The 456087-nt window shown below is 53.6% G+C and carries 461 protein-coding genes, 7 tRNA genes and 3 pseudogenes (2 of these 471 cut by a window edge); 170 read left to right on the top strand and 301 right to left on the bottom strand.

Annotated elements, in window-relative coordinates; translation table 11 throughout:
* Together M2406_RS04505 and M2406_RS04500 are read right to left on the bottom strand one after the other, a co-directional pair.
* Positions 1-591, bottom strand: partial view of an APC family permease gene (locus M2406_RS04505; RefSeq protein ID WP_012006491.1) — the start only. Its footprint begins 780 nt before the window's first position; only the first 591 of its 1371 coding nucleotides appear in the window; the start codon lies at positions 589-591; its stop codon lies off the left edge, out of view.
* A 317-nt stretch (positions 592-908) separates the two neighbouring features.
* Positions 909-2327, bottom strand: a complete 1419-nt coding sequence (locus M2406_RS04500) for a glutamine synthetase family protein (RefSeq protein WP_259188901.1) — start codon at positions 2325-2327, stop codon at positions 909-911.
* Positions 2328-2566: 239 nt separating this feature from the next.
* On the opposite strand from M2406_RS04500, the gene puuD reads away from it, so the two are divergent.
* From puuD to M2406_RS04480, 4 genes are read left to right on the top strand one after another with little or no spacing between them, the layout of a single operon-like run.
* Positions 2567-3328 carry a gamma-glutamyl-gamma-aminobutyrate hydrolase gene (puuD, locus tag M2406_RS04495; protein WP_259188900.1) on the top strand — a complete coding sequence of 254 codons (762 nt, stop codon included), beginning with the start codon at positions 2567-2569 and terminating at the stop codon, positions 3326-3328.
* Positions 3325-3882, top strand: coding sequence for an HTH-type transcriptional regulator PuuR (gene puuR / locus M2406_RS04490; RefSeq protein WP_012006488.1), 558 nt, complete (start codon positions 3325-3327; stop codon positions 3880-3882). The genes puuD and puuR overlap by 4 nt, the downstream gene beginning before the upstream one ends.
* 15 nt (positions 3883-3897) lie before the next feature.
* Positions 3898-5394: an aldehyde dehydrogenase PuuC gene (gene puuC / locus M2406_RS04485; protein WP_112363753.1), complete on the top strand. Its 1497-nt coding sequence runs from the start codon at positions 3898-3900 to the stop codon at positions 5392-5394.
* Positions 5395-5405: 11 nt separating this feature from the next.
* Complete coding sequence (locus M2406_RS04480) at positions 5406-6686, top strand: FAD-binding oxidoreductase (protein ID WP_259188898.1); 1281 nt, start codon at positions 5406-5408, stop codon at positions 6684-6686.
* A 47-nt stretch (positions 6687-6733) separates the two neighbouring features.
* Here M2406_RS04480 and M2406_RS04475 read toward each other — a convergent pair whose 3' ends face one another.
* Positions 6734-7489, bottom strand: coding sequence for an SDR family NAD(P)-dependent oxidoreductase (locus M2406_RS04475; protein WP_012006485.1), 756 nt, complete (start codon positions 7487-7489; stop codon positions 6734-6736).
* Between the two features lie 448 nt (positions 7490-7937).
* Between M2406_RS04475 and M2406_RS04470 the strand changes: the two genes are divergently transcribed.
* Positions 7938-8618 carry a hydrolase gene (locus M2406_RS04470; protein ID WP_012006484.1) on the top strand — a complete coding sequence of 227 codons (681 nt, stop codon included), beginning with the start codon at positions 7938-7940 and terminating at the stop codon, positions 8616-8618.
* A gap of 403 nt (positions 8619-9021) precedes the next feature.
* Here the strand turns inward: M2406_RS04470 and cspA are convergent, their stop codons facing one another.
* The 4 genes from cspA to M2406_RS04450 form a co-directional block, all read right to left on the bottom strand.
* Entirely contained in the window at positions 9022-9234 is a 213-nt protein-coding gene (cspA, locus tag M2406_RS04465; RefSeq protein WP_012006483.1) for an RNA chaperone/antiterminator CspA, read from the bottom strand.
* A 316-nt stretch (positions 9235-9550) separates the two neighbouring features.
* Positions 9551-10195: a Qnr family pentapeptide repeat protein gene (locus M2406_RS04460; protein WP_259188897.1), complete on the bottom strand. Its 645-nt coding sequence runs from the start codon at positions 10193-10195 to the stop codon at positions 9551-9553.
* A gap of 126 nt (positions 10196-10321) precedes the next feature.
* Positions 10322-11065 (bottom strand): DUF3658 domain-containing protein, encoded by a 744-nt coding sequence (locus tag M2406_RS04455; protein WP_012006480.1) that lies wholly within the window; start codon positions 11063-11065, stop codon positions 10322-10324.
* Between the two features lie 334 nt (positions 11066-11399).
* Positions 11400-11609 carry a hypothetical protein gene (locus M2406_RS04450; RefSeq protein ID WP_012006479.1) on the bottom strand — a complete coding sequence of 70 codons (210 nt, stop codon included), beginning with the start codon at positions 11607-11609 and terminating at the stop codon, positions 11400-11402.
* A 174-nt stretch (positions 11610-11783) separates the two neighbouring features.
* Between M2406_RS04450 and M2406_RS04445 the strand changes: the two genes are divergently transcribed.
* On the top strand, positions 11784-12134 hold the full coding sequence (locus M2406_RS04445; protein WP_259188896.1) for a GFA family protein: 351 nt from the start codon (positions 11784-11786) through the stop codon (positions 12132-12134).
* Positions 12135-12167: 33 nt separating this feature from the next.
* Here M2406_RS04445 and rhaM read toward each other — a convergent pair whose 3' ends face one another.
* The 4 genes from rhaM to rhaB are packed head-to-tail and all read right to left on the bottom strand — an operon-like array spanning position 12168 to position 16050.
* Positions 12168-12482 (bottom strand): L-rhamnose mutarotase, encoded by a 315-nt coding sequence (gene rhaM, locus M2406_RS04440; RefSeq protein ID WP_112363756.1) that lies wholly within the window; start codon positions 12480-12482, stop codon positions 12168-12170.
* Entirely contained in the window at positions 12479-13315 is an 837-nt protein-coding gene (gene rhaD, locus M2406_RS04435) for a rhamnulose-1-phosphate aldolase (protein ID WP_112363757.1), read from the bottom strand. The genes rhaM and rhaD overlap by 4 nt, the downstream gene beginning before the upstream one ends.
* 9 nt (positions 13316-13324) lie before the next feature.
* Positions 13325-14581: an L-rhamnose isomerase gene (locus tag M2406_RS04430; protein ID WP_259188895.1), complete on the bottom strand. Its 1257-nt coding sequence runs from the start codon at positions 14579-14581 to the stop codon at positions 13325-13327.
* Positions 14578-16050 (bottom strand): rhamnulokinase, encoded by a 1473-nt coding sequence (gene rhaB, locus M2406_RS04425; RefSeq protein ID WP_259188894.1) that lies wholly within the window; start codon positions 16048-16050, stop codon positions 14578-14580. The genes M2406_RS04430 and rhaB overlap by 4 nt, the downstream gene beginning before the upstream one ends.
* A 287-nt stretch (positions 16051-16337) precedes the next feature.
* Between rhaB and rhaS the strand changes: the two genes are divergently transcribed.
* Positions 16338-17168, top strand: coding sequence for an HTH-type transcriptional activator RhaS (gene rhaS, locus M2406_RS04420; protein WP_259188893.1), 831 nt, complete (start codon positions 16338-16340; stop codon positions 17166-17168).
* A gap of 9 nt (positions 17169-17177) precedes the next feature.
* On the top strand, positions 17178-18047 hold the full coding sequence (rhaR, locus tag M2406_RS04415) for an HTH-type transcriptional activator RhaR (RefSeq protein WP_259188890.1): 870 nt from the start codon (positions 17178-17180) through the stop codon (positions 18045-18047).
* Here the strand turns inward: rhaR and rhaT are convergent, their stop codons facing one another.
* Complete coding sequence (rhaT, locus tag M2406_RS04410; RefSeq protein ID WP_115184839.1) at positions 18048-19082, bottom strand: L-rhamnose/proton symporter RhaT; 1035 nt, start codon at positions 19080-19082, stop codon at positions 18048-18050. It abuts the gene before it with no gap.
* Positions 19083-19385: 303 nt separating this feature from the next.
* On the opposite strand from rhaT, the gene aldA reads away from it, so the two are divergent.
* Entirely contained in the window at positions 19386-20825 is a 1440-nt protein-coding gene (aldA, locus tag M2406_RS04405; RefSeq protein WP_259188881.1) for an aldehyde dehydrogenase, read from the top strand.
* Between the two features lie 31 nt (positions 20826-20856).
* On the opposite strand, the gene M2406_RS04400 is transcribed toward aldA, so the two are convergent.
* The 4 genes from M2406_RS04400 to M2406_RS04385 all read right to left on the bottom strand — a co-directional run bounded on the left by M2406_RS04400 (position 20857) and on the right by M2406_RS04385 (position 24913).
* Positions 20857-22029 carry a Gfo/Idh/MocA family protein gene (locus tag M2406_RS04400; protein ID WP_259188880.1) on the bottom strand — a complete coding sequence of 391 codons (1173 nt, stop codon included), beginning with the start codon at positions 22027-22029 and terminating at the stop codon, positions 20857-20859.
* A gap of 14 nt (positions 22030-22043) precedes the next feature.
* A complete protein-coding gene (locus M2406_RS04395) occupies positions 22044-22967 on the bottom strand; it encodes a sugar phosphate isomerase/epimerase (RefSeq protein ID WP_259189934.1) in 924 nt (307 codons plus the stop codon).
* Between the two features lie 217 nt (positions 22968-23184).
* A complete protein-coding gene (locus tag M2406_RS04390) occupies positions 23185-24222 on the bottom strand; it encodes a LacI family DNA-binding transcriptional regulator (RefSeq protein WP_259188879.1) in 1038 nt (345 codons plus the stop codon).
* A 283-nt stretch (positions 24223-24505) separates the two neighbouring features.
* Positions 24506-24913, bottom strand: a complete 408-nt coding sequence (locus M2406_RS04385; protein ID WP_165366387.1) for a hypothetical protein — start codon at positions 24911-24913, stop codon at positions 24506-24508.
* Positions 24914-25121: 208 nt separating this feature from the next.
* Between M2406_RS04385 and M2406_RS04380 the strand changes: the two genes are divergently transcribed.
* The 4 genes from M2406_RS04380 to M2406_RS04365 all read left to right on the top strand — a co-directional run bounded on the left by M2406_RS04380 (position 25122) and on the right by M2406_RS04365 (position 28825).
* Positions 25122-26330, top strand: coding sequence for a CynX/NimT family MFS transporter (locus M2406_RS04380; protein WP_259188876.1), 1209 nt, complete (start codon positions 25122-25124; stop codon positions 26328-26330).
* 121 nt (positions 26331-26451) lie between these two features.
* Positions 26452-27198 (top strand): SDR family NAD(P)-dependent oxidoreductase, encoded by a 747-nt coding sequence (locus M2406_RS04375; RefSeq protein WP_218216299.1) that lies wholly within the window; start codon positions 26452-26454, stop codon positions 27196-27198.
* Positions 27199-27215: 17 nt separating this feature from the next.
* Positions 27216-27434: a 4-oxalocrotonate tautomerase family protein gene (locus M2406_RS04370; RefSeq protein WP_112363766.1), complete on the top strand. Its 219-nt coding sequence runs from the start codon at positions 27216-27218 to the stop codon at positions 27432-27434.
* 269 nt (positions 27435-27703) lie between these two features.
* Positions 27704-28825, top strand: coding sequence for an AI-2E family transporter (locus M2406_RS04365; RefSeq protein WP_012006472.1), 1122 nt, complete (start codon positions 27704-27706; stop codon positions 28823-28825).
* 125 nt (positions 28826-28950) lie between these two features.
* On the opposite strand, the gene tolA is transcribed toward M2406_RS04365, so the two are convergent.
* From tolA to M2406_RS04140, 45 genes and pseudogenes are all read right to left on the bottom strand, one after another.
* Positions 28951-29391, bottom strand: a complete 441-nt coding sequence (gene tolA, locus M2406_RS04360) for a cell envelope integrity protein TolA (RefSeq protein ID WP_259188875.1) — start codon at positions 29389-29391, stop codon at positions 28951-28953.
* Between the two features lie 88 nt (positions 29392-29479).
* Positions 29480-29647, bottom strand: a pseudogene (locus M2406_RS04355) (isocitrate/isopropylmalate family dehydrogenase); the annotation flags it as partial.
* Positions 29648-29902: 255 nt separating this feature from the next.
* The gene (locus tag M2406_RS04350; protein ID WP_253275387.1) at positions 29903-30781 is read right to left on the bottom strand and encodes a hypothetical protein; all 879 of its coding nucleotides are present in this window, start codon (positions 30779-30781) and stop codon (positions 29903-29905) included.
* 80 nt (positions 30782-30861) lie between these two features.
* Complete coding sequence (gene umuC / locus M2406_RS04345) at positions 30862-32130, bottom strand: translesion error-prone DNA polymerase V subunit UmuC (protein WP_017892558.1); 1269 nt, start codon at positions 32128-32130, stop codon at positions 30862-30864.
* Positions 32130-32552: a translesion error-prone DNA polymerase V autoproteolytic subunit gene (gene umuD, locus M2406_RS04340; protein WP_017892557.1), complete on the bottom strand. Its 423-nt coding sequence runs from the start codon at positions 32550-32552 to the stop codon at positions 32130-32132. Before umuD ends, umuC begins: the two co-directional genes overlap by 1 nt.
* A 645-nt stretch (positions 32553-33197) precedes the next feature.
* A complete protein-coding gene (locus tag M2406_RS04335; protein ID WP_259188871.1) occupies positions 33198-33896 on the bottom strand; it encodes a hypothetical protein in 699 nt (232 codons plus the stop codon).
* A 20-nt stretch (positions 33897-33916) separates the two neighbouring features.
* On the bottom strand, positions 33917-35044 hold the full coding sequence (locus M2406_RS04330; RefSeq protein ID WP_259188870.1) for a contractile injection system protein, VgrG/Pvc8 family: 1128 nt from the start codon (positions 35042-35044) through the stop codon (positions 33917-33919).
* Between the two features lie 3 nt (positions 35045-35047).
* Complete coding sequence (locus M2406_RS04325; protein WP_259188868.1) at positions 35048-35263, bottom strand: tail protein X; 216 nt, start codon at positions 35261-35263, stop codon at positions 35048-35050.
* Positions 35238-35696, bottom strand: coding sequence for a phage tail protein (locus M2406_RS04320; RefSeq protein WP_122078824.1), 459 nt, complete (start codon positions 35694-35696; stop codon positions 35238-35240). Before M2406_RS04320 ends, M2406_RS04325 begins: the two co-directional genes overlap by 26 nt.
* Positions 35696-37315 carry a hypothetical protein gene (locus M2406_RS04315; RefSeq protein WP_259188866.1) on the bottom strand — a complete coding sequence of 540 codons (1620 nt, stop codon included), beginning with the start codon at positions 37313-37315 and terminating at the stop codon, positions 35696-35698. The genes M2406_RS04320 and M2406_RS04315 overlap by 1 nt, the downstream gene beginning before the upstream one ends.
* Before the next feature lie 102 nt (positions 37316-37417).
* Positions 37418-37717 (bottom strand): phage tail assembly protein, encoded by a 300-nt coding sequence (locus M2406_RS04310; RefSeq protein WP_259188865.1) that lies wholly within the window; start codon positions 37715-37717, stop codon positions 37418-37420.
* Positions 37718-37775: 58 nt separating this feature from the next.
* On the bottom strand, positions 37776-38282 hold the full coding sequence (locus tag M2406_RS04305) for a phage major tail tube protein (protein ID WP_259188863.1): 507 nt from the start codon (positions 38280-38282) through the stop codon (positions 37776-37778).
* Positions 38279-39820 (bottom strand): phage tail sheath C-terminal domain-containing protein, encoded by a 1542-nt coding sequence (locus M2406_RS04300; protein WP_259188861.1) that lies wholly within the window; start codon positions 39818-39820, stop codon positions 38279-38281. Before M2406_RS04300 ends, M2406_RS04305 begins: the two co-directional genes overlap by 4 nt.
* Positions 39821-39872: 52 nt before the next feature.
* Entirely contained in the window at positions 39873-40601 is a 729-nt protein-coding gene (locus M2406_RS04295; protein ID WP_259188859.1) for a tail fiber assembly protein, read from the bottom strand.
* On the bottom strand, positions 40598-41944 hold the full coding sequence (locus tag M2406_RS04290) for a phage tail protein (protein WP_259188857.1): 1347 nt from the start codon (positions 41942-41944) through the stop codon (positions 40598-40600). Before M2406_RS04290 ends, M2406_RS04295 begins: the two co-directional genes overlap by 4 nt.
* A complete protein-coding gene (locus M2406_RS04285) occupies positions 41944-43089 on the bottom strand; it encodes a phage tail protein I (protein WP_259188855.1) in 1146 nt (381 codons plus the stop codon). The genes M2406_RS04290 and M2406_RS04285 overlap by 1 nt, the downstream gene beginning before the upstream one ends.
* Entirely contained in the window at positions 43079-43993 is a 915-nt protein-coding gene (locus M2406_RS04280; protein ID WP_259188853.1) for a baseplate J/gp47 family protein, read from the bottom strand. The genes M2406_RS04285 and M2406_RS04280 overlap by 11 nt, the downstream gene beginning before the upstream one ends.
* Positions 43968-44327, bottom strand: a complete 360-nt coding sequence (locus M2406_RS04275) for a GPW/gp25 family protein (protein WP_259188850.1) — start codon at positions 44325-44327, stop codon at positions 43968-43970. The genes M2406_RS04280 and M2406_RS04275 overlap by 26 nt, the downstream gene beginning before the upstream one ends.
* Positions 44328-44359: 32 nt before the next feature.
* Positions 44360-44980, bottom strand: coding sequence for a phage baseplate assembly protein V (locus M2406_RS04270; protein WP_259188848.1), 621 nt, complete (start codon positions 44978-44980; stop codon positions 44360-44362).
* On the bottom strand, positions 44973-45527 hold the full coding sequence (locus tag M2406_RS04265; protein WP_259188847.1) for a hypothetical protein: 555 nt from the start codon (positions 45525-45527) through the stop codon (positions 44973-44975). Before M2406_RS04265 ends, M2406_RS04270 begins: the two co-directional genes overlap by 8 nt.
* A 7-nt stretch (positions 45528-45534) precedes the next feature.
* Positions 45535-46191 (bottom strand): hypothetical protein, encoded by a 657-nt coding sequence (locus tag M2406_RS04260; RefSeq protein WP_259188846.1) that lies wholly within the window; start codon positions 46189-46191, stop codon positions 45535-45537.
* Position 46192: 1 nt separating this feature from the next.
* Positions 46193-46561, bottom strand: a complete 369-nt coding sequence (locus M2406_RS04255; RefSeq protein ID WP_259188845.1) for a head-tail joining protein — start codon at positions 46559-46561, stop codon at positions 46193-46195.
* Positions 46562-46570: 9 nt separating this feature from the next.
* Positions 46571-46981, bottom strand: coding sequence for a DNA-packaging protein FI (gene gpFI, locus M2406_RS04250; protein ID WP_259188844.1), 411 nt, complete (start codon positions 46979-46981; stop codon positions 46571-46573).
* Between the two features lie 53 nt (positions 46982-47034).
* Positions 47035-48072, bottom strand: coding sequence for a major capsid protein (locus M2406_RS04245; RefSeq protein ID WP_259188842.1), 1038 nt, complete (start codon positions 48070-48072; stop codon positions 47035-47037).
* 59 nt (positions 48073-48131) lie between these two features.
* Positions 48132-48464, bottom strand: a complete 333-nt coding sequence (locus M2406_RS04240; protein ID WP_259188840.1) for a head decoration protein — start codon at positions 48462-48464, stop codon at positions 48132-48134.
* 11 nt (positions 48465-48475) lie between these two features.
* Positions 48476-49741 (bottom strand): S49 family peptidase, encoded by a 1266-nt coding sequence (locus M2406_RS04235; RefSeq protein WP_259189932.1) that lies wholly within the window; start codon positions 49739-49741, stop codon positions 48476-48478.
* A gap of 19 nt (positions 49742-49760) precedes the next feature.
* Positions 49761-51362 carry a phage portal protein gene (locus M2406_RS04230; protein ID WP_259188839.1) on the bottom strand — a complete coding sequence of 534 codons (1602 nt, stop codon included), beginning with the start codon at positions 51360-51362 and terminating at the stop codon, positions 49761-49763.
* Positions 51359-51565: a phage head-tail joining protein gene (locus M2406_RS04225; protein WP_233500887.1), complete on the bottom strand. Its 207-nt coding sequence runs from the start codon at positions 51563-51565 to the stop codon at positions 51359-51361. Before M2406_RS04225 ends, M2406_RS04230 begins: the two co-directional genes overlap by 4 nt.
* Before the next feature lies 1 nt (position 51566).
* Positions 51567-53492 carry a phage terminase large subunit family protein gene (locus M2406_RS04220; RefSeq protein ID WP_259188835.1) on the bottom strand — a complete coding sequence of 642 codons (1926 nt, stop codon included), beginning with the start codon at positions 53490-53492 and terminating at the stop codon, positions 51567-51569.
* The gene (locus tag M2406_RS04215) at positions 53464-53973 is read right to left on the bottom strand and encodes a terminase small subunit (protein WP_044550069.1); all 510 of its coding nucleotides are present in this window, start codon (positions 53971-53973) and stop codon (positions 53464-53466) included. The genes M2406_RS04220 and M2406_RS04215 overlap by 29 nt, the downstream gene beginning before the upstream one ends.
* Positions 53974-54637: 664 nt before the next feature.
* The gene (locus tag M2406_RS04210; RefSeq protein WP_259188832.1) at positions 54638-55138 is read right to left on the bottom strand and encodes a hypothetical protein; all 501 of its coding nucleotides are present in this window, start codon (positions 55136-55138) and stop codon (positions 54638-54640) included.
* Between the two features lie 623 nt (positions 55139-55761).
* Positions 55762-56145, bottom strand: a complete 384-nt coding sequence (locus M2406_RS04205) for a DUF2570 domain-containing protein (RefSeq protein WP_259188831.1) — start codon at positions 56143-56145, stop codon at positions 55762-55764.
* Positions 56142-56582 (bottom strand): lysozyme, encoded by a 441-nt coding sequence (locus M2406_RS04200; RefSeq protein WP_259188830.1) that lies wholly within the window; start codon positions 56580-56582, stop codon positions 56142-56144. The genes M2406_RS04205 and M2406_RS04200 overlap by 4 nt, the downstream gene beginning before the upstream one ends.
* Positions 56569-56970 (bottom strand): phage holin family protein, encoded by a 402-nt coding sequence (locus M2406_RS04195; RefSeq protein ID WP_234529364.1) that lies wholly within the window; start codon positions 56968-56970, stop codon positions 56569-56571. Before M2406_RS04195 ends, M2406_RS04200 begins: the two co-directional genes overlap by 14 nt.
* Before the next feature lie 82 nt (positions 56971-57052).
* A complete protein-coding gene (locus M2406_RS04190) occupies positions 57053-57406 on the bottom strand; it encodes a hypothetical protein (protein WP_122078771.1) in 354 nt (117 codons plus the stop codon).
* 261 nt (positions 57407-57667) lie between these two features.
* Entirely contained in the window at positions 57668-58171 is a 504-nt protein-coding gene (locus M2406_RS04185; protein WP_259188821.1) for a DUF4411 family protein, read from the bottom strand.
* Positions 58168-59307 carry an XRE family transcriptional regulator gene (locus M2406_RS04180; RefSeq protein WP_259188820.1) on the bottom strand — a complete coding sequence of 380 codons (1140 nt, stop codon included), beginning with the start codon at positions 59305-59307 and terminating at the stop codon, positions 58168-58170. Before M2406_RS04180 ends, M2406_RS04185 begins: the two co-directional genes overlap by 4 nt.
* Positions 59308-59462: 155 nt before the next feature.
* Complete coding sequence (locus M2406_RS04175) at positions 59463-59891, bottom strand: antiterminator Q family protein (RefSeq protein WP_259188819.1); 429 nt, start codon at positions 59889-59891, stop codon at positions 59463-59465.
* A gap of 53 nt (positions 59892-59944) precedes the next feature.
* Complete coding sequence (locus M2406_RS04170; RefSeq protein ID WP_259188818.1) at positions 59945-60943, bottom strand: DUF968 domain-containing protein; 999 nt, start codon at positions 60941-60943, stop codon at positions 59945-59947.
* Positions 60940-61737, bottom strand: coding sequence for a KilA-N domain-containing protein (locus M2406_RS04165; RefSeq protein WP_259189931.1), 798 nt, complete (start codon positions 61735-61737; stop codon positions 60940-60942). Before M2406_RS04165 ends, M2406_RS04170 begins: the two co-directional genes overlap by 4 nt.
* Positions 61738-61843: 106 nt before the next feature.
* Positions 61844-62221, bottom strand: coding sequence for a RusA family crossover junction endodeoxyribonuclease (locus tag M2406_RS04160; RefSeq protein WP_259188817.1), 378 nt, complete (start codon positions 62219-62221; stop codon positions 61844-61846).
* A 211-nt stretch (positions 62222-62432) separates the two neighbouring features.
* Complete coding sequence (locus M2406_RS04155; RefSeq protein ID WP_259188816.1) at positions 62433-63479, bottom strand: hypothetical protein; 1047 nt, start codon at positions 63477-63479, stop codon at positions 62433-62435.
* Positions 63480-63487: 8 nt separating this feature from the next.
* Complete coding sequence (locus M2406_RS04150; protein ID WP_112348294.1) at positions 63488-63670, bottom strand: DUF4222 domain-containing protein; 183 nt, start codon at positions 63668-63670, stop codon at positions 63488-63490.
* Positions 63671-63855: 185 nt separating this feature from the next.
* Positions 63856-64389 carry a YmfL family putative regulatory protein gene (locus M2406_RS04145; RefSeq protein ID WP_259188813.1) on the bottom strand — a complete coding sequence of 178 codons (534 nt, stop codon included), beginning with the start codon at positions 64387-64389 and terminating at the stop codon, positions 63856-63858.
* A 27-nt stretch (positions 64390-64416) separates the two neighbouring features.
* Positions 64417-64644, bottom strand: a complete 228-nt coding sequence (locus M2406_RS04140) for a helix-turn-helix transcriptional regulator (RefSeq protein ID WP_259188812.1) — start codon at positions 64642-64644, stop codon at positions 64417-64419.
* Positions 64645-64749: 105 nt separating this feature from the next.
* Between M2406_RS04140 and M2406_RS04135 the strand changes: the two genes are divergently transcribed.
* Positions 64750-65400, top strand: a complete 651-nt coding sequence (locus M2406_RS04135; RefSeq protein WP_259188810.1) for a LexA family transcriptional regulator — start codon at positions 64750-64752, stop codon at positions 65398-65400.
* 209 nt (positions 65401-65609) lie between these two features.
* Here the strand turns inward: M2406_RS04135 and M2406_RS04130 are convergent, their stop codons facing one another.
* Both M2406_RS04130 and M2406_RS04125 read right to left on the bottom strand, forming a co-directional pair.
* Positions 65610-66077, bottom strand: coding sequence for a hypothetical protein (locus M2406_RS04130; protein WP_259188809.1), 468 nt, complete (start codon positions 66075-66077; stop codon positions 65610-65612).
* Between the two features lie 524 nt (positions 66078-66601).
* Complete coding sequence (locus tag M2406_RS04125; protein ID WP_259188808.1) at positions 66602-67090, bottom strand: hypothetical protein; 489 nt, start codon at positions 67088-67090, stop codon at positions 66602-66604.
* Positions 67091-67344: 254 nt separating this feature from the next.
* On the opposite strand from M2406_RS04125, the gene M2406_RS04120 reads away from it, so the two are divergent.
* From M2406_RS04120 to M2406_RS04100, 5 genes are read left to right on the top strand one after another with little or no spacing between them, the layout of a single operon-like run.
* Positions 67345-67977 carry a 3'-5' exonuclease gene (locus tag M2406_RS04120; RefSeq protein ID WP_259188807.1) on the top strand — a complete coding sequence of 211 codons (633 nt, stop codon included), beginning with the start codon at positions 67345-67347 and terminating at the stop codon, positions 67975-67977.
* On the top strand, positions 67977-68837 hold the full coding sequence (locus tag M2406_RS04115; RefSeq protein WP_259188806.1) for a DNA cytosine methyltransferase: 861 nt from the start codon (positions 67977-67979) through the stop codon (positions 68835-68837). Before M2406_RS04120 ends, M2406_RS04115 begins: the two co-directional genes overlap by 1 nt.
* Complete coding sequence (locus M2406_RS04110) at positions 68824-69189, top strand: hypothetical protein (protein WP_259188805.1); 366 nt, start codon at positions 68824-68826, stop codon at positions 69187-69189. Before M2406_RS04115 ends, M2406_RS04110 begins: the two co-directional genes overlap by 14 nt.
* Positions 69190-69225: 36 nt before the next feature.
* Positions 69226-69471 (top strand): excisionase, encoded by a 246-nt coding sequence (locus M2406_RS04105; RefSeq protein WP_129940324.1) that lies wholly within the window; start codon positions 69226-69228, stop codon positions 69469-69471.
* A complete protein-coding gene (locus M2406_RS04100; protein WP_259188802.1) occupies positions 69452-70579 on the top strand; it encodes a site-specific integrase in 1128 nt (375 codons plus the stop codon). The genes M2406_RS04105 and M2406_RS04100 overlap by 20 nt, the downstream gene beginning before the upstream one ends.
* Before the next feature lie 193 nt (positions 70580-70772).
* Here the strand turns inward: M2406_RS04100 and M2406_RS04095 are convergent, their stop codons facing one another.
* From M2406_RS04095 to icd, 4 genes are all read right to left on the bottom strand, one after another.
* Complete coding sequence (locus tag M2406_RS04095; protein ID WP_064556245.1) at positions 70773-71723, bottom strand: GlxA family transcriptional regulator; 951 nt, start codon at positions 71721-71723, stop codon at positions 70773-70775.
* A 25-nt stretch (positions 71724-71748) separates the two neighbouring features.
* Positions 71749-72525 carry an MBL fold metallo-hydrolase gene (locus M2406_RS04090; protein WP_064556228.1) on the bottom strand — a complete coding sequence of 259 codons (777 nt, stop codon included), beginning with the start codon at positions 72523-72525 and terminating at the stop codon, positions 71749-71751.
* 386 nt (positions 72526-72911) lie between these two features.
* Complete coding sequence (locus M2406_RS04085) at positions 72912-73769, bottom strand: DUF2971 domain-containing protein (RefSeq protein ID WP_259188799.1); 858 nt, start codon at positions 73767-73769, stop codon at positions 72912-72914.
* A gap of 325 nt (positions 73770-74094) precedes the next feature.
* Positions 74095-75348, bottom strand: coding sequence for an NADP-dependent isocitrate dehydrogenase (gene icd, locus M2406_RS04080; protein ID WP_112362581.1), 1254 nt, complete (start codon positions 75346-75348; stop codon positions 74095-74097).
* 132 nt (positions 75349-75480) lie between these two features.
* On the opposite strand from icd, the gene rluE reads away from it, so the two are divergent.
* From rluE to purB, 5 genes are all read left to right on the top strand, one after another.
* Positions 75481-76107: a 23S rRNA pseudouridine(2457) synthase RluE gene (gene rluE / locus M2406_RS04075; RefSeq protein WP_218216294.1), complete on the top strand. Its 627-nt coding sequence runs from the start codon at positions 75481-75483 to the stop codon at positions 76105-76107.
* A gap of 34 nt (positions 76108-76141) precedes the next feature.
* Positions 76142-76588: an NUDIX hydrolase gene (locus M2406_RS04070; protein ID WP_112362582.1), complete on the top strand. Its 447-nt coding sequence runs from the start codon at positions 76142-76144 to the stop codon at positions 76586-76588.
* A gap of 95 nt (positions 76589-76683) precedes the next feature.
* Positions 76684-77787 (top strand): tRNA 2-thiouridine(34) synthase MnmA, encoded by a 1104-nt coding sequence (mnmA, locus tag M2406_RS04065; protein ID WP_017892507.1) that lies wholly within the window; start codon positions 76684-76686, stop codon positions 77785-77787.
* A gap of 2 nt (positions 77788-77789) precedes the next feature.
* Entirely contained in the window at positions 77790-78416 is a 627-nt protein-coding gene (gene hflD, locus M2406_RS04060; protein ID WP_012006445.1) for a high frequency lysogenization protein HflD, read from the top strand.
* Positions 78417-78438: 22 nt separating this feature from the next.
* The gene (gene purB, locus M2406_RS04055; protein ID WP_017892506.1) at positions 78439-79809 is read left to right on the top strand and encodes an adenylosuccinate lyase; all 1371 of its coding nucleotides are present in this window, start codon (positions 78439-78441) and stop codon (positions 79807-79809) included.
* A 51-nt stretch (positions 79810-79860) separates the two neighbouring features.
* On the opposite strand, the gene M2406_RS04050 is transcribed toward purB, so the two are convergent.
* The 3 genes from M2406_RS04050 to M2406_RS04040 form a co-directional block, all read right to left on the bottom strand.
* Complete coding sequence (locus M2406_RS04050) at positions 79861-80562, bottom strand: GNAT family N-acetyltransferase (protein WP_259188796.1); 702 nt, start codon at positions 80560-80562, stop codon at positions 79861-79863.
* 20 nt (positions 80563-80582) lie between these two features.
* On the bottom strand, positions 80583-81035 hold the full coding sequence (locus M2406_RS04045) for a GNAT family N-acetyltransferase (RefSeq protein ID WP_259188795.1): 453 nt from the start codon (positions 81033-81035) through the stop codon (positions 80583-80585).
* A 122-nt stretch (positions 81036-81157) separates the two neighbouring features.
* Entirely contained in the window at positions 81158-82675 is a 1518-nt protein-coding gene (locus tag M2406_RS04040; RefSeq protein WP_012006441.1) for a PLP-dependent aminotransferase family protein, read from the bottom strand.
* Between the two features lie 294 nt (positions 82676-82969).
* Between M2406_RS04040 and M2406_RS04035 the strand changes: the two genes are divergently transcribed.
* The 6 genes from M2406_RS04035 to M2406_RS04010 all read left to right on the top strand — a co-directional run bounded on the left by M2406_RS04035 (position 82970) and on the right by M2406_RS04010 (position 90430).
* Positions 82970-83686 (top strand): gluconate 2-dehydrogenase subunit 3 family protein, encoded by a 717-nt coding sequence (locus M2406_RS04035; protein WP_259188794.1) that lies wholly within the window; start codon positions 82970-82972, stop codon positions 83684-83686.
* Positions 83687-85465: a GMC family oxidoreductase gene (locus tag M2406_RS04030; RefSeq protein WP_259188793.1), complete on the top strand. Its 1779-nt coding sequence runs from the start codon at positions 83687-83689 to the stop codon at positions 85463-85465.
* An 18-nt stretch (positions 85466-85483) separates the two neighbouring features.
* Positions 85484-86764, top strand: coding sequence for a cytochrome c (locus M2406_RS04025; RefSeq protein ID WP_259188792.1), 1281 nt, complete (start codon positions 85484-85486; stop codon positions 86762-86764).
* Between the two features lie 325 nt (positions 86765-87089).
* Entirely contained in the window at positions 87090-87761 is a 672-nt protein-coding gene (phoP, locus tag M2406_RS04020; protein WP_012006437.1) for a two-component system response regulator PhoP, read from the top strand.
* Between the two features lie 5 nt (positions 87762-87766).
* Entirely contained in the window at positions 87767-89224 is a 1458-nt protein-coding gene (phoQ, locus tag M2406_RS04015; RefSeq protein WP_112362598.1) for a two-component system sensor histidine kinase PhoQ, read from the top strand.
* Between the two features lie 84 nt (positions 89225-89308).
* On the top strand, positions 89309-90430 hold the full coding sequence (locus M2406_RS04010) for a cupin domain-containing protein (RefSeq protein WP_112362589.1): 1122 nt from the start codon (positions 89309-89311) through the stop codon (positions 90428-90430).
* Between the two features lie 50 nt (positions 90431-90480).
* On the opposite strand, the gene M2406_RS04005 is transcribed toward M2406_RS04010, so the two are convergent.
* Entirely contained in the window at positions 90481-91569 is a 1089-nt protein-coding gene (locus tag M2406_RS04005; protein WP_012006434.1) for a malate/lactate/ureidoglycolate dehydrogenase, read from the bottom strand.
* A gap of 85 nt (positions 91570-91654) precedes the next feature.
* The gene (pepT, locus tag M2406_RS04000; protein ID WP_259188791.1) at positions 91655-92884 is read right to left on the bottom strand and encodes a peptidase T; all 1230 of its coding nucleotides are present in this window, start codon (positions 92882-92884) and stop codon (positions 91655-91657) included.
* A gap of 361 nt (positions 92885-93245) precedes the next feature.
* On the opposite strand from pepT, the gene M2406_RS03995 reads away from it, so the two are divergent.
* Complete coding sequence (locus M2406_RS03995; RefSeq protein WP_017892497.1) at positions 93246-94805, top strand: PTS transporter subunit EIIC; 1560 nt, start codon at positions 93246-93248, stop codon at positions 94803-94805.
* 25 nt (positions 94806-94830) lie between these two features.
* The gene (locus M2406_RS03990) at positions 94831-96216 is read left to right on the top strand and encodes a glycoside hydrolase (RefSeq protein WP_259188790.1); all 1386 of its coding nucleotides are present in this window, start codon (positions 94831-94833) and stop codon (positions 96214-96216) included.
* 16 nt (positions 96217-96232) lie between these two features.
* Here the strand turns inward: M2406_RS03990 and M2406_RS03985 are convergent, their stop codons facing one another.
* The 7 genes from M2406_RS03985 to M2406_RS03955 form a co-directional block, all read right to left on the bottom strand.
* Positions 96233-96946 carry a MurR/RpiR family transcriptional regulator gene (locus tag M2406_RS03985; RefSeq protein WP_017892496.1) on the bottom strand — a complete coding sequence of 238 codons (714 nt, stop codon included), beginning with the start codon at positions 96944-96946 and terminating at the stop codon, positions 96233-96235.
* 114 nt (positions 96947-97060) lie between these two features.
* The gene (gene cobB / locus M2406_RS03980; protein WP_012006429.1) at positions 97061-97897 is read right to left on the bottom strand and encodes a Sir2 family NAD+-dependent deacetylase; all 837 of its coding nucleotides are present in this window, start codon (positions 97895-97897) and stop codon (positions 97061-97063) included.
* Positions 97898-97908: 11 nt separating this feature from the next.
* Positions 97909-98829, bottom strand: a complete 921-nt coding sequence (gene nagK / locus M2406_RS03975; protein ID WP_259188789.1) for an N-acetylglucosamine kinase — start codon at positions 98827-98829, stop codon at positions 97909-97911.
* A 55-nt stretch (positions 98830-98884) separates the two neighbouring features.
* Positions 98885-100132, bottom strand: coding sequence for a lipoprotein-releasing ABC transporter permease subunit LolE (lolE, locus tag M2406_RS03970; protein ID WP_012006427.1), 1248 nt, complete (start codon positions 100130-100132; stop codon positions 98885-98887).
* A complete protein-coding gene (gene lolD / locus M2406_RS03965) occupies positions 100132-100836 on the bottom strand; it encodes a lipoprotein-releasing ABC transporter ATP-binding protein LolD (RefSeq protein WP_012006426.1) in 705 nt (234 codons plus the stop codon). Before lolD ends, lolE begins: the two co-directional genes overlap by 1 nt.
* Positions 100829-102031 carry a lipoprotein-releasing ABC transporter permease subunit LolC gene (gene lolC / locus M2406_RS03960; protein WP_012006425.1) on the bottom strand — a complete coding sequence of 401 codons (1203 nt, stop codon included), beginning with the start codon at positions 102029-102031 and terminating at the stop codon, positions 100829-100831. Before lolC ends, lolD begins: the two co-directional genes overlap by 8 nt.
* 118 nt (positions 102032-102149) lie before the next feature.
* On the bottom strand, positions 102150-102791 hold the full coding sequence (locus tag M2406_RS03955) for a transcriptional regulator (protein ID WP_026142320.1): 642 nt from the start codon (positions 102789-102791) through the stop codon (positions 102150-102152).
* Between the two features lie 86 nt (positions 102792-102877).
* Between M2406_RS03955 and M2406_RS03950 the strand changes: the two genes are divergently transcribed.
* Together M2406_RS03950 and mfd are read left to right on the top strand one after the other, a co-directional pair.
* Positions 102878-103861: a threo-3-hydroxy-L-aspartate ammonia-lyase gene (locus tag M2406_RS03950; RefSeq protein ID WP_259188787.1), complete on the top strand. Its 984-nt coding sequence runs from the start codon at positions 102878-102880 to the stop codon at positions 103859-103861.
* A 151-nt stretch (positions 103862-104012) separates the two neighbouring features.
* Positions 104013-107495 carry a transcription-repair coupling factor gene (mfd, locus tag M2406_RS03945; protein ID WP_126501597.1) on the top strand — a complete coding sequence of 1161 codons (3483 nt, stop codon included), beginning with the start codon at positions 104013-104015 and terminating at the stop codon, positions 107493-107495.
* A 33-nt stretch (positions 107496-107528) separates the two neighbouring features.
* On the opposite strand, the gene M2406_RS03940 is transcribed toward mfd, so the two are convergent.
* On the bottom strand, positions 107529-108629 hold the full coding sequence (locus M2406_RS03940; protein WP_012006421.1) for a GGDEF domain-containing protein: 1101 nt from the start codon (positions 108627-108629) through the stop codon (positions 107529-107531).
* 200 nt (positions 108630-108829) lie between these two features.
* Between M2406_RS03940 and M2406_RS03935 the strand changes: the two genes are divergently transcribed.
* Both M2406_RS03935 and dauA read left to right on the top strand, forming a co-directional pair.
* Positions 108830-109315, top strand: a complete 486-nt coding sequence (locus tag M2406_RS03935; protein ID WP_012006420.1) for a heme-degrading domain-containing protein — start codon at positions 108830-108832, stop codon at positions 109313-109315.
* A gap of 230 nt (positions 109316-109545) precedes the next feature.
* The gene (gene dauA / locus M2406_RS03930; RefSeq protein ID WP_012006419.1) at positions 109546-111234 is read left to right on the top strand and encodes a C4-dicarboxylic acid transporter DauA; all 1689 of its coding nucleotides are present in this window, start codon (positions 109546-109548) and stop codon (positions 111232-111234) included.
* A gap of 186 nt (positions 111235-111420) precedes the next feature.
* Here the strand turns inward: dauA and kdsA are convergent, their stop codons facing one another.
* The 6 genes from kdsA to hemA (M2406_RS03900) are packed head-to-tail and all read right to left on the bottom strand — an operon-like array spanning position 111421 to position 116782.
* Positions 111421-112275, bottom strand: coding sequence for a 3-deoxy-8-phosphooctulonate synthase (gene kdsA, locus M2406_RS03925; protein ID WP_012006418.1), 855 nt, complete (start codon positions 112273-112275; stop codon positions 111421-111423).
* Positions 112276-112308: 33 nt separating this feature from the next.
* Complete coding sequence (gene sirB1, locus M2406_RS03920; protein WP_012006417.1) at positions 112309-113118, bottom strand: invasion regulator SirB1; 810 nt, start codon at positions 113116-113118, stop codon at positions 112309-112311.
* Positions 113115-113513, bottom strand: a complete 399-nt coding sequence (locus M2406_RS03915; RefSeq protein ID WP_017892489.1) for a SirB2 family protein — start codon at positions 113511-113513, stop codon at positions 113115-113117. Before M2406_RS03915 ends, sirB1 begins: the two co-directional genes overlap by 4 nt.
* Before the next feature lie 51 nt (positions 113514-113564).
* Positions 113565-114401, bottom strand: a complete 837-nt coding sequence (prmC, locus tag M2406_RS03910) for a peptide chain release factor N(5)-glutamine methyltransferase (protein ID WP_017892488.1) — start codon at positions 114399-114401, stop codon at positions 113565-113567.
* Positions 114401-115486 (bottom strand): peptide chain release factor 1, encoded by a 1086-nt coding sequence (prfA, locus tag M2406_RS03905; RefSeq protein ID WP_012006414.1) that lies wholly within the window; start codon positions 115484-115486, stop codon positions 114401-114403. The genes prmC and prfA overlap by 1 nt, the downstream gene beginning before the upstream one ends.
* A gap of 33 nt (positions 115487-115519) precedes the next feature.
* Positions 115520-116782, bottom strand: coding sequence for a glutamyl-tRNA reductase (hemA, locus tag M2406_RS03900; RefSeq protein ID WP_012006413.1), 1263 nt, complete (start codon positions 116780-116782; stop codon positions 115520-115522).
* Between the two features lie 716 nt (positions 116783-117498).
* Between hemA (M2406_RS03900) and lolB the strand changes: the two genes are divergently transcribed.
* From lolB to prs, 3 genes are all read left to right on the top strand, one after another.
* Positions 117499-118122: a lipoprotein insertase outer membrane protein LolB gene (gene lolB / locus M2406_RS03895; protein WP_012006412.1), complete on the top strand. Its 624-nt coding sequence runs from the start codon at positions 117499-117501 to the stop codon at positions 118120-118122.
* Positions 118119-118985: a 4-(cytidine 5'-diphospho)-2-C-methyl-D-erythritol kinase gene (ispE, locus tag M2406_RS03890; protein ID WP_259188786.1), complete on the top strand. Its 867-nt coding sequence runs from the start codon at positions 118119-118121 to the stop codon at positions 118983-118985. Before lolB ends, ispE begins: the two co-directional genes overlap by 4 nt.
* A gap of 170 nt (positions 118986-119155) precedes the next feature.
* Positions 119156-120103: a ribose-phosphate diphosphokinase gene (gene prs, locus M2406_RS03885; RefSeq protein WP_012006410.1), complete on the top strand. Its 948-nt coding sequence runs from the start codon at positions 119156-119158 to the stop codon at positions 120101-120103.
* Positions 120104-120288: 185 nt separating this feature from the next.
* Here prs and ychH read toward each other — a convergent pair whose 3' ends face one another.
* Complete coding sequence (gene ychH, locus M2406_RS03880) at positions 120289-120567, bottom strand: stress-induced protein YchH (RefSeq protein WP_012006409.1); 279 nt, start codon at positions 120565-120567, stop codon at positions 120289-120291.
* Between the two features lie 313 nt (positions 120568-120880).
* On the opposite strand from ychH, the gene pth reads away from it, so the two are divergent.
* Positions 120881-121471, top strand: coding sequence for an aminoacyl-tRNA hydrolase (gene pth, locus M2406_RS03875; protein ID WP_012006408.1), 591 nt, complete (start codon positions 120881-120883; stop codon positions 121469-121471).
* A 39-nt stretch (positions 121472-121510) separates the two neighbouring features.
* Here pth and M2406_RS03870 read toward each other — a convergent pair whose 3' ends face one another.
* Positions 121511-123040: a SulP family inorganic anion transporter gene (locus M2406_RS03870; protein ID WP_012006407.1), complete on the bottom strand. Its 1530-nt coding sequence runs from the start codon at positions 123038-123040 to the stop codon at positions 121511-121513.
* Positions 123041-123371: 331 nt separating this feature from the next.
* On the opposite strand from M2406_RS03870, the gene ychF reads away from it, so the two are divergent.
* The 4 genes from ychF (at position 123372) to M2406_RS03850 (ending at position 128714) form a co-directional block, all read left to right on the top strand.
* Positions 123372-124463 carry a redox-regulated ATPase YchF gene (gene ychF / locus M2406_RS03865; RefSeq protein WP_012006406.1) on the top strand — a complete coding sequence of 364 codons (1092 nt, stop codon included), beginning with the start codon at positions 123372-123374 and terminating at the stop codon, positions 124461-124463.
* A gap of 187 nt (positions 124464-124650) precedes the next feature.
* Positions 124651-125808, top strand: a complete 1158-nt coding sequence (locus M2406_RS03860) for a merozoite surface protein 3b (RefSeq protein WP_112363277.1) — start codon at positions 124651-124653, stop codon at positions 125806-125808.
* 65 nt (positions 125809-125873) lie between these two features.
* A complete protein-coding gene (locus tag M2406_RS03855; protein ID WP_012006404.1) occupies positions 125874-127277 on the top strand; it encodes a hypothetical protein in 1404 nt (467 codons plus the stop codon).
* Between the two features lie 45 nt (positions 127278-127322).
* Complete coding sequence (locus M2406_RS03850) at positions 127323-128714, top strand: DUF6384 family protein (protein ID WP_012006403.1); 1392 nt, start codon at positions 127323-127325, stop codon at positions 128712-128714.
* Between the two features lie 56 nt (positions 128715-128770).
* Here the strand turns inward: M2406_RS03850 and M2406_RS03845 are convergent, their stop codons facing one another.
* From M2406_RS03845 to ebgR, 7 genes are all read right to left on the bottom strand, one after another.
* Entirely contained in the window at positions 128771-129364 is a 594-nt protein-coding gene (locus tag M2406_RS03845) for an ATP-dependent Clp protease proteolytic subunit (RefSeq protein WP_259188785.1), read from the bottom strand.
* Positions 129365-129407: 43 nt separating this feature from the next.
* Entirely contained in the window at positions 129408-129746 is a 339-nt protein-coding gene (locus tag M2406_RS03840) for an SRPBCC domain-containing protein (protein WP_112363281.1), read from the bottom strand.
* Positions 129743-130057: a helix-turn-helix transcriptional regulator gene (locus M2406_RS03835; RefSeq protein ID WP_012006400.1), complete on the bottom strand. Its 315-nt coding sequence runs from the start codon at positions 130055-130057 to the stop codon at positions 129743-129745. The genes M2406_RS03840 and M2406_RS03835 overlap by 4 nt, the downstream gene beginning before the upstream one ends.
* A gap of 124 nt (positions 130058-130181) precedes the next feature.
* A complete protein-coding gene (locus M2406_RS03830) occupies positions 130182-131672 on the bottom strand; it encodes an amino acid permease (protein ID WP_218216255.1) in 1491 nt (496 codons plus the stop codon).
* 119 nt (positions 131673-131791) lie between these two features.
* Positions 131792-132244, bottom strand: coding sequence for a beta-galactosidase subunit beta (locus M2406_RS03825; protein WP_259188784.1), 453 nt, complete (start codon positions 132242-132244; stop codon positions 131792-131794).
* Positions 132241-135333, bottom strand: coding sequence for a beta-galactosidase subunit alpha (gene ebgA, locus M2406_RS03820; protein WP_259188783.1), 3093 nt, complete (start codon positions 135331-135333; stop codon positions 132241-132243). The genes M2406_RS03825 and ebgA overlap by 4 nt, the downstream gene beginning before the upstream one ends.
* 189 nt (positions 135334-135522) lie before the next feature.
* Positions 135523-136503 carry a transcriptional regulator EbgR gene (ebgR, locus tag M2406_RS03815; protein ID WP_259188782.1) on the bottom strand — a complete coding sequence of 327 codons (981 nt, stop codon included), beginning with the start codon at positions 136501-136503 and terminating at the stop codon, positions 135523-135525.
* Positions 136504-136879: 376 nt separating this feature from the next.
* Here ebgR and ygjJ point away from each other — a divergent pair, with 376 nt between their 5' ends.
* The gene (ygjJ, locus tag M2406_RS03810; protein WP_259188781.1) at positions 136880-137947 is read left to right on the top strand and encodes a protein YgjJ; all 1068 of its coding nucleotides are present in this window, start codon (positions 136880-136882) and stop codon (positions 137945-137947) included.
* Positions 137948-137964: 17 nt separating this feature from the next.
* Positions 137965-140337, top strand: a complete 2373-nt coding sequence (gene ygjK / locus M2406_RS03805; RefSeq protein ID WP_259188780.1) for an alpha-glucosidase — start codon at positions 137965-137967, stop codon at positions 140335-140337.
* A 50-nt stretch (positions 140338-140387) separates the two neighbouring features.
* Here ygjK and M2406_RS03800 read toward each other — a convergent pair whose 3' ends face one another.
* The 3 genes from M2406_RS03800 to M2406_RS03790 all read right to left on the bottom strand — a co-directional run bounded on the left by M2406_RS03800 (position 140388) and on the right by M2406_RS03790 (position 143229).
* On the bottom strand, positions 140388-140813 hold the full coding sequence (locus M2406_RS03800; protein ID WP_135344396.1) for a universal stress protein: 426 nt from the start codon (positions 140811-140813) through the stop codon (positions 140388-140390).
* 171 nt (positions 140814-140984) lie between these two features.
* On the bottom strand, positions 140985-142376 hold the full coding sequence (locus M2406_RS03795) for a cytochrome-c peroxidase (protein ID WP_259188779.1): 1392 nt from the start codon (positions 142374-142376) through the stop codon (positions 140985-140987).
* Positions 142377-142710: 334 nt separating this feature from the next.
* On the bottom strand, positions 142711-143229 hold the full coding sequence (locus M2406_RS03790) for a hypothetical protein (RefSeq protein WP_115182610.1): 519 nt from the start codon (positions 143227-143229) through the stop codon (positions 142711-142713).
* Between the two features lie 285 nt (positions 143230-143514).
* Between M2406_RS03790 and M2406_RS03785 the strand changes: the two genes are divergently transcribed.
* Positions 143515-144330, top strand: coding sequence for a MetQ/NlpA family lipoprotein (locus M2406_RS03785; protein ID WP_259188778.1), 816 nt, complete (start codon positions 143515-143517; stop codon positions 144328-144330).
* A 70-nt stretch (positions 144331-144400) separates the two neighbouring features.
* Here M2406_RS03785 and M2406_RS03780 read toward each other — a convergent pair whose 3' ends face one another.
* The 5 genes from M2406_RS03780 to M2406_RS03760 all read right to left on the bottom strand — a co-directional run bounded on the left by M2406_RS03780 (position 144401) and on the right by M2406_RS03760 (position 151157).
* Positions 144401-146494: a right-handed parallel beta-helix repeat-containing protein gene (locus M2406_RS03780; RefSeq protein WP_259188777.1), complete on the bottom strand. Its 2094-nt coding sequence runs from the start codon at positions 146492-146494 to the stop codon at positions 144401-144403.
* Between the two features lie 145 nt (positions 146495-146639).
* A complete protein-coding gene (locus M2406_RS03775) occupies positions 146640-147557 on the bottom strand; it encodes a sugar ABC transporter substrate-binding protein (RefSeq protein ID WP_012006388.1) in 918 nt (305 codons plus the stop codon).
* A 62-nt stretch (positions 147558-147619) separates the two neighbouring features.
* Complete coding sequence (locus tag M2406_RS03770) at positions 147620-148648, bottom strand: ABC transporter permease (protein WP_012006387.1); 1029 nt, start codon at positions 148646-148648, stop codon at positions 147620-147622.
* A gap of 17 nt (positions 148649-148665) precedes the next feature.
* Positions 148666-150150, bottom strand: coding sequence for a sugar ABC transporter ATP-binding protein (locus tag M2406_RS03765; RefSeq protein WP_012006386.1), 1485 nt, complete (start codon positions 150148-150150; stop codon positions 148666-148668).
* A 77-nt stretch (positions 150151-150227) separates the two neighbouring features.
* Complete coding sequence (locus M2406_RS03760) at positions 150228-151157, bottom strand: sugar ABC transporter substrate-binding protein (protein ID WP_012006385.1); 930 nt, start codon at positions 151155-151157, stop codon at positions 150228-150230.
* Positions 151158-151690: 533 nt separating this feature from the next.
* Between M2406_RS03760 and M2406_RS03755 the strand changes: the two genes are divergently transcribed.
* The 3 genes from M2406_RS03755 to dcuR all read left to right on the top strand — a co-directional run bounded on the left by M2406_RS03755 (position 151691) and on the right by dcuR (position 154975).
* On the top strand, positions 151691-152533 hold the full coding sequence (locus M2406_RS03755; RefSeq protein WP_012006384.1) for a class I fructose-bisphosphate aldolase: 843 nt from the start codon (positions 151691-151693) through the stop codon (positions 152531-152533).
* Between the two features lie 123 nt (positions 152534-152656).
* Positions 152657-154258 (top strand): sensor histidine kinase, encoded by a 1602-nt coding sequence (locus M2406_RS03750; protein ID WP_012006383.1) that lies wholly within the window; start codon positions 152657-152659, stop codon positions 154256-154258.
* Between the two features lie 3 nt (positions 154259-154261).
* A complete protein-coding gene (gene dcuR, locus M2406_RS03745) occupies positions 154262-154975 on the top strand; it encodes a two-component system response regulator DcuR (RefSeq protein ID WP_012006382.1) in 714 nt (237 codons plus the stop codon).
* Positions 154976-155014: 39 nt separating this feature from the next.
* Here the strand turns inward: dcuR and M2406_RS03740 are convergent, their stop codons facing one another.
* Both M2406_RS03740 and M2406_RS03735 read right to left on the bottom strand, forming a co-directional pair.
* Positions 155015-155563, bottom strand: a complete 549-nt coding sequence (locus tag M2406_RS03740; RefSeq protein ID WP_012006381.1) for a nuclear transport factor 2 family protein — start codon at positions 155561-155563, stop codon at positions 155015-155017.
* Between the two features lie 20 nt (positions 155564-155583).
* Positions 155584-156681 carry an NAD(P)-dependent alcohol dehydrogenase gene (locus tag M2406_RS03735; protein WP_115182612.1) on the bottom strand — a complete coding sequence of 366 codons (1098 nt, stop codon included), beginning with the start codon at positions 156679-156681 and terminating at the stop codon, positions 155584-155586.
* Positions 156682-156783: 102 nt separating this feature from the next.
* Between M2406_RS03735 and M2406_RS03730 the strand changes: the two genes are divergently transcribed.
* On the top strand, positions 156784-157716 hold the full coding sequence (locus tag M2406_RS03730; protein ID WP_112363298.1) for a LysR family transcriptional regulator: 933 nt from the start codon (positions 156784-156786) through the stop codon (positions 157714-157716).
* Positions 157717-157751: 35 nt separating this feature from the next.
* Here the strand turns inward: M2406_RS03730 and M2406_RS03725 are convergent, their stop codons facing one another.
* The 8 genes from M2406_RS03725 to M2406_RS03690 form a co-directional block, all read right to left on the bottom strand.
* Entirely contained in the window at positions 157752-158105 is a 354-nt protein-coding gene (locus M2406_RS03725; RefSeq protein ID WP_259188776.1) for a hypothetical protein, read from the bottom strand.
* A gap of 42 nt (positions 158106-158147) precedes the next feature.
* Positions 158148-158438, bottom strand: a complete 291-nt coding sequence (locus M2406_RS03720) for a hypothetical protein (protein WP_259188775.1) — start codon at positions 158436-158438, stop codon at positions 158148-158150.
* Positions 158439-158483: 45 nt separating this feature from the next.
* Positions 158484-158804 (bottom strand): hypothetical protein, encoded by a 321-nt coding sequence (locus M2406_RS03715; protein ID WP_012006376.1) that lies wholly within the window; start codon positions 158802-158804, stop codon positions 158484-158486.
* Between the two features lie 177 nt (positions 158805-158981).
* Positions 158982-159206, bottom strand: coding sequence for a hypothetical protein (locus M2406_RS03710; protein ID WP_259188774.1), 225 nt, complete (start codon positions 159204-159206; stop codon positions 158982-158984).
* A 220-nt stretch (positions 159207-159426) separates the two neighbouring features.
* Entirely contained in the window at positions 159427-159642 is a 216-nt protein-coding gene (locus M2406_RS03705; protein ID WP_026142313.1) for a helix-turn-helix transcriptional regulator, read from the bottom strand.
* Positions 159643-159649: 7 nt separating this feature from the next.
* Complete coding sequence (locus M2406_RS03700) at positions 159650-160213, bottom strand: DUF2975 domain-containing protein (RefSeq protein WP_017892454.1); 564 nt, start codon at positions 160211-160213, stop codon at positions 159650-159652.
* Positions 160214-160355: 142 nt separating this feature from the next.
* Positions 160356-161555: an enoyl-ACP reductase FabV gene (gene fabV, locus M2406_RS03695; RefSeq protein WP_012006373.1), complete on the bottom strand. Its 1200-nt coding sequence runs from the start codon at positions 161553-161555 to the stop codon at positions 160356-160358.
* Positions 161556-161774: 219 nt separating this feature from the next.
* Positions 161775-162125: a DUF4377 domain-containing protein gene (locus M2406_RS03690; protein ID WP_259188773.1), complete on the bottom strand. Its 351-nt coding sequence runs from the start codon at positions 162123-162125 to the stop codon at positions 161775-161777.
* Between the two features lie 656 nt (positions 162126-162781).
* On the opposite strand from M2406_RS03690, the gene M2406_RS03685 reads away from it, so the two are divergent.
* Entirely contained in the window at positions 162782-163282 is a 501-nt protein-coding gene (locus M2406_RS03685) for a DUF4136 domain-containing protein (protein WP_259188772.1), read from the top strand.
* Positions 163283-163411: 129 nt separating this feature from the next.
* Here M2406_RS03685 and M2406_RS03680 read toward each other — a convergent pair whose 3' ends face one another.
* Positions 163412-164125: a GNAT family N-acetyltransferase gene (locus M2406_RS03680; RefSeq protein WP_259188771.1), complete on the bottom strand. Its 714-nt coding sequence runs from the start codon at positions 164123-164125 to the stop codon at positions 163412-163414.
* Positions 164126-164511: 386 nt separating this feature from the next.
* Complete coding sequence (locus M2406_RS03675) at positions 164512-164709, bottom strand: hypothetical protein (protein ID WP_259188770.1); 198 nt, start codon at positions 164707-164709, stop codon at positions 164512-164514.
* Between the two features lie 183 nt (positions 164710-164892).
* Between M2406_RS03675 and M2406_RS03670 the strand changes: the two genes are divergently transcribed.
* The gene (locus tag M2406_RS03670) at positions 164893-165069 is read left to right on the top strand and encodes a hypothetical protein (RefSeq protein WP_259188769.1); all 177 of its coding nucleotides are present in this window, start codon (positions 164893-164895) and stop codon (positions 165067-165069) included.
* Positions 165070-165124: 55 nt separating this feature from the next.
* On the opposite strand, the gene M2406_RS03665 is transcribed toward M2406_RS03670, so the two are convergent.
* The 35 genes from M2406_RS03665 to M2406_RS03495 form a co-directional block, all read right to left on the bottom strand.
* Entirely contained in the window at positions 165125-166942 is a 1818-nt protein-coding gene (locus M2406_RS03665; RefSeq protein ID WP_259188768.1) for a hypothetical protein, read from the bottom strand.
* Positions 166939-167565, bottom strand: a complete 627-nt coding sequence (locus M2406_RS03660; protein WP_259188767.1) for a hypothetical protein — start codon at positions 167563-167565, stop codon at positions 166939-166941. Before M2406_RS03660 ends, M2406_RS03665 begins: the two co-directional genes overlap by 4 nt.
* Positions 167549-168775 (bottom strand): baseplate J/gp47 family protein, encoded by a 1227-nt coding sequence (locus M2406_RS03655; protein ID WP_259188766.1) that lies wholly within the window; start codon positions 168773-168775, stop codon positions 167549-167551. Before M2406_RS03655 ends, M2406_RS03660 begins: the two co-directional genes overlap by 17 nt.
* A 53-nt stretch (positions 168776-168828) precedes the next feature.
* Positions 168829-169182: a hypothetical protein gene (locus M2406_RS03650; protein WP_259188765.1), complete on the bottom strand. Its 354-nt coding sequence runs from the start codon at positions 169180-169182 to the stop codon at positions 168829-168831.
* Positions 169183-169193: 11 nt separating this feature from the next.
* Positions 169194-169556: a hypothetical protein gene (locus tag M2406_RS03645; RefSeq protein ID WP_259188764.1), complete on the bottom strand. Its 363-nt coding sequence runs from the start codon at positions 169554-169556 to the stop codon at positions 169194-169196.
* Positions 169557-169636: 80 nt separating this feature from the next.
* Positions 169637-169984 carry a hypothetical protein gene (locus M2406_RS03640; protein WP_310473589.1) on the bottom strand — a complete coding sequence of 116 codons (348 nt, stop codon included), beginning with the start codon at positions 169982-169984 and terminating at the stop codon, positions 169637-169639.
* Positions 169981-170670 carry a phage baseplate protein gene (locus tag M2406_RS03635; protein WP_259188762.1) on the bottom strand — a complete coding sequence of 230 codons (690 nt, stop codon included), beginning with the start codon at positions 170668-170670 and terminating at the stop codon, positions 169981-169983. Before M2406_RS03635 ends, M2406_RS03640 begins: the two co-directional genes overlap by 4 nt.
* Positions 170671-170673: 3 nt before the next feature.
* On the bottom strand, positions 170674-171678 hold the full coding sequence (locus tag M2406_RS03630) for a hypothetical protein (protein ID WP_259188761.1): 1005 nt from the start codon (positions 171676-171678) through the stop codon (positions 170674-170676).
* Position 171679: 1 nt separating this feature from the next.
* A complete protein-coding gene (locus M2406_RS03625) occupies positions 171680-171946 on the bottom strand; it encodes a hypothetical protein (RefSeq protein ID WP_259188760.1) in 267 nt (88 codons plus the stop codon).
* Positions 171943-172605: a hypothetical protein gene (locus tag M2406_RS03620; RefSeq protein ID WP_259188757.1), complete on the bottom strand. Its 663-nt coding sequence runs from the start codon at positions 172603-172605 to the stop codon at positions 171943-171945. Before M2406_RS03620 ends, M2406_RS03625 begins: the two co-directional genes overlap by 4 nt.
* Positions 172606-172607: 2 nt before the next feature.
* Positions 172608-174545, bottom strand: a complete 1938-nt coding sequence (locus M2406_RS03615; protein ID WP_259188756.1) for a transglycosylase SLT domain-containing protein — start codon at positions 174543-174545, stop codon at positions 172608-172610.
* A 94-nt stretch (positions 174546-174639) separates the two neighbouring features.
* The gene (locus M2406_RS03610) at positions 174640-175224 is read right to left on the bottom strand and encodes a hypothetical protein (RefSeq protein WP_259188755.1); all 585 of its coding nucleotides are present in this window, start codon (positions 175222-175224) and stop codon (positions 174640-174642) included.
* A complete protein-coding gene (locus M2406_RS03605; protein ID WP_259189929.1) occupies positions 175224-175652 on the bottom strand; it encodes a hypothetical protein in 429 nt (142 codons plus the stop codon). Before M2406_RS03605 ends, M2406_RS03610 begins: the two co-directional genes overlap by 1 nt.
* 24 nt (positions 175653-175676) lie before the next feature.
* Entirely contained in the window at positions 175677-177002 is a 1326-nt protein-coding gene (locus M2406_RS03600) for a hypothetical protein (protein ID WP_259188754.1), read from the bottom strand.
* The gene (locus M2406_RS03595) at positions 177002-177946 is read right to left on the bottom strand and encodes a hypothetical protein (RefSeq protein ID WP_259188753.1); all 945 of its coding nucleotides are present in this window, start codon (positions 177944-177946) and stop codon (positions 177002-177004) included. The genes M2406_RS03600 and M2406_RS03595 overlap by 1 nt, the downstream gene beginning before the upstream one ends.
* Positions 177933-178361 (bottom strand): hypothetical protein, encoded by a 429-nt coding sequence (locus tag M2406_RS03590; RefSeq protein WP_259188751.1) that lies wholly within the window; start codon positions 178359-178361, stop codon positions 177933-177935. Before M2406_RS03590 ends, M2406_RS03595 begins: the two co-directional genes overlap by 14 nt.
* Entirely contained in the window at positions 178358-178813 is a 456-nt protein-coding gene (locus tag M2406_RS03585; RefSeq protein ID WP_259188749.1) for a hypothetical protein, read from the bottom strand. Before M2406_RS03585 ends, M2406_RS03590 begins: the two co-directional genes overlap by 4 nt.
* Positions 178813-179283 carry a hypothetical protein gene (locus M2406_RS03580; protein ID WP_259188748.1) on the bottom strand — a complete coding sequence of 157 codons (471 nt, stop codon included), beginning with the start codon at positions 179281-179283 and terminating at the stop codon, positions 178813-178815. The genes M2406_RS03585 and M2406_RS03580 overlap by 1 nt, the downstream gene beginning before the upstream one ends.
* A gap of 65 nt (positions 179284-179348) precedes the next feature.
* Positions 179349-180377, bottom strand: a complete 1029-nt coding sequence (locus M2406_RS03575) for a DUF2184 domain-containing protein (protein WP_259188746.1) — start codon at positions 180375-180377, stop codon at positions 179349-179351.
* A gap of 10 nt (positions 180378-180387) precedes the next feature.
* On the bottom strand, positions 180388-181005 hold the full coding sequence (locus M2406_RS03570) for a hypothetical protein (RefSeq protein WP_259188745.1): 618 nt from the start codon (positions 181003-181005) through the stop codon (positions 180388-180390).
* A complete protein-coding gene (locus M2406_RS03565) occupies positions 180998-182338 on the bottom strand; it encodes an NUDIX hydrolase (RefSeq protein WP_259188744.1) in 1341 nt (446 codons plus the stop codon). The genes M2406_RS03570 and M2406_RS03565 overlap by 8 nt, the downstream gene beginning before the upstream one ends.
* Positions 182319-183155, bottom strand: coding sequence for a hypothetical protein (locus M2406_RS03560; protein WP_259188741.1), 837 nt, complete (start codon positions 183153-183155; stop codon positions 182319-182321). The genes M2406_RS03565 and M2406_RS03560 overlap by 20 nt, the downstream gene beginning before the upstream one ends.
* Complete coding sequence (locus M2406_RS03555) at positions 183109-184539, bottom strand: anti-CBASS protein Acb1 family protein (RefSeq protein WP_259188740.1); 1431 nt, start codon at positions 184537-184539, stop codon at positions 183109-183111. Before M2406_RS03555 ends, M2406_RS03560 begins: the two co-directional genes overlap by 47 nt.
* An 18-nt stretch (positions 184540-184557) precedes the next feature.
* Positions 184558-185883, bottom strand: coding sequence for a terminase large subunit domain-containing protein (locus M2406_RS03550; RefSeq protein WP_259188739.1), 1326 nt, complete (start codon positions 185881-185883; stop codon positions 184558-184560).
* Positions 185880-186935, bottom strand: coding sequence for a terminase small subunit (locus M2406_RS03545; protein ID WP_259188736.1), 1056 nt, complete (start codon positions 186933-186935; stop codon positions 185880-185882). Before M2406_RS03545 ends, M2406_RS03550 begins: the two co-directional genes overlap by 4 nt.
* On the bottom strand, positions 186932-187189 hold the full coding sequence (locus tag M2406_RS03540; RefSeq protein ID WP_259188734.1) for a PAS domain-containing protein: 258 nt from the start codon (positions 187187-187189) through the stop codon (positions 186932-186934). Before M2406_RS03540 ends, M2406_RS03545 begins: the two co-directional genes overlap by 4 nt.
* The gene (locus M2406_RS03535; RefSeq protein ID WP_259188731.1) at positions 187186-188058 is read right to left on the bottom strand and encodes a hypothetical protein; all 873 of its coding nucleotides are present in this window, start codon (positions 188056-188058) and stop codon (positions 187186-187188) included. Before M2406_RS03535 ends, M2406_RS03540 begins: the two co-directional genes overlap by 4 nt.
* Entirely contained in the window at positions 188051-188854 is an 804-nt protein-coding gene (locus M2406_RS03530; protein WP_259188729.1) for a ParB/Srx family N-terminal domain-containing protein, read from the bottom strand. The genes M2406_RS03535 and M2406_RS03530 overlap by 8 nt, the downstream gene beginning before the upstream one ends.
* Before the next feature lie 187 nt (positions 188855-189041).
* Entirely contained in the window at positions 189042-189659 is a 618-nt protein-coding gene (locus M2406_RS03525) for a class I SAM-dependent methyltransferase (protein WP_259188728.1), read from the bottom strand.
* Positions 189656-190564: a glycosyltransferase family 9 protein gene (locus M2406_RS03520; RefSeq protein WP_259188727.1), complete on the bottom strand. Its 909-nt coding sequence runs from the start codon at positions 190562-190564 to the stop codon at positions 189656-189658. Before M2406_RS03520 ends, M2406_RS03525 begins: the two co-directional genes overlap by 4 nt.
* The gene (locus M2406_RS03515; protein ID WP_259188726.1) at positions 190557-191105 is read right to left on the bottom strand and encodes a hypothetical protein; all 549 of its coding nucleotides are present in this window, start codon (positions 191103-191105) and stop codon (positions 190557-190559) included. Before M2406_RS03515 ends, M2406_RS03520 begins: the two co-directional genes overlap by 8 nt.
* Positions 191106-191432: 327 nt before the next feature.
* Entirely contained in the window at positions 191433-191816 is a 384-nt protein-coding gene (locus M2406_RS03510; RefSeq protein ID WP_259188724.1) for a DUF2570 family protein, read from the bottom strand.
* A 213-nt stretch (positions 191817-192029) separates the two neighbouring features.
* On the bottom strand, positions 192030-192659 hold the full coding sequence (locus M2406_RS03505) for a glycoside hydrolase family 19 protein (protein ID WP_259188721.1): 630 nt from the start codon (positions 192657-192659) through the stop codon (positions 192030-192032).
* Positions 192660-192663: 4 nt separating this feature from the next.
* Entirely contained in the window at positions 192664-192942 is a 279-nt protein-coding gene (locus M2406_RS03500; RefSeq protein WP_259188720.1) for a phage holin family protein, read from the bottom strand.
* Positions 192932-193309 (bottom strand): putative holin, encoded by a 378-nt coding sequence (locus M2406_RS03495; RefSeq protein ID WP_048794968.1) that lies wholly within the window; start codon positions 193307-193309, stop codon positions 192932-192934. The genes M2406_RS03500 and M2406_RS03495 overlap by 11 nt, the downstream gene beginning before the upstream one ends.
* Before the next feature lie 151 nt (positions 193310-193460).
* Here M2406_RS03495 and M2406_RS03490 point away from each other — a divergent pair, with 151 nt between their 5' ends.
* On the top strand, positions 193461-193796 hold the full coding sequence (locus M2406_RS03490; protein WP_259188716.1) for a hypothetical protein: 336 nt from the start codon (positions 193461-193463) through the stop codon (positions 193794-193796).
* 129 nt (positions 193797-193925) lie between these two features.
* Here M2406_RS03490 and M2406_RS03485 read toward each other — a convergent pair whose 3' ends face one another.
* The 16 genes from M2406_RS03485 to M2406_RS03410 form a co-directional block, all read right to left on the bottom strand.
* On the bottom strand, positions 193926-194606 hold the full coding sequence (locus tag M2406_RS03485; RefSeq protein ID WP_259189928.1) for a bacteriophage antitermination protein Q: 681 nt from the start codon (positions 194604-194606) through the stop codon (positions 193926-193928).
* Complete coding sequence (locus tag M2406_RS03480; RefSeq protein ID WP_049235565.1) at positions 194606-194890, bottom strand: DUF1364 family protein; 285 nt, start codon at positions 194888-194890, stop codon at positions 194606-194608. Before M2406_RS03480 ends, M2406_RS03485 begins: the two co-directional genes overlap by 1 nt.
* Positions 194887-195540, bottom strand: a complete 654-nt coding sequence (locus tag M2406_RS03475; RefSeq protein ID WP_259188713.1) for a phage N-6-adenine-methyltransferase — start codon at positions 195538-195540, stop codon at positions 194887-194889. The genes M2406_RS03480 and M2406_RS03475 overlap by 4 nt, the downstream gene beginning before the upstream one ends.
* Complete coding sequence (locus M2406_RS03470) at positions 195537-196136, bottom strand: DUF1367 family protein (protein ID WP_259188712.1); 600 nt, start codon at positions 196134-196136, stop codon at positions 195537-195539. The genes M2406_RS03475 and M2406_RS03470 overlap by 4 nt, the downstream gene beginning before the upstream one ends.
* 57 nt (positions 196137-196193) lie before the next feature.
* Entirely contained in the window at positions 196194-196391 is a 198-nt protein-coding gene (locus M2406_RS03465) for a hypothetical protein (RefSeq protein ID WP_259188711.1), read from the bottom strand.
* A gap of 339 nt (positions 196392-196730) precedes the next feature.
* Positions 196731-196883: a Hok/Gef family protein gene (locus M2406_RS03460; protein WP_207214209.1), complete on the bottom strand. Its 153-nt coding sequence runs from the start codon at positions 196881-196883 to the stop codon at positions 196731-196733.
* Positions 196884-197065: 182 nt separating this feature from the next.
* On the bottom strand, positions 197066-197335 hold the full coding sequence (locus M2406_RS03455) for a hypothetical protein (RefSeq protein WP_259188706.1): 270 nt from the start codon (positions 197333-197335) through the stop codon (positions 197066-197068).
* Positions 197336-197746: a hypothetical protein gene (locus tag M2406_RS03450; protein ID WP_259188705.1), complete on the bottom strand. Its 411-nt coding sequence runs from the start codon at positions 197744-197746 to the stop codon at positions 197336-197338.
* Positions 197736-198386: an HNH endonuclease signature motif containing protein gene (locus tag M2406_RS03445; protein ID WP_259188704.1), complete on the bottom strand. Its 651-nt coding sequence runs from the start codon at positions 198384-198386 to the stop codon at positions 197736-197738. Before M2406_RS03445 ends, M2406_RS03450 begins: the two co-directional genes overlap by 11 nt.
* Positions 198383-198613, bottom strand: coding sequence for a hypothetical protein (locus M2406_RS03440; protein ID WP_089187280.1), 231 nt, complete (start codon positions 198611-198613; stop codon positions 198383-198385). The genes M2406_RS03445 and M2406_RS03440 overlap by 4 nt, the downstream gene beginning before the upstream one ends.
* Entirely contained in the window at positions 198613-199125 is a 513-nt protein-coding gene (locus M2406_RS03435; protein WP_259188702.1) for an HD domain-containing protein, read from the bottom strand. Before M2406_RS03435 ends, M2406_RS03440 begins: the two co-directional genes overlap by 1 nt.
* Positions 199122-199505: a hypothetical protein gene (locus M2406_RS03430; protein WP_259188701.1), complete on the bottom strand. Its 384-nt coding sequence runs from the start codon at positions 199503-199505 to the stop codon at positions 199122-199124. The genes M2406_RS03435 and M2406_RS03430 overlap by 4 nt, the downstream gene beginning before the upstream one ends.
* Before the next feature lie 14 nt (positions 199506-199519).
* Entirely contained in the window at positions 199520-200002 is a 483-nt protein-coding gene (locus tag M2406_RS03425; protein WP_259188700.1) for a replication protein P, read from the bottom strand.
* Positions 200003-200006: 4 nt separating this feature from the next.
* Entirely contained in the window at positions 200007-200918 is a 912-nt protein-coding gene (locus tag M2406_RS03420) for a DnaT-like ssDNA-binding domain-containing protein (protein WP_259188699.1), read from the bottom strand.
* Complete coding sequence (locus M2406_RS03415; protein WP_259188698.1) at positions 200911-201399, bottom strand: toxin YdaT domain-containing protein; 489 nt, start codon at positions 201397-201399, stop codon at positions 200911-200913. Before M2406_RS03415 ends, M2406_RS03420 begins: the two co-directional genes overlap by 8 nt.
* Positions 201377-201610 carry a Cro/CI family transcriptional regulator gene (locus tag M2406_RS03410; protein ID WP_259188696.1) on the bottom strand — a complete coding sequence of 78 codons (234 nt, stop codon included), beginning with the start codon at positions 201608-201610 and terminating at the stop codon, positions 201377-201379. Before M2406_RS03410 ends, M2406_RS03415 begins: the two co-directional genes overlap by 23 nt.
* 82 nt (positions 201611-201692) lie before the next feature.
* On the opposite strand from M2406_RS03410, the gene M2406_RS03405 reads away from it, so the two are divergent.
* From M2406_RS03405 to M2406_RS03330, 16 genes and pseudogenes are all read left to right on the top strand, one after another.
* Complete coding sequence (locus M2406_RS03405) at positions 201693-202100, top strand: helix-turn-helix domain-containing protein (protein WP_259188694.1); 408 nt, start codon at positions 201693-201695, stop codon at positions 202098-202100.
* A 183-nt stretch (positions 202101-202283) separates the two neighbouring features.
* Positions 202284-202766 carry a hypothetical protein gene (locus tag M2406_RS03400; RefSeq protein WP_259188692.1) on the top strand — a complete coding sequence of 161 codons (483 nt, stop codon included), beginning with the start codon at positions 202284-202286 and terminating at the stop codon, positions 202764-202766.
* 61 nt (positions 202767-202827) lie between these two features.
* Positions 202828-203022 (top strand): hypothetical protein, encoded by a 195-nt coding sequence (locus M2406_RS03395; protein WP_151428378.1) that lies wholly within the window; start codon positions 202828-202830, stop codon positions 203020-203022.
* 223 nt (positions 203023-203245) lie between these two features.
* Entirely contained in the window at positions 203246-203578 is a 333-nt protein-coding gene (locus M2406_RS03390; protein ID WP_259188686.1) for a hypothetical protein, read from the top strand.
* An 80-nt stretch (positions 203579-203658) separates the two neighbouring features.
* Positions 203659-203913 carry a hypothetical protein gene (locus M2406_RS03385; protein WP_259188683.1) on the top strand — a complete coding sequence of 85 codons (255 nt, stop codon included), beginning with the start codon at positions 203659-203661 and terminating at the stop codon, positions 203911-203913.
* Position 203914: 1 nt separating this feature from the next.
* Positions 203915-206296 carry an exodeoxyribonuclease VIII gene (locus tag M2406_RS03380; RefSeq protein WP_259188682.1) on the top strand — a complete coding sequence of 794 codons (2382 nt, stop codon included), beginning with the start codon at positions 203915-203917 and terminating at the stop codon, positions 206294-206296.
* Positions 206293-206856, top strand: coding sequence for a siphovirus Gp157 family protein (locus M2406_RS03375; protein ID WP_259188681.1), 564 nt, complete (start codon positions 206293-206295; stop codon positions 206854-206856). The genes M2406_RS03380 and M2406_RS03375 overlap by 4 nt, the downstream gene beginning before the upstream one ends.
* 221 nt (positions 206857-207077) lie before the next feature.
* Positions 207078-207389: a hypothetical protein gene (locus M2406_RS03370; protein ID WP_259188679.1), complete on the top strand. Its 312-nt coding sequence runs from the start codon at positions 207078-207080 to the stop codon at positions 207387-207389.
* Positions 207379-207705, top strand: coding sequence for a hypothetical protein (locus tag M2406_RS03365; protein WP_259188677.1), 327 nt, complete (start codon positions 207379-207381; stop codon positions 207703-207705). The genes M2406_RS03370 and M2406_RS03365 overlap by 11 nt, the downstream gene beginning before the upstream one ends.
* A complete protein-coding gene (locus M2406_RS03360) occupies positions 207702-208070 on the top strand; it encodes a hypothetical protein (protein WP_259188675.1) in 369 nt (122 codons plus the stop codon). Before M2406_RS03365 ends, M2406_RS03360 begins: the two co-directional genes overlap by 4 nt.
* Positions 208060-208347: a hypothetical protein gene (locus tag M2406_RS03355; protein WP_129983075.1), complete on the top strand. Its 288-nt coding sequence runs from the start codon at positions 208060-208062 to the stop codon at positions 208345-208347. The genes M2406_RS03360 and M2406_RS03355 overlap by 11 nt, the downstream gene beginning before the upstream one ends.
* Positions 208344-208814 (top strand): annotated as a pseudogene (locus tag M2406_RS03350) (class I SAM-dependent methyltransferase); the annotation flags it as partial. The gene M2406_RS03355 and the pseudogene M2406_RS03350, both read left to right, overlap by 4 nt.
* Entirely contained in the window at positions 208797-209051 is a 255-nt protein-coding gene (locus M2406_RS03345; protein ID WP_259189927.1) for a DUF551 domain-containing protein, read from the top strand. The pseudogene M2406_RS03350 and the gene M2406_RS03345, both read left to right, overlap by 18 nt.
* Positions 209048-210685, top strand: coding sequence for a class I SAM-dependent methyltransferase (locus tag M2406_RS03340; RefSeq protein ID WP_259188673.1), 1638 nt, complete (start codon positions 209048-209050; stop codon positions 210683-210685). The genes M2406_RS03345 and M2406_RS03340 overlap by 4 nt, the downstream gene beginning before the upstream one ends.
* A 62-nt stretch (positions 210686-210747) precedes the next feature.
* Positions 210748-211020: an excisionase gene (locus M2406_RS03335; RefSeq protein ID WP_075203547.1), complete on the top strand. Its 273-nt coding sequence runs from the start codon at positions 210748-210750 to the stop codon at positions 211018-211020.
* On the top strand, positions 210992-212071 hold the full coding sequence (locus tag M2406_RS03330) for a tyrosine-type recombinase/integrase (protein WP_259188669.1): 1080 nt from the start codon (positions 210992-210994) through the stop codon (positions 212069-212071). Before M2406_RS03335 ends, M2406_RS03330 begins: the two co-directional genes overlap by 29 nt.
* A gap of 324 nt (positions 212072-212395) precedes the next feature.
* Here the strand turns inward: M2406_RS03330 and M2406_RS03325 are convergent, their stop codons facing one another.
* From M2406_RS03325 to ftnA, 4 genes are all read right to left on the bottom strand, one after another.
* Positions 212396-212737 (bottom strand): YebY family protein, encoded by a 342-nt coding sequence (locus tag M2406_RS03325; RefSeq protein ID WP_259188667.1) that lies wholly within the window; start codon positions 212735-212737, stop codon positions 212396-212398.
* A 69-nt stretch (positions 212738-212806) separates the two neighbouring features.
* The gene (copD, locus tag M2406_RS03320) at positions 212807-213688 is read right to left on the bottom strand and encodes a copper homeostasis membrane protein CopD (protein WP_259188666.1); all 882 of its coding nucleotides are present in this window, start codon (positions 213686-213688) and stop codon (positions 212807-212809) included.
* Positions 213689-213691: 3 nt separating this feature from the next.
* Entirely contained in the window at positions 213692-214075 is a 384-nt protein-coding gene (yobA, locus tag M2406_RS03315; protein ID WP_012006367.1) for a CopC domain-containing protein YobA, read from the bottom strand.
* 323 nt (positions 214076-214398) lie between these two features.
* Positions 214399-214917 carry a non-heme ferritin gene (ftnA, locus tag M2406_RS03310; protein ID WP_012006366.1) on the bottom strand — a complete coding sequence of 173 codons (519 nt, stop codon included), beginning with the start codon at positions 214915-214917 and terminating at the stop codon, positions 214399-214401.
* A gap of 375 nt (positions 214918-215292) precedes the next feature.
* On the opposite strand from ftnA, the gene M2406_RS03305 reads away from it, so the two are divergent.
* Positions 215293-215523 carry a DNA polymerase III subunit theta gene (locus tag M2406_RS03305; RefSeq protein ID WP_012006365.1) on the top strand — a complete coding sequence of 77 codons (231 nt, stop codon included), beginning with the start codon at positions 215293-215295 and terminating at the stop codon, positions 215521-215523.
* A 31-nt stretch (positions 215524-215554) separates the two neighbouring features.
* Here M2406_RS03305 and pip read toward each other — a convergent pair whose 3' ends face one another.
* Together pip and dksA are read right to left on the bottom strand one after the other, a co-directional pair.
* Positions 215555-216508: a prolyl aminopeptidase gene (gene pip / locus M2406_RS03300; RefSeq protein ID WP_259188660.1), complete on the bottom strand. Its 954-nt coding sequence runs from the start codon at positions 216506-216508 to the stop codon at positions 215555-215557.
* 172 nt (positions 216509-216680) lie between these two features.
* Entirely contained in the window at positions 216681-217106 is a 426-nt protein-coding gene (gene dksA / locus M2406_RS03295) for an RNA polymerase-binding protein DksA (RefSeq protein WP_012006363.1), read from the bottom strand.
* Positions 217107-217543: 437 nt separating this feature from the next.
* Here dksA and exoX point away from each other — a divergent pair, with 437 nt between their 5' ends.
* Positions 217544-218212 carry an exodeoxyribonuclease X gene (gene exoX, locus M2406_RS03290; protein WP_012006362.1) on the top strand — a complete coding sequence of 223 codons (669 nt, stop codon included), beginning with the start codon at positions 217544-217546 and terminating at the stop codon, positions 218210-218212.
* A 34-nt stretch (positions 218213-218246) separates the two neighbouring features.
* Here the strand turns inward: exoX and M2406_RS03285 are convergent, their stop codons facing one another.
* From M2406_RS03285 to M2406_RS03260, 6 genes are all read right to left on the bottom strand, one after another.
* Positions 218247-220280 (bottom strand): S9 family peptidase, encoded by a 2034-nt coding sequence (locus M2406_RS03285; protein ID WP_012006361.1) that lies wholly within the window; start codon positions 220278-220280, stop codon positions 218247-218249.
* A 68-nt stretch (positions 220281-220348) separates the two neighbouring features.
* Positions 220349-221002 carry a tellurite resistance TerB family protein gene (locus tag M2406_RS03280; protein WP_012006360.1) on the bottom strand — a complete coding sequence of 218 codons (654 nt, stop codon included), beginning with the start codon at positions 221000-221002 and terminating at the stop codon, positions 220349-220351.
* A gap of 169 nt (positions 221003-221171) precedes the next feature.
* Positions 221172-221759 (bottom strand): molecular chaperone, encoded by a 588-nt coding sequence (locus M2406_RS03275; RefSeq protein ID WP_259188653.1) that lies wholly within the window; start codon positions 221757-221759, stop codon positions 221172-221174.
* 42 nt (positions 221760-221801) lie between these two features.
* The gene (locus M2406_RS03270; protein ID WP_012006358.1) at positions 221802-222539 is read right to left on the bottom strand and encodes a phosphatase; all 738 of its coding nucleotides are present in this window, start codon (positions 222537-222539) and stop codon (positions 221802-221804) included.
* A gap of 86 nt (positions 222540-222625) precedes the next feature.
* A complete protein-coding gene (gene ghrA, locus M2406_RS03265) occupies positions 222626-223567 on the bottom strand; it encodes a glyoxylate/hydroxypyruvate reductase GhrA (RefSeq protein ID WP_012006357.1) in 942 nt (313 codons plus the stop codon).
* A gap of 126 nt (positions 223568-223693) precedes the next feature.
* A complete protein-coding gene (locus tag M2406_RS03260; RefSeq protein ID WP_115182663.1) occupies positions 223694-225196 on the bottom strand; it encodes a peptide MFS transporter in 1503 nt (500 codons plus the stop codon).
* 411 nt (positions 225197-225607) lie between these two features.
* On the opposite strand from M2406_RS03260, the gene M2406_RS03255 reads away from it, so the two are divergent.
* Both M2406_RS03255 and M2406_RS03250 read left to right on the top strand, forming a co-directional pair.
* Positions 225608-225697 (top strand) — tRNA-Ser (locus M2406_RS03255).
* A gap of 221 nt (positions 225698-225918) precedes the next feature.
* A tRNA-Ser gene (locus M2406_RS03250) sits at positions 225919-226008 on the top strand.
* 57 nt (positions 226009-226065) lie between these two features.
* Here the strand turns inward: M2406_RS03250 and M2406_RS03245 are convergent.
* Positions 226066-226422, bottom strand: coding sequence for a helix-turn-helix domain-containing protein (locus M2406_RS03245; protein WP_012006355.1), 357 nt, complete (start codon positions 226420-226422; stop codon positions 226066-226068).
* A 295-nt stretch (positions 226423-226717) separates the two neighbouring features.
* Between M2406_RS03245 and M2406_RS03240 the strand changes: the two genes are divergently transcribed.
* Positions 226718-227905 (top strand): efflux RND transporter periplasmic adaptor subunit, encoded by a 1188-nt coding sequence (locus tag M2406_RS03240; protein WP_259188646.1) that lies wholly within the window; start codon positions 226718-226720, stop codon positions 227903-227905.
* 23 nt (positions 227906-227928) lie between these two features.
* On the top strand, positions 227929-231075 hold the full coding sequence (gene sdeB, locus M2406_RS03235; protein ID WP_115182665.1) for a multidrug efflux RND transporter permease subunit SdeB: 3147 nt from the start codon (positions 227929-227931) through the stop codon (positions 231073-231075).
* 86 nt (positions 231076-231161) lie between these two features.
* Here sdeB and M2406_RS03230 read toward each other — a convergent pair whose 3' ends face one another.
* The 9 genes from M2406_RS03230 to hinT form a co-directional block, all read right to left on the bottom strand.
* Positions 231162-231647, bottom strand: a complete 486-nt coding sequence (locus M2406_RS03230) for an Rrf2 family transcriptional regulator (RefSeq protein WP_012006352.1) — start codon at positions 231645-231647, stop codon at positions 231162-231164.
* Between the two features lie 291 nt (positions 231648-231938).
* Positions 231939-232475 carry a glycine zipper 2TM domain-containing protein gene (locus tag M2406_RS03225; RefSeq protein ID WP_012006351.1) on the bottom strand — a complete coding sequence of 179 codons (537 nt, stop codon included), beginning with the start codon at positions 232473-232475 and terminating at the stop codon, positions 231939-231941.
* A 361-nt stretch (positions 232476-232836) separates the two neighbouring features.
* Entirely contained in the window at positions 232837-234141 is a 1305-nt protein-coding gene (locus M2406_RS03220) for an NAD(P)/FAD-dependent oxidoreductase (RefSeq protein WP_012006350.1), read from the bottom strand.
* A 332-nt stretch (positions 234142-234473) separates the two neighbouring features.
* Positions 234474-235016: an alpha/beta hydrolase YcfP gene (gene ycfP / locus M2406_RS03215; protein WP_012006349.1), complete on the bottom strand. Its 543-nt coding sequence runs from the start codon at positions 235014-235016 to the stop codon at positions 234474-234476.
* 72 nt (positions 235017-235088) lie between these two features.
* Entirely contained in the window at positions 235089-236108 is a 1020-nt protein-coding gene (gene nagZ / locus M2406_RS03210) for a beta-N-acetylhexosaminidase (protein ID WP_259188638.1), read from the bottom strand.
* A 31-nt stretch (positions 236109-236139) separates the two neighbouring features.
* Entirely contained in the window at positions 236140-237009 is an 870-nt protein-coding gene (locus M2406_RS03205; RefSeq protein WP_259188637.1) for a phosphotransferase, read from the bottom strand.
* Positions 236990-237577: a penicillin-binding protein activator LpoB gene (gene lpoB, locus M2406_RS03200; RefSeq protein WP_012006346.1), complete on the bottom strand. Its 588-nt coding sequence runs from the start codon at positions 237575-237577 to the stop codon at positions 236990-236992. The genes M2406_RS03205 and lpoB overlap by 20 nt, the downstream gene beginning before the upstream one ends.
* A 27-nt stretch (positions 237578-237604) precedes the next feature.
* A complete protein-coding gene (locus M2406_RS03195) occupies positions 237605-237994 on the bottom strand; it encodes a YcfL family protein (RefSeq protein ID WP_012006345.1) in 390 nt (129 codons plus the stop codon).
* Between the two features lie 12 nt (positions 237995-238006).
* A complete protein-coding gene (gene hinT, locus M2406_RS03190) occupies positions 238007-238357 on the bottom strand; it encodes a purine nucleoside phosphoramidase (protein WP_012006344.1) in 351 nt (116 codons plus the stop codon).
* A gap of 254 nt (positions 238358-238611) precedes the next feature.
* On the opposite strand from hinT, the gene M2406_RS03185 reads away from it, so the two are divergent.
* Positions 238612-239517: an ABC transporter substrate-binding protein gene (locus M2406_RS03185; protein ID WP_259188635.1), complete on the top strand. Its 906-nt coding sequence runs from the start codon at positions 238612-238614 to the stop codon at positions 239515-239517.
* Here the strand turns inward: M2406_RS03185 and M2406_RS03180 are convergent.
* The gene (locus M2406_RS03180) at positions 239514-239891 is read right to left on the bottom strand and encodes a helix-turn-helix domain-containing protein (RefSeq protein WP_259188634.1); all 378 of its coding nucleotides are present in this window, start codon (positions 239889-239891) and stop codon (positions 239514-239516) included. The genes M2406_RS03185 and M2406_RS03180 overlap by 4 nt on opposite strands.
* A 99-nt stretch (positions 239892-239990) precedes the next feature.
* Here M2406_RS03180 and M2406_RS03175 point away from each other — a divergent pair, with 99 nt between their 5' ends.
* The gene (locus tag M2406_RS03175) at positions 239991-240737 is read left to right on the top strand and encodes an SDR family oxidoreductase (RefSeq protein WP_218216192.1); all 747 of its coding nucleotides are present in this window, start codon (positions 239991-239993) and stop codon (positions 240735-240737) included.
* Positions 240738-240790: 53 nt separating this feature from the next.
* Here M2406_RS03175 and M2406_RS03170 read toward each other — a convergent pair whose 3' ends face one another.
* On the bottom strand, positions 240791-242095 hold the full coding sequence (locus tag M2406_RS03170) for an Nramp family divalent metal transporter (protein WP_259188629.1): 1305 nt from the start codon (positions 242093-242095) through the stop codon (positions 240791-240793).
* 229 nt (positions 242096-242324) lie between these two features.
* On the opposite strand from M2406_RS03170, the gene mntR reads away from it, so the two are divergent.
* Positions 242325-242795: a manganese-binding transcriptional regulator MntR gene (mntR, locus tag M2406_RS03165; RefSeq protein ID WP_012006339.1), complete on the top strand. Its 471-nt coding sequence runs from the start codon at positions 242325-242327 to the stop codon at positions 242793-242795.
* Between the two features lie 248 nt (positions 242796-243043).
* Here mntR and M2406_RS03160 read toward each other — a convergent pair whose 3' ends face one another.
* Together M2406_RS03160 and M2406_RS03155 are read right to left on the bottom strand one after the other, a co-directional pair.
* The gene (locus M2406_RS03160; protein WP_259188626.1) at positions 243044-243994 is read right to left on the bottom strand and encodes a hypothetical protein; all 951 of its coding nucleotides are present in this window, start codon (positions 243992-243994) and stop codon (positions 243044-243046) included.
* Positions 243995-244189: 195 nt separating this feature from the next.
* Complete coding sequence (locus M2406_RS03155) at positions 244190-245167, bottom strand: tyrosine-type recombinase/integrase (RefSeq protein WP_259188624.1); 978 nt, start codon at positions 245165-245167, stop codon at positions 244190-244192.
* Between the two features lie 275 nt (positions 245168-245442).
* Between M2406_RS03155 and M2406_RS03150 the strand changes: the two genes are divergently transcribed.
* On the top strand, positions 245443-245787 hold the full coding sequence (locus M2406_RS03150) for a hypothetical protein (protein ID WP_259188622.1): 345 nt from the start codon (positions 245443-245445) through the stop codon (positions 245785-245787).
* A 227-nt stretch (positions 245788-246014) separates the two neighbouring features.
* The gene (locus M2406_RS03145) at positions 246015-247475 is read left to right on the top strand and encodes an ATP-dependent endonuclease (protein ID WP_259188620.1); all 1461 of its coding nucleotides are present in this window, start codon (positions 246015-246017) and stop codon (positions 247473-247475) included.
* 1028 nt (positions 247476-248503) lie between these two features.
* On the opposite strand, the gene M2406_RS03140 is transcribed toward M2406_RS03145, so the two are convergent.
* Positions 248504-248905 (bottom strand): hypothetical protein, encoded by a 402-nt coding sequence (locus M2406_RS03140; RefSeq protein ID WP_259188619.1) that lies wholly within the window; start codon positions 248903-248905, stop codon positions 248504-248506.
* 7 nt (positions 248906-248912) lie between these two features.
* Positions 248913-249827: a hypothetical protein gene (locus tag M2406_RS03135; RefSeq protein WP_259188617.1), complete on the bottom strand. Its 915-nt coding sequence runs from the start codon at positions 249825-249827 to the stop codon at positions 248913-248915.
* A gap of 465 nt (positions 249828-250292) precedes the next feature.
* Here M2406_RS03135 and M2406_RS03130 point away from each other — a divergent pair, with 465 nt between their 5' ends.
* Both M2406_RS03130 and M2406_RS03125 read left to right on the top strand, forming a co-directional pair.
* Positions 250293-251384 (top strand): phage late control D family protein, encoded by a 1092-nt coding sequence (locus M2406_RS03130; protein ID WP_259188616.1) that lies wholly within the window; start codon positions 250293-250295, stop codon positions 251382-251384.
* A gap of 73 nt (positions 251385-251457) precedes the next feature.
* The gene (locus M2406_RS03125) at positions 251458-251679 is read left to right on the top strand and encodes an ogr/Delta-like zinc finger family protein (RefSeq protein ID WP_259188614.1); all 222 of its coding nucleotides are present in this window, start codon (positions 251458-251460) and stop codon (positions 251677-251679) included.
* A gap of 149 nt (positions 251680-251828) precedes the next feature.
* Here the strand turns inward: M2406_RS03125 and ptsG are convergent, their stop codons facing one another.
* The 14 genes from ptsG to yceD form a co-directional block, all read right to left on the bottom strand.
* Positions 251829-253262: a PTS glucose transporter subunit IIBC gene (gene ptsG, locus M2406_RS03120; protein WP_012006338.1), complete on the bottom strand. Its 1434-nt coding sequence runs from the start codon at positions 253260-253262 to the stop codon at positions 251829-251831.
* A gap of 338 nt (positions 253263-253600) precedes the next feature.
* Entirely contained in the window at positions 253601-254377 is a 777-nt protein-coding gene (locus M2406_RS03115; protein WP_012006337.1) for a metal-dependent hydrolase, read from the bottom strand.
* Between the two features lie 14 nt (positions 254378-254391).
* Complete coding sequence (gene holB / locus M2406_RS03110; RefSeq protein WP_017892427.1) at positions 254392-255399, bottom strand: DNA polymerase III subunit delta'; 1008 nt, start codon at positions 255397-255399, stop codon at positions 254392-254394.
* Entirely contained in the window at positions 255399-256037 is a 639-nt protein-coding gene (gene tmk / locus M2406_RS03105) for a dTMP kinase (RefSeq protein ID WP_112363269.1), read from the bottom strand. Before tmk ends, holB begins: the two co-directional genes overlap by 1 nt.
* The gene (mltG, locus tag M2406_RS03100) at positions 256027-257052 is read right to left on the bottom strand and encodes an endolytic transglycosylase MltG (protein WP_259188606.1); all 1026 of its coding nucleotides are present in this window, start codon (positions 257050-257052) and stop codon (positions 256027-256029) included. The genes tmk and mltG overlap by 11 nt, the downstream gene beginning before the upstream one ends.
* A 13-nt stretch (positions 257053-257065) precedes the next feature.
* Positions 257066-257863 carry an aminodeoxychorismate lyase gene (gene pabC / locus M2406_RS03095; protein WP_259188604.1) on the bottom strand — a complete coding sequence of 266 codons (798 nt, stop codon included), beginning with the start codon at positions 257861-257863 and terminating at the stop codon, positions 257066-257068.
* Positions 257864-258039: 176 nt separating this feature from the next.
* The gene (fabF, locus tag M2406_RS03090) at positions 258040-259281 is read right to left on the bottom strand and encodes a beta-ketoacyl-ACP synthase II (RefSeq protein WP_012006332.1); all 1242 of its coding nucleotides are present in this window, start codon (positions 259279-259281) and stop codon (positions 258040-258042) included.
* A gap of 81 nt (positions 259282-259362) precedes the next feature.
* Positions 259363-259599: an acyl carrier protein gene (gene acpP / locus M2406_RS03085; RefSeq protein ID WP_004719003.1), complete on the bottom strand. Its 237-nt coding sequence runs from the start codon at positions 259597-259599 to the stop codon at positions 259363-259365.
* 154 nt (positions 259600-259753) lie between these two features.
* Entirely contained in the window at positions 259754-260488 is a 735-nt protein-coding gene (gene fabG, locus M2406_RS03080) for a 3-oxoacyl-ACP reductase FabG (protein ID WP_012006331.1), read from the bottom strand.
* 11 nt (positions 260489-260499) lie between these two features.
* Complete coding sequence (fabD, locus tag M2406_RS03075; protein WP_259188555.1) at positions 260500-261429, bottom strand: ACP S-malonyltransferase; 930 nt, start codon at positions 261427-261429, stop codon at positions 260500-260502.
* Positions 261430-261446: 17 nt separating this feature from the next.
* A complete protein-coding gene (locus tag M2406_RS03070) occupies positions 261447-262400 on the bottom strand; it encodes a beta-ketoacyl-ACP synthase III (RefSeq protein WP_012006329.1) in 954 nt (317 codons plus the stop codon).
* 6 nt (positions 262401-262406) lie between these two features.
* Complete coding sequence (plsX, locus tag M2406_RS03065) at positions 262407-263441, bottom strand: phosphate acyltransferase PlsX (protein WP_012006328.1); 1035 nt, start codon at positions 263439-263441, stop codon at positions 262407-262409.
* An 11-nt stretch (positions 263442-263452) separates the two neighbouring features.
* The gene (gene rpmF / locus M2406_RS03060; RefSeq protein ID WP_012006327.1) at positions 263453-263620 is read right to left on the bottom strand and encodes a 50S ribosomal protein L32; all 168 of its coding nucleotides are present in this window, start codon (positions 263618-263620) and stop codon (positions 263453-263455) included.
* A gap of 16 nt (positions 263621-263636) precedes the next feature.
* Positions 263637-264158: a 23S rRNA accumulation protein YceD gene (gene yceD, locus M2406_RS03055; RefSeq protein WP_012006326.1), complete on the bottom strand. Its 522-nt coding sequence runs from the start codon at positions 264156-264158 to the stop codon at positions 263637-263639.
* A gap of 141 nt (positions 264159-264299) precedes the next feature.
* Between yceD and M2406_RS03050 the strand changes: the two genes are divergently transcribed.
* Entirely contained in the window at positions 264300-264881 is a 582-nt protein-coding gene (locus M2406_RS03050; protein ID WP_156779286.1) for a nucleoside triphosphate pyrophosphatase, read from the top strand.
* 7 nt (positions 264882-264888) lie between these two features.
* Here M2406_RS03050 and rluC read toward each other — a convergent pair whose 3' ends face one another.
* Positions 264889-265851 (bottom strand): 23S rRNA pseudouridine(955/2504/2580) synthase RluC, encoded by a 963-nt coding sequence (gene rluC / locus M2406_RS03045; RefSeq protein ID WP_012006324.1) that lies wholly within the window; start codon positions 265849-265851, stop codon positions 264889-264891.
* A gap of 552 nt (positions 265852-266403) precedes the next feature.
* Here rluC and rne point away from each other — a divergent pair.
* Positions 266404-269772, top strand: coding sequence for a ribonuclease E (gene rne, locus M2406_RS03040; RefSeq protein ID WP_012006323.1), 3369 nt, complete (start codon positions 266404-266406; stop codon positions 269770-269772).
* Between the two features lie 63 nt (positions 269773-269835).
* Here the strand turns inward: rne and M2406_RS03035 are convergent, their stop codons facing one another.
* Positions 269836-270123, bottom strand: coding sequence for a putative quinol monooxygenase (locus M2406_RS03035; RefSeq protein ID WP_012006322.1), 288 nt, complete (start codon positions 270121-270123; stop codon positions 269836-269838).
* A 224-nt stretch (positions 270124-270347) separates the two neighbouring features.
* Here M2406_RS03035 and pyrC point away from each other — a divergent pair, with 224 nt between their 5' ends.
* The 7 genes from pyrC to M2406_RS03000 all read left to right on the top strand — a co-directional run bounded on the left by pyrC (position 270348) and on the right by M2406_RS03000 (position 274931).
* The gene (pyrC, locus tag M2406_RS03030; RefSeq protein ID WP_012006321.1) at positions 270348-271394 is read left to right on the top strand and encodes a dihydroorotase; all 1047 of its coding nucleotides are present in this window, start codon (positions 270348-270350) and stop codon (positions 271392-271394) included.
* 80 nt (positions 271395-271474) lie between these two features.
* Positions 271475-271714 carry a DNA damage-inducible protein I gene (gene dinI, locus M2406_RS03025; RefSeq protein ID WP_012006320.1) on the top strand — a complete coding sequence of 80 codons (240 nt, stop codon included), beginning with the start codon at positions 271475-271477 and terminating at the stop codon, positions 271712-271714.
* A 137-nt stretch (positions 271715-271851) separates the two neighbouring features.
* The gene (locus tag M2406_RS03020) at positions 271852-272130 is read left to right on the top strand and encodes a hypothetical protein (RefSeq protein ID WP_012006319.1); all 279 of its coding nucleotides are present in this window, start codon (positions 271852-271854) and stop codon (positions 272128-272130) included.
* Positions 272131-272328: 198 nt separating this feature from the next.
* The gene (gene bssS / locus M2406_RS03015; protein WP_012006318.1) at positions 272329-272583 is read left to right on the top strand and encodes a biofilm formation regulator BssS; all 255 of its coding nucleotides are present in this window, start codon (positions 272329-272331) and stop codon (positions 272581-272583) included.
* A 142-nt stretch (positions 272584-272725) separates the two neighbouring features.
* Positions 272726-273841, top strand: coding sequence for an N-methyl-L-tryptophan oxidase (solA, locus tag M2406_RS03010; RefSeq protein ID WP_259188548.1), 1116 nt, complete (start codon positions 272726-272728; stop codon positions 273839-273841).
* A 226-nt stretch (positions 273842-274067) separates the two neighbouring features.
* A complete protein-coding gene (locus M2406_RS03005) occupies positions 274068-274694 on the top strand; it encodes a LuxR C-terminal-related transcriptional regulator (protein ID WP_012006316.1) in 627 nt (208 codons plus the stop codon).
* Between the two features lie 120 nt (positions 274695-274814).
* Entirely contained in the window at positions 274815-274931 is a 117-nt protein-coding gene (locus tag M2406_RS03000; RefSeq protein ID WP_012006315.1) for a DUF2770 family protein, read from the top strand.
* Between the two features lie 109 nt (positions 274932-275040).
* Here the strand turns inward: M2406_RS03000 and M2406_RS02995 are convergent, their stop codons facing one another.
* On the bottom strand, positions 275041-276093 hold the full coding sequence (locus M2406_RS02995) for an AI-2E family transporter (protein ID WP_259188542.1): 1053 nt from the start codon (positions 276091-276093) through the stop codon (positions 275041-275043).
* Between the two features lie 424 nt (positions 276094-276517).
* Here M2406_RS02995 and M2406_RS02990 point away from each other — a divergent pair, with 424 nt between their 5' ends.
* The gene (locus M2406_RS02990) at positions 276518-277072 is read left to right on the top strand and encodes a cytochrome b (protein ID WP_012006313.1); all 555 of its coding nucleotides are present in this window, start codon (positions 276518-276520) and stop codon (positions 277070-277072) included.
* Between the two features lie 23 nt (positions 277073-277095).
* Positions 277096-277674 (top strand): YceI family protein, encoded by a 579-nt coding sequence (locus M2406_RS02985; protein ID WP_012006312.1) that lies wholly within the window; start codon positions 277096-277098, stop codon positions 277672-277674.
* Between the two features lie 42 nt (positions 277675-277716).
* Here the strand turns inward: M2406_RS02985 and M2406_RS02980 are convergent, their stop codons facing one another.
* Entirely contained in the window at positions 277717-278787 is a 1071-nt protein-coding gene (locus tag M2406_RS02980) for a rhodanese-related sulfurtransferase (protein WP_012006311.1), read from the bottom strand.
* A gap of 176 nt (positions 278788-278963) precedes the next feature.
* Here M2406_RS02980 and M2406_RS02975 point away from each other — a divergent pair.
* From M2406_RS02975 to M2406_RS02950, 5 genes and pseudogenes are all read left to right on the top strand, one after another.
* Positions 278964-279197 (top strand): annotated as a pseudogene (locus M2406_RS02975) (oxidoreductase); the annotation flags it as partial.
* 449 nt (positions 279198-279646) lie between these two features.
* Positions 279647-280567 carry a Kdo(2)-lipid IV(A) acyltransferase gene (locus M2406_RS02965; protein ID WP_012006309.1) on the top strand — a complete coding sequence of 307 codons (921 nt, stop codon included), beginning with the start codon at positions 279647-279649 and terminating at the stop codon, positions 280565-280567.
* 104 nt (positions 280568-280671) lie between these two features.
* Positions 280672-280956: a YciI family protein gene (locus M2406_RS02960; protein WP_012006308.1), complete on the top strand. Its 285-nt coding sequence runs from the start codon at positions 280672-280674 to the stop codon at positions 280954-280956.
* 199 nt (positions 280957-281155) lie between these two features.
* The gene (gene mdtG, locus M2406_RS02955) at positions 281156-282391 is read left to right on the top strand and encodes a multidrug efflux MFS transporter MdtG (protein WP_112362292.1); all 1236 of its coding nucleotides are present in this window, start codon (positions 281156-281158) and stop codon (positions 282389-282391) included.
* 476 nt (positions 282392-282867) lie between these two features.
* The gene (locus tag M2406_RS02950) at positions 282868-284421 is read left to right on the top strand and encodes a peptide MFS transporter (RefSeq protein WP_017892406.1); all 1554 of its coding nucleotides are present in this window, start codon (positions 282868-282870) and stop codon (positions 284419-284421) included.
* Between the two features lie 49 nt (positions 284422-284470).
* On the opposite strand, the gene M2406_RS02945 is transcribed toward M2406_RS02950, so the two are convergent.
* The 4 genes from M2406_RS02945 to M2406_RS02930 are packed head-to-tail and all read right to left on the bottom strand — an operon-like array spanning position 284471 to position 286035.
* Complete coding sequence (locus M2406_RS02945; RefSeq protein WP_259188534.1) at positions 284471-284869, bottom strand: VOC family protein; 399 nt, start codon at positions 284867-284869, stop codon at positions 284471-284473.
* Positions 284869-285288, bottom strand: coding sequence for a YeeE/YedE family protein (locus tag M2406_RS02940; RefSeq protein ID WP_017892404.1), 420 nt, complete (start codon positions 285286-285288; stop codon positions 284869-284871). Before M2406_RS02940 ends, M2406_RS02945 begins: the two co-directional genes overlap by 1 nt.
* A 4-nt stretch (positions 285289-285292) precedes the next feature.
* The gene (locus M2406_RS02935; RefSeq protein ID WP_259188533.1) at positions 285293-285727 is read right to left on the bottom strand and encodes a YeeE/YedE family protein; all 435 of its coding nucleotides are present in this window, start codon (positions 285725-285727) and stop codon (positions 285293-285295) included.
* Positions 285724-286035 carry a helix-turn-helix transcriptional regulator gene (locus tag M2406_RS02930; protein WP_259188532.1) on the bottom strand — a complete coding sequence of 104 codons (312 nt, stop codon included), beginning with the start codon at positions 286033-286035 and terminating at the stop codon, positions 285724-285726. Before M2406_RS02930 ends, M2406_RS02935 begins: the two co-directional genes overlap by 4 nt.
* Before the next feature lie 141 nt (positions 286036-286176).
* Here M2406_RS02930 and M2406_RS02925 point away from each other — a divergent pair, with 141 nt between their 5' ends.
* A complete protein-coding gene (locus M2406_RS02925; protein WP_012006301.1) occupies positions 286177-286938 on the top strand; it encodes a helix-turn-helix transcriptional regulator in 762 nt (253 codons plus the stop codon).
* On the opposite strand, the gene leuA is transcribed toward M2406_RS02925, so the two are convergent.
* Positions 286923-288593: a 2-isopropylmalate synthase gene (leuA, locus tag M2406_RS02920; protein ID WP_017892401.1), complete on the bottom strand. Its 1671-nt coding sequence runs from the start codon at positions 288591-288593 to the stop codon at positions 286923-286925. The genes M2406_RS02925 and leuA overlap by 16 nt on opposite strands.
* 207 nt (positions 288594-288800) lie before the next feature.
* Between leuA and M2406_RS02915 the strand changes: the two genes are divergently transcribed.
* Positions 288801-289178, top strand: a complete 378-nt coding sequence (locus M2406_RS02915; protein ID WP_012006299.1) for a MysB family protein — start codon at positions 288801-288803, stop codon at positions 289176-289178.
* Between the two features lie 65 nt (positions 289179-289243).
* On the top strand, positions 289244-289804 hold the full coding sequence (locus M2406_RS02910; RefSeq protein ID WP_259188527.1) for a GNAT family N-acetyltransferase: 561 nt from the start codon (positions 289244-289246) through the stop codon (positions 289802-289804).
* Here the strand turns inward: M2406_RS02910 and M2406_RS02905 are convergent.
* The 3 genes from M2406_RS02905 to mdoG all read right to left on the bottom strand — a co-directional run bounded on the left by M2406_RS02905 (position 289795) and on the right by mdoG (position 294325).
* A complete protein-coding gene (locus tag M2406_RS02905; protein WP_112362287.1) occupies positions 289795-290040 on the bottom strand; it encodes a YceK/YidQ family lipoprotein in 246 nt (81 codons plus the stop codon). The genes M2406_RS02910 and M2406_RS02905 overlap by 10 nt on opposite strands.
* A gap of 162 nt (positions 290041-290202) precedes the next feature.
* Positions 290203-292764: a glucans biosynthesis glucosyltransferase MdoH gene (gene mdoH, locus M2406_RS02900; RefSeq protein WP_012006296.1), complete on the bottom strand. Its 2562-nt coding sequence runs from the start codon at positions 292762-292764 to the stop codon at positions 290203-290205.
* Positions 292757-294325, bottom strand: coding sequence for a glucans biosynthesis protein MdoG (gene mdoG / locus M2406_RS02895; RefSeq protein WP_012006295.1), 1569 nt, complete (start codon positions 294323-294325; stop codon positions 292757-292759). Before mdoG ends, mdoH begins: the two co-directional genes overlap by 8 nt.
* Before the next feature lie 258 nt (positions 294326-294583).
* Here mdoG and mdoC point away from each other — a divergent pair, with 258 nt between their 5' ends.
* The 4 genes from mdoC (at position 294584) to M2406_RS02875 (ending at position 298676) form a co-directional block, all read left to right on the top strand.
* A complete protein-coding gene (gene mdoC, locus M2406_RS02890; protein ID WP_259188519.1) occupies positions 294584-295714 on the top strand; it encodes a glucans biosynthesis protein MdoC in 1131 nt (376 codons plus the stop codon).
* A 326-nt stretch (positions 295715-296040) separates the two neighbouring features.
* Complete coding sequence (locus M2406_RS02885; protein ID WP_017892394.1) at positions 296041-296265, top strand: hypothetical protein; 225 nt, start codon at positions 296041-296043, stop codon at positions 296263-296265.
* A gap of 286 nt (positions 296266-296551) precedes the next feature.
* Positions 296552-298273 carry a potassium/proton antiporter gene (locus tag M2406_RS02880; RefSeq protein ID WP_012006292.1) on the top strand — a complete coding sequence of 574 codons (1722 nt, stop codon included), beginning with the start codon at positions 296552-296554 and terminating at the stop codon, positions 298271-298273.
* 274 nt (positions 298274-298547) lie between these two features.
* Positions 298548-298676 (top strand): hypothetical protein, encoded by a 129-nt coding sequence (locus tag M2406_RS02875; RefSeq protein ID WP_017892392.1) that lies wholly within the window; start codon positions 298548-298550, stop codon positions 298674-298676.
* Positions 298677-298748: 72 nt separating this feature from the next.
* On the opposite strand, the gene M2406_RS02870 is transcribed toward M2406_RS02875, so the two are convergent.
* From M2406_RS02870 to M2406_RS02855, 4 genes are all read right to left on the bottom strand, one after another.
* Entirely contained in the window at positions 298749-298880 is a 132-nt protein-coding gene (locus M2406_RS02870) for a hypothetical protein (RefSeq protein WP_012006291.1), read from the bottom strand.
* A gap of 69 nt (positions 298881-298949) precedes the next feature.
* Positions 298950-299453, bottom strand: a complete 504-nt coding sequence (locus M2406_RS02865) for a YlaC family protein (protein ID WP_017892390.1) — start codon at positions 299451-299453, stop codon at positions 298950-298952.
* Positions 299454-299580: 127 nt separating this feature from the next.
* A complete protein-coding gene (locus M2406_RS02860; protein WP_012006289.1) occupies positions 299581-299880 on the bottom strand; it encodes a hypothetical protein in 300 nt (99 codons plus the stop codon).
* Positions 299881-300067: 187 nt separating this feature from the next.
* Positions 300068-300162, bottom strand: a tRNA-OTHER gene (locus tag M2406_RS02855).
* A gap of 254 nt (positions 300163-300416) precedes the next feature.
* Here M2406_RS02855 and M2406_RS02850 point away from each other — a divergent pair.
* The 4 genes from M2406_RS02850 (at position 300417) to proP (ending at position 306810) form a co-directional block, all read left to right on the top strand.
* Positions 300417-301598, top strand: coding sequence for an efflux RND transporter periplasmic adaptor subunit (locus tag M2406_RS02850; RefSeq protein ID WP_012006288.1), 1182 nt, complete (start codon positions 300417-300419; stop codon positions 301596-301598).
* Positions 301595-303535, top strand: a complete 1941-nt coding sequence (locus M2406_RS02845) for a MacB family efflux pump subunit (RefSeq protein ID WP_259188514.1) — start codon at positions 301595-301597, stop codon at positions 303533-303535. Before M2406_RS02850 ends, M2406_RS02845 begins: the two co-directional genes overlap by 4 nt.
* 3 nt (positions 303536-303538) lie before the next feature.
* Complete coding sequence (locus M2406_RS02840) at positions 303539-304903, top strand: TolC family protein (protein ID WP_259188512.1); 1365 nt, start codon at positions 303539-303541, stop codon at positions 304901-304903.
* 404 nt (positions 304904-305307) lie between these two features.
* Positions 305308-306810, top strand: coding sequence for a glycine betaine/L-proline transporter ProP (gene proP, locus M2406_RS02835; RefSeq protein WP_012006285.1), 1503 nt, complete (start codon positions 305308-305310; stop codon positions 306808-306810).
* A gap of 90 nt (positions 306811-306900) precedes the next feature.
* Here proP and eptB read toward each other — a convergent pair whose 3' ends face one another.
* From eptB to M2406_RS02810, 5 genes are all read right to left on the bottom strand, one after another.
* Positions 306901-308553: a kdo(2)-lipid A phosphoethanolamine 7''-transferase gene (eptB, locus tag M2406_RS02830; RefSeq protein ID WP_112362279.1), complete on the bottom strand. Its 1653-nt coding sequence runs from the start codon at positions 308551-308553 to the stop codon at positions 306901-306903.
* A gap of 230 nt (positions 308554-308783) precedes the next feature.
* Complete coding sequence (gene celB / locus M2406_RS02825) at positions 308784-310145, bottom strand: PTS cellobiose transporter subunit IIC (protein WP_112362278.1); 1362 nt, start codon at positions 310143-310145, stop codon at positions 308784-308786.
* A 55-nt stretch (positions 310146-310200) separates the two neighbouring features.
* The gene (locus M2406_RS02820; RefSeq protein ID WP_259188509.1) at positions 310201-311502 is read right to left on the bottom strand and encodes a 6-phospho-beta-glucosidase; all 1302 of its coding nucleotides are present in this window, start codon (positions 311500-311502) and stop codon (positions 310201-310203) included.
* A complete protein-coding gene (locus M2406_RS02815) occupies positions 311495-311821 on the bottom strand; it encodes a PTS lactose/cellobiose transporter subunit IIA (RefSeq protein ID WP_012006281.1) in 327 nt (108 codons plus the stop codon). Before M2406_RS02815 ends, M2406_RS02820 begins: the two co-directional genes overlap by 8 nt.
* A 111-nt stretch (positions 311822-311932) precedes the next feature.
* Entirely contained in the window at positions 311933-312238 is a 306-nt protein-coding gene (locus M2406_RS02810; protein ID WP_012006280.1) for a PTS sugar transporter subunit IIB, read from the bottom strand.
* 403 nt (positions 312239-312641) lie between these two features.
* On the opposite strand from M2406_RS02810, the gene M2406_RS02805 reads away from it, so the two are divergent.
* Both M2406_RS02805 and M2406_RS02800 read left to right on the top strand, forming a co-directional pair.
* Positions 312642-313784 (top strand): MurR/RpiR family transcriptional regulator, encoded by a 1143-nt coding sequence (locus tag M2406_RS02805; protein WP_259188507.1) that lies wholly within the window; start codon positions 312642-312644, stop codon positions 313782-313784.
* Positions 313785-314000: 216 nt separating this feature from the next.
* Entirely contained in the window at positions 314001-314231 is a 231-nt protein-coding gene (locus M2406_RS02800) for a biofilm development regulator YmgB/AriR family protein (protein ID WP_012006278.1), read from the top strand.
* Positions 314232-314536: 305 nt separating this feature from the next.
* Here the strand turns inward: M2406_RS02800 and M2406_RS02795 are convergent.
* The 6 genes from M2406_RS02795 to uvrY all read right to left on the bottom strand — a co-directional run bounded on the left by M2406_RS02795 (position 314537) and on the right by uvrY (position 318073).
* A tRNA-Leu gene (locus M2406_RS02795) sits at positions 314537-314622 on the bottom strand.
* Positions 314623-314632: 10 nt separating this feature from the next.
* Positions 314633-314706: transfer RNA gene (locus M2406_RS02790), tRNA-Cys, on the bottom strand.
* Between the two features lie 57 nt (positions 314707-314763).
* Positions 314764-314839: transfer RNA gene (locus tag M2406_RS02785), tRNA-Gly, on the bottom strand.
* Between the two features lie 145 nt (positions 314840-314984).
* Positions 314985-315533 carry a CDP-diacylglycerol--glycerol-3-phosphate 3-phosphatidyltransferase gene (pgsA, locus tag M2406_RS02780; protein WP_017892379.1) on the bottom strand — a complete coding sequence of 183 codons (549 nt, stop codon included), beginning with the start codon at positions 315531-315533 and terminating at the stop codon, positions 314985-314987.
* Positions 315534-315591: 58 nt separating this feature from the next.
* Positions 315592-317424: an excinuclease ABC subunit UvrC gene (gene uvrC, locus M2406_RS02775; RefSeq protein WP_259188505.1), complete on the bottom strand. Its 1833-nt coding sequence runs from the start codon at positions 317422-317424 to the stop codon at positions 315592-315594.
* Positions 317417-318073, bottom strand: a complete 657-nt coding sequence (uvrY, locus tag M2406_RS02770) for a UvrY/SirA/GacA family response regulator transcription factor (RefSeq protein WP_012006273.1) — start codon at positions 318071-318073, stop codon at positions 317417-317419. The genes uvrC and uvrY overlap by 8 nt, the downstream gene beginning before the upstream one ends.
* Positions 318074-318837: 764 nt before the next feature.
* Here uvrY and M2406_RS02765 point away from each other — a divergent pair.
* Positions 318838-319062, top strand: coding sequence for a DUF2594 family protein (locus M2406_RS02765; protein ID WP_012006272.1), 225 nt, complete (start codon positions 318838-318840; stop codon positions 319060-319062).
* Positions 319063-319138: 76 nt separating this feature from the next.
* Here M2406_RS02765 and M2406_RS02760 read toward each other — a convergent pair whose 3' ends face one another.
* Both M2406_RS02760 and M2406_RS02755 read right to left on the bottom strand, forming a co-directional pair.
* Entirely contained in the window at positions 319139-319570 is a 432-nt protein-coding gene (locus M2406_RS02760; protein WP_112362276.1) for a hypothetical protein, read from the bottom strand.
* Positions 319571-319801: 231 nt separating this feature from the next.
* Entirely contained in the window at positions 319802-320161 is a 360-nt protein-coding gene (locus M2406_RS02755) for a hypothetical protein (protein WP_259188503.1), read from the bottom strand.
* A 415-nt stretch (positions 320162-320576) separates the two neighbouring features.
* On the opposite strand from M2406_RS02755, the gene M2406_RS02750 reads away from it, so the two are divergent.
* Positions 320577-320933 (top strand): hypothetical protein, encoded by a 357-nt coding sequence (locus M2406_RS02750; protein ID WP_012006269.1) that lies wholly within the window; start codon positions 320577-320579, stop codon positions 320931-320933.
* Between the two features lie 97 nt (positions 320934-321030).
* Here M2406_RS02750 and M2406_RS02745 read toward each other — a convergent pair whose 3' ends face one another.
* The 4 genes from M2406_RS02745 to M2406_RS02730 are packed head-to-tail and all read right to left on the bottom strand — an operon-like array spanning position 321031 to position 324608.
* A complete protein-coding gene (locus tag M2406_RS02745; RefSeq protein ID WP_259188500.1) occupies positions 321031-322293 on the bottom strand; it encodes an FAD/NAD(P)-binding oxidoreductase in 1263 nt (420 codons plus the stop codon).
* A complete protein-coding gene (locus M2406_RS02740; protein ID WP_012006267.1) occupies positions 322286-322540 on the bottom strand; it encodes a (2Fe-2S)-binding protein in 255 nt (84 codons plus the stop codon). The genes M2406_RS02745 and M2406_RS02740 overlap by 8 nt, the downstream gene beginning before the upstream one ends.
* Positions 322537-323661 (bottom strand): FAD-binding oxidoreductase, encoded by a 1125-nt coding sequence (locus M2406_RS02735; protein WP_259188499.1) that lies wholly within the window; start codon positions 323659-323661, stop codon positions 322537-322539. The genes M2406_RS02740 and M2406_RS02735 overlap by 4 nt, the downstream gene beginning before the upstream one ends.
* On the bottom strand, positions 323661-324608 hold the full coding sequence (locus M2406_RS02730) for a 4-hydroxyproline epimerase (protein ID WP_259188498.1): 948 nt from the start codon (positions 324606-324608) through the stop codon (positions 323661-323663). Before M2406_RS02730 ends, M2406_RS02735 begins: the two co-directional genes overlap by 1 nt.
* 285 nt (positions 324609-324893) lie before the next feature.
* On the opposite strand from M2406_RS02730, the gene M2406_RS02725 reads away from it, so the two are divergent.
* The 5 genes from M2406_RS02725 to M2406_RS02705 all read left to right on the top strand — a co-directional run bounded on the left by M2406_RS02725 (position 324894) and on the right by M2406_RS02705 (position 331178).
* Positions 324894-325739, top strand: coding sequence for an AraC family transcriptional regulator (locus tag M2406_RS02725; protein WP_259188496.1), 846 nt, complete (start codon positions 324894-324896; stop codon positions 325737-325739).
* A gap of 208 nt (positions 325740-325947) precedes the next feature.
* Positions 325948-326868 (top strand): dihydrodipicolinate synthase family protein, encoded by a 921-nt coding sequence (locus M2406_RS02720; protein ID WP_259188493.1) that lies wholly within the window; start codon positions 325948-325950, stop codon positions 326866-326868.
* A gap of 57 nt (positions 326869-326925) precedes the next feature.
* Positions 326926-328536 (top strand): aldehyde dehydrogenase (NADP(+)), encoded by a 1611-nt coding sequence (locus tag M2406_RS02715; protein WP_259188491.1) that lies wholly within the window; start codon positions 326926-326928, stop codon positions 328534-328536.
* 44 nt (positions 328537-328580) lie between these two features.
* Positions 328581-330146, top strand: coding sequence for an APC family permease (locus tag M2406_RS02710; protein ID WP_012006261.1), 1566 nt, complete (start codon positions 328581-328583; stop codon positions 330144-330146).
* 18 nt (positions 330147-330164) lie between these two features.
* Positions 330165-331178, top strand: a complete 1014-nt coding sequence (locus tag M2406_RS02705; RefSeq protein WP_259188487.1) for an Ldh family oxidoreductase — start codon at positions 330165-330167, stop codon at positions 331176-331178.
* Between the two features lie 46 nt (positions 331179-331224).
* Here M2406_RS02705 and M2406_RS02700 read toward each other — a convergent pair whose 3' ends face one another.
* Both M2406_RS02700 and M2406_RS02695 read right to left on the bottom strand, forming a co-directional pair.
* Positions 331225-331653 (bottom strand): universal stress protein, encoded by a 429-nt coding sequence (locus tag M2406_RS02700; protein WP_012006259.1) that lies wholly within the window; start codon positions 331651-331653, stop codon positions 331225-331227.
* A gap of 177 nt (positions 331654-331830) precedes the next feature.
* A complete protein-coding gene (locus M2406_RS02695) occupies positions 331831-332547 on the bottom strand; it encodes an autoinducer binding domain-containing protein (RefSeq protein ID WP_112362741.1) in 717 nt (238 codons plus the stop codon).
* 347 nt (positions 332548-332894) lie between these two features.
* On the opposite strand from M2406_RS02695, the gene M2406_RS02690 reads away from it, so the two are divergent.
* Genes M2406_RS02690 through M2406_RS02670 form a run of 5 tightly spaced genes read left to right on the top strand, consistent with a single transcriptional unit; the run spans position 332895 to position 338756 of the window.
* Positions 332895-334424, top strand: coding sequence for a 3-hydroxyacyl-CoA dehydrogenase NAD-binding domain-containing protein (locus M2406_RS02690; protein ID WP_259188482.1), 1530 nt, complete (start codon positions 332895-332897; stop codon positions 334422-334424).
* Between the two features lie 9 nt (positions 334425-334433).
* Positions 334434-335645 carry an acetyl-CoA C-acyltransferase gene (locus tag M2406_RS02685; protein WP_259189925.1) on the top strand — a complete coding sequence of 404 codons (1212 nt, stop codon included), beginning with the start codon at positions 334434-334436 and terminating at the stop codon, positions 335643-335645.
* A 15-nt stretch (positions 335646-335660) separates the two neighbouring features.
* Positions 335661-336872: a 5-aminolevulinate synthase gene (hemA, locus tag M2406_RS02680; protein WP_259188480.1), complete on the top strand. Its 1212-nt coding sequence runs from the start codon at positions 335661-335663 to the stop codon at positions 336870-336872.
* Positions 336869-338041 (top strand): MFS transporter, encoded by a 1173-nt coding sequence (locus M2406_RS02675; RefSeq protein ID WP_153857252.1) that lies wholly within the window; start codon positions 336869-336871, stop codon positions 338039-338041. Before hemA (M2406_RS02680) ends, M2406_RS02675 begins: the two co-directional genes overlap by 4 nt.
* Positions 338034-338756, top strand: coding sequence for an enoyl-CoA hydratase-related protein (locus tag M2406_RS02670; protein ID WP_259188477.1), 723 nt, complete (start codon positions 338034-338036; stop codon positions 338754-338756). The genes M2406_RS02675 and M2406_RS02670 overlap by 8 nt, the downstream gene beginning before the upstream one ends.
* 104 nt (positions 338757-338860) lie before the next feature.
* Here the strand turns inward: M2406_RS02670 and M2406_RS02665 are convergent, their stop codons facing one another.
* Positions 338861-339160, bottom strand: coding sequence for a putative quinol monooxygenase (locus tag M2406_RS02665; RefSeq protein ID WP_012006252.1), 300 nt, complete (start codon positions 339158-339160; stop codon positions 338861-338863).
* Positions 339161-339316: 156 nt separating this feature from the next.
* Between M2406_RS02665 and M2406_RS02660 the strand changes: the two genes are divergently transcribed.
* Together M2406_RS02660 and cycA are read left to right on the top strand one after the other, a co-directional pair.
* Complete coding sequence (locus tag M2406_RS02660; protein WP_259188474.1) at positions 339317-339811, top strand: DedA family protein; 495 nt, start codon at positions 339317-339319, stop codon at positions 339809-339811.
* A 688-nt stretch (positions 339812-340499) separates the two neighbouring features.
* Positions 340500-341900, top strand: a complete 1401-nt coding sequence (cycA, locus tag M2406_RS02655) for a D-serine/D-alanine/glycine transporter (RefSeq protein WP_026142302.1) — start codon at positions 340500-340502, stop codon at positions 341898-341900.
* A 43-nt stretch (positions 341901-341943) separates the two neighbouring features.
* On the opposite strand, the gene rutR is transcribed toward cycA, so the two are convergent.
* A complete protein-coding gene (rutR, locus tag M2406_RS02650; RefSeq protein ID WP_259188470.1) occupies positions 341944-342618 on the bottom strand; it encodes an HTH-type transcriptional regulator RutR in 675 nt (224 codons plus the stop codon).
* A 285-nt stretch (positions 342619-342903) separates the two neighbouring features.
* On the opposite strand from rutR, the gene rutA reads away from it, so the two are divergent.
* From rutA to rutG, 6 genes are read left to right on the top strand one after another with little or no spacing between them, the layout of a single operon-like run.
* Positions 342904-344004 (top strand): pyrimidine utilization protein A, encoded by a 1101-nt coding sequence (gene rutA / locus M2406_RS02645; protein WP_017892353.1) that lies wholly within the window; start codon positions 342904-342906, stop codon positions 344002-344004.
* Positions 344004-344750 (top strand): pyrimidine utilization protein B, encoded by a 747-nt coding sequence (gene rutB / locus M2406_RS02640; RefSeq protein ID WP_259188467.1) that lies wholly within the window; start codon positions 344004-344006, stop codon positions 344748-344750. Before rutA ends, rutB begins: the two co-directional genes overlap by 1 nt.
* Positions 344751-344798: 48 nt before the next feature.
* Complete coding sequence (rutC, locus tag M2406_RS02635; protein WP_259188465.1) at positions 344799-345185, top strand: pyrimidine utilization protein C; 387 nt, start codon at positions 344799-344801, stop codon at positions 345183-345185.
* Positions 345186-345209: 24 nt separating this feature from the next.
* Positions 345210-346013, top strand: coding sequence for a pyrimidine utilization protein D (gene rutD / locus M2406_RS02630; RefSeq protein ID WP_259188463.1), 804 nt, complete (start codon positions 345210-345212; stop codon positions 346011-346013).
* Positions 346014-346027: 14 nt separating this feature from the next.
* On the top strand, positions 346028-346555 hold the full coding sequence (gene rutF, locus M2406_RS02625; RefSeq protein ID WP_259188462.1) for an NADH-dependent FMN reductase RutF: 528 nt from the start codon (positions 346028-346030) through the stop codon (positions 346553-346555).
* 56 nt (positions 346556-346611) lie between these two features.
* Positions 346612-347931 (top strand): pyrimidine utilization transport protein G, encoded by a 1320-nt coding sequence (gene rutG / locus M2406_RS02620; RefSeq protein WP_259188461.1) that lies wholly within the window; start codon positions 346612-346614, stop codon positions 347929-347931.
* Positions 347932-347959: 28 nt separating this feature from the next.
* Here the strand turns inward: rutG and M2406_RS02615 are convergent, their stop codons facing one another.
* Positions 347960-348877 (bottom strand): DMT family transporter, encoded by a 918-nt coding sequence (locus tag M2406_RS02615; protein ID WP_112362731.1) that lies wholly within the window; start codon positions 348875-348877, stop codon positions 347960-347962.
* Between the two features lie 67 nt (positions 348878-348944).
* On the opposite strand from M2406_RS02615, the gene M2406_RS02610 reads away from it, so the two are divergent.
* Entirely contained in the window at positions 348945-349520 is a 576-nt protein-coding gene (locus M2406_RS02610) for a helix-turn-helix domain-containing protein (RefSeq protein ID WP_259188460.1), read from the top strand.
* Here the strand turns inward: M2406_RS02610 and M2406_RS02605 are convergent.
* Positions 349517-350440: a LysR family transcriptional regulator gene (locus M2406_RS02605; protein WP_259188458.1), complete on the bottom strand. Its 924-nt coding sequence runs from the start codon at positions 350438-350440 to the stop codon at positions 349517-349519. The genes M2406_RS02610 and M2406_RS02605 overlap by 4 nt on opposite strands.
* Before the next feature lie 67 nt (positions 350441-350507).
* Between M2406_RS02605 and M2406_RS02600 the strand changes: the two genes are divergently transcribed.
* The 8 genes from M2406_RS02600 (at position 350508) to M2406_RS02565 (ending at position 358785) form a co-directional block, all read left to right on the top strand.
* Positions 350508-351125, top strand: coding sequence for a LysE family transporter (locus M2406_RS02600; RefSeq protein ID WP_012006239.1), 618 nt, complete (start codon positions 350508-350510; stop codon positions 351123-351125).
* A 78-nt stretch (positions 351126-351203) separates the two neighbouring features.
* Positions 351204-351803, top strand: coding sequence for an NAD(P)H:quinone oxidoreductase (wrbA, locus tag M2406_RS02595; protein WP_012006238.1), 600 nt, complete (start codon positions 351204-351206; stop codon positions 351801-351803).
* Positions 351804-352042: 239 nt separating this feature from the next.
* Positions 352043-352354 carry a hypothetical protein gene (locus tag M2406_RS02590; RefSeq protein WP_017892346.1) on the top strand — a complete coding sequence of 104 codons (312 nt, stop codon included), beginning with the start codon at positions 352043-352045 and terminating at the stop codon, positions 352352-352354.
* A gap of 137 nt (positions 352355-352491) precedes the next feature.
* Positions 352492-353952 (top strand): TrkH family potassium uptake protein, encoded by a 1461-nt coding sequence (locus M2406_RS02585; protein ID WP_017892345.1) that lies wholly within the window; start codon positions 352492-352494, stop codon positions 353950-353952.
* A gap of 165 nt (positions 353953-354117) precedes the next feature.
* Positions 354118-354915 carry a DNA/RNA non-specific endonuclease gene (locus M2406_RS02580; RefSeq protein ID WP_259188454.1) on the top strand — a complete coding sequence of 266 codons (798 nt, stop codon included), beginning with the start codon at positions 354118-354120 and terminating at the stop codon, positions 354913-354915.
* A 232-nt stretch (positions 354916-355147) separates the two neighbouring features.
* Positions 355148-355708 (top strand): sugar dehydrogenase complex small subunit, encoded by a 561-nt coding sequence (locus tag M2406_RS02575; protein WP_012006234.1) that lies wholly within the window; start codon positions 355148-355150, stop codon positions 355706-355708.
* Positions 355709-355723: 15 nt separating this feature from the next.
* Positions 355724-357379 (top strand): GMC family oxidoreductase, encoded by a 1656-nt coding sequence (locus M2406_RS02570; RefSeq protein WP_017892342.1) that lies wholly within the window; start codon positions 355724-355726, stop codon positions 357377-357379.
* Complete coding sequence (locus tag M2406_RS02565) at positions 357376-358785, top strand: cytochrome c (RefSeq protein ID WP_259188451.1); 1410 nt, start codon at positions 357376-357378, stop codon at positions 358783-358785. Before M2406_RS02570 ends, M2406_RS02565 begins: the two co-directional genes overlap by 4 nt.
* 107 nt (positions 358786-358892) lie before the next feature.
* Here M2406_RS02565 and M2406_RS02560 read toward each other — a convergent pair whose 3' ends face one another.
* The gene (locus tag M2406_RS02560) at positions 358893-359108 is read right to left on the bottom strand and encodes a hypothetical protein (protein ID WP_012006231.1); all 216 of its coding nucleotides are present in this window, start codon (positions 359106-359108) and stop codon (positions 358893-358895) included.
* A gap of 462 nt (positions 359109-359570) precedes the next feature.
* Between M2406_RS02560 and M2406_RS02555 the strand changes: the two genes are divergently transcribed.
* Positions 359571-361565, top strand: coding sequence for a choline BCCT transporter BetT (locus M2406_RS02555; protein WP_017892340.1), 1995 nt, complete (start codon positions 359571-359573; stop codon positions 361563-361565).
* 328 nt (positions 361566-361893) lie between these two features.
* Here M2406_RS02555 and M2406_RS02550 read toward each other — a convergent pair whose 3' ends face one another.
* The 23 genes from M2406_RS02550 to M2406_RS02440 form a co-directional block, all read right to left on the bottom strand.
* Entirely contained in the window at positions 361894-363285 is a 1392-nt protein-coding gene (locus tag M2406_RS02550) for a VasL domain-containing protein (RefSeq protein WP_259188446.1), read from the bottom strand.
* 62 nt (positions 363286-363347) lie between these two features.
* The gene (locus tag M2406_RS02545) at positions 363348-363785 is read right to left on the bottom strand and encodes a DUF1283 domain-containing protein (protein WP_259188445.1); all 438 of its coding nucleotides are present in this window, start codon (positions 363783-363785) and stop codon (positions 363348-363350) included.
* 52 nt (positions 363786-363837) lie between these two features.
* Positions 363838-364287 carry a type VI secretion system baseplate subunit TssE gene (gene tssE, locus M2406_RS02540; protein ID WP_259188444.1) on the bottom strand — a complete coding sequence of 150 codons (450 nt, stop codon included), beginning with the start codon at positions 364285-364287 and terminating at the stop codon, positions 363838-363840.
* Positions 364287-364832, bottom strand: coding sequence for a type VI secretion system lipoprotein TssJ (gene tssJ, locus M2406_RS02535; protein ID WP_259188442.1), 546 nt, complete (start codon positions 364830-364832; stop codon positions 364287-364289). Before tssJ ends, tssE begins: the two co-directional genes overlap by 1 nt.
* On the bottom strand, positions 364810-365895 hold the full coding sequence (gene tssG / locus M2406_RS02530) for a type VI secretion system baseplate subunit TssG (RefSeq protein ID WP_259188441.1): 1086 nt from the start codon (positions 365893-365895) through the stop codon (positions 364810-364812). Before tssG ends, tssJ begins: the two co-directional genes overlap by 23 nt.
* Positions 365859-367613: a type VI secretion system baseplate subunit TssF gene (gene tssF / locus M2406_RS02525; RefSeq protein WP_259188439.1), complete on the bottom strand. Its 1755-nt coding sequence runs from the start codon at positions 367611-367613 to the stop codon at positions 365859-365861. Before tssF ends, tssG begins: the two co-directional genes overlap by 37 nt.
* Positions 367614-367640: 27 nt before the next feature.
* Positions 367641-369233 (bottom strand): type VI secretion system protein TssA, encoded by a 1593-nt coding sequence (gene tssA, locus M2406_RS02520; protein WP_259188437.1) that lies wholly within the window; start codon positions 369231-369233, stop codon positions 367641-367643.
* Positions 369233-372667, bottom strand: coding sequence for an ImcF-related family protein (locus M2406_RS02515; RefSeq protein ID WP_259188435.1), 3435 nt, complete (start codon positions 372665-372667; stop codon positions 369233-369235). Before M2406_RS02515 ends, tssA begins: the two co-directional genes overlap by 1 nt.
* Positions 372651-373790 (bottom strand): hypothetical protein, encoded by a 1140-nt coding sequence (locus tag M2406_RS02510; RefSeq protein WP_259188434.1) that lies wholly within the window; start codon positions 373788-373790, stop codon positions 372651-372653. The genes M2406_RS02515 and M2406_RS02510 overlap by 17 nt, the downstream gene beginning before the upstream one ends.
* Positions 373787-374044 (bottom strand): PAAR domain-containing protein, encoded by a 258-nt coding sequence (locus M2406_RS02505; RefSeq protein ID WP_259188433.1) that lies wholly within the window; start codon positions 374042-374044, stop codon positions 373787-373789. The genes M2406_RS02510 and M2406_RS02505 overlap by 4 nt, the downstream gene beginning before the upstream one ends.
* Positions 374045-374063: 19 nt before the next feature.
* A complete protein-coding gene (locus M2406_RS02500; protein ID WP_259188431.1) occupies positions 374064-376505 on the bottom strand; it encodes a DUF2235 domain-containing protein in 2442 nt (813 codons plus the stop codon).
* The gene (locus M2406_RS02495; RefSeq protein ID WP_259188429.1) at positions 376493-377020 is read right to left on the bottom strand and encodes a DUF3304 domain-containing protein; all 528 of its coding nucleotides are present in this window, start codon (positions 377018-377020) and stop codon (positions 376493-376495) included. The genes M2406_RS02500 and M2406_RS02495 overlap by 13 nt, the downstream gene beginning before the upstream one ends.
* A gap of 68 nt (positions 377021-377088) precedes the next feature.
* Positions 377089-377673 (bottom strand): DUF3304 domain-containing protein, encoded by a 585-nt coding sequence (locus tag M2406_RS02490; RefSeq protein WP_259188427.1) that lies wholly within the window; start codon positions 377671-377673, stop codon positions 377089-377091.
* Positions 377673-378437 carry a DUF4123 domain-containing protein gene (locus tag M2406_RS02485; protein WP_259188426.1) on the bottom strand — a complete coding sequence of 255 codons (765 nt, stop codon included), beginning with the start codon at positions 378435-378437 and terminating at the stop codon, positions 377673-377675. Before M2406_RS02485 ends, M2406_RS02490 begins: the two co-directional genes overlap by 1 nt.
* Positions 378438-380816, bottom strand: coding sequence for a type VI secretion system Vgr family protein (locus tag M2406_RS02480; RefSeq protein ID WP_259188424.1), 2379 nt, complete (start codon positions 380814-380816; stop codon positions 378438-378440).
* Positions 380813-383482: a type VI secretion system ATPase TssH gene (gene tssH, locus M2406_RS02475; protein WP_259188421.1), complete on the bottom strand. Its 2670-nt coding sequence runs from the start codon at positions 383480-383482 to the stop codon at positions 380813-380815. Before tssH ends, M2406_RS02480 begins: the two co-directional genes overlap by 4 nt.
* 172 nt (positions 383483-383654) lie before the next feature.
* Entirely contained in the window at positions 383655-384146 is a 492-nt protein-coding gene (hcp, locus tag M2406_RS02470; RefSeq protein WP_012006213.1) for a type VI secretion system effector Hcp, read from the bottom strand.
* A 3-nt stretch (positions 384147-384149) separates the two neighbouring features.
* Positions 384150-385859: an OmpA family protein gene (locus M2406_RS02465; protein ID WP_259188416.1), complete on the bottom strand. Its 1710-nt coding sequence runs from the start codon at positions 385857-385859 to the stop codon at positions 384150-384152.
* On the bottom strand, positions 385856-386545 hold the full coding sequence (tssL, locus tag M2406_RS02460) for a type VI secretion system protein TssL, short form (RefSeq protein ID WP_259188414.1): 690 nt from the start codon (positions 386543-386545) through the stop codon (positions 385856-385858). Before tssL ends, M2406_RS02465 begins: the two co-directional genes overlap by 4 nt.
* Complete coding sequence (tssK, locus tag M2406_RS02455; RefSeq protein WP_259188411.1) at positions 386542-387882, bottom strand: type VI secretion system baseplate subunit TssK; 1341 nt, start codon at positions 387880-387882, stop codon at positions 386542-386544. Before tssK ends, tssL begins: the two co-directional genes overlap by 4 nt.
* A 15-nt stretch (positions 387883-387897) precedes the next feature.
* On the bottom strand, positions 387898-389445 hold the full coding sequence (gene tssC, locus M2406_RS02450) for a type VI secretion system contractile sheath large subunit (RefSeq protein ID WP_259188410.1): 1548 nt from the start codon (positions 389443-389445) through the stop codon (positions 387898-387900).
* 34 nt (positions 389446-389479) lie between these two features.
* Positions 389480-389977 carry a type VI secretion system contractile sheath small subunit gene (gene tssB, locus M2406_RS02445; protein WP_259188409.1) on the bottom strand — a complete coding sequence of 166 codons (498 nt, stop codon included), beginning with the start codon at positions 389975-389977 and terminating at the stop codon, positions 389480-389482.
* Between the two features lie 810 nt (positions 389978-390787).
* A tRNA-Ser gene (locus M2406_RS02440) sits at positions 390788-390875 on the bottom strand.
* 228 nt (positions 390876-391103) lie between these two features.
* Here M2406_RS02440 and yccA point away from each other — a divergent pair.
* Together yccA and tusE are read left to right on the top strand one after the other, a co-directional pair.
* The gene (yccA, locus tag M2406_RS02435; protein ID WP_004942825.1) at positions 391104-391763 is read left to right on the top strand and encodes an FtsH protease modulator YccA; all 660 of its coding nucleotides are present in this window, start codon (positions 391104-391106) and stop codon (positions 391761-391763) included.
* Between the two features lie 111 nt (positions 391764-391874).
* Entirely contained in the window at positions 391875-392204 is a 330-nt protein-coding gene (gene tusE / locus M2406_RS02430; RefSeq protein ID WP_012006193.1) for a sulfurtransferase TusE, read from the top strand.
* Between the two features lie 4 nt (positions 392205-392208).
* Here tusE and yccX read toward each other — a convergent pair whose 3' ends face one another.
* Positions 392209-392487 carry an acylphosphatase gene (yccX, locus tag M2406_RS02425; RefSeq protein WP_012006192.1) on the bottom strand — a complete coding sequence of 93 codons (279 nt, stop codon included), beginning with the start codon at positions 392485-392487 and terminating at the stop codon, positions 392209-392211.
* 92 nt (positions 392488-392579) lie between these two features.
* On the opposite strand from yccX, the gene rlmI reads away from it, so the two are divergent.
* Both rlmI and hspQ read left to right on the top strand, forming a co-directional pair.
* The gene (gene rlmI / locus M2406_RS02420; protein WP_017892317.1) at positions 392580-393770 is read left to right on the top strand and encodes a 23S rRNA (cytosine(1962)-C(5))-methyltransferase RlmI; all 1191 of its coding nucleotides are present in this window, start codon (positions 392580-392582) and stop codon (positions 393768-393770) included.
* A 61-nt stretch (positions 393771-393831) separates the two neighbouring features.
* Positions 393832-394149, top strand: a complete 318-nt coding sequence (hspQ, locus tag M2406_RS02415; protein ID WP_012006190.1) for a heat shock protein HspQ — start codon at positions 393832-393834, stop codon at positions 394147-394149.
* Positions 394150-394205: 56 nt separating this feature from the next.
* Here the strand turns inward: hspQ and M2406_RS02410 are convergent, their stop codons facing one another.
* On the bottom strand, positions 394206-394619 hold the full coding sequence (locus tag M2406_RS02410; protein ID WP_115182811.1) for a CoA-binding protein: 414 nt from the start codon (positions 394617-394619) through the stop codon (positions 394206-394208).
* 261 nt (positions 394620-394880) lie between these two features.
* Here M2406_RS02410 and M2406_RS02405 point away from each other — a divergent pair, with 261 nt between their 5' ends.
* Both M2406_RS02405 and M2406_RS02400 read left to right on the top strand, forming a co-directional pair.
* Positions 394881-395552, top strand: a complete 672-nt coding sequence (locus tag M2406_RS02405; protein ID WP_115182812.1) for a DUF2057 family protein — start codon at positions 394881-394883, stop codon at positions 395550-395552.
* 125 nt (positions 395553-395677) lie between these two features.
* A complete protein-coding gene (locus M2406_RS02400; RefSeq protein WP_012006187.1) occupies positions 395678-396136 on the top strand; it encodes a methylglyoxal synthase in 459 nt (152 codons plus the stop codon).
* A 33-nt stretch (positions 396137-396169) separates the two neighbouring features.
* Here M2406_RS02400 and helD read toward each other — a convergent pair whose 3' ends face one another.
* Positions 396170-398224 carry a DNA helicase IV gene (gene helD, locus M2406_RS02395; protein ID WP_218216020.1) on the bottom strand — a complete coding sequence of 685 codons (2055 nt, stop codon included), beginning with the start codon at positions 398222-398224 and terminating at the stop codon, positions 396170-396172.
* Between the two features lie 165 nt (positions 398225-398389).
* Between helD and M2406_RS02390 the strand changes: the two genes are divergently transcribed.
* A complete protein-coding gene (locus M2406_RS02390) occupies positions 398390-398842 on the top strand; it encodes a YccF domain-containing protein (RefSeq protein ID WP_017892313.1) in 453 nt (150 codons plus the stop codon).
* A 26-nt stretch (positions 398843-398868) separates the two neighbouring features.
* Positions 398869-401004, top strand: a complete 2136-nt coding sequence (gene yccS / locus M2406_RS02385; protein WP_259188393.1) for a YccS family putative transporter — start codon at positions 398869-398871, stop codon at positions 401002-401004.
* Here yccS and M2406_RS02380 read toward each other — a convergent pair whose 3' ends face one another.
* Positions 401005-401664: a TfoX/Sxy family DNA transformation protein gene (locus tag M2406_RS02380; RefSeq protein ID WP_012006183.1), complete on the bottom strand. Its 660-nt coding sequence runs from the start codon at positions 401662-401664 to the stop codon at positions 401005-401007.
* A 232-nt stretch (positions 401665-401896) separates the two neighbouring features.
* Here M2406_RS02380 and sulA point away from each other — a divergent pair, with 232 nt between their 5' ends.
* Both sulA and ompA read left to right on the top strand, forming a co-directional pair.
* Positions 401897-402403, top strand: coding sequence for an SOS-induced cell division inhibitor SulA (gene sulA, locus M2406_RS02375; RefSeq protein ID WP_017892311.1), 507 nt, complete (start codon positions 401897-401899; stop codon positions 402401-402403).
* Positions 402404-402761: 358 nt separating this feature from the next.
* On the top strand, positions 402762-403838 hold the full coding sequence (gene ompA, locus M2406_RS02370; RefSeq protein ID WP_012006181.1) for a porin OmpA: 1077 nt from the start codon (positions 402762-402764) through the stop codon (positions 403836-403838).
* 112 nt (positions 403839-403950) lie between these two features.
* Here ompA and matP read toward each other — a convergent pair whose 3' ends face one another.
* The gene (gene matP, locus M2406_RS02365) at positions 403951-404409 is read right to left on the bottom strand and encodes a macrodomain Ter protein MatP (RefSeq protein ID WP_012006180.1); all 459 of its coding nucleotides are present in this window, start codon (positions 404407-404409) and stop codon (positions 403951-403953) included.
* Between the two features lie 209 nt (positions 404410-404618).
* Here matP and M2406_RS02360 point away from each other — a divergent pair, with 209 nt between their 5' ends.
* The 4 genes from M2406_RS02360 (at position 404619) to fabF (M2406_RS02345) (ending at position 408872) form a co-directional block, all read left to right on the top strand.
* Positions 404619-406370, top strand: a complete 1752-nt coding sequence (locus M2406_RS02360; RefSeq protein ID WP_172491118.1) for a Lon protease family protein — start codon at positions 404619-404621, stop codon at positions 406368-406370.
* Between the two features lie 68 nt (positions 406371-406438).
* Entirely contained in the window at positions 406439-406957 is a 519-nt protein-coding gene (gene fabA / locus M2406_RS02355) for a bifunctional 3-hydroxydecanoyl-ACP dehydratase/trans-2-decenoyl-ACP isomerase (RefSeq protein WP_012006178.1), read from the top strand.
* Between the two features lie 116 nt (positions 406958-407073).
* Positions 407074-407601, top strand: a complete 528-nt coding sequence (locus tag M2406_RS02350; RefSeq protein ID WP_259188385.1) for a helix-turn-helix domain-containing protein — start codon at positions 407074-407076, stop codon at positions 407599-407601.
* The gene (fabF, locus tag M2406_RS02345) at positions 407598-408872 is read left to right on the top strand and encodes a beta-ketoacyl-ACP synthase II (protein ID WP_012006176.1); all 1275 of its coding nucleotides are present in this window, start codon (positions 407598-407600) and stop codon (positions 408870-408872) included. The genes M2406_RS02350 and fabF (M2406_RS02345) overlap by 4 nt, the downstream gene beginning before the upstream one ends.
* A gap of 64 nt (positions 408873-408936) precedes the next feature.
* On the opposite strand, the gene rmf is transcribed toward fabF (M2406_RS02345), so the two are convergent.
* From rmf to rlmKL, 6 genes are all read right to left on the bottom strand, one after another.
* On the bottom strand, positions 408937-409107 hold the full coding sequence (rmf, locus tag M2406_RS02340) for a ribosome modulation factor (RefSeq protein ID WP_012006175.1): 171 nt from the start codon (positions 409105-409107) through the stop codon (positions 408937-408939).
* 271 nt (positions 409108-409378) lie between these two features.
* A complete protein-coding gene (gene pqiC / locus M2406_RS02335; protein ID WP_012006174.1) occupies positions 409379-409936 on the bottom strand; it encodes a membrane integrity-associated transporter subunit PqiC in 558 nt (185 codons plus the stop codon).
* Entirely contained in the window at positions 409933-411579 is a 1647-nt protein-coding gene (gene pqiB, locus M2406_RS02330; protein ID WP_012006173.1) for an intermembrane transport protein PqiB, read from the bottom strand. Before pqiB ends, pqiC begins: the two co-directional genes overlap by 4 nt.
* Positions 411566-412879, bottom strand: a complete 1314-nt coding sequence (pqiA, locus tag M2406_RS02325; protein ID WP_390901946.1) for a membrane integrity-associated transporter subunit PqiA — start codon at positions 412877-412879, stop codon at positions 411566-411568. Before pqiA ends, pqiB begins: the two co-directional genes overlap by 14 nt.
* Before the next feature lie 77 nt (positions 412880-412956).
* Positions 412957-414861, bottom strand: coding sequence for an ABC transporter ATP-binding protein (locus tag M2406_RS02320; RefSeq protein ID WP_012006171.1), 1905 nt, complete (start codon positions 414859-414861; stop codon positions 412957-412959).
* A 5-nt stretch (positions 414862-414866) separates the two neighbouring features.
* Entirely contained in the window at positions 414867-416987 is a 2121-nt protein-coding gene (rlmKL, locus tag M2406_RS02315) for a bifunctional 23S rRNA (guanine(2069)-N(7))-methyltransferase RlmK/23S rRNA (guanine(2445)-N(2))-methyltransferase RlmL (RefSeq protein ID WP_012006170.1), read from the bottom strand.
* A 103-nt stretch (positions 416988-417090) separates the two neighbouring features.
* Between rlmKL and M2406_RS02310 the strand changes: the two genes are divergently transcribed.
* Positions 417091-418194, top strand: a complete 1104-nt coding sequence (locus M2406_RS02310) for a YcbX family protein (protein ID WP_115182818.1) — start codon at positions 417091-417093, stop codon at positions 418192-418194.
* Between the two features lie 6 nt (positions 418195-418200).
* Here M2406_RS02310 and M2406_RS02305 read toward each other — a convergent pair whose 3' ends face one another.
* Positions 418201-418749 carry a cell division protein ZapC gene (locus M2406_RS02305; protein WP_012006168.1) on the bottom strand — a complete coding sequence of 183 codons (549 nt, stop codon included), beginning with the start codon at positions 418747-418749 and terminating at the stop codon, positions 418201-418203.
* Between the two features lie 175 nt (positions 418750-418924).
* Positions 418925-419935 (bottom strand): quinone-dependent dihydroorotate dehydrogenase, encoded by a 1011-nt coding sequence (pyrD, locus tag M2406_RS02300; protein ID WP_012006167.1) that lies wholly within the window; start codon positions 419933-419935, stop codon positions 418925-418927.
* Positions 419936-420195: 260 nt separating this feature from the next.
* Here pyrD and ssuE point away from each other — a divergent pair, with 260 nt between their 5' ends.
* The 5 genes from ssuE to ssuB are packed head-to-tail and all read left to right on the top strand — an operon-like array spanning position 420196 to position 424506.
* A complete protein-coding gene (ssuE, locus tag M2406_RS02295) occupies positions 420196-420774 on the top strand; it encodes an NADPH-dependent FMN reductase (protein WP_115182819.1) in 579 nt (192 codons plus the stop codon).
* A gap of 25 nt (positions 420775-420799) precedes the next feature.
* Positions 420800-421765, top strand: coding sequence for a sulfonate ABC transporter substrate-binding protein (locus M2406_RS02290; protein WP_259188378.1), 966 nt, complete (start codon positions 420800-420802; stop codon positions 421763-421765).
* A gap of 16 nt (positions 421766-421781) precedes the next feature.
* Positions 421782-422930, top strand: a complete 1149-nt coding sequence (gene ssuD / locus M2406_RS02285) for an FMNH2-dependent alkanesulfonate monooxygenase (RefSeq protein WP_012006164.1) — start codon at positions 421782-421784, stop codon at positions 422928-422930.
* 11 nt (positions 422931-422941) lie between these two features.
* The gene (gene ssuC, locus M2406_RS02280) at positions 422942-423736 is read left to right on the top strand and encodes an aliphatic sulfonate ABC transporter permease SsuC (RefSeq protein ID WP_017892295.1); all 795 of its coding nucleotides are present in this window, start codon (positions 422942-422944) and stop codon (positions 423734-423736) included.
* Entirely contained in the window at positions 423733-424506 is a 774-nt protein-coding gene (gene ssuB / locus M2406_RS02275; protein WP_259188375.1) for an aliphatic sulfonates ABC transporter ATP-binding protein, read from the top strand. The genes ssuC and ssuB overlap by 4 nt, the downstream gene beginning before the upstream one ends.
* 31 nt (positions 424507-424537) lie before the next feature.
* Here the strand turns inward: ssuB and pepN are convergent, their stop codons facing one another.
* On the bottom strand, positions 424538-427153 hold the full coding sequence (gene pepN, locus M2406_RS02270; RefSeq protein ID WP_259188372.1) for an aminopeptidase N: 2616 nt from the start codon (positions 427151-427153) through the stop codon (positions 424538-424540).
* A gap of 221 nt (positions 427154-427374) precedes the next feature.
* Here pepN and M2406_RS02265 point away from each other — a divergent pair, with 221 nt between their 5' ends.
* From M2406_RS02265 to M2406_RS02240, 6 genes are all read left to right on the top strand, one after another.
* On the top strand, positions 427375-427563 hold the full coding sequence (locus tag M2406_RS02265; protein ID WP_017892292.1) for a hypothetical protein: 189 nt from the start codon (positions 427375-427377) through the stop codon (positions 427561-427563).
* Between the two features lie 38 nt (positions 427564-427601).
* Positions 427602-429308, top strand: a complete 1707-nt coding sequence (locus M2406_RS02260; protein WP_115182824.1) for a GGDEF domain-containing protein — start codon at positions 427602-427604, stop codon at positions 429306-429308.
* A gap of 254 nt (positions 429309-429562) precedes the next feature.
* Positions 429563-430768, top strand: coding sequence for a nicotinate phosphoribosyltransferase (gene pncB, locus M2406_RS02255; RefSeq protein WP_012006159.1), 1206 nt, complete (start codon positions 429563-429565; stop codon positions 430766-430768).
* A gap of 224 nt (positions 430769-430992) precedes the next feature.
* Positions 430993-432393, top strand: coding sequence for an asparagine--tRNA ligase (gene asnS / locus M2406_RS02250; protein WP_135344431.1), 1401 nt, complete (start codon positions 430993-430995; stop codon positions 432391-432393).
* Between the two features lie 303 nt (positions 432394-432696).
* On the top strand, positions 432697-433806 hold the full coding sequence (ompC, locus tag M2406_RS02245; RefSeq protein WP_012006157.1) for a porin OmpC: 1110 nt from the start codon (positions 432697-432699) through the stop codon (positions 433804-433806).
* A 244-nt stretch (positions 433807-434050) separates the two neighbouring features.
* A complete protein-coding gene (locus tag M2406_RS02240; RefSeq protein ID WP_112364278.1) occupies positions 434051-435241 on the top strand; it encodes an amino acid aminotransferase in 1191 nt (396 codons plus the stop codon).
* 68 nt (positions 435242-435309) lie between these two features.
* Here M2406_RS02240 and M2406_RS02235 read toward each other — a convergent pair whose 3' ends face one another.
* The 7 genes from M2406_RS02235 to cmoM form a co-directional block, all read right to left on the bottom strand.
* Positions 435310-435957 (bottom strand): MBL fold metallo-hydrolase, encoded by a 648-nt coding sequence (locus M2406_RS02235; RefSeq protein WP_112364277.1) that lies wholly within the window; start codon positions 435955-435957, stop codon positions 435310-435312.
* Positions 435958-436023: 66 nt separating this feature from the next.
* Positions 436024-436572, bottom strand: coding sequence for a YcbK family protein (locus tag M2406_RS02230; RefSeq protein WP_012006154.1), 549 nt, complete (start codon positions 436570-436572; stop codon positions 436024-436026).
* 181 nt (positions 436573-436753) lie between these two features.
* Positions 436754-438595: a L,D-transpeptidase gene (ldtD, locus tag M2406_RS02225; protein WP_012006153.1), complete on the bottom strand. Its 1842-nt coding sequence runs from the start codon at positions 438593-438595 to the stop codon at positions 436754-436756.
* 224 nt (positions 438596-438819) lie between these two features.
* The gene (gene mukB, locus M2406_RS02220) at positions 438820-443268 is read right to left on the bottom strand and encodes a chromosome partition protein MukB (protein ID WP_012006152.1); all 4449 of its coding nucleotides are present in this window, start codon (positions 443266-443268) and stop codon (positions 438820-438822) included.
* Positions 443265-443993 (bottom strand): chromosome partition protein MukE, encoded by a 729-nt coding sequence (mukE, locus tag M2406_RS02215; protein ID WP_012006151.1) that lies wholly within the window; start codon positions 443991-443993, stop codon positions 443265-443267. Before mukE ends, mukB begins: the two co-directional genes overlap by 4 nt.
* On the bottom strand, positions 443974-445296 hold the full coding sequence (gene mukF / locus M2406_RS02210; protein ID WP_012006150.1) for a chromosome partition protein MukF: 1323 nt from the start codon (positions 445294-445296) through the stop codon (positions 443974-443976). Before mukF ends, mukE begins: the two co-directional genes overlap by 20 nt.
* Entirely contained in the window at positions 445293-446078 is a 786-nt protein-coding gene (gene cmoM / locus M2406_RS02205) for a tRNA uridine 5-oxyacetic acid(34) methyltransferase CmoM (protein ID WP_012006149.1), read from the bottom strand. The genes mukF and cmoM overlap by 4 nt, the downstream gene beginning before the upstream one ends.
* A gap of 151 nt (positions 446079-446229) precedes the next feature.
* Between cmoM and elyC the strand changes: the two genes are divergently transcribed.
* Positions 446230-447003 carry an envelope biogenesis factor ElyC gene (gene elyC, locus M2406_RS02200; protein WP_017892283.1) on the top strand — a complete coding sequence of 258 codons (774 nt, stop codon included), beginning with the start codon at positions 446230-446232 and terminating at the stop codon, positions 447001-447003.
* A 6-nt stretch (positions 447004-447009) separates the two neighbouring features.
* Here the strand turns inward: elyC and M2406_RS02195 are convergent, their stop codons facing one another.
* The 6 genes from M2406_RS02195 to M2406_RS02170 all read right to left on the bottom strand — a co-directional run bounded on the left by M2406_RS02195 (position 447010) and on the right by M2406_RS02170 (position 451261).
* Entirely contained in the window at positions 447010-447906 is an 897-nt protein-coding gene (locus tag M2406_RS02195; RefSeq protein ID WP_259188360.1) for a YcbJ family phosphotransferase, read from the bottom strand.
* A gap of 148 nt (positions 447907-448054) precedes the next feature.
* Positions 448055-448804 carry a 3-deoxy-manno-octulosonate cytidylyltransferase gene (gene kdsB, locus M2406_RS02190; RefSeq protein ID WP_012006146.1) on the bottom strand — a complete coding sequence of 250 codons (750 nt, stop codon included), beginning with the start codon at positions 448802-448804 and terminating at the stop codon, positions 448055-448057.
* Complete coding sequence (locus M2406_RS02185) at positions 448801-448983, bottom strand: Trm112 family protein (RefSeq protein WP_012006145.1); 183 nt, start codon at positions 448981-448983, stop codon at positions 448801-448803. The genes kdsB and M2406_RS02185 overlap by 4 nt, the downstream gene beginning before the upstream one ends.
* 288 nt (positions 448984-449271) lie before the next feature.
* A complete protein-coding gene (locus tag M2406_RS02180; protein WP_259188359.1) occupies positions 449272-450498 on the bottom strand; it encodes a winged helix-turn-helix domain-containing protein in 1227 nt (408 codons plus the stop codon).
* 110 nt (positions 450499-450608) lie between these two features.
* Positions 450609-450830 (bottom strand): cold-shock protein, encoded by a 222-nt coding sequence (locus tag M2406_RS02175; protein ID WP_006320799.1) that lies wholly within the window; start codon positions 450828-450830, stop codon positions 450609-450611.
* Between the two features lie 221 nt (positions 450831-451051).
* Positions 451052-451261 carry a cold-shock protein gene (locus M2406_RS02170; protein ID WP_004717375.1) on the bottom strand — a complete coding sequence of 70 codons (210 nt, stop codon included), beginning with the start codon at positions 451259-451261 and terminating at the stop codon, positions 451052-451054.
* 525 nt (positions 451262-451786) lie between these two features.
* Between M2406_RS02170 and M2406_RS02165 the strand changes: the two genes are divergently transcribed.
* Entirely contained in the window at positions 451787-453193 is a 1407-nt protein-coding gene (locus tag M2406_RS02165) for a VOC family protein (protein ID WP_115182827.1), read from the top strand.
* Between the two features lies 1 nt (position 453194).
* On the opposite strand, the gene lpxK is transcribed toward M2406_RS02165, so the two are convergent.
* The 3 genes in view from lpxK to M2406_RS02150 are tightly spaced (at most 35 nt apart) and all read right to left on the bottom strand, a layout consistent with a single transcriptional unit that may run on beyond the window.
* Complete coding sequence (gene lpxK, locus M2406_RS02160; RefSeq protein WP_259188353.1) at positions 453195-454175, bottom strand: tetraacyldisaccharide 4'-kinase; 981 nt, start codon at positions 454173-454175, stop codon at positions 453195-453197.
* Positions 454175-455923 carry a lipid A ABC transporter ATP-binding protein/permease MsbA gene (gene msbA, locus M2406_RS02155; RefSeq protein ID WP_135344437.1) on the bottom strand — a complete coding sequence of 583 codons (1749 nt, stop codon included), beginning with the start codon at positions 455921-455923 and terminating at the stop codon, positions 454175-454177. The genes lpxK and msbA overlap by 1 nt, the downstream gene beginning before the upstream one ends.
* Positions 455924-455958: 35 nt before the next feature.
* Positions 455959-456087 carry the final stretch of a ComEC family protein gene (locus tag M2406_RS02150; protein WP_259188349.1) on the bottom strand. It continues 2136 nt past the right edge of the window, so 129 of the gene's 2265 nt are visible here — the last part of the coding sequence; the start codon falls outside the window, past its right edge — the gene reads right to left on this strand; it ends in the stop codon at positions 455959-455961.

Raw genomic sequence — 456087 nt, 5'->3', positions numbered from 1 at the left:
GCTGACGAAGGGTTGCAGGCTCCATACCGTCCCCAGTCCTTCACCGTTGTGCAGGCCACGTACCACCAGGAAGATAAACACCACAATGATTGCCACCTGGGCCAGTACGAACAGAGTATTGAAGTTGGCCACCAGATTGACGCTTTTCAGGTTGATGGCGGTAATGATAATCACAAAGCCCACCACCCATATCCACGGCGGCACTTCCGGGAATAACGCCGTCAGGTAAATTTTCGCCAACAGGGTATTGATCATCGGCAGGAACAGATAATCGAGCAGTGAAGACCAACCCACCAAAAAACCGACGTGCGGATTTATGGCTTTCTGCGCATAGGTGTAGGCTGAACCGGCGGTCGGGAACTGGCGCACCAGCTTGCCGTAGCTGATGGCGGTAAACAGCACGCCGGCCAGCGCCAGTAAATAGGAGGCCGGTACGTGACCGTCGGTAAGGCCGGAGACGATGCCGAAAGTGTCGAATACCGTCATTGGCGTCAGATAGGCCAGGCCCATCATCACCACTTGCCACAGCTTCAGGCTTTTACGCAGTTGCGGCTTTGCTGCCTCATTGATGTCAGTCACATTAGTCGTCATGGCTCTTCCCCTCGTTGTCCTCTGCTGGTAACCGTTTAACGTCATTCAGAGAGGCCGCGGGGAAACTGCTGCTCAGGCGGCGGGAAGTGCGGTTTAAAGACAATAAAACTCGGCCAGCGGCTGGCCCGTATTCACTGCGGCACAGGCAGATGCCTGCGCAGACGGATGAAACAGTTATGGCTGTCATGGTTATTTCCTCGCCGGCGTCCTGTACGCCAAAGTGGAAGCAATGCTTTACCGCAGCGCGCAGCATCGCAGGCCACAGGATAGCCGGCGGAATGCGCCATACGCGCGCGGTAGGATTGGCGTCGAGCGGGTCAGGCGTTTTTCAGCATCCACTCGATTTCGGTTTCGGTGATCAGGCGCTCAAACTGCACCAGCTCATCCGTTTTACAAGCCAGGTAAACATGGCTGAACCTTTCGCCCAGCAGGGCATTCAGTACCGGCTGATGCTCAAACTCATACAGCGCATCGCTTTGGCGGATCGGGAACGGTAGCCCCTCCTGCTCCAGCCCGTTGCCGGTCACCGGCTCTTGCAGCGGCAGGCTGGTTTCCAGGCCGTAGACAATGCCGGCCAGAATGGTCGCCATAACCAGATAAGGGTTGGCATCCGCACCGGCTACGCGATACTCCACGCGATGACTGTCGCGATCGCCGCAGGGAATGCGCAGCGCCACGGTGCGGTTGTTATGGCCCCAGGACGCCTGGGTCGGCACGTACATGCCCGGCTGGAAACGACGATAGGCGTTAACGTTCGGTGCCAGCAACGCAATAGAAGAAGGCATCAGGGCAATCATCCCGGCCAGCGCCTGTTTCAGCAGCGCGGAGTCTTCACCGTCGTCGTCTGCCAGTACGTTGTTGCCCTGCCGGTCCAGCATGCTGATATGCACGTGCATGCCGCTACCGGCGTGTTCTTCGTAGGGTTTGGCCATAAAGGTGGCCTGCATGTTGTGGTTTTCCGCCACCATGCGGATCAGGCGTTTTAATGCCAGCGCGTGGTCACAGGCCTGCAGGACGTTGTCGGTATGATGCAAATTGACTTCAAACTGGCCGGGTGAAGCCTCCGCCACCGCACCGTCTGCCGGCAGGCCCTGCATACGCGCCAATTCGTCAATCTCGCTCAGCACGTCGGCAAAGTGGTTAAGATTATCGACCGAGTACACCTGGCTTTGGGTATTGCGCTCCTGAGTGCCCGGCGCACACGGCGGCTGCAGATAGCCTTCCGAATCGCGCTGGCGATCGATGAGATAGAACTCCAACTCTACCGCTACTACGGGGGATAGCCCGCGCTGACGCAAACGCTGCCACACTCGGTTCAGCACATTGCGCGGTTCAACGTCAAAGGGAGTACCATCTTCATCGAGCATGGTGAGCAACACCTGGCCGATATATTGCGGATCCGCCGCCGACGGTGTCAGGGTGCCCAGCACCGGCACGCAGATATGATCCGGCTCACCCAGCTCCTGCCCCAGCCCGGCCTCCTCAACCACATTGCCGAGAATATCCATCGCAAACACCGACGCCGGGAAGTAACACCCCTTCTCCAGTTTGCTCAACCCAGCGACCGGAATACGTTTGCCGCGGAAGCTGCCGTTAAGGTCGGTCAGCAGAACGTCAACGTGCTGAGTTAATGGATAACGCTCCAGGTAGTTCTTCACTTCACGCTGGAACGCGCTACTTCGCTTTTCTTCATGATGCTGAACAAAGTTTTCCACTTCTACTATGTTGGTCTGCATGATTCACCCGCCATGTATGTTTTTGTCTGTGGTTCTCACACTTATTGCCGTCGATGTTTTTTGACCATCTTGCTCAATATAATGTCCACCAATGAAACATAGATGCAACAAAATTGTTTTGCAAGTGTTACTTTGAGTTTGAATATTGCCCATTTGACTGCTAGATTTATAAAATATTGAACGAAAACGGCAGTGGAGAAGCTTATCGTTCATAATTTCGAACATACCAAGGGGACAGCATGGGCAATATATTTAACAGACCAGTGGTCGGCGTAGTGATGTGCAGGTATAGGTTAAACGGGCACCTCACTCAGACCTTGCAAGAAAAGTACCTAAATGCCGTAGTCGCTGCCGGAGGGCTGCCAATCGCCCTGCCACACGCGCTGGCTGAGCCGAAACTGCTGGAAGAATTGCTGGAGCACCTCGACGGTATTGTGCTGCCAGGCAGCCCCAGTAATGTGCAGCCGCACCTTTATGGTGAAAACGGCGATGAGCCTGATGCCGATCCTGGGCGAGATGAATTGAGCCTGGCGCTGATACGCCACTCGCTCAACAGGCGCATTCCCCTTTTCGCCATTTGCCGCGGCATGCAAGAAATGGTGGTCGCCAGCCAGGGCACCCTGCACCGCCGGCTGTTTGAATTACCCGAACTGCTCGAGCACCGTGAAGATCACGACCTGCCGCTGGAACAACAATACGCCCCCGCCCACGAAGTCATCGTTCAGGAAGGCGGCCTGCTCTCGCAACTGATACCGGATTGCAACAGATTCTGGGTGAACTCACTGCATGGCCAGGGGGCAAAAACCCTTGGCCCCGGCGTACGTATTGAGGCCCACGCCGCCGATGGGTTGGTGGAGGCCATCAGCCTGCGCGACCAGCCTTTCGCGCTGGGTGTGCAATGGCACCCGGAATGGAACAGTGAGGAGTACGCTCTGTCACGCCTGCTGTTTGAGGGTTTCATTAGCGCCTGCCGGAACTATCAAAAGGAAAAACGCCCATGAGCGATGTCAGCTTGGCACCGGGAAAACGCCTGTCGCAAATCCGCCAGCAATTGGGATTGTCGCAGCGCCGCGCGGCCGAACTGTCTGGATTAACCCACAGCGCCATCAGCACCATCGAGCAGGACAAGGTCAGCCCGGCCATCAGTACCTTGCAAAAACTGCTGACGGTGTATGGGCTGTCACTGTCGGCGTTTTTCGCCGAACCGGAAATACCGGATGAACCACAGATTGTGATCGACAGCCAGGATCTGATTGAGATTGGCAGCCAGGGGGTATCGATGAAGTTGATCCACAACGGCGACCCTAATCGCACCCTGGCGATGATGATCGAAACCTATGAACCGGGTACCACCACCGGCGAACGCATCAAGCATCAGGGGGAAGAGATTGGCACCCTGCTGGAAGGCGAAGTGGTTTTGCAGGTCAACGGGCAGGCCTATCACCTGTCGGCCGGGCAGAGCTACGCCATCAACACCGGCATTCCCCATAGTTTCAGCAACACGTCGGCGCGGATTTGCCGGATTATCAGCGCCCATACGCCGACGACATTCTGATCAACGGAGCAAGGTATGGACTTCCACCATTTGCAGTATTGGCAACACCGGGCGCAGGCCCTGAAAATTGAGAACCGACTGTTTATCAATGGCCGCTATCAGCAGGCCGCCGAAGGCCAAACCTTTGCCGTGGAGGATCCCGCCGGGCAACGTGAGTTGACCCAGGTTGCCCGGGGCACCAGCGTCGATATCGATCTGGCGGTCAGCGCAGCGCGTGAAGTATTTGAGCGCGGTGACTGGTCCAGGGCGGCTCCGGCACAGCGCAAAACCACTTTGTTGCAGTTGGCGAACCTGATGGAACAGCATCAGGAGGAACTGGCGCTGCTGGAAACGCTGGATACCGGCAAACCGATCCGCCACAGCCTGCGCGATGACGTACCGGGAGCCATCCGCTGCCTGCGCTGGTATGCCGAAGCGGTCGACAAGGTTTATGGCGAAATCGCCCCCACCGGCGGTGATGCGCTGGCGTTGATTGAACGCGAGCCTATCGGCGTGGTCGGCGCTATCGTGCCGTGGAACTTTCCGCTGTTATTAGCCTGCTGGAAACTCGGCCCGGCGCTGGCCACCGGCAACAGCGTGATCCTTAAACCCTCTGAAAAATCCCCGTTGACCGCCATCTATCTGGGCAAGCTGGCCCAACTGGCCGGATTGCCGGACGGCGTGCTGAATATTGTTCCAGGCTACGGTCACGATGCCGGCAAGGCATTAGCGCTGCACAACGACGTCGACGCCCTGACCTTCACCGGATCCACCCAGGTCGCCAAACAACTGATGATTTACGCCGGCCAATCCAATATGAAACGAGTCTGGCTGGAGGCCGGCGGCAAGAGCGCCAATATCATCTTTGCCGACTGCCCGGATCTGGACAAGGCCGCGCAGAGTGCCGCCGCCGGCATCTTCTATAATCAGGGACAGGTGTGCATTGCCGGCACCCGGCTGTTGGTGGAAGAAAGTATTCAGCAAGAGTTCTTACAGGCGCTACGACGACATGCGGCAGCCTTCACCCCAGGCGATCCTCTCGATCCGGCGACGGTGATGGGCACGCTGATCGATCAGGGCCACTGCGAGAAAGTGGCCGACTACATCGAACAGGGCCTGAGCCAGGGTGCCGACCTGTTCCTCGACGGCCGCGAACACCCACAGAGCGGCCATGTCGGCTACCTCGGCCCGACCATTCTTACCCAGGTGGATAACACCATGAGCGTGGCGCGTGACGAGATTTTTGGCCCGGTATTAGCCGTCACCAGTTTTAGCGGTGAACAGCAGGCCATGCAGTTGGCCAACGACAGCGACTACGGTCTGGGCGCCGCCATCTGGACGCGTGACCTGTCCCGCGCCCACCGACTGGCACGCCAGTTAAAAGCCGGTACGGTGTTCGTCAATAACTACAATGACGGCGATATGACGGTCCCCTTCGGCGGCTACAAGCAAAGCGGCAACGGTCGCGACAAATCGCTGCACGCGCTGGAAAAATTCACCGAACTGAAAACCACCTGGATTTCGCTGGAATAAGGGCAAATATCATGACTGAACATGTAAAAAGCTATTATGCGGCCTCGGCCAACAGCCACGCGCCCTACCCGCAGCTGAATGACTCTATTGAATGCGACGTCTGCATCGTCGGCGGTGGCTATACCGGTCTGTCTTCCGCACTGTTTCTGGTAGAAGCCGGCTATAACGTGGTGCTGCTGGAATCTGCGCGCATCGGTTTCGGCGCCAGCGGCCGTAACGGCGGCCAATTGGTCAACTCTTACAGCCGCGATATTGACGTGATTGAACAACGTTATGGGGCAGAAAGCGCCCGCGTTCTTGGCAGTATGATGTTTGAGGGCGCAGAGATCATTCGCAGCCGTATCCAAAGGTACGCCATCGAATGTGACTATCGCCCCGGCGGCATCTTCGCCGCACTGAACAACCGGCAATACCATGCGTTGGTCGAGCAGAAACAGAACTGGGAACGCTACGGTAATACTCAACTTGAGCTGCTGGACGCCGGGCGTATCCGTCAAGAGGTCAATAGCGAGCGCTACGTCGGCGCGCTGCTGGATCATAGCGGTGGTCATATTCATCCATTGAATCTGGCACTCGGGGAAGCCGAAGCCATTCGCCTGCAGGGTGGGCGGATCTTCGAACAATCGGCCATGACCAACATTCGCCACGGCGAACCGGCGATGGTCAGTACCGCTAATGGGCAGGTGAAGGCGCGTTATGTGATCGTGGCCGGTAACGCTTATCTGGGCGATAAGCTGGAGCCAAGACTGGCCAAATGCAGCATGCCGTGCGGCACGCAGGTGGTTGCCACCGAGCCGCTGGCACCGGAAGTGGCGCAGTCGCTGATCCCACAAAATTACTGCGTCGAGGACTGCAACTATCTGCTGGATTATTATCGTATAACCGGTGATAACCGCCTGCTGTACGGCGGTGGTGTGGTGTACGGTGCCCGCGATCCGGACGATATCGACAATCTGATCCGCCCGAAACTGCTGAAAACCTTCCCACAGTTAAAAGGGGTAAATATCGACTACCGCTGGACCGGCAATTTCCTGCTGACGCTGTCGCGTATGCCACAGTTCGGCCGACTGGAAAACAACGTCTATTACATGCAGGGCTACAGCGGCCACGGCGTGACCTGTACCCATCTGGCGGGTAAATTGATTGCCGAGTTAATGCAGGGCGATGCGGAACGCTTCGATGCCTTTGCCAAACTGCCGCACCTGCCGTTCTTCGGCGGCCGCAACCTGCAAATTCCGTTTACCGCCATCGGCGCGGCCTACTACACACTGCGCGATCGGATCGGGGTGTAAAGCACGCAGGCCCGGCGTTTAGCCTTGCCGGGCCTGATGATTAACGCTTAAACAATCTTCGGTTGGCCGTCTGAGGCGGTCGCCCCACCGTCAACCGGGATATTGGCACCGTTGATAAAGCTGGCGTCGTCACTGGCCAGGAATGCCATCACCGCAGCCACTTCTTCCGGCTCTGCCGCCCGGCCCAAAGCAATGCGTTCGTTGAATTTGTCGCGGATCTCCTGCGGCCAGCCGTTGGTCATATTGGTTTTTACCAGGCTCGGGCACACCGAGTTCACCCGCACGCCGTCACCACCGTGATCGAGCGCCATGGCACGCGTCAGGTTTACCACTGCCCCTTTGGCCGCACAGTAATATGCCGCGCCCCAGTCGCCGCCCAGGCCTGAGACCGATGCGGTGTTAACGATGCAGCCTTTGGTTTTCAGCAGATACGGCATGGCAAATTTGGAACAGAACACCACGCCGTCAATATCGACCCCGGCAATGCGACGCCAGTCAGCTACGCTGGTTTCCAGTACGCTACCCGCAACGTGCACACCGGCATTGTTTAACAGCACGTCGATGCGGCCCAATTTCTCCGCGACTTCGTTCATCATTTTTTCAACCGCGACGTGGTCAGAAACGTCGATATGCACCGCCAGTGCCTTGCCTTTCGGCAGCGAGGCCGCCACTTTATCTACCGCTTCCTTTGCCCAGTCAGCCAGCACCACGGTTGCGCCCTCAGCGGAAAACCGGCGTGCCGCCGCTTCCCCCATCCCGTTGCCTGCCCCAGTGATGATGACCACTTTATTGTCGAAACGCATAAGAACTCCTCCATGTGAATGTATTTTCATAAATCATACAAATACTGATTGAGTCCGAGGATAAAACTCATGGGCGGAGAGGGACAGTCAAAACGTGCGGTTTACTAATCATAAAGAGGTATCTAGTGCAAATTCAATGCGCTAAGTCAGGCATTATCGGAATTAGGCCAAGTGTTTGATAGGGTTAATAAAATTCATTGCAGTGACTATTCCAGCTGTGCATTATCACCTATCAATAAGTCCCGTACCGGTGCGATAACGCAGTTGGCGTGCACAAAAAACCATCGCCTTCACCTGCCTTTATCGTTCCTTAAATAGAACGATGCATCCTGAGTTAACCCTCTAGCGGAATTTTCCCCTGCCCCTACACTGTTTCCAAACACTGAGATTACATCTTGGTTAGGCAGCATTAATTGTTTTCAACGTCCCGATTACAGAGGAATAAAAGATGAGCACTCCAGCAAACTTTAATGGTCAGCGTCCTGTTATTGATGCCAATGACGCGGTCATGTTGTTGATTGACCACCAGAGTGGCCTGTTTCAAACCGTCGGCGATATGCCAATGACGGAACTGCGCGCTCGCGCTGGTGCCCTGGCCAGTATCGCTACGCTTAGCAAGTTGCCGGTCATTACCACTGCATCAGTACCGCAAGGTCCGAATGGCCCTTTGATCCCTGAGATCCACCAAAATGCCCCGCATGCGCAATATGTGGCGCGCAAAGGTGAGATCAACGCCTGGGATAACCCGGACTTTGTTGCAGCCGTTAAAGCGACCGGCCGCAAAACTCTGATTATCGCCGGTACCATCACCAGTGTTTGCATGGCCTTCCCGTCGATCAGCGCCGTTGCCGAAGGCTATAAAGTCTTTGCCGTTATCGACGCCTCGGGTACCTATTCGAAAATGGCGCAGGAAATTACCCTGGCGCGTGTGGTGCAGGCAGGTGTGGTACCGATCGATACCGCCGGCGTGGCCTCTGAACTTCAGGGCAGCTGGAATCGCGAGGATGCACAACAATGGGCCGAGGTTTACACCAAAATCTTCCCTGCGTATCAACTGCTGATTGAAAGCTACGTTAAAGCCCAGGACGTAGTGAAAAATAACGAAGTGCTGGATTCCCAGCGCGACTAACGCTCCTGCTCTGGCTGGTCTGCTTCCCCCTGGGCCAGCCCTGTTCACCTGAGCAATATGCATAAAAAAACCCCGGCTTTCGGCCAGGGTCATCAATGTTTGTCGGTCACTTTCCCGACTGTCATGTTATGGCGTAAGCGTCCGTCCAACACTCCAACCTTACGCAGCCTAAGCACAACTTTTTCACAACAGCAAAATAGACTCAATCGCGGCCGCTATTATTATTACGACGCCAATCTTTTTTGCTGTTGCCAATAACTATTGCTATTGGAATATTCTGAATATAAATATTTTAGATAAACTCCGGGTAATCCCGGAGTTTATTCAGGTAATTCTTTTATTTCTTAGCTGCTCCGGTTTACACCTTCTTCGCTATCGTAAGAAATAAAACACTACCTATAAATTATAAAACTACTACGTTGCCGGCAGAAGGACCCTTCTGACCGTTTTCGATAGTGAATTCAACGCGCTGACCTTCATCAAGCGTTTTGAAATCATTGCTCTGGATAGCGGAGAAGTGCACGAACACGTCTTTGCTGCCGTCTGCCGGGGAGATAAAGCCAAAACCTTTACCTGCATCAAACCATTTTACCAAACCAGTCATTTTAGTAGACATAGATATTTCCTTTATATTTTTGAGACGCCATAAGGCGATTGAGGTCTGTTTTTATTGGAAACTTACTTGGGCACTAGAGAAGGAAATTCGCGGAAGAAGAGGTATCTATGGGATATCACTAATACTGAGAACTGCTTTACTAAAACTGCTTTCATAAGGTCTGTACTACAAACCGATGACGCTATTTATACACGAGGTATTTATTTAAGCAAGGAATATTTATTATAATATTTATACACACCATTTATTATTCAACCACTGCTACCCCCTTAGCCGTACCCCGTAAGGGCCTGACGGCCCCAGAGTGCTAAAAGGCTTAGCCAATAACCGCAATACCCAGCCGCTCCATTATCTGAAACACCTGATAGCTGTCCAGCTTCACGCCCTGCAGATCGGTGCTGCGCAGATCCAGCTCACCCAATTCCGAGTTGGTCAAATCACAATGGGTAAAGTTGGCGGCACGCCAATCAAACGACGCAAACTCGCCACCGGAAAGATCCGAACCGCTAAAAGTCGCTCCCAGGATCTGTGCACTGTTCCAGCGGTTTTCCCATAGCTCGCACTTCTCCAGTACCACTTTCGAAAAATTGGCGTAGCTCAGGTTGCTTTTGGTGATGTATGCGCTGCAAAACCAGGTGCGTGGGGTGATCATATTCATAAAGCTGGTGCCGCGAAAGTCTGCGCCCTGTGCCCGACACTCACGGATTTCAATACCTAACGCGCTGGCATTTCTGAAGTCCGCCATCGACAGGTCACAGTTTTTGAAGCTGGCATCTTTCAATAAGGCGCGGCTGAAATTACCGCCCTGTTGGCTCTCGCGGTCATAAAACTGACAGTCGATAAATTCGGTCCCCGTCAGGTCGGTGCCCGAAAAATCGCAGTTGATAAAGCTGCCGTTTTCAATTTTTTCGCCGGTAAACCGGTTACGAACAATCTTTTCACCATCCAACTTCAGCGTCATCGCACCACACCTGTTTATTTATACAGTCAGTGAGGCATTATAAGCAGATCTGCTGGCCAGTGAAAAACGTTTTGCCCGGTTTTTCCGCTGCACAGCACAAAAAACACAGCGAGAGGAAACTGGGGCTTAAACCTGCCGCACCTGAAGGCGATTCATGTTTACCCCGCCATTCTGCGCCTGCAACACGCCCTGTTCAATTAACGCGTACAGCCGGAAATTCAAAAAGGTGTCGCCCACCGAATAGGGAGTATTCACCATGGCGTTTCCCACCACCCTGGAGCCCTGGGTATACTCGCTCGGGCAATGTTCCAGCAGCAGCGGATCGTAGTAATCCAACGCTTTCCCCTGCACTTCTCCCTGGGTAAAAATCCTCACGGGTGCAGTGTCCGCCAACAACCGCCGCCAGTCTTCAATGAGCGCCGCTTTATCTTCTTGAGTCAATTCACGCCGACGGATCCACAGCGGCTCCAACATTTCAGCCGGACACCAGTTGGTGCTCATCCGCCCGGTGTGTTCGGTGACGTTAACCACAAAGACCTGCCGCTCGCCGATCAGCGGCAACAGCGCGCGCAACATCAGTTGCTCATCGGGGTTATCGCCAATCCACAGAGTCACCTGACCAGTGACGGCGGCTAGCTGTATTTTCAGGCTTTCCATCGCCGTCAGGCGCTGTGAAGAAGTGTCCCACTCCGGCGCGTAAACCGATTGGTGCAGATCGCGAAACCAGCAGGACCTCGCCTGCTGTCCCTGATCATCATCCAGCGCACACAGAGGTCCGAATGACAAGGTATCGGTGAAATCCAGAACGTTTTCTCCCGGGTAGGCCAACCGCACGCAGCCCCCCGACAGTGCGATATGCACATCCTTCATCAATGCTCTCCTCCGTCTGTTCCCTAAAATAATCCTGAAGGAATTCTGCCAACATTTTTGCGCCCTCACTAGATAAAAAATCCGAATTTGCCTGCCCGAATGACACAAAAAAACTGCACCTTACTCAGTTGGTATCCAACTTTTTGGGTGCAGTTCACTTGGGCGGTTCAGACTACTGACAAAGCCCGTTGTTAGGGAGAGCGTGCCGAAGGGGTCGTAGCGGCTTGCCCGCCGGAGCGCCCCTCGGTGCGCTAGGCCCGGGTATCTCGGATTCAAAGACAACTTTGTTATCACACTAAACCGCCCTCGGGCGGTTAATTACCGCTGGCGGAATTTATTTCAGCGCTTCCTGGATCGCATCAGCCATCGGGCCAATGTGCTTTTCAGCGGCCTTCAACTGAAAATCCACACCGTTGCCGTCGTTGGTATCAGACAGCGTGGCCTTGATCAGCTCCAGCGCCGCCTGCACCGCCACCAGTCTTTTATGTTGCTCATCCGTGATCGGTTTGGAGCTCATCGTGGTCGGATAGTATTGCTCTAACATCGTTCTCTCCTTGTGATTAGGCTAGTGGCCAACTTAACAGAATTTAAAGATATTTCTAATGGATCGAGCCACAGAATCCATATTCTCTGCGGTAATGTATTCCATGGTCAAATCAACATGGTGAATAAGTGAACTATAATTGGGCGAACTGAGGTTTTCAGCAGGTAGTCGATTATGTCATTTCAAGGTAGCTGTCACTGCGGCGCCGTCACCTTCACGGTGAATGCCGAACTGCCCCATGAGGCTCTAAGTTGCAACTGTTCAATCTGCCGCCGTAAAGGCATGTTGCTGGCGTTTTTCCCGATCGGCAGCTTTGTGCTGCACAGCGGTGAAGGGCTACTTCGCGGTTATACCTTTAACAAACACATCATTCAGCACCAGTTCTGCCAGACCTGCGGTACTGAGGCTTTTGCCTACGGAAAAGGCCCGGACGGTGCGGCTATGTGCGCCGTCAATCTTCGCTGCGTGCCGGAATTGGCGCTGGATTCGTTGAAAATCCATCCGTTTGACGGCGCCAGCGCCTGAATGGTAATCAGGCGGGATGCTCCCGCCTGCCCACTACTCCAGATAAAACACTTCGGTTAACGCCTCGCTCACCGGGCTGTTATCGGCATGGCTGGGCATCAATTCACGCATCGACAACCACCAGCGTTGACATACCTCGGTAGCCGCGACGGCCTGCCAACGCGCTTCTGACTCAATCTCCACCACTGCAAACAGCAGGTTGCGACCGCTATCAAGGAAAATACTGTAGTGGTGCGCGCCGTGCTGCTTTAAGGTCTGCGCCAGCTCCGGCCAGACTGGCGTATGGCGCCGCTGATATTCCTGATGTGCTTCGGGGTATACCTGCATGACAAACGCCTTGCGGATCATAGCTCACGTACCACATTCAGCGCCGCCGCCCAGGGCTTAACCTCAAAGCGTTCGCCAAGCGCGATCAACTGCGTTTTGCTGATGGTTTGCTTCATCCCTTTCATCGACAACACCTTCACCAACACCTGGGCCGATTTTTCTGCGGTGTCGATCAGGCCGAAGGCCTCGTCCAAAGAGGGGCCGCTGGCGAAAATACCGTGGAACGGCCACAGTACCAACGAATGCGACCCCATCTGCTGCGAGGTTTGCTCACCAATGCCGTCGGTACCCGGCACCATCCAGGGCACGATACCCACGCCGTCCGGGAACACCACCAGGCACTCGGTACTCCCTTCCCACAGCATGCGGGTGAAGCTCGCCGAATCCAGCTCCAGCACGTAGCTCAGGGCGATTAGGTTGGTGGCGTGGCAGTGCATAATCACCCGGTCACGCCCCTCGGTCAGGGTTTTGCGCACGCAGTGTGACTGCAAGTGCGATGCCAGCTCCGACGTCGGCAAGCCGCCGTTGCTCAGCCCCCAGTGGATACTGTAGGCGTGACCATCCTCGCTAATGCGCAGCAATACCAGGCTATCGGCCGGATCGAGCTGCACATTGCGGAAAAACTTGCCGGAGCCGGTCACCAGAAACCAACAGTTAGCCAGTTCAACCGCCGGTTGGCTCAGTTCGACGCGGCGTGGTTGCGGATAAAAATCCGCCGCGAACGGCTGTACCTCTTCGTCCAGCAGGCGCAGGCTGACGTTGCCGCCGTTACGTTCGTCCCAGCCCTTCAGCCACATATCCGCGGTGGCTTTCACCATGCCCTGAACAAACCATGAAGAAAGAAGTTGTTGCATACGGCGCCCTTAACGTTGATTGAGAATTTGTTTTTCGTATTGACGAACTTCGCCGAGCCAACCGGCATCGGCGGGCACCTCATGGCGCAGGCAGTACATCTCCCAAACCGCCTGCCACGGCAGCGATTTCTGCTCTTCCAGCATTGCCAGCCGTGCGGTGTAGTCGCCGTCATTTTCCAGCCGACGCAGTAATTCCACCGGCTCCAACAACGCGCGCAGCAGTGCCTTACGGGCATTGCGCGTGCCGATCACCCAGGCAGCGATGCGGTTGATAGAAGCATCAAAGAAATCGAGGCCGATATGCACCTTGTCAAACAGGCCGTGACGCACAATTTCGTGGGCGATGGCCTGGGTTTCGTCATCCAGCAGCACCACGTGGTCGCTGTCCCAGCGCACCGGACGGCTGACGTGCAGCAACAAACGCGGCACGAACAGCATGGCGGTGGAAATTTTGTCGGAAATCACCTCGGTCGGATGGAAATGTCCGGCATCCAGCGTCAGCGCTACCTGGCGGCTGGTGGCATAGCCCAGATAGAACTCGTTGGAACCGACGGTGTAGCTCCCTGCACCAATGCCGAACAGTTTGCTTTCCACCGCGTCGATATGGTGGCGGGGATCCAGCGGTTGGCTGAAAACCTCATCCAGCGCGCTTAGCAGGCGTTGGCGCGGAGCCATACGATCGACAGTGAGGTCTTTCATGCCATCCGGCACCCAGACGTTCATTACCGACGGCGTGCCAAGCTGTTCGCCGAAATAGGCCGAAATCCGGCGGCTGGCCTGACAATGTTCGATCCAAAAGCGCCGAATCGCCGGATCGGCATGGGCCAGGGTGAAGCCGTCGCCGCTCAGGGGGTGTGAAAAACAACTCGGGTTAAAATCCAGCCCCAGTCCCTGCGTCTTGGCCCATTCCACCCAATGGCTAAAGTGCACCGGTTCAATGGCGTTACGCTCCACCGGCACCTCGCTTTCCAGATAGATTGCATGCAGGTTCACCCGCTTTGGCCCCGGGATCAGCGACATGGCCCGCTGCAGATCGGCGCGCAACTGGTTGGCATTGGTTGCCCGGCCCGGATAATTGCCGGTGGCCTGAATACCGCCGGTCAGCGCCCCCTGCGGATTCTCAAAGCCGCGCACGTCATCCCCCTGCCAGCAGTGCATTGAGATCGGAATACGATCCAATTGCGCCAGCGCCTGCTCGACGTCGATGCCGAGATCCTCAAAACGCATTTTGGCGAACTCATACGCCTGTTCAATAAGTCGGGTCATAAGCAAAGCTCCTTGGTCGCGGGAATAAGCATCTGGAACCGCTGCCAGTTGGCCGTAAAGGCCTCGAACGGCTGCGGCGAAAAAGTCTGTTGCGGGAAGTTGTCGGTCACCAATTGCCGGAAAGCGGCGACATCCGCCACCTCACCCAGCGCGATCAGTTGGCTGCCGAGGTTGCCCAGCGTCGAAGCTTCGACGGGCCCGGCCGACAACGGGATGCCGCAGGCGTCGGCACAAAGCTGGTTGAGCAACGGGTTCTGGCTACCACCACCGACGATATGCAGATGGCTGAAGGGATGCCCGCGCAGAGCCTGCAACTCGCCCAGCACCAGTCGGTACAGCATCGCCAGGCTGTCGAAAATACAGCGCGCCAGCGCCGGAGGCGTTTGCGGTGTCGGCATTCCCTGCTCCACACAGGCCTGCCGGATCTCTTGCACCATCGATATCGGGTTGATAAAACGCGGATGGTTGGGATTGATCAAAGTACGGCAACCCGGCTGTGCCGCTGCCTGTTCGACCAGTTGGCACAGGTCGGTGATATTCAGTTCCTCGCACACCCGTTGCAGCAACCACAGGCCCATGATGTTTTTCAACACCCGATACCGCCCTTCCGCGCCGCCCTCGTTGGTCACATTGGCCGCCAGCGCTGCCGCACCGGTGTAGGGATGCTGACTCTCAAAACCCATCAACGACCAGGTACCGGAGCTGAGATAGGCGGCGTGTTTACCCCGTAACGGCGTTGCCAGCACGGCGCTGGCGGTGTCATGAGTGGCCACCGCAATGACCGGCACTTGCGCCCCATTGGCCATTCGCCAATGGCCGAGGGTGTTGCCCGGCGGGGTCGGACGACCGAACCAGGCCGCTTTGGCACCGGCCCAGGCCAGCAACGCCGGATCCCAGTCTCCACTGTGAATATTCAGCAATTGGCTGGTGGTGGCGTTGGTATATTCCCAGTTCAATTGCCCGGTAAGCCGGTAATGCAGGTAATCCGGGATCAACAAGGCATGGGCGACGCTTGCCAGCAATTCAGGGTGGCGCCGGCTGAAGGCACGCAATTGGTAAAGGGTATTAAAAGGCAAAAACTGGATACCGGTGCGCTGATACAGCCATTGCGCCCCCATTTCGTGCTGCGCCTGTTGCATCAGCCCGTGAGTGCGAGCGTCGCGGTAAGCGACCGGTAACCCGACGCGCCGCCCTTCGTTATCGAGCAGCAAATAATCCACGCCCCAGGTATCGATACCTATGCTGTCCGGCGTGATGCCCTGCTGGTCCAACTGTTGCAACCCCTGACGTATGGCGTGCTCCAACCCGTCGATATCCCAACAGTCGTGGCCGTCGATCGACACCAGATGATTACTGAAGCGGGTGATTTCCTGCAGGCTGATTGTCCGGTCGTCGGATTGATAGCGCCCCAACATCACACGGCCGCTGGAGGCACCAAGATCGATGGAGACAATGTTACGAGTGGTCATGGGGTGGCTTCCTGATGAATCGATGGCATCAGTCTAAAACCCCAGATAAACGGCACCTTATCACCACTGCCAGCCCAGCGAACGGGCTGGCAATACGGCAAAGATTTACGCGATACAGCTCACGTTTTGTTTTTTTACCGCCTGTGACGCTGCACGCACTTTGGCACTTTTCCGCGCCATTCTTGATAAATGAACGTCACATGACGGCTTTTGGCGTTGCAAATTAAAGGCGACCACCCGACGCCTCCTTTAGTATCTGTTACAAATTGGTTAACGGAGATCGAAAGATGGCTATCCTGCACGGCAGTGATTTTTTCGCTTCAAGCCCCTATCCGGTCGCTATTGAACCCCGGGAGCCGCAGTCGAGTTTTCCTGAACATCATCATGATTTTCACGAAATTGTGATTGTGGAACAGGGCGCCGGTACCCACGTGCTGAACGGCCGGCCACAAAGGCTATGCAGCGGCTGCGTATGTTTTATCCGCGATTACGATCGGCATCTTTACGAGCAAACCGAAAATCTCCATCTGACCAACGTACTGTACCGCGGCCCCAACGCCTTCCGTTTTCTTGCCGGATTGGAACAGTTGCTGCCGCAGGCGGGCAATGAACAATCGCAGCCGCACTGGCGCATCAACAATAAGCTGCTGACACAGGTACAAGTCATTATTCAGCGGCTGGAGCAGACCCCTGCGACCTTCAGCCTGGAACATTTGGCACAGCAGGAGTTGCTGTTTATGCAATTGCTGGTGCTGCTACGACAGGGCGGTATCACAGCCTCGATTGACGATCAGGAAGGCCGTCTGCGGCGGCTATTGGACTGGCTGGCGGAAAACTACAGTGATGAGATCAAATGGGATGAGTTGGCCGATCGTTTTTCTCTGCCCTTGCGCACCCTGCATCGCCAGATGAAAAAGCAGACCGGCAACACGCCGCAGCGTTACCTCAACCGGCTGCGGCTGTTGCAGGCACGGCAAATGCTGCGGCAGGATGAAACGCGCATCACCGATATCGCCTACCAATGCGGATTTGGTGACAGTAATCACTTTTCCACGCTTTTCAAACGCGAGTTCGGCTATTCCCCCCGTACTCTACGGCAGAACGATTTCTTAACCTGAGGTGCCATGGTGAAAAGCCCCCTTCTGTTGGCCAAAGAGGATTATCTGCCGTCGGCACTGATGCCGGTGGCGGTAGCCGATCGTGCCCCCCAATCGACATTTCCGCCGCACATTCATGAGTTCAGTGAGATCGTGATTGTCTGGCGCGGCAACGGCATGCATGTCCTGAACGATCAGCCCTGGCGGGTGACCTGCGGGGATATGTTTTATATCCGCGCCCCTGACTGCCACAGCTATGAGTCGGTCAACGACCTGGTGCTGGACAATATACTCTACTGCCCGGAACGTTTCCGACTGGCGATCGGCTGGGTGGAACTGCTGCCACCGGACAACGCTCAGCACCAATCTCACTGGCGTCTGACCACCCGGGGTATGGCACTGGCACGCAGTGTGATCCAGCAGTTGGCGCTCGAAAGCCGTAAAACCGACCTGCTGTCGATCCAGCTCACCGAGGCGCTATTTCTGCAACTGGTGCTGATCCTGCGTCGCCATCGTTATGCCGTCGGCCAGGACGACCAACTGCCGGAAGGCGAACAGCTGGATTTGCTGATGGCCGCCGTTCAGAGTGACAGCGGCGCACGTTTTGAACTGGAAGCTTTCTGCCAACGCCATCAACTGGCAGAACGCAGCCTTAAGCAGCTGTTTCGCCAGCAGACCGGCATGACCATCAGCCACTACCTGCGCCAGTTGCAACTCTGCCGGGCCAAATCTCTGCTACGCGGCAGTGATGAACTGATCGGTGAAGTGGCCGCCCGCTGTGGCTTTGAGGACAGCAACTATTTTTCTGTGGTGTTCACTCGGGAAACCGGCATCACCCCCAGCGCCTGGCGCCAGCGCTTTAAACACGCCGAGCGCCCTGCCGCCGGGGTAAAACGCTGATCAGCCCGCCATGCCCAAACCGACAACATTGGCAGCCACAATGATCGTCAAACAGCCGATGCACAATACGCTGACCGGGCGACGGCCGGCATTTTTCCACTCTCTGAGCAACAGCCCGACCAGACCGCCGCACAGCACATAGAAGCTCATGTGCAGCATCCAACTGATAAAGTCATACTGCTCGGGAATGTTGGCGTGGCCCCAGGCATAGAAGAAGAATTGCAGATACCACATGGTACCGCCGAGTAACGAGAACAGTACGTTGGCCACCAGCAGCGATTTGGCCAGCGAGAAATCGGCCTTGACCGACAGATCCGTCTTGACCGCCAGACGGATAAAACAGTAGGCCAGGTTAACCAATGCCCCGCCCCCCATGATCACCACGTAGCTCGGCAGCGCCACATACAGCGGATCGATCCCCAAATCCGCTGCGGCCTGATGCATCGGTTTGGCGGCGTCCATGGCAAACGACATACCGGCGGAGAAGATGCCGCACATCACCGCCAACAGCAGCCCTTTACGCAGGTTGAACTCTTCAGCGCGAATGCCCATCGCCCGTTCTTTCAGCACCCCGGCCCACGAAACTATCACCACACCGAGCAAGGCAATCGCCACCCCAAGCAGCGTCAACTGCCCCCCGGCGGAACTGAACAACGCCACAAAGCGCCCCTGTAACAGCGGGGTCATCAGGGTGCCCACCACCAGCGTGATGCCAATGGCGATGCCAATTCCCATCGACATGCCCAGATAGCGCATGGTCAGGCCGTAGTTGACGTTACCAATGCCCCACATGGCACCAAACAGGAACACCGGTAGCAGGGTAGACAGGTCAAAAGAACTGTAATAGCGCCAGAAATCCGGCAGCAGCACGTAGCTCACCGCCCAGGGCAGGATTAACCACGACATCAGGCCACCGATCGACCACATGGTTTCCCATGACCAGCGGCGCACTTTTTTAAATGGGGCATAAAAACAGGCGGCGCTGGCGGCGCCCACCAGATGCCACAGAATTCCCAACATGACAGCATTATTCATTGTTTTTGATTCCTTCGTTGCTTGTGATGAGGACAAAAAACAGGCGTGAAGGAGTCTATGAATATTGTCCGGCGCGCAACCTTAGCCTGACTGCCAGTTCTGACGGAAGCTGGCAAAAAACCAGAGGTATCACTGACCGGGATCACAAATTCATTGCAAGGCTGCACGGGTGGCAGGCATTGGCCTGAGGAGCCTGCTCTGGCTGCCATTCTGACGACGAGGCTGGCAGTGAGGCAAAGGTTTTTAACACAGGAAGGTCATTACCATAACAAGGCGTTAATAATATTCCTGTGGAGCCCTGCGATGACCCAGAACCAAAAACGGATGTATATAAACGGTGAATTTATTGCCCACAATACTGGGCGCTGGATTGATGTCATCAACCCGGCCACCGAGCAAGCGATCATGCAAATCCCGCAAGGTGGTGCAGACGAGGCCAGGCTGGCCATTGATGCTGCCGAAGCCGCACAGCCAGGCTGGGAAGCGCTACCTGCGGTTGAACGTGGCCGGTGGCTACATCGACTGGCCGAAGGCATACGCTACAGAGAGCCGGAGCTGACGAAGTTGATCGTCACCGAAGGCGGTAAAACACCTGAATTGGCCAAGGTGGAAGTGCTGTTTACTGCCGACTACCTCGACTATATGGCCGAGTGGGCGCGCCGCTATGAGGGGGAGATTATCCAAAGCGACCGGCCGAATGAAAACATCTTCCTGTTCAAAAAAGCCATCGGCGTGGTGGTTGGCATCCTGCCGTGGAACTTCCCGTTCTTCCTGATTGCGCGTAAGGCCGCCCCGGCGTTGGTGACCGGCAATACCATCGTGATCAAACCCAGTGAACTGACGCCGGGCAATGCGTTGCTGTTTGCCGAAATCGCGGATCAGATTGGCCTGCCACCGGGCGTGTTTAACCTGGTGACCGGCTACGGGCCGGAGCTGGGTCAGGCACTGGTGGCTAACCCGAAGGTGGGCATGGTCAGCCTGACCGGCAGCGTCGGGGCCGGTATCGCCACGCTGCACGCTGCGGCAGACAACGTCACCAAGGTGTCGCTGGAGTTGGGCGGCAAGGCCCCGGCAATTGTGATGGCCGACGCCGATCTCGACCTGGCGGTCAAAGCCATCGTCAGCTCACGCATCATCAACAGTGGGCAGGTGTGTAACTGCACCGAACGCGTTTACGTACAGCGGGAGATTTATCCGCAGTTTATTGCCAGGCTGACCGAGGCTTTCCGTCAGGTCACCTTTGGCAACCCTGACCAACAAGCCGGGCTGGATATGGGGCCATTGATCAGCGCCGAGGCGGTTCAACGAGTGGAAGATAAAGTGACGCGGGCGGTCAGCCAGGGCGCAACGTTGGTGATGGGCGGCAAGCGCGAGGCCCGCAGCGGGTACTTTTTCCCACCCACCCTGCTCTGCGACGTGCAGCAAGAGATGGAGATCATGCATCAGGAAATTTTCGGCCCGGTGCTGCCGGTCTGTTGCTTCGACAGTTTTGAGCAGGCGATCGCTATGGCTAACGACAGCGAATATGGCCTCACTTCGTCTGTTTTCACCCGTGACCTCAACGTGGCGATGATGGCGATCAAACAATTAAAGTTCGGCGAAACCTACGTCAACCGTGAAAGCTTTGAAGCGATGCAGGGTTTCCATGCCGGTTGGCGTAAGTCCGGTATTGGCGGCGCCGATGGCCGCCACGGATTGGAGGATTATCTGCAAACACAGGTCGCCTATCTGCAATTCCGGTGATTAATGCCTGTTAAGGCCCCGATACGGGGCCTTAACGAAACTCCACCCAGCTGGCACCGGCATCGGCGGAGCGCACACAGTTTTCGACCCAACGCACCCCCATCGTCCCGGCAGCAACGTCGGGGTACCAAAAATCGGCCAGAAAATCCCGATCCCGCCGATCGGCAGCATCCATCGCCAGGGCAAAGCGTCGGTACAGATTTGACCAGGCTTCAAATAACCCCTCCGAATGACCACCACCAATCCGATCGTCCGCCAGGGCTATAGGATCCAGATAGGACATACCGCGTTCCAGAATGCGTACCGGTTCGCCCTGCACCTCAAATCGCAGTTGGTTCGGCTGCTCGTCCCACCACTCCAGGCTGGCCTTCTCACCGACAACTCGAACCTTCTGCCCGTGCATCGAACCACTGTTAACCGCAGAGCACCACAGGGAGCCAACGGCACCATTGTCATACTCCATCAGCACATAGGCATTGTCCTCCAGCGGCGCCCGCGTTTTGACAAAACTCTGGCGGCTGCACATCAGGCGTTTGACCTTTAGCTGCGGCACCATGGTTTCCGCCAGGAACAAAGGATGGGTAGCCAAATCACCCAATACGTAGCTGGGGCCGACAAAACGGGGATCCACCCGCCAGCGGGTGCTGGGGTTATCCAGCTCCACCGCCGCCGCATGGAACCCGTGCGCAAATTGCATGTTGATAATGCGGATCTCACCCAGCAGGCCGTCGGCGATCATCTGCCGGGCCTGAAGGATCAACTGGTGTCCGGCGTAGCCGTAGGTAACCCCGATAATTTTATGCTGTTTTTGGCTCAGTTCGACCAGCGCCTGCGCTTCTTCAACGGTGAAACACAGCGGTTTCTCGCACACGACATGCAGGCCAGCGGCCAGTGCCGCCTGGCAGATGGCAAAGTGGGTATTATTGGGGGTGGCAATGGAAACCGCCTCGATGCCATCCACTCTGGCAGCCTCTTCGCGAAATAACGTAGCGTAATCCGGATAACAGCGCTCCGCTGCGATCCCCAGGCTCTGTCCAAAAAGACGCCCTCGCTGCGCGTCAATATCAAACGCCCCGGCCAACAGGGAGAAAGTGCCATCGCGCAGTGCCGCAGAACGATGAATATAACCAATCTGACTGGTTCCGCCGCCGCCAACCATCCCCCAGCGCAAGGATCGTTCCAAAGGTTTAATGCCGTTGATCATCACGTTTCTCCTGATTAAAAACCGAGGGTTCGTAAATAGTTGAGGCTTTCCGTTACATCACTCAGGCTGCCCTGCGCATGACGTGGGTCGCGCTCCTGCTCAATGGTGATCCAACCCTGATAACCCCGCGTCATTAATAATTCCCGCACCGCCGGGTAATCGATCGCCCCCTTGCCCAATGGACACATCACTCCCTGCGCGCAGGCAGTGAAGAAATCCAGCCCACTCGCCAGCACCTGGTGGAATACCTGCGGGTTAACATCCTTGAAGTGCAGGTAATCGATGCGCGCAAAATAGCGGTCAATCCAGGTGGCCGGGTCCATGCCTGAGTAATACAAATGCCCGGTGTCCAGGCACAGCCCGGCGATTTGGTGAGGAATTTGCTCGACCAGTTGCTCAATTTCATCGGCGAATTCGATACAACCACCGGCATGCGGATGCACTACCGGCCGCACGCCATATTCCTGCCAGGCAATTTTGCCAAGCGTCATGATATGGCCGATCATCCGCTGCCAGTCCGCCTGGGTAAGTCGCGGTGCCAGTAACGACTGCCCGGCAAATTTGGCACGCTGAGGATTACCGAAATCAATAATCACCAGATATGGCGGTGAGAAATTACCGGTATTTATAGACTGCGCCCTGGCAGTCTGTGACAAATTTCGGCAAATGTTATGTGTCAGTTCAAGGAGATAGCTAAAGTTTTGTTCGCTGACCAGATCGTCGAAAATGGTGCCGGCCACCAGCGACAGTCCGTGCCGCTGTAATTCGGCGCTCAGGATATCGGCATCGGTGGGCAGATAGCCCCAGGGCCCCAGCTCGATGCTGCGATAGCCGGCAGCGTTCGCCTCCTGCAGCACTTTGCTGTAAGGCGGAAGATGCGGGTTTTTAGGGTCATCCACACCCCAACTACAGGGCGCATTGGCAATCGGCAAACTCATCATTTTTATTCCGGGTCGAAGTCGAAGTGACCTCAGTATTAAATAAACGTTTCGAAACCGGCAACGATGAAACTTTCATTTTTTGATGGCGATCGCGTTAATCGCGTTAATTTTGATAGTTTAAATGATAGTTTTTTATCAAAACCAGACGGGCCGAAGCGCCTGGGAGATTGGGAGATTTATAATGAAAAACGGCTCCACCAGAGGGAGCCGACTATCAGAGGTTTTCTTTGGTGATCAGATCAAAGCGGTTAATGGTGTGACTAAAACCGGAGGAGCCGCTAACGGTGGCGGCGACAAAAGTGCTGATGACTGACGCCGCAAACTCGGCAATTCGATGCCTGAGCATCAGATCCAGCGTACCGTCGATCAGCGCCATTTCGCCGCCTGCAACCGGGCCATGGCAAATCAGCATCACCTGATGCTGCCTGCCGCTTTCCCGCAGCGCAGCAATAATCCCTTCCACACCCCCGCAGGGTGCATACAGAGCCACCAGATTGGGATGCTGCTCCAGCAAGGTTTGAGTGACTTGTCTTGCGCTTTCGGCCCGTTCATGACTGCGTACCGGCTCAAGCACCCGCTGACCACTCAGGTGTTCGCGCAGGTAAGATCGAAAGCTGATTTCGCAGGTTTCCTGACACAGAAAACGGTTATCGCCGATAATGACCCCGACATCGCCCTGCCGATGGCACAAGCGCTCCACCGCCCAGCCGGCGGTACGACCTGCCTGCTGGTTATCCCAGCCGATATAACCGGCACGGCTGTGTACCGATAAATCCGACAGCAACGTGAATACCTTTACCCCCTGCCTGCTAGCCTCTTCCACCGCAAAACGGATCATCGGGTTATCCAGCGCCAGCACGCCGATCACATCCACACTTTGGCTTAACCGTGTGATGGCGGCAGCGGTGTCGCTGACCGCGCTGATATCATGAAACATGAACTGTGGCGGGTGCTCAGCGTCGTAATAGGGTGCGGCCTGTTCCAGCAGGCTATCCGCCAATTGTGCGTAGAACGAATGTTCCTTGCGCAGCAGGATAAAGCCCATTTTAATCCGTGCGGCTGGTTGGCCCATCGTCTCAAACAGTTGATGCGATTTCTCTAGTGCGAAGCCTAATTTGTGCGCCGCCGCAATGACCCTGCGTGCCGTTTCCGGCCGTACTGTTGCGCGCTGGTTTATTACCCGATCAACCGTAGCGATACCAACATGTGCCTCTCTGGCAATGGCGGCCAGGGTGGTTTTCTTGCCTGCCATAATCGTCTTCCTCATGATTTTGATAAAAACTATCATGTCCCAGCCGCCCATAGAAATCAGGCTGCCGTTTTTGTGTGATCGGGCGCGTTAATAGCGTAATACGACAGACAGGGTTTAGCGGTAAACCGAGAATTTTTTTGTCAGTGGCTTAAGCTAGAAGTTACTGGCGAGCTAATGGACAATGCCAAGGCTAATTCTTGTCCTGATTAGCAATATAACTATTATTTAATATTCAGAGTAGAGAGAGATTGTATAACCTCTCTCCAACATTCTCGCGAGTGAATTACTTCACTTGCCACATCCGGTACTGACCCCAAAAACCATTTTCCGTGACATATTCCTGATCTGTACCATCAGCCACGATATCCAACGTTTTTCTCATTCCCATAGACAACACGTTGCAATCATTGCTCACTTTCAACTTATGCGGACCTTTATCCAGGTAAGCCACGGCAAATTGATTTTGTCGCAAAAGTGCAATATTAGTCTCATCTACCGCGACCACAAACCGGCAAGTTCCCCCGCTCCCACCACCAATAAACTGCTTGTTTCTGGTGACAGTAATTTTGCTCTGCACCACGTTTTCTTTTTTTTCAGCATATTTTTTGCTCAAAACTTCATCTGCCGGACCATAAGGTCTGGCACAACCAACAAGAGTAAATAATGTCGCTGCTAATAATATTTTTTTCATTTTAATTCCAGATTAATTAAAGCCTTACAATGATATCAGCATGCAACAGAGAGAAATATATAACTCTTGCTTAAGGGGGATAATTAACGAATAGGCCTCAGCAATAAGGCTCGAAATGTGTGGTTCTGTCGACAAATAGAGCAATAATTGAACTGTCGATAATTTCGGCATAACGCATAGTCTGATTTTTATCTTCCAGGAGAAAACCATGACTGCGACCAAGCTCGACGCCGTGGATTCAGTCCCTTCCCCCACAACTCAATGGCTGGCGATCACCAATGTAGTGTTCGCCGGCATTGCCGTTGCGCTGCACGTGGGCAAAGCGACCATTGCCCTGCCGGAACTGCAGCGCGAGTTTGGCCGTTCGCTGGAGTCGCTGAGCTGGGTTATTTCCGCCTTTCCGTTTATCGGCGTGTTCGGTGGCATCGCCGCCGGACAGTTGGTGCGCCGCTGGGGCGACCGACGCTTGTTGAGTCTGGGCCTGGGGATCGTCAGCCTAGCCAGCTTTGCTGGAGCGACTCAGCACGACTTCACCGGGCTGATCGCCACTCGCGTTATCGAAGGGATCGGCTTTGTCATTGTGGTGGTTGCCGCACCGACCGTGCTGACCCGGTTGGTGGCGCCGCAGCAACGTAATCTGGTATTCAGTATCTGGAGCACTTTCATGCCGGCAGGCATGGCCATATCCCTGTTCTTCGGTCCGCACTTCGCCGGTTGGCAACAGAGTTGGATCGCCGGTGGCATTCTGACGTTGCTGGCGGCTCTGCTGCTGCCATTCACCACTCAGCGCAGTGTGATAACCTCCGCAACCGCGACAACACTCAGGCTGCGTCAGGCGCTGCTCAGTATCATTCGCGCCCGACAGCCGCTGCTGTTGGCCCTGATCTTTACCACCTATAACCTGCAATTTTTTGCCGTGATGGCCTTTCTGCCGATATTCCTGATGCAGCGGATCGGGCTGACGCTGGCCGCCGCCGGAGGTGTCAGTGCGGCAGTGATTGCGGTCAATATTCTCGGTAATCTCTTCGCCGGTGTATTGCTGTCGCGTGGTCTGCGAGCCCGTATCCTGCTCGCCATTGCCAGCACGCTGATGGGGCTTGCCGGAGCCAGCGTATTCCTTTCGGCCACACCGAATTCCATGCTGGTCCCACTGTGTCTGCTATTTAGCGCTATCGGCGGCATGCTGCCCGCCACTATTCTGGCTGCCACCCCAGCGGCGGCACCCGAGCCCACTTTGATCCCGCTGAGTCTGGGCCTGGTGATGCAGGGCATTTATCTTGGCCAGGTGATCGGCCCGATCCTCTTGAGCACGCTGGTGGCCTATGCCGGTTGGACCGCACCTTCCGTTCTGGTGTTAGCCGCTGCGGTACTGGGAAGTGCGCTGGCGTTGGCGCTGGTAGCCAAACCCAAAATCTAGCCAGCCCGTCGTGACTCATTACACCATGTATAAAATCAAATGACTCTGACCCCATTTTTCTCTTCATCTATAAGAATTATCGTTTCAGCCACGCAAATAATGACTATGCAGAGAGCGGATAATGGACAGAGTAAAAACAGTAATTGTTACCGGCGCATCCAGCGGATTGGGCTTCGCTATTGCGCGGGCTTACCTGGCGCGTGGCTACAATGTCGTGGGCAACGCACGCTCACTGGAACGTTTGCAGGCAGCGGCCAACCAACTCGGTAATCCTGAGAACCTGCTGCTGGTTCCCGGTGATATCGCCCTGCCGGAAACCGCGACCCGCCTGTTCGAACAGGCAGAAGAAAACTTTGGTCAGGTCGATATTCTGATCAATAACGCGGGGATCTTCATGTCCAAACCGGTGGCAGAGTATTCGGAGGAAGATGTCGACGCGATGCTGGCGACCAATCTGAAAGGTTTCTTCTATCCCTCACAGGCCGCTGCCCGTCACATGGTGCCCAATGGCACTGGCCACATCGTCACCATCACTGCCGCCATCGCCATGCAGCCCATCAGCAAAGTCCCGGCCCTGCTGCCGATTATGGTCAAAGGCGGGTTGAACCAGGCCACCCGCGGGCTGGCGCTGGAACTGGCACCGCATAATGTGATGGTCAACGCCGTTGCTCCCGGCATCATTGCCACTCCACTGACCATGAGCAACCCGGATGAACAAAGCCTGGCGTTTATGAAACAGATGGCCCCGACCCAACGCATCGGTCAGCCGCAGGATATTGTCGACGCGGTGCTGTACCTGACTGACTCAAGCTTTGTCACCGGCACCGTCGTTGCCGTAGACGGCGGCACTACCGCCGGCGTCTGGTAATTAAGGAGAACCTGCACATGCCCTATGTCAATATTAAAGTCACCGATGAAGGCGTCACCGCCGAGCAGAAGCGCCAATTGATTGAAGGCGTCACCGAGTTGCTGGAGCGCGTGCTGAACAAGCCACGATACGCCACCTCGGTAGTGATTGACGAAGTCGCTACCGATAACTGGGGCGTAGGCGGTGAAAGTGTCACGACCCTGCGCAACAAAGAACGAAACTCGGGCCAGCGATAGCCCCCAACGCCCCTGGTCTGTTGTTAACCCGACGTTCATCCGCAAAGGGTGACGGGTTAGTCAGGCTGGGGGATTTTGTTGTAACAAGCCCGCATCTCCCACTCAAATACCCCCACTGAATAGATGATGACTAATAAGTTTCATTAATCGTTCATCTATAAAATCCACTACCTGTTACGCGTTTGTGATGATAGGGTTTAATCTTCAAGAAGTGTCAATGTCATTCAATACCGACATTGGCGGAGAAATCTATCATCAGAGGGACGGGTATGATGTCTAAGGGTATTTCAAAGGGATTCTTTATTCTGATCCTTTTCATAGTTACCGCTGCTTTTCTGGACGTATTGGGTCCCTATTATTCGTCCGTTCTGTGGGCGATCATCCTGGCGGTGATTTTCCACCCGGTGAAACAAAAACTTAAGCAGTATTTGGGCGAACGAAACGGCCTGGTGTCGCTTTTGACGGTCGCAGTGATCTGTCTGATCGTATTTACTCCCCTGGCGATTATTGCGTCTTCATTGGCGATTGAGCTTAACGTGGTCTACACCAAATTACAGGGTAATAACGCGCAATTCCCGGTGGTTCTGGCCGATACCCTGCGGGTGCTGCCTGGCTGGGCACGCCATTTCCTTACCGAGCACAACCTCGACAACGCGGCAGAAATACAAAAGAAACTTTCACAGGTGGCGCTGCAAGGTGGGCAATATCTTGCCGGTAGCGTGTTCCTGATCGGTAAAGGCACCTTCAACTTTGCCGTGGGTTTTGGCGTAATGCTCTATCTGCTGTTCTTCCTGCTGAAGGACGGCCCTTATCTGGTTAACCTGACGCTGCAGGCGCTGCCATTATCCGAGCACGTTAAACATCATCTGTTTGTGAAATTCGCCGCGGTTTCCCGCGCGACGGTGAAAGGCACGGTAGTGGTTGCCGCAGTGCAAGGTGCACTCGGCGGCCTGGCGTTTTACATCACCGGTATCGAAGGCAGCCTGCTGTGGGCTGCGTTGATGGCGTTCCTGTCCATCATCCCCGCAGTGGGCTCCGCCATTATCTGGGTACCCGCTGCCATCTATTTCTTCGCCACCGGTATGTTGTGGAAAGGCCTGTTCCTGGTGGGCTTCTTCGTGGTGATCATCGGTTTGGTCGACAACATCCTTCGCCCGCTGCTGGTGGGTAAAGACACCAAGATGCCGGATTACCTGATCCTGATTTCAACCCTGGGCGGTATGGAGATTTACGGTATCAATGGTTTCGTCATCGGCCCGTTGATCGCCGCCCTGTTCATCGCCTGCTGGAATATTCTTTCCGGCCGCGACAGTGCCGAAACCACGGATGAGATTGATGAAGATTTTATCGAGGAAGGCAAGAATCACCCTGATGCCACCAAGGCGGATTGAAACATTGCCCCTGTCGGGGTATCTGTAAAATGGCATTAAATAACGGGAGCCCTACGGCTCCCGTTGTTGTTCAAATGCTTAAACACAATTACAGGCGTTTAACGATAGTTATGTCATTCAGCCGCTTAGGGGCGAAATTCCAGTACGGAATCTTTAAAAGCACCGTAAACCGCTTGTGACGGCGGCTTGGGGAAACGGGTATTTGTGATTGCCTTTATAGCAGCCCGGCAAAGCGCAGGATCACCACTTTCAGAGCGGACAGCCAAAAGCATCCCATCCGGAGCAAACTTCATTCTGATAGTACATTGCTTGCCGGCATAAGCGTTGGCATCATAAAAATGGTTCTGAATCGCCGCCCGTACCTGCCCGGCATAGTGGCTGACCTCATCCCCTGCTGCAGGGGTTGCTTTGCCGTCAAGGGCAGCAAAAAGATCGTCGACACCCTCCGCAGACGGCCCAGCGTTAGCCACAGCGTTCGTCTTGGTACAGCCTGTCAGCCAAAGTGAGACGACAATAAGCATTAATGCCGGCAGGTTTTTTTTAAACCTTAAATGAACTCTATTCATGATTCCCTTCTTTTAGAATAGTCACTGGAAAGAACAATAAAAAACGGGAACCATCAGGCTCCCGTTATCATTTAACGCTTAAACACGCTTACATGTGTTTAACGATAGCGTCGCCAAACTCTGAACATTTCAGCAGCTTAGCGCCTTCCATCAGGCGCTCGAAGTCATAGGTCACGGTTTTGGCTGCGATGGCGCCTTCCATGCCCTTAACAATCAGGTCAGCCGCTTCGAACCAGCCCATGTGACGCAGCATTAGATTGATAGTATATTAGCAATATATTGATTATTATAGAGAATAAAACAAAAAACTTGCCATTATCGGTTGTCTTGTCATTATCGTAACTTATTGAATTGAAAACCTTAATGTTAGGTTTTGATAACTTGTTTTTCCCGAATTCCAGCGTACATTACCCTCTTCTAACCTATAGCCAAGGTAGCTAAACATGTGTCGTCGCTTTGCTCAGATACAGACTCGAACCGATTACCTTATAGAACTACCTTTTTACCAATGCTAATCCACTGGTTTTAACTCAACAATAAACTCAGCGAATTCGTTATAGTACTCAAAATAGTTATTTAATTGTTCTTGAGTAACTTTTCTTACGGTTTTTCTTGGCCCATTAACCAATGGTGTTATTGTTGTTAAAAGATACTGCCTATTATAAGACTCATTTTCACATTCTTCATTTGAAATCTCGCACTCACTTATTATTTCTCCACTAGCATAATTAAACTCAATGTCATAACTCAACTCTTCAAGCAAAATCATTCCTGAGCTAATAACCCGTTCTTGGTCCTCTTCATCTATGTCAGCACCATGGATTGCTCTATTTGATATTGATATAACATCGAGTAATGGCCACCCCAAACTTTCGGCTATAACACCTTTTTCAATCAAAGACATGATTGATTGTTTTAGTGGCGGAATTTTAATGCCATCAGATTCACCCAGGTATTTTACATACATATAAATTCTTTTTTCAATCTCAATTCTAAGCTTCGCGAAAGCTAATGTTGGATCACGCCCCTTCAACTCATTTATTATCTCAATATCTTTCTCTAGCTTATATATTCTTTCGTTTGGATTCCTTTCTTGAGGCAACGACTCCTCCACTTTAAATACTAATTCATCAATTTCTTGACTATCTATTTTTTCAACTTCAAAATCACCATATTTTATTTTTTTTATTTCTTTCACATATGGAGATGACAGAATCACTAGCAATAAGAATACTGATATGACATCGACTTTTAAAAATGACAAGTTCAAAGTATTAATAATTAGCAACATGGCGGAAAAAAGGATAACTAGTTGCCATATCCTTAAACCCCGGATTTTCACTAAACCCCTTGAGGTTAAACCATTTAAATACGATTTAATATTGTTCATTATATCCATAAAATTCATCACCGATGTCCATTTTGAAATCTTCAAAATAAATGATTATGATACAGTTATAAATTATTTTCTCAATATACTTTAGCCATAGGGAGATCAGTTATGCGAGTTGTATAAGCTGGTGATAGTAGCTCACGCTTCATCGACCACATCTGTTGTGCTCCTTGTCCGGCAAAAAACAGCTTCCCCTTACCGGAGTTATTGATGTGGTCTAGTACCCCCATCAGCTTTTCGCTGTTATGCCTCGGTTGGTGCTCATCGAACAAACCCAATTGGGCAACGCCCTGGCTGAAGAAATCCTGCAGCATCACCCCGCCTTTCTGATACCGATGACCAGGTTGCCAAATCGCGTCAAGGCAGCGCATCGCGGCGGCGATAATGTCCCGCGTATCCTGCGTCGGCGTGCTCAGTTTTATACTGGCCGTATTGCCGTAGTATTCCTCATTGATAGAGAATGGACTGGTTTTAAGCCAGGCACTAACATGCCGGCAATACTGACGTTCTTCTCGTAATTTCTCCGCTGCACGTGTCGCATACATGCAGATTGCCTGATGCATCTGGTCATATTCAGTGATGCGATCTCCAAAGCTGCGGCTGCAAATGATCTGCTGCTTCGTCGGCGCGAATTCTTCAAGCTCAAGGCATGGTTGACCACGTAGTTCACGCACAGTCCGCTCTATCACAACGCTAAAGCGCTTGCGGATCATCGTCGTGCTGGCGTCGGCCAACTGCAGCGCGGTTTCGATACCCATCATGTTGAGTTTTTTCGATATCCGTCGGCCGATACCCCAGACCTCATTCACCGGCAGTAAGTCCATAAGTTTGCGCTGGCGCCCTTCGCTGGACAGGTCCACAACCCCGCCAGTCTTGTCCCACTTCTTCGCTGCAAAGTTGGCCAGCTTCGCCAGTGTCTTGGTTTGGGCAATGCCAACCCCGACTGTTAGGCCGGTATTGCGTAACACTTTAGCCCTCACCTGGCGGCCAAAGGTTTCAAGGTCGATACAGTTACGCACGCCGGTCAGATCCATGAAACTCTCATCGATGGAGTAAATTTCTACGCGCGGTGCCATCTCTTCTAAAACGGCCATCACTCGCTGTGACATGTCAGCATAAAGCTCGTAATTACTGCTGAACGCTATGCCCCCGACGCTCTCAAATTCGCGCTTAATTTTGAAGTAGGGTTCGCCCATTTTCAGGCCCAGAGCCTTCGCCTCTTTGCTCCTGGCAACCACGCACCCATCATTATTCGAAAGAACGACAATGGGCCGGCCGCGCAGGTCTGGACGCCACAAAGTTTCGCAGCTCGCATAAAAGCTATTCACATCAGCAAGCGCATACATTACTTAAGCCTCGTTATCGATGACACCACGACGCCTATCACCTCCAAATCGTCACCGCTGTCATGGAGTAGGATCGGCTCATACTTTGGATTCATTGGCTCCAGCTGCGCGCGCGGATGCAAGCAGAGACGTTTCACAGTGAACTCGCCGGCGATGCTGGCAATAACTATATCGCCATGAGCTGGGTTGATACTGCGATCGACAACGAGCATAGAGCCCTCCGTGATGCCCGCCTCCAGCATCGAGTCGCCGGTTGCATAGAGGAAATAGGTCGCGTTAGGGTGGCTGATGCAGTACTCGTTCAAGTCGATACGTGAACTGACGTAATCAGCCGCAGGACTGGGAAAGCCCGCTGGTACTTTATCGGAAAACAGCGGGATCTCTAGTTTGGTGGGGTTTGGTGTTGGATAAAAGAAAGTCATAATGTTGCCCTGATACTGTGTTTTTATACAGTATAAGCGCAAGTTTTTAGCGGGGGAAAGTTCGGAAATCTCTCGGAAAGGTAGGATATTGATCGGTAAAGAAAGATAGTTCTGATGAATGAAGATGAAGTTCTACCAGTATCTGGCCTACGTGAATAAGTACACAAGCACGATAAAAACTTAAGCCATTATACGTTCTCCCAACACAACTACAGTTCTGCCGCCCCTACCGAGACATTTCAATGTACCGACAAGTCTGTTAGTCACCTGGCTAATCGTAAGCGATCGTTTTCAACGATCAATCTGCAACTAATTGATCGGCAATATCCATTTGCAACCCCAAGATAATACCCGCACCATTAATAATGATTTTCATATGGAGGTGTATCATGTCTGCACACAACATGACGTTTTGCAGAACGTGCGGGTTATGGATAGCTGAAACCACTGGTTGGGCAAACGGCGAACCAAGCTACTGTGAGAAGTGCAAGCCACCATCAATTTTAAGACGTGCTGCGACAAGATTCGGAAACATTATCCGAACGATATTTATTGGTATGATTAAAAGATAAAAAATCCACCAGCACCAGGGATACTAAAAGAGGCAGATTAACTGCCTCTTTTTCTTTATAAACTTCAATTTGATTATGGTACCGATGGTGACATATCCCCAAACGTATATTTAACGCTTACCCCCCACGCTACTCCCTCTTTGTAATCTTCCAAAACCCCAGAAGCAATATCCATTAATTTAATGGGAGCGCCAACAATGGCCAATATCATAACAGAATGCTGGCGCCAGACTCCGCCGACCTTTTTACTTGTCGTCCCGACACTTAACGTATACTGCAAAGGGATCCCCGAGCTATCACAGGGTATTTTCCCCAGCGTGATATCAACAATGACCGCACCATTAGCCGTACTTGGTACTCGGCTAAGCATAAGGGTATTTTTCACTCTCCAAATGCCGCCCGTTTCACTAAAAGCGTTATCCTTAGTGAAGTCAGGCCCCGCACTGGTACTCACATACGTGCCGGTAATACCCACGCAAGGGGTCTTGTAACGGTCTAACAGAAGTCCCGCGTCACTCTTACTTAGCAGATTATTTGCGCTGGGATCTAACTTGATATCACTAGGCGATCCCCCACCAAGAAAATCAACGATATCTTTTATTTTCGCCGCCTCAGTCACCCCTTTATTAACAACGGGTACTAAAGCAGTGAGGTTTAATTTATCAGTAGGTGGCAGCTTGGATATTGACAATGATAATTCATTATCTTGAATGTTTCGGTCAGCTGATTTTGATTGTTGTGCAGAACGGACAAGCCTTAACTTTTCCATCATTTTACCTTACTTGAATAGCGTTAATCGAAATAGCCAATGCCATCGGATTTCTTTTCTTTCTTCGCAGCTTTCGCTTTGCTCTCTGCAGGCGGTTTAATATCAGTGACCAAGTTAAACGCCATCGCCAGGCCTGAGCTGCTCAAAGAAAACGCCAGGGACTCGATTAACCAGGTGCGATCCTCCTCCTCACCAAATCCCGCCGTTGTTATCCGACTTTCGGCAGTCAACGGCACATACTGCGGCCGGCCCGGCCCGCTTAGCGTCATTCGCCTTTCGTTCCGGTTGGCCTGCGTCATTTTTGACTTGGCGCTGCTGTCCGCCTGGGCTTTGCTCGGCTGCGTGAAGGGGTTGGCCTGGTCGGGTCCGTCATGCTCCAGCGATTGAGTTTTCGTTCGACCATCAGCGGGATCGAAATAGGACACGCTCACTTTGCCCTTTTTGCCTTTACCGTCTGCCGTCTTCGCCGGCTTCCCCGTCGTGGCCCCACGCTGGCCATCTGAATAGCTCCAGGAGGAAAGCGCCTCCCGGGTTATCGTGACGTTACTGAGGGCGCCACCGCTGGCGGTAGTTGCTTCCCCCTGTTCCAGAAACAACCAATAACCGCCGGCGGCCTTGCTCACCGCGTTATGCGCACGTGCCAGGCGGGTCATCAGCGCCGCGTCGGACTCCCTCACCTGGTCAATGTGTTCTATCGCGATGTCGGCCAGCTGCGCGGCTATCTTGGGAATGAGGCCGTTATCGGTGGCCACCGTTTTCACAATGTCTTCCAGCGTCACGCCGTCCCAGCTGCGGCTTTTCTGGCTCTGCACATCGCCTGGCTGTTTTTGCGCGTTCATTGGAGCCGATGTGGCGTAAAGCTGGATCTTGCGCGGTGGCCCGCTACTGGCGCGGCCAGACACCACAAACCAGCCCTTATCGACCAACTGACCATTAAAGCCCAGGGCCACACTCAGGCGGGCGCCTTTGGGCGGGAGTTTTAGCGTTTCCGACAGGAGGGTAATTTGCAGCTCGTCAGTTTTGCCCGTGGCGCCGCCGTTGTCCGTTAAGCTGATATCCACCAGGTTTTCACGAATGATCGCGGTTATATCCTGCCCCTCCGCAATAATGCGGAATTCTGGCCGGAATTCGGCCGGCTGTTTTTGTTGCATCGGTTAATCCCATAGCTGGATCGGTGATTCAGGCGTTGGCGTTTCTATGTCCGGCAGGATGATGATTAACCCTGCCGGATAAACAGCCCCCAGCGCTGCCAGTTCGCGATTAGCGTCTAAAACCGTTACAAAGGTCTGCGAAAGGTTCTCCGTGCCGTAGTGGACCGCACAGACGGCATCCAGCACATCACCCTCACGGGTTAGATAATTCGTCGGCATAGTGTTTTATCGTGATCGAGTAGGTTTTCTTGCGAGGAGCGCCGCCCGGCAAAAACGCCGGCGTCGTGTCGGTAAAATCGGTAATAACCCACCAGCCCAACACATCACCGGCACTGCTCACCAGTTGTTGAGGCTCGGCCTTGTCGGCCAGGTCATAAAGCGTATCAATGCTGGCCACACCGTTTCGAAACTGGGAATGCGCCTCCCCGTCCATTTTGACCGTCCGGGCGGATTTCCCTGTGTACTGCAGCAAGTCCTGTTTGCCGATCCGCTCCTGCTCACTCCAGCGCCAACGGGCTTCCCGCGTCAACTGGTTATAGGTCGTCGTGTCGATAGAAAATTCAAAGGTGCCGAGCATCATCATAATGCTGGCGCTGTCCGCCGGCCGCCGTGCATCATAGGCGCCCGTGATCGTGCCAATAATGTCCACCATTACCAGGCCTCCGCTGGGTCATGCATCGCATTGTTGCCGTTGAATACATCCATATTTTTCATTGACGACACCGCGCTATCCGCCACCGCTTGCGCATCCTGGCCAGGTTGAGCGATCACCGTCATATTGACCTCTTGCCTGCGATTGTCTGTCATCGCAGGCTTGTCGCCAGCGGCGCCTTGATTGGTCAGTGAAGACAGGAAAGAAAAGGCCCCTTCTAACGGATCATCACCTTTGTCAGTTTCCCCGATAGCGGCCAGCATCCGATCGTCGGCCTTATCCCAATACGCGCCAGGACTCATAATCCGCTCGCTGGATAATGAATATTGCGCATCGCTGTAAATGCCCTGCAGTGCCTTCTGCTTCCCCGGGTCCTTCAAAATGGATTCGAGCCAGGCAGATTGTCCCCGCGTTTGGGCAAAATCACGCGCGCCCTCGATGTCCCCTTTACCGAGAGAACGCACAATGGCTTTTTTGTCGCTCTGCTCATCAGGCAACAGCCAGGCTAATTTTCTGGCGATGGCCAGAAACAGCTTTGTAACCGTCATTATCCCGTTGGCGAACTCCACCAGGTTCGGGATCCATTTGTTCCTTATCGTGGTGGAAATGATGTCGATGCCGCCATTTTTGAACCAGGCGGAAAGCTCATCCGCCAGCTGCGTCACTTTCGGCGCCAACGAGCCGCCCAGCTTGCCAGCGATTTCTTCCACGGCCGATCCCCACACGCTGCGCAGATTACTGAACGCAACATTGCCGCGAATGGCGCCATCAGCGCCCTCCTTCGTGACCAAGTTGTAACGCTTCTGCTGATCCATCATCTCCTTGTAGCTTTTGCCGGTCAGGCGCATGTACGTCAGGATTTTATTGGCCTCGCCCCCCATCAGCATATCGACCGCGGACGCCGCCTCCTGCTCGTCTTTGTGCTTTAGGGCGCGCTCCATTATTTTTTCAAACTGCTGCTCATTGGTCAGGCCGGCAAAATCGCCGGCGCCAAATTTCAGCATCTTGAAAGCATCGTTAAGCGAGGATTGCTCCCCGGTAGCCTTGTATTCGCCGGCCTTGTTTTTTAGCTCCTCCAGGAGGTCCCCAAAGTTCTCCCCGTTAAGTCCCATCTGTTTTCCGAAACTGTCCCAGGCGTTATACGTCTCGATGCCCACGCCGTAGGTTCTCGCCTTGCCGACGGATTCAGCAGTCCGGGCGTTCATATTCACAGGGGAAAGTATGGCGCCGGCCGCTGCCGCCAGTGCCCCGCCGCCGAGGGTCATCCGGATCCCCGCTTTCAGCGTTCGACCTGCCGCCGTTTTAGCGCCGGCGCCAAAGCGGCGCAGGCGTTCGGCGCGCTGCAGATCACGATTTAAGGCCACCTGAGCGGCATCCGCTTTTTTTATCTCGCGTGTGACGCCGGCATAGTCCCGTTTTAAACCGGCAATATCCTTGCCGGCTAATTTGGCCTGCTTCATTTCTAAAGCCAGGGCCTTCTGTTGTTTGGTCAGCTTCTCCGATTGCTTCTCAACCGTTTTCAGCCCTTTGTTAAGGCCGTCCGTAGACCGGCCCCAGCTGGAATCGATATTGCCGCCGAAACTGATAACAGCTTTTAATTTTTGGCTAAGTCCGGCCACGATTGATTATCTCCACTTCAAGCACCAGAAAATCACTAAACACGCTGAAAGGCATGTTCAACCAGTCGCCCAGCGTGTAATGCAGCCGGCGCCCCAGCAGCCTTAGGCCTCGCTGGATGTCGATTTCTCCCGCTTTTCGGGCGGTAGCAAAAAATCGTTAAACATATCCTCCAACTGGGAGAAGTCCGCCGAGGTTAGGTTCTCTACGTCTCTTACGTTCATATCGCAAAGGTTGGCGATCATGGCCACCTCGTTCTCCAGGTCATTCCCTTTCATCCGGGAGAACTCGATACGGTCCCGCACCAGCGGCTCCCGCATGAAAACACGGGTAAGCGCGCTGCCGTCTTCGAGGGTCAACGGGGAATAGAAAGTGATCTCTTTTTTGTTCGCGGGGTAACTCATAAATAACTCCAATAAAAAAGCGGCCCGGGGGCCGCTTGATAACGAGGATGATTAAGGATTAAAGGCGGATTTTGGCGGCGATACCGCGCAGCTGATCCACGCCATTCACACGGCGAATAAAGCGCTCGGTGTCGATTTCGAACAGCTCGCGGCCTTCAAACGTTTGTTTGTAGTAATTGATCGCGATTTCGACCGTGGTGGCCTTTTCTGACAGCGCCTGGTTATCGCGGGCATCCGGCGTAATTTTCGAGACAAATCCCTCTATCTCGTCAATCACCCCCAGCGCGCGGCCGTTACTGAGATAGCCCTCATAGGCCGCAAAGCGATTGCGATTGCCCGTCACAAAACCAAAGCGGGTCAGCATGTCCGTATCGATGCCGTAAAACTTGATCTGGCAGATTAACGCTTCCATGCCGTCGTCCATCGGCGTGGGGGCATCCTGCGCGCCGGTGCGCAGATCTGTTTTGACGATCGACAGTTCCGGCGGCGTGTACTCATGCGCGCCCTGGATACGGAAACCGCCGGCAAAAAATGTCCAGGCTCTTACTGTTGCTTTATCGCTCATACCGTCCCCAGCTCCTCTACTGCATATTGGTTGTTAATGCGAACCCGCATCGTGATCCGTTCTGTCGGTGATTTCGGCCCAAAGTCATAATCGATATAGACCTCACCGGCCGCCAGCGTTTCGGCGGTGTTCAGTTCCTCATCCAGCCAGGCGCGCCCGCCAAAAATGGCTTTGAGCTTGGTCAGCGTGCGCATATAGGAGTTAATCGTGCCCAGGATGTCATCGATGTTCTCCAGGTCGAGCGGCCGATCGACGTACAGCAAGGCCGTCTCCTGGATACTGTCCTCGATAACGTCTGCAGTACGGCGCACTGATTCAAACTGCCATTGAGGATCCTGGATACACAGGCGGTTGCCCCAATGCCGAAAACCATCACGGCGGATAATGGTCGTGACGTTTTCCATGTTCAATAAGTTGGCCTGGCAGTTACGGTCGCCGAGGATAAACTCGTCCACTTGTTCAACGCCGAGGATGTTCGCGATCGCCTGATTGGACTTGCTCCACCACCAGCCCTTTTCTAAGTCAATCCGCGCGCGCAGACCTGCAGCGGACGCGGAGTAAGGACGAAAGGTGATTTCACCGTTGGCTTTCACTTTCGAGACGCGCGGGCGTAACAGTTCCACCCGGGCACCATACATTTGGCGGCGGGTCACAACCTCCTGAGCCGTGGCCATCGATTCACAATCAACATAAGTCACCGCGCGCAATTTGTTTGCGGCCGTTTCCAGCGCCTTCCCGATCGCATCGTCCTCACTGAAACCCGGAGCAATCAAAATGCGCGGCCGGTAACGGGTGACAGATTCGCTTAATGACCAGGCAGCCATAGCGGCGATAAGACTGGCCCGCACGTCGGGATCCACCGAAAACGTCTGCTCTGTGAGCAATTTCGCCCCGCCTTCGGTCGTTAACTTCACACCCTTCTCCGTACTGAGTACGGCAGCGGCTTTACCTTCCGCTTTATCCGCCGCACGCACGACGATGATCAACGCGTTCGTTTGGTCGGTGATGTCCGTGATCGCCTCGCCCAGGGTGCCACCAGCGCCGAGGGCGCTTAATTGGGTGCCGCCAATCACGGCCACCGGCGTATTCAGCGGAAACGGCTCATCGGTCCCGCCGGCTAACAGGGCGGTGAATGGCGCCACAATCCCCGGGGCCGTGGTTTCAACGGCAATGATTTTGCTATCGGCCACGGCTTTCACCGCTGCAGCCACCTCGCCAGCGGTCGCGGTTATCACGCCCTCAGTATCTGCGCCCAGGATGATCGACAGCACCCCGGCCGCGTAACTGGCCGAGGTTTTAGCCTCTGCAGCGCCGGCGACTGCCTTAACGCTGTATTGATTGCCCAGGCGCCCCGGCTCCAAGGCGTTAAACGTCAGCTCATTATCCAGCAACGGGGTGCCCGTGGTCCGGCTTGCTACCGTCCCTTTAGACGCGTTTGGCGCCGTACCCACCAGCCCGATAATCGCGGTCTGAATGGTTGTCACGGCTACCGAGCCGATATTCAGCTCTATTGTTTCCACACCATGTAAATCTGCCATTGTTATCTCCAGGCATAAAAAAACCGCCGGCGGCGGTCAGGGGGTTGTTTTATCAGGCTGGCAACGCGGGCCAGGGGATATCGGGGGCCTGGCCGATATCAACACGGCTTAACAGCACGCGGTATTTTTTCCAGTTGGCCAGGCGTTGATCGTCGCCCTCTTCGCTCATTCCTGTCTCTGCAGCGTCGTTAAGCAATTCAATCTGTTGATCTGCCTGCTGCCGCAACTGCTGCCGGATTTGCGCGGCTTGCTCTACAGCGGCCCGCTGTTGGGCATCGGTATCTGTTACCCACTGCTCACCGTCCCACTGGTCCCAGGGCGTTGCTGGCGGCGTAAAGGTGCAGTCAGGGGGCAAGATAAAATAGGGGTCGGGCACTGCCTGGGGGCGACCGTCGGCGGTGTAGTAGGTCTGCCCTGATCGGTCTTCAATTTGCTTCCAGCCGTCGCCCGTATGCAAAACCGCATGGCCAGGTTCTGCAGCCGGCGGCGCGGCGGTTACGGCCCATTCAGGCAGCGCGGCCAGCTCCATCATGACAAACTGATTGCCACGCTGATCCCAATAGGTTGAGCCGCGCACATCGGGAATATACGTCCAGCTCGTGCCGTCCCATACGCCCGCCTGTCCCGCCTTCGGGTTGCACTTCAACGGGGTACAATTGGCCGGGAGTCCCGTGTGCGGCGCCACGTAAAAATTGAGGGAACCGGTAAAAATGCCGGCATCGTCAAAGCGGTAAACCCATACCCAACGGGGAATATCCGAAAACTCAAAGCTCTCTGTCATGCCAGCCTCACAATGTAGTTAAATGCAATGTTATCAACGGTGTTTCTTGCTGCACCGAACGCATCGATACGCAGGCCGTGGCCGTGCCAGCCAATATCTACCCAGTGGGAGTGATTGGGTGTTGCCTCTACCAGAGGGAAGTCTGATAAATCTCGGCCTAATTCAAATGAAAACCGTTCACTCCAGCCGCCATCAATCGCAGTGTTTGAGTGATATCCGCGAATTTTTGGCTGAAATGCCCCTGCTTGCGTCGTTTCTTTACTGCCCAGGTCAGCACCGGCCACTTCACCGCCGTGGCCGTGACTCTTAACCTCACCATCAGCCAACGATAACGGGCCGCGATCATCCGGTTTCCCCAAAATAGTCCGGCCTCGCATGTCGGGGAAAACACCCGACGGGTACGCCTGCGCCGTGCGCGGATAGGCGTTTTTATCAAAAGCCTGCCCCAGCATTAATGCATGGCCAGGCGGCGGGGAATCACCCGAAAACGGCAGCGGCACAATCGGTTGCTGTTCTTCTATTGCAAACGTCCCGGCTTTACTTCTTAGGCCTCCGGTTTGGGTATCAAACTCCCAAATACACTCCATCCCGCTATCACCGATAGCATGGATGACAGGATGCGCGTGCATATCCGTTCCTGGCATAAGGTAGCCAAAGCTGACGGCCGTCGGCCACCCTTTGCCTTTTCGAGTGCCTCGCCCTTTAACGAGGGGGATATAAGTGCTTCCTGGCGTTACAGACCAGTGATAATCAGGTGAATAAAATGGGGCGTGGTTATCTAATTGCTCCTTGTACATGCCTGCGCCGGCCGGTATGCCGTTAGTGCCGTTTGCCTGGAACATTGGGGCGCCCAGATCGCCCGTCGCCGTGTCGCCCTTCCTGAAAAGATAACGGCCGTCTGCTTCTTCAATAGTCAGCACCGATACATTCGGATCAATCTCCAGCACCACGCTTTCAGCGTGTACCAGCGGCATGGCAAAGCTAATCACCAGCTCTTTTACGATGGAGTCGTTTTGCTCCGGTAGATAGCTGTCGGGATAGGCGCCATAGGCAATCAGAACTCCGGCGCTACTCATCAGCCCGAACTCACGGACCACTTTCCCTGGATATTCACGGGCGTTTATGACTGCCTGGCCGGCAATCATGCCGCTACCCGAATCCCCCTGCGTAAAGGGCACATCCCCAAATTTATTAACCAGCTTGGTTACTGCAGGGTCAGGGGTCACAGAGGCCCCGCCACCATCACCAAACGCGACGATCGGGATAGTGACCACCTCACCGGCCTGATAAGCCGTCTCTATCGCCTCGGCGCCGACGGCGGTTAAAATTAATCCTGAGGCCATTATTTTTTCTCCACTTCAATCACTGCAGCCGTCGAATAATCGTTAGGGTCCCACGGCGAAACGCTGTTGCTAAACCCGGATTTTAAGCGCACATACAGTTTAAAATTTGAGGGAAACCCTGGGGAGGCTGTAACCCAGCGGGACTCCTCCGAGGTCGAACCCATCCAAAACTCACGCCAACCGTAGACAGTCATGTTTCCCCACTCCCCCCACAGGTGCCCCATTTCGCGCACTCGACTTCCCACGGCTGGCCAACGAATTAAATCCTCAACCAGGCACATTCTGCCGCCCTGTTTTTCAATAAACGCAGGCATCTCAGACTGGCTAAGCTGAATATCTGCCGGCGTGGGAACAAGATAACGAGCAGGGTTGATTGCGTGGCTGATCGAGCGGTTACGGGCATCCGTCCCCGTGATAGCGACGGCCCCGGGACCGGTAATGGTTACCGTTCCATCACTGGCCACCGTCGCCGGGCCTGTTACGTGCCAGGTGATCGCGCCAAAGTTGCCTTGTGTTACCAGCGTGTAAACAGCTCCATTAAATGACGACGTAGGCGCAAACTCCGACGTCATCCAGCCGTTGATGTGTACGCCGATAAACTCAAACACGGGGATGATTGAGAATGACTCAGACGCAATCATGTAGCCGGCTAAAATCGCCTTACCGTCCAGGCTGCCTTTAAACGACACGTCGAACCAGGAGCGCAGGTTTTTACCTTTCATCACCGCGCTTTTCAGGTCCTGCACATCCGTTAACGTGATCGGCCGGTCGTCCTGGGTAACATCCAGAGAAAACGTGTAAGGCTCTCCCCGGGGCGTTTTTTCGAACCACTCGACAACATCACTGGCGAACGGTGAAGAAGATAACGACATTTCGATCGCCGCCCGGGTCCCTCTGTGCCGATGGATATACGCCGCCCTGGCGATGGCCGCCCGTTTCTCCGCCTCTGTCCAGTCCGTGTTCCAGGTATCCACGCTGTACTCCCACGCCAACCACGGCAGCAGCTCAACAGGGCACAGCGCAGGATTTTTCACTATCCGGATCAGGTCAGGGATAGAGAGCACCTCCTCAATTGTCGCCTGTTCCAGGGCGCGCTCTGGCGGGATGGCATTGGGCGGGAGGAGGGTTTTAAATTTATTCTGCATTAATGATCACCTTACGCAGCGTCACTTTTGAGCATCGCGGCGCCTGCCCCATTGCCATGCTGATATCTGCAGCGGGTGAAGTGAGTTTTACCGTCACTATTCCGGCTTGATGCAATGCGCGGTCAATGGCCGAGCACGACACCAGCCGGCCGAGACGGTTAACAATGGCCAGGTACCTGGTCAGCTCATCCTCTGCCGCTTTCATCACCGTGTCAGTGTCCGGGCCGTAGGGGATTTGGATATCTGCAATGACTTCAAAATCCACCATTTCCGCCGGCTTCACCGTGACGAAATCGGTCAGCGGCCGGATCTCTTTTTTATTGACCGCTTCGGCCACTTTTTTCAGCACATCAGCCGATGGGATCCCCCCATTGGTCCGGGACAACACATAGAGATACACCTCGCCAAGCCGTTGATGATCTTCGGGGCCGTATGCCCGAACATCTAAAACGTCAGGGTCTGCAGACGCGGCAAAAAAGGTGTAGGTGTTTTCGGCGCCGGCGGTACTTAACCGGGACCAGGCCAGTTGTATCCGGGTTCTAAACGCCTCGTCGTCTTCATAGACCGGCGCCACTGGAGGGACGGCGTTCGGGTCGCCCGGTGTTATCAGCAAGCGCAACACATCAAAATTAGCGCCCAACTGGTCCAGGTCGTCCCCTTTGGCGCTGGCCAGTAATACAGCCCGAATAGAGTCATTCATGCCCTGGCGGATCAGTGTTGAGTGATACGCCAGGACCTCCCCTTGTTTAAACACTGGGTCAGACTCCAGCAAGGCATCATAATCCGGGTCCAGCTCGCGGAGTCGCGCCAGCCAGCCGGCAAAAATCAGCGCGGGATCGGGTATTTTCACCGCGTCAGGAACGGGCAATTCTGAAAGGTTAATCGTCGCGGAATTGGTCGCCATTTATCGTTAGCTCCTCCAGGGTGATCGGGTAGCCCGTTTCTTTGTTGATGCCGTAAATCGTCAAATCAAATTGCCCGGCGCCGGCAAACTGTACCGCCACCGTTTTCACCTGCAGACGCGGCTCCCACTTCGCCAGGGCGCTGGCCGTGGCGGCGATGATATGCACCCGCGTGCTTTCGTCCTGGGGGTTGTCCACCAGGTCCAGTAAATCGCTACCGTAATCCCGGACCAGAACGCGGCTACCGATCGGCGTGGTCAGGATGTCAAAAACGGACTGGCGCAAGTGAGCGGTTCCTGCCAGGCGTTTACCGTTGGCTGCATTAACTCCCAGCATAGTGCCCCCATAAAAAAACCCGCCGGAGCGGGTTACATTTGGTTGTTCGGTTTATCGGTGTCCCCGCCATGCGGATCGGGATGTGTATGGTCGTTGAAAATTTCCCGGATCCGGTCCAGAGAGCTTTTGCCGTCGGAGATTTCTCCCGTGGCGGACAGGTCGCCAGTGACTGTCGTCTTCGCCTGCAGGAAACTTTCACCCTGTACGGTAAGTGTTTCCGTTATCGTAACTGGCCCGCGTAACGTCCCTTTACCGATAATTTCATAGGTGCCGCCCTCCGGCAGTGTCAGCGTAAAGGCGTGTTCTTCGCGGTTGTAGCGGAATTCTGCGCCGTCGCTGTATCGGGTGATGTGCTCCGCGTCGCTGCCTTCTGGCGCCGGCATAGCGCCCGTATTCCAGCCAGGGAAAACCCGGCCGTTATTCAGTTCGCCGGCTTCAGATAACACGGTCACAGGGTCCCCGACTGCGCACGGGTTTGAATCGCTGCGATGGGCGCCGGCGAACCCCTGGCACATCGGGAGCCAGGTTGTGACGTTATCGCCAATATCCACCCGGCAAAACGGTTGTTTGCCATGTTTTACCGAATGAATAATCCCCCGGCGGACCATATTGGCAACCCGGCGCTGCAGGTCTGATAACGCGTCATCACTCATCGCCGGCGCCCTCTTTTTTCTCGTAGATAAGCCTGTAATCGTCAACGTGCGCACTGCCGATATTCGGGGCCTTGCCCAAAAATACCTTTTTCAGCGGGCCAGCTTTCGATTCAAACGGATCTTCACCCATCGCGGCCACCTGGGTGAAGGTGATCCGCCAGACGATGTAATCATCCATCGCCACATCAAAATCATCAGGCCCGGCTCTGACAAACTCCGCCGGCTCCAGCCCTTCAAGCCCAAACGTTTTACCCTCTATCCATTGGCTAAGGTCAGCTGCAGCCGTGCGAATATAAATCTGAGGTTTTGAAATGTCGGCCGTCGCTGAGCGGTCCACAACAACAAAGAGATCGTGCTCAAATTCAACGCGCAACTGACCATCAGAGCCGGGAGAATTCTCCCAGCCGGCGATAGACAAATACACCGCCGGCGTTTCCAACTGCGTGACCACTTCCGGGTAATCGTCAGCATTGACTACCCACGCAATTTCGCGCAGCGCAGACAATATCGCATCGTGATAGCTGGCCATTAAAATCGGTGTTGGCATACGTCCCTCACACGTTGATCCGCATCTTCACGCGGCCTTTTAAATCCGTTTCAAAGTGATGGAAGAAAATTCGCGAAACATCTGAAAAGGCGTTGTCCTCGATGTAGTCCAGCATCGGGGCGTAAATATCGACCTCAGCCTCTTTCGCGCGGCGGGTTTGCGGGTCACGAATTAATACCGTTCGCCGACCGGCACGCGTTCGGCCCACCTCGCCATCAGTGAAAGTTTTAGCCGTCAGCAATTCGCCTTTAGGCTCAAAACCGACTTCCGCCGATGCCCTACGCCTGGCGGCAATAAATCGCCCTGTCTGGGGGTCCCTGCGGTCATGGTGGGGGCGGAGCCGGCCCTTAACTCGGCCTTTGAGATCCTTAACCTTGATTGCATTCAGACCAAACCACAATTTCCCCTCATCCAGCTGCGCGCCACGGGTTAAGCGAAACGACAACAGACGCTTACGAATAAGGGATAAGTTACGGGGCGCTATGCCGGCTTTCATATCCCCAACAACGCGTTTTTTTAGCGTCGTCATAGTGCGATTTAAGGCCCTGCTATACGCGCGCATGTATTGCGTATGGTTGGCGCCGGCAGAAATTGCGATCCGCTGCAGTACCTGCAGATCGATATCAAAGGGTAAATCTCGCCTTAACCTGCTTGCTCGGGCCATATCATTTACTCCATTTGTCGATCGCCGGCGCGTGCTTCCCTGGCACTCCGCGCGCCAATGTAACAACACAGGTTCCTGTGTCGTCGGGGCCGACTTTCACCACCCAAAAGGCCTCCGCGCCAATCTCCACCCGATCTTTAGGTTTCAGGCCTGCAATCAGCGCCGTTTTAACAAATAGCCGAGGGGCGACGTCCTGAACCGTTGCGGCACCATAAGGCAGGGAGGTATCAGCGGCAGGCTCATCGAAAACGGCACGGGCAGGCGTCGGCGCACCATTGATGGACACCACCATTTCCCGCCCCATCACCTCAATAATTCGGCTGTCAGCATCGAAAAGGGCCTCATCAAAAAGGTTATCGAACCCATCCATGCCGCCCCCTTAAAGCTCTGTCACGTGGCCAGCGTCTTCCAGCTCGTCCACGTCCGAGGCCAGCACGCGGACCGTATCGCCGGCATACGCCATTTTCACCGGTTGATTACGCGTTTCATGCAATGCGTTGATGTGCAACGTCGTCAGCACGCGGACCATTACCCACTCGATATCGCCTTCTGATTTTGGCGCCATTGGCTGGCGTTGTTCAGTGGTCGTCTGCAGCAACGGACCGGAACCAGACGCCCCACCGGTGCCACCGTCTGTACTGTCGCCGTCTTCCTCCAGAGCCTCGATTTCCTCTTCGGCTTCGCGGATACGCAGTTGCAAATCTGCGATAGTCCCTTCAGTGCTCAGCTCACGGCCCAACACCTTGCCCAGCTCGCCCAGTTTGGCGATCAACTCGTCTTTATTAGCCATTGTGCTCTCTCTATGAAACAGGGGAAAAGGGGCCGTAGCCCCTACGGGATGGGTTAAGCGACTTTCACCACCACAAATTCATTAGCATCAGCCAATAGCATCAGCGGCGCGGTTTGCGTCATGGTGTATTCACGCGCCGGATCGCCTTTCTGAACCCAGTTTTTCGGGTAACGGCGGGCTTTGGTAATGCCCTCGGCTAATGCCTCAATATCCTGGATGGCGCCATAAGTACGGATGCCCCGCGCCTCGTTATTACCCATAACAAAGGTGTTTTCAGGCATGTAGTTGGTTTTTTTCTGGGTCTTAGGGTCGATATACTGGCCAACGTAAACCACGATGGCCACATCGCCATACATGCCCTTAACCGACACCGCTTTACCCAAATCCTTCAACGCGGTTTCCAGGTAAGCCACAGATCCCCGGCGGGTATCGAGCTTTTTCTGCACAGCTTTGAAAGACTGGAAGAGGGACCAGGCTTTTGAGTCCATCACAACCAGATTGACAATCCCGGACGCATTGAGCGCGTACTCCTCCAGATCTCCGGTTGGGTCGTAGGTTTCCTTGTCCTGGGTAGACCAGCGACCGGCGCCAGCCTGCGTGATGTTGTTGGCCGGGTCGCGCTGCAGGTCTACTTCGACCTCTTCGAACTCTTCGCCGGTCATGATGTATTTGCCACTGATCACAGCATCGACAGCCTGTTTTTCTTCAACCTGGGCGATAGCCAACTCTTCATCTTTCAGGTTCTGCAGGATGATGCGATTACGACGATAAGCGGGGTCTTTCAACTGCTCCGGATCTTCATCTGGCAGACGACGCAGCACCATTTGCGGGTTAACTTCGTGCTTTGGCTTAACGTAACCCGGCTTAAATTGCGTGGTCAGGCCGCCACGCGAACGCAGCACTTTACCCTCAACCGTTGGAGAGATATAAACCGCCATTGCGACCTCTCCGGGGATCTTGGCCAGGTCTACGGTTTCAGTATCAAATTCGTAGCTTTCACGGTAGAAAACACGCAGAAACAGCGGGTCAAACTTGAATTTTGTCTCAGTGACGGCGATCAATTTGCTCGTCGAGTACATGGATTGCGACATGAGTTTTCCTCATAAAAAAACCGCGCCAGGCGCGGTTATAAAGTGGTGATCGGGAGCTATTAGTTAACGCTGATAGCCGTACCGGCAAAGGCGTTAAATTTCAGTTCATCAGTGGCCGCTGCTTCTGGCCATTGCACATCCTCAACACGGAATGTACCGGATTTGTAGTATGTGATTTTCGGTTGAGGGCCATCGATGGCCAGCGCCAAAATAGCAACGGCCGTCCCGGCTTTTGCCCCGTCCCATGCCACCAGCTTGTTAGTGTCTTCTTTCAACATTAGCGGGGTGAGTGCCGGCGTTGCCGCAGCAAGACCACTAATGCCGATCGCGGTATGTGCCGCATCGCTGCCACCAAGGGGCTGAACATGCTTAAACTCTTCTTGATTTACCATACTGGGATTCCTTACACCGGGGTGTTCATTAAGTCGTTTTCTTCGGCCTTTGCCGCTGCCCCTTGTCCCAGGGCTTCGGGAGAATCGGCCATCAGGCGATCAAGTCCCGTTTCAGTCCGGACCTGAGCGCTTTCCGGCATACTGGCAAGAATGCGCTGGGCATTTTCTACCGTCATACCTGGCGTGGCTGCGAGGGCGCGCGCGGAGGCGCCACGGCCTTTGGCCTCATCACAATCTAAAATCCCCATGATGCGGGCATTTTCGGCCTGAATGGCATCATTAACGGCCGCTGTTACACTTCCTGCGGGCTGAGCCGCTGCCGTTTGTGCTGTGGCCACTTCCGATCCAGTTGGCGTATCCGCTACGGTTTGGGTTTGATTTACTGACATTTGGCCTCCTATAGACCGGGTTACTTTTGAGTTACTGATAGCCTCACGCATGACCGCTAATGCATCGGTGTTAATAACCAGTTCATCAGACAGACCTGCGTCTATCGATTCCTGGCCGGTATACACGGCCGCTTCGGTATCGAGCACCGCCTGAACAGAAATACCGGTATAGCCCGATACTTTTTCCGCAAAGGCTTGTCGGATGGCGTTCATTTTTGCCTGAAATGTTGCCCGAACTTCCTTTGGCAAGGCTTCCCACGGGTTCCCGTCCACCTTGTGAGCACCGGCAAAAATCAGGGTGATATCAACCCCGGCTTGCTCCAGATTGCCGGCGTAATTACTGTGGGCCATCAACACACCGATAGAGCCGGCTTTGGCTGTCTGCGTGACTAAGCGCCGAGAGCACGCGCTGGCCAGCAACTGGCCGGCGCTGCAGTTCATATCGTTGGCCAATGACCAGATCGGCTTTTGACTACGCAGACGGGCGATAATATCGGCCGCATCAAATCCGCCGGCGACCATCCCTCCCGGGGTGTCCATATCGAGCAAAATCCCGTCAACGTCGGGATCGTTAATTGCCGCTGTTATCCTGGAAACAATCCCGTTGTAGCCGGTCATGCCAGAATACGGACGCAAAGTGGCGGACTTGCTGACCAACGTCCCCGATATCGGGACAATGGCGATCCGGTCCTGGATGTCATAGCCGTTATCCGAGATAGTCACTCGTCCGGGACCATAGGACGCGGCTAATTCAGTCATTTGCGGCGGTGATAAGACCGTATTTGTTGTGCCATCAATCAGGCGCCCCACACCCAGCTCGTTACCCAACGCGCAAAAGAAAACCCGCGCGTAGGCGGGTTCTAATAAAAGCGGCTCATTGAGTGCCATACTGGCGATATGGGGCAAGTTACGCGCTTGATCCACGCTGACCTCCCTCGTTTTGTGTTGAGTTCTGCAGCTGAGCCTGAAAAGCTGCAACCACCCACGCAGGCTGTGTTAAGCCGGCTGCCTTGCGTTCTTCTGCCTCCCGCACCTGCTGCCGGAAAATCTCCTGATAGTCTTCGCCCAGCTTGCCGCATTCCTTTTCAAAGGTACTTAAACCCGCCTCAATCAGCATGACGGACTCCTGCACCTCTTTCAGGCCATCAATGGCCATGCGGCCGGCGCCGATCCATTCTGAATTACTCCAGGCACATCGCGCCTCACTGAATGAGAAACGTGCGCGGGACGGCATTTTTACCACCCCACGGATCAATGCTTCTTCCAGCCAGCAGGAAAACATCATGCTCGCCTGGCGTGACGCAATAAACTTGCGGCGCCCAAGGAAGTAACGCCAGGATTCGTTAGCCGATGCCCGGGCACTGGAGTAACTCACCTGCGAATAATCGCGGGAAAGCTGTTCATAGGACACCCCCAGACCGGCAGCGATATATCTGAGCAGCGACTGTTCAAAGACTGAATAGCCGTTATCCGCGTTTTGCGCGGCTTTCAGTTCAAGTTTGTCCCCTGGGAACAGATGCGGGACCTTGGCGCCACCAAACTTCACTTGCGCGGACTGGTAATAAATCAGGTATTGTTCCAGGAGTTTATTCATCGGTGGTTCTTGGCCTTTAGCGTTCCCCGCCCCCAGGATGTAATCAAACGCCTTTTCAGTATCCAGTTCAGACTCAATGGTTGCAGCATACATCGCCTTAACGATCGCACTCTGCAGCTGTGTGTTCTGCAGCGTATCGAGCATCTTCATCTGCTCCATCACGCTGTAAAACCGGTTGGCTCCACGTGTCTGGCCATCCTCCAGGGGTTCAAAAATGTGGATCATCGCCGGCCGACCATTTGCCAGCTCACGGGGCACATAAGAAACACGGCGGGTGCCCCAGCTCGGATAGCTGTCATCCACCACGTTGTAGCCAATGGCTGCGCCATATTTGTCCAGTGAAACACCGGCGCGCTGCGTTTGGCTGTCGAGCACTCCGGGCGCGTTTCGGATACGTTTGGGGCTGACCATTTTAAACTGGGTGCGAAACAGTCGATGCGGAGCACGATCCCAGCAAGGCTGGGTAAAGACCTCCCCGTTAAACGCGTGCATGGCCACGCCTTCACGGATCATCATCGTAAAGGTACGTTTGCGCTCCACGTCCAGGCAACAATCAGGGTCCTCTGCGTACTCTCGCCAGGCCGCCTCTATCTCGTCAGAAAACGCCCGGGATTCTTCCTCAGCGATACCGAGATATCGCCAGTTTGGTCGATAGCTAAGGCGAAAGAATGAGCCGACAATATGATCCTGGTGCAACTGCACACCATTGGCTGCATAGCCGTTATTTCGTACCAGGTCATCAGCCCGGGCGTTCCCCCGTTCAAATTGCGGCAGTAATGCGGCGTCTACGCTTTGTGAAGACGGTTGCCAGCCGGCAATTTGGCCACCAAAGCCCACACCGCCACCGGTATAACCGGCGTACTCACGCAGCGGCGTCGCGCCATCCGGGCCAAGTAAGGTTTGATTTTTATTCATACCCCGAACCTCGCCGGACCTCGACGCCGACTGGCTAACCCCAGTTGAACCTCTAAATCAGAGATATAGGCGCGCAGCTCGTTTAACGTGGCGGAGGTGAATGTCACGGCGCGCCCGTCTTTTTGAATCGATGCCACACGTTTACCCGTTAGCAGTTCGTGTAAGGCTTTTCGGGCTTCTTCCAATTGTGCCAGTGTCGCCACGTTATCCTCCCAATTGAGCCGCCAGGGCGGCCAAGTCATTATTATTTCTGGCCTGCTGGCCGGACGGTGATTGTTGGCGGCTGGCCAGTAACACATCCAAATCCAGCTGCCAGCGCGAAACGCTGATACGCAAAGCCGCCAGGGCATAAACAAAACAGTCGAGGGCCTCGTTTCGGCGTTTTTTGGCGTCCCAGAGCAATTTAATTTTCCCTTTCTCATATTTTTCTATGAGTTCCTCTGCCGTCATCTGCTCGGCTTCGGCCAGGTCGAAAACCGCCGGATTATTCGGGTAGTGGATAAGCCCAGGAACGGGGGAACCATCAGCGGAGCGTTCTAGTTTGTAGCGGCTGTAAATGACTTCTTTGGCGACGTCAGTGCCGATTTCTGTCAGAAAAACGCCGTGGCTGTTTTTCTTGCGCGGCATGTTGGCCACAGGCTTTCCATAAACGCTGGCCCCCTTGATAGGTATTACCCGGAAGAGGCCCAGCCTTTTCGAGCGGTTATAAACAATCGCCGGGTCGATACCGCCAGAGTCCCAGCAAACACGGCCAATGGTCATGATAGTGCCGTCGGCAAGTTGGTACTGTTTGTTGATGGCCTCATCAACACGCAGCAACGTTTCCTCTTCATCGTGCCGACCCATGATAATCACGCGGTCGATCAGGAATGCTTCTTCTCCCGGCGCCCAGCCCCAAACACGCATTTCGTAACGGTCAAGCTGTGAGTCAATGCCGGCAGTGAGGTAAACCACACGTTCAGGCACTTCTGCCCGGTAATGTTCGGCCAGCTCGAGCAAGGTTTCAGGTAACGGCCGCTCCCCCACTTCCTCGGCCCAAGTTTCGCCAAGCGTCGTGTTGGTGAACGTTTTCAGCTTGCCCGGGTCGCCCTTCGTCTTTCTAAAGTCCTTAACGATTTGTACCCAGGTCGTAAACGGGCTGTATGCCGTCCAGATATGAAAAGAGACTGATTCTGGTGGGGGAATTTCCACTCCCTTGGAGTCAAACCACTGTAATCCATCCACTGTGTACTCCCCAGATACCGCACAGATGTATCGTCCGCCCACCAAACTCATTTCACTTTGTTGAATGACACACGCATTGAATTCGCAAAGGTAAAAGACCGTCTCTGGTTTTCCACTCTCCCACTTAAATCCATAAGGCGTCTCCCGATCGCCAAATTTGAGAAATTGCTCCGAACCGCAATGTGGGCATTTAACGTAAAAACGCATGAAATGCCCCGACTCACCTGCCGCGCGTTCAATCTGACACATACCCCGAATTTTTGGTGTCGAACCTCGAATAGACTTTGGCCAAACTGCACCTTCTATGCGTTTATCACCCAGGAACGTTGGAGAACCTTCCTTTTCAATGTCCTCATCAAAAGCAGCCAGCTCATCATAGGAAACAAAATCGACTGATTTTTCACGATAGTTTTTCGCCGCTTTTCCCCCTAAACACCAAAAGCCCCTTCCATTCGAAAACCGCTTCATTGAAAGTGTGTTGTCCCGATTCTTCTTCCCAAACCATGGCGCCATTGCCAATAAGCTGGGTACATCGCGTATCGTGGGTTCGACATGTGATTTCATAAAATTTTCAGCATCGCCATCCGTGGGCTGCCACATCAACCCGTTGCGTTGCTTGTGCTGAAGGAAATAAGCAACGACCCCAAGAAGCATTTTCGAATAGCCGACACGCGCAGATTTAATCAGGTTCACCTCCCGAATATCATCGCTTCCCATCGCATTCATAATTGCCACTTGGAATGGCAGCGTTTCCCAACGGCCTTCCTGATAAGAAGATTCTTTTGGCAAGTAATAATATTCGTTCGCCCATTCAACCGCAGTCATCGGTACCGGGCGTACCAACACACGCAAACCATCGGCAATGGCACGTCCCAGATTAGTCAGCTGATTGTTCGATATATTCATCCATCCACGCCTCTACTCGTTCCCCCACAACGGCGGTCCGATTCATGGCTTTTGCCAGCGTAGACTTCAGATAGTCCAGGTGTCGGGGATCGACACCAGGGAAGCGCCGTTGCAGGGTTAAAGGTATGCCATCCAAAATACCGGCAATTTCTCCGGCCACCCGAGAAAGAGCAAACGTGCAAAATGCAGTCTCAACAACCAACCCTTTCCCTTTCTGATTTTTCAATTCCTGTGCTTCAGCCTGAGCCTCCGTCAACCGGATCCTGGCGATTTGCAGGCGCTGTTCAGCAGCAACCTCGCTATCTTCGTCAGGTTGTTGTTTTCGTACCTGATGAGCCAGACGATTTTCCAGTACAGAACGGACATCGTAGAACACCTCTCGGCCACGTTTCTCTGTAGGGATAACTCCCCATTTATCAAATGCCTGAACGGATATTCCCAATGAGGTGGCCATGTCTTTTTTATTGAGTAAAACAGCCATGCCCCTTGCCTCATTTTTCGTGACAACTAAACAACAACCAACCTCTGGAAATGCTCATAAATAGCGGGCTTTCGCGAGTCTCCCGCCCCTCGGTGTTTTGGGCTTCAGGAAGGACCCGTAAAATAGGATTACTATCAATTTCCGCGAATGAACGCAGGTATTACGTGATGGCTTTTATCCACAAAAAAACCTGCCAAGGCAGGTTCTATAGACTTCTTTCATTGGCTTAAGCAATTTTCAGACATTCTGAGTTTTTAGCCAACCTTTTTTATTCTAAATGGTTATAATGAAACCATGCCATATGCAAATTAATTCTTAGCTCCGGGAGTTAGATGCACCTAATAAAAAATATATTGAAATTTTACAGATTGGCAATTAGATGTAGGCACTCTGTCGCATACGGGAGAGCCTTATTGGAGTGATAGACTAAAAATAAAAAACCACTAGTAAAGACTAGTGGTTTAATTAACACATTGAAATTAATCACGTTTATGCAGTTGTGATTTGTCCGTAATTCCCTTCACCTAAACGATAATCGGGTGAGCACCAGCCACATAGCGCATCCATTAGACACTCAGCCTTATCTTCAATTTCCGAAGATAAATCATCATCATTGGTTATTTCAAAAAGGCTCTGGTATATCTCATCCCCAGTACTAAAACCGTTATAGATTTGCTCTGAAATAAACGCCCTTAGACTCAGCATCGAGCTGTCTTCTAAACGCGTCTTTAGTTCCAATTTCATCTGAGATTTCATCATGTAGCACCTCCCAAAACCCGCGAGTGGCTGATAGGTACGAAATATAGTCATTAATGTGCATCTTATAGCGAGGTGCAATGATACCATGCTTAGCGACCTGACCTGGTTGCACCGTATCCTCTATATACTCTAAATGCTCACTTATTGCAAGAAAATCCTCATTTATAAAGAAAACATACTCCGTTTTTTTTAACCTCAAAAGATGAGGAGCCATATTTTCCTTCGGAGGGGGGCAAACTGATAGTCCTTGCCTAAGGTCATTGATCATACCATTGTCATCGGTGACGATATCATAGTTATTACCAGCAGCATCCACACTTTCGATGCGATGGCGAACTCCTAGAGTTCTTGAAATGTTCACCCCTAAGATGGGGCGAACAAAATCTTGGACAACTTCACTTTTCATCGTTCTTATGAGTTTTCTGCCCATCTTAAGCCTTGAGTTTATTTTTTAAGATACCAGAGGGATGCATTTATTTTTGAATTTTTTCAAATGTTTGTAAACATATAATACGTTTTGTAATTTATTTCACAAGGGTACTAATCAAAGCAGCTTTCGATCTGTTTCACCGGGTGGCAAACGATGCAGCATATTCGAAGGCTTGCGACTTGACTACGTCAAGATAACAACCGTGCGAGACCAGTAACAGGAAGCAACACGCAAGACATTGACCAAGACCATCTCGTTTGTTGGCTCGTTTTTTGCCTTCATCCTAATGATGTTAACGCACTGCCCTCCTCCAATATAGTTCCTTGCATGCTTAGGCAAGCTTTACATATATGGCTTTTTCATTAAGACCACATAGGCAAAAGTCTAATGTTAACTACCTCTGCTACTTGTTTATAGACGGGTGATGGAGAACCTTTTCTTCCCATAATTATCTCGTTACAGCTCCTCGCCATTGGTTCAGCATGGTCACCTGACCTGCGCATATTGACAAAGCAGTTTGTAGTGCCAGCGTGTAGCTGACTGCATCGCCCCACGTATTGCCCTGCCGCGTTGGATGCTCACATGGGGTGAATACAAACTCAGGGGGTAGCAGCACCACCTGTTGCGGTGCCGGTGACAGCGTTTTGCTGCAGGAGGTCAATAGCAGCGGCAGGCATAGGACTATTGCCACATTTATCGCTTTTAAGTGCATCGCGTAATTTCCTCTGGTACGTTTCCCCCTGCTGGCGCAGTTGCTGATTATTCTTTTGTTGCTCTGCCATCAGCTTGCGGTTACGGGCGTCCTGTTCCTGCATGGTGGCAATCAGTCCTGACTGCTGCGCCAGCGTCTTTTTCTGCTCCTTAACCTGCGCGCCAGCCTCTACCGCGTTACCATAGAAGTAGAACGCCAGCCTGCCAGCAACAATCAACGCCACCAGCAACAGGCCGATCGCCATTGTTCGAAAGCTGAATGAGGTGTTCATGACAAAAACAACTCACGTTCTGCCGCCCTACGCGTTACCAAGCCGTTCAGTTTCACGCCACCAGCATTAACCCACCGGCCAAACTCATTAGCAGCCCCCTGTTTGTCACCTGCATTCAGTTTTTGCAGAAGAGTTGAGGTGCTTAACGAACGCAATCCGAGGTTATAAGCAAAGCTCACCAGCGCATCGAACTGGCCCTGAGTGATTTTCACCTTCACCAATTGATTAACGCCCTGCTCATACTGAACAACGCCGCATTTCAACAACCGATCTGCAGTTTCCTGGTCAATCACCATGCCGGGGCAAGTCTTCTTTCCGTCTACTGGCTGAGTCCAGCCATAGCCGATTGTCCAGACGCCAACCGAGTCTTGGTAAGCTTTCAGTTCTAAACCCTCGAAGCGCTTAATCAGCTCAATACCTGTTTTACTTATCTGCATCACTGACTCCCTTCCTGTTCAAGCCGCTGATACGCTGCAATAGTGAAATCGCAGCCTCTCGGATTACCCTGGCCCCAATGACACCAAGTACAGAGAACACGAACAGCTCAATTTTCATCGTCTCGGTTTTGGATAGCACGTCACCCATGCCCGGTAGCAACTCAATGGACCGAACTAATAAAGGGGATAGGACAGGAACAGTAGTCACTGCTATAAGGCCGGTGAGTAATGCATCCACCAAAGCTGTGCGGATCTTACCGCCGTAGAAAAGGACGCGCCCAAATGCCAAGGCCGATGTAATCACCATGCCGTTTATCCAGTTGGCATTGTTCGAATAGAGGTTCGCCAACCAACTAAGGAGGGCATTGTCATTGTGGGGCATTTTCATACCTCCCCCTTCCGGGGCTCTGTCCCGGTACCGGGTAATGAACGAAAAAATCCCGACGTAAGCCGGGATTGATTTATTTTGGTTATGCCGGTTGCGCAACCGGAATATGTTGAGTAATTACTTGGTCGGCGTAACTTTCGAGCAAGTAAAATGGATACTTGAATTCCCAGGAGTCTCCTGCTGCCGATACCGTCGGAGCACCTACACCAGAAAAGCAACGCCCTTCGACAGAAATGGCCAGCGAGTATGCAGGTACGGTGTTCAGTACCTCATCGAATTCGGTACCTGGTTCCATTGGAACAGACATACGGCCAAGGTATTTGTTCAGCAGGACAGCATTTTCAAACTGCCCTGCAACTTCAACTTTAGTAAGAGCCTTAGCTTGCTCTGGGGTCAAAGTAATGTCGTTGTTTTCGCTAATAATCAGATTTGCCATGTGAGGCTCCTTGTCATTGATACTGTATCCATATACAGCAAGTGAACATTATCAATTAAGAGGCTAAGCATCACATGGTGACCGTTGTCTCAAAGGTCACACAACACAGGGTAATCACTGTAGAAAATAGGGTTCAGCCACCAGCCGTAAACGATTCGGCGAAAAGGGTGTGCCAGGTGTGTGTCGGATGTTGGCTGGGGCTGAAATGAAAAAACCCCGGCGATTAGGCCAGGGCTTTATAAAATCTGTTGCTCCAATAAGCTATGCAGCTAAGATAAATGATGCATTCAAAGCTAATAGTAAGTCGAAGGTATTAATATAAGGCACATTAAATTGCGCACAAATGTTAGGAATCAGAAACTTTTTCTTACACCGAACGTCAAGTCTCTCATGCGTAACTATTGTGCTTCCCATCGTCATCGCCTTAGCAATTAACCATGTATCAGCTCCTCGTAAAAATTCATCCATTGCACCAACAGACATAGGCACTTGGGCTTGTTGTTGAGCAACATATTGAACGATAGATGCTAGGTTTTTTTGGGTTTCTACTTCACTAACGGGCAGAAACAATGGTTGATTCTGTAAAGCCCAGTCCTTTAGCTCATCATTACCACTGATTAATTCATCATAAACATTTTTTATGCTGAATATTTTCCCACCCGCTGAGCAACGCAATAACCATTCCCAAAATGCAGGACAAAAATCCATGTGATAATATTTGTTTTTTGCCTCTATCAAAACGTTGGCATCAATCAGATATGTCATGCGCCTATTTCCGTTGCATATTTCCTAAGTTTTGCCGGGGCTATGCCCAACAACCTACCAGCATCTCTTAACAACACTCTGCCACTGAGTGTCTCGTTAAGGATGGCTTTACTAAACCGCGCACTATTCTTGTTTTGGGCTATGGCATAGAAATTCCCACCGCCCCCTTCTTTGGCATGAAACTCTGCCATTAATGCTTGATAGTACTCGTTGTAAGCATGCACATCAATAAAGCCAAGATCATATGCTCTTCTAGCAATAACATAACGGCTAACATGGAGCATTTTAGCTAGGTCAGCTGCGTTTTGGCTGAGAGATTTTTCTACATCCCAATGAGCATGCATTACTCTTTCAGATGCAAGGAACTCACCAGCAACTGCATTACAGAATCGCTCTTCTTTACGTTCTTCCTGAGTACTAGCGGTAGATATTCCGCTTTTACCAATCCAAAGATGTGCAAGTTCATGTAGCAAGGTAAACAATCTAGCTGCAGGTGCATCGGTTAGATTAATGAACACAACAGGTGCATAGGGATCACTAATAGCAAACCCTCTAAACTCTTCAACATTTAAAGGCCGATGAGTATTATTTCCGACGATCCCACTTCTCATTACTAAAATGCCAGCTTCTTCCGCAGATTCCACAATTTTTCGTTGATACTCTTCCCAATTAAGCCCTCTTGGATTGAGATCATTTAGCCCCAACACGTTACGTATGTCGTTAGCTACATTTACTGGGTGATCTCTGAAATTGAAGGAATCAATGAACGTTAGTGGCTGTGCCTCCTGATCTATCAGATAATCTTTATACCATTCTTGTTTACGAATAACAGAACGAATGGTATCCAGCATATCTACACTAGCATTTTGAAGCTCATGGTTACGGATCGTTCTCAAGTCGGGTATAGGTATTGGCTCAACAGGGGGTTGTGCAAGGAAAAAGTATGCAAACGGTATATGCAATTTGTTTGCTAATTTTTGTGCCTGCGCAAACGTAGGATTTGCGTTTCCATCTTCCCAACTGATTACTTTTTCTACTTTAACCCCAATACCTGCGGACAAAGCATCCTCAGACATTTGAGCTCTCGCTCTTGCCCAGGAAAGTATTTGTGGATTGATTAACGCAAATTCAGCCATTTTATTTAGGTTTTTCAATTAGTTAATAAAAAAACCATACTCGTCCATTACCATTAAGGTAAGACTACCGTACAGACGTGTTTTTTTCCATAAAAAACCCCGCAAATGCGAGGTTTTTTGATTGGATAAGCTACGTGACTGCGTAACCACTCTTATCAGACTAAAACACAATTTGCGGACCGCGTTAGAGATTTTTCATAAATATTTTCGCGCTCGGTCTCTGGGTCCATTTCAAGTCGAATGTCCAGCATCGACAAACACCCTTCAATGAAATTTTCCCCCATCTGTAGCCCTATCCTGATCAGCTTCTCATCCTTCTTGAAGTACCTGGCTATAGCTCTTTTCTGCATGTTGAAGATGTAGTGCAGCACGACCAGCTGATACTCATCAGGCCGCCGGCGCTTTAACTGAGCCATGCACCCCTCAATGACCAGCCCATCATCATCGCAGCATGACAGGCGTGATTTACCTGTTTGCGGGATAAGCCCCTTAAACCCTGCAGCGATTGGAGAGTAATCCACTCCGCTGTTATCACCTGACGCCCAACCGCCCCAACGCTCTAAAACTGCCTGAATGTCTCTCATGCTTTAATCTCCAGACGTCTGGCCCGCATGCCAGCTCGCCTATTACTCCACACTTATGAAATTGCACCGACCGATAACGAGTAGTCGATAAACCTGAACCACACTTCGATCTGACTGCCGTACTCTTCTTCCCACCGTGACAAGTCACGATGCAACTCATCGTGATGTTTCCGGCATAGCGGGATAGTAAAAAAATCGTGTGCCTTGGTTGCCATGCCGCCCTGGCCATGACCAATGATGTGATGAGGGTCGTCAGACGATCCGCCACAACATGCGCACGGCTGAGACTTAACCCAGCGTGTAAACTTTTCGCTCGTCCAGCGTTCACGCTTCGGTATCTTGAATAATGCCTTTGGCGGCTCCGGATCGATTACCAATACCTTTGCAGCCTTCTTGGCTATCTCGGCGATCATCTGACTTGGTGCCAGACTGGGTGTTATATCGGCCTCTTTCCGGGTACCTGATGGGATTGTGGTCGGCTTGATACGCAGTGATGCCGCCGCGACATTCTCAGGCAACAGATCAATCACCTCATTCACCCAGGCCCACCAGCACAATTCTGGTAAGGTCAGTTGATGGCTCTCTTCAAACATGAAGTGAATTCTGGCCCGATACACCACAAAATCAGCAATATTTTGTTCTGCTGTAACTGATAGCTCATCCATCGTCTTATCACGGTACATATGCGAGTGGTGCCAGCACAGACGAATAGCACCGGTGCCATAACGCATGGTCTCCATGTTTTTATCGTGATAATCGTCCTCGGCGCACTTCCACTGGCATTCGTTACGGCGCCCCAGCCAACTCTCCAGGCTGTTGATGCCACCAGCAGCAGAGAGCACACGCTCATGCTGAAAGAATGGGCGGAAACGTGGATCACTGGCCAAGTGCTGCTTAACCGCCGGCAGCGCACCAGATGGCATATCGCGAAACTCAGCCGGTACCGTGGCCACCATCACCCTATCGCCGAACATCGTCATCAAGTCATTGCCTGGCTTTAAGATGACCTGCCCTAGCTCACGTACGATGATCGGCTTCAATAACCCCCTCATGCCCTGGCCTTAGCCGTCATCATCAGCTTGATAAGTTCTGATGCCCGGGAATCGTAGAAATGAGGCTGAGTTTCGCGCGGGTTGCCTGGGTTGGTGATGTTTTTACCGTAAGCAAGGCCCTTTGTTGTCACAGCCCAGAACTGCTTAACGCCTCCCTTAGCGACTCTCGATGTGCTTCGACGTGATCGGTGCTCAACAATGCCAATTTCTTCCAGCCGGCGATAAGCTTCTTGGGGACTGACAGGGATTGAGTGTTCCTTAAGAATGGCACTGAGTGACATCGTAGGCCGGCTTGAGCCGTCTACCGAATCAGATGGAGCGTCAATGGCATAGGTTGGCATCAGGTTAGGAATACCGGCAAAGTCCTGCAGCTTCTGATAGGCGCCCAATTTTGACGAATTTGAAAGGTTCAGCATTCGAGATGCTGACTCAAGTAGCAGAATACCCGCCTGAATGCGATCTGCCGTCTGTGAAACATGCGGGCCAACTGCTGCAGCGTCAAAAGTGCGGATGACCTTCAGGCTAAATGCAGGACTAATCCACATGGCATATGAGTAAACCAGCTCCTTGCAAACATAAACGCCAGGGCTGATCCCCCCTTTGATGACTTCCAAAGCCGAGATTCCTGCTTTGCTTATTTCTTGCGCAAGCTCTTGGGTTTGATTGTTCTGCAGCCAGACGCTCGGACGTTGGCGCCCTTCGCTTCCTGCTGCACGGTGCAAATCATTCAGGCAATAGCGGCCATTGATATCCTGACGTACAGCTACGCCATCAATCGCGATCAATTGATTCATTGTATTACTCCACACATTGGTTTTAGCCAGCCTCCCCACCCCGTCACCCGCATAGTGACTGGGGAGGCGATTAACTGCTCTATCAAAATAATCGATACCTGTGTTTTTATCCAGCATCAGTAACCTCCCAGATCCGGAGATCTACCTTGCCGCCTTTGGTCACTGGCCCCCAGCTCGCATTGATGCGTTTAATCTGGCTGTCATCGAGCCACACACCAGCCTTGGTCATCGCATCGAACAGGCCCTTGAAGTAATTATCCAGGTCACGTCGGGCTTTGGTCGGTGGACAGAACACGACCTCAACGGCGATATCTGCACTGATTGGCTTCGGCCGGCGACGTAGCTGCTCAAACACTTGGGCGATAGCCTCGGCTTGAAATGCCCTGCCGCGTTCACTGACCAGAGTTCTGCCTCTTAACGATCCCTTGTTTGGCGAGCGCCAGTAGCCGTTAACGCTTGGAGGAAATGGCAACGTCAAAATCATTCACCCTCCCCAACCGCTGCACGGACAATCCCGCGTACACCGTAGTAATCCCATTCGAAGTGCCACTGCTGCCACCCAGTTACATACCCACCGGCCAAAGCATCTAGCCGGTTCTTTTGGCGAGACCGCCAGAAAGTCCGTGCCTCTTTCAACGCCCGGCGGCGCCAGATGTGGTACGCGATGCTCGACAGTGGTATCAGAACTAGATTTTTCATGATGCCAACCTCGCTAGGTCGTTCTCGCTTGCCCTGGTTACTGCCTGTGCCCAGATACCGGTCCATGCCCTGCGTGCGTCGTAATCGGTCATACGCCCAAGAGATCCGGCCATTTCCTTCGCCAGTGCCTCAACCTCGTTTTGGGGTTTTCGGCGTTGGGATACCAAGCGGGTGTAAGCGTCCTCTCGAGCAGCGCTATCAAGCTCCTGAACCTTTGGCAGGTCATTGGCCCGTTCCTCCTTGACCTTGAGATAGCATTTCTCGGTGATCAGGTAATCAAAGTCCTTCTTGCGCCAGGTCTTGCCGGTGTTGGTATCTGCACGGTCTTCCAGCATCCAACGGCATTTTTTCGAGATGAAACGCAGGTAAGCCCCCCACTTCTCGAGATTAAGCTCGTAGTCAGCCCAGAGTTTGCGGAGCTTCTTGCGGCGGTCGTCAGTGATTTTAAGAACGATTGGCAGCTCAGGCAGAGTGCTGTGGAAGGCCTCAAGCATGGCCTTGTAATCGATTTTCAGAGAGTCGGCTTGTGGGTCTGCTGGTGGAGCCAGCTGACGTACAGGTTTTTTCTCTGTAGTAATCTCTGAAGTATTCTCTGAGTAATCTCCTGTATGAATGAATGCGGGATTTCCCCGATCTGGCTCGGGGGTTTTCTGCAGACTTGTCCGCGGAATTTCCGCATTCTTGTCTGCTGGTTTGTCGCATTCTTGAATGCGGGATTTCCGCATACTGGATTGCTGGTTTTCCGCATACTGAATCAGCAGGGCTTCCAGACGGTTTTTGTTAACGCGAAAATAGAGTTTTGCGGGTACCCCTCGGCGGTCTTCTTCCAACACGCCGGCGGTGACCAACTTTTTCCTGGCGCCTTCCTGCTCATAGCGTGACAAACCAGTTTCGGTCGTCAGCTCAGCCTGGGTTTTGTAGAACCAGCCATCCATTCGGTTTTGCCAATACACCAACTGCGAAAGCAGTACAGCACCGGTAACGCCAGCACCCAGCCCAACAAACGAAGGCTGGAATGCTATTGGGCGATCCAGTAACTGCATTAAGACGCTCATTGCTCTACCTTTTTGAATTTTGTACCGAAGTCCCGGCGTGGGCATGCGCAGTCATATGGGTAACCCGGACGGCGGAATATGACCCGGTGGTTTATCCGATCAACTCCAGTCACATGAACAATCACACCGTGACTGTCACGACAGCACATTTCGAACGGGATGATCACTTCGTTATCCATGATTTCCCCTCACTAAAAACTTACCGTTACCCACAACCCAAGCCGCATAGCTGTGGTTGATGGCTAACCATCGGCCTTGTACATTGAGCTCATACGAAAACGCTGCTGGCGAACGTCCACCAGCTACAGCACGGCAACGAAGTTGCGGGATACCCGCTAAATTGCGTACACTGTTCATGCGTTAATTACTCCACACGTTTAATTGATGCACTCGACGCCCGGGACCGCATATCCTGGGCGTCACCCTCTCCAAACATCATCACCGTCACCGCGTATATCTCCGCCACCAGCGATTGAACCCGGTAACCCTTAGCTTTCAGCTTTCTGCTCTCGTCGTTGTCCAGCAACCCATCAGCTGTAAATTCGTTATGTGCTTTTGCAAACAGGCCTAGTGCTGACATCAGCTCGTTGAACTTGATCAACAACTCTTCGTTATCCGCCTGCTCGATTTCCGGAAGCTTCACGAATACACCACCAGCGTGTTTACACATCGCCTCGGTGATATCTGAACGGCCAGAGATCGACTCCATTTCTACAGCCATACCCAAAGGCACCACCTGCCCTGAAACTTGGCGGACGCGGTTACGCAGTGCGTTTTCAGTGCCGGCTACCGGATCCAACTCCTTCGCCATCGTGCTGTACTTGCCTGGGAACTGAGTGATCAGCTTGTGTATCGCTTCGCTGATGTCGTCCTGGGTAGGAAAGTCTTTGTTGTCCACAAGGCTTCTCCGCTTCTGTGGTTTTGGTTATGCCGCTGGGGCGGTAATATTTTTCTCGGGGGGAAATACATCATCGAGAAAACACTCGGCCCCTAAGTTGTTCAGTGCGGAAATGATGATTCGGCAGTCCTTAAGTCCAGGGGTCCTAATGCCAATTTCATAATTGGCGATTCGGGACTTACCCATCCGGCAAGCTTCCGCAAGTTGGGATTGAGTTATGCCGAGCTTATTCCGCTGTTCAGCGATATTGTTCATGTAAGCTCCTTTGTAATTACGAAGTCCATTAGACACAATATGTGATTAACAGTCAACGACAATACGTGAGCGGATTGTAACCACGGTATGTGGTAAAAAGGATGGATGAAAACATTGTCTGAAATCATTGGCGAACGCCTGAAGGCGCTGCGCGAAGCTAAGAAGTTGAGCCAGGCCGATCTAGCGAAGCTTATCGGTTGGTCTTCTGCTTCCAGGATTGGAAATTACGAGCTAGGTGCTCGTAAGATCAGTGCGGATGATGCAATTATATTAGCTTCATCATTGGGCGTTAGCCCTGCAGAGTTGTTGTTTGGTGACTCAGCACACCAATTGGCATCTCAGTTCCAATACCCTCTATATGCAAAAATCTCTGCTGGCGGGTTTAATGACGTTGGAAGCTATACAGAAAGAGATTCAGTTCGCCTCATTCCCACAACTGTTAAAGCAAGTGATGACGCTTTCTGGCTAATCGTCGATGGACACTCAATGACAGCCCCTCAAGGTGCAAAGCCAAGTTTCCCTGAGGGCATGTTAATCTTGGTTGACCCAAGCGAAGTTCTAAATATCAAGTCTGGGGATTTCTGCGTAGCTGGTCTGAACAATGACGAAGTAACTTTTAAGCAATTCTCGATTTATGGTGGTAAACCACAACTTGAGCCGCTAAACCAGCGCTATGACATCATCCCATTTGATGAAAACTGCAAGCTTATAGGTAAAGTTATAACTGCTCAGTGGCCAGAAGAAACCTTCCAATAACTCCATTCCCCTAAAACAAAGGCCGCTCATGCGGCTTTTTTTATTTCAAAATCAAACACAAAAATAAACACGACCAACCAATCACATTTAGTGATTGACTATTTGCACACATTTTGTGACTATAGCTCCATCAACAGCGAACAGGCAGGACGCCCACGAAGTAGCCGCCCGAGGCACACGAAGATCGGGATGATTCGCAGAGTAAATGATTAAGGCTTTGGAAGGTCACCAGCAAACCAAGCTGCCGCTTTTTGAAGAAAGCTTAGTTTGACGGAAATTGCTTCGGATGAGCGGTCAAGAACGATCAGCGTTCTTATGTAAGCGGCGTCACGCAAGAGGCCAAGCATTGGATTATCCGTCTCCTCGGCCTTAACGTATGCGGCATGAAGTTCAGAATCTGAAATACTGTCTGGCTTCGTTATTAGCTCTTTCATTTTCTTGGATTGTGCTTCGCACAGCATGGCAGTTTTACTCGGCTGCCAAACGAAACTAATAGCAGATAAAGAGGCAACAATAGCGCCAAAAAGTGGAAGGCTTCCATAAGTAGCGAAAATAGCTGACCCGAGCATGATTTGTGAAAACGTTAGTAACCGATCCAGCCTGCTATAAAAAGTCGCCTGCATCGTCTCAATGTGGAACGAATAGCGGATGTGAAAAATAGTGTTTTCTCGGGTCATTTGCTGCCTCTTACTTTTTAGGCTCAGGCTCCGGCTGTCGCTCGGTAGGCCTATATGGAACTTGGCTATCTGGTGAAGGACGATCTTGACGCTCAGGATATCTATATCCTTCAAACGGATAATTATCAGACATATACACCTCTTTGTGGTTGATTGTGTTGGCGCATAAATCATACCACAGAACACCCAGCAACAACGGGTACCCACGCGCCGGGCGTGGATAAAAATCCCGGCACACAACGGCATGCTCACTCGCCCTTTCCCTCAAGTCTGGAAGCGGTGGAGAATCCTGAAACTCATGAGTGAGCATACCGATGTGGTTAGGCTGGAAACTTCGGGGGCGTTGTTTACCAGCCGCCACACCTTGTGCGCCGCGCCGGCGGCACTGCAGCGAAAGCAAGCGCAGGTATCCGGCAAAAATTTATGCTGTGTGTAGTCTTGGCGGCTGTTCGCTGGGTTGGTGTCAGCCGCACTTTTTTCGCTCTTTAATAATCTGCGTAAATCCGCCTTAATTAAGTCTGGATTCAAGCTTTCTGCATATCAGCAGGTTCTATTACTTTATTAATAGCAAAATGAGTGAACAAACTTGACAAAGCAATATAAGCCAACATCCAAGCCCCAGCTTTGCAAATATAGGTAAACACCTCAAATTGCGTTTTCCCAGGGGCATCGTTGGAAACGATCATGATGTCATAGGCGTATGAGCAAAACACCCCACAAAAACCGAGTAGGATGATATTAATAAACTTGGCAGCAAAATCCTTATGCTTGAAGGTAGATACCCTTCCGTACCCCCAATTTTTATGGCTTTTTAAAAATAGATGCACGGCGCCTGAAAGTAAGATCAGCGTGAACACTCCGTACATGCCTGGATTATCCCAGTTGGCGGCCCCATTAATAATGTTATAAATAAGCACACCCGACACACCTAGAGCAATGTTCTTAAAATGATCAATAGTAACGCCATAATAATATTCGTTACCTTCGTATGGGATTTGTTTTAGCTTAGCCACGAGAACTCCTTACATTTAAAATGCCAATAAGTTTCTTTCGTACAAATTTTTAATATTAAAACATATGATGTGACGTTCTGCAGTATTTTAAAAACTGCATAGCATGCGGTGCGTCACCTGATGTGTGAGTAATTGACCGAGGACCTATGCTATGCGGGTAGGTTCTCTTATCTAAGTCCGATTTTCTATCTTCGAAAATTTGCCAAGCTCTGGCAGGGCTTCGCTTTGCCGAAAATCAGTGTGGAGTAATTAACATGATCAATACTATTACGATAGATACCGAAACAATGGATACCAAGCCAAGTGCTGTGATTCTATCCATTGGGGCGTTTGCATTCGATATTTCTGACGTTCGTCAGACACAACAAAGCATTATCCAGATAGCCCGTGATGCAGAGCTGGCTGATTACTCAAATACAGCCTTCTACTGTCTGGTAGATACTTTCGGTCAGTTAATGCAGGGCCGCAATGTAAGCGTCAAGACCCAGGCTTGGTGGCGTGAACAATCTGAAGATGCACATGAAGCTCTTGCTGGTGATCGAGAGCCAATCGGCCAAAGCCTCGCCCTGCTCTCTCATTGGATAAAAGCCCATCCAGATGCCCGGATATTCTTCCGTGGTACCGACTTCGATGGCTCTATCCTGGAACATGCCTATAGAACTAACGGGATCGAATGCCCATGGCATTGGGGCGGTAAGCGTGATGTACGCACTTATATCGACGCAATGACAAAGGGAAACCGTGGCTATCTACCTAAAACCCACCAGCCCTGCTTTGCGGTGGTTAAGCATAACTCGCTCCATGATGCGATGAATGATGCCGAGCAAATGGCCATTGCCTATCAACAAAATAGCTTCCAAATGGATGCCGAACTGAGGAAGTCCTAGTGACTTCTGCTTATTACAACGAAATTGATCCATACGCCGCCCAGTGGCTCCGTAATTTGATAGCTGCTGGTCATATAGCACCTGGGGATGTTGATGAGCGTTCAATCGAGGATGTGAAACCCGATGACTTACGAAACTATACTCAATGCCATTTCTTCGCTGGAATCGGAGTCTGGTCATATGCCTTGCGCAACGCCGGATGGCCTGACGATAAACCAGTCTGGACAGGTTCTTGTCCGTGCCAGCCTTTCAGCACGGCAGGCAAAGGCGATGGGTTTGATGACGAGCGGCACCTATGGCCACATTTCCATTGGCTCATCAGCGAGTGCCGCCCTGAGCACGTCCTTGGCGAGCAAGTTGCAAGCGGCAACGCAAATGCTTGGTTCGACCTTGTACAAGCTGACTTGGAAGCAATGGATTACGCCTTCGGGATTGTCCCGTTCCCGTCTGCGGGCGTCGGCTCTCCGCACATCCGTGACCGCGCATACTGGGTGGCCAACGCCCACAACGAGGGACTGGAAGGATGGAAAAGAATGCCTGAATGTTCCACTGAACTCATTGCTGGGACGAGTGGCGTGGTTGACAACATGGCCAGACCCGAAGGAATTAGATGGGGAAAATGCAGCAAGGCCTGCCTCCGGAGCAGGAACCCAAGCCAGACTAATGGTTTCTGGCGAGATGCTGACTGGCTCTTCTGCAGGGATGGAAAGTGGCGGCCAGTTAGACCCGGCTCATTCCCGTTGGTTAATGGGGCTACCGCAAGAGTGGGACGACTGCGCGCCTACGGCAATGCTATCAATGCGGAAGCTGCGCAAACCTTCATAAATGCATATATGGAGATCATCCATGGCGAAGACTAATGCAGAGCGTAAAGCAGCCCAACGCGAGCGCCAGCGACTGGCGGGTATTGTCCCTGTCGAAATCAAGCTAGATCAGCAAGAGGCTGAGATGTTACGAGAGAATTGTGCAGCTCGCCGGCCACAACGCGAGCCATACGACCTAGATGAATACATCACCATGCTGATCAGGAAGGATAACGCCGAATTAAAAAAGCAGCTGGCGACACGGAATAAACGGTGCTGCGGTAAGTGCAAAGACAAACTACCAGGTGACCCAGCAGGTTGTTATTTCCTTGGTGATTCTGAGTGCTGGCAAACCTACGGGTGGCATGAAACCAAATTAACAGTGTGTGACATGTCACGATTGAATTAATGCCCGTATGCGGCGGGTGATGTGTGGAGGTACTTGATGCTACAGATGTTGACGCTTGAAGAATGGGCTGCGGAGCGATACCGCAGCAAACCACCCTCTCTAAATACCTTGCGGCGTTGTGCTAAAGAGGGCCACTTCGCCCCGCCCGCACGTAAGGAAGGTAAGTTATGGCGCGTGCGAGAAGATGCTGAGCTAGTTGGCCCACTCACTACTCCGGTCATTAAGCACAACGACAATCCGAAGCTCCAAAGGATATTGAACGATGGCAGCCCGACCGCGTAAGAACAATGTTGATATTCCTAACCTGTATCCCCTATTTAGCCGCAAGGCCAATAAGGTCTACTGGCGATACCGTCATCCGGTTACAGGGAAGTACCACGCTCTTGGTGACAATGAGCAGGAAGCTCGTGAGATTGCTATCGAAGCCAATAGCCGACTGGCAGAGCAACGTAGCCGGCAGATCCTGGCACTTAGCGATCGTGTGGCTCAGATTAAGGGTAAAAATATAACTGTCAGTACCTGGCTCGACCGGTATTGGAAAATACAGGAAGAACGACTGAGCACCGGTGATATCAAGCCCAACACGTTTAAACAAAAACGTAAGCCTGTGAACCTTCTACGCCAAAAATTTGCAATGAAATCCTTGCCCGAGGTTGATGCCAGAGATATCGCTTCGTTGTTGGATGAGTACACCGACGCCGGACAGCCACGTATGGGCCAGGTTGTTCGCTCAGTGCTGATCGATATATTCAAAGAGGCTCAGCATGTTGGTGAAGTTCCTCCGGGCTACAATCCCGCGCTCGCAACAAAGCAACCGCGCAGGAAGATTACCAGGCAGCGTTTGAATCTAGAGGAATGGCAGAAGATTTTCGACATTGCTGATAAACAGCATCGATATATGGGCAACGCGATGCTATTGGCCGTAGTTACAGGACAGCGCTTGGGTGATATTTCAGCAATGAAATTCAGCGATATCTGGGATGACCACTTACATGTTGTGCAGGAGAAAACTGGTGCAAAATTGGCATTACCTCTTTCCCTTCGTTGCGATGCTTTGAACACGAGCTTACGTGAGGTGATCTCGCGCTGCCGAGATTATGCTGTGAGCCAGCATCTTGTACATTACTTCCGTGCGACATCAATGGCCCAACGTGGTGCCAAAGTGCCTGGCAATACACTGACAACCAACTTTAGCAAAGCCAGGGATAAAACCGATATTGATTGGGGAGAAGGCACACCAGCAACGTTTCATGAACAACGATCGCTTGCTGAAAGACTGTATAAGTCCCAAGGGGTAAACACACAGATACTTCTGGGCCACAAAACGCAGTCTCAGACTGACCGTTATCATGATGACAGAGGGAAGGAGTGGATAAAAGTGAGTTGTTAGCCTGATTGGGTGCTCTCAATAATTTGTTTATATTAGTTATTTTAGATTCTACTTAATTTGATATCCTTTACGGTCTAGGCTCGATCTGACCGTCAACTTAGTGCCAGAAGCGGACATTTCTAACAACACGGAGCGTTAATCAATGGGGTGCAGGTCAGTCGGAGGAGTCAGTCGACGCTAGGGGAGCTGCGGTTTACGCGTTACGGAATGTTTTTCGCCACTCTCTGGGGCTGACACCGAATTTTTCCCGAAACTGCAGCCTGAACGTTGCAGCAGACTGAAAGCCCGCTTTCTCAGCGACCTGTTCTACAGGAAGATCCATGTTCTCCAGTAACTCCTGACTCCTATGCAACCGTGCTGCTGTAATCCACTCAACGACGGACATACCGGTCGCTTTCGTGAAATGTCGCGTCAGCGTCCTGCGGCTCATTGAGGCGTATGCGGCCAGAGAATTAATATCGTGCGGCTCCTGAAGGTTCTGTAGCAGGTGATCAAGAACCATGTTAATTCTACCGTCGGCGGTCTTTTGCGTGACGTGATGATTGATATACTGTGCCTGACCACCTTCACGGTGTGGAGGCGTGACCATCCTACGGGCAATGCCATTAGCCACAAGGCTGCCAAAATGTTGACGAATAATATACAGACAGCAATCCATCGCCGCAGCCGTTCCCGCCGATGTAGTCAGTCCACTGTCATCAACATAGAGTTCATTAAGATTTAAATGAACTGATGGAAACAGCTCCCGAAAATCATCCTCATATTCCCAGTGCGTTGCTGCCATATGCCCATCCAGCAAGCCTGCATAAGCCAATACGAAAGTGCCCAGGCACAATCCCACAATCTGGACTCCCGCTTCGCGTGCTTTAACCAGAGCGTCAAGCAGAGGACTGGATGGTCGTTTCCGCACATCTCCCCAGAAGGGCACAATGACGATATCAGCCTGCGCTAGCACCTCCAGACCATGATCGGCCTGTATTGCCGTTCCTTCCTCAGACCAGACGAGACCTGGTTTTTCAGCGCATATCAGGCGGGCAAAAAGCTGTTGGTCTGTGACGGTCTCACCAAAAAGAATCAGCGGAACTGATACGTGATAAGTGCTGAAGCCCTGGGTAACAAGAATGGCAACTGTGATCACAGATATTGTACTCCCTGAGGATCGGTTGGTGTCAGAACGTGACAGCTTCGCCGTCAGCAGGCGCTGAAACGTAGCTCTGAATATGGTTAGCGTACGCATAATCCAGAACTTCCTGTCGTGTGACCAGACAGTGGTTTACAGCTTCCATGTGGGTGGCAACTATTTGGGCTTCAGGCAATACAAAGTGAGCCTTCAAAATATCTTCTTTACCAAAGATGATTGCGCCAAAGCCCAGAACATGAGCCCAACCGGTATTCATAATCAACACCCCCGGCATATATTTGCGCATGTTTTGTTCAATGACTTTCACCCAGATAGAGTCACCCACAAGATATACGGTTTTTTCTGCTGGATGACGGAACACCACACCACAGGCATCGCCAAGAATTTCGGCCATCTGCGGGTTGGTATAGGCTTCATCTGAACCATGCTGGCATGCTGTCTTAATGAGTTCAATATCTTCAAAGCGGCTGGTTTCGGTCAGAGTAACCAGATTCGTAAAACCCTGAGCACACAGCTGTGTTTCATCGTTCTCATTCTGGACGTAAATCAACATATCCTTCGGCACAATATCTGCAGCGGCCAGATCCCAGTGATCCGGATGAGTATGGGTAATAATGATTGCGTCCACATCAAGCAGTAAGCTTATATCCAGAGGCAATTCCACCATAGGATTACGAATTTCTGAGCGAGCCGTTCCCTCAAAACCATCCCATGCATCTTTATCAGAAAGCATGGGATCGATAAGAAACTTCTTGCCTGCATATTCGAGGATTTGGGTCGCATTACGGATCTGAGTAATTTTCATTTTGTGTTCTCCCGAACGCTATTTAATTTGGTAAGAACCACGGCTACCATGGCCCGATAACTAATTGTAGTGATTATCGGGTAACTCAACAGTGTCCTAAAGGCCAAGTTTCACGCATATCGGGTCAAAATACTGCCAGTAAAGTCAGCAACATAAGCCAAATCTTTTATGTCCGCTTCTCGCTCTTAGCTGCCGTACGAGCCCCACTCGTGGGCAGCTTAGTGCCAGAAGCAAACGTTACTAACATTCATTGCTTTTCTAGTAATATCATATATGTTGCATCAGCAGCACATCCTCGTCCACTACTATAGATAGGAGAAGCAGCACTATTGTAGGAACGAATAAATCTATGTTGCAGAAGATGGGACCTTGCACCACAAGAGCGTTTATCCATGGATCGTCTTCAGTTCCCAACGATAATTACCGGACTTCAACATCGCTTTTGAGGGGATATCTCTTGCTTGTAGTATCTGCAGCAACTGCGCTTTATAGGCTGATGGGATATTTGGGCCCAGAATGACAGATTTAATTGCATTCTCCGGAAGGGATAAAATGTATCCATCCTCGTTGCTGATGTCTCCATCAACAAATCTTACCATTCTCACTTCATCTTCACGCTCCCAAGCGCTAAATTTGGTGGCTATCAGCTTCTGATATATTTCCCGAATTGATTTCACCGAAAGAGTGTAGCCTTCATCATAAATTTCCCTATTTTTTTCATAATCATGAGATGAGTCACAAACATCTAAGTAATAATCCGCTACTGAATCCCAGACAGCTAAGACAGCGGTATCAACTACCGGAGACTCTTCTGAGTAGACCACATCAAAAATCTGCGTTTCTGTGTCAGAGACCTCAATAAGTTTTGCCTCATCGAATTCTACACAGATTCCACTCATAGACGCAGAATAGTAAGCCCACATGAGCGCGTTCATTGGATTACGCGTGAAACAGGCAACACGAACCTTACTCCGATATGAGCCATTACTAAAATCTGCCTCAAAAAGCCCTGAGGTGAACTCTTCGTAATGTTCATTTACCAGTGTCATATCTACGTTGTCACCCAACCAAGCTTCTAAGATGCGCTGGAGACGCGGACTATCACTATCGAGAGAAGGAAACCCTCTTTCCACCTTGCAATCTAACTCATAGGGGTCGTTAAAATACTGCACGGGGCTCATATAGATAGTGTTATCTACGATGTTTTTTAGTGCATATTCATTAGGAGGATAAAATTTAAACATTTGTTCTGCTCCACTTAGATTAACACACACTAATGTTAGTAATTGTAGTGTCGCGTCGCGATGACTACTCTTCGATCAAAACTGCCCGACAAACTTAACTTGTGCAGTTGCTGGTTTTGTTTAAAGCAAGCGAGTAATTTTCGAGCGGGACTACCCCATTCCTATGGTTTTGACTGAACTCACTCTTTAGATTGATACACTCAAAAATGCCAAAATGGCCGAGTTTTGATAACTTGTTTTGATAATGTTTTGATAACCGTTGCAATTTGAATAATAAAAAACGGGAACCATCAGGCTCCCGTTATCATTTGACGCTAAAACACCATTACATGTGTTTAACGATAGCGTCGCCAAACTCTGAACATTTCAGCAGCTTAGCGCCTTCCATCAGGCGCTCGAAGTCATAGGTCACGGTCTTGGCAGCGATTGCGCCTTCGGTGCCTTTAACAATCAGGTCAGCCGCTTCGAACCAGCCCATGTGACGCAGCATCATTTCTGCAGACAGGATGATGGAACCTGGGTTCACTTTATCCTGACCGGCATACTTAGGTGCGGTGCCGTGGGTCGCTTCGAACAGTGCGCAATCGGAACCGATGTTGGCACCCGGTGCGATACCGATACCGCCAACCTGTGCGGCCAGGGCGTCGGAGATGTAGTCACCGTTCAGGTTCATACAGGCAATGACGTCGTATTCAGCCGGACGCAGCAGGATTTGCTGCAGGAAGGCGTCGGCGATCACGTCTTTAACCACGATCTCTTTACCGGTGTTCGGGTTCTTGATTTTCAGCCATGGGCCGCCGTCGATCAGTTCGCCACCAAACTCTTCACGCGCCAGTTCGTAGCCCCAATCCTTGAAGGCACCTTCGGTGAACTTCATGATGTTGCCTTTGTGAACCAGGGTCACAGAGTCACGGTCGTTGGTGATTGCGTATTCGATCGCTGCACGAACCAGACGTTTGGTCCCTTCTTCAGAGCATGGCTTCACGCCGATACCGCATTGCTCTGGGAAGCGGATTTTCTTCACGCCCATTTCGTCGCGCAGGAACTTGATCACTTTGTCTGCTTCGGCAGAACCGGCTTTCCATTCGATACCCGCATAGATGTCTTCGGCGTTTTCGCGGAAGATCACCATGTCGGTCAGCTCTGGCTGTTTAACCGGGCTTGGAGTGCCCTGGTAGTAACGCACCGGACGCAGACACACGTACAGGTCCAGTTGCTGGCGCAGGGCCACGTTCAGGGAGCGAATACCGCCACCGACCGGGGTAGTCAGCGGGCCTTTAATGGCAACGCGGTAGTCACGGATCAGATCCAGGGTTTCTTCCGGCAGCCACACGTCTTTCCCGTAAACGTGAGTGGATTTTTCACCGGTGTAGATTTCCATCCAGGAGATTTTACGTTCGCCGTGGTAGGCTTTTTTTACTGCTGCATCAACCACGTGAATCATAGCAGGGGTAACGTCGACGCCAATGCCGTCGCCTTCGATAAACGGAATGATCGGGTTATTCGGAACAACCAGTTTACCCTGGGCATCGACCGTAATCTTTTTACCTTCTGCCGGAACAACTACTTTGCTTTCCATCAACCTCTCCTTCAAGCGCAATTTTTGTTAATGCTTTGTAAGATGCGTGTAGATACTACTGGAATTTTCTGTCCGCGCCAATCCGAAACGGATTCGGTTATAATGCGCCTATCATCCGTAATCTCAACTGTTATGAAAAAATTCCCTGTTAGAAATCACAAAGTTAAACGATTCAGCCAGCCTGCCTCCGCCAAACCCGCTGTCGCACAGGGGCCGCGTCGCGTGGTGTTATTCAATAAACCCTTCGATGTCCTGCCGCAATTTACCGATGAGGCCGGCCGCACCACGCTGAAAGAATTCATTCCGTTTCCTGATGTTTACGCCGCCGGACGTCTGGATCGCGACAGCGAAGGATTATTGGTATTAACCAATGACGGCAAGCTGCAGGCGCAGCTCACGGAGCCAGGTAAACGCACTGGCAAAGTGTATTACGTGCAGGTAGAGGGCGCGCCGCAGGACAACGATTTAGTCTCTTTACGTAACGGAGTCACGCTCAAAGACGGCCCGACGCTGCCGGCCGGTGTGGAGTTGGTGGCCGAACCGCAGTGGCTATGGCCGCGTAATCCGCCGATCCGCGAGCGCAAGTCGATCCCCACTGCCTGGCTGAAAATCACCCTGTATGAGGGCCGAAACCGCCAGGTACGTCGCATGACTGCACATATCGGCTTCCCTACCCTGCGACTGATTCGCTACAGTATGGGTAATATTTCATTGGGCGAACTGCAACCCGGTGAATGGAAATGCCTTGATTCGCTTTAATCCGCCCGTCAATCCGTCGCTGTAAGGGGCCGCCATGTTTAAACCGCACGTTACCGTTGCCTGCGTGGTTCACGCCGCCGGCAAGTTTTTAATCGTCGAAGAGACCATTAACAGCAAGGCACTCTGGAACCAGCCGGCCGGTCATCTTGAAGCCGACGAAACCCTGATTCAGGCCGCCGAACGCGAGCTGTGGGAAGAAACCGGCATCCGCGCCACGCCGCAGTCGTTCCTCAAACTGCACCAGTGGATCGCCCCGGACAACACGCCGTTCCTGCGCTTTTGCTTTGTCATCGAGCTGGAGCAGCAACTGCCGACCGAGCCGCACGACAGTGATATCGACCGTTGTTTGTGGCTGAGCGCCGAAGAGATTTTGCATGCGCCCAACCTGCGCTCCGCTCTGGTCGCCGAAAGCATTCGTTGTTACCAGCAGCCGGAACGCTACCCGCTGTCGCTGGTCAGCAGCTATGACTGGCCATTCTGAGATGAATAAGTGCCGTGCGCCGACGAGGGCAACGTGGTAAAATCCTGCGCTTGTTTTTTATCAGCACGGTTAGTGTTCAAGTTCGCGAGATCCCCATGTCAGACAACAGCCAGAAAAAAGTAATCGTCGGTATGTCCGGCGGCGTCGACTCTTCCGTTACTGCCTATCTGTTACAGCAACAGGGCTATCAGGTCGCTGGGCTGTTTATGAAGAACTGGGAAGAAGACGACGATGAAGAGTACTGCTCCGCAGCGACCGATCTGGCCGATGCACAAGCGGTATGCGACAAACTCGGCATCGAACTGCACACGGTGAATTTCGCGGCAGAGTACTGGGACAACGTGTTTGAACTGTTCCTGGAAGAGTACAAGGCCGGCCGCACGCCGAACCCGGACATCCTGTGCAATAAAGAAATCAAATTCAAAGCCTTCCTGGAATTCGCCGCAGAAGATCTGGGGGCGGACTTTATCGCCACCGGCCACTACGTGCGTCGCCAGGACGTGGACGGCAAAAGTCGTCTGCTGCGCGGTGTCGACGGCAACAAAGACCAGAGCTATTTCCTCTACACCCTGAGCCACGAGCAGGTTGCACAAAGCCTGTTCCCGGTCGGTGAGCTGGAAAAACCAGAGGTGCGCCGCATCGCTGAACAGCTGGAACTGGTTACCGCCAAGAAAAAAGATTCCACCGGTATCTGCTTTATCGGCGAACGCAAATTCCGCGATTTCCTCGGCCGTTATCTGCCGGCTCAGCCAGGGCCGATTGTCAGCGTCGACGGCCAGACCGTCGGTGAACACCAGGGCCTGATGTACCACACCCTGGGCCAGCGCAAAGGGCTGGGCATCGGCGGCATGAAAGACAGCAGTGAAGATCCATGGTACGTGGTGGACAAAGACGTCGCCAACAACGTGCTGGTGGTCGCGCAGGGGCATGAGCATCCGCGCCTGATGTCCGTCGGGCTGATCGCGCAGCAACTGCATTGGGTCGATCGCCTGCCGCTGAGCGGGCCATTCCGCTGTACGGTGAAAACCCGTTATCGCCAGCAGGATATTCCTTGCACCGTCACCCCGCTCGACGAACAACGCATTGAAGTGCGTTTCGACGAGCCGGTCGCCGCCGTCACCCCAGGTCAGTCAGCCGTGTTCTATCAGGATGAAATCTGCCTCGGCGGCGGCATTATCGAACAGCGTTTACAGGAGTAATCGTGGCGAAGAACTATTATGACATTACGCTGGCGATGGCCGGGATCAGCCAGACTGCGCGTCTGGTCCAGCAGTTGGCGCACGAAGGCCAATGCGATCGCGAAGCCTTTCATACCTCGCTAAGCAGCCTGCTGCAGATGGATCCCCCTTCCACGCTGGCGGTGTTCGGCGGTGAAGAACGCAATTTGAAAATGGGCCTTGAGACGCTAATGGGCGTGCTCAATGCCAACAATAAAGGCCTGGCCGCCGAGCTGACCCGCTACACCATCAGCCTGATGGTGCTGGAGCGCAAACTCAACGCCAACAAACAGGCGATGAACCAGCTTGGCGAACGTCTCGGCCAGCTTGAACGTCAACTGGCGCATTTTGATCTGGAATCAGACACTATTATCAGCGCGCTGGCCGGCATCTATGTCGACGTCGTCAGCCCGCTCGGGCCGCGCATTCAGGTGACAGGTTCACCGGCTATCCTGCAGAACCCGCAGGTGCAGGCCAAGGTTCGCGCCGCACTGCTGGCGGGCATCCGTGCCGCCGTGCTGTGGCAACAGGTTGGCGGTAGCCGCCTGCAGTTAATGTTTTCCCGTAATCGTCTGTTTAAACAGGCGCAAAATATCGTTGCTCATTGTTAATAGATCCCAGGAGTTGCTACCGATGGAATTATCCTCACTGACCGCCGTTTCACCCGTTGATGGACGCTACGGTGATAAAGTCAGCGCACTGCGCACCATTTTCAGCGAGTACGGTCTGCTGAAATTCCGTGTGCAGGTTGAAGTACGTTGGCTGCAAAAACTGGCCGCCTGCGCAGAAATCAAGGAAGTTCCGGCTTTTGACGCCGACGCAAACGCTTTCCTCGACAAGATCGTCGCAGAGTTCAGCGAAGAAGACGCGCAGCGTATCAAGACTATCGAACGCACCACCAACCACGACGTGAAGGCGGTTGAGTATTTCCTGAAGGAAAAAGTGGAAGCGGTCCCTGCCCTGCAGGCGGTGTCCGAGTTTATCCACTTTGCCTGTACCTCCGAAGACATCAACAACCTGTCGCACGCGCTGATGCTACAAACGGCACGTCAGGACGTGGTGCTGCCGTACTGGCGTAAAATCATCGATTCGATCAAGGGCCTGGCGCTGGAATACCGCGATATTCCGCTGCTGTCTCGTACCCATGGCCAACCGGCCACCCCGTCCACCGTCGGTAAAGAATTCGCCAACGTCGCCTACCGCATGGAGCGTCAGTTCCGTCAGCTTGAGCGCGTGGAAATCATGGGCAAGATCAACGGTGCAGTCGGCAACTATAACGCCCACATCGTCGCTTACCCGGAAGTGGACTGGCATGTGTTTAGCGAAGAGTTTGTTACCTCGCTGGGCATTATCTGGAACCCGTACACCACTCAGATCGAGCCGCACGACTATATCGCCGAGCTGTTTGACTGCGTTGCGCGTTTCAACACCATCCTGATCGACTTCGACCGTGATATCTGGGGCTACATCGCTCTGAATCACTTCAAGCAGAAGACCATCGCCGGTGAAATCGGTTCTTCTACCATGCCGCACAAGGTTAACCCAATCGACTTCGAAAACTCCGAAGGCAACCTGGGCCTGTCAAACGCGGTACTGGGCCACCTGGCCAGCAAACTGCCGGTTTCCCGCTGGCAGCGCGACCTGACAGACTCCACCGTGCTGCGCAACCTGGGCGTTGGCCTGGGTTATGCGTTGATCGCCTACCAGGCGACCATGAAAGGCATCAGCAAGCTGGAAGTGAACCAGGCACACCTGCTGGACGAACTGGATCACAACTGGGAAGTGTTGGCCGAGCCGATCCAAACCGTGATGCGCCGTTACGGCATCGAAAAGCCGTACGAGAAACTGAAAGAGCTGACTCGCGGCAAGCGTGTGGATGCAGCCGGCATGCAGACGTTTATCGATAGCCTGGCGCTGCCGGAAGAAGAGAAAACTCGTCTGAAAGCCATGACCCCGGCTAATTACATTGGCCGCGCGGCGACCATGGTCGATGAATTGAAGTAATCGCCATACGGCGAAAACAAAGAGGCGGCCAAATGGCCGCCTCTTTTATTTTTACTGCATTAAATCCTGCAGCCGTCTTTTCTGCAGCCCTTGCGCATTGAAGTTGTCAGGGTTCAGCCACTGCTCAAACCCCGCCTTGATGGTCGGCCAGCGGTCGGCAGTAATGGCAAACCAGTCGGTATCGCGGCTGCGGCCCTTGGTGACCAGCGCATGCCTGAAAGTGCCCTCATAATTGAAGCCAAATCTCGCCGCGGCCCGTCTGGAGGGGGCGTTATGGCTATCGCACTTCCATTCACAGCGACGATAACCCAAGTCCTCAAACAGGTGTCGCAACATCAGATAAATCGCTTCGGTGGCGCTCGAGTGCTGCTTCATCGCCGGTGACCAACTGACATGGCCAATCTCCGCCACGCCGTTAGCTTCATCGATGCGCATATAGGCAACCGTCCCGACCGGACTCTGGCTTACGCGGTCAAACACCGCCAGGTTCACCAACGTGGGGTTCGCCTGCAGGGTGTTCAGATGCTGCAACATGGCAGCAAGGCTTTCCGGCCGTTCTATCGATAAATAGGTCCAGTCGCGGCCATCGGGTGCCTGCTGGAAAGCACTGAACAACGCGGCATGGTCGCGCTGTGGCTCAAGCCGTTCCAGGCGACAAAAGCGCCCGTCAAGCGTCTCACCGCCGGGCCGTTTCGCCGCCTGCCAATCGGCTAATGGCTCACCCACCGGCTGGCCGAATTGATTGATCACCATAAAGCCTCCGCAACCTGCAGTTAACGTTCGTAAATAATAAACGAAGTTCTTTTACCTATTTTATCGTACAGCGAACGGGCCGGAGAATTATATTCCTGCGTCGCCCAATAAACCCGATCGCAACCCCTTTCATCCGCCAACCGATAAGCCTGAACAAATAATTTTTCAGACACTTTCTTGCCGCGTGCCGCGGGTGAAACATAGAGATCTTCAATATAACAATAGCCGACAGAACTCCAGGTTGAAGGGTGGAATATAAGATTCATCAATCCCAACAGCTTGCCGTCTTTATCTTCCGCCACCAGGCCATAAACCTGCGATTCTTCACATAAACGTTCGAAGGTATGGTCGGTAACCTGCGCCGAAATATCCGCCCGATAAAAATGAAGATATCCCTGCCAAAGCTCCAACCATTGTGACTTATCATCGGTTTGTATTCTGCGCACTACTACTTCATTGTTTACTGGATGCATGTTGCCTCACGGGTTTTTCTAAGAAAAGTAACGTAATACCAACAGGATACACCGGTCAACGCAGCCTGAACACAGACCAATTAATAACAACAAGCAGACCAATTTTAGCGACCTGACTGCCTTTAGCCTGGCACCGGTAACGAATCAAAAATGCAGGATAACTTTTTGATAAATTTTACAATCTCGTCGGGTGTATAGGCAGCAAAGCCAAATACCAACGCCCCTTCACTTGGCGAATGGGTATAAAAATCAATCAGCCCGTAGACCCTCATGTCCTGCGCTGCGGCAGCCTGAATCAACCGCCGCTCGGTAGCCGCGTCCTTCAATGGGCAAACCAATTGCAGCCCGCCCTGCGGTAACCGTGGTTGAGTCCAGGCGGCAAGATACTGATGCACCGCCGCATGCAAAATCTCCAGCCGGGCCTGATATATCTTGCGCATATTCCTTAAATGTTCGGCATAGAAATCTTCATTGATAAATTTAAATAACGTCATTTGCGGCAGGGCCGAAGTATATCCATCCTGGAATTGTTTGGCGGCCACCATGGGTTTAATTAGCTGTGGCGGAACAATAAGAAAACCAATGCGCAATCCTGGAAAAAGGCTTTTACTGAAAGTACCGATATATAAAGTTCGCTGATATTGATCCAGCCCCTGCAAGGCTGCGGTAGTCAGGCCGTTATAATTGAATTCAGAATCGTAATCATCTTCGAGGATCCAGGCCTTTTCACGCTGCGCCCATGCCAACAGTTTTAATCTTCGTTCAATACTGAGTGAATGCCCCAGCGGATAATGGTGGGACGGCGTAATATAAACGCCCCGTCCGCCCTCTTCGGTGTTTATTAACGCATCAATATCCATACCGCAGGGATCCACCCCTATCGGCTGGGCGATTAATCCCGCCGACTGAACCAACTTTTTAGCACCCTGATAGCCGGGTTCTTCCACAAAAACCCGGTCGCCGGGATTAAACAGCACCTGAGTACACAGCGAGAGCGCCTGCTGGGAACTGGTCACCACAATCACCTGTTCCGTGCCGGCTTTAACCCCTCTTTCGCGCCGCAGATACTCGATGATTTCCTCTCTCAACTCCACCAGCCCCTGAGGATCGGCGTAACCCAGCAGGTATTCCGCCCCCTGTCGCACCGCCTGCCTTTCCAGTTGCAGCCAGCTGTCGATGGGGAACAAGCGCAAATCGGGCAATGAGGGGGTCAATGAGCCGCTGCGGCGAGTATGTGGAGCATGGGCGGCAATCAGCAAGGAACGGCCATGCGCACTCAACTCCCGCTCCACCAGCAAGGCCTGGTCGGTGCTGTCAGTGGCCAGCAGTTCACGACCGATCAGGGTGTCTTGCTGGTAGCTGACAAAGCTACCGCGCCCAACGGCACGGGCAATATAGCCCTCCGCTTCCAGTTGGGCATAGGTCTGTTCGACGGTATCGCGTGAAACCGCCAATCGAGCCGCCAGAACCCGGCTGGGCGGCAACTTTGCCAGGTAGCTCAGTTCGCCCGCCGTCACCTGCTGTTTGATTGTCAGATGCAGCGCAGCCTTACGCGTCATTCCTTGTCGTAAATGCTGAATAAAGCTTGCCTGTATCGCATCTGGAGAAACGTCCTGCTGGCTGTCACCGCTGTGTTTCATGCTATTGCGTCTCTGAGATCTTCCGTACCGCTGGAGGATAAACCAGCGCTGGAGATGTTGAATAATTGATCTAAATCAATCTAATTGTGAACAAAATGTTTTGAAACAGATCATCCATTGTTTCATTCAGAGCGCCAGCTCTAAACTAATACAACCATACCAGTAGCTTGCTACTAATATGGTTATCTACTTTTAATTACCCATCCCCGCCTGTTTGCCGCTGCTGGATAGCAGCGGTGTAGGTCTGTATTGCCTGCGCGGGCATTTATTGTGAAGCATGTTCAAGGTGGAATTATGTCACAACAGCACAACCCTACGCCGCCCCGGCGTAACTTTCTCAAAAAGACCCTGGCGTTAATCCCGTTGGCTGCCGCCGGTAGCAGCATTCTGGCACTGGATGCCAAGGCCGCCCCCGCTGCCGGTGTAGCGGATCACTATGTTCCGGCCTATTTCAACGCCGACGAATGGCGTTTTCTGCTGGCGGCCTGCGATCGGCTGATCCCCACAGACGATAACGGCCCCGGCGCAGTCGATCAGGGCGTACCGGTATTTATCGATCGGCAAATGGAAACCCCTTACGGCCACGGCGGCTTGTGGTATATGCATCCGCCGTTTGTTCCCTCCCCACCACAACTGGGTTATCAGTCCAAGCTGACGCCGCGCGAAACCTACCGAATCGGCATTCACGAAATCAATGCGCACTGTCAGCAACAGTTCCAAAAGGCGTTTGCCGCTCTCGAACACGCCGAGCAGGAACAACTGCTGGCGGCGCTGGAGCACGGCCAGTTGGATTCTGAAGACTTGCCCGGCAAGGCATTTTTTGACCAGTTACTCACCAACACCACGGAGGGCTATCTGGCCGATCCGCTGCACGGCGGCAACCAGACGCTGGCGTCATGGAAAATGATCGGTTTCCCCGGCGCGCGTGCGGATTACACCGACTGGGTCAATCGTCCCAATCAGCCTTATCCCCTCGGCCCGGTCAGTATCTCAAGCAAAAGGAATGCATAAATGAGCGCAATTAAAAAGCCACCGGTAGACGTGGTCATCGTCGGATTTGGCTGGACCGGCGCCATCATGGGAATGGAATTAACCGAAAGCGGTTTGAGCGTGCTGGCGCTGGAGCGTGGCGAGCAACGCGATACCTACCCGGACTTTGCCTATCCGCGCATTGCCGACGAACTGACCTACGGCATTCGCATGAAACTGATGCAGGCAATGGCCAACGAAACGGTCACCGTGCGCCACACCCCGGCGGATTTCGCCGTGCCCTACCGTCAACTGGGCTCATTTTTGCCGGGTAACGGCGTTGGCGGTGCCGGCGTCCACTGGAACGGCATGCATTGGCGGGCTTTGCCCTCCGACTTAAAGCTACACACCACCCTCAACGAAAAATACGGTGCCAAGTGGATCCCGGAAGGCATGACGCTGCAGGACTATCCGTTGAGTTACCAGGAGCTGGAACCTTACTTCGACAAGTTCGAAAAGGTCTGCGGCACCGCGGGTAAAGCCGGCAATCTTCGCGGGCAAATCATCAAGGGCGGCAACCCGTTCGAAGGGCCACGCAACAGCGAATACCCCACTCCGGCGCTGAAACGGCTCTATTCCGGTTCGCTGTTTGCCCCCGCGGCGGAATCACTGGGTTATCACCCCTTCAGCGTGCCCGCCGCCAACTGCTCCGAACCTTACACCAATCCCTATGGCGTACAGCTCGGCCCCTGCAACTACTGCGGTTACTGCGAACGTTTTGGCTGCTTTATGTATTCCAAGGCCTCGCCGCAGAGCACCATCCTCCCGGTGCTGACCCAACGTAAAAACTTTGAGCTACGTACCCGATCGCAGGTAATCAAAGTGAATCTGGACAGCACGGGCAAGAAAGCCACCGGCGTCACCTACATCAACGCTCAGGGGCAAGAGGTGGAGCAACCGGCCGATCTGGTGATCCTCAGCGCCTTCCAGCTACATAACGTCCGCCTGCTGCTGCTGTCCGGCATTGGCAAACCTTATAACCCGGTGACGGGAGAAGGCGTGGTCGGCAAGAATTACGCCTATCAGATGAACAGCAATATTTCGCTGTTCTACGACAAGGATACCCACTTCAATCCCTTTATCGGTGCCGGGGCCGCCGGTACGGTGATCGACGATCTGAACGGTGAGAATTTCGATCATGCCGATTTGGGCTTTATCGGCGGCGCCTATATCTCCGCCACCCGCACCGGCGGCCGACCGCTGCAGCAGATGATGCTGCCGGCGGGCACCCCAACCTGGGGCAGCGGCTGGAAACAAGGCATCAAAGATAACTATCTGCACAGCATGAGCATCAACTCCGAAGGCTCGGTGATGCCGTACCGCGATTGCTATCTGGATTTGGATCCTACTTACAAGGACGGTTACGGCCTGCCGCTGTTGCGCATGACTTTTGACTGGAAGGACAACGAGATCAAAATGACCCAGCACATCACCGGCAAAATGGTGGATATTGCCAAAGTGATGAAACCCAAGCAGATGTCGGTATCGGTGATGAAAGCCGGCGATCATTACGACGTGCGGCCTTACCAGTCGACCCATACCACTGGCGGGGCCATTACCGGCGATAATCCGGCCACCAGCGTGGTGAATAAATACCTGCAATGCTGGGACGTGCCAAACGTGTTTGTCACCGGTGCCTGTGCCTTCCCACAGAATCTGGCCTATAACCCCACCGGCATCGTTGGCGCATTGGCCTACTACTCGGCAGAGGCGATCCGCACCCAGTATTTGAAAAATCCCGGTCCCCTGGTTCAGGCCTGAGAGCATAAGGAGCTTCACATGAAAGGACTTACCCCCTCGCTGCTGGCGCTGTTGATGCTGGGTGCCACCACGGTGCAGGCGAACGACGATCCGCAACTGGCGGCCCGGCTGCAACACGGGGAATACCTGGCGCGCGCGGGAGACTGCGCCGCCTGCCATACCGGCCCCGGCGGCCAGCCCTTTTCCGGCGGTCTGAAAATGACCACCCCGGTCGGCGCTATCTATTCCACCAACATCACGCCGGACAAGCAAACCGGCATTGGCGAATACAGCCTGCAGGAATTCAGTGACGCGTTACGCAAAGGCGTTGCTCGCGACGGCACCCGGCTCTACCCCGCGATGCCCTATCCTTCGTTCGCCAAAATCAGTGATGGAGACATACGCGACCTCTACCTGTATTTCACCCGACAGGTTAAACCCGTGGTTCAGCAAAATAAGGACAGCGGTATCCCCTGGCCGCTGAGTATCCGCTGGCCGCTGGCCCTGTGGAATCTGGCCTTTCGGGAGGACGGTACCTATCGGCCGGACGTGACAAAAAGCCTCGACTGGAATCGCGGCGCCTATCTGGTTCAGGGGCTGGGCCACTGCGGCTCCTGCCACACGCCGCGCGGTATCGGCTTTCAGGAAAAAGCGCTCAGCCAGAGCGACGACGCCTATCTGAGTGGTGGCACGCTGGAAGGCTGGCATGCTGCCAACCTGCGGGCGGACGCCGTGAGCGGCCTCGGCCGCTGGAGCGCGGAAGATATTACCCGTTTCCTGAAGACCGGCCATAATCGGCGATTTGCCGCTTTCGGCTCAATGATTGACGTGGTGCAAGATAGCACTCAGCACCTGAGCGATGCCGATTTACGCGCCATCGCCGGTTATCTGCAATCATTGCCGACCGTCAATAAGGAAAAGCCGCTGGAGCTGGATGGAGGCACGGGCAAAATGCTGCTAAACGGTAACGTCAGTCAGCCGGGTGCCCAGACCTATCTGGATAACTGCGCCGCCTGCCACCGCAGCGACGGTCAGGGATATCGCGATACCTTCCCGCAGTTGGCGCTCAACCCGGCGCTGTTAAGCGACGATCCGTCCTCGCTAATCAGCATTATCCTCAAGGGTTCCCGCACGCCGGTGACCGTCGGCGCGCCAACCGGGCTGACCATGCCGGACTTTGGCTGGCGCCTGGACGATGAGCAAATTGCTCAGCTCGCGACCTTTATTCGCCACAGTTGGGGCAATGATGCATCGGCGGTGACCGCCGCTCAGGTGCAGGAGATCCGCAAAAACAGCGTCACCAAACCAGAGCATCCTTAAAATCTGCCAGGGGCCCAGCCGATTGGGCTCCTGTCTTTTTCTCACAGCCCTTCTCGTTTAAGTTTGGTTTAACTTCTCATGGGCATTGTTTATCCAACGTTTATTGGACGTTGCCGATAATGACCACTCACCAAAAATCGATAGCGCTTATTTCCTGCCAAGGCTCTGCGTCCCTTGCGGTAAATGCCGGTTATACCTACCATAACGTCAATATCACGATCAGATGGCCAAGGTTGTTGCACGCTATCCCTCACACGCTGCCGAGCGTGTTACCTTTACAGCGTGGGTGACAGGATGTTCACCCGCAGATTTACAGGAGTCCGCCATGCGAGTACTGGTTGTTGAAGATAATGGTTTACTGCGCCACCACCTCTCCGTACAGATGCGTGAAATGGGTCATCAGGTTGATGCAGCAGAAGATGCCAAGGAAGCCGATTATTTCCTGCAGGAACATGCGCCGGACATCGCGATTGTCGATCTCGGCCTGCCGGGTGAAGACGGCCTGAGTCTGATCCGCCGCTGGCGCGCCCACCAAATGAAATTACCGATCCTGGTGCTGACCGCCCGTGAAAGCTGGCAAGACAAGGTAGCGGTGCTGGAAGCCGGTGCCGATGACTACGTCACCAAGCCGTTTCATTTGGAAGAAGTGATTGCCCGCATGCAGGCGTTGATGCGCCGTAACAGCGGCCTGGCTTCCCAGGTGATCGTCTTGCCGCCGTTCCAGATCGACCTTTCGCGCCGGGAGCTGAGCGTCAACGAACAGCAAATCAAACTGACCGCGTTTGAATACACCATTATCGAAACCTTAATCCGCAACGCCGGTAAAGTGGTCAGTAAAGACTCGCTGATGTTGCAACTGTATCCGGATGCCGAGCTACGTGAAAGCCACACCATCGATGTACTGATGGGCCGTTTGCGTAAAAAGGTGCAGGCCGAATACCCGCAGGAAGTGATCACCACGGTTCGTGGCCAGGGCTATCGTTTTGATGCGAAGTGAACATGATGTTCAACAAAAATAAAAAGCCTTTTTCCCTACGAGCCCGCTTTTTGATGGCTACCGCCGGGGTGATCCTGGCGCTGTCGCTGTCCTATGGTCTGGTCGCGGTCGTGGGTTATATCGTCAGCTTCGACAAAACCGCTTTCCGCCTGCTGCGCGGTGAAAGCAACCTGTTCTTCAGCCTGGCCCAGTGGAAAGACAACAAGCTCACCATCGCCATTCCGCCCGATATCGATCTCAACTTCCCTACCCTGGTGTTTATTTACGACGATAAGGGCAAGCTGCTGTGGAGCCAGCGCCAGGTACCGGAACTGGAAAAACGGATCAACAAAGAGTGGCTGGAAGAGTCCGGTTTCTACGAAATTGACACCGATACCCGCATCAGTAGCGAAGTCCTGGGTAACAACCCCAAGGCGCAAGATCAACTCAAAGACTATGACGACAACGACCAGAATGCGCTGACCCACTCCGTGGCGGTCAACACCTACGCGGCGACCGCAAGATTGCCGGCGCTAAGCATCGTGGTGGTCGACACTATCCCGCAAGAGCTTCAGCGTTCAGACGTCGTCTGGGAATGGTTCAGCTATGTGTTGCTGGCTAACCTGCTGTTGGTGGTGCCCCTGCTGTGGCTGGCGGCCTATTGGAGCCTGCGACCGATCCAGGCGTTGGTGAATCAGGTCGGCGAACTGGAAAACGGTGAGCGAGAACAGCTCGATGAGAACCCCCCCAGCGAACTGCGCGGGCTGGTACGCAATCTGAATATTCTGGTTCGCAACGAACGTCAGCGCTATACCAAATATCGCACCACGCTTTCCGATCTGACCCACAGTCTGAAAACCCCGTTGGCGGTACTGCAAACCACATTGCGCTCACTGCGCACCGGCAAGCAAACCACCATCGAGGAAGTCGAGCCGATCATGCTGGATCAGATCGGACGTATCTCTCAGCAAATTGGCTACTACCTGCACCGCGCCAGCATCAACTCCGGGCAAACGGTGCTGACACGCGAGATCCATTCGGTACCGGCCCTGCTGGACAGCCTGACGGTGGCGCTGAACAAGGTATATCAGCGCAAAGGCGTGGTGATCACGCTGGATATCTCGCCGGAAGTGACCTTTATGGGTGAAAAAAACGACTTTATGGAAGTGATGGGCAACGTACTTGAAAATGCCTGTAAGTACTGCCTGGAATTCGTTGAAATCACCTCCCTCCACTCCGATAAATATCTCACCATCGTCATCGATGACGACGGCCCGGGTATTCCGGAAAGCAAACGCGAGTTGATTTTCCAGCGCGGCCAGCGGGTAGACACTTTGCGCCCCGGTCAGGGCTTGGGATTATCGGTAGCGGCGGAGATTATTGAGCAGTACGACGGCTCCATTACCATCAGTGACAGCCCGCTGGGCGGCGCACGTATGCAGGTCACTTTCGCTCGTCAGCACGACTCCCACCATAACGAGTAAATTCTGTTGCTCAGGCCCCGATCCACGGGGCCAAACTTCCGTTATAATCGCACTCAGGCTCACTCCTCTATCCTGGAATAGAACATGGATTATCAATTAGATCTGGACTGGAACGATTTTTTGCAACGTTATTGGCAAAAGCGTCCGGTGATTCTGAAGCGTGGCTTCAAAAACTTTATCGATCCGATCTCCCCGGATGAGCTGGCTGGGCTGGCGATGGAAAACGAAGTGGACAGCCGTTTGGTTAGCCACCAGGACGGCCGCTGGCAGGTCGCTCACGGCCCATTTGAGAGCTTTGACCACCTGAGCGAGAACAACTGGTCGCTGCTGGTGCAGGCAGTCGATCACTGGCATGAGCCTTCCAGCGCGCTGATGCGCCCGTTCCGCCAACTGCCGGACTGGCGGATGGACGATCTGATGATTTCGTTCTCGGTGCCGGGCGGCGGTGTTGGCCCGCATTTCGATCAGTACGACGTGTTTATCATTCAGGGTACCGGTCGCCGTCGCTGGCGCGTGGGTGAAAAAGTGCCGATGAAGCAGCATTGCCCGCACCCGGACCTGCTGCAGGTTGAACCTTTCGACGCCATTATCGATGAAGAAATGGAACCGGGCGATATTCTGTATATTCCGCCGGGCTTCCCGCATGAAGGCTACGCGCTGGAAAACGCGCTGAACTACTCGGTGGGCTTCCGCGCACCGAATGGTCGTGAACTGATTAGCGGTTTTGCCGACCACGTGCTGGCACGCGAACTGGGCAGCAAACGTTACAGCGATCCGGATATTCAACTGCGTGAGCATCCAGCGCAAGTGCTACCGCAGGAAGTCGACGCCCTGCGCCAGATGATGCTGGATCTGGTTGAGCAACCGGAACACTTCCAACAGTGGTTCGGCGAATTTATCTCCCAGACGCGCCACGAGCTGGATGCCGCGCCGCCGGAGCCGCCTTACCAGGCAGGCGAAATCTACGAACTGCTACAGCAGGGCGAGCCATTACAACGTCTGGGTGGCCTGCGCGTACTGCGCGTTGGTGATCAGTGCTTTGTGAACGGCGAACTGATGGATACCGAGCATCTGCAGGCTGTCGATGCCATGTGCCAGAACTTCAGCGTTAATGCCGCCCAGTTGGGTGACGCGGTGGACGATCCGTCGTTCCTGGCGCTGCTGACTGCACTGATCAATAACGGCTACTGGTATTTTAAAGACTGAAGCTGAAGTCATTCTGATAAGGCCACCCGCCCCCAGGCGAGTGGCTTTTTTTATGCTCGCAGCGCCTGTGTCAGGTAAGCATCTAGCTCCTCGTCCGGCATGCCCGCCTGTCTGGCTGCCGCACAAATCTGCTGCCAGGTATTGGCATCTATCGGGATCCCCTGTTGCAAGCGTTGTTCGCGATTCGCCTCTTCCCACTCCCCCGGCACCTCAATCGGCCGACCGTCACTTGGCGGTGAGGCTTTCACCCAGTCAATAAACGCCTCAGCCTCGCTTTGCATCTCAGGTGCCGCAAAGGCCTCAGGGTTGAGGATAATGGTGGTCATACAGTTGAAAATGGCGTCGCTGTTGGATTTCAGCGTAGCACTATGGGTAGTTCTCCCGCCCGACAGTGCACCGCCGAGGATCTCGCACAGGGCGGCCAGCGCATAACCTTTATGCGCACCAAAGGGCAGCAGCGAACCAAACGGCTGCTCGTGCATCACTTTGGGTTCGTCTGTGGGTTGTCCATGCTGGTCAATCAGATAACCCGGCGCGACGGTCAGACCTTTGTTGTAGGCCACGCGGGTTTTACCAAAAGCGATGCCGCTGGTGGCGAAATCCAGCAGCAGCGGCTTTTTACCGGGACGGGGGAAAATAACGCAGAAGGGGTTGGTACCAAAGCGACGATCGCTGCCGCCAAAGGGTGCCACCATAGGGTCGCCCACGACATTGACGAAGTGAATGGAGATAAAACCGGCGCGTGCACACTGTTCAGCCCAGTGGCCAATACGGCCGATGTGATGCGAATTGTTTAATGCCACCGCCGCCAGCCCCAGTTGCCTGGCTCGTTCGATGCCTTTATCCATCGCCTCACTGGCGACCACCTGGCCGAAACCCTGACCACCGTCAATCGTCAGGACCGCACCGGCGTCGCGTACCACCTGGGCATGAACGTTAAGCTGTAAATGCCCCTGCGCCAGCGACGCCATATAGCTCGGGATCATGCCGACGCCGTGGGAGTCGTGGCCGGCCAGATTGGCCTGAACCAAATGTTCGGCCACTAGCCCGGCCTCTCGATCGGTACTGCCGGCATGGCGCCAAATCGCCTGCACAAACTGCTCAAGACATTGGCGATCGATACGGTGTTCAGTGCTCATGATACGGCTCCTGGTGCGGAAAATATGTTCTACACTAGGAGCAAATCATTGTTACGGCAAGCAATTATAATAATCGCAATCGGGGCTATTTGGCGCGTTCTGCCGTCAGCGCAGCGATGCGCATAATCACGGCCACTGCTTGCTCCATCCCTTCAAGGGAAACAAACTCATGCTTGCAATGATAGTTATAACCGCCGGTAAACAGATTCGGACAAGGCAGACCGCGAAACGATAACTGAGCGCCGTCGGTACCGCCGCGAATCGGCTTCATCACTGGTTCAATATCGCACTCGCGCATGGCCTGTTGCGCCAACGCAATCACATGGGGATGTTCTGCCACCTGTTCGCGCATGTTGTAGTAGCTGTCTTCAATCGTCACTTCGATATAACAATCCCGCGGCAGACCTTTACCCACCTGCTTGGCTACCTCAAACATCCGGCGCTTGCGGGCCTCGAAACCCTCACGCTCGAAATCACGCAGAATATAGTGCATTTCGGCGCGCTCGACGCTGCCCTTGAGGCTGCTGAGATGATAAAACCCCTGATAATCGGCGGTGGTTTCCGGCGTTTCATCCGCCGGTAGCGCCTGCTGAATACGGGTTGCCAGTGACAGGGCATTCACCATCACCCCTTTAGCGCTCCCAGGGTGAACATTATTGCCGACAATTTTCACCGTCACCGACGCCGCATTGAAGTTCTCGCATTCCAACTCACCGACACCACCGCCATCTACGGTATAGGCCCACTCGGCGTTGAATTGTGCAACGTCAAAAAATCGTGCGCCCTTGCCCACTTCCTCGTCCGGCGTAAAAGCCACGCGAATATCGCCGTGGGGGATATTGCGTTGCTGCAACCGCACCATGGCGGTCAGAATTTCGGCAATACCAGCCTTGTCATCGGCACCGAGCAGCGTTTTGCCGTCGGTAGTGATCAACGTCTGCCCCAGCATCTGGTGCAGGATCGGGAACATCACCGGCGATAACACCTCATCGCCAATGCCCAATGCAATATCGCCGCCGCGGTAACTTTCGACGATCTGCGGGTTAACGTGTTTGCCGGTAAAATCCGGTGAGGTATCCAGGTGAGAAATAAACCCGATGGCCGGTACGGACCAGGCAACGTTGCCCGGTAAAGTGCCCATCACGCAGCCATGCTCGCTGAGCGACACCCGTTCAAACCCCAGTTCAATCATTTCTTGCTGCAACGCGCGCGCCAGCTTCATTTGCCCGTCGGTACTCGGCACATGTTTGACGTTCGCTTTGGATTGCGTGTCGAATGAGACGTAGTTAAAAAATCGATCTAGTAGTTTATCCATGGTATCCGCCCTCAGAATATCGCGTTTCATTATGCGGAACCGATCAGGATCAAATATTGCGACAGGTCATTTTTAGCCAGATTTAACGGAAATCATTAAACCTTGTGATGATTTCTTTCATTGACCAGGCCGCTACGGCAGAAGTTATCGCCAGCCACGGCTTCTGATGTGTGATCTTCTTCACGACGGGTACCGGTTGTCAGCCACTGACCACCAGTGCCTATTTCCGCTGACTAATTGCATCACCGGATCTTTCCTCCTATAACTTAGCCAAGGCAGAGTTTGCCTCTTTCTCTTTCGCCATCCCAGGGAGCTTTATCGTCAACGTCGTTATCCATTAAAATATAAAAAAGGAACTGACATGAAAGGTATTATCGATAATATCTTGAGCAAGCTGCAACTTTTTTCCAAAGCCATGATGGGGCCGATATTCTTCTTGCCGGTTATTGGTTTAATCCTGGCATTAAGTTCTATTCTTACCAACGCCACACTGGTAAATGAAAACTCCGGGATTTTCCATGTGGGGAAAATGCTCGGCGATACCTTCTGGCCATTATTTGGTAATCTCGGGTTAATATTCTGTATCGGTATTACCTATGGACTAGCCAGGGATAAAAAGAGCGAGGCCGCATTGGTGGCGGTAATGTGCTTTATCATGTTCCTCGGCGCCAACTCGTCTTATCTGCAGCTTAGTGGCCACGTAGCGCAAAAAATCAACGGCGAATTTTACGGCACCGGGCAAACCGAACTGCTGGGTTTCACCGTGGTGGATATGGGCATATTCCTCGGTCTGATCCTCGGCATCACTATCGCCTGGGTACATAACCGTCTGTGTAACGTCGAACTGAACGGCGTGTTATCGGTTTATGGCGGTTCCAAACTGGTACTGATCGCCATGACGCCGGTGATTGTGCTGTATGCCATCGCCTTCAGCTATCTGTGGCCGGCTATCTCGCACGGTCTGATCTCGCTGACCGGCTTTATGAAAAGCTCCGGTTCGCTTGGCGTATTCGTTTACGGTTTCTTCGAGAAATTCCTTATTCCCACCGGGCTGCATCATTTTATCTGGTCCCCGTTCCAGCTCACCAGCATCGGCGGTTCGATCGTGCAGGATGGCCACACCGTTTCTGGCTCACAGGCGATTTTCCTGGCCTATATGCGCGACCCGAGTATTTCGCCGCTGATGAATGAAGCACTGCGCTTCTCGCAGCAGGGTATGGTGACCATCTTTGGCCTGTCAGGCGCAGCGCTGGCCTTTTACCACACCGCCAAACCGGAAAAGAAAATGCTGGCCAAGGCGATCCTGATCCCGGCCATCACCACCTCGATTCTGGTGGGCATCACCGAACCGATCGAGTTCACCTTCCTGTTTATTTCGCCGCTGCTGTGGGTGATCCATGCGGTGCTGACTGCGCTGTCGCAGGTTGCCTGCAATCTGTTCGAAGTGCGGCCCTGGGGAGCCAGCGGTCTGATTGAGTTCCTGGTGTATAACCTGCCGTTGCCGGTGGCCCTCACTCGCTGGCCGCTATATGTCGTGATTGGCCTGATTCAGTTCGCCGTCTATTACCTGGTATTCAAAACGCTGGTGCTGAAGCTTAATTTAAAAACGCCGGGCCGCGAGGATGACGACGAGGTCAAACTTTATTCAAAACAGGAGTATCAAAATAGTAAAAGCACGCCTAATGAATTGAGTGGAATAATTATTCGCGCGCTTGGCGGTAAAGACAACATTATTTCCGTCGACAACTGTTTCACCCGGCTCAGGGTTGAATTAAAAGACATGCAATTGGTAGATGAAGCGGCATTAAAAAGTACCGGTGCCAAAGGCGTGGTGAAAAATAGGCGTGAGGTTCAGGTTATTTATGGTGTCACCGTTGGCAAGGTCAAAAACCAGGTCGAGAAGTATTTAGCAGCACTCTGACATTTATTAATTTGGGAGATATTAAATGAAATTAACCGTTCTGGGCGGCGGCGGCGTGCGTTCGCCGTTCCTGGCCAAATCTATCGCCTACAACGCCCACCGTATCGGCGTCACTGAAGTGGTGTTTATGGACACCGATCAACATAAACTGGCCATCTACGGTGCCATCGCTCAGGGGGTATTCCAGCGTATTCGCAGCGATATCGCCTTCAGCCTGACCAGCGATGCGCATCAGGCATTGAGCGGTGCAGACTATATCATCACCACCCTGCGTATCGGCGGCGAAGAGGGGCGTATTGATGATGAACGCATCGCGCTCAACCATCAGGTTCTGGGGCAGGAAACCACCGGTGCCGGCGGCTTCGCCATGGCAATGCGTTCAATCCCGGCGATTATCGATTACTGCCGACTGATCGAACAGCTGTCGTCACCCGACGCAGTGCTATTCAACTTCACTAACCCTTCCGGCATGGTGACCGAAGCTATCATCAAGTCAGGCTTTAAACGCCAGGTGTACGGTATCTGCGATGCGCCCAGCGAGTTTATCCGCGAACTGGCCGAGCTGTTGAGTTGCCGCGAGAGTGAATTGAGTATCGACTGCTTTGGCCTGAACCACCTGTCCTGGTTCCGCAATGCCAGGGTCAACGGTGAACCGGTAACCGAACGGCTGCTGGCGGACCCGCGCCTGTACCGCGACACCTGCATGAAATACTTCTCACCGGAGCTGGTCGAACTCTCCGATAACCTGATGCTCAACGAGTATCTGTATTACTACTACTATCGCGAGCAAGCGATCGCCGCTATCGTCAGCGCCGGAGAAACCCGCGGCGAGCAAATTGCGCAGATCAATCGGCAGATGCTGGCAGACCTGGCCGAGCTGGACATCCCGAACCAGCTGGATCAGGCCTTCAGCCTCTACTTCAGCCATTATCTGACGCGCGAAAACTCGTATATGCAGCGCGAGTCCAACCAGGGCAAGGTGAAAGAGCGCACCATGCTGACGCTGCAACAGTTTATCGAACAGCCGGACAGCGGTGGCTACGCCGGGGTGGCGATCGATATTCTGGAGGCGGTGAACAGCGGCCAACAAAAACGCGTGGTGGTGTCGATGCAAAACAACGACACGCTGGACTTTCTGCATCCTGAGGACGTGATCGAAATCAGCTGTGAACTAAGCAGTGCGGGCATTCACCCGGTGAAAATGCGCGATATTCCCGATACGCAAAAAAACCTGATCGCTCGGGTGAAAGAGTACGAACGGTTGGCAGTAGAAGCGATTCTTGAAGGTAACCGTAAAAAAGCCATCAAAGCCTTGATGGTGCACCCGCTAGTGAATTCTTACTCGCTAGCGAAAACGCTGGTGGAGGAGTATCTGCAGGCCCATCGGCAATATGCCGAACACTGGCGTTAATCCCGGCGGCGCGGCCTCAGCGGCTGCGCCGTTCAAACCAGGCCTTGATCAGGTTTTCAAACCCCAGCAGACAGTGACCAAAGAACGGGTTGGGGTAATAGATATCGTGGTCATACTTCTGCCGATCTTCATAGATAAAACTCATATCGGCCTGCTGCGCCAGCGGGCTGTCACCGTCGCCACAAAACGCCGCCAGCCGGATATCGTTACGCTTCACCGCCTCGCTCCAGTTCAATGCCGAACCACTATTGCCCGATTTTGAAATCACGATCACCATATTGAAACGAAAACGCGTCTCCCGATCGAGAATATCGAAGTCAGGCCACAGCGACAGATAGCTGTCGATGCCCAGAGTCATAAACTTGTTGTACATGTACTGCGCCACCAGCTGCGAGAAACCGCTACCGTGGATCAGAATTTTCCCCTCGTCGAGCAGATCGAGGAACTGCGCCTGCTGCTGCACGCTAACCGCCACGGGTGCCGATTTTTCAGCCAGATAGGCCGGCGCCATGGCCAGGTTGAATTTGATAAAATACACCAGCTCCAGATAGCCGCGAAATCCCAGTTTTTTGGCCAGCCGCACCACCGTTGACGGCGAGCTATAACAACGGGCGGAAAGCGCACGAATGCCCTCGTCGATGCAGGCATCGGGGTTATCGAGAATACAGTTGAGAATAGCCAGATCCGTTTTACTCAGATCCGCCTGGCTGAATACCTGTTTGAAGTTCACCGTCACCCCGTTGGCGCTATTATGACTAAAGAAGGTGGGTACTTTCTGGATGGTCAGCCCGTGAAACGGCGGGTGTAACCCCAGGGTACAAAAACTTGCCCCCTGGGGTCAAACTTATGGCTGGTCCGCTCGTGCTACCTTGCCGACCAGAAATTTATGCACAAACCGTGGCACCACTGCACTGGCCTGGCCATAGTGTTTTTCATCAAACTGGCTCTCCACCTGGCTGGGTTCCAGATTCAGCTCCATGGTATGCGCCCCGCCCAACCGGGCCTCATGCACAAAACCGGCGGCCGGGTAAACGTGGCCTGAGGTGCCGATAGCCACGAAAAAGTCGGCCTTGGCCAGCGCCTGATAAATTTCATCCATGCCCAGCGGCATTTCCCCGAACCATACTATGTGTGGCCGCAACGGTGCCGGGAACTGGCAGCAATGGCAGCGATCGTCGACGCTGAGATCTTCTGGCCAGTCAAACACCTGCCCGGAACTGGTGCAGCGCACTTTCAGCAGTTCGCCGTGCATATGCAACACTCGGGTGCTACCGGCACGTTCGTGCAGATTATCGATATTCTGCGTCACCAGCAGGAAGTTATCCCCCAGCCAGGCTTCGAGATCTGCCAGGGCACGGTGTGCGGCATTGGGCGCAATCTCCGGCGACTGCAGCTGGCGGCGACGCTCATTGTAAAACGTCTGCACCAGCTGCGGATCGCGCTGGTAACCTTCCGGTGTGGCAACGTCTTCTACCCGGTGCTCTTCCCACAGCCCGTCGGCAGCGCGGAAGGTGCGAATACCCGACTCGGCCGAGATCCCAGCCCCGGTCAACACCACGACAAACGGCTTTTTCAGCTCGGCGGCCGCCATGGTGTCGCGATGAAATATCCGCGAACGAAAGCGCTGATGCAGCACATGCTTACTCTTGCGAAACTGACACAGCCGATGGCGAGTGTGCATTAACTCTCTCCTTACTTTTCCCTGTTGTCCAAATTGAGGAACGCAGCTCCGCGCACCCCACCGGCATCGCCGTAGCGCGCCTTTTCAATCCGTGGCAACTTGGCCACCCGCAACAGATGCGCCGGCAAACGCTGCGGTAATTCCTGGTAGATCGCTTCAAAATTCGACAAACCGCCGCCAATCACCACCAGGTGAGGGTCGATGATGGTCAGCAGATTGCCCAGACATATCGCCAGCACGTCCATAAAACGTTCGACGTGAGCCACGGCCTGCGGCTCACCCGACTGATAATGCGCAATGATCTGCTGCGCAGGCAAGTGCTGCTGGTAAAAGTGGGCGTACATCCACTCAAAACCGCGGCCGGAAATGTAATTTTCGATGCAACCCTGATGACCGCAACCACAAGGAACGCGAGGAATATCACGCCCCAGCACCTCAAGGGCATCTACCGGCAGGCGGAAGTGGCCGAATTCACCGGCGATATAATTACGCCCAGAGACCACCTTGCCATCGACGATTAGCCCGCCGCCAACCCCGGTGCCGAGAATGATGCCCAACACCGTCGGATAGTGACGGAACTCTTCGTCCCAGGCTTCCGACAGTGCAAAGCAGTTAGCGTCATTATCAATGCGTACTTCACGGCCAATCAGCTCGGCCAGGTCATGCGGCAGCTTCTGCCCCATCGCCGCCGGCACGTTGGCGGTGAACACCGTGCCGTCGTCATCGTTGGGCAAACCAGGAATGCCGATGCCAACCATGCCCTTCTGGCCGCAGAACGCATCCGCTTCAAAGGTCAGGTCGCGCAACGTCGCCAGCAGTTGCTGGTAATCTTCACGCGGCGTTGGCACTCTTTTTTGCCAAATGCGCTGCAGGTCTGCGTCGAATACGCCCAGCTCAATCTTGGTGCCGCCCATATCGAAACCGTAGTACATAACCCACCCTCAGGCTAAAAAAATGGGGCGGCATCTCTGCCTCCCCTGATTTTGATTATTGTCCGCTCAACACTCGTGCCGGATCGATACGGCTGGCACGCCTGGCCGGATACCAGCTAGCCAACAGGCTGAGTACCAGCGCGGTCACCAATACAATCACCACGTCCAGCCAGTGCAGCTCGGAAGGCAGGAAGTCGATGAAGTAAATATCTCCCGACAGGAATGAGTGCCCCATCAGTTTTTCCAACCCTTTGATGATATTGGTCAGCTGCAGCGAGGCGATCACCCCGACCACCACGCCACTGACGCTGCCCACCAGCCCGGCCAACAGGCCGTACCAAATAAATATGGCGCGGATAAACCCGTCTTTGGCACCCAGGGTGCGCAGCACGGCGATATCGCCGCTCTTGTCCTTCACCGCCATCACCAGCGTAGAAACGATATTAAAGCAGGCAACGCCGATCACCAGCACCATCGCCAGATACATGATGGCGCGGATCATCTGGATATCGCGGTACATATAGCCGTAGGTGCCAATCCAGCTCTTGATGTAAACGTAGGAGTTGGTGACTTCACCGGCGTCACGCACCAGTTTGTTGGCGGCAAACACGTCGTTCACCTTGATGGCTATGCCGGTCACGCTGTCGCCCATATCCAGATACTGCTGGGCATCAGCCAACGGCACCATCGCCAGGCTGTGATCGAGCTGCCCGCTGAGCTGCAAAATTCCGGTCACGTGCAGACGAATGCGTTTGGGTTGCAACAGCTTCATTTGCGGATCGCTGTTGGGGATCATCACCGTCACATAACTGCCCTGCTTGACGCCCAATGCATCCGCAACACCCTTACCGAGGATCACCTGTTGCTCACCGCTTTTGAAATTGGCCCAGGCATCGCCCTGCACGTATTTCGGCAGCGCACTGAGCTGGTTTTCCTGCTGAGGATCAACGCCTTTGACACCGACCGCACGCAGCTGCGCGCCATTTTCCATCAGGCCGGTAAAGTTGATATAGGGGGCGGCGGCGAGGATGCCCGGCACCTTCTCCACCCGTTGCAGAATCGACGACCAGTCTTTGAACGGCTGTTTCACCGGTTCGATTTCACCGTGCGGCACCACCGCCAGAATGCGGTTTTTCAGTTCGCGCTCAAAACCGTTCATGGCACTCAGGCCGACGATCAGCACCGCCACGCCCAGCGCAATACCGATAGTTGAAATCACCGAAATCAGTGACACCATACCGCCACGCTTACGCCCACGGCTGAAACGCAGGGCCGTCAGAAAGGAAAGTGACGCGCCTGCCATTACTCAGCCCCCAACAGGGTCAACTGGGCCTGCAGATGGCCGTCAGCCATTTCCAGCTGGCGACTGAGGCGCTTGGCCAATTGCAGATCATGGGTCACCACCAGGAACGCGGTGCCCTGGCGCACGTTCAGTTCACCGAGCAGATCAAAGATGCTGTCGGCGGTGCGTTTATCCAGGTTGCCGGTGGGCTCATCCGCCAATACCAACGACGGATTATTGACCAGTGCGCGGGCTATCGCTACGCGCTGACGTTCACCGCCGGACAGTTCTGAAGGCCGGTGCTTGCTGCGTTTTTCCAGCCCGACCGCGGTCAGCATTTCCAGCGCCTTTTCCTGCGCCTGCGCCGGTTTCATGCCGCCAATCAACAATGGCATGGCGGCGTTCTCCAGGGCGGTAAAGTCCGGCAACAGGTGGTGGAACTGGTAGATAAAACCAAGCTGGCGGTTGCGCAGTTCGGCCTTGGCCGCCGAGGACAACGTATTCAGCGACTGCCCCTTGTAGACAACCTCGCCGGAGGTCGGTGAATCCAGCCCGCCTAACAGGTGCAGCAGAGTACTTTTACCGGAGCCAGAGCTGCCGACAATCGCCATCATCTCGCCCGGCTGCATGGCAAAACTGACATTACGCAGTACGTCGGTATGCAGGTTGCCTTCCTGATAAGTCTTGCACAGGTTGTCGCACTGCAACAAAAGATGGTTACTCATAACGTAAAGCCTCAGCGGGTTGTACGGCGGCAGCGCGCCATGAAGGGTAAAGCGTGGACAACAGAGAAACCGCCATCGCCGCTACGGCAATGACCGTCACCTGCAGCGGATCCACCGCCACCGGCAGCGATGCGCCGTCAATCAATGCGCCGAGGATCGGCATCAGGTTATTAAGATTGCTGGCCAGTAACACCCCGAGCAGCGTGCCGAGCAGCGAACCGATAATACCGGCGCTGGCACCCTGTACCATAAACACCGACATCACCTGTCGACGCGTCAGGCCCTGGGTCTGCAAAATAGCCACTTCGCCCTGCTTTTCCATTACCAGCAGGCCAAGGGAAGTAATAATGTTAAATGCCGCCACCGCCACGATCAGGCTAAGCAACAGCCCCATCATGTTCTTCTCCATACGCACCGCCTGGAACAGCTCGCCCTTGCGTTCGCGCCAGTCTTTCCATTCGGTACCCTGCGGCAATTTCTGTTGGCTGAGGGTATCCACCGTCAGCGGCTGCTGCAGGAACAGGCGCCAACCGGTGATATTACCGGCCGGATAGCGCAACAGGCGCGAAGCGTCCTGCTGATTGACCAGCATCTGGGTACCGTCGACTTCACTATTGGCGTGGAAGGTGCCAACCACGGTAAACAGACGCTGGATCGGAATGCGGCCCATCGGCGTGAACTGGCTGGCGCTCGGCACCATCACCCGCAGCGGATCGCCACGTTTAACGCCAAGTTGCCCGGCTAACTGTTCGCCGATGATGATGTTGTATTGGCCCGGCTGCAGCTGTTGCTGTTTGACGTTCACCAAAAACGGCGTCAGCGGATCGGCTTCGTCCGGGTTCACCCCCAGCATCACCCCCACCGCCACGCTGCGGGCGCTTTGCAGCACCACGTCACCGGTAGTCAAGGGCGCCACGCGGCTGACGCCCTGCAGGCTCTGCACCGCCGATGCCGGGATCTGTTGAGGATTGACTGACCCCTGCGGGCTAGTGATCAACGCCTGCGGCATCAGGCCGAGGATGTTGTTCTCCAGATCCTTTTCAAAACCGTTCATCACCGACAAGACGGTAACCAACGCCATCACCCCCAGCGTAATGCCGATGGTGGAAAGCCAGGACACAAACCGCCCGAAGCGGTCTGAAGCTCGCCCGCGCATGTAGCGCAGGCCAATGAATAACGCGACAGGTTGATACATGAAATCCGTTTTGTTGCCGTAGCTTAAGCGAAAGTGATCAAGGATAATAAAGGCTATACCCCGTTTAGGGAACCACCCTGACGCCTTTTATTCCGCCGATCGCGCTAACGGCAGCACGTCACCCGGCGTCACGCTTTAACAGGTTGTAAACCGACACCCGCGAAATACCCAAGGCTTCCGCCGCCATGGTGGCTGCCCCGCGCAGTTGCAGATAGCCCTGCTGCTTTAACAGTTGGAGCGCCTGAAAACGTTGCTCGGAAGAGAGCGCACGCGGAGCTGTGGCGTGCGAAGCCGCAAAGTTGTTGATCACCGAGGCGATGTCCGACAGCGAGCGCACGCCCTCGGCAACCGGCTGCGGCGTGCTCTGCACCACCGCGGTTAACTGCTGCAAAATAGCGGTGGCACTGTTGAAAATCGAAACGTCCAGATTAAGACAAATCGCTGCCACAAAAACGCCCTGACTGTTGCGCAGGCCTATTGAAGTGCTCTTGGCCGGGCGGCCGTCCGGGAAGGCATTGGCATAGTTTTGCACTACGTCTGGAAAATCCGGCGAGGCAATACGTTCCAGCCCCATTTCGCTGGCGGCGTCACCAATGTTGCGGTTAGACAGATTATTGGCGATGGCGACGATAGCATTCTCCGGCTGGGTCAGATCGTGCAGCACCACTTCGCAACTGGGGGCAAACATCACGCCCAGCGCCTGAACAATTTTTTCCGCTTCGCGCAGTAACAGCGCATTTTCCTGTCTGAGATCGCTCATTAACTTAACCATTTGACAATAACTTAACAAAGAGTAAATTAAAATTTCCGGGTAATCAATCAACCTTTCACCAGCGCGAGGTCGCCATGAGTTCAACGCCCCACTGTATCACCGCCGCCGATATCTCTACTGCCGCAGAAATCCTGGCCGGACATGCCATCCGCACGCCGGTCATGACCTCGCAGCAGGCCGATCGCCTCACCGGCGCGCAACTTTTCTTTAAATGCGAGAATTTCCAGCGCGTCGGCGCCTTCAAGTTTCGCGGCGCATACAATTCGATTGCTCAATTGAGTGATGCACAGCGCAAGGCTGGGGTGATTGCCTTCTCCTCCGGCAACCACGCGCAGGCCATGGCGTTAGCAGCGCGGGAACTGGGGGTTAGCGTAACCATAGTGATGCCGCACGACGCCCCTGCGGCCAAACTGGCGGCAACGCGCGGTTACGGCGCCAAGGTGGTGATTTATCAGCGCCACAGCGAAGACCGCGCCGCCATTACTCAGCGACTGGCGGCCGAACAGGGCCTGACCATAATCCCTCCCTATGATTACCCGCAGGTGATCGCCGGTCAGGGCACGGCCACCAAAGAACTGATTGAGGAAGTCGGTCCTTTGGATGTGTTGCTGGTCTGCACCGGCGGCGGTGGCTTGCTGGCCGGCAGCGCGGTCGCAGCGCACCACTGGTCGCCGGACTGTAGGGTGTTCGGCGTGGAGCCACAGGCGGGCAACGACGTGCAGCAGGCATTCCGCAGCGGTCATCCGGTACAGATCCCGGTACCGAAGACCATCGCCGACGGCGCACAGACTCAGCAGGTGGGCGCGTTGACCTTCCCAATCATTCAGCAGTACGTCGAGGATATCCTGACGGTCAGCGACCAACAGCTGTGTCGGCAAATGCGCTTCTTTATGGAGCGAATGAAAATGGTGGTCGAACCGACCGGTTGCCTGGCCGCAGCGGCGGCGATGAATCCGCTGCTCGATTTGCGCGGCAAAAAGGTCGGGGTGATCGTCAGCGGTGGCAACGTTGACGTCGATAAAATCGCCGACTATCTCGCCATGGCGGCGCAAGAATAACGCCATCAGGTGGTTAAACATACGCCAATAGACCGCCGCATCGCGCTTTTACCTGTGTCAGTTTACTGCCCAGTGGGCTAGTATTAGCGGGTAAAGGCGCAGCGTGATTTGTGCCAGGGCGAAATTTAACACATTGATTAAAGATACCTTCATGAGCATCTCCGATAACCGTAACCGTTCTGCTTCTTCTTCATCCTCCCGTTATTCCCTGCCTGAGCGCGCGGGCGATTTGCGCCAGTTGGGGCAACTGACCGGCTCGGCCTGTGCCGTGGAATGCGCCGAGATTGTCGAACGTCACAACGGGCCGGTGATGCTGATCGCCCCGGACATGCAAAATGCCCTGCGTCTGCGCGACGAAATTCAGCAGTTTACCGATCAAATGGTCACCACGCTGTCCGACTGGGAAACCCTGCCCTACGACAGCTTCTCGCCGCATCAGGAAATCATCTCCGCCCGTCTGTCGAGCCTGTACCATCTGCCGACCATGGTGCGCGGCGTGATCATTCTGCCGGTCAATACTCTGATGCAGCGCGTTTGCCCGCACGAATTCCTGCACGGCCACGCGCTGGTGATGAAAAAAGGCCAGCGCCTGTCGCGCGACAAACTGCGCGCTCAACTGGAGCAGGCCGGCTACCGCAGCGTTGATCAGGTGATGGAGCATGGCGAGTTTGCCACCCGCGGTGCACTGCTTGATCTGTTCCCTATGGGTAGCGAAGAACCTTACCGCATCGATTTCTTCGATGACGAGATCGACAGCCTTCGCACCTTTGATGTCGACAACCAGCGCACGCTCAGCGAAGTCGATGCCATCAACCTGCTGCCGGCCCATGAATTTCCAACCGACAAAAATGCCATCGAGCTGTTCCGCAGCCAGTGGCGTGAGCAGTTTGAGGTGCGCCGCGACGCCGAACATATTTATCAGCAGGTCAGCAAAGGCACCTGGCCGGCCGGTATCGAATACTGGCAGCCGCTATTCTTCAGCCAGCCACTACCTTCGTTGTTCAGTTATCTGCCGGACAACACGCTAATCGTCAATACCGGTAATCTGGAGAGCGCCGCCGAACGCTTCTGGCAAGACGTCAACCAACGCTATGAGAGCCGCCGCGTCGATCCTATGCGGCCGCTGTTGGCCCCGGACAGCCTGTGGTTACGGGTTGATGCGCTGTTTGGTGAACTGAAAGCCTGGCCGCGCATGGCGCTGAAAACCGAAGAGCTGCCTGCCAAAGCCGGTAACACCAATCTGGATTACCGCACACTGCCGGATCTGGCGGTACAAGCCCAGCAGAAAGCGCCACTGGACAGCCTGCGTCACTTTATTGAAAGCTTCGACGGCAGCATTATTTTCTCGGTCGAAAGTGAGGGACGCCGCGAAACGCTGCAGGATCTGCTCGGCCGCATCAAGCTCCGTCCTTCACTGATCCAGCACCTCGATCAGGCCGAGGCGGCGGGCCGTTACATGATGGTCGGCGCCTCCGAACGCGGTTTCCTCGACGGCATGCGCAACCGGGCCTTGGTTTGCGAAAGCGATCTGCTCGGTGAACGCGTCAGTCGCCGTCGGCAAGACAATCGTCGCACCATCAATACCGATGTTCTGATCCGCAATCTGGCAGAATTGCACCCCGGCCAACCGGTGGTGCATCTGGAACACGGCGTTGGCCGTTACGTTGGCCTGACTACGCTGGAAGCCGGTGGCATCAAGGCCGAATACCTGATCCTGTCCTACGCCGGTGAAGATAAACTCTACGTGCCGGTCTCGTCGTTGCACCTGATCAGCCGTTACGCCGGCGGAGCGGACGAAAATGCGCCGCTGCACAAACTGGGCGGTGATGCCTGGTCGCGCGCACGGCAAAAAGCCGCCGAGCGGGTGCGCGACGTGGCGGCAGAACTGCTGGATATTTACGCCCAGCGCGCCGCCAAAACCGGCTTTGCCTTTAAACATGACCGCGAGCAGTATCAGCTGTTCTGCCAGGCCTTCCCGTTTGAGACCACCCCGGACCAGGAGCAGGCAATTAACGCCGTGCTGAGCGACATGTGCCAGCCACTGGCCATGGACCGTCTGGTGTGTGGTGACGTCGGCTTCGGCAAAACCGAAGTGGCGATGCGCGCCGCCTTCCTGGCGGTGGAAAACGGCAAACAGGTTGCGGTACTGGTGCCAACCACCCTGCTGGCACAGCAGCATTTCGACAACTTCCGCGATCGCTTCGCCACCTGGCCGATCCGCATTGAGATGATGTCGCGCTTCCGCAGTGCCAAGGAACAGCAACAGGTGATGGACGATGCCGTCGACGGCAAAGTAGATATCATCATCGGCACCCACAAACTGCTGCAGAGCGATCTGCGCTGGAAAGATCTGGGGCTGCTGATCGTCGATGAAGAACACCGATTCGGTGTGCGCCACAAAGAACGCATCAAGGCGATGCGTGCCGATGTGGATATCCTGACGCTGACCGCCACGCCGATCCCGCGTACTCTGAATATGGCCATGAGCGGCATGCGCGACCTGTCGATTATTGCCACCCCACCGGCCCGCCGTCTGGCGGTAAAAACCTTTGTACGCGAGTACGACAGCCTGGTGGTACGTGAGGCGATCCTGCGTGAAGTTCTGCGCGGCGGACAGGTTTACTACCTGTATAACGACGTTGAAAACATCGAAAAAGCCGCAGCAAAACTGGCGGAATTAGTGCCGGAAGCGCGCATTGCCATCGGCCACGGCCAAATGCGTGAACGCGATCTGGAACGGGTGATGAATGACTTCCATCACCAGCGCTTTAACGTACTGGTCTGCACCACCATTATCGAAACCGGCATCGACATTCCCAGCGCCAATACCATTATCATCGAGCGTGCCGATCGCTTCGGGCTGGCGCAGCTGCACCAGCTACGTGGCCGCGTCGGACGTTCGCACCATCAGGCCTACGCCTATCTGCTGACGCCGCCCCCGAAAGCCATGAGCACCGACGCCCATAAACGCCTGGAAGCCATAGCATCACTGGAAGACCTGGGTGCCGGCTTTGCCCTGGCCACCCACGATCTGGAGATCCGCGGCGCAGGCGAACTGCTCGGTGAAGACCAGAGCGGCCAGATGACCACCGTGGGTTTCTCGCTGTATATGGAACTGCTGGAAAGCGCAGTGGACGCACTTAAAAACGGACGCGAGCCTTCTCTGGAAGATCTCACCAGCAACCAGACCGAAGTGGAGCTGCGCATGCCGGCCCTGCTGCCGGACGATTACATTCCGGACGTCAATACTCGCCTGTCGTTCTATAAGCGCATCGCCAGCGCGAAAAACGACGGTGAACTCGAAGAGTTGAAGGTGGAACTGATTGACCGCTTTGGCCTGCTGCCGGATCCGGCGCGCAACCTGCTGCAAAGCGCGGCGCTGCGTCAACATGCGCAGTTACTTGGCATCAAGCGCATCGAAGGTAATGAACGCGGTGGGTTCATTGAGTTTGGCGAAAAAAACAAGGTCGACCCAGGCTATTTAATTGGGCTGTTGCAAAGCAATCCGCAGATCTATCGCCTGGACGGGCCGAGCAAGCTGAAATTTATGCTGGATCTGACCGATCGCCAGAAACGCCTGAAATTTACCGAAGAGCTGTTGACCGCATTCCGCGAACATACGCTGGCCGCCTGAGCCAATAACCCCTTCTGAGTTCGTCAGGAGGGGTTATTGCTGCCGAAAGCCGGCCCCCAGGGGTGAAAACGGCATCAGCCGGCTGCAGACCACCTGGTTTTTCCCGCCACGTTTGGCCTCATACAGGGCTTCGTCCGTCACCTCTATCGCTTTATCTACCGCCATACCGGGCAAATACAGTGAGGCACCGATAGAAACGGTGATTTGTGTCTCGTTGCCTTCATCGAGCAAAAATATCGTTGTCTCCACGCTGCGACGAATGCGTTCCGCTACCCCGCCGATAATCTTCGGATCATAGCTGGCGGTGATCACCATAAACTCCTCACCGCCATAGCGACCGACAAAATCTTCGCTACGCACGCTGTTTTGCAACAACTGTCCCATCTGGGTCAGCAACAGATCTCCGGCCAAATGACCGTAGGTGTCGTTGATACGCTTGAAATTATCCAGATCGAGGATCATCAACCCGCAAGGACGCCGTTCCGCCTGTTGCAGCATCAACCGGTAATCGACGCTGGCGCGGTTACTTATGTGGGTCAGGCTGTCAGTGGTGGCTTTATCACGCATCGAGAAATAGGCATGGATATGCCGCTCTTTGAAGTTCAGCGCATGGTAGCAAATCGCCAGACACAGGGCAGCGATGACTTGATACAGCAACACATCCAGCCACAGCGTCCACATATCGACCCAAAACCAAACCACCGCGATACGGTATAACGCAATCACACCGATAGTCAGGTAGAACACCCTATTCGACTTTCTCAGCCAGACCCGCGACAACAGCAACGGAATGATGATCGAACCGATAAACAAGTTATCGACGGTGAAGCCGCCGCTCAAAGCCAACGACGTCAGGTAGCACACCAACCCACTGAGTGCACCACCATAGAAGGTCACCAATATCATCGGGATCATGGCGAAGCTGTAATGCACGTTGCCAGCCAGCTCCAACCGGTTCTGATTCAGAAACAGCGTCGTCAGCCCGGCTAACAGGCCGAAAAGCCCGCGTTTCCAGGCTTCTGACTGATAGGAAAAGGGGGCGTTTTTGCTGAGGGCAAAATAGCTGACTGACAGTGTTGCATAGGTAATGCAGGCGTCACTAAACAGGGAGGGGATTGACGCAACGTAAGTCATAAATATTCGCTATGCTCCGCGGAAATTACAGGGTGATTAAGCAATAAATTTTGAGCACCAATCCCTGTCTCATCCATTCCGGCATGGAACATATTACTCGGATTAATAATAGACTAGCAGTTCTATGTTATTTCCAAGGTATCTATCCCACCGGCCCGGTTCAGGATAGTCTGTGGGTCACCTTGAGAGGAGCGACAGCTATGAATATCGATGATGATTTGCAAGCGCTGACCAAACAGGAAGCGACGTTGACCTTCAGTCACTTTGACCATAATACCGCCTGGGAACTGGGATCGGCATTGAGATCCGCTGCAGAACGCGCCCGCCTGTCCATCGCCATCGAAATCCAGCTTGCGGGGCAAACGCTGTTTTATTATGCCATGCCCGGCACCACGCCTGATATTGCGGACTGGGTACGACGTAAACGCAACGTGGTGAATCACTTCCACAAAAGTTCTTACGCTATCGGCCTGCGCCTGCAGCAACGCCAATCGACGCTGGAAGAACGCTATGGACTCAGCGTACGCGACTACTCGGCGCACGGCGGTGCCTTTCCGATTAATTTAGCCGGGCTCGGCTGCATCGGCACCATCAGCATTTCCGGCTCGCCGCAGCTGGAGGATCATAATCTGCTGGTCAGCACCCTGGCTCACTTTCTCGGCTTATCCCTGCCGGCAGTGCATTAAGCGATAAAACTCACGCTATTCTCTTTAGGCTGGCCGCCAGAGTCGCGACCAGCCTGCCGTCTGATATTTATCGCCGTTTTGAAAGATTCTACTTTCATTTTCCCGCGGCGCATTGATGTATGTCTAGGAAACAGCGCCACAACTGGCGTATGGTGTCTGTCAGCTATTCGAGACGGACCGCAACCGGCCCGCCATTCCGTTCTCTTTTATAGACTTGGTTTACACCCCAGATGAAAACGCATGAAATTAACGGCATTCGGCCGTTTAGCGCACTGATTGATGCCTGTTGGCGAGACCCCTATTCCCTGCAACGTTTGCTAAAAGACGCCATCGCCGGCGTCACCGTCGGCATTATCGCTATTCCCCTGGCGATGGCACTGGCGATTGCCAGCGGCGTTCCTCCTCAATATGGGTTGTACACGTCGGCGGTCGCCGGGATTGTGATCGCCATTAGCGGCGGCTCGCGCTACAGCGTTTCCGGGCCTACCGCCGCCTTCGTGGTGATCTTGTATCCGGTTTCACAGCAGTTCGGCCTCTCTGGCCTGTTGATCGCCACCCTGCTTTCCGGGCTGTTTTTGGTGCTCATGGGGTTGGCACGTTTCGGTCGACTGATTGAATATATTCCCCTTTCGGTGACGCTGGGCTTTACCTCCGGTATTGCCATTACCATCGCCACCATGCAGGTGAAGGACTTCTTCGGTCTGCAACTGACGGAGGTGCCGGAACATTATGTGGGTAAGGTCTACGCCCTGCTGCAGGCACTGCCCACGCTGGATATCGGCGATACGCTGATCGGTGCAGTGACCCTGTTGATCCTGATATTCTGGCCGAAACTTGGCCTGAGGGTGCCGGGTCATTTACCGGCGTTGCTGGCAGGCACGGCGGTGATGGGCATTCTGGCGCTGTTTGACCACCCAGTGGCAACCATCGGCTCTCGTTTCAGCTACCTGCTGGCCGACGGTACGCAGGGCCAGGGCATTCCGCCCATTTTGCCGCAGTTGATGCTGCCGTGGGATCTGCCGGCCGGGGACGGCAAGCCGATGGCGCTGAGCTGGCAGACAATTTCCGCCCTGCTACCGGCGGCATTCTCCATGGCCATGCTGGGCGCCATTGAATCCCTGCTGTGTGCCGTGGTGTTGGACGGCATGACCGGCAAGAAACACAACTCCAATACCGAGCTTATCGGCCAGGGGGCGGGCAATATTATCGCTCCGTTCTTTGGCGGCATTACCGCCACTGCCGCCATTGCGCGTTCCGCAGCCAACGTGCGCGCCGGGGCCACTTCGCCCGTGTCCGCCATTATCCATGCGTTGCTGGTGCTGTTGGCGCTGCTGGTGCTGGCGCCGTGGCTGTCCTGGCTGCCGCTGGCGGCAATGGCGTCGCTGCTGCTGATGGTCGCCTGGAATATGAGTGAGGCCCATAAGGTGGTTTATTTACTGCGGCGGGCACCGAAGGACGACATTCTGGTGATGCTGCTGTGCCTGTCGCTGACGGTGCTGTTTGATATGGTGATCGCCATTACCGTAGGCATAGTGCTGGCTTCGCTGCTGTTTATGCGTCGCATTGCACGCATGACACGCTTGAGCGAACTGAGCGCCGAAAACGGCCGTCTGGTGCTGCGAGTGAATGGTCCATTATTCTTCGCCGCCGCCGAACGCATTTTTAACGAGTTGCTGGTACGCAGTGAAAGTTATGACGTGATTGTCTTGCAGTGGGATGCGGTACCGGTGCTGGACGCCGGTGGCCTGGATGCCCTGCAGCGCTTTATCGAAGCCCTGCCACCAGGCAAGCAACTGGCGATCACCGATATGCCGTTCCAGCCGTTGAAAACGCTGGCACGTGCGCGGGTACAGCCGATTGAGGGGAAACTGCATTTCTACGCAACGCTACCCGAAGCCTTGGCCGAGCTAGACGCCTAAAAACCTAAAGCCCGACAAGTCGGGCTTTAGGTTGCTGACAAACCCGTATAAAGGTTGAATCGGTAGGGGTCGAACATGTTCGACCCGATTTAACTCGTTGATTATGCTATAGGGCGCAGCATGCAGCGCCCCTACCACTAAGCAACAGAGCTCTTTATCAACCGTCTGAGAGTTTGCTTATCGTACTTAGTTGCTGGTATCGAGCTCTGGGAAGCTCTTCACCAGATCGTCGATGGCTTTCATCTGCACCAGGAACGGCTCCAGCTTGTCCAGCGGCAAGGCGGACGGGCCATCACACTTGGCACTGTTCGGCTCTGGGTGCGCTTCAATAAACAGCCCAGCCAGGCCAACCGCCATACCGGCACGCGCCAGTTCGGCAACCTGCGCACGACGACCGCCGGATGCGGCACCAAACGGGTCACGGGTCTGCAGGGCGTGGGTCACGTCGAAGATCACCGGATGACCGCCAGTGGCATTTTTCATCACGTTGATACCCAGCATGTCGACCACCAGATTATCGTAACCAAAGTTGCTGCCGCGATCGCACAAGATCACCTGATCGTTACCGCCTTCCTTGAACTTGTCGACGATATTGCCCATTTGGCCCGGGCTGACGAACTGAGGTTTCTTGACGTTGATCACCGCACCGGTTTTCGCCATCGCTTCTACCAGATCGGTTTGGCGTGCCAGGAATGCCGGCAGCTGGATCACGTCAACCACTTCGGACACCGGCTGCGCCTGTGAAGCTTCATGCACGTCGGTGATAGTTTTCACGCCGAAGGTCTTTTTGATTTCTTCGAAGATCTTCATCCCTTCTTCCAGACCTGGACCACGGTAAGAGTGGATGGAAGAACGATTGGCTTTATCAAAAGAAGCTTTAAAAACGTAAGGGATGCCCAGTTTTTGCGTCACGGTGACGTAGTGTTCGCAAATGCGCATCGCCAGATCGCGCGATTCCAGCACGTTCATACCGCCAAACAGCACAAACGGCAGATCGTTCGCTACGTTGATGTCACCAATGCTAACCACTTTCTGTTTCATGCTTTCGCCTTTGTTGATGTTAAATCAAATGAATTAATGCAGCGTGACCTGTTTCGGTTCAATCGAGTGAATCTGTACTTTGATCACTTCGCTGACCGGATCTTCAGGACACTGTTCGACAAAATAATTGAGATCGGAAATAGCGATATGGTTGCATTCCAACTGGGCGTAAATCAGCCCACGGTCACGGATTTCGTACGGGTCATCCGGATCGAAACACAGCACCGTTTCGCTGGCGCGCAACGCCATTTCCATCTGTTGTTCTTCCATCAGGGCGGCTTTCAGCGTATCGAGCATCTTACGCACCACCATGACGTTTTCTGACTCATCGAGATCATCGTCTTCCAACTCGGCGCCCAGACCCAGGTTGCCCTTGATCCACACTTCCAGTTGATGCTCGTTTAGCGTCTCGCCGTTCAACGGATTGATCAGCCACATCTCTTCATCCAGCCAGTCTGCCCGCAGGATCAGTTGAGTGGGGAAAATCACCGGCAACAGCGGTAAATCCAGATGCGCAGCGATGTGCAGGAAAATAGTGCCAAGGGAAACCGGCGTGCCCTGCCGCCCTTCCAGCACCTTGTCGAGCCAAATCGCGTCGGACAGACGATACACGCCGCCGGCGCCGCCAAAACCCCAGGTTTTGAAGAACAGTTCAATGAGTGCGTCAAGTTGCTGTTCCTGGCTAAGATCCTTTGGCATCGCCGCACGTGCTTCATCGACCAGCTGTTGCAGCTTGCGTTCGACTTCGGCGGTAGGGAAATCACGCCGCACGGACTGCGAAACCAGGATCACGCCCGCGCTCAGCAGCGCGGTGTTAAATTCAAAATCAGCAATGCTACTCATAAGTATCCCATCAGAAAGGGTATTTTCGTCGTGGCAAGTTTAATTATCAGGTACAGACAGCCCAACGCCAGCACAAACGCCAGGGTGCGCAGGTTCTTACTTTTGGTCTTCTTGCCCAATGCGACGTAGCCAAGCAGGATATAGATAATAACGCCAAACAGCTTCTCGGTCAGCCACGAGTCCATACCCAGCAGCGGATAAAGCTTGAACATCACCACCAACGCGATACCACTGACGAACAACACCGTATCATTTATGTGCGGCGTTATCTTCACCCAGCGCTTGTTCATCATTGCCGAGTCTCGCCATTTCCAGAAAAATCGCAACACAAACAAGATAATACTGATGGTGACTGTCAACAGGTGCAGATGTTTTAACGCTGAGTAGACTGCCATATTGCTTCCTTTTGTTTATTCGCCGTGTGCTTTGTTTTTGTTAGTTCTCAGTTACTGCTGCGGCCATTGGCCAAAAGTCACGCGATCGTTATCACCGTAGTCACGGCGGGTAGCGATCGAAATAAAACCGGCGGCCTGCAGCAATGCGCGCACGCTCTCGCCCTGTTGCCAACCGTGCTCCAGCAGCAGCCAGCCCTGTGGCTGCAGATACTGCGGTGCCTGCTGCACAATAGCGGATAAATCCGCCAACCCGTGCTGCTGCGCGACCAGTGCGCTACTGGGTTCGAAACGTACGTCGCCCTGCGCCAGGTGCGGATCGGCAGCGTCGATATACGGAGGATTACTGGCGATCAGGGCGAAAGTTTGGCCGGCCAGAGGCGCAAACCAACTGCCCTGAAGAAATTGTGCGTTGCCGATCGCCAGCTTCTGCGCATTATGCTGCGCCAGCGCTACGGCCTCAGGCTGTAAATCAACGCCGGTCACCCTGCAGTCCTGGCGTTCGCTGGCCAGCGCCAACGCAATGGCACCGGTGCCGGTGCCAAGATCGAGGATGTTGCAAGAGGATGACGGCAGGCGCTCCAGCGCCAGTTCCACCAGGCATTCGGTATCCGGACGTGGGATCAGGGTGGCCGGCGAGACCGATAGCGGCAGCGACCAAAACTCGCGTTCTCCAATCAGATAAGCCACCGGCTCGCCACGTTCGCGGCGCACCAGCAGCCTTTCCAACTGTTCTTGCTGTTGTTGCGTCAGCAAAGTTTCGCCAAATGCCATCAGAAAGGTTCTGGCCCGGCCGGTCACGAAACCCAGCAGGATTTCCGCGTCACGCCGGGCACTGTCACTCTGCGTCAACCGGGCAGCTGCGGCTTTCAGCCAGGATTGATAATCCATTACTCTGGCTCAGCGGACAGCGCGGCGAGCTGGTCGGCCTGATATTCCTGCACAATAGGTTGGATCAGCATGTCCAGCTTGCCCTCCATCACCTCGTCCAGACGGTACAATGTCAGGTTGATGCGGTGGTCGGTCACGCGCCCCTGCGGGAAGTTGTAGGTGCGGTTGCGATCGGAGCGGTCGCCGGTACCCAACAGATTACGACGGGTTGATGCCTCGGCCTGCTGGCGCTTGGCCATTTCGGCAGCGCGGATACGCGCCCCCAGCACTGACATCGCCTTGGCTTTGTTTTTGTGCTGTGAACGTTCGTCCTGACACTCCACCACAATACCGGTTGGCAAGTGGGTAATACGGATAGCCGAGTCGGTGGTGTTAACGTGCTGGCCACCGGCACCGGAGGAACGGAAGGTATCAATTTTCAGATCGCCGGCATTGATCTCCGGCAGCTCGGCTTCCGGCACCGCCGGCATCACCGCCACGGTACAGGCGGAGGTATGAATACGCCCCTGCGACTCGGTTTCCGGCACGCGCTGCACGCGGTGGCCACCAGACTCAAACTTCAGTTGGCCGAAAACGCCGTCGCCAGACACCTTGGCAATCACTTCTTTATAGCCGCCGTGCTCGCCTTCGTTGGCACTCATGATCTCGACGCGCCAGCGACGCGTTTCGGCATAGCGGCTGTACATACGGAACAGATCGCCGGCGAAAATCGCCGCTTCGTCACCGCCGGTACCGGCACGCACTTCCAGGAAGCAATCGCGCTCATCATCCGGATCTTTCGGCAACAGCAGCACTTGTAATTGCTGCTCCAGCTCTTCCGTTGCCGCCTTGGCGTCTTTCAACTCTTCCTGCGCCATTTCGCGCATTTCCGGGTCATCCAGCATCATTTCTGCCGTGGCCAGATCGTCTTGCACCTTACGCCATTCAAGGAAACAGCGGCTGACATCGGTCAACTGTGCGTATTCGCGCGACAGCGCGCGGAACCGATCCTGCTCGGCAATAACGCCGGCATCGCCGAGCAGCGCCTGCACTTCTTCATGGCGCTCTTGTAACGCTTCCAGTTTGGCAACAATAGAAGGCTTCATGCGTGGTATTAAACCCTGTTAATAAAGAGAAAACTAATGCTGATCCAGCCCGAGGCTGTCGCGTAATAATTGCAACCGCTCCACGTCGCCATCGCCGGCGGCCTGTTGGAGGGATTTGGTAGGGGCATGAATAAGACGGTTGGTCAGCCGGTGGGCCAGCTCGTGGATAACCTGCTCCACGTCCGCGCCCTGCGCAATGGCGGCCAGGGCTTTGGCTTCCATTTCCGCACGGATCTGATCGGCCTGTGAACGGTAGTCGCGGATGGTTTCCACTGCGCCCTGCGAGCGCAACCAGGCCATAAAGTTGATGCTTTCCTGCTGGACGATAGACTCAGCCTGCACCGCCGCGGCCTTGCGCTGCGCCAGGTTGCTCTGAATGATGGCGTGCAGATCGTCCACGCTATATAAATAGGCGTTAGCCAGCTTGCCCACTTCCGGTTCGATATCGCGCGGTACGGCAATATCCACCAGCAGCATTGGCTGGTTGCGGCGCGCTTTCAGCGCTCGTTCCACCATCCCTTTACCGATGATCGGCAGTGGGCTGGCGGTAGAACTGATAATAATGTCGGCGTCCGCCAGGCGTTCGTCGATTTCCGGCAAGGTGATCACTTCTGCGCCGACTTCGTCCGCCAGCAGCTGGGCGCGCTCGCGGGTACGGTTGGCAATAATCATATGCCGTACTTTATGCTCGCGCAGATGACGCGCCACCAGTTCAATGGTTTCACCGGCCCCCACCAACAGGACGTTCAGTTCGGCAAGGGATTCGAATATCTGGCGTGCCAGGGTACAGGCGGCAAAGGCCACGGATACCGCACTGGCGCCGATTTCGGTTTCGGTACGTACGCGTTTGGCGACGGAGAAGGATTTTTGGAACAGGCGCTCAAGCTCACCAGACAGTGACTGCCCGCGTTGGGACTCGGCAAAGGCTTTCTTCACCTGCCCAAGAATTTGCGGTTCGCCCAACACCAGTGAATCCAACCCGCTGGCCACGCGCATCAGGTGGCTAACGGCTTCGTTGCCGTGGTGCCAGTACAGGCTTTTACTCACCTCTTCCGGGCGCAGGTGGTGGTACTCACACAGCCAGGAGACCAGCTGTTCGTGAATATGTTCCTGTTGCTCCACGCTAAGATACAGCTCGGTGCGGTTGCAGGTAGACAACACGACACCGCCCTGCACCAACGGTTGTTGGAGCAAGCTGGTTAGCGCCTGTTCGATAGACTCTGGGGAGAAGGTCACCCTTTCACGCAGAGAAACCGGAGCGGTTTTGTGATTTATACCTAACGCCAGCAGGGTCATTGCTTCGAGTAATACTTCTTTTGGTACGGGTTCTCGTTGAACGGCATTCTACTTGATGCGCGGGATCAATAAAAGGCACAACCGCATCTTCCGTCCAATCGCTGAAATAGACAGCATCAATGAGTGATTAGTAATAAATACAGCAAGATAAAGAATAATTTGACGACATAACATACTGAATTTTAGTGCAGTATGCGATATTCCGCACAGTATTGAGTAAAACTGACCAACCTGAGCATGGGGATAGCGATCAAATAACCGGCGTTTACCAGCCCAAAGTGCCGCAACGAAAGGTCGGATCCAAAATGAAGGAAACCTGTTGGCAAAAAACATGCTTCGCCTGCAGGTAAAAAAATGCCGAACCCGCAAAACATAACAGCGAAATAACGATTCGAACTGCAAGCTTCATAATCTTCGGATCTCCTCACCGCGATAGACTCTGGCGATATTACAGAACGCTACATCAACTAAACGCCAACGGCAGCAACACCCGGCCCCAGAGATATTCTTGCGTCCAGAGCGCAGGTTGGAACGATTGTGTTAATCTTATCAGCGAAGACCGCACCTGGCCCCGTGCCCGAGAGCGGTGACAAAGCCGGGAAGTTTCAACGCGATGCAGCAAAAAATTGACGAGCCGGCGTTGCCCCGCTAGCGTAAATGCTGATACCAAGGTCTCGCTGTGCGTGCCCGCAAGGACAAAAGGACAAGAGAAAGTTATGCCAATCCGCAAAGTTAGTTTGCTCCGCCTGATCCCGCTGGCCAGCCTGGTGCTGGCCGCCTGTACTACCACCAAGCCGACCGGCCCGGCCACCAGCCCGACGTCGCCGCAGTGGCGTGCCCACGAACAAGCGGTGCAACAGCTGAGTCAGTATCAGACCCGTGGTTCTTTCGCCTACCTGTCAGATCAGAAAAAAGTCTACGCCCGCTTCTTCTGGCAACAGTATTCGCCGGACCGTTATCGCCTGCTGCTGACCAACCCGCTTGGCAGCACCGAGCTTGACCTCAACGTACAGAAAAACGTAGTGCAGTTGACGGATAACCAGGGCAAACGTTATGTCAGCGACAATGCCGAAGAGATGATCCGCAAACTGACCGGCATGGCCATTCCGCTGGACAACCTGCGCCAGTGGATGCTCGGCCTGCCGGGTGAGGCCAGCGACTTCAAGCTCGATGACCAATATCGCCTGAACTCGCTGACCTACCAACAAGGTAGCCAGACCTGGACCGTGGATTACCAGGACTACAACAACAGCCTCAAGCCACAGTTGCCAAGCCGCCTGGAACTGAAACAGGGTGACCAGCGCATCAAACTGAAAATGGACGATTGGACGCTTAAATGATTCGTCAATGGCCATCGCCCGCTAAACTCAATTTGTTTTTGTACATTACCGGCCAACGTGAAGACGGCTACCACCTGCTGCAGACGCTGTTCCAGTTTCTGGATTACGGCGACACGCTGACCATCGACGTGCGCCAGGATGACCGCATCCGTCTGCTGACTCCGGTGGCCGGCGTGCCGGATGAGCAAAACCTGATCGTCCGCGCCGCCCGTTTGCTGCAACAGCATTGCGATCGTCATGGGCTAAACACCGCCCCGCGCGGTGCCGACATCAGCATCGATAAACGTCTGCCGATGGGTGGCGGACTGGGCGGCGGTTCCTCCAACGCCGCCACGGTGTTAGTGGCGCTCAATGACCTGTGGCGCTGCGGCTTGAGCGACGAGCAGTTGGCAGAGCTGGGGCTGGCCCTTGGTGCCGATGTTCCGGTGTTCGTTCGCGGCCATGCCGCCTTTGCCGAAGGTATTGGCGAACGTTTGCAACCGGCCAATCCGCAGGAAAAGTGGTATCTGGTGGCCCATCCGGGTGTCAGCATCCCGACTCCGGTTATTTTTGGCGATGCCGATTTAAAAAGAGACACCCCGGTTCGCCCATTAAATGTGCTGTTACAGGCAACTTACGCAAATGATTGCGAACCAATAGCAAGAAAACGTTTTCGCGAGGTTGAACAGCTTGTTTCTTGGCTGTTAGAATACGCGCCGTCACGCCTGACTGGCACAGGTGCTTGTGTGTTTGCTGAATTCGACACAGAAACCGCCGCCCGTCAGGTGTTAAATCAAGCCCCGGAGTGGATACGTGGTTTTGTAGCGCGTGGCGTTAACGTCTCTCCACTACATCGCATTCGTTCCGGGCAGATTGAACCGTAGTTCTCGTTTCGCTGCGCAGAGTCGCTCACACCTGGCCCTGTCATCCCTGCGCCGCTGCGGTTTCAAATTTTTTTTACACACCCGTATGATATTGCGCCGGCGTCGCTAACTGCCCCTTAGCGAGGCCGAATGACAATATCTTCTCTGGACGCATGCCTGAGGTTCTTCTCGTGCCTGATATGAAGCTTTTTGCTGGTAACGCCACCCCGGAACTAGCACAACGTATTGCCAACCGTTTGTACACCAGCCTTGGTGACGCCGCAGTAGGTCGTTTTAGCGACGGCGAAGTGAGCGTGCAAATCAACGAAAATGTACGCGGCGGTGATATTTTCATCATCCAGTCCACCTGTGCCCCTACCAACGATAACCTGATGGAACTGGTTGTTATGGTAGATGCTCTGCGTCGCGCCTCCGCAGGTCGTATTACTGCTGTTATCCCTTATTTCGGCTATGCCCGCCAGGATCGCCGCGTGCGTTCTGCTCGTGTGCCAATCACCGCCAAAGTTGTCGCCGACTTCCTCTCCAGCGTTGGGGTTGACCGCGTACTGACGGTGGATCTGCACGCTGAACAGATCCAGGGCTTCTTCGATGTTCCTGTAGATAACGTGTTCGGTAGCCCGATCCTGCTCGAAGACATGCTGCAACAGAATCTGGAGAACCCAATCGTGGTTTCCCCGGACATCGGTGGCGTAGTGCGCGCCCGCGCTATCGCCAAACTGCTGAACGATACCGATATGGCTATCATCGATAAACGCCGCCCACGTGCGAACGTTTCCCAGGTGATGCACATTATTGGTGACGTGGCAGGCCGTGACTGCGTGCTGGTTGACGACATGATCGACACCGGCGGTACCTTGTGTAAAGCAGCTGAAGCGTTGAAAGAACGCGGTGCCAAGCGCGTATTTGCCTACGCGACCCACCCGATCTTCTCCGGTAATGCTGTGGAAAACATCCGCAACTCGGTGATTGATGAAGTGATCGTCTGCGACACCATTCCGTTGTCTGCAGAAATCAAGGCACTGAAAAACGTGCGTACTCTGACACTGTCCGGCATGCTGGCTGAAGCCATCCGTCGTATCAGCAATGAAGAGTCAATTTCTGCGATGTTCGAGCATTAATCAGAATTCTTTTCGGTGCGGCCCCCTGCCGTACCGGATCGATTGATTGCCCGATAGCAGAAAAAGAAAAACCCGTTGGTGCATCAGCAACAACGGGTTTTCTACGGGTAGTCAAACATGACCTTAGGCCTTAATGCGCGGCAGATCTCCTTTGCCGTAACGCGGGTTCCCTTTTATTTTTTTAATCAATGTGACGAACGATGATTGTCGTTTCGGCAGCGTTTATCAAAATGTTTTATCCACCAGTAACGATCCGCCACCTGCTCACGCCCGCCGATACGTGCACCCACCAGCCATAACAGCGCGCCGACGAAGATACTCATGATTGCGCCATGGGCGAAAAACTGCGGCAAATTGAACTGCGATACTTCAGCAAGAATGTTGTATCCAACGCCGAAGATCATGACTACCAGCCCCAGCCCCATAAAAAAGTTGCCCATTTTGTTCACGTTTCTACGTTTCATATGCCACCTCCATAGTGCCATTTGCCAACCAGGGTAACTCAGTAAATGGTTAACCCACTTTGATAAGTTAAGTATAGGCCCTGTTCCGGCAAGGGGATTGCGTAGGCGATCACAAATGGTAAAGAAAGCATGACAAATCTTTACTTAAAGCAAGTAATTAGTTAACAAATTGAATGATTATGCTAATGAATTACTCCCCATTCTGAGGATATCCGCTGACTAACGCCACGCACAGCATCAGGATTTTGTCATTCGCGGCGCAGGCAGGTAGACTAATGCCCTTTCCATTATCTCGATCATAGCGAATCTCCCCGTGAGCAGTATTAAATTGATAGTCGGCCTGGCGAATCCGGGCGCTGAGTATGCCCAGACGCGACACAACGCCGGCGCCTGGTACGTCGATTTACTGGCCCAGCGCCATAACCAGCAGTTGAAGGAAGAGAGCAAATTCTACGGCTACACCGCCCGCCTGAATTTGGCCGGTAATGACGTGCGCCTGCTGGTGCCTACCACCTTTATGAACCTCAGTGGCAAAGCCGTACTGGCGATGGCCAATTTCTACCGTATTGAGCCGGACGAAATTCTGGTCGCGCACGACGAGCTGGATATTCCGCCGGGTGTTGCAAAAATCAAACTGGGTGGCGGCAACGGTGGGCACAACGGGCTGAAGGATATTCAGAGCAAGTTCGGCAATAACCCGAACTTCTATCGCTTGCGCATCGGCATTGGCCATCCGGGCGATAAAAACAAGGTGGTGGGTTTCGTGCTCGGCAAGCCACCGGCCAGCGAGCAAAAAATGATTGATGAAGCGATTGATGAAGCCGCACGTTGCACGGAAATTCTGCTGACCGACGGCCTGGAAAAAACCGTTCGTCGCCTGCACAGCTTCAAAGCGCAGGCCTGATAGTGATTGCAGCGGGCATCACGCCCGCTGCCGATCCGCTTAGGTTCGCAGCTTGAAGGTTTCCTCACCGACGTTGGCATCGTCGGTCTGATAGCCTTCTTCCGCCACATAATATTGCGGATCGTCCAGTTCATGGCTGCAAAACGGTCCGGCCTGCTTTAACAGACGTACGCAGTCGCCGCTCAGGTGGCGTAACCGAATGGTTTTTCCCGCCGCCAGATAACGTGCCGTCAGCTTATCAATCGCTTCTACTCCGCTGGAATCCATCACCCGGGTACCGGCAAAATCCAGCACCACGTTTTGAGGATCGTTTTTCGGTTCAAACAGCTCGGCAAAGGCCGTGGTAGAACCAAAGAACAGCGGCCCGTCCAGTTGATACACCGCAACATCCCCCTCCACCTGATGCTGACGCACGCGAATGCGCGCCTGCTGCCAGGCAAACACCAGCGCCGAGATAATCACCCCGCTGATCACCGCCATCGCCAGATCGGTAAAGATGGTGATCACCGTGACCAGCAGCATCACCAGCGCATCGGCCTTCGGCATCCGCCGCAAGCGGCGCAGCGAACTCCACTCAAAGGTGTTGTAACACACCACCAGCATCACCCCTGCCAGTGCTGCCACCGGCAGCAGGCCGATGTAACCTGACAGGCTGACCACAAACAGGATCAACAGTATCGCGCCGACGACGCCGGAAATACGTCCGCGCCCACCCGAGGTGAAGTTGATAATCGACTGACCAATCATCGCGCAGCCGGCAAAACAACCAAACAGGCCGCAAATGGCATTGCCCGCGCCCTGAGCGATGCTCTCGCGGTTGCCATTGCCCTTTTTGCCGCCCATTTCGTCAAGCACCGTCATGGTCAGCAACGACTCAATCAACCCCACCAAAGCGATCACTACCGCATACGGCAGCACCACTTTCAGCATTTCCAGGCTGAACGGGGCCATCGGCAGGCTGAAATGCGGCAAGGCGCCGGAGATATCGGCCAGATCGCCGACCCGCAAAGTATGCAGGTTAAACCCAATCGCCAGCGCGGAAACCACAATCAGGGCCGCCAACGAGGCCGGGATCACCCGGGTCAGCCGTGGGAACAGCACCACCACCCCGATCGCCAGCGCCACCAGCCCGTACATCAGCAGCCCCTGCCCGGCAATCATATGCAGCTGCGCCAGCATAATGACGATCGCCAAACCATTCACAAAACCGTGGATCGCCGGCAGCGGCACCAGACGAATAAATTTACCCAGCCGGAAAACGCCAATCAGGATTTGGATCACCCCGGCGAAAATCGTCGCCCATAACACATAGGCCATACCGTGTTGCGCCGCCAGGCTCATCAGCACCACCACTATCGAACCGGCCGCGCCCGACACCATACCCGGCTTGCCGCCAAACAGCGCGGTGACCAGACCGATAATGAAGGCGGTGTGCAACCCAACGATCGGGGAAAGTCCGGCGACCAAAGAAAAGCCGACCGCTTCGGGGATCATGGAAACGGCCACCACAAAGCCCGCCAGCACCTCGTTCTTGACGGTCGACAGCCTGAAATTGTTCAGGTTAAACATGGATTATTCACTTCTGACAGATAAAAAACCTTCCCGCAGGACGGGAAACACAGCCGCATGGCGCGGCAAACCTCAGGAGGGGGGCAACTCAGGGTGGACTGGGCAAGAAGTACATCCGGCGCGTTTCCTGTAGGTTAATCAGAAGTGTCAGTATGTGTAAATGTGATCCAAATCTCAATCAAAAACCGGTTTTGTGGCTGCATTTGCCCGCAGCACACAGCCAGATCGAGAAAAACGGCCATTACGTGTATAATGGCGCCATTATTTCGTCCTTTATGCAGTGGGTTAAACCTAACCGGCTGATAGTTAAGATATTTAAGGTGATAACAACATGGGATTCAAATGCGGTATCGTCGGCCTGCCTAACGTAGGCAAATCCACCCTGTTCAACGCGTTGACCAAAGCGGGTATCGAAGCAGCCAACTTCCCGTTCTGCACCATTGAACCTAATACCGGTGTGGTGCCGATGCCCGATTCGCGTCTGGACCAGTTGGCCGAGATCGTCAAACCCCAACGCATCCTGCCAACCACCATGGAATTCGTCGACATCGCCGGCCTGGTGAAAGGCGCGTCCAAAGGCGAAGGCCTGGGCAACCAGTTCCTGACCAACATCCGTGAAACCGAAGCTATCGGCCACGTAGTGCGCTGCTTCGAGAACGACAACATCATCCACGTAAACAACAAGGTTGACCCGGCTGACGACATCGAAGTGATCAACACCGAGCTGGCACTGTCGGATCTTGACACCTGCGAACGCGCTATCCACCGCGTACAGAAGAAAGCCAAAGGCGGCGATAAAGACGCAAAAGCCGAACTGGCCGCACTGGAAAAATGCCTGCCACAGCTGGAAAACGCCGGCATGCTGCGTGCGCTTGATCTGTCCGATGAAGACCGTGCAGCCATCCGCTACCTGAGTTTCCTGACGCTGAAGCCAACCATGTACATCGCCAACGTCAACGAAGATGGCTATGAGAACAATCCATACCTGGACAAAGTGCGTGAAATCGCTGCGGCCGAAGGTTCGGTCGTGGTTGCCGTATGTGCCGCGGTTGAATCCGACATCGCCGAGCTGGAAGACGAAGACCGCGCCGAGTTTATGGCCGAGCTGGGTCTGGAAGAGCCTGGTCTGAACCGCGTGATCCGCGCCGGTTACGAGCTGCTGAACCTGCAGACTTACTTCACCGCTGGCGTAAAAGAAGTTCGCGCCTGGACCATCCCGGTTGGCGCTACTGCACCGCAGGCAGCCGGCAAGATCCATACCGACTTCGAGAAAGGCTTTATCCGCGCACAAACCATCGCCTTTGAAGACTTCATCACCTACAAGGGTGAGCAAGGCGCTAAAGAAGCCGGCAAAATGCGTTCAGAAGGTAAGGACTACATCGTCAAAGACGGCGACGTGATGAACTTCTTGTTTAACGTCTAAACCTCGGTTTCTGCACCAGACTCCAAAATCCACGCCTTGGCGTGGATTTTTGTTTTCTGATTGTTTGAAATCTAGAGCGAGTATCGGCAAGGCATCTGACAACTGGGCCGGTAATTACAGATGCCCCGGCTGGCGCTATAATGCGTTTACTTTCAATGGCAGGATATGTCCCGATAAGGAATTAATCATGAATAATGCGCTGGCTTCGTACACCACCAAAGCCATTCAGAAGTTGCAAAAACTGGGGATTATCCTTTCGCCTGAAACTGATTCCCCGATCCTGTCCTTACTGGATGCAGTCTCCGATCTGGACAATAACCGCGTGATCGCCATTGGCCGTACTTTACAGCAGCAAAGCGCTTTTAACGCCGTGGTGCGCGATAACATCAGCAATATGGACGTAGCCAATCGGCAGGCAAAAGTCGTCTCTGCATTTGATTCAATCCGTAAAGATGCCACTCAGATGGTTGGTTGGCTGGAGGACGGCAAGCTTGACGTTATTGAACGTATGAAATCGGGTTGGATGACTCTGCGCCGCGGATCTATCCCCGACCGTTTCAATGATATCAAACAGACCTATTTAGAAGTGGCCAGAGCGTCAGAAGAACAAATCAGCCGTGAAAAAGTCATTTTGGAAGCCTATCAGGATTTTCGATTTGGTCTGAAGCAGGCCTATGTCGATGCTCAAACTTTACTGACCGCAGCGCAGGATAATTTACAACAAAGTCGCCAGTTATTGCAGACGGCTCAAACTGCCACTGAGCAATCGCAGAGTGATGACAATATCACCCGAGCCCAGATGGAGCTGACACGTGATGAAGCATTAAGGACCATGCAGAAAGAAGACGAACGTTATCAGATAGTCAAAGATCTGGCGGATAATCTGATGATCGCCTATAACGCTGCCGAAGCCGTTTTTGCTCGTTTGCAGCAGACTAACGCCATTAAAGAGCGGGTCTACCGCCAAAGTGTCACCTTCTTCAGCACTAACGAAATTGTCTTTACCGCCCTGTCAGCCTCAATGACGTCGCTACAGGGATTGGCAGAAAGTACCGAAACGCTGGAGGCAATGAAAGCGGGTATCAATGATGGCCTCATCAACATCGCGACACAGGGTAGCAAGCAGCTTGAAGTTGGTCTGAGGGCCGGCTATGGCACTACCATCAAGGCCGATTCTGTACGCTCTTTGGTTAATGCCATTGTCTCATTCCAAGAGTCCAGCTACCGAATGATTGAGGAATTGCGTACCGAAGCGACAAACAATGCCAATGAGCTAGCCTCCGTCGTTGAAGATGGGAAACGTCGTTTTACCGAAGTCATTACCAAGGCAGAAACATCTCGCTAAATTTACCAGGGATCCCCTTATTGGTTCCAACCAGGATGATTAGGGGGTCTGACACGGAGTTATCGATGCACGCCTACGAACTTGGCCGAAAACTGGCAGCCCTATCGGACCGGGCCAGAGCGGCCCTCTCTGGAATTGAAATCAATCAGGCAGATGCTCGCCACCTGCAACTGGTGCTGAAACAGCAAATCGCCAGCCTCTATCACCAGATGGCCACAGTACTTCTGAAAGAATCTCCTCGCGTTGGCGAAATGGCAAACGTGCAGAAATTACTAAATAAACTTCAGCAAGAGATTGCCCAGTCTCAACAGGCCTTACAGCTCAGCGAGAAAGAAATCGAGAACCGACATGCTCAGTTGCAACAGTTGCATGTAGAAATAAATCGGCAAGAAGATGAACGAGATCGGCAACTACAACAAAATATTGATGCTGTAGCAGCCAGGCAGTTGATGGTTAAAAGCAGTCAGGATGTCGGCCAACAGGAAAACAGCCATAAGGAATTAATGGCTGAAACGACCACCAAGCTAGGGGAGTACCATCAGCAACGCATTTTCATGTTCCTGGAGAGAAAAGGCTATGGGCAACCGGGATATTCAGCCTGGCCGCTGTCGCGCAATCTCGATAGCTGGCTGGCACGAATTAGCCACTATCCGAACAACGCAGCCAATTACCGGATGCTCCTGGCACTGCAAAAGGAATCTACTCGGCGTCTGCTGGAGTTGCACAATCAAACCAAGCAACAGACCAATGAATATCAACAATATGTACAAGACGTCGAACAGAATCTACAGCTGCCCACGCTGTATCTGAATCTCAACGCGCTAGAAAAAATACTGAGTTCCACACAACAAGAAATCCGCAACCAGCAAAATAAGCTGCAGGAATACGCTCAGGGCGAAGGTGAGACTTACAGCCAGATAACAACACAGCTCTCGGCGCAAATGGCCTTATTGCCTCTGGATAAATTGGATATTCTGGTGGCGAAAACCGAGACGCCGACTGACGATCGCCTGTTGGAAGAGCTGAGAGAACTACAGCTTGAAGAGATAGCGGTCGAAGAGAACCTGCTACAGCAAGAGATCGACGCTCAATTAGCCCAGCGCCGTGCCACTGCCGCCATCGAATTGAACAATCAATTTTCGGCGCAGGGATATGACAATCCGATTTATGAGTACCAATGGAGATGGTCAGATAAACCGGAGGAACTGTTTGAAAACTACCTGTCCGGTGCCATCAGTCTGAAAGCGGTATTGCATAAGTTGGATATGATTACCCACCGACTCCCACCACCATCGGTAACTGCCAGAGCCTCGTCCGGTTCGTGGGGAAATTCATCCGCACGGAGCTATTCGTCTGGCGTCGGATATAGTTCTTCATCTTCATCGTCCTCTTCCGGCAGCGGTGGTAGTGGCTTCAGTTCTTCTTCTTCAACCGGCGGTGGCGGGTTCCGCACTACGGATAGTTTCTAATGAAATATATCTATGCCCTAAACACAACCAGCGGGAGTGTGGCCCATGAGTGAGATTAAATTAAGCGACCAACTAGGTGCCATGGCCATTATTGACTCACTCTACGCACAGCGAATTGCACTGGACGAACATTTGGATCTGCCCAAATTACGCCAGAAAATTACACAACGCATCCGTGATTACTATCAGTCCAGCGGAACCGACATCGACGATAAACTGATTGAGCAGGGAGTTAAAAATTGGTTTTCACAGCGCCTGCGCTATCAGACAAACAAAATGAGCCTGAGCCAACGCGCTGCTGCATTCCTATACATGACCAGTAAGCAGTGGTTGACGGGACTTGCTATCATACTTGTTGCACTGGCCCTTGCCTGGAAACTGAGTCTGTACATAGGCCAGCACCAACTTGCCGCGCTGGAAAAGAACATCGCGACCCAGACCAGCCAAAGCGACCAAATGGCGGCGCAAGCGCAGACGTTATCTGACCAACTCAGCAAAATGAAGCATGAGCCGTTCATCTATGCAAAAGTACCAGCCGACCAGATAATCACGCAGGCGGAAAACCTTTTGTCCAATTTCCAGTCCCGCCAAGCCGCACCGCTTGTCTCCGCGGAAAATACACCACAAAGGTTGGACATCCTTACTGCGGTGAATCAGCAAAACCAGGCGTTACTCACGCAAGTGAGGACGCTAATGCTCCGCTGGCCACTACTGCAAAAATGGGATAGCACCCTCGGCAATATGGATAAAGATCCACAGCTGCAAACCTATCTCAAGTGGGCGCCCGACCTGACAGGGAAATTGGCCGAAGCCACCTCAGCGCTGTCGAATAACGCCGCAGATACGCAGATCAAGATCGAGGCAGCCTTCAAGGCTTATGACCGTGAACGTATGCGTGATGGCTTATATTTCACGATGGACCAAAGAACCCAAAAACTGCGTAATCTCAAGCTTTCCCGCCAGGACCGAGTAAAAGTCGATAACGATATTAGCTATGCGCGCAATCTCATCGCTCGTGCAGACCTAAATGACCGGGTTATCCCCCCTCTTTGGCTAGAGGCCTTGACAGGGCTGGACTACACCTATGATCTGATCATGCAACCGCTGACGCTGATTATTGTCGATCGGGTGGGCGAGAAGTCGGGAGTAGAACGCACCTACGATAATTCAGGCGGTAAAAGCTGGTATTTGATCGTGGAAACACAAACGCCAAGCCATACACCTTTCCCAATATCAGTAAAAGACAGTGAAACCGGTAGGAAAACGCGAACAAGTCAATTCGGTATCCGAGTTTCGCAAAAAGAGTATAAGAAGTTGAAAAAAGACAAGCTGGATGACGGTCATATAGATCATGCTCTCGTCGGTAAGAAACCTGCCGGCCAACTGGGCTTTACCTACACTCGCCCAGTTCAGGACGGCGTAATTACCGAGTGGTAATCATTATTACCCGCCATCCCCCAAAGCCGCGCAACCGCGCGGCTTTAATTTAACCCTCACCGTCCCAGCAGCACCTTATCCACCAGCCCCCACTCCACCGCTTCGTCGGCACTCATAAAATGGTCGCGGTCGAGTGCTCGTTCGACCTCTTCATAGCTGCGTCCACAATGTTTGGCATATAGCGTGATGACGCTGTGCTTGGTGCGTTTCATCTCTTCGGCGTGGATCAGAATATCCGACGCCTGGCCCTGAAAGTCGCCCAGCGGCTGATGCACATGCAAACTGGCATTGGGCAGCGCCATTCGATGCCCTGCCTCCCCGGCCATCAACAGGAAGGAACCCATCGAACGCGCAGTGCCCATACACAGGGTATGCACCGGTGCATTGATGTAATTCATGGTGTCATAGATGGCGAAACCGCTGGTGATCACCCCACCCGGTGAATTGATATACAGATGGATCGGTTTCTCCGGGTTTTCGGCCTCCAGAAACAGCAACTGGGCGCACAGCACTTCGGCAACCTGATCGTTGACCTCTCCGTTCAGGAAAACGATGCGGTCACGCAGCAATCTCGAATAAATGTCGAAAGAACGTTCGCCCTGGCTGGTCTGTTCAACCACCATAGGGACGAGCAGCATCGATTCACGCATGAGTGAACTCCTGTTTCAGATGTGGAATGGGAAAGGTTGGCCGTCAGGCGGCGCGCATCAGGTGCCGTCCGCTGTCGTTCGCCGCCGTCAGCCGGGCATCGTCCAGCCGGTGGATAACGCGTAACAGGCTGCCGCCAGCGGCAGTGGGCAAAATTTGCAAGGTTACGGTGCTTTCAAGGAACGGCGGCTGATCATCGCGCATCCGGTAACTGATCTCTGCGCCCGGCGTCACCGCAATAGGTTCAGCATCGGCCAATACGCGGCTTGGCAACCATTGTTCGCGCAAGGCCGGGATGCCAATCGCCCGCCAGACTTTTTCGGGCGGCGCATCGAGTGAATATTCCAGCACTAGCGGCTGCGGGTTAGCGTCGGTCTGGTTCATTGATCCATGTCCTTTAGCAAAATATTCAGCTTATCGATACGCTCCGGCCAGAAGGCACGGTACTTGTCCAGCCATTGAGCAATCAATGCCAGGCCCTGCGGGTCCACCTGATAATTAACGAAACGCCCTTGTCGCTCCTCGCACACCAGGCCCGCCTGCCGCAACACTGCCAGATGCTGGGACATGGCCGATTGGCTGATCGGCATACCTTCACGCAGCGCACTGGCATTCATGCCGCCAGCCGCCAGTTTCTCGAAGATGGTGCGACGAGTGGGATCCGCCAGCGCCTTGAAGATGTCATTTTCATTCATGACTAAACATTAGTCGTCACTTATCTAATGCGCAAGTTTATCGGGGTAATGAGAATGGCGCTTATCCGAGCCGCCATTAAAACCCCTCAGCGAGCGCCGAGGGGCGAGTTTTATAGATAGTGGATTACAAGGTGGTGCAGCGCAGATCGCCGGCGAGGTTCTTTTTGCCATCCTGTGCTTCAAGTTCGATTCTGGCTAACGGCGTGTCCTCGTCATAACGGGCCTGAGCATCCAGGGTCTTCGAGTATCGGTTGTACTTCCACCAGGCATAACCAAGGAAGATTACCAGCCCGCCAACGTTATAAAACACAATGGTCATAATGCTGGCGCCGGTCGGGAAGGTTGAGGCGACAAAACCCACGGCAAAAATAACGATCAGCGTGCTGACAATGGCGATGCCCTGCAGCCGGGACCCCATCTTGAAGTCGCGCTGTACGCGGTCGTATTTCAAACGCAGGTTCAGGTAGGCCAGCATAATGAACAGCGGCGGCAGCATCGATGCGGCGGCGGTCATATTAATCAGCGTATTCATTAAATCCTGCACGCTGTCAGAGCCCAGCGTCGGGATCAGCATCAGTGGGATGACGATAAAGAACTGCAACCAGGCCGCGCGGGTCGGCACGCCATGCTTGTTCAGGCGGATGGTTCGCTCGCCAAAGATGCCTTTGGGGATCTCGGTGAAGAAGATTTTTACCGGGGCAGCAGTCCACATCAGCAATGAGCCAAACATGGCGGTAAAGGAGATCAGGCCGACGAAACGGTTCATCAGCACCGCCGGCAGGCCAAAGTGCGCCGACAGCCCTTCAAACACCTGAACCGTACCGCCGGTAAAGTGCAGATCGGCGCGGCTCACGAACACGTTAAGCAGCAGGGATGACACAGAGTACAGCACGCCGATCACCAGTCCGGAAAGGATGATCACTTTCACAAACGAGCGGCTGCCACCCTTCACGTCATTGACATACACCGCCACCGATTCGGCCCCGCCCGCCGCCTGGAAAATCCATGCGGTGATACCGAGGAAGGCCCAGTTAAAGTTAGGGGTGATGGCTTCCACCGTGATCGGGTTCGCCGGTTCGATGCCGCCAATCACCGCCGCACCGGCCAGGATGATGTAGGAGAACGTCAGCAACAGCATCAACGAAGAGGTGACCGAGGTCATTGGCCCCAACAGCTTGGCGCCGCTGTTGGAGATATAGGTCGAGAACGCGAACAGGAAGATACTGATGATAGCGGTGGTTAACGGCGTGAAGACGTAGTCATAGCCCAAAAACGCGTAAGAGGCGTAAGCGATAACCCTCGGCAACAGCGCGGTGAAGAAGAACAGGTTCACAAACCAATAGGTATAGGCGGTCATAAACGCCCAACGCCCGCCCAGGGCGCTTTTTACCCAGGCATACACCCCGGCTTCGGAGTTTTTGTTTAGCGAAACGAACTCGGCAATGATCAGGCAGAACGGAATAAAATAGATGATGGTCGCCACCAGGAACACCGGGGCGGAGGCAATGCCAAGCTGAATATTATTGTTTATTACATTATTAAAGCTGAACACTGCCGCGAACGTCATCGCCAGCAGGCCGAACTTGCCGATAGTATTTCTATTCGACACAGCCATAGACACTCTCCGAAATATTGTAGGGTACTTAATCGGTTTATTTCCCCTGGTCTTTCAAGCTGCAGCCTTGCCGGCGGCAACCTGAAAGCAATGGGGCTTATTTTTAATTAGGAGTTCGGCTATTTATTAAGGAAATAGCTGTCTTCTACCGTCACTTTTAAAATGACTTTTTTTACCTGGTGACTTTCTTTAAAACGATAGGCCTGGTGATTCTCAAAGATAACGACATTGCCTTGCCCCACCCGGTGTGGCTCGCCCTGCCCACTGAAAAACTCGCGGTCGGTTTCATCCTGATAAGCCACCGCCGTAGTCAGTTCGCACTTATCGGCAATCTCGATGGTTTCCTGGCCGGCAAGGTAATAGTGCAGATCAAAATAGCGGCGATTCCCCTCCAGCCAACCATGTTGTTGGCCCGGGCCGGACGCCAACCGGTAAACCAGCGAGTCGCCAACCGAATAAAAGACATCGGGCTCGATGCGTTCAATATTATTGATGGCCTCCATGCAGCGTTGCCATTTTTTCCCGGCGCGGTAAATAAGCTGAAACTCCGCTAATGATTCGACAATAATCATAAGTTCGCCTCTTCTGACTGAGCGTTATTAATGGCCGGTGAAAAACGATAGCCGGCAAGCGTAGCCGCCTCGGTTTCCTGCCGGTTAAACGGCACCAGCGTAAAGCCGTAGTTAAACGACGACAGATAAACCCGATAGGAATCCAGCACCTCCGAACCCCAGGAGTTGGAGCCCAGCCCCAGAATTTGATCGTCGAGGTTTAACGTCAGGTAGTCGCTTTCTTGCAGTTCATTAATATGCTGAGCCTGGTGCAGCATCTCGGCGCTGTAGGGCCACAGGCTGAAATTGATCGGCCGCCGCGGCTGGATAAAGATGCCGTGACCATTGGCATCTTGCAGACTCAGCCAGCGTACCTCTTGGCGATTGCCGTTATCCTGCGGGAACGGATAGTGCTCAAACAGCTCGCCAACCCGCTGCTGATAGTGGCCGATCAGGTTAGCCTGGCAGCTATCCTGATAGTTTTCCCCCGGTCCACGGCCGTAGTATTCCACCTGTTCAAAGCGGCGGCTGAGGCCAAAATCCAGGCCAATCTTCGGGATTACCTGCTGGAAATCGCCGTAAGGCTCGCCCGACAGATCCAGGCTGACATGGCCCTGCGCAGAGATCTGCCAGCGGTAACGGCAACGCATGCCAAAATCAAATACCGGCGGGGCAATCAGGGTGCGGACTTCAATCACCACGTCATCCCCCTGCCGTTCCCAGTGCAGGCTACGGAAATGCTGCTGCATGATCTGCAGATGGTTCGGCAGCCAAATGCCCTCATACTCCTGTTTGTGGTTGTCGATCACCGGCTTGAAGAAGGTCAGGTGCGGTGCGCGGCCCACCACCTCCTCTCCTGCCACTTTCCACGACTGCAGTTCGCCACTCAGGCGCGAGAAGGTCAGGCTGAAGTTCTCGCCACTGACAATAATTTGATGGTTTTCGTCAGCGCATTGCAGCGCAGAAACAGGGATGGAATCCGGTGGGCTAATTAACGCGGTGGCGGGCTGCAACAGATGTTGATACTGCCCCAGCAGATCTCCACTTTCGCTGTAACGGGTGGCGCTGTCTTTATACACTTCGACGTCGATGAAGGTTTCTTCCGCGCCCAGCGCCAATGCAGGCAAATGGACCTCTTCTGATTCCCCCGGCTGCAGGTGCGGCAGCTTAATTTCATAGCCGGTCAGTAGCCGCCCGCCGGCCTTAACGCTGACCTTCAGCGTAATATCGGCCAGCGAACTGAACCAATAGCGGTTTTTGACCCGTAATACCGGCGTTTTCTCGCCCACGCCGCTCACCTCGACCGGACACAGCACCTGTTTGTATTCACGCAGGCCGGGACCAGGGCGCTGATCCGGGTAGATCAGGCCATCCATGCAGAAGTTATAGTTATTCGGGTAATCGCCGTAATCGCCGCCGTACTGATAACGTTCCCGCCCCTGCTGGTCATGGCTGAGCAAACCGTGATCGCACCATTCCCAGATGTAATGTCCCTGCAGGCTGGCATGGCGGTTAAACACCGACTGATATTCGAACAGTCCGCCCGGCCCATTGCCCATCGCATGGGCGTATTCACACAGGATCCGGGGTTTGGGGTGAGGATACTCACCGAACGCATTCATCATCGCCACGCGGGAATACATGGTGCTGATCACATCGACCACTTCCGCATCCCGGTCTTCTTCATAATGCACCAGTCGGGTGGCATCGAGCGCCTTACAGCGTTTGGCCATGGCGCGAATGTTGCAGCCATAGCCAGACTCGTTGCCCAGTGACCAGATAATGATTGAAGGATGGTTTTTCTGCGCCTTCACATGGCGCTCAATGCGTTCTACGTAGGCGTTTTCCCAACGTGGATCGTCGGTAATGCGGCTGATATCGCCAACGTTGGCAAACCCATGGCTTTCCAGATCGGTTTCCGCCATCACAAACAGGCCGTAGATATCGCACAGCTCGTAAAAACGCGGATCGTTCGGATAATGGGCGGTGCGCACCGAGTTGATGTTGTGCTGTTTCATCAGCACGATGTCGCGCTCAACCCGCGCCATATCAACTGCCCGACCTTTGCGATGATCGTGGTCATGGCGGTTAACGCCGTGCAGTTTCAGGTAGCGCCCGTTAATGTGGAATAGCCCATCGCGCACGCTGATTTCACGGAAACCCACCCGCTGCGGCACTACCGATAACAGATTGCCATCGCCGTCGCGCAGGCTGAGCAACAGTTGATACAGATAGGGATCTTCCGCATTCCACTGCCTGGGCTGGCTGACCGGAATTTCAAACCGGCAGGTGGCACCCGCCCCAATGCTCAGTTCGTTCGCCCACTGCTCACCGACGCAGGCCTCACCGTCAAAGAGCTGCGCCTGCAGACGATAACCGCCAGCCACGCCTTGCCCCAGATGCTGCAACTCGACGTCTATCGCCAGCAGCGCATCACAATACTGCTCGTCAAAGGTGGTAACCAAAGTGAGATCATGAATATGCGTGCGTTGCTGACCGATCAGATAAACATCGCGGAAAATACCGGCCATCCACCACATGTCCTGATCTTCGATATAGGTAGAATCGGCCCATTGCAGCACGCGAACGGACAGCAGGTTGTCCCCTGCTTGCAGATAGTCGCTGAGATCAAACTCGGCTGACAGACGGCTGCCTTTACTAAAACCGACGTAGTGACCATTGAGGTAAACCTCAAAATAGGTTTCCACGCCGTCAAATTTGATGATGACCTGCTGATCCAGCCACTCGTTATCGAGAGTAAAAAGACGCTGATAGGCCCCGGCAGGATTATTGGTCGGCACATAAGGCACGTCGATCGGGAATGGGTAACCTTCGTCGGTATACTGCAGTTGACCATGCCCTTCCATCTGCCACATGCCCGGCACGGTGATTTCGCCCCATTCCGCCATCGGCTGGCGGTAAAACGCCTCCGGCACCAGGTCCGGGTGTTCGAAGTAGCGAAACTGCCAACGCCCGCTCAGCAACTGGAAGCCCAAACTTGCGTTGCGATCAAAACTCAATGCCTGCCTGGCATCCGCATAGCTGAAGAAACTCGCCCGCGCCGGCAGGCGATTCTCCGACTGCTTTTCTATGTTTTCCCAATTGTTCACGTCACGTCTCCCGACAGCTTTCAATGGGAGAACGATAGTAAATATTTAGTAAAATTCACAGAACATATTTACCCAATGCCGACGGGATCACAAAAAATATTAAATATCTTTTTTAATCATGACGTTAATTTTTACTCTGGCGGGCCTCCCTGTGCAGCCACCATCGGCGTGCCGCACAGGGAAGATTAATCAGGCTAGCGTGGTGTCGCGCAACTGAAGCGAGCTGGGAACAAAGATCGATAAAGGAATGGTTCGCTCATCGCGAATGCGCTCCATCAACAGGTTGACGGCCTGAGCGCCCAGGGTTTCTGATGGAATGCGAACCGTTGATAAGGCAGGGAAAATAAACCGGGCGGTGGGAATATCGTTCACACTGATCAACGCAATCTGCCCGGGGACCTGGATGCCCTTTTCATGTAGTGCACGCAGGACGCCGATGGCAATAGAGTCGGTCGCCACCAACAACGCCGGCGGATAATCGCTGGTGTCCTCCAGCATTCGTCTGGCGCACTGGTAACCCGCCTGACTGCTGAAATCACCGATGTAAATATCCTGGGGCTGCACCACGTTTTTCAACCGGCCATACTCGACAAATGCCTGCTCGCGCTGATCGGCAAAGGCCGGGTCGTCACGCCCGCCGATAAACCCAATGCGTGAATAACCGCGCCCGATGAAATAGTCGATCACCTTCTGGCTGATCTTGTACAAATCAACGTTGACGCAGTCGAACTGCGGGTCTTCAACCACACCGTCAAGGAACACCACCGGCACTTTCTGTTGGCCAAGTTGCTCGTGCAACACCGGCTGAGGGCGACCGATAACCAGCAGTCCATCAGCCGCAGGCAGCGCTTTTTCACCGTTGAAGTCGTAACAGGCCACCAGCGAAATACCCAACTTTTCACATTGAGTTTCAATGCCATAGCGCATCGCCAGATAGTAAGGATCGTTAATCTCGATGCCCTGCTTATAGGTGAACAACGCGGCAAACGTCAGCCGATGCCCGCTGTGACGTTTTGAAGGCTGAACCTTGTATTCGAGACGCTCTGCGGCTTCCAGAATTTTTTGTCGGGTTTGCGCTTTCACGCTCAGAGTGGGGTCGTCATTCAGCACTCGCGAAACGGTAGCAACAGACACGTTCGCAGCTTCTGCGATTTCCTTCAGTGTGGCCATAGAGTCTCAATGGATAGACAAAACGCTAGCTTACCGGGACGGCTCAGCAAGGTATACGCCCTGATGCCCCATCCCCCCTTTTTATCCGCCAGAAGCATCCTTATCGCGCCCCGCGCGGCGCTTGCAGACGGTTCGCAATGCTTAATAGCGAAGATACCGATTTCACCCTTTGTGATCAAGTTAACGATTTACTGATGTTACGGTATTTTTTACTAAATATTTTACTAATATAACTGCCGCTTTACCGTCCTGTTTAAGACGGTTTTTTTACCTCCTCCCAGGGAAAAGGGGCCGACCTACATGCGGTTAATGGAATGAATTGGCAGGTGTCACGCCGTGCCGAACGTCCACTAACCAAAAACAGATGCGTGTCCAAATGAAAATAATAGCCAATAATAGATTTTTACCCGTTTTACTTCTGATTTTACCCCTGGAACTGCCGGCGCAAGAGTCCGTGGTGCCGGCGGAACATAACGAGTTGCCGCCCCCCAAACTGACAACCAGCGCTGCTACCGCCCTGCGCTTTTACGGTGAGTTGGGCATCGGTGGCAGCGTCTATCTCAACGGTGAACACCAACACAAATACAGTGACGGTACCTATATCGAAGGCGGCCTGGAGATCAAACACGGCCATTGGTTCGGCCTGATCTACGGCGAAGGCTGGACGGTGCAGGCGGATCATCAGGGCAATGCCTGGGTGCCAGACCACAGTTGGGGGGGATTTGAAGGCGGCATCAACCGTTTTTACGGCGGCTATCGCACCGACGATGGCACCGAAATGATGCTTAGCGTACGCAACGACTCCTCGCTGGACGATTTACAATGGTGGGCCGACTTTACCCCGGAATATGGCTATGTGATCCCCAACACCCGGGATCTCTCCTACGCGGCCAAACTGCAGAATCTGACCGGAAAATTCCGTTACAGCGTCACCGCCGCACCGGAAAGCCGCATCGACGAAAGTAAGGCGTTACTGCACTTCGGTAAATATGACCGCTACTCGGACAAATATACCTACCGTGCCATGGTCAACGGCTATACCCAATACGATCTGCAGGAAGAACTGACGTTATTAAACGGCCTGGAAATTACCGACGGCATGGGGCAACTGTACCTCCTGGGGCTAAAAGGTAAAAACCTGGCCGGCCGCGTCTGGCACCACACCGGCAAGGGCGATGGCAGCCAGCCGGGCACCGAGTCGGGCCTGATGTTAAGCGCCATGGTTGAAGCCACCAAAGGGCTGTATTTCTCGACCGCCTACAGCTACGCCCGCCACCGGCTGGACAATGCGCCGGACACCGCCACGTCTTACGCGCAGGCCGGTATCTGGTACGAGTATGGCGGCGGCAAATTCGCCACCGCGCTGGACAGTAAATTCTATATGACCAACGACAGCACCGACGCCAGCAACTCGGTGTTTCTGATGCAGTATTTCTATTGGTAACCGACAGGGCAATCCTAATGAATATGATTAATAAACTGCCGCCTTTGGCCATAGCTATCACGCTGGCAATATCAGGCTGCTCTTCTCACCCGGCGAATGAGAACGCCTTGCGGGCAGCGGCCTATAAAAACGTCATCAATCGCAGCGGCGCGCCACACTACATGCTCGACTACGATTTTGATGAACACCAACGTTTTAACCCGTTCTTTGATCTGGGGGCCTGGCATGGCCACTTGCTGCCGGATGGCCCGGAAGGTATCGGCGGTTTCCCCGGCCCGGCGCTGCTTACCGAAGAATACATCAACTTTATGGCCGATAACTTCGATCGGCTGAGCCTGTATAAAAATGGGGAGAAGGTAAACTTCAGCATGACGGCCTACAGCATCCCGGGGGCGCTTGTCCAACAACTCAGCGCGCCGGGGATCCAGGTCAATCTGACGCTGCGTTTCGCTACCGCACGCACCTCGCTGCTGGAAACCCAAATCATCACCGATACGCCGCTGGAGCTGGTGTGGGACGGCGCACTGCTGGAAAAATACTACGCCAAACAGCAAAAGCCACTGTCACCTGAGACCATCGAGCAGGCATTTCCGGGCTACACGCGGCACATTCTGCCGACGGCGGACGGCCTGCGGGTCACCTTTGGCAAAGTGCGAGCCTCTTCGCAACTGATGACCTCCGGCCAGTCTGAATATCAGATTCATAAATCACTGCCGCAGCAAACGACGGTGAACGGCCATCAGTTTATCGCCAAAGCCAATATCAAAGGCTCCACCACCCTCTACACCACCTACTCTCACCTGCTCACCGCCGCTGAGGTACAGCAGGAACAGGGCAAGATTGCCGCTATCCTCGCCAACCCGCAGCAGTATATGAATGCTTCCGCGCAACGCTGGGAAAACTATCTCAGCAAGGGGCTTACCAACCCGCATGCCACTCAAGCGCAGGAGCGCGTGGCGGTGAAAGCGATAGAAACCTTGAATGGCAACTGGCGCGGCGCGGCCGGGGCGATGAAGTTTGATTCGGTGACGCCTTCGGTGACCGGGCGCTGGTTCTCCGGCAACCAGACCTGGCCCTGGGATACCTGGAAACAGGCCTACGCCATGGCGCATTTTAATCCTGACGTCGCCAAGGATAATATCCGTGCGGTGTTCGCCTTCCAAATCCAGCCGGATGACCCACTGCGCCCATGGGATGCCGGCTTTATCCCGGATCTGATCGCCTATAACCCCAGCCCGGAACGCGGCGGCGATGGCAGCAACTGGAATGAGCGCAATACCAAACCCAGTCTGGCGGCCTGGGCGGTAATGGAGGTGTATAACACCACCGGCGATAGACAGTGGCTGGCCGAGATGTATCCGAAGCTGGTCGCCTACCACAACTGGTGGCTGCATAACCGCGACCATAACGGCAACGGCGTGCCGGAATATGGCGCGACGCGGGATAAGGCGCACAATACGCCAGATGGTCGGATGCTGTTCACCGTTAAGCGCGGGCAGCAGGAGAAAACGCTCGCCGGATTGAACAACTATGACCGGGTTGTTCGCTCCGGGCACTATGACAACATCGAAATCCCGGCCCAGGTTGCCGCCTCCTGGGAGTCTGGACGTGACGATGCCGCTGCCTTTGGTTTTATCGACCCGGATCAGCTGGCCCGCTACCTGGCACAAGGTGGAAAGCGGCAGGACTGGCAGGTGAAATTTGCGGAAAACCGTGCGGCAGACGGCACTCTGCTCGGCTATTCCTTACTGCAGGAGTCGGTGGATCAAGCCAGCTACATGTACAGCGACAACAAATACCTGGCCAAAATGGCCGATATTCTGGGCCACAGCGCCGATGCCGCCGCCTTCCGCAGCAAGGCCGACAAGCTGGCGGATTACATCAATAGCTGCATGTTCGATTCGTCCAGTGGCTTCTTCTACGACATTCGCATTGAAGATAAACCCCTGCCCAATGGCTGTGCCGGCAAACCCATTGTCGAACGCGGCAAAGGGCCGGAAGGTTGGTCACCCTTGTTTAATGGCGCAGCCAGCCAGCAACATGCCGATGCGGTGGTGAAGGTGATGAAGGACTCGCGTGAGTTCAATACCTACGTCCCACTCGGTACGGCGGCACTCACCAACCCGGCGTTTGGCGCAGATATTTACTGGCGTGGACGAGTCTGGGTAGATCAACTGTATTTCGGGCTAAAGGGTATGGAAAGCTATGGCTACCGTGACGACGCCGTCGCCATGGCACAGGCCTTCTTCAACCACGCCGATGGACTGATCACCGACGGGCCAATCCGCGAAAACTATAATCCGCTGACCGGCATGCAACAGGGCGCACCGAATTTCTCCTGGAGCGCAGCTCACCTTTACATGCTGTATAACGACTTTTTCACCCGGTAATCTCGCCGTTACCCTGCCAGAACGCTCAACTGGCAGGGGTTTCGCTCGGGCTAGGATTTAATCGGGATCACCAGTACGTCAACGTTCAACTGGTTGATCGCATGCTGAGTAGAGGAAAACAGCTTGTTCCACAGATCGTGGTGGTGGCCGAAGATCACCAGATCGATGCTTTTATCCACCACCGCATTTTGCAATTGCTCGGTGAAATCACCGCGCCCAATAATCACCTCGTTGATCGGGTAATTCACGTTTTGGGTCAGCGGCTCCAGCTCTTTTTTGATCTTGTCTTCAAAAGATCCACCGTCGTAACTCTTCTCAGAGAAACCAATCGCGGCATGATAGGTATCGTAGTAAATATCCACGTAAATCAGGGAAAGTTTAGCCTGCAACGCAGCGGCCAAGCGCGCGCCTTTTTCCACCAGCCGTTTGCCGTCATCACTCAGGTCGGTGGCGATAACAATATGTTGATAACACATAGCGCCTCCTGTCATTGATTCAGTAGAGACCCCTGCTTCTGCGCTAACATCAGAGTTATAGCATTATGATTAATTTTAGTTCAGAAATGCGACGTTCGGGCGGGGATATCAGGCTGAAATAGCCCCGTTGCCGGGGCCCGATAAGAAGGTATTGAGTGAAAACGTTATTCCTTATTCTGGCCGGTAAGGGGTATAGACCCCGCTCAGACTTTCGAGGAAGGCGACAATATCATCGACGTCCTGCTGAGGCAGCTCGCTACCCACCTGATAACGCAACATCAGTTTTACCGCCTGATCCAGCGTAGCGACGTCGCCACGATGAAAATAAGGCGCGGTCTGAGCGACATTGCGCAAACCTGGCACCTTCTGACGTAACCGGTCACGCACAGCACTGGTGACGTTCATACGCCCAATATCTGCCGTGGTGATCTCGCCAAAATTAAAATCACGCTTCAGCCCCAAAGGCTCAAAGGAGCGGCCGCCTAATATGACCCCTGCATGGCAGGTGGCGCATTTGTTGTCTTTAAATAATTGATAGCCGCGTTTTTGCTGCATCGTCATGGCATTCTCATCACCGCGCAGCCAGTTATCGAAGGGGGCATTCGGGGTGATTAAGGTTTTTTCAAATTCGGCGATGGCATCGGTAATATTTTCGCCGCTGAGCCCTTGTGGATAGACCGCAGCAAAGTCGCGAGTCAGCAGCGGATCCTTGTCGAGCTTATTGATAATTTCATCCCAGGATTTGGAGGCCATTTCTATCGGGTTTAATGGTGGCCCACCGGCCTGTGCCTGTAGCGACGGCGCACGGCCATCCCAGAATTGTTCGCTATTGAACACCGAGTTAAACACCGTTGGCGCGTTAATCGGCCCCACCGCGCCACCGACCCCGACTGAGGTTTTTCTTCCGTCGACCCCGCCGGTATTCAACGAGTGACAGTGAGCACAGGAAAGAGTGTTATCTCCAGACAGGCGGGGATCGTGAAAAAGCCGAAACCCCAATGCCACCTTCTGCCCATCAACCGGCAATGTTTTGGGGATCGGTTGAACCGGCTCATTACGATGGGGCTGTGCAGTATCTGCACTGGCGTAATAGCGCGCGCGTTGCTGCGCTATCCAGGCGAGAATAATTTCCCGTTCATCGGGATTGATCTGCCCAGCCCAGTGCAAAGCCACATAGCGGGCGGGTGGCATGGTTTCGTGCTGCATTACCCACTCAATTTTATTCAGGTCGCTTTGTGCCTGCGGCCTATCTTTAATCAGGGCGCTGCGCACAGGCTCCAGGTTGAAGGAGGAGTAACCCAGGCGAATATCGTATTCCATCAACTGTTTGGCGATGGGGAAAGAGGCATAGAACGGTAGCGAAGCGGACGGGGTATGGCAGTAGTCGCAGCCCTTTTCCCTCAGCAACCCCAGCACCTGGTTATTCTGTTGCACTGCGGAACGCAGTACCGAGCTATTCTCCATTCGCTGGGTATCGAGATGCCAGACATAACCGGCCAAACCGAAATAAACCAACGCAACAGCTGCAATGGAAATCGCCGCAATACGGGTGACTTTTTTCATTTCACTTTCCTTATGAAACATTGCCGACCAAATAATCGTCGTCAAACAATATTAAACAGAGGGTAAATAATAATTTTGACGATAATCAATAATTCCCACAGCCATTACCTATAGCTGTAATAGCATTGACCTATCAATTAGGCGTTGCAAACTTTCAGGTAAATTACCGATTAGATTAAATCAGCAAGAATTAACCCTTCAGATATTCACTGAATTAATGAGTATTTAAATTATTATTAAAAATTAAAACGAGCAGCAGAAGATAAAAATGCTATTTGAATGGCAAGATTACTGCAGGCAGCGCTCGCACGCAATGATGAACGCTGCCGGGGTTTTAACGCACGCGTTGCACTTCAAACCAAACGTTGCACACCGACAGGATCAGCGTGTTGGCGTCTTTTTGCAGCACATTATCTCCAGGTACGCCGTCGGTGCCCTGATCGGTAATGCCTTTGATCTGCGTATCGGCATGCTGGATCATCACGCGTTCTACCGCCGGCGTGCTGATGCCCAGCATCGGGAAGTCGATATAAGAGCTGCTGCCGGAATTGTCTTCGACAAACTCCTGCGCCTCTACCGTGCTGAGAGTGGCACCTTCATTTTTCAACTCAGTGCCATTCCAGCTGAAACCGTCGGCCTTGTAACTGATTTTTCCACCGATCAGGCTTTTGGCCTGTTGTTCGTCCCAGCAACCGACGGTTTGCGTCGGCAAGATCTTGCTGACATGCCAGTTGCCCAGCAGCGTTTTAGGGATAGGTTCCACCACCGCATCCGCCGCCTGCACCTGAGTTGCAGATACACAAGTCAAAACCACCAATGGCAGCAGCGCCTTGCGCCAGATGTTAAAATGCATTTTATTTTCCTTTGACTATTCGCGCCCCTGTCGGGCTTGCCGTCATCATAATAAGCGGGTGGAACCTGCGTCAAAACAAACTGATTATCAGGGCACATATCGCCTGAGCGACCGCCCTTCTTTAACCCACTTCCGGCACCGTCGCCCAGTCTGATTCTGCTCATAGCAAATCGCTATTAATCATAGTGAATCAGTATTTTATTTTAGTCAGACGATTATCTACAGTCACTGCCACTCTTCAGCCTGTAATAACCAGCAGGCTATTTTGACAAGGACTCTGGGAAAATGACATTTACACTAAAAAAACTTGCCGCCACGCTGGCAGTAACCGGCACCCTGCTGCTGACCGCCTGCGGGCCGACCGCGCAAGACGCTCACCACATCAAGGTCGGCATCAGTGCCGGTATCGATCAGTCGCTGTGGGCGGTGGTGCAAAAGGTTGCCAAACAGAAGTACGATCTGGATGTGGAAGTGGTGACATTCACGGATTACGTGTTGCCCAATGAGGCGCTGAATAACGGCGATCTGGATATCAATGCCTTCCAGCACAAACCTTATCTGGAAAAACAGATCCAGGAACGCGGTTACAAGCTGGTTGCGGTGGGCAATACCTTTGTTTATCCGATTGCCGGTTACTCAAAAAAAATCTCGTCAATCAGTCAACTGCCCGATGGCGCACAGGTCGCGGTGCCGAATGACCCAACCAACCTGGGTCGTTCACTGCTGCTGTTGCAAAAGCAGGGGCTGATCGGGCTCAAGGACGGGGTCGGGCTGCTGCCTACTTCACTGGATATCGTCAGCAACCCGAAGAAGTTGAAAATTGTTGAGATCGAAGCGCCACAGTTGCCGCGCGCGCTGGATGACAAACAAATCGCACTGGCGATTATCAACACCAACTACTCCAGCCAAATTGGCCTGACACCGGGCAAAGACGGGCTGTTTGTCGAAGACAAAAACTCGCCATACGTCAATATTTTCGCCAGTCGGGTGGATAACCAAAACAACGAAAACGTAAAAAACCTGGTCAAGGCCTACCAGACCGATGAGGTCGCCGCCAGCGCCGCCGAAATCTACAAGGGCGACGCGGTTAAAGGCTGGTAATTTGCACTTTGCCCCGCGGCGAACGTCGCGGGGCTGGAGTGAAATGGCGCTGCACGCAGCGCCAGATGGTTTAGATACCGTTATTGCAACGCGTGGTCAATACCAGGCCCGGTAGGGTTAGCGCAGCGGTCGTCGGATTGGTCAACGTAAACGTCACCGTACCTGCTTCGCTGACGCACACCGTACTTTTCACCCGCTTTGGATTCTGGTTGAACTTCACCCCGTTAGCGACATAAGTCGGCAGCACCGTCGCCAATTGCGCATCAATATCCAGACTTGCCCCCGGCGCCAGCGTTATATCCTGGGACGTTGACTTAACGATTAAATCAACAAAGTCTCCGCTTACCCACTCGGGGTTAACCCCCCCTATTACGCAGCTATATTTACGCGCCTCCCCCGGCACAGCCCTAAAGTTATATACCTCGTCCCCTGCCCGAGCATCGATGTCCGTCGGGATTTGGCTGTCATAACGGAATTCCCGGCGACCATAGGCGCAAGCATCCATCTGGATCCGACGAATACTGGTGGCACCAATTTCAAACCTGGTTACCGGTACAAAGGCAGTATCAAACACGTTTTTACCGATAACTGTGTTTGGTCCATAATCAGTGCCGATAAAATACAATCCGGCAAAAGAAGACTTAAGTTGCACAATGTTATCGGCAAACACAAAGCTGCCGGGGTTCGACAGGCGAATATGGCCCTGATTGGTGTCCGTTACTCGGTTACCGACAAAACTGCCGCCGGTGCCTAATTTGATGTAATTACTACCGGAACCAGCGCTAGTGAACGTAGAACCCTCGAAAAAGTTACCACTGGTCACGCAATCACTCGCGGAGAGCCCGATCTTGCAGTTCAACACCCGGTTGCCGGTAATGGTCGCACGGGTGGCGGAAATGCCAGGATACTCGGCCGTTGGGCTGGTACCACAGGTGTCCACCTGGTTATTGGCTATCAGCGCAGACTCAACATTAATCTCTCCCAACGTAGTGAAACTGATACCGTTTTGGACTGTGTTGCGCACCGTATTGCCTACACATTTACTTCGCCGGATCGGGTTCTTTTGCGGGTTATTACTCAGTTCACTGTCGACAATAATGCCAAAACGATCGATGCCATCGACAAAGTTATCCGCCACCTCCCAGTCGTCAATATTGGTGAATGCAATACCGTAAGAGAGGTTGGTGAGAGAGTTGCCCTGAACCAGTAAATTCTGGAAAAAAGTCGTTGAACCGCCATTTTCATCGTTGAGGGTAATCCCTCCACCACGGTGGCCCTGAGCGGTATTGGGCGAGCCAATAGCGTCGTACAACCGATTATTGAGGATCTTGCCGTCAAAACTGGGGGTTGAAGAGGTTTTCAACAAAATCCCATCGCCGTTATGGTGATAGATTTCATTGTCCCGTAGCAGCCAGCGGCGACTGCCACGCACCGCAATTCCTTCTTCACCCAGTTCATGGCACTTGTTGCGGTAAATCTCGAAACTTTCCGATTGCCTGATACTGATAGCATCGGTATGCATAAACAAATCGAGATCGTGAAGGCGAAAACGCTGACCACCATCAATAAGTAACGCAGTTGCCTGCTTGGACCACAGACGCGTCGGGTCACTGCCTTTGCGACTCAGCGTCAGGCCGCTGAAGGAAAAATCCGTTTTATTAACAAACTGCACCATCGTCAGCGTCGTCTTATCACTGTCAAGATAGAGTTGTCCGCCGCCACTAATAGTACTAAAGCCAGGCGCATCAAGCGTCATAAAGGGGGTTTTGGCATCGACATCAGCCAGGCGGTAATGGCCCTCAAGAACCATTTTTTGCGGCGTTTGCGCGCTAGCGATGCTACCGGCGTAACTGAACATGCGTTTAACCGCCGGGTAATCATTGATAACCCCATCTCCCACCGCGCCAAACATCTCTGGATTTAACACTGAATCTGCGTCGAGCACTCGCATCCAACAATAGGGTGAGCTGGCAGGCTGGGTCACGTAGAGGCATCCATCAGGGATAACCCCGCCGGCAGGGATTGAGACAAAGGTGCCTCCCCCCAACGTACTGCGGATTTGTTTATTTAATCGCGCGGCATCGAAGGCGGTAACCTCTATCAAGGTGCCGGTTGGTGCCGTTTGTTGAGCCAGAGCAACGATATCTATGCAGGTGTCGGTCATGGTACATCTCCTCATGACGGCATGATTGCCGCCGAGAGACTGTATATAAACCCAGTTCATTGCAAAATCTGTTAGACGATGGCACAACAGAATTCCAAAAAAAAGCGCTGCCTAGGCAGCGCACCTTCAACACGGGTATAACCTATTATTTCGCCGCGTACTTTTGCATATTGGCCGGGGTCACCAGTTCAAACGGGATCCAGTAATAAGGATCCAGCTTTTCGCCTTTGATCATCCGTTGCGCGACGTCGACCGAGGCTTTGCCCTGACCAACGGCATCCTGAAATACCGTCACCTGCATCTTGCCGGAAGACAAGGCTTTCAGGCCGTCCGGCGTGGCGTCGATACCGCCAACCAGCACCTTGCTGCCCTGCTTACCGGCCTGCTGCAACGCCATGATCGCGCCAATCGCCATCTCGTCATTATTGGCGGCGACGATATCAATAGACTCGCCGTTGGTGATCCAGTTCAGCATCAGATCCATCCCTTCGCTGCGCGAATAGTTGGCGCTCTGCTTCTGCACTACCTTCATTTTCGGGTACTTCGCCACCACCTGCTCTACATCCTTGGTGCGTTGCAGTGCACCGGCGTCGGTAAGGTTGCCGATCATCACCGCCACGTTGCCCTGATAGTTGGCCAGCCGCGCCAGCTCTTCCATTTGCAAAGTGCCGGATTGCTTCTCGTCGGAGCCGACAAACACCACGCCGGCAGGCAGTTTGCTGTCGCCCGGCGTACGATTCACGTACACCAGCGGAATGCCCGCTTTGGTCACCATTTTGGTGATGGCTGGCGTACCCGCCGAATTGACCGGGTCGACGATAATCGCGTCCACCCCGGCGCTGATAAAGTTCTGCACCTGATCGGCCTGGCGACCTACGTCACCGCGTGCGTCTTCGAACTGCACGCTGATTCCGCGCGCCTTGGCCTCTTTGTCGATTGAATGACGAATAATGGTCAGGAAGTTCTGGTCAAAATAGGCCATCGACACGCCGATGGTTTCCGCCAGCACCGAGGTGGAGCAGCCGAGCGCCGCCACCAGCACGATTCTTTTTAAGTATTTCATGGTGATTCCCCTGAGATAAAAAAAACCGCCGGGCAAAGTGCACCGGCGGAGATTTACGGCAATCAGTGTTTTTTACGGTTACGGCGCATGTCGATAGACACGGCGGCGACGATAATCACGCCTTTGATAATGTCCTGAATATAGGAGTCTACGCCGATAAAGGTGAAGCCGCTTTTAATCAGCCCGAGGATCACCGCGCCAATCAATGTGCCGGTAATGCGCCCAACGCCGCCCATCAGGCTGCTGCCGCCGATCACCGCCGCGGCGATAGCGTCCAGCTCGTAAGACATCCCCATGCTCGACTGGCCGCTGCTGACGCGCGCCGCCAATACCACACCTGCCAGCCCTGCCAGGCCACCGGCGATGGTATAGACCGTCACCAGGTATTTATTGACGTTGATGCCGGAGACTCTGGCCGACGTCATGTTGCCGCCGATGGCGTAGATGTACTTACCGTAACGGGTGTGCTTCAGCGCAATGTGGAAGATCACCGCAATCACCAGGAAGATGATCACCGGCATCGCGCCCTGGCCGATAGAGGTAAAGCCGTCGGACAGGAAGCTGACCGGGTTACCCTGGGTGTAATACTGCGCCAGGCCACGCGCCGAAACCATCATGCCCAGAGTTGCGATAAACGGTGGGATACCGGTGCGGGTAATCAGGAAGCCGTTGATGAAACCGCAGATAATGCCCACCCCGATCCCCGCGCCGATCGGGATCGCCGCCGGGAGGTCGAGCAACGCCGGGTACATCGGTGAAATACTGTCCGAGGTTTGCGCCAGACTGGCCGCCACCACAGCCGTCAGGGCTATCAGCGAGCCGGAGGAAAGATCGATGCCGGTGGTGATGATGACCTGGGTCACCCCCACCGCAATGATGCCAATAATCGCCACCTGCAGCACAATCAGCAGCAGGCGGTTCGGGTTCATCAGGAAGGACTGGTCGCGGATGTACCAGCCAAGAATTTCAAACACCAATGCGATGCCGATCATCACGATAAAGATGCCGGTGTCTTTCGGCATTTTGCCACTCAGGCCAGCGAACAGCGGCGCTTTACCCGCAAGCGGCTTCTCGATTTTTACATTACTCATGGGGATTCACCTTTGCGTTATTCAGAGGCCAGCGCCAGGATTTTTTCCTGATCCGCTTCTTCTTTATCCAAAATGCCGGTAATACGGCCGCCGTGCATCACCATCACCCGGTCGCTCATGCCGAGGATCTCCGGTAATTCCGATGACACCAAAATAATGGCGACGCCACGGTTCGCCAGTTCGCTAATCAGGCGGTAGATTTCCGCCTTCGCGCCCACGTCGATGCCGCGCGTTGGCTCATCGAGGATCAATATTTTCGGTTGGGCCAGCAGCCAACGGGCAATCAGCACCTTCTGCTGGTTGCCACCGCTCAGGTTATTGATGATTTGATCCATGGTCGGGGTTTTGATGTTGAGCTTTTTGATCTGCTCCATGCAGTCCTTGGCCATTTGCACATGACTGACAAAGCCGTTCTTGCCGATGTACTCCGACAGGTTGACGATGCTCATGTTCTCGACCACCGACAACACCAGAAACAGCCCGGACTTCTTGCGGTCTTCGGTGAGAAACGCCAACCCGAGTTCAATCGCTCGCGAGGGTGAATCGACCTTCGCCGCCTTGCCCTCAATGAAAATGCTGCCGCCGTCCGCCGGGTACATGCCGAACAGGCTTTCCATCACCTCGCTGCGACCGGCCCCCACCAGCCCGGCGACACCGAGGATCTCGCCGCGCTTGACGCTGAACGAGATATCGTGGAACCAGTCGGCACGCCGCAGCCCTTCGACACGCAGCACTTCTTCGCCGATATTGTTGTTGAATTTGGGGAACATCTGGGTCAGTTCACGCCCCACCATCATGGTGATCAGCGACTGTTTGGTCAGGTTTTCGGTTTTATCGCAGGCGATGAAGGTGCCGTCACGGAAGATGCTCACCTCATCGGTAATGGCGAAAATCTCGTCCATCTTGTGGCTGATATAAATAATGCCTTTGCCCTGGTCACGCAGTTCGCGAATGATGGCGAACAGATGCACCACCTCGCCTTCGGTCAGCGCCGAGGTGGGTTCGTCCATGATCAGCACGTCCGCGTTGTAGGAAACCGCCTTGGCGATCTCCACCATTTGCTGATTAGCGATGCTCAGTTCACCGACCAACGTCTCCGGCTTGAGCTTGATGTTCAGCCGCGCCAGCAGCTCACGGGTTTTCTTGTTCAGTTGATCATGATTCACAAAGCCCAGCTTTGCCGGCTCACGCCCCAGCCAGATGTTTTCCGCCACCGTCATATAAGGCACCAGGTTGAGTTCCTGGTGAATCATGGAAATCCCCGAATGCAGCGCCTGCAGCGTGTCGCTGAAGGTCACCGGTTGGCCTTTTATTTTTATGGTGCCTTCATCGGGGTGATAAATACCGATTAAACATTTCATCAGCGTGGATTTACCCGCGCCGTTTTCCCCCATTAATGCGTGTACGCTGCCTGGCTTGATTTTAATTGAGACTTTATCCAGCGCCTTCACGCCGGGAAACTGCTTACTGATGCCTTCAGCCTCAAGAACATAAGGATACATACTGATAACCTCCGCCGTTCGTCAATGCATCCCTGCCGGGTATATACGGCAGGGATATAACCGCGCTGCCTTAACGCTTATTTTCTGTTCTTGTCGGCAAATTCTTGATAGTTGGCCTTGGTGATCAGCTGATACGGGATCAGTACGTTGCTTTCCACCTTCTCGCCTTTCACCAGTTGAATGGCGGTTTGCACCGCGCCCTCCCCCTGTCCTTTGGCATCCTGGAATACGCTCAGTGCCAGATCGCCCTTCTTGATGTATTCCAGTGCGTCCGGAGTGCCATCAACGCCGGCCACCAATACGCCACTTTTCTTCGCCTGTTTCAGCGCCAGGATCGCGCCAATCGCCATTTCGTCATTGTTGGAGGCGATGGCATCAATCTGCTGACCGGTCAGCGCCCAGTCGGTAGTAATGTCGACGGCTTCTTTACGGCCCCACTTGGCGGTTTGCTTGTCGAGGATTTTGATGCCGGGATACTTGGCCGCCACTTCTTCCACACCACGGGTGCGGTCGCGGGTCGCTTCATTGGACAGTTCGCCCATCAGGATCATCACGTTGCCCTTGCCGTTCATCAGCTTGGCCAACTCTTCCATCTGCAGCTTGCCGGCCAGTTTGGAGTCTGAGCCTACGTAGGCCATGCCCGCAGGCAGCGTGACCTCAGGGCGGCGGTTGACGAACACCAGCGGGATCTTGGCGCTTTCCGCCAGTTTGATCATCGGCTTCACGCCCTGGGTATCGACCGGGTTGAGGATGATGGCGTCGACGCCCTGGCTGACAAAGTTCTCAATCTGTTGGATCTGCTGGGCGATATCCCCTTTTGCATCTTCAAATTGACCGCTGACGTTGCCGTCCTGTTTCATTTTGCTCTGCATTGACTGGCGCAGGATGGTGAGGAAATTGTCATCGAAATAAGCCATTGAAACGCCGATTTTGATGTCTTTGGCCAATACGCTGGCCGGCAACATGCACATCAATACCGAGGTGACGATCAGTTTCTTCAGCTTCATGTTCTGTACCCTTAATAGTTAGAGTGAAGAGGCCTGTTGATTTGACAGCTAATGAAAAATATTTTTTACATTCAAACAACAATCCGGTCGGTGTTATCCCTTTGATACGGCAGATTTATCGCTTTTATTCCGTATTCAGGCGGTGTGAAAAACTTTGATCAATGTCTCAAATAAGATTAAAAACAACGCTTTAAAATAAATAACCTATCGAGGCATTGAAGTCACAAAGTCATTATCAAATGTTTATTTCATAATTGAGATTATTGAAACTTTTTAACTCAAACAAGCGAAACATGCGTTTTGGAATGGCCAAGTAACAAAAACATGACACGGATCTAACAAATGACGCAAAAACCACCATCGCGTTCGTGGCATAAGTGCGTTCGGCAAACAAAATGCTCCCGCCTGATGAAAAATGGCGCCGCACGTTCTCAGTAAATGTGCGAGCGAGCACGCAGTTTGTGGATCCGCGGTTTCATCCCCGGCGCTAGTCGACAATACTGAATGGACGTGTATTTTCAGGAGGATCAGACATGCAGCTCAGCAGTAAGGTACGGATGAACCGGCTGTTTAATAACGGCAAATGCCTCGACGTGGCGATTGATCACGGCATCGCCAATGAGCCGGATTTTTTAATCGGTCTGGAAGACATTGAACGGGTGATGGACAGCCTGATCGTTGCCCGCCCCGATGCCATTCAGGTCAACTACGGCCAGGCGGATTTACTGCAACGCTCGGCACAACGCGATAAGCCGGCGCTGGTAATGCGCACCGACGTCGGCAATGCTTATAACGCCGCACGTCACCGTGAAATGTGGGCAGTGCTGCATAATCCAGAAGCGCCCATCCTCGCCGCACTGCAGATGGATGCGGCGGCGGTGGTGGTTAATCTGTATCTGATCCCCGATGAACCGGGCATTTTCCGCCAGTGCGTGGAGAATATTGGTCGTCTGCGTCATGCCTGCGACCGCTACGCCATGCCGCTGATGATCGAACCACTGGTGATGGCGCCGGCCGGCCAGGGCGCGGCCTACGGTTCGCTCGGTGACGTAGAAAAAATGGTGCCGTTAGTCCGACTGGCGCGTGAACTGGGTGCCGACATCATCAAGGCCGACCCGACGGAGCGAGTAGAGGACTTCCACCGCATTGTGGAGGCGGCGCGCTGCCCAACGCTGGTGCGTGGCGGCGGTAAAGGCGAACTGGGCGCGGTACTGGAAAAATCCGCCGCCCTGATGGCGCAAGGGGCATCTGGTATGGTTTACGGCCGCAATGTCTATCAGCACAGCAATCCATCAAAAGTGGTCAGTGCGTTAATGGCTATCATTCATCAGGGTGCCAGCGGCCAGCAAGGACTGGAAATCTACCATCAGCCCTGATCCCCCGCTTTTGTAATTAAAATAATCCCTCCCCCGGCGGCAGCATGTTATAACCTGCTGCCGGTCGCGGCCCCGCGCTCCAATCCCCGCTATTATCCTGACAGGCCCATTCGGAGAATCGCCATGCCAAAACAACGGATACCGCTTAAGCTCAGCACCACGCTCACGCTGATGGTGTCTGCCATCATCGCTTCGGTGCTATTGGTGGTGTATGCGCTGTTTTTTGTGCAGATGAATCACCAGGGACAAGATCAGCAACGCCAAAAAGCGATGGCGATTGCCGAAACGCTGGCGCTATCGAGTAATGTTATTGAGGGGTTGCTGCGTGAAGATCACAGTGGCGCGGTGCAGCGCTTTGCCGAGCAGGTGCGCCAGCGGAATGAATTACTGTTTGTCGTCGTGGTGGACATGAAAGGTATCCGCTACTCGCACCCCAAACCCTGGTTAATCGGTCAGCATTTTATCGGTGACGATTTGGAACCGGCGCTACGCGGCGAAACCAACAGCGCCATTAATCGCGGCGCATTAGCCCCTTCGCTGCGGGTTTTTGCCCCGGTTTACGACAGCGAACGGCGGCAGATTGGCGTGGTCGCTCTCGGTATTGCGCTCGACACCGTTCAGCGCGTGGTGGGCGAAAGCCGCTGGATCATCTACTGGACACTGGCCTTCGCCGCGCTGGTCGGCACGCTCGGCATTTTCTTCCTGGTGAAGGCCCTGAAACGCATTATGCTCGGCTTTGAACCCTACGAGATCTCTAATCTGTTCGAGCAGCGCAACGCCATGCTGCAATCAATTAAAGAAGGCGTCATTGCGGTCGATAACCAGTCACGCATTACCATTGTCAACGACGAAGCCAAACGGCTGTTGCGCCAAAATGGGCCTTTCGAAAACCTGCTGTTGGAATCCGCCAGCAAATACTGGCCGACGCAGCTGCATCTGGCGGAGGTGCTGGAAAGCGGTCAACCGCTGCGTGACCAGCAGATCAGCTTTAACGGCAGCGAACTGCTGACCAATACCGTACCGGTAATCGTTAAGGGCCAGGTGATTGGTGCTATCGCCACCTTCCGCGATAAAACCGAAATCAGCCAGTTGGTGCAACGCCTGAGCGGCATGGCGCACTATGCTGACGCATTGCGCGTCCAGTCACATGAGTTTATGAACAAGCTGCATGTGATCCTCGGTATGCTGCACATGAAGGCCTACCAGCAGTTGGAAAACTACATCATCAATACCGCCAGCACCTATCAGGAAGAGATCGGTGCGCTGCTGAGGAAAATCCAGTCGCCAGAGGTGGCGGGCTTCTTTATCGGCAAGATCAATCGCGCCCATGAAGCCGGTATTGAGCTGACCATTGACGAAACCAGCCTGCTACCAGAAACCGACGATGCGGAAACTACCCACGTGCTGATCAGCGTGCTGGGCAATTTGATTGAAAATGCCATTGACGCTATCGATGGCGTAGAGGGACACGAGATCAACCTGAGCTTTCATCACAATGAGAATCACTTACACTGTATAGTCAGCGATGACGGCCCCGGTATCGATCCGGCTCTCGGCGCACGTATCTTTGAACAGGGTGTTTCAACCAAAGGGCCGGGGCGCGGTATTGGCCTGGCGTTGATCCGCAGCAGCCTGGAAAAACTGGGCGGCAGCATTGACTTCGAATCTGAACCGGGTGAGCTAACCCAATTTTTTGTACATATCCCCTATCAGGCCAAGGGCTGAACCATGATTAACGTATTGATTATCGACGACGACCCGATGGTGGCGGAGTTAAACAAATACTACCTGAGCCAGGTGAGCGGCTTTCACTGCCTGGCGACGGTCGCCACCCTGGCACAGGCACGCGCACTGCTGGCCGACGCCGAAGTCAGTATCGATCTGGTGCTGCTGGATATCTATATGCAGCAGGAAAACGGACTGGACTTGCTGCCCGGCCTGCGCGAATTGGGTGAAAAAACCGACGTCATCATTATTTCTTCCGCCAGCGATGTGGATACGGTGCAACGCGCCCTGCATTACGGCGTGGTGGATTACCTGATCAAACCTTTCCAGTTTGGGCGTTTCAAAGAGGCGTTGAATAACTATCAGCAACAGTCGCAAATTCTGGCGCAGCGCGAATTCTCGCAGGGGGATGTGGACAGCCTGTTACGTCGCCAACCCGCCAGCACCGAAGGAAAAAAACTGCCGAAGGGGCTGACCAGCATCACGCTAAGTACGGTGTGTGAATGGATTGAGCAACAGCACGACGGGGAGTTTTCGACCGACAATCTGGCGAACGCCATCGGCATTTCACGCGTTTCCTGCCGAAAATATCTGATTTATTTGGCGGAAAGCGGCATTTTGGGCACCCGTATTCTCTACGGCACCACCGGCAGACCGGTCTATCTTTATCAGTTGAAGCAGGACGCGATCGCCCTGCTGAAAGAGTATTGCCGCTAGCCGATATCCCCCGGAGCAGACCGGGGGAGTCGCCGAGCATTATTTCGTTTTACGGATCAGACCAAAATCACGTAGTGCAACATACGGGTTCCAATATTCGCGGGCGCTGGCTATCTGCCCCTCATTGATGGTCACGATGGCGATAAACTGCTGATTATAATCGCCGCCGCTTTGTCTGATTTTACCGTCGCTGGTGTATTCAAATACATATACGCCTGGCTCAGCCGTCACGACTTTTTTCCAGCCTTTCCAGTCAGCGTATTTCAGATTACCCAGATATTCACTCATACCGGTAAAGTAGCGGGTCATGTTTTCACGCCCTTTGGAAGCCGTGGCAAAGAAGCCGAAGTCTTCTACCGGCGCATAAGGCAGTTCAAACACCCCCTGCGGCGTAAAGTATTTGGCCACGTTGGCCGGTTTTTCCGACCAGCCATTCAGGCTGCGCCAGTAAAATTCAGCGACGTCGTTAACGCTGTATCCCGGTTGCAGGTAATACAGCCCCTGCTTTTCGATAATATGATCGTTGGCCTGCGCGGACGCAGCCGCGCCCATCAGCCCCAGCAGGGCCGCTGAAAAGAGTCGTTTCATGTTATTGACCTTATTGAGGGTTACATACGAATAACGGCTTTAATGGTTTCACCGGATTGTGAGTCCGCCATCGCCTGGTTGATCTCATTCATGGCATAAAAACGGATAAGGCGATCGATCGGGAACCGCCCTTGCTGGAATAGCTGCGCCAGCATCGGGATAAACATCGCCGGTGCCGCATCGCCCATGATCGAGCCCTGCACCGTGCGGCCGCGAATAAAGTGCATAATGTCGAGCGGCAAAGATTCGCCCTCCGGCACCACGCCGGTCAGTACGCATTTGCCATTTTCCGCCAACACCCGCACCGCATCGGCCATGACGCCCGCGTTCCCGGCGGCTTCAACGCTGTAGTCCGCACCGCGTCCCTCGGTCAGTTGATTAAGCACTTCATCCACATTCGCCGTTTTCGGGTTGATCACCTCTGTAGCGCCCAACTCTTTGGCTAACGCCAGACGGTTCTCTTTAATATCCACCGCGACGATGTGGCCGCAACCCACCACCCGGGCTGCCATCACCGCCGCCAGGCCCACCGCGCCAAGACCAAAGACCACCAGCGTAGAACCCGCATGCGGCCGCAGAGTGTTCATCACGGCGCCCGCGCCGGTCATCAGTCCGCAGGCCAATGGCCCAAGGTATTCCAACGGGATCGCCTTATCGACAGGCACAATGCTGCTGACATTGACCACGGCATACTGCGCAAAAGAGGACTGACCGAAGAAATGGCTGTGTACATCGCCATTTTCATCATGCAGGCTGACCGAACCGTCGGTGCGCTGCGCCAGCCAGTTCAATGGCACATGTTGACGGCAATAGGTCGGCATGCCGATGCTACACTTGTCGCAGACGCCGCATGAGGCCAGCGACAGCACCACATGATCGCCGGGCGCCACCTTACTGACCCCGGCCCCGACCCGCACTACGACCCCGGCGCCTTCATGGCCGAGCACCACCGGCGCAGGCATCGATATAACGCCTTTGTGCGCGGCGATATCGGTATGGCACAGGCCGGTCGCGACCAGTTTTACCAACACCTCATCGGCGCGGGGTTCTCCAAGCTGTAACTGTTTGAGGGAGAATCCCTCCGTCGCTTTTTCACTGACTGCTGCTGTTATTTCCATGTCATCTCCCCGTTGTTTCGATGTGGGCAGTATAAGATGGGTTATTGGGTGTAAAAAGATGTCATACTCTGACTCACTGTTCTCAAATTAAGGACAATATGAATGCAGAAAGGCATCTTGAAGGACCTGAACGACCTCTATTATTTTGCCCAGGTCGCCCAGTACGGCGGGTTCTCCGCCGCCAGCCGGGCGCTGGATATACCAAAATCCAAACTGAGCGCCCGCGTGCTGGCGCTGGAGAATCGTCTTGGCGTGTTGCTGTTTCAGCGCACTACCCGACGGGTCAAGCTAACGGAGACCGGTTCTTTGTTGCTGCGCCATGCGCAGGCGGCAATCAATGAGGCCGAGATCGCCCAGGAGCTGATCGACCAAAGCCGGGCTGAACCTTCCGGCCTGGTGCGCGTAAGTTGCCCGAAACTGGCCGCCGATGTCCTGCTTTCCCCCTGTCTGCCGGCTTTTATGGCCGCCAACCCCGGTATTCAGGTGCAGCTGCTGGCGAACGATAACCGCTTCGACCCGGTGACCGACAAGATTGATGTGGCCCTACGTCTGCGCCAGCGCAAAGATATGAGTGAAGGCATGATTGCCCGTGAGCTGGGCCAAAGCGTGCGCATCCTGGTCGCCTCGCCGCAGTATCTGGCACAGCACCCGTCGCTGACCGATCCGCAGCAATTGAGCGAACATGCGCTATTAACCCTGGTCGACGTCAGCGAACAGCAAACCTGGGATCTGGAAGGCCCCGATGGGGAAAAACGCGCGGTGCGTGTGCGCCCGCGGCTGATGTGCAGCGAATGGGGGATCCTCCGCGGTGCGCTTTATCAACACCTGGGTATTGCGCTGCTGCCGGATATCACCTGCCATCAGGCATTGATGCAGGGTGAGCTGGTGCGTGTGTTGCCACAATGGGCCTGTGCGCCACTGATCATGCATGCCGTGTTCCCGACCCGGCGCGGTATGCTGCCTTCGGTACGCGCACTGGTGGATTTTTTGGCAATACAAGTACCGCCACTGCTGCTGAAAGGCGCGGTTAAATAGCACATCAACACCAGAATTTCTCTCCGCGTCAGGCCTCAACGATGATGTTTAAAGTCCGGGGAATTCATCCCCCGCCCCGGAGAGGGGCAAAGTTTGCCAGGCTGTTGTTTGTTTTTGCCACAGCGGTATTCGCCATACTGAGTTTTAAGCTGCTGCCGGTTCGCCTGCTCGGCGGCGGCATGCTGCCGTTCCAATTCAAGCGCCTTCTCATTGGCCGACGCCACGCCCTCGGCACTCCATACTTTATGTTTTAACCCGCTGCGCTTTTGCTGGTACTCCTCAGAGATTTTGTTATCCAACGGCTGTGCGGCATGGTATTGCCAGTCAACCGACGCCTGTAATGAGAAGCAAGACCACTGCGCCACGCAGGCAAGAAAAATCCGTTTCACTGATAGACTCCCGATATTAAATTCACCTGTTGACTCAAAAAACTATCTTCTGGCTATGGCACTCTTTCCGACTAAAAACAGCGGCACAGGTGTTGCCCGACATTCACGCGGTAACATGGCGGACTCCAGCGTTTTGCGTTCAAGGCGTATCGCGGCAAGCCGCGCCTGTTCCGAACGTAGTTGCTCTACGTACCACAGATGTTGCAACAGCCCGTTAAACCGTAACCGATAATCCACAGCGCTTTCCCCCGCCTCGAAGCCGGCGCGCTGAGCGTGCTTGTCGACAAACGAATAGCAACAAGAAGACGCCAACAGGGCGAGTGCCGCTGTCATCAAAGAGATCAATTTCAAAAGCAAAAACTCCATTAGTGCCAGAGGTCAGCAACCGTTGATAAGCAGCGGTTGTTCTTCACGCGGCAATGCCGATGGATGCGGTTCACTCGCGGCTGCAGCCTTGCCCCTCTGCCCTTTGCAGGCTTTACGCTGGGCCAGCGTATTGTCTTCGCTTTGCGTCGATAACAGAGGCCGCTGCTTCTCATTGCCCATCTCGTCCCACAAGCCATGAGCCACCTCTTTCAGTTTTTTGCGAAACAGCACCGAAGAGACGCCTTCATACTCCCGCTCATAACGCGTGGCGGAGGCCTGATGACACCAGGGCAACAATAAAAATATGAAAATGACGGGGATGCCTTTTTCCACAATAAACTCCTGTAATAAGGCCCATAATGGTGCTCATTCCCATTAAATAAAGAAATATATTCAGTGCCGTCAAAACAAACAATGCGAGGAAATAAAAACATTACCCAACAAACAATAAACCCTAATTAAACGAGTGCCATTGGACTTATAATTCGCAGTCAAAATATATTTAGTGAATTAACGATCCCACAATTTTGACCAGTCGATGGTTCCGCCGATACTCGGCCCACTCTCGTTCAGTACTGCAGAAGCTGACTCTCCGGCGCTGATGCGCTGCCTTTGCTCGCGGGTAGCGGGCTTTGGCTTCTCCCAGCCGGACCCTGAAGATGACAAACCGGGTTGAATTTGGCTGCAACCACTCAGCATAATTAATAGTGCCGGGATCCATTGGCGTAAGTTCATATATCCTCCTTTAAAATAAACGTTATCGTTAACCGCAGTAAATAAAAAATTACTTTTTTTAGTTTAATAACCCGTATTGAACCACGGGCAAAGCAAGTGCAACCTCATTTAATTTAAATAAGGCCGCTAATAATTTAACGTAAAATAAACCTATCCAGGGTGTCGGTAATAAATATCAATTCGTATATTGACGATATGGCGTGCGGGGCACGCCACCGGGTTAGCCTTCGTTATCCGGTTGCCAGGCCAGAAGATCGCCAGGCTGGCAGTCGAGGATCCGGCAGATTTTGTCTAACGTTTCCAGTCTGACGCCCTTCACCTTGCCGTTCTTCAGCAGGGACAGATTTTGCTCGGTGATCCCCACCTGTTCCGCCAGCTCCTTCGAACGCATCTTCCTTTTGGCCAACATGACATCAAGACTTACTATTATCGCCACTCTATTCTCACACGAAAGAAAGCTGTTCTTCATTCAGCCGCAACGCTTCCAGAAATACCCGGCTAAACACCAGGATTGCGCAGCCTACGATCAGCGAGCGTACCGACTCGCTGTTGACACCATAATAAATTATTAGCAGCATTTTTTCATTGGCCGTCAGTATCATCACTTGCAACATCCCGGCCAACGAGGGGAAGAGCACGTCGACAATCAGCAGGATGCCGATGATCTGCAACAGCAGCATATTGTTGCGGTGCCACACGTTGCCGCGATAGAACTGGTAAAACAGCCCGGCGCCGCACAACAGTGCGCTGTAATAAGGCACATAGGCGAACATATCCAACAACAGGGTTGCCACCAGGGCCCAGCGCTGCTTCGGAACGGCATAGGCGTTCAGTTCCGGGTAATAGTCGCGGTAGGACGCCACGATGCTGTTGAACGCCTCGCCCTGCACCCAGCCCTGGACAATCATAAACATCTCCACGCCGGTGCTGACAATCAGCATCGTCATGATCAACAAACACAAGCAACGTACATAAAGCGGAAGGTGTATCCGTGGCACAGCGCCCATAACGAGTTCATCCATAAAAACAGCAATAAGTTATCGTAAAACGATAATTTATTGCTGTCAACGATCAACTGGACTGATGAGCTGTTGGGTGACAGGCGTAAAAAAGGCCGGAAGCCCGGCCCTTTTTCAATGCTCGACGGATTTAGACCAGCTCAACCACATCAAACTTAACTTCACCGCTGAGGTCGGCTTCGTAATCAACACCTTGCAGACCAAAACCGAACAGACGCAGGAACTCGGCCTTATAGCCCAGGTAATCGGTCAGTTCGTTGATGTTGTTATCGTTGATCTGTGCCCAGATTTCACGGCAGGTGTTCTGCACGTCGTCGCGTAGTTCCCAGTCGTCCAGACGCAGACGGTGCTTTTCATCGGTATCCGGTGCAGTGCCGCTGTACAGCTTGGTGGCGAACAGACGTTGGATCTGCTCGATACAGCCTTCGTGGATCCCCTGCGCCTTCATGATTTTGAAGACGATGGAGATATACAGTGGCATTACCGGGATAGCGGAGGAAGCCTGAGTCACCACCGACTTCAGCACGGCAACGTAAGCCGCGCCGCCTTTGGCCTTCAGTTTCTGATCGATGGCCAGAGCCGCGCGATCCAAATCTTCTTTGGCCTTGCCCAGCGTACCGTGCCAGTAGATTGGCCAGGTCAGATCTGTACCGATGTAGGAGTAAGCCACTGCCTGCACGTTGTCCGCCAGCACGCCGGCTTCTTCCAGTGCGTCCATCCACAGCTGCCAGTCCTGGCCACCCATCACCTTGACGGTATCAGCAATTTCTTGCTCGTTGGCCGGTTCAACCACGGCTTCAACCAGCACGTCTTTGTTGGTATCGAGCGCCACGGATTTGTACGGTTCGCCGATAGGTTTCAGCGCGGAGCGCACTACTTCACCGGTTTCCGGCATTTTACGCACTGGCGAAGCCAGCGAGTAAACCACCATGTCGATCTGGCCCAGATCCTGTTTAATCAGGTCGATAACCGTTTGGCGGCATTCGTTGGAGAACGCATCGCCGTTAACGCTTTTCGCGTACAGGCCTTCTTCTTTAGCTGCCTTGTCAAAACCAGCAGAGTTGTACCAGCCGGCAGAACCGGTTTTGGCTTCGCTGCCCGGCTTTTCAAAAAATACGCCGATGGTGGCTGCACCGCTGCCGAATGCGGCATTGATACGTGACGCCAGGCCGTAACCGGTGGAAGCACCGATCACCAGCACTTTTTTCGGGCCGTTTTTCAGTTCGCCACGTGACTTAACGTAGGCAATTTGCTCACGGACATTGGCTTCACAACCTGCCGGATGAGCGGTAGTGCAGATAAAACCACGAATTTTAGGTTTGATAATCATAGTAATTTTTTCTTGGTAGCTAAAAACCGAAGGACAATATACCTGATTTTCACAATATACTTAAGCTGGGTGCGTGGCAGAATCGCAACAAGTGCAGTGAACAGACCAGTTGTGCCAGTGAAAATCTTGTTACTGCGACAGGAACATGGGGATAGAAGCGAGAAACCCAGGGGGAGTTTTCAAGGCCAGGCGGTTGTACGCCCAGCCCGATAAAACCACTCAGGCTTTATTCTTTTCCAACTGCTCAATCAACGTATAACGCAGTGAAGAAGCGTCGGCCGGCGGGTTTTCCACCTGCGTCACCTGCACTTTCAGGCGGTAGTTGTAGCCCGGTTCAAAAGTAAAACCTTCAATCCCGGTATAGAACAATCCCCACGGCTCTTGCGCGGAATGACGCACCTGCATGCACTTCATTGGGGCAACGCCCGTACAATTTACCAGCGCGTTGTTCACCAACAACACTTCCGTATGGTTTCCGTCTTTATTCACGGGCTGACTCACTGTCGTTCCCTCCTGGCTGCAGCCGGCCAGACCGGCCAGGGCAACAAATAACAACGCTTTGATTTTCAATGTAATGCACCATTAAGTCTTTAGGTGCGGTGATAGTAACAAAGCTACGGCTGCTGGGGCCAGCGGCGTGTTCCGAATTTGGGGTAAATGGACCTGCCAGCAGAAACAATCAAGGCAATAAAGTACAAAATCGGACCCGCTATTGATTGCTCAAGCGGCTCGTTAAGACAAAAATAACGGCAGTCGTTATCGTACACTCAACACCGATTAATGATGGCGGGTCATGGTGAACTCTTCATGTAGCGGAATTTTACTCTCACCATGCCCCGTCAGCATTATCACCAGAAGGCCGGGAGCCAATGATGTCAACTGAAACCCATAAGCAAAACAAGCCGTCAAAACCCAAACCGCGGACCGTAATAGCGGAGAAAAAAGAATCTCATTCCATGTACCAACATCAAAAAAGGTTCCACTCTTTCCCTGTATAAGTAGCCCAATATTAGAGGGTGGCAATGCAGAGAGATAAAGTAGGGTTGCCGACCGTGGTGGAATAAGCAGGTAATAATTAGATTGCTATCTTTTCCTTCTCAGATAAAGCCAATTCGGTGTTAATTCACCATTTGCTAACCACAACTTCTGGGTCTAAGTTTATGAAACCAATAATCCTAAAGGGGTTTTCCATGCGTTTACTTTCTTGCCTTTTCATCGCGAGTTCGATGGCTTTATTGTCGGGCTGTGCCAGCCAGCCGCAGGTGACCAGTGATTATGACCACAGCGCCAACTTCAGCCAATACCATACCTACGGTTTTGCTCCAGAGGCTGCAGGGCAATATCAAACCCTGACGGGTAAATACATTCAGACCGCGATTAAACAGCAGATGGAACAGCGCGGTTATAAGCCAAGCGCGACACCAGATCTGTTGGTCTACAGCAGCGCAATGAAACAAAACAAAGTGCAAGTGAACGATTCACCCGCACCGGTTGGCCGCTGGGGCTATGCCGGCTGGGGGGGTTATAATCAAACCGTTTGGAGCTATACCGAAGGCACCCTGACGGTCGACTTGGTAGACAGTAAGAAGAAACAGTTGGTTTGGCGCGGAACCGCCAGTAATACGTTGAACTCAGATGGTACACCGGCCAGCCAAACCCAAATTCAACAGGCGGTGACCGCGCTGTTTGCCACCTACTCTTTCCAGGCCGGCCCTGCAAGTCGCTGATTGCTTTGCATTGACCAGAGCGGCAGCCCTATTTCGGTAAATAGGGCTTAATGCAGCTTATAAATTCAGGATCTTTACCCATAAAAAGCGCTGTGCTCTCTGGTCGTCTTGCCAGCACATGGATTTACTTCATTCCGCTACTGCTGTTATTTTGAAAAATGCTTCAAGACTGCGCTTTTGAGTTCCACCTTCAGTGAAGTTATCGGGTGCAAGCCAACCTGATAGAGCCCTGTCTACCATTGGCCATTCTATATCGATAACAGATAACCAGTCCGTATCGCGGTTACGTTGTTTACGAGTCATCGCCTGACGAAAACGCCCTTCAAACGAGAATCCCAGCCTTTCAGCAGCCTTTCTGGATGCCACATTCAGTGAATCACAACGCCATGCAACCCGACGGTAGCCCAAAGAAAAGCTATTTTTAAGCAGCAGGTGAATGGCCTCTGTACCCATGGTGGTTCGTTGCATCAACGGTGACCAGGTAACATGGCCTATTTCTAGTGCGCCGTTAACTGGATCAATGCAGCTATAGCAGACCACACCAACCGGGCGGCCACTTTTCATCTCCGTCACGGCCCAGGCAACCAGACTACTGTCGTTAATTTTATTTTTAATCCAAAGCATCATTTCTTGCAGACAGGCAGGTTTCTCTGCACCAAGCCAGGTCCAGTCTCGATCATCTGTTGCTAATGAAAATGCATCGAAAAGCGCTTCGCAATGACCGATTTCAAGCGGCGAAAGTTTGCAGTGCTGCCCGTTTAACTCGCCCAATTGCGGAAAGGATGCGGGCTGCCATTCAGGCAAGGGAAAGCCTACAGATTGACCATATTTATTCGTATTCAACGAGCATTCACCTTCAGCAAAAGTCTGTTATGACCAGCATACAGGACGCCGTACAAACCCAACAATAGACTTAAATAAAAAGGAAAGAGAGTACGTGATGCAGTGAGCGGCCGAATATCGAGGTTCTATTTAATCTAATAAATACTTTAAAATCAAACACACAAAAAAAGACCGAATACGATTCCTGTTCCCGCACCATATAATTTAATTCATTAAATATCATACAGTTAAAACAAAAATCGATTAAAGCTCACCCAAGAAAGCATGCTAAAACACGTCAAAATAATCAAACACATATCATTTTTTTCGGGGGTGCTCGGAAAAAATTCGAAAGGGATTTTCGTCAAATGCACCCCAGAATTCAGCTTTTACACCGCCGGGCATAACTATTTTTTCTCACGGACCAAAGCGGCAGCATCCCGCAACACTCCCTTGTAAAGCGTGTTGCCGACAACCTTTCGCTTTCCTTCAAGAATCCCAGCAATATTTGCACGGTTAACCTCCATGTCATGTGCGATCAGATCAATCACTGCCGCACCAATCTCGTTAGCTATGAACACTGCATTTTCTTCGTCCTGCTGCATACCCGCCTCCGACCAATTTATGAAAAGACTACCATGTAAACCTAATCAACTGGCACAAGTCCGTGATTAAACGATCGTTTTCAGCGATCAATTATGCACAAATTGATCGGCGATACCCATTTGAACAATGTTGTTATATGCCTGTAAAGTCATTGCAGCATAAATTTTCGCAAGGGGGCCTTTGTGAACATGACATTTTGCAAGGTATGCGGACTCTGGATTGATGATAAATCCGCATGGGAAAATGGTGAGCCTGGTTATTGTGATAAATGCAAACCTGCATCGCCATTGAAAAAAACAATAAGCAGTATTTTTAAACTCTCCCGCGCCATATTCATTGGACGGAAAAAGAAAGCATAAACGCTCACCGACACCAGGGAGCCTAAAATTACCCGCGATAATTCGCGGGTTTTTATTATGCAGTTCGCATCCAGCCGCGCAAATGTACATAGGCGTTTGTCACATTAAAACTCTGCCCACCGCCAGTGGAGTTGATGACATCATTAGCCTCTGAACCTTCACTTGGGTCGACGCTATAGCGGCTTGACCACCCACCATCAAGTGACGTATTTGAATGGTAGGCTTTGAGGTTATGGGAATGTGGCGGCATGTGCTCCACTCCCAGGGTAACGCTATTGCTGCCCCCGGTACCCAGGGCGTCGTACCCAAGGCTAAGCACTCGACCATCGTACGCGCCGGTCATGTCTTGCCACGCCGTGCCGGGATATAAGCCGTTGGGGTCACTGTCATTTCCCATCAGCATGAAATAGCCAACGGGGAACGGACATCGACTGTTAACCCAATTCTGAGTAGCGAATTCTCCCGCCTTACCACTGCGCAAACCGCCGGTCTGTGTGTCAAACTCCCAGATGTTTTCCATGCCGCTATCGCCCAATGCATGGATGACAGGATGGGCATGCATATCTTCACCGGGCATCAGATAGCCGTAGCTTATCGCAGTCGGCCAGCCTTTATCCTTCCGGGTCGACGTCCCTTTAGCAATTGGCACAAAAATCCCGCCAGAAGTTACCGGCCATTGCCAGTTAGGCTGGAAGAACGGGGCCTGGTTACTCAATTGTTCAGAGTAGGTTCCAGAGCCAACAGGTGTAGCGTCTGGGGTGCTAGCAAAGTTAGGAGCGATAATCTGACCGGTACAGGTGCCCCCCGTTAACGGTAAAGCCCCAGTATCCTGCGCAGTGGGTTTATATGCCGTGGTGTATACGCGGTTCCATTTGATACCGTTCGCGGGAATGCTTGAAGAACCTACCCACGCAGCACCGGCATTACTGACAGCGACATAGGCTGTCGATGGGCCACCGTCGCATGGCAAACTAACGACACCGGCAACACCTGTTGTAGGGGCGTTTGCGGAGGTATTATTAACGCGATAAATTTCACCAATGTTGTTATAGGCATCGTCTTTATGGTTTGCACCTCGCCCCAAACCAAAGGCACCAACCGCCATGACATTGCCAGCAGCAGTTCCCACATCGGCATCAGCAGCAGTACCCAGTTTTACGTTTCCACTAGCATCTGGGCCATGTGAGTTAACGGTTCGAACCAACCCGATCTCTGTTGTCGGATTTAATATAATAAACCGCTCTTGCTCAGAGTTGAAAACGGTAACGAACGGACTTTTAGCAACAATATCCCCCGCCTGAAGCGCAGTGTTATTCCCCTTCACCAATGGGTAAGTGCCGACTACCTTACCGGAAATAGTCACCTGCATAGTTGCAGCGCTGGTATTGGTAACCGTTGGCGTGATGATTAGTGGCGTATTTAATTGCCAGTCCGTAGATTCGTTATTGAAAAACGACGAAGCCAACGATATAGCCAGGGCATTCGCTGTGCCACCAGCCTTAGCCGCCGTATAGTCCCCTGCCTGCAACTCCTCTATCTGAACAAACTGCTGCTCAGATCCTCGTGTAGCAAAATTTGCAATCACGTCATTCAGTGACCAGCCTTTGGCCGATGTTCCTTCCTGGGCTCGTAATACGGTCAATGTATCTTGGCTTACCGACATTAGATGGCATATTTCAAAAACAGTTTGCTGGCTATCAGTCAACGTTAGTTTTGCATAAATTCCGTGCGGGCTGTTTGGGGCCGATATGTCAGTTGTTAGCAAACTGGCAAACTTATCGCCGCCACCAGGCATTACCGCAAATGAGGTTTGCGTTGCTGTGATATCCGAAGCAAGCGCGGACACCACATTATTACCGAATCCTATAATCATTGTTCAATTACCATCACGTTGAATGAGTAAATAAAAGGGAGATTAACCAACCCCTGCTCTATCGCCGTTTTCAAAAAGTTGCCGATACCATCGCCATAATCTGGAATAGACAATTCAAATACACCCTTGCTGCTCGTTACGCTCATATCGAATGTGTTCTGAATTTTTGGGTCAACACCTGCCTTTCCGTGTATAAATCGAGAAAGGCGACGTTTAAGCCATGGTGTAGAGAATTGGAAACCATCACCTTTATAAAAATTCCATGTGAGAATTCGTTTAAAGTACTCATCAGGTAAGTACTGTGTTTGTCCAGGTCGATAACTCTTTAGCCTGGCGTAAGGGACCGTATTATATTCAACGCTGTTGTAAGTCCCCTTCGCGACACTTCCTTCTGATATTTTCAAATACGGCCTTGTAACGCCATAGATGCCAGCCGCTATCCAGTCCAGAAGATAACCATTGATTTTCTCTCCCGGCCAGTACGGTAATGTAAGGGTGTTAAATGCCGTGAGGTAGTCTTGTGCCATTTTATTGTATGAAGTGAAAAACGCTACAATATTGGGGTCATCGTTATACTGAACAAATGGATATGCCGGTATTATTTTATCAACTATTGTTTCCATATTGCTGTACCGTCACATGTGATGAGTCTGTAGTGAAATAACTATACTCGCCGCCATATACAAGCCCCGTACCTGGTGCGGGCGGAACAATTACACCATTAATACCAATGCTGATTTCAATCAACGACACTTGCGATGGGTTGATAAGCGGAGAGATTGCTGACAGGAAGATGGACTCTACCTGATACGTATTTATGGGCTCACCGATAGGTATCCCATTGATGTACTCCACTAACTGCGCCGTCGTGGCCGAAGACACACTATCCGGGTCAAGCAACTCAGTTACCCGAATGTTCCACGTCAGGATAAGCGTCACCATCTGCGATGTCGGCAGGATGATCGGTATGCTGTATTGGTCTGGGTAATCGGTGATGGTTACAGTGATGCTGTCGGGTTTATTCCCCTCACCGTCGACAACGTCCGCCGTCAGTACGGAAATATCCGGGATCGCCTGGTAGACAGCCAAACCAACGTCGTTAGGATCTCCCCCGCCAACAATCAACGCCCATTTGCCAGCACTGATATTTCGATAGGAAATAAGATTACTTTTAACTCCTGGTACTTTTTGCAATAACGTTCGCAAAAACGTGGGAACCCCTTGCGCAGTGGACATGCCGGACTGCATAACCTGTGCACGATACGACGACTCTGGTTGCTTATCTTCGCCGGCAACACCCGTAGTAACGTTCGTACAAGTCAACGTAATCGAACTGGGGACTGAGGTAATGATTTGGGTCACGGAAGCTTCAGGAACGGCCCATGACCCCGGCGTGGTTGCCAGGCAGTAGACTGGCGCTGTCTGGCCCCCGTTGGGAACGATGGTATTGTTCTGTACTGCATATTGGTAGTTGCCGTCAGAAACGATAAATCCCTTCGGAATGACGAAGCCAGGTAACCCCATGAAGGTGACGTTTACAGAGGTATTGGAGCCTTGCCCCTGCGTTACACCATAGATATTCCCCAGTTGCATCAGCATCGGTACGTTGGCACCGTATGGCGTCACCGAGTTGATAGTATCCACCATGGCGCTATCGATAAGAGCTACAGCACCAGTAGCCGTACTTGCCAAGTCGGTGATAAGCCCTGCGGGGAGATTAGCCGTATAACCGGGAACAATGGCAGAAACGTTTGTAATAAGATTCGACAAAAGTGTTTTTGGTGGTGTGGGTTGTGCGCCGGATTGCGTGACCACTATTGGTAAGTCTGCCATATTATCTCCATAAAAAAACCGCGACATATGCGCGGCCTTTGAGTAACTATTGCTTATCGAGTTAGTGAATCATTAAATAGTGTTCGACTGTAATCATCACATGATTCTTTATCAAACTTAGTATGACTCATGAAATAATCGACAATACCATCAATAGACACATTTGAACCTTTGACCTTTATCGATGTTTTTTCCCAATCAATACCGCCTAGTAATTCAGATGCTTTTTTTGTATACCCTTCCCCTACCAAAACACAGGCCTTAGACATATCATCTAAAGCTACATTATCGCTTCCCATTCGCATCAATAGCTGTTTCTGCTGTGCAGTTAATTCATTACCACTTTGGCATGTAAATGTCACCATAAAACCAAGCAATGAAAACACAGTCAATATAAGCTTCTTCATAACGCCCCCAACTAAGAAACCAATCGGTTATATATAACTTCACCACACCGATTATAAACAACAAGACCTTTATCATGTTTTAATAACACATGCTTATCATCACTGCTAAATTCATAGTCAAAGCTTGGCACCCAAGCCGGAACTATCGAAAACACAATATGCAATTCATTCAAATCAAACAACACCAACTTCCCTGAGTCAACACTAACGCCCATAGCGAACTTTACCAACAGGTATCGGTGTGAGTGAGAGATAAAATCCACCATTGGGATTTCGAGGAAAGTATGCTTAAAAACAGAACCAGTCCCATTCTTAATAACAACCTTGGTTTCAACGCGACTGCCATTCCTTGTCGTTTCAATGGAAAAACTCATGCACTGACCTCTGATAAAAGTAAAATCATTGCATTCTCGCTTATTTCCGTCTCATTTTGAATGATGATGCTTAAACCACTTCAAATTGCAATGTCGCCCCGGTACGTTACCCCGTTGAGGAATACAGCCTGTACGTTGTACGTCGGTTTCTTTGCGCCCTCAACCTTGGTAATCGACAGCGATGCAAAGTAACCGGTGAACTGCTGCTGGGTGACGTTCACGTAATAATCTGGGTAAACCTGCGTAACAATGGATTGCTGCGCCGGTATGCCATACTGGGCGTAGAACGGCGATTCTCCCAGGCCAAGTTTCAGCGTCTGAATCAGCGTGGTTAGCCAGCCATAGGAGAAATCACCATCTGCATCAGATTCCACGACAACCCATTTTTGTTTACCGTTCCCATCAGGAACCCTACCCCAAGTCCTCATTTCGGTTTACTCGTTGTTATGGTGCTGCCGCCGGATTGCACGCCCACGACATCGTGAGTGTGATTAACAAGGCTGATTCCAGAGGCGGTGACGTCCAATTCAATAGTGACAGGGCCAATCATCGACGCTGTCGTGTCTCCGCCGCCACCCGAGTTTTGCTGCGTTATTGGCCCATCAAAAAACATCATCCCTTTCAGCGTTACTTTTTCTGCCTGAGCCGTTACCGCTCCGGTCTCTGCTACTACCGATGCATCACCCTTCGCTGTTTTTAATACTGCGCCATCTGGCCCGTAGAGAACCAGTTTATCTGGATCCTCATCAGACCACTTTGAGTTAGCGATTGGCACGAAAAATAACGGGGTCAGCGACGGGGATAATGAAAGGCTTGCGATTCCCGTACCTAAACCAGACACTCCGCGCAACGATACATCAGCCGGCACAGTAACCCCTTTATCTCCGACCTGTATCGGATACCGGACATAAGCAAACGTAGCGATCGGTATGGTTATCTGTGGGTACTGCACTCCATCTGGCAAAATGTCGAACTGCACTGTGACAATCTGCCCCTTAACAGCGACAACATGGCAAGGAAGTGCACGACCGCGTATGGCCGCGTTATCCTCTGCAATAGTGCTCACCATGTTCGCCATTGCTCTTGCAAAGGGAAACTTCTGTGAATCACTCATTTTTCATTGTACCTGCGCAATGGCTTCGTAAATGGTTACCCAGGCATTACTGCTATCGGGGGATAGATACTGACCTACATGGCGAACAGAAGTGATGAGAAACTTGCCGGAGAAATTCACAGTGTTTCTGAGCATAGAATAAGATTGCTCAGAATTTACCGACAGGATTGAGGTCGGACCGGAAATTATATTCTCAGGTAATTCAACAACGTCGCCACAGTGAAGATCTGCCCTCAGTGGGCATTTGAATGACATACTCACCACACCCAACCATGTAGGCTGACCAATCAGTTCTTGCGGGAGGATTTTGATCCCACCGCCCTCACCAGCGGTGATGTTGTCAAATACGCGGATCATCCCATTTTGCATGACTATCTGAACGCCGCTATAGCTGTCAGACCGAATCATGCTAAATGACTGGCCTCGAATTACAGCCGCTAACTGCCCCATTCGGTGGTATACAGCAGGCCAATCCTCCGGTAGCACCAGCAGATCACTAATCTCAATATTAATAGTCGAATTAGGAAAACTAGCGGTGAGTGCTCGCCTTAGCACATCACTGATCTTCTCTCCCTTTTTTCCATCCAGAGTTATGCTGAATCCCTGACCATTACCGTTCAATAATGGACTGGGGTTAACGATAAAATTCAGAGACTGCTCTGTGCCGATCCAGTTCGCATAAGGGTTGTATACCAGGCCGCTGATAATCGGTAATGGTCCCGATTGAGCGGCATTAGCCAGCGGTAAGCCTTTAGAAAACCCGGCGTACAAATTCACCTGATAGCCGCTAAGCTGCACACTTTGGCTCAGCATTGTGATCGGTAAACCATAGATAGCAATTGCTGTACCACTGCTAATGACGTCATAGCCAGCAATAAGTGCATCGAAAGCTATATGAAGGCCATAACCAGGTCGATCCGAAGTATCAAATGGACCTATTGGCGTTCCATCACGAGCAAAGGCAGGACGTCCATCCTTATCTGTAATTTCTAATCGGTAATATCTCATCCTATACGGCCTCAAACTGACGGCTACTGGCTCGATACACCAGTGAACCGGGGGCGTATGGCAACGCCAAATTTATGTCGTAATCATCCGGCGATTCGATAAGGGGAATATAAACAGCCGTATTCCCCTGACCATCAGCCAATTTCAGGTAGTAACGATTGGCGTATAGGTTGTACGGCACTGTAGCGAAAAGATTCACGCCACCAACAGTTGCCTGGAATGAAAACGGCGCTTGTCCGTTCGGCTTAAATGGAATGATTGTCGTCATAATGGCGGAGGTCCTGCTATTTGGGTCCCATTGGCGCTCCAACCAAGACCACCCGATGCAGGCATACCTGAGTCAAACTTGTTCATCAGGTTACCGAGAGTGGCTTCAAGCTGGGATATGGTTAATAGCGGTTGCTCAAACTCAAACATCCACGAATGCTGAACCTGCTTGTTCTGCTCCGAAAACCCGGAATTATCAATCACAGAACGCAGCAGGCACCCGGTATAGATAAACGCTGGGGTCAACACGGTGTAACTTCCGCCGCTCTGATTGTGCTTATCCAGCGCCATTTTCAACGCTGTAAACGTCAGAGATTTAGTGGCATATCCGCCGTCCGTGGTGGATACCGGTCGCAACATCTGCATCATGACCCTGTTGGGCCGATTCACCACCGCATTAGCAGCCGTAGCCTGGTTATAGAAATTTAGGTTCCCTATATCCTGCTGAATCAGCGTAGTGCCGGCCATTGGCATAAAGTGCGCTGTCGGCCCATTACCAATCTCACCATGCAGTAAGCCATTAGCAATACTCAATCCTTCCGTGATTGCAGCTATGGGCAACGTACCACCAGGAACCTCTGTGGCCAGCCCATCAACCAACATAATCGGAGAGATTTCGAACGCCAATTGAAAGGCTTTACCGAAATAGTTCAGTCCCATTATCACCTCGGAGGTATATAAACACCACGCACCTGAGCACTAATGTCAGAGCCTGGCATTTGGTTTATATCGAGCTTGATAGTGGCGCGAGCATCATCTGGAGAACGGGCAAGCTGGTCGCGTGCTGCACTCAATTGCCCTATGATACCAGGATGTTGCTCTAATCCACCTTGCACTTGCGGAAGGATTTTCATGAGGTATTTTACGGTTTCCTTTCTCAGGCTGAGATTACCGTCGTTATCAATCTTCCCGCCATTATATTGCGTAAGGGTTTTCGCAATATCCCCCTTATAACGCCGCATATTGTCTTGGAGATATCTGGCTGCTGCAAAAGTTGATTTATTGGGATCATAGCGCTCCCCCTCAGTTAAACCATAGGCTTTAGCTGTCTGAGGAATGAACTGGAATAAACCGGCAGCGAAAGTACCATCTTTTAGCATGGGGCCTTTCGCCAAAGGATTCCAAGACGACTCGGTTTCAGCTATAGCTGACATTAATCCTCTCGGCAATTGAGCCTTATCATTCATTTGCTCAACAAAATCCTGAACATTACCTTTCAATCCGCTTGGCATTTGATATTTACTATGAGCAGCATCTTCTGAAAAAATACCGGTATATTTGTTGGTCAGGGGATTGGCCCCAGGAAGTTGCCCATCCAAATATTTGTCACCAAAATTAACCAAGCTGCTATCAGCTTTATCTTTCCCGGTGCCTGCACCAGATAAATTAACGTTTCCGGTAATCCATAGAACCGCATCACGCAACGCAAGCACTATTGCCTTCACTGCTCGCCCAAACTCGGTGAGGTCTTTTTGAAACTGATCACTCCCAAGCCAGGTTGCCAACTTCTCAAGCCCTCGGGCTACTGTTTCAAAAAGAGCCTTTCCATTCTCGCCCCGAATAAATTTTTCCAGCCCTGAAGTAATGGAATCGGAGAATTTAGTAATTGAAGGCGAAAGCTTACCCAAGGCAGTAAGAAACGTATTTCCAATCCTATCAGCGTTATAGGACAGGTTTGAGTACGCTCGCTGTAAGGCTTCCTGCGTACCACCGCCAATTCCTGAATCTAGGTGCTGTGAACGTTCGGCATACTGCTGATTAAGTAGTGGGAGATAGCCACTATTCGCCTTGATCTGATTCATCGTTTCCGTGCCGACAAATCCTAGTCCCATATTACTCAACACCGTTTGTACCGCACCAGTGCCTTTATACTGTTTTGACAACTCATCAAGCTTTGTCAGTAGTTTTGGCAAGTTTGCATTAACACCATCCGTAGGGTTTACCCCCAAAGCCATCAGCCCTTTATAGGCGGGATTCTTCGGGTCGTTCTGTACTTCGGCCAGCGTTTGCATAATGCTGTCTGTACCGGAGATACGGGTACCGTAGACATTCTTCGCCGCCTGCAACTGCCCTGTGGTTACCCCCAACCCCTGCGAATCACGGTATTGGCCTGTTGCCTGACGAGCCATCAGGCCGTAACCAAACGGTCCCGCCACGCTCAACGCCAACAGTTTTGTCCCCCACGACAAAGTTGTGGAAAAAAGCCCCTTCAGCTTAGTCGTAGTGGTTCCCAGCGTTCGGTTAATAAGGCCAAACGTTTTTAAAGTTCCCTGGGCATTTTTATTCAACCGCTTAAGGAATTTTTCAAAACCGCTTTCTTCAACACCTTTCGGCTTCGGCGTTGTAGGTTTAACTCCCCCGGAAGTAATAAATCGCCCATTATCATCCCGCTGACGCTGAGCGGGTAGAGTGCCTTTCTGCTGACTAGGGGGAGAGTCATTTGCACCTGGAATGGTTTTCTGTGGTGGAGGGGCATTAACAGTAAACCCGCCAGGTCCCGCTCCAAATGCCGCTTTGAATTTTTCCGTGATCTCCTGCAACTGGCGGATCTTCTCTTCATCGATATCCAGCGTCAGTACAGGTAATTGGTTTCCGGCCATTAAAGCCCCCCGGGTGGTTTGCACTTCAGCAGCTCACGCAACTGAGCTGCTGTTTTCAGATTTAACGGCGTGTCGATAAATAATTCGCGGAAACCTATACCGGCACAATAGTCGAGGATGTCGCTGACGAGGTGCTCGCCGTCTCGCCAGAATTGGCGGGTGGCTTCGATGTCGCCAACGAATCGATCCAGGCCATAAGGCTCAATGATGTGGTTGCACTGTTCCACAGACCACTCACGACCTCCATTAACGTCCTTGCCTGATCTGGTTTGTTTATCGCAGAGACGCATGTAAAAAAAACGAGTTCGCCGATCATTTCATCCAGCTCTACAACGCCCTTTTCCAACGCCACATCGAGGGGCTTGGTATCCCAACCTTTCCCATCAACCGGATAAACCAAGTTGGAAAGGCGAATGATTTCGCCCACCAGCGTATTACGGATACCATCTGCGCCTTCCCATACACCGGCATCAGTCGCGATTTTTTCCAGCATCATGTAAGCGATACGCGGCCCGACGACGGTTCCTAACCCTTCGGTGAAAATGGCAGCAAAAGTTTTGCTGAGGATCAGGAAATGTTCTTTATAGATTTCCTTGGAAATGGGAGTTGAATGGATGTAAGCCGTGCCGGTCTCCGTTTCCACCGGCACGATAAGGTTCATAGCACGCGAAATTTTCATCAAAGTTCCCACATATCCGAGTTGACGTAATAAGTACCGGTCAGCGTAATAACAACGCCAGGATCTCCGCCGGCAAAAGTCATATCGCCGACAGAGGTGATCGCCGTGTTGGTCATATCGAACTCACCAAACACACTGCTGTCGGTGTATAGGCGTACATCCCCCACGATGCCGTTCACTTCCCATTGTTTTTTATACTGTGTAGCGAGCGCCTGGCTGCGCAACAGGTGAATTTTCGCCTGAGCCAGTATGTAGGGTTGCGGAGACTGAACGACACCCGTCATGGCCTGTAGCGGCTCGACAATGTTGCCCTGGAATGAAATCTCCACCCCTTCTTTCGCAAGGTAGGAAGCAGACACATTCAGCTCAGGGTGATCGGTAAATTTGGCACTGGCCCGGATGCGGTTGAGAACACCGGGACTGATCATTGGATTCGGCACGGTTCAGCTCCTTTAAGCCAATTGCATGGTGACGTTGATGTTGAAGGTAATTTCGGTAAACCCTCGCATTGGGGTATACGTCGCTGAAAGCCCGGCATAACGACCAATTTTGTAATCGTTCGGGTTGTCTTTGGTATAGGTCTTAAACGAAATGGCGTTAACCACAGGGGAACCGTTTACCAGGCCGTACGATGTGCCAGTATTGAAGACGCCCTGCGCCACCAGTTGTAGACGGTCGATACCATCCTGATCGTAATAAAGTGGGTTGATGGGGTTGTTGCTGCCGTTGATCACGGCGTTAGCCAGCATCATGTCGACGTTAATCTGTACCCAGTCCACGGAGTACCAATAGGACATATCATTACCGTCACTGGTCACCCCCTTAATGAGAATGGTATTGGCAATGCCGCCTTCTGCCCCGGTTCCGACGTAGTTGATATTTTGCTTCGTCATAGTGGCGAGGATGGACGCCTTGGCCTTATTCGCATTCACGGCTTGCAGGAAGCGGAATGCCATTGGCGGCACTTTATTGATCTCTGATGGTGACGCAGAGACTAAATTCCACATCACTGATGCGGCGGCGTTCGTTGTCGGGTAAGTGTCATCGTTCACCGCAACCACCGACTTGATATTGTCGTACGGCGTGAGGTAATTGCTGTCCGTCGGCTCTTTTGTCAACACGAAGAAATATTGCTTGGCCTCATTCGCTGTATACAGCTTCGTCAACGTGATGAAGTCCGGATCCTGATCCCATGCCGCCGGTACCAGATACGCATAAAACGCCTTGAGTGGCTCTTCCATGTAAGTTTTCAGCGCGGCCACTTCATCCTTGACCTTGCCGTCGAGATACCCCAACTCCAGTAGGTACGTGCCTACTGAGTTACCCTGCGCAAAGAAGGTATTTACCGCCGTGACCAAATCGTCACTGCCTTCAATGGCAAAGGTCCCGAGCGTTGTCGGCTCTCCAGACAGATCCTCAAGGGAAACCCATGTGAGCGTGTCAGGTGCCGTTAGCGTTGCCGTGTAGACACCGTTCCACTTGGCCGGCGAACAACCAATGACTGTTATTTCGATTTCGCTGCCAATCTCCCGATCGATAGCAACGCCATCAGGCAACGTCAGCGTCACATCCGCCCCAAATGATGCAGCTTCGGCCTTCAGTGAACCAATAGCGTTCTTAACCAGATCAGTGATTTCAGAGTTTTGAGTAATCAGTACCGGCACACCTAGCTTCTGTAGCGTGGACCCGACAGAAATGATGGCGGACATCTGTTGCAAATTGGACGGTGTAGCACCGATGGTCTGCGAGACGTTAACCGTAACAATGTTGTAAGCCATTATTCGACCTCGTAATTAAAGATGACTTCTTTGATAAGCTGTCTGGAAATATCGCGCGTCGTCGCCTGGTAGTAATTGACGTCAAAGTCGATGAATTTTTGTTTCGCCAGCGCGGTGATCTCAACCTGGTTGGCTTTACCGTCAGTGACTACCGGCAGGTTGGTAATACCAAAATGTTCATCCTCCAACGCGGAGGACACTACGTAATCGAGATAGGCCAACACATCGGCATTACTCATGCCGTATAGCGTGACTCGCACACGGTCCTGCACATGCTGCCAGCGAGCCGTGGCATTCATGAGCGGGGCCATTTGGAGCGGTTGGGTATCTCGCACATCAGCGACGATATACGGGGGTTTCAAGTTCGCCGGGGAAAGGAATGACGGGTAAACCGTTGCGAATTTTTTCAACGCCAGCCAGATCGGCGTGCTGTTGGAAAGAATCAGTTCGTCAGAAACATCATCAGGGCTGTCGATGATCTGTGTCCGCATCGTTGGCAATATCGCCGTTCCCCGATAATGGTAGATCCCCGCCTGGGTATACCGACTGTCCATTCGCGAGAATGCGAACTGCGTGCCGGCATACTCCCCCAGATAAATGGAGTCAGGGTTTTCGGCGTTAAAATCGTCTATCTTTTCCGTTGGCGTGAAAATAATGCTGTTCACCGCGCGGGAAAGCGTTTCAGACTGCTCGGTAACCACCTGACGGTGTAAGCTGCCATTGATCGCCACCGTGTGCAGGCTGTCGATCTCCAGACGCGCCAGCTCATCCTTGTTTATGATTTCCGCATTCACCCAGTACACGAAACCGTCCAGCGGCAAGACTTGCTTTACGTAGAGACGAAAAGTGATTTGCTGGCTGGATGAGATGGTTTCGACGGCGGACTGGAGGACTGCGGAGAGTTGAGTGCCGGTATTTTCGGCAATTTCGTCAAGACTCGGCATCGTTGTCTATCCACGCGATAAATGATGATTTGAAGAGACCGCCATCAATAAATGATGGACGCCGCTCACCACGTTCTACTTTCAGACGAGAATTCCGCCCCTCCAGTGCGGCATGGGTCGGAACCTTATCGACAGCCAGCCCAGCCATTTCCTCCCGTTCGAGAAAGATGTTAAATGACCGCATCGTTTCCCCCAGCAGTTCCCCACTGGTGAGTGGTGCACCATGCTGGATGTGGTTGATGATGGAATAGGCCAGGGCCTCCCCAACCTCCGGCAATATGGTGTCCTGATGTTCTTCCCAGAAGTGAGTGAACAACTGATAATTATCCTGCAGGGCTTCAGCGACTTCATACGTGGTTGCAGAGGTGTCGCCATAGTCATATGGCATGTCGACAACCCCCAGGCAAACTTTCATGGCGTATACCCCCAGAGCGGCCCCATTTCCATCAACACGGCGACAACCTGCCGGCCATAGGGATCTTGCATCATCATCAGGTCTGCTAACGTCAGATTGCTCATGGCATCGCTGATAACCGTCGATCCCGATGTTCCCTGATCCGCTGCCGCGGTCATCAACCCATTCACTTTTTTCCCGATGCCGATTTTTGTGCGCATATCGGTAAAGTAGGTACTGGGTGGTGTATCAATGGCATGGTTCAGCAGCAGTGAGCCACCCGCGTTGTATACGGTGGCGGTATGGATGGTTGGTAGCTGGCACAATCCCATCCCGACGTTCACGATCTCAAGCGCTGCGTTGTAGCAGCATTTTAGCGTTGGGTTGTCGTTGGCGATGGCGGCGAACGGAACGCCCATCACGCCACGAACGAAGATGAGAAATCCCTCAAACGTCGGGCGCAAAGTGGTCATTATTTTTGTACCTTCACCGTTTTGTTCAGTTTTGGCGGGTTATCCTGCTCAACGTTAACGGCCTCGCCAACGATTTCGATCTGCACTTCACCGGGTTTAGGCACCTGACCGCTCTGGAGAACTGCGTTGTCGACCGCGTTGCTCATTGAAATAGCGTTCGCCTCCAGGATGGACTGGGACATATCGTCAAGATTTTCAATTTTCTGTTCCGCATTATCTTCGATTCGGCCCACTGTAACCGGCTTGTCGATGGCGTAGCAGATACCGGAAAACGTGTTATCCACTTTATCGCAACGCTGGAAACCATAAGGCTCATGCTGATTGATAATGTGGTGAATCACATCTGACTGGTTTTCGATCACATGCTGGCCACCGGCTCGGATCGTGACGCCAAATGATTGTGATTTTTCCGGTAATTTGTAATTGAAGTTATGTGCCTGACGCGAGCAGTTAGCGATAAAAAGTTTCATGAATTTTCCTCAAAAAAATGGGGAGTGTTTTCTCCCCAAATCCATCAGTTAGAACAACGAGAGTATTACGCGTACTTCGCGGAAAGCAGCGTCACGCCTTCTGAGCGGAAGTTCCAGCCAGGTGTGGAGCGCATGGTGTACAGCGTAGTAATGCCGCCATCAGGCATAGGGGAAGGGATTTCCGTTGGTGCTGCGACATCGCAAAACATCACGTTCACGGCCTTCTGGTTAGGCATTAGAGTGGCGAAAATGTTGGTATTGATGTCCTGACGTGCTTCCGGTACAACCAGCTCAGGGTTGGTGACAATGATGAGGTCAGTACCACCAGCACCTTTACCGATAAGCGTGTCATCCTGACAGAAGATCACATCATCCCCGCTGGCACCATCAGCGATATTTTTAATCATGGTGCCGACCGTCTCAGTACCACCACCTGGACGCTGATAACTGGTCAGCTCGACAACGCCGGTCCATTCCAATGCCTTCATAAAACGCTGAGGGCACAGAACAACGGTAGTCAGCGCTTGGCCCAACAACATCATCCTGGTTTTCTGATCCGCGATCAGGCCAAGAACAAACTTCGCCATCTCACCGGAGTCCCAGGTAGTGTAGGAGTCGCTGCCATGGCTATCGCTGCCCAGATTGACCGTGGTTGCGTTCGGCGAGTTGGCAATCCCCTCGTTATTGGATGCCTTCACGCCGTAGATGAGCATGTTACGCAACTGCTGTGCATGACCCTGGCGATTCGCCAGTTGCAATCCGCTATTAAGTGAGTAACCCCAACGGCTCGCTGCATCAGTATCGAGATAACTGTACTGAGATCGGGAATAGATGCGATAGGTCATCATCTGGTCGTAACTTGGGACGATACTCGCAGAAGGTAACTGGCCTGGAAGAGATTGGCCGACATGCGCCTGAGTCGTAGCTCGCAGATATTTCTGGTAAACAACCAGGTCACTGGACCCGATACGTGCGGACGGTGCTCCGCCCGGCAGAATTTCAAAAGCACCGGAAGCCATGCTGTATTGCATGACGATGTCCGGTTGCATCATAGATGGCGATACCGTGGTAACCGCTGGTGCAAATGCGCTCATTACTGACTCCTTAAATCAAGAACAGGCCGCAAGGCTTGCCGTTTTCCCAGACCACGTTGCCGCTGGTTTCTTTTTTAACTGTGAGGTTCCCCTGAGTGGAGACCATCAACAGACTGATATTCACTTTCGGGTTGGAAGACGAACCGCTGGAGTAAATATCCACGCAATTTTCTGTCATATCCCACACGAAGCCGTCCGCGCCCACCGGATCATTGCCTGTTGCCAGTGCGGCTACTGCTGCACTGATAGGCAACGGGATCCGGGCACCTGACCCCATGCGGTAGTAGTGAACCGAACCACCCGCCAAATACAGCGGCACCGGATTACTTGCGGTGGTAATACCGTGATATGCCTGGTTAAACACGGTGAATGCGTTACATACCGAAGCGGTCGCTTTCTTGATGGTTGAACCGCTCACATTGGTTTCAACAGTAGAGATGCACTCAACAACACCGATGCCGCCCCATACAGGAGCGTCGAGATCATCGGCCAGCGTACCGGAGCACAATTGCAGGCGGATCGCCGGGTCGTCATGCGCGTCGCCCTGGGTCAGGCCACGAGATTCGACATTGAAACTGCCGGAGAATGATCCCTGCGTTTTGAAGGGTGCGAAATTAATATCAGCCATGGTTGTTCATGCTCCCTGGTGTGTTGATTTTAACGAGGCGACGCCCCGGAGTTTTGAATGCAGCTAACCAGACGTTCGGGTCGCCCTGGTATTCGGTAATGCGACGCCCTGCTTCATCCATGCGCACACGCTGATGCAATTGGCCCTGCGTATTGTTCATATCGTTTTCAATGGTTTTGCGCGCTTCGCTGTAGATCGCCTCTTCAAGCACTGAAAGCGTCGCGGAATCAGCGATAGCGCGAATATTCACGTCTTTGTGCTTATCGGAGTGTTTTTGCATACCGATCAGCACGCGCTTGCGGTAATCCAGCGGCCTTTCACCAGAAAATGGCGATGGTGCCTGTTTGCCACATGCAACATAGGCTGAGTCAGCCTTAACCCTTGCGTCGGTCATATCTGAGTCGGATTTAGCATTTTCCGCTTCATCCGCTTTGGCCTTTTCCTCATCAGCCTTAGCCTGGTCTGCCTTACGCTGCTCCTCTTCGGCCTCGTCAGCCTTGGCTTTTTCTTCAGCTTTTTTCTGAGCTTCGGCTTCATCAGCCTTTTTTTGCTCCTCTTCAGCGGCATCAGCTTTTTTCTTTTCTTCCTGATCGGCCTTTTCCTTCGCCTCTTTCTTTTCAGTATCCTCAGCGTCAGCTCGCGCCTTAAAACCGTTTTCCAGCGAATCCATTCGTGCTGAGATTGTTTCAAACCCTTTACTCACGCTGCCCAACGCGTCGCCGACTGCCTTCGCGATGATGCTTTCGAGCTGTTTTTCGTCCATATCAATGTCACCTGTTGTGTTAGAAACCTCGACCCCAGCGGGGATCTTTTCTTTGTCCCACACTCCCAAAGAGCCGTGGTCCTCTGTTACCAGAGCAATGTGGTCGAGCAAGAACGGCACACCTTCGATAAGAAAATTGGTGTCTCCGTCCATTACCTCCACATTCCCGGATTCGCTGTTGAAAATGACCGACGGGCTGGTTGATACCTTGCCCTTTACGATCGCCTCAACAATGTCTTTGATGTAAATTCGGCAAACCGCCCATACCTCATCACCGCGGATATACGGCAGCATGACGCTACCCACGATCCGCTCGGTGAAATCCACTTCGGTCAGGACTGCACCGGCGGGGTGATTAGCAATGACTGGAAGCCCATTACAGCGAGCCAGAAACTCATCATTGAGATAGAGCTTCGGATCACGCCATACGTGTTCTTTCAGGCCAGTGCGATAGGCCAGCCCGGTACCAGTGATTCGCAGATTCACCAGCCACATATTTGAGAACTTCACCGGGGACGGCGCAGTGCCGTCCCGTATTCGCTGCGCCAGTTCAAGCTCGGTTAAATTCACGTTTTCCCTTCTCCGTTAAAAATTCATCCGGCAACTTCTGCGGGGCATAAATGGGGAACACCTGGCAACTGCAAAACACCTCTTCGCCGGCAGCGGTGATTTCGTCGTAATAACCGTTCACTGGCCTAATTAACCCCTGATCCAACGCCCACGAATCGCGCACCAGATAAATGAGCGTGTCGCGTTGCTTGTGGTCTTCGCGAAAATTGTAGCCAGGCCTGCGCCAGGGGGAATGCCAGCGAAAGCCAATGGCACCGCCCTGAATTGAGAGGAGATACTTCACGTTGCTCGCCAGCTTGTGCCCTTGGTCAATCGCCACTCGGCGGCTGATGTAGTCCAGATCAGTAACCGATTTGCGGAACTCGGCTTTCTGTTCGTTTTTATCGACCTCACTCACACCGTCGGGCGGGATAGATGTCACCCAGCCCTGAAAACGTTGCACAGTACGCTCGATAGCCTGCTCACGATTGAGTTTAATCAGGTTCGCACTCGCGAATATGCGCTTATCCAGCTCTTTACGGAGGTCAGGCTTAATCTTGTCGAGGGTGACTTTGGTGGGGCCGTCTGGTGGTTGGTCCCGGAGTGCCCCGCCATCGATGACGAGACGACTGTAGATAGAAGTGAGATGCTTACGCGTTACATCATTGCTGGGTGACTCTCTGCTGGCCGCTACCCGAAGCTTTTGGCTCCATGAGAGCAACGACTTTTCGCTGTCCCACCCTTTATCGACGTAGTAGTTAATCGCATCAGTCAGCACCTCATAGAGGGTTTTAAGTTTCCTCTTCTTCCCCATTCGGCTGATTCGTTTGTCCGCCATTATTCAGATCCTGCGGTGGTGGTGGCTGGTATTTCGAAAGCGTATCCATGTCGATAATTAATGGGACGTCGCCGTATGTTTTCGTTGAGTTGGCTACGTTAGAAAGCCAATCGGCAAGAATTGCACGATTAACAGGGTCAACTTGCGGAGATACAGAAGAGAATATTGCTACTGCCTGCTGTACAACCTTACTGTCGCTCTCACGATGCTTGTCAGGGGACTCTTCGACCAATTCTTGCCATTTGGCGGTGAACTCACGCCGCCATTGATAAAAGGTGGTCTTGTAATCCTCGGTAATAATTTCAGGATAATCTCTTTTCAAAGAGGTAAAGAAATCCTCCGTCCAGGCGATGTACTGAACAAGCTGTTCGAAATATTCGATTACCGGCGCGATCGTCTCGCGCACCCCGTCGACGTACTGACTGATCGCTTTTGAATCCTCTGTACCTTCTCCAAATCCGTTTGAGAACGCCTCCTCTTTAATCAACACTGCGGGGACGTCACTGCCAGATGCAATATCGCTGATGATGTTGTCCCGGGCCGCATTCAAAGCCTTATCGATGTTTTGCAGGTTCAGAGACTCGATATCATCACCTGTGCCGATGTTGATAACGCCGCCAGTTCTGGCGATTTTTACAATTTCCCGTTTGGCTTTTGCCGCTGCGGCCATGATCCCGCTAATTACTGAGCCGTTTTGCGCGGTTTTAGCCACCATCACACCGGCCTTCTGACTAACAAGATCATTGGCGGTCATGGTGCCGACATAGGATTTCATCGGGTACAAGACGCGCTGAAATACGCTGCGGCCAGTGAAACCGAATGTTGAGTTTTGGTACTCAAGGTAGATGGGCGTCCCATTGAAGATTTTCAGCGTGCGTGAGTGGTGCCACTGTTTACCGCTAATTTTTAGCGTCTTGTTTGCCTGCTGGAAATAACGACTGTTAGGGTTCTGGTCGGTCACCATAGAGCCTGCGGCATTCAGTGGATCCCATACGTTGATATAAACGTCCTCTTCCTGTAGTCCAAACGTTGGTAATGGGTCTCTGCATGCCGTTCCATCAGAACCAACGCCGATAGCAGCAGCGCCATAACAACGAGAAACGAAAAATAGGTTTTTGATCCTTTCGCTCATGTTCATGCGCTTCCAGACCTTCTCGAACTGTCGCACGACACGTTCATCAGGGTCGGTTTCTACGTTGTATAGCCGTGGCTTACACATCGCCATGGTGATCGGCTTTTCAACCAACTTGCCGCCCAACGGGTGGTACTGCCAGAGTAATTTGCACAGTTCGTAACCAACATCAGTCCCCGGCTGAATTTCATCAGATTCGAGTATTTTGCACAGTTCAGAACTGAGATTTGCATTGAGCTGAATCTCTGCCATTTACAGAATTTCCTGTTTTTAAAGCGCCTCGTAGTTACCGAACGCGATGATCAGTCCGTATACGTAGCAGTCGAAAAGGTCATCGGCACGTTTCTGGGCTTTGGGGTCCGCCAGATGAAAACCGGCGATCTGTCGCCAGAGGTGGTTTGCAGTTTTCTTTTTGAACTCCACCGCTTTGTCGAAGGCTGCTTGGGCTATTTTGCATTTACCCTGGAAGTGGTGGCCTGACGCCAATACCGCACGTTCGTCCTTCCCCTTCGAGGTCAGCACCGACTTAATCGGGGTCATATCCCAATTTTCTGTTTCGGCTTTCTGGTTGAGGATGGCCCCCATTGCAGCGTCTTCCATGAACACGCCCTGACTGCCCATGCGAGGCCGGCAGATTTTCGCCAGCCTCTCCAGATTGTCGTAAACGCTCGGCATATATTCTGGAAGCAATGACGCCTTAATCTGCGTTATGTCCCAGTCGATGATTGTCAGCCGTGGTTCGGAATAGGTTTGCTCGTATGCAAAGTAAACAAATCCAGTCCCGTCGTTTTCTGTCCCGCCCTTGAGGGCCGTATCCGCAACTGCGAAAATCATGTCGCAGGTAGTCGGCATTGCTACAGGCTTGCCATCCACCAATAGCTTTTCAATATCGAGAAATGCATCTTTCGACCAGTCGATAAATTCAGCTAGGAACTCCTGCTGCCATACTCGCGGATCCGTATTTTTTTCCATCTCCGCCAGTTCATCAGCAGGAAGATGCGGGTTAGACGCGGATGGCGCGTGGTGCTCATGAAATCCGTGTGAAGGGTCATTACAGATGGCATAGAAAAAGTTTTGGTCGTTAATACCGTCAGGCGTTGAGAACACCCAGGCGCGGCCACGATAATCGACCAATGTCGGCTTTATGGCTCGAGGCCAGATTTCCTCCAACATTTCAGGGGACTTGGTAAACGCAGCTTCATCAATCAGCACCGCGTGGTACTTACGACCGCGCCCGGCGAGTTTGTTATCGTCCGTTACCCAGAAATCTATCTTGCCGCCGTTTTTGAGCAAGATACGTTTTTCACTGCGGGACTGCGTTTTGATCAGCGGCCCGAGATAGGCGATCAACTCATCAAATATTTCCTGATACTGCCGATACTGAGCAGTGAAAATACCGACACGACCCGCTATAGATTTTTTGGTGCCCGGTATCAGGAATTTATTGGTGACGTAGCTGATAGCAATATCGACCAGCATGACCGTCTTGCCCCAACGGCGACCACAGCGAACAGCGTTATATCTGTACTCGCTCCCCTCAGTCCAAACTTTCAATTGCTCGGCGTGCAGCTCAGGAATGAATATTTCCTTCATCATTCATCTTCCTGCACGTCCTGCGGCTCAGCGCCAGGCACTTTCAGCGCGTTGTGGATAATCACCATATCGCCTGAGCCTCCCGGAGCTTTCTTGAGGTGTTCAATTTCCGCCTGAATTTTTTGATTGCTTAGGCGAACGCGCTCAATCTCCAACAAGCGCAGTTCCCTGTCCTGTTCACTGGCAGCGAGGTTGTGGAATGCAGCAAGGTTTTTTAATGCCGCATCCTGGTCACGCGTCATTACCTCGATACCGAACTTGGTTTTCTTCACGCCAGCGATCAGCCGACGAGCTGGCCCGACAACATCCCGTGTATCGGACAAATGGACATCAGCCAGGCCTTCGCCAGCACATTTCGGACAATCCGGGTTTGGGTCATCGTTGGGGATAAATCCAAGCCCACCGTATTCAGGTTCAGGCTTACTGTCCTTCGAAGCTTTTTCTGCGGCCTTGTCGAATTCTTCAATGTCGCGCCACTGGTAAAGGAAATTTTCTCCCCAGCAATACCGGCAGCAGCACCGGCGCATCTGCGAAATCTCGCCGGGATCCGCAATAGCAATTTCATGCCAGTGCTTGAGAATATCTTGAGCACTTAATATTGCTTGCTCACTTAACTGCTCAATACCCTGATTGATAGCCCTCGCCACCGATGTTTTCCGATAGAGCATCCTGGCGTTCCGATCGCCACCGGTATATCCCGCCTTTTTATATGCCTCGTACTTATTGCGGCATTCGAGATAGTAGGAAACAAACAGCTTTTCCTTCTCTGTCAGATCTGCGCAGAAATGGGATCTTTTCGGATCTGGTTTTGCGCAACTTGAGGCAGGTTTTTTTTCTTTCCCGCCCTGCGCTGTAACTACTGGCTGAGTATTCTGCGCAGTTTTTTGCGCAGTTTTTTTTTGCGCATTTTTCTGCGCAGGCTTTTTTATATAACGGCGGGCATTGTTGTAATTCAGTCCACGCTGTTCACACCATTCTTTCGGAGATATTCCCGTACTGGCGTAAGCAGCAGCAAACTGAGATTGCAGCTCCTTCCAGTCGGGCTTGCTCATCATTCACTGTCCTGTTGTCTCTCTCGCCTCAGCAGTTCTTGAAATGCTCGCGGATCGCCGCTTTTGGCTTTTCTGTATAACGCCGTTCTTAATTCCGCCTCTCCCTTTGCCCTGCCTTTTCGAATGGCCTCACGAAATGCCGCAATCGTCTCTGGCTCCCGTTTCAACTCGCCAAGGTCAATATCCAGCACGTCAGCAATCTGTTGCTCAGTCATCCGACAAGCGGCGAGCGACTCAACCTTACGGTAAGGGATCATGCACCACCCCCAATTTTATTCGGGGCAGCTTTTCGGTATTTCTCGTGCAGTATTTTTACTGCGGCGTTATTCCACGAAACTTTGTGATGTATGCGCTTATGCGTGGACCCCATCAGAGAAATCTTCACGCATGATGGTGAGAACATCACTGAGTAAAAACTTTTTACGTACGTACCTGAGTCCAGGTATAGCTCTGTCATGCCGCCGGAATTGGTTTGTGTCTGTTTCTGCAATAACTGGACAGCCCCGACCGTCATGAATAACTCACCACGCCTGCCGAGATTGGTATACGTGTTCACATCCTCGTTAACACGCCCCATAAACGCGAATGACCTGTCCGTTGAGCAGATGAAGCTATTCATCGCTTTACGTTTTAGCCAGGCTGCATTTTTATCACCGCCGCTACCGAGAAAATCGCCACCCTGGGCCATTGCAATGGTCGTTGCGGGGATCGCTTTGTAGTACGCCAACATTTCCCCCAAAATTGCGTCGAGGTTCTGAACCAGCGTATAACCTGCATTTAGGTCTTTATCGACACGAAACTGAAATGCAGTGTAATCATCATCCAGTTGAATGAAGTATTTGCACCCCACTTTTTCCGCAAGTTCGAAACAAGCGTTACGGGCGTAGAAGATTGACCGGCGATCACCGAAGTTATCAGCCTCATCAAACCGACTGGCAATATCCGACTTCGAGAAAATCAGCACATTGCTGCCGAACTGCTCGATATACTGCTGGCGGGTTTTATCCTCATCATCGATGACGATATAAATTTTACCGGTGTATCCCGATTTTCTCAGGTGCCGATAGGTATAAATTTTATCGGGCCTCCCATGAGTCAGGATGAAGGCGCAGAAGTCGTCACGCATCACCGTCCTCCTCATCCCCGTACACAATATCAACCATATTTTTGGTCATGTGGACGAAACCGTTCTCGATGGCCTGCCTGTAATCAATGATCACCAGGGCGGACTCTTCAAATAGTGCCTGGACCTCTGCCGGCGCATTGGCATAGTAGTCGGCGATTTTATTGAAGTTGAAAACAGCATGGCGTTCGGCAGCACTCATCAAAAACGCGGCTATTTCTTTCGGTAGGTTTGCAGCCTTGATGTTTTTCACCAGGCTTCGTGTTTTTGTTTCATCGTACAGTTCAGAAATGGTCGGAATAACCTCCGATGGCTCATAAACCGGCGTGTCGATTTTTGCCGTATACGGATCCTCGCCCGTTGCCTGCGGCTCGTCATCCGCAAACAACGCATCCAGCTCCGACTCATCAAATCCGGTTAGTGAAACATCGAAATCAGCATCCAACAGATCAGCCAGCTCCAGACGAAGCATATCGTCGTCCCAGCCTGCGCTCAGCGGCAGTTTATTATCCGCGATGCGATACGCCTTTTTCTGCTGGTCACTCAATCCAGCCAGAACGATGCACGGAACCTCATCAAAAACCAACAGATCAGCCGCCATAACCCGGCCATGACCGGCGATAATCTCACCGTGATCATCGATCAACACCGGGTTTGTCCAACCAAACGCCTCAATGCTGTCAGCAATTTTACGCACCTGCTCGTCAGTGTGCGTACGTGAATTTCTTGCATAAGTAATCAACGAATTGAGCGATCGGTAAACAATCACCAACGCCGATTGATTTTTTTCTTTGGCCATTTATGAGGATCCAATACTATGGCCCTGCTCTCGAGAGCAAGTGGGCCTTGGTTCGTACTCATTATGACCTGTGGATGGGTATGAATGGCCGTCGGTAGCTCCAACTACCAACGGTCGCCCACCTTCCTACTATGAAAACAATCGCTATCAAGCGCCATCGTAATGACGCCCTGTAGTAACTGCTGATTTACACCCGGAAAAATGCGTAACTACCGATACCTTCTCGACCAAGCTGCGTTTCGATATCGTTACCCTCGGCAAGCGCAAACCCCTGCTCCTTAAACCAGTTCACCAGTCCTTCTCGCGTCCAGTACCAGATATGCTCGTCAGGCCGGAAATGCTTTGAGCGTAGAATGTCGTCACCACTTTCAAACAGCGGAACCGAAACGAACACCCATTCTTCTGCTTTTCCAACAGCGATGTCAGGACGATCAATGTGCTCCAGGCTGTCCCAGAACGTCAGCACCGGGTAGCGATCTGCATAAAGGTCAGCCCACTGGCCACGCTGTTGCAACCACGCGAGCCCGGCTGGATTAACATCAAACCCCTGCGTGTTTGGCCTGGCTTCAACAAACTGACCTGCACCGATCCCTACGTCCAACACAGGACCGCTTCCATAGTGACGCCCCACCAGCCTGATACGGGCAGCGGTCAATTCATGCCCCAACTGCGTATCAGCCATTTCACGGTAACGGGCAAAGTAACCGTCATCATATGGGCGCTGTTCCGGCACCGGGTAGCGCCCCATTCCTAACTCTGGCATCCAGACAAGGCCGGATTTAATTTCTTCGTCAAAGGTCTTCATGCCGCTACCCGTTTCCTTGCCTCAAACCAAACATTATTGATAAATGGTCGCACCACATCAGGCAGGTTACTGATCGTCTTATCGCAGTCATGCTTCATTTCCTGACAGCAGCAATAATTGTCTGGATAGACAAATAGCGCCCTCGATAAATCCATGCAGCGCGGATCCGTAATTTTGCTGTGGTGGTTATTACCTCCATTACCGCCTTGCAAGCAGATCATTGGCTTTTGGTACGCCAATGCCGCATGAGAAATGACACAAGCACCGGTCAGCACAATGTCAGCCCTTTCCACCAGCGCCAACATCTGGGTTATCGTCAATTCGCCGTTGTGCAGCTTTCTGTGTGCGAATGGCTCGCTATCCGGGATCCATTCCATCCCCGGTTCGTTGTCCGCGATACTAATCACATGGAAACCGCGTAAAGCCAGCATCCGCGACACCATGTCGATGTACTTATTGTGCGGACCTCGACTGGCGTTGTGCCACTCCGTCCGCTCCGTCGTTGGTCTGATGAGCGCTATTGGCTTGCCGTTTGGCAGGGGGATCGCAGGCGCAAGAAAACGCGGGAGATCCATCTCCGCCGGCTCAATGCCAAATTGCTGTTCCATAGCATCAAAGATACTTCCTGCCTGAAGATGCCCATTCCCATAAAAGATACGTTTGCATGGAATACCTGGCGGCTCATGCACAAACGTAACCGTACTGGCCCGCTCATTTTTCCTCTGCGTACGTAATGGCGTGTTTGTTCTGACAAAATGCAAATTATCGATACCGGCATATATTTCTGGCAGGGGTGTTTTCAGCCAAATTTCGTGACCTTTACTTGCCAGTGCTTTAATAAAACAACGCTGGTTAATATTGTCACCTATGCCATGCATCCCATCGAAATAAAGTTTTTCAGGCATGAAATAAACTCTCAGGTATGTTTTTTTGGAAACAGGTTAAAGCCGTGCGTCGAGAGCAATTAATTATTTCCACATCTGGGAAACTTTTATTCAAAGCAGCAAACTCACGATGCCATCGCTCAACTTCTTGGTGTGTGGGGTTATGCATTTTGTCAGGGTGATCACCATGCCAATGCTTGCCGTTCTCCAGGGAGCATTCGTAGCCCAACAGGATGATCCGCCGAGCGCCGAGATATTCAGCAAGCTGTATCGCTCGCTGCCCGGAATTAAACGAACCGTCATCGCCAGGCATGAACAGATTCAACCCATAACGGGTGTGAGCCCTTGCGCTGACAGTCCACAGTTCAGCAGATATACCCACCGAGCTGTGATGTTTTTCCCACCAAGCAAAATCAGCGGCAAATAAATATTGGCACTCAGGAACCAGACGCCAACTTGTGTTCACCGCGATTATGGGATACTCAGATTTAACGGCCAGCAGGCAATCTGAACGCGTCAATGACGGGCCGCTGGCAATACAGACCATTGTCGAAGGTGTCATGTCATCTACGCCATACGAATACATTATCGATGGCCCTCGCAAAGGCCACCTGTAATGCTTAACCGAAAATAAAGCCGAAAAGGCTAATTACTCCTTCAATTACAGCCCATCCGACAACTGCGGATACCGCCATCAAAACAAGAAAAGTTCCCGTACCCGGTAGATCATACATTTTGTTATCTCCCGACGGATGCCCGCCATTGATTCAGCGTGGCCACTTGGCCGGCACATATTGATAAAGCCGTTTTTAGGGCCAGCGCATAGCTGCCTACGGCTCCCCAGGTATCACCCTGCATCTTTGGTATTTCACAGGGTTTGAATACTGACTCAGGGGGCAATAGGACGATCGGTACTGGAGGTGTTGGTATCCGTTGTGCGCAGGAGGTCAAGCACAGCACCAGGAGCAACGCGGCGGGCGCACTCGTCGTTTTTAATAGCATCCTGATACTTCCTCTGGTAGATTTCGCCCCGCTGGCGCAGTTGCTGCTCTCTCTGTTGCTGTTCGGCCATCAGCTTGCGGTTACGGGCGTCCTGTTCCTGCATGGTGGCGATCAGTCCGGCCTGCTGCGCCAGCGTTTTTCGCTGCTCGGCAACCTGCTGCCGCGCCTGTGCCAAATCTTTGCGATAGCTCCAGTTGCTAACGGAGAGGTAGGCCAATAGGCCGAAAACAACGAAAAACAGCGCCACCTTACTATTTGCGAGCCATGTCATACTGCGCGCCGGTCAAAAATTACGCCTGCATAACCAGCGCCCCAGCGCGTATAAAACCACACCCTACGACCTGTTGATGGCCGGTGAATGTCCTGCCGAATAACGCTGACCGCAAATAATCGCCACCACGGCCATTTTTGGGGGCCATGTGACGGTTTCAGGTCATCAGCGAAATGTGCCAGCGAATACTCAAATTTTATTTTCATGTCTTCACTACACTCCAGCCAATGCTGCAATCGCTTTTTCGTAGCGGGCTTTCCGATCATCGATGCCGTTCTTGCCGCCGTTGATCAGCAGCGTTACCCGCTCAACATCACCCGCGTATTTCCCGCAGTTCCGGGATTGCCAGAACCAGCCAGCGGAGCGCATGGCATATTCATCTTGCCCCAGCAGATCCGGCACTAAGACCAAATCTGTTTTAATGCCAGCACTGCAAGCCCGATAGTTATCCAGGCCGGTTACCTGAATCAGGCCACGTCCGCGATATTTCCAGCCATCCCCCGAACCTTTGTTGCCCAAGCGTCCGCCATAGACCAAATTGGCGATCGCCGCTTGGCGATTTTCCGGTACCACCGCCTCGCCCCGCTGACGGCCAAGCATTTTGCATTGTTCCGTTGTCAGTCGGTTGCCGAATGTGGATTGCAGCCCGGCTACGCTGTAGTTGAAGGATTCCGCTGTTGCGGTAAAGCCTGCCGATTCGTGGCCGACTTGAGCTATGAACATTGCCTGTTCCACCGGTGACGAGATCCCGAATTCGATGAGGGTCGCTTCCAAATGCGGAAACCAGCGCGTGGCTAATCCGGCAGCAATACCAGCCGCCTCTTTAAATTGGTCTTTTGTCATGGGGTTATCTCGTGAAAGGTTTTGCCAAAGCCATAACGTTGCCACGCGATGCGATCACCGCGACGCAAAACGCCATGTTGATTAATGTTTCCGACCAGTTGCCATGCGTATACGTCCCGGCCAACACCCTGATGGTGACTGAACCGCTGGCCACGATCAGGACCCAAGCACAAAACGATACAAAAGGTCGGTGGGTCGCCCCGTTGCGGCGATACAGCAACATACGGCCTGCCATAACTGCGCAGGTAATAGCATTAACGATTAAGAGGTAATCATTTAGCATCACTCCCCCCTCGCCTGAATCGGTCGAAGAACCCTGTAGGGTTCTGACTCGCTGACATCAGAAGCCGGACGGCTATTGCAGAAGCCACCAGCGCACCCACCGGCTCATGTGCTTCAATGCCTACCGGAGTCGCCCACGTGATAATCGCTGCTGCAAACGGTGCAGCAAGGATCCCCACCAGTAACGAAGCCACGAATAAAGCCATCTTTTTCAACCACGAGAACTCACTGGCCGACATGACAAAAATCACAGCTCCGGCAAACGCACCGATCAACACCCCGGAATCCACACCAGATAACAGCCCTACGACGGTCACACCGGTTAATGCGGTTGTTGCCGCTCCAGTAGTACCTACAGGCTCAGCCATCTTTTTGCTCCTTTGTTCGCTCAGCGAACGCCGGGCGTAAGACATAAAAAAGGCCACGCATCAGCGCAGCCTCGAATGGGTGCCAGTTAACGTCTGGCAGCGTATAATCACTCTGATACTTTTAAAGCAACTCATCAAATATGGAAATTTTATGAAGTCTAACTTCTTCCTCGCTCTCCTGATCCTTGCCCCAGTAAGTTTTTCTCATTCTGCACAATTAACGCAAGCTGATTGCAACTATGCTATAGAACGTCTGAAATTCTTTAATGCGGAAGGTAACGCGCATCCAGGTAAACGTAAAACTTTCGAAGAGAAAGCAACATACGCTTATGCTGAAGCATGTGAAAACGCTGACTTAGCCTTCATTGCGGGATATTTGCGAGAGGCTCCCGAAGCATCACCTGAAATAACAAAATATTGTCAGCAAAATGCTCGCACGCAGGGTGAAGCAGAACGCTGCCTATCGACAGGAAAGTTGGACGACTAACAGGATACCATCAGGGTTTAGAGTCGCTCAGCCATAATGCAAAAACCCGCTCAATGGCGGGTTTATACAATTTTGACAACATATCAGAATTAGGCTTAAATGTAGCTGAAAGTGTCGGGTTTTGCAATATCAATCCTCTGCGTCGACAATAACCACTTTTCCTTTCACCTCCACCAAAGCCCCTTCATCCAACGCCGAGGCAATCGACTTTAACGTTCGCCAAGGAACAGCATATGTTTGATACCAAGTATCGCGGTTTATTGCCAATAGGTTTGCCAATGCCGTCGCTGCATATTCTCTGTATTCATCATTCTTATTTTTCGCTGCAACGTCCTGTACCGCCAGCCAAACCAATGAGATTAGCCGTAACCTTACCCGTTTCTGAAGTTTAACGCCCTCCAGCTCCCTCTCGTAAGTTTCCCATACATGTTGGCAAATTAGGGTCTGAAGTTTGAAGTCCAGGTTGTGTCCATAACAATAACGTACCCATGCTTGTTCATGTTCAGAAAGTAAATTTACAACCCTGCGCCAAGGTGCCGCAGCAAATTCACACTCGTTTATCGGTGGTAATGGCCTACGCCTGCTGCGAGTTTCCAGTACATACAACGCTGAATTTTCTGCTTTAACCTGCCGAACACCTCCCCGACCATCATCCAGTGCAACGACATGTACCGGTTTTCGTGGGTTTCGTTCTTTATCTGCCGGTGGATGCTCAGCAAATGCCTCTAACTGCCCTTTCGTTCCGCCCGATGAATCCACCAGTGCAGAGCGTAGATTGATGCGGACATATTCAAGTTGCTGTTCGTTCATCATTGCGGTACCACCAGCCCACGGCGGGCAATCTGAATTAAGGTCAGAACGATAGCGCGGTCCATTAACTGGCGGCGCTCGTCTCGTGAGAGCTTATTGCCATTATCGATGCTATCGTGGCAACACACGCAGATCGCCGCAGTGGCGCAATCATCAACTTTCAGTCCCATGCCCTTGCCTTCATTACGATGAGCAACTTGAGTTCCCCACGTACCACACAAAACGCACTGTTCAATCTGCCCGACAGCAGCAAGCCACTTTTTATTACGGTAGATATTTCTCATGCCGCCTCTCCGATTAATTTCATCGCTGCCCGTCGGATCTGCGCCAGGAACATTTGCCCCATGGTTTCCAGTTCTTCACGTCTGATGTAACTGACCGCAGGGCCAGACCACGTTTTATCAAACACAGCGATTGCTCCTGCAAAGAAGGCTCCTGTCGGTTTCTGCTTATCGTCTGCCGGCACAAACCAATCGGGAAGATCGAAACCAATTCGCCCACGAATAAACGCGGTATGATCGGCGTTCTCAGGCCACCAGCTTTCGCTCGTTGCAACTTTGATGAGGAAGACATAACGACCGCCGCTCTCACGCATAGCGATAGTGTGTTGCATGATGTGCGTCATTCCGGTGATGTACTGGTTTTCATGCTGCTGGGCGCGGCTGTAAGGTGGGTTGGCGTATGCTGCGCCGCCGAGTTCGGCCAAACGTACCGACCAATCCTGGGCCAATGCGTTATCTTCGGCGGTGTAATACGATTCGCATTTTGCATTATGGTGATCAGCAAACAGATCAAGTGAAAATGGACCAAATTTCGCATTAATCCCCCACCAGAGATCATCCGGGGTACGCCATTGATCGCCGACCTCTTTCAGCATGTGCGAATGACGGTTTCGAAGTTCGGCCAGAGCCTGACAATACGGGTTTAAACTCATGCTGCGTACTCCTGTAGCTGAGCCGCAACGTTTTCGACTTCTTCCTGAGATTTGAACGACCGAAACAGAATGAAATTCCAGAGTACATTCAGCGCTGATTTGTAGAGTTGGTGGAACTCGATTTCGTCCATATTGGCAAACGAGATCGATTTTGCACGGCGATTACGGCTACCGTCGGGATAGACATGTTCGGTGTAATACCCTGCCTGGATGGTCACCCATTCACGGTAGGCATCAAAAGATTTCAGGAGGGCTAAATCACCAGTGCGGGTGTGCGCAGTATCAGACAGATATTGTTCGGCAGCATCCGCAAGCGCAACGCTATGCTGCTGCCCAACCTGCCGACACAGATAGTCGACGAATCCGTTTACCAGCTTGCGCTCTTCGAGAAGAATTGCGCCACCGGTCGGGTTCCAGTACTCGAAGCCGAGCTGTAGAAGCTTGAAAAAACGCTTGTGGAACTTGTAATTGCGGACACGCTTAAAGTCGGCGTGTATCCACTCGCCGAGCCTAATACGCTGTAAAAATTCGCTGGCCTCGGGCGTTGCCGGGGTCAGGATTGCAGGGCCAATCTTTTGTAGCTGGATCTGTGCCATCTGAATACTCCGGTGGCACAGTAACTTCTCAGTAGGCTGTTCAGGCCTGTCTATAGATTATAGCGGATTACCGGCATCATCAACAGTCGGTAACCCTGCCATTTTCCGCGCTTCGCCCATTTGTTTTAAGCTGGTTACAAATTCGTCAGGACGCATGACAAAACCATAAATAAAATCGCCGCGTTCGTTCCTGTAAAGCACAACAGGTCTTGTGCTGTTACTTAGGCCACGAACCAAGTGGTCAGGTATGATCATTACTCTCTCCAGCATGTTCGAGGGGGTCCGTTACTTTCCTTCGCGCGTTCCGATAGTTAAGCCGATACCCCTGATAATCTCAAACGCCCTGGGACCGATTTGAGATAGGGAGCATATAAACACTGTATATAATTACAGTAATATTCTCCAGTGCTGATTGTGGTGTTTTTGATCAAGTCGATAAAATTCAATCAGTTGTTTGTTTTTTGTGCGTTGATGACGAGTAAAAGACGAAGCGAAAATTGCGAGGCTCTCAGTTCAATAGGAGTGATGAATGGGTGCTTGAGAGCCTACGCCCAACAACAAAGAGTGGCGGGGATTTCTCCCCGCCGATTGCTCTTACTCAGATTCGTAAGCTGTGAAGACAGCAACCTCCGCCTGGCCGTTTCGGAAACGAACCTCACAAAGGTCTTTTCGTGTAACCAGCACCACCATTATCACGGTAATGCAGAGGACGATAAGGGCGATTATCATCGCCTTTTGCTGCTTCATAGCCTTCTTCTCCTTGCCTTTCGGCATGTAAGAGGCTACCTTTACGTTGCGAAGCATAAGGGGCCTCAAGTTGATGTTAAAGTCACTTGGGGCTTTTCTCTATCTGCCTTTTGCTAATGCTCGAGACAGATAGTCTCAAGCACCCGCCGGGGAGTATATCGAATATCAGTGGGTTACTCACTTTATTCATCGATTTGTACCTCTTCCAGAGCTGCACGGCAGGCATCCCATATCACCTGCGGGTCTGCACCAACCTCCACGAACCCTTCACATTGCTCGTAGATAACCAGGTAAACGGATTTCGGTACGATAACCGGTAATGATTTCTTCTTCCTTCTTGGCTTTCGCAGCCGGTCATTGGCTTGCGCGGCATCCCATGCAGCTTTCAGATCGATACGCAGGCGATCTGACGGGAATCTGTTTTCTGATTCAAGCCATTGATTGAAGGTCATCTATTCATCCCCCACGCACTTGAAGCCAGCGGCGCGGATAGCTTCAGCTACTTCAACCGGGCATAGATACTTTTCGGACTCACTACACGATGTTTGATAAGCATCAGGCAACCGCACCGGCGTAGCCAGCATCACCTTCAGGTGTGCGATTTCAACTTGAGCGCTGTCATTCATGATGATCAGGTGTTTGGCTGCATCCTGCGCTTTCTGAAATTTGCCAGCGTAATCGGTGGCTATGGCTTCCAGTTCAGCGATGCGCTTCTCTTTCTCTTCCAGCTCTGCCAACAGGGCGGAACGTAGCTTCCTCTCTGTCCATGTAAGATATTGCTGAACAGGTTCTGGGTCCGCACAACCACAATCGACCAGCTCCTCCACAATTTCCCGGGCTAATTTTCTAAACTTATTGTCCACGCTTTGCCCCCTGCCCAGATTGTCTCCTCTCAATTTTTCCAATCAGGTTCTTCAGCATCACCGTTGCGTATAGCCCTGGTGCCAAGACTTTCGGTGCATCGGCATAGCCTGCTCGTATGAACATCGATTTGATGTGCAACGGTGCGAGCCGGAGATTACCAATCTGGTTATTTTGCACATCATTATCCAAATGAATAACGCCGTAACCTGTGGGAAGCGGCCCGTTGACACACTCCCATACGTAAACGTCGATGCGCATTCTTTTACCATTAGCATAAATATATTTCAGCCCCTTCCCTGTTCCGTGCCTACATTTCTGATTCCACCCCCTGCTAGCCATTACGTCCTTGATAGAGTCAACGGATTTTTTCGCGCCAAACCGCTCATTAAACATCTGCGTTAAATTTTTCCACCCAACAGCCCTATTAGCAAAAAGGTAAGTTAATTGCTGATCGCTATAACGATATTGTTTTGCAGCATACCGATCTAACCCACGTTGACGTAACACCTCCCTCATCGTTCCTGGTCTTTTATTTGTCCCAAATTCGTAGTTGAACAAATCGGTAATTTCACGAAATGTTTTCCCTTTGCAATGGGTTTTCAGGAATAAATTTTGCGCGTCCGTATATTTTTGGCTCATTCTTCGATCCCCAATACTCTCGGCACTCGGCCGGCATAGCCGTCATACACGGCTTTCTGTGCATCCAGCGCCACGCGGTATGTCTGAATCATCGTTCCCGCCACTTCCGATACAGCCTTAGCACGAGAAATTTCTTCCAACAACGCTTCACCTTTCAATGATGGATCGGTGAGGTTCTCCAGCATCATGAACTGGTGATTTACCAGATCGGCAAGTTTGTTTTTCATCAGCTTCCTTCCTCCACTAAAAAACTCTGTTCCCTGGCAATCTCCATCAGGCGCGGATCGGCATTAGTCATTACCTCCAATAGCAGGCGTTTTTCTTCCAGATATACAACGGCAAATTTCGGATCGTGATCTACAATGCTGGCCGTATTACTTATCAGGTCAGCAACTTTGATGGTCTGCACCCATCTTGGCGCGGCAGCAAGACGGACACGGCTAGCAGCCTTCCGTTCGGCACGATTTCCGGTTTCTAAATCGGACAACAGCATAACGCCAGAGGCTACAATAGAACCGAATCGCTCCCTCAATTCGTTCTCAGTTACGCCTTGATCTTCAACGCAATCATGCAACCATGCCGTGGCCACCATAATTTGAGAAGAGAGATTATCAGTCACCGTTGCAACGATCCCTGCCACCTCGGCCAAGTGGTCGATATATGGGTTATTAGTGTACTTACGCCGCTGTGCGGCGTGCGCCTTGCGTGCAAAGGTCATTGCTTTAAATGCGATACTCATGCTGACGCCCTCCCGCGCACGCTGGCCAGCACCTGATCAAACAGCTTGTGCATGTGGCAGAAACGCAGCTCTACGGGATTGAAATGCCAAAGTGTCTTGTCTGACCTGACCGGCTGGGCATTCGACCGATAATTAATTTCCGCCAACTCCAGATATCTCTCAGTGGTGCTGATCAGTTTGTAACGTGCCTTAGCCCCACGACCTTTGACGATAATTTCAACGTTAGGGGATGAGGCCATAGATTTCAGCCGAGTGATCAGCACGTTGCTGGTCAGGTTATTACCGGGGTATGCCTCCTGCACCAGCGCATAAATTTCGCTGGTGTTCAGATCCTTACCCTGGATCAGTTCGACGAGTTGTCTGGTTGTAATTCTGCTCATTAATTTTCTCCCAATTATTTTGTGTTTTTGTTACCCATGCCAGCGCGGATCCTTGCCAGCATTTCCCTACCCTTTTGCTGATAACGGCCGTCTTTGTCCGCTACTTGCGATTCTCCCGGAGGACGGTGTTCGAGTGCTTTAGCCCTACGGATCGGTGGTACGGAATACCCAAGAGCCACCTGCTTCGCCCATTTCGCTAACTGCCGCCCGGCCAATGTGACTAACTCGTTTTGTCTCAGCTTTCGCTCAACGCCAATCCGGCGAATTTCAGTGCAAATCTGGAACAGTACCGGGTGATGCCAGTTGAAACTCTCGGCGCTGTCATAGCGCCAGGACTCATTGCGCCAGCGCTCGTACTCAGCCACCACATCCCCAACAGATAGCCCGAACGGATTAGCTCCGCATTCACCAACGATGGCGATAAACTCCGCCAAATCAGGGGGCCAATGGTTTCCCTCATCGCAACGGGTCAGGCAGCGCTTCACGGCAAAATCCAACTGCTCATCCGAGAACCGTGAAATCGTCTGGGTCCAAATCGTGGAGGGTGCCGCCCCGTTCTTTCGGGTCCACTTGGGGCCATACAGCTTCGTCATCGTCTCCCAGAGGAGCCAAGCCTTGGCTGATCCGCCACTCGTTGTGTCCGGCCCGTACCTGCTCGAAGGCGTTGGCATTCGTGGTGTTTTGTTTTGCATGTGAACCTCCTGACTTTTTGGTTTTTGCGTGTTCTCGGTAGCGTTGAACACTCCTAGCGAATTTTTGCTCCCACTGGGCTTGGTTGAATACCTGCCCTCCGGCATGCCAGAACAAAACAAAATTTTCCAACTCTGCCTGGGTATATTCCTGTTGCGATAATCCTGCTGGCGACCAACCGTCAAATATCTGGAATGGCTGATCGTCAGACGAAGAATCACTTTCCCGCGCCTGCGGGTTGTGTGGGGTTTTATTATTCTGTTCCTGATCCTGTTCCTGATTAAGGAACGGTTTAATAACCCTTTCAGAACCCTTTAATTTCGCCGAGTCAATGTGAGATATGGCATTAGCCAGAACCCGCGCCAATAGTGGTTTTAAGCTGGTATTATCTGGAACCTGAGTAAACAGCCGCAGTGCCGAAATTCCCTGATTGGGATTGTCTATCGAGTTCCATTCCATAAAGTTACGAATAAGCACCCATTTCGAAGTTGAATCACGGGTTGCGAAACCGTTACTTGATAGCTCATCAAACCCTTTCGAAACCCTTTCGAAAGGCCAACCCAAGTCTTCCGAAACATAACCATCAGGTAGACGGAAACACCCGATCATGTTGGTGTGCTGCCCAGTCAGCAGATATAAAGCCAGCAGTCGTGCATCATCAGATACCTGACGCATGCCATCGCTAATCCAAAATGATGTATGCACTTTGCCGTAATCACGCATAACTACTCCGGTATACTTCCCGCGCATCAGTGCAACAAAGCAGCTCGATCGCTGATTTGATAGCAATGAACGCAGATATGGCGTCGTTGATTTCTTTCAGCGCTGTAGCTGGTGCCGCCCCCAGATTTACAGCGTTGACCGCCTCGATCCCTTCTCGCGCTGCCACCGCAGCCAACCACACAGGATCCGTAGGCGATTCAATGCGAGCCCGGCGCTCTGCCGGCATAACAGCCAGCGCCGCAGCTTTTAACTTTTCCGCCTGAGGCGCATACCTTGGGCCGTCGTAACCGCGAAATATCCGCTTTACGCGCTGAGTGGCGTTAACCAGTCCCTTCCCGGTATCAGTGGTCGGCAGAATGTCCCCACCACCGGAGGCGTGATATTGATCCGCTATAGCCATCCCGACAGATTTCCAACCATCCTCAAGTGCCCAAGCCTCCAGTTCGGCGGCTACGGCCTCAATCGGAGGACTGATTTTCATGATTCAGTTCCCCTTCCCTTTTTGCTTTAACATGACTGTCGTAACATCTTGGGTCATAAACTAACGACCCATTGGAAGCCGTCTGAAGGCGCATTGCTCTACCTTCCGGAACAAGTTCACCCCATTTATAGATCGACGGAAGTTTGACTCCTGCTGCTAATGCCAGCTTGCTTTTACTTCCAAAAAACTTGAGCGCATCCCTTGTGTACATACTTCAACCTCATAAATTAGCCATAGCTAATAAGATATACACAAGCCATAACTTGATCAAGGGATATTAGTATTAGCTAACTATGACAATACAAGATATGACTATTGGAGAGCGCATCCGCTCTCGTCGCAAAAGCCTTGGTCTGACACAAAAATCCCTCGCAAAAGCCTTAAAGATCTCCGATGTATCGGTGTCTCAGTGGGAAAGGGATACCAGTGAGCCGACAGGGAAGAATCTGCACGCCTTATGCAAAGTTCTCAGGTGCCCATCTGCTTGGATTCTTTTTGGAGATGAGAGTAAAACTCCAGAAGAACCGAGTGACGAACTGGTCCAACTGGACGAACGCCAGCAGGAGTTATTTGATCTGTTCAACGCGATAACGGATACAGAGCAAGATGAGTTTCTTAACGAACTCCGAGCCAGGGTCGTAAACAACCAAAATCTGCTCGAAGAACTCTTAAAAGCGAAGAAACGCAGCCAAAAAAAATAACGCAATATTTTTCAATGCGTTATGGTTTTTTTTGCCACTTTTTCAAGTTATAGCTTATTTTCTTGTTGATCTAATTCTTAGCAATAGCTAATCTCATCCCATCGAAACCACACAGTGATTTCTCAGTTAACAAGTTCCGCCAGCCTGGCGACAAAGGCAAACCACACAGCAGAGGGTTACACGATGAACAAGGCTAAATTTTTCTCAATCCTGAATGAGTGCCGCGCTAACGTCAGCGCAAATGTCTATGTTCAGGGGCGCAATGGTGGCAAAACCGCGCTGGTGCTGAACCAATATGGTGCACCAAATGCATTCTTGTCCCTGCACAAGGACGGCTCAGCAGCTTTTGAGAAGGCCTTCAGTAGTTACGTTAAATGGCTCTCTCAATATTTTATGGAGTTTAACGCAGCTATCGAAATCGCTCACACTGAAGCGCTGGAGATGAACATGACGATTACCCCCCCAATGGCCACAGCTAAAAAGACTGTTTTGGGCAAGGTCATTTCAGGAGTCACCGACAAACCAGGCAGCTACGGTCGATTTCATGTTGGCCGTCCTGTATCGAGTATCAATATTGAGTGCGCCAAACGCTACTGCCTAGGCTGGCTCTCACTCGCAGACATGAAGTACGGGTGTTATTCAATCGCCTCTTTCGCCAGAAGCTAGCATTCGTCGCACCCTACGAGGTTAGAAATTAACAAAAGCATATCAAGTTGGAGGAAAGATAATGTACGGAACACAAGAAGTTATCCGCCAATGCGTAGCGCCAGGCATGTTAGTGAAACACCAAGGGAAAACGTGGCGTGCATCAGTAAATAAAGGCGGGAAGTTATATTTATTCAATTTATATGAAGCTATTCGCATTACTGACCTGATGGTGGAAATTTGCTTGGACAAACGTGGTCAACCATTAATTCACTGATTGTATGGGTAAGTATGGACACACAAACCTTACTATTAATATCATTTTTAACTTTCGTTGTTGTTTCAGTAGTTGCTATGGGATTAGTTATCCCCTTTATAATTCAAATTGATGTTTGCGGATGTAATACCGACCGCGATTTATAGTTGTAATTAGATACCTTTTTTAAATACCGATAACCCGGTAGGGATTATCACAATCTAAATTTATTCTGGAGCTAATCATGGAATCATTAAATTTTGCAGTTGAGTTTAAATCTGATGTTGTTATCAAAATGGCAGATCGTGAAGTCCGCCAAATCAGCATTGCGGGTAATACCATTGGGTACATCGCAATTAACGACGAAACAGTTACCCCATTTACTTCTGCTGGTGAATGCCCAGAGGTCGACTGTGTTACCTGTGCAGCGAAAGCACTCTTCTCAGCACATACCGGAGTCCCAGTCGAAGGCGTTGAACTTGCTAAAGCGGGAAATAAACGCGACTCCCTTTTTGAAGGTGCGATTATGGCTGCACTTATGAAGTCAGCCATGAACAGCTCGCGCTCAGTAAATTGATTTCTGCGCCCCGTTAACGCGGGGCATTTATCAGCATGAGTACTTAACGAGTATTCAACCTGATAAATGAGGGATGAAAATTGGATATAACACTCGCATTTAAAAAACTATCACTAACCAACGGTGATGAAGTCACATTAAGCATCGCACCCAGTGCAATGAAAAAAATGATCATGGAGTTATTAGCCAATGGTTACCTCACCACTGAGGAACTAGCTATTTACATGATTGGGCAATTGGAAGTTTGTGACCAAGAAAGTCTCTATCACGTTTTACCCGAAGATATAGCGAAAAAATTAATTACCACTTATGAATCCGTAAAGAATGGAGAATAAAATGTCTGACAAACAATTATATGTATCCTGCTGGTATCCCAGCGAACAGGCCGTTGAAGAAAATGGCGCTCGTCGAGTCGCTTATTCCTTTTATGCGGCGAATGAGAAACAGGCTCGAGCAAAAGCCACCCTGTATTTCATGGAGCAATTCCCAGACGCCGACGATACCGAATTCGAGCTGAAAATTTACGTTTGTGCCGGCGGCATTCCCTGCTCTAAATTTGAATTTTGGGACGAGGATTTCCTCTACGAATTTGAATGGAATGACGAAGTGGGCCATCCCATACCAACCACCCAAGTCAAACCGGTTGAGTTCGGTAAATTATCCGCGTCTCTTCGCGTAGCTGTGCTTGTTAAGTACCGCACCACCGAAATCACCAGTGACCAGTTGACCGGTGCAATTGAAGAGGATGGCGCGAACACTTTTGATAGCCACATCGCCGATGCCATCATAAAAACGCCAGCCGTTGCCGCCATGTACCCCGAACGCATTATTGAGGCTATCGATTATATCCGCGAGAAATGCCCTCCCACTAAAAAGTGGCCTGAGATCAAAGCGGTGTTGGCTGGCTGGTTAAAACAACGCAACGAAGAGCGCAAGGATACTTCTGCACCGGTATCCCTGGTCGACACTGCGCGTCAGAACGCCGCTGAAGAAAAGTTGCGTGTACCTTCTGGTGCAACTGCCGGCGGCGGCAACCTGACAGATCGCGGTGAAGGCTTTAAACACGATTTCGACTCACTCGAGCTTGAAGTTGCTCTTGGCCTCGTTGCCCGTGCTATGGATTTCGATATCTACAACCTGCGCGGAGCATACATTAACCGCGCCCGCGAGATCATCAAACTGAAAGAGCGCCCATTCCCTGCGCTGTTCAGCGTATACCGCAATTCGCCAGGCATCTTGGACTTTTCCCGCGCAATGATTATCTACTCCGTTAAAACCGCGCCGGACAACATCGAAGCCACGCCGGGTAAATTGGCTGAGTACATTAATAAAACACTGACTGAAACCGATCACGTTAACCCAGACCCGCACATTGTTGCTGTTGCCTGTGGGATCACTGGTGAGACTTATAGCAATGAAGAAAGCGAACAGAACTCGGCGAGCGCTGCTGGCGCACTGGCAGATGAGCAGACAGCGATCGGCACAGTGGGAGCACAACAACCAGATACGAACGTTGCGTCGGAAAATCTGGAAGATGGAACACCGGTAGAACGCACTGGCCCGTTTTACTACCGCACCGCCGACGGGCAAGTTGGTCGCGCAAATAAACTGGCAAAACTGGAAGCCGTGATCGCTCAGGGCTGCGAAGAAATCACCAAAGAAGAATACCAGGCGTTGAAAGATAACCCGCCGGTACCGCAGAAAAACACTGACGAACAGGGCGTGGTGAAAAGCCATGGGGACGGTCTCTACTCGGTCGAAGGCTTGGTAACGAAGCAACCCGAGCCAGAAGCCGCAGCCCCCTCAAATGAGGTCGTAAAAACAGAAGTAGTAGCGGCACAACCGCAGGCACCTGCTTTCCAATCCATCGCTTCCGATCTGGAAAAAGACCTCGCTGAGAAAGAAGGAGAGAGCCGAGATAACCTCAAAATCTGGCGCAGTGTCATGCGTACCGATCCGCGCTACACAAAAGACCTTGCTGGTGCTGGCTTTGACGGAACGAGCATCAACGCTGAGTACATGATTATGCGTGCAACTGAAATCTTCGGGCCCGTCGGTACCGGTTGGGGTTTCGAAGTAATAGAAGATCGCATGATCCCCGGTGCACCAATGAGCGAAGCCATCTACGAAGATAAGAAATTTATCGGCAACCGCATATTGCGAGATGGTGACGGCACTCTGATTACAGAACAAAACCACAGCATCAAAATTAAATTTTGGTACGCCATCGAAGGGGATGTACGCGGCGAAGTTGAAGCATATGGCGCTACAAAATACCTATACAAAACCAAGCACGGAATTACTTGTGATGGTGAGGCGCAGAAGAAATCACTCACCGATGCCATCAAGAAAGCACTCTCTCTTCTCGGCTTCTCCGCTGATGTGTGGCTGGGGCTGTATGACCAGGCCGAATATAAGCAAGAGAACGCCATTCGGTTCGATCTCATTAATGCCAGTGATAAGGCCGAGGATGTAACGCTCATTCGTAAAGAACTGGACGAGAAATTCAAAGCCAACACCAAAAGCATGCGGGACGCGGTTACACCGAATGAAATATCCGGCATTGCTTCATCGCTCACTCGCGTCATGGGCATTCACCTCAAAGATGCTCGCGAAAGGGGTGACACCGAATACGCCAAATACCTTGAAGGCCGCTTGCGCCGCCTCGAAGAAGTTAAATCCGAATGCCTCACTAAATTGCAGGAGAAAGCCGCATGAGCGCTCGCACAATCGATTTAGCCTTAGAAATTAGCAAACTGGAATCTCTCGCCGCTGATGGCGGGGATCTCACCCCAGAAATGATCGCCGATACCCTCGAAGGTATTGAAGGGATGATGGAGGATAAATTCGACGCCACCATGCGCGTTATCCGTGATTTCGATGCCAAGGCCGAGGCTTGCAAGAAAGAAGCAGCTCGTATGTCTGAACGCAAAAAGCATTGGGATCGCCAGTCCTTCGCGCTCAAAAAGTATCTGCTGGAATGCCTCCAACTGTCCGATCGTACAACGTTCAAAACGACCTTGAATACATTCACCGCCCGGAAAGGCAGCACCAGCCTTGTTATTGACGATGTGGATTTGTTACCGGACGAGTTTGTCGAGTCTCATACCGAAGTGGTCACCACCACAAAGAACGACGAACTGAAGAAAGCATTGCAGGCTCTGTCCACAAAAATCGAAGCGGCCCGCGCTGCCGGCGAAGAACCAGATCCGGAATTGCTCAAATCGATCCCCGGCGCTCACCTCGATACAGGTTCACCAACTTTACAAGTGCGTTAAGCCAGATGCGGCCAGCAATGGCCGCTTACTGAGACGGCAAATATGAATGACGACGGCGACAGACTTTTATTCCCACGAAGAACAAAGCCTGATGATTTTAAAGACCACACAAAAGAAATTATCTGGCAAATGCGCAACGGGTACCGGCGGCACTTCGGAATTATAGAGTTGCCTCCGGGAATAAATACCCCGCAAACATCAAATAATAGGGCACCGAAAAAATGAACAGAGAAGAAATTATTGAGGCGATTGCCTCCGCATCTGAATTACACCACCGCGAAGGTCGCGAAATTTTTGCCAACCGAATGTATTCCCTGATTGAAAACGGAAAGATCCCCGGAGTGATGCTGGCTAACGGCGATATAAAGCAGTTGATGAAGGAGAACCAAGCCATGCGTAAGGCGATCGCCTTTGCCATTGCACCAGGAATATGGATTCAGCGAGAAGAAGACATATTCCAGTATTGCAACAAGGTTTGGTATGCCGACGTGTTGAAACAAGCGATCAGCAAGGAAAGCGCCGATGAGCAATAAACCGGTGTACCGCTCTGAATTGTCCGTATACGACGGCGTTCAGCTCCTGCGCATATGGGATCTGTATGACGATGCCAATCCAACCATGACCGTGACCAACGGCGCAGAACGAGTATTGTCCGAACTCCAGGCCATCTTAGGCACGCTGCCGGCGCTCATTATCTACAAAGACAGCGGCGGTGAGTGGGACCGCCTTATCTGGGATGGTCGGTTCGCCGCGTTCCGCTCCGTGATGCCAGGAGCACCGCGTACCACTGACGATGACACAGCTATGGTCCGGGCTGTAACGACATTCAAACAGGAGTCCAAGCTATGAGTTGCGGTTACCAAGGTTACGAGTTCGGCGCTCATTACCCGGACAGTATCTGTTGTGATGGTTACCTCTGGGATGCCGATAGCGGTCACGGGAAATGGCTTGATATCGGTGGAGAAATCCCCTGCCCTAGTTGCAACCTCCAGCAATGGCTTGCGTATTACCGCGAGGAAATCATTGAGTGCGGGTTTGAAGATGCTGACCTAAAACGCGGCCCTCGTACTGTGAAATATGGCGGCTACCCCGAGCTTGTCCGGAGTGACAAAAAATCCATGCGTAAGATCCGCCGCTGGCTTCGTCGGGGTTGGTATCTGGGCCGTAAATGCCGCGCTATTGATTTGAAAAAGGAGATCGCTAATGGCCTGTAAGTGCTTTGAAAAATTGAGTGGCGACTTTGATCAGCGCTTCCGTGATGCGGTTAAAGATAACTGCGTAGAAGTCGAAGAGTCCGGTTTCCAGAATCAGGGGTTTGTTTTTGCCGCGGGAGATTGGTCGCCAGTTTCTCTCAGGTACGTTTTCCGCTATCGCAAAGCAAAGAAAAACGGCTCGCCAGAAGTACGTTGCACCAATCTGGAAAACAGCGTGCTCATGTCTTATTGCCCTTTCTGCGGCACTAAGTTTGAAGGGAAAAAGGTACAGCCATGAGCGAGTTATCTATCCTGGATATGTGCTGCGGCTCCCGCATGTTCTGGTTCGATAAGCAGGATGAGCGGGTTGTATTCATCGATAAGCGTAGCGAAAAACACACATTGTGTGACGGTCGCCCACTGGTTATTACCCCGAACCTGATCGCCGACTTCACCGCGCTACCGTTCGCCGATTGCACCTTCTCTGTTGTCGTATTCGATCCGCCCCACCTGGAGCGCGTAGGGCCTAAAGGTTGGCAGGGTAAGAAATACGGGAAGCTCGACCGTAGCACTTGGCGTAATGACCTTCGTGCTGGGTTCAGTGAGGCATTCCGCGTGTTGCGGCCACACGGCGTGCTGATCTTCAAATGGAACGAAACACAGATACCGGTTAGCCAGATCATCGCCCTAACCGATGAGAAACCGGCTATCTGGCAGCGCACCGGCAAGAACGATAAAACACACTGGATCGTCTTCGTTAAAGGTAATGGAAAGGCTAAGCCAACCACCAGCACCACAGCCGGGGGCTGGATCCCATGCGATGAGACGATGCCGGAAGAAGGCGACGTGGTACTTGTGTGCCAAGAGGGCGGGATTATCTACTGCGCTGAAATGGAAGGGGGTGTGCTTTATCCAGATGAGTTTCCCAGAACGCCGACGCAAGGCCGAGAGATCACCCACTGGATGCCACTACCCACGGCACCTAAGGTCAGCGGATCATGAGCGAAGTAATCGAAACCCTATACGGTGAAGTATTAGACGGGGCGTTTTTCGCCCCTGCATCTACCGACCTGGTTGATTCTCTTATCGGCCAGTACAAGCAACTCCGGGCAGATATAGAAATGATGGCTGGGTTGATTAATTCGCACCATGCATCGGTTCATCACTTCTTGGAGGGGAATCAGGATCGCCGACATTATATTAGGAGTGTCGGCGAACTTTTTAAACTCGAAGGAGCCATCGCCAGCCTGAACTCCACCTTCTGGCAAAAAGCACTGAATATGACCGACGTTTACGAGCACATGCCGAATAACCGCCGTACGGAGTGGAACGACCAGATCCGGGAAATGAAGACCCCAGATTTCGAAGAGGAAACAGTGCGGCCAACAATCATGGAATTGTTGAACTCGCGGCAAAAGTTTTTCTCTGAGCGCGTGGACGGCATTTTCCGCGCCCTGTCCGGTGACCACGTTACAAACCGGCCTGAAGGTTTTGGTAAGCGCATGATCATCGCTCGGGTGTTCAACGAGTACGGACACACAGAATACAGAACAGCAGGCTACATTCAGGATCTGCGCATTATCATCGCCAAATTCATGGGGCGCGACGAGCCGAAGTGGGCGGCAACCGATACCGTGCTGTACACGGCTCGTCATCGTCACGGCGAGTGGGTGACAATTGACGGTGGTGCGCTGCGCATTCGTGCCTATCTGAAAGGCACGGCGCATCTGGAAGTCCATCCTGAAATGGCGTGGCGGCTGAACTGCATTCTGGCGCACCTGTACCCGATGGCGATCCCGCCGCAGTTCCGCCAGAAACCGAAGCGCAAGCTCAAAGACTTCGTGATGATGGCTAAACCATTGCCGTTTGTTGTTCTTGGTGAACTCGCAGCAATGAAAGCCGAGCGTCATACACCATGGCGTGCCGATCGATGGGAAGAGCCGCGCCAACCTCTGACGACGAACCCGTTCAATCGAGCATTTAGTTATAACGGCGGTAACGATAAAGCAGTCCGGGCGCAGGCAGAAGCAGTACTGCAAACCCTCGGTGGAGTGAAGGTAATGGCCGGGCCGCACAATAATATCGCGATCTGGGAGTTCGACTACGAACCGGGCAGCGCCTTAGATGAGATCATAGCCTCTGGCTGCATCCCTGACCAGAAATCGCACCAGTATTACCCTACCCCAGAATCCCTAGCTGATTGGGCTGTCTCCGAAGCTGAAATACAGCCGGAAGATAAATGCCTGGAGCCGAGCGCTGGAACCGGAAGTATTGCCGTATTGATGCCGGCAGACCAAACCTACTGCGTAGAAATATCTGCCCTGCATTGCCGCGTTCTGGAAGCTAAAGGCCTGACCGTTGAACGGGCCGACTTCATCAAATGGGCCGAAACCACCGACAAACGCTTCGACAAGGTAGTGATGAACCCACCTTTCAGCGAAGGACGCGCCAAAGCCCACGTAGAAGCAGCAGCAAGCCTGGTCAACGCGGGTGGCCGCTTAGTGGCGATCCTGCCCAGTGGGATGCAGAGGAAAGATATTTTGCCCGGGTGGTCCTGTTCCTGGTCGGGCCTTATTGATAACGAGTTCGACGGTACCAGCGTTTCGGTGGTTCTCCTGAAAGCTGACCGTAAGTGAATTTCATGATTCAGTTTTACTCCGGCCAAAAACGTACAGTACAGGCCGGTCATGAGGTGAGTATGCAAAAACTTTCTCTGATCAAATGGGCGAACAAATACTACGACGAGCCACCAAGTGTAGGAACACTGAGGCGATGGGTGAGAAATGGAAACATTTACCCCGCACCAGAACTGGAAGGACGCGAGTACAAAGTTGATCCCGATGCCTTTTATATCAAACCAAAAAAATGCGGTATGAAGTTAGAGCGACATCAGCCTAATGGCCGCATTGGTAAAAAAAGTCCGTTGTTGGAGAGATTAATCAATGAGTCAGAGAAAAAGATACGACGCTAATTTACCCAAAAATCTGACTTATCGCAGAAGCAGCAAATCATTCGCATGGCGGAACCCTGCAACGAAAGTGGAGATCCCTCTTGGGCAAATTTCTCGCAGGGATGCGATTGCCCAAGCTATCGAGGCCAATAATTATATCGAGCAACAATTCACCCCGGTTGCTCTGATGGAAAAGTTAATGGGTAAGCATGAATTTACCCTCGCCGAATGGCTGGAACGTTACGAGGTGATATTGCAACGCCGGGATCTGGCAGCAAACACCTATAAGGTTAGGGCCGGCCACATGAAAACTATCGGTACAAAAATGGGGGATATGGTGCTTTCACAGATCACAACGCGACACATCGCGCAATTTTTAGAACCGTGGATTGTTGAGGGGAAGAAAACTATGGCGGGAACATTACGTTCGGTGCTTTCAGATATGTTCAGGGAGGCTATCGTGGAGGGGCACGTTTCAGTCAATCCTGTAGAACCAACCAGAGCGCCAAAAGTTGAAGTGTCACGCCAACGCCTGGCGCTTGAACAGTTTCAAAGCATTCACCATGCGGCAGAACAACAGCCTGCATGGTTCAGTCTTGCAATAGATTTGGCCTTGGTAACCGGGCAACGACGCGAGGACATTGCCGGTATGAGGTTTAGCGATATTTATGATGACCGGTTACATATAATCCAGGTGAAAACCGGGGCGATGATCGCCATACCATTGTCACTGGCGCTGAACAGCGCAGGTCTGAAACTTGGTACTGTGATCGACCGATGCCGCCTAGTCAGCCGCTGTGATTATTTGGTGAGTGCCGGCATTCGAAAAAATAGCCCAGATGGTTCAGTTCATCCGGACAGCCTGACCAAAGGATTCGTGAAAGCACGCAAAAATGCCGGGATTGAGTTGAGCGATAATCCGCCAACATTTCACGAGATCCGGAGCCTCGCCGGGCGTCTTTATGAGAAAGCATACGGCAAAGATTTTGCACAAAAACTGCTCGGCCATAAGTCAGAAAAAATGACAGAAAAGTACTTGGATGTGCGTGAAAAAGTGTTTACCTTGCTGTAATAACAAAAAAGACCGGGTATGGAAATTCGGAGAAATTTCGGAGAATTTCGGAATTAACGAAATAAGTAATTGATTTTAAAGGAAAATAAAAAAAGACCGAATACGATTCCTATATTCGGTCTAGGGAAATGGCTCTTGGGAGAGAGCCGTGCGCTAAAAGTTGGCATTTTGTGCAAAGCTTGTTCAGCCGTGCACTTTAAGAGTAGCTTACCGCGCTATTTTTGCCAGCCAGCCACACGGCAAGTGATAGTTTCGCAGTGAAATTAATTCGGCGCAATTTCCATCACCGGTTAACCCCAAACTAAGTCATTGTGTGATAAGCGATTAGTTCGCGCAGAGCTTCTCGGCGCGTTCACGGTACGGCTCAACACTCATTTTATGGCCCGGATTGGCGGCGTCATCGAGCAGGATCACCTCCAGCGGCTGGGCGCGCTGCTGCCCTGCTTTCACCTGCACCTCTGCGGCTTCGTTGAGCGGGTACTGCATCAGCGTGCTGTTGTTGAGCACGAACAGTGCACCGCCGCTGCGGCATTGCAGCGTCACTTCTTCTTTGGTAAACGCCCACTGTTTGCCGTATTCCAGCTTGGTGATGTTCACCAGTTGATCTGCCGCCAGCGCACCGGTCGCGGTTGCCAACAGCGTTATGCCAAGTAATGCCGATTTCATGTTGTGGCCTTAAGGTTGCTATTTGATTCAATTTTCCCGCAGTTTGGGGGCATCCGGCAAGCCGCAATGTTACACCGGCGCATAAGTTGCAAATAAACTGACCAGCAGCAGCACGCCCGCGCCCAACCCCACTTCAATCCAGCAGGCCAGCACCAGCCCGCGCTGTGCCAACTGCGGCATGCTGCTCATTGCCGGGACGATGGCGTAACGGTTGGCCAACGCCACCATCACCATCAGCGCCACCAGTACGGTTTTGAACAGCAGCAGGCGCTGGTAAGGTGAATCGACATCCAGCGGCCAACGGCCGAGAATAATCAAACTGTTGATCACACCGGTCAACACCACCAGCGCAACCGCCAGGTGGCCCCAACGCGAGAAGCGTATCAGCGTGGTGACCGCATCGCTGCGGCTTTGCGGTTGAGCCAGATAACGCAGGCAAACCAGCAACGGCAGCAGGCTGCCAAACCAGTAACCGGCGGCCAACAAGTGCAGTGCGTGGTTAAAACGATGCGCTACGCCGAGCGCTCCATCATGCATTGCTGCATGGCCGATGAATGCCATGCTGACCAGCAACAGTGTGGAAAGTAATGCCAAAAGCTGCGTGCGGCGCGGTTCTGCCAGCCACAGGCTCAGCAACGCCAATAATGAAATGCCCAGGTGCCAGCGCCAGACCTCACCGAAGGTGGTGCCCAGTACCGCCCACCACACGTCCAGCCGCCAGGTATCGGCCCAGCCGTCGCCCATCTGCCCGGCCTGAATAGCCAGCAGCGCCACGGCAGAAAGCCCGGCAAGCCAGGTGCAAGAGACCAACAAAGGACGCACATCACGGGTGAGATACGGGGAAAGGCGCTGCGGCGACAATAAGGCGGTGAACAGGCTGGTGCCAAACATCAGCATCACCGCCGCAAAGTGCACAAAGCGACACAGGACAAACAGGGTCGCCAGACTCATGGTTTAGTTTACGGTGAAGCTGTACTGGCCTTTGGTTTTATGACCGTCGACCGAAACCACATGCCAGCTGACGTTATATTTTCCTGCTGCCAGGTCGCCCTCAATAGGCAGATTAACCTGGGTGTTGTTGTTCGCATCAAGCTGCAACTTGCCGGTTTTCACTTCGGCGTTGTCTGGCCCGGTGATTTTAATGCCGCTAAAGTTAGGCTCGATGCCTTCGGAGAAGTTAAGCGTCAGCACTTTCGGCGCCGGGCTAACGCTGGCATCTGCCGCCGGCGTCTCAACTTTCAAATGAGCATGCGCCAGCGCCTGCTGTGAGGACAGCCCGACAAAGAGTACGAAAATAGTGGAAAGCAGGCGATAAGAAGAACGAATTTTACCAATCACAGTGATATCCCTTAAAGCAATAATCGAGGGTGATAAGGATTAAGGCCAACCGCCAGGGCGATGTATCAGCAGCCCAACCCACCGCAGATGATTGCGCCACGGGTAAACAGAAGAAGGGATTAACCAGTAACCCACTGTTTTAACTCTCTACCATCCCTGTAGCGTATCGGGTCAAATGATAACGAGTGTCATTATGCAAGTCGAGCAGAACGCTGGCATTTTGCGATCTGGTAGCACATATCGCTGCATAACCGCGTTAAACTCAGGGCATAAAAAAACCGCGCACCAGGCAAGGCCGGTACGCGGTTTTTTAACAAAGGTAATTAGACCTGGCCGTTAGCACTTTCGCCGGCCGCACCCATTTTCTTCAGATCTTTATCAATGAAGAACAGGGCATTACCGCTGTTACCCACCAGCGCCAGTTTATCCAACACGGATTTGAACAGCTTCTCTTCTTCGTGCTGCTCGGCAACGTACCACTGCAGGAAGTTGAAGGTCGAGTAATCGTGGGCGGTCATTGCCGCATGCGCCAGTTCGTTGATCTGACGGGTAATCAGTTGCTCATGTTCGTAAGTCTGTTGGAACACATCCGCCAGGGAGGCAAACTCAACCGGCGGTGCAGCGATGCTGCCCAGCAGCGGCAAGGAACCGGTATCGCTCAGGTATTCGAACAGGCGTTGCATGTGCTGCATCTCTTCCTGAGAATGCTCCTTAAGGAATGAGGCGGCCCCTTCAAAGCCTTTATCGCTACACCATGCGCTCATTTGCAGGTACAGGTTGGCAGAGTAAAACTCCAGGTTCAGTTGCTCATTCAGCTTTTTGGTCATTTCAGGCGTCAGCATAATCATTCCTTTATTTTGCAGGTTTCAACTTAATTTTTCCGCATTATGCCTTGATGAAAACAAAATAAACACACCTGATTTACATCATTGATGATTTAATTTTTAAAACATTAACTATCAATGGGTTATAAAAAACACAAATTATTCATTTAAATAATTATGATAACTATTTTCATCTATATATTTAATCAAAAAGCGAATCATTCTTATTTATGATAATAAATAGATTGCATTGCCGTCAGTGTAATAAATAACCCTTCATACCACCCGTCATTCTTTGTACTTAACTCCCCTTCTGCGCTTCAGGCTTGCCAAGCGCCGCCGGGTGCATTACCTTCTGCGCTGATCCAATGCGGTAACTGTAAGGAGAATACGGTGGGTTACAATCTGGCAGAGCTTTCCAAAGAAGAGATGGACAAAGTGAACGTTGATCTCGCGGCTTCCGGCGTGGCATTCAAAGAACGCTACAATATGCCGGTGATCCCGGAAATGGTTGAGCGTGAACAGCCGGCGCACCTGCGTGATTATTTCCGCGAACGCGTAGCGCATTACCGCGTCGAATCACACAAGTTTTCACGCCTGCCGTACGAGCCGAAGTCCAAATAGTAAAAAGCCCGCCGAGATGGCGGGCTTCATGTCACTTGGCGGCAAACCTGTCGGTGGCCAGCATCAGCTGATGCAGGATACCCGGTTCGTCAAACGAGTGTCCGGCCCCCTCGACGATATGCAGTTCCGCCTCCGGCCAGGCCTTGGCCAGATCCCAGGCGTTTTGCACCTGGCAAGCCATATCGTAGCGACCATGGATAATCACCGCCGGAATATGGCGGATCAGCGGGACATTGCGCAGCAGCTGATCGTCGCTCTCCAGGAAGCCCAGATGAGTGAAATAGTGGTTTTCTATGCGGGCGAACGCCAACGCAAAGTCATCTTCACCAAAAGATGCCGACTCGCTGCTTGGCAGCAAGGTCACCGTCTCCCCTTCCCACACGCTCCACAGCTTCGCTGCCTCAAGCTGCACCTGCAGATCCGGTGAGGTCAGGCGCTGGCGATAAGACGCAATCACATCCTTACGCTCTTCCTCTGACAGAATCGACAACACGCGCTCCCATTTCTCCGGGAAGAAGCGCGAAGCACCGTCCTGATAGTACCAATGCAGTTCCTGCTTACGCAGTGTGAAGATACCGCGCAGCACCATTTCGCTAACGCGCTGCGGGTGGATCTGTGCGTAGGCCAAGGCTAGCGTCGAGCCCCAGGAGCCGCCAAACACCAACCACTGATCGACACCGGCCATTTCGCGCAGCCGTTCAATGTCCTGCACCAGATGCCAGGTGGTGTTGTTGTCCAGACTGGCGTGCGGTTTGGAACGGCCGCAGCCACGCTGATCGAACAGCAACACCTTATAACGCTGCGGATCGAACAGTTGGCGATGATAAGGGGAAATGCCACCGCCCGGCCCGCCGTGAATAAAGACTGCCGGCTTACCCTGTGGGTTGCCGCTCAGCTCCCAGTAGATCCGGTGGCCATCTCCAGTGTCCAGCCAACCGCTGTCGTATGCTGCTAACGGCGGGTATAAACCTCTTAATTGTTCCATGGCGCTTCCGTCTCTGAGTGGGTCATACCCTCATAAAAGCCGAAGCCACTCATTTGGTCAACGGTAAAACCTGAAAACTCCTACCCTCCCCAACAAGTTAGGGTGCGTTTGCTTAAAATGAATACGAACTGACGGCAAAATACCGGCTGGCCACGCGTAGCCAGCCGCGAACTTAGCCCCGTTTACGCAGATGTGGCTCACGCATTTCCTGAGCGGTTTTGGCTTCAATGCTTAGCTCCGCCGTCGGCCGCAGCAACAGGCGCGCCAGCCCGATAGGCTCGCCGCTTTCACGACAATAGCCGTATTCGCCGTTATGTAATCGCGTCAGCGCCGCACTGATTTTCGGCAGCAGGCGGCTTTCACGATCCAACTGGCGGAAAAGCAATCGCAAGTCTTCCTCGCGGGCGGCTTTGTCCGCTTCGTCGCCGGACACCTCGCCGCCGTCGATATCTCTCTTCAGCGCTTCAATGTGCTGCAACAGTTTTTGTTGCTCGTCCTGCAAGCGCTGGCGGAAAAACGCCCGCTGCGCCGGGTTCATGTAATCAGACTCCGGCATGGCCAGGAGCTGCTGTTGGTTTAGTAAGGTCACAACGTTCATAGCGCTCTCCGGTTATCATTTAATTGTTATATTATAACATATCATAATAATTAAACAGCCATGCATAAGAAAACAAAATTGCACCTATAAACAATCGATTAACAAAACTACTCGCTTTCCTGCTTGCATCCGACAGGCGTAAGGGGGTTAATGGCTGAGCAACCCACCCAACCATAGGTAACTGAGAGGCCATCATGAGTAAGGGAATGGATAGCAAAAAAAATGCGAAGAAGAAGCCGTTGAAAACCCCTGCAGAAAAACGTGCAGGCAAGCGCGCTAAGAAAGGCCAAACGACCGGCGAGTAAGCGAACTTCTAACCGTAATTAAACCCGCCAAGGCGGGTTTTTTGTTGCCTGAAATAACGCTCCACCTTTCAGCGGTTGGCAGGAGCCAGGCTGCCGGTTAAGCTAAACCTGTGCAGCCACTCTGAGGAAATCATGAATTTACGCGTAATAGACACTGAAACCTGCGGACTGGAAGGCGGCGTGGTAGAGGTGGCCTCTGTTGATCTGATCGACGGACAGATCGCCAACCCAATGAGCGATTTAATCAGCCCCGACCGCCCAATTGGCATTGAGGCTATGGCCATTCACCATATCACCGAGCAGATGGTCGAAGGGAAACCGCGCATCGCGGTAGCGATTGGTCGCTATCAGGGCAGTCCCTACTATGTCGCGCACAATGCGGCATTCGATCGCGGCGTGTTACCAGAGATGCACGGCGCCTGGATCTGTACCATGAAACTGGCGCGCAATCTGTACCCGGACATCAAATACGGCAACCAATATCTGCGCTATGCGCTGAATCTCGATGTTCAATTGCCGCAGGACACCACGCTTTACCCACATCGGGCGTTATACGACTGCTACGTCACCGCCGCGCTATTGCAACGCATCATCAAGGATTCAGGTTGGACGCCAGAACAGATGGCGCAAATTACTGACCAGCCAGTACTGCTGAAGAAGTTTAAGTTCGGTAAGTATCGTGGACAGGAAATTGATCGCGTCGCGCAGGAAGATCCCGGCTATTTACGCTGGATGCTGAAATCTATCGAAGACCTCAGTCCGGACATGAAGCACACGCTGAAATACTATCTGATTGGTTGAAAAAAGCGGGCAGCGCCAGCCGCCCGCCTGAAGGTTACTCCGCCAGCGCCAGAATAAAGGCGTACTCCAGCGCGATATCTTCATAAGCTTTGAAACGCCCGGACTTGCCGCCGTGGCCGGAATCCATATCGGTATACAGCAACAGCTGGCGATCGTCGGTCTTCAGCTCACGCAGTTTGGCCACCCACTTGGCCGGCTCCCAATACTGTACCTGAGAGTCATGCAAACCGGTGGTGACCAGCATATGCGGGTAATCCTGCGCCTTAACCTGATCGTACGGGCTGTATTGCAAAATGTAGTCGTAGTAGGCCTGCTCGTTCGGGTTGCCCCATTCGTCGTACTCGCCGGTCGTCAGCGGGATGGACTCGTCGAGCATGGTGGTGACCACATCAACAAAAGGCACCTGCGCCACAATGCCGTTGAACAACCTGGGTGCCTGGTTAATCACCGCGCCCATCAAGAGGCCACCGGCGCTGCCACCCATGGCAAATACCCGTTTGGCGTCACCGTAACCCTGGGCGATCAACGCCTCGGTCACGTCGATGAAATCGTTGAAGGTGTTTTGCTTTTTGAACAGTTTGCCGTCTTCATACCACAGTTGCCCCAGCTCACCGCCGCCGCGAATGTGCGCCAGCACAAACACAAAACCGCGATCCAACAGGCTTAAGCGGCTGGCGCTGAAGGCCGGATCCATGCTGCTGCCGTAAGAGCCGTAGCCATACACCATCAGCGGGTTGGTGCCGCGCGTAAATTTATCGTGGCGGTAGACCAGCGAAACCGGGACTTCAACGCCATCACGCGCCTTCACCCATACCCGCTCGCTGCGGTAATTTTCCGGAGTGAAGTTTTTCACTTCCTGCTGTTTGAGCATCACGCGCTCACCGCTGTCGAGATTAAGCTCATACAGCGTGGTCGGCGTGGTCATCGAAGAATAGCCATAGCGCAGCAGCTCGGTTTCCGGTTCCGGGTTGTACGCCAGCCAGGTGGTGTAGGTGGGGTCGTCGAAGGCAATGCGCTTCACTTCGCCGCTCTGCCAGTGGATCTGTCGCAGTTGGGTCAGACCTTCGCTGCGCTCCTCCACCACCAGCCAGTCACGGAACAGGCTAAAGCCCTCCAGCATCACTTCGATGCGCGGAGCGATCAGCGTCTGCCACTGCGCTTCATCCGCCTGATCACTTTGATACAGGCCGAAGTTCTTGCCGTCCTTGTTGGAACGGATATAGAAATGCTGGTGATAGTGATCGATACCGTATTCATGATCCTTACGACGCGGCACAAACATCTGCGGCTTGCTGTCGGCGCGATCGGCGTCCAGCAGCAGGATTTCCGAGGTGGTGGTGCTGCTCAGATGGATCAGAATAAAACGATCGGAGGTGGTCTTTTCCAACCCGACGTAGAAGGTGTCATCCTTTTCTTCGTAGATCAGCTCATCGAGCTGCGGATCGGTGCCCACCACGTGGCGATAGACCTGATAAGGCAGCAACGTTTTGGCGTGTTTGCGTACGTAATACACGGTGGCCGAGTCGTTGGCCCATTCAAAGCTGCCGGAGGTGTTTTCCAGCACTTCGTCGGTCCAGCTATCGTCGCTGAGGTTTTTGAAACGAATGTCGTACTGGCGACGAGAGAGAAAATCTTCCGCAACCGCCAGTTTTTGGTTATCGGGACTGACTTCCAGCCCGCCGAGGGTATAAAACTCACGCTGCTCGGCACGTTGATTGCCGTCGATCAGGATATCCCAATGCTCGCTCTCGGCCTGCGGTTGGCGGACGTAAATCGCGTATTCATTGCCCGGTTCAAAGCGGGTCTGATAGCGGTAGCCGTGCCGGACGTAAGGCACCGAATGTTCCTGCTGAGGAATACGCGCCACCATCTCTTCATACAGAGTTTCGCGCAGCGCCTGTTGCGGTTTCAATACCGCGTCGGTAAAGGCGTTTTCCGCCTGCAGATAGTCCAGCACCTGCGGGTCTGCGCGCTCGTCGTCGCGCAGCCAATAATAGTCATCTACCCGCGTGTCGCCGTGGGTAGTAATGGGATAAGGACGTTTTTCTGCCTTAGGGGGTGTCATCATTGCTAAATCATCCGCTTACCTTGATTAAGGCAAGAGTGACACGATTCCCCCCGGCTTGCCAAGCGGCGCTATGCCAGCTCGCGCTTTTTCTCGTTGACGTCGTTTTCGATGCCCTGCTTAACGTCCGCCGGGATCTTCAACGACTGCGCCAGCGCGTCAAGATAACCACGCTCCATAAAGTGATCGACGTCGATCACCATGCAGCTCAGGTAATAAACTTCCAACGCTTCGTCTTCATTCTTCACGCTCTGGGCGATCAGATCCGGGTTCAGCGGTTGATCTATGGCCTCTTGCACCCATTTTTGCGCTTCCTCACCCACCTGCAGCTGTTCCAGGCTGTGATCGATAGCGCGTTTTTCTTCCGCATCGATATGACCATCGCTCTTGGCGGCGAACACCAGCGCCTGCACCAGCCGTTTGGCGCGCAAATCTACCGGCGTGGTTTGCAGACCGAACTGCGGTTCATCCTGATGGGTTTCTTTCACGCGCTGCTTGTACTTATTCCACAACACCGCGCCCACCGCCGCGCTGCCGCCAATAATCAACGCGTTCTTGCCGAATTTGCCTACCAATTTGCGTGATGACTTGTTCGCCAGCAAGACACCCACCAGGCCACCTAATGCGGTCGGGGCCAGCAGTTTGCCGATGCCTTCCGACCCGCCGATTGAACCGGCCTTTTGCCCAATCATGGATTGGATCTGCTGCATCCAGTTATTTTTCATACTTAACCCTTTGCCTAAGGAAACGAGGCGCGCAGGCACAAATTGGCCAAACCGCCGGTGAACCGTCAGATTAGGGGATTATTTGTCAATTTACGTATGGGGGATGAAAACCTGTGTAGCGGGGAAAGTGGCCGGCTCCGCCGTTAGGCGTAAACCGGCCGGCAAGGCATTAAGGCTGTTCACCTTCTTCGCCCGGCTGTTCTTCGTCTTGTTCGTACTCCGCCAGTTCGTCACGCATCGCCTGAATTGACTCGCGAGCCAGTAGCGACAACGTACGGTAAAAACCGGTGGTGGCATGAGCTTCCATTTTGCCGAGGAAACGGCCGCACCAGGGCAGCAGATAGTCGTCAAACAAGGTGATCTGCGCCTGCGTTTCGTCTTCCTGCGCCTGATCTTCCAGCCATGAGGCGGCCAGCAGCAGTGAACCGAAGTGATCGGCCGGCGCTTCGCTTAATGGCATGCCCCGTTGTTGCAGGAAAGTACGCACTTCCGCTTCCGTCGCCCCTTCAACATAGGCAGAACGGAATGGTGACACGCTGCACTCGCTGCCGACAAACATCGCGTTGAAATCACTGGACAGCTGGTTGACATCACAACCCTGCTGCAGCCGAACCAACAGTTCGTCCTGCTCCAGCGGCCAGTGTTGCTTCAGTTTGCCTTCTTTGATCAACGTAAACAGCGGCACCAGCAACGGATCTTGCGGCTGACGATAAAACAGCGTGCCCAGCACGCGGCAAACAACAGAAAACTCATTCATGGTAATGCCTTATACAATACGGAAAAATTTGCCGGGACGATGTCACAAATCGGCCAGTTCCGCAATCGCCGGCTTGCCGCGCCGTTCGAGAAAGTCCAGCAGGCGCCGTGGGCTAACGTTAAGGATGCGTTCCTGCGGGAACTCCACTTCGGCAATAATGCGCTCGCAGTGTTCAAAGCCGCCGAGCGAGAAGGCAATGTGGGAATCCGAGCCCAGCGCCAGCCAGCCGCCGGCATCACGCACCGCAGCAGCAATCGCACGGCAGTTGTCTTCACTGCCCTTGCGCGAGTGGGTGAACGACGAGTTGTTCAGCTCCAGCGCCACTTCATACCTGGCCGCCGCAGCGGCAACCGCGGCAATATCAATCGGGTATCTTGGGTTACCTGGGTGGCTGATAATGTGCACGTCCCCCTGCGCCATCGCAGCAATCATCGCTTCGGTATTGGCCGCCTTGTCCTGTGGCGCAAACACCGGCTCGTGAAAACCGGCAATAATCACGTCGATTTTATCCAGCATCGGACCGGTACAGTCGATATCGCCCTGCCGATTTTTAATGTTGGCCTCGATGCCGCGCAGGATGCCCACCCCGTCCACCAGGCGCGGCCACACGTGCATGTTCATAAAGTGCCAATAATGCGGCGCATCTGCCATGTCCGGGCCATGGTCGGTGATGGCGAAAAGTTTGATGCCCTTTTGCCGGGCTTCGACGATGTAATCATGCAGCGTGCTGTAGGCGTGGGTGCTGGCGACGGTGTGCATATGTAAATCAACGGGGTACATTGCTTCTCCTTCTGAGCGGCCTGCCAGAATGCGGCGGCAGGCGCGGTTTGTTATTTATCGAGTTTAGCAGGTGCATCACCGGAAGGTCAGTAACCGAGCAGCACATCTACCACTCCGGCCGGTGTTTGTCCGGCCTCAAGCGCGAGAATGTTCGCCGCTATCTGATCCATCGCCGCTTGCGGCAAGGTGATGGCAGCAATATGCGGGGTAATGGTGACACGCGGATGACGCCAGAACGGATGCGCCTGCGGCAGCGGCTCGGTGACGAACACATCCAGCGTGGCGGCGGCAAGTTGGCCTTGCTCCAGCGCCTGCAACAGATCGTCCTCAACCAGATGCGCACCCCGTGCCAGGTTGATCAGATAAGCCCCCGGCGCCAAATGCGCGAACAGTTGCTGATTGAGGATCCCGGCGGTTTCCGGCGTATTGGGCAGCAGATTGATCAGCAATTGCACACCATCGAGAAACGCGGCGCGCTGCTCGGCTCCGGCAAAGCTCTGCACGCCGTCGATTTGTTTGGGGCTACGGCTCCAGCAACGCACGTTAAAACCAAACGCCGTCAGCTTCTGCGCCACGCTTTTGCCCAACACCCCGGCACCGAGAATGCCAATAGTGAAGTTATCCTGCTGATGGGGATCGAGCGGCCGCCACTCTTGCTGCTGTTGCAACAGTTGGTATTCATCAAAACGGCGGAAATAGCGCAGGACGTAGCTCAGGGCATATTCCTGCATCTGTTGCGCCATGCCGGTATCTTCAAGGCGCAGCAACGGCACACCTGCCGGCAGGGTACCGGGGTAAGCACGTTCTTGCTCCAGGATGGCATCGACGCCGGCACCGAGGGCAAACACGCCTTTCAACCGACCACGGTTAGCCAACATCTCATGGGGTGGCCGCCACACCAACGCGTAATCTGCCGGACGATCATCGCCCGGTTGCCAGGCACGAACCTGCGCTTGCGGCAGGCGCTGTGACAGGCCTGCCAGCCATTCCTCGGCATTAAAGAAAGGGTGGTAAAAAATGATGTTCATCTTCGCGACTCCGTCTGTTTTTATCTATTTCCATCCAGACTTCCGCGATTCGTCGGCAGATGCAAGCGTTAAAGCCCAAAACGAAAACAGCCCCGACCAGTGGGGCTATTTTCATACGGCGGGCTCTCAGGCTGCGACCGGGGTGTCGTGCCTGATTAGGCGGCGCAGCAGCGGGATCAAAATCAGCATCACCACGCCGACACCTGCGGCTCCCCAGCCCAGTACGCTAAACACTTCGCTGTAACCGGGGTTGGTTAACACCGGGGTACTGCCGCTGTTTTCCGGCATCAGGCCCGAGACGTAGCCCGCCAATACCGAAGCGACGCCGGTGACCATCATCCAGCAGCCCATCATCACCCCCTGATAGCGCGGGGGAGCCAGTTTGCCGATCATCGCGTAGCCGATCGGGGAAATCATCAGTTCACCAATGCTCTGCAGCACATAACTGATGGCAATCCATTTAAACGCCACCAGCCCGTCACCACCGGCCAGGCTGATACCCAACGGCAATACCAGCATCCCCAGCCCGATACAAAACAACGAACCGGAAAACTGCATGGGAATGTCGATTTTGCAGCCACGGGCGCGCAGGCGATTGAACCACCAGGCCATCAGCGGCCCACCGACCACGATCACCAACGTATTGATGTTCTGGATCCATTGCGGTGCCACCTGAATGCCGTAGACATTCAAATTGATGTTGTGCTCGGAGAACAGCATCAGCCCCATTGGCGCCAACTGATACAGCGACCAAAACACCAGCGACCCCAATGCCAGGATCAGATAAGCGGTCATCCGGCGACGCTCGTCACGCGGATGATGACGTAACGTGACCACGCACAGCATCAGGAAAATCAGCACGCCGAGGCCAATGACGAAGTGACCGCTGAACTCGGCGTGGGTCAGCATCACGCGGATAATAGGCACCAACACCACCAATACCGCTAACCCGACCAGCATGCGCCAGCGATATTCTCCACGGCTGGCGTCGTGCAATGGTGTGTTGAGATCGGCCAGAATACGCCAACGGCTGACGGCGACGATGATTGCCGCCGCATTGCCCAGCGTGGCGAACAGGAACAGCGCGCGGTAGTTTTCGGTCAGTTGGAAATAGCCGGCGACGGTAAAACCGACAAAGAACCCCAGGTTCATCCCGGCATAGTTCCACAAGAAGGCTGATTCACGCCGATCGTCGTCCGGCTTAAAACGCTGGGTCAACATCATATTAATGCAGGTGACGTTCAGCCCACTGCCGGTCAGGAACATCGCCAGGCCCCAGTAAAGTCCCCAGACACCCGCCACGGCGATCAACGCGCAGCCAATCACCTGCAGCACCATACCCAGTACGAACAGGTTGCGGTTGCTGAGGAAGCGCCCACCCAGATAGCCGCCGAACATATGCAAGCCGTAGTTGAACGCCCCGAATACGCCCATCATGGCATTAGCGTTCGTTTCGCTGAAGCCCAAACGCTTGGTGGCGTACAGTACCAACGTGGAGTACAGCACGGCAAAACCCAGCGTGGCGAAGATTTGGATAAAGAACAGTGCCCCGGCCCCCGGGGGGATGGCATGGCGTTGTGGCGCCGTCGGTGTGGAATCTGACGAAGTCAAAGTGAACCTCTGCTGCATTATTATTTGATAGATCAATCCCTGTCTGCTTATCGCCGGGTCGTTGCCCGGCAACCTGCGCGGCGGTGTGATAATCCTTGCCAAAACCCCGCGCCAGCACCTTTCCATTTAGCGACACATATGACTAATAATCCAGTATTAATGCATATAACAGCACTGCAGACTTCACTGTTGCTGATATATTGAGCTAACGCATACTGAAGCGTTCAAATATTAGCCTGCTATATAATTTTACGCTATGTCTCCCCCCTCAATTGATGCGACATGCTGGCCGATCGCTCGGGAAATCAGCAAATTGCTGCAAGTTTAGCTAAACGGTCATGGTTATGTCACAAGAGGGTTGACGCTGGGATCAGATTCTCCTACATTAGCGCCCGTCGACAGCGCAATGCGTTAGCGATGAAGTAAAACGGTGAGGTGTCTGAGTGGCTGAAGGAGCACGCCTGGAAAGTGTGTATACGCGTAAGTGTATCGAGGGTTCGAACCCCTCTCTCACCGCCATATTCCACGAGAAAGCCTGAACGCAAGTTCAGGATTTTTTGTTGTCTGCGAGACAGGGAATTCTGCTGCCGTCCCCCGCCCCTGCCGTTCGCCGCAGTTTTCAGCAAAGCGAACACGGCTTAAGCGGACGCACCGAAACGCCGAAATTCTGCTTGACCGGATCGCCCTCTCTCCCTATAGTAGCGCCCCGTTGCACCAGTGAGTACGCAACGGAAAAATACGGTGAGGTGTCTGAGTGGCTGAAGGAGCACGCCTGGAAAGTGTGTATACGCGTAAGTGTATCGAGGGTTCGAACCCCTCCCTCACCGCCATATTTTACGAGAAAGCCTGAACGCAAGTTCAGGCTTTTTTGTTGTCGGCAATCCGCCTCAATGCGTGTGGCCAGCCGCCATGGATGGCTGCATCACACCACGGCGCCAGTCGCCCGGGGTTTGACCATAGTGGCGTTTAAAACTGCGATTGAAGGACTGCTGCGAGTCAAAGCCGAGTGAGATCGCCACGCTGACGATCGGTTCGCCGCTGTTGGCCAGGCGCTCCGCCGAGACCCTCAGCTTCTGCATGCGAATATACTCTCCCAGCGCGTAACCGGTCTGCCGTTTGAACATTCGCTGCAGGTGCCACTTGGAATACCCCGCCCGGCCCGCGACGGTGTTGATATCCAGCTTCTCTTCCAGATTGTTATCAATCCACTCAATCAAATCAGTAATAAAACCCGTGCTGTTCATGCTGACGCTCCCATGACTTGGCAGGTAGATCCGCTGCCCGATGCCATTACGTTGCAGCAGTTTCGCATTAAATGCAATTTTTATTATTGCATTTAACAGAGAGGCACTTCTATAATCCAGCCAATTAATGTAACCGATATTGATACATTAATGTGACAACAATGTGTTTCAAAACCTAACCGTTGCGCCGATGACCGGTGCAACCGCTCTGCCGCCGGTCACAGGCCAGGGAAGTTACCCGGATAACAGGGCCGGGTGTATCGCCAGATCGTGCTTACTACTGGAAAGAAAAATAATGCCAAGCCAGCCAAACTCATTGTTCCATTCACGCCGTCGCCAAAGCGGCATCGGTATCAGCACTCGCCTCTCTGCCGTCGCGTTGCTGGTCGCTCTGCTGGCCGGGTGTGACAACAGCGTCGCTCACAATGCGGCGCCCCCGCCACCGGCCGTCAGCACCACCGACGTGGTGATAAAACCCATCAGCCAATGGGATGCTTTTAACGGTCGCATCGAGGCGGTGCAAAGCGTCCAACTACGGCCTCGGGTTTCCGGCTATATCGATAAAGTGAATTACACCGAAGGCGATGAAGTGAAAAAAGGTCAGGTGCTGTTCACCATCGACGATCGTACCTACCGCGCCGCTCGTGAGCAGGCACAGGCCGAATTGGTTCGGGCACGCAATCAGGCAGCGCTGGCCCGCAGCGAATCCGGCCGTACCGAGAAACTGATCGGCAGCCAGGCGATATCGACCGAGGTGTGGGAACAACGCCGCTCCTCCGCCGCGCAGGCACAAAGCAACGTATTGGCGGCTCAGGCTCAATTCGACCTGGCGCAACTGAACCTCGACTTTACCCGAGTGATTGCGCCGATTGACGGGCGCGCCAGCCGCGCGATGATCACCGCCGGCAACCTGGTGACCACCGGCGACAGTGCCAGCGTACTCACCACGCTGGTGTCGCTCGACAAGGTTTACGTCTATTTCGACGTCGATGAGGCCACTTTTCTGCGTTACCAAAACGATGGGCGACGCACGGCAAAACTGCCGGTGAAAGTCGGACTGGTCGGCGAAGACGGCTATCCGCATCAGGGCATCGTTGATTTTACCGACAACCAGCTGAATGCCGGTACCGGCACTATTCGCATGCGCGCCCTGCTGGAAAACGCTGAGCGCCGTTTCACTCCAGGGTTATTCGCCCGGGTGCAGATGCCCGGTAGCGCCGAGTTCAATGCCATGCTGATCAACGATAAATCGGTAATGACCGATCAGGATCGCAAGTTTGTTTATATCGTCGATAAGGACGGCAAGGCGCAACGACGCGATATCGAAGTGGGCCGGGTGGCCGGTGGGCTACGTATTGTACAGAAGGGGCTGTCTGCCGGTGACCGGGTGATCGTCGACGGCATGCAAAAAGTGTTTATGCCGGGTATGCCGGTCGCTGCCAAAAACGTGGCGATCAACGCCGACGCTTCCGCGCTTAACTAAGCCCCAGTAAAGGATCCTGATCCATGGACTTTTCCCGTTTTTTCATCGACCGGCCGATATTTGCCGCGGTACTGTCGATTCTGATTTTTGTCGGCGGTGTTATTGCCATCCCGCTGCTGCCGATCAGCGAATATCCGGACGTGGTGCCGCCCAGCGTGCAGGTACGTGCCCAATACCCCGGCGCTAACCCGAAAGAGATCGCCGAAACGGTGGCAACACCGCTGGAAGAGGCGATCAACGGCGTCGAAAACATGATGTACATGAAGTCGGTGGCCGGTTCTGACGGCGTGCTGGTCACCACCGTCACCTTCCGCCCAGGAACAGACCCCGATCAGGCACAGGTGCAGGTACAAAACCGCGTGGCGCAGGCCGAAGCACGCCTGCCTGAGGATGTGCGGCGGCAAGGGGTGACGACCCAGAAGCAATCCCCGGCTCTGACGCTGGTGGTCCATCTGGTCTCCCCTTCCGGTAAATACGATTCGCTCTACCTGCGCAACTACGCCACTTTGAAGGTCAAGGATGAGCTGGCTCGCCTGCCCGGTATCGGCCAGGTACAGATTTTCGGTGCCGGTGAGTACGCCATGCGTATTTGGCTCGATCCGAATAAGGTTGCCTCACGTGGGCTGACCGCCTCTGATGTGGTCTCTGCCATGCAGGAGCAGAACGTACAGGTTTCTGCCGGACAACTGGGCGCAGAACCGATGCCAACCCGCAGCGATTATCTGCTGTCGATCAACGCGCAGGGCCGTCTGCAGACCGAGGAAGAGTTCGGCAATATTATCCTCAAGAGCGGCGACAACGGCGAAGTCGTTCGCCTGCGCGATGTCGCACGCATTGAAATGGGCTCCGGCAGCTACGCGCTGCGTGCCCAGCTCAATAACAAAGACGCGGTGGGGATTGGTATCTTCCAGGCTCCGGGGGCCAATGCTATCGAGCTGTCCAACGCGGTGCGGGCCAAAATGGCCGAGCTGTCGACCCGCTTTCCGGACGGCATGAGCTGGCAAGCCCCGTACGACCCGACGGTATTCGTGCGCGATTCGATCAGCTCGGTGGTGGATACCCTGCTCGAAGCGGTGCTGCTGGTGGTTCTGGTGGTGATCCTGTTTCTGCAAACCTGGCGTGCGTCGATCATCCCGCTGCTGGCGGTCCCCATCTCCATCGTCGGTACCTTTGCGGCGCTCTATTTGTTGGGCTTTTCGCTCAACACCCTGAGCCTGTTCGGATTAGTGCTGGCCATAGGTATCGTGGTCGATGATGCCATTGTGGTGGTGGAGAACGTCGAGCGTAATATCGAGGAAGGTCTGTCACCGCTGGCGGCGGCGCACCAGGCAATGCGTGAAGTGTCCGGCCCGATTATCGCCATCGCCGTCGTGCTGTGCGCAGTGTTCGTGCCGATGGCGTTTCTGTCCGGCGTCACCGGCCAGTTTTATAAGCAGTTCGCCGTGACGATCGCCATTTCGACCGTGATCTCGGCTATCAACTCGCTGACCCTGTCACCGGCGTTAGCGGCGCTGCTGCTGAAGCCGCATGGCGCACCGAAAGACATGCCATCACGCCTGATTGATCGCTTGTTTGGTTGGCTGTTCCGTCCGTTTAACCGCTTCTTTGCCAGCAGCTCACAACGTTATCAACGTGGGGTTTCCCGGGCGCTGGGCAAACGCGGCGCGGTATTTGTGGTGTATGTGCTGCTGCTGTGCGCCGCCGGGGTGATGTTTAAAACCGTGCCCGGTGGCTTCATTCCGACTCAGGACAAGCTTTATTTGATTGGCGGCGTGAAAATGCCGGAGGGCGCGTCGCTGGAACGTACCGACGCGGTGATCCGCAAGATGAGCGCCATCGGCCTGAGCGTCGACGGGGTGACGGATGCGGTTTCCTTCCCCGGGCTGAATGCATTGCAGTTTACCAATACGCCCAACACCGGCACCGTGTTCTTTGCGCTGGAGTCATTAAGCACCCGCACCCGTAGTGCGGCGCAAATTAATGCCGAGATTAACGCCAAAATCTCGCAGATCCAGGAAGGGTTTGCGTTCTCGATTATGCCGCCACCGATCCTCGGTATCGGCCAGGGTTCCGGTTACTCCCTGTATATTCAGGACCGTGCCGGTCTGGGCTATGGCGCGCTGCAAACCGCAATCAACACCATGTCGGGCGCTATCATGCAAACTCCGGGTATGGGCTTCCCGATCTCGTCTTATCAGGCCAACGTACCGCAGCTGGACGCGAAAATTGACCGCGACAAGGCCAAGGCGCAAGGGGTACCGCTCAACGCGCTGTTCAGCACCTTGCAGACCTATCTCGGTTCGTCTTATATCAATGACTTCAACCGCTATGGCCGCACCTGGAAGGTGATGGCGCAGGCCGACGGTCAATTCCGCGACAGCGTGGAGGACATCGCCAACCTGCGCACCCGTAACGATAAGGGGGAAATGGTGCCGATTGGCAGCATGGTCAGCATCAGCACCACCTACGGCCCGGATCCGGTGATCCGTTACAACGGTTTCCCGGCGGCAGATCTGATTGGGGATGCCGATCCGCGTGTGCTGTCATCGTCGCAGGCCATGAGTGAACTGACGGTCATGGCCAACAAGCTGTTGCCGAACGGCATGAACATTCAGTGGACCGATCTGAGCTATCAGCAGTCCACCCAGGGCAATGCGGCGATTATTGTTTTCCCGGTGGCGGTGCTGCTGGCCTTCCTGGCGCTGGCAGCCTTGTACGAAAGCTGGACGCTGCCATTGGCGGTGATCCTGATCGTGCCGATGACCATGCTGTCGGCACTGTTCGGGGTCTGGCTGACCGGCGGTGACAACAACGTGTTCGTGCAGGTGGGGCTGGTGGTATTGATGGGCCTGGCCTGTAAGAACGCCATTTTGATCGTCGAGTTCGCCCGTGAACTGGAGCTACAGGGCAAAAGCATTATGGAAGCGGCACTGGAAGCCTGTCGTCTGCGACTGCGGCCGATTGTAATGACCTCCATCGCCTTTATCGCCGGGACTATTCCGTTGATCCTCGGGCACGGTGCCGGTGCCGAAGTGCGCGGCGTCACCGGCATCACGGTATTTTCCGGCATGCTGGGCGTCACACTGTTTGGGCTGTTCCTGACCCCGGTGTTCTACGTCACCCTGCGCCGTATGGTGACACGCAAAACGCGGCAACCAGTGGCGGAATAATTCGCCCACTATAGCCACAAAAAAGCCCGGTTTTTTTTAAACCGGGCTTTTCTTTGTCTTATGCTTTATAGCGCATCTACCGCAGACTATTTTTCTGCTGTCTCTTCGTCTTTCACGTCTTGCATTGCATATGCCGCGCAGGCACGTTTATCGCCCCGCTCCAGCTCGGCCAGGGAATCCGCCACCGTGTAGCCCGCCAGCACGTTCAGCGATGCCTCTTCCGCTTCGTTCACCACCGACTTGAAATACCAGCAGGCGTTGGCACTGACCAGACAACGCGCCGGCCCTTCCGGCCGGGCGGCCCAAATGCGTTTATCTTCGATAACGGAAAGGTAGATATCCCGCAGGGTGATCTGCTCCGCCGGGCGGCCCAGGTGAATCGAGCCGTTACGGCCCAGGGTCGAAACGATGATGCCATTTTTGGTCAAGGGCACCATCAGCTTGCGGATAAAACTGGGGTTGGCTTCCAGACCGGCGGCAAGCACCGCGCTGGTCGAACGCACGCCCAGCTTCTCAGCCACGGCCACGCTAAGTACCATTTGCATTGCAGTCGGAAAGCGAAAATCTAACATGTTTTTATCTCTGTCTCCGGGAGACCAAATGCCTGGACTGGGCCGGTGCGAGATGACGCCATCACACCCACTCAACTGCACAATAATATAACAAACACTGTTGCACTATTGAAGGTATGCCCGGATAAATCGCACGGATACATTAGGTCGGAAATCACGTCAGAACTGGCCTGGGGATAAAACGGTGGGGATTATGAATACAGAAACCCGCGTCAATATTAATGCCGCTCGCTTAACTGCGTTAAACGATCAGAACTAACACTGTCCGCGGGTTTAATTCTTGTCTGTTGATTAGGCTTTATTCAGCACCAGTTGACCGCTTTTATCCAGCGGGATCTGGGTGCCGGGATCGTGATCCATGCGGATCTTGCCCTGCTGAGTGCCAATCTTGTAGGTCACGTCGTAACCCAGCATTTTCTGTGATTTGTCGTAGACCGTTCTGCAACGCTGCTGCGTGCTGGTGGTGCTGTCGTTATTCTGCATCGCACCCTGCACCTGGTTACCGGCGTAACCGCCGCCCAAGGCACCCACCACCGTCGCCACATCACGACCGCGACCACCACCGAACTGATGACCAATAACGCCACCGGCTACTGCACCCAGAACCGAACCGGCAATGCGGTTCTCATCCTGCACTGGCGCACGGTGAGTGACGGTTACATTGCGGCATTCCTGACGCGGTGTTTTGATGGTTTCTTTGATCGGCGTTGCGGCAAGAACCTGCGCGTATTGCGGACCCGAAGAAAAAACATCAAGACTGGCCACCGCAGCAATACCCAGAGCGGCTGCAATACCAATACCCACACCGGCTAACATTGACTTGTTCACAGGAAATCCTCCTGAAAGTGTTACCACGCATTTGTACCGGGGATTTTACCGACATTGCACCGCGCTTATTATTTTGCGCATTGGCGGCACGTGGTATTCCGGTTTACGGCGTGCGCGACGCGCCGTCTGTAAACAAGATAAAGTCTGCACAATGTTCCAGAACCTCGCAATAAGACAATGTGACCAAAGATGCTGGAAATCGCCCTTACCCCCAGTGTTTAGGAGGAATCTTAAGATTTTTACCCATAATCACGGGACATTGTGCTGAACAATCAGCCCGAAACTGCCCTATCGCACGGGGACCGGCATAAAAAAACCCACGCGGGCGAACCGGCGTGGGTGGGTCGATCTCAGGAGACTATCAGTGCATTTTCAACCGTGGGCGGATCACCCGGTTGATGCCGCCGACCAGCATCATCAGGCCGGTTTTGATATAGCCGTGTAAAGCGACCTGATGCATACGGTACAGCGAGATATAGACGAAGCGCGCAATGCGGCCTTCAACCATCATCGAACCGCGCATCAGGTTGCCCATCAGGCTGCCAACGGTGCTGAAACGGGACAGAGACACCAGCGAACCGTGATCTTTATACACGTACGGCTTCAGCGTCTGGCCGTTCATCAGCGCCAGAATGTTGGTAAAGCAGCGGGATGCCATCTGGTGCGCCGACTGGGCGCGAGGTGGCACAAAGCCACCGCCCTCTTTCGGACAGGAAGCGCAGTCACCGATAGCGAAGATATTCGGATCGCGCGTGGTCTGCAGCGTAGGCTCCACCACCAGCTGATTAATGCGGTTGGTTTCCAGCCCGGCGATATCTTTCATAAAGTCCGGCGCCTTGATGCCGGCCGCCCACACCATCAAATCGGCATCGATAAATTCGCCGCCCTTGGTGTTCAGGCCGTTGGCATCCGCACTGGTGACCATGGTGTTGGTCAGCACGCGCACGCCCAGTTTATTCAGTTCCTGATGCGCGGCAGCGGAAATACGCGGCGGCAGTGCAGGCAGAATACGCTCGCCCGCTTCGACCAGGGTCACGTTCAGCGCGCTGTTGTCCAGGCCTTCAAAACCATAGCTGTGCAGTTGCTTCACCGCGTTATGCAGCTCTGCAGACAGTTCCACACCGGTGGCACCACCGCCGACGATGGCGATATTCACCCGCTCTTTTTGCCCTGGCTGTGCCGAGAACTTGAGGAACAGGTTCAGCATTTCGTTGTGGAAACGACGCGCCTGGTGGGGGTTGTCCAGGAAGATACAGTGGTCTTTCACGCCGGCAGTACCGAAATCGTTCGAGGTGCTACCCAGCGCCATCACCAGGATGTCGTAAGGCAGTTCGCGTGCAGGAACCAGTTCAGCACCGTGCTCGTCGCAGATTTGCGCCAACTGCAGGGTTTGCGTTTCGCGATTAATGTTGGTCAGCGAACCCAGCTGGAAATTGAAAGAGTGATTGCGTGCGTGTGCCAGGTAGCTCAGCGCGTCGACGCCGTCATCAAGGGAGCCGGTTGCTACTTCATGCAGCAAAGGTTTCCACAGATGGCTGTGATTGCGGTCCACCAGCGTAATTTCTGCTTTGTGCTTACGACCGAGTTTATGGCCCAGGCTGGTCGCCAGTTCCAGACCACCGGCACCACCGCCGACAATGACGATTTTTTTCTTTGGCGTTGTCAAAATAACCCCCTAAATGTGAACCAATTGTTACCTAAGGGTAAAGAAATAATATCCTTAGAATACATAGGGTTCGCTTAAAATAAACCTGCTATCTGAAGTCAGAATAGCATGTGGGGTTATTTGGTCATACCAAAATTGATGTACATCAAACTTTTTTGGTTAAAGCCTGGACGAAGCGAAATTTTGAGGATTGTGATTCAAATAGTTAGCGCGAGATCACAGTTTTAAATTTTGTCCCTCAACGGGAAAAACGGGGCTTTCAGGCAAAGAAATACCGCAATTTTTGTCTGTTCAGAACAATCATTGCGGCGCTTTCAGGGGTTATGAAACTGTTAAGGCAGGGTCTTGAATGCCTTGATGCGTTGCAGATGTGGCGACAGGTTTTTAAACTTGTGGGTCTGCTGTTCATCCCAGACAATTTCATAGTATTTGTGCAACAGTTCAGCACTGAGCTGGCTGTCCAGCACTTCGTCGTGGCGGGAAAGCACCACCAGACAGCGATCGCGGTTTTTCTCACGGAAGTCCTCCACGCACTTGGTGGCGATATCGCGATACTCTTCCGGCCGGTCGATTTTGCCTTGCATATGTTGTTCAGGAGACAAATTGGGGTTGAAGATCACCTGGCGGATACCGCACAGAAAGCCGATACGTTCTGCCCAAAAACCCCCGAGGCCCACTCCGCAGATCAGCGAATGTTTGTCGCCTCCCTGCTGAACCGCCTTGTCCACTTCTTTCAACAAATGCTGCATGTCATGGCGTGGGTGCAAGGTGCTGTAACTGATAAAGCGTACGTCAGGATCGATAAACTGTAGCTGTAATACCTTTTCATGATTGCCGGGACTGGTGGAATCAAAGCCATGTAAATAGATAATCATCTGGATCCTCGCAACAAACGGAGGGCCGCGCCGCAGCCCTCATCATTTACGCCGCACTACGACGTCCTGGGTTCACCCGGCATTACGCTGTTTGTGCTCTTCCCAGCGTTCGCTGAGCGCATTCAATTCTTTATGCGCCTGTTGCCAGCGCGCAGAATCACGCAGCTCCTGACGGGTGAACTGACCGCGATGATATAACCGCTTCACCCGCTCTGCTTTGACCGGGGACAGGTTATCCAGCACGCTGACCGCCCCTGCGCGGTTATTACACACCAGGATCATGTCACAACCGGCATCCAGTGCTGCCTGGCCGCGCTCGGCATAACTGCCCATAATCGCCGCCCCTTCCATCGACAAATCGTCCGAGAAGATAACGCCATCAAAGCCCAATTCCTGACGCAGGATCTGTTTTAGCCAGTAAGGCGAGCCGCTGGCGGGACGTGGGTCTGCTTCAGTATAGATGACGTGCGCCGGCATCACGGCGTCGAGCAGCTGACGGTTAATCAATTCACGGAAGATCGCCATATCATGTTCGCGGATCTCAGCGAGCGGACGCGGATCGCGCGGGGTTTCTTTATGCGAGTCCGCACTGACGGCACCGTGGCCAGGGAAATGCTTGCCGGTGGTTTTCATCCCGGCGCTGTGCATGCCCAGAATGAAGCGCTCTGCCATCGCCAGCGCCTGCTGCGGATCGCTGTGGAACGAGCGCTCGCCAATCGCCGCACTGACGTGGCCAATATCCAATACCGGGGCAAAACTGATATCGATATCCTGCGCGATCATTTCCGCCGCCATCAACCAGCCCGCTTCCTGTGCCAGACGCCCGCCCTCATGCACTTCGTTTAATGCGGCGAATGACTGCGCCGCCGGCAGACGGGTGAAACCCTCGCGGAAGCGCTGCACACGGCCACCTTCCTGATCCACCGCCACCACCAGCCTATCGTGAGAAGCCTCGCGGATTTGGCGTACCAGCTCGCGCAACTGTTGCGTATCGTGGAAATTGCGGGTGAACAAGATCAGGCCGCCCACCATCGGGTGTTTCAGGATCTCACGTTCTTCTGCGTCCAGCTCATAGCTGGCGACATCTAACATTACTGGGCCCACGGCCACCTCACTTCACTATTTATTCAGAACATGGGGATGTTAAACAAAAACGCCGGTGCAACACTGCGCCCCAGCGCAAAAATTCGGGATCGCCGGTTTGTTGCCAGCGCACTTCAAACCATAACAGCATCAGATAATCTACCCACGGCAACCAACGCTGCACCTGTGCGCTCAGCAAGGGTAAATTTGAGTAGCCGATGCGAGCATAATGCCGCAAAAATCGCAGTTGTTCGGCTGGCGACCAGGCATTGCCGCGAAACAGTGCGGCGATGTCCAGCGCGATATCTCCGTCGGCCGCATACTCCCAGTCAATCAGCCGCAAGCCCTGGCCCTGTGCAATCAGATTGCCCGGATGAATATCCATATGCAGGGGAGCCAGTTTTAACGGCGTTGGGGGCCGACGACGCAGAAAACGCTGATGCAACTTTAGCCAGGCGGGTGTCAGGCGTCGGGGATCCAGCTGCTGCCAGTAACGAGTAAACTGCCGATGCAGGCTCAGCGGGTAGCCACTGGGCGACCGTTGATGCAAACTGGCCATCAACTCAGCCAGATTGCCACCCTCATTCAAGCGGGTAAAATTCGCCTCAGTGACAACGTCACCAGTGAGCCATTGCAAGATAATCCACTGATTATTCTGCGCTAAAACCTGCGGCCCGATGTCCTTACCGACACGACACAACACCCGCACCTCACGCCGGCGACTGACGCCCAACGCGCTTTTCTCTGCGCTTTGCTGGCGAGCCAATAGCTGCACGCCCTCGCCTTCAATCCGCCAGCTTTCACCGGTCAGTCCCTGCACCGGGCTGAAACGACAACCGGCGGTTTTCACCGCCGGCAGTTCGTGCTCAATCAGTCTTCGCAGTGCGGCTTCAGTGTGTAACGGCGCCATTGCCTGACCAGACGATTTCACCGCTTTGCACCAGCATCAATTGCATATCCAGCGTAGGTGACTTCACATCACCACTGACGTCGCTGTACAGCACATACTGCGCGCTAACGATACGCGCCAGACCAATCGCCTTGCTGCGTGAACCCAGGCTGTCATCCGCCGACAGGCCCAGCGTCTGTTTGGCGGTGGCCAACTGCGCTTCCGGCACGATGGAGAAGGTTTGATTTGATGCCAAAGCCTTGTGCAGGGCGGAAGTCGCTTTCGCAGTCTGCAATGAACCGTTGGTGTTGTTCTTCACGCTGTCGAGCAGCAACACGCTGCCCGGATTAACGCCATCGGCTTTCAGCATCTGATTCACCAGCGGCTGTACGCTGCTCAGCCAATCGAGCTGCTGAATCTTTGGCGGTTGCGGCACCGGTTCGGTCACCGGCGGCTGTGGTTCTTCGACCACCGGCGGCGTCACCGGCTCAACGGTTACCGGCGGTTGTGGTTGTTCCGGCTCCGGTGGGCGCGACAGACACCCGGTTAACACCAACGCGGCCAGCGCGACAAATAGATACTTTTTCATTAATCCCTCTCTCAATGAACCAAGAGTTTACAAGAATAGATACAGGCGCACGCGCTTGGCATCGAGGTTGCCATTGAGCGAGTAAATGGTGGCGTCTGAATTTGGCGCAATAGTAATGGTGCGCGGCGCTTCAAAAGGCCGTATATCCAGCCCCTGATCGTCATACCAGTAGAAGCGATAGTGCACCGTGACCGGCGTTGGTTGACTGTTGCTGAGTTCCGAAGTCGCCATCACCCGCCCGGAAGCATTCGAAATCGACGGATTGTCTGCCAGAATGCCCGCGGTCAGCACCGGCGAATCCATCACTACCGTCTGGCGGTCATTAACCGCAATGCCACGCGGGCTGCTACAGCCCATCAGTATGATGGCGGGTAACGTCAGCGCCATCAGACAACGCAGGGGTTTGCTATAGCGCATTATTTTCCTCGATTAGCGTGACAGCAGCGGCCCCAGGGAGCGGCCACCGACCAAATGCATATGAATATGATAGACCTCCTGGCCGCCATGGCGATTGCAATTGATAATCAGACGGTAGCCGTCTTCGGCGACGCCTTCCTGCTCGGCAATCCTGGCGGCCGCGGTGATCATGCGGCCCAGAGCGGCCTCGTGCTCAACAGTAACGTCGTTGATGGTGGGGATCAGCACATTGGGCACGATCAGAATATGGGTCGGGGCCTGAGGTGAAATATCACGGAAAGCGGTGACCAGTTCGTCCTGGTAGACCACATCAGCAGGGATTTCGCGGCGGATAATTTTACTGAAAATCGTTTCTTCGGCCATCTGGCGTTCCTTGTAGAGGAAAAAAAGCTGTACGCAGTATGAGTGACAAATTCTACTGCTTTCAACCTGATTGCGCACTTTCCGCGTTGAGTGATGCAGAATCAGACAACCGGTCAGGGAAATCGCGCCGCTGTCAGCGTTGCCCGGCAGCATTCATCTGATTTTTTTCACTTTGGTTATTCACTAATGTTGCTTTACTTGCCTGTTGCCGCCGCCAATAGTAACCCTATGATTAAAAACGGATAGGTAACCACATGCGATGCAAAACCCTGGTACTGAGTGCGCTGCTGCTGTGCGGCCACGTAGCGGCTGAAACCAAAAGCATTATTGACCTGCAGGCTAATCAGCAACATTTGCGTGCAGCGAAAAACCCGGCCGCGGTGGCACTGATCCCAGCCAATTACCCTTTTGCCGTGCCGGGCAAGCTAACCGTAGCGGTGGCGTCTGAAAACTCCCCGCCGCTGGCGCTGTTTGCCGAAGACAATAAAACGCTGATTGGCAGCGACCCGGATATTGCACAACTGGTGGCGGACAGCCTGGGGCTGGAACTGAATCTGGTGCCCACCTCCTGGGAGGACTGGCCACTCGGGATCAGTTCGGGCAAGTACGATGCCGCCATTTTCAATATTGCCGTCACCAAACTGCGCAAGACCAAGTTTGATTTTGCCACCTACCGCGTGGATACGCTGGGGTTTTATGTGAAATCCACCAGCAAAATCACCTCAATCAACCAACCTGCGGACATTGCCGGGCTGCGGGTTATTGTCGGCTCGGGGACTAATCAGGAAAATATCCTGCTTGGCTGGGATAAACAGAACCGCGCCAACGGCCTGGCGCCGGTGCAACCGATTTATGTCACCGACGATGCTGCCGCCAACCTGAGCATTCAGTCCGGACGCGTCGACGCCTACTTCGGCCCCCACTCCACCGGCGCTTACAAGGCGGCACTGACCGGCAAAACCAAAATGGTCGGCATTGGCCCGAACGTGGCCTATGTGGCGGTGACCACCAAAAAAGATAACGGTCTGGTTGCGGCCATCAACGCCGCCATCAATGGGGTGATCGCCAGCGGCGAGTATGGCCAGGTGCTGGACCGTTGGGGCGAGCGCGATGAGAAGGTCCCACGCTCTACCATCAACCCGCCGGGCATTGGCGACTAATCTTCTATCAACTGGGGTGCGTGTGTGCGCATCCAGTTGGCCAACGAGTCGAGCGTCGGGCGCAGCGTTTTACCCAGCGGCGTAATCTGGTATTCAACACGCGGCGGGACTTCCGGGAACACCTGTCGCGTGACCAGGCCGCGCTGTTCAAACTGCCGCAGTTGGCGTGTCAGCTCTTTCTGGGCGATCGGTGCCACGGCACGCTGCAACTCGCTGAAACGCACCGAACTGTCGATCAATATCAGTCGGTAAAGGATCGGGATCGCCCATTTCCCCGCCACCAGATTCACAAAGCCCACCATTGGGCAAGGTTCGCCCGCGGCCGGTAACACCGCTAAATTTTTTTCCGCTGTCGAACGCCCTGCATCGGTCATTTCATTCCACCTTGTCCCTTAGTATCCAAAAGGTGCCTACTATGCAAAAGGTACTATAGCGCAAATAATGCCTGCATCGACAACAAACGGGAGTGGGCTATGTCACGACTTAAAGGTAAATATGCGTTGATCACCGGCGGCACCAGCGGTATTGGTCTGGAAACTGCGCGTCAGTTTATTGCCGAAGGTGCCACCGTGGCGATCACCGGCCGCAGCCAAAGTGGCCTCGACGCGGCGGGTGCAGCTCTGGGCAAGGTTCTGTTGTTGCGCAGCGATGCCGGGGATATTGCTGATCAGCGTAGTTTGGCACAGCAGTTGGCCAGCCATTGGCCGCGCCTCGATGTGCTGTACATCAACGCCGGCGACGTCACCCACCACCCGTTGCAGGAATGGGATGAGCAGAGCTATCAGCGGCTGATGGATATCAATCTCAAGGGGCCGTTCTTTCTGATCCAGTCATTGTTGCCACTGTTGGCCAATCCGGCATCGATTATTTTGTGTGGCTCGGTCAGCGCACATATTGGCCTGCCGTTAAGCAACGTTTACGCCGCCAGTAAGGCCGGCCTGCTGTCGCTAGCCAGAACGCTGTCCGGTGAATTGCATCCGCGCGGGATCCGGGTTAACGGCCTCAGCCCCGGCCCGACAGAAACCCCGGCGCTGGGCAAGCTCGGGTTGAAGGATGCCGATGAGCAGGCACTACGCGACGAGATCCGCGCACTGGTGCCGATCGGCCGCATGGGTACGGCGCTGGAATTAGCCAAGGCGGCGGTGTTTTTGGCGTCTGACGAGTCCGCCTTTATGGTCGGCAGTGAGTTGTTGATCGACGGCGGCGTGGGGAATTTGTAGCAGTGATGGTTTGGACGTCAAGCCGTGACAGCAACGACTGCACGGCTTGTCAGTTAACCCAGACCAGGGATAGCAACGCCGAAAGTCTGCAGCAGCAACACCATATTGAGCAGGATAATAATCACCGTCCCGATGATTGACACCAGGCTGGTCAGGCGACTATTGACGAACTCACCCATAATGTCGCGACGGCGGGTGAACATCACCAGAGCAATCATCGGTGCCGGCAGCGCCAGGCTCAGCACCACCTGGCTGTAAACCAGTGCATCCGTGGCATTAACCCCTAACGCGACCACGATGAATGCCGGGATCATGGTCACCATGCGGCGGACCCATACCGGAATGCGGAAACCGACAAAGCCCTGCATGATCATTTGGCCCGCCATGGTGCCCACCACCGAGCTGGAAATCCCGGAGGCAATCAGCGACATCAGGAAGATACCGGCGGCAGCGGCACCAAACAGTGGCGTCAGCGTATGATAAGCGGTACCGATCTCAGCCACATCGCTATTACCGGCATGGAAGGCGCTGGAGGCCATAATCACCATGGCGATATTCACCATCCCGGCGATAGACAGTGCAATCACCACTTCAATATTGGAAAAACGCAGCAGTTTACGGCGCTCGCCGCTGTCACTGGCCGGCGCACGGTGCTGGGTCAGGCCCGAGTGCAGGAAGATGGCGTGCGGCATCACGGTGGCACCAATGATACCGACGGCAATGGTCAACGCCTGTGCATCCGGCAACTGCGGCGTGACCATGCCCATGCCCGCTGCCGCCCAATCGACCGGCACGATAAACATCTCGACCAGATAACACAGGGCAATCACCGCGACCAAGCCGCCGATCATCAGTTCTACCGGACGGAAACCTTTCTTCTCCACCATCAGCAAAGCATAGGTGATCACCGCCGTCACCCCCATGCCTGGCAGCAGCGGCATATTGAACAGTAACGCCAGCGCTATCGCACCGCCGAGAAACTCCGCCAGATCGGTAGCCATTGCCGCCACCTCACTGAGCAACCACATGCCAATGACCACCGGACGAGAAAACTGATCGCGACACATTTCCGCCAGATTGCGGTTGGTGACGATACCCAGCTTGGCCGACAGCGCCTGAAACAGCATGGCGATCAGGTTCGCCATCACCACCACCCATAACAGGCTGTAGCCGTATTTCGAACCGGCCTGAATATTGGTAGCGAAATTACCGGGGTCCATATAAGCAATAGAGGCAATCACTGCAGGGCCGGCGAACAGTAGCGGCGTGAATGCACCACGCTTGCGCCCGGCAAGTGCGTTACCAATTGCCGTATTGGTTCGTTCGGTTAACGATGTGGTGGTTGCCGCATCACGCATGATTTACCCTCAATCTTTTTCTGGTTATTTTTCACCCAACACTCACAGCAATGTAGCATTGGCTACACTTTATGCAAAATGGAAGATTCACTGCCTTTGTGTACAAATATTTCTTATTGTCATCGAATACGCCAGCCGAATTGATAATGCGTCGTCTTTGGACTAACGTATGGCGGAACTGCATTAACCTGCAACTTACTGGTTTATCGTTTAAAGGACGTCTCAGACTATGGCAACAAGCGCACCAGACGACGCAGAACGCCCCGTGGTGGCTGAAATGCCGGACGAGGCTGAACATGCCCTGCGCTTCACCCGCGCTCGTGAGGCGCAATCCAATGCGCTGATCGAGGACTATGTTGAGCTGATTGCCGACCTGCTGGTCACCACCCGCGAAGCCAGAACCACGGATATCGCCAAACGCTTTGGCGTATCACACCCTACCGCGATCAAAAACATCGCCCGGTTGAAAAGTGCCGGTCTGGTGGAGTCACGCCCTTATCGTGGGGTTTTTCTGACCGAGGAAGGTGAACAACTGGCGCAGAAGGTACGGCGTCGCCACCGGATTGTGGTTGATCTGCTGGTTTGCCTGGGAGTTCCGAATGAAACGGCGGAGCTGGACAGCGAAGGGATTGAACATCACATTTCTAGCGACACCCTGGCGGTGTTTGAACAGTATTTGCAAAAGCACGCAGTAAAATAAATCCTCACCAATAAAAAAGGGAGGCTTTCGCCGCCATATTAGTGCCAATGAAAACAAGCAGTTACAGTAATATCAGAACGTTAGATACTTGTAACTGCCTGCTAAAAATGAGTATAGCGTGGGTGTTTGGGTCAATTTGTGGATCACCTAATCGACGAAACCAACCGATGCAATTCAACAAAACGCCATCATCCACCAACTAGAACCAAGAACTTAGTGCAAAACCATAACCAGCACACTCTCCTCAATCATTTATTATATTCTTTAGGTAATGGACAGTCATAGTTTATATCAAGCATATCCAGATTTGATATATTGAAATTCACATATTTTCTACCATTTTTTTCTTTAACTATTGGTTTTGCATACACAAAGACGAAGGCAGTATGTTTAGGGTTTTCAAGTATTTTATTCAGTCGAGTACTCACCAGCTTTTTAATTTTATAGCTATTAATTAGACGGTCAGTGACAAAAATTGATGCGTTGGCTTTAACTCCATCACATATCAAATCCTTCTTAAATCTTATTTTGTATCCATCACTACCCCTAGTTCTATCAACGTAAGCCCAACCATAGTAAATAGCGGGATGATTTGGTAAATCGCTTAAATTCTGATCCCAGATACATTTAAATATCCCCCCGTATGCAATATCCTTCCCTGATATGTTTATCTTTCTATTCTTCAAACTACCATCTTTTCTATACGAAATGTATCGACTCACTATAGAACGGACTGAGTATATTTTATTAACATAGCCAACCTCTCTCAACCTAGCCACTGCCTTTGCTGCTAACGTGTTTATTTTTTTTGTTGTATCTTTTCCTTGTTTAGATGTTTTATTATCATCATAGTATGAGTCCGGCCTATTTAGAATGAAGGAATCTACAATTGACTGGTCTAAATTAGGTTTTTCTTCTGATGTAGTAAGAGATGTTTCATAGTTTAAATTCAATGGCTTTTTATTGAACACCTCACACTCATCAGAGTGAGTCTTGCCATAAATCCGATAATGAACAACCACTTTGATACTTTGCTTTTCTTCTGTAAGGTTAGCACACGTGACTTGTGCTGAGCACCCAGTCCCTGGGCAAATAAAAGCACGGGGGTTAGTTATAACACCCGACCAGTACAAGTCTGATGCGCGATAAGGATCTATATAATCATCAGCTTCCTCGCTATAGGCGATATCTAGCGACATATCGTGACCTCCTGAGATAACTTATTTTTTAACACATTACCACATCTGTAATGATCTGTTAAAAAATTAGCCATACCACATTACAATAGTCACAACAATATATTATAACCAACCTATGCAAATAGTCATTTAAATACAGGTCCTCTTTGGGCTGTTTTAGACTATTTTTTTATAAATAGTCATTTACTTTATTATTTAAATTGATATCAATGGATTGAGACGAACTGCGTCTTCCAAATAGTCTGGCGCAAAGTGCGCATAGACCATGGTTTGTAAAATACTTGAGTGACCTAATATCCTCTGCAGCGCCAGAATATTGCCACCGTTCATCATGAAGTGACTGGCAAAGGTATGACGCAGAACGTGAACGGCCTGCCCTGCTGGCAAGCCGGGGGCAACCTCTTTGATGCACGTTCTCACATATGGGTAGTTAAGATCGGCGAATAATGGCCCAGCCTTAATTCCACTGGTAATTTCACCGCACAACTCCACTGAGATCGGCACTGTTCGGTTTTTGCTGTTCTTGGTGTTGAGGTAAGTCACTTTATTGCCGATCAGCTCTTCCCGCCGAACTTTGACCACCTCCCCCCAACGTGCCCCTGTTGCCAGGCACAACTTAACCGCCTTCAGATGATCACCTTCCAGCCGATCTACCAGTTGCCGGATTTCGTCATGAGTTAAGAAACCCATTTCCTGATCCGGCAGCTTTATTTTTTTCATCTCTTTGAGCGGATGCTCACCGTGGTAAAGCCCCAAATCGATGAGAACGGAATACACCCCGCCCAGCTTTTCTTGGTCGAGATTGACGGTTTTTGCCTTTCTGCCTTCGGCGAGGCGAAGCACACGATAATCAGAAAAGAACGATCGGGTGATCTGGCAGGCCTTAGGGTTACCCATTTTGGCCGCCATCACCTGCAATTTATGCTCTATCTTCACGCCATCTTTCAGGTTCTGGCCATGATGCTTAAACCAAAGGTCTATCAATTCCGTTAATGGTCGTTGGTCGGCTGGTTTATCTACCCAGTCTTTATTGTTCTGTGTCGCGATAACCCAGCGTTCAAACTGCTGTGCCTCGGATTTCGTCTTAAACTTCTTGCGGATACGCTTACCCGTGCGACCCTGGGGGCGCACATCCACCATATAGCCTTCCGCGCCGAGCGATTTAATACTCATCCCAAAGATTCCTTTCGAAACAAACTCCGCCTTTTCCCCAATAATTCATGATCTTCCAGGCGATTAGCCAGCCTTCAGGCCTTTTTGGTGCTTGGATGTACTTTCGTGCCCATCAGGGGAGAGAACAGGCGAAATCTGGCCGATTTCCGGCGCGACATCCCCTGTCATAAACCACATCGTGTACTTTTTGAGTTGTGGGTTATTACCAGAGCAAACACGCCTTGTTGGCGACCACCTCAGAAAAGAAGCAATAAAACAGAAATCGGAGGAATAGCATGACCACATCAGCAGAACGTAAACGCGCCCAGCGCCAGCGTGACAAGGCGAACGGCATCATTACGATCACCCTACGCGTCGATAGCCAGGAAATGGCTATGATTCTGGAAGGCTGCCAGCAGCGCCAGATCGCGAGAGAACCTTACGAGGTGACGGAATACCTACTCGGCCTCATCAGGCAAGACAGCAAGCTGTTGCATAAACAGATTGCCGAGCTGCATAAGAGCAGTTGTGGGAAGTGCGGCGACACGTTACCGGGCGATCCGAGCGGGTGCTGCATGCAGGGGGATTCGCAGTGTTGGCAAACTATGGGTTACAAACGACTAATGCTGAAATCATTATGAAAAAACAAAATAACGGATGTTATTATAGTTATTTAAATAATTAAATATAAAATATGCAGTTTCACGCAATAACTGGAAGTATTCGACGAATCTGTGTTGGAAATCACTATGCGTAAATTATTATCTTATATATCATATAAAAAGAGGATGCTGCTCAATTTTTTTGGATACGCATATCATTACTGAAGGAATTAACTTCAACTTTAAATTAATAACAAGGATTAACTATGTTTATAAGAACAATAACTATCGAAAACTTCAAGGGTTTCCATGGGAGTCATAGCGTTGATTTCAATATACCTGATGGAACTACAGAAGGAAGTGGGTTAAATATTTTTGTTGGTGAGAACAACGCCGGTAAGTCTACCATTTTTGAATCTTTGGATTTTATAAAAGATAGCTCGAAAAAAAACCTTGGGGAATTAATAAACAGATCTGATCCTGCCACCGTATTTGATAACCTTTCAATAGAGGTAACGTATACAGGAAACATCATTAACATCGTAAACACTCATGTGCAAACAAACAAAATACAATCCTTTTTAAATAATGTGTTTAATGATGGTGCAAATGAGTGCTTTAAAGTAAAGCGTTCATGGAATAACAATAATCCTGATGAAGTTAAGAGAATAAATTTTTGGAGTGAAGTCGAGCAAGCTTACTCAAACCCCTCTGGAATCGATGCGCCATTCAAAAAACTTTATGATAACAACTTCATCTGGGCAGATACTAACCCTAACGATGAATCTAAATTTGGTGCATCTACTCTTTGCGGTTCTCTGCTGAAAGAAATAGCCCTTGGGCATGTAAATACACCTGAGTATCAAAGTTTCCAAAGTAGCTATCACGGGCTGTTTAACAACCCAGAATCTCAACTAAGAACAAATATATCTCAAATAGAAGCGAAGGTTCAGACTGTTTTCTCATCTCAGTTCGGCGCTGCTAATATTTCATTTTCTTTTGATGAATTGCAAATTGAAAACTTTTTCAAAACTGCAAGTGTGATTATTGATGATGGTGTTTCTGTCCCCATGAATGAAAAAGGTCACGGAATGCAAAGAGCAGTAGCTCTTTCTATGCTACAAGTTTATGCCGACATAACTGCTAATGCTGCTAATGCTGCCGTATCCAAACCATTTTATTTATTCATAGATGAACCAGAAATTTGCCTACATCCTTCAGGGCAAAAAAAATTATTAGACGCCCTGATGTCTATTTCAAGAACTAAACAGGTTTTTGTTACGACTCACTCCCCATTTATGTTGTCCTCGACTAATTTAAAGAATGCGGGTCTTTTCATTTTCAATAAAAATAACAATAGAAACTATATTTCAAGAGCTGACATATCACCTATGTTCCCATGGAGTCCGTCTTGGGGGGAAATTAGCTTCAAAGCATATAATTTACCAACTGTGGATTTGCATAATGAACTATATGGACACTTACAAAAGCAAAGTGGGCAGCATGCGGTGAATAACTTTGAGCAATGGCTTAACGGCCAAGGCATCGCACTTAGTAAACAATGGACTAAGGAAAGAGGAGGAAACCCACTTCCACCAATTGCTGCAACCTTACAAACCTTCATTCGTAATCATATACATCATCCTGAAAACGTAACAATGCAATCTCAGAAATATACAGAGGCTGAACTAAAACAATCAATAGAAGAAATGATCAATCTTCTTTAAGTCTTGATGTGGTGCAAAAAACATCGACTATTGAATATTAAGAAACACTAAATACAGCTTCCACAAAAGCGCATCTACACCATGTAGCAAGGCGCTTTTCTTCATTTCACGCTTTACCACATTGTATCTGACTACACAGGTTTTTCGCCCTGCATAAGGGGTAACATTTTTTAGCCATTGTCGGGAGAAAAGATCCCTATCGATCCCCTAATCCGTGCCGTCCCCCCCGCCCCCGCAATGCATACTTAAGAATTCACTTTTTATGCAGTACAAAATCAGAGCAAAACCTTGCTGGCAGTGGTCTGAAAGAGAGATTAAGTATGCAAGTAAAATATACAGATTGTTGTACTTAGAGTATGCAGTTTTTTTATTTAAAAATCCAAGTCAAATCCAATAAAAAACACATTCTAAAGAGAGGTGCCAGCACTGAGCGTCCCGCGTGACGTGAAGTTATCTTGGCAAGTCACAGTTTTATTTTCGACAGACTTGTGACGTGTCTTATCCATAAAAAAATTGACTGTGACATGTCACAGCGGCGCACGGCGATACATTTGCATATGAATAACCTTGTATAAATATGCAAAAACCACTTTTCTCTACTTAAAATGAGTACTAACTAGAAACTAACTTATTATGTATTAGCTCAGAATTTATCTAGCATTGTTATGTGGTCTAAAACAATTCACTCTGACGTCCAGTTAAGAACGAAAATCGGAACACATATTGTGGTGTGATAGACAATACGGAGCAGGCCAGAGATCTATCAACTTTCACTTATATACTGATATAAAAGACAAGTTTTAAAATTACTACATGCTTGATAATCAAGGTGTGCGCTTTGAGGTTATGTACGCTTAGACTCAATTGAAAAAAGTTTTCGTTACTGCACTTCGTCAAGCCAGCCACCTCGATTCATAGAATCGAAAACTCTGAAAACCTAAGAAAATCCGCCTCGTAAAGGCGGTTTTTCTTTTTCAGAAAAAAGGCTATTATAATGAGAGGTAAAGGTGCTAATGGATAAAGGCTATCTATCCGCGACCTCTCATCTCTGCAATGCCACTCCAAAAAGTAGGAGAGGACAAAATATCCGATAAAATTCGGATAATATCCTCTTCAGAACTTACCGTTGTCTTGCCCCTTCTTGTAGTCACAACAATGTCGCTGTTTTCCTCCTTAAATATTTCAACATCCATAACCTTATTTGATGCAAGATCTTCTTTAAAGTTAACATAGGCCGCTATTTTTACATAATGAGAGTTGCTAGCCATATTGCTTGTAATTTTAACATCATCATGAACTTGATTTACAGCATCACTAGCATCATCAATTATCTCAATGATTCTATTTATTTTATCATTAATCGCATTGGCTCGCTGAATACCCTCAGCAACTGCTGCAGCGAATAAATTCTTACTATTTTCACTTTTCATAATTCACCTATATTTTTTCAAGTCTAAGTAGAATAGGGAAGTGATCTATGACACCTTCCATAATTGCTTTTTTTATTTTTTCATTAGTAATGATTTTCGAAGAACGCTCATTTACAACCCAAGGCCCTTTACTAATCATACTGGATGGAACCATAATTTGGTCAAATGTTTTACAGGATGACTCTTCCTTTGCTCTAAATTGGGTATCGGAAGAAACCCAAGAACCAGAAAAATGATAATCAACCCCATGATAATTTGGTACATGAGGACCCGACATGGAATCAGATAAATTATACATAATCTCGTTATCCAATTTAGCATAGTGTCTATTTGTAGTAGTATACATCAACGTTTTGATAGCATCTGATGTTGGCTCCTCATTATAATCACCCATAAGTACAACTTGTCTATCAGACTTAATCAATTCCATGTCACGGATTGTTTTTAGCTGCCTTGCCGCATGATTTTTTTTAAACGCTGAATGGTCCCTAAGGACACTAGGCCAGTGAGATGCTATTATATTTATATTGCCGCTAGCATTTGATTTATCCCCTGACAAAGAAATCAAGAAAGAGTATCCGGTCTTAATATTATACCCATGCCCATCAACTTGGTTAGTGTTTTTAAATATGGGATTCTTATCAATTAATCTTATTTTGTGATTATGTATCATAACCATGTCAAAGTATAGATTCTTGGAAACAAAATCATTAGCCTTAACAATTGAAAGACTATTCAACTCACTACTCAGAAAATCAATAGCAGCCTCATTTACTTCACAAAGAATCAAAACATCAACTATGCGTTTTGAAAAAAAATCATTGCATAATCCATACAGATATTTCATCTTTGAATTATCAACTTTAGAATAGAACAATGGAGCTATATTTATGTTCCAAAATGCAATATTTAAAATCGACATGCCATATACTTGTTATAAAATGATAACTTGATTTTACCTTACAACGAAAGGCAAGTCATTCAAAACGCATCAACTCACCAACTTCTTGGTTGTTTAAAAAACAACCAAGTTTGGCATTTCCGATTTAGAAGTAAATTAGTGTTTATGTCAGTCAGTTTTATAAGTATTTTGACACACCTAACAGATTGAATTTATTATAAAACATTGAAATTTTTTGTGCCTGAATTTTGTCTGTTGGTGAGCTGCTACCAATTGTCTGACGTTGCTAAATGCTAGTTATGTTCGCTTCTGGAACAAAGTCAACTATCAAATTAATTTTAGCTCATGTCATAAAAGATTTCAGGTCAAGTATGAGTCAGTAAATTTAGCTTACGCATCCTGTTTCAGTAGTTCATAAGATTTAAAGCTGATCACCTCTTCCCCTGCCCACTCGTTGAGTTCGCATACCGTCGGCGGGTTCCTGTCATGAGCCTGATCGATACGTTAGACAAACTCAGCGGCGACAATACCCCGGCGTACTCGCTTAGCATTGAAGGCGTTGATATCACCGGGAAGGTGAAAGAAAAATTAATCAACCTGACACTAACGGATAACCGGGGCTTTGAGGCTGACCAGATCAATATTGAGCTTGACGATAGCGAAGGCAATTTGAAACTGCCACGCCGTGGCGTCAGCCTGGCTGTTGCACTCGGCTGGAAAGATACCGGAGTGATCGATAAAGGGACGTTTGTCGTTGATGAAATTGGCCATGCTGGCGCACCTGACGTATTGACCATAACAGCCCGCAGTGCCGATTTTCGGCAAACATTGAACGTGCAGCGCGATGCCTCTTATCATAAAAAAACCATAGGGGACATTGTCAAAACCATTGCCGGCCGCAATAAGCTGGCGGCGGTCATCAATAAGAATGTGGCAAACATTCAGATCGGGCATATCGACCAAACTACCGAGTCAGACGGGAGTTTTATCACCCGACTGGCAAAAGAGAATGGCGCTGTGGCCGCAATAAAAAACGGCAATCTGCTGTTTTTTAAACAGGGGCAAAATATGACCGTCGGGGGAAAACCGATCCCGGCAATCCTCATTAATAGCCAGTCAGGTGATAGCCATCAATTCACCCTAACCGATCGGGGAGCTTATACCGGCGTTGTGGCCAACTGGCTGAATACCCGCACAGCGAAAAACGAACAGGTGAAGGTTAAACGCCGTCGGGTAAAAAAACCTGTAGTTGTCGATGAGAAACAGGGGGAATACCTGATCGGCAGCGATAAGAATGTATTGGTACTGCGCCATACCTACGCATCAAAATATAATGCACAGCGCGCGGCAAAGGCAAATTGGGAACGTATTCAGCGTGGTGTTGCGACCTTCTCTATTCAGCTTGCGCGTGGACGTGCAGATATTTACCCGGAAGCACCGGTCACTGTTTCAGGTTTCAAAAAAGAGATCGATGAGGCTAACTGGACGTTGGTTAAAGTGACTCACTCACTGAACAACAGCGGATTTACTACCGCCCTCGATTTGGAGGTCAAGATTGATGATCTGGAAATGGAGTGATGCAAAACAGCAATAATTGTGCATAATTATTAGCAATACTGACCATAGTCAGGGCATCTCGGAGAACCCCGCCATGATGCATTGCCCGCTTTGCGGCCAGGCCGCGCACACCCGATCATCAAGCTATATCACCTCAACCACCAAAGAACGTTACAACCAATGCACTAACATCAATTGTGGGGGCACATTCGTGAGTCATGAAACCTTTACCCGCATGATTTCCCAACCGCAAACCGCAGATCCTGTACAACCTCACCCCAAAAGCAGCGGACAAACCTCACTGATCTTCGGCTAATTAGGCTGCCCGCAGATGTGGGCAGTTGTACGGATTCGCTTATCCTGAGGTCTTAATGTGGACATTAAAAATATAAAACACTTATAAATCAATATTAAAACCAATAAAAAAGGGAGGCTTTCGCCTCCCTCAAAACTCCCCTGCCTGAATTAATGATTACGGATGTATTCGTCCATATCCGTTTTCAGGTTGTCAGATTTGGTACCAAAGATAGCCTGAACGCCCGAGCCTGCGACAACGACGCCGGCAGCACCCAGTTTTTTCAGGCCAGCCTGGTCAACCTTGCTCACGTCCGCCACGCTAACGCGCAGACGGGTGATGCAGGCATCCAGGTTGGTGATGTTGTCTTTACCGCCAAAGGCCTGTACCAGCGCCGCAGACATTTCAGAACCGCCCTGAGTAACCTGCTCAGAGGCCGTGTCTTCACGCCCTGGGGTTTTCAGATCCAGCTTGGCAATCAGCACGCGGAAGATGGTGTAGTACACCAGACCGTAGATGATACCGACGATTGGGAACAGCCAGATTTTGCTGCTGTTGCCGCTCAGGACGATAAAGTCGATCAGACCGTGTGAGAAGCTGGTGCCGTCACGCATCCCCAACAGGATACAGATCGGGAACGCCAGACCAGCCAGAATGGCATGGATTGCGTACAGGATCGGCGCAACGAACATGAAGGAGAACTCGATCGGTTCGGTGATACCGGTCAGGAACGAAGTCAGCGCAGCGGAGATCATGATACCGCCGACTTTAGCGCGGTTTTCCGGCTTGGCTGAGTGCCAGATGGCAATCGCAGCAGCAGGCAGACCGTACATTTTGAACAGGAAGCCACCGGACAGTTTACCCGCAGTTGGGTCACCCGCCATATAACGTGGAATATCGCCGTGGAACACCTGACCTGCTGCGTTGGTGTATTCACCAATCTGCATTTGGAACGGCACGTTCCAGATATGGTGCAGACCGAACGGCACCAGCGCACGTTCAACCACGCCGTAGATACCAAACGCCACTACCGGGTTCTGATAAGCCGCCCACTGGGAGAAGGTCTGGATAGCCGTACCGATTGGAGGCCAGATAAAGGAAAGCACTACGCCCAGAACGATTGCCGCCAGGCCGGAGATAATTGGCACAAAGCGCTTACCGGCAAAGAAGCCCAGATATTCCGGCAACTGAATGCGGAAGAAACGGTTAAACATATAGGCAGCGATGGAGCCGGAGATAATCCCCCCGAGTACACCGGTATCCGCCAGGTGTTTGGCCGCAATTTCTTCAGCCGGCAGGTGCAGCACCAGTGGTGCAACCACCGCCATGGTTTTCACCATGATGCCGTAAGCCACTACCGCAGCTAACGCGGAGACACCGTCGTTATTGGTGAAGCCCAGGGCAACACCGATGGCAAAAATCAGCGGCATGTTGGCGAAAACGGAACCGCCGGCTTCCGCCATCACGTGTGAGACTACCGCGGGTAGCCAGCTAAAGTTGGCGGAACCGACGCCCAGCAGGATACCTGCGATAGGCAATACGGATACCGGCAGCATTAGCGACTTACCTACTTTTTGCAGGTTTGCAAATGCGTTCTTGAACATAGTTGAGTGTGCTCCTGAGTAATAGTGCTTTGCTACTTTTCGCGATTCTTCGCGTTGCAAGGGGGGGAGAAAAACCCCTGCAATTCAGGGTGTCTGAGCACCCCTTGAATTATTACGCAGAGTAAAATAAATAGGCTGCGCAATGTTTGATGACAGTCACGTTTCGATGAACAAAACCGGGTATTTTTCTTATATCGCCCATTTTTTGTTAAAAATGAGCAATAAACGCCCGCACCTCGCCCGAAAAACGGGTGGGAACATTACCCGTTTCGGCGATTAATTACGAGCTTAAAAAGAATTCAGATTTCGTTAACCACAGCTATAGACTAGGCCAAAGATTAGAGTTCGATGTGAAATAAGCGTGAAAAGTTGGCGGTGGTGGCTTCAGCCAGCGTTTCCAGGCTCACGCCCTTCAATACCGCCATGTATTCAGCCACATCGCGCACATAGGCAGGTTGGTTTTCTTTGCCGCGATGCGGCACCGGAGCCAGATACGGCGAGTCGGTTTCCACCAGAATACGATCCAGTGGCACATAGCGCGCCACTTCACGCAGTTGCTCTGCATTGCGGAAGGTCAGGATGCCTGAGAAAGAAATGTAGAACCCCAGATCCAGCAACGCCTCAGCGGTAGCGCAATCTTCGGTGAAGCAGTGCAATACACCGCCACAGTCCTGGGCATTTTCTTCACGCAGAATAGCCAGTGTGTCTTCCCGTGCATCGCGGGTATGCACGATCACCGGCTTGTTCAGATCGCGGCCGATACGAATATGTTCACGGAACGACGCTTGCTGCAGCTCAAGATTGTCTTTCTGATAGAAGTAGTCCAGCCCGGTTTCACCCAGTGCCACCACCTGCTCTGCTGCCGCCAAACGGCGCAGCTCAGCGTAGTCGTAGCCCCCCTCCAGATTGAGCGGATGCACCCCGCAGGAGAAGGCCACGTCATCGCGTTGGCCAATCAATTGCGTCATCGCCTGATAGCCCGGCAAAGTGGTGGCCACCGCCAGCACGTAACCGACATCGCGCGCCTTGGCCTTCGCCAAGGCATCATCCACATTTTGATGCAGAGTTTGGTAATCCAGGCCGTCGAGGTGACAATGAGAATCTACTAACAACATAATATTTAACTCTTTTACAGCGAATGAGGGTGGGAATAGCCGGTAGCGCCGAGCAACTGCTCCCAGCCAAGTAACTGTTCGGTCAGCAGCAGTTCGCGGTTAACGCCGACGACGCTAAGCAACTGATGGCGACAATGCAGCCATTGCTGCACGGCTTGCTGCAGCGACGTACTGCTCAGGCGGCTGGCCAGCTGGTGCACCAGCGGTTGCTGATCCTGGTTCAGAACAAAGCCGGCGGCCCCCTGCTGCCACTTCATGGCGTCCATTAACAACGAACATAGCCAGTGTAGCCGCTCAGCGACGTCTTCGTGATTCAATACCGGCAGCAGCGACAACATGTCGTGCTGCGGCAAAGCGGCACTCAGGGCCGCGCACAGCGCGCTACGTTGTTGCCAACGTTCCGGCTGGAGCAATTGCTCTGCGGCCAAGGGTGCGCCGTCATGCAAGCGCAAGGCGGTCAGGAGATCGATCTGATTACCCGGCGTCTGCCGATTCAGCCATTGCAGACTGAGCTGTTCGTCCGGACTGGCGAGATGCCAGTACAAACAACGGCTGCGCAGCGTCGCCAGCAGGCGTGAAGGCTCACGGCAGCTCAGCAGGAAATAGGTTTTTTCCGGCGGTTCTTCCAGCGTTTTCAACAGGGCATTGGCGGCAGCCTCGGTCAGCAACTCCGCCTGCGGTAGCCAGATCACCTTGGCACCGCCCTGCTGCGCATGAGAATAAAGGATCTCAATCAGCTGGCGGATGGGCTCCACCCCCAGGCTGCTTTTGCCTTTTTCCGGCGTCAGCACGTGATAATCCGGGTGATTTCCTGCCAGCATCAACCGACAGCTATGGCATTCACCGCAGCTTTTCTCACCGTTGCGACGTTGGCAGATCAGCCACCGACTCAGGCCATAGGCCAGCGCATCTTCACCATGGCCGGCAGCGGCATGCAATAACAGTGCGTGATGACCGCGCCCGGTAGCATATTGCCCGACCAACTGGCGGTAAGGGGTATTCAGCCACGGGTACCAGTTCATTACGCGCCTTCCTGCTGCTGTAACCATTGGCTGACGCAACGACGAATCGCCGCCGTCACCTGATCAAGCGATTGAGAAGCATCCACGGTGATGATGGACGCATCTTGCGCCGCCAACTCCTGATAACGTGCGCGGGTACGTTCAAAGAATGGCAATGCTTCCTGTTCGATACGATCCAGTTCGCCCCGTGCTCGGGCACGCTGCAGACCCACTATCGGCGGCAAATCCAGATAAAGCGTCAGATCGGGACGAAACTCCCCTAATACCGTGTCACGCAGCGAGGCCATAAGTTGTTGATCCACACCCCGACCGCCGCCCTGGTAGGCTTGAGAAGACAGGTCGTGCCGATCGCCAACCACCCAGGCACCGCGCGCCAAAGCCGGTTTGATCACCGTTTCCACCAACTGTACACGGGCCGCATACAGCATCAGAACCTCGGCCTTGATGGTCGGCAGTTCGCCCTCCACGCCGCGTTTGAACAGGTCGCGCAGTTTTTCTGCCAACGGCGTGCCGCCGGGTTCACGGGTAAAGGCAATGTCGTTGATGCCATGTTCGCGCAGTACGTCGACTACGGTATCGCGTGCGGTCGTTTTGCCCGCACCTTCAAGCCCTTCGATAACCACGAATTTACTTTTCATTCTTTTCCTTTAACGCCTGGCGATAGGCGCGCACCGCCTGATTGTGGCTGGCCAGGTTAGTGGTAAATTGATGCCCGCCCTTACCGTCGGCAACAAAGTACAAATAAGGCGTCTTGGCCGGATTGGCAGCGGCCTCCAGCGAAGCCTGGCTTGGCATGGCAATCGGCGTTGGCGGCAGACCGTTGATCACGTAGGTGTTGTACGGCGTCGGCGTTTCCAAATCCTTGCGGGTAATGTTGCCATTATACGCCTCGCCCATGCCGTAGATCACCGTCGGGTCGGTCTGCAAACGCATGCCAATACGCAGGCGATTAATGAATACCGAGGCCACTTTGGTACGTTCCTCCGGTACCGCAGTCTCTTTCTCAATGATTGAGGCCATGGTCAGCAACTCTTCCGGCGTTTTGTACGGCAAACTGGCCTCACGGCCCTGCCAGGCGCTCTCCAATGCTTTAATCATACGCAGGTGGGCACGCTTCAACAGCGCCATATCGCTCATGCCTGCGGTATACAGATAGGTATCCGGGTACAGGCGCCCTTCTGGGTTGGCGCCTTCTGGCAAGCCTAGCGCCTTGGCAATTTCCGCCTCGCTTTTACCGGCCAGGGTATGTTTGAGGTATTTTGACTGTTGCAGCACAAGCAGCCAGTCCCGCAAGCGGGAACCTTCAATAAAGCGTGCGCTGAATTGGGCTTCTTTACCGCTGGCCAACAGTTTAAGCATTTGACGCACCGTCATACCCGGCGTAAAGCGATAGGTTCCAGCCTTAAACTCGGCCAATTCCGGCTCCAGGCGCAGTAACCATGGGAACCACTGGCCAGTGCGGATCAGTTTGTCCCGCACCAGCAGCCCCTCCAGGGCTACCCGACCGGTCCCTGCCGGCAGTTTGAAAATGGCTTCCTGCTGGATCGCAAGTGGCGTATCCGCGAAGCGTTCAACCTTCTGGTAGCCCCAAAACAGCAGGCCCAATACCAGAACAACAATAATAGAAACGAACTTCAGCTTTCTTTTCTTCATCAATCAGCCATCGTTAACAGTGTGGGCGCAAAAAATCATAAAGTTGGCGTGAAGGGTAACGCCATGATTGCACAGTATTGACCGGCAGCAACGGCATTAACGCATTGCTCACCAGCACTTCTTCGGCATCGGCCAGCGTCTCCAGCGGCTCACTGACGCAGTGCAGCGAGTATTCGCTGCCCGCCAGCAGCTCAATAACCCGGCGACGCATCAGCCCAGCCACGCCTGCCTGGCTCAAATCTGGCGTAAATACCGCTTTCCCCTTACGCCAGAACAAATTAGCCGCACAGCATTCCACCAGCATACCGGCAGTGTCAAGCACCAGCGCCTCGTCGGCGGTTGTCTGGTCAAGATGCGTGCGGATCAACACCTGCTCCAAACGATTCAGATGCTTTAGCCCAGCCAACAGGGGATTGCGCCCCAGCGCTACCGGACTGAGCGTCAGGCTGATGCCCTGCTCTCGCCATGGCAAATAGTGCATGGGATAGGTGCTACGAGAGACTATGCGTGTGGGAGCCTCACACCCTTGCGGGCTGTACCCCCTGCCACCGCTGCCGCGAGTCAGTATCGCTTTGACCACGCCCAATGGGATAGATTCTGCTGCGCGCACCATTTCATCTTCCAAAGCATTCCAGTCGCAGGACGGCAGCATCAGCCGTTGCGCTGCCAACTGCAGCCGCTCGATATGCCAGGGCAGCAGGTCTATTTTCCCCTCAATCACCCGGGCGGTAGTGAAACAGCCGTCACCAAACTGCAAACCGCGATCGCTTGGCGCTAGCGCATCGTGCTGATGTCCATTAATCCAGTACATAGACTCCCCCTGACCGCGTTGGTATGACTACAGAATAACAGGCGCAGGTGCCGTTAGCAGCAGCTTGCCGTTTGGCCACAGTGCCGACAAGCAGAGCTTTCCGAGTAGCGGGTCAGCGCCATAAAAAAAGCCCGGTTTAAAAAACCGGGCTTTTTTACCGTCTGCCAGCAGAGGCATTACACCTTGCGGAAGATCAGTGAACCGTTGGTGCCGCCGAAACCGAAGGAGTTACACAGCGTGTACTGCATATCACTCACCTGGCGAGCTTCATGCGGAACAAAGTCCAAATCGCAACCTTCATCCGGATTATCCAGATTGATGGTTGGCGGAACGGCCTGGTCACGCAATGCCAATACGGTGAAGATCGATTCGATCGCGCCTGCGGCACCCAACAGGTGGCCGGTCATCGATTTGGTCGAGCTGACCATCACGCGCTGTGCATCGCTGCCAAATACCGACTTCACCGCCTGCGTTTCGGCTTTGTCACCGGCCGGCGTTGAAGTGCCATGCGCATTGATATAACCAATTTGTGACGTAGTCACACCAGCATCAAGCAACGCATTTTCCATCGCCAGCGCTGCGCCCGCACCATTTTCAGGGGGTGACGTCATATGATAAGCATCGCTGCTCATCCCAAAACCGACGACTTCAGCATAAATCTTGGCGCCGCGTTTTTTGGCGTGTTCGTACTCTTCCAGCACCATCATGCCGGCACCGTCACCCAGCACAAAACCGTCACGGTCTTTGTCCCATGGGCGGCTGGCCGCTTGAGGATCTTCGTTACGGGTCGACAACGCGCGTGCTGCGCCGAAGCCGCCGACACCCAACGGAGTACTGGCTTTCTCTGCCCCACCGGCCAGCATGACGTCGGCATCATTGTAAGCAATGATACGCGCAGCATGGCCAATGTTATGCACACCTGAAGTACAGGCGGTGGCGATCGAAATGCTCGGGCCACGCATGCCGTACATGATGGTCAGGTGGCCTGCAATCATGTTTACGATGGTTGACGGCACAAAAAACGGACTGATTTTCCGTGGGCCACCGTTAACCAGTGAACTGTGGTTCTCTTCAATCAAACCCAGGCCGCCGATGCCGGAGCCGATAGCGGCACCAATGCGGCTGGCGTTAGCCTCGGTGATATCCAATTGTGCATCCTGCATGGCTTGCATGCCGGCAGCGATACCGTATTGGATGAAGGCGTCCATCTTGCGCGCATCTTTGCGTGAGATGAAATCCTCTGAATTAAAATTCTTTACCAGGCCAGCAAACTTGGTCGCATAGGCTGCGGTATCGAAATGGTCGATCAGGCTGATGCCACTCTGACCGGCAAGAAGAGCTGTCCATGTGGACTCTACCGTATTGCCGACAGGAGACAACATGCCCAGTCCGGTCACAACTACTCGACGCTTAGACACGTTTGTCCTCCAAGGAGGGAAAATATGACACTAGGGATAGAAAAAACTTAGGCGGTCGAGTGACCGCCTAGATATGTTCTCTTACTGCTGGCTGGCGTTGATGAAATCAATAGCTGCCTGAACAGTAGTGATTTTCTCAGCTTCTTCGTCTGGAATCTCTGTGTCGAACTCTTCTTCCAGAGCCATTACCAGCTCAACGGTGTCAAGAGAATCAGCACCCAGATCTTCAACGAAAGAAGCGTTATTTAAAACTTCTTCCTGTTTAACACCCAACTGCTCAACAATGATTTTCTTAACGCGTTCTTCGATAGTGCTCATACTCTTAAATTTCCTATCAAAACTCGCTTTCGCGATGGTTTTCGTAGTGTATAAAATGTTGAAAAAGATGCAACTAAATCCCGGCTGGTCAAACCACGATTTTACGCTATTCTGCGGTTTTTACCCCAAATAACGCAAATAGTTTTCGCATTTTTTAAATCATGTACATGCCGCCATTGACATGCAACGTTTCACCGGTGATGTAGCCAGCCTCATCAGAGGCTAAAAATGCAACAGCGCTGGCGATTTCTTTAGCATCCCCCAGCCGATTGGCTGGAACTGATGACAAAATGCCTGCACGCTGATCATCTGTCAACGCCCGTGTCATGTCCGTCTCAATAAAGCCAGGTGCCACGACGTTGACCGTAATGCCACGCGAAGCAACTTCGCGTGCCAAAGACTTGCTAAAACCAATCAGACCGGCTTTAGCCGCCGCGTAATTAGCCTGCCCTGCGTTCCCCATGGTACCAACTACGGAACCGATGGTGATGATACGGCCAAACCGCTTTTTCATCATAGCTCGCATTACCGCTTTTGACAGACGGAATACGGAAGTCAGATTGGTGTTCAGGATATCCTGCCACTCGTCGTCCTTCATACGCATCAGGAGGTTATCACGCGTAATACCGGCATTATTCACTAAAATGTCGATTTCGCCAAATTCAGCACGAATAGATGCCAGAACGCTGTCGATAGATTGAGCATCGACCACATTCAACGCAAACCCTTTGCCGCTTGCACCCAGGTAGCTGCTGATAGCCTCAGCGCCGCTTTCACTGGTGGCGGTGCCGATGACTTTGGCGCCACGTGCCACAAACGTTTCTGCAATAGCCCGGCCAATACCCCGGCTGGCGCCGGTGACCAGAACAACTTTACCTTCGAAGCTCATTGTTTTCCTCTTTATTGTTCAAGCGCCGCTGTCAGGCTGGCTGCGTCATTAACCGCCGCCGCCGTCAGGGTGTCAACAATACGTTTAGTCAGACCGGTCAGAACTTTACCCGGACCAACCTCTAGCAGCAAGGTAACGCCCTGTGCTGCCATAAACTCTACGCTTTCGGTCCAACGTACCGGGCTGTACAACTGGCGCACCAGTGCACTGCGGATCGCTTCTGGATCGGTTTCGGTGCTCACGTCGACGTTATTCACCACCGGGACCTGCGGTGCGCTGAAGGTAATCTCCTGCAACGCCACAGCCAGCTTGTCTGCGGCCGGTTTCATCAGTGCGCAGTGCGAAGGCACGCTCACCGGCAACGGCAACGCACGCTTGGCGCCAGCGGCTTTACAGGCCGCACCAGCACGTTCAACCGCTTCTTTATTGCCGGCGATCACCACCTGGCCCGGTGAGTTAAAGTTCACCGGTGAAACAACCTGCCCCTGGGCAGACTCTTCACAAGCCTTGGCGATGGCGGCGTTGTCCAGGCCGATAATGGCGGACATCGCGCCAGTGCCTTCCGGCACCGCTTCCTGCATCAGTTTGCCGCGCAGCTCAACCAGACGGATTGCCGCCTGGAAATCCAGCACGCCCGCACACACCAGCGCCGAGTATTCACCCAGGCTATGGCCAGCCATAATGGCCGGCGTTTTTCCGCCCTGCTGCTGCCAGACGCGGAAAATGGCTACGGAAGCGGCCAGCAATGCCGGCTGCGTCTGCCAGGTTTTATTCAGTTCTTCCGCCGGCCCTTGCTGCACCAGCTGCCACAGGTCGTAACCCAGGACGGAAGAGGCTTCGCTGAAGGTCGCTTCAACGATCGGATATTGAGTGGCCAAATCGGCCAGCATGCCCAGAGTCTGTGAACCCTGGCCTGGAAAAACAAAAGCAAATTGCGTCATTTTTTCTTCCTGTTATATCAGAAACGAACCAGCGCCGAGCCCCAGGTAAAGCCGCCGCCAAAGGCTTCCAGCAGCACCAGTTGGCCGCGTTGGATCCGCCCATCACGCACCGCTTCGTCGAGCGCTGCAGGGACCGAGGCGGCAGAGGTGTTACCGTGACGATCGAGCGTCACTACCACTTTATCCATCCCCATACCCAATTTTTTCGCCGTCGCGCTGATAATACGCAAATTGGCCTGGTGCGGCACCAGCCAGTCCAGCGCGCTGCGATCCAGATTATTGGCCTGCAGCGTTTCATCAACGATGTGAGCCAGTTCGGTAACCGCAACCTTGAAGACTTCATTGCCCGCCATGGTGACATAGGCCGGCTTGTCCTGATCCTGACGATCCTTGAACGGCAAGGTCAACAAACCGCCGTAGCTGCCGTCGGCGTGCAGATGGGTCGACAAAATGCCCGGCTCTTCAGAAGCCCCCAACAGCACCGCGCCTGCGCCATCACCAAACAGAATGATAGTGCCGCGATCTTCCGGATCCAGCGTGCGTGACAACACGTCTGCGCCGATCACCAGAGCATGTTTCACCGCGCCGTTTTTAACATACTGATCGGCGACGCTCAACGCATAGGTGAAACCGGCACAGGCCGCAGCCAGATCGAATGCCGCACAGTCTTTGATGCCCAGCATCTGCTGCACCTGGCAGGCAGAACTTGGAAATGCGTGGGTCGAGGTGGTGGTAGCCACAACGATCAGCCCGATGTCTTCTTTAGCCACACCTGCCATTTCCAGCGCTTTTTCAGCAGCATGGAAACCCATCGTCGCAACTGTTTCATCAGCGGCGGCAATACGGCGTTCACGGATACCCGTACGTGAGACGATCCACTCGTCAGAGGTATCCACCATTTTTTCAAGGTCAGCGTTGGTGCGCACTTGTACGGGTAAATAACTCCCCGTACCGAGAATCTTTGTATACATGTACGATCAGTCACTCTTAGGTAATACAGCTTCAAGGCGCGCAGCAATCCTGTCAGGGACTTGCCGCTGCACCGCCTGCACAGCCTGTTCGATTGCCACTGCAAACGCGTGTGGGTTTGCAGCGCCGTGGCTCTTGATTACGGTGCTGCGCAATCCTAACAGACATGCGCCATTATACTGGTCGGGGTTCAGGTGGCCGAACCGCTTTACCACCCGTTTTTGCAGCCAACGGCCCAACAATTTTAACCACCACGCCTGCTTGCCACCGTCTCCGGATGATTTCAGCAGCGATAAAAATACTCTTACCACCCCTTCCATGGTCTTCAGGGTGACGTTACCCACAAAGCCGTCGCAGACCAACACATCGGTTTTACCGGTGAGAAGATCGTTGCCTTCCAGGTAACCAATATAGTTGATTGCCGGAGTATTTTTTAGCACGGCGGCCGCTTCGCGGATATTATCCAGGCCTTTGGTTTCTTCTTCACCAATATTCAGCAGCGCCACGCGAGGTTGCGCAATCCCCACCACCTCTTCGGCCATAACCGCGCCCATCACCGCGAACTGCACCAGCATGGTACTGTCGCATTCGACGTTGGCGCCCAGATCCAGCACCACGGTTTTGCCACCCAGCTGATTCGGGATCACCGTCATCAGCGCCGGCCGTTCAATACCGTCCAGCGGCTTGATCAGCATTTTCGCCAACCCCATCAACGCACCGGTATTACCTGCGCTGACACAACCTTGCGCATCGCCGTTTTTAGTCAGTTCCAGCGCAATGCGCATGGAAGAACCGCGGCTGGCGCGTATCGCTTGTGAGGGTTTGGCGTCGCCGGCTATCACAGATTCAGCGGGCACAACTTGCAAACGTTCCAGAAGAACCGGATCGGCTTTGGCAAGTAAGGGAGAGAGGGTGTCGGGATTGCCGACCAGCAGAAGATGAAGCTGTAAATTAGAGGCCAGTGCCTGCAATGAAGCAGGCACTGTGACGCAGGGACCGAAGTCCCCGCCCATTGCATCTAACGCCAGGGTTAGACGAGTCAAGGTATCGCTACTTAGCCGATAACCTTGCGACCGCGGTAGAAACCGTCGGCAGTGATATGGTGACGCAGGTGAGTCTCGCCAGATGCTTTATCAACAGACAAAGTGGCGGTGGTCAGAGCATCGTGTGAACGACGCATGCCACGCTTGGAACGGGTTGGTTTATTTTGTTGTACGGCCATGGACCTTACTCCTTGATTACTTACGCTTTAAACTGGCTAATACGGCAAATGGATTTGGTTTCTCCGCCTCTTCAGGCAGTTTGCCAAACACCATATCCGCTTCGGACACTTCACAGTGTTCAGATTCATGTACCGGGACGACAGGCAGTGAAAGAATAATTTCGTCTTCAATCATTGCCAGCAGATCGACTTCGCCAAACTCATCGACTTCGATCGGCTCGTACGCTCCCGGTAATGCCTCAGCCTGCTCATCATTGACGACCGGGCTAAAACAATATGTTGTGTGAACATGATGTTCAAACGGAACTCCACAGCGTTGGCACATCAGCATTACCTGGACGTCCGCATGCCCTGTTATCACCGCGAGGCGCTGGTTATCAATATCAAAGGATAACGAGACCTCAACATCACTGTCCACACTGACCACAGAGGCGGCGACACGTGTAACCTGCTCAGGCGCATAGGAACCAACATAGTCCAGGCGTTTCTGAGCGGTACGTACCGCATCAATGGTCAAGGGTAATTTTACCTTTTGCATAGGGCGCGCATATTAACTTTGTAACGACTTAGAGTCAAAGAAAAAGGCCGTAAAACGGCACCTTTCACCAATATTCGCTTCCTCAGCGGCGGACAGTTTAAAATGCCTACTCTATTTACGCTACGGTTTACGAAAAAAATTATGCAAAGACTCCTGCTTGCCTCCACCTCGACCTACCGCAAGATGCTATTGGAAAAACTGCATCTGCCTTTTATCTGTGATGCTCCCCAGGTCGATGAAGCCCCACTGGCCGGGGAAAGCGCCGAAGCGCTGGTGCTGCGATTGGCAACGGCAAAGGCCCAGGCATTGGCCGCCGCCTACCCCGACCACCTGATTATCGGCTCCGATCAGGTCTGCGTGATCGACGGTAAAATCACCGGAAAACCACACACCGCAGAAAATGCCCGCGCGCAATTACGCCAGGCCAGCGGCCAAAGGGTCACCTTTTATACCGGCCTGGCGTTATACAACAGCCATAGCCAACACCTGCAGGTGCTTTGCGAACCCTTCCACGTGCACTTCCGTGCGCTGAGTGACGCTGAAATCGCCGCCTATATCCGCCTTGAGCAACCGCTCAACTGCGCAGGCAGCTTTAAAAGTGAAGGTTTGGGCATCGCGCTGTTCGACAAACTGGAGGGACGGGATCCGAATGCGTTGATCGGCCTGCCGCTGATCGCACTGCTGGAGATGCTGCGGGCTGAAGGCATCAACCCGCTGGGATAAATAGGGTTTACTGCTGTTTGGACTGCTTGCGCAATACCTGCAGGCAGTGGCGCAATTCTGCGTCCATCGGGGCTTCGATACGCATGGTTTCGCCGGTGCCCGGATGTTCAAAACGCAACGCCGCTGCATGCAGGAACAAACGTTTAAGCCCGGTCCCCGCCAATTGGCGATCGAACTCACGATCGCCATAACGATCGTCAAAGGCTATTGGATGCCCGGCGTGCAGCGCGTGAACGCGGATCTGGTGAGTACGCCCGGTGATCGGGCTGGCCTTGACCAGCGTCGCATGCTCAAAGCGCTCTTCCACCTTGAAGCGGGTTTCCGACGGCTTGCCTTCGCTGCTGACACGCACGATGCGTTCACCGCTCTGCAGAATGTTTTTCAGCAACGGTGCCTGCACCGCTTTGCAATGCGACTGCCACTCACCGCGCACCAGTGCCAAATAATCCTTCTGCATCCCTTTCAAGCGCAGTTGCTCATGCAAGGAGCGCAGCGCAGAACGCTTTTTCGCCACCAGCAGTACGCCCGAGGTATCGCGGTCCAAACGGTGAACCAACTCCAGGAAGCGGGCTTCCGGGCGCAACGCACGCAGAGCTTCGATGACGCCAAAACTCAGGCCGCTACCGCCATGCACCGCAGTGCCGGAGGGTTTATTCAGCAGCAGCAGGTGATCGTCTTCATACAGAATGCAATGGGCCAGCGCGGCCACTTTATCCAGTTTGGCCGAGACCGGCGCATCTTCACGCTCAGCAACACGCACTGGCGGCACACGCACCACATCACCGGGCGCCAGCTTGTATTCCGCCTTGATGCGTCCTTTATTAACTCGCACCTCACCCTTGCGCACGATGCGATAAATCATGCTCTTCGGCACGCCTTTTAAGCGGGCAAGTAGAAAGTTGTCGATTCGCTGACCGGCTTCGTCGTCAGAAATCGTGATTAGTTGTACTGCAGGAATGTTCGTTTTCATGGGGCAGGATTCTAAATAGAGCGCGTAAATAGCGCCACTTCTTTTTATGTGCTTAACTGTCTCTCTGACTGCAGGCGAAATCTCAGCGGACAATAAGGCAGCAAGCCGGTTTGAACGTTTGCGATTTCTTCCGCAGTTAAGGAAAAGTCACCTTGCTATAACAGTATCAGCAGTGGAATAATGCGTTTACTTTCCACGTTGATTCTCGTTAAACAGGGAAAACTGTGGAATTATAAAATTTGTCTGATGGCACAAAAACGCAGCAATGGCGTAAGACGTAATGTGAAATCAAACAATTAGCGGGCTGCGGGTTGCAGCTTGGCCGGCAAACGGAATCAGATCTGTCGACGTAAATCAGAGGCTATTCCCCTAGTAAAAGTGCTGTTTTTCACAAAGAAATACAGGCTTACCGAGATAATGCGCCCCTATGCAGGCGACAACCGTGAGGTTGACGGCTTTGCGAGAAGACACGGGGTTTTCGGTTTTAATCCGGCCATGAGGTTATTTTGCCCGCAGCTTTGTCGATAATGTAAAAATAACGAGTAAGTTAAGATGAAAAGAATGTTGATTAACGCAACTCAGCAGGAAGAGTTGCGTGTTGCCTTGGTAGATGGACAGCGGCTGTATGATTTGGATATTGAAAGTCCGGGTCATGAACAGAAAAAAGCGAATATTTACAAAGGCAAAATCACTCGTATAGAACCAAGTCTTGAAGCAGCGTTCGTAGATTACGGCGCCGAACGACATGGTTTCCTCCCTCTTAAAGAAATCTCTCGCGAATATTTCCCAAGTAACTACTCTTCTCATGGTCGCCCAAACATCAAAGATGTGCTGCGCGAAGGCCAGGAAGTGATCGTTCAGGTTGATAAAGAAGAACGTGGTAACAAAGGCGCTGCCTTGACCACCTTCATCAGCCTGGCCGGCAGTTATCTGGTGCTGATGCCGAACAACCCACGTGCCGGCGGTATTTCACGCCGCATTGAGGGTGACGATCGCACCGAACTGAAAGAAGCTCTTTCTTCCCTGCAACTGCCAGATGGCATGGGTCTGATTGTTCGCACCGCGGGCGTGGGCAAATCTGCCGATGCGCTGCAGTGGGATCTGTCATTCCGCCTGAAGCACTGGGAAGCAATTAAAAAAGCCGCTGAAGGCCGCGCTGCGCCATTCCTGATCCATCAGGAAAGCAACGTTATCGTGCGTGCATTCCGCGACTATCTGCGCCCGGACATCGGCGAAATCCTGATCGACAACCCAAAGGTTCTCGATCTGGCCAAAGAGCACATCGCTGCCCTGGGCCGTCCGGATTTCAGCAGCAAGATCAAACTGTACAGCGGCGAAATCCCTCTGTTCAGCCACTATCAAATCGAATCTCAAATTGAATCCGCTTTCCAGCGTGAAGTTCGCCTGCCTTCCGGCGGTTCGATCGTTATCGACTCCACCGAAGCGCTGACCGCTATCGATATCAACTCCGCGCGAGCAACCCGCGGCGGCGATATCGAAGAGACTGCGTTCAACACCAACCTGGAAGCGGCGGACGAGATTGCTCGCCAGCTGCGTCTGCGTGACCTTGGCGGCCTGATCGTTATCGACTTTATCGATATGACCCCGGTTCGCCATCAACGTGAAGTGGAAAACCGTCTGCGTGACGCCGTCCGTCAGGACCGTGCCCGTATCCAAATCGGTCGCATTTCCCGTTTCGGCCTGCTTGAGATGTCGCGTCAGCGCCTCAGCCCATCACTGGGTGAATCCAGCCATCACGTCTGCCCGCGCTGTAACGGCACCGGCACCATCCGTGATAACGAATCGCTGGCACTTTCCATTCTTCGTCTGATCGAAGAAGAAGCGCTGAAAGAAAATACCAAAGAAGTTCACGCCATCGTGCCAGTACAGGTGGCATCTTACCTGCTGAACGAAAAGCGTGAATCGGTGAGCGCGATCGAAAAACGTCAGGGTGGCGTGAAAGCGATCATCGTGCCGAACGATCAGATGCAAACCCCGCACTACTCGGTACTGCGCGTGCGTAAGGGTGAAGAAACACCAACCCTGAGCTACCTGTTGCCGAAACTGCATGAAGAAGAGATGGCCCAGCCGCTGGAAGATGCACCGATGGAGCGCAAGCGTCCGGAGCAACCTGCACTGGCTTCGTTCTCTCTGGCTGCAGATGCCCCACCACCAGCAGAAGAACCTGTTGTGGCTCAAGCTACCGTCGCCGCTACTGCTACCAAGCAAACCGCACCAGCCGCTGCCAAGCCGGGCCTGTTGGGCCGTCTGTTCGGTGGTCTGAAAGCGCTGTTTGCCGGTGAAGAGCAGCCGGTTGTCGAAGCCAAACCTGTGGTTGAAGCGCCGAAGTCTGAAGGCAACGGTGAAAACCGCCGTCAGGATCGTCGTGGTCAACGTCGTCAGGGTACCGGTCGTAAAGATCGTGGTGAGCGCGGAGAACGTGGTGAGCGTGGCGATCGTCCAGAACGTGGCGAGCGTAAAGAGCGCGGTGAAGGTCGTGATAACCGTGAGCCGCGTGAAAATCGCGAACCTCGCGACAACCGCGAAGGCCGTGAAACACGCGAAGTGCGTGATGAGCAGCGTCGTAACCGCCGTAATGCGCCACAAACCACTGCTGCCGTAACCGAAGAGCCGCTGTCTGAAGAAGCCGCCAAGGCACAGCGCGAAGAGCAGCAACAGCGCCGTGACCAACGTGCCGAACGCCAGCGTCGTCGTCAGGAAGAGAAACGTCAGGCTCAGCAGGAAGTGGCCGCGCTGGAAAGCGTAGAAACCGCAACCCCTGCCAACGCCAGCGTTGACGAAGATCTCGAAGAACGTCAGATGCAGAACATGCAGCGTCGTCAGCGTCGTCCTCTGTCGCAGAAAATTCGCGTGCTGTCTGCGGAAGAAGAACTGCATCGTGCAGCGGAAGAACTGCTGGCGCCAAAAGCACCGGTAGTGAAAGCCCAGGACGTGAAGCCAGCCCAGGTTGAAGACAGCGTTAAACTGCTGCCGGAAACCCTTGAAGCACCGGGCGAAGATGATGCACAGGATAACCGAGCTAACGGCGAAAACGGCATGCCACGCCGCTCACGTCGTTCTCCGCGCCACCTGCGTGTCAGCGGTCAACGTCGTCGCCGTTACCGTGACGAGCGTTACCCTACCCAGTCGCCAATGCCGCTGGCAGGTGCTTTCGCCTCTCCAGAGATGGCTTCCGGCAAGGTGTGGGTGAGTTACCCTGTCACACAAGCCGCGCAAGTGATTGAAGAAGCAGAAGTTCAGACTGAAGCTGTTGAAATCGCTGCCGACAACGTCATGGCGCAGGAAGCCGTCAGCGTAGCCGCTCCGGTTATTGCCCAAGCCGTTGCGCCGGTGATCGAACCAGAAGTTGTGGCCCCGGCAGAAGAACCAGCCCAACCGGTTGTTGAAACCGCTGAGCCGGCAATGGCTGCCCAGGCAGAAGAAACCCCGGCAGCACCGGTGGCTGAAGCGCCTGCAGTGGTAGAAGAAACCGCGGTGGTTGAAGCTGCACCGGTGGTAGAGGAAGCCCCAGCGGTTGAACCTGCCCCAGTGGTTGAAGAAACGCCAGTCGTTCCAGCAGCAACCGTTGCTGAAGAAACTGTCGCTGAACCAGCTCCGGTGTTCGTTGAGCCCGTCGTTGAAGCCGCACCCGTGCAGGAAGTTGCTGCCGCGGTAGTGGTCGAAGAAAAAGCGCCGGTTGTGCAACAGCAACCAGTACCGGTGGCAGATGTGCTGTATAAACACATCGCTACTGCGCCAATGACCAAGGCTCCTGCGCCGGACTATGTACCGGAACAGCAGCAGCAAAGTGATTGGCAGCGCCCTTCCTTCAACTTCGAAGGCAAAGGTTCTGCGGGTGGTCATGCGGCGGCAAACCAGGCTACCGCACCGGCAACCAAACCGCAGCCGGTTAACGATTAAGTTAATCTGCTCCGATAAAAAAACCCGCCAACTCGGCGGGTTTTTTATTGCCGAAAAATCGGCTCAGGCTATTTTCTTCAACTGTTTGATATCCAGCGAGTCTAGCTTGCCCTCTAACTGGCTGACGAAATGCTTGAAATGCTCGGTGGCATTGTGTTTTTCCAGTGCCTCAGCGCTTGCCCAACGCTCAAAAAATACGAAGGTACCCGGCTTTTCCAGATCGCGGTGCAGATCATATTGCAGGTTACCCAGTTCCTGGCGGCTTGGATCGATAATCGCATGCACTACATCGCTGACGGCGGACACAAACTCGGGTTTAGCCTGTAAGGTGGCAATAACACGTACTTCCATTTCACTCTCCCATTCCACATGATTAACGTTGATAACCTGACAGTTATGACGCAGGTATCATTCAAATCCCTGTCACTATGCCCCCGAAAGCCAACTGATTTCAACTTGCCGTGAACAAACAGATGCATCGCAAGCGCTTTACGCTTATCCTTACACCCCGGCGTGAATAACCCCCATTATTCGCTTTTACGTAGACCCGTTTCTAACCGCCGGAGCCTTGCAACATGACCGCACAACCTCAAGCCCTAAAAATTCGCCGCCCTGACGACTGGCACATCCATCTGCGCGATGACGACATGCTGAAAACGGTATTACCTTATACCAGTCAGGTCTTTGGCCGGGCGATTGTGATGCCGAACCTGGCTCTGCCAATTACTACCGTCGCCGCGGCTTGCGCTTATCGTGACCGTATTCTGGCAGCGGTCCCTCAGGGACATGATTTCACCCCGCTGATGACCTGCTACCTGACCAATTCACTGGATGCAGCCGAACTGGTCAACGGGTTTGAGCAAGGCGTGTTCACCGCCGCCAAGCTGTACCCGGCCAATGCCACTACCAATTCCAGCCACGGCGTCAGCGATGTGAAAGCCATTTACCCGCTGTTCGAGCAAATGCAGAAAATCGGCATGCCACTGTTGATTCACGGTGAAGTGACCGATGCCGCCGTTGATATTTTCGATCGCGAGGCTCGCTTTATTGAGCAGGTCATGGAGCCGATTCGTCAGCAGTTCCCTGAACTTAAAATCGTCTTCGAACACATCACCACCAAAGAAGCGGCGCAGTACGTGCAGGAAGGCAATCGTTTCCTTGGCGCGACCATCACCCCTCAGCACCTGATGTTTAACCGCAACCACATGCTGGTTGGCGGTATCCGTCCGCACCTGTTCTGCCTGCCAATCCTGAAACGCAATATTCACCAGGACGCACTGCGCAAAGCCGTTGCCAGCGGTTCGGATCGCTTCTTCCTCGGCACCGACTCCGCACCACATGCCAAACACCGCAAGGAATCCAGCTGCGGCTGCGCTGGCGTATTCAACGCTCCCAATGCGATCCCGGCTTACGCCAGCGTGTTCGAGCAACTCGGTGCGCTGGATCATCTGGAAGCCTTCTGCTCATTGAACGGCCCGCGTTTTTATGGCCTGCCGGTCAATACCGATTTCATCGAGCTGCAACGCGTAGCGACGACTCAGCCGGAAGAGATCGCCATGGGCAGCGAAACGGTCATTCCATTCCTGGCCGGGGAGAGTCTGAGCTGGTCGGTGAAAGCATAATTATCTTTTTTTAATCCAACCTCTTGCCCCCGCGCACGGTTAACTGTATAAATATCCAGTAAATCGCTTCGGGGGCAATTATGCGTGTTGAAGTCACTATAGATAAAACCAAACCGCTACCGTCAGGGGCCATCGAAGCTCTGACCAGTGAGTTGAGCAAGCGGGTAAACCGCCAATTTCCAGACACTGTGGTTCAGGTCCGTTATGCCGGTTCCAATGGGCTTTCGGTTCTGGGCGGCCTGAAAACAGATAAAGATCTGATCGCGGACATTCTCCAGGAAACCTGGGAAAGTGCTGACGATTGGTTTAGCGCAGAATAATACTGCAATGTAGTTTTTGCCGGGGGTCGCTCTCCGGCTTTTTTGTATTTGAAACCCGACACAACGCGGTTTAATTTTCCGCTGGAAGAAAAGCCTTATCTGGTCTGTACTGAATGCTTTAACAGGAGGTATTTAAGATGGCCCCGGACAAGGTAAAAACCGAAGAAGCGATGACCTTTGGCGAACTGCTGGCGCTGATTGCCGACCAAAAACGGCGTTTGAGCGTGCTGGAGGTGGCATTTTCCTATCTGGCTTTTGGTCTGGACGACAAAGCCAATCAATTGCTAATTCACAGTTTGAAGCTGGAATCGCAAAACCAAAATCGTGATGCCGAAACCCAGCAGCACTTTGCCCATCTGGCCCTCGAGCTGGAAAAACGATTGCACAGTGTTCCACGCCCCCCCGATGTTGAATGAATGTGATGTCTCCGTTCTCACGTCTTTGCGTACCGACGTGTAGAATAATCACTCAAATAAATAATTATTTTGCAAAAGAAAGCAGGAAAGTCTCCACCGCTGTAGCCAGATGCGTATACTGTAATTGCTCACATGATGATGGGCCGCATTGATCCTCGTTAGTCACTCACGGTAGTCACTACTCAATAAGGGGTCTTTATGGACAGAAATGATGAAGTAATTCAGACACACCCGCTTGTTGGTTGGGATATCAGTACTGTCGACGCTTATGACGCCATGATGATACGCCTTCATTACCTGTCTTCACGAGATCAGACACCCGAAGATGCCCAAGTAGACAGAACGCTTTGGCTCACCACAGATGTCGCACGTCAATTAATCAATATCTTAGAAGCCGGCATCGCCAAGATTGAAGCAACGGATTACCAGGACCTTGATCGTAAAAAGCACTAATTCACTGTACCAAAATGCCTAAGGCGCCAGCGATTATCTCTGGCGCCTTTTTCTTTGTCTGCGAGCGGCACAACGGGTGCATTGCGGCTTCCAACCTTTTATCATAACGAAATAGCAACGTATAACAGAGAAGGTATGGCACGTGGAATATGACTTAATTGTTGTGGGCAGCGGTTCGGTAGGCGCGGCGGCAGGTTACTATGCGACACGGGCCGGCCTGAAAGTATTAATGATCGACAGCGCCATGCCCCCACACCGTAACGGCAGCCACCACGGCGATACCCGCATCATCCGCCATGCTTACGGTGAAGGCGAAAAGTATGTGCCGCTGATCCTGCGAGCCCAGGCCTTATGGAATGCCCTGATTAAACAAACTGGCGAAGAACTGTTCCAGGACTGCGGCGTTCTGAATATGGGGCCGCTGGATTCTGAATTTATCAACAACGCCCAGCACAGTGCACAAAAATCCCGCCTCAATACGCAAAGCCTTAGCGCAGAACAGATTAACCAGCGCTGGCCGGAATTCAATGCACCGGAAGGCTACGTGGGGGTGTTTGAGCCTGACGCCGGGTTCCTGCGCTCGGAACTGGCCGTTGCCAGTTTCATCAAACTGGCTAAGGATGCCGGCTGCGGCCAGTTGTTTAATTGCCCGGTTAGCGCAGTCCAGCCGATTGACGGCGGTGTGGAAGTGATCACCCCAGAAGGCCGCTTTCAGGGGCGTAAAGCCGTGGTCACCGCAGGGACCTGGGTTAAAGCCCTGCTGCCACAGTTACCGATCGCGCCACTGCGGAAAGTTTTTTCCTGGCATCAGGCGGATGGCCGTTACAGCGTCAACAACCGTTTCCCGGCATTTACCGTCGAAGCGCAGGACGGCAACCACTATTACGGGTTTCCTGCCGACAATGACGGCTTGAAAGTGGGTAAACACGATGGTGGCCAACCAATGGAGACACCGGAACAGCGCAAACCTTTTGGCAGTTTCACCACGGATGGAACTGAGGTTTTCCATTTTCTGCGCCAATTTTTACCGGGTGTAGGGGTATGTTTACACGGTGAAGCATGCAGTTATGATATGAGTCCTGATGAAGATTTCATTATCGATACCCTGCCAGGATGCAATCGCTTAATGGTCATCAGCGGCCTGAGCGGCCATGGTTTCAAGTTTGCCAGCGTGTTAGGTGAGATCGCCGCACTCTTTGCTGAAGATAAAACCCCACCGGTGGATATCACTCCTTTCTCACTGAAACGCTTCATTTAACCCTTTCTTGCTGACTTAATCGCAGCCGCCAACTCGCGCTGGCTGCGGTTTAGCCTTTTAGTTACATACCGAAATCATCATAGTAATCTGAAATCTATCGTAAAAAATATTTCAACGGAAATTTCTGGCGTAAGTATCCGGATTTCCGAATTGATCCCCTGTGGTGTAAGTTCTATTTTACAGTTGATATGCCCCTGCTAATTCTTCGAACAACAAGGACGTCACCATGAAACTGCTTGTCGTGGACGAATGCTGCTTCACTCGGGTCGGAATCGATAACTATTTTACGGACAATGTTTTCGCCCAGATAAAGTGTTGTCACAGCCTGGAACAGGCGACTCCCCTGCTGGAGCACTACCGACCCAGTCATATCCTGGTCAACCTGACCAAACATTGCCGTCATAGTGAAGATGATGCCCAACTGCAGGCTTTTATTGAAGCCACCCCATCGGCATTGCTGTTCATTTACCTGGACACCCCCTATCCCTATAGCGAAGCGCCAATGCGTATCGCCGATCATGCTTTCCTGTTCAATAAAGCCACGCTGCCGGTGACATTACGTATGATGCGGGAAAAACCGGTGTCACTGATGGATTGCAGCGTTGAACATTCGCTGTTCAGCCCGCAGGAATTGACGGTAATGAAACACTGGATGGCGGAAATGCCCAATTACCGCATCGCAAAAAAGCTGCAAATCAGCTCGCACACCGTCTATGTTCACAAGCGGCACATCACAGAGAAAATCAACGCCCGCAACCGGCTGGAATTTTATTCGCTGTACAACGTGCTGCGTTACTTCTATCCGCCAAGTGTTTCTGCCAGCCCGATGTCATTGTCCTTACTGGCGGTTTGATCAAGGCAGGCTGATTTTAGCGGTGAAATTGGCCTATCTACACGCTTTGCACTATCGGCAGTATTAACGCTGTCCGCAAAAATCTATACTCTGCCAGTCCCTATCTTTTGGCTGGTGAGAATGCTAAACAAAATACTGTCGGCGATCGTCAACAACGTACGCGAACATTTGGTGCTGTATATCTGCCTGTGGCTGGTTTTGTTGGCGCTGGACGTCTATTTCTTCTTTATGCCTTAATGCATGTCGCCCACGTTTCCCCGCTTGCGCTTTAACCGTTTTGCCCCCCCGGAGCAGGTCCCTGGCTATGAAGGCCTTGGTGTCGTGATAAGTCAGGGAAAAGTTTTCTTTACTCCGGAGTAAGCGGTTTACCCGGCTGGCCATCACCGAGAATCACCGCCAGTTTATGCCCACCTTCGGTGGTCTCCAGTGCGATACGGGTAATAATGGTCAGGGGCACCGACAGCAACATCCCCACCGGCCCCATCAGCCATCCCCAGAAGATCAATGACAGGAACACCACCAGCGTTGACAGCCCCAGCCCGCGCCCCATCACACGCGGCTCCAGCATATTGCCAATCACCAAATTGATGGTGATAAAGCCCGCAGCCACTACCAGAGCATCACCAAATCCGTTAAATAACAGAGCCTGAATCAGCGGCGGAACGGCGGCGATCACCGAGCCAATATTGGGAATATAATTCAGCAGGAACGCCAGCAGCCCCCAGATGAAGGCAAAACGCACATCAATAACCGCAAGGAAGGCCCATACGATAATCCCGGTCGCCAGACTGATCGCCGTTTTGATCAGCAGATAACGGGTAACGCCGTCCAGCGCACGCTGTATATTGGCCATACCTTCACTTGGCTTATCCAACGCCTGCTGCAATTTGTAAGGTAGTAGCTGCACTTCGAACAGCATAAATACCACGGTCATCAGCAACAGGAAGATATTGGTCATCGCGCCGGAAAACCGGCTCAACAGGCGAGTGATCAGATTCATCGCCGCACTGGGATCGACGTACTGCAGCATCGCCTCGGTGGAAATGGTAATGTTGAAACGGTCGGCGTAGTGCTGTAGTTCGCTCAACTTTTCCAACATCAAGCCGCGATACTGCGGCAATGAGCGAGCAAATTCGTTCAGAGATGCCCCCAGCACACCGACAAACAGCATCAGCAACACCACCACAACCACCACCAGCAAGCTCACACCCAGCACCCGGGGTACCCGCCAGCGCTCGAGCTGTGCCACCAGCGGATTCAGCACCATCGCGAGGAACAGTGCCAGCAGGAAAGGCACCACAACATCCACGGCCGCTTTCACACCGGCAAGAATAATCACCAACATCGCCAGCATAATGGCCAGCCGCAGGCTGCGATCGGTCAACAGGGTTCGGCCCATACATTTCCTTTGCGTTAATAGTGCAGGCCCAAAGGGCCATCAGATGAGTGTTATGTTAGCAAACTCTCCCTTCAGGCCGCAGAGGTATTACTCCGCGAATTAAAATCCCCGTTTTGCCAAATCCTGACTGGAAATAATCGACAATCTTGACTAGGGTTTATTTGTTAAAAAAATTCACGGCACTTACGCAACATGACAAAAGTTGACAATAATATATAAATCCCTTTATTTTCAACTCATAACATAAAAATAATATGTCTCCACAGTAATCACTTCAACGATTTCACTGATTGACTTAACGCTATCTCAGCCAAATTCTCTGATTAATATTATTAAGAAGTAACATAGTTAAATTTATTATTGATTTTATGTTTCTTAAAGTTTAATTATTGCAGCCGGATAATGAGGAAAGTAAGGAAACAGGATGCTGTGGAAAAATACCGCCAATCGTTTTGGTCATATTTCAGTGCTGATCCACTGGCTGGTCGCACTGACGGTGTACGGCATGTTTGCCCTGGGCCTATGGATGGTCACACTGGGATATTACGATGTCTGGTATCACCAGGCACCGGAGATTCATAAAAGCATCGGGACACTGCTGTTTATCGTTATGGTGGTTCGGGTCATTTGGCGTTTCGTTTCACCGCCGCCCAAACCTTTGGCCAGCTACGGTCGTTTTACTCGCGTCAGCGCGATCCTCGCCCATCTGGCGTTATATGTCGTGCTGTTCAGCATTCTAATCAGCGGCTATCTGATCTCTACCGCTGACGGTCAACCGATCAGCGTTTTCGGTTGGTTCGACATCCCCGCCACCGTCACCGGCATGGCGGAACAGGCCGATACGGCCGGTACCATCCACCTTTACCTGGCCTGGGTCGTGGTAGTGCTTTCAGTTCTGCACGGTCTGGCCGCGCTTAAACATCACTTTGTTGATCGTGATGTTACTTTGAAACGGATGCTGGGTAGCAGCGCCGATTAACCTTTGGATTTATGGAGATAGCTATGTTGAAGAAAACCGTACTGGGCCTGACCGCAGGCGCAATGCTGCTGAGCGCCGGTTCCGCGCTGGCTGCCGACTACAAGATTGACAAACAGGGGCAGCACGCCTTTATCGAATTCCGCATCCAGCACCTGGGTTACAGCTGGCTGTACGGCACCTTCAAGGATTTTGACGGCGGCTTCACCTTCGACGAAAAAGATCCGTCCAAGGACAAGGTTAACGTCACGATCAACACCGCCAGCGTCGATACCAACCACGCTGAGCGTGATAAACACCTGCGCAGCGCCGAGTTCCTGAACGTGGAAAAGAACAAACAGGCCAAGTTTGAATCCACCGAAGTGAAAAAGAACGGCGAAGGCTATGCGGTGGTTGGTAACCTGACGCTGAATGGCGTGACCAAACCGGTCACACTGGACGCCAAACTGATCGGTCAGGGCAACGACCCATGGGGTGGCTACCGTGCCGGCTTTGAAGCCAACGGTAAAATCAAGTTGAAAGACTTTGGCATCACCACCGATCTCGGCCCGGCATCGCAGGACGTGGAGCTGATTATTTCTGTGGAAGGCGTTCGCGCGAAGTAATGCTTACTAAAGCGCGGCAAGGCTGCCGCGCTTATCACCAACTCAGTTTGCCGAGTCTTTATCTTCTTCCGGTGCCGGAATGTGCATCGTGGTCTGCAATAACCCTTTCGACTTATTGAAAATTTTGATGCCATTTTCACGGCCGGCTCGGCGCGCGCGCTGTTCTTCACGCGGCAACTTCAGCTCTTCGCGGCAGATCTCGCTGCAGCAACCTTCAAATTTGGCCGCACAGCTCGGGCACTGAATAAACAACAGGTGACAGCCGTCATTCAGGCAGTTGGTGTGAGTATCGCAAGGCGCACCGCACTGATGACAATTGGCGATCACATCGTCAGAAATTCGCTCGCCCATACGCTCGTCAAACACAAAGTTTTTGCCAACAAACTTCAGCGGCAACCCCTGTTCTTTTGCCTTACGCGCATACTCGATAATGCCGCCTTCCACGTGATAGACGTTCTTGAAGCCGTTATGCAACATATAAGCACTGGCTTTTTCACAGCGGATCCCGCCGGTGCAGTACATGACAATATTTTTGTCTTTATTGTCCTGCAGCATCTCAACCGCCATCGGCAGTTGATCACGGAAAGTGTCCGACGGCACTTCGATGGCGTTTTCAAAGTGACCGACTTCATATTCGTAATGGTTACGCATATCGACAAACAGCGTATCCGGATCGTCAATCATCTGATTAACGCGATCGGCCTGCAGATACTCACCGACGTTCGCCGGGTTGAAGCTCTCGTCATCGAGGCCGTCGGCAACGATGCGTTCACGCACTTTCAGGCGCAGCACCCAGAAGGATTTTCCATCGTCTTCCAGGGCGATATTCAGCCGAACCTGGTCCAGCGCCGGATGTGAGGCAAAGAGTGCGGCTTTGAACGCCTCGAATTTATTCTGCGGCACGCTGATTTGCGCGTTGATCCCCTCTTTCGCCACATAAATGCGGCCGAACACCTTCAGCTTGTCGAACTGAACGTACAGGCTGTCGCGAAACGCTTTGGGATCTTCGATGGTGAAGTATTTATAAAAAGAAACTGTGGTGCGCGGCTCGGTTTCCGCCAGCATGCGCGCCTTCAGTTCCTCATTAGAAATTCGGTTATGTAACACTGGCATGGTGTACTTTCCTGTCTTTCGGGAGGTGACTGATTTAAACACGCGCCGACCGCCGGCCCACGCGCGGCGCACATAATACCCGATGATGTGAAGCGCTGGCAACTTGACGCTGCTCGCAAATCCCGATACTCCTGACAGGAGTTCCCCCCCTATTTATCACGGTTCAGGAGGACGTCATGAGGCAGCTATTTACCCCCATTGCGCTGGGAAAACTGAATTTACCCAACCGTATTATTATTGCACCGATGTGCCAATATTCTGCCGACCACGGCAAAGCCACCGAGTGGCATACCCTGCATCTTGGGCATCTGTCCTTGTCCGGTGCCGGCCTGCTGATTGTCGAAGCCAGCTCGGTCGCCCCCGAAGGGCGCATTACGCCCAGCGACCTCGGTTTGTGGGACGAGGCTACCGGGGCGGATGCTCAGCGCCCATCCCGGCATTCGGTAAACCCGGAAATCACCGTTCCCGCAGCCAGGGCGATACCCGCCACCAGCAGCAACGGATTAAACTGCAGATGCGCACCCAGGCTGCCCAGCAGTGCTCCGCTGACCAACAATCCTGCACTCAACCATGTAGCCAACATAAGATCTCCCTAATAAATTGCGCAAGATAATACGCGTCTGTCGAGTATGAATTTTATCCTTTAGAGCCATTTAGCTTAATTTCCAGCCACTTTATATCCGTTCATCATTAAAAATGATGTTTTAATGCGGTGCCTTTTCACGTTCTTCGATAAAAATGCCACAATAGCCGGTTATAAACGGCAGAAAATAAACGTTTGGTCAAAAATCCTTCGCAGGAGAGACCATTCGAGAACTCTGTTATTATCATTAAATGACTGCTTCTAAGCTGAGAACACATGACTCAAGTTCCTTCTTTTAATCGCTCTTTACTGCATCCGCGTTATTGGCTCACCTGGCTCGGCATTGGTTTGCTTTACCTGTTGGTCTTGCTGCCTTATCCGATTATCTATCGCCTCGGCACCTCACTGGGCCGTTTTTCCATGCGATTTCTCAAGCGCCGCGTGGCAATAGCCCAACGTAATCTGGTGCTGTGCTTCCCGGACATGCCGCAAGCCGAACGCGATGCGTTGGTGGTGCAAAATTTTGAATCCGTCGGTATGGGCCTGTTTGAAACCGGTATGGCGTGGTTTTGGCCAAACTGGCGTATCGAACGCTGGTTCCAGGTTAGCGGGCTGGAACATATTCAGAAGGCACGAGACAACCATCAGGGGGTTTTGCTGATCGGTCTGCACTTCCTGACGCTGGAACTGGGTGCCCGTATCTTTGGCATTCATAATCCAGGCATCGGCGTTTACCGGCCGCATGATAACAAGCTGATGGACTGGCTGCAGACCTGGGGTCGCATGCGTTCCAACAAATCGATGCTGGACCGTAAGGACGTAAAAGGCATGATCCGCGCGCTAAAGCAGGGGGACATCATCTGGTACGCCCCAGACCATGACTATGGCCCACGCAGCAGCGTGTTCGCCCCACTGTTCGCCGTAGAGAAAGCCGCCACCACCACCGGCAGCTACGTGCTGGTGAGAATGGGCAAGCCGGCCATTATTCCCTTTACCCCGCGCCGCCTGCCGGATGCCAAAGGGTATGAGCTGATTATGCAGCCGGCGGTGGAAAACTTCCCGCTGGATAATGAGCTCGATGCCGCCGCCTTTATGAATAAGGTGGTGGAGAAGGAAATCCTGATGGCGCCGGATCAGTACATGTGGCTGCACCGCCGCTTCAAAACCCGGCCGGAAGGCGAGCCTTCACTTTACTGACTTCTGACCCGCCGTTTGGCGGGTTAGTTTTTTATGCCGCAGAGCTTGAGAATCGGCAGTAACGGTGGGATGGTAAAGCCTTCGTAGTTCATCCTGGAGCCGTTATGTACATCGTTAGCCTGACCTACCATCGCCCGATAGAAGAAGTCGACAGCCACCTCGAGGGGCATATCGCCTGGCTGAAAAAATATTTCCAGGACGGTACCTTCATTGCCTCCGGCCGTAAGAACCCGCGCACCGGTGGTGTGATCCTGGTAAAAGGTATCGAGCGTGCGCAGTTGGACATCATTGTCGGGCAAGATCCTTTCAACGCCGTAGCCCACTATGAAATTACCGATGTCGCCCTCTCCACCACCTCCAGCGGTTTTGAACTGCTTGCCGGGCTTTAAATTCGCCTTTTTCCGCGCGTACAGCGCGGAATACTGCCAATATTCTATTTTTAAAACTTTTTTTCATTTCCGGTATATCTCACCCCACATCAATTGATGCCACCTATAATTAAGCGCATACTTACCAGGCTAACTTTTTTGCTTTGCACGATTGACTGCTCTTGCAAACATAGCCCTCTACCTTACGCAACAGGAACTTATGGCTCCGGCACCCGAACTCATCAACTGGAAACGCAATCTTTTTGTCGCCTGGCTGGGGTGTTTCCTCACCGGTGCCGCCTTCAGTCTGATCATGCCATTCCTGCCGCTGTATGTAGAAACCCTCGGTGTTACCGGCCACCAGGCACTGAATATGTGGTCTGGGCTGGTATTTAGCATTACCTTCCTGTTCTCTGCGATTGCCTCCCCATTCTGGGGCGGTTTGGCCGATCGCCGGGGGCGCAAGCTGATGCTGTTACGATCGGCATTGGGCATGTCGATAGTGATGCTGCTGATGGGCATGGCGCAGAATATTTGGCAGTTTTTGGCGCTACGCGCGGTGCTGGGCCTGCTCGGCGGTTTTATCCCCAACGCCAATGCGCTGATTGCCACACAGGTGCCGCGCAATCGCAGCGGTTGGGCACTGGGTACCCTGTCCACCGGCGGCGTCAGCGGTGCATTGATTGGGCCGCTGATTGGCGGCCTGCTAGCCGACCAGTATGGCCTGAGGCCGGTGTTCTACATTACCGCCGGTGTGCTGCTGACCTGCTTTGTTCTGACGCTGCTGTATGTCAAAGAGCAGTTCACCCCGGTGCAGAAAAAAGACATGCTGCACGCCCGTCAGGTCTTCGCGGCGCTAAAAAGCCCCAAGCTGATCCTCAGCCTGTTTGTCACCACCATGATTATTCAGATTGCCACCGGATCCATCGCACCGATCCTGACGCTGTACGTCCGTGATTTGGCCGGTGACATTCATAATCTGGCCTTTGTCAGCGGCCTGATCGCTTCAGTACCGGGCGTCGCCGCGCTAATGAGTGCGCCACGGCTGGGCAAACTGGGCGACAGGATCGGCCCGGAGCGTATTCTGGTGTTTATGCTGATCGTATCGGTGCTGTTACTGATCCCGATGGCGTTTGTGCAAACCCCGTGGCAACTCGGCGTACTTCGCTTCCTGCTAGGCGCTGCCGATGGCGCACTGCTGCCGGCGGTACAAACCTTGCTGATCTACAACTGCACCAATCAGGTTGCCGGGCGGATCTTCAGCTATAACCAATCGTTCCGCGATATCGGCAACGTCAGTGGCCCGTTAATGGGGGCCGCCGTCTCCGCCAGTTATGGCTTCCGTGCAGTATTCTGCGTCACCGCTCTGGTGGTGCTGTTCAACGCCGTTTATTCCTGGTGGTGTTTGCAACGTCGCCCGACGCGAATGAGAGAAGACACCCTGCAGGAAGAGTAATAGCCGTATTTATCACCACTTCCTTCACTAAAATGGGTCGACGGCCCGTTTACCCTACTTTTAGTATTGATACCTTTCACACCCGTCTTGCCGGCCCTCTTCAGATAAATCTTAGTTTAATTGATTGTTTTTAAAAAAGTTATTAACTTTTAGCGCAATAAACCACCTGTCAATAACATTCCCTCCGCAACCAACATAAAAACCAGGAAAGGAGATGTTTGTCGACTTTTCATCTAAAAAATGGGATACAGGGACTAGACAAAACCACCATCCAGTTATCAAATGGTTAAATAATATCACGCTCAATGTAAACCATTGGCCAAGTGAAAAAAGGCCGACGCGCTTTCCACGGTTAACGGGCGCTGCGGCTGCGGTTTTGTCGGGTAATCCGCACTGGGTGGATCACCTTCCTTAAATACACATACATACCACAGTATAAGCTGCATAAATGCGGCACATTTTATTGGGAAGACGTTATGCAATCCTCTGTTAATAACCAAGAAAGCCGGACCTTCTTCGGCCACCCTTATCCGCTGGGATCCCTGTTCTTTACCGAAATGTGGGAGCGGTTCTCGTTTTACGGCATTCGCCCATTACTGATCCTGTTTATGGCCGCGACGGTCTATGACGGCGGCATGGGGCTGGCACGTGAGAATGCCTCGGCAATTGTCGGTATTTTTGCCGGCAGCATGTATCTGGCGGCCCTGCCGGGCGGCTGGTTGGCCGATAACTGGCTGGGCCAGCAAAAAGCGGTCTGGTACGGCTCGATTCTGATCGCTCTCGGCCACCTGTCGATCGCACTGTCCGCCTTTATGGGCAACAACCTGTTCTTTATCGGCCTGATGTTTATTGTGTTGGGTTCCGGCCTGTTCAAAACCTGTATCTCGGTGATGGTCGGTACGCTCTACAAGAAAGGCGACAACCGCCGCGACGGTGGCTTCTCGCTGTTCTATATGGGCATCAACATGGGCTCGTTTATCGCCCCGCTGATCTCTGGCTGGCTGATTCGATCCCACGGCTGGCACTGGGGCTTCGGCATCGGCGGTATCGGTATGCTGGTGGCGTTGGTGATCTTCCGCGTCTTTGCCGTACCGGCAATGAAGCGCTATGACAGCGAAGTGGGCCTGGACTCCACCTGGAACAGCCCGGTCGCCAAGAAAAACGGTGTCGGTGCCTGGCTGATTGCGCTGGCGGTCGGCGTGGCAGTGGTTATCACCCTGATTGCCCAGGGCATCATTGTGATTAACCCGGTAGCCGTGGCCAGTATGCTGGTTTACGTGATTGCTGCTTCGGTCACCCTGTACTTCATTTATCTGTTTGTGTTTGCCGGCCTGAGCCGTAAAGAGCGCGCCCGCCTGTTGGTCTGCTTTATCCTGCTGGTATCCGCGGCCTTCTTCTGGTCAGCCTTCGAACAGAAACCGACCTCGTTCAACCTGTTCGCCAACGACTATACCAACCGGATGATTGGCGACTTCGAGATCCCGGCGGTGTGGTTCCAGTCCATCAACGCCCTGTTCATTATCCTGCTGGCTCCGGTATTTAGCTGGGCATGGCCGGCTCTGGCGCGTAATAAAGTGCGCCTGAGCAGTATCACCAAGTTTGTTATCGGTATTCTGTTTGCCGCTGCGGGCTTTGGCCTGATGATGCTGGCCGCACAGAACGTGCTGAGCAACGGTGGTGCCGGCGTATCTCCGTTGTGGCTGGTGGGCAGTATTTTGATGCTGACGCTGGGCGAACTGTGCCTTAGCCCGATTGGGCTGGCAACCATGACCCTGCTGGCACCGGAAAGAATGCGCGGCCAAATGATGGGCCTGTGGTTCTGTGCCAGCGCACTGGGTAACCTGGCGGCCGGTCTGATTGGCGGCCATGTTAAAGCCGACCAGCTGGACATGCTGCCAGACCTGTTCGCACGCTGCTCGATTGCTCTGCTGATCTGTGCTGCGGTGCTGACCCTGCTGATCGTCCCGATCCGCCGGATGATGGAAAATACTCAGGGTAAAAGCGCACAGAAACCGGCAACCAACGCCTGATAACCGCTTCGCTTTACCCTTCAGCCAGCGCCCGGTGCGCTGGCTTTTTTTATTGTTCCCACGCCCGCTGTTGTAACACCACCCGGTAACCGTCCAGATCTTCGAACGTCCGTCCGCTATTGTCCCAATAGGGATTGTATGCCACGACGTGCCGAAAACCGGCGGCCAGCATTCGCTGACATCCAATCAGCCAATCCTTTTCATCCGGCAAGTAAAATACCATCAGATGATCCTGTGTCGGCGCCTTCCCCACTTTAACACCGCGATGGTGGGTAAACTCAAGGTGATAGCCGTGCTGCGGATGCCCAACCATCACGCCGTCGAATCCCTGATGATCGTCAAATTCGCCCAGCCGTTCGAACCCCAGTCCCTGACAATACATGGTAGCAATTTCCTGCAGACAGTCGGTCGGACGTGCAATACGCAGCACCGCGTTGGCTATTGGCATTATTTTCTCCGTATCAAGATGAACTCATACAGCGCCATGCCCACCAGCATGGCCGCCACGAACTGCCAGCCGGCCGAAGAACCGGCACCGGCGAGTACCCAGGCCGGTCCGGGGCAAATACCCGCCATGCCCCAGCCGATACCAAACAGCGCACTGCCTGCCAGCAAACGGCCATCGAGGCGGCGGTTGGCTGGGATCTGCATCTCTTCCCCCAACAAGGTACGCTGTCGCCTGCGCGCCCAGTAAAATGCCGGAGCGGCCACCGCAATGGCGCCCACCATCACCAGAGCCAATGAGGGATCCCAGTGGCCGGTAATATCGAGAAACGCCAATACTTTGGCCGGATTGGCCATCCCAGCAACGATCAGACCGAGGCCAAAAATGGCGCCACTCAGCAAAGCAAACAGGTATCTGAACATGCGATTAGCCTCCCACCCAGTGACGGACTGCCCATACCGTGGCAAAACCCAACAGCATAAATACCGCCGTGGCCGCCAGCGAACGCGGCGCCAGTCTCGCCGTGCCGCAAACCCCATGGCCGCTGGTGCAACCGCCACCCAACCGGGTACCCAAGCCAACCAACAAGCCGGCCAGCATCAGCCACAAGCTGCTGCCGCTGACCGCCATGGCCGGTAAGGGGACGGCGATACCATACAACCAGGGTGAAGCCAGCAACCCGACAAGAAATGCGACTCGCCAGGCTTTCTCTTTACCCTGGGGTGTCAACAGACCGCCGGTAATGCCGCTAATACCGGCGATACGGCCGTTAAACATCAGCAGCAGTACCACCGCGACGCCAATAATGCCTCCGCCGGCCAGGGCAGATACGGGCGTAAAATGCAGCCAGTCAATGGTCATGATGTCTCTCCCGATTGTGGGCAATAGAGTTGGTACAGGGTGTTAAGTACTGCCAATGCCTTTTCATCACTTACGGCGTAGTAAATTTGCTTGCCTACACGACGGGTTGACACCAGCCCTTCCTGACGCAATACGCCCAACTGTTGTGAAAGCGTCGGCTGACGAATTTCCAACGCTTGCGCCAACTCCCCCACCGACATCTCGCCCTGGCTGAGCTGGCACAGTAGCAGTAGTCGATCCTCATTACCCAGCGTCCGCAGTAATGCTCCGGCCTGCGCCGCTGCCTGCCGCATGCTGTCGATATCCATTACTTCCCTCAACAATTTATAAAATAATATATTGTATATTTATAAACTATATTCCTCCACCGCACCATAGGCTGGTGCGAAAGGTTTCAGCATGGCATGCTGCCGTTACGATTTTTCCGCGGACAGGGGATGCCCCGAACAATGCTGCTTTTCCATGACGCTGTGCCCGCCAACCGGTCGATTGTGCCGGTTGCCAAAGATTATCAGCACGGCGATTTCGAGCCGCCCCACTACCATGACTGTGCGCAACTGATTCATAGCCTCAGCGGTGTGGTGCAGGTCAATACTCGTCAGGGAAGTTGGGTGGTGCCCCCCGGACGCGGCGTCTGGCTACCGGCGAGGGTTGAACACAGCCTGCGTATCACCGGCAAGGTGGCGGCAAGAGCGCTGTTGGTCGATCCGCTGGCGCGTGCCGATCTGCCGGCCTGTTGTGAAGTGGTACAGGTTTCCCCGTTACTGCGTGAGCTGATTATCTGCGCGATGGATATCACGGCTGATTACCCCGTAGGGGGACGTGAAGAGCGAATAATGGAGTTGATCCTGGATGAGCTGCGCGTGCTGCCTATTTTGCCGCTGAATTTACCTGAGCCGCGTACTGAAGCCCTGCTGAGGCTGTGCCGGCATATTCAGCAATCGCTGGCCCATCCCTGGGAATTAGAGCAGGCGGCCGGTTATATCAGTGTTAGCGGCCGCACGCTGTCACGGCGCTTTCAGCGTGAAACCGGGCTGCGCTTCGGTGATTGGGTACGCCGCGCCCGTCTGCTGGCGGCATTGAACGCCCTGGCCGCCGGGCATTCTGTGCTGGAAGTGGCGCTGAGTCTGGGTTACGACAGCCCCAGTGCTTTCAGCGCCATGTTCCGTCGCCTGCTGGGCGTTGCGCCCAGTGCTTATTTTGCCAAATAGCGTGCGGCAACGTTGAACAGTGCCTGCAACGAGGCGCTGGCGGAATCGACGTCGATGCCCACGCCATAAGCCGCCTCACCGTGCGCTAGCGTACAGCGGATATAGGCAACGGCGCGACTCTGGCTCTGATGTCCCAGCGTGTGCTCGTGGTAATCCTCTATCGCCAGGCTCAGACCAAAGCGCTGACGCAGTGCATCTACCGCGCTGGATAACAAACCGTTCCCTACCCCCAACAGCCGCTGCTGTTGCCCATCGAACAACACCCGGGCGCTGAAGCTGTAGGCTTCGACGCTGTGGCTCTCGGTCTGGTAGCTCAGCAATTGCAGGCGCGGTTGCTCAACCAGCCCATAGCTGAGGCGAAACAGTCGCCACAGCTCTGCCGTGGTCATTTCTTTGCCGCTGCCGTCGGTAGATTGTTGCACCACCTTGCTGAAATCAATCTGCAGGCCGCGCGGTAACGACAACCCATGGTTCTGTTCCAGCAGCCAGGCCGCTCCGCTTTTGCCTGACTGGCTGTTAACCCGGATCACCGCTTCATAACTGCAACCAACGTCCGCCGGATCGAGCGGCAGATAAGGCACCTGCCACAGACCGTCCTGCCGTTGCTGCTGGGCGGCGAAGCCCTTTTTGATTGCATCCTGATGCGAGCCGGAAAAAGCGGTGAAAACCAGTTCACCGGCATAAGGATGACGCGGATGTACCGGCAGCTGGTTGCACTGCTCCACCACCTCCACCACTTGCTTCAACTGGCTGAAGTCCAGACCCGGCGCGATGCCCTGGGTATACAGATTGAGCGCCAACGTCACCAGGTCAACATTGCCGGTGCGCTCGCCGTTGCCGAACAGGCAACCTTCCACCCGATCGGCCCCCGCCAGCATCGCCAGTTCGGCACAGGCCACCCCGGTGCCGCGATCGTTATGCGGATGCACGCTGATGGTCACCCGATTTCGCTGACTGAAGCGCCGACAAAACCATTCAATCTGGTCGGCATAAACGTTCGGCGTACTGACTTCCACCGTCGCCGGCAGGTTGATGATCATCGGTCGCCCTGGGCCAGGCTGCCAAACATCCGCCACCGCTTCGCAAATCTCCAGCGCAAACTCCAGTTCGGTAAAACAGAAGGTTTCCGGCGAATACTCGAAGGTCCAGGCAGTTTCCGGCTGCTGCTCGCACTGCTGACGAATACGCAGCGCACCATTGACCGCCAGCGCCACCGTCGCCGCCTTGTCCTGTTTGAAGACAATGTCACGGAACATCGGCGCGGTGGCGTTATACAAATGCACAATAGCCCGTGGTGCCCCTCGCAGTGCCTCAAAGGTGCGATCGATCAGGTCGTCACGCGATTGGGTCAAGACCTGAATGCTGACATCGTCCGGGATCAACTGTTCATCGATCAACGAGCGGACAAAATCAAAGTCGGTTTGTGACGCCGAAGGAAAAGCCACCTCAATCTCTTTGAACCCGCACTGCAACAGCAGTTGGTAGAATTGGCGCTTGCGGGCGTTATCCATCGGCTCCGCCAGCGCCTGATTGCCATCACGCAGATCGCTGGAACACCAGCGCGGTGCCTGCTGCAAGGTGCGACCCGGCCACTGGCGCTCCGGCAAAGCCACCGGTGGGAACGGACGATATTTAATTGAAGGGTTGGTTAACATGGCACTCTCCTGGGCTGTCATAAGCGATGCCTTATTATTTCCTACCGGGAAATAGCTTGCTCTCGCCTGGCAGACAACCATCGTCGCAAAACGGACAACAAAAAAATTTGCATCCTGCGCCAGTGCAGCAACAATTAGTTTTGACGTCAGTCATGGCGCTTTGGCCCTGCCAAAATCCTTTCGTTACCCTTACCACTGGAGACGACTATGAGCCTGTATGCAACCCTGGAAGATGCTATTGAAGCGGCGCGCGAGGAGTTTATTGAATCCGCCGAGAGCGGTAGCGACGATCAGCCGCCGGCAGTGCAACAATTCAATCTGCAAAAATACGTGATGCTGGATGGTGATACCATGTGGCAGGCCGAGTTTTTTGAACAAGAAGGCGAGTCGGTCGAATGCCTGACACTACGCAGCGGTGCGGCGGCCCAGGCTATTTTTGACGGTGATTATGACGAAATCGAAATTAGTGCCGAATGGATAGAAGAAAACACGCTGCACGAGTGGGAAGAAGGTGATTTCCAACTCGATCCGCCGTTGGATACCGAAGAGGGCCAGACCGCCGCCGACGAGTGGGATGAACGTTGAATGATAGCGGGCGGGAGCGAGTAAAATCCCGCCCATAAACCCCCCATAATTTTCCGAGAGGCAGCATGATTATCCGCCAGGCGCAACCCGAAGATTACCCCGCTATTTTGCAACTGCAAACACAAAATACCCCCGCAAATTTAAGCGACAGCCAAAAGCGTCAGGGTTTTATTGTTTCGAGCATGAACGAAGCTCAGGTAGCCCACATTAACCAGGGCCTCGGTATTCTGGTGGCGGTTGAAGACCAAACGTTGGCCGGCTTTGTTTGCCTGATGACCACGGACGCGCAGCCGCGCCCGCCGGTAGTGGATGCGATGCTGGAAAAACTGGCCGGCGAGTCATTCAACGGACGGCCTTTGAGTGAACAACGGGTATTTATGTACGGGCCGGTGTGCCTAGATCCCGCCTGGCGCGGTAAAGGCGTACTGAAGCAGTTGTTCGCCGCCGTCAAAGCGCACACCCGGGAGAAATTCGACGTTGGCGCCCTGTTTATTGACGACAACAACCCGCATTCACTGGCTGCCCACCAGCAAGGATTAAAGATGACGGTGCTGGCGCCCTTCCACTGCGGCCCACATGGCTACCAGCTGCTGGTGTTTACCACTCGGGAACAGACTTATTCGTAAGGCCCGTGCTGTGCATCAAACGGCAGCATAAAAGTATCCACCACCATCGACAGCGGCACATCGATCACCGTGACATAGCGCCAGGGAGTATCGCGCAGATCCCATTGCACACCCGGGTAATATTGATGGCCGTGCCCGGCGCCTGGCACTGTGCGGCTGATAATACTGCCGCAGCCGGTTAACAGCGCCACGCCTGTTGCCAATAATGCCAGCCGAAGAAAAGAAGAGAGATTCACCAAATTGACTCTTAGCCCTGGTTGTTCTGAAAGTAAACAACGCCCGGCGCGAATGTTAACATAGTTTTTTCCTTGCAGATCGTCAGCATTGCGTCAGCGAAGAGCCAAAAAAAACGGGGAACACGCTGTGCGCATTCCCCGTTTGGGCTACCCGGTCAACGCTTAGCGCTGACCTTGCGGATGAGCCCGTTCATTGTGTGGCAATTGCTGGTAATGCTCACGCCAGGCGGCACCTTCCGGCAACAACCAGACACGTTGATGCAGGCGCGACAAGGCAACGGGATCGCTCAACAGTTCCAGGCGTTTGCCCTTCACCAATTTCTCCGGCCCCAGTTGCAACGCCTCATTCACCCGCTCTTCACGATTGCGCTCGATAGCACCACGCAGATGGTGACGCGCAGTTGCCAGCGCAGCCGCCAAAGCATTGAACGACGGGTTAACCACGGCGTGCATAAAGCCATTGGCCAGTGCACGTTCACGGTTAAGCTGCAGATACTCTTCGGTCGCCAGCAGTTCACGCGGAGGAGAATACTCTTCCGGGATCAGGAACAGTTTGGCGCGCTTGCTCTTGATCCCCAGCGTCGCACGGCTCGACAGAGACGAAACGATCGGTGACAGGATCAGTGAGAAGACGATTGGCGACAACCACCACAGGAAGCGCAAATCCAGCCAGGCCATACCCCCCGCCCAGACCAGACCGAGCAGCATCTGTGAACCATGGCGCTTAAAGGCTTCGCTCCATGGCGTGTCATCATCGTCACGCTGCGGAGAATTCCACACCACTTCCCAACCGAGGAAGGCGCTGACCACGAACACCGTGTGGAACAACATCCGTACCGGTGCCAACAGCACCGAGAACAGCATTTCCAACAGCATCGACAGGAACAGACGCACACCACCACCGTATTCTTTGGCACCCTTCGCCCAGATCAGCACGATACTGAGCAGCTTGGGCAGGAACAAAAGCACCAGAGTGGTAGAGAACAGCGCTATTGCCAGTTCAGGACGCCACTGCGGCCAGACCGGGAACAGCTGACGCGGCTGCAGGAAGTACTGCGGCTCCATCAGGGTATGCACCACCTGCAACGCGGTGGACAACGCCAGGAACATAAACCACAGCGGCGCCGACAGATAGGACATCACACCGGTCAGGAACACCGCACGGTGCACCGGGTGCATGCCCTTCACCAGGAACAGACGGAAGTTCATCAGGTTACCGTGGCACCAGCGACGGTCACGTTTCAGTTCATCCAGCAGGTTAGGCGGCAATTCTTCGTAACTGCCCGGCAGATCATAAGCAATCCACACGCCCCAACCGGCACGACGCATCAGCGCGGCTTCCACAAAGTCATGCGACAAGATGGATCCGGCAAAGGAGCCTTCACCCGGCAACGGTGCCAGTGCGCAGTGCTCGATAAACGGCTTCACGCGGATAATCGCGTTGTGACCCCAGTAGTGCGACTCGCCCAATTGCCAGAAGTGCAGGCCAGCGGTAAACAGCGGCCCGTAGACCCGGGTGGCAAACTGCTGCACACGGGCATACAGCGTATCCATACCCGAAGCTTTCGGCGCAGACTGAATGATGCCGGCGTTCGGGTTGGCTTCCATCAGGCGCACCAAACCGGTGAGACACTCGCCGCTCATCACGCTATCGGCGTCCAGGATCACCATATAGCTGTACTCGCCACCCCAGCGACGGCAGAAGTCGTCGATGTTGCCGCTTTTACGTTTCACGCGGCGACGGCGGCGGCGATAGAAGATACGGCCATGGCCATCTACGTCACGGCACAGTTCCATCCAGGCCTTCTGTTCCGCCATGCAGATATCCGGGTCGTAGCTGTCGCTCAGCACGTAGATATCGAAATGTTCAAGCTGGCCGGTGGCGGCAACCGACTCATAGGTCGCGCGCAGGCCGGCGAACACCCGTTCGACGTCTTCGTTACAGATCGGCATGATCAACGCGGTGCGGTGCGCCGGATTGATTGGCTCATCGCCCTTGATGGTGGAGGAGATACTGTATTTGTCTTTGCCGATCAGCAGTTGCAGGAAGCCCATCAGCGCAGTCCAGAAACCGGCCGATACCCAACAGAACAAAATGGCAAACAGGATCAGAATGCCGGTTTGCAATACGTAAGGCAACAGTTGCAACACAGACTGCATCAAGTCCTGATCCAACATCGCCATAGGATCGATCAGCGCCCAGCCCTGATACGGCAAGATGGTTTTCATGTACCAGGTAGCGATACCGGTCTGCACCAGCATCAGCACCAACAGCACATAACGGCGCATCGAACCGACCACGCGCCAGCGGTTTTCCGCGGCGGCTTCTTCTTTGGAAGCATGGCGGTTGTGCGGTGAACGCCCCAGCAGAGAATCCCAGAAACGCGCCACCGGATTGGTACGCCAGGCTTCAGGGAACATGCTGGTACGTTTAATCGGTGGCGTGGCCTTCAAAATACTGCGGCCTTCCACGTCATTGTCAAAATCGTCGTCGCTGACCGCATCCGGCCAGGCGCTTTCGATACGCGCCTTGACCGAGGCCAACGCCACGTCATCCGCCGACAGCGTATTAACGTTGGCATCGGCGGCACCCATCTTGCGATGCAGTGCCTCCAGTGCCTCGGCGTCATCCGCTCCAGGCTGGGGGTTAAGCGCCTCCGACCGCTCAGCGGTCAGAGGCATTGCCGCAAGATAATCCTGGGCAAGTTGAGTAGGCTTATTCATTGGCAGGTAGCTGATAGCTCCAGGTTTCCGACAGGGTCTTATCACCATTGACCAGCGCGGCGCGCATTTCTACCGGCTTCTTGTCGTCTTTCACTTTCAGACGCAGCGTCAGGCGCCAGCCTTTGGTCACTGGATTATAGCGGACATTGTTTTCTACCATTTCACCGTTATCACCGATGCTTACCTGAGCGGCAACCGGCGTAGCACCATCCAGGCCTTTCAGTACCGGCCCGACGAAGTCAACCAGGAATGCCACGCTGCCGTCTGGCTCGCGGATCAGGTTAGACTGCTTCACGTCACCGGTAGAGCGCATGGTCTGGCTGACGTAGGCAATATCCTGTGAATGCAACTTGTCTTCGTCACGGGTGAAATGCAGGCGATAGTTCAGCGCCAGCGGTGTCTTGGCATCCGGCAACACGTCTGGAGTCCAGAAAGCAACGATGTTGTCATTGGTTTCATCCGCCGTTGGGATTTCCACCAATTCAACTTTACCTTTGCCCCAGTCGCCACGCGGTTCAATCCAGGCGCTTGGACGCAGATCGTAACGATCGTCCAGATCTTCGTAATCCTTGAAGTTACGACCACGCTGCAGCAGACCGAAACCTTTAGGGTTCTCGACCTGATAGGTGCTGACGGACAAATGCTTCGGATTATTCAGCGGACGCCAGATCCACTCGCCGTTGCCGGCATGGATAGACAGACCGTTGGAATCATGCAACGCCGGACGGTAGTTCAGAGTTGGTGAAGGTTGGTTCGGCCCGAACAGGTACATGCTGGTCAGCGGTGCCATGCCCAGTTTGCCGACCTTGTCGCGCAGGAACACTTTAGACTCGACGTCTACCGTGGTATCGCGGCCCGGATAGACCACAAAACGGTAAGCCCCGGTAGCGCGCGGTGAATCCAGCAGCGCGTAAATCACCAGGTGCTTGTCGCCCTGCTTCGGACGTTCAACCCAGAATTCGCGGAAACGCGGGAACTCTTCACCGGATGGCAAGGCGGTATCAATGGCCAGACCACGGGCGGAAATCCCGTAAACCTGCCCTTTACCTACCACGCGGAAATAGCTCGCGCCCAGCAGGCTCATAATTTCGTCGTTCTTATCCGCACTGTTGATCGGATAAATCACCTTGAAACCGGCGAAGCCGAGGTTTTTTACCGAATCCGGATCGTGCTTCACCGAACCAAAGTTGAAGTAGTCCGGGCTGTACTTGATCTGCTTGACGGTGGTCGAGGTGACCTCGTTGATTTTCACCGGCGTGTCGAAGTACATCCCCTGATGATAAAACTCAAGCTTGAATGGGGTTTTCAGCTTGCTCCAATAGGCTTTATCGTGATTGAACTGAATTTGCTGATAGTCCGCGAATTTCATCTCACGGAATTGAGAAGGAAGGTTGCTTTTCGGAGCCTCGAAGCCTTTCCCTGCCAGATCCTGCGCCTGCTTGGCCACATCATCAATAGAAAAAGCCCATGCTGGCGAAGTCAACAGCGTGAACAATACGGTCGCACCTAACCAACGTACGCTCGCGGCGCGTGGTTTCTTGGATAATATATTAACTAGCACATCCCCCCCTATTCGTGTGCTCAAATCATTTAAATCCATATTAATGGATTATTCAGCTTTCCGACAACATGATAAATGGATGGTTCATGTTTATGGCTCATTGTTTAAGCAGCTGACTAAACACCAGCGTAGCAAGCCCCGCAACAAGACGCTATGGAAAAATGTGAAACGCTATAGTAGGGTTTGAGGTTCGATTTAACCATTGCCGACTTATTAAGCGTGTTAATGACCATTCGATAAAATCATCAGCGGTAAACTATGACTAAAGGCAGCAACCAACGCGAGTTTTTCCTCGATTCGATCCGGGCTTATTTGATGCTGCTCGGCATCCCTTTTCATCTGTCCCTGATCTATTCCAGCCATGCCTGGGCGGTGAACAGTGCTACCCCTTCCTTCTCGCTGACAGTGCTGAACGACTTCATCCATGCCTTCCGCATGCAGGTGTTCTTTGTGATTTCCGGCTACTTCTCATACCTGCTCTATGAGCGTTATGAACGCCATAAGTGGTTGAAGGTAAGGCTGGAGCGGGTGGCGATCCCGCTGCTGAGTTCGATCCCGTTAATAACGGTGCCACAGTTTTTCATGCTGAAATACTTCACCGATAAATTAAACGGCTGGGAAAATTTTTCGCTCTACCAGAAAATAAATGTAACAGTTTGGGAGCTGGTTTCTCACCTGTGGTTTTTATTAACGCTGTCATTACTGACGACCCTTTGCTTTTACCTGTTCAAAAAAATCAAGGCCATTAAAAGTAATACCCCGCCCTATCCAATAAATAAAATGACTGGATTAGGAAATATCTCACTGTTCTTTCTTGTTTATGCTTTATTCTATTCGACCGGGCACCGTATTATTTTAATTTTTGCGCCGTATTTACTCTCCAATGGCCTGTTCAATTTCGTGGTCATGGAGACGATGTTCTACCTGCCGTTCTTCATCCTTGGCGCTTACGCCTTCAAGTACGTGTGGTTGAAAGAGATTTTCCTCAAACCCTCTGTCTGGTCACTGCTCGGTTCACTGCTGCTGTTCATTGCCTACATGCTGAATCAGAAGTATCTGGCCCACAGCAGCTATATGTTTGAACTGGAAGTGCTGATCAAAACCCTGCTGGGGATCCTGATGGCCAACGTGGTTTTCTCATTTGGACATAGCCTGCTGAATTATCACTCGCCACGAATCACTTATCTGGTCAACGCCTCGCTGTTTATATATCTGGTGCACCATCCACTGACCCTGATATATGGTGCGTTTGTGACACCACATATCGACAATAACCTGCTGGGCTTCGCGCTGGGTTTGGTGTTTGTCTTCTCCTGTGCCTTCGCCTTATATGAGCTGCACAAACGCGTCCCATTGCTCCGCTTTCTGTTCTCCGGAAAACCGCAATAACTCCACCGCCCGGCCAGAGTTGCGACTTGCCGGGCCAACTCACTGTCATACTCCTATAGATCAGTACCAGTATCATTCGCTCTCCCCCCCTGAACTTCCATTTCAGCCGTTGAGCACACATTGCTCACCCCGCTGGTGAAAGTTAAGGCAAAGTTATGCTGGAGCATATTGCCGCTAGTTGTTATAACTGCAATGCATAAGTGGAAATCCACATCCCTGCCTTACGGTAGCGATTGGGCTCAATGAACCCTGAGGGACGGCGTTGTCGTTTTCATTGCGGCAATGTTTGCAGTATCTCCCTTCCGTCACGACAGAGAGGATTTTTAATGACTGATAAAGACACTTCGGCTCCGGAAGCCGTACCAGAAAATGCCACCCTGCTGAAAATTCTGGGTCGGTTGCTTTCCGCACTGGATGCATCAATCAGCGGCAAGGACCGCAGCATTCTGGTCACCGAGCTTTCCAGCCTTAACCTTGACGGCATTTCAGAGTCAGAACGAAAACTGGCTGCCGAGCTGATCAAGCGGGCTTTGCAATCACTCGATCATTAATAACACCACGCCTGCAAACCATTAAGCCTCCTCGCGGGGGTTTAATGGTTTTTCCTTCTCGCCAGTTTATTGTTCGCATAGAACCACAGTAAGCTGATAACTATAGATAAAAGCGAGAAGTTCATCGTTTTCTCCCCACTTCCTCACACTTTCTCCCTTAAATGACAATAAATGCCAAACTGTTTTCGAATCACCCTTGGCGTTTTACCTAAAAAACAGGCTATCATCATGGGGTATCTGCGCCCGCGCGCAACGCCTTTCCCCCAGCCTGCAGGAGAACGTTATTTTGGATGCCAGCACCATTAACAGTTTGTTCATCATCGGTGCCGTGTTGGTGGGAGCAAGTATTCTTCTCAGTTCATTTTCTTCACGCCTGGGTATTCCCATTCTGGTGATCTTCCTCGCTATCGGCATGCTGGCGGGGGTCGATGGTCCGGGCGGTATCGTTTTCAGTAATTACCCGGTGGCCTATCTGGTCAGTAACCTGGCACTGGCCGTGATCCTGCTCGATGGCGGCATGCGCACCCGCGTCAGTTCATTTCGTGTGGCACTTTGGCCGGCACTTTCCCTCGCCACCGTTGGCGTGGTGATCACCGCCGGGCTGACCGGGCTGGCTGCCGCCTGGTTGTTCAACCTCGATCTGCTACAGGGTATGCTGATTGGGGCCATTATCGGCTCCACCGACGCCGCAGCGGTATTTTCACTCCTCGGCGGTAAAGGGCTTAACGAACGCGTCAGCGCCACGCTGGAAATTGAGTCCGGTAGCAACGATCCGATGGCGGTGTTTCTTACCATCACCCTGATTGCGATGATCTCCGCCGGCGAAACCACGCTAAGCTGGATGTTCCCTGTCCATCTGCTTCAGCAGTTTGGTATGGGCATTGTTTTTGGGCTGGGCGGCGGCTGGCTGCTGCTGACCTTGATCAACCACATCAAACTGGCCGAAGGTCTCTACCCACTGCTGGCCGTCAGCGGCGGCATTTTGATTTTTGCGCTGACCACTGCGCTGGATGGTAGCGGCATACTGGCGGTGTATCTGTGTGGGTTGACGCTGGGCAACCGGCCAATCCGTAACCGACACGGCATTGTCCAAACCTTTGACGGTCTGGCCTGGCTGAGCCAGATCGGCATGTTCCTGGTGCTGGGGTTGCTGCTCAACCCGCACGAGTTGTTACCTATTGCCATCCCTGCCCTGCTGCTGTCGTTATGGATGATCCTGTTCGCCCGGCCGCTTTCCGTGTTTATCGGGTTACTGCCGTTTCGCAGTTTTACTCTCCGTGAACGCAGCTTTATTTCCTGGGTCGGTCTGCGCGGCGCCGTACCGGTTATTTTGGCCGTATTCCCGATGATGGCCGGGTTGCCAAATGCGCAGCTGTTCTTCAACGTGGCCTTTTTTGTGGTGCTGGTTTCACTGTTGTTGCAAGGCACGACACTGTCGTTCGCCGCGAAGAAAGCCAAGGTTATAGTACCGCCGGCCCTGGCGCCTATTTCACGGGTCGGGTTGGACGTACACCCGGAAAACCAATGGGAACAGTTCGTTTATCAGCTCTCGTCGGAAAACTGGTGTGTGGGTGCTGCACTGCGTGAATTGAAAATGCCACCCGGCACGCGTATTGCCGCACTGTTCCGTGGCAAAGAGTTGTTGCACCCTAGCGGGAGCACGCGGTTGCGCGAAGATGACATTCTGTGCGTTATCGGCCACGAGCATGACCTGCCAGTGCTGGGTAAACTGTTTAGCCAGGCGCCGGTGGTCACAATGGATGAGCGTTTCTTCGGCGACTTTATCCTGCAGTCGGACGCACGCCTGAGCGATATTTCGCAGGTGTATGGGCTTAACCTGCAAGAAGGTGTGGACGAACAACAAACACTGGGCCAATTCGTCATTAAACTGATTGGCGGCGAACCCGTGGTAGGCGATCAGGTCGAATGGGATGGCCTGACCTGGACCATAGCCGAGATGGATGGCAATGCCATCAGTAAAATCGGCGTAAAAATTGTGACTGACTGACCCGCCCTCGACACCGGTCGCTGTGTGGCAATCCCCGCAGCGACCGCCTCAAAACAGACGGAACTTATAGACCCGGAAAGGTTCTTAAACTCTGTGATTATCAAAACCGGGCGTTTAGCCCCGACGTTTTAACCTTTACTCTGGGAACGCTGCATAGCGGTGATGGGTATTGATTTGAACAGTAAAACTCGATTTCTATCGGCCATGCTGGGGATCGCACTGACGGTCATTGTGCTGGATCTGGGTATCGCCGATTTGGTCCACAGGCTCTTAATTGGATAATTTTAACGTGGCACAGCAGCAACAAGAAAAAGACATTCTGGGCAAGATACTGATTACCGTCTCCGCACTCTGCCTGATTACCGTGGCGGCGTTACTCATTTGGGGTTTTGTGCTGGATTAACGCCCCGCCTGACGAGCGCAATCTTCGCCAATAAAAAAACCGCCGCAGCGGTTTTTTTATTGGCGATGGCGATCAGATCTTGCAGCCTTCGCAATCTGCCTCATCCTCAAGGATCTCTGGCAGTTCTTTTACTTTCTGCGCCGCTTTCTCTTCTGCCTGCGCCAATTCGGCATCGATATCAAAATCGAAAATATCATCACTCATGGTAAATTCCTCACGCTTAACTGGCTTCAATGCGTGAGTATAATCGACAACTCTTCAGCCGCAAACCCTTCAGTTGAGCACCGCCACCTGCGGCTGTTCATCCTGTGGCTTCTTTGAATACGCCAGATCGTAAACGTCATAGAAATCAATTTCGCCTTTATTGGCGATGATTTCCTGCATACGTGTTTTCATCGCTGTCCCGATCGAGGGTTCATCCAACAACGCCTTCACCGACTGCGGCGACAGTGCGCGAGTGAAATACCACTCGCCGTTATAGCATACGCGCAGATCAAGCACGCCGATGTCCTCAAAGCGATACACCGGTTTGATTTCAATCAGCAGCATGGCGAACATGAACAACACAAAGGCGGTGAAAGCCAGGAAGGAGATGAAGCCCATATAGGGAACCTGATACATCACGGCGATCACGGCAAAATAGCCGGCAAACATGGCGAGACACAGATAACGGTGATCGCGGGCAAACTCACTGTTAAAACGCAGTTTACCGTCGCGCCCTTCCTGCCTGTTGATCCGCTCGATTTCTTTTACCAAGATGCTTTTAATCGCGTCCATCGCTACAACCTTATGCCTGGGGGACATTATTGCCATCAATAATCATTCCTCAAACTAACACAAGTACAGTTTGCGCAGGTAGATCAGTTAAGCAATTTTAAATGGGTAACTGTTATACCTCTAATGGCTAACGTTGCAGGGAATTTTTACCTTGGGCAAACATAAACATCCGCTGAGCGATATCGTCAGCCTGTTTGATTTTTTGCTTTTGCGGCTCGTTGCAGCGCTGGATGGCACGAGCATAGGCCAGCTCATGCGCCTGGTCGATCATCGCGATAATCTTGTCGCGATCCTGTTTATCCAGATTGCCGAGCATGGTGGTGATAATCGCCTGATAGGCGTTGGAGGCGGCGGTCAGCGACTTTTCTCTGGCTTCAAGTATCGCTACGCGTTGCATTAATTCCTGCAGTTGATCGGACTCTGACATAGCGATCTCCTGTTGCCGGGCAGCATACCTGCCTGATTACAGTTTAGCAAAGATCGCTGGAACGGAAGAAAACATAAAGAAAGGAAGATAAACGGTTACGGTAAAGCACACCCGAAAAACCCAATAAGGAGCCGATAGTGCAAATCAACCCGGGTGCACTTTACGGTAACGGTTCACAAAAGGAAGCTGGCGCGCTATGCAGGACTCGAACCCGCGTCTATCAATTTTGTAGCCAATAAAGCATTTTAAAACCAACCACTCTGCCAACTGAGTTAATAGCGCATTCCTTTGCTTCGGGATGTCATTATCCATATTAATGTTATGGATTCAAGTTTTGGTACTATGAACCGCTGCATTTGCAGAGAAATCTTATATTTTTGACTATTTCGCACACAGATGGATGATTACTTTCATTTTGTGATAGTTGACCATTGAAACTTTTATTTGGCCGTCTGCGGCATGTTTATTGTTAGTTAAAGCGCTGGATGCCACTATAGCGCCTTCTGGGATCATCGTTTTCTGTTACGGATAACACAATGAAAGTCACTCCGCGCCGCTTGGCGTTTATCCTGATCGGTGCTCTGCTGGTCATTATTGCCCTGGTGGTATTCTCTTTACAAAGCCCCCCGCAAGCCGCTTCGGTGACCGCACCGGTTCGTCTGGGCGATATTGAAAATGCCGTACTGGCCACCGGCAAACTTGATGCGATAGAACGGGTCAACGTCGGTGCACAGGTCTCCGGCCAGGTCAAATCCCTGAAGGTCAAACTTGGCGACAAGGTCACCAAAGGCCAACCTATTGCCGATATCGACGATCTGCCACAACGCAACGACCTGCGTAACGCCGAAGCGGCGCTGAACGTCGCCAAGGCAGATTTGCAGGCCAAACAGGCACTGTTGAAACAGGCTGAGTCCCGCTTTAAACGCCAAAAGCGCATGTTGAGTGATGAAGCCGGCTCCCGCGAAGATTTTGAGACGGCAGAGGCCACGCTCGCCGCCACCCGCGCCGAACTGATCGCGTTGAATGCTCGCATCGTGCAGGCACAGATTGAAGTAGACAAGAAAAAGGTCGACCTGAGTTACACCCGTATTCTGGCGCCGATGGATGGCATCGTTATCGCGGTGATTACTCAGCAAGGCCAAACGGTGAATGCCAACCAGAGCGCGCCCACCATCGTCAAACTGGCGCAGTTGGACGTAATGACCATCAAGGCGCAGATTTCCGAGGCCGACATTACCCGCGTTTCTCAGGGGCAAAAGGCCTACTTCACCATTTTCTCCGAACCCGATAAACGTTACGACGCCACGCTGCGCACCGTTGAACTGGCGCCAGAATCGGTGATGAAAGACGATTCAGTCTCCGGTAGCAGTTCGTCCTCCGGCTCCGGTAGCTCCAATGCTTCGGTGTATTACAACGCCTTGCTGGACGTCCCAAACCCGGATAACCGGCTGCGGATTGCCATGACGGCGCAAGTTTCATTGCTGCTCGGCGAGGCGAAAAACGCACTGTTGGTACCGATCCAGGCGGTACATAAAACCGCAGATAATAAGCAACAGGTACAAGTGCTGACCGGGGACAACCGGTTGGAAATGCGCGAGGTGAAAACCGGCATTACCAATAACGTCGATATTCAAATCCTGTCCGGATTGAAGGCAGGTGAAAACGTGGTGCTGGTACAGGAAAATACCAAACCTGGCGAGGAAGGTCTCTCACTGTGAACGCTATCATTGAGCTGAAAGGCATCGGCCGCACCTACACCAACAGCAGCCAGCCGCTCACCGTCCTGAAAGACATTAACCTCAGCATCGCTGCCGGGGAGTTGGTCGCTATCATTGGTGCTTCTGGCTCAGGCAAATCCACACTGATGAACATCATTGGCTGTCTGGACGTGCCGGACCAGGGCGACTATTACATCAACGGCCAAAACGCGGCTCATCTATCGCCGGACCAACTGGCCAGGCTTCGCCGCGAACACATTGGTTTTATCTTCCAGCGTTATCATTTAATGCCGGATATCAGCGCGCTGGGCAACGTCGAGATCCCTGCGATTTACGCCAACAGCAAGCGAGACCAACGCCGACTGCGTGCGGCGCAACTATTGGCGCGACTGGGGCTGGAAGGTCGTGAACACCATAAACCCGGTCAACTCTCCGGCGGCCAGCAACAGCGCGTCAGTATCGCACGTTCGTTAATCAACGGGGCTGAAATTATCCTGGCGGATGAGCCCACCGGCGCCCTGGACACCCGATCGGGTCAGGAAGTGCTGGAGATCCTCAGCGAACTTAATCAGCGCGGCCATACGGTAGTGATCGTCACTCACGATATGAAGGTGGCGCAGCACGCACAGCGCATTATCGAACTGCAGGACGGCGAGATAGTCGCCGACAGTGGTCGTAAATCGGCACTTCCTTTGCCGGTAATGGAAAAGGCCCCACCGGTTGCTCAAGGCTACTGGCAGAGTCTGCTCGATCGCACCCGCGAATCGTTACAGATGGCGCTGAAGGCCATGAATGCCCATCGCTTGCGTACCGCACTGACCATGACCGGCATCATTTTCGGCATTGCTGCGGTGGTGACGGTGGTCGCGCTGGGTGAAGGTGCCAAGCAGCGCACGCTGGAGAGTATAAAAAGCCTGGGCACCAACGTGGTCAGCATCTACCCCGGCCGTGATTTCTTTGATGATGCCATCGACAGCATCCGCACTCTGGTACCGGCGGATGCCGACGCGCTGGCCCGCCAAAGCTTTGTCGATAGCGTCAGCCCTGAGGTCACTGCCTCAGACAGTATCCATTTTCGCAGTAAATCAGCCAACGCGTCGATCACTGGTGTTGGACGAGATTATTTACGCGTTAACGGGCTCACTCTGCTGCAGGGTCGCAATTTCCAGGACGACCGCAACGCTTTACAGGAAGTGATCATTGACGAAAACGCACGCCAGTCGTTGTTCGGTGATTTCGGCGTTGAGCCGCTAGGCCAGATCGTGTTTCTTGGCGCAGTACCGGCCCGGGTGATTGGCGTGGTTAAAAGTAATCAGGACTCTGCCCCCAACCGCATCAGAGTGTGGATGCCCTATACCACCGTCATGTACCGCATGGTGGGCCAAACCAAGTTGAGCAGCATCAGCGTAAGGTTGAAAGATGACGTTGCCAACGAAGCCGCTGTCACCGCCATTGAGCAGCTGCTGATCCAGCGTCACGGCGTTAAAGACTTTATGTTGTTCAACCTCGATAAATTCCGTAAGTCGATCGAACGAACGTCGATGACTCTCAGCCTGCTGATCCTGATGGTGGCCTCAATTTCCCTGATCATCGGCAGCCTCGGCGTGATGAACATCATGCTGGTCTCAGTGACCGAACGGACGCATGAAATCGGTGTGCGTATGGCCGTCGGCGCTCGTCGCAGCGACATTATGCAGCAATTTATGATCGAGGCGGTGCTGGTCTGCCTGATCGGTGGCGTACTGGGCATTTTACTGTCTTTCGCCGCCGGCTCGCTGTTCACTCTGCTGGCGGGCGGCATGCTCACCGCCATCTATTCCTGGCAGGCCGCCGCCGTGGCCTTTTGCTGCTCCACTCTGATCGGCATGATCTTCGGTTATCTCCCGGCCCGCAAAGCGGCGCGGATGGATCCGGTCATTTCACTGGCCAGCGAGTAACTTATGAAAATTTTATCCCCCCTGACGTTATGCCTGGCAGCCCTGCTCAGCACCGGCTGCGGCAATGCGTTGAAAAGCGAATATCAATCTCCGAAGGTGGACTATCCGACCCAATGGCAACCCAGTGCCGATGCCGCTACGTCAGTCCCTTTTGCCTGGCACGATTTCCACGATCCCCAGCTAGAGCACTGGCTACAGCAGGTAATGGTGGCTAATAACGATCTGGCCGCTGCCGCATTGCGTGTCTATCGTGCCCAGTTGATGGCCCAACGGGTCGACATCGGCACCGCTCCCAGCGTAAACGCGACGCTCAATACCGGCGCCAGCACCGCCCTGTCCAATTCGTCCCCGTGGAATAAAAACAGTAGCGCCAACCTCGGCGTCAGCTATGAAGTCGATCTGTGGGGCAAACTGGCAAGACAGCGTGATGCCGCAGAATGGGCCAGTCAGGCAACTCAACAAGATTTGCAAAGTGCGCGTTTGACATTGCTCGCCAACGCCAGCAAAAATTACTGGCGCCTCGGTTTTATCAATCAAAGGATCGGCGTCAGTCAGCAAAATATCGCTTACTCCAGGCAGACCTTAGAGTTGGTCAATGCCCGCTACCGTGCCGGCAGCATCTCTTCACTGGACGTGGTGGATGCCGAGCAGAATCTGATCAATCAGGAGAGCAGCCATCTGGCGCTGTTACGTGAGCGTCAGCAAGCCTTGAACGAACAAACCGTGTTATTGGGCTCACCACCGGGCAAGGCTTTGGTTGAACCCGCCCGTTTACCCACCGGCCCGCTGCCGCAAATCAATGCCGGTATCCCGGTCAACGTGCTGCGCCATCGGCCGGATATCAGCGCCAAAGAGTTGCGGCTGCGTGAAGCATTGGCCAACGTCGATGTAAAGCGTACCCAGTACTATCCGGCATTTAGCCTGACCGGTTCATTGGGTGCCAGCAGTACCGCCTTGCTGGAATTTTTGCGCAATCCGTTGGCCTCGGTGGGGGCTGGGTTGTCACTGCCGTTCCTTGAATGGCGGCAGATGGATGTGGATATCAAAATTGCCCGCAGTGACTACGAGCTGCAGGTGCTGGAATTCAAACAGGCGCTGTATAAGGCCATGGCCGATGTGGCCGATGCCCTGTCGTTGCGTAGCCAATTGATAGCTCAGGAAAAACACTTACGGGCTTCGTTAGCCTTGGCGCAAAAATCTGAACGCTTGAATGAGAGCCGCTACCGGCAAGGTGCCGTCCCCATCAGCTTCTGGCTGGATGCGCAAAATCGCCGCAGGCTGGCAGAACTGGCGCTGGATGAAAACCGTTTCGGCCAATATCAGAACCTGGCGCAACTCTATCTGGAATTTGGCGGCTCAGCTCAATAACTCTCTCCGGCCTGACGTCTGCGTCAGGCTTTTTTTCAGCCGCAGAACGCATTAATTTTGCCGGTTTTTACCGCAATTCTTCCTATACTTAACCCATCCCCCACCAGACAAAAAAACATCAATATGCACAATAGTTAATCTATTTATGCGCTAAATCGGTGCAAATCCATTAGATAAACTGCTAAATTTGATCGCCGCAAGATATAACGTTAAGCTATAGATGCAAAATAATTAGTCACCTAAATGACATATTCCCGGTGAAAATTGAAACATTACGTGATTCGCATCACACAAAAAATGGCAATGGCCGATCTCTGCGTATAGCGCTTAGATTAACCAAACTGATAACTGGGCAGAAGGATCGCGAATCTACGTACGACTAAAATTGATTAAGGGATGATTATATGAAGTTAAGAAAAAAACGTCATAAGCCGATGCATATTAATGACATCACCATTATCGACGACAGCAAGTTGAAAAAGGCAATAACCGCGGCGGCATTAGGCAACGCGATGGAGTGGTTCGACTTTGGTGTTTATGGCTTTGTGGCCTACGCCCTCGGACAAGTATTTTTCCCTGGCGCCACGCCCGGCGTACAGATGATTGCCGCACTGGCAACCTTTTCCGTTCCCTTCCTGGTTCGTCCGTTAGGCGGCATCTTCTTTGGTGCGATGGGCGATAAATTCGGTCGTCAAAAAGTCCTCTCCATCACCATCATTATCATGGCGGTGAGCACCTTCTGTATCGGGCTGATCCCCTCTTACGCTTCGATCGGTATTTGGGCACCGGTGCTGCTGCTGTTGGCAAAATTGGCGCAGGGCTTCTCGGTCGGTGGCGAATACTCCGGCGCGGCAATCTTTGTCGCCGAATACTCACCGGACCGCAAGCGTGGCTTTATGGGCAGTTGGCTTGATTTCGGCTCGATTGCCGGCTTCGTGCTGGGTGCCGGCGTTGTAGTGCTGATTTCCAGCATTGTTGGGGAAGCCAACTTCCTCGACTGGGGCTGGCGTATTCCGTTCTTCATCGCCGCGCCGTTGGGCCTGATTGGTCTGTACCTGCGACATGCGCTGGAAGAAACTCCGGCATTCCAGCAGCACGTGGAAAAAATGGAGAAGGAAGACCGCAACGCTATCGAAAACCCGCCAAGAACTTCGTTCAAAGAGATTGCGACCAAGCACTGGAGAAGCCTGTTGGTGTGCGTCGGTATCGTGATTTCGACCAACGTGACCTATTACATGTTGCTGACCTACATGCCGAGTTACCTGTCGCATAACCTGCACTACTCGGAAGATCACGGCGTTCTGATTATTATCGCCGTCATGATCGGCATGCTGTTCGTACAGCCGGTGATCGGCATGACCAGTGACCGCATTGGCCGTAAGCCCTTTATTATTGGCGGCAGTATCGGCCTGCTGGCGCTGGCGATCCCGTGTTTTATTTTGATCAACAGTAATGTGATTGGTTTGATTTTCGTCGGGCTGTTAGTCCTGGCGGTGCTGTTAAACTGCTTTACCGGCGTGATGGCTTCGATTCTGCCGGCAATGTTCCCAACGCACATTCGCTACAGCGCATTGGCAATTTCGTTCAATATTTCGGTACTGGTGGCCGGCGCAACGCCAACGGTGGCCGCCTGGTTGGTCGAGTCGTCCGGGAACCTGTATATGCCGGCTTACTACCTGATGACAGTCGCGGTAATAGGTCTTGCCACCGGCCTGTACATGAAGGAAACCGCCAATAAACCGCTGCGCGGTGCTACTCCAGCCGCTTCGGACCGCTCAGAAGCCAAAGAGCTGCTGCAGGAGAACTATGACAACATCGAACAGAAAGTCGAAGATATCAACGAGCAGATCGCCGAGCTGGAGAAGAAAAAACAGACGTTGGTCGACCAGCATCCAAAACTGGACTAAAACCATGCTCTAGTAAAAAGCCACCTCTTGAAGAGGTGGCTTTTTTATTGCGGAAAATGTGCTCCTGGTACCCCATCCCTAGCGGTTGGTTTAGTTGACCTGGCACCAGTTATGCTGTTTCACAATACCGCCATCCGGCGAGGTATAACCAATACAGCCGAGAATACTGTCGAACAGTTTCTCGTGGAATACCGGCGTTTTTGCCTTCTGCAGCGCTTTTAACTGATTAAAGGCCGCCTGATGGTCGGGCTGGCTAAGAAACTTGTCAGATGCCCAGACCATAATAGGAATGGTGCGCTGCGCCTGCGGTGCATGGTCACGCGGGGTACCGTGGAAATGCATATTTTCCGAGATCGACTCGCCGTGATCCGAGGCGTAAAACACGATGGCATTACGATCGCGTAACTGATTGAAAACCTGCTCGAGGACATAATCGGTATACAGCAGACTGTTGTCGTAAGAGTTAATCATTGATTGCGTAGAACAAGTATCATCAATACCCTGACATTCCGGCTGGTAGCGGGCGAAAGCACGGGGATAGCGCTCGGTGTACATATAGTGCGAGCCTTTGGTATGCAGGATCACCAAATGCTTGCCCTGCGGGTGGCGGTCTAACGAATCTTTTAACTCGTCAATCAACGCAATATCATCCACGGGTTTGCCGGCATTGCGTTTTTCCGCCTGGATGCTTTCTCTCAGCGCGTAATCATCCGCCTGGGTTTTGTTGTAAAACCAGGCTTCGCTCTGCATTGAAAACAGCTCCGAGGAAAACCCCTGCTTTTTCAGCACGGAAAATACGTTCATTTCCTTCAGGGTCCGCTGTGGTTCTTCCGACGCACCACCTTCTCTCACAAACATGCAACGTAGCGAGAGCTTGGTCGAGGTGTCGCAGGAATAGCCCTGCAGCACCGCAAGGTTGGTTTCCTTATCCAGGTTAGGCGTGTTGTCGCGCTGGTAGCCGTAAATGCCCATATGATCGCGTCTGGCACTCTCACCAATCACAAACACCACATACAGATCATTCACGTCTTTTGGCGGTTGATAAGTAAAGTGCGCCGCCGGATCAAACAGATTACGGCTGTCTTCTGCCTGGCTGTATGAGCTGTAAGTCAACAACCCCAAGGCCGAGAGCCAGTTGGACGGTGAATAACTGCCGGCCACCACCCCGCCATAGCTGGCCATCATTTGATTATTTTCCCGATCGTGACGATCCTGTACCTGCCCCATTAGCTTCAGGGGTAGCCAGCACAGCAGCCCGGCGGCCAGCATCACGCCACCTTTTTTGTACCATGCCAGATGGTTAGCGCGCTTATAACTGGCTTCGTGCATCGGCGCCAGCCAAATCAGCAGTAACGGCAACAGACTCACCAGCACCACCCACACGCCAAAATGCCAACCCACCGACTCCTTGGAAAGATCGACGTCAGTAGTCATCACCGCCGCCAGAATGCCGTAGCCAATATCAACGTGGAATAACACCATGTAGTAGCTGGCGGCAACCGAACTCAGCACCAATAACGATGCCAAAACACGGAACAACCTGCGCCCCAAAAAAGAGATCAGTAGCGTGATAAAACATACCAGGCAGAAGGCTGCGAGCACCTCAATGCCGATCGACAAGGAGTTGTCATAATGAAGTTGCTGATAACGGCGGTAAAATATGGGGATATTGAGCAACACACCGAGATAAAAAGCGATGAAGAAAGAGACCTGCAACTGGGTCCAGCGTCGGAACTTCTGCATTATTGATACCATTCTTGCCAAAGTGAATTCATAACCGTTTGCCAGATACAGGTTATTGTTGAGAGTTTTCTCTCTCCTGCTGCTGGATGGTTATCTGACAGGCAATTTAGGCGGGTGTTGCTGCGAAGAAGAAATTTAACTTTGTTATAATGTAACAATTCATGTGCAAGACCTTTTTCACTCCCTTTCTGCGGCGGCAATAACTCAACACCGCCGCAGAAAGTGCACATTTATGGCGTCTGCGGTTGCTCATCAGTCACGGCATTTTGTACTGGCATCGCCGCCTGATTTTCTTCGCGGTATTTTTGCTTATCCCAGGCGCGGAAGAACGGATAGTAAATCGCCATTGAAATCAGCAAATTGACCACCTGGATCACCGTTCCTGAAATATGGCCGCCGGTTGCCAGATAGCCACTAATGAAAATCGGCGTGGTGAACGGCAAGGCAATGCCAACCGGAGGCGTCACCAACCCGGTAGCCATCGCGCTGTAGGTCACAATCACCAGCACCACCGGAGTCAGAATAAACGGCAGGAAGAAGTACGGATTCATCACCAACGGGATGCCGAACACCATGGGTTCGCTAATGTTAAACAGGCAACCCGGCGCGGCGATTTTCCCCAACTGTTTCATCTGGGCGCTACGGCTGCGCAACAGCATAAAGATCACCAGCCCCAGCAGGGCGCCAGTTCCACCGGGCGCAATCCACAAATCGTAAAATTGCTGGGTGATAATGTGCGGGATCGGCTGATTACTCTGAAACGCCACCAGGTTTTCTGACATATTCGCCAGCCACACCGGTTGAATAAACACCAGTACGATGGCGTCGCCATGCAGCCCCAGCGTCCACAGCAAGCCGATCAGGATCACCGAGAAAATCATCCCCGGAAGTGTCCCACCCACGTGATGCATCGGGATACCGATAAGCGTAGCGATCATGGTGTTGATATCGCCAAACGGCGTAGCCTCAACAATCAAACGCAGCAGCAAAATCACTGCCAGCACGCAGAACCCCGGGATCAGGGCCAGGAAGGATTTGGCTACCGCTGGCGGCACCCCTTCCGGCATGTTGATCACCAGATTGCGGTTATGCACGAAACGGTAGATCTCCGTCGATAACAGCGCCACTACAATCGCCACAAACAACCCCTGACTGCCGATAAAATTCATCGGCAGCACGCCTTTAACAATTTGCTCTGCAGCCCCTTTCACCGGTGCAAACAGCGTATGTTGGGGAATGGTCATGATAAATGCCACCAGCGAAACCGCACCGGTACTGAGCGGATCCATTCCACGGTATTTCTCCGCCAGCCGGTAGGCAATGCCAAAGCTGGAGATAATCGCCATGATGTCGTAGGTCGCCTTGACCGGGTACAACAATTTATCCCGCCACGCCGCACCAAACACCTCGCCCATCAGATTGGCGTAGCTGGGGATCGGTAAGTAAGCGAAGATCAGGAAAAATGACCCGATTAACATAAACGGCATGTTAAGAATTATGCCGTCCCGCACCGACAGAATATGTTTTTGCCCGGCAATTTTTAACGCCGTCGGCAACACGTAACGTTCCAGAATGCTATTTAAACCCGCCATCATCCCCCCTGCCCGGCAAAGCCGGCCGTCGTGATTGTTATTATGGAATATCGACTTAATTAAACTGCGGCAGATAGGCCTGGTTCAGGCTCAGTACCTCATCGAGCAAGGGCTGCGCAATGCCGACACCGCCAATCAGCGGGTTCACCACCAGCGCCAACAGCGCACTCTGACGATCGCCATGCACCGCCGCCTCTATGGTCAGGCGTTCAAAATCTTTAACCTGTTGAGTCAGCCCGTTCATGGCCAGTGGCAGCGGGCCGAAACTCAGCGGATGCGCCCCCTGTGCATCGATCACACAGTTGGTTTCAATCACCGCATCATCGGGCAAGCCCTGAATGGCACCGTTATTGCGAGTATTCACCACCAGCACCTTGCCGCTGTTATTGTGAATGGCGCGGATCAATTCGACCGCCACCTCAGAATAGAAGGCACCACCGCGGAAACTCAGTTGCTCCGGTTTTTTATCCAGCGTCGGATCGGCATATAAGGCAAATAACTCCGCTTCTACCTTCATCACCTGCTCGGCACGGGTTCCCTGCGAGGTAGCCGCTTCCAGCTCTTCTTCCAGCATGCCGGCGGTCTGATAAAAATAGCGGTGATACGGACAAGGGATTGCCCCCAGCGCTTGCAGAAATGCCGGAGGCCACGGCAGGTCTTTGATGTTGTTCATCGACAACGTTTCGCCATTGCTTAACATTTCCAGCACTTTGGCGGTCACATCCTTACCGCTTTGTGTCACCTGATGCACCCACACCATATGGTTCAGCCCGGCAAACCGCAGGTCTACCTGATCGTGTGGCGCTTTCAGCATATCGGCGATCATGTGATGCATGGTGATCGGCACGTTGCACAACCCAATAATCTTCGCCTTGCTGTAACGCGAAACCGCTTCGGTAACGATCCCTGCCGGGTTAGTAAAGTTGATAATCCAGGCATCCGGCGCCACCGCCTCCACCACGCGTGCCACCTCCAGCATCACCGGAATGGTGCGTAACGCCTTGGCAAAACCGCCGACACCGGTGGTTTCCTGACCCAGACGCTGGTATTTCAGCCCCAGACGCTCATCGGCCGCGCGGGCGGCCAGTTGCCCCACTCGCAGCTGAGTCAGCACAAAGCTGGCACCGCGAATGGCCGGCTCCAGAGTGAAATGTACCGAAACCACTACCTGCTCCAGCCCATTGCGCTTGAGCATTCTTTTGGTCAATTCGGCAATGATGCCCACTTTCTCACGGCCGGACTCCACATCGACCAGTGCCAGCTCGGTTAATGGAACATCCTGATAATGCGCAATCAATCCTTCGACCAACTCCGGCGTGTAGCTGCTGCCCCCGCCGATTACGGTGATTTTAGTCATTGCCTGCCCCCTGGGGTAAACGACGATAAAGTTCGATCATGTCAGTAGCCAGATCCTGGATCAGCATCGCATTCATCAAATGATCCTGCGCGTGCACCAAAATTAAACTGACCGGTACCTTTCCACAGCCTTCATCCATACCAATCAGCTCCGTCTGCATACCATGTGCCCGGCCAATACCGGCCTTCGCCTCTTCCAGCCTGGCACTGGCGGCTTCAAATTCACCGCGACGCGCCAACTGCAATGCAGAAAGCAGCGAGCTGCGCGCGCTACCGGCATGAACCAGCAATTCCATCACGCTCGTTTCCAAATCCATCATGACCTCCCCCGGCCTGGTTCCAGACACGGCGATCCCACCGCGGGTTAATGAAATAACCCGTGGTAATTCAATAAATAAAGGAATATGGGGAACTGCGTCCCCGGAATGTTATCAGGCCAGCAGGCTAAGCGCCTTGTCCAGCACCTTATCGCCGCGCATGGTGCCGTAATCCATCATGTCGATAACCGCTACGGCTTTTCCCAATGGTGCGGCCAGTTCGGCCAGCCGCGCATGTTCATATTTCACCTGCGGCCCCAGCAGGACAATGTCTGCCCGCCCCAGGATGCGTTCAAAATCTGCCACCGGAACGGCTTCGATCTCGATATCCAGCGCCCGTTTTTGCGCTTCGTTTTTCATTTTTTGTACCAACATGCTGGTCGACATTCCTGCGGCGCAGCATAAGACGATTGTTTGCATTTTTCAGTGTCCCGGTTGTTAGCCACCACGGCTGTTCAAATATAAAACAGCTCTGTAACACGCTTGTAAATACCCTTGAACCATACGATTTGATTATGCTTTTTACTTAATCATTCAAAAACAACCAGTTAACATAAAATTATCATGAAAATTTTTTTCAACACTGTGATCGGCGATCTAATTCCTGGTTTGAAAGTAACAACAATATTTTTAAATCCTTTAAAAACAAAAGGATAAAAACACAATGAATAAACACCGTGGTGAGTATCGTGTTTTACAGCCGAGCGTATTGAAAATTATTTTCATTGGTTTATTCTGCCGGTCAGGGCTTTATAGCGTGCGAAAAACAGGCTAGTTTGAAGCACCGGGCATCGGTTGGCATAACAGAAGGGACACTGCAGTTATGGATCTCGTTTACCACATTCAATTCCGTCAGGATCCGTTCAACCGGCAGGAGGCAAAAATTGCCCGAACCATCCTGGACAATCCCGGATTCACTTCAACCGCGACTATTGAACAGTTGGCTGAACGGGCCGGCGTCAGTACCGAGATCGTCGCCCATTTTGCCCAGTCTCTTGGTTGTCAGGATCTTAACGACTTTATCTCGTTGATGCGTACTCAGCCTGTGCCGGTAAACCCGCCGGCAGCCGTGGCGCAACCGGTACTGGGCGGCATGGATATCGCCTTCGCTTCCGCCGCCGGTATCGGCAAACTGCCCGGTGTCAGCCCCACGACTTTGAGTCGCTTCGCCAAATCCATCGGTTGTGAAGATATTGGCGACATCGTCTATCAAATCCGCGCGCGGCAAAACCAACTCAGTCAGCAGGAAGCCAAGGTTGCACAGACCATTTTGGACGATATCGCCTTTGCCTCTTCCGCTACCATAGAGCTGCTGGCCAGTCAGGCAGGGGTCAGCCCGGCGACCATCACCCGTTTCGCCAAAACCATAGGTTGTGATGATATTCGCGATCTGCGCATGAAGCTGGCACAGGCCAGCGTCAGTGGATCACGCTATTTGACTGCCCAAACGATGCCCAATGGGCCACCTCGTTTGTGGCTGCAACGCGTCAACGACGTGGAAACCACGCTGCATCAACAGCTGCAACAGGTAGAACATTCGGCATTAATCGACGCCAGCCAACAGGTAAGCCAGTGCAAAAGCGTGCATATCTTTGGCGTAAACAGCATGGGGTTGTACGTCAACGAGCTGCAACAACGCCTGGTGGGTTTGGGCTATCCCGCTTTTGCCTGCCAGGATGCGGCACTGATGCGTATGACGGCCTCCACCCTGAGTACGCAACAGTGTGTGATACTGCTCTCGCTGAGTGGGGAAAATACCGACTTGCTCAATGCCGCCAGGCTGGCCGGCGCCACTGGCGCTTATCGTATCGCGTTGGCCCCAGCAGGCAGCACTCTGGCATCACTGGCCGATAAGGTCTTGCCCCTGAGTGGTGGGAGTGCCGCACGCTACGGGCTGATGCTGACGCTGGACCTATTGCTGGCGCAGTTGCTGCCAGAAAGCCTCGGTGCGCAAGCGGAAGATTAAATCCACAAAACAACCCTTAACTAGGGCGAACACCTGAGGTTTTTCCTAATTAGCCATCCAGATTGCCACTCCCTATTGATAGGAATATTCTTACTACGTTATCGTTAACATCCCACTTAGGTAGTGACCTAAGTGAAATTTGCACAACTTTAATTTTTATATGGCTTCTCTGCCAGCTTCGGCTGGCACTTTAAATTTCATCAGCGGTAAAATTCCATGATCGATTACTCCCTTTACGGTCTCAACGATAAAGATATCGAGACGTACCGTGAACAAATTTACAGCCTGCTCGGCAAGGGCGTTATTCAGGTGCTCTCCGCCAACAAGCCCATCAGCAAACAAAGCATTCTCGCTTACCTGATCAAAGAGATCGAAACACAACCCGATGACCATTGCCAAAAGTTGCACAGGGCCGCAATCGAAGTCATTGGTGTCACTGGCCGCTAAGGAACTGCATGCGAAAATCGGATCTATGCGCCATCATCTCTATCATCGCCGTGGTGGCCCTGATGTGGGTGGCGAACTGTAGCGCTGAACCAGGCATTCACTAGTGTGGTAAGGACTTTGAGGAGGAATAGATAAGTACAGCCCCGGCTCAACAGCCGGGTATCCGCGCCAAGCCAGGATGGTTACTGTCGCTGAGCGGAATATTATGAAGTGATATGACAAAGCAAATTTCAGGCACAAAAAAACCGCCTTCCGGCGGTCACGACATTACTACTTATTGCTTGTTATTCTTGAATTTATTTTCCTGGTACCCGGGGCGGGACTTGAACCCGCACAGCCATAAGCCGAGGGATTTTAAATCCCTTGTGTCTACCGATTTCACCACCCGGGCTCGGGAAAATTGGAGGCGCGTTCCGGAGTCGAACCGGACTAGACGGATTTGCAATCCGCTACATAACCGCTTTGTTAACGCGCCTAAATTCTGTTTGCCTTTTTCAGGCTAAAGCTCGTAAAACACCAGCTTTATCAAATTTGGAGCGGGAAACGAGACTCGAACTCGCGACCCCGACCTTGGCAAGGTCGTGCTCTACCAACTGAGCTATTCCCGCATTAATCAGAACTTACTGATTTTTTTGCTATCTTTCGGCAAATCACTGCTGCCGTCTGATGCGATGCATTCTACTTACCTGACGTAATGAGTCAATAAAATTGTTGGCTCATTACGTTTGTTTGACGATTTTTGCAGCGCTTTGATCAGGGTTCCAGCAAATCTTTGCGGGCAGCGTTCAAATATTGGAACATTGACCAGAAAGTCAGCACCGCAGCGATGTACAACAAACCAAAGGACACATACTCAACGGTACGGTCCGGGCGCCATAGCAGGCCGACCAGCGACATCATCTGCGCCATGGTTTTTACCTTGCCAATCCAGGACACCGCGACACTGCTGCGCTTACCAATCTCCGCCATCCACTCACGCAGTGACGAGATGATAATTTCACGAGCAATCATGGTCGCCGCCGGTAGCGTGATCCACCAAACGTGGTAGTGTTCAGCCACCAGCACCAGTGCCACCGCGACCATCACCTTGTCCGCAACCGGGTCGAGGAAGGCCCCGAAACGGGTAGTTTGCTTCCAGCGACGGGCGAGGAAACCATCAAACCAGTCGGTTATGGCAGCAAACACAAAGATGACGGCGCAAACCATCGGAGCCCAGGTGAACGGCAGATAAAATGCCAGAACAAAGAATGGGATCAGAACTACGCGAAACAGAGTAAGCCAAGTCGGTATATTCAATTGCATAATGCTAGGGTAACTATCTGGCTGGAGTGGGAATTAAGAGTATGTTGCTACATTGCCCTCAGTGTTTCAATGCATTGTAGATCTTTTCTGCCAATGCTTGTGAAATACCCGGCACTTTTGCAATTTCCTCAACGCTGGCGTTCAATAATGGTTGAAGTCCACCCATATACTTCAACAGCACCTGTCGCCGTTTTGGCCCAACGCCGTCGATCAGTTCCAACGCGCTGGTATTTCTTACTTTTGCCCTTCTCTGCCGATGCCCGGTGATCGCGTGGTTATGCGAATCATCGCGGATGTGCTGGATCACATGCAGCGCCGGTGAATCCGACGGTAAAGCAATCCCCTCACCTTCAGGAACAAAGAACAGTGTTTCCAACCCGGCTTTACGGTCAGCACCTTTGGCGATACCGATCAGCAAGGGTTTGTTTTTATCCCAGCTCACATTCAGCGAGTTAAACACGTCAATCGCCATACCAAGCTGCCCCTTACCGCCATCAATAAAGATAACGTCGGGGATTTTTTTCTCTTCCAGAGCCTTACCATAGCGGCGTTTCAACACTTGCGCCATCGCCGCATAGTCATCCCCTGGCGTAATGCCGGTGATATTATAGCGCCGATACTCGGAACGCAGCGGCCCATTAGCGTCAAACACCACGCAGGAAGCGACGGTTTGCTCGCCCATGGTATGGCTGATGTCGAAGCATTCCATGCGGTTAATCTCGGAAAGATTCAGCACCTTGGTTAATTCGGCCAGTCGCTGATGAATGGTCGACTGCTGGGAAAGCTTGGTGGTCAGAGCGGTCGCCGCATTGGTACGCGCCAGTTTAAGGTAGCGTGCACGGTCGCCTCGCGGTTTACTCTGGATCTGGATTTTGCGACCGGCCAGCTCAGACAGGGACTCGGCCAGCAGGTCTTTTTCCGGCAAAGTGAAATCCAACAGGATTTCCGCCGGCAAGGTTCGCATCTGGCTACCCTGTAAATAGAACTGACCGACAAACGTCTGCACCACTTCGCTCATTTCGGTGCCGCCTGGCACTTTGGGGAAGTAGCTGCGGCTACCCAACACTTTGCCCTGGCGAATAAACAGGACGTGCAGACAGGCCATGCCGGCCTCGAATGCCACGCCGATCACATCCAGATCGTCGCTGTTACCGGACACGAACTGACGCTCAGTCACCCTGCGTACTGCCTGGATCTGATCGCGTATCCGCGCTGCCTCTTCGAAGTTCAATGCCTTGCTGGCGGTTTCCATCCTTTCGATCAACTGATGCAGTACCTGTTGATCCTTACCAGACAGGAACAGGCGCACATAGTCCACCTGCTGACGATATTCGTCTTCACTCACCAGCCCGGCGACACAAGGCCCCAGGCAACGGCCGATCTGGTACTGCAAACAAGGGCGCGAGCGGTTGCGGTATACGCTGTTCTCGCACTGACGTATCGGGAACAGTTTCTGCAGCAGCGCCAGCGTCTCACGCACGGCATAGGAATTTGGGAATGGACCGAAGTATTCCCCCTTGGCATGTTTGGCACCACGATGCACGGCCAGCCGCGGGTGACTGTCCGCACTGAGGAAGATCAGCGGATAAGATTTATCGTCTCGCAAAAGAACATTATATCGCGGCTGGTATAACTTTATGTAGTTATGTTCCAGTAATAGCGCTTCTGTTTCGGTGTGCGTAACAGTAACGTCTATTTGCGCGATATTTTTAACCAACGTCTCAGTTTTACGGCTTCCCACCTGCTGGCGGAAGTAACTGGCGAGGCGTTTTTTCAGATCTTTGGCTTTACCGACGTAGATAACCGTGCCAGTAGCGTCGTACATTCGGTAGACGCCAGGCTGGCTGGTTACAGTGCTTAGAAATGCTTTGGCATCAAAACGGTCACTCACTGCTTAACAAAGTCTCCGCATTGAACAATCCGTGTCGGATAGCCAGGTGTGTCAATTCAACATCACCGCTGATATTCAGCTTGCTGAACATGCGGTAACGATAACTGTTCACCGTTTTGGGGCTGAGACTCAGTTGTTCCGAGATCTCGTTAACCTTTTTGCCTTTAGTGATCATCAGCATAATCTGCAGCTCGCGCTCAGACAGGCAGCTAAACGGCGTTTCCGTCTGCGGCTCCAATTGGCTCAATGCCATCTGTTGGGCAATATCGGACGCGATATAGCGCTGCCCGGCCTGCACGGCGCGAATGGCATTCACCACATCCTGTGGCGCCGCGCCCTTGCTCAGATAACCTGCAGCACCCGCCTGCATCACCTTGGCCGGCAATGGATTTTCAGTATGGATAGTCAGCATGATGACTTTAACGTCGGGCGCATAACGTACAATTTTGCGCGTGGCTTCCAGCCCGCCAATACCCGGCATGTTCATATCCATAAGAACGATATCTACAGCATTGCCACGGCACCATTTCACGGCGTCTTCACCGCATTGGGCCTCCCCGACAACTTTTATACCTTTGATATCTTCAAGAATGCGTCGTATCCCTGCGCGCACCAGTTCGTGGTCATCAACAAGAAGAACGCTAATCAAGGAAAAATCTCCAAAAAGAAGGGAGTAACGCAATCAGCCTCTGTTATAGGCAGAGATATTACTTGTTTTTCAGCCAAGAATGAACACAGATTAATACTTACTCCCGATTAACTTTGCGCAATGGGCCAGATTTTTGAATTTTAGTCACCCAACGCTGCCCGCTAAAACCGTTGTTTGTCGATAAAAACCGACGATGTGAATATTACAATGCAGACCTCTGCCCTCATGATAGTGCGTCTAACCTAAACCGCAGGTAAAATCAGTGTAAGCAATCGCAACACAAATAATATCAACACCAGCATGATCAGCTTGTAATTCATTGAAACCAAACAAAATGGCAAGATTGTCTTTATCTCACATGGTGAAATTCATTGCAAAAGAAATTATTCAATCCATGCCAAGCCAACGTCAGGCAAGAGACTAATGTTGATCATTTAAATAACAGGAACAAGTTAACAATAACCTGCCAGACAAATACTTATTAACTCAAAAAAAATAACTTGGCGGTATTGTTCAGCAAGCCGATTAATTCATCAATAGTGAGTATGCACTATAATGTGAAGTTGCTTAAACCCTGGAACTGACCTCAGCTAATGGTACGGACACTGCGACAGCGCTATCAGTGAAGATGGAGACCTGCATGCTATGCTATACTCCGCGCCCAGTTAAATACGCATCTGCAGATTCGAGTGAATGAAATCGGTGTGGGTGCGCATCAAAATGCACTTTGTTTCAGGCTTCGGCCTCAAAAATCAGGAGAGAAAATGAGCAACGTTGATTTCACTACGTCTGCAAACCCGGAAACGCTGGCAACAGAAGTTGCCTGCCTTAAAGCCACGCTGACGCTGATCCTGAAATCGATCGGTCAGGCCGATGCCGGGAAAGTCATTATCAACATGGAGCGCTTTATCGCGCAGATTGAAGACCCGAGCCAGGCCGAGATTTTTAAAAACAGCATCCAACAGATTAAGCACGCTTACCGTCAATAGTCTGCTGCCCTTATCGCCGGCCACCATTCCCTCCAGGAGAATGGTGGCCGGCGTCGCTGATAGCCCCCCGCCAGGCTTAAGGCTTACCGGCCTGCAATACAAACCCACGCTGCATATCGCCGGCAACGCGGAAATAGCGGCTCTCACCGGCGCGTAGCGTCATTGGCAGTCGCCCGCTGGTATCACGCCAGATGCACAGGCTGTTTTCGATCATATCCTGCCCAATACTGATTTCGTTATTGCCTACCGGCACCCGAAACTCGGCCTTCTCTTTGGATGCCAGCGAGGCGGCGAACTCGCCGTTGATATATACCCCAGTCCGGCAACTTCCCGCCAGCATCCCGCTGTCGCGGACCACCACTATGGTGGCAAATGGCGTTTGTGGCACATTCTGATAAAGCATCAACCGGCTGGGCGGCGGTGATTCAGCCTGCTGCAACGGAACGGCCTGAGTAGCACAACCAGACAACAGCACGGTGGTAACAAGTAACGCGGCGTAATGCTTCATCCTGAGCTCCTGAAATAAACCAACCTTCATACTAGCAAGAGAATAGCCGCTGGCTGTAGCGCCGGGACATCACCAATAGAAAAATAAGATAACTTCCAGTGGGCTGAGGAAAATCAGGTCAGGAAAAATCCTACCTCTGCCGACGCTATTGCTGCAGGGCAGGACAGCCCGCAGCAATAAGAATATTCTGTAGTTAGTATATTGAAAAGAATGAGATTTTTATGGTTTCCCTTAAATTTTGACCATGCGTTTTTGTATGTCATCGCGAAAGGCGTTACCCACATAGTTAAAGCCATCTTGCGTCACATAGACCCGCGAGTAACCGTTTTCAGACAGCGTAGTCACCATATAACCGGCGTTAATCATCTCCGTAGAGGGTGCATTCATCAGGGTAAGAAAACCGCGGCCACGGCACCATTGATAGAAGCGAGTACGACCATAACCAAATGTATCACCGACATCAGAAAGATTTCTCAGCCGATCATAATCCTCTGATAATGAAGGTAAATTGCCATTATTTTCAGGTGTTTCAGGTTTATTCGCCAAAATATAACTCCCTTTAATGTCTTCATCATCATGACTGTCATTCATCGATCCTGAATCTAAAAAATTTACACCTGAATTGCAATCGCATTCCCGGCAAATTCAATAATGGTTTTAATTGTGAGCATTTATAAAAAGCAATATAAAGATACCTGGTTTAATTCCACAGAGTATAAATATCCTTATACAGCCAATAATAAGAATAAATCCTTAGGTAAATATCTTAATAAATAAACAAAAAACAAACACAGAAAAACCTTAGCATGAATATTATAACTAATAAGTATTATTCTACTTATCAGCAACGCCTCTTCCTCACACATGACAGCCAGCCTCACCTCAATCTCATCTAAACAATAACCATTATCATTTCCAATTTTAACAGCAGTTTATTACACTCAGGCTCCACCCAAGAAGATTCTTAGCGTGTGCATATAGGACGAAAGGAAGAGTCAGGGATACCATGAAGAAGTATAGAGTTTTGATTTTATTACCATTAGTAACATTGACCGCCTGTACCCAATGGGAACGAGCCGGCGCCGGTAACGCCACCCGCGAGGCGGAGTATGCAGAATGCAAGGGACGGGGATACGAGCGTTTTCCACCCGATGTCGTCCGCGACTTTGAGTTCAGCTACGAGAACCAATACCACAGCTGCGAGAAAGACAAAAAAGACTGCCCGAAAGGCTACCGTTACGATAAACAACCGTCGTTTAAAACGGTGCAAAACGATCGCAATGAAGGGGCACGAACGGCGACTATCGAATCTTGTATGTATGGCAAAGGCTGGCATGAGAAAACCTATTACTGGCCACAGTAGTCTCAGCGGCATCAAGATTGACACTTGGCTCAACTGACGCAGTTTGCCGCCGGGGATTATTCATTATCACCGTGCGGCATGTCTGAGTGTTACGGGCTTATCCCTCGCTCTCGCTACCACCCAACCGGGCCAGGGTGGCCGCCCTGGCTGGCGTTAAAGGGATCCGTGGGGCGGGCAGTGACCAGTCGAACAAATGGCGCGCTGCCGCCGCACAAATCTTGCCCTGGCAAGCGCCCATACCACAGCGGCTGCTCAACTTGGCCGCCGTCCAGTCCGCGAATCCACTTAACTGATGCAGCGGCACATCCTCACAACGACACAATAGCGTTTCCGGTGTCGCCAGCGTTTTCAGCACCGGGTTAAGCACAAAGGTTCGCGCTACCGCGCCGGCAAATTGCCGCCACTTGTCACGTTGCGCCGTTAATGCCAGTACCTGCATCAGGTTGCCGGTGGCGGCATAACCGGCAATCGCCCCCTCAGCCAGCGCCAACTCGCTGCCGCCGATCCCGGTACATTCACCGGCAGCATAAACCTGCGGTTGACTGGTTTGCTGGTAAGGATCTACGTCAACCGCATCATTTTGGATACGGCACCCCAGCAACATCGCCAGTTCGATATTCGCCACCAGCCCAAACCCACAGGCCAGACGATCGCACTCTAAGGTTACTTCACGCCGCCCTTTTTGCATCCTGATCGCCGTCAGCCGCGGGCCACCTGACGCCTCCAACACGTAGCTGTCAGGACGATAATGCCGGTTGAACAGGCTAAAGGATTGACGTAACTTCACCGGCCAACGCCACAATCCGCCGGCAAAAGCCGCCAGCCGAGCAGCGGGTGCCTGTTCCGCCAGCATCACCACTTCGCCACCGGCTTTAACCACGCTGGCGGCAACGGCCAGCAGCAATGGTCCGCTCCCGCCAATCGCCACCCGCTCCCCTTTAATAGACAACCCCTGCTTAATCTGCGCCTGCAGCCCACCGGCACCGGTGACTCCGGGCAGGGTCCAGCCGGGAAACGGCAACAAAAGTTCACGGGCACCACAGCACAGGATCAACGCTTGATAATCCACAATCCCGCAGCCCGCGGCATCTTCATAGAGAATTTTCTGCGGCCCGCACTGGGCTATAATCTTCACGCCGTTAAGCAGCGCCACATTATTCAGCGCCCCTACCGCCTGTCGGAATTGCTGTGCCAGGCTCGGCAACGCCACGTTCGGCCCGTCACGCCAGATCTGCCCGCCGGGACGCAGGTTATCGTCAAGCACCAACACGGACTGGCCGCTCTGCGCCGCCGCACGGGCTGCCGCCAACCCTGCCGGACCCGCACCAATAATCAGCACATCGCACGCGAGATCACTCATTTTCTGTCCTCTCAATACGCATTCCAGGCTGGCACAGGGTCTGACACGCCAGCCGCCGCAGGCCATTCACCGTCACCCGGCACTCCTGGCAAATGCCCATACCGCAAAACGCGGCGCGGGGTTGCCCCGTGACCGAGATGCGGCAACTATCCAGCCCGCTCAGGCTGAGCACTGCGGCGACGCTAAGTCCTTCGGGTACGCAGAGACTTTCACCGTTGAGGGTCAACGTCAGCAGGTTTTGTTTCATACCGGCAACGCCTCCTTAGGGAACATTCGTGCAGCCAGATAAGGGGTATCGTCAATCTCCGGTCGATGATTATGGATCTGCGCGGCAATCAACGCGGCGCTGCCCAGCGCGGTAGTAACCCCCAGCCCCTCATGCCCCAATGCCAGCCATAACCAGCGATGCTGGGGATGTGGCCCGAGTAGCGGCAGACCGTCGGCGGAGGCGGCGCGCAGGCCGGTCCAGCAGCGGATAATGTTCATCTGTGCCAGGGCAGGAAGAAAGGTGGTGGCGCGTGTCAGCATGGCGGCCAGTAACGGCATGTCGATAGTGCTGTCTGGGGCGTCAAACTGGCGGGAGGAGCCAATCAACAGCTGACCGGTTGGACGAGCCTGAACGTTAAACGCCACCGAAGTCCCGTCGCTGGCGTGTGCGCTGGCACCATAACCCAACTCAACCAATTGGTGGTGCACCCGTTGCGGGTAGCGATCGGTGATCGCCAAATGCCCTTTTTTGGCGCGTAACAAGGGTTGCCCCAGTAAGCTATCGGCTTGCAGGCCACAGGCCAGTACCACTACCGGTGCGGTTAAACGTTCGCCGCTCGCCAGCACCAGCGCCTGCTGTTCCAGCGCGACGGCTTCACCCACAATGACCCTGACCGAGGGTCCGGCGTCAGCCACTAACCAGCGGGCAACGTTGGGCGCATAAACAATGCCGTCCCCCGGCACGCGTAAACCACCGGCCAGGCCGGGCCGCAGCATGGGTTCAAGAACAGCGACCTGCGCAGTGTTCAGCGTTTCGCTCGTCACACCGTACTCCGCCATGCGTTGCCGCTTCGCTTCGGCAACCGCCATTTCGTCGTCCCGCTCCGCCAGCCACAGCGTACCGCAGCCACGCCAGGCGCAGCCTTCCGGCATACGATCCACCAGACTGCGCCACAGTTGCAATGAATAGGCGCTTAAAGCCAGTTCGGCAGGATTATCGTCCATGCACACCAGGTGGCCCATACCGGCCGCCGTTGCACCGGCACGCTGGTTGTCCACCAGCAAAACTTGTAATCCTTGCTGCGCCAGCCGCCAGGCGCAGGCAGCGCCGATAATGCCGGCCCCCACCACAATCGCATCCGCCCGCCTGCCGGCAATCATCAGCGGATCCCCCAAACGAAGGGATCGCGATCATCCAGCAGCAGTTGGCTGTCGGCGCAAACGTAAGCTTGCCCACGAATAAACGGCGTCACGCGATCGCCACTGCGCTGGTAATAGCCGCTGAACTGACTGCCAATCACGCTCGCCTGGTGCCAAATCTCACCCGGCTGCAGTTTGCCGTCGGCCGCCAGACAGGCCAGCTTGGCGCTGGTCCCGGTGCCGCAGGGCGAGCGATCGTAAGCCTTGCCGGGGCACAGCACAAAGTTGCGGCTGTCGGCCTGCGGGTCGGCGGCAAACAGCTCGATATGGTCGATAACGCCGCCGTCTTCGCCATATATCCCTGCGCCCTCAAGCGCCTGACGTACCGCCCAGCTAAAGGCGGTCAGCGCATCCAGATTTTGCGTATTGATCGCCAGATGATGTTCGCCGATCAGAAAAAACCAGTTACCGCCCCAGGCAATATCGCCCACCACCGGCCCGTAGCCGTTGACCTCAACCCTGACCTGCCGGCGATAACGATAGGCCGGTACGTTTTCCACCGTCACGCTGCCATCCTGATGCAAGGTGGCGTTCACCGTGCCCACCGGGGTTTCGATCAGGTGCTCACCGACGCCGATTTTCCCCAGATAGGCCAGTGAGGCCACCAGACCGATGGTGCCATGGCCACACATGCCCAAATAGCCGCTGTTGTTGAAAAAAATCACCCCGGCGGCGGCCTGCGGTGAGCAGGGCTGGCACAGTAAGGCTCCCACCAGCACGTCGTTGCCGCGAGGCTCCAGAATGATGGCGCTGCGCCAGTCGTCATATTGTTGAGCAAACAGCGCCTTGCGTTCCGCCATACTGCCAGTGCCCAAATCGGGGAATCCTTCGACAATCAGTCGGGTGGGTTCCCCGGCGGTATGGGAATCGATCGCCCGCAGCGCGGTGAAGTGCGAAGAAAGTGCCATCGGAGTCTCCTGGGTTAATGAAATGTTACCGATGGGGCTAGACTGACCGAATCTGCTGACGGCGGCTTGATGCATTTCGGCGTGGCAAATGCCGAAATCAGCACAATCCCCTGGGCAGGGTTTAGCCGGATCGAGACAACCCGGCGAGCAAAAGTATGCGGTGATCCGCATAATTGGCAGCTACGCTTGAAAAGTTATAAGAAAGTTAATATTGATGAGGCGCTTGCCAAACGGCCGGTCCGGCCACCTCAGATTCAGTGCCACCCAGTGGGAAAAGGTATTGCCATGCGATTAGCCCAGGATCATCAGCTTGTTACGGCCTCCCGGCCGGTTATCGAGGAGCCGGAACAGGACATTTTTGCCGTTGAACAACTGTCACGCTGGTGCGATGGCCTGGCACAACAGCGCCCGAACACCCTGCACGATCTGCTCAACTCTCTGGCTCTGATCGCCCCGCTGCTCAATGCTATTCCCAACGTGGTGTTTTTTATCAAGGATCTGCAAGCGCGTTACCTGCTGGCCAACCTGACGTTGGCCAAGCGCTGCGGCTTTAAAACCGTCACGCCGCTGCTGGGAAAAACCTCGGCGGAGGTGTTTCCGGCCCAGCTTGGCTCGGGTTATACCGAACAGGATCTGCGGGTACTGCAGCAGGGAGCATTGATTCAGGACCAACTGGAAATGCACCTGTACAGTGGGCGAGAGACCGGCTGGTGCCTGACACAAAAACTGGCGCTCTATGACGTTCAGGGCAAGATCATCGGTATGGCGGGCATCTCGCACGATCTGCAGGAGGCCAAAGCGAACCATCCTGCCTATCAGCGACTGGCGGCGATCGACGTCTATATCCGTCAGCACTACGCCCGACCTATTGCCCTCGAGGAATTAACCGCCCTCACCGCCCTTTCCGTGGCGCAGATAGAGCGCTACTGCAAACGTATTTTCCACCTCACACCACGCCAGATGATCCACAAGGTGCGGCTGGAAAAAGCCACCGAACTGCTGGCCGGCGATTTACCCATAACCGACATCGCCCTGCAGTGCGGTTACACCGATCACAGCGCATTCAGCCGCCAATTCAAAGCCATGACCGGCTCCACGCCACGTGATTTCCGCATTAGCATCACGCCATAACACACTGATTTATTGCATAAAGAAGTTTATCTTTGGCGCTTTGACGGCCAGGTTTTTGCTTGCCTGATACTCTGCGCCACTGTGCCAATTTCGTCATGGCATTCGGAGAAAACCGTCAAGCCCCTGCGGACAATACAGGTCAATCTGTGATTGGATTTTACCAATAATTCACCATTGATTAACAAACTTGGACGACAGGATAAACACTATGAGCCATAAAGCCATTAGCTGGAGCGGCGTGTTCCCGGCGGTCAGCACTCAGTTTCGTAGCGATTTCTCTCTGGATCTTGATGCCACCCATACGGTGATAAAAAACCTGGTCAAAGACGGCGTTTCTGGCCTGGTGGTGTGTGGCACCGTGGGCGAAAACACCTCGATGACCGTTCAGGAAAAATTGTCGGTGATTGAAGTAGCACGCGATGCGGCACAAGACAAAGTACCGGTGATTGCCGGAATTGCCGAATTCACTACGGCCTTTGCTCGCAACATGGCGCAAGAAGCGCAAAAGGTCGGCGTCGACGGCATCATGGTCATGCCTGCGCTGGTCTACTCCGCCAAACCCCATGAAACCGCCGCCCACTTTCGCAGCGTTGCCGCTGCCACCGATCTGCCGATCATGGTCTACAACAACCCGCCAATTTACAAAAACGATGTGACGCCCGACATCCTGACGTCCTTGGTTGATTGCGAAAATATCGTGTGCTTCAAAGACTCTTCCGGCGACACCCGCCGCTTTATCGATCTGCGTAACGAAGTGGGCGATCGCTTTGTGCTGTTCGCCGGGCTTGATGACGTGGTGCTGGAAAGTATCGCCGTCGGTGCCGAAGGCTGGATCTCCGGCATGTCCAACGCCTTCCCGCGTGAAGGGGAAACGCTGTTCCGTCTGGCGAAGCAAAAACGCTTTGAGGAAGCCCTGGCGCTGTATAGCTGGTTTATGCCGTTGCTGCATCTGGACGCTCGTCCGGATCTGGTGCAATGCATCAAGCTGTGTGAAGAGTTGGTCGGCCGCGGCAGCGCCATTACCCGTCCGCCGCGCCTGGCATTACAGGGCGATACCCTGGCAGAAGTCACCGCCGTGGTTAAAAAAGCGCTGGCAAATCGCCCTGAATTGCCGGACGTCGGCCTGTAATTGCCACTCTCGCCCGGCCGCCTGCCGGGCCTGAACACCAGCCAACCGGGGGAACCCATGTCCAACGCTTATACCATCCGTGGTCAACAGTTTATCGGCGGTCAACGCCGCGCCAGCGGTGAGGCCGAACTGGTCAGCCTGCGTGCCGATAACGGCCAGCCAACCGGCCACCGTTTTTTCTCGGCCAGCATCGCAGAAACCGCCGCCGCCGCCGATGCCGCCGCACAGGCGTTCACCGCCTATTCACAACTCAGTGCCGAACGGCGGGCTGACTTCCTTGAGGCGATTGCCGGGCAGTTGGATGCACTGGATGAGGAATTTTTTAACTACGCCATGCAGGAGACCGCTCTGCCATTAGCTCGTCTGAGCGGTGAACGCGCCAGAACCAGTGGCCAGATGCGGTTATTTGCCAGCCTGCTGCGCCGTGGTGATGTGCACGGCGTACGCATAGACTGCGCCTTGCCGCAGCGCACACCGCTGCCGCGTCCGGATCTGCGCCAATACCGCACGGCGCTCGGGCCGGTGGCAGTGTTTGGTGCCAGCAATTTCCCGTTGGCCTTCTCTACCGCAGGCGGTGATACCGCCGCTGCCCTGGCCGCAGGCTGCCCGGTGGTATTCAAGGCGCACAGCGGCCACATGATCACCGCCGAGCTGACCGCACAGGCGATTGAACGGGCCAGAGAGCAGCAACAGATCCCGGCCGGGGTATTCAACATGATTTACGGCGACCGCATCGGCGCGGAACTGGTACAGCACCCGGCCATTCAGGCGGTGGGCTTTACCGGTTCGCTGCGCGGCGGCAGAGCCTTGTTCGATCTGGCCATGCGCCGTCCGCAGCCTATCCCGGTTTTTGCCGAGATGTCGAGCATCAACCCGCTGATCATCATGCCGCAGGCCTTAGCCCAACGTGGGCAGCAGATCGCACGCGAGCTGGTGGCCTCATTCACTCTGGGTTGCGGCCAGTTCTGTACCAAGCCGGGGCTGATCATCGGCCAACGCAGTGAAGCATTCAGTCAATTTATGGGTGAATTAACCGAGCAGGTGAACGCCGCCGCCCCGCAACCGATGCTCAATATCGGCACGCTGGCACATTACCGCAGCGGATTGGCAGCACTGGATCAGCACGACGGCATTCGCCATCTGGCCGGCAGCCGCGAGGAACACTCTTTTTTAGCCGCACCGCAACTGTATCAGGCCGATATCGGCTTACTGCTCAGTGGCAATCCTGTGCTGCAGGAGGAAGTGTTTGGCCCGGTAGCCATTTTGGCTGAGGTGGAAAATCACCAGCAACTGACCGCCGCACTGGAAAGCTTGCAAGGCCAACTGACCGCCACGCTGCTGACCGACCCAGAGAATCTGGCCGATGCCGAACCGCTGGCGCAGTTGCTGACCCGCAAGGCCGGTCGGGTGCTGTTCAATGGCTACCCAACCGGGGTCGAAGTGTGCGATGCCATGGTACACGGCGGCCCTTATCCGGCCACCAGCGATGCCCGAGGCAGCTCGGTCGGTACCCTGGCCATTGAACGCTTCCTGCGCCCGGTTTGTTTGCAAAATTACCCAGCCGCATTGTTGCCGCCAGCGTTACAAGACAGTAATCCACTGGGCCTGCTACGGCTGGTGAACGGTATTTACACCCGAGATCCGATCCACTCGCCTGCCAACAACTAGCCCGGCCGCATCTGCATGCCACCTAATAACAAAAGGGTAAACCCATGACAACCCAAGGCAAATTCAAGAAGCAGCTTACGCTCACCGATTTGACGTTTATCGGCCTGGGCGCAATCTTTGGTTCCGGCTGGCTGTTCGCCGCCAGCCACGTCTCCTCCATTGCCGGCCCCGCCGGCATTTACTCCTGGCTAATCGGCGGGTTGGCCGTGCTGCTGCTCGGCATTGTTTATTGCGAGCTGGGTGCTGCACTGCCCCGGGCCGGCGGCATTATCCGCTACCCGGTATTCTCCCACGGCGAACTGATGGGTTATCTGCTGGGGTTTATTACCCTGATCGCCTTCTCCAGCCTGATATCGATTGAGATCGTCGCGGCCCGCCAGTACGCCGCCGCCTGGTTTCCTTTTCTGAGCCAGCCCGGCTCCGGCAACCCAACGCTAATCGGTTGGCTGGTCCAGCTCCTGCTGCTGTGCTTTTTCTTCGCCCTGAATTACTACAGCGTCAAAACCTTTGCCAAATCCAACAATCTGATCAGCGTGATTAAATTTGTGGTGCCGCTGCTGGTGATTGTGGTGCTGTTCAGCTTCTTCAAACCCGAAAACCTGCACAGCCAGGGGTTTGCGCCCTTTGGCTCCGCCGGGGTGGAAGCGGCCATTTCTGCCGGGGGGATTATCTTCGCCTATCTGGGCCTGACGCCGATTATCTCGGTCGCCAGCGAAGTGCAAAATCCGCAGCGTACCATTCCTGTCGCGCTGATCCTGTCGGTGGTGCTGTCCACCATCATTTATGTGCTGCTGCAGGTGGCCTTCCTCGGCAGTATTCCCAGTGAGATGCTGAGCGGCGGCTGGGCCGGTATCAGTCAGCAATTCTCACTGCCTTACCGTGATATCGCCATCACCCTGGGGATGGGCTGGCTGGCGTTTCTGGTGGTGAGCGATGCGATTATCTCACCGAGCGGTACCGGCAATATTTACATGAACGCCACCCCACGCGTGATATACGGCTGGGCTCGTGCAGGCACTTTCTTTAAGATCTTTACCCGCGTCGACGGTGAGTCCGGCATTCCGCGCCCTGCCCTGTGGCTGACCTTTGCGTTGTCGATCTTCTGGACGCTGCCCTTCCCCTCCTGGGAGAAGTTGATCGGCGTGGTTTCCGCCGCGCTGGTGCTGAGCTACGCCATTGCGCCGGTGACTGCTGCCGGTCTGCGCCGCAATGCGCCAGATCTGCCGCGCCCCTTCTTCGTGCGCGGCTTCTGCGTGCTCGGTCCGGTGTCATTTATCATTTCGGCGCTGATTGTCTATTGGTCCGGCTGGAACACCGTTTCCTGGCTGCTGGGCCTGCAGATCCTGATGTTCGTGGTTTATATCCTGTTCAAAAACAAGGTGCCAACCCACGCCGTCAGTCTGAAGCAACAGATTTGGTCGTCGCTGTGGCTGATAGCCTTCTATGCGCTGATTATTGTCGCGTCCTATCTCGGCAGCTTTGGTGGCATCAACGCTATTGGTCACCCGTGGGACACCCTCACGGTGGCGGTCATTGCGTTGGCAATCTATTACTGGGGCGCCTATACCTGTTTACCTCAGGCAAATTTTGCCGGTGATGAGGAAGAGTAACCGTAAAGGAGATATGTAATGACGCAAACCCAGAGTCTGACGCTGAAAGAAGCCTATGAACTAGCATTGCGCGCATTGCGCAGCAACGGTTTCAGTGCCGAACATGCCGATGCCGTCGCGCAGAATGTGACGGCCGGTGAACGCGACGGCTGCGCCTCGCATGGTTTGTATCGGGTACTTGGCTGCGTGCGTTCGCTGCTGGCTGGTAAGGTATCCGCCGAGGCACTCCCGACGATTATCGATCAAGCCCCGGCGATCTTGCGGGTGGATGCTCACGATGCTTTTTCGCTGCTGGCCTACCGTACCGCGCTGCCGGCGTTTATCGATAAGGTGCGCGCCAACGGCATCGCTGCACTGGCGATTAATCACTGTGTACATTACTCGGCGCTGTGGGCCGATATCGAACCCCTGACCGATCGGGGTCTGGTGGCACTGGCCTGTACCCCCAGCCATGCCTGGGTCACACCGGCTGGAGGAACCCGGCCGCTGTTTGGTACCAATCCGATTGCCTTCGGCTGGCCGCGCACGCAGCGCCCGCCCTTTATTTTCGATATGGCCACCAGCGCGGCGGCACGCGGTGAAATCGAGCTGCATCGCCGTGCCGGTACGCCGCTGCCGCCGGGCTGGGGTATCGACCAACAAGGGGCGCCTTCCACCGATGCGGCCAGCGTGTTGCAGGGGGCGATGCTGACCTTTGGCGGGCATAAGGGGTCAGCGCTGGCGGCGATGGTGGAGCTGATCGCCGGGCCGTTGATTGGCGATATGACCAGTAAGGAGTCGCTGGCCTACGATCGGCAGACCGGCTCCTCCCCTTACGGCGGCGAGCTGATTATCGCGATGGATCCCGATCGTTTTCTGGGGGCGGACAAGGCGGCGCATTTGGCCAGGGCAGAAACCTTATTTGCGGATATGAGCGAGCAAGGGGCGCGTATTCCGGGGGAACGGCGTTTTGAGCGTCGACAGTACAGTGAGCAGCACGGCATTAGCTTGCCGCAGACGCTGTATGACGAGATTGTGGCGCTCTGCCGCTGAATGAGACAGGCCCGCAGTTCAATACTGCGGGCCTGATTTGAAAAGATTATCTGACCACCATCACCGAGATATTGGCGTGGCGCACAATGGCCGCCGCGTTGGAACCCAGCAGGTAGGTTTTTACACTCGGGCGACGCGAGCCGATGATGATCAGATCGGCTCCAATCTCATCCGCCAGCTGCAGTACCTCATCGCGCGGTGAACCAAAGCTGATGGTGTAATCCAGACGATCCAGGGGAATGTCGATTTCCGACATGATCTTCTTGAGCTTATCTACCGCTTTGACTTCCGCCTGATTCTCAAATTCCTTGATACCGAAAGAATAAGCGGTAACGAATGCCGAAGCATCCGGCAGCGCATGGAAGAAATGCACTTTGGCACCGGATATTTTCGCCAGGTACTCAACATGCTCCAACGCATGCTCGGTCAACAGATCTTCTTCAATATCTATCGGCACTAATATGGTCTTGTACATATCACATCCCTTCTATGTAACCTTGGTAGCTACAGGGTACTGCCGGGAAGGATAAGGGTGAAACGCTTTCTCGCGCTTTTGTGATCGGCGGTGAATACTGGTTAGGATAATTCTTTAATTAACAAAATATAAACATCACATTTCTAACGGCTAGCCGATTAACTATTTCAAACCGGGTTAAATAAGCTGTAAATACACCGCCTTCGCCGTGGCGGCGGTTTTATTGGCTACCGACAGCTTCTTAATCGAATTGCCAATGTGGAAATTCACCGTCCGCTCACTCAGCCCCATTAGCAGAGCGGTCTCTTCCGAGGTTTTACCTTCGCTGCACCAGCGCAAAATATCCTTTTCGCGCAGCGTCAGCACATCTTTGATTGCCTCGTCGTTTACCGAGATTAATGCTTCACGCAGCGTTTTATGAACCATCTGCGCCAACCACAGGAAAAAGGTTTCGTTACGTGCGCTGGCCTGCGGCGACTGAACGGGAATGCTTTTTCCGGCAAAGGTGAGAATACCCAACCGGCCATAGCAATCCTTGACCGACTGCGACCAGCCTTCGCGAATACCAAACTGGGCCATACGCCACCACAGCTCTGGCTTGTCCTGGTAGAAATGTTCGTCCCAATAAAATTGCAGCGTAGAGTGGTGGGCCTGCTCAATCACCGGATCCTGCAGGTAGACCCGCAGCTTGCGATAGTCCTCCAGGTAGCACTCGGGGAAATTGCCCTCTATCAGCATTTTGGGTCGGCTGGCCGGGTAGCAGGAAAAGACCGTGTAAGAAAAGTATTCAAAACCCAAAGCCTGGGCACAGGGTGCCAGCTGGCTTAAAAAAACCTCGCGGTCTGGCTGACTGGTCAGTAAGGCATCCATCAAAGGCTGAAGGTGGGTGTCCATAAAACAGGTTCTCCAGAAGGCCACACCGGGTTATCGATAAGTAAGATTAACTATAGTGGAGGGCCCGGAGCGGCAACAGCCGTTTCATAGTATAAAAAGTACCATGCCTATATCAAAAACAGCTATGCCTGCTCGGATATTAATAAATAACGCCTTTAAATGGCATGAATAGCGGGAATTACGCGAATAACATAAAGCCGATTTATTGTAAACCTGTCACTTCTACCGTTAGACACTGGCAGCTATGCCCATTACCTTCGCCATAGGCACCTGGTGCTTTTTAAATCCGAATAAATTATAAGCATTTGCGAAATTCGCAAGGCAGAAAAATACTCACGGGGATTTTTATGGCAGAGAATAATTCAGCAATCCATTCGGTCGCTGTTATTGGTGCCGGGACCATGGGCAGAGGTATTGCCTATCTTCTGGCGCAAAACGGCATACGAACCCTGCTTTATAATCGTAGCGGTAATAATCTGAATCAGGCCAGGGACTATATTATTCTTGACCTGGATAAGAAAATAAACGGCGGAAAAATAAGCCCGCAGAAAAAAGGCGAGATATTGGCCAATCTGGTTTTCTCTCCCATTTTCGACGCTATTGCCGACAGCGACCTGGTGATTGAAACCATCGCGGAACATGAGGCAACCAAGCAGGAGATCCTCGCGGCGATTGCGGCCACGGTGAAAAAAGAGGCGATTATCGCCACCAATACCTCCTCGCTGTCATTGAATAAGCTGGCGGCAGGCGTCGAAAATAACGCCCGGTTTATCGGCCTGCACTTCTTCAATCCGGCCCCGCTGATGAAACTGATCGAAATTATTCCGTCTTACTTTACCAGCCGGGCCACCAGCCTGCGTTGCCAGCAGTTGGTGACGGCGATAGGCAAACAGTTTGTGGTCTGCAAAGCCACGCCGGGCTTTATCGTCAACCGGATGGCGCGACCTTTTTATCTGGAAGGGTTTCGGCTGTTGGAAGAGAACGTGGCGCTGGCGCCGCAGATCGACCGCGCACTCAAGGCCGGTGGCCACTTCCGCATGGGACCTTTAGAGCTGACCGATTTTATCGGCCAGGATATTAACTATCAGGTCAGCAGCCAGATTTGGCAGGACATGCAGTACGACCCCCGCTATACCCCCGGTCATTTGCAACGTTCGCTGGTGGATGCCGGGCTGCTGGGGAAGAAAAACGGCCGATCCTTTTTTACCCCCTCTTCCGCCGAACCCAGCTCCGCCGACGCAGGCAGCGGCACGCCGACCTCACTGAATTTTTATGGTGAACATCCCCTGTTCGACCTATTGCAACAGCGCGCTTTGGCGCTCTGGCCAAGGGTGCAGATTAATCGCCAATCGGAACAGCCAACGCTGGGCCGCTTTATCCGGGTGAATGACGCAATGGCCATCAAAATCACCGATGGCCGCACCGCCAATCTGCTGGCTGAATTGACCGAACTCGATACCTTCGTGATCGACGCCGCGCTCAACTACGCCGATACCGCCTATTTGGCGGCGGCCCACAGCCAGGATGCCAGCGCGGCCAATAAAGCGCTGCTTCTGACGCTGCTGCAAACGTTGATCCCGCAGGTGGAGTTTATTAAAGACTCCCCGGGCCTGATTGTCGCCCGCGTCCTGAGCAGCCTGATCAATGAGTCGGTGATTATGGTGGAGAGCGGAGTTTGCAGCCGGGCGGATATCGATATCGCCGCGGTGGCCGGCGTTAACTATGCCGATGGCATCTTTAGCTGGCTGGCGCAGCTTGGGCAAAAAAACGTGAAGTCGACGCTGGACAATATGGCTCAACTGCTGCATTCCGCCCGCTATTACCCGCATTACTCTTTGCTCAATACCCCCCGGCCAGAGCTGGCCGTCGCGCCCTAAGGAAAAATGATGACGATTAAAGACGATGGAGTCTATCTGATCGACGGCACGCGCACGGCTATTGGCGCCTATGGCGGTAGCCTGGCGTTAACTCGTCCGGACGATATGGCGGCCTCGATTATCCGGGCGCTGCTGCAACGACATCCTGAAACCGAAGCGGATATTGATGAGGTGATCCTCGGCTGCGCCAATCAGGCCGGAGAAGACAACCGTAACGTGGCCCGGATGGCAGCGCTGCTCTCCGGTCTGGATCAGGGGGTGCCAGCGATTACCCTTAACCGTTTGTGTGCTTCCGGGCTGGATGCGGTGATCTACGCCAGCGCAAAAATAAAAAGCGGCCTCAGCGATCTGGTATTGGCCGGGGGTGTGGAAAGCATGAGCCGCGCGCCCTACGTGATGGGCAAAAGTGAAACGCCTTTCGACAAGGGGGTCAAACTCTACGACACCACCCTGGGCTGGCGTTTTATCAATCCGCAGTTGGCACAGCGCTATGGCAGCGATCCGCTGGGCATAACGGCGGAGAACGTCGCGCAGCAGTACCGGATATCCCGCGACGATCAGGATGCTTTTGCCCTGGCCTCGCAGCAGAAGGCCTGGCGGGCGATCGAAAATGGCCGCCTGGCCAGGGAAATAACGCCGCTCGAGGTCCAGGCCGACCGTAAAACCCGTAAAACCTTCGAACAGGATGAGTTCCCGCGTCAGACCACGCTGCAAAAATTGCAGGCGCTGAAACCGGCCTTTACCCCCGACGGCTCGGTCACCGCCGGCAACGCCTCCGGCATCAATGACGGTGCTGCGGTGCTGTTGCTGGCCAGCGGCCGCTATGTGAAACGCAAGTCGCTGCAGCCGCTGGCGGAGATAGGTGACAGCGCCAGCGCCGGCGTCGCCCCTTCGCTGATGGGAATTGGCCCGGTCGCCGCCACCGAACGGCTGCTGGCGCGGTCCGGCTTTACCCTGAACGATTTTGACGTGATTGAAATTAATGAGGCGTTTGCCGCCCAGGTGCTGGCGACGCTGCAAAGCTGGCGTATCGACTTCAAGGATACGCGGGTCAATCCCAACGGCGGAGCCATCGCCCTTGGGCATCCGCTGGGCATGTCCGGCGCGCGACTGGTGCTTTCCAGCGCGCTGGAGCTGCATACCCGGCAATTAAACCATGCGCTGGTGACAATGTGTGTCGGTGTCGGCCAGGGTGTTTCATTGGTCATTAAAGCCCTCTAATGCAAGGAATTCCGTATGAGCGTATTGAACATTCTTGAAGAAAAATTGGCCGAAACCAAAAGACAGGGCCGCTTCCGTGAGTTCCTCAATCTGGAACGCAGCGTGCTGGACAAACCCTGGGCCACCAGCCACGGTCAGGGCGGTGAGCGCCGTCTGAACGTCTGGTGCTCCAATGACTATCTGGCGATGAGCCATCACCCTAAAGTCATTCTGGCCACCACCGAAGCGGTGAACCGCGTCGGGCTGGGCACCTGCGGCGCACGCAGCATTTCCGGCACTTCTGTCTATCACAGTGAATTGGAAACCCTGTTAGCCAGCGCCTATGGCAAAGAGTCGGCGCTGCTGTTTACCACCGGCTTCGGTGCCAATGACGCCACCTTGTCCACCCTGTGTGATGCCATTCCCGATCTGATTGTGTTTTCCGATGAGCTGAACCACGCCTCGATGATTTACGGCATCCGTTACAGCAAGGCGGAGAAAAAGATCTTCCGCCACAATGACGTAGCCCATCTGGCCGAGCTGCTGCAGGCCGCCGACCCGCATCGGCCCAAACTGATCGCCTTCGAGTCGCTTTATTCAATGGACGGCGACTTTGCCCCACTGGCACAAATTGTGGAACTGGCTGAGAAATATCAGGCGCTGACCTATCTGGACGAGATCCACTCTGCCGGCGTTTACGGTCATCGCGGGTTGGGCTATGCCGAACAACTTGGCCTGTTGGACAAAATCACCATTATCCAGGGCGGTTTTGGCAAATCTTACGGCGCTGCCGGTGGCTACATCGCCGCCCCCCGCGTGGTGGTTGAAGCGGTGCGTAGCTGGTCGCCGGCGTTTGTCTTCAGCACCTCGTCCCCGGCTCCGGTGGTGGCGGCCGCGCTGGCCAGCTTCAAATACAACCTGGAGCATGACAATCAGCGCAAGCATCTGCTGGCGATCATCGACCACTTGAAGTCCGGCCTGCGCGCCGCCGGCATTCCGCTGGTTTCGGAGGACAGCCACATTCTGCCGGTGCTGGTCGGCGATCCACACCGCAACAAGCACATCAGCAAGCAACTGCTCGACGAGTACGATATTTACGTGCAGCCGGTGAACGCGCCAACGGTTCCGGCCGGTAGCGAGCGTTTGCGCGTTACGCCGACCTCTGCCCATACTCATGAGGACGTGGAATATTTCCTGGCGGCGTTAAGCGAAGTCTGGGCTGCCAATCAGTTACGGAGAGCAGGATGAAGTTGACGGACTATAACGGCCATTTTCTTACGCTGTGTCTGATGGCGACCGGCACCTTTGCCATCGGGACCGACGCGTTTATTGTCGCCGGTATCCTCGACGAGATTTCCGGCACCTTTGCCGTCAGCCCCGCGCAAGCGGGGCAGTTAATCTCGGTATTTGCCCTGGCTTATATGCTGTTTGCCCCACTGACCGCCTGGCTGCTGGGGAACCTCAATCGCAAACATATTTTGCAGTTGGCCCTGGTGTTATTTATCGCCGGTAATCTGGTCTGTGCCTATGCCGACAGTTTTTTGCAAATGTCTGCCGGGCGGGTGCTGGCGGCGCTGGGCGCGGCTTGTTATACGCCACAGGCCGCTGCGGCGGCGGTTGGGCTGGTGGCGGAAAAGCGCCGCGGGCTGGCGATATCTATCGTTTACGGCGGCATGACGCTGGCCATCGCCCTTGGCATTCCCTTCGGCACCTTCCTGGCAAAGTTGATCGGTTGGCGGGAAATCTTTTTGCTGATCGCCTTGCTGGGCGCGGTCTCACTGCTTGGGCTTTCGCTGGCGCTGAGCACCATCGCGGCACCGGGTAAACACACGCTAAAAGAGCGGCTTGCTCCGCTGCGGCAAAAAGCGGTGCTGACCACCCTGCTGATTACCTTTTTCGCCGTCTGTTCCGAGCATATCGTTTACAGCTACGTGAGCGTATTGCTGAAAAACACCCAGTTTGGCCCGGAGGCCATTTTGCCGATTGCGCTGCTGGTGTTCGGTATCGGCGCCGTTATCGGTAACTTCGTTTCCGGCCTGTTGACCGATACCTTCGGCAGCAAGTTTGTGCTGCTGTTTTCGGTATCGGTGCAAACCGTTTCGCTGTTCCTGCTGGCCTTTTACGTCAGCTCCCCCTGGTGGGTACTGGCGATTTTTCTGGTCTGGGGCATTACCGGCTGGATGTATCTGGTGCCGATCCAGCACCACTTGTTGTCGCTGTCCAAACGTTTTGGCGCGCTGACCGTTTCGCTCAACAGCTCGGTACTCTATGCCGGCATCGCGGCGGGTGGCATGCTGGGTGGCCTGACGCTGTATGCGCTGCCGGCCTTTTATCTCCCCTTGTTCTCGCTGCCGCTGGGGGCTATCGCCCTGCTGCTGACGCTGTTTTTCTTCCAGGGGGAAAAAGCCAATGAGTGATCTGCCCCTCCCGGTGCGGTATGAGCAAAATGACGGCATTGCCGTGATTACCCTGAACCGACCGGAAAAAAAGAACGCCATCAATCTGGCGATGGCGCAACTGATCCAGGGCTATCTGCAACGGGCAGAACAGGATGATGCCGTTCGGGTGATCGTGCTGACCGGCCTGCCGCAAGTGTTTTCCGCCGGAATGGACGTCCGGGCCTTCCAGCAGGGAGAACTGCCGGTGGTCGAACCGGGAGGATTTGGCGGTCTGGTGCATGCCCAGCTCACCAAGGTGATTATTGCCGCAGTAGATGGCATCGCCTTCGGCGGCGGTTTCGAGATAGCGCTGGCCTGCGACCTGATCGTCGCCAGCCACAGCGCACAGTTCAGTTTCCCGGAAACCGGGCTGGGGCTGATTGCCGCACAGGGAGGATGTTCACGGCTGCCGGCGCGCATCTCACCCTATATCGCTCTCGAGTGGTTACTGACCGGCCGAATCATCAGCGCGCAGGAAGCCTGGCAACAGGGAGCCATTTCCCGCATCAGTGAGGGTAGCGCACGCGAGGAGGCACTGACTCTCGCCCGGCAGATTGCACAAAAAAATCCGCTGGCGAGTCAGGCGGTGAAGGCCATCGTCCGCCAAGGTTTGAACCGGCATGAAGCCGCTTCCTTTGACTATCAGCAAGGCTGGGTGGAGCGGGTGCGCCAGGCCGCGGCCAAATCCTTTTAAGAACATTCTTAGTGAATGGCAATCATTCGCAGTCTAATTTTTAATCACTACAAGACAGTGCTTGAGAAGCCATTAACCCCGCTCTGCGGGGCTTTTTTTGCTGATTAGGATTTCACGGCGGAAAAAGGCTGCATAAACAGGAAGGTACAGGGCTTGCTCTGGTGCTGATTGATCAAGGGCACCAAACGCCTGAAGTGTTCCGTTTGGCAATGGGCGTCCAGCGCGGCGCGATCGGGCCACTCCTCGACAAAAATAAAATGCCCAGCATCCTGGTGATCGATAAACAACTCATAGGAGAGGCAAAGTGGCTCCTGCCGGGTTTTCTCCACCAGTTCCTGATACAGCGGCATCACCGTTTCAACACAATCGAGCTTGATAAAATCTTCAGCAATCACTTTTAACATTGTTACCTTCCTTGTTTTTATCTCAGGCGCATCACCATGGGTAACCACCCAATCTCATCAGGATGAACCTATTCAGTTAACAAAACCTAATTGACCATTTATTGAAGTTACGAATGGGACACTGGTCACCAGAGAATACATTTTCACAGGTGGCCGATGGAACAACTCACACAAATTATCGCCAAATACAGCCCGGAGCCTGAATTCCTGTTGTTGATTATCTTTTTATTTTCGCTGGGAAAGTCAGTGATTTTTATTTCTTCGCTGCTGCCACCGGCTTCGGTCACGCTGATGCTGGGCATCGTCGCCGGTAAAAGCATGCTCCCCGACGTCCATGTCTGGGCGGCGATTACCCTGGGCGCCCTGCTCGGCTCCGTTTTGTCCTTCCATTGTGGCGCACTGTTCTGCCAACGCAAACCCGGAAAGTGGCTGCCGACCCGATACCGGCAGGCACTGCTCAAAACAAAATCCGCATTGCAGCATAAAGGGTGGGTGCTGTTGTTTATGTCGCGTTTTTTGGCGGTAATGCGCTACACCGTACCGCTGGTCGCCGGCATCATTGCTCTGCCGCTCAGGCAGGTCTATTGCGCCAGCGCGCTGTCCGCCGGGATTTGGGCACTGGGGTTGATGTTGGTTAGCCGGGTGTTTTGAACCGCCTGGCCTCTGGCTTTCGAACTCCGGGTAGCCCGCGCGCCTATAGCAGCTCTGAAAAAGCAACGGGATCCCATTATCAATTTTGCAGGGAATCGGGGTTGCAAGACGGCTCGAAAAGGTGGCTTCGAAAGCCCAGCCTGCGTCAGATCACTTAACTGAATATTTACGCCGAAAGGATGCCATTTTTGTGGGACGAGTCTCAATTAAGTATTATTCTTAAAAAACGCTGAAGAAAAAAAACCGCTAACAAATTGATTTGGTTGATAAGTAATACGCAAGCCAGCCTTGTAATCAATTGATTACCCCCCCAGAGCACTTCCCGCCGAGCTTACGACCTTACTCGTCGACCTCTTCACTGCTAGCCCCGAATGTCAAACGCTTACACCCATTAGTTTTTCTCATGCGATGTTTTTAACCCTCTGTTTTATCAACAAGATAAGTCGCATCAGGGCTGTTAATCTGCCCAGACCCAGAGTAATCTTCCGCCCCCGAGACGTCCGATTTGCCTCCGCAGTGTAAAGAACAATCGACTTTTATCCCTCGCATAAATGTTGTAAACATGTTGCACAAAGGTGGCGTTATTGCACTACCTTACTAAATCTGGCACAACCAGATAATCGTATAAAAAAGAGCCACTTCAGAGCTCACTATTTCACTCATGACAGGTAAAACAGGACATCATCAGATGGTAGATCACTCTAAAATAGCCGCAGAGGCCGCGCCCGAATCAGAAGATCATCTACGCCGAAACCTAACTAACCGACATATTCAACTGATCGCCATCGGCGGTGCTATAGGTACGGGTCTGTTTATGGGTTCCGGCAAAACCATCAGCCTGGCCGGGCCTTCGATCATCTTCGTGTACATGATTATCGGCTTTATGCTGTTCTTCGTGATGCGCGCCATGGGCGAGCTGCTGCTCTCCAATCTGGAATATAAATCCTTCAGCGATTTCGCCGCCGATCTGCTCGGCCCCTGGGCCGGCTTCTTTACCGGCTGGACCTACTGGTTCTGCTGGGTGGTCACCGGTATTGCCGACGTGGTGGCGATCACCGCCTACGCACAGTTCTGGTTCCCCGGACTGTCACAGTGGATCGCTTCGTTGCTGTGCATATTGCTGTTGCTGGGCCTGAACCTGGCGACGGTGAAGATGTTTGGTGAGATGGAATTCTGGTTCGCGATGATCAAAATCGTCGCCATTGTCGGGCTGATCATCGCCGGGCTGGTGATGATCGCCATGCAGTTCCAGTCACCAACCGGCACCGTCGCGTCGTTCTCACACCTGTGGAATGACGGCGGTATGTTCCCGAAAGGCATCAGCGGCTTCTTCGCCGGCTTCCAGATTGCGGTGTTCGCCTTTGTCGGCATTGAGCTGGTGGGCACCACCGCGGCTGAAACCAAAGACCCGGAAAAAGTGCTGCCGCGCGCGATTAACTCGATTCCTATCCGCATCATCATGTTCTACGTGTTCGCCCTGATCGTGATTATGTCGGTCACGCCATGGAGTTCCGTGGTCGCCGACAAAAGCCCGTTCGTAGAACTGTTTGTGCTGATTGGCCTGCCTGCGGCGGCCAGCGTGATCAACTTTGTGGTGCTGACCTCCGCCGCCTCTTCCGCCAACAGTGGCGTGTTCTCTACCAGCCGTATGCTGTTCGGTCTGGCGCAGGAAGGCGATGCGCCCAAGTCATTTGCCCACCTGTCCAAGCGAGCAGTACCGGCGAATGGCCTGACCTTCTCCTGTATCTGCCTGCTGGGTGGCGTGGTGCTGATTTACCTGATCCCGAACGTGATGACGGTCTTCACGCTGGTAACCACCGTCTCGGCGATCCTGTTTATGTTTGTCTGGACCATTATCCTGTGCTCGTATCTGGTTTACCGTAAGCAACGCCCGGCGCTGCACCAGAAATCGATCTACAAGATGCCGGCCGGCAAACTGATGTGCTGGGTCTGTATGGCGTTCTTCGCCTTTGTGTTGGTGTTGCTGACGCTACGCGAAGACACCCGTCAGGCGCTGATCGTCACGCCGCTGTGGTTTGTGGTGCTCGGTCTGTCTTACGTGTTCCTGCGCAAAAAGAAAACCGCTTAACATTCCCCGGGGGATAGTTCGCTATCCCCCTGCTCTCATCCGCCTAGCGCGGCCGAATACCCTCGATAATCACCCGCTGCACGTTCTCCACCGTCTGCTGAAAAAACGCCTCATCGTCCAGGGTCTTGCCGGTCACTGCCTCCACCTGCACCCAAAAATCTGCGTAGTGCTGAGTGGTCGCCCACAGCATGAAGATCAGATGGTGCGGCTCTACCGCCGCGATATGGCCTGCGGCGATCCAGCGCTCAATCATCGCGGACTTCTCGTCCACCAGCGCCTTCAACCCGCCCTGCAGCTCTTGTTTCAGCAACGGCGCCCCCTGGATCATCTCCAGACAAAACAGCCGTGAGGCCTGCGGATGCTGGCGAGATACCTCAAGCTTCAGGCGGATATATTCGCGAATCGCCTGCAGGGGCTCCTGATCGGCGCGCAGCGCCTTCAATGGCGCCAGCCAGACGTCGAGAATATCTTTCAGCACCGCCAGATACAGGGCTTCTTTGGAGGGGAAGTAATACAGCAGATTGGTTTTGGACACGTCGGCACGTTCTGCCACCTGGTCCAGACTAGTGCCATGAATACCGTACAGCGAAAAAAACTCCAGTGCCGCATTCAGGATTGCGCCACGTTTTGCGGCTACCGCACGCGAGCGGCGCGTAGGGGGTTTAACGGCTTGTGGCTTCACTGCGGCTCCTTGGCACAGCCAGATTTTGGCCAGCATAACAAAGCCATTGGGTGAAACCCACGCTTTTACCTACCCCTTCCGAGTGATTTCCTGCACCTTTAATGAGCAGTTACGCCTGTTTTTTGTGCATGCCGTTTTGACCAAATGGTCTGTTTTAGACCACTCGCTCAACATGAAAATCACGAAAGAAAAACAATCCTTTGATAAATAAACCATTTTAAAAACTGGCATCGCCTTTGCAAAAGCCTCCGTATCCAGCGCCGCCTACAGAAAGCATTCAGGCGACGCATGATCCGTTCCACTAGCAACCGAGGTGTTCAAATGAAAATTGGCGTATTTATCCCGATCGGCAACAACGGCTGGCTGATTTCCAGCAATGCCCCGCAGTACCAACCGACGTTTGAACTCAATAAAACCATCGTGCAGAAGGCCGAGCACTACAACTTCGATTTTGCCCTGTCGATGATCAAACTGCGCGGTTTCGGTGGCAAAACCGAATTTTGGGATCACAACCTGGAGTCCTTCACCCTGATGGCCGGGCTGGCCGCCGTCACCTCACGCATCAAGATCTACGCCACTGCCGCCACTCTGACCATGCCACCGGCGATCGTCGCCCGCATGGCCTCCACCATTGACTCGATTTCCAACGGTCGCTTTGGCCTGAACGTGGTCACCGGCTGGCAGAAACCGGAATACGAGCAGATGGGCATGTGGCCGGGCGACGATTACTTCGGCCGCCGCTACGACTATTTGGCGGAGTACGTCAATGTGCTGCGCGATCTGTGGGGTACCGGTAAATCCGATTTCAAAGGCGAGTTTTTCCAGATGGACGACTGTCGCGTCAGCCCACAGCCGCAGGCGGACATCAAGGTGATCTGCGCCGGACAAAGCGACGCGGGCATGGCCTTCTCGGCCAAATATGCCGATTACAACTTCTGCTTTGGCAAGGGGGTCAACACGCCGACCGCCTTTGCACCAACCGCAGCACGCTTAAAAATTGCGGCGGATAGCGAAGGCCGCAGCGTGGCCTGCTACGTGCTGTTTATGATTATTGCCGATGAGACCGACGAGGCCGCCCGCGCCAAGTGGGAAAGCTATAAAGCAGGGGCCGATACCGAAGCCCTGGCCTGGCTGACCGAGCAAAGCGGCAAGGACACTAAATCCGGTGCCGACACCAACGTACGCCAGATGGCGGACCCCACCTCCGCCGTCAATATCAATATGGGCACGCTGGTCGGTTCCTACGCTAACGTGGCGCGCATGATGGATGAAATCGCCACCGTGCCCGGCACCGAAGGTGTGCTGCTGACCTTCGATGACTTCGTCACCGGGGTGGAAAACTTTGGCGAGCGCATCCAGCCGCTAATGAAAAGCCGCGCCGACGTTTGCCCACAAACTGCCGCAAGCCGCGAGGTGGCATAATGAAAATTGTTGAAAACCAACAGGTAGTACGCCGTCAGTCACCGCAGGCCGAGGTTACGCTTACCCTGCCAGCCCGTCCGGAGGCTATCGCCTTTGCGCCGCAGGAAACCGCGCTGATCGTGGTGGATATGCAAAATGCCTACGCGTCGCAGGGCGGCTATCTGGATCTGGCCGGTTTTGACATCTCGGCCACCGCCCCGGTGATCGCCAACATCAAACGCGCTATCAGCGCTGCCCGTGCCGCTGGTATCAAGGTGATCTTTTTCCAAAATGGCTGGGACAACCAGTACGTCGAGGCCGGTGGGCAGGGTTCCCCCAACTGGCATAAATCCAACGCGCTGAAAACCATGCGTAAACGCCCGGAACTGATGGGCAAGCTGCTGGCCAGGGGTGACTGGGATTACGATCTGGTGGACGAACTGCAACCGCAGCCCGGCGATATCGTGCTGCCGAAACCGCGCTACAGCGGCTTCTTCAACACCCAACTCGACAGTCTGCTGCGCTCGTATGGCATTCATCATCTGGTGTTTACCGGCATCGCTACCAACGTCTGTGTCGAGTCCACGCTGCGTGACGGTTTTTTCCTCGAGTATTTCGGCATCGTGCTGGCCGACGCCACTCACCAGGCCGGGCCACAGTTTGCCCAGCAGGCGGCGCTGTACAACATCGAAACCTTCTTTGGCTGGGTGTCGGACGTCGACAGTTTCTGTAATACGCTCGCCGCCCCGCTCAGCCAGACGGCATGAGTTTTGCTCGCCTTTAACCAATATTAAATTTTCACCAGGAGCGCCACTATGCCAAAAACCATTATTACTCCGCCGGGCACCGGCAAACCGCTGGCCCCTTTCGTGCCCGGCACCCTGGCCGACGGCGTGGTTTACGTCTCGGGCACGCTGGCATTCGATAAAAACAATAACGTGGTGCACGTCGGTGACGCGGCAGCGCAAACCCGTCACGTGCTGGAGACCATCAAAAGCGTGATTGAAACCGCCGGTGGCGGCATGGACGACGTGACCTTTAACTCGATTTTCCTCACCGACTGGCAAAACTATGCCGCCATCAATCAGGTGTATGCAGAGTATTTCCCCGGCGACAAACCGGCGCGCTACTGCATTCAGTGCGGATTGGTAAAGCCGGACGCCCTGATTGAAATTGCCACCGTGGCCCATATCGGCCGCTGAGTCATTATCCGCAGAGGACTGAGCATGTATTTTGAGATTTTGGGAAAAGACACGCCGTTGGCACCCACGCTGGTACTCTCCGCCGGGCTGGGTGGCGCAGGCAGTTTTTGGCAACCACAGATTAACGCGCTGGGTGAGCACTTCCGGGTAGTGGTTTACGATCACTTCGGTACCGCTCGCAGCAAAGGGAGCGTGCCGGACGGCTACAGCATGGCCGATATGGCCGATGAAGTGGCGCAGTTGCTGCGTTCACTCAACGTAGACTGCTGTTACTTCGTCGGCCATGCACTGGGCGGCATGGTTGGCCTGCAATTGGCACTCACGCATCCGCAACTGGTCGAAAAACTGGTGGTGGTCAACGGCTGGCCGACGCTGGACAGCCAGACCCGCCGCTGCTTCAAAGTACGTCAGGATCTGTTGCTCAACAGCGGCGTGGAAGCCTATGTGCGCGCCCAGCCGCTGTTCCTGTTCCCCGCCGACTGGCTGTCGCAGCACTCCGCCTTGCTGGATGAAGAGTTGCAGCACCAGACCGCACATTTTCAGGGCACCGAAAACCTGCTGCGCCGTCTGACTGCGCTGATGAATACCGATTTTCGTCCGCACCTGGCGGACATTACCACGCCAACCCTGGCGCTGTACTCCCGCGACGATTTGCTGGTGCCCTATCACTGCTCGCATCAGTTGGCGGCCAGCCTGCCGAACGGCGAACTGGCCGAGATGGCCTACGGCGGCCATGCGATGAGCGTGACCGACACCGAGCACTTTAACCGCATCCTGCTGGGTTGGCTGTTGAAAACGCAAAACGCCCAAACCCACCTGCAACCCTAGCCCGGAGACACAAAATGCAAAGCCAAACGCTGCTTGCCGATACGCCACTACAGTCGCCGTATGTAGAAAAACAGGACTTCCGCGACGCCATGGCGCGCCTGGGATCGGCAGTCAATATCATCACCACCGATGGCCCTGCCGGCCGGGCCGGTTTTACCGCTTCGGCTGTCTGCAGCGTCACCGACACGCCACCAACCTTGTTGGTGTGCCTGAACCGTTCCGCGTCGGTCTATTCGGTGTTCAAACAAATCCAGACGCTGTGCGTCAATACGCTGGCCGCGGAGCACGAGTCGTTGTCGAATCTGTTCGGCGGTAAAACCCCGATGGAGCTGCGATTCTCCGCGGCACGCTGGTCTACGCTGGCAACCGGATCCCCCATCCTGCACGGTGCAGTGGTCTCGTTCGATTGCCAAATCGGCCAGATTGTCAGCGTCGGCACCCACGACATTTTTTTCTGCCAGGCGCTGGCGCTGACGCGTAATGACGACAGCCACGGTCTGGCCTATTTCGACCGGCGCTACCACTCGCTGTTGAAACAATGATCGGCGCATAACCGCTCAAACACATTCACCTGCACCCTGAAATTTTGGAGATAACGATGGCGAATACCTGGTTTCCCCAATGGCGCATGAAACAAGGCAGTCTGGACGGTTCGATTGTCGCGCCCGATGAACGGCTTTCGCTGGCGCAAACGCTGGTGATGGGGTTGCAACATGCGGTGGCGATGTTTGGTGCCACGGTGCTGATGCCACTGCTGATGGGCTTTGACGCCAACCTGGCCATTCTGATGTCCGGCATCGGCACGCTGCTGTTTTTCCTGGTGGTGGGCGGCCGGGTGCCAAGCTATCTCGGTTCCAGCGCGGCGTTTGTCGGGCTGGTGATCGCTCTGACCGGCTACGGTGGCCAGGGCGCTAACCCGAATATTGCACTGGCGCTCGGCGGCATTATCGCCTGTGGCCTGGTGTATCTGCTGATCGGCCTGGTGGTGATGAGCGTGGGTACCCGCTGGATCGAACGCCTGATGCCGCCGGTGGTGACCGGTGCCGTGGTGATGGCGATCGGCCTTAACCTGGCGCCTATCGCGGTGCGCAGCGTTTCAGCCTCCAACTTTGACAGTTGGATGGCGGTGACCACTATTTTGTGTATTGGCTCGGTCGCGGTATTCACCCGCGGGCTGATGCAACGGCTGTTGATCCTGGTGGGATTGATCGCCGCCTATTTAATCTACGTGATAGCCACCAACGGCTTTGGGCTTGGCAAACCGGTGGATTACAGCGCACTAAGCCAGGCAGCCTGGTTCGGCCTGCCACAGTTCACCACGCCGGTGTTTAACCTGCACGCCATGTTGCTGATTGCTCCGGTGGCGATCATTCTGGTGGCGGAAAACCTCGGGCATGTCAAAGCGGTGGCGGGCATGACCGGCCGCGATCTTGACCCTTATATCGGCCGCGCCTTCGTCGGCGATGGGCTGGCGACCATGCTCTCCGGTTCGGTGGGCGGTACCGGGGTGACGACCTATGCCGAGAATATCGGCGTAATGTCAGTAACCAAAATTTACTCTACGTTGGTGTTTGTCGCGGCGGCGTTAGTAGCTATTGTGCTGGGGTTTTCACCAAAATTCGGCGCGCTGATCCACACCATTCCCGGCCCGGTTTTGGGCGGTGCTTCGGTAGTAGTGTTCGGTCTGATCGCCGTCGCCGGTGCGCGCATCTGGGTGCAAAACAAAGTAGACCTGGGCGATAACGGCAACCTGATTATGGTTGCGGTCACGCTGGTGCTGGGTGCAGGCGATTTTGCACTGACTATCGGCAACTTCACCATGGGCGGGATAGGCACGGCCACTTTCGGGGCCATTATCCTTAATGCCCTGCTGCGCAGGCGTAAAGCGCTGCCGCTGGCAGACAGTGCCGTACGTTAATAAATGACTATGGCCCGCTAAACGGGCCTTATTCGGCCAGCGCCGCCGCTTTCCCTTTGCGGCGAATACGCAGTTCGCTAACCAGCACCCCCAACACGATCAGCGCGCACCCCAACAGGGCGACAGCGGGCAAACGTTCGCCGGCAATACGCCCGACCAACCCGGCCCAGACCGGCTCCCCGGCATAGATGACCGTGGCACGCGTTGGCGAAACGCTGCGTTGCGCCCAGTTCATCGTTACCTGAATGATGGCACTGGCGAGCCCCAGGCCAATCGCGCTGTACAACAAGTAGCTGCTATACGGCGGTACCGACTCACCGGTAGGCACCATCATCAGGAACGAGGCCACTGAGGCGGTAGCCAATTGCACCACCGTCACCCGCTTGACATTGACCTTGCCCGCATAGGCACCAATCAAAATGATCTCGGCGGCCATGCCCAACGTGCCAATCAGCGTCAGTATCTCACCCATGCTGAGCGTCATATCGCTGCTGCTCGGCGCTGCCAGCAGCATCAGGCCGCTGAATGCCAGTAACACGCCGACCCAGGCCATCACCCCGGGAAAACGTCCCAATACCAACCACTGCAACAGCGGCACCATAGGCACATACATGGCGGTAATAAACGCCGACTGGCTGCTGCTGATGGTTTGTAACCCCACGGTTTGCAGACCGTAGCCGAACATAATGGCAACGCCAATAAACACGCCCGCTTTCAGCTCATACCAGGTCAACCCGCGCAAACTGCGCAGGGAGAACAGCATCAACACCAACGTGGCCGCAGCGAAGCGTAAGCCAACGAAAAAGAACGGCCCGCTGACCTGCATGGCAAGATGCACCGCCAAAAAGGTGCCGCCCCAGATCATGGTGATGAAAATCAGCACCGCTTCCTGCCGCTTTATCTTGGGAATATATGTTGAAATAAAGGATTTTTTTACTGCGGACACCGGCTTGCCCTTCCTGCTGGGTGCAATATAATGCACAGATCCTGCCAGTATGAGGTAAAGCCTGCGGATGGGCAATACAGTGAACAACGGTAAACATGAAGCGCCCAAGGTACTGCAATACCTGAGCAGCAACCTGCGCGGCTATCGCCAGCAGGCGGGGCTTAGCCAGGTGGCGTTGGCAGAAAAATCCGACGTCAGCCGCCGCATGCTGGCCGGCATTGAGGCCGGTGACCGTAACGTTAGTTTGGCGGTGCTGGATAAGCTGGCCGACGCGCTGAATATTTCCTTCACCGATCTGATCCAGGCGCCCGAAACGCGCGGCAGCCATCTGGTGGGTGAACTGGCCTGGCAGGGAGTACAACCGGCAAGCCAGGCGCTGTTCGCCGCCAGCGTGCCCGCACGCCAACGGGTTGAACTGTGGGAATGGACGCTGATGCCGGGCGAGCACTACGACTCGGTACCGGATGCCGAAGGCTGGAGCGAAATTATCTACGTGATCGCCGGTAGCCTGACGCTGATACTGGAACAGCAAACCCTGACGCTGGAGGCCGGACAAACCCAGGTGTTCAACAGCGATCAGCACTATGCTTATGCCAACCACAGCGAGCAACCCTTGCGTTTTATCCGCAACGTTACCTTCTAGCCATCGGCACTGAGTTTCAGCCAATCGGCCAGCCGGGCCAGAGCACTGCCCGGCCGGATTTCCTGCGGCGTCAGCAAAAAGTAACCGCTGCCGTCTGGCATGAAGCCAAAAGGAGCGCTCAATAGCCCCGAGGCAACGTCATCACGCACCTGCTGCCACGGACCGATAGCGACACCTACTCCCGCGACCGCCGCCTGCAAGCTGAAGTAAAAGTGATCGAAACGCTGCTCCGGTCGCCCCTTGAGTGCCAAACCCTGCTGCTGTGCCCACTGCCGCCAAGCGTCAGGCCGGGTCGCTGAGTGCAGCAATACGGCGTCATGGCTCAAGGAGGGCTGGCCATCATTAACGGCAATAAAACGCGGCACCATGTCAGATTTGCACACCGGCCCAACCCGCTCATCGAACAGCGTCACGCTATGCAGCTTATCGCCCCAATCAAAATCGTTACGACGGATAGCGGCGCTAATACCGTCTTTAAACGAAAACGGCCCGCCACCCGCAACCAGCTGCAGGTTGATGTCAGGATGTGCCAGTTGAAAAGCCGGCAAACGCGGTATCAGCCAACGCATTAACAGCGTCGGCTCGCAAGATAATACCAACGGTGCATCCTGTGCCTGCTGTCGCAGCGTTTGTGCCGTATGTTCCAGAATGCCAAACGCCTGCTGTGAAGCTTGCAGCAGCACTCTCCCGGCGGTGGTCAAATATACCCGCCGATGGCGACGTTCGAACAACGCAACGCCAAGTTCATCTTCCAGCGCCCTGACCGCTCGGCTAACCGCGCCGTGCGTCAGGCTCAGGCTGTTTGCCGCCTGGGTAAAGCTTTCCAACCGTGCAGCAGCCTCAAAACAACGCAAGCCCCCTAATGACAGAGGTCGGTTTATCTTGCGTGATTTTTTCTCACCGATATCGTCAGTTTTCATCGTTTGTCACCGTCAATCATTCCTTTTATAAATCAGATACTCTCTTCTGATTTTTTATAGGATAACTATGACCGAACTCATCGCCGTCGTCACCATTACCTTACTCGCTGTCATCAGTCCGGGGCCAGATTTTGCCATGGTGTCACGCAACAGCCTGCTGCTTTCTCGTCGTGCCGGAGTGCTAACCGCCTGCGGTATTGGCGGCGGTGTTCTTATCCACGTCAGCTACACCCTGATCGGGGTCGGCGTATTGATCCAGCAATCGCTGTGGTTGTTCACAGTGTTGAAAGCAATCGGTGCCGCCTACCTGATTTACCTCGGCGTCAGCATGCTGCGTAACGCCGGTGCAAGTGCAGCCGCCTCTTCGACCACACCGGCCGCCGTTAGCGATTTCGCTGCCCTGAAAACCGGATTTTTAACTAACGTATTGAACCCCAAAACCACCATTTTTATCGTTAGCCTGTTTATGCAAGTGGTTAACCCGCAGACACCGCTCGGCGTGCAAATCGGTTACGGGTTATTCATTGCACTTGCCCATATCCTCTGGTTCAGCGCCGTCGCACTGCTGTTTTCGGCACCGGGCATCAATGCACGTCTGCTGCGGCTGCGTAAAGGCATCGACAGAGCGTTTGGTGGCTTATTGATCACCTTCGGGGCGCTGCTGGCCATCGCCGGGATAAAATAAAGCCGTGAGGATAAGTTCAGTATTCACTTCTATGCTTAGGGGGGCATATCGTTCAATCACCAAAACGGAGAGTGGAACATGGCGAAAATATTGGTTCTTTATTACTCAATGTACGGACATATTGAAACCCTGGCGGAGGCGGTAGCGGAAGGCGCTCGCCGGGTCAGTGGCGTTGAAGTGACCCTGAAACGGGTGCCGGAAACCATACCGGCAGAGGCCTTTGCCAAAGCCGGCGGTAAACAAGACCAAAAAGCACCGGTGGCCAGCCCACAGGAGTTGGCCGATTACGATGGCATTATCTTCGGCACGCCCACCCGCTTTGGCAACATGGCCGGGCAAATGCGCACCTTCCTCGATCAAACCGGCGGCCTGTGGGCCTCGGGTGCGCTGTACGGCAAAGTGGGCAGCGTCTTCTCCTCCACCGGTACCGGCGGCGGGCAGGAACATACCATTACCTCCACCTGGACCACCCTGGCGCACCATGGCTTTATTATTGTGCCGATCGGTTACGCCACCCCGGAACTGTTTGACGTCTCGCATGTGCGCGGCGGTACGCCTTATGGCGCAACCACCATCGCCGGGGGGGACGGCTCACGCCAGCCGAGCCAGGAAGAGCTGACCATTGCCCGCTACCAGGGCGAACACGTGGCGAAAATCACCGCCAAGCTGAAAAGTTAAGCGATAACCTTCTGTTACCTGCACTGCGGGGCCGTTGATTCCTTCGGCCCCATCTTGTTGCCAACCCGCAGCAAGGTTAAAATGCCGCTCAGCCTGCCATTCACTACCTGAACGTCACGGTCGAAATTCGTTCTGCCCGTCAATCACCGCCCTGTGCCCTGATGACGGGCGTTGTGTTTTTGCGCATAGCGAAGGGAAATAAGTCAGTGTCTAAAGATTTTGATGAACTAATAAGAGACATGGATCTTATTATTGAAAATGTAGACAGTTTCAAGGCTCTGGCCCCACGCGCACCCGAACCTCCTGTGACGCCGCCTGCGGTTCATCACTACGATTCGTTCTGCGAGAATGTGGCGCTGAAAGTGGTGCTGAAGGTTCTGCTCTCGTCGGTGGATAAAATCGTCAAGGTACAGATTGCCAATAAGGTCGAGCAGGAAATTGCCCAGATAGAACAGCAGGTAGTCCGCGCCGGTGGCGGGCCGGTATCGCCCGAAGATCTGGCTCAGATGACACAATACGTGCGCCGCACCGTCAACAACCTGTTGGAATAAACACCACCTGGGTTAAAAAACGTGCCAACCTTCGCAGACGATATGAATTTTTACGCCTTTTTTATATCGTCTGCCTTATTCTTTATATACTTAAAGAATAAATTGACTCATTGCCGACAGGCAACTCGGGCGCAAGTATGGTCAAGAATAAGCAGATTCTGGTCGTTATTCATCTTTGCAGTTTTTTAGTTTTCCTTTACAGCCTGTCAATGATTCCCCCTCTGTTGGTGGCGTTGTTGTATAAAGAAAAAAGCGTTTTTTCTTTCTTCTATACGCTGGTGATTGCCGGTTCGCTCGGCGGGCTTGGCTGGTTTAGCACCCGTCAGTCCAGGGTACAGCTGCGCACGCAGGACGGTTTTTTAATCATTGTGCTGTTCTGGCTGCTGTTTTCCATGGTCAGCGCCCTGCCGTTATGGATGGACGACACGCTAAACATCAGCCTGACCGATGCCATGTTCGAAGGCGTTTCCGGTATCACCACCACCGGCGCTTCCGTGCTCAATGATGTTTCCGGCCTGCCTAAATCTTTCCTCTACTACCGCTCCCAGCTCAATTTTATCGGCGGCCTCGGCGTCATTGTGTTGGCCGTGGCGGTACTGCCGTTGCTCGGCATTGGTGGCGCCAAGCTTTATCAGTCGGAAATGCCCGGCCCGTTCAAGGAAGAACGCCTGACCCCGCGGCTGGCCGACACTTCAAAAAACCTGTGGCTGATTTATCTCGGTCTGGGGTTGGCCTGCACGGTGGCGTTCCGCATTGCGGGCATGCAGTGGTTTGATGCCCTTTGCCACGGGATTTCCACCGTTTCACTCGGGGGGTTTTCCACCCGCAATGAGAGCCTGGGCTTTTACGATAGCTCGGCGGTGGAAATGGTCGGCGGGATTTTCTCTATCCTGGCGGCGGTGAACTTCACCCTGTATTTCGTCGCCGTAGGGCGCCGCAGCCTGAAGCCACTCTACAGAAACCCGGAACTGCGCTTTTTCCTGCTGGTGCTGTCAATTATCGTGGCGATTGTCTGCTTCGAGCTGTACCGCTCTGGCATGTACGGCGCCAAAGACTCCTTCGTACACGGTTTTTTCCTCACCAGTTCGATGATGACCGATAACGGGCTGGCCACCGCCGACTATGCCAAAATGCCCTCTCACACCATTATGTTGCTGTTGGCGGCAAGCTTTTTCGGCGGTTGTGTCGGTTCTACCTGCGGCGGTATCAAGGCACTGCGTTTTCTGATCATGTACAAGCAGAGCCGGCATGAGATTAACCAACTGGTTCATCCCAACGCCATTTTCACCATCAAGGTTGGCAATGCGCCTATTCAGGATCGCGTGTTGCGTTCGGTCTGGAGCTTCTTCTTTCTGTATGTCTTCTTCAGCTGTTTCTTCGTTTGGCTGCTGAACCTGATGGGCTATGACCTGGTTACTTCCTTCGCCACCGTCGCCGCCTGTATCAATAATATGGGATTAGGCTTTGGTGAAACCGCCGCCGGGTTTGGTACGCTTAGCGATGCGGCCAAATGGCTGATGTGCTCGGCGATGCTGCTTGGCCGCCTTGAGATTTACCCTATGTTGATTTTGTGCTCACGCGCCTTTTGGCGTTTTTGACACCTCGGCCCTGTCGCCGCACTGCCTGTTTTCATCAACTTCGCTGTACCAACGCTGACACATTCATAACGTGAATGTGTTGCATTGTTGTATTCGTTTCATTGCGATAAGTTAATTTCACTGTAAATACATACAGTATTATTTTAACTTATTGAGGATATGAATATGCGTTTTAACAAGATGTTAGCTCTGGCCGCCCTGCTGTTTACCGCTCAGGCTTCCGCCGAGGCGCTGGAATCGATCGACAACTGTGCCGTCGGTTGCCCAACCGGCGGCAGCAGCAATGTGTCAATCGTTCGCCACGCCTATACGCTGAACAACAACAGCACCACCAAGTTCGCCAACTGGGTGGCCTATCACATCACCAAGGACACGCCAGCCAGTGGCAAAACGCGCAACTGGAAGACCGATCCGGCACTGAACCCGGCGGATACGCTGAACCCGGCGGATTACACCGGTGCCAACGCGGCACTGAAGGTCGACCGTGGGCATCAGGCGCCGTTGGCCTCTTTGGCGGGGGTCTCTGACTGGGAGTCGCTGAACTATCTTTCCAACATCACGCCGCAGATGGCCGACCTGAACCAGGGTTCCTGGGCACGGTTGGAAGATCAGGAACGCAAGCTGATTGACCGGGCAGACATCAGTTCGGTGTATACCGTGACCGGCCCGCTGTACGAGCGCAATATGGGTAAACTGCCGGGCACCCAAAAAGCACATACCATCCCCAGCGCTTACTGGAAGGTGATTTTTATCAATAACAGCCCGGAAGTGAACCACTATGCGGCGTTTCTGTTTGATCAAAACACCCCGAAAAACGCCGATTTCTGTCAGTACCGCGTAACGGTTAACGAAATTGAGAAGCGCACCGGGCTGATTATCTGGGCCGGTTTGCCAGAAGACGTGCAGGCGTCGCTGAAGGCCAAACCGGGCGTGCTGCCAGAACTGATGGGTTGCAAGAGCTAACGCATAAACCGGAAACCCGCTTCGGCGGGTTTTTTTATTCTTTACGTGCTGTTTTGTCAGAATACCTAAGCAAGTTTATTGCCGGAAAGTTATCGCCAAGTTAATATCCCGCCAAATTATTAGAAATAAAACCATAAGCAATGGAGTTATTCCATTGTTGATTATTTTTTATCCCTCTTTACCTGATCCCTTTTGCCTTATTCGGCACTAACACCTGTTGTGAGAAAAACACATGGAAAATTTGTTATCAGATGATGGTGGGCTACCAGCCAAAAATGGAACCGGTTTCAGTCGACGTGAAGTGCTGCTGGGGCTGGCCTCAACCCTGCTGGCAAGCTCGCTGCTCAGTTATCCTTTCCTCAGCCTGGCTGAACAACAAACTGCCTCGGCCAATCCGCTGCAGTTTGCCCGCTTCTTCAAAATATCCCAGACATTGACCGAACATAACGATATCGATCAGGGGATGTCTGCGCGTATTTTTACTGCGCTGCATAACCAAAGTCCCCAGTTCACTGCACAGGTTGAGCAACTCGGCGGCCTGCTGCAACCGGGCCAGAGCGCCCAACAGTTGCAACAGCAGGCCGTTCAGGCCGGCTTGCAGGATGTGGTCACCGCGATTATCACCGCCTGGTATACCGGCACCGTCGGCCATGGCCAAACGGCGCAGCTGATTGCCTACAAAGATGCGTTGATGTATCGCCCCGCCAGCGACGCGCTAATCGTTCCCACTTACTGCGGCAATGGACCGCTGTGGTGGACCGCAGCCCCGCCTGCCGTCAATGTTTCCTTGTGATCTAAGAGCCTTCTGATGAAAAAACCTGTATTTACTGCCGATGGCAACGCCTCGGCCGATATTGTGATCGTGGGCTCCGGCATCGTCGGCGGCATGATGGCCGATCAATTGGTCAGCCAGGGTTATTCTGTGCTGGTGCTGGAAGCGGGCTTGCGCATCGAACGCGGCCAGGCGGTAGAGAACTGGCGCAATATGCCTTTTGACAACCGCGCCGGCTCAGATTACCAGGGGCTGTATCCACAATCTGAATTCGCCACCGCGCCGCTCTATTTCCCGGAAAACAACTATGTTGCGCTGAGCGGCCCGAGCGCCGGCAGTTTCAAGCAGGGTTATCTGCGCACCGTCGGCGGCACCACCTGGCACTGGGCCGCCTCCTGCTGGCGCCACCTGCCCAGTGATTTCCAAATGAAAACGCTGTATGGCGTGGGCCGCGACTGGCCGATTTCCTACGACGAGCTGGAACCCTACTATTGCCGGGCCGAAGAAGAAATTGGCGTCGCCGGCCCCAACGATCCGCAACAACAGTCCCCGGTTGAGCGCAGCAAACCTTACCCGATGGATATGGTGCCCTGGGCTCACGGCGACATCCGCTTTGCCGAGGTGGTAAACCCGCATGGTTACCGCTCCGTTCCCATCCCACAGGGGCGCAGTATCCATCCGTGGAAAGGCCGTCCGACCTGCTGCGGTAACAACAACTGCCAACCCATTTGCCCGATAGGCGCCATGTACAACGGCATTCATCATATTGAACGTGCTGAAATGAAAGGCGCGGTGGTGCTGGCCGAAGCGGTGGTCTACAAGATCGACACCGATGAGCAAAATCAGGTGACGGCAGTCCATTGGCTGGACAACAAAAAACAATCCCACCGGGCCACGGCCAAAGCTTTTGCGTTAGCCTGTAACGGCATAGAAACTCCGCGCCTGCTGCTGATGGCGGCTAATGAGCGCAATCCCAACGGTATCGCAAACGCTTCCGATCAGGTGGGCCGCAATATGATGGACCATTCGGGCTTTCACTGTACCTTCCTGGCGAAAGAACCGCTGTGGCTGGGACGTGGCCCGGCACAAAGCAGTTGTCTGGTTGGCCCGCGTGACGGTGAGTTTCGCAAAGACTACTCGGCCAACAAAATGATCCTCAACAATATCAACCGGGTGGTACCGGCTACCCAGCAAGCGTTGGAAAAAGGCCTGGTCGGCAAAGAGTTGGACGCCGAAATCCGCCGACGCGCCGCCTATGGCGTCGATTTATCCATCAGCCTGGAACCGTTACCAGACCCCAACAACCGCCTGACCCTGAGTAAAACCCGGAAAGATGCTCATGGCCTGCCTTGCCCGGACATCCACTACGACGTCGGCGACTATGTGCGTAAGGGCGCAGAGGCCGCGCATAAACAGTTGGAGCACATCGGCCAACTGTTTGATGCCGATGAATTCAACATCACCACCAGCCTGAACGCCAATAACCATATTATGGGTGGCACCATCATGGGCCACAGCCCCGAAGACTCGGTGGTAGACGGCAATTGCCGTACTCATGACCATGCCAACCTTTGGTTGCCGGGCGGCGGTGCCATTCCCTCCGCCAGCGTGGTGAACAGCACCCTGACCATGGCCGCATTGGGCATCAAGGCCGCCGATGACATTGCGCGCCAGCTGGCGGTGAAATCATGAAAAAACAGCTAAAGCTGACGCTTTTGTCCCTGCTGTTACTCGGCAGTAGCGCCGCACAGGCGACAGACGACGGTGATTTAAGCGGTGCGGCGTTGATTAAAAAAGGTGAACAGGTTGCCATCGCCTCCGACTGTCAGGCATGCCATACCAAACCGGAGGGCGGTGCGCCGTTTGCCGGCGGTTATGGCATCAGTTCCCCCATGGGGGTGATTTACGCCACCAACATCACCCCGTCCAACGTCGAGGGTATCGGCAGTTACAGCGAAGAGCAGTTTGCCCGCGCGGTCAGGGACGGTATCCGTGCCGATGGCACCCATCTCTACCCCGCCATGCCCTATACCTCTTACACCCGCTTGAGCGACGCGGACATCAAAGCGCTGTATGCCTACTTTATGCACGCTGTGAAACCGGTCGATCAGAAAAATACGCTGACCGATCTGCCGTTTCCGTTCAATCTGCGCTTTAGCATGGCGGCCTGGAATCTGCTGTTTCTGAAAGAGGGGCGCTTTGCGCCAGACGCCGGTAAAAGCGAACAATGGAATCGGGGCGCTTATCTGGTCAATGGTCCAGGACACTGCGATACCTGCCACACCCCACGCAACCTGCTGATGGCTGAAGACGATAGTCAGCCCTTGGCGGGCGGTATGGTCGGCAGTTGGTATGCGCCCAACATCACCTCAGACCCAATCAGCGGTATTGGTGGCTGGAGCCAGCAGCAATTGGTGCAGTATTTGAAAACCGGCCAGGTGGCCGGTAAGAACCAGGCCGCCGGCGGCATGGCGGAAGCGATCGAAAACAGCCTGCAGTACTTTTCCGATGAGGATTTATCGGCCATCGCCGTTTACCTGAAAAGCACTGCCCCGCTCAGGGACCGCCATGACAGCCAGGCGGCCGACAGCTATGGCAAGCCGGCAAACGTTGAGCCTCAGTTGCGCGGGCTACACCCTGCCACGGCCAATAACACTCTGACCGATGGCGCCGCGCTGTTTAGCGGCAACTGCGCCAGTTGCCACCAGCCGGACGGTAGCGGCAGTAAAAATCAGGCTTACCCTTCGCTGTTCAATAACACGGCCACCGGTTCAGGTAACCCGGCCAACCTGATCTCGGCGATTCTGTTCGGCGTTGAACGAAGGGTCGGCGGTGAACACGTGCTGATGCCGAACTTTGGCCCCCAGTCGTATGTTAATCCTCTAAACGACCAGCAGATCGCCGCTATCAGCAATTATGTCCTGCAGCAGTATGGCAATCCTGCGGTTAAGGTCAGCGCCACGGACGTCGCCGTATTGCGGCAAGGTGGCCCGATCCCGCTGCTGGCCCGGTTGCAGCCTTATATGGCTCCGGCAATCGGCTTGGCGGTACTGGCCTTACTCATCCTGGTCTGGCTGGTAGGGAGAAAACGGCGTTAAATGCTGTGACTGCAGGCTGGGGAGCTATCCCCGGCTTGCAGGTTTGGCCGCAAGCCACGCAGGGATAGTTTTTGCCTTCATCCTGAGGAATTCGGCATGGGTCGCTTTTACTGAGTTTGATTTTCCACACGGGTGATGCCGTGTTTCTTCATCACTTCTTCCATGGTCAGATTTTCATCATCCGGCGTTTCGTCAATGACAACATCTTGCGGACGAACATAAGGTTTGGTGGCACGTTTAAACATCCACCACCAAACGAACACCAGAAACGCACCGGACTTCAGAAAGATCATGGTCCACAATGCTATTTGATACCAGGTCATCTCTATCTCCATGAAAGAGTTAAACGCGATCGCGTCGCTCTATTTTACCCTCTGTATGACTCTGATCAAGCGCCAACGGCACATCCCTCTGGTTCAAGCCGCTGTTATAGGGGTTTCTCTCATGATCTGCTCTACCCAGCCGCTAAAAGGCTCTTTCCTACCACTGACGCCCGGCAGCCGCAGTCTGCAGTGGTATTGAAGTACATACAGGCATTGCTCGGCCAAGCTGTCTTTTCTCTTCGAAAAGAGTGAATTGTCTTTTCTGAGCGCCCTCTTTTCATATAGCGAAAACATCTAATAAAACCACTTAAAATAGCCGTTTTAACCAAAAAATGTTAATTAGCTCGTTTTTTCGCTATACTCGCCGAGTTAAATTTCTCGGGCAGCCGTTCGCCCACTTTTTATGGAGCTGTTTTAAAGGATTAACCCCCATTCCCTAACGGACTAGCTAGAAGGTATTCTATGAGCCAAAACGACACTGAAATTGTGGCACGTCGTAGCCATATCAATCCTCCGGTATTTTTTATTTCTGCCGCTTTAATCATCGTCCTGGTGGCCTTTGCCGCCCTGTACCCCGAGTTGGCCGATCGCAAATTCAAAGCGTTGCAACTGGGTATTTTCACTAACGCCAGCTGGTTTTATATTCTGGCGGTGGCATTGATCCTGATGAGCGTGACCTATCTGGGTTTGTCGCGTTACGGCAATATCAAGCTCGGGCCGGATCACGCCCAGCCAGACTTTAGCTATGTATCCTGGTTCGCCATGCTGTTTTCCGCCGGGATGGGCATTGGCCTGATGTTCTTTGGCGTAGCCGAACCCGTAATGCATTACCTTTCTCCCCCAGTCGGAACGCCGGAAACAGTGGAAGCGGCTAAACAGGCCATGCGCCTAACCTTCTTCCACTGGGGCCTGCACGCCTGGGCAATCTACGCCATTGTGGCGTTGATTCTGGCCTTCTTCAGCTATCGCCACGGCCTGCCGCTGACGCTGCGTTCCGCGCTGTATCCGATTATCGGCGATCGCATCTATGGGCCAATTGGCCACGCGGTAGATATTTTTGCGGTGATAGGTACCGTGTTCGGTGTCGCAACCTCGCTGGGCTACGGTGTGTTGCAGGTTAACGCCGGTCTTAACCACCTGTTTGGCTTGCCGATCAACGCAACGGTGCAGGTGATTCTGATCGTGGTGATCACCGGGTTGGCTACGCTGTCAGTGGTTTCCGGGCTGGATAAAGGCATCCGCATTCTGTCCGAATTGAACCTCGGCCTGGCGGTGTTGCTGCTGGTGCTGGTGGCTGCGCTCGGCCCGACCGTGCTGCTGTTAAAATCCTTTGTCGAAAATACCGGCGGTTACCTCTCTGACATCGTCAGCAAGACCTTTAACCTGTATGCCTATGAGCCGAAGTCCAGTAACTGGCTGGGCGGTTGGACACTGCTGTATTGGGGCTGGTGGTTGTCATGGTCGCCTTTCGTCGGCATGTTTATTGCCCGAGTTTCACGCGGACGTACCATCCGTGAATTCGTTACCGGCGTGCTGTTCGTCCCTGCCGGCTTTACGCTACTGTGGATGACCGTGTTCGGTAACAGTGCCATTAATCTGATCATGGCCGAAGGTGCGCGCGATTTGGCTAACACGGTGCAAAATGACGTAGCACTGGCACTGTTCAACTTCCTGGAACACTTCCCGTTCTCTAATATTCTGTCGTTTATCGCGATGGCCATGGTGGTGGTGTTCTTCGTCACCTCAGCGGATTCGGGGGCGATGGTGGTAGATACCCTGGCTTCCGGGGGTACCGACCAAACTCCGGTCTGGCAGCGGATTTTCTGGGCCGGCATGATGGGCCTGGTCGCCATTGCCTTGCTGCTCGCCGGTGGGCTGAGCGCGCTGCAAACCGTGACCATCGCCAGTGCCCTACCGTTCTCGATGATCTTGCTGGTGTCAATCTACGGGCTGTTAAAAGCCTTGCGTATCGACGCCCACAAACGCGACAGCCAGACGACGACCACGATTGCACCGACTGCCGCACGCAATCCGATCTCTTGGCAACGGCGTTTACGCAATATTGCCTATTTCCCTAAACGCTCACAGGTCAAACGCTTTGTCGGTGAAGTGGTTCAGCCGGCGATGGCGCTGGTGGAAGCCGAACTGGCCAAGCAAAATACCACCTCTTCGATTGACGATTCACAGGACGATCGTATCCGTTTCGAAGTCGATTTGGGTGAAGACCTGAACTTTGTCTATGAGGTTCGCCTGCGGGCCTACATTCAACCGGCCTTTGCGCTGGCGGGCTTGAAAGACGAAGAGCGTGATGAGGAACATAAGTACTACCGGGGTGAAGTCCACCTGAAGGAAGGGGGCCAGGATTACGATGTGATGGGCTGGACGCAAGAACAGATCATTCACGATATTCTCGACCAGTACGAGAAACACCTGCACTTCCTGCACCTGGTCCGCTAGTAGCCTGCGCTACTATTCTATTCAGCCGCCCCATCCGGGGCGGTTTAGGTTGCTGACAAAGCAGGAAAAAGCGTGGTTTTTCCTGCTTTGTGGTGATCAGCCGAAAATCAATGAATTGATTTTCCTTATTTTTTATTTATCGACCTCTACTCGCTCTATTCAGGAATGAGTTTGTCATCAGTCTGAACCGCCCCATCCGGGGCGGTTTTTGCTTCCAGTAAATCCCTGGCATGTGGTTCACTGTTATCGGGTTTGATGCCCCGCAGCCACTTTCAGAGGCTATAATTACGATAATAAACGGAATTTATTGCAATTTTTAGCACCGTTTTTATTTTGATGCTTTCAGTTTTATTTCAGCATAACGGGCGGTCAGCTGCTTCAGATGCACTTCCAGTTGGGCCCTGCCAGCAACAGGTAAAGGTTCTCCCGCAGGGTTTGCTGACAATGCTCGCAGTTGCTCTTCTGCCGGTATGGATTGGTTAAATGACTGCATGGTTGAAAATACCACTGATTTCAGCTCACTGACCGTCATGTATTTCCCCTTCTTCTCATCCAGCCCGCTCAGCCGGTCACTCAGTTGCTGTAGCTTCGTCATCCCTTGATGCCAGCCATTCAGGTTTTCTGTCGGTATGCCGGCAGCGTTCAACTGCCGCTGCCACTGTTGTACCAGAGGTTTAGCCTGCTCCGGCCAAAGCACCTGAGCCTGTTCTACGAGCTGCCGACTGTAGGTAATATTCCAGTCAGGAGGCAATTGATCCAGCCGGGCAAGCTGCTGTTGTGTTTGTGCAATTCCAGTTTGTGGTAACGGAGATTGCTGACGCAACATATCCAACTGCTCGGGCGTGAGTATTGCGGGTAACGGCGCCAGGGATGCAGCAAACTGAGTCTGTAGCGGGTCAGGCCGGTGCAAGACATGCCAGCCCCACACCGTTGCCGCACTTATCACCAGCATGGAACACATCCCGGCGGTAAAGAAATACCACTTTTTTGCCGGAACCGGCACCGCTGCCAGTACTTCCACATTCGCCTGGTGTTCTGGTTGCGTTACGTACACCCATTTCACTGGACTGGCCGGTGCGTCTTTCTCTGCAACCGGAATAGCAGAGTGGGCTGCAGATGATATTCCTGAATCATTCATTGTCGCCGCAGGCAGCACGATACCGGGCTGAATAACAACATCGGAACCTGATGCACCGTCACTGTTTTCCAGCCGAACGGCACTGTTATGCATCAGGGTACGCAAGGTATCGAACTGGCTCAGATGCTTGAGCTCCAGGCGCTGTAATATCACCCCAAGGCTGGCAAGCTGCTGTTCTGCAAGATAAAGCTGGCTAAGGTCACTGTAATTCAGGGGGAGAGTACGCATCAGCTGTTGTATACGCTGGCTCAGACCGCTGAGGATTTCCATCCGCGCATGTACCGGCTGCGGCCAGAGCGCCCCCCACTGATGGCTGATCAGGGCTTCCAGGATGGATAATCCTTCATTCAGACCAAACAGCCCGGCCAATTGCGTACGGGCCAATGTGTACCAGGCTGCCGTCTGTAGCTCCACGCCATTTTGTTCAAACAGCGAAAGACAGAGTTTTTCGGCATAAAGCCAGTTCACATCCGGACGCGCCGGATGTGTCAGCTTACTCAGTTCATCACGCAGGGCGGCATAGTCCGGCAATGTTCGCGGATCGTTGCCGGTTTTAATTTTACGGGAGGGAATGTCATTCATGACCAGATATCCATTTGATCTGCATACAGAATTGGAGAGTTACCATATCGTTTTGCCCTCTTTCAGGGGGTAATCAGTTCTCTCCCCGTGCTTCTGTCCAGGCACCGCTTGGTAACAGCCTCCCAATAGGCATTGAAATTTTTGCTGTTGATACATTGCGCATGAACATCGGGTGGTGGTGCGACGGGATCTGGCCTGGAGTTGCCAATGCCTTTATCTCTCCTGGCCGAGCCTGTTTTAGTTTTACTCACCCCATTCTCTTTTTTAGTCGAATGCGGCTTTGCTTTTTTGGCCGGGGCTACCGTCGTTTTATTATCCGATTGCTTATCCTGACCATAATAATCAACGCGTCGGCTTTTGCTGCCGTGGCAATGATATTCACCAGTTTTACGGTTGGTATGGCAGCCATCCGCGTTGGTTCGTCCGGGGTGTGCCATGACTGGCGTGGTGATCATGATGCAGAGCAACAGCGGCAGCTTAAGGCCGGTTTGCAGTTTCATTTGGAATATCCCTATAAGTTAAAAGGCGCTGACCTCTTCTGTTTTCTTGAGTTTACGGCGAATTATCAAGATACTGCTGTTGTTTCAGATGGCGTAACAACACCCGCCCCTCAGGCATAAATTCGGTGCCATAGCGCACCATACCTATGCCCTTCAGCTCTGCATCAATGGCGTAACGCAGTTCACCGGGCTGAGCCTGTTCCAGTATCACCACGGCAACGTTTTTCAGGCGGGGTTCATATTTCAGCAAAACGGATGTCAGCGTGCCCATCAGTTGATGTGAGGTACCCGGCATCCCCTGCAGGATTTTCGCCATATCAGGTAGACCATAATCGGGTAAATGGGCCAGCGTCCCGGCGCGACAGTTGAGGATGCGCTGCATATTGTCCAGCACCGACAGAATGAACTGATTTTCTTCGCTAACCTGATGGAGGCCGAGGCCGCCGGCGAAATTGCCGACCAGCATTTCATACAACGACGGGGGATTATGTCCCTGAGGCATTAATCGTCCTTAGCGGGTAGCAATGTCAGATAGTTATTCCCGGCCTCCAGGATGCGCGGCTTATCCGGGTCCAGCTCTTCACGCTCAATCACCCGCCTCCAGGTGTTATTAACCAAATCCGGATGGCGGAACAGCCCCGCGACCGCCACAAACTTCGCATCGGCTTCCATGGACATATTGAGGCTGGCATCGCCGCCCGGTTTTACCACCACATCGCGGGTGGCCAGCAAATCGGTTTTCAGGAGGGTGTCGCCGTCTTTCAGCAGTTGCTGATACACCGTCTTGTCGAAGGTTTTGCGGTCTTTCAGCTGGTAAACGCGCACCACAACCGGCTCCGACAGCGAATTGCTCTCTCGGGCATCGGTATTGAGCGCCTCGCGCGCGGTAAAATCCAGATGCAGGATTTTAATCTTCTTGTAAAAAACGGCGGTGAAGGCCGACTTTGTGCCGTCCGTGACGCTCTGCGTCACCCCACAGCCCGTCAGGCTGAACGCCAGCAGCGCGAGCTGCCAGCGTACGGTTTTAGTCAAATTGGTAGGTAACACGTCGGTTTCCTTGTTGTGGTGTGGCGGGCTTCATGCCGTGGTAATAGCCCAGATCCGTCGTAAAGGCCTGCGGGATGTCGTCCGGGAGCAGGTCCCCTTCCGCGTCCAACACAGCATTCATCCCCAGCCAGAAAGGGCCATCACCCAGCGGCGGGATGGTCAGCAGGCGGGTACTAACTCTGAGCTGGATTTTTGCCTTAAACCGCCAGCCCAGATAGACCCGCAGCATCACCAGCAAATCCTGATACAGCAGACCATCCGGCTTCCAGCCCTGCGCTTCCTGCTCGTTATCCGTTGAAAGCACAATCAGCAACTGGCTGTTGGCATCCATAGCTTCATCACCGAGCGGCGTGTTGCCATCCAGCAGAAAGTCCTCATCACCGTAAAATCCCAGCGGCTGACTGATTTCCACCGGCCGCAGGCAATACGGACTGACCTGCACCGCCGTGTCCGGTGCCAGCAGGCTCACCAGCGCCTGCATCCCTTCCTGGGTTTTGCCGGGCTGACGCAACACGCCCAGCAGCGCCAGAAAGCGTGACACCGGCGTGGCGATGTGATTTGCCGTCCCCGGAATACCCAGCCCCACCAGGCCCAACAGCGACTGCGAAATGCTGTCGGTCCCGCCGGGTTCGAACGTGGCCGGGTAAGAATACTTTCGCCAGATGCGATAAAACTGCGTCAGGATGCGATGGCTGAAGATATCCAGAAAGCCCTGCAGCGCTTCATGCCCTTCCCGGCGCTGGGTGATGTCATCGAGATAGGCCGTCGGCAACGGTGAGTCGACACCGTACATCCCCATAAAGGTGGTGCGGATGAGCGGTGGCTTACTGTCGTCGTTCTCGTCATATTCAACGGTTTTCAGTTCACTGACCGGAAATCCCATCCCCGGATGCGGCGCAAATCGCACCGGGTCATCCGCGGGATGACTGGTTGAGCCCATCAGCGGTCTGCCCGGATTACGCTTCTCCAGCAGCTGGCATAAACGGTAAAAGTTAATGCGGTGAAGGTCGGCTTCCAGCCGCGGGGTCAGCCGGGAATGCGGCGGTTGTACTTCTCTTCCCATTCCAGGCGCTCTCCGGTCGGTTGCAGAATGATAATCAGGCGGTTAAACAGGTAAATATCGGTATAGAGGGCAAAAAAGCGGCTCAGCATCTCGCCAAACAGGCAGATATCACCCCGCCCGGCAAAACCGTGGCTGTCGAGGGTCACTTCAATCTGCACGCCGCGCACCAGATAGCCCTGCTCGAAGCGCTCGGTTTCGCTGTGCTTCACGTCGATGATGGCCTCCAGGCGACGGCGGTTCATCTCGCTGTCCGTCCACTCATACAGCGCCAGAGTACCGCGCAGCACGTCGGCGTTATCCATCATCGAGAGGAACCCGCTGCCGAGGTGGCTCAGCACGCGCCAGTGAAACCGGTCCTGCGCCGGTGGGTAACAGGGAAGCGTTGGCGCACACAGGTTGCGCACGGCGATGCTGGTCGAGGTGGTTTTCATCACCGTATCAAGCACGGTACTTTGCAGCGTACGTCGTGGCAGTTGGCCGTTGGTGCCGATGAGCGTCAGCGACAGGCTTTCATCTTCCGGCACAGTGTGATGGTCAAAGGCTTCGCCACCGAGGATCAGCCAGGTGTTGTGCAACCCCGACGGGCCACGGCGTACGCGGGTGTGGTAGTAATATTCCGGCGCTTGGTGGCGCATCATTCCGCCTTTGTGGCGAAAACTGGAGAACGGCACATAGGTATGCTGACTGGATGACGTCACCGAATCCACGGCGTAAATCTCGGTGTGGCCGTCCTGCACGCGCATCGGGCGCAGCATGTATTCTGTTTGCAGGGAGTTCAGCGCCAGCGGATCAGACTCCAGCGGGAAGAGGTTGATAACCGGCACGCAGTTAAGGCGCAGATGCTTTTCGGTAAAGCTGAAGTCATGTTCCCAACGTTCAGCCAGCACCACATCGATTTCAAACCAGGGGAGCGCAGCCGGAAAGGCGACGCTCTCCAGCCCTCGCAGGCCGGTGAACATGAATTTCTCGCGGAAGGTGAAGTACTCCAGCAGCAGTTGGTAGCCACTGAAACTGCTACTGCCTTTTGGCCATAAGGTATCGTCATCGCCAAAGCCCTGCGCGGTGAAATGCCCATCCAGCGGTCTTCTGTCTATATCGCCCGGCATCCGCAGCCACATCCGGGCCACATTCAGGGTAAAGGCGGCGTGCATGGCGCAGGCCAGCGGCGCATCGGCGTTGAAGTAAAGTGAAATACTGCTGAGATCGATACGGCTCCAGTCTGCCAGATTGCTGCAATTAAAACGCAGCGTGACAACCGAGCGACCATCCGCGTCGGTGGTCAGTCTGGCCTGCTCCAACGACATCGGCTGAAGGTTGATCTCTTGGGTGGTGGTGTAACGGCAGCGCGTCCCTTTTTCGCCAATCGGACGCGACAACACCTCGAAACCTTTGGCGATCCGCATCTGCTCTTTCATTTCGCACCAGTCCGGCGTGAATTCGACCACGGACATGGAAGGAATGGTGCGCAGGTAATGCGGCCACAGCAGGCTGACCAGCCCTTCGGTCAGCTCCGGCAAATCGTCATCCAGCTTTTCGCGAAGCCGGCCCATCAGGAAGGCAAAGCCCTCGAACAGGCGCTCCACATAGGGGTCGCGTGCGCCAGATTTATCGAGGTTCAGCATCGCCGCCTGCTCAGGATGAGCGCGGGCAAATTCTTCACCGGCTTCCAGCAGGTAGCGCATTTCGGCGTCGTAATAACGCAGGGTTAAGTCGTCCATAGAGTTATCATCTTTTTGTTCGGTGTGTTAACCACACAGCACTGCGGCGCGTGCCGGATCGAGAGAAATCAGCCCGGAGAGTAGTGATTCCATCTCAGGCTGCAGACGGGTTTTATCCGCCTCACTGCGCCCGGCCTTGCCACGCAGCAGTTTGAGTCTGCGAGCTTTGACCTCAAACATCAGCTTTGGCACCCATTGTTCAAGCGTCAGCTCTCGGGCGCTGACATCGAGTTCACCCAGCAGGTGCAGTGCCATTTCGTTTTTACCGTACTGCTCGCTCACCCGAGCCATCAGTAAGCGCATCAGCCATCGATCGCGGGAAGAGGTGTAACCCGGCTGAACCTGCAACCAGCTGAGCGCGGCTTCAATGCCTTCACTGTCTGCTTTCGCCAGGACCTCAGGCTCCAGCATCAGTACATCATCACTGTTGCTCGCCGTTGCCGTCACCGGCTCATCCTTCCAGCCCGGCATATCATCCAGCACGTTTTCTTTAATCCAGTTCAGGGTCACTTCATCAGCGAAAGGCGTGCCGTCATTGAAGGCCAGTGCTTCCAATCCCGGAAGGCGGGCCAGCAGCCCTTCCAGGTCACGGCAGAGGATGTCGGCACGCACGCTGTCGTTATCCAGCTTGACCAGCGCCTGCCAGGCGTACCACTGCACATCCAGCCACAGATGGTTAACCCCCTGTGCCAGCAGGGTATCCGTATGCTCCAACAGTTCAGACCAGCTTTTTTGCAGGTACAGACGTTTGAGATGTGCCCTGTTGTCTGGCTTGGGGGGAACCAGCCGGGTGCGCCCGGAGGCGTCCAGCGGCGGTAATTCCGTCAGTGTGTCCCAGCGCACACTTTTCAGCAGATGATGGCCAGCCAGCCAACCACCGGGCTGATCGCGGAGATATTTCGCCAGCACTTTGGCCTGATCGAGCAAATCACGTCCTGACGTGACGGCGTTCATCACCGGCGCCGATAATGCTGGCCCCTTAGTAGCGGTTTCTTCACGACTGGTTTGCGGCACCAGACTGTTAGCGCCACCGCTCTGCACCAGCCGGTTATCCAGCGCCTGATGCAGCCCTGCCAAATCCGGACGAGCGTCCTCAGCAAACGTTTGGAGTGCCTGATCGGCCAATAACAACGCCGCCGTGATGCGTTGCATGACGGCCATATCCACTTCCGGGTACAAAGACAGGCTGTCTGTCACACGGCTACTGCCAAGCCACTCCAGGGCAGTTTTGCGGCTGCGCTCACGCCGAGGATGCAATCGGGTTCCGAACTGCGCCAGCATTGCCGCCAGCAGCTCAAGCCCCTGAGCAAGCCCGGACTCGCCATCCTGATGCAGACGCGCCCAAATGTAGAAGGTGATGACACGCAGATCCTTGCAGGTGCCGGTCAATAGCCTTTCCGCCAGTTGGCAAATCAACCCGGTATCAATCCCCGAGAGCTTGTTGACCTCTTCGCGAATACGCTGGAAATCATCGTCATAGCCCGGGTCTTCTCCGGTCGGTTCATTGTCATTGATGGGTGCCAGCCAGCGTTCCCAGTCAGCGCTACGTTCCCTGGCCAGCGCCAGTAAGGCATTTTCATCTGCCCCACAGGCGCGGAGTATGTTCTGTAGTGCGCCCATTATTCCATCCCCTCCATGGCTGAATTCTCTGTGCCGGTCAGCGCCTGTGCAGTGGCGGCATCCACGCTGAATATCTGCTCAGGAAGCCTGAAACCGCGTAACGCCAGCAACGCCAGCGGCCCTTTGCCCAGTTGGGAACGCAGAACCCACTGCAGCGTGCGACCATCCGGAGCGGTAAAACTCATCATCCACTGGCTGCGGTCAAGCTGTTTCCGCTTGCCCTGTTCCAGCCAGCGAATGAAGCCCCAGGTGCCACTGTAATCCCCGAACAGACGTGTACCGGCGCTGGTTGAAGTCCAGGTCAGCATCGCACCGGGCTTGAAGGTATCCCCCGGCCAGCGGAAGGACTGCCAGTCGGCCATCTGGTTGAAGTAATGCAACTGCTGCCCGTCAATCGTTAGCTGGGTTTCCACCACCTGCGGTACCGGGCGGGCCTGTAATTCGAAGCTGATGCCCTGACTGCCGTCGGTAAACAGAATGTCGGATAACTGGCTCAACTGATTTAACGCTTTCAGAAACGCCGGGTTAAACATCAGCCCCTGGCTGTTAGTACGGTTCGGCACCCAGCGGCTGCCTTCTTTATGCAACACGCCGCTGAGTTCAGCGGTCAGGAAACGGTCGATACGCCCGGTGTCCTTGCGGATAAACTCCGCCAGCATCGGCAGGGAAGCGTCACTTTTGCTCGTGGCAAACGGGAAGCGCCCCTCAAAGGCGGTATGCCAGTTTGCTACCACTGAACGGCTCCAGCGGGCGTTGAGGCTGGCTGCAGACGGTTGCAATACGGTTTCCCAGGCCTGCGTCAGCGGCTGCACAAACAGGGTGTTGCCAAAGCCGCTCCATTCCTCACCCAGACTGGCCGCCACCAGGCTGCCGTACTGCTGGGTATCGGTCAGATCCACACTTTTGCCCTGGAATACGGTCTGTGCCAGGGTCTGCATCATCTCCTGCGGATCGTTAGCACTCGCCACCTGTTGCAGACGCAAACGCACGCGGGTGATACGGGTCAGATAGGTTTGCAGGCTCAGCGTGCTGTCGGCCGACATTAGGTTGCTGACCTGGTTTTTCCCCATCAAGGTTAGCAACGGCCCGAAGGTGCCATCCAGCGGCCCCTGCGGCCCGGCTGCACGCTGATCGATAACGGGCTTATCCTCACTGCCGAGCAGTTCTTTTGCCGACTTGATAATGGAATCCGACAGCCCTTCGCGCAGCTCGCCGGCTTGTCCCTGCCAGGCCAACGTATTCATCAGCGCAATCATCGGCGACTGACGCACATCGCTCATCAATGTCAGTTGGTCAGTCACATCAGAGATATTATGAGCCGGATTCAGCCGCAGGCTGTTGAGGAAGTTCAGCCAGCTGCCGGCAAAATCAGTGAAGTAACGCTGCGTCAAACGCGCTTTCAGCGCTTCCGGAGAAAGGTCGGCAGAAACTGCCTTGCGACTGTCGCTCAACACCCAGTCAATTTCATCCCGGCGCGAGTTTGCCGCTTTCTCGATGGCCTGCTGAATGCCCCCTTCCCAGGCCTGACGGGTGAACATCCCCGGCACCACGTCATCGGTGGAGAACAGACTGCGGGCATCGGTCCCACTGGTCATGTCTTCCAGTGACACATCGGCAAAGTTACGCCGCACCGATTTGAGCATGTTTTCGTAGAGGGTTCCCTCCGCATTACGGCGACCAATCTGCTGCAACAGCACCTGGCGGCTCTGGCTGACCAGAGCCGCATCCGGGGTAATTTTCCACTGCGGCTGTTCCAGCAACCCAGATATGGAGAACGCCCACAAGTCTGGCGCAAGGCTCTGCCACAATCCGGTGGAAATCCCCTGCCGGGTCGGCTGCACCCTTTGCATGGTTTGGGCGTAGAACGCGCCATCCACTTTGTCCGGGCGGGACATCATCAACCAGGCTTTCAGTTGGTCATAACCGGATTTCGCCAGCTGTGCGCGCTGGTCGCTGTTAGGTGCCGAGTTTGTCAGCGCAGTCAGTTTTTGCATCAGGGCAGCATTGGCCGGATCGCGGATCAGGCGATCATTCGCCACGCCATACCAGGGCAGCAGCGCGCTCAACAGTTGCGGGTTATGATCGAGGCCAAAACGTTGATACCAGGGTGAACCGCCCTGAACATGATGTTGCAAGCGGCCGGCATCGTTACGCAGGTCATGCAGGGCCGTCAGTTGAGAGTCAGAAACAGAAGGATGCTCGATAAGAGAACGGGCTTTGCTCGCTACAGAAGAAATATGACTATAGTTCAGGGCAAAAGAGAGCAGCAGCCCGGCGCCCCAGATACCGAGCGCAGCCATAATGCCCCATGCCAGCGTCTGCTCCCAGGCCATACCGACACGGCGGCCACGCACACGAGTGCAGTCTTCCGTCACCCCCAACCAGGTTGCCGGAAACGTCAGGGCATGTTTATGCGCAGCCGGAATGGCGCTTTCCGCCACGTTTTTGCCTGCTTCTTGACTCGGGAATTCGGGTTTATTGACCGGGCTGAACATCAGCCCCCGCAGCGGGATACGCTGTTGCGAACTGTACAGCCAGGGTGTCAAGCGGGACATCCAGCGTTTGCTTTCCCCCTGCTCAAGCTGCTGGGCAAGGCGCAGCAGAAAATCATACTGGCGCTGTTCAGCAATCTGTGACATGCCCTGTTCACGCAGCTGCGGCAGCAATTTATCGAGTTGTGTTGCCACCTCATCCGGCATCGCCCGCCACGGCAGTGTGATACCGACAGACTGCGATTTACGCCCTGCCTGCGACCATTCACTGCCGCACAGCTGCCATAACCAGACCGGGGCAGAATAGCGCAGCAGCTCACTGATTTTCTCCAGCCCACGCAGATCGTTGTCGCTCATCTGCGGCGTGAGGTTCTCACCTTCTCCCAGTACCCGGACAATACCGTCCAGTGGGCGGCCACGGCGGAGTTTGCGCAACGCGGTATATTTTTCTGTATCGACTTCAGCCGTCAGACTGCCGCCGTAGATCAGAACGGTACGATTGCCTTCAAGCCACTGGCTGGCTTGCAGGCCGGGCACCAGTTGTTCGATTGCTGCGTTTTCGCCGGTGACTAACAGTAAGCGGACTTTATAACGCCAATGCAGATTATAGCGGGCACGGAGGTGTTTTTTCAGCGGCGCGTAAACCGCTTCACGTCGGCTTTCTGGTGCCGATCGACGTTGGCGAGATACCGGTGGGCTGATCTTGTCCTTAATCAGCAGGCGGAAGGCCATAAATCCCAGAACCAACAGGCTTAGCGCCATTCCCCAGACGATAAAACAGGCGGCGATAAGTGGACGTAGCGCCTCCCATTCCGTTGCGCTTTCGGTCCCCCACAGCCACCATGCCAGCCCGCCCAGCAGCACCAGCAAGGTGACCACGGCAATACAGACGGTAGCTGTGGCTGCCACTGACAGGGCAGCAGGTTTATTGACGTTGTCCATCAGGTTTTACGATTCCAAGTGCGAGGGCATTCATCGGGTCGCGGGCAATCCAGCCACACGGTTGTTGTTGGTGCGCGGCGTAAATGGCCGCCAGCGATATCAGGGTCAAGGCGGCGATATCGCCGATATCGCCCCAGTTGGCGTCCTGTAGATGCAGGCTGACGTCCCAGCCACTGTGTGCCAACCCATCCAGGTCTGGCAGGGTGAACATCGGGCAGGCTTCGGGAGGGGCGCTCAGCTCGCTCTGCACCAGCGCGCGGGCGCAAACGACGGGCAGTGCGTCCCCCGCCTCCGCGGAGAAGACTTCGCCACGCGTCAGTTGCACCGGGCCATCCTGCCCGGCCAGCCACAGTATGGCGGCCTCCCCGGCGGGAAGCGGTGTACCGGGCGATGCGACGACCGACCGGCAACCCGCGATCAGCATAACGTCATCCGTTTTAGCCGCTGCCAGCCCGCTCGCTATCGCTGCAAGGCTGGCTTCCCCCTGCCAGGGTTCAGGGTGCGGCGGCAAAGAGCAAGCTGGGAAGATAGCGGCCATCTGCGCGCTGAATGCCTGCCAGCCCGCGTCTGTACCCTGCCAGTAACAGCGCAGCGGCGAAGTAAACGTTTTATCGCTACGCTGCTTTTGCCATTCGGTGACCAACAGTTCAGCCAGTCGCTTTTCACGCCCGGCGGCATCCATCGCCGAAATTTGCGGCAGGCGCAGCGCCCGGCCGCCACCTTCTTTTTTTTCCTCCGGCTGGCGGTGTTCGCGTTTAAGCAGGCGCAGCCAGTCGGTTGAGCGCCCACCGGCGGGCCCCAGCAATACCACCTCTTTTAATGCGAACGCTTGGCGGTGCTGTGCCCACCACCGCTGCTGTTCATACTCCAGCTGTTGATGGTAGAAAGCGGCGTTATGCACGCTGACGCGGTAGTACAGCAGGCGGATAAGCCAACCCGTACCCGCCAGCACCAGTGACAGCAGGATACCGACCGCGATCGGCGAGGTTCTCCCCTGTGCAAACGGCAACAATGCGCTAATCCCACCACCGAGCAGCACCAGCAGTGCCGCAGCCGACAGCAAGCGCGCGGCGAGCGGCGGGCGGGCCGTTTTATAGCCGGGATAGTCAGGAACCGGCCTCACTGGTCAATACCGCAATCCGGGAAGGAACTGACCAGCGTGCAGCCACAGGCGCAACGGTGGCCGTGCAGCGCAACCGGCTGGCCATCCATCATGGTCCTTGAACTGCCTTCGGCGATGGTGGTCATACCGTGCTTATTACAACTCACCGGGTCGCCCTTGCAGGCAAATCCCTGACCAAAACACTGATAGTGCCCGCCCAGCACCTTGCCGCCATGTTCCCGCAGCCTATCCCCCTGGCGAATGACTTTATTCATCAGATTCCCTTCCCTGAACTTAAGCGATGGCCGCCTGTACCTGCTCAAGCCAACTGGCCGGCAGGGCCGATTTCGCCCGCGTCAGTTGCTGTTCCGCCACCGCGGCTTTCTGCAGGGCAACCACCACACCCGGCTCGGTGGTAAAGGCTCTGAGCTGTTCGCCCCCCGGCAACTCGGGCAGCGGCAGGCCGGTGAGCCTGTCCAGCACCTCGACCTGCAGCGAACGCACCGCACCGGTGGCGGCCAGGCCGGCCAGTTTGCCGCTCAGTCTTTTCTGTTTGAAGCTCAGCACCACCCCTGTGGTAAGGGTGGCAAACCCCACCAGGTTGCCGGCGATCACCAGCGGCGAGAGCGATTTATTGCATTGATCGCTGAAGTAAATCATGCGGTAGCGGAAGTAGCCGCCCCACATCTCGCGCGAGCTGAGCACGGCGTGCATAAACCAGGCACGCGAGTCGTGCACCTGGTCGTCGAACAGCGCCCTGACCAGCCCGGCGGGCTGTTCCGCGTTGCTGGCCTCACCGGCGGCGGGGAACAGGATTGCCACGCGGGCGTCTCCGTCAGCCTTCATTCGCCGGTATTCCTGCGGTTCATCATCGGTATTGAGAACAAAGATCATCGGCTGCAACACGGTGTCCAGCACCGCCTGCGCCAGGTTCTCCGGAATGCGGTAGCCGTCATGGTAATCCTTGCCAAACTCCTTCGCCGCTTCAAACAGCTGGGGTTGTGCCATATCCGGGTCGAAGTCCTTGACGCCTGGCTGCAGCACCAGATCGTCCATCTGGTCGACGGGCTGATTCGCCATCTGTTCCTGACGCGCTTTGATAACCTCTTGCTGTTTTTTATCTCGTACCTCTTCAGCTGCCTTGCGTGCAGCGGGCAGCGCTTCCTTAACCGAGGCATCTTGGTAGAACCGCTGTTCCACCAGCGTCCCTTTGGCATAGCGATCAATGCGCCAGGCAGTGATCCAGGCGATCTGGTTCTCGACGATGGTTTCCAGGCTGCCACTGGCGCGCGGCGGATCGTATCGGGACGACTCTTCGGGCGTGATTTTTTCTGGGGTGGTCAGATTCAGGGTAAGTTCTCGCCAGGCGTTGAAGCGGTTTACTAAGGGAATATCGATATCAAATAGCTTGATAAGATCAGGATGCATCGCTCGCCATTCATCCTTTTTAAGATCTACTGGAAGTGTGTCAACAGGAGCTTTTAATGGTGCCCCAGCACTAAAAGCCGCAGCATACATATCGTTCAGAGATATCTGTGATAGCAGTAAAGCGTCATCCTTACCATTCGCCTTTCCCTGGTCCCCCGGCGGATAACCGCCACCAAGATCCGAATGCATCCCCGGGTACACCACTTCAGAGGCATAAGGTGGGTACTTGCCATTCCCCCGGCGCACCGAGTCCAGCGGAAAGCAGAGGCGCTGTTCGTGGCCGGAAACCAGATGTGCGCATTTGTTTATCAGCCCGCTATAGGTTTCATCACTCGGCAGTTCCATGGTGTCGTCTGCCCAGGCCATATGCCCCTCGGCAATCGGCACCACGTGCGCCACCCCGACCGAGGCCACGGTATCCAGCAGCCCGAGAAACTCCACGCTGATGGGCAACTGCAGCTCACCAATCTGCAGGCACTGCGGGGGATTCTCACCTTCAGCCGCCGGTGGGGGTAACAGCTCACTTAGCCAGCGTACAAATGCACGCGCCGCCGCCGCGCCGCGGGAAAAGCCATAGACGTATAGCTTGATACCTAACAGCTTGGGCTTACCCGGCTCCGGCTGAATAATCAATGGCTTCAACTGCGGGGCTAAATCATTCAGTAAGCGACTGAACTCTTCATAACGGTTGTGACTGCCGCCAAACCACAGGCGGTTCCAACTGGTGCCCATTTTTCCTATGGACTGGCGACTTTCCGCGGTGGTCAGCCATTTTTCAGTGGCGGTGAACTTCAGCACATCAATAATACGCAGCAGCGCCCAGTTAATGCGCTCTTCCCCCTTAGTTGCGCCCACCAGCCCCATGGTGGAATAGTCCGAATCGTTCACTTCCGGGAACGGAGTACCCACGCCGGGCATATAGAACTTAAAATATTTCCCCTCACCGTCCTCGGCGTCATCTAGCAGTGTGCCCTGATTGTCGGCAGGCACCCCACCTGCCGTACCGGTTCCGATAGTGGCGCGAAACAACCGCGCAATATTGGTCGGGTGCTTCGGGTTTGACAGAATAAAATCATTGTTCAGATTATTGCCGGTGCCGTCGAAAAACAGGCTGATATGCAGCGTTTTGCAGCATGGCGGTTCCACGCGCCGTCCGGCCGCCAGACACAACTCCTGGCGGTAGAGCCGTTCGGCGCTATTCTGCTGATGACAGTTCTGCCCAACCTGCAACGCCTGCGTCGGCAGACGTCCCTGCGCCGGGAACGGCGGCGGGGCCCAAGCCAAGTCGGTTTCCTTTATCTCGGACATACTTTTGGCTCCTTCATCCTGATGGGCTCTTTAATCGGGTAGTTGGCATTTCTCGGTGACCAGCAACTGGTGGTCACCTTCACCTCGTCGCAAGGCAGAAAATGCACCGTAATGCCGCAGGTATCCTGGCCGTTATAATCGGGGAGCAGGGCGGTTTTGCTATGCTGCCGTTTTTGTGCATCAATCTCTGCTATCCATGCCTTGTATTTAGTTCTGTCGGCAAATCCTGGGAAACCAGCAGACGACCCCTGCCCGGTTTCCCAGTCAATACGCACCGTCATACCCGGTGTCCACCGCGCGGGCACGCTGTAGCAGCAGCCGCCGCCGCCGCCCTGGAACGGACCTATAGAATCTATACCCGACTGGTTATCCACGCTGAAGTGGTTAATTGCCCATTTGGTGTGGTTGATGGCTTTAATGGTGCCACCGCCGCCCCGAGCCTGAGCGGTGGGCTGTGAGCAACCGGTTAACAGCAGCAGACCCGCCAACAGCGGGCTCAATAATGAATGTTTCATCTAACTTTCCTTGTAGAAGCGGGACTAAAGAGGGAGCGGCGGCGGGACCCAGGCCAAGTCGGTTTCCTTTATCTCGGACATGTTTTCGGCTCTTTCATCCTGATGGGCTCTTTAATCGGGTAGGCCGGGCTATCGTAGGTGTAGCAACTGGTGGTCACCTTGACCTCATCGCAGGGCAAAAAGTGCACGTTGATGCCGCAGACATCCTGACCGTTATAGTCGGGTACCGGCACGGTTTTGCTGTGCTGGCGTTTTTGGGCATGAATTTTTTTGGACCAAACACTTCTTTGTCGATTGTATTTTGATATTTCTTCAGTCCACTCTTTATTATTTTGACCTTTATAGATTGGGCGAGTTGGTGCCGGTAGCTCTGGGACATCGCTGGCATATGCCACACCAGTCTCCCAGTCAACACGCACCGTCATACCCGGCGTCCACCGCGCGGGCACACTGTAGCAACAGCCACCGCCACCGCCCTGGAACGGACCGATAATGTCGATGCCCGACTGGTTATTTACACTAAAGTGATTAATCGCCCATTTGGTATGGTTGATGGCATCAATGGTGCCACCGCCCCCCCGAGCCTGAGCGACGGGCTGTGAGCAGCCGGTTAACAGCAAACCCGCAGCGAGAACGCAGATTCTAAGGGGCATCAGGCTGTTGCTCCTGTGGCAAGCCATCTTTTCATTACCCTGGCCTCACGCGCCTCATCCAGAATAATGCCCTGATCCGTTGCCTCCAGCATGCCCTGGTAACAGTCGGAAAACAGCGCCTGCCGTGATGCATACACGCCGGCAGGCGGCGCACGGTGCCCCAGCAATACCACGACATCGCATACGCACATCAGCTGTTCCAATTGGCGATCGCTGAGTTCGATTTTCTGGCTTTTCTCGCCGCGTGCCGGCGGCGTCCCGTGACCGTTCAGGCCCCTAGACCTGCCGTCCATATCCTGCCAGGCCCAGAACAGTGCCGGGCGCAGCAAAGGATTTTGCTGTTCCTCGCTGAGGATATGCGTAAAAAGCAGGGGGAATATCCGCGTATCGTAAAAGCGTAAAATCCCGCCTCTGCCTTCCTGTAGGCAATCCATACACTGCGTCAGCCAGTTCGCCAGGGAGGGCAAGGTCCAGGCGGAGCACAGCAGCAACAACGGCGCCTTAACGGCAGCCTGCTGGCTGATTTCCTGCAGCCACGCCATCTGCTGAATATCATCAAGGACCAGGCGCGCAACCAACGGCGCGTCATCGACAATAAATTCTTCCGGCAAGCCACGATAAAGCGACAACCAGGGTACCGACAGCGCATTCAGCGCCGGGATAACGCTGAAGTCCAGACCGGCCTGATCGATGATAATATCAAGATAATCGACGGCGGATGCCCGGCAAGCCGCTGCCACTTCCCCAATCCATAGCCTGGTCATTTATGCCTCCCTGGGCACGAAGCCTTGCGCCTGCGCCTGCGCTTTTTTCAGGCACTCTTTACACACCGACGCCGGCAATTCAGGCAGTGGGAAATCTTCGCTGGCTGGCCCCTGCAAGTTATGCTGCCCCTTCAGACTGATTAATCCAGGCCCGTGAATTTCGACTTCCCCCTGCGGGGTCAGGCGGATGTAAGCGCCGCCACAGCCGATAGTGATACCGTTTTTCGCCGTCAGTTGCAGGTGTCCCTGCGTGGACTGGACGGTGATATCTTTCAGTGACGTCAGCGATAAGGTATCGGCATGAGATTCCACCGTCAGCGGCCCCCTGGCCGACACCAGACGCATCCCTTCATCCTTGGCCAACAGGGATATCGCTTTGCTGGCATTGACTGAATAGCGTTGCGCCGTGGCAATATTCACTTCCCCCAGACTCTGCAGGTACAGGCCTTTTCCGCTGTGCAACAGCGTAGTTTCAGGGGTTACAGCAGCGATACCTTTTGGTGCGCTCATCAGTAAGGCTGCTTCTTTCAGTTCACTGGCCCCGTTAACCAATACTCCAAGCGGATCCGTATCTGGGGAAAAATTATGATGCGTCTGGGTGATGCTTCCCCATTCGGTTAGCTGGTTCAGCGCCCCTTTCAGCAGACTGACCGCCGGTTGCATCTCCAGCACCTGGCCCTGCGCCTTTGCCTGACCGTCTGCGCTGATGAAAATGCCCTTTTGCGCCCGAATCGCGCCCCAGCTGTCGGTTCTGAGTTCAAAACCCTCGCCCCGTTTTTGCTTCTCGCTGTCAACGAGATGTCCGAGATTCAGCTGGCTCTTGCCGCCGTACTCCGTGCTGACCTTGATATGCTCCTGGCCCCGGCTGTCATCGAGGCGGATTTTGTTGTTGCTCGGTGTGCGCAGTACGTTGCGCTTGTAGTTACGGATGGTGACATGGTCGCCGTGCGCGGAGTCGTGCAACACGCCGGAGATGTACGGCCTGTCCGGGTTGCCGTCCTCAAAGCCAATCGCCACTTCGGTGCCTTCCAGCAGCGGCAGGTGCAGACCATAAGTGTCGCCGGCGTACGGGCGGGACTGACGCACCCACAGGCTCTCGAACCCGGCCTCCCAGTTATCACGGTCAAACAGCATGTTGACGCGATAGCGGCCGTCTTTATCGATATGCCCGTAGGTGTCGTTTTCCGTGGTGCTGGTCACGCGGGCGGGCAATGTGCCCGCCATCACCGGACGCTCACCGGGTTCCGGGCGGAAACAAAAATCCGTGCTGTCCGGGATACCGCTGATATGCACCTCAAAATCTTTATCACGGCGGGCCGCGCTTTTCATCCCGGTGATGAGCACGCCCTGGTTGAACGCCTCCGCCACTTCATAACCACCGGTGACTTTCAGTACCTGTCCGGGCGCCAGTGTCGGGCAACTGGTGATGGCACTGAGTTGGGTCTGGCCGTTCAGGTAGCGTTCGTGACGCACGCGGGCATAAAACGCGCCGGACTCCGGAACCGGGTTAGGGTCATAAGTGCTGCCCTGCGTCAGGTAGTTGTCGGCATAGTGGTAAGCCTCGCCGTAGGTGGTGCTGTCGCCGCGGGTCGCATCCACCTGGGTGTTCATGTCATTGGTGGCCTGGCGGTAGTTGTAATCGTGGGTACTGACCTGCTTTTGCACCACGTTGTGATGGCTCGCCATCCCCCATACCGAATCCATGCCTTGCGAGTGCTGGCCCGACGGCGGTACCGACGGCAGAATCAGGCCTTTTTCGTAGCACTGGCGGCTGTCGTAAAACTCCACCACGTCGATGTTCAGGCGTGTGTCGGTGGTGAAACGGAACCAGATCCCCACCTCACCCAGCAGGCGGGTGATAAAGTGCAGGTCATCCTCGCCGTACTGCATCACCTGTTCACGCCGCGGGTATTCTCTGGTTAGCGAAAACAAAAAGTCCTGCCCGCGCAGGTTGTGGCGCTCGCGCAGGATTTTTTCCACAATCTGCGGCACCGACATATCCTGATAAACCGCGTTCTGATGCGAGCGGTCGAGCAATGCCAGACGCGGCTGTAGCGTCAGGGCGTAATGGGTTTCATCTTTTGAGGTGCTGAGGCGTTCAAAGCCACTCACCACGCCCTGGAGAACCCGAAGCGGCTGCTGAATTTTAATGCCGTAGCCCTGGTCGACCGGTGCCTGCAACGTCAGAGCCCCCGTTTTCATCAGCATCATTTCCTTGCTGATGGCGTGGTCGTTACTGGTGAACTCAATACGGTAGCTGAACGGCTTGCTCAGAACCTCGTGGCCTTCAAACGCCAGCACATCAAGTTCTGACTCACCTCCTTTTATCGCCAGCAGGTGGTGGTTATGGCTGAATCTTATCGGGAGACTGGTGCTCATACGCGCTCTCCTTGTGTAGGGTCAAACTCCAGCCCTATGCCCTCTTCCTCACTCCAGCCAAGACGTAACGACCGCGGTTTCTGTTTTGCCGCCATGCGAGTCAGCAACTGCTGGCTCAGCACCGGCAAAATTTGCTGGTTGAGCAGGCTGTCGACGTTACGTGCACCGGTATCCGGCAGCAGGCAAGCGGCGGTAAGGGCGTCGAAAAGACTTTCGTCGATATGCGTGGTCAGGCCGTAGTGACGGTGCAGGCGTTTGCTGACCTGTCCGAGTTTCATTTCAACAATGATGCGCATCGCGGGCTCACTCAGCGGGCGGTAAATCACGGTCTGGAAGCGGGCCAGCAGCGCGGGCTGGAAGTGGTCACGCAATATTGGGCGCAGCAGTTCGTGCAAATCGCCTTCGGTGGCTTCTGGCTGTTGATCCAGCCGTTGCATGATGGGGTCGCTGCCGAGGTTGGAGGTCATCAGAATAACCGTGTTGCGAAAGTCGATTTCGCGGCCTTCGCCGTCGCGCATAAAGCCACGGTCAAACACCTGGTAGAACAGATTCATCACGTCGCGGTGTGCTTTTTCCACTTCATCGAGCAGCACCACGCTGTAGGGGCGTTTACGCACCGCTTCGGTCAGAATGCCGCCCTGACCGTAACCGACGTAGCCCGGTGGCGAGCCCTTCAACTGGGAAACGGTATGCGGCTCCTGGTATTCGGACAGATTGATAGTGACAAGCGATTTCTCACCGCCGTACAGCACATCGGCCAGCGTGAGTGCGGTTTCGGTTTTACCCGTGCCGCTCGGGCCGACCAGCAGGAACACGCCCTGCGGACCATTCTCCGAGGTCAGGCCGGTTTTGGCGGCGCGCAGGCGCTGCGCAATCGCGCTGAGCGCCACATCCTGGCCTACAACGCGTTTGCCGATTTCCGCTTCCAGACCCAACAGTTCAGTCTGCTCGTCTTTCATCAATGAAGAAAGCGGGACACCGGTCCAGTCGGCAATCACGTTGGCCACGGTTCGGGTGTCCACATCCACCTGAATCAACGCCTCATCCCGTTGCAGGTTTTTCAGCTGCTGCTGCAGGTCGTGGACGTCCGCCTGGCGGCGGCTGCCCTCTGAGTGAGAAGCCTGACGGCAAACCATCAGTTGCTCTGCCAGTGCTTTTTCTTCGCTAAAACGTTGATCTAGCGTGCCGATATCCGCATCCAGCGCAAGGCACAATTTTTCAATCCCGGCCAACCGCTCTCCATGGGAATGACCGCCGACAGCGATATCTTCCAGTAAGGCCTGCTCTTCCAGAACCAGTGCAATCCGCTGCGCTTTCAGACGGGTAATTTCTTCAGGCACGGTTTCGAGGCTCATGCGCACGCGAGCGCTTGCGGTGTCGAGCAGGTCAACCGCCTTGTCCGGCAATTGACGGCCGGTCAGGTAACGGCGAGAGAGCGTGACTGCGGCTTTAACTGCGTCATCGGTGATATGCACGCCGTGATGTTCGGCATAACGGGATTTCAGGCCTCTGAGCATTAAACAGGCCGTGTCGTCGTCCGGCTCGTCGACCTTAACCATCTGAAAGCGGCGCTCCAGCGCGGCATCGCGTTCAAAATACTGTTTGTATTCGCTCCAGGTGGTAGCGGCGATAGTGCGCAATTCCCCCCTTGCTAATGCAGGTTTCAGCAGGTTAGCCGCATCCGCGCCACCCGCCTGATTGCCGGCGCCGATAATGGTGTGTGCTTCGTCGATAAACAGTAGAACGGGTATTGGCGACTGCTGTACCGCATCGATGACGTTTTTCAGACGCTGCTCAAACTCACCTTTTACACCTGCACCCGCCTGCAGCAGGCCCAGGTCGAGAGTGCGCAGGCTGACGGTTTTCAGTGATTCCGGAACATTTCCTTCGGCAATGCGCAGCGCCAGGCCTTCCACCAGCGCGGTTTTACCCACACCCGGTTCGCCGACCAGAATCGGGTTGTTCTTGCGACGTCTTGAGAGAATATCCACCATCTGGCGGATTTCGGTATCGCGGCCAAATACCGGGTCGATTTTGCCCTCATGCGCTTTGGCAGTGACATCAAGCGTGAACTTATCCAGTGCGTTCTGTAATGCCGGAGAGAGTTCACCTTCTTTTATCTCTGCACCGACCGGACGGCCGACGAATTCAACGTCTCCACCGTGCGTCTGTGCCAGCGCTTCTTCCTGCTGAACGTCCTCACGCTCGTCCGATTGTGCGTCCAGCAACGGGCGCAGACGCTCAAGCTGGCTCTGCCCCAGCGTCAGCAGCGGCCACACGCCATCACAGCGCAGCATTTTGGGCATTTCTATCATTGCGGCCAACAAATGCACACTACGGATGTGTTCGCTGCCTTCAAGCGAGGCAAACATCCACGCCTGTTTCAACAAGGATTCAATGGCACCTGACAACTGAGGACGGCTGCGCACGGAACGCGGCAGGTTCTCCAGCCAGCCGAGTAAATCCTGCCACAGAGCGTCCATATCCCACTCATAACGGCGCGCCAGCACCGTCAGGTCACCTTCGCCCTGCTCCAGCAATTTCAGCAGCCAGTGTTCGGGTAAAATTTCGGCGTGGGCGCGAGTCTGACACAGGCATGCTGCACCTTCTAACGCACGGGCACAGTAAGGATTAAGTCGGCGTAACAAGGCGGCTGAATTTTCCATAATTCTCTCTCTTTATCGGTTCCCTGGCACGCTACCGCCCATCGCTATTTCCTGTAAAAGGAACCTAAAGCGCATAAGGTCAGGCGGGCAGATTGTGTTTTTCTTTGCTGAGTGCCCGCACGGCAGACACTCAGCAAAAAACTGCGGACAGGAAAACCTGCCCGCATCAGGCTTACGCCGTGGCGCGTTCGTTCCAGGAATCGGAATGAATGATGTTGCCGTCTTTGTAGGTCCAGGTGATTTTTTCGTAACGCAGCTCAAGCTGTTCTAGGTGGTTGTGTTTCTCGTACGCCGGGTCTTTCACGTCATGCATGACCGGATTCACCTTCACCACCTTCACGTTTTCCAGCTTGGTGTTGAAGTACTCCACTTCCTGACCGGCGTCGTTGATTTTGTACCACTTGAATTCAGCCGATTTCAGGGTCTGACCGGTGGTCACTGCCTTGTACAAATACGGGCTGGAAGAGTCGATTTCCTTGGTGAACAGGAACGGGGTGTGGATACGGGTGCCGGTCAGCTTGCCGGTGTTGTTATCGGTCGGGATATACAGGTTGTGTTGCTGCGCCACCACTTCAATGCTGCCTTCGCGGTCTTTAACATCTACAGATCCTTTAATGTCCGCGCCGCCGTCGTCTTTCAGCCAAAGATAAACTGGAATTGCCATGGTTTACTTCTCCATTTCGTTTTTTGATACGTCACCATCCAGTGATGACGTCAGGGTGTTGCCCGGTATCCGGCAGGCATCTGCCTGAGGTACCAGACTGATTTCGACACGCCGGTTAAGCGCACGGCCTTCCGGAGTGTCATTGGTGGCAACCGGCCGACTTTCGCCATAGCCCTGCACCGCAAAACAACTTTCCGGCACATCGCCGGTATCACGCATCCAGTCGCGTACTGCTGCGGCACGTTTCTGGGAAAGCGTCTGATTGAGTGCTGAATTGCCGGAGTTATCCGTGTGGCCTGCCACCACAATCAGCCAGCCCGGCTTGGCTTTGATGCCCACCAGGGAGTTAATGAGCATTTTGGTGGAGCCCACCTTCAGCGCGTATTTACCGGAATCGAACAGCGACATGCTGTCGAGCCGCACAATTTTCGGGGCCGGCTTCGGTTGAGGTTTGGACGGCGGTGGCGGCGGAACATACGAGCGGATCGCATCCAGCAGCGGCATACGCAGATGCTCGCCCTGATACAGGCCGAGGCTCATCCGGGCCGGTACGCCATTACGCGCCTGGTCATCCAGCTGCGCGGCATCATCTCGCAGGACCGCGACGGCATCGGTTTTCGGACCGTAATCATCTATCGGGATACGGTCATAACGGGCAATATCGAAGCTTACGCGGTGCAGCAGCTGGCGATTGTTCCAGCCACTGCTGAGCAGCGCCGCAATGGCCGCCAGTGTGAGGATCCCGAGTGCACAGCGCCAGGCACGACCCCGCGAGGTTAATCCTCGCCCTTCCGGCAGCAGCGGCAGGACGAAATCCGGGAGTGGTGATATCACCGTACTGTCCGTCCCCACCGGCTGCCAACCCGTCACCTGCTGCATGGCGGTGTGACGCGACAACCACGCCGTCCAGGCCGATGACGCCAGGCTCCCGGCAAGGATAGGCCCCATTCCCCACAGCACCGCTGTAGGTGCAATGGCCTGAACATCGGGGTTCTCATCCCAAAAGACGGCATTGACGTGCTGATGGAACCAGCTCATCAGGCTGTTCATCAGCACCTGTTGCTGCATTGCTGGCGTTCCGCCGGTAGTGACCCATGCGGCGATAGAGCTCGGTGCTGAAGACTCCCGCCAGACCCTCACCCCTTCTCCCGGGATCGCCGCCTGCCAGAGCAGCTCATTCGTCATCGCGCTGCCGACCTGACCATTCAAAACCAGCGGCACGGAATGCCCGGTATCCTTACGCAACTGGCTGATTTGCCAGCGCAGAGTCAGCAGGCGGCTGGTCAGTGCTTCGCAGTCAGCGTGCTTCTGCGGGCAGACACTGACCATCACCGACAGCTGACGCCCCCAGTCAGGGCGCTGCCACAGTACCTGTCGGGCCACCTGCTCCAGGCTCTGGTGGTCTTCCACCCGGATCCAACACCCCTGAGTAACAGTCAGCACCGGTGACTGATGCGGCCAGGCCAACGACAGATCGCCACAGACCAACACCACCGGCTGGCGATATGCCGCCTCCGGGAGACCTTGCAGACGCAGGGTGACGTCGTGCTGAACACGACGGCTGGCGACGTACCAGGACGCCGCAATCACCCCCAGAACAACCAGAAAAACAAGAACGGACACCAGCCGGGATGCAGGCAGAAAAACCAGGCAGACCACTGCACTCAGCAGGACGGCCCACAGCGCAAGCCCACGCTGTTGTGCAGGACTCATTTCACGGCTCCCGGCAACAGGGTCAACAGCATCTGATCGAGCCAGTTGTTCAGCCCCCACCACAGGGCGGCGACCACAATCACGCTCAGGCCAATCCGCACCGGCCATGACGCCAGCCATCCCCCCATTCCCCGCCCGGCACGGCTTTCCGCCAGGACAGGATGGGCTTGTGGATAGCTGAAGGTCGGGACATGTTCACTGAGTGCGCTGACGAGTTTCTGGCGCTCCGGGTCGTTCAGTGAGCGGAAACTGCCGAGGAATCCCAGCATCATGACCCGCTGAAAGCAGGTCACGACAGCCTGGTCTGGAGCCGGTTCACGCAGCACATCGCGCATCCGATCGCACAGGGTGTCACCGGCATCCATGGTGCCGAGGAAATGCCCCTGCAGCGGAATGTCATACCACTGTACGCAGGCATCATCTTCCACACCGCGACCTTTGACCGCCTCGTCGAGCAGCGCACACTGTGCAGTGAGAATATGCTGACAGCTGGCCTCATCGAGTTCGCTCGCTTTCAACTCACGCTGTACACGCTCGACATCAGCAATGCAGTGCTCCCACAGTTTGCGTCCTTCCCCGTCCTGGAATTTCGGGCCGTGGCGCAGGCTGACGACCTGTAGCCAGGTGTCTTGCAGCAGGGCATCGATATCAATGGACGCGGCTGTCCCGCGTTGACGTTCACTCATGTTCTCAGCACCGCAAAGAGTTCAAGCTCCGGCTCACCAAGCATACCCGGCACATAAAACATGCAGTTGCCGCTGTCGAGCATGTCAGTTGCCAGGGGATGGGAGACATCGAGGCTGAAATATTGGTTCTCCAGACGCAGTGGAATGGCCGCCGGCACATGGCGCAGCGGTGTCAGCGGAACCCCGACGCGTGAGGAATTCACGATACCCCTGACATGATCCGGGCTTCCCACTTTGCACTGACGCGGGAACTGCTCCTGCAGCTGCGCCACCGGCATCGGGGAGCGTACCGACAGGTAGTAGTCGGCACCTTCACGCAGACGGGGATCGTGCAGACGTGCCTGCCAGAAGTGCAGCCGCTTATCGTGCTCAAGCTCAATTGACACCACCCGTGACGGCAGGCTCGCTTCCAGCAAATCGCTCAGTAGATCAAACAGCGGTGGGAAAACGGCATTCAGTTGCTCGTGCTGATAGGCCGGTATCGCACTCACCTGATGTTCCAGGGAGAAGGTCAGCAAACTGCCGGCCAGGCGGGACAGTTCGGTATGAAGGCGTTCTGCCGGGCTCTGCAGATTACGCTGGAACTTGCCCAGCACCGGCTCAGCACTGTTGAGGGCATTCAGCAGCCAGAACAGGGATACGTCAGCCACCGCAAAATCCGCCATCCGCTCATTGCTTTCGCGGCGCATGGCCATCAAACGGATCAGACGGGCACGCAGTTGGGTCATCAGCTGTTCGAGTTGGGTCGCCAACCAGCGGCTGCTCTGTACGGTCAGCAGCGGCGGGAGAAAACTGTCATCAATCCGCCAGACGCCCTGCAAATCCTGCTGCAGACGGGCCACCGGGCAGGTCAGATAATCACCGTTATTCTGATGGGCAAAGCGCAGCGTCAGTTCCGGCTGCATCACCGCTATCTGGCGGGTGTCCTCACCAAACTGGTTACGCACGTCCCGCCAACGCTGACGGTAACGCACCGGACGATCGGCCACCTCATCAGGTTGCAGGCAGTTGCCGCCATTCGCCCGCAGCAGGGGCAGCGCCAGTAGCACCACCACATCATGCGATTCGCTCTCCAGTGACAGAACCGGCGGCAGCGCATCGGCATTATCTGTATCGATAAGTGTCCCATCCGGGAAACGGACATGCAGCTTACGGGCCTGCAGACGACCGAGTTTCAGTGCGTCCGGTTCAAAGGCAGACTCAATCATCCCCCAGGGGTGATTGAGTCCCATTCGGGCAATGCATTCCGCAGACCAGGCCGCATACGCAGCCTGTTGCTGGAAATGCTGGGGAGAGACCATGATGCCCCTGCCCCATAACGGTTGTTCCGTTTTCATCGGCTTCCTGCCTTATTAGGCTTTCGCTTTCGGCATCTGGGAAACCAGCGACAGATTCACGTCCATCCCTTCCACCTGGAAATGCGGCACGGCATACAGCTTCACGCGGAAGAAGCCCGGGTTATCCTCGATATCCTCCACAATGACTTTCGCATCACGCAGCGGGTGAGACGCCTGCAGGTCATCGCCCGGATCGGTCATTTCTGTCACCAGGCTACGCACCCAGGTATTGAGTTCCAGTTCCAGCAAGCGGCGGTCCTTGGTGGTGCCGATATTTTCACGCTGAATAAGCTTCAGGTAATGCGCTATACGCGACAGCAGGAAGATATACGGCAAGCGCGAATTGATACGGCTGTTGGCCGTCGCATCGGCTGTGTCATACAGCGCCGGTTTCTGGGTGGAGTTGGCGGAGAAGAAACAGGAATAATCTCGATTCTTGTAGTACGACAGCGGGATAAAGCCGAGGTTGGCGAATTCAAATTCGCGGGTTTCCGGGATCATCACCTCACTCGGGATCTTCACCTGATTGCCGGTGCCCAGATCGTACAGATGGATAGGCAGATCCTGAACGGCACCACCGGCCTGCGGGCCACGGATTTGTACACACCAGCCGTTGTTGATGAAGCTGCGCACCATGTTGGCGGCAAACGCAAACGAGGCGTTGGTCCACAGATATTTGTCGTGATCCGGGCCTTTCACTTCTTCGACGTAGTTGAAGCTGCGCACCGGCACGGTGTCCGGACCGTACGGCAGGCGGCCCAGTACACGCGGCATCACCAGGCCGATATAGCGGGAGTCATCCGTCTCGCGGAAGGATTTCCACTTGATGTATTCGGCACGATCGAAGTAGTTGCCAATATCTTTAATCGCCGCCACGTCTTCCATATTGTCTTTGAGGAAGAATTTCGGGCCAGCCGATCCGATAAACGGCATATGTGCTGCAGCAGACACTTTCGAAATGTTGCGCAACAGGGCAACGTCCTGCGCAGAGGCATCAAACTCGTAGGCAGAAATCAGCGCGGCAATCGGCTCTCCACCCGGAGAATCGTATTCTGCGGTATATGTGTGCTGGTATAATCCGCTCTGAATAATCTCCGGCGCGTCTTCAAAATCCTGACGCAAATCGTCTTTCGACAGATCAAGCAGCTCGATTTTGACGTTCTGACGGAAGTCGGTTTTGTCGACCAGCGACTTCACCCCGCGCCACAGGGATTCTACCGACTGGAATGCCTCATGGTGCATGACCGCATCCAGTTGGCGGCTAATCTGATAATCCAGCTCCGCGATGTGGTGGTCAATCAGGGTTCTGTCCAGCTTTTCGACCCTGGAGCCCGCCTTGCTCAGGCACTCCAGAAAGACCTGCATCCCGGCAGTCAGGCGCTCATCTGCCGTGGCATCGGACATTGCCTGGTTATCCTGCCAGATATCCAGCGCACTCAGCTCAGAGACCGGACTCAGATTGATTTTTTCAAACAGGGAAGCATACACGCTGCTCGCTTCCGGACGCTCCAGCACCACGCTCTCACCGCCAGCGGTATTCTCATTTTTTACAGACATCAGCATTTTCTCTTCGTTAATCCGTTAAACATCGCGACCGTTATGCTTGCTTCGGTGCCAGAGCAGACAGCTCACTGCGCAGTTCAGCGCTAAGCGCTGGGTCGAGCAGGATTTTTTCCAGCTCCTTGCGGAAAGCCTGGTTATCCAACAGGTTGGCTTTCAGGTCGCGGAGAAGATTGCGCATGGCAAGCATGGCTTTAAGCTGGGGGATCTGGCGGGCTACCTGCTCCGGTGTGAAATCGTTCATCTCACGGAAAGTCAGGCTGACGTTCTCTTCGCTACGGTCACCGGCCAGGGTGTTTTCAACGGAAAGATTTATGGAGGGAGAGAATTCTGCCAACACGCTGTCAAAATTGTTTTTATTAACGTTGACCTTTTCACGCTCAGACAGCGGGCGTTGCTCGGCACCATTGCTGTAATCCCCCACCACCATCAGCTTAAGGGGCAATTCGGTTTTCTTCTGAGCACCACCGGTGTGCAGATCGAGTTTTATGTTGACGCGAGCTTTGGGGATCTCGGACTGATAGGAGTTAGACATGGCTGTCCCTGTTCCATGGAATGATAGAAATGGTCAATGCCACTGAGAAATTAATAAGAAATGCTTATCTTGCCAAAACAACATCCCTGCTCGTGCCATCCGGCAAAAATCAAAACTGGGGTCAAAAGCGAGCGCATTCCATTCACTAGCGAGCATGACACAGTACTTTCAGGTCTTTATCTGAAAAGTGATAATTTCAGAATATTACCTATTGATTGGAGTTTAAAAATGTTAACGGTATGATTGGAAATTGAATTTTGTAACAAATAATTACAGGCAGAGGATTTAACAATAAAAGATCATCAAATTGATTTATAAGAACTTTCGCAGAAAGATACCACAAACCGCATGGGATAAGGGTGTGCGGTAAATGATCAATTAGACTTAAGGTCAGTATTGGGTGAATTTCAACCGCCTTGCGAGAAAAGTCTGATTTTATAATTTTTAAAAAAAATGCGAGGCCGCGCATGACTGAACAAGCAAAAAGATAACGGCCCGCCTCGCTAGCAAGACCTTTGCCTTTCACTTAAATGATGTTTACTTATTTTCGCAGAGTGGAGTTCGGGAAGAAATCATTGGTTGCACAACCCGGAGGACGTTTTCTGTTTCAGTTGATGGCAGTGAACCGATCGCCTTCAATGATGTGGTCTCGTGGGTTGGGGTGAGCAACGTGCACGTTGCCAGGGGGGAAGCTGCGTAACCTGTCCGATGTATTCTCAGGGCTGGCAGCGCAAACCAGACGGAATTGGCATGCTGAGGGGAAAACAAAATAAAAAACCCCGCGCTCAGAGAGCACGGGGTCATAATTTATGGCGGAGGAGCAGAGATTCGAACTCTGGAACGGTTTCCCGTCGACGGTTTTCAAGACCGTTGCCTTCAGCCACTCGGCCACCCCTCCGCAACGAGCCGAACTATAAACACAGCCGATCCGCTTGTAAAGCCCATTACCGTTCAACCGAGCGAAAAAACAGCATTTGGCGAGTAAGCGTTGAATAAAGCGCCAACTCCGGCTCAAGGTTGCAACAATGATAACTAAGGGTAAAGATTGGTAAACAAACTTTAATCAAACGCTTGCGCTGCCTATCATCGTCACTAATTTTGTGATGACCTGATAAGAGAGATCATTATGGACCGCATTGTCGTCTCATCCTCCTCACGCGACTCGTTACTGAGCACGCATAAGGTTCTGCGTAACACCTACTTTCTGCTTTCGCTGACGCTGGCATTCTCGGCACTGACCGCTACCGCCAGCACCATGCTGGGGCTGCCGGCACCGGGCCTGTTGCTGATGTTGGTCGGTTTCTATGGGCTGATGTTCCTGACCCATAAGCTGGCAAACAGTCCGGCCGGTATTCTGGCGGCCTTCGCACTGACCGGTTTTATGGGCTATGCCCTGGGGCCAATCCTCAGTTCGTTCATTAATACCGGGGCCGGTGACTTGATCATGCTGGCGCTGGGTGGCACCGCGGTGGTGTTCTTCTGCTGTTCAGCCTACGTGCTGACTACCCGCAAGGATATGTCGTTCCTGTCCGGAATGATGATGGCCGGTTTTGTGGTGCTGCTGGTTGCGGTCATCGCCAACCTGTTCCTGCAGATCCCTGCCCTGCATCTGGCCATTAGCGCGCTGTTTATCCTGTTCTCCGCCGGTGCCATCCTGTGGGAAACCAGCAATATTATCCACGGCGGCGAAACCAACTACATCCGCGCTACCGTTAGCCTGTATGTATCGCTGTACAACATGTTCATCAGCCTGTTGAGCATTCTGGGCTTCGCGCGCAGCAACTGATTTAACGCCTGAGAAAGACCCAAGGCCCCGCTCCGGCGGGGCTTTATTTTTTGCAGCGACAAAAGTTTGCTAAACTGACGGCCGTTCTGAATTATCCATTACCGAGGCAGTATGTTGGAGTATCAAGGTCAGGTTATTGAAACTGACGCACAAGGTTACCTGAAAAACAGCGCCGATTGGCATGAAGCCCTGGCACCACTGCTAGCCGCACAGGAAGAGATAACGCTGACCGAAGCACATTGGGAAGTGGTGCGTTTCGTACGCGGCTTTTACCTGGAATTTAATACTTCACCGGCGATCCGCATGCTGGTCAAGGCCATGGCACAGAAGTACGGCGAAGAGAAAGGCAACAGCCGCTATCTCTACCGTTTATTCCCCAAAGGCCCGGCCAAACAGGCAACCAAGATAGCCGGGCTGCCGAAACCGGTAAAATGTATCTGAAACGCTAATAGCGAATGCTGAAGCCTTGAAAATCGGCCGCGCCTCGCGGCTCCACCAGCACGCGATCGACCCGTGCACTGCGCGGGCCGCCATTTTTCAGCCATTCCACCAGCTTGTCCACCTGCGGTTGTTCGCCGCAGGCCAGTACTTCAACGCTACCGTCATCAAGATTACGCGCGTAGCCGCTTAACCCCAACGCCGTCGCCTGATGCTGAGTGTTGTAACGAAACCCCACCCCTTGCACCACGCCATAGACATACGCAGCAATGCAAACTTGTGTCATAATCGGCCCCTTATCGACTTTCGTATATGGTATTGCCTGTGCATCTGCACGGCGACGCCACTCATTTTATCTAGCTGGCAGCATTCTTAATTATGACCGTACGCCTGTTTCTCGCCAAAGGACGTGAAAAGTCCTTACTCCGTCGCCACCCATGGGTGTTTTCCGGCGCTGTTCAACGTGTTGAAGGTAAAGCCCTTTCTGGCGAAACCATCGATATTCACGACGCCCAGGGTAAATGGCTGGCGCGCGGAGCCTACTCACCAGAGTCGCAAATCCGCGCCCGCGTCTGGACCTTTTTGCCGGACGAAGAGATTAACATCGAATTCTTCATCCGCCGTTTACAACAGGCGCAAAGCTGGCGTGATTGGGTTGCCAAACGTGATGGGCTGGACGGTTACCGTCTGATCGCCGGCGAATCCGACGGTATGCCGGGCATTACTATCGATCGCTTCCAGAACTTCCTGGTGTTGCAGTTGCTGTCCGCCGGCGCTGAATATCAGCGTGCCGCGTTGATTACCGCTTTGCAGCATTGTTACCCGGAATGTGCCATCTACGATCGTTCAGACGTCGCGGTACGTAAAAAAGAAGGTTTACCCTTGGCTCAGGGTCAGGTCGTGGGCGATCTGCCCCCTGCTCTGCTGCCTATCACCGAACATGGCATGAAGCTGCTGGTGGATATTCAGCAAGGCCATAAGACCGGTTTTTACCTCGACCAGCGCGACAGCCGTCTGGCCGCACGTAACTATTCCGCCGGCCGCCGCGTGCTTAACTGCTTCTCCTATACCGGTGCCTTCGCCGTATCAGCCCTGATGGGCGGTTGTACTCAGGTGATCAGCGTTGATACGTCGCAAGCCGCATTGGATATCGCCAAACAGAACGTCGAGCTAAACCAGTTAGACCTGAGCAAAGCAGAATTTGTCCGTGACGACGTGTTCCAACTGCTGCGCGCTTACCGCACTCAGGGTGAAAAATTCGACCTGATCATTATGGATCCGCCGAAGTTCGTCGAAAACAAGAACCAACTGGCCGGTGCTTGCCGCGGTTACAAAGATATCAATATGTTGGCGCTGCAGCTGCTGAACCCAGGCGGCATTTTGCTCAGTTTCTCCTGTTCCGGTTTGATGCCAACCGATTTATTCCAGAAAATTTTGGCCGATGCCGCTGTAGATGCCGGGCGTGATGTACAATTTATAGAGCAGTATCGTCAGGCTGCCGATCACCCGGTTATCGCGACTTATCCTGAAGGGCTGTATTTGAAAGGGTTTGCGTGTCGGGTGATGTAACTTGAAATACGCTGTTTTGCCCTCATATAGAGAGCAAGGCATTGTTTCTCAGGAGGTCATCATGATTGCCAGCAAATTCGGTATCGGACAACAGGTTCGGCATAAGCTGCTGGGGTACTTGGGGGTGGTGATTGATATCGACCCTGAATACTCTATGGAACAACCTAAGGCTGATGAAATAGCGGCGAATACCGATTTACGTTTCGCCCCTTGGTACCACGTGGTGATGGAAGACGAAGAGGGCCAGCCGGTGCATACCTATCTTGCAGAAGCGCAGTTAGATGGGGAAGCCCAGGAAGCTCATCCTGAACAACCTTCGCTGGACGAGTTGGCGGAGTCTATTCGCCACCAGCTACAAGCTCCACGCCTGCGCAACTGATGCGCCAGGCCTGAGAAACAACGGATAAAAGCCTGGCACCATGCCAGGCTTTTTACTCAGCGCTCCAGCCCCAAACGCGGAATTTCGATTTTAGGGCAGCGATCCATCACTACCTTCAGCCCCGCCTCGTTTGCCAATGCCGCGGCCTGCTCATTAATGACGCCGATTTGCAGCCACAATACTTTGGCACCAATCGCAATGGCCTCTTGCGCTACCGCATATGCCGCTTCTGAATTACGGAACACGTCAACCATGTCCACCGGGTGCGGGATATCCTTCAACGTGGCATAGGCCTGCTGGCCCAGCAAGGTTTGCCCCGCCAGTTTTGGGCTGACCGGCGTAACCTGATATCCCTGAGCAAGCAGATAGGCCATCACGCCAAAACTCGGCCGCGCCGGATTATCACTGGCGCCCACCAGCGCAATGGTTTTCACCTGCTGCAGCAGGCCGGCAATATCGATGTCTTGCATTTTCCGCTCCCAATTATCGACGGGGGATTTCCCTGTTTCGAGTGTAACCCACGGACCTTAAATCGGCTAAACCCAGAGTCACGGAAACTCCCGGCGACTTTTGCGGTCTGATGCTGTCACTGCCAGCCTCTGCCGGGTTAAATAGTGTCAAAATAAATATAAATGTGTATATTTGTAACCAAAAAACGTAATGCTGAAAAACTTTGACACAATCTATGGCGTATTCAACACTAATAGCGATGCGCTTATAAGGAGATAACAATGAAATTTGGTCTGATGGTTACGGCGCTGCTCAGCATCGGTATCAGCATGCCTGCCGTGGCTACGACCCTGAAACTCTCTCCTGACATCGACCTGTTGGTGGTCGACGGCAAGAAAATGACAGGTTCGTTGTTAAAAGGCGCTGACAGCCTGGAACTGGATGGCGGACAACATCAATTACTATTTAAAGTGGCCAAGTCTGTACGCTCAGGGCAAAACGAACAAACTGTCTATACTTCACCTCCGCTGATCGCCACCTTCAATACGCAAAATGTCAGTTCCGTAGCCATTGAGCTGCCGCGTATTGAAAATGTCCGGGATGGTCAGCGATTTGATAAGACTTTCAATTATCAGGTGATTGATAAGAACGGCAATGCGTTGGCCATGAAACACGATGTATTACGCCCCGACGACATCACGCTTAACATCGATCTGGAAAAGCTGATGGCGGATTACAACAGTCAGAAACACCCGGCTTCCGTTCCGGCGTTCACCCATGTTCGCACCACCACACCCGGCTCACCGCTGGCGAATGCCGCGTTAAACTCCCCCACAGTGACACTGAAAGGTGAAAACGTTTCCGAGCAAATGCTGCAATACTGGTTCCAGCAGGCAGACAAAGAAACGCAGAAGCGTTTTCTTCATTGGGCAAATAAACAGGCAGTGCGTTAAGCAAGAATGATGACGCCTTTTATTTAAAGGCGCGTTTTCTTCGCATTTTCAGGTGTAAACGCTAGGCAGTGAAAAACAGTTTCAGTAATCTGTCGCACATCACCCGATTAGCGAAGGAACTCCAGATGGAATTTACTACCCGCACTATCGCCGCGCGCAAACACATTGCGCTGGTGGCGCACGATCACCGTAAACAAGCCCTGCTGGCATGGGTTGAAGACAATAAGTCAGTGCTGGAACAACACCAACTTTATGCCACCGGAACCACCGGCAACCTGATCCAGCAAGCCAGCGGTATTCCGGTAAACAGCATGCTGAGCGGACCTATGGGGGGCGACCAACAGGTGGGGGCGCTGATCGCCGAGGGCAAAATCGATATGTTGATCTTCTTCTGGGATCCATTGAACGCGGTGCCCCACGATCCTGATGTGAAAGCCCTGCTGCGCCTGGCGACGGTATGGAATATTCCCGTCGCCACCAACCGTTCCACCGCAGACTTCCTGATTGACTCTTCGCTGTTCAAAAGCGAAGTAGAAATCGCCATCCCTGACTACCAACGCTACTTGCAGGACCGTCTGAAGTAACCATCACGGCCTGGTTTCCGCCAGGCATTGGGTTTAGGGTTTCTTCTGCGAGGGTACGCCGAGATCCTGCAGTTGTTCAACGAACACCGACGGGCGCTCGCGATCCTGCAATAACCACACCTGATGCTTGGCGCGAGTTAACGCCACATACAGCAGTCGCCGCTCCTCGGCATCCGGGAAGTCTTCCGGTTGCGGCAACAGAACGTCTTCTAATATCGACTCACGCGCGACCGCAGGAAAACCGTCGTTTCCCTGGTGCAAACCGGCGATAATCACGTACTCGGCCTGCTGCCCTTTGCTGGCGTGGATTGTCATAAACTCGATGGTCAGTTTAGGCCAGCGGGTTGACGCTTTTGACAACGCCTGCGGCTTCAGATGATGGTAACGTGCCAACACCAGAATCCGCTCTTCGGGCTTGGCATAGCCACTGAGCTTATCCAACAAATTTTCGAGTTGTTCATGCGGCAACAGAACCACCGATTTCTTGTTGCCTTTGCTCAGGCTGTTCAGCGGTTTCTTCAACTGGTGCGGGTTCTGCTGTACAAAGCGGTTTGCCACCTCACCAATGCGTTCATTGAAACGGTAAGTGGTGTCGAGCGCACATTGTGCCCCTTCGCCAAAGTTCTCGGCAAATGCTGTGGTCAGCGTCAGTTCGGCCCCGCTGAAACGGTATATGGCCTGCCAGTCATCACCCACGGCAAACAGGCAAGTCTGTTTGTTTTGTTTACGTAGCGCCGCCAGCAGTTGCGCTCGTTGCGGTGAGATATCCTGAAATTCATCAACCAGAATATGTTTCCACGGGCTGACAAAACGCCCTTTCTCCAGAATATTGACCGCCTGATGGATCAGGCCAGAGAAGTCTACTGCCCCCTCATCTTTCAGCGCACCTTTCCATGCCTTGAGCAACGGTGCCATCAGCCGGATACGTTTTGAAAACAGGTCACGGACCTCTTCATCTGCCTGTTCGATCATTTCCGCCTGGCTACCGCCGTGCATCCGCATCAACCCCAGCCAACGTTCCAGTCGGCCAGCCAGCCGTTCTGCCAGGCGTTTATCCTGCCAAAAATCACCTTCCGGCACTTCCCATTCCAGTTCTTCGAGCAACCACTGGCGCCAACCTTTAGCCTGTGCTTTTTTTTCTGCACATTGCTGCTGCCAATGGGTTATCAACAAAGCTCTTCGAGCCTTACTGTCGGTTTCCAGCTTACTGATCGCCGGTACCTTGCGGTTGCCCTGCTGAATAATCTGCAGTGCCAATGCGTGGAAGGTTTTGGCCTGGATCGCCACGCTGCCCAGGCGCTCCTGAATGCGCTCGTTCATCTCTTCCGCCGCCTGACGGCCAAACGCCAACAACAGTATTTGCCCCGGTTCAGCCTCCTGGCGACGCAGCAGCCAACCGGCTCGCGCCACCAACACCGAGGTTTTCCCACTGCCGGCCCCGGCCAGCACCAACACTGAATCTTCGCCATTAACTACTGCGCGGCTTTGTGAGTCGTTCAGGGGGGAAGTTTCGATGTTCTGGAAGAAGTCGTGGTAGCTCTCCAGCATACGTTCGGTCCACTGCTGATTACGCTGCCCGACACTTTGCAACCCATGCTGCAGCCATTGCTGACAAAGGAGATAATCATCCCGACAATTGTCAAATTGCTCCAGTCGCGCCACCGGCATAGGTAAGGCACCGAAAGACTCGCGAATTTGTTGCTGCAGCTTGCCCAGTTCGGATTTTTTAAACCACTTATCCTGCTGTTCAATACGCTGGATATGTTCAACCTGTTGCTGCAACACACCGGCGCTAACTTCGCTCATTTCGGCGCTCCACTGTTGCCAGGCCTGCTGGAGATAGTGATAGAAGCGCTGGGTTTCCTGCCATTCGGTACCATGCAGGCGCACCACTTTCTCCTCCGGCAGCTCAAACTCCAGCTCGCCCCAGACAATGCCCCGCTTACACCGGACATGAATCAACTGATTGAAAGGAATAAGATATTCATGCTTCTCACCGCTCACCTCGACACCGGCGTGCAGCAACCGCACACGGTTGTAAGGATGCTGAGCCAGGTGTTTCCCCAGCGATGTCGCTTTAAGTTCCATATCGTCGCGCCATGACTATGTTGAGATTAAATAACGGATATCTGCCAGTTTACCTGCGATAAGCAGTGGCACTCTAGCGCTAAAAAAAGGGTAGAATAGATTTTGCGTTTTGATAGCAAACGCACCGCATCGCGGTTTGGCCATCATTAGAGCAGAATGACGACTATGCGTACTGTACTGAATATTCTTAATTTTGTGTTAGGCGGTTTTTTCACCACCCTTGGCTGGCTGGTCGCAACGGTGTTTAGCGTGGTGCTGATCATCACCTTGCCGCTAACCCGCTCCTGCTGGGAAATCACCAAGCTGTCGTTACTGCCATTCGGTAACGAAGCCATTCACGTTAATGAATTGTACCCGGAAAAAAGCAATGCACTGCTTTCCGCCAGTGGTTCACTGCTGAACATTATCTGGCTGATCCTGTTCGGCTGGTGGCTGTGCCTGTCGCATATTGCCGCCGGGATTGTGCAGTGTGTAACGATTATTGGCATCCCGGTGGGTATAGCCAATTTCAAAATCGCCGCCATTGCCCTGTGGCCGGTCGGGCGACGAGTGGTATCCGTTGAAATGGCGCAACAGGCCAGAACTGAAAATGCCCGACGTCAGTATCAGCAGCGTTAATTTTTTCTCCGCCTGAGGAGTTTTTCGTGCTCTCTTTTGCACCAGCAATACGCCGTTATGCCTACAACAGCAATCTGCTTTATGATCTGCGCATCTTCATTGCACTGGCTGGTGCGGCCGCCGTACCCTGGTGGTTAGCCATTCCCAAGCTCACCATTCCCCTGACTCTGGGGGTGGTGGCAGCGGCGTTGACCGATCTGGATGATCGCCTGGCTGGCAGGCTACGCAATCTGTTGATCACACTGGTGTGTTTTTTTGTTGCTTCCGCCTCCATTGAGCTGCTGTTTCCTTATCCGTGGCTGTTCGCTCTTGGCCTCACCGCCTCCACCTGCGGTTTTATTTTGCTGGGTGCCCTGGGGCAACGTTACGCCACCATTGCATTTGGTGCCTTGCTGATCGCGGTCTATACCATGCTCGGCACCACAATGTATGACGCCTGGTATCAACAGCCGACGCTGCTGATCCTTGGTGCCCTGTGGTACAACCTGCTGACGCTGATTGGCCACCTGATCTTTCCTATCCGACCTCTGCAGGAAAATCTGGCGCGTTGTTACAATCAATTGGCAAGTTATCTGGATGCCAAAGCCAACCTGTTTGACCCCGACGTCGAGCATGATGCAGACCTGCCGTGGATGGACGTTGCCATGGCCAACAGCGCTTTGGTGACCATTCTTAACCAGACCAAAGTTTCATTGCTGACGCGGCTAAAAGGCGATCGGGGGCAACGCGGTACCCGCCGCACGCTGCATTATTATTTCGTCGCCCAGGATATCCATGAGCGCGCCAGTTCCTCCCACGTGCAATATCAGGCACTGAGTCGACAGTTTCGTCACAGTGATATTCTGTTTCGTTTCCAGCGCTTACTCAGCATGCAGGCTCGCGCCTGTCAGCAGTTGGCGCAGTCGATTTTGCTGCGGCAAAAGTATCAGCACAATCTTCGTTTCGAACCGGTCTTTGGCCGTATTGAAGAAGCATTGACTCGCATTGCCATCACCCCGGAAAACCGTGAGCTGACCAAAGCACTATCGCACCTGTTGAAAAATTTGCGCGCGATTGACGCCCAACTGGCAAATATTGAGTCCGAGCAGGCACTGGCCAGTGGCCTGGCGGAAGAGAATAGTCTGTCGGATGACCGGCTCACCGGCTGGAGCGATATCCGCCTGCGTATCAGCCGCCATCTGACACCTCAGTCTGCCTTGTTCCGTCATGCCATCCGTATGTCAGTGGTACTGTGCGTGGGCTACGCCTTTATTCAGTTTACCGGCATGCAGCACGGTTATTGGATCCTGTTAACCAGCCTGTTTGTCTGCCAACCCAATTATAATGCCACGCGTCGCAGGCTGGCGCTTCGAATCATCGGCACGCTGGCCGGCATTCTTGTTGGCCTACCGATCCTCTATTTTGTGCCCTCGCTGGAAGGCCAGATGGTGCTGATCGTCATCAGCGGCGTTCTGTTCTTCGCCTTTCGAACCGTGCAATACGCACATGCCACCATGTTTATCACCCTGCTGGTATTGCTGTGCTTTAACTTGCTGGGTGAGGGTTTTGAAGTGGCCGCGCCTAGGGTTTATGACACGATTCTGGGATGTGCCATCGCCTGGGCGGCAGTCAGTTTTATCTGGCCAGACTGGAAATTCCGCCAATTACCGGCAGTTGTCAGTAAAACGCTGAATGCCAACTGCCGTTATCTGGATGCCATTTTGGTGCAATATCATCAGGGTAAAGACAACGGCCTTCCTTATCGTATCGCTCGCCGGGATGCACACAACAGTGATGCGGAGCTGGCTTCGGTGATATCAAATATGTCTGCCGATCCAAAAGCAAATAAAGAAGTTCAGGAAGCCGCCTTCCGCCTGTTGTGTTTAAACCACACCTTGTTGAGTTATATCTCTGCGTTGGGTGCACATCGTGAGCGTCTGAATAACCCCGCTACGCTGGACCTGTTAAATGATGCAGTTTGTTATGTCGATGGTGCCCTGCACCAGGAAGAACTCGACGACCGGCGCATCACTCAGGCGTTGGAAAGCCTGGCTGAACGAATTGTGCACGCTGCGCCGGAGCCGGAAAGCAAAGATCAATTGGTGTTGCAGCAAATTGGGCTGGTCATCGAGTTGCTGCCGGAGCTTACTATGCTGAATGCGCAAATCGGCAAATCGGCTTGATCACCCGGGGCCTTTTATCAGGCCCCGGACTCCCGGATTATGTCCGTGACTAAGTAACGACATGGTACGTTCAAACCAATTCGTCAGCTCACTGCGCATTTCCGAGGGTAAAGCGGCATGATGATAGCCGGCGATAGCCCCTCCCAGAGAAAGCAGTACCCGCAATCCTAAATTGCGTTGCTGTTGCAACATTCGAAGATAACTGCGTTTGGCACCGTTCAGGCGCAAATCATAAACATTATGAATGCCCGCCCGCCAAAGTAACCGTTCCATATTGATGTCGATGTTCGGCAAGGTTTTCAGCCGTCCCTGGTTATCCGTTTTAACCTTGAGTTCCCGGCGCGCTTCCCGAATAGCCTGCCAGGCTAACCCCACAAGTTCCCTCCTGTCGCGCCACAGCGTTTCATCAACCCAGTAATAACGCATGGTAATAGGTACCCCTCGTTTGGAGTACACCATATTAACCATTCCGCGAGACCGAAAAGTAGGCTCCAGGCTATCCGTCGCACGAAGATACAGCTCCCCTTCTGCAATCACAGCGAACATGACGCCATCGGCCAGCAGCCCATAACCGCCAAATTGCGAGCGTGTAGTAATGCCGCCTAATGCGTAAAAATACGCTTTGGCCTGCACGATCCTTCCACTTGATGTCCCTTTCATAGCGTTCTCCTTGTGTAGATTAGTGTTCTATCATTCCCCACATCAATGAAATAAAAGTAACGTGAACAAGTAATTAGAAAAATACGCACTATCTGCAGTCATGCCAATCACAAACGTCCGGTGTATGAAAAATGATCGCAATTATGCGAGGTACTACGAAGATTTGAGTTGATCTTAATCACAACCGGATGTACTGTATAAACATACAGTGACACTACGGGCGGGATACTTTATGCGTACTCAATCACTCTACAATACCCATTTCAGCCACACCTCTTTTGCGGTGAGTAATGCTGCAGAGAGCACGAATGCCGGCAAAGAGAATGGCCTTATCAGTGAACTTGTTTACAACGAGCATCAGCCCGCAGTGGTACAATTATTGTTGCCTCTGCTGCAGCAGTTGGGTATGCAGTCACGCTGGTTGTTATGGCTGACGCCTCAGCAAAAACTAAGTAAGTTATGGCTACAACAATCCGGCTTGCCGGTTGGAAAAGTGGTGCAGCTGAGCCAAATTAACTCGCTGGACACGGTTGAAGCGATGGAAAAAGCGCTGCTGACGGGTAACTACAGTGTAGTACTTGGATGGCTGCCCGATCTTACAGAAGAAGATCGTCTAAAATTAAGGCGTGCGGCAGAATTAGGTAACGCTTATGGGTTCATTATGCGTCCTCAACGTGACATAAACCCGGTTCACGGACACTGTTCCACCCTAAAAATTCACTCTTCTTTGTATCATTAAGTAAATTTAGGATTTTTCCCATCATTTTCATCTCCCTGCAAGGGAACCTTTATGGGATCAGGGACAAAGCGAGTGTGGCTGCGGTTCCGCGGCCCAAAACCAGGGTTAAAATGTTCGTTTTTTTCCCGGTTAATGTTAGTAAATATGTATATTTCTGCGTTTTTTTTTAGAGCTTTATCACATCACACTTGTAACTTTCGCGCCACGTTGTAGACTTTACATCGCCAAGGTTGCTCTATAACGCCAGATAAACTGGCAGAGTAACAAACGAGGGCTCAAACCTTGGCGAAGGAATTTAACCAAGGGCTTAAAACAGCTTTAAAGCTCATTGCCTATTTGGATGATAACGAGGCGCAAAATGAAAAAGACAGCTATCGCATTAGCAGTGGCACTGGCTGGTTTCGCTACCGTAGCGCAAGCCGCCCCAAAAGATAATACCTGGTACACTGGTGCTAAACTGGGCTGGTCCCAGTACCATGACACTGGTTTCTACGGCAACGGTTACCAGAATGGTATCGGCAATGGTCCGACCCATAAAGATCAACTGGGTGCTGGCGCGTTCCTGGGTTACCAGGCGAACCAATACCTGGGCTTCGAGCTGGGCTATGACTGGCTTGGCCGTATGCCTTACAAAGGCAGCGTGAACAACGGTGCTTTCAAAGCGCAGGGCGTTCAACTGGCCGCTAAACTGAGCTACCCAATCATGGACGATCTGGACATCTACACTCGTCTGGGCGGCATGGTATGGCGTGCAGATTCCAAAGCTAACTACGGTAACGGCACTCGTCTGAGCGATCACGACACTGGCGTTTCTCCGTTGGCAGCAGTTGGTGTTGAATACGCACTGACCAAAAACTGGGCTACCCGCCTGGACTACCAATTCGTTAGCAACATCGGTGATGCAGGTACTGTCGGCGCACGTCCAGACAACACCATGCTGAGCCTGGGTGTTTCTTACCGTTTCGGTCAGGATGATGTTGTTGCTCCAGCACCAGCTCCAGCTCCGGCTCCAGTTGTTGAAACCAAGCGTTTCACTCTGAAGTCTGACGTGCTGTTCAACTTCAACAAATCTACCCTGAAAGCAGAAGGCCAACAGGCTCTTGACCAGCTGTACACTCAGCTGAGCGCAATGGATCCTAAAGATGGTTCTGCTGTAGTTCTGGGTTACACCGACGCCGTTGGTTCTGACCAGTACAACCAGAAACTGTCTGAAAAACGCGCACAAAGCGTTGTTGATTACCTGGTATCTAAAGGTATCCCTTCAGAAAAAATCTCTGCACGTGGTATGGGCGAAGCTGATTCCGTCACTGGCAACACCTGTGGCTACAAAGCTGGTCGTGCTACCAAAGCACAGATCGCTTGCCTGGCACCAGATCGTCGCGTAGAGATCGAAGTTAAAGGTATCAAAGACGTTGTAACTCAGCCACAAGGCTAAGCTACCACTCTTAGTAAAAAACCCCGCAATGCGGGGTTTTTTTTCGACTAAATCAAGTGGTGTAAGCAACAAAGAGCCACTTCCCTTACAGGTAACTGGCTGGCTAGCGGGTTTATTCTTTGTCTTTACCGAGAATAGCTTTTAAATCTTGCTTCAATGATGACATCTGGCTGGCATACTTCTCTTTACGTTCCGCATCTTCGATCAACTGCACCACTGTTTCTGATAGAGTCACCCCACGGCGACGGGCCAGCGCGGCCAAACGCTGCCAAACCAGAAACTCCAGATCGATAGATTTTTTACGCGTATGTTGGTGTTCTGCGTTAAAATGACGTTTACGTCGTGCGCGGATAGTTTGCTTCATCCGGTTATCCAGTTCCGGATTCATATGGTGGCTAATCCACGTCAGCACTTTTACCGGCTCATTTTCCAGCTTCAGCAGCTCGTCAATGGCTTCCTGAGCAACGCTGTTTTCAATGTGGCGGGTAATAGCTTCCCCTTCCCGGTGCTTTTTCACCAGGTACTTCCATTTCCAACCGCTCTCCAGATTTTCCAGTTGCTGATATTTCATCGTGAGCTCTTCAGTGACCGCGTAACTTTATTAAGCATAACAGCTTTACGCCGAATTTCCCCGGCAATTACACCCCGTTTTAGACTGTTTTTTGCACAGTCATCGCTCGATGTCAAACTCCCTGACATCAACTGTAACTCTGCATCTATCAAGCTGCCGTTATTCTTGTATAATCGCCCTTTCCCTTTTTGACGATTGCATCTAACACTTTGACCAATAACCGACTTGAATGGCAATCACTGTTGCCGGACGTTACGCCTTATCAAGCGATATTTGATACCGCCGCGCAGTTGGCCCCCGTGTCCTTTGCCTCTATTCAGCCTCGGCTGGAAAACGCACTGACGCTGTTTTGCCATCCACAGTCACCACCGCGTTTCATGTTGTTGAAAGCGCAAGAAACGCGTGAGTATCTGGCGCTGATCGCCCAGGCAGTTGAACAACTGCAGCCGCAGAACACCGCGTTCAAGGGCAGTCACTATGTGATCCAGGGCAGCAAGGTCAGCGTAGAACCCGCCAGCCAGGGTGATGAACCCTTTGCCGCCGGTGGTGCCTGCGTGTATCAAGAGTGGGTTGAACCTGAACAGCTGTTTGGCTGCGTCCGGATCCACAATGGTGAAATCAACCTGCAGCCCGGCCTGGTGCATCAGGCCAACGGTGGTGTACTGATCCTGTCTGCGCGTTCTCTGCTGGCTCAGCCGCTGCTGTGGCTGCGTTTGAAGCAGATGATCACCCAACGTCAGTTCCACTGGGTTTCCCCGGATGAGACACGCCCATTGCCAATTACCATTCCAGCCATGCCGCTGGAATTGCGGTTAATTGTGGTAGGCGACCGTCACGGCCTTGCAGATTTCCATGATATTGAACCGGAGCTGAGTGAGCAGTCAGTCTACGGTGAATACGAGGAAGATCTGCAACTCACCGAAATCGATGACATGGTGCAATGGTGTGGCTACGTCAATAGCCTTATCGAAGAGCAACAACTGCCGCCGCTGGCAGCCGATGCCTGGTACCCGCTGATGATACAGGCAGTACGTCACAGCGGCGATCAGGGCAACCTGCCGCTGTCCCCACTGTGGCTCGGCCAACAACTTTCCGAAGCCGCACTGTACGTCGAAGAAGAAAGCATCACTGCCAAAGCATTTGAAGCCGCGCTGAATGCGCGCGAGTGGCGTGAAAGCTATCTTGCCGAACGGATGCAGGATGAAATTGAGCTGGGCCAAATCCTGATTGAAACCGAAGGCGAAGTCGTCGGTCAGATCAATGGCCTGTCGGTGCTGGAATACCCTGGCCATCCGCGCAGTTTCGGTGAACCCTCCCGTATCAGCTGTGTCGTACATCTTGGCGATGGTGAATTCACCGACGTTGAGCGCAAGGCCGAGCTTGGCGGCAATCTGCATGCCAAGGGCATGATGATTATGCAGGCGTTCCTGATTTCCGAACTGGAACTGGACCAACCGCTGCCCTTCTCTGCTTCGATCGTGTTTGAACAATCTTATGGCGAAGTGGACGGTGACAGCGCCTCATTGGCTGAGCTGTGCGCGCTCATCAGCGCACTGTCGCTACAGCCAATTACCCAGCAGATTGCAGTAACCGGTTCTGTCGACCAATTCGGTAATGTGCAGCCGATTGGCGGCGTTAACGAAAAAATCGAAGGCTTTTTTGAAGTTTGCCAACGTCGGGGTTTGACCGGCAAACAGGGCATTATTCTGCCCGCCACCAATGTGCGCCATCTGTGTCTGCATCAGGACGTGGTCGATGCGGTGCGCGAGGGACAGTTCCATCTGTGGGCCGTCAATAGCGCTGCGGAAGCCTTGCCATTACTCACCGGTTACCCCTACTCTGATGAACAGCAACCGAACCTGTTAGCTGCCATTCAGGAACGGATAGCACAGGTGAATCCGCAGGAACGCCGGCGTTGGCCATGGCCGCTTCGTTGGCTCAACTGGTTCAACCACGGCTGATCGGACTTGTTCAGCGTACACGTGTAAGCTAATCTGCGCCCTTCAATAAAATAAGGTTTACTGAGAACATGGTAGAAAAACGCGACTCCTATACGAAAGAAGACCTCGAAGCATCCGGCCGTGGCGAACTGTTTGGCGCTGGTGGCCCGCCGTTGCCGGCAGGTAACATGTTGATGATGGACCGCGTGGTCAAAATGACCGAAGACGGTGGTACCCACAACAAGGGTTATGTGGAAGCGGAACTGGATATTAATCCAGACCTATGGTTCTTTGGTTGCCACTTTATCGGCGATCCGGTGATGCCAGGCTGCCTGGGTCTGGATGCCATGTGGCAGTTGGTAGGTTTCTACCTCGGCTGGCTGGGCGGCGAAGGTAAAGGTCGTGCGCTGGGCGTGGGTGAAGTTAAATTCACCGGCCAGGTTCTACCTACCGCGAAAAAAGTCACCTACCGCATTAACTTCAAGCGTGTGATCATCCGTAAACTGATTATGGGTGTGGCTGATGGTGAAGTCCTGGTCGATGGTCAGGTCATTTACACCGCCAGCGATCTGAAAGTGGGCCTGTTCAAGGACACTGCGGCGTTCTAACCGCAATCACGGCGGCCTTCCGGGTCGCCGTTTATTTCCCTTAGTTATCTTTTAATCGTTGCGTCCATAGCGGCTAAACAGTAACTACAATAATTGTAGTAACCAGGAGGTATGCCATGCAAAAAACTCGTTTTGATAACATGCCATGCCCGGTAGCTCGCTCACTGGACCGCGTCGGGGAATGGTGGAGCATCCTGATACTTCGCGATGCGTTTCATGGTTTGTCCCGGTTTGATGAGTTCCAGCAGAGCCTTGGACTTTCGCCCACCATATTGACCCGTCGCCTGAAGTATCTGGTAGAAAGCGGCATACTGCATAAACAACGCTATCAAACACGACCGGTACGCTACCAGTACTTGCTCACTGAACGCGGCAAAGATTTTTTCCCGGTGCTTGCAGCCCTGTTTCACTGGGGGAATACCCACCTGGCCGAAGACGGCATCAGTGCCGAACTGGTCGATCGTCGTACCGGGCAACCCATACGCGTGCAACTGATCGACAGCATTACCCAGCAGCCCATTGCGCTGCATAATATTACTTTAGCCCCAGGGCCGGCAGCGACCGACGGCATGCGCCAGCGCGCGGCCCTGATGCTGCAGAACCTTTCTGAATTTCCCCCTGAATCATCCAAGGAGTCACTATGAACACTCGTCGTATAGTCATTACCGGCATGGGCGCCGTTTCGCCACTGGGATGCGGCGTAGAGGCTATCTGGCAGCGTCTGTTGAACGGCCAGTCCGGCATTCGTCCGCTGCCAGAAGAGATCGTCGCAGACCTGCAGGTGAAAATCGGTGGTCAGGTGCCCACTTTGGAACAGGATCCCGAGGCGGGCTTCGACCCCGACCTTTCGGTGGCACCAAAAGACCAGAAGAAAATGGACCGCTTTATCCTGCTCGCCATGGCAGCGGCCGATGAGGCTATCCGTCAGGCAGGTTGGGTAGCAGACACTGAAGACAAGCAGGAACGCACCGCAACCGTGATCGCTTCCGGCATTGGCGGCTTCCCGGCTATCGCCCATGCGGTACGCACCACCGACAGCCGTGGTGCCAAACGCCTGTCACCTTTCACTATCCCTTCGTTCCTGGTTAATCTGGCCGCCGGTCACGTATCGATTAAACATCAGTTCAAGGGCCCTATTGGCGCCCCCGTGACGGCCTGTGCCGCAGGCGTACAGGCCATTGGCGATGCCGTACGTATGATTCGTAACGATGAAGCGGATATCGCGCTGTGTGGCGGTACGGAAGCGGCTATCGACACCGTCAGCCTTGGGGGTTTTGCAGCGGCGCGTGCCATGTCCACAACGCCTGCAGACGCCGCCGCAACAGCCTCACGGCCTTTTGACAGTGCACGCAACGGGTTTGTTATGGGTGAAGGTGCCGGCATGCTGGTGATTGAGACACTGGAGCATGCGCTGGCCCGTGGGGCAACACCGCTGGCTGAAATTGTCGGTTATGGCACCAGCGCAGATGCCTACCACATGACTTCGGGGGCCGAGGATGGTGACGGTGCCTACCGTGCCATGAAAATTGCCCTCAAACAGGCTGGCGTAGCACCGGAGCAGGTTCAACACCTGAACGCGCATGCGACATCCACACCGGTAGGGGATTTGGGCGAAATTAACGCCATTAAGCATCTGTTCGGCACGAATGGCAGCGTAGCGGTTACCTCAACCAAATCAGCAACCGGTCATCTGCTCGGTGCCGCCGGCGGACTGGAAACCATCTTTACCGCACTGGCGCTGCGTGACCAGATTGCGCCCGCCACGCTGAATTTGGAAAGTCCGGATCCGGCTGCAGAGGGGCTGCACCTGGTTGCGAATAAAGCGGAACCCATGGCCATAAGCTACGCACTGTCGAACGGCTTTGGTTTTGGTGGTGTGAATGCGAGTATCTTGTTGAAACGCTGGCAGGGGTAATCCCCATTAAACACAAACCTCCGCGCTGGGCGGAGGTTGTTCCTTTTATTTGACAGGGAGCCGCTTAAGCGGTCACAGCCCTGTCTTCCATGGCTTCTCGCCAACCTCCCAGCCATTGAGACCGGCTTTCCACAGTCGTTTTATAGGGACAATAATCCTTCGGATGTCCTAAAATACCTGCCTGATAACCTTTCGAATGCGCCCTTTCCAGACGATCGCGTTTCTGTCTCTTCATGCCTCGTTTCCCTCACTTTTTGGTCAGTTGGAAAGAAAACAATGGCTGCTTTTTGTGCAGCCACGTTTAAGCAATAGCGCTAAATGGAGCGAAGATCAATGCGCAAAATTCACGCCAATGTCATATTTGTGAGCTACGCACGCAGAATTTGCTAAGTGGCTGATAGATAGGAAAGAAGCTAACTTATTGAAATAAAATAAAAACCCCTTGCGACGAGAAATCCCAATATTTCTCGCCGCAAGGGGTTAGACCGATTTAATACAAATTATTTCTAAAAACGACCGGCTTGCGCAGCAATATCCTGGGCTTCTTGTTGCCAGCCCTGAGCCAACGTCCGCACCAAGGCATCGTAGCCGTCTTCACCCTGTTTAAGCTCCAGGCTGAATGGACGTTTGGTCAGATTGCCCTGATGGTTCAGCACCCACTCGCCGCGAATGATCGCCTTGCCGTCAAAGCGGCCGTGGAAACCACTGATGGTGACGTTGAGCACATCCTGTTCGCTGCTCATCGGCTGCGAGGACACCACCCAACCCGGCAGCGCGCTGCTCAGGTTAGTGACCAGCGTCTGCTGCAACTGTTGATCCAGCGGGCTGGCCCACAGGTTGTTCTGGGCAATCACATACTGCACGTCATTGGTCTGGTAAACCACACCGCTCTGCGCCAGATAATCTGCCACGCTAACGTGCTCCAGCCAAAGCTGGCGCGACGTCGTGCTACCGCTGACCTGTGCCGGCGAGCCCAATGCCGGCAATTGATAGTAGGTCTTCTGTGGAGTACTGCTACAGGCGCTGAGTAACAGCGCCAGGGCTACCGGGATCCATTTCATCATTTATTGGCCTTCTTCGGCTGAGGATCGTTACTGCCCGCGGCTTCAAATACCAGCGCGTTGCTCTTTTCGTTCAGGGTGCGCAGCACCGGCTGCAGTTCACGCAAGACCTGATCAAGACGTTGCATATCGCCGACCATCTTGTTGTAGGCCGGAGAACCAGGCTGGAACCCTTTCATGCTGCGGTTCAGTTCCTGCAAGGTTTTTTGCATATCCTGCGGCAACGCCTTCATCTCTTTGCTGGCGATGATGTCATTCAACGATTGCATGGTCTGCTGTGTCGACTTCATCGTTTTCTGACTTTCAGCCAACGTTTTGGTCGCTTCGTTGATCATCGGATTCAGCGGCATCGAGTTGATTTTATCCAGCGTCTGCATCAGTTTCTGCTGGATCTGCGCCAGGCCACCGCTGGTGGTTGGCATCAGTCGGTAACCAAACAGCTCACGTGGCCCTTTATAAGGTTTCTCTTGCGGATAGAAATCCAGATCGATATACAGCGAACCCGTTAGCAGGTTAGCGGATTTCAAAGAGGCACGCATGCCACGCGACTCAGCGTCTTTCAAATGGCTCTCAAAGTCGAAGTTGCCACCCAACTGTTTCTGGAAGCGATCCGGTTCGATGCGGATCAGCACCGGGATCCGGTAGTCGTTGTCCAGACGCTGTATCATGCCTTTTTTGTAGAACGGTACCTGGCCAACGGTACCCAGACGAATGCCGCGGAACTCCACCGGCGCACCAGGCTGCAGCCCGCGAACCGAATCGGCGAAGAACAGCAGGTAGTCTTTATGCACGGTATACAGCGAATCCTGAATGCTGCGCTGGTTGTCGAACAGGTGGTACTCCGCTTTCGGTTGCGCCAGTTCACCGCGATCCCAGCCGTCCGGCACGTCGAAGCTGACGCCGCCGCTGAACAAGGTCGCCAACGAGCCCATTTCCACCCTCATCCCCTGCGCCGACATATCGAACGCCACACCGCTGTCTTTCCAGAAACGTACGTTACTGGTCACCAACTGATCGTAAGGTGCGGAGATAAATAATTGGTAACGCATGGCACGCATCTTGGGATCAAAATAACTGGTCTCCACCGAGCCAACGCGATAGCCGCGGAACAACACCGGATCGCCGGCATTTAACTGTCCGGATCTTTCACTGTCCAGCACAATGCGGAGCCCTTTAGCGTCCGGAGAGGCTAACGGCGGTGCATCCAGCAGTTGGTAGTCGCCCTTGCCTGCCTTGCCTTTGTTGCCAGGCTGCAGTTCGATATAGGCACCGGAAAGCAGCGTCCCCAATCCGGAAACGCCGCCGCGGCCAATCTGCGGCTTCACTACCCAGAAGGCTGAGTCCTGACGCAACAGCTTCTCCATGCCGGTGTTAAGGCGCGCCTCGACCACCACCTTGCTCAAGTCTTCGCTCAGGGTCACCGTTTCCACGACCCCGACGTCAACGCTACGGCTTTTGATTTTGGTTTTACCCGCCTCCAGCCCTTCTGCGGTGGTAGTAACCAGAGTGACCACCGGCCCCTGATGGCTGAAATGGTAAAACAGGATCCAGGCGCCGATCAGTGCGGTGACAATCGGGATGATCCACACTGGTGACCAGCGCTTGATCTTCTCGACGTCCGCGACGCTATGATTATTTTCCGTCACCTTGCGGCTCCTTTTTTATTGTTTCGTTTACGCGATCCCAGGTTAACCGGGGATCAAACGTCATGGCTGCAAACATAGTGAGGATCACCACCATGGCGAACAGCAGTGCGCCAATGTCAGGATAAATGCTCATCAATTGTCCCATCCGTACCAATGCCGAAAGCACGGCAATCACAAACACGTCAATCATTGACCAGCGGCCAACAAATTCAACCACTTCATAAATCAGATGCATTCGCTCGCTGTCGGCCCGTGCCTTGCCGGTACCGTTAGCGTCCCAACACAGCCAGCCGATCGCCAACATTTTTAGCGAAGGCACCATAATACTGGCGATGAAGATCACCATCGCCACCGGGTAAGATCCTTCTCCCCACAGCAGGATCACCCCGGCCATGATAGTAGAAGTGAGCTTGTTGCCCAATGCCTCGGTAACCATAATCGGCATCAGGTTTGCCGGAATATACAGCAGGATAGAGGTGAGCAGCAGCGCCATCGTCCATTGCAGACTGTGCCGGCGGCGCACGTAGCCACGGGAATGGCAGCGCGGGCACTGGGTCAGTTCCGCCGGTAAAATGGCCGTGCAACACTGGCAGGAACGCAGCCCCTGACGCAGCCCGGTACGCCCGACTTCCATCGGACGATCAAGGCGCGGTGCGGGTTTAATGTCATTCCACAGCCAGCGACGATCGACACACTGGAAAGCGCGCACCTGTAGCAGGCAAAACAGGCAGTACGGCACAAAGCTGCTGCCGACGCCAATATCACCATAAGCCATCAGCTTAACGAAGCTGACCAGCACCCCGGCCAGGAAAATCTCCACCATGCACCAGGTTTTAAACTGGAACAGCATTTTGGCCATCCACTCTTTCAAACCGGTGGGGATAGGGACTTTGGCGCACAGCAAAATGATCGCCACCATGCAAAATGCCGGGATCAGTTGAACAAACACCATAAACAGCGTGGCCATGCTGGCATAGTCTTCTGCCACCATCACCTGCGGGATTTGGATCAGTTTGATTTCGTTACCAAGGCCGGCAACGCGCATATTGATAAACGGGAAAATATTCGCCAGCACCAGCATAAACAAGGCGCTGAGGGCGTAGCCGATCGGCCGCTTGCGCGGTTCCTCCCAGCGGGAACTGAGGGTAGTCTTACAACGCGGGCATACCGCTTTTGAACCATATGCCAGCGGCGGCAATGCCACCAGCATGTCGCACTGCGGGCACAGCATCAGATTGTCCTGTTGCTGCTTCGCGTGCGTTGCATGGCTGTGCTGCTCGTGATTCTCGTGGGAACACACCATATTCCTCCTTAACAACGTTGCTCAGCGGTACGGCAATACCGCCCGCAGCAGCGCGCGGGCGGTATTCTCAACGGTTAGCCGTTTTTCATCGCTTCCAACTCTTCCCAACGGGCGAAGGCTTCTTCCAGTGCCCCTTCGGCCGTAGCCAGCGCCGTCAGCACCTGTTGCGTTTCGCTGTGAGGACGCGTGAAGAAATCAGCATCGCTCATTTGTGCCTGCAGCGCAGTAATTTCCGCTTCCAGTTGTTCCAGGCGTTGCGGCAACTGCTCCAGCTCACGTAGCAGGTTATAGCTCAGTTTAGCCGCTGTTTTCTTTGGCTGTTCAGCCTTTTTTTCTGCTACGGGCTTGTTCTGTTCAGCCGTAACCTGGCGGATCGGTTTAGCCGTCGCGCGTTGATGATGCGCGTCGTAATAACCGCCAACGAAGGTGCTGATCTCACCGTTGCCTTCAAAGATCCAGCATTCGGTCACCGAGTTATCAACGAACTGACGATCGTGGCTGACCAACATCACGGTGCCCTGGTAGCCGTCGATCAGCTCTTCCAGCAACTCCAGCGTTTCAACATCCAGGTCGTTGGTAGGTTCATCGAGGATCAATAAGTTACTAGGCTTCAGGAACAGTTTGGCCAGCAACAGACGGTTACGCTCACCGCCCGACAAGGCTTTCACCGGCGTCATCGCGCGTTTAGGGTGGAACAGGAAGTCCTGCAGATAACCCAATACGTGGCGTGAACGGCCGTTGACCAATACTTCCTGCTTACCTTCCGCCAGGTTGTCCATGACCGTGCGCTCCGGATCCAGATCCGCACGGTGCTGGTCGAAGTAGGCCACTTCCAGCTTGGTCCCGCAGTGCACACGGCCGCTGTCGGCTTTCAACTGGCTGAGCATCAGTTTCAGCAGCGTAGTCTTGCCGCAGCCGTTCGGACCAACCAACGCAATTTTGTCGCCACGCTGCACCTGGGCGGAGAAATTACGTACCAACACTTTGCCGCCAACCTGATAGTTAACGTCTTCCATCTCAAACACGATCTTGCCGGAGCGTACCGCTTCTTCCACCTGCATTTTGGCGGTGCCCATCACTTCACGGCGTTCGGATCGCTCGTTACGCAACGCCTTCAGCGCACGAACGCGGCCTTCGTTACGGGTTCGACGCGCCTTGATGCCCTGACGGATCCACACTTCTTCCTGCGCCAGCTTGCGGTCGAATTCGGCGTTTTGCAGCTCTTCCACCCGCAGCGCTTCTTCTTTGCTCAGCAGGTATAAATCGTAGTTGCCCGGCCAGGACACCAGCTTGCCGCGATCGAGATCGACAATGCGCGTCGCCATATTGCGGATAAAGGAACGGTCGTGGGAAATAAACACGATGCTGCCCTGGAACTCTTTCAGGAAGCCTTCCAGCCAATCGATGGTTGAAATATCCAGGTGGTTGGTCGGTTCGTCGAGCAACAGTACGCGCGGAGAACTGACCAGCGCTCGGCCCAGTGCCGCTTTACGCAGCCAGCCGCCGGAGAGCGAGGAAAGTTCCGCATCCCCATTCAGGCCCAACTGCAGCAGCACTTCGCTGATGCGGCTATCGAGCTGCCACAGGCCCTGATGATCGAGGATCTCCATAATCTGCGCCATACGCGTCAGGTTTCTTTCGCTTGGGTCGGTTTCCACCAGGTGCGAAATCGCGTGGTAGGCTTTCAGGTGTTCCGCCTGCTCGGCGACGCCTTCGGCCACGAAATCAAACACCGTACCGCCGATATTGCGCGGGGGATCCTGTTGCAGGCGCGCCACAATCAGATCCTGCTCGTAAATCACCCGGCCATCATCCAATGGAATTTCTTTGCCGAGGATCTTCAACAGCGTGGATTTACCGGCGCCATTGCGCCCAACCAGACAAACGCGTTCGTTGTCTTCAATATGAATTTCGGTGTTGTCTAAAAGTGGTGCATCGCTGAAGGACAGCCAGGCACCGGACATGCTAATTAACGACATAGTAATTATTTTCCTTCGCCGGCATGGGTAAGCAGCCAGCAGTTATGAATTTGACGGTTACGGGCAAAGTCCTGCGACTGCGTCTGGGCGGTAATTTCTTTCGCCTCCAGACCCAATGCGCTCAGGCCGGCCATATCCATCTGGAAACCGCGCTTGTTGTTCGAGAACATGATGGTCCCGTTACGACGCAGTAACCGTTTCAAATCTTGCATCAGCGCCAGGTGATCGCGCTGAACGTCAAAAGTGTTCTCCATCCGCTTGGAGTTGGAGAAGGTCGGCGGATCGATAAAGATCACATCGAATTGTTCGTCGGCATTTTGCATCCACGACAGGCAATCCGCATGGATCAATCTGTGCTGTTTGCCGGTCAGGCCGTTAACCCGCAGGTTTTTCTCCGCCCATTCCAGATAGGTGCGCGACATATCCACCGTCGTGGTGCTGCGCGCCCCACCCAGCCCGGCATGCACGCTGGCGGTGCCGGTATAGGCAAACAGGTTGAGGAAGTCTTTGCCTTTGCTCATCTCCCCCAACATGCGGCGGGCAATACGGTGGTCGAGGAACAGACCGGTATCGAGATAGTCAGTCAGGTTAACCCACAGCTTGGCGTTGAACTCTTCCACCAGCAGGAATTCGCCCTTCTGCGCCAGTTTTTCGTACTGGTTTTTACCTTTCTGGCGTTCGCGGGTTTTCAGGATCAACTGGTTGGACGGCAATTCCAGCACCGCCAACGTGGCGTTGATCACGTCGAACAGGCGTTGACGAGCCTTCTGAGCATCAATGGTTTTCGGCGGCGCATATTCCTGCACCACGACTTTGCTGCCGTAGCGATCCACCGCCACGTTATATTCCGGCAGGTCAGCATCGTACAGGCGGTAGCACTCAATGCCCTGCTGTTTGGCCCACTTGTCGAGCTTCTTCAGGTTTTTGCGCAGACGGTTGGCAAAATCTTCCGCCACCTGTACGCCACCGGCACCCAGCGGGTTTTCTGCCAGTTGGTAATTTTTCTGCACGCAGTCCAACGGGCCATTTTTTGCCTTGAACTGGCGCTCGGCACGCAGTTGCAGGCAGCTCAACAGTTCCGGTGAGGCGCTGAACAGTGACAACTGCCAGCCACCAAAAGCGCTTTTCATGATACGACCCAGCATATTATGCAAGGCAATCAACGCCGGTTCGCTTTCCAGACGCTCGCCGTATGGCGGGTTGCAGACTACGGTTCCCGTCGGGCCTTCCGGCAGCGGGTTGGTCAGTTTGGCTACGTCGTTGACGTTAAAGGTAATCAGTTCGGCGACGCCGGCACGACGGGCGTTGCCGCGCGCCATTTCAATCACCCGGCGATCGATATCGGAGCCGAAGAAACGCGAGGTGGTTTCCTGCAGGCCACGACGGGCGCGTACCTGCGCTTCGGTGATCACTTCACGCCACAGATCGACGTTGTGACCATTCCAGGCGGTAAAGCCCCAGTGTTGACGATGCAGGCCAGGTGCGCGATCGGAAGCAATCATCGCCGCTTCGATCAGCAGGGTACCCGAACCACACATTGGATCCAGCATTGGCGTGCCCGGCTGCCAGCCAGAACGCTGTACAATCGCCGCTGCCAGGCTTTCTTTCAGCGGTGCCTGTCCGGTCAGATCACGATAACCACGCTGGTGCAGACCTTCACCGCTCAGATCCAGCGCTACGCTGGCCATATCGCGCTGCAGGAAGACATTGACGCGAATGTCCGGCTGCTGCTTCGCTACCGTCGGGCGTTGTTCAATCTTGCGGGTAAAACTGTCGACAATGGCGTCCTTGACCTTTAGTGCGCCATACTGGCTGTTGCGGATCTCTTCGTTAACGCCACTGAAGTGAACGGCGAAAGTTTTATCCACACCAAAAATGCTCGTCCAGTCGATCGCCTGTACGCCCAGGTACAAATCCAGATCGCTGTGTACGCGGAATTCATTCAACGGCAGCAAAATACGTGAGGCCAAACGGCTCCACAGCAAGCTTTGGTACAGAAGACGATCGTCACCCTGAAAATGTACCCCACCCTGTACGACTTTACAGGCGTGAGCGCCCAGCGCTTCGAGTTCGCTTTTTAACAGTTCTTCCAGTCCACGCGCCGTGCTGGCAAACAGAGAGTTCATATCGTACTTATCACCAAAAAGAAAATTGTTGCGCATTATAGCTAATCCAGACCGCTTGTCATAAAGTTGCTCCCTTCTATTTACTAATCGCGCGGAGACAAGGGTGATTACGCTAGCCAAACTTTACGTTCATCCGGTTAAATCGCTTCGGGGTTTGCAGCTTTCTCACGCCCAGGTTTCCAGTAGTGGCCTGGCTTTCGATCGCACTTTTATGATCACCGAGCCGGATGGCACCTTTATTACTGCGCGGCAATATCCGCAGATGGTGTTATTCACTCCGGCACTGCTGGCAGACGGCCTGTTCCTGACCGCGCCCGACGGAGAAAGTGCCGCCATCCGCTTTAGCGATTTCGCCGCCGAAGCGCAACCGACCGAAGTCTGGGGTAACCATTTCACCGCCCTGATTGCACCGCAGGCAATTAATAGCTGGCTGAGCGGCTATTTCCAGCGTGACGTGCAATTGCGTTGGCTCGGCCCGGAGCTGACCCGTCGCGTTAAAAAACACCCGGAAATCCCCCTGTCCTTCGCCGACGGTTATCCCTACCTGCTAATTAACGAAGCCTCGTTCAACGACCTGCAACAGCGCTGCCCCGGCAGCATCAAACTGGAACAGTTTCGCCCGAATCTGGTGGTGACCGGCGCCAGCGCCTGGGCAGAAGATAGCTGGCAGGTGATCCGCGTCGGTGACGTGATGTTTGACCTGGTGAAACCTTGCAGCCGCTGCGTGCTGACCACCGTCAGTACCGAACGTGGGCGCAAACACCCGAGCGGCGAACCGCTGAGTACCCTGCAGAAATTCCGCACCGCCGATAATGGCGATGTCGATTTTGGCCAGAATATGGTGGCGCGCAATAGCGGCATTATCCGCGTTGGCGATGCCGTTGAAGTGTTATCCACCAAGCCGCCACGCCCTTATGGCGCAGGTAAAGTGGTGGAAAGCGTGCAGGCACCGCAGGACAGTGCGCAGAACGTCACTATTGATTACGCTGGAACGGTGTTTACCGGCAACAATCAGCAGATCTTGCTGGAGCAGTTGGAACAGCAAGGGCTCCGGGTGCCTTATTCATGCCGTGCGGGGATTTGCGGGAGTTGTCGCATAACCTTGGTCAATGGCGAAGTGGCACCGCTGAAGAAAAGTGCGGTGGCCAACAATGGCACCATTCTTTGCTGCAGCTGTATTCCCAAAAGCGATTTGACGCTGGCGTAATCGGCCTTACATCGCCCTGTCGTAAGCCGGGGCTGAGGCTTCATCCTGCGCGCAGGGTTTCAGGCGATCGTGCATCACTTTGATGGCATCGCCCAGCACCATGGTGCGGCCGGCCAGTGAAAGCTGGTTCTGCGCCAGCAGGCACAGGCTGGCGTTATCACCGGCTTCCACCACCAGCAGGCGGGCTTCAATGCCGCTTTCCATCACCTTAACCGCCGCCAGTTCGCCGTTCTTCGGCTGCAACGGGTAATGCTGCTGCGAGAAATGCCAGCTCTTCGGCATCAGCGGTTTCAGGAAGCGATAAGCCACCAGGGCATTTAATACCAGTTCCGCACGCTGCTCGTGGCTGAGCTTTATCTGTTTGCACTGCTCTTCATAATTAAAATAAAGCGCGGCGTCATCGACACAGAAAGAGCATTCATCGAAGGCATCCGGGGTTAACATTTTGGCCGGGAAACGCGAGCGAAAGATCATCCCATTGGCTAAATCCAGCATTAGCCGATCGTGTTCAGCGTCAAAATACCAACGCCAATTATCGTCAGGTTTTATCTTCATCTCTTATCCTTCTCGCTGCCCATGCCACGCAATATTTACCCCAAAAGGTGATTTTATCACCACTAAAGTCGCTTAAACATCGGATAATTCCGCGAACGATATTTATGCTAGTGGACAAAATATAGACGAGCCGGGGGAATAAATAAACCCCCGGCGGAAAATGAAAGGAAAAATATTAGATGTAGTTAACGATATCTTTAATCAGGCGTGGACCCTTGAAGATAAATCCGGAATAAATTTGCACCAGTGAAGCCCCTGCCGCCATTTTTTCCCGCGCCGCCATCAGGGAATCAATTCCGCCAACGCCGATAATCGGCAAGCGCCCTTGCAGCTCAAGTGACAAACGACGGATCACTTCGGTGCTGCTCGCCTGCAGCGGACGACCACTCAGACCCCCCATTTGCTCACAATAATTCAGCCCCTGGATCAATTTACGATCCAGCGTGGTATTGGTCGCGATCACGCCATCTATATTATGACGCACCAGGCTGTCGGCTATTTGGATCAATTCTTCTTCAGAAAGATCCGGTGCGATCTTTACTGCTACCGGTACATATTTGTGATGACGCTCATGTAATTCCTGCTGCTTATTTTTAATCGCGGCCAGCAGATCGTCCAACGCTTCGCCATACTGTAAGGATCGTAATCCTGGGGTATTAGGTGACGAAATGTTAATCGCGATATAACCGGCATACGGATAAACTTTATCCATGCAGATTAGATAATCGTCTTTTCCTTGCTCAACCGGGGTGTCTTTATTCTTGCCGATATTAATCCCCAGAATACCGCCGAAATGGGATTTCTTAACGTTTTCAACCAGATTATCAACGCCCTGGTTATTAAAACCCATGCGGTTGATCAGGCCTTCGGCTTCCACAATACGGAACAGGCGCGGTTTGTCATTGCCCGACTGCGGGCGCGGCGTCACGGTGCCGACTTCGACAAAACCAAAACCCATAGCGCCAAACGCATCGATACACTCGCCGTCTTTATCCAGACCGGCGGCCAAGCCCAAAGGGTTTTTAAAAGAGAGCCCCATGCAGCTTACCGGTTTGGTCGGCACAGACTGACGAATAAGGAATTCTAACGGGGTACCGGTGACACGGCGAAGCTGTTGAAAAGTCAATTCATGCGCACGCTCGGGATCGAGCTGGAACAACGCTTTTCTGATGAGGGGGTAGTACATGTACTCTCCTGATTTCCCGGTTGCAAACCGGGGGCGTATTATCCGGTATCCCCTGACCAATTGGAATTGATTAAAAGCAAAAAAAAGCGTTTTTTACGCAATCGTTTTCCCCCTTCTGAGCCAAAACCGCCGCCAATCCGCATTTGCGCATAACAAAATCGAAAAATGAGATTTAAGTAACTCCCCTTATTACTGATAGGTTTAAAACACTTCTCGACAATTTCATGATTAAACCTAACTTTTAGTTATAAGGAGTGGTAATGCGCGTTATATCACTGGCCGGCAGCCCTCGCATCCCATCACGCTCGGCGGCACTGCTTTCTGTGAGTAAAAACTGGTTGCAGCAGCAAGGCGTAGAGGTGATCTCCTATACCCTGCATGATTTTGATGCCGAAGATTTACTGTATGCCAATTTTAACAGCCCGGCGATCAAAGCCTTTACCGAGCAACTGGCACAGGCAGATGGCCTGCTGGTCTCGACACCGGTGTATAAGGCTTCGTTTTCCGGCGCGCTGAAGACCCTGCTGGATCTGCTGCCAGAGCGTGCGCTGGATCATAAGGTGGTATTGCCGCTGGCCACCGGCGGTTCCATTGGCCATATGTTGGCAGTGGACTACGCCCTCAAGCCGGTTCTGGCGGCGCTGAAAGCGCAGGAAGTGCTGCACGGGGTATTTGCCGATGACAGTCAGGTGGTGCTGGACGGGGAAGAGGTCACCCTGGCCGAAAATCTGGCTGTCCGGCTGGAAGAAGCCCTGGAAAGCTTTTATCTGGCGTTGGGCCGCCGCAAGCCGCCGAGAGCCAGGCTCTCCCCTTCCCTGTTGGCCCGCCAAACCGCCTGACGGCACAGCATATAAGGAAATAAACATGAAACGACTTTCTTCACTGGGCCGTTGGCTGGGCACCAGCGCATTGGCAGGCATCCTCTCATTGGCATGGACCAATGCCGCCAGCGCACAGGATCCGGCGCAGTTTCGCATTGGTTACCAAAAGGGATCGGTCAGTCTGGTACTGGCAAAAACCCATCGGCTGTTGGAACAGCGTTTTCCCAACACCAAAATCAGTTGGATCGAATTCCCCGCCGGCCCGCAAATGCTTGAAGCGCTGAACGTCGGCAGTATCGATCTGGGCAGTACCGGCGATATTCCGCCGATCTTCGCCCAGGCTGCCGGTGCAGATCTGCTGTATGTCGGCGTAGAGCCACCAAAACCCAAGGCAGAAGTGATCCTGGTACCGGAAAACAGCCCGATCAAAACCGTCGCGGAGCTAAAGGGCCACAAGGTTGCCTTCCAGAAAGGCTCCAGCTCCCACAATTTGCTGCTGCGCTCATTGCAAAAAGCCGGGCTGAAATTCACCGATATTCAGCCCGTCTATCTGACCCCGGCCGATGCCCGCGCCGCCTTCCAGCAGGGCAATGTCGATGCCTGGACAATTTGGGATCCCTACTATTCCGCGGCCTTGTTGCAGGGCGGCGTGCGGGTACTGGGTGACGGTACCGATTTGAATCAAACCGGCTCCTTCTATCTAGCGGTGCGAACTTATACCGAGGCCAATGGACCCTTTATTCAACAGGTACTCGTTACGCTGACCCAGGCTGATGCGCTGACCCTAAGCGACCGTGCGCAAAGCGTCACGCTGCTGGCCAATGCCATGGGCCTGCCGGAGAAAGTGATTTCGACCTATTTGGATCACCGCCCGCCCACCGCCATCAAACCTCTGGATGCGCACACCATAGCCGCTCAGCAGCAAACGGCCGATCTGTTTTATGCCAACCGCCTGGTGCCGGTAAAAGTCGATATTTCGCAACGCATCTGGCACCCAAGCGCACAATAATTTAGGAGAACTGACGATGAGCCTGAACGTATTTTGGTTTTTACCCACCCACGGTGACGGTCACTATCTTGGCAGTACTGAAGGGGCCCGCAGCGTCGATTACGGTTATTTGCAGCAAATTGCCCAGGCTGCCGATCGATTGGGTTTTGGTGGCGTGCTGATCCCTACCGGCCGCTCCTGTGAAGACTCCTGGCTGGTGGCCGCTTCGCTGATCCCGGTCACCCAACGACTGAAATTCCTGGTAGCCCTGCGCCCCGGCATTATTTCACCCACTCTGGCGGCACGCCAGGCAGCGACGCTGGATCGTCTTTCCAACGGCCGGGCACTGTTTAATCTGGTTACCGGCGGCGATCCTGATGAATTGGCGGCGGAAGGTCTGCACCTGAATCACGAAGAACGCTACGAGGCCTCGGCAGAATTCACCCATATCTGGCGCAAGGTGCTGGAAGGAGAAACCGTCGACTTTAACGGTAAACATATTCAGGTAAAGGGCGCAAAACTGCTGTACCCACCGGTGCAACAGCCACGTCCACCGCTCTACTTTGGCGGATCCTCCGCCGCTGCGCAGGATCTGGCAGCCGATCAGGTTGAAATGTATCTCACCTGGGGCGAGCCGCCGGCGCAGGTAAAAGAAAAAATTGCCGAGGTACGCGCCAAGGCCGCAGCCAAAGGTCGCCAGGTGCGTTTCGGTATCCGCCTGCACGTCATCGTGCGCGAAACCACCGAGGAAGCCTGGCGAGCTGCCGACCGGCTGATTGCCAATCTGGATGAAAAGACCATCGCCGATGCCCAGCAGGCCTTCGCTCGGTTTGACTCCGTAGGGCAACAACGGATGGCGGCATTGCACGGCGGCAAGAAAGACAATCTTGAGATCAGCCCCAATCTGTGGGCCGGGGTGGGTTTGGTGCGCGGCGGTGCCGGAACCGCGCTGGTGGGCGATGGCCCGACGGTGGCAGCGCGTATGCAGGAATACGCCGATCTGGGCATCGACACCTTTATTTTGTCCGGTTACCCGCATCTGGAAGAGGCCTATCGCGTTGGCGAACTGCTGTTCCCACATCTTGATCTGGTGGAAAACCAGGCGCCCGCACCACGCCGACCAGCCAAAGCACAGGGCGAAGTGGTGGCCAATATTTATATTCCACAAAAAGCATCGCAAAGCTGAGGAGCCGCACTATGGCAAACGGCACACAACGAATCTTGTACCGGTTGGCCCCCTGGGCATTGCCGGTAGCGCTGGTGGCAGTCTGGCAAATATCCGTGGAAGCGGGCTGGCTGTCGAACCGCATTCTGCCGGCGCCGAGCGCCGTAGTGACCGCTTTCTGGTCCCTGACCAAGAGCGGCGAGCTGTGGCAACACCTGACCATCAGCAGTTGGCGCGCGTTGATCGGTTTTAGCATTGGCGGCAGCATCGGGCTGGCGCTGGGCTTTATCACCGGCCTGTCACGCTGGGGCGAACGCCTGCTGGACAGTTCCGTACAGATGATCCGTAACGTACCGCATCTGGCATTAATCCCGCTGGTGATCCTGTGGTTTGGTATCGATGAGTCCGCCAAGATTTTTCTGGTGGCATTGGGCACCCTGTTCCCTATCTATCTCAATACCTATCACGGTATCAAGAATATCGATCGGGGCCTGCTTGAAATGGCACGCAGCTACGGCCTGAGCGGTTTCCAGTTATTCGCCCAGGTGGTTTTACCGGGCGCCCTGCCCTCGATCATGGTCGGCGTGCGTTTTGCATTGGGCTTTATGTGGCTGACACTGATCGTCGCCGAAACCATTTCCGCCAATTCGGGGATTGGCTACCTGGCGATGAACGCCCGTGAATTCCTGCAGACCGACGTGGTGGTGGTGGCCATTGTGTTGTACGCCCTGCTCGGCAAGTTGGCGGACGTCAGCGCCCAATTGCTGGAGCGCGTCTGGCTGCGCTGGCATCCGGCCTATCAACTCAAGCAAGGAGAAGCGCTATGACAACTCCCGCACGTATTCCCCAGGGGACTCCAGTCACGCTGGAATCCATTGCCAAGCAATACGGTAACCGCAGGGTACTCGACAATATCCAGTTACGTATCAGCGCCGGCCAGTTCGTCGCCGTGGTTGGCCGCAGCGGTTGCGGCAAAAGCACGCTGCTGCGTCTGATGGCCGGGCTGGAGAATGCCAGCAGCGGCGCGTTATTAAGCGGCAATGCGCCACTCGCCAATGCCAGGAACGAGACTCGCCTGATGTTTCAGGACGCCCGCCTGCTGCCGTGGAAAAAGGTGATCGACAATGTCGGCCTCGGCCTGCGGGGTAATTGGCGAGCCGATGCATTGCAAGCGCTGGAAACCGTTGGGCTGGCCGATCGCGCCAATGAGTGGCCGGCAGCCTTGTCCGGCGGGCAAAAGCAGCGGGTGGCGCTGGCTCGCGCACTGATCCACCGTCCACGCCTGTTGCTGCTGGATGAGCCCTTGGGCGCGCTGGACGCGTTAACGCGGATTGAAATGCAGGGCCTTATCGAAGGGCTATGGCAACAGCATGGTTTTACCGTACTGCTGGTGACGCACGACGTCAGTGAAGCCATTGCGCTGGCGGATCGGGTGATTTTGATTGAGGAAGGGCGTATCGGGTTGGATTTGACCATTGACCTGCCGCGTCCACGCCGTAAGGGATCGGCCAGGCTGGCAGAGCTGGAAGCCGAAGTGCTGGACCGGGTACTGTCACCGCCGCCGTTGGCTGAAGCCGTACGTCGGGTCGCGAATTAAAAAAGGGACGGCATGCCGTCCCTTGTTCGGTTTACGCGTCGAGCGCTTTGGTGATCTTCTCGAACAGGTCGCCGGACAGGTTCTCCAGCCCCTTCAACTGCTCAAGTGCTTTGCGCATCAACGCCTGACGTGAAGCATCATAGCGTTTCAAACGGATCAGCGGCTCAATCAGGCGTGCGGCAATTTGCGGATTGCGCTGGTTCAGATCGCTGAGGATCTCCGCCAGGAACTGATAACCACTGCCGTCCGCCGCGTGGAACGCCGCCGGGTTGGCAGAAGCGAAACCGCCGATCAACGAACGAGTGCGGTTGGGATTGCTCAGGCTGAATGAACGGTGTTTCAGCAAGCTACGCACCTTGGTCAACACGTCCGCCGCCGGGCTGGTCGCCTGCAACACGAACCACTTGTCCATCACCAAACCATCCTGATGCCAGCGCTCATCGAATGCCGTTAACAGCGCATCGCGGCAAGGCAACTGTGCCGCTACCGCCGCCGCCAAAGCCGCCAGTGAGTCGGTCATATTGTCTGCCTGACGATACTGCTCGGACACCAATCGGTCGGCCAGCGCTTCATCGCCAAAGGCCAGATAGCCCAGGCACACATTGCGCAGCGAACGTTTGGCGATGTCAGCGTGTTCCACCCGGTAACCGTCGGTTTTATTGGCGTTATAAACCGCCAGCCACTCGTCGGCCATTTCCTTGGCCAGGCAACGGACGATCGCTTCGTGCACCGCAGCGATCGCTTCGGGATCGATGGTCGCGAACAGTTCGGCAATTTCACCTTCCGATGGCAACGTCAGGATTTGCGCGGCTAATGCCGGATCCAACGTTTCGTCCAACAGCACGGCGCGGAACGCATCAGCAACGTGTAATGGCAGCGACAACGGTTGTTTCTGCTGATGTTTGGCAACGTTCAGTTTGATATAGGTGGCCAGCAGGCTCTGTGCCGCATCCCAGCGGGCAAATTCATTGCGCGCATGCTGCATCAGGAAGGTCAATTGCTGATCGCTGTACGGATAATCCAGCTTCACCGGCGCGGAGAACTCGCGCAGCAGGGACGGTACCGGCTTGTGCGCCACCCCGTCGAACACGAAAGTCTGCTCCGCTTCGGTAACGTTCAAGACGTTATTGACCGCTGAGCCGTCTTTCTGCAGAGCAATCACATTGCCTTGTGCGTCGTACAGTTCGATATCCAGCGGAATATGCAGTGGCAATTTCTGCGGCTGATCGGCGGTCGGTTCGGTCTTCTGGCTAACGTGCAGGCGATACTGCTGGTGCTCGGCATCGTATTCATCGCGCACGGTGAGCAATGGCGTGCCGGACTGGCTGTACCAGCGGCGGAACAACGACAAATCAACGTTGGATGCATCCTCCATCGCCTGAACGAAATCATCGCAGGTGGCCGCGCTACCGTCATGACGCTCGAAATACAGCTGGATGCCTTTCTGGAACTGCTCTTCGCCCAGCAGCGTGTGCAGCATGCGGATCACTTCGGATCCTTTCTCATACACCGTCAGGGTGTAGAAGTTGTTCATTTCGATCACTTTGTCCGGACGAATGGCGTGCGCCATCGGGCTGGCGTCTTCGGCGAACTGCGCACCGCGCATCACGCGCACGTTATCGATGCGGTTAACCGGACGTGAACCCAGATCAGAACTGAACTCCTGATCGCGGAACACCGTCAGCCCTTCTTTCAGGCTGAGCTGGAACCAGTCGCGGCAGGTCACGCGGTTGCCGGTCCAGTTGTGGAAGTATTCGTGGCCAATCACCGCTTCAATATTCAGATAATCTTTGTCGGTGGCGGTTTCGGCTTTTGCCAGCACGTATTTGGAGTTAAAAATATTTAACCCTTTATTCTCCATCGCCCCCATGTTGAAGAAGTCGACCGCGACGATCATATAAATGTCGAGATCGTACTCAAGTCCGAAACGGGTTTCGTCCCATTTCATCGAGTTCTTCAGTGAGGTCATCGCCCAATCGGCGCGATCCAGGTTGCCACGGTCAACGAACAGCTCCAGCGCCACTTCACGCCCGGAGCGGGTGGTGAAACTGTCGCGCAGCACGTCAAAATCACCGGCCACCAGCGCAAACAGGTAACAAGGTTTTGGGAACGGATCTTGCCACTGCACCCAGTGACGTCCGTCTTCCAGCTCTCCCTGGCCTACGCGGTTACCGTTTGACAACAGGAACGGGTAACGAGCCTTGTCAGCCACAATGCGGGTGCTAAAGCGGGCCAGTACGTCCGGGCGATCCAGATAATAGGTAATATGGCGGAAACCTTCGGCCTCACATTGAGTACACAGCGCCTCACCGGACAGGTACAAGCCTTCCAGCGCGGTGTTTTTCGCCGGGTGAATATCATTGACGATGGTCATGGTAAATTGTGCTGGCAATTTCTCGATAACCAGCTTGTTATCCTGCAACTGATAGGCAGTCCATGGCTGGCCGTCGATCTCAATACTCACCAGCGTAAGGTCTTCACCGTTCAGTACCAGTGCCGCGTCGGCTGCGCCCTGGCGTTTAATCTTGCTGACGGCAGTGACGCGAGTGGTCTCTGAGTCCAGCTCAAAATCCAGGTCAATGTCAGTGATGGTGTAATCTGGTGCACGATAATCGTGGCGATATTTCGCCTGTGGCTGTTGTGTCATAAAAACCCTTTGACGTCTCAGTGAGTTACAGGTGCCAGGCTTTCATCTTGAGGTTATTTCGCCGTGGGTAAAGAGCAGAAATTTCGATGAGCCTGATTGTAAATAAACTGTATCACAGCTACAAAAAAAACCCAGAGATGCCGGGCCACCAGTGCGGAGAAATCGGAGGTGGATCCTAATATTGTCGACGAATTGCCCACCCAGTCAGGTGCCTTGACCTGATGCAGCATAAAAATCAGCATTTAATGCTAAAAAACCCTCTTCAGTTTACACGCCTGCTCAAGCTTCAGAAAGCGGGTGAAAAGTACGGTTTTTTCAGCGCTCATGGGCAAACAGCGGCGGCGCAGCAGCACTTTTCTGCCCGCAGCCGCTCGCTGGGTATAGTTAAGACAGCCTGGGAGACTCAATGATATAATTAACAAATCTGGCTCAAGGACGCGCGGTGCGTATGAAAGTAAAATATCTGATCTATTTTTTTACCTTTGCCCTGATGTCCTCTTTCGCCCTGTTCATTTCCGACGAGTTGGTCGAGGCCGAAACCGGCTATCGCGACAACCAGCTTAACCTGTACAAAATTACCCGCGCCAAACAGATTTCAGAGGCTTTTCAGGCCACCTTATTGGCGCACCGTCTGAAACGCCTGAGCCTGGTCGATCCTCACATTACTTCGCAGCAATGGCAGGAAGCGGATCGAATAGCTCGGGAGAAAATTGCCCGCTTTCGCCCCCATATTGACAGTGATATCTCGCAACAGCTTGGCATTCGGCAAAAAATCGCTGCACTCTCCATGCTCAACCTGATGGAACAATTGCTCAATAGTGACAATCTGCAGCTTTCGCTCGTTACCGATGCCAATGCCAACGCCAACCTGTTTAATATCAACAGCGCCTACTACATTTCTCAGGCCAGCAAAAGCTATTACCGCTATAGCTACGACAACCGCATGGTCGATGCCGATTCATTTCTGTTTCTGGAAGCCGTACGGCTGAATAACCGGCTGAACCTGTCCGTCACCGAACTTATCGATCAGGTTATCGATGTCAATATCAACCCGTTGGAGCGTAAAGTCGCTTATTTGAAAGCCGTTCAGCTCACCGGAGTATTAAGTTCTTTAAGCGCCCGGCTGATATTTATGAAGCTGAGCTATAACGATGTGCAAACCACGTTCCTGGTGAATGATATTCTTGAGCAAATATCGACCAAAAAGATCGGCCAGATTACCAACGGACTCTATACTGCCGTCGATACTCACAGTCTCTATCCCACCAGTTCAATTTATCAGTACGTTAAAAACCTGACAGAGCTTTCACAACGGCTTTTCCAGCGTAGTTTTGAAATGGAGATCGCCGCCTCTCAGCATAAGATCTATAACAGCCAGACCGCCATTTACGGCATGATTTCCCTGGGTGGCCTGATCGCCCTGTTTATTTTTCTGCCAACGCTGGTTTACTGTTCAAATATCAGCCGCTGGTTAACGAAAACGCATAATAATATTTTGCGGCTGTCGCGCGGGAATATGAACATAGTGCCTAATGAGGTGTTTTACGGTCAGGAGTTAATGGCCATCAGCGATGCCATTAAACAACTCAAACAGTATCAGTTGGAAAAGGTCACGCTAGAAAACGAAAAGCATCTGCTGATCAAAGAGCTGGAAGCCTCTTCATTCCTTGACCCCTTGACCAACATCTATAACCGGCGCAAATTTTTCCGCGAGTGCGAATCGCTGGCCGCCAGCAGCTACCCGCTGGCCTTCTGCCTGATTGATATTGATAACTTCAAAAATCTCAACGATAACTACGGTCACCACATAGGTGACCAGGTGTTGGTGGCATTCGGCAAACTGCTGCAAAGCACCTTCCGCTCCAGTGATATTTTCTGTCGCTATGGCGGTGAGGAATTCGCCGTGATCCTCGGGAACTGTACGCTGGAGAATGCACGCGAAGTAATATCCAAGCTACGCGAGCGAACTCATCAATTCACCCTGACACTGGCCGATGGGCAAAAGGTCCGCTTCACTACCAGCTGCGGCATTGCACAGGTAAGCGATATCCGGCTGCTGCCAACGGCGATCAAACAGGCGGATGAAGCGCTCTATTTCAGTAAAAATAACGGTAAGGACCGGATCGGCATTTACACCCCAACCGGTTTTATCTGAATTGTTGTTTAAAATAATTAACATTATAATTTTTATGACTAATTAGCCTAAGTCATTCACCTTACAGGCTTATCTGGCTTTTCTGCCGCCATCCTGATGGCAAGCCAGCATAAAGGCACGTTTAATCCTCGACCCGCTCCGATGAATTGTGGTGTGATGCAGCTTCAATAACAGGATAATCCGGGTATACTCCCCCCACTTTTTTTGATTATCCGGATTTGGACACGCGCCTGACGAGGATGCAGTAACGCGCTATGACTCAATACGCCTCCCCGATTTTGACATCACTGCTTGATACTGATGCCTACAAGCTTCATATGCAGCAAGCAGTGTTTCATCGCTATCCCGCTATCAGCGTGGCGGCGGAATTCCGCTGCCGTGGTGACGAGCTGCTTGGCGAATATGCCGACGAAATTGGTGCGCAAATCGCACTGATGAGCCAGTTGGCGCTGACAGACGCTGAGTTCGACTATCTCTCAGGGCTGCCCTTCTTCCGTGAGGATTACCTGAACTGGCTGCGCGATTTCCGCTACGATCCGCAACAGGTCCAGATCGAGAACCACGCGGGCAAGCTGCATATTCGCATTGCCGGCCCGTGGCGCGAAGTGATCATGTGGGAAGTCCCACTGCTGGCGGTAATCAGCGAAGTGGTACATCGCCATCGCTCACCGGATGTCACGCCAGAGATGGCGGTAGCCCATTTGCGCAACAAGCTCGCACAGTTTAAAGCCATGAGTAGCGATGTGGATATTTCTCGCTTCAAGCTGATGGACTTCGGCACCCGCCGCCGTTTTTCACAGGCTGTGCAGCAGGCAATCGTCGGCACGCTGAAAAACGAATTCCCGTATCTGGTGGGGACCAGCAACTACGATCTGGCGCACCAGTTGGATCTTGCACCGGTTGGTACCCAGGCTCATGAATGGTTCCAGGCTCATCAGCAGATCAGCCCGGTGTTGGCCAACAGTCAGCGGGCGGCACTGCAGGCCTGGCTGGATGAATACCCGGATCAGCTTGGTATTGCACTGACCGACTGCATCACCATGGATGCCTTCCTGCGTGATTTCGGCCCGCAGTTTGCCCAACGCTATCAGGGCCTGCGCCATGACTCAGGCGATCCGTTCGAATGGGGCGAAAAAGCCATCGCGCATTTCCAGAAGCTGGGGATTGATCCGATGAGCAAAACTCTGGTGTTCTCCGATAACCTGGATCTGGACAAAGCACTGGCGCTTTACCGCCACTTCTACCAACGCGTCAACCTGGTGTTCGGTATAGGTACGCGTCTGACCTGCGATATTCCCGGGGTTAAACCGCTGAATATCGTTATCAAACTGGTCGAATGCAAAGGCAAACCAGTGGCTAAACTCTCCGACAGCCCGGGTAAAACCATCTGTCAGGATCAGGCCTTTGTAAAAGCGTTACGCAAAGCCTTCGATCTGCCGCTGGTAAAAAAAGCGAGCTAGCCCCCTGCCCGATAAACGTTAAAAAGCCGGCTGAAGACCTCACGCCGGCTTTTCCTTCTTTATATAGTCCTTCTCGTTGTTCCCTTTTCGCCCAGCCCCAAGAAATGTTGCACCAATCCGGCGATTTCTACTTGTGCTCTGCACCGCGGCAAGTAACATAGCAACATCCCCATATTCTTGGGTTATAAGCTATTTCTAAACCAAATTATTAAAGAGAGAAATCTATGAGCGTAGTGCCTGTAGTCGACGTACTGCAAGGCCGTGCTGCGGTTGACAGTGAAGTCACCGTACGCGGTTGGGTGCGTACCCGGAGAGATTCTAAAGCTGGTATCTCCTTCCTGGCCGTCTATGACGGTTCCTGCTTTGATCCGTTACAGGCCGTCGTTAATAATTCTCTGCCGAATTATCAGGATGAAGTGCTGCATCTGACCACGGGCTGTTCCATTGAAGTCACCGGTATTGTTGTGGCATCTCCGGGCGAAGGTCAGAGTTTCGAACTGCAGGCAACCGCGATTAAAGTGGTTGGCTGGGTTGACGATCCGGACACCTACCCGATGGCGGCCAAACGTCACAGCATCGAATACCTGCGCGAAGTGGCTCACCTGCGCCCACGCACCAATCTGATCGGTGCCGTTGCCCGCGTACGTCATACGCTGGCACAGGCCATTCACCGTTTCTATCACGAGAACGGCTTCTTCTGGGTTTCCACCCCGCTGATCACCGCCTCCGATACCGAAGGTGCCGGTGAAATGTTCCGCGTTTCAACTCTGGATCTGGAAAATCTGCCGCGTACCGATAAGGGTGCAGTCGATTTCAGCCAGGACTTTTTCGGCAAAGAAGCCTTCCTGACCGTTTCCGGCCAGTTGAACGGCGAGACCTATGCCTGTGCGCTGTCGAAAATTTACACTTTCGGCCCCACTTTCCGCGCCGAGAACTCCAACACCAGCCGCCACCTGGCGGAGTTTTGGATGATCGAACCGGAAGTGGCGTTTGCCGATCTCGAAGACATCGCCGAGTTGGCGGAAAAAATGCTGAAGTATGTATTCCAGGCCGTATTGAACGAGCGTATGGATGACATGAAGTTCTTCGCCGAGCGCGTAGACAAAGATGCTATCGATCGCCTGCAGCGTTTTGTTACTTCTGACTTTGCTCAGGTTGATTACACCGAAGCGGTGGAAATCCTGATCGCCTCAGGTCAGACTTTCGAAAACCCGGTTTCCTGGGGTATCGACCTGTCTTCCGAACATGAGCGTTATTTGGCCGAGAAACACTTCAAAGCGCCGGTAGTAGTGAAAAACTACCCGAAAGACATCAAAGCTTTCTATATGCGTATGAACGATGACGGTAAAACCGTTGCCGCAATGGACGTTCTGGCTCCGGGCATTGGTGAAATCATCGGCGGTGCTCAGCGTGAAGAACGTCTGGACGTACTGGATCAGCGTCTGGAAGCCATGGGGCTGAATAAAGAAGACTACTGGTGGTATCGCGATCTGCGTCGTTACGGCACCGTTCCTCATGCCGGTTTCGGTTTGGGCTTTGAGCGTTTAATCGCCTATGTCACCGGCGTTCAAAACGTGCGTGATGTCATTCCGTTCCCGCGGACTCCACGTAATGCAACCTTTTAATTAATCAGATAATACATTTTCTAATTAATTTAGTTACAAAACCAAGGCCAGCTTTGCTGGCCTTTCGCATTTTTTAATATTGACGCGCGTCACAAAGTTCCCTGAATATTACTTTTTGTTACAAATGCTTTCATTCTGATACCTCATTGCGACATTGGTAGCATTTTCGTTCTAGATTAACCCGCCCGTGAATGGAACACTGCGTGCAGACACAGGACGACACCAATCTATCAACAATAGTTCCAAAAGAATTATTGGCGGCAGTGGCAAAGGTGTCCGAATAACACCAATGAGGGTAATATAATGATGAAGCGCAACATTCTTGCAGTGGTAATCCCGGCTCTGTTAGCAGCTGGTGCAGCAAACGCTGCTGAAATCTACAACAAAGACGGCAACAAACTGGATCTGTACGGTAAAGTTGACGGTCTGCACTACTTCTCAGACGACAAAGGTAATGATGGCGATCAGACCTATGTTCGTTTCGGCTTCAAAGGTGAAACCCAAATTACTGACCAACTGACCGGTTACGGCCAGTGGGAATACAACGTTCAGGCTAACCACGCTGAAAACCAGGGCACCGAAGGCACCAAGACTCGTCTGGGCTTCGCGGGTCTGAAATTTGCTGACTACGGTTCATTCGACTACGGCCGTAACTACGGCGTACTGTACGACGTGGAAGGCTGGACAGATATGCTGCCAGAGTTCGGTGGCGATACTTACACCTACACCGACAACTTCATGACTGGCCGTACCAACGGCGTTGCTACTTACCGTAACAACAACTTCTTCGGTCTGGTTGATGGTCTGAACTTCGCCGTTCAGTACCAGGGTAAGAACGAGAACGATGACCGCGATCTGAAGAAACAAAATGGCGACGGTTGGGGCCTGTCTTCTACTTATGACATCGGCGAAGGCATCAGCTTCGGTGCTGCATACGCATCATCTGACCGTACCGACGACCAGACTCAGCTGTCTACCGCTAAAGGCGACAAGGCTGATGCGTGGACCGTGGGTGCTAAATACGACGCGAACAACGTCTACCTGGCAACCATGTACTCAGAAACCCGTAACATGACTCCATACGGCGAATCTGACTTCACCATCGCTGACAAAACTCAGAACTTCGAAGTGACTGCACAGTACCAGTTCGACTTCGGTCTGCGTCCAGAAGTTTCTTACCTGCAGTCTAAAGGTAAAAACCTGTCTAGCCGTACCGCAAACGGCTCTAGCTTCGGCGGCGGCGATGCCGACCTGGTTAAATATGTTTCTGTTGGTACCACTTACTACTTCAACAAAAACATGTCTACCTACGTTGATTACAAAATCAACCTGCTGGACGAGAACGAATTCACCAAAGCTAACGCCATCGCTACCGACGATATCGTAGGTGTTGGCCTGGTTTACCAGTTCTAAGTTGTCTCACTTAACGGCGGTTCACCGTCGACTAAGTTAAAAAACAGGGCTTCGGCCCTGTTTTTGTTTTTGCGTCCCCCTAAATTTTTATCCTGCCAAATCCCCCTTCCCCCTCATTTTTTATGCTGAATATGCGTCCTTCACAAGATCGAGGTGTTTTTCTCGCAAACGGTTGGCAAAGGGCATAACTGGCGCTACCCTGATGCTTCTGTCTGCTTAACTCCGAGCCATGGAAGCACCTGACATGTTTGAAAAAATCACTGCTGCACCTGCCGATCCGATCCTGGGTCTGACCGACATTTTCCGCGCTGACGCCCGCCCTAACAAAATCAACCTGGGGATTGGCGTTTATAAAGATGAAACCGGTAAAACTCCGGTGCTGACCAGCGTTAAAAAAGCTGAGCAGTATCTGCTGGAAAATGAGACCACCAAAAACTATCTCGGCATTGAAGGTATTCCGGCGTTCGCCAACTGTACGCAAGAGCTGCTGTTCGGCAAACAAAGCCCAATTATTGCCGACAAGCGTGCGCGCACTGCACAAACTCCTGGTGGCACCGGCGGCCTGCGTGTTGCAGCTGACTTCATTGCTAACCAGACCAGCGCGAAACGCATCTGGATCAGCAACCCAAGCTGGCCGAACCACAACAACGTGTTTGGTGCGGTCGGTCTGGAAGTGTTGGAATACGCTTACTACGACGCCGCCAATCATGCGCTGGACTTCGATGGCCTGCTCCGCAGCCTGAAACAGGCTCAGGCCGGCGATGTGGTGCTGTTCCACGGTTGCTGCCATAACCCAACCGGCATCGACCCAACGGCTGAGCAGTGGGCACAATTGGCCGAGCTGTCTGTGGCTAACGGTTGGTTGCCACTGTTTGACTTCGCATACCAAGGCTTTGCGAAAGGATTGGAAGAAGATGCCCAGGGCCTGCGTATTTTTGCCGCCAAGCATCAGGAACTGATCGTCGCCAGTTCTTACTCGAAGAACTTCGGTCTTTACAACGAACGCGTGGGTGCCTGTACCGTCGTTGCTGCTGATGCAGAAACCGCCGATCGTGCCTTCAGCCAGGTGAAAGCGGCTATCCGCGCCAACTACTCCAACCCGCCGTCACACGGTGCTGCCATTGTGGCAACCATCTTGGGCGACGATGCGTTGCGTGCGCTGTGGGAGCAGGAACTGACTGACATGCGTCAACGTATTCACCGCATGCGTCAGCTGTTTGTGAATACCCTGCAGGAGAAAGGCGCTGAGCAGGACTTCAGCTTTATCATCAATCAGAACGGCATGTTCTCATTCAGCGGGCTGACCAAAGAACAGGTTCTGCGCCTGCGTGAGGAATTTGGCGTCTACGCCGTTAACTCCGGCCGCGTTAACGTTGCCGGCATGACACCAGACAATATGGCGCCGCTGTGCGAAGCCATCGTCGCCGTGCTGTAAAACAGTCGCGCAACACATAGCAAAAGGGGCGCTCAAAGCGCCCCTTAGTTATTTCTGCCGGAAATAACTTACCAGATGGCCGGCTCTTCACGCAGGAACGGGTTGGTTTCACGTTCTTGACCGAAGGTCGACATTGGCCCATGACCTGGAATAAATGCCATGTCATCACCCTGCGGCAATAGCTTGGTGCGGATAGAGTTAATCAACGCCTGATGATCGCCTTGAGGGAAATCACTGCGCCCAACGCCGCCGTTAAACAGCACGTCGCCCACCAGCGCCAATCGCGCCTGATCATTAATAAACACGATATGGCCAGGAGTGTGGCCAGGGCAATGCAGCACCTTGAGCGTCATTTCGCCCACCTGCACGCTGTCCCCTTCTTCCAGCCACCGGGTTGGCGTCAGCGGTGCGCACTCTTCCAGCCCAAACATGCGGCTCTGCGCAGGCAGGCCATCGAGCCAGAAAGCATCCCTCTTATCCGGGCCGTAGATCGGCACCTGATAAAACTCTGCCAACTCAGCGGCCGCGCCAACGTGATCGAGATGACCATGCGTCAGCAGGATCTGCGTAACGGTTACGCCCTGCCTGGCTATTTCGGCCTTCAGTTTTTCAGGTTCACCGCCGGGATCGACCAACGCCGCCTGCTGGGTGCTCTCACACCAGATCAGGCTGCAGTTCTGACTAAAAGCGGTAACGGGAATAATGTGGTATTTCATAAGGCTCCAACGACAACGGCGCCACACCCTGCCGGGCTGGCGCTACTCACTTGTGGTGCACAGCGATTACCAGGTCCGCACCGGGCCGGTATCGATGTGTACGAAGTTGCTACGTGGGTAATATCCTACACCACCGGCGCTCATTTTTAACGCCGCTTTACGGATATTACTCAGTTGGATGCCTTCGATATGGAAGTCCATCGCCTGGCCTTTGGTGTGGTAGCTGTGCTTGGCCACACCGCGACTGCGTGCACGCAGCTCATTATTGGTATCCAGGGAACGATAACCTGAAACCAACTGCACCGGCTTGTTGGTGCCCAACAGACCTTGCAGACGGTAGAGATGATCGAACAGACGAGGATCGATCGACTTGACCTTATTGGCACGATAATCACGGAAGAGATGATTAAGACGGACTAATTCGTCTTTATTATATCCCTTACCGTCGAAGAATTCGGCTTTAAGCGATTCGCCCGTATGCATATTATTTACAACCAGAATACGCGGGCGCGAAGTAGAAAGACTGGCAAAGGCTTGCCCAGGGAGCAGCGCTATGCCCACAGCGGCGCTACCTAACGCCAGCCATTTACGGCGATGATGATCAATTTTGTCCATGTTTCTGTTAAACCCGGCAAGAATATCAAAATATATGCACAAAACAGCGCACTGCCCGAACCATAACCGCCCACACTGGCTGAGTCAACCCGTGATGTCCCGCGGTTTGCAGGCACTCACGCAATGAGTGCCTGCAACATAGCCCGATATTCTGACCGTTATTTATTTATAATTACTGCATTTATTGCATTAATTTTTCGGCCTGAGCCAAAATTTGTGCGCCCGATCTCACCGTGTCATCATAATTGTAAATATCTGTGCGGAATTGTGGTTTTCCATCATCAGAGACCCAGGCGGTTAAATAATACAATTTAACCGGAATATGCTGGCGGATATTTACGAAGGTGGTATTACCCTGTTTCAAGGTGGAAGAAACACGGGTGTTGTTCCAACCGGCATCCTGCAGCAGCATATTCGCCAAATCCGATGCCTTGTTGACCCGAACACAGCCGGAACTTAAGGCGCGGATGTCTTTCTGGAACAGATTATGGTTGGGCGTGTCGTGCAGATAGATAGCGTCTGAACTCGGCATGTTGAATTTAAAACGCCCCAATGAGTTGGTCGCTCCCGGAGCCTGACGGATCCGATACGGGAAATTACGAGGCGAAATCATACTCCAGTCGATCATTGCCGGATTAATCACCTCGGCATCGTTGCTCCACCCCGAGAGCACGGTATAGCCATGCTTCTGGAAGTAGCTGCCGTCACGCATCGCCTTCGGCACGATATCTTCACGCACCAGCGTAGTCGGTACGTTCCACGGCGGGTTCACCACCACATTATTCAATGCGCTGCTCATCAACGGCGTCTTGCGGCTAGGTCGACCCACGATCACCCGAGAGGAAAGCACTTCATTGCCGTTTTGGTAGTAGGTCAACGAGTAGTTAGGAATGTTAACCATAATACCGGTATCGACATGGCCGGGTAGTATGCGTAACCGCTGGATATTCAGCGCCAACAACGAGGCTCGTATTTGCGGCGTTACGTTAAGCCACTCGCGAGTGCGCACGCCAATGACGCCGTCAGCACTCAGACCCTGCCATTTCTGGAAACGCTTAACGCCCTCCACCAGGTCGGGAGTATAGCGATTATCGGTAACGGTCACCGGGCTTTCTGACTGCTGCGAAAAAGGCGATTGCGGCGTTGGGACGAGATCTTTCACCGGGGCAGCGGCCGGGCTGACAACGGCACTCTGACTGTCACGACTTTTTTCTTCATCTACTGACAGGCCACCGTCGTCAGGCTCATTACGCGAACCGGTCAATACCGCAGGGGGATCCTGCACTTCCACCGGTGCCGTAGAAGGCGTCAGCATACCGTTACGCGCCAGGATCTCACGCAAGGCAGGAATATCACTACTCAGTTGATCCGGACGCAGGCTTGGGCCATTGGCCATTTGCGGCCACGGACGACCATCGGCCAGCATATCCCGCAGGGCCTGATGCATCTTGGCATATTGCGGGTGCTGTGGCGCCAGCGTATTGACATAAGCCAGAGTCTTGCCCTGACGCAGCGCCAATTGCCACTGGTTAATCACCGTATTGGGTGGCAGACCAAGCTTGTAGGGAATGTTGCTGTACAGCCAATTATTACCGTTGGCACCGATGGACGAAACAAACTGTAAATAGCCCAGCATCGCATCAGACAGCACCACATCGCGCGCCACGTCGGTAATCGCCGGGTTGGTCAACAGCTTCACCCATTGGGTAAACTGCGGCTGTACGCCGGACATCGCCAATTCGGCCAGTTGCTGCTGAAATTGCTGAACCGCTTCGCGATCCTGCCACATCAATTGCATCCGGTTCGCCGCGTACAAAGGAGCCAGCGTCGAAAGATAATAGGGTGTAATGCCCTTCGGCAATGCCGCAAGCAGTTCCGAACGGCTTTGCGCAACTGACATGCCGGATGACGCCACCGGAAACGCAGGAACGGTTGCCCATACGGGTAACGACGACGCAAGACCACATGCGATTGCGCAACTTAACGCCAGACGCCGCACAGTGTTTCCATTTCTAAGCAACATCCATTGCCCCCTGTATGCTCACAAAAAATATAACCAAGACAACTTATTAGTTTCAGTATACGAATAGAAAAGCCATTTTGCCCTTTGCTGCCTATGAATAACTGTTATTTCATTAGGCTACCCGGTTTTCGGCACAGAAAAAAGCAGGACTATCATCCTCCCGCACAAAAAAATAGCCACCCCAGGGCGGCTATTTTCAGATTATTAGCGGGCTTTTTTTGCGTTTACGGCGTTTCTGCCGCAGTAACACCCAGAACCGGCGGCTCATTAGCAAAACCGCGCAGCCCCACTACGTGTACATGTTCATGATTTTGGAACACTTTACGCACCAGCTTATAAGTCGTGCCTTTTTCCGGGCTGATATTTTCCGGTGCCGCGATGATCAGCTGCATTTCCAGACGATCGCACAGCTCGAACAGCGTGGCGATGGATTTGGCATCCAGTCGCGCCGCTTCATCGAGGAACAGCAGGCGGCATGGGGAGATATCTTTACCGCGCAGGCGGCGAGACTCTTCTTCCCAGCTCTGAACCACCATAACCAGAATCGACATCCCGGTACCGATCGCTTCCCCGGTAGACAACGCGCCACTCTCGGCACGCAGCCAACCGTCGGAGCCGCGGAAGACTTCCACTTCCAGCTCCAGGTAGTTGCGGTAATCCAGCAGCTCTTCGCCGATGGTCTGTGGCGTGCGTTGCCCCATGTCAATCTGCGGGTTCAGACGCTGATACAGCTTGGCCAAGGCCTCCGAGAAGGTCAGTCGGTTGCTGTTGAACAGGTCCTGATGCTGTTCCTGTTGCTCGGAAAGCACGTCCAGCAGCGTCGCATGCGCTTCACGCACGTTGACGTTCAATCGCACGCTCTTCACCTGCCCGAAGGAAACCGCCTGCAGGCCCTGGTTGAGCATGCGAATACGGTTCTGTTCACGCTGGATGGTTTTGCGAATGATGTTCGCCACGCTCTTGGAACTGATTGCCAGCTTCTGCTCACGCGCGGTCAACTCTTCGGTCAGGCGACCCAGTTCGATCTCCATCTGTTCGATGGCTTCAACCGGGTCGTCGGTACGAATGATATCCTGACGAATACGCTCGCGCAGATGCTGATAGACCGCAATATAGAACTGGATCTTGCGTTCCGGGCGCTTGGGATCTTCCGACAGGCGCAGTACGTCGCGCAGATGTTCGTTATCCGACACCGCCAGACGCAGCGCACCGAGCGCCTTATCCGACATTGAGCGCAGCTCGTCACCGTCCATATAGGCCAGTTCGCGGCGGTGCAGACGACGTTCAACACCATTGTCTTTCACCAGGCGCATCACGGCGCACCAACCTGCTTTGGCGGTGACCACCTGCTCACGCAGCTGATAATAGTCGCGCTCCAGCTTGCGCAGTTTCTTCTGCAGGCTGTCCATTTCTGCTTCGCAGAAGGTAAGCTGTTTTTCCAGTTGGTTACGGCGTGCGCGGTTGGTGCTCAGGCCCGCATGCAATTCATCACGACGAGTGCGCGCACGGGCTTCGGCATTGGCATCCGCCTGCACACCGATGTCTACCAGTTCCTGACTCAGCTCTTTGAGCATGTCGCGCTTGGCGTCATACGAGCTTTTCAGCGATGCCAGCACCTGGCTGTACTGGGTAAACTGGGTCTGATACTGACGCAGCTGCTCACGGGCACGGGTACGTTCCGCTTCCGCATGCTCCAGACGCTGGCGCAGCTTGTCGTTGAGATCGTTATTGGCATTTTGCATACCGGCAGAGTCGGTATAGCTGAAGTGCGCGCGACGCTGCACCACTTCAATCAGGGCAAACGCCTGCTGCTTGGCCTGACGCTGCACGCTCTGCGCCTGAGTGTAATCCTGTTGCAACTGCTCGTGCTGCTGCGGATCGCTCTGCAGCACCGACAGCAGCGGCTCCAGCTTGGTCAGGGAAACGCCGTGCTGCTGAATATGACGCGCGGCATCCTGCGCCTCTTCCAGCTCCTCACGGATTTCTTCCACCCGATCCTGCAGGGTTTCATCGTTTAACAATGAAACCAGCGGTGTCAGACGGTTAAGTGCAGAAATGCCCTCTTTCGCCTGATCGTATTGCTGACGCTGCTGCTGGTTCTGCGCTTCATGGTTATTCAGCGCACGCTCGATTTCACCACGACGGGTATTGAGGCCACGGATCTCGGCTTCCGGATCGGCGTCAAAGGCTACCGCCAGATGGTTACCGATAAAGCGGCTGAAGGCCTGGTGCGAACGCTGGGTTTTCTGCACGTCGAACGACAAGGTGGCATAACGCTCTGCCAACTTTTCCCGCTCGGCATGCAATATTTCCAGGCGATTCTCACGTGCGGCGCGGCCAAACAACGGCACAGCCGGGTAACGTGAGTAACGCCACTGGCGTTCGGCAGTTTTAACCAACACCGCGCGGTCTTGTTCTTCGACGGCGAATACGCTGTCATCGAACGACTGCGGATCCCCCTCGATCAGATAGAGATCTTCCGGACAGTCTTCCAACCCTTCCAGCATCTCGCGTACCAGCGACAGATCCGGCACCACAATGGCGTGGCGCGACGGGCCGTACAAGGCGGAGAAGTACGGTGCATCGTCGATGGTGACGTCGTCGTAGATTTCAGACAGCAGCACGCCACCAAAACGTTCGGCCAGCGTGACCAGACGCTGATCTTCGGCACCGCCCGGCTGGCTGAGACGTTCAATTTGCGCTTCAACGGCACGTTTACCAGCAGCCACTTCGTCACGCTCAACGGTAGTTTCACGTTCGCGCTCCAGCAGTTGCTGCATGTACTCCGTCACCTGCTGGCTGCTTTCAAGCGCTTCGCCACTCTGCTCACCAAGCTGGCTCAGAGCATCCTGCGCTGCCAACCAAATAGGGGCGCGGGTAGTCAGTTCGCGGATGCGTTGCTGAATTTGCTCCAGCTCCTGGCGCATTTCCATCCGACGCTCGCCGGCATCGCTGACGCCCTGCGACAGCGATTCCAGACGCTCTTCCAGCTCTTGTTGCAGGGCATCAAGTTCGTCCGGTTGATACTGCTGGCCATGGCGCTTACAGAATTCCTGCAACAGACGCTCGGCATCCTGCTGGGAGCGCAGACGCTGTTCCAGCTCGCTCAGGCGCATACGCAAAGGTTGCACGCGTTCGGCAAGGTGTTGCTGTGATGGCCAGTCGCGCAGCAATTCGCGCGCACACTGCCAGGCTTCACTGCGGCTGACCTGACCGGCGATTTTACCCACCAGCTGATATGCCTGTTCAAACTGGCCGTGCGCGGCGTCGGCCACGCTAAGTTTTTGCTCGAGCATCAGCAGTGCTTCTGTCGCTTCCTGCTCGCGCGCCTGGAAAGTATCCAGCCAGTGTTCGGCATTTTCGGCGGTCAGTTCTGGCAGTTGGCACAACGTGCGTGCGCGATCCAGTGCCTGCAACGCCTGCTGATATTGAATGGCGCGGGTCTGCTGCACGTCGAGCGCCTGCTGGTAGTCGGCGAGTTGGCTTTTCAGCTCATCCACTTCCAGTTCGGCTGCCTCGGCACGTGCTTCGTTTTCGGCCTGCTGTTCGCTGGCCTCCGCAACCACTTCATTCTGTTCTTCCAGTCGGTAGGTCAGCTCTTCCAGATCGCCTTCATAACGCTCGATCTTTTCCTGCTGACGCATCGCCGTTTGAACCAGATTCAGGTGATCGCTGGCGGCCTGATAATCGGTTTCCAGATCGGATTCCGCACCGCTCTGCTCCGCCAGTTCGCGTGCCATTTCCACATGACGGTATTGCTCGGCGGCCAACTGTTTGCGGCTGCCCAGCAGATCGTTGCGCAGCGCCAGTGCCCCGTCCAGATGAATGCGCCGCTCATTGGCATGACGCATGTAGTCCGCCGCCACGTAAGAGGTGGCCTCGGAAATCAAATGTTTGAACAGGTCGCGGTCGGATTGGGTCACGCGGATCGCTTCGAGCGTCATGCGGTTTTCACGCAGCGCCGCTTCCATATCCTGGAATGCCTTGCGCACGCCGCTGTTTTCCGGCAACAGGTAGTCGCGCAACGAGCGGGTGATGGCGCTGGAAATACCGCCGTACAGCGAGGCTTCAATCAGACGATAGAACTTGCTGCGATCGGACGATGAACGCAGGCGTTTCGGGATCACGCCCAGATCGAACATTAATGAGTGGTAATCGGTGATGGAGTTAAACTGCTTGAACTGCACCCCTTCCATCTCTTCGACGCGATCTTTCAGTTCCTGCAGCGACAGCACGCGTGCCTGACGCTCGCCCACCGTTTGGGTCAGCAGTTCCGTCGGCTGCACCGCCGTCGGCAGGCCCTGGATAACGAACGGCTTGATGTCCACCTTGCGGTCACGGCCGGCGACCTGCTGCAGACGAACACCAACGACCACGCGTTGGTGGCGCGAGTTGAGCACGTCGAGGGTCGAATAACACACCCCGGCGCGCAGTTTACCGTGCAGGCCCTTGTCGCGAGAGCCACTGGTGGCACCGGCTTCGGTGGTGTTACGAAAGTGCAACAGCGTCAAATCGGGGATCAGCGCAGTGACGAAGGCCGCCATGGTGGTGGATTTCCCTGCCCCGTTACCGCCGGACAGCGTGGTCACCAACTCATCGAGATCAAAGGTGCGGGCAAAGAAGCCGTTCCAGTTAACCAACGTCAGCGAGCGAAATTTACCGCGTTCAATCATTCCTGTTCATCCTCTGCACTGTCCGGTGTGGTATCAAGCGGCGAGTCTTCCGCATCGCTCTCATCATTCAGCAACAGGCTGTTTTCAACCGGCATTGCTTCGCCGTCGCGGATCATACGCAACTGAGCTTCACGCGGATCGTCACCGCTGCGCACATCGGCGCCAAAGCGGAACACCGCCTCGGTAATACGGAACTTGCTGCTGTCGTTGCCCATGAAATAGACCATGCCCAAACGACGCAGACGGTTCAGTGAAGTACGTACTTTTTCATGCAGCTTCTGGCGATCGAGATCCGAGCCGGTAGAACGCTGATTAACGAACTTCAGCAATTTGCTCTCGTCCGCCAGGCTCAGCAGCTCGTCGTACAGCTCTTGATGGCTGAAAATGCCCTCATGCGCCAGACGTTCCGGGCTGAGATACAGATAGCACAGGATTTTCCCCACCATCATATCCAGCTCGGACAGCACCGAACGCGGGATCAGCGTGGTAGAGCGTGGGCGCAGGTAGAAGAATCCTTCCGGCGCGCGGATCAGCTCTACGCTGTAACGGGTGTAGAATTCTTCCAGTTCATCCTGGAAATCCATTAAGAAGGCGTGGTTGTCCAGTTCATCGATACCGATGTGACGACCCGCACGCAGTTGGCTGTCCAGCGCCGGGAACAGCGCGTTAGACAATGCCTTGGCCAGCTTGACTGGCATTATTTGTTCAATATTTGTCGATGACATGGGCCTGGACCTTGGCTCCGTAATCATTGATTGCCTGCCACTGTGCCGGCAACCCTGAAAAATCTGCTTCAGCCACACCAAGGCGCACTGCCTGGTCGACCACTAAACGTGCCACATCGAAATGACGAGCACGCGGATATTGCGCCAGATAATCGCGCATTACCGCCCCTAAATTGAGCGGCATCTGTTGTTCCTGATAAATCTTCAGTGCCTGTTCGATCATTGCCGCCAGTTGCTCACGGATTTCGCTGAACTCTTCGAACTCCAGATCCGGCGGCAGTTCCCCGGTCACTTCCTCGCTGCGCAGCGCCAGTTCTTCGTCTCGCATATCCAGCAGACGGTCGGCATTGGCATGGGTCAGTGTCCACGGGTTGTCGAAATAGTTTTGCACCGACTGACGCAAACGCTGGGCGAACACCCGGTTCTTGTCCATGTCGATCGCGGTACGGATAAATTTATGCACGTGGCGGTCGTAGCCAATCCACAGGTCAATCGCCTGCTGGCCCCAACTGATAATGCGGTCGAGCTTGCTTTGCAGATCGAACACCAGTTTGTCGATAAAGCCCAGTTCCGCGCCACCCAGCGTGGCATCCTGAATTCGCAACAGGTTGGCCTGCAGTTTATCGCCCGCCGCCTCCAGCGTATCCTGCAGTTCGCGCAGAGTACCCGAGGTTTCGGACAGCAGCATCTCACAGCTGGAGATCGCCGCACGCCAGTCTTTGTTCAGCAGCGCTGCGATGTCGTCCTTCACGCCCTGCTGTTGTTCATCCATAATGCGCTGGGTCAAATCGATACTGTCGAAGATTTCCGCCACCGAATATTTCAGCGGTGCAAACACGTTGCGGTGCCAGTGGAAATCGTCACCGCCCTCATCGGCGGCGTCGGCGGCGCGTTTGAGCTCCTGCGCCACAATTGACAACTGCATCGACAAACGCAGCGTGGAGAATTCGCGCTGACGGATATAGTAATCGGTGATACCTATGCCCAGCGGCGTCAGACGGTAAATCGCGTTACCGTCCGCCAGTTCGCTGATAAAACGGTTTAACAGGCGCTGGCGCACCATGTCGTTAATCGCATTGTTGGCGCGCACGGCCACCGTTTCATGCGTCTGTTCGAAACCCTTGCTGACATGGCGAAATGCATCAACCAGCTCACCTTCGCTCATCTCGCCGTCCAGCCGCTCGCCGTTCAAAGTGGCGATAGCAAGCAAAAACGCGAGACGCTCCGTAGGGAGCGAAATAGAGAAATCATTTTTCCGTGCCCAGGCGACCAGTTCGGGTACTGTCTGGGAAAATTCACTCATAGTTCGTCCTTCAGGTTTGGTTTATGCGCCATGACGTGAATATAGCGCCCCAAACTCACGTACGGCTCCTGCCGGCAATAGTGCTGTTCAAGCGCCAGTAACTCTTCAAATTTTTGTGTCTGTAACTGCCTGCTCTGCAGATAATCGTGGAACACCCGCACGCCGGTTTTCCCGCTGATACGCATGCCCAACTGTTCCAGCCAGCCGTACACCTGCGGTGGACTATGCGGGTACTGCGGCGACAGCGAACGCTTTCTGCGTCTTCTGACCTCTGGGTTCACCAGTTGGAAATTACCCAACACCACGTTACGCATCAAGAGGCCATTGGCGTTAAAGAACATCAATGACAGTGCGCCACCCGGCAACAGGCAATTAAATAACGCCTGCAGCGCAGCCTCAGGTTCGGCGATCCATTCAAGCACCGCATGGAACAATATCAGATCAACCGGCTGTTCCAAGTGTTGACCAATATCCTGGGCTGAACTTTGTATGAATTGCATGTTCTGGCTCACACCTTTCTGCTCAGCCAGCAACGCGGCGCGTTGGATCATCTCACCAGAAAGATCGCACAACAACACCTGATGTCCTAATTCTGCCAATTGGCAGGCCATATGGCCTTCGCCACCGCCGGCATCCAGAATGCGCAGCGGCCGCTGCGGCAACTGGGCCAACAGCGTGGTCAGATCCTGCCAAACCACAGCCTGGCGGATTTTCCCTTTGGTGGTGCCGTAAATATTACGCGCAAACTTTTCAGCAATATCGTCAAAATTGCGATCCTGCATGGACAACGGCTCCGCTGATCTTATCCGGCTGGGGGCAAAGTACCAGCCCATTCAAACCTGCTATTTTGGCACAGACTGGCTTAGAATGAATCTTCTTGCGGCCTGATTGTGCCCGGATGTCGTTTTTTCGCCCAAAAGGACCTGATTTTTGATGCTGTTTAACCTGAAAAAGTTCATTGGTGCCATTTTAATGCCGTTGCCCGCGCTGTTGCTGCTGATGGGACTGGCGCTGTTACTGCTGTGGTTCACCCGTTGGCAAAAAAGCGGCAAGGTCATTTTCACGCTGAGCTGGCTGTTTTTACTGCTTTTCAGCCTGCAGCCGGTGGCCGACAGATTACTACGCCCGATAGAATCTGAGTATGTGACCTATCGTGGCAATGACCCGGTGAATTATATCGTGGTGCTGGGCGGCGGCTATACCTTTAATCCGGATTGGGCGCCCAGTTCCAATCTGATCGGCAATAGCCTGCCGCGAGTCACGGAAGGTGTGCGCTTATATCTCGCCCATCCAGGGGCGAAAATGGTGTTTACCGGCGCCGGGAGTCCCAAAACCCTGAGTAACGCGGCAACCGCGGCGCAGGTGGCGGAAAGCCTGGGAGTCCCCCGCAGTGATATCGTGCTGTTGGATCGCCCGTTGGATACCGAGCAGGAGGCATTGCAGGTGTCGAAGCTGGTCGGCCAGCAGCCGTTTATTCTGGTGACTTCAGCCAACCATTTACCGCGCGCCATGCGCTTCTTTGAAGCCAAGGGGCTGCACCCGATCCCGGCGCCGGCCAATCAGTTGGCCATCAGTTCACGATTGAATATCTGGGATCGGGTGGTGCCTTCGGCGATGTTCCTCGGCCACAGCGAGCGGGCCTGGTATGAAACGCTGGGCAGCCTGTGGCAACGGCTGAAAGGCTCCGATGAAGTATCTGTCGACTGATCGGCGTTAACCGGTAATCCAGGGCAGCAGTTGTTTGGACGCATAATCAAACGGCTGCCGCTCCAGTTTGCCGGTATGAATCAACCGCCCTACCGCTTCCCATACCACATACAACCAACGCCGCATCAGGAAGGACTCCGCTACCGGCGCACGTTGCAAATAATAAAACAGCAACTGGCTCGGCATTCCCGCTTCACATAACCTGAATAACTCATATTCACGCGGTGCCCACAGCATCATTCCGGGGTTGAGCATCGCCAAGAGTTGATCGCTTTTCGGATCTTTCAACATACTGCGCAGCGACAAGTTACCGTGCACCAATACGCAAGGATCGTCAAAGCCGACAAAAAAGTGAATCAATGCTTCACGGGTGCGATACAACAAGCGGCGATCATCCATCGTCAGCAGCGTCGAGTTGAGATTACCCAAGGTTGACCATAGCACTTCGACCCGCTGTTGATACCAACAGAACCAGTCGTTCTCCTGGGTGCTGTCTACCGTGCCCACGCAGCCATGACTGTCAATACGGTGCCAGGCCAATACGCCATCGACAATCTGCTCCATCAGCGTATTCCAACGATTCGGCGTGCGCGTCGGCGCCTCTACGGACACTCCACGCAAGCGCTCGATCAACAAGATTTCTTTATAGGGTGCCTGGTGGGTATAGACCACGCCATACACCGTCGGCAGGCGAATATCCCCTTCACGTGACAGCATCGACAGCTTGTAAGCTTCTTGTTGGGCGATGCCCTGGCAGACAAAGCTTTTCGCCATCAGCGGGATCGCGTGGCCCTGTTGGTCATACAGTGAATACATGTGGGCATAAGGTTGTTCGCTGACGCGTTCCAACCGGCTGATGGACTCACCCAGCACAATACTCAGTTCGGCGCGTAACTGCTCCATAAGGAAATGGCCTCAAGAGGAAAAGAAGAGACGCTGACATCATCGAACGCTGAACAGAAAAATTCTTCAACGCAGATCAACAAAATGGGGATATTAAGAAGGGAAATCATATTGCCGGCGCGTTGCGTGACGCGCCGGCATTCAATGCTCAGCCTTTGATACTGTCGCGCACGCGCTGCAAATCTTCCTGCGTATCGACACCCACGGTCGGCATTGCCTTGGCAACCGCCACGTGGATTTTTTCGCCGTACCACAGCACCCGCAACTGTTCCAGCAGCTCAATTTGCTCCAGCTGGCTTGGCGCCCAGGTAACGTAACGGCGAACAAAACCGGCGCGATAGGCGTAAATACCTATGTGGCGCAACAGGCTGTCGCCGATGCTTTCTTTGGATTGGGCAAAGCGTTCGCGATCCCATGGAATGGTGGCGCGTGAGAAATAGAGCGCATAACCCTGTGCATCCATCACCACTTTGACCGCATTGGGGTTAAAAGCTTCTTCTGCGCTTTCGATAGGCACCGCCAGGGTGGCCATTCCGGCCTGACTGCCCGCCAGATTTTCAGCCACCTGGCGCACAATCACCGGTGGGATCAGTGGCTCATCACCCTGAACGTTAACGATGATTTCGTCATCAGCGAACCCATAATGCTCGATCACCTCTGCCAAGCGCTCGGTGCCGGAATTGTGATCGGCCCGGGTCATGCAGACTTCACCGCCTGCCGCTTTGACCGCTTCGGCTACTGCCGGGTGATCGGTCGCGACAATAACGCGGCTGGCGCCCGACTCGCGTGCACGTTCCATAACATGCACCACCATCGGCTTGCCGTGGATATCGGCCAGCGGTTTACCCGGTAAACGGGTTGATGCATAACGGGCTGGAATAATTGCGATAAAACTCATGCGTGTTTCTCATCCAATGACAGCGCTCGCGCTTCATTTTCCAACAGCACGGGAATGCCGTCACGCAACGGATAGGCCAGGCCATCCACTTTGCAGACCAATTCCTGGTTTTCTTTATTGAAATAAAGCTTACCGGTGCAGACCGGGCAGGCAACGATTTCGAGTAAACGGTGATCCATGCTTCCTCCAGGGTGGAGATTTAACGTCAGGAAAGTGCGTGAGGATAGCATAACGCTATGCGCCAGGTTAATCACCGGCTGTTTTGTCGCGGCATTTTTATCTGCCAGGGGGATTGAATTGCCCCCGGCGCAGGCGTAGAATTTTGTGATGCAAGTCACAAAAAAGACATTATCATGATCAAACGTCTTCATAAAATCATCGCCCTGTTTGCCAACTACAGCAACTGAGCCCCCCTTGTAACGAGCGGCGCTGAACATTCGTTTTACCCAAGCCGACAACGCCGTTCGTTATTCCACTTGCCAGCCAGTGCCCCACTCAAGGGCCAGCACCGCCGGAATATCCCCCAAAATAACCTGTGACGCACCGTGCCATTTTGCACTGCGGGTTATTGCCTGCCGAATATCCTGTACGCGTTGTTTACCAAAGCGAACCTTGGCCTGTGGGTGGAAACTGATGATTTCGAAAATACCCTGCCGACGATGCATTTTTGCATCGATGCGGCCAATCAACTCACCGCGTTGCAACACCGGCAGCGTAAAGTAACCATACTGCCGTTTTTCTTTCGGCGTATAGCATTCCAACCGGTAATCAAAATTGAATAATTCCAGCGCACGGCGACGATCCCAAACCACCGGATCGAACGGAGAAAGCAAAGTGGTCACGCTGGATTTTAACGCCCCTTGTTCTGCCAGCTGTAACTCTGCCGCCAGCGAATGGTGCACGTAAAATTCCCCGTCCAGACCGTCGATCCGCACGGGCAGCACTTCGCCCTGCTGTTGTAACGACGTCAGTAGCGCTTTTGGCGCCACTCGCTTCAAACGGTAGTAATCCGCCAGCCATTCGGCTCTGAAGATCCCCAGGAAACAACAGCTGCGCCTTAGCATTTCCTGTCGGGCATCATCGACAGGTAATACATCCCGGCTATCATCCCAGTGAGGTAATAATCTTTCCGTCAGATCGTAAACGCGATGGAAATTGCGCCGTTCGGCTACCATCAATTTACCGGCGGTGAACAGGATTTCGAGATGGCGTTTTTCCGGCTTCCAATCCCACCAGCCGCTGTTGCCCTTCTTCTCGGCGCTGAAATCCGCCGAGCGCACCGGCCCAGCAGTTTCAATATGCTGCAATAGGGCATTTATCGCCGCCTGATGTTCCTGCATCCACTCTTCGGAGTACTTCCAGCCCATACCCTGCGGCTGCAGCATTCGGTGGCGCAGCAGGCCAAAATCCTCAATGGGTAAAAAGCAGGCCTCGTGCGCCCAGTACTCGAACAGCCGGCGGCCAGCCAGTGCCTGTTCCAGCCATTCCGGCTGGTAGTCGCCCAGACGGCTGAACAGGACCAGGTAGGGGCTGCGTGCAACCACGCTGATGGTATCGATTTGCAGTAAGCCCATACGCCCAATGGCGGCAACCACATCGTCGGGCCTGGCTTTGCGTTTCATCGGGGATAGCAGCCCCTGTGCGGCAAGGTGGATCGCACGGGCGGCAGTAAGAGAAATAACCGGGGTGTTCATCCTGATATCCGAAGTGATTGAGCAATCGCTTGATAATAGTGGATATCGGGGAATTTATCTTCGCCAGTGCTTGGGGTGGCGGCACCGGCACTGGCGAGGAAGGGGGTGGGTCAGAACGCGATAACGTCTGCCGCTGACAGCCCGTGGGAGCTGCGATAGATCGAGAACTCAACGTTCTGACCTTCGTTTAACGATTTATTTTTAGTATTGGCGATAGAACGACGGCTTACATAGATTTCGTCGCTACCATCTACCGGTGAAATAAAACCATAGCCTGCAGCCTGATCAAACCATTTCACACGGCCCATTTGTAACACAGTATTTTTAAACATAACTTATATCCTTTTACTTGAGCATCCTTAACAACGTCATTTTTATTATTGTTGGACGCTACCAGCCCATCCTAAAGTTTTTCGTAACAAACCTCTCGTGAGCAAAAAATAAAAAACCCGCACTATGGCGGGCTTGTTGAACTTAATATCTTCCGCAATGATTCAGCGCAAACGCTTCATCATGGTTGTATTAAGTTCTCTTTACGTTATTCCCTGTTTATTTACAGAGCAACAACGTTGGCGGCAGCCGGCCCGCGCGGGCTGTCTTCTACGGTGTACTCAACACGCTGGCCTTCAGCCAAAGTTTTGAAACCGTCGGTCGCGATTGCGGAGAAGTGTACGAATACATCTTTACCACCGTCGTTCTGTTCAATAAAACCAAAACCTTTGCTTTCATTGAACCACTTCACTTGACCCGTTTTCTTAGACATTACTTATTTACCTTTTAAATATATACAAAACCTGCCATAAGGCAATTTTGGCCGTTCTTGGAAACATTACTTATGGGAGGTACTTAGAAGGTTCGTCTTTGAAGCGGAATCAGATGATAACGTTTTTGGAGGAACTGCTTAATTCTAAACTCGAACATAAATAGGTCTGCATCACAGGCCGACTTGCATTTACTCATAAATCTGTCTTTTGCACAAGAGGTTTATTGCCATGTTTTTACCATTTCGCCACATTTACTTTTATATCCATGATTGCTAATGAATTAATTTATCTTTTTTTACGTAAATCTCTTAGCGGCATTGCCTTCTGGATGGCCGTATTTCCCGTTATTCGCTGTTCAAATGAGAGCTAACGCATAAAAATCTAATATGCTTGGCCTGGCTATAACAAAACCTAATCGACCTAGCTAAACTTGAGGTGAAAACAAGGCGAATGGCCTCTCAACCAGCACGTTTGCCGCCAAGAATGATATTTTTCAGATAATACTGAATAAAGGAGCTATGCGCATGACCGCCCAGCAGTTCGTCTCACCGAATGAAATCCGCGCCAGATTCTCCCACGCCATGTCAGATATGTACCAGAAAGAGGTACCTCTGTATGGCGATTTGCTCGAACTGGTGGCGGAAACCAACCGACAGGTCCTGCGCGAAGATGCCGCATTGGCTCATCAATTACAAATTACCGGCGAAGTCGAACGACTGGCCATGGAGCGCCACGGAGCCATTCGGGTGGGCACCGCAGAGGAACTGTCCACTCTGCGACGGCTGTTTAACGTGATGGGTATGTCGCCGGTGGGCTATTACGATCTGGCCGTGGCCGGGGTTCCGGTTCACTCTACCGCATTTCGGGCAGAACATGAGGATGCGCTGCAAATCAGTCCATTCCGAGTATTCACCTCTTTATTGCGGCTGGAACTGATTGAAAACCCGGAGCTGCGTGAGCTGGCGCAACGCCTGTTGGCTCGTCGCCGCATCTTTACTGAGCGGGCACTTGAACTGATCGTACTGCAAGAAGCTCAGGGCGGGCTGGACGACAGTCAGGCTGATGAATTTGTCGAACAGGCGCTGGAAACCTTCCGCTGGCACAGTCGGGCGACGGTTAGCGCAGCAGAATATCAGCAGTTGCACGACCAGCACCGTCTGATCGCCGACGTAGTGGCCTTTAAAGGCCCGCATATCAACCATCTGACGCCACGCACTCTCGATATCGACCGTGTCCAAAAGGCCATGCCCGGCCGGGGTATCACGCCCAAAGCCGTGATTGAAGGCCCGCCGCCACGCCGTCGCCCCATTCTGCTGCGCCAGACCAGTTTCAAAGCGCTGGAAGAAAACGTCGACTTTGTTGAGCATGACGGTAGCGCCGTTGCCGGGCACCACACTGCACGCTTCGGCGAAATTGAACAGCGCGGTGTCGCGCTGACAACCAAAGGCCGTGCACTGTACGATCGCCTGCTACAGGCTACCAACGACGCATTGCAGGCACCGCCGAGCGAGAAAAATGCTGACCGCTACAATCAGTTGCTGGCGGAAAACTTCCAAGAGTTTCCAGATGACTATGCCACCCTGCGTGAGCAACAGTTGGCTTGGTTCCGCTATTTTCCGACCGAGTGTGGGCTGGCGGCTAAAGAAACCCTGGATCAACACAGCACGCTGGAACAGCTGATCGCCCAGGAATACATTCGCTTTCAGCCGCTGGTCTATGAGGACTTCCTGCCGGTCAGTGCCGCAGGCATTTTCCAATCGAATTTGGGCGACAGCGGTCACACGCAGTACAACGCAACCTCAAGCAGAGCGGCATTTGAACTGGCGTTGGGGGCAGAAGTGATCGATGAATTGGCGTTGTATCAGCAAACGCAGCAGCGCTCGATAGACGCCTGCGCGCAAGCACTGGGGCTTCACGCGCTGGCAGTCTGAATTATTTTGTCAGCAGCGCTTCAATATTGTGCAGCAACTGCTCAGCCTGATCGGGGGGAAGTACCGCATCAACGGGTAAATACCACCAGTTGGGCTGAGCAAAAGCGCGGCATTTAACCGCATCTTTCTCGGTCATCAACAACGTTTGCTCTGAAGATACCAGCGTCGCCAATGGGCCATGCTGATATTCCTGATGGTCGGCAAACGCCACTTCCTTTTCGACCGCTACACCCAGTTTTTCCAATGTGGCGAAGAAGCGCGGGGGATGGCCTATACCGGCCATTGCCACCACATGTGGCAGTTCGACTGCCGGCCGACGCTCACCGCTGGCAACATTTACCGCGTCACGCGCCTGCAACCGCATGGCGATTTCACCAGGCTGAGCCACACCCCCGTTGGCAATCAGGGCGTCAACGCTATTCAGCCGCGAAGCACGTTCGCGCATCGGCCCTGCCGGCAGCCACCAGCCATTGCCAAAGCGGCGAACGCCATCGATCACCACCAGTTCAAAATCACGCTGTAAAGCGTAATGCTGCAGGCCGTCATCGGTAATCACCACGTCAAGTGGCTGCTGCTTAAGCAGTGCTTGTACCGCTTCAGAACGCTTTGGTGAGATGGCCACTGGCGCAGCGGTACGCTGATAAATCAGCACCGGCTCATCACCTGCCTGCTGGGTGGTAGTGTCAGCGTTTAGTAACAGTGGATAAGCCTCTGCTTTACCACCATAACCGCGAGAAACCACGCCCACCCGGTATCCACGCTGCTGCAACTGTTCCACCAGCCAGATCACCATCGGGGTTTTGCCGTTGCCACCGGCAGTGAGGTTCCCCACCACCACGACCGGTACCGGTGCGCGCCAGCTTTTACGCAGGCCGCAACGGTAGCTGAGCCGAATCAGACCGCTGACCAGGCCATACAGCCAGGACAGCGGTAACAACAGCAAATAAACCAGCGAACTGCCTGACCAGATGCGCTCGATCATTATTGACCAAACTGCATGCGATGGAGCTGGGCATAAGCCCCCTGCTTTTCGAGCAATGCAGCATGTTCGCCACGCTCAACGATACGACCATCCTCAACCACCAGGATTTCATCAGCCTTCTCAATGGTCGACAGACGGTGCGCAATCACCAGGGAAGTACGGTTTTTCTGTAATTCATCCAGCGCCGCCTGAATCGCACGCTCCGATTCGGTGTCCAGCGCCGAGGTGGCTTCATCGAGGATCAGTATCGGGCAGTCACGCAGCAAGGCGCGAGCAATAGCGATACGCTGGCGTTGACCACCGGACAGCATCACCCCGTTCTCACCGATCACCGTATCCAGGCCGTTCTCCATTTTTTCAATGAAGTCCATGGCATAGGCCATGCGCGCAGCCTTCTCTATCTCTTCGCGGCTATAGCGTTCTTCACGCGCGTAAGCGATGTTGTTGGCGATAGTGTCATTGAACAAATGCACGTTTTGCGAAACCAGGGCCACCTGATCACGCAGTGACGCCAGTGTGTATTCGCGCAGATCGTGACCATCCATCAGGATCTCGCCTTCCTGGACATCGTAGAAACGGGTCAGCAGATTGGCGATGGTTGACTTGCCCGAGCCGGAACGGCCCACCAGCGCCACCGTTTTACCTTCTGAAATACTCAGATTGATATCACGCAGCGCAGGCGTTTCTTTCCCTGGGTAGTAGAAAGTGACGTTACGGAATTCGATATCGCCCTTGGCTCGTGCAACTTCACGGGTCCCGGTATCTTTTTCCTGCTCCATATCCAGGATCGAGAACAGAGTCTGGCACGCCGCCATCCCACGCTGGAACTGGGCATTAACGTTGGTCAGTGATTTCAGCGGACGCATCAGGGCGATCATCGAAGAGAACACCACGGTGATGGTACCGGCGGTGAGAGTAGCCATCACGCTTGGGAAGCTGGCGGCATACAGCACAAAGGCCAACGCCAGTGAAGCGATAAGCTGAATAATAGGATCAGAGATTGAGGATGCGGAAACCAGTTTCATGCCCTGTTGGCGCATGCGGTTGCTGACTGAGTTGAAGCGATCGGTTTCAACCTGCTGGCCGCCAAAAATCAACACTTCCTTATGGCCTTTCAGCATCTGCTCTGCGCTGGTCGTCACCTGCCCCATGGTGTTCTGCATGTTTTTGCTGATATTACGGAAGCGTTTGGAAACAATGCGGATAGCAATAGAGACAATAGGTGCCAGTACGATCAGGATCACCGACAGTTGCCAGCTGTAGTAGAACATCATGGTGAACAGCGCGATTATCGACGCCCCTTCACGCACCACGGTCACCAGAGCGCTGGAAGACGATGAAGCTACCTGTTCGGAATCATAGGTGATTCGTGACAGCAAGGTGCCGGTAGACTGCTGATCGAAGAACGATACCGGCATTCTCATCATGTGGCCGAACAGCCGGCGACGCATATGCATCACTACCATGCCGGATACCCATGAAATACAGTAGCTGGAGACAAAGCCAGTCGCGCCACGCACCACCATCAGGCCAATTACCGCCAATGGCATCCACAGCAGAATGCTGCTTTGCGTTTTCCCAAAACCGTCATCCAATAAAGGTTTAAGCAAAGACAACATAAAGGCGTCGCTGGCCGCGTTCAGTACCAACGCAATAGCCGCTACGATCAGCCCGGTCTTAAAAGGTGTGATCATCGGCCAGAGGCGACGGAAAGTCTGCCAGGTGGAGAGATCTTTATCATTCATCATGCAAATACCAGCATCGGAAGAAATAGCGGCCTATTTTACTCATTATCACCCTCTACGCCAAACCGCTGATGGTACCAACGGGGCATTAATTGTTCACGAAAGCCATTAATTTGCCAATCGTTGTCGAAAAAAAGTACAGATAACTGACCGGAGCGAGAAGTATC

The organism is Serratia sp. BIGb0163 (genome assembly GCF_024809935.1).
GTDB lineage: Bacteria > Pseudomonadota > Gammaproteobacteria > Enterobacterales > Enterobacteriaceae > Serratia > Serratia quinivorans.
Note: the sequence above shows the minus strand (reverse complement) of the source record. Positions and strands in the feature narration are given on the sequence as shown.

Excerpts from the sequence above, each read along its gene's own strand:
- pip (WP_259188660.1), bottom strand. The coding sequence starts at position 216,508 with ATGGAACAATTAAGAGGTTTATACCCGCCGTTAGCAGCATACGACAGC.
- ompC (WP_012006157.1), top strand. The coding sequence starts at position 432,697 with ATGATGAAGCGCAACATTCTTGCAGTGGTAATCCCGGCTCTGTTAGCA.
- M2406_RS03625 (WP_259188760.1), bottom strand. The coding sequence starts at position 171,946 with ATGACGACAATCATTCCATTTAAGCCGAACGGACAAGCGCCGTTTTCA.
- tssH (WP_259188421.1), bottom strand. The coding sequence starts at position 383,482 with ATGGAAAATTCAGCCGCCTTGTTACGCCGACTTAATCCTTACTGTGCC.
- M2406_RS03260 (WP_115182663.1), bottom strand. The coding sequence starts at position 225,196 with ATGCAGCAGAGGTTCACTTTGACTTCGTCAGATTCCACACCGACGGCG.
- M2406_RS02195 (WP_259188360.1), bottom strand. The coding sequence starts at position 447,906 with ATGGAGCAGTTACGCGCCGAACTGAGTATTGTGCTGGGTGAGTCCATC.
- yccA (WP_004942825.1), top strand. The coding sequence starts at position 391,104 with ATGGACCGCATTGTCGTCTCATCCTCCTCACGCGACTCGTTACTGAGC.
- M2406_RS04190 (WP_122078771.1), bottom strand. The coding sequence starts at position 57,406 with ATGGCAAATCTGATTATTAGCGAAAACAACGACATTACTTTGACCCCA.
- M2406_RS03555 (WP_259188740.1), bottom strand. The coding sequence starts at position 184,539 with ATGGCAGAGATTCAGCTCAATGCAAATCTCAGTTCTGAACTGTGCAAA.
- M2406_RS04085 (WP_259188799.1), bottom strand. The coding sequence starts at position 73,769 with ATGTTTAAATTTTATCCTCCTAATGAATATGCACTAAAAAACATCGTA.
- rne (WP_012006323.1), top strand. The coding sequence starts at position 266,404 with ATGAAAAGAATGTTGATTAACGCAACTCAGCAGGAAGAGTTGCGTGTT.
- M2406_RS03590 (WP_259188751.1), bottom strand. The coding sequence starts at position 178,361 with ATGAAAGTTTGCCTGGGGGTTGTCGACATGCCATATGACTATGGCGAC.
- M2406_RS02500 (WP_259188431.1), bottom strand. The coding sequence starts at position 376,505 with ATGTCCGAGATAAAGGAAACCGACTTGGCTTGGGCCCCGCCGCCGTTC.
- M2406_RS04105 (WP_129940324.1), top strand. The coding sequence starts at position 69,226 with ATGCTACAGATGTTGACGCTTGAAGAATGGGCTGCGGAGCGATACCGC.
- M2406_RS03465 (WP_259188711.1), bottom strand. The coding sequence starts at position 196,391 with ATGATCATACCTGACCACTTGGTTCGTGGCCTAAGTAACAGCACAAGA.
- M2406_RS03370 (WP_259188679.1), top strand. The coding sequence starts at position 207,078 with ATGAACAGAGAAGAAATTATTGAGGCGATTGCCTCCGCATCTGAATTA.
- celB (WP_112362278.1), bottom strand. The coding sequence starts at position 310,145 with ATGGCGGGTTTAAATAGCATTCTGGAACGTTACGTGTTGCCGACGGCG.
- puuR (WP_012006488.1), top strand. The coding sequence starts at position 3,325 with ATGAGCGATGTCAGCTTGGCACCGGGAAAACGCCTGTCGCAAATCCGC.
- helD (WP_218216020.1), bottom strand. The coding sequence starts at position 398,224 with ATGGAACTTAAAGCGACATCGCTGGGGAAACACCTGGCTCAGCATCCT.
- M2406_RS03950 (WP_259188787.1), top strand. The coding sequence starts at position 102,878 with ATGAGTTCAACGCCCCACTGTATCACCGCCGCCGATATCTCTACTGCC.
- M2406_RS03560 (WP_259188741.1), bottom strand. The coding sequence starts at position 183,155 with ATGGCGGACAAACGAATCAGCCGAATGGGGAAGAAGAGGAAACTTAAA.
- M2406_RS03740 (WP_012006381.1), bottom strand. The coding sequence starts at position 155,563 with ATGAAACGACTCTTTTCAGCGGCCCTGCTGGGGCTGATGGGCGCGGCT.
- M2406_RS04455 (WP_012006480.1), bottom strand. The coding sequence starts at position 11,065 with ATGAAGGATGTGCATATCGCACTGTCGGGGGGCTGCGTGCGGTTGGCC.
- M2406_RS02585 (WP_017892345.1), top strand. The coding sequence starts at position 352,492 with ATGGTCAAGAATAAGCAGATTCTGGTCGTTATTCATCTTTGCAGTTTT.
- M2406_RS04330 (WP_259188870.1), bottom strand. The coding sequence starts at position 35,044 with ATGCAACAAAAACAGCCGGCCGAATTCCGGCCAGAATTCCGCATTATT.
- rutR (WP_259188470.1), bottom strand. The coding sequence starts at position 342,618 with ATGCTGGCCAAAATCTGGCTGTGCCAAGGAGCCGCAGTGAAGCCACAA.
- M2406_RS03775 (WP_012006388.1), bottom strand. The coding sequence starts at position 147,557 with ATGAAATACTTAAAAAGAATCGTGCTGGTGGCGGCGCTCGGCTGCTCC.
- M2406_RS04370 (WP_112363766.1), top strand. The coding sequence starts at position 27,216 with ATGCCCTATGTCAATATTAAAGTCACCGATGAAGGCGTCACCGCCGAG.
- M2406_RS03730 (WP_112363298.1), top strand. The coding sequence starts at position 156,784 with ATGCAGAAAGGCATCTTGAAGGACCTGAACGACCTCTATTATTTTGCC.
- M2406_RS03685 (WP_259188772.1), top strand. The coding sequence starts at position 162,782 with ATGGCTTTATTGTCGGGCTGTGCCAGCCAGCCGCAGGTGACCAGTGAT.
- fabA (WP_012006178.1), top strand. The coding sequence starts at position 406,439 with ATGGTAGAAAAACGCGACTCCTATACGAAAGAAGACCTCGAAGCATCC.
- M2406_RS02700 (WP_012006259.1), bottom strand. The coding sequence starts at position 331,653 with ATGTACAAGACCATATTAGTGCCGATAGATATTGAAGAAGATCTGTTG.
- hinT (WP_012006344.1), bottom strand. The coding sequence starts at position 238,357 with ATGGCCGAAGAAACGATTTTCAGTAAAATTATCCGCCGCGAAATCCCT.
- M2406_RS03245 (WP_012006355.1), bottom strand. The coding sequence starts at position 226,422 with ATGAACAGCACGGGTTTTATTACTGATTTGATTGAGTGGATTGATAAC.
- M2406_RS03655 (WP_259188766.1), bottom strand. The coding sequence starts at position 168,775 with ATGGCAGACTTACCAATAGTGGTCACGCAATCCGGCGCACAACCCACA.
- ldtD (WP_012006153.1), bottom strand. The coding sequence starts at position 438,595 with ATGTTGCTTAGAAATGGAAACACTGTGCGGCGTCTGGCGTTAAGTTGC.
- M2406_RS04295 (WP_259188859.1), bottom strand. The coding sequence starts at position 40,601 with ATGACAGAGAGCTTTGAGTTTTCGGATATTCCCCGTTGGGTATGGGTT.
- M2406_RS02480 (WP_259188424.1), bottom strand. The coding sequence starts at position 380,816 with ATGAGCACCAGTCTCCCGATAAGATTCAGCCATAACCACCACCTGCTG.
- M2406_RS04365 (WP_012006472.1), top strand. The coding sequence starts at position 27,704 with ATGATGTCTAAGGGTATTTCAAAGGGATTCTTTATTCTGATCCTTTTC.
- M2406_RS03710 (WP_259188774.1), bottom strand. The coding sequence starts at position 159,206 with ATGAACTTACGCCAATGGATCCCGGCACTATTAATTATGCTGAGTGGT.
- dauA (WP_012006419.1), top strand. The coding sequence starts at position 109,546 with ATGAAAACGCATGAAATTAACGGCATTCGGCCGTTTAGCGCACTGATT.
- M2406_RS03955 (WP_026142320.1), bottom strand. The coding sequence starts at position 102,791 with ATGAGCGATCTCAGACAGGAAAATGCGCTGTTACTGCGCGAAGCGGAA.
- pyrC (WP_012006321.1), top strand. The coding sequence starts at position 270,348 with ATGACCGCACAACCTCAAGCCCTAAAAATTCGCCGCCCTGACGACTGG.
- M2406_RS02935 (WP_259188533.1), bottom strand. The coding sequence starts at position 285,727 with ATGACCATTGACTGGCTGCATTTTACGCCCGTATCTGCCCTGGCCGGC.
- M2406_RS02840 (WP_259188512.1), top strand. The coding sequence starts at position 303,539 with ATGAAAATTTTATCCCCCCTGACGTTATGCCTGGCAGCCCTGCTCAGC.
- M2406_RS03780 (WP_259188777.1), bottom strand. The coding sequence starts at position 146,494 with ATGACCGACACCTGCATAGATATCGTTGCTCTGGCTCAACAAACGGCA.
- prmC (WP_017892488.1), bottom strand. The coding sequence starts at position 114,401 with ATGGATTATCAATCCTGGCTGAAAGCCGCAGCTGCCCGGTTGACGCAG.
- M2406_RS02990 (WP_012006313.1), top strand. The coding sequence starts at position 276,518 with ATGCTGTGGAAAAATACCGCCAATCGTTTTGGTCATATTTCAGTGCTG.
- M2406_RS03405 (WP_259188694.1), top strand. The coding sequence starts at position 201,693 with ATGACAATACAAGATATGACTATTGGAGAGCGCATCCGCTCTCGTCGC.
- M2406_RS02235 (WP_112364277.1), bottom strand. The coding sequence starts at position 435,957 with ATGAAATACCACATTATTCCCGTTACCGCTTTTAGTCAGAACTGCAGC.
- M2406_RS04165 (WP_259189931.1), bottom strand. The coding sequence starts at position 61,737 with ATGAATCAATTGATCGCGATTGATGGCGTAGCTGTACGTCAGGATATC.
- bssS (WP_012006318.1), top strand. The coding sequence starts at position 272,329 with ATGGACAGAAATGATGAAGTAATTCAGACACACCCGCTTGTTGGTTGG.
- hemA (WP_259188480.1), top strand. The coding sequence starts at position 335,661 with ATGAGCGTATTGAACATTCTTGAAGAAAAATTGGCCGAAACCAAAAGA.
- mdoC (WP_259188519.1), top strand. The coding sequence starts at position 294,584 with ATGACTAAAGGCAGCAACCAACGCGAGTTTTTCCTCGATTCGATCCGG.
- rutC (WP_259188465.1), top strand. The coding sequence starts at position 344,799 with ATGCCAAAAACCATTATTACTCCGCCGGGCACCGGCAAACCGCTGGCC.
- M2406_RS02755 (WP_259188503.1), bottom strand. The coding sequence starts at position 320,161 with ATGAATGACAGTCATGATGATGAAGACATTAAAGGGAGTTATATTTTG.
- M2406_RS02965 (WP_012006309.1), top strand. The coding sequence starts at position 279,647 with ATGACTCAAGTTCCTTCTTTTAATCGCTCTTTACTGCATCCGCGTTAT.
- mltG (WP_259188606.1), bottom strand. The coding sequence starts at position 257,052 with ATGAAGAAAAGAAAGCTGAAGTTCGTTTCTATTATTGTTGTTCTGGTA.
- M2406_RS03355 (WP_129983075.1), top strand. The coding sequence starts at position 208,060 with ATGGCCTGTAAGTGCTTTGAAAAATTGAGTGGCGACTTTGATCAGCGC.
- M2406_RS04220 (WP_259188835.1), bottom strand. The coding sequence starts at position 53,492 with ATGAATATATCGAACAATCAGCTGACTAATCTGGGACGTGCCATTGCC.
- M2406_RS03455 (WP_259188706.1), bottom strand. The coding sequence starts at position 197,335 with ATGACCTTCAATCAATGGCTTGAATCAGAAAACAGATTCCCGTCAGAT.
- cycA (WP_026142302.1), top strand. The coding sequence starts at position 340,500 with ATGGTAGATCACTCTAAAATAGCCGCAGAGGCCGCGCCCGAATCAGAA.
- M2406_RS02735 (WP_259188499.1), bottom strand. The coding sequence starts at position 323,661 with ATGATTGCCGGCAGGCGGGCGGATGCGATTGTGGTGGGGGCCGGCATT.
- M2406_RS02505 (WP_259188433.1), bottom strand. The coding sequence starts at position 374,044 with ATGAATAAAGTCATTCGCCAGGGGGATAGGCTGCGGGAACATGGCGGC.
- M2406_RS02720 (WP_259188493.1), top strand. The coding sequence starts at position 325,948 with ATGAGCCATAAAGCCATTAGCTGGAGCGGCGTGTTCCCGGCGGTCAGC.
- rutG (WP_259188461.1), top strand. The coding sequence starts at position 346,612 with ATGGCGAATACCTGGTTTCCCCAATGGCGCATGAAACAAGGCAGTCTG.
- M2406_RS02800 (WP_012006278.1), top strand. The coding sequence starts at position 314,001 with ATGATCGATTACTCCCTTTACGGTCTCAACGATAAAGATATCGAGACG.
- rmf (WP_012006175.1), bottom strand. The coding sequence starts at position 409,107 with ATGAAGAGACAGAAACGCGATCGTCTGGAAAGGGCGCATTCGAAAGGT.
- M2406_RS03175 (WP_218216192.1), top strand. The coding sequence starts at position 239,991 with ATGTCACGACTTAAAGGTAAATATGCGTTGATCACCGGCGGCACCAGC.
- M2406_RS03380 (WP_259188682.1), top strand. The coding sequence starts at position 203,915 with ATGTCTGACAAACAATTATATGTATCCTGCTGGTATCCCAGCGAACAG.
- M2406_RS02915 (WP_012006299.1), top strand. The coding sequence starts at position 288,801 with ATGAGCCTGTATGCAACCCTGGAAGATGCTATTGAAGCGGCGCGCGAG.
- rutF (WP_259188462.1), top strand. The coding sequence starts at position 346,028 with ATGCAAAGCCAAACGCTGCTTGCCGATACGCCACTACAGTCGCCGTAT.
- rluC (WP_012006324.1), bottom strand. The coding sequence starts at position 265,851 with ATGAAAACGAACATTCCTGCAGTACAACTAATCACGATTTCTGACGAC.
- M2406_RS03570 (WP_259188745.1), bottom strand. The coding sequence starts at position 181,005 with ATGGCTGATATTAATTTCGCACCCTTCAAAACGCAGGGATCATTCTCC.
- mdtG (WP_112362292.1), top strand. The coding sequence starts at position 281,156 with ATGGCTCCGGCACCCGAACTCATCAACTGGAAACGCAATCTTTTTGTC.
- M2406_RS02290 (WP_259188378.1), top strand. The coding sequence starts at position 420,800 with ATGAAACGACTTTCTTCACTGGGCCGTTGGCTGGGCACCAGCGCATTG.
- M2406_RS03505 (WP_259188721.1), bottom strand. The coding sequence starts at position 192,659 with ATGACAAAAGACCAATTTAAAGAGGCGGCTGGTATTGCTGCCGGATTA.
- ygjJ (WP_259188781.1), top strand. The coding sequence starts at position 136,880 with ATGAAAATAATAGCCAATAATAGATTTTTACCCGTTTTACTTCTGATT.
- M2406_RS04005 (WP_012006434.1), bottom strand. The coding sequence starts at position 91,569 with ATGAGCACTGAACACCGTATCGATCGCCAATGTCTTGAGCAGTTTGTG.
- M2406_RS04480 (WP_259188898.1), top strand. The coding sequence starts at position 5,406 with ATGACTGAACATGTAAAAAGCTATTATGCGGCCTCGGCCAACAGCCAC.
- M2406_RS03580 (WP_259188748.1), bottom strand. The coding sequence starts at position 179,283 with ATGAAACTTTTTATCGCTAACTGCTCGCGTCAGGCACATAACTTCAAT.
- tssK (WP_259188411.1), bottom strand. The coding sequence starts at position 387,882 with ATGAAAACGGAACAACCGTTATGGGGCAGGGGCATCATGGTCTCTCCC.
- pepN (WP_259188372.1), bottom strand. The coding sequence starts at position 427,153 with ATGACACAACAGCCACAGGCGAAATATCGCCACGATTATCGTGCACCA.
- M2406_RS02740 (WP_012006267.1), bottom strand. The coding sequence starts at position 322,540 with ATGAAACAAAACCTGCTGACGTTGACCCTCAACGGTGAAAGTCTCTGC.
- M2406_RS03000 (WP_012006315.1), top strand. The coding sequence starts at position 274,815 with ATGCTAAACAAAATACTGTCGGCGATCGTCAACAACGTACGCGAACAT.
- M2406_RS03240 (WP_259188646.1), top strand. The coding sequence starts at position 226,718 with ATGCCAAGCCAGCCAAACTCATTGTTCCATTCACGCCGTCGCCAAAGC.
- M2406_RS02960 (WP_012006308.1), top strand. The coding sequence starts at position 280,672 with ATGTACATCGTTAGCCTGACCTACCATCGCCCGATAGAAGAAGTCGAC.
- M2406_RS03430 (WP_259188701.1), bottom strand. The coding sequence starts at position 199,505 with ATGAGCAGAATTACAACCAGACAACTCGTCGAACTGATCCAGGGTAAG.
- ssuC (WP_017892295.1), top strand. The coding sequence starts at position 422,942 with ATGGCAAACGGCACACAACGAATCTTGTACCGGTTGGCCCCCTGGGCA.
- M2406_RS04445 (WP_259188896.1), top strand. The coding sequence starts at position 11,784 with ATGTCATTTCAAGGTAGCTGTCACTGCGGCGCCGTCACCTTCACGGTG.
- M2406_RS02985 (WP_012006312.1), top strand. The coding sequence starts at position 277,096 with ATGTTGAAGAAAACCGTACTGGGCCTGACCGCAGGCGCAATGCTGCTG.
- mfd (WP_126501597.1), top strand. The coding sequence starts at position 104,013 with ATGAGCATCTCCGATAACCGTAACCGTTCTGCTTCTTCTTCATCCTCC.
- M2406_RS03940 (WP_012006421.1), bottom strand. The coding sequence starts at position 108,629 with ATGACTTACGTTGCGTCAATCCCCTCCCTGTTTAGTGACGCCTGCATT.
- yccX (WP_012006192.1), bottom strand. The coding sequence starts at position 392,487 with ATGACACAAGTTTGCATTGCTGCGTATGTCTATGGCGTGGTGCAAGGG.
- M2406_RS04270 (WP_259188848.1), bottom strand. The coding sequence starts at position 44,980 with ATGAGTGATGACGCGTTATCAGACCTGCAGCGCCGGGTTGCCAATATG.
- M2406_RS02710 (WP_012006261.1), top strand. The coding sequence starts at position 328,581 with ATGACAACCCAAGGCAAATTCAAGAAGCAGCTTACGCTCACCGATTTG.
- gpFI (WP_259188844.1), bottom strand. The coding sequence starts at position 46,981 with ATGGCTAATAAAGACGAGTTGATCGCCAAACTGGGCGAGCTGGGCAAG.
- rluE (WP_218216294.1), top strand. The coding sequence starts at position 75,481 with ATGAAAAAATTCCCTGTTAGAAATCACAAAGTTAAACGATTCAGCCAG.
- M2406_RS03525 (WP_259188728.1), bottom strand. The coding sequence starts at position 189,659 with ATGAAGACCTTTGACGAAGAAATTAAATCCGGCCTTGTCTGGATGCCA.
- M2406_RS04180 (WP_259188820.1), bottom strand. The coding sequence starts at position 59,307 with ATGGCTGAATTTGCGTTAATCAATCCACAAATACTTTCCTGGGCAAGA.
- M2406_RS02305 (WP_012006168.1), bottom strand. The coding sequence starts at position 418,749 with ATGAAGATAAAACCTGACGATAATTGGCGTTGGTATTTTGACGCTGAA.
- tssC (WP_259188410.1), bottom strand. The coding sequence starts at position 389,445 with ATGCTGATGTCTGTAAAAAATGAGAATACCGCTGGCGGTGAGAGCGTG.
- kdsA (WP_012006418.1), bottom strand. The coding sequence starts at position 112,275 with ATGAAACAGAAAGTGGTTAGCATTGGTGACATCAACGTAGCGAACGAT.
- M2406_RS03145 (WP_259188620.1), top strand. The coding sequence starts at position 246,015 with ATGTTTATAAGAACAATAACTATCGAAAACTTCAAGGGTTTCCATGGG.
- lpxK (WP_259188353.1), bottom strand. The coding sequence starts at position 454,175 with ATGATCGAGCGCATCTGGTCAGGCAGTTCGCTGGTTTATTTGCTGTTG.
- mdoH (WP_012006296.1), bottom strand. The coding sequence starts at position 292,764 with ATGAATAAGCCTACTCAACTTGCCCAGGATTATCTTGCGGCAATGCCT.
- lolE (WP_012006427.1), bottom strand. The coding sequence starts at position 100,132 with ATGGCAGGCGCGTCACTTTCCTTTCTGACGGCCCTGCGTTTCAGCCGT.
- M2406_RS03325 (WP_259188667.1), bottom strand. The coding sequence starts at position 212,737 with ATGAAATCGGCATTACTTGGCATAACGCTGTTGGCAACCGCGACCGGT.
- pyrD (WP_012006167.1), bottom strand. The coding sequence starts at position 419,935 with ATGTACTACCCCCTCATCAGAAAAGCGTTGTTCCAGCTCGATCCCGAG.
- copD (WP_259188666.1), bottom strand. The coding sequence starts at position 213,688 with ATGAGTCTGGCGACCCTGTTTGTCCTGTGTCGCTTTGTGCACTTTGCG.
- rutD (WP_259188463.1), top strand. The coding sequence starts at position 345,210 with ATGTATTTTGAGATTTTGGGAAAAGACACGCCGTTGGCACCCACGCTG.
- tssA (WP_259188437.1), bottom strand. The coding sequence starts at position 369,233 with ATGGGCGCACTACAGAACATACTCCGCGCCTGTGGGGCAGATGAAAAT.
- dinI (WP_012006320.1), top strand. The coding sequence starts at position 271,475 with ATGCGTGTTGAAGTCACTATAGATAAAACCAAACCGCTACCGTCAGGG.
- M2406_RS02605 (WP_259188458.1), bottom strand. The coding sequence starts at position 350,440 with ATGAAAACTGACGATATCGGTGAGAAAAAATCACGCAAGATAAACCGA.
- ychF (WP_012006406.1), top strand. The coding sequence starts at position 123,372 with ATGGGATTCAAATGCGGTATCGTCGGCCTGCCTAACGTAGGCAAATCC.
- ispE (WP_259188786.1), top strand. The coding sequence starts at position 118,119 with ATGATTCGTCAATGGCCATCGCCCGCTAAACTCAATTTGTTTTTGTAC.
- rhaB (WP_259188894.1), bottom strand. The coding sequence starts at position 16,050 with ATGACCACTCGTAACATTGTCTCCATCGATCTTGGTGCCTCCAGCGGC.
- M2406_RS03760 (WP_012006385.1), bottom strand. The coding sequence starts at position 151,157 with ATGAAGCTGAAGAAACTGATCGTCACCTCGGTATTGATGTGCATGTTG.
- M2406_RS03720 (WP_259188775.1), bottom strand. The coding sequence starts at position 158,438 with ATGACAGCGGCACTCGCCCTGTTGGCGTCTTCTTGTTGCTATTCGTTT.
- M2406_RS02715 (WP_259188491.1), top strand. The coding sequence starts at position 326,926 with ATGTCCAACGCTTATACCATCCGTGGTCAACAGTTTATCGGCGGTCAA.
- M2406_RS04170 (WP_259188818.1), bottom strand. The coding sequence starts at position 60,943 with ATGAGGGGGTTATTGAAGCCGATCATCGTACGTGAGCTAGGGCAGGTC.
- aldA (WP_259188881.1), top strand. The coding sequence starts at position 19,386 with ATGACCCAGAACCAAAAACGGATGTATATAAACGGTGAATTTATTGCC.
- M2406_RS03155 (WP_259188624.1), bottom strand. The coding sequence starts at position 245,167 with ATGAGTATTAAATCGCTCGGCGCGGAAGGCTATATGGTGGATGTGCGC.
- M2406_RS04150 (WP_112348294.1), bottom strand. The coding sequence starts at position 63,670 with ATGGATAACGAAGTGATCATCCCGTTCGAAATGTGCTGTCGTGACAGT.
- M2406_RS04265 (WP_259188847.1), bottom strand. The coding sequence starts at position 45,527 with ATGCCAACACCGATTTTAATGGCCAGCTATCACGATGCGATATTGTCT.
- tssE (WP_259188444.1), bottom strand. The coding sequence starts at position 364,287 with ATGCCTCAGGGACATAATCCCCCGTCGTTGTATGAAATGCTGGTCGGC.
- M2406_RS02185 (WP_012006145.1), bottom strand. The coding sequence starts at position 448,983 with ATGGATCACCGTTTACTCGAAATCGTTGCCTGCCCGGTCTGCACCGGT.
- wrbA (WP_012006238.1), top strand. The coding sequence starts at position 351,204 with ATGGCGAAAATATTGGTTCTTTATTACTCAATGTACGGACATATTGAA.
- M2406_RS03050 (WP_156779286.1), top strand. The coding sequence starts at position 264,300 with ATGCAAAGACTCCTGCTTGCCTCCACCTCGACCTACCGCAAGATGCTA.
- cspA (WP_012006483.1), bottom strand. The coding sequence starts at position 9,234 with ATGTCTACTAAAATGACTGGTTTGGTAAAATGGTTTGATGCAGGTAAA.
- M2406_RS02685 (WP_259189925.1), top strand. The coding sequence starts at position 334,434 with ATGACGATTAAAGACGATGGAGTCTATCTGATCGACGGCACGCGCACG.
- M2406_RS03790 (WP_115182610.1), bottom strand. The coding sequence starts at position 143,229 with ATGCATTTTAACATCTGGCGCAAGGCGCTGCTGCCATTGGTGGTTTTG.
- kdsB (WP_012006146.1), bottom strand. The coding sequence starts at position 448,804 with ATGAGTTTTATCGCAATTATTCCAGCCCGTTATGCATCAACCCGTTTA.
- pabC (WP_259188604.1), bottom strand. The coding sequence starts at position 257,863 with ATGTACTGGATTAATGGACATCAGCACGATGCGCTAGCGCCAAGCGAT.
- sulA (WP_017892311.1), top strand. The coding sequence starts at position 401,897 with ATGCGTACTCAATCACTCTACAATACCCATTTCAGCCACACCTCTTTT.
- pgsA (WP_017892379.1), bottom strand. The coding sequence starts at position 315,533 with ATGCAATTGAATATACCGACTTGGCTTACTCTGTTTCGCGTAGTTCTG.
- tssB (WP_259188409.1), bottom strand. The coding sequence starts at position 389,977 with ATGTCTAACTCCTATCAGTCCGAGATCCCCAAAGCTCGCGTCAACATA.
- M2406_RS02240 (WP_112364278.1), top strand. The coding sequence starts at position 434,051 with ATGTTTGAAAAAATCACTGCTGCACCTGCCGATCCGATCCTGGGTCTG.
- M2406_RS03510 (WP_259188724.1), bottom strand. The coding sequence starts at position 191,816 with ATGACATGGCTCGCAAATAGTAAGGTGGCGCTGTTTTTCGTTGTTTTC.
- pncB (WP_012006159.1), top strand. The coding sequence starts at position 429,563 with ATGACTCAATACGCCTCCCCGATTTTGACATCACTGCTTGATACTGAT.
- M2406_RS03575 (WP_259188746.1), bottom strand. The coding sequence starts at position 180,377 with ATGAGCGCATTTGCACCAGCGGTTACCACGGTATCGCCATCTATGATG.
- M2406_RS02410 (WP_115182811.1), bottom strand. The coding sequence starts at position 394,619 with ATGCAAGACATCGATATTGCCGGCCTGCTGCAGCAGGTGAAAACCATT.
- M2406_RS02725 (WP_259188496.1), top strand. The coding sequence starts at position 324,894 with ATGCGATTAGCCCAGGATCATCAGCTTGTTACGGCCTCCCGGCCGGTT.
- M2406_RS03460 (WP_207214209.1), bottom strand. The coding sequence starts at position 196,883 with ATGAAGCAGCAAAAGGCGATGATAATCGCCCTTATCGTCCTCTGCATT.
- rhaD (WP_112363757.1), bottom strand. The coding sequence starts at position 13,315 with ATGCAACAACTTCTTTCTTCATGGTTTGTTCAGGGCATGGTGAAAGCC.
- M2406_RS02575 (WP_012006234.1), top strand. The coding sequence starts at position 355,148 with ATGGAAAATTTGTTATCAGATGATGGTGGGCTACCAGCCAAAAATGGA.
- M2406_RS02695 (WP_112362741.1), bottom strand. The coding sequence starts at position 332,547 with ATGGACACCCACCTTCAGCCTTTGATGGATGCCTTACTGACCAGTCAG.
- M2406_RS02515 (WP_259188435.1), bottom strand. The coding sequence starts at position 372,667 with ATGGACAACGTCAATAAACCTGCTGCCCTGTCAGTGGCAGCCACAGCT.
- M2406_RS03180 (WP_259188634.1), bottom strand. The coding sequence starts at position 239,891 with ATGACCGATGCAGGGCGTTCGACAGCGGAAAAAAATTTAGCGGTGTTA.
- M2406_RS03540 (WP_259188734.1), bottom strand. The coding sequence starts at position 187,189 with ATGATCCCTTACCGTAAGGTTGAGTCGCTCGCCGCTTGTCGGATGACT.
- M2406_RS03765 (WP_012006386.1), bottom strand. The coding sequence starts at position 150,150 with ATGTATCCTTATGTTCTTGAGGCTGAAGGCATCAGTAAGCAGTTTCCC.
- M2406_RS03515 (WP_259188726.1), bottom strand. The coding sequence starts at position 191,105 with ATGACACCTTCGACAATGGTCTGTATTGCCAGCGGCCCGTCATTGACG.
- M2406_RS04110 (WP_259188805.1), top strand. The coding sequence starts at position 68,824 with ATGGCGAAGACTAATGCAGAGCGTAAAGCAGCCCAACGCGAGCGCCAG.
- M2406_RS02350 (WP_259188385.1), top strand. The coding sequence starts at position 407,074 with ATGCAAAAAACTCGTTTTGATAACATGCCATGCCCGGTAGCTCGCTCA.
- M2406_RS04470 (WP_012006484.1), top strand. The coding sequence starts at position 7,938 with ATGAGCACTCCAGCAAACTTTAATGGTCAGCGTCCTGTTATTGATGCC.
- M2406_RS02665 (WP_012006252.1), bottom strand. The coding sequence starts at position 339,160 with ATGTTAAAAGTGATTGCTGAAGATTTTATCAAGCTCGATTGTGTTGAA.
- M2406_RS03205 (WP_259188637.1), bottom strand. The coding sequence starts at position 237,009 with ATGGCGCCGTTACACACTGAAGCCGCACTGCGAAGACTGATTGAGCAC.
- M2406_RS04320 (WP_122078824.1), bottom strand. The coding sequence starts at position 35,696 with ATGGTGGACATTATTGGCACGATCACGGGCGCCTATGATGCACGGCGG.
- tusE (WP_012006193.1), top strand. The coding sequence starts at position 391,875 with ATGTTGGAGTATCAAGGTCAGGTTATTGAAACTGACGCACAAGGTTAC.
- M2406_RS02930 (WP_259188532.1), bottom strand. The coding sequence starts at position 286,035 with ATGGATATCGACAGCATGCGGCAGGCAGCGGCGCAGGCCGGAGCATTA.
- umuD (WP_017892557.1), bottom strand. The coding sequence starts at position 32,552 with ATGACTTTCTTTTATCCAACACCAAACCCCACCAAACTAGAGATCCCG.
- M2406_RS04140 (WP_259188812.1), bottom strand. The coding sequence starts at position 64,644 with ATGAACAATATCGCTGAACAGCGGAATAAGCTCGGCATAACTCAATCC.
- M2406_RS03640 (WP_310473589.1), bottom strand. The coding sequence starts at position 169,984 with ATGAGGACTTGGGGTAGGGTTCCTGATGGGAACGGTAAACAAAAATGG.
- ssuB (WP_259188375.1), top strand. The coding sequence starts at position 423,733 with ATGACAACTCCCGCACGTATTCCCCAGGGGACTCCAGTCACGCTGGAA.
- M2406_RS03330 (WP_259188669.1), top strand. The coding sequence starts at position 210,992 with ATGAGTCAGAGAAAAAGATACGACGCTAATTTACCCAAAAATCTGACT.
- M2406_RS04400 (WP_259188880.1), bottom strand. The coding sequence starts at position 22,029 with ATGATCAACGGCATTAAACCTTTGGAACGATCCTTGCGCTGGGGGATG.
- M2406_RS03420 (WP_259188699.1), bottom strand. The coding sequence starts at position 200,918 with ATGCGTGATTACGGCAAAGTGCATACATCATTTTGGATTAGCGATGGC.
- mukF (WP_012006150.1), bottom strand. The coding sequence starts at position 445,296 with ATGAGTGAATTTTCCCAGACAGTACCCGAACTGGTCGCCTGGGCACGG.
- M2406_RS04100 (WP_259188802.1), top strand. The coding sequence starts at position 69,452 with ATGGCAGCCCGACCGCGTAAGAACAATGTTGATATTCCTAACCTGTAT.
- M2406_RS04175 (WP_259188819.1), bottom strand. The coding sequence starts at position 59,891 with ATGAGAGACATTCAGGCAGTTTTAGAGCGTTGGGGCGGTTGGGCGTCA.
- M2406_RS02995 (WP_259188542.1), bottom strand. The coding sequence starts at position 276,093 with ATGGGCCGAACCCTGTTGACCGATCGCAGCCTGCGGCTGGCCATTATG.
- fabV (WP_012006373.1), bottom strand. The coding sequence starts at position 161,555 with ATGATTATCAAACCTAAAATTCGTGGTTTTATCTGCACTACCGCTCAT.
- M2406_RS04280 (WP_259188853.1), bottom strand. The coding sequence starts at position 43,993 with ATGGCGACCAATTCCGCGACGATTAACCTTTCAGAATTGCCCGTTCCT.
- proP (WP_012006285.1), top strand. The coding sequence starts at position 305,308 with ATGAAGTTAAGAAAAAAACGTCATAAGCCGATGCATATTAATGACATC.
- icd (WP_112362581.1), bottom strand. The coding sequence starts at position 75,348 with ATGGAAAGCAAAGTAGTTGTTCCGGCAGAAGGTAAAAAGATTACGGTC.
- M2406_RS03005 (WP_012006316.1), top strand. The coding sequence starts at position 274,068 with ATGAAACTGCTTGTCGTGGACGAATGCTGCTTCACTCGGGTCGGAATC.
- rutB (WP_259188467.1), top strand. The coding sequence starts at position 344,004 with ATGAAAATTGTTGAAAACCAACAGGTAGTACGCCGTCAGTCACCGCAG.
- M2406_RS03470 (WP_259188712.1), bottom strand. The coding sequence starts at position 196,136 with ATGGCACAGATCCAGCTACAAAAGATTGGCCCTGCAATCCTGACCCCG.
- M2406_RS04200 (WP_259188830.1), bottom strand. The coding sequence starts at position 56,582 with ATGCAGATAAGTAAAACAGGTATTGAGCTGATTAAGCGCTTCGAGGGT.
- M2406_RS03500 (WP_259188720.1), bottom strand. The coding sequence starts at position 192,942 with ATGCTAAATGATTACCTCTTAATCGTTAATGCTATTACCTGCGCAGTT.
- M2406_RS03160 (WP_259188626.1), bottom strand. The coding sequence starts at position 243,994 with ATGTCGCTAGATATCGCCTATAGCGAGGAAGCTGATGATTATATAGAT.
- M2406_RS03835 (WP_012006400.1), bottom strand. The coding sequence starts at position 130,057 with ATGAATGAAAATGACATCTTCAAGGCGCTGGCGGATCCCACTCGTCGC.
- M2406_RS02820 (WP_259188509.1), bottom strand. The coding sequence starts at position 311,502 with ATGACTAAAATCACCGTAATCGGCGGGGGCAGCAGCTACACGCCGGAG.
- M2406_RS04025 (WP_259188792.1), top strand. The coding sequence starts at position 85,484 with ATGAAAGGACTTACCCCCTCGCTGCTGGCGCTGTTGATGCTGGGTGCC.
- M2406_RS03795 (WP_259188779.1), bottom strand. The coding sequence starts at position 142,376 with ATGAAAAAAGTCACCCGTATTGCGGCGATTTCCATTGCAGCTGTTGCG.
- dcuR (WP_012006382.1), top strand. The coding sequence starts at position 154,262 with ATGATTAACGTATTGATTATCGACGACGACCCGATGGTGGCGGAGTTA.
- M2406_RS03375 (WP_259188681.1), top strand. The coding sequence starts at position 206,293 with ATGAGCGCTCGCACAATCGATTTAGCCTTAGAAATTAGCAAACTGGAA.
- M2406_RS03610 (WP_259188755.1), bottom strand. The coding sequence starts at position 175,224 with ATGAAAATTTCGCGTGCTATGAACCTTATCGTGCCGGTGGAAACGGAG.
- M2406_RS02865 (WP_017892390.1), bottom strand. The coding sequence starts at position 299,453 with ATGGACGCGATTAAAAGCATCTTGGTAAAAGAAATCGAGCGGATCAAC.
- M2406_RS04235 (WP_259189932.1), bottom strand. The coding sequence starts at position 49,741 with ATGGCACTCAATGAGCCGCTTTTATTAGAACCCGCCTACGCGCGGGTT.
- M2406_RS02485 (WP_259188426.1), bottom strand. The coding sequence starts at position 378,437 with ATGACCAGGCTATGGATTGGGGAAGTGGCAGCGGCTTGCCGGGCATCC.
- M2406_RS02815 (WP_012006281.1), bottom strand. The coding sequence starts at position 311,821 with ATGATGGATTTGGAAACGAGCGTGATGGAATTGCTGGTTCATGCCGGT.
- M2406_RS04070 (WP_112362582.1), top strand. The coding sequence starts at position 76,142 with ATGTTTAAACCGCACGTTACCGTTGCCTGCGTGGTTCACGCCGCCGGC.
- M2406_RS03485 (WP_259189928.1), bottom strand. The coding sequence starts at position 194,606 with ATGAACGAACAGCAACTTGAATATGTCCGCATCAATCTACGCTCTGCA.
- M2406_RS03130 (WP_259188616.1), top strand. The coding sequence starts at position 250,293 with ATGAGCCTGATCGATACGTTAGACAAACTCAGCGGCGACAATACCCCG.
- umuC (WP_017892558.1), bottom strand. The coding sequence starts at position 32,130 with ATGTATGCGCTTGCTGATGTGAATAGCTTTTATGCGAGCTGCGAAACT.
- tssL (WP_259188414.1), bottom strand. The coding sequence starts at position 386,545 with ATGAGTGAACGTCAACGCGGGACAGCCGCGTCCATTGATATCGATGCC.
- holB (WP_017892427.1), bottom strand. The coding sequence starts at position 255,399 with ATGAACTGGTACCCGTGGCTGAATACCCCTTACCGCCAGTTGGTCGGG.
- M2406_RS03520 (WP_259188727.1), bottom strand. The coding sequence starts at position 190,564 with ATGCCTGAAAAACTTTATTTCGATGGGATGCATGGCATAGGTGACAAT.
- fabG (WP_012006331.1), bottom strand. The coding sequence starts at position 260,488 with ATGAGCTTCGAAGGTAAAGTTGTTCTGGTCACCGGCGCCAGCCGGGGT.
- ompA (WP_012006181.1), top strand. The coding sequence starts at position 402,762 with ATGAAAAAGACAGCTATCGCATTAGCAGTGGCACTGGCTGGTTTCGCT.
- leuA (WP_017892401.1), bottom strand. The coding sequence starts at position 288,593 with ATGTTAACCAACCCTTCAATTAAATATCGTCCGTTCCCACCGGTGGCT.
- M2406_RS04135 (WP_259188810.1), top strand. The coding sequence starts at position 64,750 with ATGAAAACATTGTCTGAAATCATTGGCGAACGCCTGAAGGCGCTGCGC.
- M2406_RS03665 (WP_259188768.1), bottom strand. The coding sequence starts at position 166,942 with ATGATTATAGGATTCGGTAATAATGTGGTGTCCGCGCTTGCTTCGGAT.
- rlmKL (WP_012006170.1), bottom strand. The coding sequence starts at position 416,987 with ATGAACTCTCTGTTTGCCAGCACGGCGCGTGGACTGGAAGAACTGTTA.
- purB (WP_017892506.1), top strand. The coding sequence starts at position 78,439 with ATGGAATTATCCTCACTGACCGCCGTTTCACCCGTTGATGGACGCTAC.
- M2406_RS04385 (WP_165366387.1), bottom strand. The coding sequence starts at position 24,913 with ATGAAAAAAATATTATTAGCAGCGACATTATTTACTCTTGTTGGTTGT.
- M2406_RS04245 (WP_259188842.1), bottom strand. The coding sequence starts at position 48,072 with ATGTCGCAATCCATGTACTCGACGAGCAAATTGATCGCCGTCACTGAG.
- puuC (WP_112363753.1), top strand. The coding sequence starts at position 3,898 with ATGGACTTCCACCATTTGCAGTATTGGCAACACCGGGCGCAGGCCCTG.
- M2406_RS04475 (WP_012006485.1), bottom strand. The coding sequence starts at position 7,489 with ATGCGTTTCGACAATAAAGTGGTCATCATCACTGGGGCAGGCAACGGG.
- hspQ (WP_012006190.1), top strand. The coding sequence starts at position 393,832 with ATGATTGCCAGCAAATTCGGTATCGGACAACAGGTTCGGCATAAGCTG.
- M2406_RS03735 (WP_115182612.1), bottom strand. The coding sequence starts at position 156,681 with ATGGAAATAACAGCAGCAGTCAGTGAAAAAGCGACGGAGGGATTCTCC.
- M2406_RS04290 (WP_259188857.1), bottom strand. The coding sequence starts at position 41,944 with ATGGCCTCAGGATTAATTTTAACCGCCGTCGGCGCCGAGGCGATAGAG.
- M2406_RS02550 (WP_259188446.1), bottom strand. The coding sequence starts at position 363,285 with ATGAATGACATTCCCTCCCGTAAAATTAAAACCGGCAACGATCCGCGA.
- ghrA (WP_012006357.1), bottom strand. The coding sequence starts at position 223,567 with ATGAACATCATTTTTTACCACCCTTTCTTTAATGCCGAGGAATGGCTG.
- M2406_RS03195 (WP_012006345.1), bottom strand. The coding sequence starts at position 237,994 with ATGCGCTATAGCAAACCCCTGCGTTGTCTGATGGCGCTGACGTTACCC.
- M2406_RS04460 (WP_259188897.1), bottom strand. The coding sequence starts at position 10,195 with ATGACGCTGAAGTTGGATGGTGAAAAGATTGTTCGTAACCGGTTTACC.
- M2406_RS03390 (WP_259188686.1), top strand. The coding sequence starts at position 203,246 with ATGGAATCATTAAATTTTGCAGTTGAGTTTAAATCTGATGTTGTTATC.
- mntR (WP_012006339.1), top strand. The coding sequence starts at position 242,325 with ATGGCAACAAGCGCACCAGACGACGCAGAACGCCCCGTGGTGGCTGAA.
- ptsG (WP_012006338.1), bottom strand. The coding sequence starts at position 253,262 with ATGTTCAAGAACGCATTTGCAAACCTGCAAAAAGTAGGTAAGTCGCTA.
- M2406_RS02885 (WP_017892394.1), top strand. The coding sequence starts at position 296,041 with ATGACTGATAAAGACACTTCGGCTCCGGAAGCCGTACCAGAAAATGCC.
- M2406_RS03020 (WP_012006319.1), top strand. The coding sequence starts at position 271,852 with ATGGCCCCGGACAAGGTAAAAACCGAAGAAGCGATGACCTTTGGCGAA.
- M2406_RS03115 (WP_012006337.1), bottom strand. The coding sequence starts at position 254,377 with ATGTTGTTAGTAGATTCTCATTGTCACCTCGACGGCCTGGATTACCAA.
- M2406_RS04300 (WP_259188861.1), bottom strand. The coding sequence starts at position 39,820 with ATGGCAGATTTACATGGTGTGGAAACAATAGAGCTGAATATCGGCTCG.
- M2406_RS03410 (WP_259188696.1), bottom strand. The coding sequence starts at position 201,610 with ATGTACACAAGGGATGCGCTCAAGTTTTTTGGAAGTAAAAGCAAGCTG.
- M2406_RS04380 (WP_259188876.1), top strand. The coding sequence starts at position 25,122 with ATGACTGCGACCAAGCTCGACGCCGTGGATTCAGTCCCTTCCCCCACA.
- M2406_RS02465 (WP_259188416.1), bottom strand. The coding sequence starts at position 385,859 with ATGAGTCCTGCACAACAGCGTGGGCTTGCGCTGTGGGCCGTCCTGCTG.
- M2406_RS04120 (WP_259188807.1), top strand. The coding sequence starts at position 67,345 with ATGATCAATACTATTACGATAGATACCGAAACAATGGATACCAAGCCA.
- M2406_RS04205 (WP_259188831.1), bottom strand. The coding sequence starts at position 56,145 with ATGAACACCTCATTCAGCTTTCGAACAATGGCGATCGGCCTGTTGCTG.
- M2406_RS03530 (WP_259188729.1), bottom strand. The coding sequence starts at position 188,854 with ATGGCCAAAGAAAAAAATCAATCGGCGTTGGTGATTGTTTACCGATCG.
- M2406_RS04050 (WP_259188796.1), bottom strand. The coding sequence starts at position 80,562 with ATGGTGATCAATCAATTCGGCCAGCCGGTGGGTGAGCCATTAGCCGAT.
- M2406_RS02750 (WP_012006269.1), top strand. The coding sequence starts at position 320,577 with ATGAAGAAGTATAGAGTTTTGATTTTATTACCATTAGTAACATTGACC.
- M2406_RS03270 (WP_012006358.1), bottom strand. The coding sequence starts at position 222,539 with ATGTACCCCGTTGATTTACATATGCACACCGTCGCCAGCACCCACGCC.
- M2406_RS04285 (WP_259188855.1), bottom strand. The coding sequence starts at position 43,089 with ATGCAGAATAAATTTAAAACCCTCCTCCCGCCCAATGCCATCCCGCCA.
- M2406_RS04035 (WP_259188794.1), top strand. The coding sequence starts at position 82,970 with ATGTCACAACAGCACAACCCTACGCCGCCCCGGCGTAACTTTCTCAAA.
- M2406_RS04030 (WP_259188793.1), top strand. The coding sequence starts at position 83,687 with ATGAGCGCAATTAAAAAGCCACCGGTAGACGTGGTCATCGTCGGATTT.
- fabD (WP_259188555.1), bottom strand. The coding sequence starts at position 261,429 with ATGACGCAATTTGCTTTTGTTTTTCCAGGCCAGGGTTCACAGACTCTG.
- M2406_RS04325 (WP_259188868.1), bottom strand. The coding sequence starts at position 35,263 with ATGCCGACGAATTATCTAACCCGTGAGGGTGATGTGCTGGATGCCGTC.
- M2406_RS03475 (WP_259188713.1), bottom strand. The coding sequence starts at position 195,540 with ATGAGTTTAAACCCGTATTGTCAGGCTCTGGCCGAACTTCGAAACCGT.
- M2406_RS02610 (WP_259188460.1), top strand. The coding sequence starts at position 348,945 with ATGGGCAATACAGTGAACAACGGTAAACATGAAGCGCCCAAGGTACTG.
- M2406_RS04430 (WP_259188895.1), bottom strand. The coding sequence starts at position 14,581 with ATGACCCGACTTATTGAACAGGCGTATGAGTTCGCCAAAATGCGTTTT.
- sirB1 (WP_012006417.1), bottom strand. The coding sequence starts at position 113,118 with ATGAGTAGCATTGCTGATTTTGAATTTAACACCGCGCTGCTGAGCGCG.
- M2406_RS02165 (WP_115182827.1), top strand. The coding sequence starts at position 451,787 with ATGACCGCCCAGCAGTTCGTCTCACCGAATGAAATCCGCGCCAGATTC.
- M2406_RS03435 (WP_259188702.1), bottom strand. The coding sequence starts at position 199,125 with ATGAGTATCGCATTTAAAGCAATGACCTTTGCACGCAAGGCGCACGCC.
- M2406_RS04240 (WP_259188840.1), bottom strand. The coding sequence starts at position 48,464 with ATGGTAAATCAAGAAGAGTTTAAGCATGTTCAGCCCCTTGGTGGCAGC.
- M2406_RS02230 (WP_012006154.1), bottom strand. The coding sequence starts at position 436,572 with ATGGACAAAATTGATCATCATCGCCGTAAATGGCTGGCGTTAGGTAGC.
- M2406_RS03445 (WP_259188704.1), bottom strand. The coding sequence starts at position 198,386 with ATGAGCCAAAAATATACGGACGCGCAAAATTTATTCCTGAAAACCCAT.
- mukB (WP_012006152.1), bottom strand. The coding sequence starts at position 443,268 with ATGATTGAACGCGGTAAATTTCGCTCGCTGACGTTGGTTAACTGGAAC.
- ssuD (WP_012006164.1), top strand. The coding sequence starts at position 421,782 with ATGAGCCTGAACGTATTTTGGTTTTTACCCACCCACGGTGACGGTCAC.
- M2406_RS03170 (WP_259188629.1), bottom strand. The coding sequence starts at position 242,095 with ATGCGTGATGCGGCAACCACCACATCGTTAACCGAACGAACCAATACG.
- tssF (WP_259188439.1), bottom strand. The coding sequence starts at position 367,613 with ATGGACGACTTAACCCTGCGTTATTACGACGCCGAAATGCGCTACCTG.
- hemA (WP_012006413.1), bottom strand. The coding sequence starts at position 116,782 with ATGACCCTGCTGGCGTTAGGTATAAATCACAAAACCGCTCCGGTTTCT.
- M2406_RS03585 (WP_259188749.1), bottom strand. The coding sequence starts at position 178,813 with ATGACCACTTTGCGCCCGACGTTTGAGGGATTTCTCATCTTCGTTCGT.
- M2406_RS03830 (WP_218216255.1), bottom strand. The coding sequence starts at position 131,672 with ATGGCTGTGTCGAATAGAAATACTATCGGCAAGTTCGGCCTGCTGGCG.
- M2406_RS03280 (WP_012006360.1), bottom strand. The coding sequence starts at position 221,002 with ATGAAAAATAACTGGATGCAGCAGATCCAATCCATGATTGGGCAAAAG.
- M2406_RS03800 (WP_135344396.1), bottom strand. The coding sequence starts at position 140,813 with ATGTGTTATCAACATATTGTTATCGCCACCGACCTGAGTGATGACGGC.
- M2406_RS03600 (WP_259188754.1), bottom strand. The coding sequence starts at position 177,002 with ATGGCTTACAACATTGTTACGGTTAACGTCTCGCAGACCATCGGTGCT.
- M2406_RS04230 (WP_259188839.1), bottom strand. The coding sequence starts at position 51,362 with ATGAATAAAAATCAAACCTTACTTGGCCCGGATGGCGCGACGCCGCTG.
- ftnA (WP_012006366.1), bottom strand. The coding sequence starts at position 214,917 with ATGCTGACGCCTGAAATGACCAAAAAGCTGAATGAGCAACTGAACCTG.
- yceD (WP_012006326.1), bottom strand. The coding sequence starts at position 264,158 with ATGCAAAAGGTAAAATTACCCTTGACCATTGATGCGGTACGTACCGCT.
- lolC (WP_012006425.1), bottom strand. The coding sequence starts at position 102,031 with ATGTATCAACCTGTCGCGTTATTCATTGGCCTGCGCTACATGCGCGGG.
- M2406_RS03230 (WP_012006352.1), bottom strand. The coding sequence starts at position 231,647 with ATGTTAGATTTTCGCTTTCCGACTGCAATGCAAATGGTACTTAGCGTG.
- ygjK (WP_259188780.1), top strand. The coding sequence starts at position 137,965 with ATGAATATGATTAATAAACTGCCGCCTTTGGCCATAGCTATCACGCTG.
- M2406_RS02670 (WP_259188477.1), top strand. The coding sequence starts at position 338,034 with ATGAGTGATCTGCCCCTCCCGGTGCGGTATGAGCAAAATGACGGCATT.
- pqiC (WP_012006174.1), bottom strand. The coding sequence starts at position 409,936 with ATGATGAAATGGATCCCGGTAGCCCTGGCGCTGTTACTCAGCGCCTGT.
- M2406_RS03070 (WP_012006329.1), bottom strand. The coding sequence starts at position 262,400 with ATGTATACAAAGATTCTCGGTACGGGGAGTTATTTACCCGTACAAGTG.
- M2406_RS03285 (WP_012006361.1), bottom strand. The coding sequence starts at position 220,280 with ATGATGACACCCCCTAAGGCAGAAAAACGTCCTTATCCCATTACTACC.
- ycfP (WP_012006349.1), bottom strand. The coding sequence starts at position 235,016 with ATGATTATCTATTTACATGGCTTTGATTCCACCAGTCCCGGCAATCAT.
- ebgR (WP_259188782.1), bottom strand. The coding sequence starts at position 136,503 with ATGGCCACACTGAAGGAAATCGCAGAAGCTGCGAACGTGTCTGTTGCT.
- lolD (WP_012006426.1), bottom strand. The coding sequence starts at position 100,836 with ATGAGTAACCATCTTTTGTTGCAGTGCGACAACCTGTGCAAGACTTAT.
- M2406_RS03785 (WP_259188778.1), top strand. The coding sequence starts at position 143,515 with ATGACATTTACACTAAAAAAACTTGCCGCCACGCTGGCAGTAACCGGC.
- cmoM (WP_012006149.1), bottom strand. The coding sequence starts at position 446,078 with ATGCAGGATCGCAATTTTGACGATATTGCTGAAAAGTTTGCGCGTAAT.
- M2406_RS03660 (WP_259188767.1), bottom strand. The coding sequence starts at position 167,565 with ATGGAAACAATAGTTGATAAAATAATACCGGCATATCCATTTGTTCAG.
- M2406_RS02495 (WP_259188429.1), bottom strand. The coding sequence starts at position 377,020 with ATGAAACATTCATTATTGAGCCCGCTGTTGGCGGGTCTGCTGCTGTTA.
- M2406_RS02565 (WP_259188451.1), top strand. The coding sequence starts at position 357,376 with ATGAAAAAACAGCTAAAGCTGACGCTTTTGTCCCTGCTGTTACTCGGC.
- M2406_RS02490 (WP_259188427.1), bottom strand. The coding sequence starts at position 377,673 with ATGCCCCTTAGAATCTGCGTTCTCGCTGCGGGTTTGCTGTTAACCGGC.
- M2406_RS03595 (WP_259188753.1), bottom strand. The coding sequence starts at position 177,946 with ATGCCGAGTCTTGACGAAATTGCCGAAAATACCGGCACTCAACTCTCC.
- hcp (WP_012006213.1), bottom strand. The coding sequence starts at position 384,146 with ATGGCAATTCCAGTTTATCTTTGGCTGAAAGACGACGGCGGCGCGGAC.
- M2406_RS02940 (WP_017892404.1), bottom strand. The coding sequence starts at position 285,288 with ATGTTCAGATACCTGTTTGCTTTGCTGAGTGGCGCCATTTTTGGCCTC.
- M2406_RS03935 (WP_012006420.1), top strand. The coding sequence starts at position 108,830 with ATGAATATCGATGATGATTTGCAAGCGCTGACCAAACAGGAAGCGACG.
- M2406_RS04375 (WP_218216299.1), top strand. The coding sequence starts at position 26,452 with ATGGACAGAGTAAAAACAGTAATTGTTACCGGCGCATCCAGCGGATTG.
- M2406_RS04045 (WP_259188795.1), bottom strand. The coding sequence starts at position 81,035 with ATGCATCCAGTAAACAATGAAGTAGTAGTGCGCAGAATACAAACCGAT.
- M2406_RS02600 (WP_012006239.1), top strand. The coding sequence starts at position 350,508 with ATGACCGAACTCATCGCCGTCGTCACCATTACCTTACTCGCTGTCATC.
- M2406_RS03185 (WP_259188635.1), top strand. The coding sequence starts at position 238,612 with ATGCGATGCAAAACCCTGGTACTGAGTGCGCTGCTGCTGTGCGGCCAC.
- M2406_RS02980 (WP_012006311.1), bottom strand. The coding sequence starts at position 278,787 with ATGCCAGTGTTACATAACCGAATTTCTAATGAGGAACTGAAGGCGCGC.
- rhaT (WP_115184839.1), bottom strand. The coding sequence starts at position 19,082 with ATGAATAATGCTGTCATGTTGGGAATTCTGTGGCATCTGGTGGGCGCC.
- M2406_RS04500 (WP_259188901.1), bottom strand. The coding sequence starts at position 2,327 with ATGCAGACCAACATAGTAGAAGTGGAAAACTTTGTTCAGCATCATGAA.
- M2406_RS03535 (WP_259188731.1), bottom strand. The coding sequence starts at position 188,058 with ATGCGTGACGACTTCTGCGCCTTCATCCTGACTCATGGGAGGCCCGAT.
- exoX (WP_012006362.1), top strand. The coding sequence starts at position 217,544 with ATGAATTTACGCGTAATAGACACTGAAACCTGCGGACTGGAAGGCGGC.
- M2406_RS04160 (WP_259188817.1), bottom strand. The coding sequence starts at position 62,221 with ATGATTTTGACGTTGCCATTTCCTCCAAGCGTTAACGGCTACTGGCGC.
- fabF (WP_012006176.1), top strand. The coding sequence starts at position 407,598 with ATGAACACTCGTCGTATAGTCATTACCGGCATGGGCGCCGTTTCGCCA.
- M2406_RS03845 (WP_259188785.1), bottom strand. The coding sequence starts at position 129,364 with ATGCGTGAATCGATGCTGCTCGTCCCTATGGTGGTTGAACAGACCAGC.
- M2406_RS02660 (WP_259188474.1), top strand. The coding sequence starts at position 339,317 with ATGGAACAACTCACACAAATTATCGCCAAATACAGCCCGGAGCCTGAA.
- M2406_RS03870 (WP_012006407.1), bottom strand. The coding sequence starts at position 123,040 with ATGTTTAACCTGAACAATTTCAGGCTGTCGACCGTCAAGAACGAGGTG.
- phoQ (WP_112362598.1), top strand. The coding sequence starts at position 87,767 with ATGTTCAACAAAAATAAAAAGCCTTTTTCCCTACGAGCCCGCTTTTTG.
- M2406_RS03335 (WP_075203547.1), top strand. The coding sequence starts at position 210,748 with ATGCAAAAACTTTCTCTGATCAAATGGGCGAACAAATACTACGACGAG.
- M2406_RS02950 (WP_017892406.1), top strand. The coding sequence starts at position 282,868 with ATGCAATCCTCTGTTAATAACCAAGAAAGCCGGACCTTCTTCGGCCAC.
- M2406_RS04260 (WP_259188846.1), bottom strand. The coding sequence starts at position 46,191 with ATGGCCCGAGCAAGCAGGTTAAGGCGAGATTTACCCTTTGATATCGAT.
- M2406_RS03650 (WP_259188765.1), bottom strand. The coding sequence starts at position 169,182 with ATGAAGAAGCTTATATTGACTGTGTTTTCATTGCTTGGTTTTATGGTG.
- msbA (WP_135344437.1), bottom strand. The coding sequence starts at position 455,923 with ATGATGAATGATAAAGATCTCTCCACCTGGCAGACTTTCCGTCGCCTC.
- tmk (WP_112363269.1), bottom strand. The coding sequence starts at position 256,037 with ATGAAAAGTAAATTCGTGGTTATCGAAGGGCTTGAAGGTGCGGGCAAA.
- pepT (WP_259188791.1), bottom strand. The coding sequence starts at position 92,884 with ATGGATAAACTACTAGATCGATTTTTTAACTACGTCTCATTCGACACG.
- mnmA (WP_017892507.1), top strand. The coding sequence starts at position 76,684 with ATGTCAGACAACAGCCAGAAAAAAGTAATCGTCGGTATGTCCGGCGGC.
- M2406_RS04395 (WP_259189934.1), bottom strand. The coding sequence starts at position 22,967 with ATGAGTTTGCCGATTGCCAATGCGCCCTGTAGTTGGGGTGTGGATGAC.
- M2406_RS03635 (WP_259188762.1), bottom strand. The coding sequence starts at position 170,670 with ATGAGTGATTCACAGAAGTTTCCCTTTGCAAGAGCAATGGCGAACATG.
- M2406_RS03750 (WP_012006383.1), top strand. The coding sequence starts at position 152,657 with ATGCCAAAACAACGGATACCGCTTAAGCTCAGCACCACGCTCACGCTG.
- M2406_RS03995 (WP_017892497.1), top strand. The coding sequence starts at position 93,246 with ATGAAAGGTATTATCGATAATATCTTGAGCAAGCTGCAACTTTTTTCC.
- rutA (WP_017892353.1), top strand. The coding sequence starts at position 342,904 with ATGAAAATTGGCGTATTTATCCCGATCGGCAACAACGGCTGGCTGATT.
- M2406_RS02175 (WP_006320799.1), bottom strand. The coding sequence starts at position 450,830 with ATGTTTAAAAATACTGTGTTACAAATGGGCCGTGTGAAATGGTTTGAT.
- M2406_RS04215 (WP_044550069.1), bottom strand. The coding sequence starts at position 53,973 with ATGGCTGTTTTACTCAATAAAAAAGACATGGCCACCTCATTGGGAATA.
- M2406_RS03675 (WP_259188770.1), bottom strand. The coding sequence starts at position 164,709 with ATGCAGCAGGACGAAGAAAATGCAGTGTTCATAGCTAACGAGATTGGT.
- M2406_RS03480 (WP_049235565.1), bottom strand. The coding sequence starts at position 194,890 with ATGAGAAATATCTACCGTAATAAAAAGTGGCTTGCTGCTGTCGGGCAG.
- M2406_RS02810 (WP_012006280.1), bottom strand. The coding sequence starts at position 312,238 with ATGCAAACAATCGTCTTATGCTGCGCCGCAGGAATGTCGACCAGCATG.
- M2406_RS02590 (WP_017892346.1), top strand. The coding sequence starts at position 352,043 with ATGGATCTTATTATTGAAAATGTAGACAGTTTCAAGGCTCTGGCCCCA.
- M2406_RS02870 (WP_012006291.1), bottom strand. The coding sequence starts at position 298,880 with ATGAGTGATGATATTTTCGATTTTGATATCGATGCCGAATTGGCGCAG.
- M2406_RS02850 (WP_012006288.1), top strand. The coding sequence starts at position 300,417 with ATGAAAGTCACTCCGCGCCGCTTGGCGTTTATCCTGATCGGTGCTCTG.
- M2406_RS03545 (WP_259188736.1), bottom strand. The coding sequence starts at position 186,935 with ATGATGAGCAAGCCCGACTGGAAGGAGCTGCAATCTCAGTTTGCTGCT.
- mukE (WP_012006151.1), bottom strand. The coding sequence starts at position 443,993 with ATGTCATCGACAAATATTGAACAAATAATGCCAGTCAAGCTGGCCAAG.
- puuD (WP_259188900.1), top strand. The coding sequence starts at position 2,567 with ATGGGCAATATATTTAACAGACCAGTGGTCGGCGTAGTGATGTGCAGG.
- M2406_RS02570 (WP_017892342.1), top strand. The coding sequence starts at position 355,724 with ATGAAAAAACCTGTATTTACTGCCGATGGCAACGCCTCGGCCGATATT.
- M2406_RS04450 (WP_012006479.1), bottom strand. The coding sequence starts at position 11,609 with ATGTTAGAGCAATACTATCCGACCACGATGAGCTCCAAACCGATCACG.
- M2406_RS03645 (WP_259188764.1), bottom strand. The coding sequence starts at position 169,556 with ATGAGTTTTTCCATTGAAACGACAAGGAATGGCAGTCGCGTTGAAACC.
- M2406_RS03275 (WP_259188653.1), bottom strand. The coding sequence starts at position 221,759 with ATGAATGAGTTTTCTGTTGTTTGCCGCGTGCTGGGCACGCTGTTTTAT.
- M2406_RS03140 (WP_259188619.1), bottom strand. The coding sequence starts at position 248,905 with ATGAAAAGTGAAAATAGTAAGAATTTATTCGCTGCAGCAGTTGCTGAG.
- rpmF (WP_012006327.1), bottom strand. The coding sequence starts at position 263,620 with ATGGCCGTACAACAAAATAAACCAACCCGTTCCAAGCGTGGCATGCGT.
- M2406_RS04155 (WP_259188816.1), bottom strand. The coding sequence starts at position 63,479 with ATGCAGTTACTGGATCGCCCAATAGCATTCCAGCCTTCGTTTGTTGGG.
- M2406_RS02400 (WP_012006187.1), top strand. The coding sequence starts at position 395,678 with ATGGAATTTACTACCCGCACTATCGCCGCGCGCAAACACATTGCGCTG.
- M2406_RS02555 (WP_017892340.1), top strand. The coding sequence starts at position 359,571 with ATGAGCCAAAACGACACTGAAATTGTGGCACGTCGTAGCCATATCAAT.
- M2406_RS03850 (WP_012006403.1), top strand. The coding sequence starts at position 127,323 with ATGAGTGAGATTAAATTAAGCGACCAACTAGGTGCCATGGCCATTATT.
- M2406_RS03360 (WP_259188675.1), top strand. The coding sequence starts at position 207,702 with ATGAGTTGCGGTTACCAAGGTTACGAGTTCGGCGCTCATTACCCGGAC.
- asnS (WP_135344431.1), top strand. The coding sequence starts at position 430,993 with ATGAGCGTAGTGCCTGTAGTCGACGTACTGCAAGGCCGTGCTGCGGTT.
- eptB (WP_112362279.1), bottom strand. The coding sequence starts at position 308,553 with ATGCAGAAGTTCCGACGCTGGACCCAGTTGCAGGTCTCTTTCTTCATC.
- M2406_RS02265 (WP_017892292.1), top strand. The coding sequence starts at position 427,375 with ATGCAGCATAAAAATCAGCATTTAATGCTAAAAAACCCTCTTCAGTTT.
- M2406_RS03700 (WP_017892454.1), bottom strand. The coding sequence starts at position 160,213 with ATGGGCGCTGTGCCACGGATACACCTTCCGCTTTATGTACGTTGCTTG.
- M2406_RS02560 (WP_012006231.1), bottom strand. The coding sequence starts at position 359,108 with ATGACCTGGTATCAAATAGCATTGTGGACCATGATCTTTCTGAAGTCC.
- M2406_RS03770 (WP_012006387.1), bottom strand. The coding sequence starts at position 148,648 with ATGAGTAATGTAAAAATCGAGAAGCCGCTTGCGGGTAAAGCGCCGCTG.
- M2406_RS03035 (WP_012006322.1), bottom strand. The coding sequence starts at position 270,123 with ATGGAAGTACGTGTTATTGCCACCTTACAGGCTAAACCCGAGTTTGTG.
- M2406_RS03620 (WP_259188757.1), bottom strand. The coding sequence starts at position 172,605 with ATGGGACTGAACTATTTCGGTAAAGCCTTTCAATTGGCGTTCGAAATC.
- M2406_RS03340 (WP_259188673.1), top strand. The coding sequence starts at position 209,048 with ATGAGCGAAGTAATCGAAACCCTATACGGTGAAGTATTAGACGGGGCG.
- M2406_RS03615 (WP_259188756.1), bottom strand. The coding sequence starts at position 174,545 with ATGGCCGGAAACCAATTACCTGTACTGACGCTGGATATCGATGAAGAG.
- M2406_RS02260 (WP_115182824.1), top strand. The coding sequence starts at position 427,602 with ATGAAAGTAAAATATCTGATCTATTTTTTTACCTTTGCCCTGATGTCC.
- M2406_RS02390 (WP_017892313.1), top strand. The coding sequence starts at position 398,390 with ATGCGTACTGTACTGAATATTCTTAATTTTGTGTTAGGCGGTTTTTTC.
- rhaS (WP_259188893.1), top strand. The coding sequence starts at position 16,338 with ATGGCTATCCTGCACGGCAGTGATTTTTTCGCTTCAAGCCCCTATCCG.
- ssuE (WP_115182819.1), top strand. The coding sequence starts at position 420,196 with ATGCGCGTTATATCACTGGCCGGCAGCCCTCGCATCCCATCACGCTCG.
- M2406_RS02945 (WP_259188534.1), bottom strand. The coding sequence starts at position 284,869 with ATGCCAATAGCCAACGCGGTGCTGCGTATTGCACGTCCGACCGACTGT.
- M2406_RS02320 (WP_012006171.1), bottom strand. The coding sequence starts at position 414,861 with ATGTCGTTAATTAGCATGTCCGGTGCCTGGCTGTCCTTCAGCGATGCA.
- M2406_RS03990 (WP_259188790.1), top strand. The coding sequence starts at position 94,831 with ATGAAATTAACCGTTCTGGGCGGCGGCGGCGTGCGTTCGCCGTTCCTG.
- prfA (WP_012006414.1), bottom strand. The coding sequence starts at position 115,486 with ATGAAGCCTTCTATTGTTGCCAAACTGGAAGCGTTACAAGAGCGCCAT.
- M2406_RS03400 (WP_259188692.1), top strand. The coding sequence starts at position 202,284 with ATGAACAAGGCTAAATTTTTCTCAATCCTGAATGAGTGCCGCGCTAAC.
- M2406_RS03135 (WP_259188617.1), bottom strand. The coding sequence starts at position 249,827 with ATGTCGATTTTAAATATTGCATTTTGGAACATAAATATAGCTCCATTG.
- M2406_RS03605 (WP_259189929.1), bottom strand. The coding sequence starts at position 175,652 with ATGATCAGTCCCGGTGTTCTCAACCGCATCCGGGCCAGTGCCAAATTT.
- rlmI (WP_017892317.1), top strand. The coding sequence starts at position 392,580 with ATGACCGTACGCCTGTTTCTCGCCAAAGGACGTGAAAAGTCCTTACTC.
- M2406_RS03915 (WP_017892489.1), bottom strand. The coding sequence starts at position 113,513 with ATGGCAGTCTACTCAGCGTTAAAACATCTGCACCTGTTGACAGTCACC.
- nagK (WP_259188789.1), bottom strand. The coding sequence starts at position 98,829 with ATGTACTACGGTTTCGATATGGGCGGCACCAAGATTGAGCTGGGCGTA.
- M2406_RS03440 (WP_089187280.1), bottom strand. The coding sequence starts at position 198,613 with ATGAAAAACAAACTTGCCGATCTGGTAAATCACCAGTTCATGATGCTG.
- M2406_RS02690 (WP_259188482.1), top strand. The coding sequence starts at position 332,895 with ATGGCAGAGAATAATTCAGCAATCCATTCGGTCGCTGTTATTGGTGCC.
- tolA (WP_259188875.1), bottom strand. The coding sequence starts at position 29,391 with ATGAATAGAGTTCATTTAAGGTTTAAAAAAAACCTGCCGGCATTAATG.
- M2406_RS03630 (WP_259188761.1), bottom strand. The coding sequence starts at position 171,678 with ATGAGATATTACCGATTAGAAATTACAGATAAGGATGGACGTCCTGCC.
- M2406_RS02910 (WP_259188527.1), top strand. The coding sequence starts at position 289,244 with ATGATTATCCGCCAGGCGCAACCCGAAGATTACCCCGCTATTTTGCAA.
- M2406_RS03490 (WP_259188716.1), top strand. The coding sequence starts at position 193,461 with ATGAAGTCTAACTTCTTCCTCGCTCTCCTGATCCTTGCCCCAGTAAGT.
- M2406_RS02805 (WP_259188507.1), top strand. The coding sequence starts at position 312,642 with ATGGATCTCGTTTACCACATTCAATTCCGTCAGGATCCGTTCAACCGG.
- M2406_RS02925 (WP_012006301.1), top strand. The coding sequence starts at position 286,177 with ATGCTGCTTTTCCATGACGCTGTGCCCGCCAACCGGTCGATTGTGCCG.
- M2406_RS02730 (WP_259188498.1), bottom strand. The coding sequence starts at position 324,608 with ATGGCACTTTCTTCGCACTTCACCGCGCTGCGGGCGATCGATTCCCAT.
- M2406_RS04210 (WP_259188832.1), bottom strand. The coding sequence starts at position 55,138 with ATGAAAAGTGAAGTTGTCCAAGATTTTGTTCGCCCCATCTTAGGGGTG.
- M2406_RS02760 (WP_112362276.1), bottom strand. The coding sequence starts at position 319,570 with ATGAAGCATTACGCCGCGTTACTTGTTACCACCGTGCTGTTGTCTGGT.
- lpoB (WP_012006346.1), bottom strand. The coding sequence starts at position 237,577 with ATGAAAAAGTATCTATTTGTCGCGCTGGCCGCGTTGGTGTTAACCGGG.
- M2406_RS03125 (WP_259188614.1), top strand. The coding sequence starts at position 251,458 with ATGATGCATTGCCCGCTTTGCGGCCAGGCCGCGCACACCCGATCATCA.
- M2406_RS04010 (WP_112362589.1), top strand. The coding sequence starts at position 89,309 with ATGGATTATCAATTAGATCTGGACTGGAACGATTTTTTGCAACGTTAT.
- M2406_RS04185 (WP_259188821.1), bottom strand. The coding sequence starts at position 58,171 with ATGACATATCTGATTGATGCCAACGTTTTGATAGAGGCAAAAAACAAA.
- M2406_RS03550 (WP_259188739.1), bottom strand. The coding sequence starts at position 185,883 with ATGATGAAGGAAATATTCATTCCTGAGCTGCACGCCGAGCAATTGAAA.
- nagZ (WP_259188638.1), bottom strand. The coding sequence starts at position 236,108 with ATGTTAGATGTCGCCAGCTATGAGCTGGACGCAGAAGAACGTGAGATC.
- M2406_RS02675 (WP_153857252.1), top strand. The coding sequence starts at position 336,869 with ATGAAGTTGACGGACTATAACGGCCATTTTCTTACGCTGTGTCTGATG.
- M2406_RS04090 (WP_064556228.1), bottom strand. The coding sequence starts at position 72,525 with ATGAAAATTACTCAGATCCGTAATGCGACCCAAATCCTCGAATATGCA.
- phoP (WP_012006437.1), top strand. The coding sequence starts at position 87,090 with ATGCGAGTACTGGTTGTTGAAGATAATGGTTTACTGCGCCACCACCTC.
- M2406_RS02765 (WP_012006272.1), top strand. The coding sequence starts at position 318,838 with ATGAGCAACGTTGATTTCACTACGTCTGCAAACCCGGAAACGCTGGCA.
- M2406_RS04255 (WP_259188845.1), bottom strand. The coding sequence starts at position 46,561 with ATGGATGGGTTCGATAACCTTTTTGATGAGGCCCTTTTCGATGCTGAC.
- M2406_RS03860 (WP_112363277.1), top strand. The coding sequence starts at position 124,651 with ATGAATAATGCGCTGGCTTCGTACACCACCAAAGCCATTCAGAAGTTG.
- acpP (WP_004719003.1), bottom strand. The coding sequence starts at position 259,599 with ATGAGCACTATCGAAGAACGCGTTAAGAAAATCATTGTTGAGCAGTTG.
- M2406_RS03150 (WP_259188622.1), top strand. The coding sequence starts at position 245,443 with ATGACCACATCAGCAGAACGTAAACGCGCCCAGCGCCAGCGTGACAAG.
- M2406_RS04335 (WP_259188871.1), bottom strand. The coding sequence starts at position 33,896 with ATGATGGAAAAGTTAAGGCTTGTCCGTTCTGCACAACAATCAAAATCA.
- M2406_RS04130 (WP_259188809.1), bottom strand. The coding sequence starts at position 66,077 with ATGACCCGAGAAAACACTATTTTTCACATCCGCTATTCGTTCCACATT.
- M2406_RS02580 (WP_259188454.1), top strand. The coding sequence starts at position 354,118 with ATGCGTTTTAACAAGATGTTAGCTCTGGCCGCCCTGCTGTTTACCGCT.
- M2406_RS03395 (WP_151428378.1), top strand. The coding sequence starts at position 202,828 with ATGTACGGAACACAAGAAGTTATCCGCCAATGCGTAGCGCCAGGCATG.
- ychH (WP_012006409.1), bottom strand. The coding sequence starts at position 120,567 with ATGAAACGTAGAAACGTGAACAAAATGGGCAACTTTTTTATGGGGCTG.
- M2406_RS04305 (WP_259188863.1), bottom strand. The coding sequence starts at position 38,282 with ATGAGCGATAAAGCAACAGTAAGAGCCTGGACATTTTTTGCCGGCGGT.
- M2406_RS04350 (WP_253275387.1), bottom strand. The coding sequence starts at position 30,781 with ATGAACAATATTAAATCGTATTTAAATGGTTTAACCTCAAGGGGTTTA.
- matP (WP_012006180.1), bottom strand. The coding sequence starts at position 404,409 with ATGAAATATCAGCAACTGGAAAATCTGGAGAGCGGTTGGAAATGGAAG.
- M2406_RS03755 (WP_012006384.1), top strand. The coding sequence starts at position 151,691 with ATGCAGCTCAGCAGTAAGGTACGGATGAACCGGCTGTTTAATAACGGC.
- M2406_RS04040 (WP_012006441.1), bottom strand. The coding sequence starts at position 82,675 with ATGAAACACAGCGGTGACAGCCAGCAGGACGTTTCTCCAGATGCGATA.
- M2406_RS02170 (WP_004717375.1), bottom strand. The coding sequence starts at position 451,261 with ATGTCTAAGAAAACGGGTCAAGTGAAGTGGTTCAATGAAAGCAAAGGT.
- M2406_RS03415 (WP_259188698.1), bottom strand. The coding sequence starts at position 201,399 with ATGAAAATCAGTCCTCCGATTGAGGCCGTAGCCGCCGAACTGGAGGCT.
- dksA (WP_012006363.1), bottom strand. The coding sequence starts at position 217,106 with ATGAACGTTGTGACCTTACTAAACCAACAGCAGCTCCTGGCCATGCCG.
- M2406_RS02380 (WP_012006183.1), bottom strand. The coding sequence starts at position 401,664 with ATGAAAGGGACATCAAGTGGAAGGATCGTGCAGGCCAAAGCGTATTTT.
- M2406_RS02405 (WP_115182812.1), top strand. The coding sequence starts at position 394,881 with ATGAAATTTGGTCTGATGGTTACGGCGCTGCTCAGCATCGGTATCAGC.
- M2406_RS03365 (WP_259188677.1), top strand. The coding sequence starts at position 207,379 with ATGAGCAATAAACCGGTGTACCGCTCTGAATTGTCCGTATACGACGGC.
- M2406_RS04390 (WP_259188879.1), bottom strand. The coding sequence starts at position 24,222 with ATGGCAGGCAAGAAAACCACCCTGGCCGCCATTGCCAGAGAGGCACAT.
- M2406_RS02180 (WP_259188359.1), bottom strand. The coding sequence starts at position 450,498 with ATGAACACCCCGGTTATTTCTCTTACTGCCGCCCGTGCGATCCACCTT.
- M2406_RS03840 (WP_112363281.1), bottom strand. The coding sequence starts at position 129,746 with ATGAACCAGACCGACGCTAACCCGCAGCCGCTAGTGCTGGAATATTCA.
- M2406_RS02545 (WP_259188445.1), bottom strand. The coding sequence starts at position 363,785 with ATGAAACTGCAAACCGGCCTTAAGCTGCCGCTGTTGCTCTGCATCATG.
- M2406_RS04275 (WP_259188850.1), bottom strand. The coding sequence starts at position 44,327 with ATGCTGGGAGTTAATGCAGCCAACGGTAAACGCCTGGCAGGAACCGCT.
- elyC (WP_017892283.1), top strand. The coding sequence starts at position 446,230 with ATGCTGTTTAACCTGAAAAAGTTCATTGGTGCCATTTTAATGCCGTTG.
- M2406_RS03495 (WP_048794968.1), bottom strand. The coding sequence starts at position 193,309 with ATGGCTGAGCCTGTAGGTACTACTGGAGCGGCAACAACCGCATTAACC.
- lolB (WP_012006412.1), top strand. The coding sequence starts at position 117,499 with ATGCCAATCCGCAAAGTTAGTTTGCTCCGCCTGATCCCGCTGGCCAGC.
- sdeB (WP_115182665.1), top strand. The coding sequence starts at position 227,929 with ATGGACTTTTCCCGTTTTTTCATCGACCGGCCGATATTTGCCGCGGTA.
- rhaM (WP_112363756.1), bottom strand. The coding sequence starts at position 12,482 with ATGATCCGCAAGGCGTTTGTCATGCAGGTATACCCCGAAGCACATCAG.
- M2406_RS02860 (WP_012006289.1), bottom strand. The coding sequence starts at position 299,880 with ATGTCAGAGTCCGATCAACTGCAGGAATTAATGCAACGCGTAGCGATA.
- M2406_RS04195 (WP_234529364.1), bottom strand. The coding sequence starts at position 56,970 with ATGAAAATGCCCCACAATGACAATGCCCTCCTTAGTTGGTTGGCGAAC.
- tssG (WP_259188441.1), bottom strand. The coding sequence starts at position 365,895 with ATGGGAAGAGAAGTACAACCGCCGCATTCCCGGCTGACCCCGCGGCTG.
- M2406_RS04310 (WP_259188865.1), bottom strand. The coding sequence starts at position 37,717 with ATGAGTTACCCCGCGAACAAAAAAGAGATCACTTTCTATTCCCCGTTG.
- M2406_RS02705 (WP_259188487.1), top strand. The coding sequence starts at position 330,165 with ATGACGCAAACCCAGAGTCTGACGCTGAAAGAAGCCTATGAACTAGCA.
- M2406_RS03825 (WP_259188784.1), bottom strand. The coding sequence starts at position 132,244 with ATGATTATTGTCGAATCATTAGCGGAGTTTCAGCTTATTTACCGCGCC.
- M2406_RS02745 (WP_259188500.1), bottom strand. The coding sequence starts at position 322,293 with ATGAGTGATCTCGCGTGCGATGTGCTGATTATTGGTGCGGGTCCGGCA.
- cobB (WP_012006429.1), bottom strand. The coding sequence starts at position 97,897 with ATGCACACTCGCCATCGGCTGTGTCAGTTTCGCAAGAGTAAGCATGTG.
- M2406_RS03855 (WP_012006404.1), top strand. The coding sequence starts at position 125,874 with ATGCACGCCTACGAACTTGGCCGAAAACTGGCAGCCCTATCGGACCGG.